Annotated in this window: 383 protein-coding genes, 5 pseudogenes, 3 riboswitches and 1 other annotated feature (2 of these 392 cut by a window edge); of the genes and pseudogenes, 248 read left to right on the top strand and 140 right to left on the bottom strand. The window is 44.1% G+C overall.

Annotated elements, in window-relative coordinates:
• The 5 genes from MHI52_RS18430 to MHI52_RS18410 all read left to right on the top strand — a co-directional run.
• On the top strand, positions 1-281 hold the 3' end of the coding sequence (locus MHI52_RS18430) for a cupin domain-containing protein (RefSeq protein ID WP_036613444.1). The gene continues 316 nt to the left of window position 1, outside the view; only the last 281 of its 597 coding nucleotides appear in the window; its start codon lies beyond the left edge, outside the window; the stop codon is at positions 279-281.
• A 207-nt stretch (positions 282-488) separates the two neighbouring features.
• On the top strand, positions 489-1,169 hold the full coding sequence (locus tag MHI52_RS18425) for a hypothetical protein (protein WP_405157429.1): 681 nt from the start codon (positions 489-491) through the stop codon (positions 1,167-1,169).
• Positions 1,170-1,717: 548 nt separating this feature from the next.
• Entirely contained in the window at positions 1,718-3,307 is a 1,590-nt protein-coding gene (locus MHI52_RS18420; RefSeq protein ID WP_405157428.1) for a methyl-accepting chemotaxis protein, read from the top strand.
• Between the two features lie 24 nt (positions 3,308-3,331).
• Complete coding sequence (locus MHI52_RS18415) at positions 3,332-3,757, top strand: chemotaxis protein CheW (RefSeq protein WP_017687852.1); 426 nt, start codon at positions 3,332-3,334, stop codon at positions 3,755-3,757.
• A 14-nt stretch (positions 3,758-3,771) separates the two neighbouring features.
• On the top strand, positions 3,772-5,787 hold the full coding sequence (locus MHI52_RS18410) for a chemotaxis protein CheW (RefSeq protein WP_405157427.1): 2,016 nt from the start codon (positions 3,772-3,774) through the stop codon (positions 5,785-5,787).
• Positions 5,788-5,885: 98 nt separating this feature from the next.
• Here the strand turns inward: MHI52_RS18410 and MHI52_RS18405 are convergent, their stop codons facing one another.
• Positions 5,886-6,770: a LysR family transcriptional regulator gene (locus MHI52_RS18405; RefSeq protein ID WP_405157426.1), complete on the bottom strand. Its 885-nt coding sequence runs from the start codon at positions 6,768-6,770 to the stop codon at positions 5,886-5,888.
• Between the two features lie 112 nt (positions 6,771-6,882).
• On the opposite strand from MHI52_RS18405, the gene zwf reads away from it, so the two are divergent.
• From zwf to MHI52_RS18385, 4 genes are all read left to right on the top strand, one after another.
• Positions 6,883-8,406: a glucose-6-phosphate dehydrogenase gene (gene zwf / locus MHI52_RS18400; RefSeq protein WP_036613459.1), complete on the top strand. Its 1,524-nt coding sequence runs from the start codon at positions 6,883-6,885 to the stop codon at positions 8,404-8,406.
• A 36-nt stretch (positions 8,407-8,442) separates the two neighbouring features.
• Positions 8,443-9,108 (top strand): fructose-6-phosphate aldolase, encoded by a 666-nt coding sequence (fsa, locus tag MHI52_RS18395; protein ID WP_036613461.1) that lies wholly within the window; start codon positions 8,443-8,445, stop codon positions 9,106-9,108.
• Positions 9,109-9,168: 60 nt separating this feature from the next.
• Positions 9,169-10,587 carry an NADP-dependent phosphogluconate dehydrogenase gene (gndA, locus tag MHI52_RS18390; RefSeq protein ID WP_036613463.1) on the top strand — a complete coding sequence of 473 codons (1,419 nt, stop codon included), beginning with the start codon at positions 9,169-9,171 and terminating at the stop codon, positions 10,585-10,587.
• 246 nt (positions 10,588-10,833) lie between these two features.
• Positions 10,834-11,934 (top strand): metallophosphoesterase, encoded by a 1,101-nt coding sequence (locus tag MHI52_RS18385; protein WP_047843462.1) that lies wholly within the window; start codon positions 10,834-10,836, stop codon positions 11,932-11,934.
• A gap of 227 nt (positions 11,935-12,161) precedes the next feature.
• On the opposite strand, the gene MHI52_RS18380 is transcribed toward MHI52_RS18385, so the two are convergent.
• Positions 12,162-12,866, bottom strand: coding sequence for a hypothetical protein (locus tag MHI52_RS18380; protein WP_405157425.1), 705 nt, complete (start codon positions 12,864-12,866; stop codon positions 12,162-12,164).
• A 110-nt stretch (positions 12,867-12,976) separates the two neighbouring features.
• Positions 12,977-13,183: a hypothetical protein gene (locus MHI52_RS18375; RefSeq protein ID WP_405157424.1), complete on the bottom strand. Its 207-nt coding sequence runs from the start codon at positions 13,181-13,183 to the stop codon at positions 12,977-12,979.
• Positions 13,184-13,454: 271 nt separating this feature from the next.
• Here MHI52_RS18375 and licT (MHI52_RS18370) point away from each other — a divergent pair, with 271 nt between their 5' ends.
• From licT (MHI52_RS18370) to MHI52_RS18355, 4 genes are all read left to right on the top strand, one after another.
• Positions 13,455-14,309, top strand: a complete 855-nt coding sequence (gene licT, locus MHI52_RS18370) for a BglG family transcription antiterminator LicT (RefSeq protein WP_036613466.1) — start codon at positions 13,455-13,457, stop codon at positions 14,307-14,309.
• A 132-nt stretch (positions 14,310-14,441) separates the two neighbouring features.
• On the top strand, positions 14,442-16,361 hold the full coding sequence (locus MHI52_RS18365; protein WP_405157423.1) for a beta-glucoside-specific PTS transporter subunit IIABC: 1,920 nt from the start codon (positions 14,442-14,444) through the stop codon (positions 16,359-16,361).
• A 49-nt stretch (positions 16,362-16,410) separates the two neighbouring features.
• Complete coding sequence (locus MHI52_RS18360) at positions 16,411-17,874, top strand: glycoside hydrolase family 1 protein (protein ID WP_405157422.1); 1,464 nt, start codon at positions 16,411-16,413, stop codon at positions 17,872-17,874.
• A gap of 167 nt (positions 17,875-18,041) precedes the next feature.
• Positions 18,042-18,608: a 5' nucleotidase, NT5C type gene (locus MHI52_RS18355; protein ID WP_036613472.1), complete on the top strand. Its 567-nt coding sequence runs from the start codon at positions 18,042-18,044 to the stop codon at positions 18,606-18,608.
• Between the two features lie 24 nt (positions 18,609-18,632).
• On the opposite strand, the gene MHI52_RS18350 is transcribed toward MHI52_RS18355, so the two are convergent.
• Positions 18,633-19,481, bottom strand: coding sequence for a helix-turn-helix domain-containing protein (locus MHI52_RS18350; protein WP_405157421.1), 849 nt, complete (start codon positions 19,479-19,481; stop codon positions 18,633-18,635).
• Positions 19,482-19,636: 155 nt separating this feature from the next.
• Between MHI52_RS18350 and MHI52_RS18345 the strand changes: the two genes are divergently transcribed.
• From MHI52_RS18345 to MHI52_RS18295, 11 genes are all read left to right on the top strand, one after another.
• Entirely contained in the window at positions 19,637-22,357 is a 2,721-nt protein-coding gene (locus MHI52_RS18345) for a family 78 glycoside hydrolase catalytic domain (protein ID WP_405159400.1), read from the top strand.
• Positions 22,358-22,471: 114 nt separating this feature from the next.
• Positions 22,472-22,945, top strand: a complete 474-nt coding sequence (locus MHI52_RS18340) for a putative immunity protein (RefSeq protein ID WP_127547562.1) — start codon at positions 22,472-22,474, stop codon at positions 22,943-22,945.
• Positions 22,920-23,459: a GNAT family N-acetyltransferase gene (locus MHI52_RS18335; protein ID WP_127547564.1), complete on the top strand. Its 540-nt coding sequence runs from the start codon at positions 22,920-22,922 to the stop codon at positions 23,457-23,459. The genes MHI52_RS18340 and MHI52_RS18335 overlap by 26 nt, the downstream gene beginning before the upstream one ends.
• Before the next feature lie 71 nt (positions 23,460-23,530).
• Complete coding sequence (locus MHI52_RS18330; protein ID WP_405157420.1) at positions 23,531-24,688, top strand: acyltransferase; 1,158 nt, start codon at positions 23,531-23,533, stop codon at positions 24,686-24,688.
• 167 nt (positions 24,689-24,855) lie between these two features.
• Positions 24,856-25,416: a shikimate kinase gene (locus MHI52_RS18325; RefSeq protein ID WP_405157419.1), complete on the top strand. Its 561-nt coding sequence runs from the start codon at positions 24,856-24,858 to the stop codon at positions 25,414-25,416.
• Positions 25,417-25,473: 57 nt separating this feature from the next.
• A complete protein-coding gene (locus tag MHI52_RS18320) occupies positions 25,474-25,779 on the top strand; it encodes a hypothetical protein (protein WP_405157418.1) in 306 nt (101 codons plus the stop codon).
• 224 nt (positions 25,780-26,003) lie between these two features.
• Positions 26,004-26,843, top strand: coding sequence for a BglG family transcription antiterminator LicT (licT, locus tag MHI52_RS18315; protein ID WP_036613486.1), 840 nt, complete (start codon positions 26,004-26,006; stop codon positions 26,841-26,843).
• A gap of 167 nt (positions 26,844-27,010) precedes the next feature.
• Positions 27,011-28,948 carry a beta-glucoside-specific PTS transporter subunit IIABC gene (locus MHI52_RS18310; RefSeq protein WP_405157417.1) on the top strand — a complete coding sequence of 646 codons (1,938 nt, stop codon included), beginning with the start codon at positions 27,011-27,013 and terminating at the stop codon, positions 28,946-28,948.
• A 445-nt stretch (positions 28,949-29,393) separates the two neighbouring features.
• Positions 29,394-31,307: a beta-glucoside-specific PTS transporter subunit IIABC gene (locus tag MHI52_RS18305; RefSeq protein WP_340982257.1), complete on the top strand. Its 1,914-nt coding sequence runs from the start codon at positions 29,394-29,396 to the stop codon at positions 31,305-31,307.
• A gap of 34 nt (positions 31,308-31,341) precedes the next feature.
• Positions 31,342-32,784, top strand: a complete 1,443-nt coding sequence (locus MHI52_RS18300) for a 6-phospho-beta-glucosidase (RefSeq protein WP_339283089.1) — start codon at positions 31,342-31,344, stop codon at positions 32,782-32,784.
• A 314-nt stretch (positions 32,785-33,098) separates the two neighbouring features.
• Complete coding sequence (locus MHI52_RS18295) at positions 33,099-33,497, top strand: RidA family protein (protein WP_127547577.1); 399 nt, start codon at positions 33,099-33,101, stop codon at positions 33,495-33,497.
• A gap of 123 nt (positions 33,498-33,620) precedes the next feature.
• Here the strand turns inward: MHI52_RS18295 and MHI52_RS18290 are convergent, their stop codons facing one another.
• Entirely contained in the window at positions 33,621-34,778 is a 1,158-nt protein-coding gene (locus MHI52_RS18290) for a S8 family peptidase (protein ID WP_340982258.1), read from the bottom strand.
• A gap of 221 nt (positions 34,779-34,999) precedes the next feature.
• Here MHI52_RS18290 and MHI52_RS18285 point away from each other — a divergent pair, with 221 nt between their 5' ends.
• The 8 genes from MHI52_RS18285 to MHI52_RS18250 all read left to right on the top strand — a co-directional run bounded on the left by MHI52_RS18285 (position 35,000) and on the right by MHI52_RS18250 (position 62,648).
• The gene (locus MHI52_RS18285) at positions 35,000-35,521 is read left to right on the top strand and encodes a GNAT family N-acetyltransferase (RefSeq protein WP_339283084.1); all 522 of its coding nucleotides are present in this window, start codon (positions 35,000-35,002) and stop codon (positions 35,519-35,521) included.
• 56 nt (positions 35,522-35,577) lie between these two features.
• Positions 35,578-36,036 carry an SMI1/KNR4 family protein gene (locus tag MHI52_RS18280; protein WP_340982259.1) on the top strand — a complete coding sequence of 153 codons (459 nt, stop codon included), beginning with the start codon at positions 35,578-35,580 and terminating at the stop codon, positions 36,034-36,036.
• Positions 36,037-36,110: 74 nt separating this feature from the next.
• Positions 36,111-36,968 carry a Cof-type HAD-IIB family hydrolase gene (locus tag MHI52_RS18275; RefSeq protein ID WP_047843448.1) on the top strand — a complete coding sequence of 286 codons (858 nt, stop codon included), beginning with the start codon at positions 36,111-36,113 and terminating at the stop codon, positions 36,966-36,968.
• A 175-nt stretch (positions 36,969-37,143) separates the two neighbouring features.
• Entirely contained in the window at positions 37,144-38,409 is a 1,266-nt protein-coding gene (locus MHI52_RS18270) for a YVTN family beta-propeller repeat-containing protein (protein WP_405157416.1), read from the top strand.
• Positions 38,410-38,773: 364 nt separating this feature from the next.
• Positions 38,774-39,979 (top strand): ACP S-malonyltransferase, encoded by a 1,206-nt coding sequence (fabD, locus tag MHI52_RS18265; RefSeq protein WP_127547587.1) that lies wholly within the window; start codon positions 38,774-38,776, stop codon positions 39,977-39,979.
• A 272-nt stretch (positions 39,980-40,251) separates the two neighbouring features.
• The gene (locus MHI52_RS18260) at positions 40,252-52,137 is read left to right on the top strand and encodes an amino acid adenylation domain-containing protein (protein WP_405157415.1); all 11,886 of its coding nucleotides are present in this window, start codon (positions 40,252-40,254) and stop codon (positions 52,135-52,137) included.
• A 35-nt stretch (positions 52,138-52,172) separates the two neighbouring features.
• Complete coding sequence (locus MHI52_RS18255; RefSeq protein WP_405157414.1) at positions 52,173-61,994, top strand: amino acid adenylation domain-containing protein; 9,822 nt, start codon at positions 52,173-52,175, stop codon at positions 61,992-61,994.
• A gap of 471 nt (positions 61,995-62,465) precedes the next feature.
• A complete protein-coding gene (locus MHI52_RS18250) occupies positions 62,466-62,648 on the top strand; it encodes a YjfB family protein (protein ID WP_405157413.1) in 183 nt (60 codons plus the stop codon).
• Between the two features lie 131 nt (positions 62,649-62,779).
• Here MHI52_RS18250 and MHI52_RS18245 read toward each other — a convergent pair whose 3' ends face one another.
• The 5 genes from MHI52_RS18245 to MHI52_RS18225 form a co-directional block, all read right to left on the bottom strand.
• Positions 62,780-63,517: an HAD family hydrolase gene (locus tag MHI52_RS18245; RefSeq protein ID WP_405157412.1), complete on the bottom strand. Its 738-nt coding sequence runs from the start codon at positions 63,515-63,517 to the stop codon at positions 62,780-62,782.
• A gap of 70 nt (positions 63,518-63,587) precedes the next feature.
• Positions 63,588-64,637: a zinc-binding dehydrogenase gene (locus MHI52_RS18240; protein WP_405157411.1), complete on the bottom strand. Its 1,050-nt coding sequence runs from the start codon at positions 64,635-64,637 to the stop codon at positions 63,588-63,590.
• Positions 64,638-64,839: 202 nt separating this feature from the next.
• Complete coding sequence (locus tag MHI52_RS18235) at positions 64,840-66,078, bottom strand: aspartate aminotransferase family protein (RefSeq protein ID WP_405157410.1); 1,239 nt, start codon at positions 66,076-66,078, stop codon at positions 64,840-64,842.
• A gap of 90 nt (positions 66,079-66,168) precedes the next feature.
• Entirely contained in the window at positions 66,169-67,377 is a 1,209-nt protein-coding gene (locus MHI52_RS18230) for an MFS transporter (RefSeq protein ID WP_405157409.1), read from the bottom strand.
• Between the two features lie 342 nt (positions 67,378-67,719).
• Positions 67,720-68,352: a hypothetical protein gene (locus tag MHI52_RS18225; RefSeq protein ID WP_405157408.1), complete on the bottom strand. Its 633-nt coding sequence runs from the start codon at positions 68,350-68,352 to the stop codon at positions 67,720-67,722.
• A gap of 204 nt (positions 68,353-68,556) precedes the next feature.
• Here MHI52_RS18225 and MHI52_RS18220 point away from each other — a divergent pair, with 204 nt between their 5' ends.
• Entirely contained in the window at positions 68,557-69,258 is a 702-nt protein-coding gene (locus MHI52_RS18220; RefSeq protein ID WP_405157407.1) for a pseudouridine synthase, read from the top strand.
• A gap of 70 nt (positions 69,259-69,328) precedes the next feature.
• Here MHI52_RS18220 and MHI52_RS18215 read toward each other — a convergent pair whose 3' ends face one another.
• From MHI52_RS18215 to MHI52_RS18205, 3 genes are all read right to left on the bottom strand, one after another.
• Entirely contained in the window at positions 69,329-70,267 is a 939-nt protein-coding gene (locus tag MHI52_RS18215) for a DMT family transporter (RefSeq protein ID WP_405157406.1), read from the bottom strand.
• Entirely contained in the window at positions 70,264-71,115 is an 852-nt protein-coding gene (locus MHI52_RS18210; RefSeq protein ID WP_405157405.1) for an AraC family ligand binding domain-containing protein, read from the bottom strand. Before MHI52_RS18210 ends, MHI52_RS18215 begins: the two co-directional genes overlap by 4 nt.
• A 225-nt stretch (positions 71,116-71,340) precedes the next feature.
• Positions 71,341-72,456: an NADH:flavin oxidoreductase gene (locus MHI52_RS18205; RefSeq protein ID WP_405157404.1), complete on the bottom strand. Its 1,116-nt coding sequence runs from the start codon at positions 72,454-72,456 to the stop codon at positions 71,341-71,343.
• A gap of 223 nt (positions 72,457-72,679) precedes the next feature.
• On the opposite strand from MHI52_RS18205, the gene MHI52_RS18200 reads away from it, so the two are divergent.
• The 8 genes from MHI52_RS18200 (at position 72,680) to tyrS (ending at position 80,568) form a co-directional block, all read left to right on the top strand.
• A complete protein-coding gene (locus MHI52_RS18200; protein WP_405157403.1) occupies positions 72,680-73,261 on the top strand; it encodes a TetR/AcrR family transcriptional regulator in 582 nt (193 codons plus the stop codon).
• 54 nt (positions 73,262-73,315) lie between these two features.
• On the top strand, positions 73,316-73,615 hold the full coding sequence (locus MHI52_RS18195) for a Dabb family protein (RefSeq protein WP_036613530.1): 300 nt from the start codon (positions 73,316-73,318) through the stop codon (positions 73,613-73,615).
• Positions 73,616-73,661: 46 nt separating this feature from the next.
• A complete protein-coding gene (locus tag MHI52_RS18190; RefSeq protein ID WP_405157402.1) occupies positions 73,662-74,441 on the top strand; it encodes an NRDE family protein in 780 nt (259 codons plus the stop codon).
• Between the two features lie 313 nt (positions 74,442-74,754).
• Positions 74,755-76,071 (top strand): nucleobase:cation symporter-2 family protein, encoded by a 1,317-nt coding sequence (locus MHI52_RS18185; RefSeq protein WP_405157401.1) that lies wholly within the window; start codon positions 74,755-74,757, stop codon positions 76,069-76,071.
• Positions 76,072-76,384: 313 nt separating this feature from the next.
• Positions 76,385-77,854: a protein adenylyltransferase SelO gene (locus MHI52_RS18180; RefSeq protein ID WP_405157400.1), complete on the top strand. Its 1,470-nt coding sequence runs from the start codon at positions 76,385-76,387 to the stop codon at positions 77,852-77,854.
• 95 nt (positions 77,855-77,949) lie between these two features.
• Positions 77,950-78,393, top strand: a complete 444-nt coding sequence (locus MHI52_RS18175; RefSeq protein ID WP_405157399.1) for an Imm63 family immunity protein — start codon at positions 77,950-77,952, stop codon at positions 78,391-78,393.
• Positions 78,394-78,413: 20 nt separating this feature from the next.
• A complete protein-coding gene (locus tag MHI52_RS18170; RefSeq protein WP_036613537.1) occupies positions 78,414-78,863 on the top strand; it encodes a DUF4375 domain-containing protein in 450 nt (149 codons plus the stop codon).
• A 98-nt stretch (positions 78,864-78,961) separates the two neighbouring features.
• Positions 78,962-79,189: a binding site (T-box leader), on the top strand.
• Positions 79,190-79,305: 116 nt separating this feature from the next.
• Positions 79,306-80,568 (top strand): tyrosine--tRNA ligase, encoded by a 1,263-nt coding sequence (tyrS, locus tag MHI52_RS18165; protein WP_036672932.1) that lies wholly within the window; start codon positions 79,306-79,308, stop codon positions 80,566-80,568.
• Positions 80,569-80,724: 156 nt separating this feature from the next.
• Here tyrS and MHI52_RS18160 read toward each other — a convergent pair whose 3' ends face one another.
• The 4 genes from MHI52_RS18160 to MHI52_RS18145 form a co-directional block, all read right to left on the bottom strand.
• Complete coding sequence (locus MHI52_RS18160) at positions 80,725-81,003, bottom strand: YxcD family protein (protein WP_017687903.1); 279 nt, start codon at positions 81,001-81,003, stop codon at positions 80,725-80,727.
• Between the two features lie 5 nt (positions 81,004-81,008).
• Complete coding sequence (locus MHI52_RS18155; protein ID WP_036613538.1) at positions 81,009-81,506, bottom strand: hypothetical protein; 498 nt, start codon at positions 81,504-81,506, stop codon at positions 81,009-81,011.
• Positions 81,507-81,604: 98 nt separating this feature from the next.
• Positions 81,605-82,171, bottom strand: a complete 567-nt coding sequence (locus MHI52_RS18150) for a PadR family transcriptional regulator (protein ID WP_036613540.1) — start codon at positions 82,169-82,171, stop codon at positions 81,605-81,607.
• A 173-nt stretch (positions 82,172-82,344) separates the two neighbouring features.
• The gene (locus MHI52_RS18145) at positions 82,345-82,920 is read right to left on the bottom strand and encodes a carbonic anhydrase (RefSeq protein ID WP_036613541.1); all 576 of its coding nucleotides are present in this window, start codon (positions 82,918-82,920) and stop codon (positions 82,345-82,347) included.
• A 349-nt stretch (positions 82,921-83,269) separates the two neighbouring features.
• On the opposite strand from MHI52_RS18145, the gene MHI52_RS18140 reads away from it, so the two are divergent.
• The 19 genes from MHI52_RS18140 (at position 83,270) to glnA (ending at position 108,099) form a co-directional block, all read left to right on the top strand.
• Positions 83,270-84,784 carry a carboxypeptidase M32 gene (locus tag MHI52_RS18140; protein WP_076317594.1) on the top strand — a complete coding sequence of 505 codons (1,515 nt, stop codon included), beginning with the start codon at positions 83,270-83,272 and terminating at the stop codon, positions 84,782-84,784.
• Positions 84,785-84,944: 160 nt separating this feature from the next.
• Entirely contained in the window at positions 84,945-85,949 is a 1,005-nt protein-coding gene (locus MHI52_RS18135; protein ID WP_036613544.1) for an ABC transporter substrate-binding protein, read from the top strand.
• Positions 85,950-85,978: 29 nt separating this feature from the next.
• The gene (locus MHI52_RS18130) at positions 85,979-86,773 is read left to right on the top strand and encodes an ABC transporter ATP-binding protein (protein WP_405157398.1); all 795 of its coding nucleotides are present in this window, start codon (positions 85,979-85,981) and stop codon (positions 86,771-86,773) included.
• 38 nt (positions 86,774-86,811) lie between these two features.
• Positions 86,812-87,603: an ABC transporter permease gene (locus tag MHI52_RS18125; protein ID WP_370739078.1), complete on the top strand. Its 792-nt coding sequence runs from the start codon at positions 86,812-86,814 to the stop codon at positions 87,601-87,603.
• Between the two features lie 349 nt (positions 87,604-87,952).
• Positions 87,953-88,930, top strand: a complete 978-nt coding sequence (locus MHI52_RS18120; RefSeq protein WP_076317597.1) for an aromatic acid exporter family protein — start codon at positions 87,953-87,955, stop codon at positions 88,928-88,930.
• Between the two features lie 75 nt (positions 88,931-89,005).
• Positions 89,006-89,566, top strand: coding sequence for an outer spore coat protein CotE (locus MHI52_RS18115; RefSeq protein WP_017687912.1), 561 nt, complete (start codon positions 89,006-89,008; stop codon positions 89,564-89,566).
• A 201-nt stretch (positions 89,567-89,767) separates the two neighbouring features.
• The gene (locus MHI52_RS18110) at positions 89,768-91,018 is read left to right on the top strand and encodes a putative amidoligase domain-containing protein (RefSeq protein WP_255319797.1); all 1,251 of its coding nucleotides are present in this window, start codon (positions 89,768-89,770) and stop codon (positions 91,016-91,018) included.
• Positions 91,019-91,225: 207 nt separating this feature from the next.
• Positions 91,226-94,027 (top strand): DNA mismatch repair protein MutS, encoded by a 2,802-nt coding sequence (gene mutS, locus MHI52_RS18105; protein ID WP_405157397.1) that lies wholly within the window; start codon positions 91,226-91,228, stop codon positions 94,025-94,027.
• Positions 94,028-94,048: 21 nt separating this feature from the next.
• Complete coding sequence (mutL, locus tag MHI52_RS18100) at positions 94,049-96,277, top strand: DNA mismatch repair endonuclease MutL (protein ID WP_405157396.1); 2,229 nt, start codon at positions 94,049-94,051, stop codon at positions 96,275-96,277.
• 17 nt (positions 96,278-96,294) lie between these two features.
• Positions 96,295-97,080: a class I SAM-dependent methyltransferase gene (locus MHI52_RS18095; protein WP_036672760.1), complete on the top strand. Its 786-nt coding sequence runs from the start codon at positions 96,295-96,297 to the stop codon at positions 97,078-97,080.
• Entirely contained in the window at positions 97,061-98,017 is a 957-nt protein-coding gene (miaA, locus tag MHI52_RS18090; RefSeq protein WP_244988211.1) for a tRNA (adenosine(37)-N6)-dimethylallyltransferase MiaA, read from the top strand. The genes MHI52_RS18095 and miaA overlap by 20 nt, the downstream gene beginning before the upstream one ends.
• A 373-nt stretch (positions 98,018-98,390) precedes the next feature.
• Complete coding sequence (gene hfq, locus MHI52_RS18085; protein ID WP_017687918.1) at positions 98,391-98,633, top strand: RNA chaperone Hfq; 243 nt, start codon at positions 98,391-98,393, stop codon at positions 98,631-98,633.
• Positions 98,634-98,803: 170 nt separating this feature from the next.
• The gene (locus MHI52_RS18080) at positions 98,804-101,464 is read left to right on the top strand and encodes a PBP1A family penicillin-binding protein (protein ID WP_405157395.1); all 2,661 of its coding nucleotides are present in this window, start codon (positions 98,804-98,806) and stop codon (positions 101,462-101,464) included.
• A gap of 287 nt (positions 101,465-101,751) precedes the next feature.
• Positions 101,752-102,315, top strand: coding sequence for a DUF402 domain-containing protein (locus MHI52_RS18075; protein ID WP_036672757.1), 564 nt, complete (start codon positions 101,752-101,754; stop codon positions 102,313-102,315).
• A 110-nt stretch (positions 102,316-102,425) separates the two neighbouring features.
• Complete coding sequence (locus MHI52_RS18070) at positions 102,426-103,397, top strand: AAA family ATPase (protein WP_062834999.1); 972 nt, start codon at positions 102,426-102,428, stop codon at positions 103,395-103,397.
• Positions 103,398-103,521: 124 nt separating this feature from the next.
• Positions 103,522-104,808 carry a GTPase HflX gene (gene hflX, locus MHI52_RS18065; RefSeq protein ID WP_076317601.1) on the top strand — a complete coding sequence of 429 codons (1,287 nt, stop codon included), beginning with the start codon at positions 103,522-103,524 and terminating at the stop codon, positions 104,806-104,808.
• 83 nt (positions 104,809-104,891) lie between these two features.
• Positions 104,892-106,145 (top strand): methionine gamma-lyase family protein, encoded by a 1,254-nt coding sequence (locus tag MHI52_RS18060; protein ID WP_076250168.1) that lies wholly within the window; start codon positions 104,892-104,894, stop codon positions 106,143-106,145.
• 82 nt (positions 106,146-106,227) lie between these two features.
• Positions 106,228-106,641 carry a MerR family transcriptional regulator gene (locus tag MHI52_RS18055; RefSeq protein WP_017687924.1) on the top strand — a complete coding sequence of 138 codons (414 nt, stop codon included), beginning with the start codon at positions 106,228-106,230 and terminating at the stop codon, positions 106,639-106,641.
• A gap of 129 nt (positions 106,642-106,770) precedes the next feature.
• The gene (gene glnA, locus MHI52_RS18050; RefSeq protein ID WP_036613569.1) at positions 106,771-108,099 is read left to right on the top strand and encodes a type I glutamate--ammonia ligase; all 1,329 of its coding nucleotides are present in this window, start codon (positions 106,771-106,773) and stop codon (positions 108,097-108,099) included.
• Between the two features lie 69 nt (positions 108,100-108,168).
• Here the strand turns inward: glnA and MHI52_RS18045 are convergent.
• A pseudogene (locus MHI52_RS18045) lies at positions 108,169-109,352 on the bottom strand (tyrosine-type recombinase/integrase).
• A 1,343-nt stretch (positions 109,353-110,695) separates the two neighbouring features.
• Between MHI52_RS18045 and MHI52_RS18040 the strand changes: the two are divergent.
• The 3 genes from MHI52_RS18040 to MHI52_RS18030 all read left to right on the top strand — a co-directional run bounded on the left by MHI52_RS18040 (position 110,696) and on the right by MHI52_RS18030 (position 116,379).
• Complete coding sequence (locus MHI52_RS18040; RefSeq protein ID WP_405157394.1) at positions 110,696-111,715, top strand: phosphotransferase enzyme family protein; 1,020 nt, start codon at positions 110,696-110,698, stop codon at positions 111,713-111,715.
• Between the two features lie 1,354 nt (positions 111,716-113,069).
• On the top strand, positions 113,070-113,777 hold the full coding sequence (locus tag MHI52_RS18035) for an adenosine deaminase (protein WP_405157393.1): 708 nt from the start codon (positions 113,070-113,072) through the stop codon (positions 113,775-113,777).
• A 1,300-nt stretch (positions 113,778-115,077) separates the two neighbouring features.
• A complete protein-coding gene (locus tag MHI52_RS18030) occupies positions 115,078-116,379 on the top strand; it encodes an aldehyde dehydrogenase (protein ID WP_405157392.1) in 1,302 nt (433 codons plus the stop codon).
• 104 nt (positions 116,380-116,483) lie between these two features.
• Here the strand turns inward: MHI52_RS18030 and lexA are convergent, their stop codons facing one another.
• Complete coding sequence (gene lexA / locus MHI52_RS18025) at positions 116,484-117,110, bottom strand: transcriptional repressor LexA (RefSeq protein WP_017688034.1); 627 nt, start codon at positions 117,108-117,110, stop codon at positions 116,484-116,486.
• Between the two features lie 297 nt (positions 117,111-117,407).
• Between lexA and MHI52_RS18020 the strand changes: the two genes are divergently transcribed.
• The 5 genes from MHI52_RS18020 (at position 117,408) to MHI52_RS18000 (ending at position 121,530) form a co-directional block, all read left to right on the top strand.
• A complete protein-coding gene (locus MHI52_RS18020) occupies positions 117,408-117,785 on the top strand; it encodes a LysM peptidoglycan-binding domain-containing protein (RefSeq protein WP_405157391.1) in 378 nt (125 codons plus the stop codon).
• A gap of 95 nt (positions 117,786-117,880) precedes the next feature.
• Complete coding sequence (locus MHI52_RS18015; RefSeq protein ID WP_017688036.1) at positions 117,881-118,090, top strand: DUF896 domain-containing protein; 210 nt, start codon at positions 117,881-117,883, stop codon at positions 118,088-118,090.
• Between the two features lie 125 nt (positions 118,091-118,215).
• A complete protein-coding gene (locus tag MHI52_RS18010) occupies positions 118,216-118,725 on the top strand; it encodes a hypothetical protein (protein ID WP_017688037.1) in 510 nt (169 codons plus the stop codon).
• 28 nt (positions 118,726-118,753) lie between these two features.
• Positions 118,754-119,545: an HAD family hydrolase gene (locus MHI52_RS18005; protein WP_339282970.1), complete on the top strand. Its 792-nt coding sequence runs from the start codon at positions 118,754-118,756 to the stop codon at positions 119,543-119,545.
• A 944-nt stretch (positions 119,546-120,489) separates the two neighbouring features.
• A complete protein-coding gene (locus MHI52_RS18000; protein ID WP_405157390.1) occupies positions 120,490-121,530 on the top strand; it encodes a hypothetical protein in 1,041 nt (346 codons plus the stop codon).
• 480 nt (positions 121,531-122,010) lie between these two features.
• Here the strand turns inward: MHI52_RS18000 and MHI52_RS17995 are convergent, their stop codons facing one another.
• Entirely contained in the window at positions 122,011-122,556 is a 546-nt protein-coding gene (locus tag MHI52_RS17995) for an acireductone dioxygenase (RefSeq protein ID WP_405157389.1), read from the bottom strand.
• A gap of 179 nt (positions 122,557-122,735) precedes the next feature.
• Between MHI52_RS17995 and metH the strand changes: the two genes are divergently transcribed.
• The 27 genes from metH to MHI52_RS17860 all read left to right on the top strand — a co-directional run bounded on the left by metH (position 122,736) and on the right by MHI52_RS17860 (position 150,067).
• Positions 122,736-126,176 (top strand): methionine synthase, encoded by a 3,441-nt coding sequence (gene metH / locus MHI52_RS17990; protein ID WP_405157388.1) that lies wholly within the window; start codon positions 122,736-122,738, stop codon positions 126,174-126,176.
• 81 nt (positions 126,177-126,257) lie between these two features.
• A complete protein-coding gene (gene rnz, locus MHI52_RS17985; protein ID WP_017688042.1) occupies positions 126,258-127,196 on the top strand; it encodes a ribonuclease Z in 939 nt (312 codons plus the stop codon).
• A gap of 140 nt (positions 127,197-127,336) precedes the next feature.
• The gene (locus MHI52_RS17980; protein WP_255319801.1) at positions 127,337-127,471 is read left to right on the top strand and encodes a hypothetical protein; all 135 of its coding nucleotides are present in this window, start codon (positions 127,337-127,339) and stop codon (positions 127,469-127,471) included.
• An 81-nt stretch (positions 127,472-127,552) separates the two neighbouring features.
• Positions 127,553-128,362 carry a TIGR01457 family HAD-type hydrolase gene (locus MHI52_RS17975; protein ID WP_051449967.1) on the top strand — a complete coding sequence of 270 codons (810 nt, stop codon included), beginning with the start codon at positions 127,553-127,555 and terminating at the stop codon, positions 128,360-128,362.
• Positions 128,363-128,368: 6 nt separating this feature from the next.
• Positions 128,369-129,190, top strand: coding sequence for an Fpg/Nei family DNA glycosylase (locus MHI52_RS17970; protein ID WP_100527375.1), 822 nt, complete (start codon positions 128,369-128,371; stop codon positions 129,188-129,190).
• Positions 129,180-130,028, top strand: coding sequence for a deoxyribonuclease IV (locus MHI52_RS17965; RefSeq protein ID WP_405157387.1), 849 nt, complete (start codon positions 129,180-129,182; stop codon positions 130,026-130,028). Before MHI52_RS17970 ends, MHI52_RS17965 begins: the two co-directional genes overlap by 11 nt.
• A gap of 19 nt (positions 130,029-130,047) precedes the next feature.
• Positions 130,048-130,386 carry a cyclic-phosphate processing receiver domain-containing protein gene (locus MHI52_RS17960; RefSeq protein ID WP_017688046.1) on the top strand — a complete coding sequence of 113 codons (339 nt, stop codon included), beginning with the start codon at positions 130,048-130,050 and terminating at the stop codon, positions 130,384-130,386.
• The gene (locus MHI52_RS17955) at positions 130,386-130,703 is read left to right on the top strand and encodes a thioredoxin family protein (protein ID WP_405157386.1); all 318 of its coding nucleotides are present in this window, start codon (positions 130,386-130,388) and stop codon (positions 130,701-130,703) included. The genes MHI52_RS17960 and MHI52_RS17955 overlap by 1 nt, the downstream gene beginning before the upstream one ends.
• 2 nt (positions 130,704-130,705) lie before the next feature.
• Positions 130,706-131,479, top strand: coding sequence for an ATP-binding cassette domain-containing protein (locus MHI52_RS17950; protein ID WP_253509533.1), 774 nt, complete (start codon positions 130,706-130,708; stop codon positions 131,477-131,479).
• Between the two features lie 6 nt (positions 131,480-131,485).
• A complete protein-coding gene (locus MHI52_RS17945; RefSeq protein WP_405157385.1) occupies positions 131,486-132,535 on the top strand; it encodes an SAM-dependent methyltransferase in 1,050 nt (349 codons plus the stop codon).
• A gap of 228 nt (positions 132,536-132,763) precedes the next feature.
• Positions 132,764-134,242 (top strand): serine/threonine protein kinase, encoded by a 1,479-nt coding sequence (locus MHI52_RS17940; RefSeq protein ID WP_405157384.1) that lies wholly within the window; start codon positions 132,764-132,766, stop codon positions 134,240-134,242.
• A gap of 24 nt (positions 134,243-134,266) precedes the next feature.
• Positions 134,267-135,286, top strand: a complete 1,020-nt coding sequence (locus MHI52_RS17935; RefSeq protein ID WP_315372301.1) for an SAF domain-containing protein — start codon at positions 134,267-134,269, stop codon at positions 135,284-135,286.
• A 76-nt stretch (positions 135,287-135,362) separates the two neighbouring features.
• Complete coding sequence (locus MHI52_RS17930) at positions 135,363-136,076, top strand: hypothetical protein (protein ID WP_017688052.1); 714 nt, start codon at positions 135,363-135,365, stop codon at positions 136,074-136,076.
• Positions 136,073-136,903, top strand: coding sequence for a hypothetical protein (locus MHI52_RS17925; protein WP_405157383.1), 831 nt, complete (start codon positions 136,073-136,075; stop codon positions 136,901-136,903). The genes MHI52_RS17930 and MHI52_RS17925 overlap by 4 nt, the downstream gene beginning before the upstream one ends.
• A gap of 7 nt (positions 136,904-136,910) precedes the next feature.
• Positions 136,911-138,737, top strand: a complete 1,827-nt coding sequence (locus tag MHI52_RS17920) for an ATPase, T2SS/T4P/T4SS family (protein WP_405157382.1) — start codon at positions 136,911-136,913, stop codon at positions 138,735-138,737.
• Entirely contained in the window at positions 138,727-140,793 is a 2,067-nt protein-coding gene (locus tag MHI52_RS17915) for a hypothetical protein (RefSeq protein WP_405157381.1), read from the top strand. Before MHI52_RS17920 ends, MHI52_RS17915 begins: the two co-directional genes overlap by 11 nt.
• 62 nt (positions 140,794-140,855) lie before the next feature.
• Positions 140,856-141,341, top strand: a complete 486-nt coding sequence (locus MHI52_RS17910; protein ID WP_036673846.1) for a hypothetical protein — start codon at positions 140,856-140,858, stop codon at positions 141,339-141,341.
• 16 nt (positions 141,342-141,357) lie between these two features.
• Complete coding sequence (locus MHI52_RS17905; RefSeq protein ID WP_405157380.1) at positions 141,358-141,756, top strand: hypothetical protein; 399 nt, start codon at positions 141,358-141,360, stop codon at positions 141,754-141,756.
• Positions 141,753-142,304, top strand: a complete 552-nt coding sequence (locus MHI52_RS17900; protein WP_405157379.1) for a hypothetical protein — start codon at positions 141,753-141,755, stop codon at positions 142,302-142,304. Before MHI52_RS17905 ends, MHI52_RS17900 begins: the two co-directional genes overlap by 4 nt.
• Positions 142,291-143,274, top strand: a complete 984-nt coding sequence (locus MHI52_RS17895; protein ID WP_405157378.1) for a hypothetical protein — start codon at positions 142,291-142,293, stop codon at positions 143,272-143,274. The genes MHI52_RS17900 and MHI52_RS17895 overlap by 14 nt, the downstream gene beginning before the upstream one ends.
• A 138-nt stretch (positions 143,275-143,412) precedes the next feature.
• A complete protein-coding gene (locus tag MHI52_RS17890) occupies positions 143,413-144,963 on the top strand; it encodes an ABC-F family ATP-binding cassette domain-containing protein (protein ID WP_100527386.1) in 1,551 nt (516 codons plus the stop codon).
• 75 nt (positions 144,964-145,038) lie between these two features.
• Positions 145,039-145,148, top strand: a riboswitch (TPP riboswitch).
• Positions 145,149-145,374: 226 nt separating this feature from the next.
• Complete coding sequence (locus MHI52_RS17885; protein ID WP_315372460.1) at positions 145,375-146,037, top strand: thiamine phosphate synthase; 663 nt, start codon at positions 145,375-145,377, stop codon at positions 146,035-146,037.
• A 17-nt stretch (positions 146,038-146,054) separates the two neighbouring features.
• Complete coding sequence (gene thiO / locus MHI52_RS17880) at positions 146,055-147,227, top strand: glycine oxidase ThiO (RefSeq protein ID WP_405157377.1); 1,173 nt, start codon at positions 146,055-146,057, stop codon at positions 147,225-147,227.
• The gene (thiS, locus tag MHI52_RS17875) at positions 147,224-147,427 is read left to right on the top strand and encodes a sulfur carrier protein ThiS (protein WP_036613636.1); all 204 of its coding nucleotides are present in this window, start codon (positions 147,224-147,226) and stop codon (positions 147,425-147,427) included. The genes thiO and thiS overlap by 4 nt, the downstream gene beginning before the upstream one ends.
• Positions 147,428-147,429: 2 nt before the next feature.
• Positions 147,430-148,197, top strand: coding sequence for a thiazole synthase (locus tag MHI52_RS17870; protein ID WP_076250623.1), 768 nt, complete (start codon positions 147,430-147,432; stop codon positions 148,195-148,197).
• Positions 148,194-149,243, top strand: coding sequence for a ThiF family adenylyltransferase (locus MHI52_RS17865; protein WP_036673838.1), 1,050 nt, complete (start codon positions 148,194-148,196; stop codon positions 149,241-149,243). Before MHI52_RS17870 ends, MHI52_RS17865 begins: the two co-directional genes overlap by 4 nt.
• Before the next feature lie 119 nt (positions 149,244-149,362).
• Positions 149,363-150,067 (top strand): winged helix-turn-helix domain-containing protein, encoded by a 705-nt coding sequence (locus MHI52_RS17860; protein ID WP_405157376.1) that lies wholly within the window; start codon positions 149,363-149,365, stop codon positions 150,065-150,067.
• Positions 150,068-150,177: 110 nt separating this feature from the next.
• On the opposite strand, the gene MHI52_RS17855 is transcribed toward MHI52_RS17860, so the two are convergent.
• Positions 150,178-150,678 (bottom strand): C40 family peptidase, encoded by a 501-nt coding sequence (locus MHI52_RS17855; protein ID WP_405157375.1) that lies wholly within the window; start codon positions 150,676-150,678, stop codon positions 150,178-150,180.
• Between the two features lie 296 nt (positions 150,679-150,974).
• Positions 150,975-151,616 carry a thiamine diphosphokinase gene (locus MHI52_RS17850; protein ID WP_405157374.1) on the bottom strand — a complete coding sequence of 214 codons (642 nt, stop codon included), beginning with the start codon at positions 151,614-151,616 and terminating at the stop codon, positions 150,975-150,977.
• A 182-nt stretch (positions 151,617-151,798) separates the two neighbouring features.
• Between MHI52_RS17850 and MHI52_RS17845 the strand changes: the two genes are divergently transcribed.
• Both MHI52_RS17845 and MHI52_RS17840 read left to right on the top strand, forming a co-directional pair.
• A complete protein-coding gene (locus MHI52_RS17845; RefSeq protein ID WP_074095468.1) occupies positions 151,799-152,500 on the top strand; it encodes a trimeric intracellular cation channel family protein in 702 nt (233 codons plus the stop codon).
• Between the two features lies 1 nt (position 152,501).
• Positions 152,502-152,972 carry a low molecular weight protein-tyrosine-phosphatase gene (locus MHI52_RS17840; RefSeq protein WP_340982292.1) on the top strand — a complete coding sequence of 157 codons (471 nt, stop codon included), beginning with the start codon at positions 152,502-152,504 and terminating at the stop codon, positions 152,970-152,972.
• 165 nt (positions 152,973-153,137) lie between these two features.
• Here the strand turns inward: MHI52_RS17840 and MHI52_RS17835 are convergent, their stop codons facing one another.
• Positions 153,138-153,872 carry an esterase family protein gene (locus tag MHI52_RS17835; protein WP_074095466.1) on the bottom strand — a complete coding sequence of 245 codons (735 nt, stop codon included), beginning with the start codon at positions 153,870-153,872 and terminating at the stop codon, positions 153,138-153,140.
• Between the two features lie 256 nt (positions 153,873-154,128).
• Between MHI52_RS17835 and pdhA the strand changes: the two genes are divergently transcribed.
• From pdhA to MHI52_RS17790, 9 genes are all read left to right on the top strand, one after another.
• Positions 154,129-155,196 carry a pyruvate dehydrogenase (acetyl-transferring) E1 component subunit alpha gene (pdhA, locus tag MHI52_RS17830; RefSeq protein ID WP_405157373.1) on the top strand — a complete coding sequence of 356 codons (1,068 nt, stop codon included), beginning with the start codon at positions 154,129-154,131 and terminating at the stop codon, positions 155,194-155,196.
• 101 nt (positions 155,197-155,297) lie between these two features.
• Entirely contained in the window at positions 155,298-156,275 is a 978-nt protein-coding gene (locus tag MHI52_RS17825) for an alpha-ketoacid dehydrogenase subunit beta (RefSeq protein ID WP_036613653.1), read from the top strand.
• Positions 156,276-156,451: 176 nt separating this feature from the next.
• Complete coding sequence (locus MHI52_RS17820; RefSeq protein WP_340982293.1) at positions 156,452-157,771, top strand: dihydrolipoamide acetyltransferase family protein; 1,320 nt, start codon at positions 156,452-156,454, stop codon at positions 157,769-157,771.
• A 3-nt stretch (positions 157,772-157,774) separates the two neighbouring features.
• Positions 157,775-159,190 (top strand): dihydrolipoyl dehydrogenase, encoded by a 1,416-nt coding sequence (gene lpdA, locus MHI52_RS17815; protein ID WP_036613658.1) that lies wholly within the window; start codon positions 157,775-157,777, stop codon positions 159,188-159,190.
• Positions 159,191-159,667: 477 nt separating this feature from the next.
• Positions 159,668-160,462: a thymidylate synthase gene (gene thyA / locus MHI52_RS17810; RefSeq protein WP_076328531.1), complete on the top strand. Its 795-nt coding sequence runs from the start codon at positions 159,668-159,670 to the stop codon at positions 160,460-160,462.
• Positions 160,463-160,512: 50 nt separating this feature from the next.
• Complete coding sequence (locus MHI52_RS17805; RefSeq protein WP_282321106.1) at positions 160,513-161,001, top strand: dihydrofolate reductase; 489 nt, start codon at positions 160,513-160,515, stop codon at positions 160,999-161,001.
• Between the two features lie 615 nt (positions 161,002-161,616).
• Positions 161,617-163,104: a glutamate synthase subunit beta gene (locus MHI52_RS17800; protein WP_036673826.1), complete on the top strand. Its 1,488-nt coding sequence runs from the start codon at positions 161,617-161,619 to the stop codon at positions 163,102-163,104.
• Between the two features lie 230 nt (positions 163,105-163,334).
• Positions 163,335-163,826, top strand: coding sequence for a Fur family transcriptional regulator (locus MHI52_RS17795; RefSeq protein ID WP_405157372.1), 492 nt, complete (start codon positions 163,335-163,337; stop codon positions 163,824-163,826).
• Positions 163,827-163,951: 125 nt separating this feature from the next.
• Positions 163,952-166,291, top strand: coding sequence for a type IA DNA topoisomerase (locus MHI52_RS17790; RefSeq protein WP_127547702.1), 2,340 nt, complete (start codon positions 163,952-163,954; stop codon positions 166,289-166,291).
• Between the two features lie 35 nt (positions 166,292-166,326).
• Here MHI52_RS17790 and MHI52_RS17785 read toward each other — a convergent pair whose 3' ends face one another.
• Positions 166,327-167,091 (bottom strand): HAD family hydrolase, encoded by a 765-nt coding sequence (locus tag MHI52_RS17785; RefSeq protein WP_036613669.1) that lies wholly within the window; start codon positions 167,089-167,091, stop codon positions 166,327-166,329.
• 49 nt (positions 167,092-167,140) lie between these two features.
• A complete protein-coding gene (locus MHI52_RS17780) occupies positions 167,141-168,061 on the bottom strand; it encodes an ArsR/SmtB family transcription factor (RefSeq protein ID WP_405157371.1) in 921 nt (306 codons plus the stop codon).
• 380 nt (positions 168,062-168,441) lie between these two features.
• On the opposite strand from MHI52_RS17780, the gene MHI52_RS17775 reads away from it, so the two are divergent.
• The 5 genes from MHI52_RS17775 (at position 168,442) to MHI52_RS17755 (ending at position 173,979) form a co-directional block, all read left to right on the top strand.
• On the top strand, positions 168,442-169,632 hold the full coding sequence (locus MHI52_RS17775; protein WP_340905164.1) for an MFS transporter: 1,191 nt from the start codon (positions 168,442-168,444) through the stop codon (positions 169,630-169,632).
• 83 nt (positions 169,633-169,715) lie between these two features.
• Positions 169,716-170,441 carry a phosphonate ABC transporter ATP-binding protein gene (locus MHI52_RS17770; protein ID WP_036613671.1) on the top strand — a complete coding sequence of 242 codons (726 nt, stop codon included), beginning with the start codon at positions 169,716-169,718 and terminating at the stop codon, positions 170,439-170,441.
• 22 nt (positions 170,442-170,463) lie between these two features.
• Positions 170,464-171,783: a hypothetical protein gene (locus tag MHI52_RS17765; RefSeq protein WP_143781232.1), complete on the top strand. Its 1,320-nt coding sequence runs from the start codon at positions 170,464-170,466 to the stop codon at positions 171,781-171,783.
• Positions 171,776-172,474: a response regulator transcription factor gene (locus tag MHI52_RS17760; protein WP_017688086.1), complete on the top strand. Its 699-nt coding sequence runs from the start codon at positions 171,776-171,778 to the stop codon at positions 172,472-172,474. Before MHI52_RS17765 ends, MHI52_RS17760 begins: the two co-directional genes overlap by 8 nt.
• Positions 172,471-173,979: a HAMP domain-containing sensor histidine kinase gene (locus tag MHI52_RS17755; protein ID WP_282321109.1), complete on the top strand. Its 1,509-nt coding sequence runs from the start codon at positions 172,471-172,473 to the stop codon at positions 173,977-173,979. The genes MHI52_RS17760 and MHI52_RS17755 overlap by 4 nt, the downstream gene beginning before the upstream one ends.
• A gap of 124 nt (positions 173,980-174,103) precedes the next feature.
• On the opposite strand, the gene MHI52_RS17750 is transcribed toward MHI52_RS17755, so the two are convergent.
• Positions 174,104-175,330 carry a glucose-1-phosphate adenylyltransferase gene (locus MHI52_RS17750; protein ID WP_405157370.1) on the bottom strand — a complete coding sequence of 409 codons (1,227 nt, stop codon included), beginning with the start codon at positions 175,328-175,330 and terminating at the stop codon, positions 174,104-174,106.
• Between the two features lie 193 nt (positions 175,331-175,523).
• Between MHI52_RS17750 and glgB the strand changes: the two genes are divergently transcribed.
• Together glgB and glgA are read left to right on the top strand one after the other, a co-directional pair.
• Entirely contained in the window at positions 175,524-177,530 is a 2,007-nt protein-coding gene (glgB, locus tag MHI52_RS17745) for a 1,4-alpha-glucan branching protein GlgB (RefSeq protein WP_127547716.1), read from the top strand.
• Positions 177,527-178,969 (top strand): glycogen synthase GlgA, encoded by a 1,443-nt coding sequence (gene glgA, locus MHI52_RS17740; protein WP_339282932.1) that lies wholly within the window; start codon positions 177,527-177,529, stop codon positions 178,967-178,969. Before glgB ends, glgA begins: the two co-directional genes overlap by 4 nt.
• Positions 178,970-179,111: 142 nt before the next feature.
• On the opposite strand, the gene MHI52_RS17735 is transcribed toward glgA, so the two are convergent.
• Complete coding sequence (locus tag MHI52_RS17735) at positions 179,112-180,878, bottom strand: alpha-glycosidase (protein WP_405157369.1); 1,767 nt, start codon at positions 180,876-180,878, stop codon at positions 179,112-179,114.
• 268 nt (positions 180,879-181,146) lie between these two features.
• A complete protein-coding gene (locus MHI52_RS17730) occupies positions 181,147-182,322 on the bottom strand; it encodes a M20 family metallopeptidase (RefSeq protein ID WP_405157368.1) in 1,176 nt (391 codons plus the stop codon).
• Between the two features lie 183 nt (positions 182,323-182,505).
• Here MHI52_RS17730 and MHI52_RS17725 point away from each other — a divergent pair, with 183 nt between their 5' ends.
• From MHI52_RS17725 to MHI52_RS17715, 3 genes are all read left to right on the top strand, one after another.
• Complete coding sequence (locus tag MHI52_RS17725; RefSeq protein ID WP_083677436.1) at positions 182,506-183,969, top strand: ABC transporter permease subunit; 1,464 nt, start codon at positions 182,506-182,508, stop codon at positions 183,967-183,969.
• Complete coding sequence (locus tag MHI52_RS17720) at positions 183,956-184,678, top strand: amino acid ABC transporter ATP-binding protein (RefSeq protein WP_076328542.1); 723 nt, start codon at positions 183,956-183,958, stop codon at positions 184,676-184,678. Before MHI52_RS17725 ends, MHI52_RS17720 begins: the two co-directional genes overlap by 14 nt.
• A gap of 218 nt (positions 184,679-184,896) precedes the next feature.
• Positions 184,897-185,091: riboswitch (cyclic di-AMP (ydaO/yuaA leader) on the top strand.
• A gap of 2 nt (positions 185,092-185,093) precedes the next feature.
• Positions 185,094-185,768, top strand: coding sequence for a 3D domain-containing protein (locus MHI52_RS17715; RefSeq protein WP_405157367.1), 675 nt, complete (start codon positions 185,094-185,096; stop codon positions 185,766-185,768).
• A 107-nt stretch (positions 185,769-185,875) separates the two neighbouring features.
• Here the strand turns inward: MHI52_RS17715 and MHI52_RS17710 are convergent, their stop codons facing one another.
• Complete coding sequence (locus MHI52_RS17710; RefSeq protein ID WP_405157366.1) at positions 185,876-186,667, bottom strand: polysaccharide deacetylase family protein; 792 nt, start codon at positions 186,665-186,667, stop codon at positions 185,876-185,878.
• Positions 186,668-186,820: 153 nt separating this feature from the next.
• Here MHI52_RS17710 and MHI52_RS17705 point away from each other — a divergent pair, with 153 nt between their 5' ends.
• The 5 genes from MHI52_RS17705 (at position 186,821) to MHI52_RS17685 (ending at position 189,724) form a co-directional block, all read left to right on the top strand.
• Positions 186,821-187,162: a hypothetical protein gene (locus tag MHI52_RS17705; protein WP_405157365.1), complete on the top strand. Its 342-nt coding sequence runs from the start codon at positions 186,821-186,823 to the stop codon at positions 187,160-187,162.
• 111 nt (positions 187,163-187,273) lie between these two features.
• Positions 187,274-187,945, top strand: coding sequence for a PspA/IM30 family protein (locus MHI52_RS17700; RefSeq protein ID WP_076210133.1), 672 nt, complete (start codon positions 187,274-187,276; stop codon positions 187,943-187,945).
• 95 nt (positions 187,946-188,040) lie between these two features.
• Positions 188,041-188,442 (top strand): DUF350 domain-containing protein, encoded by a 402-nt coding sequence (locus MHI52_RS17695; RefSeq protein ID WP_036613690.1) that lies wholly within the window; start codon positions 188,041-188,043, stop codon positions 188,440-188,442.
• Positions 188,443-188,465: 23 nt separating this feature from the next.
• Positions 188,466-188,972 carry a DUF4178 domain-containing protein gene (locus tag MHI52_RS17690; protein ID WP_076317633.1) on the top strand — a complete coding sequence of 169 codons (507 nt, stop codon included), beginning with the start codon at positions 188,466-188,468 and terminating at the stop codon, positions 188,970-188,972.
• Positions 188,973-188,983: 11 nt separating this feature from the next.
• Positions 188,984-189,724, top strand: coding sequence for a DUF4247 domain-containing protein (locus MHI52_RS17685; RefSeq protein ID WP_017688102.1), 741 nt, complete (start codon positions 188,984-188,986; stop codon positions 189,722-189,724).
• A gap of 114 nt (positions 189,725-189,838) precedes the next feature.
• Here MHI52_RS17685 and MHI52_RS17680 read toward each other — a convergent pair whose 3' ends face one another.
• Positions 189,839-190,129 carry an HNH endonuclease gene (locus MHI52_RS17680; RefSeq protein ID WP_155985109.1) on the bottom strand — a complete coding sequence of 97 codons (291 nt, stop codon included), beginning with the start codon at positions 190,127-190,129 and terminating at the stop codon, positions 189,839-189,841.
• A 198-nt stretch (positions 190,130-190,327) separates the two neighbouring features.
• On the opposite strand from MHI52_RS17680, the gene glp reads away from it, so the two are divergent.
• Complete coding sequence (gene glp, locus MHI52_RS17675; RefSeq protein WP_405159399.1) at positions 190,328-191,617, top strand: gephyrin-like molybdotransferase Glp; 1,290 nt, start codon at positions 190,328-190,330, stop codon at positions 191,615-191,617.
• Between the two features lie 6 nt (positions 191,618-191,623).
• On the top strand, positions 191,624-192,157 hold the full coding sequence (gene mobB / locus MHI52_RS17670; protein WP_405157364.1) for a molybdopterin-guanine dinucleotide biosynthesis protein B: 534 nt from the start codon (positions 191,624-191,626) through the stop codon (positions 192,155-192,157).
• A gap of 248 nt (positions 192,158-192,405) precedes the next feature.
• Here mobB and xerS read toward each other — a convergent pair whose 3' ends face one another.
• Complete coding sequence (xerS, locus tag MHI52_RS17665) at positions 192,406-193,512, bottom strand: tyrosine recombinase XerS (RefSeq protein WP_076250271.1); 1,107 nt, start codon at positions 193,510-193,512, stop codon at positions 192,406-192,408.
• Positions 193,513-193,690: 178 nt separating this feature from the next.
• Between xerS and MHI52_RS17660 the strand changes: the two genes are divergently transcribed.
• From MHI52_RS17660 to MHI52_RS17645, 4 genes are all read left to right on the top strand, one after another.
• Complete coding sequence (locus tag MHI52_RS17660; protein WP_036613700.1) at positions 193,691-194,179, top strand: GNAT family N-acetyltransferase; 489 nt, start codon at positions 193,691-193,693, stop codon at positions 194,177-194,179.
• 296 nt (positions 194,180-194,475) lie between these two features.
• Complete coding sequence (locus tag MHI52_RS17655; RefSeq protein ID WP_282321118.1) at positions 194,476-195,249, top strand: SDR family NAD(P)-dependent oxidoreductase; 774 nt, start codon at positions 194,476-194,478, stop codon at positions 195,247-195,249.
• A 134-nt stretch (positions 195,250-195,383) separates the two neighbouring features.
• A complete protein-coding gene (locus tag MHI52_RS17650) occupies positions 195,384-196,277 on the top strand; it encodes an aldo/keto reductase (protein ID WP_340030565.1) in 894 nt (297 codons plus the stop codon).
• Between the two features lie 643 nt (positions 196,278-196,920).
• Entirely contained in the window at positions 196,921-198,267 is a 1,347-nt protein-coding gene (locus MHI52_RS17645; RefSeq protein WP_340982302.1) for an amino acid permease, read from the top strand.
• A 56-nt stretch (positions 198,268-198,323) separates the two neighbouring features.
• On the opposite strand, the gene MHI52_RS17640 is transcribed toward MHI52_RS17645, so the two are convergent.
• The 6 genes from MHI52_RS17640 to MHI52_RS17615 form a co-directional block, all read right to left on the bottom strand.
• A complete protein-coding gene (locus MHI52_RS17640; protein WP_036613709.1) occupies positions 198,324-199,085 on the bottom strand; it encodes a YqcI/YcgG family protein in 762 nt (253 codons plus the stop codon).
• 82 nt (positions 199,086-199,167) lie between these two features.
• Positions 199,168-199,794: a LysE family translocator gene (locus MHI52_RS17635; RefSeq protein WP_017688112.1), complete on the bottom strand. Its 627-nt coding sequence runs from the start codon at positions 199,792-199,794 to the stop codon at positions 199,168-199,170.
• A gap of 117 nt (positions 199,795-199,911) precedes the next feature.
• The gene (locus MHI52_RS17630) at positions 199,912-200,529 is read right to left on the bottom strand and encodes an urea carboxylase-associated family protein (protein ID WP_340982303.1); all 618 of its coding nucleotides are present in this window, start codon (positions 200,527-200,529) and stop codon (positions 199,912-199,914) included.
• Between the two features lie 148 nt (positions 200,530-200,677).
• Entirely contained in the window at positions 200,678-202,174 is a 1,497-nt protein-coding gene (locus MHI52_RS17625; protein ID WP_340984813.1) for an amidase, read from the bottom strand.
• 325 nt (positions 202,175-202,499) lie between these two features.
• The gene (locus MHI52_RS17620) at positions 202,500-203,480 is read right to left on the bottom strand and encodes a DMT family transporter (protein ID WP_047843351.1); all 981 of its coding nucleotides are present in this window, start codon (positions 203,478-203,480) and stop codon (positions 202,500-202,502) included.
• Between the two features lie 144 nt (positions 203,481-203,624).
• Positions 203,625-203,778, bottom strand: a riboswitch (FMN riboswitch).
• Between the two features lie 84 nt (positions 203,779-203,862).
• Positions 203,863-204,363 (bottom strand): DinB family protein, encoded by a 501-nt coding sequence (locus tag MHI52_RS17615; protein WP_076317644.1) that lies wholly within the window; start codon positions 204,361-204,363, stop codon positions 203,863-203,865.
• A 143-nt stretch (positions 204,364-204,506) separates the two neighbouring features.
• Between MHI52_RS17615 and MHI52_RS17610 the strand changes: the two genes are divergently transcribed.
• From MHI52_RS17610 to MHI52_RS17590, 5 genes are all read left to right on the top strand, one after another.
• Entirely contained in the window at positions 204,507-205,058 is a 552-nt protein-coding gene (locus MHI52_RS17610; RefSeq protein ID WP_340982304.1) for a CGNR zinc finger domain-containing protein, read from the top strand.
• 120 nt (positions 205,059-205,178) lie between these two features.
• Positions 205,179-206,549: an amidohydrolase family protein gene (locus MHI52_RS17605; RefSeq protein WP_405157363.1), complete on the top strand. Its 1,371-nt coding sequence runs from the start codon at positions 205,179-205,181 to the stop codon at positions 206,547-206,549.
• A gap of 520 nt (positions 206,550-207,069) precedes the next feature.
• On the top strand, positions 207,070-208,506 hold the full coding sequence (locus tag MHI52_RS17600; RefSeq protein WP_405157362.1) for an amino acid permease: 1,437 nt from the start codon (positions 207,070-207,072) through the stop codon (positions 208,504-208,506).
• A 259-nt stretch (positions 208,507-208,765) separates the two neighbouring features.
• The gene (locus MHI52_RS17595) at positions 208,766-209,845 is read left to right on the top strand and encodes a hypothetical protein (protein WP_405157361.1); all 1,080 of its coding nucleotides are present in this window, start codon (positions 208,766-208,768) and stop codon (positions 209,843-209,845) included.
• A gap of 275 nt (positions 209,846-210,120) precedes the next feature.
• Positions 210,121-211,041, top strand: a complete 921-nt coding sequence (locus MHI52_RS17590) for a tyrosine-type recombinase/integrase (RefSeq protein WP_091029457.1) — start codon at positions 210,121-210,123, stop codon at positions 211,039-211,041.
• A 275-nt stretch (positions 211,042-211,316) separates the two neighbouring features.
• On the opposite strand, the gene MHI52_RS17585 is transcribed toward MHI52_RS17590, so the two are convergent.
• On the bottom strand, positions 211,317-212,246 hold the full coding sequence (locus MHI52_RS17585; protein ID WP_036613729.1) for an L-lactate dehydrogenase: 930 nt from the start codon (positions 212,244-212,246) through the stop codon (positions 211,317-211,319).
• Between the two features lie 337 nt (positions 212,247-212,583).
• Between MHI52_RS17585 and MHI52_RS17580 the strand changes: the two genes are divergently transcribed.
• From MHI52_RS17580 to MHI52_RS17485, 20 genes are all read left to right on the top strand, one after another.
• Positions 212,584-213,861, top strand: a complete 1,278-nt coding sequence (locus tag MHI52_RS17580) for a YCF48-related protein (RefSeq protein ID WP_405157360.1) — start codon at positions 212,584-212,586, stop codon at positions 213,859-213,861.
• Between the two features lie 147 nt (positions 213,862-214,008).
• A complete protein-coding gene (locus MHI52_RS17575) occupies positions 214,009-214,218 on the top strand; it encodes a hypothetical protein (protein ID WP_339186910.1) in 210 nt (69 codons plus the stop codon).
• Positions 214,219-214,409: 191 nt separating this feature from the next.
• Entirely contained in the window at positions 214,410-215,189 is a 780-nt protein-coding gene (locus tag MHI52_RS17570) for a phosphotransferase (RefSeq protein ID WP_405157359.1), read from the top strand.
• 57 nt (positions 215,190-215,246) lie between these two features.
• Positions 215,247-215,672, top strand: a complete 426-nt coding sequence (locus MHI52_RS17565; protein WP_340017656.1) for an NUDIX hydrolase — start codon at positions 215,247-215,249, stop codon at positions 215,670-215,672.
• A 109-nt stretch (positions 215,673-215,781) separates the two neighbouring features.
• On the top strand, positions 215,782-216,528 hold the full coding sequence (locus MHI52_RS17560) for a class I SAM-dependent methyltransferase (protein WP_405157358.1): 747 nt from the start codon (positions 215,782-215,784) through the stop codon (positions 216,526-216,528).
• Positions 216,529-216,671: 143 nt separating this feature from the next.
• Positions 216,672-217,166, top strand: a complete 495-nt coding sequence (locus MHI52_RS17555) for an AAA family ATPase (RefSeq protein WP_405157357.1) — start codon at positions 216,672-216,674, stop codon at positions 217,164-217,166.
• Between the two features lie 44 nt (positions 217,167-217,210).
• The gene (locus MHI52_RS17550) at positions 217,211-217,753 is read left to right on the top strand and encodes a GNAT family N-acetyltransferase (RefSeq protein WP_405157356.1); all 543 of its coding nucleotides are present in this window, start codon (positions 217,211-217,213) and stop codon (positions 217,751-217,753) included.
• A gap of 42 nt (positions 217,754-217,795) precedes the next feature.
• A complete protein-coding gene (locus tag MHI52_RS17545; protein WP_405157355.1) occupies positions 217,796-218,389 on the top strand; it encodes a C39 family peptidase in 594 nt (197 codons plus the stop codon).
• 315 nt (positions 218,390-218,704) lie between these two features.
• On the top strand, positions 218,705-219,808 hold the full coding sequence (locus MHI52_RS17540) for a collagen-like protein (protein WP_036613740.1): 1,104 nt from the start codon (positions 218,705-218,707) through the stop codon (positions 219,806-219,808).
• A gap of 253 nt (positions 219,809-220,061) precedes the next feature.
• On the top strand, positions 220,062-220,631 hold the full coding sequence (locus MHI52_RS17535) for a hypothetical protein (RefSeq protein WP_076328567.1): 570 nt from the start codon (positions 220,062-220,064) through the stop codon (positions 220,629-220,631).
• A 209-nt stretch (positions 220,632-220,840) separates the two neighbouring features.
• Positions 220,841-221,233: a DUF2500 domain-containing protein gene (locus MHI52_RS17530; RefSeq protein WP_017688132.1), complete on the top strand. Its 393-nt coding sequence runs from the start codon at positions 220,841-220,843 to the stop codon at positions 221,231-221,233.
• 147 nt (positions 221,234-221,380) lie between these two features.
• Positions 221,381-222,130: a glucose 1-dehydrogenase gene (locus tag MHI52_RS17525; RefSeq protein ID WP_017688133.1), complete on the top strand. Its 750-nt coding sequence runs from the start codon at positions 221,381-221,383 to the stop codon at positions 222,128-222,130.
• A gap of 204 nt (positions 222,131-222,334) precedes the next feature.
• Positions 222,335-224,020 carry a hypothetical protein gene (locus tag MHI52_RS17520; protein ID WP_340386536.1) on the top strand — a complete coding sequence of 562 codons (1,686 nt, stop codon included), beginning with the start codon at positions 222,335-222,337 and terminating at the stop codon, positions 224,018-224,020.
• A gap of 160 nt (positions 224,021-224,180) precedes the next feature.
• Positions 224,181-224,603 (top strand): cell wall hydrolase, encoded by a 423-nt coding sequence (locus tag MHI52_RS17515; protein ID WP_076217086.1) that lies wholly within the window; start codon positions 224,181-224,183, stop codon positions 224,601-224,603.
• A 75-nt stretch (positions 224,604-224,678) separates the two neighbouring features.
• On the top strand, positions 224,679-225,137 hold the full coding sequence (gene gerQ, locus MHI52_RS17510; RefSeq protein WP_036673979.1) for a spore coat protein GerQ: 459 nt from the start codon (positions 224,679-224,681) through the stop codon (positions 225,135-225,137).
• Positions 225,138-225,370: 233 nt separating this feature from the next.
• A complete protein-coding gene (locus MHI52_RS17505; protein WP_405157354.1) occupies positions 225,371-226,954 on the top strand; it encodes a sigma-70 family RNA polymerase sigma factor in 1,584 nt (527 codons plus the stop codon).
• A 228-nt stretch (positions 226,955-227,182) separates the two neighbouring features.
• On the top strand, positions 227,183-227,605 hold the full coding sequence (locus MHI52_RS17500; protein ID WP_405157353.1) for a MerR family transcriptional regulator: 423 nt from the start codon (positions 227,183-227,185) through the stop codon (positions 227,603-227,605).
• Positions 227,595-228,119, top strand: coding sequence for a hypothetical protein (locus tag MHI52_RS17495; RefSeq protein ID WP_405157352.1), 525 nt, complete (start codon positions 227,595-227,597; stop codon positions 228,117-228,119). Before MHI52_RS17500 ends, MHI52_RS17495 begins: the two co-directional genes overlap by 11 nt.
• 90 nt (positions 228,120-228,209) lie before the next feature.
• A complete protein-coding gene (locus MHI52_RS17490) occupies positions 228,210-228,380 on the top strand; it encodes a hypothetical protein (RefSeq protein WP_164783390.1) in 171 nt (56 codons plus the stop codon).
• A 341-nt stretch (positions 228,381-228,721) separates the two neighbouring features.
• Positions 228,722-230,038 carry a hemolysin family protein gene (locus tag MHI52_RS17485; protein WP_036613746.1) on the top strand — a complete coding sequence of 439 codons (1,317 nt, stop codon included), beginning with the start codon at positions 228,722-228,724 and terminating at the stop codon, positions 230,036-230,038.
• Between the two features lie 70 nt (positions 230,039-230,108).
• Here MHI52_RS17485 and MHI52_RS17480 read toward each other — a convergent pair whose 3' ends face one another.
• Positions 230,109-230,759 carry a hypothetical protein gene (locus MHI52_RS17480; protein WP_338706251.1) on the bottom strand — a complete coding sequence of 217 codons (651 nt, stop codon included), beginning with the start codon at positions 230,757-230,759 and terminating at the stop codon, positions 230,109-230,111.
• A gap of 233 nt (positions 230,760-230,992) precedes the next feature.
• Between MHI52_RS17480 and MHI52_RS17475 the strand changes: the two genes are divergently transcribed.
• On the top strand, positions 230,993-231,505 hold the full coding sequence (locus tag MHI52_RS17475) for a hypothetical protein (protein WP_338706250.1): 513 nt from the start codon (positions 230,993-230,995) through the stop codon (positions 231,503-231,505).
• 2 nt (positions 231,506-231,507) lie between these two features.
• Here MHI52_RS17475 and MHI52_RS17470 read toward each other — a convergent pair whose 3' ends face one another.
• From MHI52_RS17470 to MHI52_RS17455, 4 genes and pseudogenes are all read right to left on the bottom strand, one after another.
• A complete protein-coding gene (locus tag MHI52_RS17470; protein WP_127550687.1) occupies positions 231,508-232,461 on the bottom strand; it encodes a hypothetical protein in 954 nt (317 codons plus the stop codon).
• Complete coding sequence (locus MHI52_RS17465; RefSeq protein WP_017688141.1) at positions 232,439-233,029, bottom strand: RNA polymerase sigma factor; 591 nt, start codon at positions 233,027-233,029, stop codon at positions 232,439-232,441. The genes MHI52_RS17470 and MHI52_RS17465 overlap by 23 nt, the downstream gene beginning before the upstream one ends.
• 246 nt (positions 233,030-233,275) lie before the next feature.
• Positions 233,276-234,509 (bottom strand): annotated as a pseudogene (locus tag MHI52_RS17460) (aminopeptidase).
• A 90-nt stretch (positions 234,510-234,599) separates the two neighbouring features.
• Positions 234,600-235,832 carry an aminopeptidase gene (locus MHI52_RS17455; protein ID WP_036613753.1) on the bottom strand — a complete coding sequence of 411 codons (1,233 nt, stop codon included), beginning with the start codon at positions 235,830-235,832 and terminating at the stop codon, positions 234,600-234,602.
• Positions 235,833-236,042: 210 nt separating this feature from the next.
• On the opposite strand from MHI52_RS17455, the gene MHI52_RS17450 reads away from it, so the two are divergent.
• The 19 genes and pseudogenes from MHI52_RS17450 (at position 236,043) to MHI52_RS17360 (ending at position 262,911) form a co-directional block, all read left to right on the top strand.
• Positions 236,043-236,315 carry a hypothetical protein gene (locus MHI52_RS17450; protein WP_036613754.1) on the top strand — a complete coding sequence of 91 codons (273 nt, stop codon included), beginning with the start codon at positions 236,043-236,045 and terminating at the stop codon, positions 236,313-236,315.
• A gap of 180 nt (positions 236,316-236,495) precedes the next feature.
• A pseudogene (locus tag MHI52_RS17445) lies at positions 236,496-237,304 on the top strand (MBL fold metallo-hydrolase).
• Between the two features lie 181 nt (positions 237,305-237,485).
• Positions 237,486-238,496 (top strand): aldose 1-epimerase, encoded by a 1,011-nt coding sequence (locus MHI52_RS17440; RefSeq protein ID WP_405157351.1) that lies wholly within the window; start codon positions 237,486-237,488, stop codon positions 238,494-238,496.
• A gap of 132 nt (positions 238,497-238,628) precedes the next feature.
• Positions 238,629-240,017, top strand: coding sequence for a class II fumarate hydratase (gene fumC / locus MHI52_RS17435; protein ID WP_405157350.1), 1,389 nt, complete (start codon positions 238,629-238,631; stop codon positions 240,015-240,017).
• Positions 240,018-240,193: 176 nt separating this feature from the next.
• Positions 240,194-242,938 carry a CHASE3 domain-containing protein gene (locus MHI52_RS17430; protein WP_405157349.1) on the top strand — a complete coding sequence of 915 codons (2,745 nt, stop codon included), beginning with the start codon at positions 240,194-240,196 and terminating at the stop codon, positions 242,936-242,938.
• A gap of 220 nt (positions 242,939-243,158) precedes the next feature.
• Positions 243,159-244,781 (top strand): PucR family transcriptional regulator, encoded by a 1,623-nt coding sequence (locus tag MHI52_RS17425; RefSeq protein ID WP_036613758.1) that lies wholly within the window; start codon positions 243,159-243,161, stop codon positions 244,779-244,781.
• Between the two features lie 239 nt (positions 244,782-245,020).
• Positions 245,021-246,526 carry a factor-independent urate hydroxylase gene (gene pucL / locus MHI52_RS17420; RefSeq protein ID WP_405157348.1) on the top strand — a complete coding sequence of 502 codons (1,506 nt, stop codon included), beginning with the start codon at positions 245,021-245,023 and terminating at the stop codon, positions 246,524-246,526.
• Entirely contained in the window at positions 246,526-246,903 is a 378-nt protein-coding gene (gene uraH, locus MHI52_RS17415) for a hydroxyisourate hydrolase (RefSeq protein WP_100527441.1), read from the top strand. Before pucL ends, uraH begins: the two co-directional genes overlap by 1 nt.
• Positions 246,904-246,946: 43 nt before the next feature.
• Positions 246,947-248,350: an allantoinase AllB gene (allB, locus tag MHI52_RS17410; RefSeq protein ID WP_100527442.1), complete on the top strand. Its 1,404-nt coding sequence runs from the start codon at positions 246,947-246,949 to the stop codon at positions 248,348-248,350.
• On the top strand, positions 248,347-249,654 hold the full coding sequence (locus MHI52_RS17405; RefSeq protein WP_405157347.1) for a Zn-dependent hydrolase: 1,308 nt from the start codon (positions 248,347-248,349) through the stop codon (positions 249,652-249,654). Before allB ends, MHI52_RS17405 begins: the two co-directional genes overlap by 4 nt.
• A gap of 6 nt (positions 249,655-249,660) precedes the next feature.
• Positions 249,661-250,902: an alanine--glyoxylate aminotransferase family protein gene (locus MHI52_RS17400; RefSeq protein ID WP_100527444.1), complete on the top strand. Its 1,242-nt coding sequence runs from the start codon at positions 249,661-249,663 to the stop codon at positions 250,900-250,902.
• Positions 250,896-252,491 carry a gamma-glutamyltransferase gene (gene ggt, locus MHI52_RS17395; protein WP_405157346.1) on the top strand — a complete coding sequence of 532 codons (1,596 nt, stop codon included), beginning with the start codon at positions 250,896-250,898 and terminating at the stop codon, positions 252,489-252,491. The genes MHI52_RS17400 and ggt overlap by 7 nt, the downstream gene beginning before the upstream one ends.
• Before the next feature lie 137 nt (positions 252,492-252,628).
• The gene (locus MHI52_RS17390; RefSeq protein ID WP_405157345.1) at positions 252,629-253,951 is read left to right on the top strand and encodes a 5'-deoxyadenosine deaminase; all 1,323 of its coding nucleotides are present in this window, start codon (positions 252,629-252,631) and stop codon (positions 253,949-253,951) included.
• A gap of 30 nt (positions 253,952-253,981) precedes the next feature.
• The gene (locus MHI52_RS17385; protein WP_405157344.1) at positions 253,982-255,274 is read left to right on the top strand and encodes an XdhC family protein; all 1,293 of its coding nucleotides are present in this window, start codon (positions 253,982-253,984) and stop codon (positions 255,272-255,274) included.
• Positions 255,246-255,887 carry an NTP transferase domain-containing protein gene (locus tag MHI52_RS17380; RefSeq protein ID WP_405157343.1) on the top strand — a complete coding sequence of 214 codons (642 nt, stop codon included), beginning with the start codon at positions 255,246-255,248 and terminating at the stop codon, positions 255,885-255,887. The genes MHI52_RS17385 and MHI52_RS17380 overlap by 29 nt, the downstream gene beginning before the upstream one ends.
• Positions 255,888-256,177: 290 nt before the next feature.
• Positions 256,178-257,092, top strand: a complete 915-nt coding sequence (locus tag MHI52_RS17375; RefSeq protein WP_405157342.1) for an FAD binding domain-containing protein — start codon at positions 256,178-256,180, stop codon at positions 257,090-257,092.
• 33 nt (positions 257,093-257,125) lie between these two features.
• On the top strand, positions 257,126-259,453 hold the full coding sequence (gene pucD, locus MHI52_RS17370; protein WP_405157341.1) for a xanthine dehydrogenase subunit D: 2,328 nt from the start codon (positions 257,126-257,128) through the stop codon (positions 259,451-259,453).
• Positions 259,450-259,968, top strand: coding sequence for a (2Fe-2S)-binding protein (locus MHI52_RS17365; protein WP_405157340.1), 519 nt, complete (start codon positions 259,450-259,452; stop codon positions 259,966-259,968). Before pucD ends, MHI52_RS17365 begins: the two co-directional genes overlap by 4 nt.
• 363 nt (positions 259,969-260,331) lie before the next feature.
• On the top strand, positions 260,332-262,911 hold the full coding sequence (locus MHI52_RS17360) for a X2-like carbohydrate binding domain-containing protein (RefSeq protein ID WP_405157339.1): 2,580 nt from the start codon (positions 260,332-260,334) through the stop codon (positions 262,909-262,911).
• An 82-nt stretch (positions 262,912-262,993) separates the two neighbouring features.
• On the opposite strand, the gene MHI52_RS17355 is transcribed toward MHI52_RS17360, so the two are convergent.
• Positions 262,994-263,638 carry a YitT family protein gene (locus MHI52_RS17355; RefSeq protein ID WP_405159398.1) on the bottom strand — a complete coding sequence of 215 codons (645 nt, stop codon included), beginning with the start codon at positions 263,636-263,638 and terminating at the stop codon, positions 262,994-262,996.
• Between the two features lie 124 nt (positions 263,639-263,762).
• Between MHI52_RS17355 and MHI52_RS17350 the strand changes: the two genes are divergently transcribed.
• From MHI52_RS17350 to MHI52_RS17325, 6 genes are all read left to right on the top strand, one after another.
• The gene (locus MHI52_RS17350; RefSeq protein ID WP_405157338.1) at positions 263,763-264,281 is read left to right on the top strand and encodes a GNAT family N-acetyltransferase; all 519 of its coding nucleotides are present in this window, start codon (positions 263,763-263,765) and stop codon (positions 264,279-264,281) included.
• 691 nt (positions 264,282-264,972) lie between these two features.
• Complete coding sequence (glpX, locus tag MHI52_RS17345) at positions 264,973-266,055, top strand: class II fructose-bisphosphatase (protein WP_405159397.1); 1,083 nt, start codon at positions 264,973-264,975, stop codon at positions 266,053-266,055.
• Positions 266,056-266,274: 219 nt separating this feature from the next.
• A complete protein-coding gene (locus tag MHI52_RS17340) occupies positions 266,275-267,324 on the top strand; it encodes a LacI family DNA-binding transcriptional regulator (protein ID WP_253508997.1) in 1,050 nt (349 codons plus the stop codon).
• A gap of 54 nt (positions 267,325-267,378) precedes the next feature.
• Positions 267,379-268,551 (top strand): Gfo/Idh/MocA family protein, encoded by a 1,173-nt coding sequence (locus MHI52_RS17335; protein WP_036613779.1) that lies wholly within the window; start codon positions 267,379-267,381, stop codon positions 268,549-268,551.
• 69 nt (positions 268,552-268,620) lie between these two features.
• Positions 268,621-269,346 carry a ThuA domain-containing protein gene (locus tag MHI52_RS17330; RefSeq protein ID WP_036613781.1) on the top strand — a complete coding sequence of 242 codons (726 nt, stop codon included), beginning with the start codon at positions 268,621-268,623 and terminating at the stop codon, positions 269,344-269,346.
• 96 nt (positions 269,347-269,442) lie between these two features.
• Positions 269,443-270,549, top strand: a complete 1,107-nt coding sequence (locus tag MHI52_RS17325; protein ID WP_036613782.1) for a Gfo/Idh/MocA family protein — start codon at positions 269,443-269,445, stop codon at positions 270,547-270,549.
• Positions 270,550-270,717: 168 nt separating this feature from the next.
• On the opposite strand, the gene MHI52_RS17320 is transcribed toward MHI52_RS17325, so the two are convergent.
• Together MHI52_RS17320 and MHI52_RS17315 are read right to left on the bottom strand one after the other, a co-directional pair.
• A complete protein-coding gene (locus MHI52_RS17320) occupies positions 270,718-271,536 on the bottom strand; it encodes a radical SAM protein (RefSeq protein WP_036613783.1) in 819 nt (272 codons plus the stop codon).
• Positions 271,533-272,117, bottom strand: coding sequence for a bifunctional transcriptional activator/DNA repair enzyme AdaA (locus MHI52_RS17315; protein ID WP_200868514.1), 585 nt, complete (start codon positions 272,115-272,117; stop codon positions 271,533-271,535). Before MHI52_RS17315 ends, MHI52_RS17320 begins: the two co-directional genes overlap by 4 nt.
• A 190-nt stretch (positions 272,118-272,307) precedes the next feature.
• Here MHI52_RS17315 and MHI52_RS17310 point away from each other — a divergent pair, with 190 nt between their 5' ends.
• Genes MHI52_RS17310 through MHI52_RS17300 form a run of 3 tightly spaced genes read left to right on the top strand, consistent with a single transcriptional unit; the run spans position 272,308 to position 274,995 of the window.
• Positions 272,308-273,288 (top strand): Gfo/Idh/MocA family protein, encoded by a 981-nt coding sequence (locus tag MHI52_RS17310; protein WP_036613784.1) that lies wholly within the window; start codon positions 272,308-272,310, stop codon positions 273,286-273,288.
• A gap of 30 nt (positions 273,289-273,318) precedes the next feature.
• Positions 273,319-274,080 carry an SAM-dependent methyltransferase gene (locus tag MHI52_RS17305; protein WP_405157337.1) on the top strand — a complete coding sequence of 254 codons (762 nt, stop codon included), beginning with the start codon at positions 273,319-273,321 and terminating at the stop codon, positions 274,078-274,080.
• Positions 274,081-274,101: 21 nt separating this feature from the next.
• Positions 274,102-274,995 (top strand): NAD-dependent epimerase/dehydratase family protein, encoded by an 894-nt coding sequence (locus MHI52_RS17300; protein WP_036613785.1) that lies wholly within the window; start codon positions 274,102-274,104, stop codon positions 274,993-274,995.
• Between the two features lie 239 nt (positions 274,996-275,234).
• Here MHI52_RS17300 and MHI52_RS17295 read toward each other — a convergent pair whose 3' ends face one another.
• A complete protein-coding gene (locus tag MHI52_RS17295) occupies positions 275,235-276,251 on the bottom strand; it encodes a LacI family DNA-binding transcriptional regulator (RefSeq protein WP_340982340.1) in 1,017 nt (338 codons plus the stop codon).
• A 412-nt stretch (positions 276,252-276,663) separates the two neighbouring features.
• Between MHI52_RS17295 and MHI52_RS17290 the strand changes: the two genes are divergently transcribed.
• The 13 genes from MHI52_RS17290 to MHI52_RS17230 all read left to right on the top strand — a co-directional run bounded on the left by MHI52_RS17290 (position 276,664) and on the right by MHI52_RS17230 (position 292,956).
• Positions 276,664-278,454, top strand: a complete 1,791-nt coding sequence (locus MHI52_RS17290; protein WP_405157336.1) for an L-fucose isomerase — start codon at positions 276,664-276,666, stop codon at positions 278,452-278,454.
• A gap of 123 nt (positions 278,455-278,577) precedes the next feature.
• Positions 278,578-280,068, top strand: a complete 1,491-nt coding sequence (locus MHI52_RS17285; protein WP_405157335.1) for a rhamnulokinase family protein — start codon at positions 278,578-278,580, stop codon at positions 280,066-280,068.
• Positions 280,069-280,138: 70 nt separating this feature from the next.
• A complete protein-coding gene (locus tag MHI52_RS17280; RefSeq protein WP_340030517.1) occupies positions 280,139-280,801 on the top strand; it encodes a class II aldolase/adducin family protein in 663 nt (220 codons plus the stop codon).
• Positions 280,802-281,082: 281 nt separating this feature from the next.
• On the top strand, positions 281,083-281,820 hold the full coding sequence (locus MHI52_RS17275) for an FCD domain-containing protein (RefSeq protein ID WP_405157334.1): 738 nt from the start codon (positions 281,083-281,085) through the stop codon (positions 281,818-281,820).
• A 41-nt stretch (positions 281,821-281,861) separates the two neighbouring features.
• A complete protein-coding gene (locus MHI52_RS17270; protein WP_340386501.1) occupies positions 281,862-283,910 on the top strand; it encodes a hydantoinase/oxoprolinase family protein in 2,049 nt (682 codons plus the stop codon).
• Entirely contained in the window at positions 283,907-285,880 is a 1,974-nt protein-coding gene (locus MHI52_RS17265) for a hydantoinase B/oxoprolinase family protein (protein WP_340982345.1), read from the top strand. Before MHI52_RS17270 ends, MHI52_RS17265 begins: the two co-directional genes overlap by 4 nt.
• A gap of 68 nt (positions 285,881-285,948) precedes the next feature.
• Positions 285,949-287,085 carry an extracellular solute-binding protein gene (locus MHI52_RS17260; protein ID WP_315372046.1) on the top strand — a complete coding sequence of 379 codons (1,137 nt, stop codon included), beginning with the start codon at positions 285,949-285,951 and terminating at the stop codon, positions 287,083-287,085.
• Between the two features lie 72 nt (positions 287,086-287,157).
• Positions 287,158-288,288, top strand: a complete 1,131-nt coding sequence (locus MHI52_RS17255) for an ABC transporter ATP-binding protein (RefSeq protein ID WP_340386497.1) — start codon at positions 287,158-287,160, stop codon at positions 288,286-288,288.
• A complete protein-coding gene (locus MHI52_RS17250; RefSeq protein WP_340386494.1) occupies positions 288,285-289,202 on the top strand; it encodes an ABC transporter permease in 918 nt (305 codons plus the stop codon). The genes MHI52_RS17255 and MHI52_RS17250 overlap by 4 nt, the downstream gene beginning before the upstream one ends.
• Positions 289,195-290,040 (top strand): ABC transporter permease, encoded by an 846-nt coding sequence (locus MHI52_RS17245; RefSeq protein WP_036613795.1) that lies wholly within the window; start codon positions 289,195-289,197, stop codon positions 290,038-290,040. The genes MHI52_RS17250 and MHI52_RS17245 overlap by 8 nt, the downstream gene beginning before the upstream one ends.
• Positions 290,033-291,250, top strand: coding sequence for a Xaa-Pro peptidase family protein (locus MHI52_RS17240; RefSeq protein WP_282321160.1), 1,218 nt, complete (start codon positions 290,033-290,035; stop codon positions 291,248-291,250). Before MHI52_RS17245 ends, MHI52_RS17240 begins: the two co-directional genes overlap by 8 nt.
• 82 nt (positions 291,251-291,332) lie before the next feature.
• Positions 291,333-292,520, top strand: a complete 1,188-nt coding sequence (locus tag MHI52_RS17235) for an MFS transporter (protein WP_405157333.1) — start codon at positions 291,333-291,335, stop codon at positions 292,518-292,520.
• An 85-nt stretch (positions 292,521-292,605) separates the two neighbouring features.
• On the top strand, positions 292,606-292,956 hold the full coding sequence (locus MHI52_RS17230; protein WP_340386490.1) for a hypothetical protein: 351 nt from the start codon (positions 292,606-292,608) through the stop codon (positions 292,954-292,956).
• A gap of 283 nt (positions 292,957-293,239) precedes the next feature.
• Here MHI52_RS17230 and MHI52_RS17225 read toward each other — a convergent pair whose 3' ends face one another.
• Complete coding sequence (locus MHI52_RS17225; RefSeq protein WP_036613802.1) at positions 293,240-293,866, bottom strand: FMN-dependent NADH-azoreductase; 627 nt, start codon at positions 293,864-293,866, stop codon at positions 293,240-293,242.
• Positions 293,867-294,106: 240 nt separating this feature from the next.
• Here MHI52_RS17225 and MHI52_RS17220 point away from each other — a divergent pair, with 240 nt between their 5' ends.
• From MHI52_RS17220 to MHI52_RS17195, 6 genes are all read left to right on the top strand, one after another.
• Positions 294,107-295,045 carry a sugar-binding transcriptional regulator gene (locus MHI52_RS17220; protein ID WP_036613997.1) on the top strand — a complete coding sequence of 313 codons (939 nt, stop codon included), beginning with the start codon at positions 294,107-294,109 and terminating at the stop codon, positions 295,043-295,045.
• Positions 295,046-295,258: 213 nt separating this feature from the next.
• On the top strand, positions 295,259-295,909 hold the full coding sequence (gene deoC, locus MHI52_RS17215; protein WP_127549426.1) for a deoxyribose-phosphate aldolase: 651 nt from the start codon (positions 295,259-295,261) through the stop codon (positions 295,907-295,909).
• Between the two features lie 230 nt (positions 295,910-296,139).
• The gene (locus MHI52_RS17210) at positions 296,140-297,327 is read left to right on the top strand and encodes a NupC/NupG family nucleoside CNT transporter (protein WP_036613804.1); all 1,188 of its coding nucleotides are present in this window, start codon (positions 296,140-296,142) and stop codon (positions 297,325-297,327) included.
• A 29-nt stretch (positions 297,328-297,356) separates the two neighbouring features.
• Positions 297,357-298,535 (top strand): phosphopentomutase, encoded by a 1,179-nt coding sequence (gene deoB / locus MHI52_RS17205; protein ID WP_047843308.1) that lies wholly within the window; start codon positions 297,357-297,359, stop codon positions 298,533-298,535.
• A 95-nt stretch (positions 298,536-298,630) separates the two neighbouring features.
• Positions 298,631-299,338, top strand: coding sequence for a purine-nucleoside phosphorylase (gene deoD, locus MHI52_RS17200; RefSeq protein WP_405157332.1), 708 nt, complete (start codon positions 298,631-298,633; stop codon positions 299,336-299,338).
• A 242-nt stretch (positions 299,339-299,580) separates the two neighbouring features.
• Positions 299,581-300,882, top strand: coding sequence for a pyrimidine-nucleoside phosphorylase (locus MHI52_RS17195; RefSeq protein WP_036613808.1), 1,302 nt, complete (start codon positions 299,581-299,583; stop codon positions 300,880-300,882).
• A gap of 123 nt (positions 300,883-301,005) precedes the next feature.
• Here MHI52_RS17195 and MHI52_RS17190 read toward each other — a convergent pair whose 3' ends face one another.
• Positions 301,006-301,968 (bottom strand): TIGR03943 family putative permease subunit, encoded by a 963-nt coding sequence (locus MHI52_RS17190; RefSeq protein ID WP_340386488.1) that lies wholly within the window; start codon positions 301,966-301,968, stop codon positions 301,006-301,008.
• A gap of 104 nt (positions 301,969-302,072) precedes the next feature.
• Positions 302,073-303,107: a permease gene (locus MHI52_RS17185; protein ID WP_340386485.1), complete on the bottom strand. Its 1,035-nt coding sequence runs from the start codon at positions 303,105-303,107 to the stop codon at positions 302,073-302,075.
• Positions 303,108-303,237: 130 nt separating this feature from the next.
• Here MHI52_RS17185 and MHI52_RS17180 point away from each other — a divergent pair.
• A pseudogene (locus tag MHI52_RS17180) lies at positions 303,238-303,789 on the top strand (CobW family GTP-binding protein); the annotation flags it as partial.
• Between the two features lie 69 nt (positions 303,790-303,858).
• On the opposite strand, the gene MHI52_RS17175 reads toward MHI52_RS17180, so the two are convergent.
• Positions 303,859-304,716, bottom strand: coding sequence for a stalk domain-containing protein (locus MHI52_RS17175; RefSeq protein WP_405157331.1), 858 nt, complete (start codon positions 304,714-304,716; stop codon positions 303,859-303,861).
• A gap of 169 nt (positions 304,717-304,885) precedes the next feature.
• On the opposite strand from MHI52_RS17175, the gene rpmG reads away from it, so the two are divergent.
• The 6 genes from rpmG to MHI52_RS17145 all read left to right on the top strand — a co-directional run bounded on the left by rpmG (position 304,886) and on the right by MHI52_RS17145 (position 309,082).
• Entirely contained in the window at positions 304,886-305,035 is a 150-nt protein-coding gene (gene rpmG, locus MHI52_RS17170; protein ID WP_036613813.1) for a 50S ribosomal protein L33, read from the top strand.
• Positions 305,036-305,085: 50 nt separating this feature from the next.
• On the top strand, positions 305,086-305,793 hold the full coding sequence (locus MHI52_RS17165) for a metal ABC transporter ATP-binding protein (protein ID WP_405157330.1): 708 nt from the start codon (positions 305,086-305,088) through the stop codon (positions 305,791-305,793).
• Entirely contained in the window at positions 305,739-306,632 is an 894-nt protein-coding gene (locus MHI52_RS17160) for a metal ABC transporter permease (protein WP_405157329.1), read from the top strand. Before MHI52_RS17165 ends, MHI52_RS17160 begins: the two co-directional genes overlap by 55 nt.
• Positions 306,619-307,689: a metal ABC transporter substrate-binding protein gene (locus tag MHI52_RS17155; protein ID WP_405157328.1), complete on the top strand. Its 1,071-nt coding sequence runs from the start codon at positions 306,619-306,621 to the stop codon at positions 307,687-307,689. The genes MHI52_RS17160 and MHI52_RS17155 overlap by 14 nt, the downstream gene beginning before the upstream one ends.
• 165 nt (positions 307,690-307,854) lie before the next feature.
• The gene (locus MHI52_RS17150) at positions 307,855-308,337 is read left to right on the top strand and encodes a hypothetical protein (RefSeq protein ID WP_405157327.1); all 483 of its coding nucleotides are present in this window, start codon (positions 307,855-307,857) and stop codon (positions 308,335-308,337) included.
• A 43-nt stretch (positions 308,338-308,380) separates the two neighbouring features.
• Positions 308,381-309,082, top strand: a complete 702-nt coding sequence (locus tag MHI52_RS17145) for a M50 family metallopeptidase (protein WP_036613817.1) — start codon at positions 308,381-308,383, stop codon at positions 309,080-309,082.
• Between the two features lie 117 nt (positions 309,083-309,199).
• On the opposite strand, the gene MHI52_RS17140 is transcribed toward MHI52_RS17145, so the two are convergent.
• From MHI52_RS17140 to MHI52_RS17120, 5 genes are all read right to left on the bottom strand, one after another.
• Positions 309,200-309,571: a DUF4363 family protein gene (locus MHI52_RS17140; protein ID WP_076317696.1), complete on the bottom strand. Its 372-nt coding sequence runs from the start codon at positions 309,569-309,571 to the stop codon at positions 309,200-309,202.
• 26 nt (positions 309,572-309,597) lie between these two features.
• Positions 309,598-310,326: a DUF421 domain-containing protein gene (locus MHI52_RS17135; protein WP_105599036.1), complete on the bottom strand. Its 729-nt coding sequence runs from the start codon at positions 310,324-310,326 to the stop codon at positions 309,598-309,600.
• Positions 310,327-310,532: 206 nt separating this feature from the next.
• Positions 310,533-311,396 (bottom strand): SDR family oxidoreductase, encoded by an 864-nt coding sequence (locus MHI52_RS17130; RefSeq protein WP_036613819.1) that lies wholly within the window; start codon positions 311,394-311,396, stop codon positions 310,533-310,535.
• On the bottom strand, positions 311,393-312,460 hold the full coding sequence (uxuA, locus tag MHI52_RS17125) for a mannonate dehydratase (protein WP_091029633.1): 1,068 nt from the start codon (positions 312,458-312,460) through the stop codon (positions 311,393-311,395). The genes MHI52_RS17130 and uxuA overlap by 4 nt, the downstream gene beginning before the upstream one ends.
• A gap of 40 nt (positions 312,461-312,500) precedes the next feature.
• A complete protein-coding gene (locus MHI52_RS17120; RefSeq protein ID WP_026081054.1) occupies positions 312,501-313,178 on the bottom strand; it encodes a GntR family transcriptional regulator in 678 nt (225 codons plus the stop codon).
• A 271-nt stretch (positions 313,179-313,449) separates the two neighbouring features.
• Here MHI52_RS17120 and MHI52_RS17115 point away from each other — a divergent pair, with 271 nt between their 5' ends.
• Together MHI52_RS17115 and MHI52_RS17110 are read left to right on the top strand one after the other, a co-directional pair.
• The gene (locus MHI52_RS17115; protein WP_405157326.1) at positions 313,450-313,752 is read left to right on the top strand and encodes an ArsR/SmtB family transcription factor; all 303 of its coding nucleotides are present in this window, start codon (positions 313,450-313,452) and stop codon (positions 313,750-313,752) included.
• 90 nt (positions 313,753-313,842) lie between these two features.
• Complete coding sequence (locus tag MHI52_RS17110; RefSeq protein WP_405157325.1) at positions 313,843-315,246, top strand: aldehyde dehydrogenase; 1,404 nt, start codon at positions 313,843-313,845, stop codon at positions 315,244-315,246.
• A 79-nt stretch (positions 315,247-315,325) separates the two neighbouring features.
• Here the strand turns inward: MHI52_RS17110 and MHI52_RS17105 are convergent, their stop codons facing one another.
• Positions 315,326-316,237 (bottom strand): AraC family transcriptional regulator, encoded by a 912-nt coding sequence (locus tag MHI52_RS17105; RefSeq protein WP_405157324.1) that lies wholly within the window; start codon positions 316,235-316,237, stop codon positions 315,326-315,328.
• A gap of 219 nt (positions 316,238-316,456) precedes the next feature.
• On the opposite strand from MHI52_RS17105, the gene MHI52_RS17100 reads away from it, so the two are divergent.
• From MHI52_RS17100 to MHI52_RS17060, 9 genes are all read left to right on the top strand, one after another.
• Positions 316,457-318,646, top strand: coding sequence for a glycoside hydrolase family 52 protein (locus MHI52_RS17100; protein ID WP_405157323.1), 2,190 nt, complete (start codon positions 316,457-316,459; stop codon positions 318,644-318,646).
• Positions 318,643-320,790: an alpha-glucuronidase family glycosyl hydrolase gene (locus MHI52_RS17095; RefSeq protein WP_340030496.1), complete on the top strand. Its 2,148-nt coding sequence runs from the start codon at positions 318,643-318,645 to the stop codon at positions 320,788-320,790. Before MHI52_RS17100 ends, MHI52_RS17095 begins: the two co-directional genes overlap by 4 nt.
• 81 nt (positions 320,791-320,871) lie before the next feature.
• On the top strand, positions 320,872-321,939 hold the full coding sequence (locus MHI52_RS17090; protein ID WP_340030495.1) for an NAD(P)-dependent alcohol dehydrogenase: 1,068 nt from the start codon (positions 320,872-320,874) through the stop codon (positions 321,937-321,939).
• Positions 321,940-322,103: 164 nt separating this feature from the next.
• The gene (locus MHI52_RS17085) at positions 322,104-322,370 is read left to right on the top strand and encodes an HPr family phosphocarrier protein (RefSeq protein WP_026081056.1); all 267 of its coding nucleotides are present in this window, start codon (positions 322,104-322,106) and stop codon (positions 322,368-322,370) included.
• Positions 322,371-322,514: 144 nt separating this feature from the next.
• The gene (locus MHI52_RS17080; RefSeq protein ID WP_036613829.1) at positions 322,515-322,766 is read left to right on the top strand and encodes a type B 50S ribosomal protein L31; all 252 of its coding nucleotides are present in this window, start codon (positions 322,515-322,517) and stop codon (positions 322,764-322,766) included.
• Positions 322,767-323,169: 403 nt separating this feature from the next.
• Complete coding sequence (locus MHI52_RS17075; RefSeq protein ID WP_076250438.1) at positions 323,170-323,475, top strand: Dabb family protein; 306 nt, start codon at positions 323,170-323,172, stop codon at positions 323,473-323,475.
• Between the two features lie 151 nt (positions 323,476-323,626).
• Entirely contained in the window at positions 323,627-324,388 is a 762-nt protein-coding gene (locus tag MHI52_RS17070; RefSeq protein ID WP_076250441.1) for an SDR family NAD(P)-dependent oxidoreductase, read from the top strand.
• A gap of 255 nt (positions 324,389-324,643) precedes the next feature.
• Entirely contained in the window at positions 324,644-326,371 is a 1,728-nt protein-coding gene (gene poxB / locus MHI52_RS17065; protein ID WP_076250443.1) for a ubiquinone-dependent pyruvate dehydrogenase, read from the top strand.
• A 323-nt stretch (positions 326,372-326,694) separates the two neighbouring features.
• Positions 326,695-327,450 carry an SDR family NAD(P)-dependent oxidoreductase gene (locus MHI52_RS17060; RefSeq protein WP_076250445.1) on the top strand — a complete coding sequence of 252 codons (756 nt, stop codon included), beginning with the start codon at positions 326,695-326,697 and terminating at the stop codon, positions 327,448-327,450.
• Positions 327,451-327,558: 108 nt separating this feature from the next.
• Here MHI52_RS17060 and MHI52_RS17055 read toward each other — a convergent pair whose 3' ends face one another.
• From MHI52_RS17055 to MHI52_RS17040, 4 genes are all read right to left on the bottom strand, one after another.
• Positions 327,559-328,743, bottom strand: coding sequence for an MFS transporter (locus MHI52_RS17055; protein WP_340386466.1), 1,185 nt, complete (start codon positions 328,741-328,743; stop codon positions 327,559-327,561).
• A gap of 229 nt (positions 328,744-328,972) precedes the next feature.
• Positions 328,973-329,257, bottom strand: coding sequence for a helix-turn-helix transcriptional regulator (locus tag MHI52_RS17050; RefSeq protein ID WP_036613842.1), 285 nt, complete (start codon positions 329,255-329,257; stop codon positions 328,973-328,975).
• A 171-nt stretch (positions 329,258-329,428) separates the two neighbouring features.
• The gene (locus tag MHI52_RS17045) at positions 329,429-329,770 is read right to left on the bottom strand and encodes a ribosomal protein L7/L12 (RefSeq protein WP_076317707.1); all 342 of its coding nucleotides are present in this window, start codon (positions 329,768-329,770) and stop codon (positions 329,429-329,431) included.
• A gap of 40 nt (positions 329,771-329,810) precedes the next feature.
• Positions 329,811-331,019 carry a cytochrome P450 gene (locus MHI52_RS17040; protein WP_101313861.1) on the bottom strand — a complete coding sequence of 403 codons (1,209 nt, stop codon included), beginning with the start codon at positions 331,017-331,019 and terminating at the stop codon, positions 329,811-329,813.
• Positions 331,020-331,199: 180 nt separating this feature from the next.
• Between MHI52_RS17040 and MHI52_RS17035 the strand changes: the two genes are divergently transcribed.
• The 10 genes from MHI52_RS17035 to MHI52_RS16990 all read left to right on the top strand — a co-directional run bounded on the left by MHI52_RS17035 (position 331,200) and on the right by MHI52_RS16990 (position 347,931).
• Positions 331,200-332,177, top strand: a complete 978-nt coding sequence (locus MHI52_RS17035) for an aldo/keto reductase family oxidoreductase (protein WP_076250649.1) — start codon at positions 331,200-331,202, stop codon at positions 332,175-332,177.
• A gap of 421 nt (positions 332,178-332,598) precedes the next feature.
• Positions 332,599-333,699, top strand: a complete 1,101-nt coding sequence (locus MHI52_RS17030; protein ID WP_076250451.1) for an AAA family ATPase — start codon at positions 332,599-332,601, stop codon at positions 333,697-333,699.
• Positions 333,687-336,155, top strand: a complete 2,469-nt coding sequence (locus tag MHI52_RS17025; protein ID WP_076250453.1) for a DUF5682 family protein — start codon at positions 333,687-333,689, stop codon at positions 336,153-336,155. Before MHI52_RS17030 ends, MHI52_RS17025 begins: the two co-directional genes overlap by 13 nt.
• Complete coding sequence (locus MHI52_RS17020; RefSeq protein ID WP_256719993.1) at positions 336,140-337,363, top strand: VWA domain-containing protein; 1,224 nt, start codon at positions 336,140-336,142, stop codon at positions 337,361-337,363. Before MHI52_RS17025 ends, MHI52_RS17020 begins: the two co-directional genes overlap by 16 nt.
• Before the next feature lie 19 nt (positions 337,364-337,382).
• Positions 337,383-340,940, top strand: a complete 3,558-nt coding sequence (locus MHI52_RS17015) for a DUF4132 domain-containing protein (protein ID WP_076250455.1) — start codon at positions 337,383-337,385, stop codon at positions 340,938-340,940.
• A gap of 85 nt (positions 340,941-341,025) precedes the next feature.
• Complete coding sequence (locus tag MHI52_RS17010) at positions 341,026-342,777, top strand: hypothetical protein (RefSeq protein WP_341344023.1); 1,752 nt, start codon at positions 341,026-341,028, stop codon at positions 342,775-342,777.
• A complete protein-coding gene (locus MHI52_RS17005; RefSeq protein ID WP_076250459.1) occupies positions 342,764-343,042 on the top strand; it encodes a hypothetical protein in 279 nt (92 codons plus the stop codon). The genes MHI52_RS17010 and MHI52_RS17005 overlap by 14 nt, the downstream gene beginning before the upstream one ends.
• Positions 343,043-343,278: 236 nt before the next feature.
• Positions 343,279-343,821, top strand: coding sequence for a sigma-70 family RNA polymerase sigma factor (locus MHI52_RS17000; protein WP_076250461.1), 543 nt, complete (start codon positions 343,279-343,281; stop codon positions 343,819-343,821).
• Positions 343,822-343,834: 13 nt separating this feature from the next.
• Positions 343,835-345,250 (top strand): DUF4179 domain-containing protein, encoded by a 1,416-nt coding sequence (locus tag MHI52_RS16995; protein WP_076250463.1) that lies wholly within the window; start codon positions 343,835-343,837, stop codon positions 345,248-345,250.
• Between the two features lie 173 nt (positions 345,251-345,423).
• A complete protein-coding gene (locus MHI52_RS16990) occupies positions 345,424-347,931 on the top strand; it encodes a WG repeat-containing protein (RefSeq protein ID WP_405157322.1) in 2,508 nt (835 codons plus the stop codon).
• A gap of 154 nt (positions 347,932-348,085) precedes the next feature.
• Here MHI52_RS16990 and MHI52_RS16985 read toward each other — a convergent pair whose 3' ends face one another.
• Both MHI52_RS16985 and MHI52_RS16980 read right to left on the bottom strand, forming a co-directional pair.
• Complete coding sequence (locus tag MHI52_RS16985) at positions 348,086-348,559, bottom strand: YbaK/EbsC family protein (protein ID WP_253508905.1); 474 nt, start codon at positions 348,557-348,559, stop codon at positions 348,086-348,088.
• A gap of 54 nt (positions 348,560-348,613) precedes the next feature.
• Positions 348,614-349,171 (bottom strand): XRE family transcriptional regulator, encoded by a 558-nt coding sequence (locus MHI52_RS16980; RefSeq protein WP_340982377.1) that lies wholly within the window; start codon positions 349,169-349,171, stop codon positions 348,614-348,616.
• 446 nt (positions 349,172-349,617) lie between these two features.
• On the opposite strand from MHI52_RS16980, the gene MHI52_RS16975 reads away from it, so the two are divergent.
• The 5 genes from MHI52_RS16975 (at position 349,618) to MHI52_RS16955 (ending at position 355,528) form a co-directional block, all read left to right on the top strand.
• Positions 349,618-351,417: an ABC transporter ATP-binding protein gene (locus tag MHI52_RS16975; protein WP_340982378.1), complete on the top strand. Its 1,800-nt coding sequence runs from the start codon at positions 349,618-349,620 to the stop codon at positions 351,415-351,417.
• Positions 351,414-353,162, top strand: coding sequence for an ABC transporter ATP-binding protein (locus tag MHI52_RS16970; protein WP_340982379.1), 1,749 nt, complete (start codon positions 351,414-351,416; stop codon positions 353,160-353,162). Before MHI52_RS16975 ends, MHI52_RS16970 begins: the two co-directional genes overlap by 4 nt.
• A gap of 86 nt (positions 353,163-353,248) precedes the next feature.
• Positions 353,249-354,211, top strand: a complete 963-nt coding sequence (locus tag MHI52_RS16965) for an ABC transporter substrate-binding protein (protein WP_340982380.1) — start codon at positions 353,249-353,251, stop codon at positions 354,209-354,211.
• Between the two features lie 394 nt (positions 354,212-354,605).
• Positions 354,606-354,815: a hypothetical protein gene (locus MHI52_RS16960; protein ID WP_165789875.1), complete on the top strand. Its 210-nt coding sequence runs from the start codon at positions 354,606-354,608 to the stop codon at positions 354,813-354,815.
• Between the two features lie 314 nt (positions 354,816-355,129).
• Positions 355,130-355,528: an RDD family protein gene (locus MHI52_RS16955; RefSeq protein ID WP_081746009.1), complete on the top strand. Its 399-nt coding sequence runs from the start codon at positions 355,130-355,132 to the stop codon at positions 355,526-355,528.
• A gap of 654 nt (positions 355,529-356,182) precedes the next feature.
• On the opposite strand, the gene MHI52_RS16950 is transcribed toward MHI52_RS16955, so the two are convergent.
• The 16 genes from MHI52_RS16950 to MHI52_RS16875 form a co-directional block, all read right to left on the bottom strand.
• Positions 356,183-356,482, bottom strand: coding sequence for a hypothetical protein (locus MHI52_RS16950; RefSeq protein ID WP_340982382.1), 300 nt, complete (start codon positions 356,480-356,482; stop codon positions 356,183-356,185).
• Positions 356,452-356,799, bottom strand: coding sequence for a hypothetical protein (locus tag MHI52_RS16945; protein ID WP_340982383.1), 348 nt, complete (start codon positions 356,797-356,799; stop codon positions 356,452-356,454). Before MHI52_RS16945 ends, MHI52_RS16950 begins: the two co-directional genes overlap by 31 nt.
• Positions 356,800-356,850: 51 nt before the next feature.
• Positions 356,851-357,897, bottom strand: coding sequence for a 5-methylcytosine restriction system specificity protein McrC (locus MHI52_RS16940; RefSeq protein WP_340982384.1), 1,047 nt, complete (start codon positions 357,895-357,897; stop codon positions 356,851-356,853).
• A complete protein-coding gene (locus MHI52_RS16935) occupies positions 357,884-359,989 on the bottom strand; it encodes an AAA family ATPase (RefSeq protein ID WP_340982385.1) in 2,106 nt (701 codons plus the stop codon). Before MHI52_RS16935 ends, MHI52_RS16940 begins: the two co-directional genes overlap by 14 nt.
• A 174-nt stretch (positions 359,990-360,163) precedes the next feature.
• Positions 360,164-361,291 (bottom strand): WG repeat-containing protein, encoded by a 1,128-nt coding sequence (locus MHI52_RS16930; protein ID WP_340982386.1) that lies wholly within the window; start codon positions 361,289-361,291, stop codon positions 360,164-360,166.
• Positions 361,292-361,393: 102 nt separating this feature from the next.
• The gene (locus MHI52_RS16925; protein ID WP_340982387.1) at positions 361,394-362,182 is read right to left on the bottom strand and encodes a hypothetical protein; all 789 of its coding nucleotides are present in this window, start codon (positions 362,180-362,182) and stop codon (positions 361,394-361,396) included.
• A gap of 437 nt (positions 362,183-362,619) precedes the next feature.
• Positions 362,620-364,311, bottom strand: coding sequence for a dihydroxy-acid dehydratase (gene ilvD, locus MHI52_RS16920; RefSeq protein WP_405157321.1), 1,692 nt, complete (start codon positions 364,309-364,311; stop codon positions 362,620-362,622).
• Between the two features lie 15 nt (positions 364,312-364,326).
• Positions 364,327-364,992: a GntR family transcriptional regulator gene (locus MHI52_RS16915; protein WP_340982388.1), complete on the bottom strand. Its 666-nt coding sequence runs from the start codon at positions 364,990-364,992 to the stop codon at positions 364,327-364,329.
• Positions 364,993-365,505: 513 nt separating this feature from the next.
• Entirely contained in the window at positions 365,506-367,482 is a 1,977-nt protein-coding gene (locus MHI52_RS16910; RefSeq protein ID WP_340982389.1) for a sigma-70 family RNA polymerase sigma factor, read from the bottom strand.
• Between the two features lie 573 nt (positions 367,483-368,055).
• On the bottom strand, positions 368,056-369,372 hold the full coding sequence (locus MHI52_RS16905) for a sensor histidine kinase (RefSeq protein WP_405157320.1): 1,317 nt from the start codon (positions 369,370-369,372) through the stop codon (positions 368,056-368,058).
• A complete protein-coding gene (locus MHI52_RS16900; protein ID WP_036673666.1) occupies positions 369,359-370,054 on the bottom strand; it encodes a response regulator transcription factor in 696 nt (231 codons plus the stop codon). Before MHI52_RS16900 ends, MHI52_RS16905 begins: the two co-directional genes overlap by 14 nt.
• Positions 370,055-370,080: 26 nt before the next feature.
• Positions 370,081-371,205: an arginine deiminase family protein gene (locus MHI52_RS16895; RefSeq protein WP_340982391.1), complete on the bottom strand. Its 1,125-nt coding sequence runs from the start codon at positions 371,203-371,205 to the stop codon at positions 370,081-370,083.
• Positions 371,206-371,364: 159 nt separating this feature from the next.
• Positions 371,365-371,682: a hypothetical protein gene (locus MHI52_RS16890; protein ID WP_340982392.1), complete on the bottom strand. Its 318-nt coding sequence runs from the start codon at positions 371,680-371,682 to the stop codon at positions 371,365-371,367.
• 86 nt (positions 371,683-371,768) lie between these two features.
• The gene (locus tag MHI52_RS16885) at positions 371,769-372,272 is read right to left on the bottom strand and encodes a hypothetical protein (protein WP_282321216.1); all 504 of its coding nucleotides are present in this window, start codon (positions 372,270-372,272) and stop codon (positions 371,769-371,771) included.
• A gap of 274 nt (positions 372,273-372,546) precedes the next feature.
• On the bottom strand, positions 372,547-373,566 hold the full coding sequence (locus tag MHI52_RS16880) for a DUF4367 domain-containing protein (protein ID WP_340982394.1): 1,020 nt from the start codon (positions 373,564-373,566) through the stop codon (positions 372,547-372,549).
• Positions 373,527-374,111, bottom strand: coding sequence for an RNA polymerase sigma factor (locus tag MHI52_RS16875; protein ID WP_076317726.1), 585 nt, complete (start codon positions 374,109-374,111; stop codon positions 373,527-373,529). The genes MHI52_RS16880 and MHI52_RS16875 overlap by 40 nt, the downstream gene beginning before the upstream one ends.
• Positions 374,112-374,591: 480 nt before the next feature.
• Between MHI52_RS16875 and MHI52_RS16870 the strand changes: the two genes are divergently transcribed.
• The gene (locus MHI52_RS16870; protein ID WP_282321218.1) at positions 374,592-375,143 is read left to right on the top strand and encodes a TetR/AcrR family transcriptional regulator; all 552 of its coding nucleotides are present in this window, start codon (positions 374,592-374,594) and stop codon (positions 375,141-375,143) included.
• Positions 375,144-375,555: 412 nt separating this feature from the next.
• Here the strand turns inward: MHI52_RS16870 and MHI52_RS16865 are convergent, their stop codons facing one another.
• The gene (locus MHI52_RS16865) at positions 375,556-376,167 is read right to left on the bottom strand and encodes a DUF1349 domain-containing protein (protein WP_036673660.1); all 612 of its coding nucleotides are present in this window, start codon (positions 376,165-376,167) and stop codon (positions 375,556-375,558) included.
• A 481-nt stretch (positions 376,168-376,648) separates the two neighbouring features.
• On the opposite strand from MHI52_RS16865, the gene MHI52_RS16860 reads away from it, so the two are divergent.
• Complete coding sequence (locus MHI52_RS16860; protein WP_036673659.1) at positions 376,649-377,089, top strand: GNAT family N-acetyltransferase; 441 nt, start codon at positions 376,649-376,651, stop codon at positions 377,087-377,089.
• 967 nt (positions 377,090-378,056) lie between these two features.
• Here the strand turns inward: MHI52_RS16860 and MHI52_RS16855 are convergent.
• Both MHI52_RS16855 and MHI52_RS16850 read right to left on the bottom strand, forming a co-directional pair.
• On the bottom strand, positions 378,057-379,967 hold the full coding sequence (locus tag MHI52_RS16855; RefSeq protein ID WP_340982395.1) for a beta-glucoside-specific PTS transporter subunit IIABC: 1,911 nt from the start codon (positions 379,965-379,967) through the stop codon (positions 378,057-378,059).
• Between the two features lie 80 nt (positions 379,968-380,047).
• Positions 380,048-382,741 (bottom strand): glycosyl hydrolase, encoded by a 2,694-nt coding sequence (locus MHI52_RS16850; protein WP_340982396.1) that lies wholly within the window; start codon positions 382,739-382,741, stop codon positions 380,048-380,050.
• Between the two features lie 306 nt (positions 382,742-383,047).
• On the opposite strand from MHI52_RS16850, the gene MHI52_RS16845 reads away from it, so the two are divergent.
• Complete coding sequence (locus MHI52_RS16845) at positions 383,048-384,049, top strand: helix-turn-helix domain-containing protein (RefSeq protein ID WP_036673655.1); 1,002 nt, start codon at positions 383,048-383,050, stop codon at positions 384,047-384,049.
• An 860-nt stretch (positions 384,050-384,909) separates the two neighbouring features.
• Here MHI52_RS16845 and MHI52_RS16840 read toward each other — a convergent pair.
• The 4 genes from MHI52_RS16840 to MHI52_RS16825 form a co-directional block, all read right to left on the bottom strand.
• Complete coding sequence (locus tag MHI52_RS16840) at positions 384,910-385,893, bottom strand: family 43 glycosylhydrolase (protein ID WP_340982397.1); 984 nt, start codon at positions 385,891-385,893, stop codon at positions 384,910-384,912.
• Between the two features lie 28 nt (positions 385,894-385,921).
• Positions 385,922-386,740 (bottom strand): carbohydrate ABC transporter permease, encoded by an 819-nt coding sequence (locus MHI52_RS16835; protein WP_405159396.1) that lies wholly within the window; start codon positions 386,738-386,740, stop codon positions 385,922-385,924.
• A gap of 31 nt (positions 386,741-386,771) precedes the next feature.
• A complete protein-coding gene (locus MHI52_RS16830; RefSeq protein ID WP_340982398.1) occupies positions 386,772-387,668 on the bottom strand; it encodes a sugar ABC transporter permease in 897 nt (298 codons plus the stop codon).
• 84 nt (positions 387,669-387,752) lie between these two features.
• The gene (locus MHI52_RS16825; protein ID WP_340982399.1) at positions 387,753-389,090 is read right to left on the bottom strand and encodes an extracellular solute-binding protein; all 1,338 of its coding nucleotides are present in this window, start codon (positions 389,088-389,090) and stop codon (positions 387,753-387,755) included.
• Positions 389,091-389,351: 261 nt separating this feature from the next.
• On the opposite strand from MHI52_RS16825, the gene MHI52_RS16820 reads away from it, so the two are divergent.
• Positions 389,352-390,416, top strand: a complete 1,065-nt coding sequence (locus tag MHI52_RS16820) for a GntR family transcriptional regulator (protein WP_340982400.1) — start codon at positions 389,352-389,354, stop codon at positions 390,414-390,416.
• Positions 390,417-390,603: 187 nt separating this feature from the next.
• On the opposite strand, the gene MHI52_RS16815 is transcribed toward MHI52_RS16820, so the two are convergent.
• From MHI52_RS16815 to MHI52_RS16785, 7 genes and pseudogenes are all read right to left on the bottom strand, one after another.
• Complete coding sequence (locus tag MHI52_RS16815; RefSeq protein WP_076250501.1) at positions 390,604-391,440, bottom strand: class I SAM-dependent methyltransferase; 837 nt, start codon at positions 391,438-391,440, stop codon at positions 390,604-390,606.
• Between the two features lie 1,268 nt (positions 391,441-392,708).
• Complete coding sequence (locus tag MHI52_RS16810) at positions 392,709-393,887, bottom strand: hypothetical protein (RefSeq protein WP_340982402.1); 1,179 nt, start codon at positions 393,885-393,887, stop codon at positions 392,709-392,711.
• 256 nt (positions 393,888-394,143) lie between these two features.
• A pseudogene (locus tag MHI52_RS16805) lies at positions 394,144-394,614 on the bottom strand (LLM class flavin-dependent oxidoreductase); the annotation flags it as partial.
• 447 nt (positions 394,615-395,061) lie between these two features.
• On the bottom strand, positions 395,062-396,057 hold the full coding sequence (locus MHI52_RS16800; RefSeq protein WP_340982403.1) for a glycoside hydrolase family 43 protein: 996 nt from the start codon (positions 396,055-396,057) through the stop codon (positions 395,062-395,064).
• A 363-nt stretch (positions 396,058-396,420) separates the two neighbouring features.
• Positions 396,421-396,774 carry a hypothetical protein gene (locus MHI52_RS16795; RefSeq protein WP_340982404.1) on the bottom strand — a complete coding sequence of 118 codons (354 nt, stop codon included), beginning with the start codon at positions 396,772-396,774 and terminating at the stop codon, positions 396,421-396,423.
• A gap of 637 nt (positions 396,775-397,411) precedes the next feature.
• Positions 397,412-398,788, bottom strand: coding sequence for a UDP-N-acetylmuramoyl-tripeptide--D-alanyl-D-alanine ligase (gene murF / locus MHI52_RS16790; RefSeq protein ID WP_405157319.1), 1,377 nt, complete (start codon positions 398,786-398,788; stop codon positions 397,412-397,414).
• A gap of 512 nt (positions 398,789-399,300) precedes the next feature.
• Positions 399,301-399,990 (bottom strand): SDR family NAD(P)-dependent oxidoreductase, encoded by a 690-nt coding sequence (locus MHI52_RS16785; RefSeq protein ID WP_340982406.1) that lies wholly within the window; start codon positions 399,988-399,990, stop codon positions 399,301-399,303.
• A 157-nt stretch (positions 399,991-400,147) separates the two neighbouring features.
• Here MHI52_RS16785 and MHI52_RS16780 point away from each other — a divergent pair, with 157 nt between their 5' ends.
• Positions 400,148-400,732 carry a TetR/AcrR family transcriptional regulator gene (locus MHI52_RS16780; RefSeq protein WP_051447337.1) on the top strand — a complete coding sequence of 195 codons (585 nt, stop codon included), beginning with the start codon at positions 400,148-400,150 and terminating at the stop codon, positions 400,730-400,732.
• 740 nt (positions 400,733-401,472) lie between these two features.
• Here MHI52_RS16780 and MHI52_RS16775 read toward each other — a convergent pair.
• A complete protein-coding gene (locus MHI52_RS16775; RefSeq protein WP_076250511.1) occupies positions 401,473-402,432 on the bottom strand; it encodes an L-threonine 3-dehydrogenase in 960 nt (319 codons plus the stop codon).
• A 37-nt stretch (positions 402,433-402,469) separates the two neighbouring features.
• A complete protein-coding gene (locus MHI52_RS16770) occupies positions 402,470-403,660 on the bottom strand; it encodes a glycine C-acetyltransferase (RefSeq protein ID WP_315372705.1) in 1,191 nt (396 codons plus the stop codon).
• A gap of 301 nt (positions 403,661-403,961) precedes the next feature.
• Here MHI52_RS16770 and MHI52_RS16765 point away from each other — a divergent pair, with 301 nt between their 5' ends.
• The gene (locus MHI52_RS16765; RefSeq protein ID WP_237175103.1) at positions 403,962-404,162 is read left to right on the top strand and encodes a hypothetical protein; all 201 of its coding nucleotides are present in this window, start codon (positions 403,962-403,964) and stop codon (positions 404,160-404,162) included.
• 673 nt (positions 404,163-404,835) lie between these two features.
• Here the strand turns inward: MHI52_RS16765 and MHI52_RS16760 are convergent.
• The 13 genes from MHI52_RS16760 to MHI52_RS16700 all read right to left on the bottom strand — a co-directional run bounded on the left by MHI52_RS16760 (position 404,836) and on the right by MHI52_RS16700 (position 418,911).
• A complete protein-coding gene (locus MHI52_RS16760) occupies positions 404,836-405,588 on the bottom strand; it encodes an AAA family ATPase (RefSeq protein ID WP_405159395.1) in 753 nt (250 codons plus the stop codon).
• Between the two features lie 321 nt (positions 405,589-405,909).
• Positions 405,910-406,980: a hypothetical protein gene (locus tag MHI52_RS16755; RefSeq protein ID WP_405157318.1), complete on the bottom strand. Its 1,071-nt coding sequence runs from the start codon at positions 406,978-406,980 to the stop codon at positions 405,910-405,912.
• A complete protein-coding gene (locus tag MHI52_RS16750; RefSeq protein ID WP_221821441.1) occupies positions 406,977-407,852 on the bottom strand; it encodes an ABC transporter ATP-binding protein in 876 nt (291 codons plus the stop codon). Before MHI52_RS16750 ends, MHI52_RS16755 begins: the two co-directional genes overlap by 4 nt.
• A complete protein-coding gene (locus MHI52_RS16745; RefSeq protein ID WP_221821440.1) occupies positions 407,833-408,678 on the bottom strand; it encodes a hypothetical protein in 846 nt (281 codons plus the stop codon). The genes MHI52_RS16750 and MHI52_RS16745 overlap by 20 nt, the downstream gene beginning before the upstream one ends.
• Positions 408,653-409,225, bottom strand: a complete 573-nt coding sequence (locus MHI52_RS16740; RefSeq protein ID WP_340982408.1) for a sigma-70 family RNA polymerase sigma factor — start codon at positions 409,223-409,225, stop codon at positions 408,653-408,655. The genes MHI52_RS16745 and MHI52_RS16740 overlap by 26 nt, the downstream gene beginning before the upstream one ends.
• 357 nt (positions 409,226-409,582) lie before the next feature.
• The gene (locus MHI52_RS16735) at positions 409,583-410,023 is read right to left on the bottom strand and encodes a hypothetical protein (protein WP_127549256.1); all 441 of its coding nucleotides are present in this window, start codon (positions 410,021-410,023) and stop codon (positions 409,583-409,585) included.
• Positions 410,024-410,230 carry a helix-turn-helix transcriptional regulator gene (locus MHI52_RS16730; protein WP_036613900.1) on the bottom strand — a complete coding sequence of 69 codons (207 nt, stop codon included), beginning with the start codon at positions 410,228-410,230 and terminating at the stop codon, positions 410,024-410,026. It lies immediately after the preceding gene.
• 324 nt (positions 410,231-410,554) lie between these two features.
• Positions 410,555-410,992: an Imm26 family immunity protein gene (locus MHI52_RS16725; protein WP_340982409.1), complete on the bottom strand. Its 438-nt coding sequence runs from the start codon at positions 410,990-410,992 to the stop codon at positions 410,555-410,557.
• A gap of 32 nt (positions 410,993-411,024) precedes the next feature.
• Positions 411,025-411,399 (bottom strand): DUF2750 domain-containing protein, encoded by a 375-nt coding sequence (locus tag MHI52_RS16720; protein ID WP_076250519.1) that lies wholly within the window; start codon positions 411,397-411,399, stop codon positions 411,025-411,027.
• Between the two features lie 199 nt (positions 411,400-411,598).
• Positions 411,599-413,647: a glycoside hydrolase family 16 protein gene (locus MHI52_RS16715; RefSeq protein WP_256719995.1), complete on the bottom strand. Its 2,049-nt coding sequence runs from the start codon at positions 413,645-413,647 to the stop codon at positions 411,599-411,601.
• A 153-nt stretch (positions 413,648-413,800) separates the two neighbouring features.
• Entirely contained in the window at positions 413,801-415,342 is a 1,542-nt protein-coding gene (locus MHI52_RS16710; protein ID WP_076250521.1) for a response regulator, read from the bottom strand.
• Between the two features lie 3 nt (positions 415,343-415,345).
• Positions 415,346-417,184 (bottom strand): sensor histidine kinase, encoded by a 1,839-nt coding sequence (locus MHI52_RS16705; RefSeq protein ID WP_076250523.1) that lies wholly within the window; start codon positions 417,182-417,184, stop codon positions 415,346-415,348.
• A gap of 74 nt (positions 417,185-417,258) precedes the next feature.
• On the bottom strand, positions 417,259-418,911 hold the full coding sequence (locus tag MHI52_RS16700; RefSeq protein WP_076250657.1) for an extracellular solute-binding protein: 1,653 nt from the start codon (positions 418,909-418,911) through the stop codon (positions 417,259-417,261).
• Positions 418,912-419,109: 198 nt separating this feature from the next.
• Here MHI52_RS16700 and MHI52_RS16695 point away from each other — a divergent pair, with 198 nt between their 5' ends.
• Complete coding sequence (locus tag MHI52_RS16695) at positions 419,110-419,367, top strand: GlsB/YeaQ/YmgE family stress response membrane protein (RefSeq protein WP_036613911.1); 258 nt, start codon at positions 419,110-419,112, stop codon at positions 419,365-419,367.
• Between the two features lie 160 nt (positions 419,368-419,527).
• On the opposite strand, the gene MHI52_RS16690 is transcribed toward MHI52_RS16695, so the two are convergent.
• The 3 genes from MHI52_RS16690 to MHI52_RS16680 form a co-directional block, all read right to left on the bottom strand.
• On the bottom strand, positions 419,528-420,319 hold the full coding sequence (locus MHI52_RS16690) for an SDR family oxidoreductase (RefSeq protein ID WP_076250525.1): 792 nt from the start codon (positions 420,317-420,319) through the stop codon (positions 419,528-419,530).
• A gap of 405 nt (positions 420,320-420,724) precedes the next feature.
• A complete protein-coding gene (locus MHI52_RS16685) occupies positions 420,725-421,171 on the bottom strand; it encodes a GNAT family N-acetyltransferase (protein WP_076250527.1) in 447 nt (148 codons plus the stop codon).
• A gap of 162 nt (positions 421,172-421,333) precedes the next feature.
• On the bottom strand, positions 421,334-421,762 hold the full coding sequence (locus MHI52_RS16680) for a MarR family winged helix-turn-helix transcriptional regulator (protein WP_076250529.1): 429 nt from the start codon (positions 421,760-421,762) through the stop codon (positions 421,334-421,336).
• A gap of 166 nt (positions 421,763-421,928) precedes the next feature.
• Here MHI52_RS16680 and MHI52_RS16675 point away from each other — a divergent pair, with 166 nt between their 5' ends.
• Positions 421,929-423,239 carry an amidohydrolase family protein gene (locus MHI52_RS16675; RefSeq protein ID WP_076250532.1) on the top strand — a complete coding sequence of 437 codons (1,311 nt, stop codon included), beginning with the start codon at positions 421,929-421,931 and terminating at the stop codon, positions 423,237-423,239.
• An 83-nt stretch (positions 423,240-423,322) separates the two neighbouring features.
• Here the strand turns inward: MHI52_RS16675 and MHI52_RS16670 are convergent, their stop codons facing one another.
• On the bottom strand, positions 423,323-423,742 hold the full coding sequence (locus MHI52_RS16670; protein WP_076250534.1) for an ester cyclase: 420 nt from the start codon (positions 423,740-423,742) through the stop codon (positions 423,323-423,325).
• A gap of 356 nt (positions 423,743-424,098) precedes the next feature.
• Between MHI52_RS16670 and MHI52_RS16665 the strand changes: the two genes are divergently transcribed.
• A complete protein-coding gene (locus MHI52_RS16665; protein WP_036613919.1) occupies positions 424,099-424,455 on the top strand; it encodes a helix-turn-helix domain-containing protein in 357 nt (118 codons plus the stop codon).
• 196 nt (positions 424,456-424,651) lie between these two features.
• Here MHI52_RS16665 and MHI52_RS16660 read toward each other — a convergent pair whose 3' ends face one another.
• The 18 genes from MHI52_RS16660 to MHI52_RS16575 all read right to left on the bottom strand — a co-directional run bounded on the left by MHI52_RS16660 (position 424,652) and on the right by MHI52_RS16575 (position 443,202).
• Positions 424,652-425,485 (bottom strand): radical SAM protein, encoded by an 834-nt coding sequence (locus MHI52_RS16660; protein WP_076250537.1) that lies wholly within the window; start codon positions 425,483-425,485, stop codon positions 424,652-424,654.
• A gap of 364 nt (positions 425,486-425,849) precedes the next feature.
• Positions 425,850-426,218 carry a hypothetical protein gene (locus tag MHI52_RS16655; protein ID WP_076250539.1) on the bottom strand — a complete coding sequence of 123 codons (369 nt, stop codon included), beginning with the start codon at positions 426,216-426,218 and terminating at the stop codon, positions 425,850-425,852.
• Between the two features lies 1 nt (position 426,219).
• Positions 426,220-426,567 carry a YolD-like family protein gene (locus tag MHI52_RS16650; protein WP_036673624.1) on the bottom strand — a complete coding sequence of 116 codons (348 nt, stop codon included), beginning with the start codon at positions 426,565-426,567 and terminating at the stop codon, positions 426,220-426,222.
• Positions 426,564-427,781, bottom strand: a complete 1,218-nt coding sequence (locus MHI52_RS16645) for a DNA polymerase IV (protein WP_405159394.1) — start codon at positions 427,779-427,781, stop codon at positions 426,564-426,566. Before MHI52_RS16645 ends, MHI52_RS16650 begins: the two co-directional genes overlap by 4 nt.
• Positions 427,782-428,097: 316 nt before the next feature.
• The gene (locus MHI52_RS16640; protein ID WP_076250542.1) at positions 428,098-429,549 is read right to left on the bottom strand and encodes a glycoside hydrolase family 1 protein; all 1,452 of its coding nucleotides are present in this window, start codon (positions 429,547-429,549) and stop codon (positions 428,098-428,100) included.
• Between the two features lie 13 nt (positions 429,550-429,562).
• Positions 429,563-431,428, bottom strand: a complete 1,866-nt coding sequence (locus tag MHI52_RS16635) for a beta-glucoside-specific PTS transporter subunit IIABC (protein ID WP_076250544.1) — start codon at positions 431,426-431,428, stop codon at positions 429,563-429,565.
• A 146-nt stretch (positions 431,429-431,574) separates the two neighbouring features.
• The gene (licT, locus tag MHI52_RS16630; RefSeq protein ID WP_076250546.1) at positions 431,575-432,414 is read right to left on the bottom strand and encodes a BglG family transcription antiterminator LicT; all 840 of its coding nucleotides are present in this window, start codon (positions 432,412-432,414) and stop codon (positions 431,575-431,577) included.
• Between the two features lie 260 nt (positions 432,415-432,674).
• Positions 432,675-433,004, bottom strand: a complete 330-nt coding sequence (locus MHI52_RS16625) for a metal-sensitive transcriptional regulator (RefSeq protein ID WP_076250548.1) — start codon at positions 433,002-433,004, stop codon at positions 432,675-432,677.
• 239 nt (positions 433,005-433,243) lie between these two features.
• Positions 433,244-433,483, bottom strand: coding sequence for a glutaredoxin family protein (locus tag MHI52_RS16620; protein WP_074095290.1), 240 nt, complete (start codon positions 433,481-433,483; stop codon positions 433,244-433,246).
• 33 nt (positions 433,484-433,516) lie between these two features.
• Positions 433,517-433,720, bottom strand: coding sequence for a heavy-metal-associated domain-containing protein (locus MHI52_RS16615; RefSeq protein WP_074095289.1), 204 nt, complete (start codon positions 433,718-433,720; stop codon positions 433,517-433,519).
• 5 nt (positions 433,721-433,725) lie between these two features.
• Positions 433,726-434,355, bottom strand: coding sequence for a nitrite reductase (locus MHI52_RS16610; protein ID WP_076250550.1), 630 nt, complete (start codon positions 434,353-434,355; stop codon positions 433,726-433,728).
• Between the two features lie 16 nt (positions 434,356-434,371).
• The gene (locus MHI52_RS16605; protein ID WP_256719997.1) at positions 434,372-435,226 is read right to left on the bottom strand and encodes a hypothetical protein; all 855 of its coding nucleotides are present in this window, start codon (positions 435,224-435,226) and stop codon (positions 434,372-434,374) included.
• Positions 435,227-435,278: 52 nt separating this feature from the next.
• On the bottom strand, positions 435,279-437,666 hold the full coding sequence (locus MHI52_RS16600; RefSeq protein ID WP_339191554.1) for a heavy metal translocating P-type ATPase: 2,388 nt from the start codon (positions 437,664-437,666) through the stop codon (positions 435,279-435,281).
• A gap of 80 nt (positions 437,667-437,746) precedes the next feature.
• Positions 437,747-437,947: a cation transporter gene (locus MHI52_RS16595; RefSeq protein WP_047843207.1), complete on the bottom strand. Its 201-nt coding sequence runs from the start codon at positions 437,945-437,947 to the stop codon at positions 437,747-437,749.
• Positions 437,948-438,299: 352 nt separating this feature from the next.
• Complete coding sequence (locus tag MHI52_RS16590; protein WP_076250554.1) at positions 438,300-439,187, bottom strand: chromosome condensation regulator; 888 nt, start codon at positions 439,185-439,187, stop codon at positions 438,300-438,302.
• A 191-nt stretch (positions 439,188-439,378) separates the two neighbouring features.
• A complete protein-coding gene (locus MHI52_RS16585) occupies positions 439,379-441,310 on the bottom strand; it encodes a fructose-1,6-bisphosphatase (protein WP_076250556.1) in 1,932 nt (643 codons plus the stop codon).
• Between the two features lie 197 nt (positions 441,311-441,507).
• On the bottom strand, positions 441,508-442,227 hold the full coding sequence (locus tag MHI52_RS16580; RefSeq protein WP_101313859.1) for a class I SAM-dependent methyltransferase: 720 nt from the start codon (positions 442,225-442,227) through the stop codon (positions 441,508-441,510).
• A gap of 66 nt (positions 442,228-442,293) precedes the next feature.
• The gene (locus MHI52_RS16575; RefSeq protein WP_076327456.1) at positions 442,294-443,202 is read right to left on the bottom strand and encodes a LysR family transcriptional regulator; all 909 of its coding nucleotides are present in this window, start codon (positions 443,200-443,202) and stop codon (positions 442,294-442,296) included.
• Positions 443,203-443,347: 145 nt separating this feature from the next.
• On the opposite strand from MHI52_RS16575, the gene MHI52_RS16570 reads away from it, so the two are divergent.
• Positions 443,348-444,367, top strand: a complete 1,020-nt coding sequence (locus MHI52_RS16570) for an alpha/beta fold hydrolase (protein WP_101313858.1) — start codon at positions 443,348-443,350, stop codon at positions 444,365-444,367.
• Between the two features lie 292 nt (positions 444,368-444,659).
• Here the strand turns inward: MHI52_RS16570 and MHI52_RS16565 are convergent, their stop codons facing one another.
• The 6 genes from MHI52_RS16565 to MHI52_RS16540 all read right to left on the bottom strand — a co-directional run bounded on the left by MHI52_RS16565 (position 444,660) and on the right by MHI52_RS16540 (position 451,859).
• Positions 444,660-445,700, bottom strand: coding sequence for an NADH:flavin oxidoreductase (locus MHI52_RS16565; protein WP_174806470.1), 1,041 nt, complete (start codon positions 445,698-445,700; stop codon positions 444,660-444,662).
• 209 nt (positions 445,701-445,909) lie between these two features.
• Positions 445,910-446,485: a TetR/AcrR family transcriptional regulator gene (locus tag MHI52_RS16560; RefSeq protein WP_036673614.1), complete on the bottom strand. Its 576-nt coding sequence runs from the start codon at positions 446,483-446,485 to the stop codon at positions 445,910-445,912.
• A gap of 96 nt (positions 446,486-446,581) precedes the next feature.
• On the bottom strand, positions 446,582-447,145 hold the full coding sequence (locus MHI52_RS16555) for a GNAT family N-acetyltransferase (protein ID WP_101313857.1): 564 nt from the start codon (positions 447,143-447,145) through the stop codon (positions 446,582-446,584).
• Positions 447,146-447,494: 349 nt separating this feature from the next.
• Positions 447,495-447,740, bottom strand: coding sequence for a hypothetical protein (locus MHI52_RS16550; protein WP_076327461.1), 246 nt, complete (start codon positions 447,738-447,740; stop codon positions 447,495-447,497).
• Positions 447,741-448,376: 636 nt separating this feature from the next.
• Entirely contained in the window at positions 448,377-449,540 is a 1,164-nt protein-coding gene (locus MHI52_RS16545; RefSeq protein WP_257467846.1) for an MFS transporter, read from the bottom strand.
• Positions 449,541-449,996: 456 nt separating this feature from the next.
• Positions 449,997-451,859 (bottom strand): beta-glucoside-specific PTS transporter subunit IIABC, encoded by a 1,863-nt coding sequence (locus MHI52_RS16540; RefSeq protein ID WP_339187014.1) that lies wholly within the window; start codon positions 451,857-451,859, stop codon positions 449,997-449,999.
• Positions 451,860-452,274: 415 nt separating this feature from the next.
• Here MHI52_RS16540 and MHI52_RS16535 point away from each other — a divergent pair, with 415 nt between their 5' ends.
• Positions 452,275-453,027, top strand: a complete 753-nt coding sequence (locus tag MHI52_RS16535; RefSeq protein ID WP_339187015.1) for a MurR/RpiR family transcriptional regulator — start codon at positions 452,275-452,277, stop codon at positions 453,025-453,027.
• Between the two features lie 92 nt (positions 453,028-453,119).
• Here MHI52_RS16535 and MHI52_RS16530 read toward each other — a convergent pair whose 3' ends face one another.
• From MHI52_RS16530 to MHI52_RS16520, 3 genes are all read right to left on the bottom strand, one after another.
• Positions 453,120-454,292, bottom strand: a complete 1,173-nt coding sequence (locus tag MHI52_RS16530) for an MFS transporter (RefSeq protein WP_339187016.1) — start codon at positions 454,290-454,292, stop codon at positions 453,120-453,122.
• A gap of 134 nt (positions 454,293-454,426) precedes the next feature.
• Positions 454,427-455,851, bottom strand: a complete 1,425-nt coding sequence (locus MHI52_RS16525; protein WP_341344020.1) for a 6-phospho-beta-glucosidase — start codon at positions 455,849-455,851, stop codon at positions 454,427-454,429.
• A 424-nt stretch (positions 455,852-456,275) separates the two neighbouring features.
• Positions 456,276-457,781, bottom strand: a complete 1,506-nt coding sequence (locus tag MHI52_RS16520) for an NAD(P)/FAD-dependent oxidoreductase (RefSeq protein WP_180361761.1) — start codon at positions 457,779-457,781, stop codon at positions 456,276-456,278.
• 165 nt (positions 457,782-457,946) lie between these two features.
• Between MHI52_RS16520 and MHI52_RS16515 the strand changes: the two genes are divergently transcribed.
• Positions 457,947-458,516, top strand: coding sequence for a TetR/AcrR family transcriptional regulator (locus MHI52_RS16515; RefSeq protein WP_076317758.1), 570 nt, complete (start codon positions 457,947-457,949; stop codon positions 458,514-458,516).
• Between the two features lie 302 nt (positions 458,517-458,818).
• Here the strand turns inward: MHI52_RS16515 and MHI52_RS16510 are convergent, their stop codons facing one another.
• Entirely contained in the window at positions 458,819-459,184 is a 366-nt protein-coding gene (locus MHI52_RS16510; RefSeq protein WP_256721204.1) for a nuclear transport factor 2 family protein, read from the bottom strand.
• A 338-nt stretch (positions 459,185-459,522) separates the two neighbouring features.
• Here MHI52_RS16510 and MHI52_RS16505 point away from each other — a divergent pair, with 338 nt between their 5' ends.
• The 3 genes in view from MHI52_RS16505 to MHI52_RS16495 are tightly spaced (each overlapping or abutting the next) and all read left to right on the top strand, a layout consistent with a single transcriptional unit that may run on beyond the window.
• Positions 459,523-460,485 carry a phosphatidylinositol-specific phospholipase C/glycerophosphodiester phosphodiesterase family protein gene (locus tag MHI52_RS16505; RefSeq protein ID WP_340386378.1) on the top strand — a complete coding sequence of 321 codons (963 nt, stop codon included), beginning with the start codon at positions 459,523-459,525 and terminating at the stop codon, positions 460,483-460,485.
• Complete coding sequence (locus tag MHI52_RS16500; protein WP_036613934.1) at positions 460,472-461,170, top strand: response regulator transcription factor; 699 nt, start codon at positions 460,472-460,474, stop codon at positions 461,168-461,170. The genes MHI52_RS16505 and MHI52_RS16500 overlap by 14 nt, the downstream gene beginning before the upstream one ends.
• Positions 461,145-461,373: the 5' end (the start) of a HAMP domain-containing sensor histidine kinase gene (locus MHI52_RS16495; protein ID WP_341344019.1), read on the top strand. 1,079 nt of this gene lie beyond the right edge of the window; the window shows 229 of its 1,308 coding nt (coding positions 1-229); the start codon lies at positions 461,145-461,147; its stop codon lies beyond the right edge, outside the window. The genes MHI52_RS16500 and MHI52_RS16495 overlap by 26 nt, the downstream gene beginning before the upstream one ends.

The following is a 461,373-nucleotide window of genomic DNA, read 5'->3' as shown; positions in this document are numbered from 1 at the left end:
TTCACTGGTTTGTGGCTGAGACAGATGATGTATATGTATTAACTATCTTCGATCAACCAACGCCTGATATTGTATTTGGAGCGGATTTCTTGGCAGCTACACCGCCGGAAGTGGCTCACCGCGCGTACTGTTTGGATGAAGAGGCATATGCGAGAGCTGTTGCTTCCATTAAAAATGATGCGATTCTGGGCCCTCCAATAGGGTGTGATACGCAGGTTTCTGATCAATCGACTTCACCTTCCAAGACGTCCGTGTCACCATCCAATAAGCTGAAATCTTAATTCAAGATTCCTTATTTATTATCAAAGTACACAGCCTGTAACTGGAGAATATCAGTTGCAGGCTTTTTGATGTGTCGATGTAATAATCGTATGAAGTCCATGGAGGGGTTGGTATTATATTAGAAAAAAATTCAAAATGCCTGAGTCAGTGGGTTACGTTCTCTGTTAGTATAGTATGAACATCCAACAAAAACGGAGGACTCATGAATGAACATGTCAGAAATGAAAACGCTTGAAACTGCAATGAGTTATGCACCTATTTTGATGTTTGACAGAGCCGAACCCTTCTATCCTGATTTTGTTGGCATTTCTGTGTTGTATCAATCTGGGTCTTCACCATCGTTCAGAAGGGACATTAAGTTTCCGACCGAGGTAGTACAATATGTAATTGAATATGCAATCTGGTGGGATTATGAGATTGGACATCTGTATGAAATGGAGCATGTATGGGTTTATGTGGGTCATGACGGAGAGGTAGTAGACTGTGAAGCCAGCTTTCATGGGAAGGTGCTACGCGGATTATTGAAGGAACGGGTCAATGTGGTTGGACATCATGTATGTCTGTACTCACAGCCTGGCAAACATGCTTTCTCACCACTTCCGGTTGTATTTGAGTTATTGCCAAACCTGTATAGTGCAGCAGGTGCCGAAGCTGGATGTGATGGGCTACTTGTGAATAAGTTGTTTCAAGATTATTTTGAAACAAATGAACAGATCGATGCTCAGGTGGAGCGTTATCTGCAGACGAAAGCGTTTGTACCTACCATGAAGTTCGAAGAATATTTACTAAAACCGGAGATGTTCATGACGTGGGATAGTCTGTTTGGAATTATTCCGCACAGGATTAAGGATCGCTTAATTGAACTGGAGCAGTTATATAACACATAAGTAATTAGTTTTAAACGGGTTTTATGTTAATTTAAAGTGTATTTTTTGCTTCATAACCAAACTTTGTTGATTCGGGTTTGGTTTTTTTTATGGGAAAATGGACTCAGTATAAGTAATCATTTATTAGACTAAGGTCTTGAAATGTTGAGTGTGTACAGCAAAAATACATAATTTTTTGTGTGGACAATGATATTTGTTAGGCGTAAGAACTATATAAATTCTTGTATAAATATAAGAAGATCATCTCACATGAAATTTTTGTATGGAGATGTATGTGAAAGTCAATGCAGAATGCTGAATATACGTGTATGTGTAAGTAGAAATAACCGTTAAATAGGTAAAAAGTATAAATTATATTAAAAAGAAGATTCTTTATATCTGAAATAAAAATTCATAATAGTGCAAATTTATAGAAATAAAAATCTCCTATTCAGTTTTAATATATTTATGTCGAAATAGATCGTAAGTTGTCTGGAGCGCGACCAGGAGAAGGGTTTACCAAGCGTTATATACATAACTGGACACTACGATGCCTAGGAGGAGATTACATGAAGTGGTTTGGAAATTTGAAAACAGCAACAAAGATTATCTCAGCGTTTTTAGTTGTGTCGATAATCCTTGCGGCGCTTGGCGTCTACTCTGTAGTAACATTGAGAAGTACGAATGAACGAATGCAAGAGATGTATAACAACAATCTAATCTCTGTCAAAGAATTATCATCTGCTCAGATTGATTATCAAAGAATGCGTGTGAACGTGCGTGATTTGAGCTTCGAAACCGTTGAAACCGAAAAAACTCGGATCACGGAGAACATCGCTTCGATCCGTCAGAGTGTGAATGATCGCCTGACCATCTATCGTCCGCTTGCAACAACCCCTGAAGAAATAGAGTTACTCCGTAATTTTGATGCGGAATATCCAGGATATTTAACAATGTTTGAACGAGCAACTAATCTGGCTGTCGCAGATGATCAAAGTGCCTTTAATACCTTCCTTAAATCTGAGCTTAAACCACAAGGAGACAGGATTGTAGAACTCCTTACCAATTTGATCGACCTTAATGAAAATATGGCTGAACAGGCGAATATACAATCTCAGGTTGCCTATTCACAAGCATTTAAAGTAACGATAATTCTTGTGGTTCTGTCCGTACTCTTCAGTATTCTCATTGGATATATCATCTCTCGCTCCATTTCGAAGCCGCTCATGGCTATGCTGGGTCTAGCTACGGAAGTTGCCAACGGAAATCTCACCCTTAAGTCAGACATATCCAGCAAAGATGAAGTGGGTCAACTAGCCGCGGCACTGAATCGGATGGTCGATAATCTGAAAGAGTTAATTAACAATATCGTGATGAACTCCCAAAGTGTTGCTGCTTCTTCGGAACAGATCTCAGCCAGCACACAGGAAATTGCGAGCACCAGCACAAGCCAATCCAGTGAGGCGGGAAATATCTCCGAATTGTTCAAGGAGCTTTCACTTGCCATTAACTCCGTCGCTGCAAGTGCGGAAGAAGCGGCTGAACTGTCCAACGATACGGTGAAGACTGCTCGTGAAGGTGGACTTGTTGTACAGACTTCATTGGAAGGTATGCAAGCTGTTAATACAAAAATGACCAAGCTTGAAGATGATTCTCGTAAAATCGGTGACATCATTGAAGTGATTGACGATATTGCTGAGCAGACCAATCTGCTAGCGCTGAATGCTGCAATTGAAGCGGCACGTGCCGGAGAACAAGGACGAGGATTCGCCGTAGTAGCAGATGAAGTCCGGAAGCTTGCCGAACGAAGTGGCGAGGCGACCAAAGAAATTACAGCCATCATCAAAGCAATGCAGGAAAATACGAGACAAAGTGTACAGGCTGTAGCAGCCAGTGTTGAGCAGTCTTCCATGACTGGACAGGCGTTTGATCAGATCATTGACATGGTCAATAACTCCTCACAGAAAGTAAACGAAATTGCTGCTGCATGTGAAGAGGAAGCAGCCCAAGCCGCAGAGGTGATGAGCTCTGTTGAATCCATCTCGGCTTCCAGTGAGGAATCCGCTGCAGCGTCTGAAGAGACAGCGGCAACATGCCAGTCTTTGGCACATCTGGCGGAAGAACTGGCGAATTCGGCAGCGGCCTTCAAAACAAATTAATAAAATTGAATTGAGGGTGAATTGATGTCTTCACTTCAGAAGGAACAATATATTGAACTGTCTGTAGGTGCAGAGACTTGCGCCATTCGAATCGAAGAAATTCACGAAATTATTAAAATGCTGAGCATCACAGATATTCCATTTAGCCGTCCAGAGATCAAAGGGGTAGTCAATCTGCGTGGCAAGGTTGTATGTGTGATGAGTCTGCGGAACCTGCTGGGTATGCCGGATGAACCGGACACCAGAGCAACGCGTATTATCGTAGTTCGACATCAGGAAGAATATATTGGCTTGATCGTGGATCGCGTGAACAAGGTAACCACATATTCCGAAATACATCCGCCAACCGGCGGATATGGTCGTAACCGTGAAGGTTTATTCCATGGTGTGGGTCAACAGGAAGACAAGCTTGTGGGCATTTTGAAACTGGACGAAATATTGGGCGGTTAGGGAGGAATACACGAATGATGGATTTGTCTGCCTACCGTGACATCTTTATCGAAGAACTGAATGATCAACTGGAACGTATGGATCAGTCTTTATTGGCATTGGAGCTTTCGCCTTCTGTAGAACTGGTTCAGACGCTGTTTCGGGCAGCCCATACCATCAAGGGATCGGCATCCACTATGGATTTCCGTGAATTAAGCGACCTTACGCATGAAGTGGAGTATGCTCTTGAATGGGTCCGAGAGAAAAAACCGGAGATGACTTCGGAGCTAATTGATACGTTGTTCCGCTCTTTGGACGCCATGAAGGTGCTTCGTGATCAGTACATCCGTGGGGAAGCCTATGCAGATTTTCGAGCAGTAGTAAGAGAAATAAAGGATTTAATTCATACCCCGACAGTAGTCGAGCAACTTAAAACACCTCAATTGCAACCAGCAGAGTCGATTATGGCACAGGTAGCTATTGTGTCAGGCAAGCAGTTATTGTCCATTCATGTTGTGCTGGAGCAGAAGTGCATGATGAAAGCGGCCAGATATCATATTTTACGACAACGCATTGAGGATATCTGTGGTACGGTTGTCGCTACTTCGCTCATGGAGAGTCAGCCGGGCGCACAGAATGAAGATGATCATTATGGTCAGTTCATCATCATCGTAGCAACGTCGAATGACCAACAGCAGCTTAAGGCAGAGCTGTCTTCAGACTCGGATATTCATATGCTGGAGATTGATCCATATCTGCTGGAATCCAATGAGGTTGCAGCGACGTCTGCACCACTTGAATTAATCTCTGAAACAGAGCAAACGAAACAAAGCTTTCCTACCGTGAATACAACTGGGCCGGATGAGAAAGTGAAAGCTGCTCAACCTACAGTTCGTGTGAGTGTTGAACGTCTGGACCATTTGATGAATTTGGTCGGTGAACTGCTAATTGATCAGACATCCCTTGCAGATCTGAGTGGATCGGGTGCGCGTAAGGAGTCTTCAACACTCATCCGGAGTATTAGTGGTGTATCCGATCATATGGGCAGGGTAATCAAGGAACTCCAAGAAGGTGTAATGAAGACACGGATGTTACCCATTGATCAACTATTCAGTCGCTTCCCGAGATTGGTTCGTGACCTATCACAGAAGCTGGGTAAGGATCTGGAACTGGTTATTCAAGGTGGAGAGACTGAGCTTGACCGGATGATTATTGAAGAACTGAGTGACCCGCTGATCCATCTCATCCGCAACAGTGCAGATCATGGCATTGAAAGTGCAGAGATTCGGGCGGAGAACGGTAAGCCGTCCAAAGGACGTATTACATTAACTTCGTTTCATGAAGAAAATCATGTTGTCATTCGTTATTCGGATGATGGCAAAGGTATCGATGGTGAGAAGATTAAAGCTTCCGCCTTGGGCAAGGGCATCATTAGTGAGGAACAGGCTGCACGCCTAACAACACAGGAAGCTGTCCACCTCATATTTGAACCTGGCTTCTCGACGGCTTCTTCTGTCAGTGAAGTATCAGGACGCGGTGTTGGAATGGACATCGTGCGTAGTCAGATCGGGCGACTCAACGGCATCATTGATATTGATACGGAGGTTGGTGTGGGCACCACGTTTACGATTCGTCTACCGCTCACACTGGCGATTATTAAAGGTCTGTTAGTCAAAGTATCGGGTCGTGTGCTGATCTTGCCGATGTATAATGTTGCTGAGATTGTTCGAATTTCACCTGAAGATATTCAGATGATCCAGGGGCAACAAGCGATCCTGAATCATGGACGAATTGTACCTTTTCACCGACTGTGTGACAGGCTCAACTATCCACGAACAGACCGCAAATCCAAGACCATTCCACTGGTGATCGTGCGTTCCGTTGATAAAATTACAGCTTACGCAGTAGATGAGATTATAGGAAATCAGGAAGTCGTTATTAAGACGCTCGGTACGTATCTGGGAGCGATGAACCATCTATCTGGAGCAACGATCCTCGGTAATGGTAAGGTTGCCCTTATATTGGACGCGTCCTATCTGGTGAGTCTTTAATCGTTAGATAAACACAAATTTTTATACAGGCCAAAAAGCCTCATCATCCATAACTGGACGGTGGGGCTCTTTGTTGTACCTTTTGACATTGTGACCACTCAGGATTTGAAAATGAGATCCATAAACCGGTTGGCTGCCAGAGAGATCGGCATATTGCGTTTGGTCATAATCCCCACATGGGAAGGGGGGAGCGGGACATCAAGCTGAATTTCGAAGAGAGAGCCTTCCTCCAGCTCTTTGGAGATAAATTCACGTGTGACATAGGAAATCCCCAGTCCTCGACGCGCAAACTCAATCAACAGATCAACACTACCAACCTCAATCTCAGGTTTCAACGTGTAATTATAGCTGTTAAACAACTCAGTTATAGCCATCCGAACACGGCTGTTCCGGGAGAAGAGGATCAGTTGATTCTCCAGAAGCATCTCAAGTGTCATGATTTTACCCTTCAACTGAGCATAACGTTCCCCAGCTACAAAACAGTCCTTCAACTGAATACTTTCCCTGACTTCTAGCTGTGGATCAACAATGGGCATCCGAACAACACCAAGATCGATCTTGCCTTCTTTCAGAAAGGTAATCACTTCCGGGGTAGTTCCATGACTCAGATGTAGCTTGATGTTAGGGTACAAGGTGTGGAATTCCTCTAGATACGCCAGCATGTAATGCTTGAACAGGGAGTCACTGCCACCAATCCGGAGTTCACCATTGTCGAGATTCTTCAGTGCGGCCATTTTTTCTTCCGCAAGTGAGATCAGAATCTGGGATTGTTCAATATAGGAGTATAGACTGGCACCTTCCTGTGTCAACGCTACACCCTTGGAATTTCGATAAAACAAGGTAAGACCAAAGCTCTCTTCCAATTGCTTAATGGCATGACTGACGCTGGGTTGAGTGATATACAGTGCTTTCGCAGCCTGTGTCAAACTTCCCGTTTTGGCGGCCCAATAAAAGACTTTATATAGTTCGTAATTTGTAGTCATAGATGTGGTCTATAGCTCCTGTGAAATATATTAATTACTTGTATAGCTATAAAACGTATTATAGTGTAACTACAACAAAGAAACCAGAGTTACTTGGAAGGAGAACGGTGAGATGGAACCAACTACCATTGTTTTATTTGGTGCTACTGGCGATTTAGCCAAAAGAAAAATATATCCTGCCTTATATAACTTATATCTTGAGCAGAAGCTTCCTGAAACCTTCTCATTGATTGGTCTGGGGCGTAGAGATTGGTCTGATGAATTCTTTCAGGCACAAGTGGAAAAATCACTTAATGAATTTTCCAGACGCCAAGCTGATCCTGAAGTTGTGAAGTCATTTGTAAAAGCTTTCCGCTACAGTGTATTGAATATAAGCCATAAGGAAGATTATATAAAGCTGTTGGGATTAGTTGAACAAAGAGAAGCTGAGCTTGGCATTCCGTCCAATCGCTTGTTTTATCTCTCGGTTGGTCCGGAATTCTTCGAACCGATTGCCGAGAACATTCAAGAAAGTGGACTGGGTTCCACAGAGGGTTGGAAACGTCTCGTCATCGAGAAGCCATTTGGTCACGACCTGCAGTCCGCTAGAGACCTTAATCGCAAATTAAGCGAATCGTTCACGGAGGAAGAGATTTATCGGATTGACCACTATTTGGGCAAACCGATGGTACAGCGTCTGGAGACGTTGCATCAGAGTAACCCAATCATGAAGGCGTTATGGAACAACCGTTACATCTCCAATGTGCAAATTACGGCGAATGAGACTGTAGGTGTCGAAGAACGTGCATCCTATTATGATCATGTTGGTGCAGTGCGAGACATGTTCCAGAATCATATGTTGCAATTGCTCATGATGATGGCGATCCAGCTTCCATACAACAGTACTTCCGAAAAAGTTGGATTGAAGAAAAAACACATTATGGAATCGATCCAGCCGTTACAAAAACAAACTGTGGGCGCAAACATCATCCGTGGACAGTATGCAGAAGGCAACATTCAAGGTAAACCGGTAAATGCGTATACTGCTGAACCGGGTGTAGCCGAGAATACGATGAATGACACATTCATTGCTGCCAAATTGCAAATTGATGATTTCTTCTGGCGTGGTGTTCCGTTTTACATTCGCACGGGTAAAAGAATGAAGGAGAAATCAACACGTATCGTGATTGAATTCAAAGAACCTTCAGGACAGACAAATGTGCTGAAAAACAAGGGTTCCAAGCCAAACCTGCTTGTCATTGAGATGAGTCCGGATCAGAGCATGACATTGCAACTGAATGCAAGTGATCCTGAGAATAAAGGTGAATTCAAACCGGTTCATATTGATCTTTCTCCGGACAAAGGTGACCTTGCGGAAGCTTACGAGAATCTGATTCGTGATGCTTTGCTGGGTGATCCAACCTTCTTTGCCCACTGGGATGAAGTAGAATTGTCATGGGCATGGGTGCAGCCAATTCTGGATGCATTCCAGGAAAATCTGTTGCCACTTCACCTGTATCCTGCGGGTAGCTATGGACCGGTTGAATCAGATGTTATGCTTGAAGAAGAAGGTCACCACTGGTGGTTTGATGAGCCGGCGGATCAGGAGTCTGTAGTTACAAATAGCATACCCTTGGCGGTTAATGCGAATCTCTAAACCAAAATAAAAAATATATCTGGAGGTAATTCAATCATGAAATTTTTTATCGATACAGCTAACGTGGAAGATATCCAAAAAGCATACAAAATCGGCGTATTGTCTGGCGTAACAACAAACCCATCTTTGGTAGCCAAAGAGGGCGTGAAATTCGAAGATCGTATTGAAGAAATCTTGCGTTTGGTACCTGAAGTGGAGTCCGTTTCTGCGGAAGTGACACCAGATGCCCTTACTGCTGAAGAAATGATCGCGCAAGCAGACGAATTGATCAAAATTAACAACAGCGACAAAAACATTACGATCAAATTGCCAATGACACTTGCAGGACTTGAAGCTTGCCGTTACTTGACCAAAAAAGGTGTGAAAACCAACGTAACGTTGATCTTCACTGTGAACCAGGCGCTTCTGGCTGCTCGTGCTGGTGCGACATATGTATCCCCATTCCTGGGACGTCTTGATGATATCTCCGAAGATGGCGTACAATTGGTTACCAAAATTGCTGAATTGTTCCGTACACATAACCTGGATGCACAGATTATTGCGGCTTCTGTAAGACATCCGGATCACGTTACACGTGTAGCAATGGCGGGAGCACATATCGCTACTGTTCCATTCTCCGTCATTGAACAAATCTCCAAACACCCGCTGACAGATCAAGGTATGGACAAATTTGCAGCGGACTGGAAAAAAACAGTACAATAATCTATAACCATTCATTCGTTTCAACTTACTATATAAATAATGGAGTATTGGGAGGACATAATGAGTAAACAACAGATTGGTGTTATTGGATTGGCAGTAATGGGTAAAAACTTGGCTTTGAATATTGAAAGCAAAGGTTTCTCGGTAGCGGTATTTAACCGTTCCCCGGAGAAAACGAACGATCTTCTGAAAGAAGCAGAAGGTAAAAACCTGACAGGTGCGTTCACTATTGAAGAATTCGTGGAATCCCTGGAGTCTCCGCGTAAAATTCTGATCATGGTCCAAGCAGGTAAAGCAACAGATGCAACGATCGAGCAACTGCTTCCTCATCTGGATCAAGGCGACATTATTATCGATGGAGGTAATGCTTACTTCCCTGACACACAACGTCGCAGTAAAGAACTGGAAGAAAAAGGTTTCCGCTTCATCGGAGCAGGTGTATCCGGTGGTGAAGAAGGCGCACTGAAAGGCCCGGCAATCATGCCAGGCGGTCAGGAAAGTGCTTATCAGTTGGTAGAACCGATCCTTACAGCGATCTCTGCCAAAGTTGGCGATGACGCTTGCAGCACATATATCGGACCAGACGGTGCTGGACACTATGTGAAAATGGTGCATAACGGTATCGAGTACGGAGATATGCAGTTGATTGGTGAAGCTTATCACTTGCTCAAATCCGTATTGAACGTTTCCGTTGAAGAGTTGCATGAGATCTTCACCGAGTGGAATCAAGGGGAGCTGGACAGCTACCTGATCGAAATCACGGCAGATATCTTCTCCAAATACGATCCAGAAACAGGCAAACCAATGGTTGACGTTATTCTGGACGCGGCTGGACAAAAAGGAACAGGTAAATGGACAAGCCAAAGTGCGCTGGATCTCGGCGTTCCATTGTCCATGATTACGGAATCCGTATTCTCCCGTTTCCTCTCTGCGATGAAGGACGAGCGTGTAGCAGCTAGCAAAATCCTGAATGGACCAGCAACTGAAGCATTCTCTGGCGACAAAAAAGCGTTCATCGAGAACGTGCGTAAAGCATTGTTTGCAAGTAAAATCGTATCCTATGCACAAGGATTTGCACAAATGCGTGCAGCTTCCGATGAATACGGCTGGGATCTGAAATACGGTAACATTGCCATGATCTTCCGTGGTGGTTGCATCATCCGTTCGCAGTTCTTGCAAAACATTAAAGAAGCATATGACAAAGATGCAGAACTCAAAAACCTGCTCTTGGATCCTTACTTCCAAAACATCGTTGAATCTTATCAAGGTGCATGGCGTGAAGTTATAGCGGCTGCTGTAAAACAAGGTATTCCAGTACCTGGATTCTCCAGCGCACTGTCTTACTACGACAGCTACCGTACAGAACGTTTGCCAGCCAACTTGCTGCAAGCACAACGTGACTACTTCGGTGCTCACACATTCAAACGTGTGGACAAAGAAGGTTCATTCCACTTCCAGTGGATGGACACAAACGAGTAATTTTAATTCCGAAAATATAGCATTCCTGCAGTTGCCCTTGAATTTAGCTATTCAGGGCGGCAGCGGGAATGCTTTTTCTCGTTAATGGTTCGAATTTGAATATCATCAAATTGTAATAAAATGTACGAATCTGGGTTTGGCAAACAGATGAACTGACCCTTCAACTACGTTATACTTGTTCAGACGGACCTGTGTCCGTGATGAAAATTCAGAATACAACTTATTGACGTGGAGGTTAGACCGGGCATGTTTGTATTAGCAGGTATATTGTTTTTGGTCGTATACGGTTTATTAGTGTTCTACATAGGTTGGAGCGGTTGGAGTTGGATGAAACCAGTTGTGTCCGCCAGATTTCGATGGTTTTATATTATAGCGATTGTGTTCCTTGCCGTTTCCTTCATTTTGGCACGGGTATTTGGAAGCATTTCGTTCCTCGGTATCATCGGTTCTTACTGGCTGGCAATCTTCTCGTTGTTATTGTTGATCCTGCCCGTCGTCCACCTCACGATGTGGTTGCTGAGATTAACCCGTATTCCAAGACATCACACACAGAAATGGGCGGGAGTTGTTACGCTGGTGCTGTTAGTGTCCACATTGGGTTACGGAATTTTCAACGCTTACAGCCCTGTAGTCAGAACATATAATATCCAGATTGATAAAAAAGTAGAAGGTGTAGACAAGCTCAACATTGTCATGGCTGCCGATATGCACTTTGGACTTCTATCTGGCCCTGCACATGCCAAACGCATGGTGGAGGAAATTAATGCACTGAAGCCGGATCTGGTGCTGTATCCTGGAGATATTATTGATGACAATCTGGATATGTACCTCAATAGCGGAATTGCCGATATTATCAGTGACATTCAGGCTCCATACGGCGTCTATGCTTCACTCGGGAATCACGATAAGTTCGATGGTCCGATTGAAGATCTGATTGCTGCGCTGGAGAAGAGCAACATGCAAGTTTTGTACGATGACAAGATCGTGCTGAATGACAAGATCACCCTCATTGGTCGGAAAGACCGAACAGAGAAGGATCGGGCAGAAGTAGCTACTTTAATGCAAGGCACTGATTTGACCCAACCGGTACTTATGATGGATCATCAGCCGTATGATCTGGATATTGCGGAGCAGAATAATGTAGATCTGGTCGTATCTGGTCACACTCATCGTGGTCAGATTGCACCGGCTCAGTTCATCACACAGGCCATTTATGAGAACGATTGGGGTTATCTGCAAAAGGGCTCTATGCACTCCATCGTAACCTCAGGATTTGGATTCTGGGGACCTCCAATTCGTACTAGTAGTCGTTCGGAGATTGTACAGATTAATGTGACCTTCCAGTAATGATGAAAGGCCTTCGAGAGAAGGGCTCCTTATAAGCACGTCAAGCATAGATTGATGATACTGGCTCCGCTGTATGATGACAAGCTCAAATCGACTGTCGTCATAACGCGGAGTATTTCTTATGCAAATTTAGATGAATGCTGATTTATTAAGGAGTTTATATTAACATAAGACGGCTCGATGCCCGGAAATCGGAGCTTCAAGCCGCCTGTTTTTTATTATGTAAGTTAGTTTCTTACCCCTTTTGAAGGAATGGCTTCAAACGAATAAAATGCGCCTTTTGTATTGATTTTACCGATAAGCGTTGTGGCTCCTTTTTTCGTGAAGGTGTACTCGTTCTCTTGGATACGAACGGAATAACCTTTTAGCTCAATACCAAATATAGATCTGACTGTAGGTACAGCGATGGATAGTGCTTTGTTTTTGCTGAGCTTGGGCTTGGCAAAAGACTTTTTGAAATCAGCATCATTTTTCCAGTTGATACCTAATTCGTTGGTGACTTTCCATACCTTTCCGGTCTTGCTACCGATATGTACGTAATTTAGATTGTCGTTATCCCTATACTTCCATAACATATCTTTTCCTTCTACGGTAAATAAGGTGTAATCAAAAGCTTTTACTGAGGGTATTCCAAGTGTTTTGAGTGAATTTCGTGCTATGTTTGTCATCCAGGCATAGGAATCATCGATTTTATATTGCAGGATTGCCGACATTTGATTACCTTTGTCCACATCGATGTAAAGTTGTTGACTTGGTCCAAAGATGACCCAGTAGTTTTGGAGTAAATGTCCATGTTCCTGATCATTAGCTTTGAAACGCCAAAAACCACTTTTAATGAAGATATCTTCATCCTCAAATGTTTTTAAGAAGGCATCAAGCTTCAGGCGCAGCGCATTATCCATGACTTTATTGAGATCAGCGGTATCATACATGATAAGGGTGGACGCGACATGATTTGTATCAGGGTCGTATCTTTGTGTGAAATCTGCGAATCCAGTTCCATCTATAGTTCCGTTAATGACCCACGGATCAAATGATGTGTCTATTTTGATGAATTGAATGTTCTATTCCCCACGAGTTTAACTAGTTCATCACTCAAAAGTTGTTGTGTCTTCCGATCCAGCTGGTCAGCGGACATGTAATTCTCTATTAACGAGAGTTCATTGGATTTTGCGGCCAAGGTGGGCGGCGCTGATAACAATAGCGAGAGGGCAGCAATGACGGCGGTAAATGAAGTGATTTTTTTCAAAGTGAATCCTCCTGATTAGTTTGGGTCATATTATTAGATATCAAAGGGTATATCGCATTTCAACATAACATAAAAGGTAAATGTTTCATATGATCTAAAAAGTGGAATAGAGCGGTATTATTTTTGGGTTGACACCGTTTTCAGGTTATGATAAATTATATCCGAGGCTTGTTACCGGTAATGCGGGCAAAACCACTATGGAAATGATTTTATTATTTCTGTTTTGGTTTTGCCCTTTTTTATTCCTCAAAAAAAACCAGGTGGGTCCATAATGATTATTAAACAGATATTTAATAACAATATTGTCAGTACCGTGGATGACAAAAATCAGGAACTACTGATCCTCGGCCGGGGAATCGGATTTAAGTTCAAAGCAGGCGATGAGATTGATGAAGAGCGGATTGAGAAGGTATTTCGTCTTCAGGATGCATCGATTTATGAGAAATTCAAATCCATCGTAGCTGAAGTGCCGATTGAGATTCTGCAGGCAACAGATGATATTGTGACACTGGCACGAACGCAATTGAACAAAACCATCAGTGACGGGATCTATGTCTCGCTGTCTGATCACATTCACTTTGCTGTTCAACGCTTGGAAAAAGGAATGATTACTCGTAATCCACTTTCTTGGGAAGTTCAGCACTTCTATAAGGCGGAGTATGATGTGGCCAGAGAAGCACTGACCTTGCTGAAGGAAAGACTGGATATTGAGTTTCCCAAAGATGAAATCTGTAATATTGCCTTACATTTCATCAATGCGGAAGTCAATGATTCCATGAACGATGTCACCCATCTGATGCAGCTGTTGCAGGAGATCATGAATATCATCAAATATCACTTCAACGTCGAATTGGATGAAGATAGCGTCAATTATTTCCGCTTCATCACCCATTTGAAATATTTCTGTCAGCGTGTCATTACACATTCTTCACATGATGATGCTGAGGAGTATTTATATGAAGTGGTTCGGAAGAACTATCCGGAGACATTCAAATGTATTGGCAAGATCGAGACTTTTATCCATAAGAACTATCAGTATGACATGACTCACTCTGAGCAGTTATATCTAACGCTCCATCTGGAACGTTTGATGAAAACCAAGCGGGACGAAAAGTCCACGCAATAGAATCAAATTACAACTGGATATCCTATGGGCTTGTTACTGTTCAATCAGGCAATACCCGAATGAGATGGCGCCATCCATATGCGCTAGATTCGTTCGGGTATTTTTTATTGGAAAAATGAGGAGGAAAACATCATGAAACATCAGGAAACGGCGCAGGAAATCATTAAAGCCGTTGGGGGAACAAACAATATTAACTCAGTTTATCACTGCGTCACACGTTTGCGCTTTGATCTGAAAGACAACGAGAAAGTTGATAACGGCTCACTCAAGAAACTGGATAAGGTCATGGGAACGAATATTTCCGGCGATCAATTCCAAGTCATTATCGGTAATGATGTGGCAAAAGTATTCGATGCCATGGTGAAGGAAAATCCGGCAATCCAGCAAAGTACAGAAAAGAAAGAGCCAAAGTCGGATAAAAAACAAAATGTCGTGCTGAAAATTTTTGAAACAATCGCAGGTGTCTTTGCCCCGATGCTTCCAGCGATTACTGCGGCAGGTATGCTCAAGGGATTACTTGCACTATTTGTGTCCGTAGGTTGGATGTCTGCTGGAACGGATACGTATCGTATTCTTTCAGCCATTGGTGACGGCGTATTCCACTACCTGCCTTTACTGATTGCAGTCAGCGCTGCTCGTAAATTCGGCAGTAACCCGTTTGTCGCGATTGCACTAGGTACAGCACTGATGTACCCGGATATGACAAAGTTACTCGATGGAAGTCAAACGGTTGGATTTTTGGGAATCCCGGTTACGGCAGTAAGTTATGCCTCATCAGTCATCCCAATTCTTCTTGCAGTATGGTTGATGTCCTATGTTGAGAAATGGGTTGACCGCGTTATCCCTGCTGCACTCAAGCTGCTACTTGTGCCGCTGATTACCTTACTTGTTATGGTTCCAGTAACGCTGATTGCGATCGGTCCATTGGGTACATTTGTAGGTAGCGGATTGTCTGGCGGCATCAACTGGCTGCTGAATGAAGGCGGATTGATTGCAGGTATTGTTCTTGGCGGCGCGATGGCGCTCATTATTATGACAGGAATGCACTATGCACTTGTGCCGATCATCCTGAGTAATATCGCTACACTGGGCTTTGATAAATTCTTGCCATTAACCTTTATCTCCAATATGGGTCAGGCTGGTGCAACACTCGGCGTATTCTTCCGGGCAAAAGATAAAAAACTCAAAACCGTGGCATTGTCAACGAGCTTTACCGCACTCATGGGTGTAACGGAGCCAGCTATGTACGGGGTTAACATGAAGTATAAAAAACCATTTGCCGCAGCTATGATTGGTAGTGCAGTGGGTGGCGGATTCGCCCTTGCTTTTGGCGCGAAAGCGTATGTACTTGCGGGTAACGGTGGTCTGCCAGGACTTCCTTCCCTGATCGGACAAACCTTCTGGTATTCCTTTGGGGGTATGATTTTGGCCTTTATCGTGGGTGCAATCATGTCTACGATATTTGGTATCAAGGAAGAAGAGGGAGATGCAGAGGCGTTAGCTCAATTCTCACCGGGTGCTTCTACAGCTCCAACGAAAGTAACTTCCAATGACGCTGCAACCGTAAATGTGGACGACATGGGCGATCCAACACCAACGAGTGATGCAGTAGCTGTTGCACCGATGACAGGTAAATCCATCCCGCTCAAAGAAGTCAACGATCCAACATTTGGTGATGAATTGATGGGTAAAGGTGTGGCATTTGTTCCAACGGTGGGTGAATTGGTCTCTCCAGTGACAGGTACCATCATGAATGTGTTCAAAACAAAACATGCGATCGTTATCCGCAGTGATAACGGAATGGAATTGTTGATTCATGTTGGAATTAACACGGTGAAGCTGCGTGGACAGTATTTTGATGCACATGTTGCTACAGGAGCACGTGTACAGGCTGGAGACAAATTACTCACGTTTGAACTGGCCGAGATTGCAAAAGAATACGACATCACAACCGCTATGGTTGTTACCAATACGGCTGATTACAAGCAGGTTCTACCCGTGAAATTGGGCGAAATCACGATGGGTGAAGACGTCTTGAAAGCTGAGATCTAAACTGTCCGTCTTAAGACTAACAATATCAACAAAAGAAGGAGAGATTCGAATGATTAATCGACAAGGGTTCCCGGAAGGTTTTCTATGGGGCGGCGCTATTGCCGCTAACCAGGCTGAAGGTGGATTCGATGCTGGTGGCAAAGGATGGTCGACAGCCGACATGGTTCCTTATTTTGAAAAAAAGGACTACACCAACCTTAGAGAACTGATGCATGTTACCAGTGCAACGGTTGAGAAAGCAATGGCACATCACAGTGCAGTAGGTTATCCGAAGCGTTACGGGATTGATTTTTACCATCGTTTCAAAGAAGATATTGCGCTCTTCGCAGAGCTGGGCTTCAAGACATTCCGACTGTCCATCAACTGGCCACGTATTTTCCCAAATGGTTATGATGCCGAGCCAAATGAAGAGGGATTGCGTTTCTATGACGAAGTTTTCGATGAACTCCGGAAATACGATATCGAACCACTGGTAACACTCTCGCATTATGAGATGCCTATGGCACTTGTCCTGAAATATAACGGCTGGGCTGGCCGCGAAGTGATTGGACACTTTGTGAGATATGCGGAAACCGTGATGAATCGATACAAGGACAAGGTAAAATACTGGTTGACGTTTAATGAGATTAATACAACCATTATTGAACCGTTCACAGGTGGCGGTATTATTGAAGACCGGGTTGAGAACACGATGCAGGCTTCTTATCAGGCACTTCATCATCAATTTGTAGCCAGCAGCCTGGTGACAGAAAAAGCACGTCAGATTAACCCGAACTTCCAGATCGGATGTATGCTTGCGCGTATGATTCACTACCCGGCGACATCGAAGCCAGAGGATGTGCTGCAAGCACAGATCGATAATCAGCTGAACCTGTTGCATACGGATGTACAAGTTCGTGGTAGTTATCCAACGTTCATGGCTCGGTATTGGGCAGAGAACGGGATTACCATTGCCATGGAACCTGGGGACGAGCAGATCCTGCGTGAGCACACGGTTGATTTCATCTCGTTCAGTTATTACACATCCTTGGTGTCCGCAGTGAACCCAGAGGAATATGGAGTAACTGGAGGTAACCTGTACAGTACAATTAAGAACCCGAATCTGGAGCGTACAGAGTGGGGCTGGCAGCTTGATCCGATCGGCCTGCGCGTTGCACTGAAAGAGCTGTATGACCGTTATCAACTGCCATTGTTTGTGGTAGAGAACGGCCTTGGTGCCAAAGATACCGTTGAAGCAGACGGTTCCATCAACGATGATTACCGGATTGATTATCTGAGAAAACATATTACACAAATGAAAGAAGCCGTTATGGATGGTGTGGACCTGATGGGATATACCAACTGGGGAGCGATTGATATCATCAGTGCATCCACTTCGGAAATGTCCAAGCGTTATGGCGTGATCTACGTGGATCAGGATGACAACGGACAAGGCACATTGAATCGGTATAAGAAAAAGAGCTTTGGCTGGTACCAAAAAGTCATTGCCTCGAATGGCGAGAACTTGGAATAGATTAATCTATATAGGCACCCCGGGCGTAGCTGGTATTAGGCGCCGGGGCGCCTTTTTAATATAATCAGGTAGAATTCTCATCAACGTTATTGGCATTTCAAGGTAAAAAAGATGACTACATAACATTCTGGATGGTATACTGTGTTCGTATTGGGGGAGGGATAACCATGAAGAAGCCTATTATTGCTGTAGATATGGATGACACGATATGTCATCTGGTCAAGAGGGCTATATATCACAACAACCTCAACTTCCCGACCCATCCGTTGCGCTACGAGGATATGATTCATTGGGATACATCCCATTTGCGTCATCCAGAGAGCACGCATGATGTATTTTATGGTCGGCCGGGTCTGTTCGAGGAATTGGAGTTATACGACGAATATGTTGTAGATGAGATGCGAAAGCTGAACGATGCTTATGATGTGATTGTTGTGACGGCAGCAGAACCAAGAACAGTCGTTGAGAAGTGGAACTGGCTTCAGCAGCATATGCCTTTTATAACCGCAGAACAGTTTATTACATGCAAAAGAAAAAACTTGCTCGGTTTCGATCTGCTCATTGATGATGGAGCACATAACCTGATCCCCGCGCATGAGGACGGCAAAAAGGTCATCTGTATCCCACATCCGTGGAATATACAGGAGCGTGAGCGATACAACTTTCCGTTGATGTCTTCATGGAAAGAGGCCAAGGCATACATAGATGAAGTGTTACAAGTTGTTGGTGTCTGAAAGTAAATCTTATTGTCCAGAGTGCTATGCTCTGGATTTTTTGCGATAGGCGAGAGGTGTTTCGCCTGTTATTTTTCTGAATGCAGCATAGAATGAATCCATATCCCGATATCCGACCAGCTCGGCAATCAGACTGACTTTGTGCTGTGAACCCTTTAGAAGTTCGCAACTTTTTTGTATACGGAGGTGTTGCAGGTGGCTACTAAAGGTCTGTCCAGTATGCCGAAGAAACATTCGTCCAATTTGCTTCTCGCTCCAGCCCGATACACGGACCAGATCAGACATTCGAATACGATTGCTTACGTGTTCCTTGATATAGTGAAGGATGTAATCAAAACCGGTGGAATGATGCTCTTCATCATGTCCCTTTTGATAAAGTTGTCTGTAGGTCATCAATACCAACTGGCTTACCAAGGTGTATAACATGGTAGACGAACCGATTCCCGGAACAGAGGATTCACGGTACAGCTTCACCATTAGTTCTTCAATCCGGTCGTTGTGATCCACAACGGATATATAAGGAACCTGATTTTGTTCCAGATCCATCAGATGGTGAATGATTTCTTTTTCCTGAATGATTGCTGTCAGCGTGTGGATCAATTCAGCATTAAATAAGCAATTATATATAATTAACGGATGCTCGGTTACGTTGGTGCTGACAGGACGAAAGACATGAGGAACGCCGACAGGAATGACAAACAGCATCCCCTTTGTCACCGGAATGACATCTTCACCGATATGATGAAAGCCCTTTCCTTCGGCAACGTAGCTATATTCAATAAAATCATGTGCGTGAAAAGGAAGCACAAAATCTTCAGAGCAGCGATTGACAAAAAGTTGCAAATGATTATGCAGAAAGTATTCACTTTTCATGAGTTGTACAGATGAATTCACAAGCAACCTCCTCGCACAGATGGCTGAATCACCGGATGAAATAGTCCTGATTACCGGGTATTTAGGGCAACAGGATCGATATAATTATATCGTAACCCCGAATGGGAAGCCAAGATGGAAAGGACGATCTGCTAATGTTCAACGTTAGTCACCTTCGCTGTGAGTATAGAATTAATCCGATAGGCCTTGATGTCAAATCACCGAGATTAAGCTGGCAGCTGCAATCCGATCGTCGGAACTGCATGCAATCCGCATACCAGATTCAGCTGTCATTGACGGAAGATTTTGATGGAATTGCATGGGATTCTGGCAAGATAAGTACGGATCAATCCATACATGTGGAATTAAACCATTTTCAGCCTTCTCCGCGAACGCGATACTATTACCGGATTCAGGCATGGGATGATGCAGGAAGTGATTCGGGCTGGTCTGAAACGGCTTATTTCGAGATGGGACTTATGGATAGTCCTACCAAGTGGCAAGCAGAATGGATCACAGCTCAACCATCAGATGATGGAGATACGTCATGCCCGCGTATGCGCAAGCAGTTTAATGTGAAACAACCTGTTACATCTGCAAGAATATATGTGACAGCACTTGGATTATACGAGTTGCATATGAACAACACAAGAGTAGGAGAAGATTATTTTACACCTGGTTGGACCTCTTATCGTAAGCGATTACAGTATCAAACCTATGATGTAACTCATCTACTTCAGGATGGGCAGAACATATTAGGCGCTTATCTGGGTGATGGCTGGTACCGAGGGTATCTCGGCTGGAACAAAGAACGGGAGATATTCGGTTCGACTTCCGCATTGCTGCTGGAATTGCATATGAAATACGCAGATGGATCAGAGGAATGTATTTTATCCAACGGGGATTGGACGGCTGCTCCAAGTGCCATTCGTATGTCGGACATCTATATGGGGGAGACGTATGATGCACGAATGGAGTCCGATTGGTCGGATTCATCTCAGACGAATTGGTCACCCGTGAACGTACTGGAGCATCCGAAAGATATCATCGTTGCGCAGGAGAATGTACCCGTCATCCAAGTAGAACAGCTACAGCCAATCGCTTTGTTAACAACCCCACAGGGAGATCGTGTAATAGATATGGGGCAGAATATGGTGGGATGGGTGAGATTCAGCATTCAAGGTGAGGCGGGTCAGACGGTTGAGCTGCACCATGCTGAGATATTGGATCATGAAGGCAACTTTTACACCGATAATCTTCGCGCCGCCAAGCAGTGTATTAGCTACACGTGCAAGGGGGATGGCGTGGAATCATTTGAACCACATTTTACGTTCCAAGGGTTCCGCTATGTGAAGCTGGTTGGCTTTCCGGAACACGTTCGTCTGGATGAATTCACCGGAATAGTGCTGCACTCGAATATGGAGCAAACAGGTCAGTTCTCATGCTCCAGTCCGCTGGTAAACCAACTGCAACACAATATATTATGGGGGCAAAAGGGGAATTTCCTTGATGTGCCGACAGACTGTCCACAGAGGGATGAACGGCTCGGATGGACCGGGGATGCACAGATGTTTGTCCGAACGTCCTCCTACCTGATGAATACGGCTCCCTTCTTCACCAAATGGCTGCGGGATCTGGAAGCGGATCAGGGAGAAGATGGCGGTATTCCATTCTTCATTCCGGATCTGAGAAGTTCCACGTCAGAAGGATGGGGAGACACCAGTCATTCCTCAGCCGCTTGGGGGGATGCAGCAGTTATCTGTCCTTGGACCATCTATGAGATGTATGGGGATGCCAGATTATTGGCCGAACAATATGAGAGTATGAAGCAGTGGATCGAGTATATTCATGTGCAGGGTGACAATCCGTATCTGTGGAACACGGGATTCCACTTTGGCGATTGGCTGGGACTGGACTCCAAGCCTGATAGTTATGTTGGCGCAACGGACACGGATTATGTGGCAACAGCATTCTATGCCTATTCGGTGTCGTTAACTCAAAAAGCAGCTGAGGTCCTTGGAAAGACAGACGATACTGAATATTTCAAGGAGTTGCATACAAACATTGTTCATGCGTTTAGAAATGAATTCGTGACTCCAGCCGGCAAAATTGCTATTCCTACGCAAACAGCACATGTTCTTGCGCTTCAATTTGACCTGCTGGACGCCACTGCCCGAACTCGTGCTGTCGATCAATTGGCAAAACTTGTGAAAGAGGCGGGCAATCATCTTACTACAGGCTTTGTGGGTACACCTTATCTGAATCCGGTATTGAGTGATGCGGGTCTTCATGACCTGGCATATACATTACTTTTTCAAGAGGATTATCCGTCCTGGTTATATCAGGTGACTCAAGGCGCAACGACTGTCTGGGAACATTGGGATGGGATCAAAGAGGATGGCAGTCTCTGGAGTGCTGATATGAACTCATTTAACCACTATGCGTACGGTGCGATTGGAGAATGGTTGTATCGTTATGTTGCTGGCATTCGGTCCGATGAACATCAGCCAGGATTCCGAATGGTGCATATCGAGCCGCAACCCGGACCTGGACTGGATTGGGTGAAAGCGAGTCTGGAGACGATGTATGGTCAAGTTGCTTCAAGCTGGCGCCGGATGGTGGAGGGTGAAATGGAGATTCGGGTGCATATTCCCGCCAACACGAGAGGTACGGTACGTCTTCCTGGAGCAGGTGCACAGATCGTTCTGGAACAAGGGAAACCGTTGGATCAGATAAGTGGAGTTCAGGATATTCAAAACATTGGAGACGATGTTGAAGTCACACTTGGATCTGGAAGTTACCAATTTACGTACAAAGACACGGATGGGAGAAAGGATCGGGATGTTCAGGAGGCTACATTGACAGAGTCCGTATAATGATAGAATAAGTGGTAAGATGTACACTTGAAGAGGATCTGCACACACGCAGGTCCTTTTTCGAACTTGTTGAGAGTAAATTTGTAGTATTTGAACAATGAAAGGAGCATGACCATGGCAAAACCTGCATTCAAAGATGCCCCTTTACGTAGTGAAATAGAGGATTTGGCTAAGCAACAGGATCACCATACATTGGCCTGTTGGGCTGCGGAGTGTGCGGCACGTGTCTTGTATATATTTGAGAAGAAGACGGATGATCTCCGCGCCTGTGATGCCATTGACGCAGGAAGAGGTTGGATCCGTGGAGAGATTACCATGGTTGATGCTCGAAAGGCGGCTTTTGCAGCTCATGCTGCTGCACGGGAAGCCGATCATGTCGCTGCCTCTGCTGCCTCTCGTGCGGCGGGACACGCAGCTGCAACGGCCCATGTCAAAGGCCATGCGGTACATGCCGCAACCTATGCAGTGAAAGCTATCTTTTATGACTCTCTGATGGAAGAACAAGAACGTCGTGTCTTGGAAGAGAGAACGTGGCAATATCAATATCTGTTGGGAGGATGTAATGATCATGGGGAAAGAACACGTTAGATTAATTAAACCATCAAAAGCCTATAAGGATGCGTATTTGGCATTTTATGAAGAATGGGTCAGAAGTGGAGAATTGATGGTTCCTTGGGTCATTTCCAAAGATCCTTATGCATTCGATGAGATGTTGGCATTTTTGCAGCGTAATGAACAAGGGATCGACATCCCGGAGGGCTGGGTCAAAGACAGTACATATTGGCTGGTCACGGAGAGTCAACAAATCGTGGGTGCTGTGAATATAAGGCATGAGCTTAACGATAAATTGTTCAACAGTGGAGGACATATTGGATATGGTATTCGTCCAGGAGAGCGGCACAATGGCTATGGTTCCGAAATTCTCAGGCTTTCTTTGGAGAAAACGAGAGAGCTTGGAATCTCCAAAGTATTGGTCGTATGTGATGCGGTTAATGAGCCTTCCAGAAGGGTTATCCTTCGAAATGGTGGCATTCGGGATGAAGACTATGTGGAGTCCAATGGCAACGTTGTTGAACGATTCTGGATAGAGAATGTCGAATAATGAAGAATAATGATGAAATAAAACGAAAATAATATGGATTATGATTGTATTACCCTCGTGTGCTGATTAAAATGAAGCATAGAATCTGGATTGCGGCCGGAAACTATCATCCCATATCAGGCACAAGTGAGGTTATCTTTATGAATCAACCGGTTAATCGGCCCCGGCGAATTGAGTATCTGGATCTCTATCGTGCTTTTGCCATCATGGCAGTGGTAGCTATTCATGCAACTTCAACAGCAGTTGCGCATTACCCCAAGCATACATTAGATCATGATGTGTATTATTTCTGGAACACGTTTTTGCAATTTGCCGTTCCAGCGTTTCTGTTCCTGTCCTCCCTGGTCTTGTTCTACAACTACAGCTCCAAGGTGAATGAGAAGGGTTGGATGCTCGCTTTTTATAAGAAGCGTTTATTTAATGTATTTGTACCCTATGTGGTGTGGTCCCTTATCTATTTTGCCATTAAACAGTTGCTTGCGGGCAAAGAACCTTTGACCCATAGTGTTCAATTTGCTAAACAATTAGTGATGGGAACCGCTCATACGCACTTGTACTTTTTTCTGATTATTCTTCAATTCTATATCGTTTTTCCATGGCTTCTGTCCATTACACGCCATCGTTTGTTTAATCGGTACTTGCCATTATTCTTTATTGCGGGCCAAGCGATCTTCTATGCACTACATTTGCAGTTTCACTTCGAACGGACAGGAAGTTTGTTACCCAGTTATCTGATCGTGATTGGATTTGGTGCATGGGTTGGGTTGAACTTTGAGTGGGCATTGAAGAAACTGTATACTCACCGTTATGTGCTTATAGCTGCGTTGTTAGGTGGAGGTGCCATTTTTATATATGGTAATGCTTATATCAAAACCGCTTTTGCTGCATACCCGGTTATAACCTATACCGTGCTGTTCCTGTTCCGTAATCTGTTTACCTTGTCAGCCTGCCTGCTTCTACTGATCTTTAGTGAACGAATCGGCACAGGAAAACATACCGAGGTTCGTAAAGCTACGCGTATTCTGGACTCCTTGGGTACAGTTGCGTTCGGTGTATTTTTAATGCATCCACTTGTACTGCTCTTCTGGAGACGTGAATTCACAGATGACCTGGCTCGGCACTTCAGCGTGGGCATCATTCTATCTTATATTGTGGCGCTCCTGATCTCATGGATCTGCGCGACGGGATTGCGCCGGATGAAGTGGGGATGGGTACTGATCGGACGGTAAGTATAAATAAACATATGTAATCTAAGATAAGAGATTTCAAGCCCTCACGCGTTGAGGGAATCACTTGAAACCTCTTTTTTATTTGCCCTTAAGAAGGTATTATAGAGTTTAATGTCCATAAAATTGAATTAATGGAATGAACACTACCTTGTCAGGAGTGATCGAAAATGAAATTAGTGATTATTTTTGGCCCACAGGCTGTGGGCAAGATGACGGTTGGGCAAGAACTGGAGAAGATAACAAAGCTAAAATTGTTTCATAACCACATGACCATTGAATTGGTGTCTCCTTTCTTCAGCTATGGAACACCACAAGGCAAACGACTGGTTAATCTGTTCCGTCAGGAGATTTTTGAAGAAGTGGCGAAGAGTGACCTACCGGGTCTGATTTTTACATTTGTATGGGCTTTTGACCTGAAGCAAGACGGAGAGTACATTCGTCAAATCAGCGAGTTATTCGAATCTAATGGAGGACAGGTCTGTTATGTGGAACTGGAGGCTGATGCATCAGAAAGACTGGAGCGTAACAAGAGTCCGCATCGGCTGCTGCATAAGCCAACAAAGCGAGACATCGCGTGGTCTGAGCGAGATTTGCTTGATACGATGAAGCTATATCGATTGAATTCGGAACCGGGAGAAATCATGTATGAGCACTACATACGGATTGATAACACACACAAGAGTCCGGATGAAGTGGCACAGTTAATCCAGGAACGCTTTAATTTGTAATCTGAGAAACGTCTAACTTAGCAAAGTAGATACTTTATATGAGAGGGGCACTACATCATGTACTTTGTTATATTTTTGCTCATAGGACTTGTTTTATGTTATCTGATCCCATTCGGTCCTATTTTGGCTGGGGGCATTGTTTTCGCACTTGTTGTAGATCAATACCGTCAGACGATACATATGCGTGAAGATATCCGGGATATTAAGAATCACCTGGGCCTAATGAACAAAGGCGAGGCGCAGGAGTACGAAATGGATAAAGAATACACTCAAGTCGATCGTTTGGATTCAGAAGAAATGGACATGATTAATCGAAAAATTGAAGCAGACCTGGAGAAAGACAACAAAAACAATAAACCGTGAATTCCTGTAAAATAATTCTTGATTTGCTCACTCCTGTGAGTATATTTACCTAGATCAGGAGTCATGCTAATTCGATATTAACTTTTTGTTGCACTGTGTAGAAATTTGTAATATTATGAGGGAAGCGCGTACAACATATCGGGTTGTAACTGTTGAATCAGGCAAAGCCGTATACCTTGAGAAAAGGGATTGGTTTGTCTTTTTCTGTATATTGGAGTGATAAAGTGAAAATCGAGAAGGTGCTGAACAATAATGCTGTAGTTGCAATGAATGACGAACAGGAAGTTATCATCATTGGCCGGGGGATTGCTTATCAGAAGCGGGCGGGTGATATGGTTTCCGAGCAGCATATCGACAAGATATTTACTTTACAGAATGAAGATATTCAGGAAAACTTCAAGGCATTAATCTCAAGCATTCCTCTGGAATACATGAAAGTATCCGAGGAAATCATCGCTTACGCCAAATTAAAACTTGGCAAGAAATTAAATGAGAGCATTTACTTACATCTCACAGACCATATTCACTTTGCCATTGAGCGGTATCGCAAGAATCTGCCCATACGCAACGGTTTAATCTGGGAGACAAAGCAGTTATACAAAGAGGAATATGAAGTCGGAATGGAAGCGCTCAATATGATCTGTGATCAATTTGGTGTGATCTTGCCCGAGGACGAAGCCGGTTTTATGGCACTTCACTTTGTCAATGCAGCTTTGAACGAGGAAATGCCCAACATCAAGAGTATGACCCAGGTCATGCAGGAAATCTTGACAATCATCAAGTATCATTTCAAGATTGATTTTGATGAGAACTCACTGACATTTTATCGCTTTGTGACGCATTTGAAGTTTTTCGCCCAACGTTTGGTGAAGGGAAAACATTACAAGAGCAACAACGATGATGAACTGTTCCTGATGATTCAGAAAAAGTATCCAGCAGCGCACAAGTGCTCGGAGAAAATCAAGAAATTCATTGAAAGCAACTACACGTATCAACTAACTGACGAAGAATTGATGTACTTAACGATTCATATTGAGAGAGTTGTGAATGCAACTTCTGAATAATCCCATAGATCAGCTTGCAGGGTTGCAACCACTAGGGCAAAACCTGAACGCTTGAATGACTGAACATACCGTTAACCGGATGTTCCATACATTCAGATGTTCAGGTTTTTTTATTCTCTCCAATATGCTTTGAATCCGTGTCTAGCCAGAAAGGAAGAAAAGACTTCATGAAACACGAGCAATTAGCCAAAGACATTCTGTCTGGCGTTGGTGGAAAACAGAACATTAACAGCGTGGTGCACTGCGCGACCAGACTTCGTTTCAAATTAAAAAATGACAATAATGCCAAAACAGACGAACTCAAAAATTTACCTGGAGTTATAACGGTAATGCAAAGTGGGGGGCAATACCAGGTCGTTGTGGGTAACGAAGTGTCTGATGTCTATAAAGCCTTGTTACAGGTGGGTAATATGAATGCGGATGAACCGGTCTCAAGTGATGATTCAGAATCTTCCGGTAAAAAAGAGAGTCTTCTGGGTCAGTTTATCGACTTGATCTCAGGTGTATTTACACCAATTCTCGGATTGCTAGCTGCAACAGGGATGATCAAAGGTTTCCTGTCCATGTTTACTTCTCTCGAATGGTTGGACCCGTCTTCAGGAACATATCAATTGTTGAATGCTGCAGGTGACTGTCTGTTCTACTTCTTCCCAATCTTCCTGGGTTACACAGCTATGAAAAAATTCGGTGGATCTCCATTCCTCGGGATGGCCATCGGAGCCTCACTTGTATATCCGACCTTATCCGGTCTTAGTGGTGGGGAACCGCTCTATACGCTGTTTGCAGGCACATTGTTTGAATCACCGATTCATATCACGTTCCTGGGTATTCCCGTTATCTTGATGAGTTATTCCTCATCCGTCATTCCGATTATTATTGCTGCTTATTTTGGAGCAAAGGTAGAAGCGTTCTTCAAAAAGATCATTCCTTCTGTTGTGAGAACGTTCCTCACGCCATTCTTTACGATTCTGATTGTTGTCCCTGTAACATTCCTCTTGATTGGTCCAATTGCGACATGGGCAAGTCAGCTGATTGGTGCCGGGGTATCGGGCATCTATGACTTGAGTCCGTTGGTAACCGGTATTGTTGTTGGTGGATTGTGGCAAGTATTGGTGATCTTCGGGTTACACTGGGGTATCGTACCAATTATGTTGCTCAATCTGTCCACACTGAAAGCAGATCCGATTCTGGCAATGATGTTTGCTGCTTCCTTTGCTCAGATTGGTGCCGTTCTTGGCGTTATGCTTAAAACGAAAAATACCAAACTCAAATCACTGGGTGTTCCTGCCTTTGTGTCCGGGATTTTTGGTGTAACTGAGCCTGCTATTTATGGTCTTACTTTGCCATTGAAAAAACCATTTATTATGAGTTGTATTGCTTCTGCAACCGCTGGTGGTATTATTGGCTTCGCTGGCTCCAAAATGTTTGTATTTGCTTCAGGAATCTTTGGTGTTCCAGCGCTGATTAGTCCCACAGAGGGAATCAACTATGAATTCTGGATGGCCATGATTGCCACTATCATTGCTTTTGTACTAGGCTTTGTTCTCGTTTATTTTGTAGGATTCAAAGATCCTGCTAATCCAGAGACTGCCAAACAGGCTCCAGAGCCAGTAAAAGAAGAGAAGGCTGCACTTGAGCCTAATCCAAACAATCGCTACGAAATTGCCAGCCCGATGACGGGTGAGGTGGTTCCTTTGCAAGAAATTAATGATGCTACATTTGCTGGTGAACATATGGGTAAAGGGATTGCTATTCGCCCAACCAGTGGGAGAGTTGTATCCCCGATTAATGGTGTGGTACAGACGATTTATCGTACCAAACATGCAATTGGACTTGTAGATGATCAAGGTGTAGAGATTCTGATCCATATCGGTCAGGATACAGTACAGCTCAAAGGTCAACATTTCACTGCACATGTGAAAGATGGGGATCGTGTGAGTGTTGGCGATCTGATCGTTGAATTTGATCTGCAGGCCATTATTGAGGCGGGTTATGAGACCGTAACACCGATTATTGTAACGAATACGGCTGATTATTTGGACGTGGTTGCAACAACAAGTCGTGAAGTGCAAGAAAAGGATAAATTGGTTACGGTTATAGGTTAATTCTGCTTTAGTGCGAATTTTATTAATCTGAACATTAGCTCTATAGAGACCACTTTGATGTTTTCGAAGTGGTCTCTTTTTTTTATTTTCGGTCACTCCAATGTATTTGTGAAATTAATAAAAATAAGTGTTGCAAACGTAGTTCAGATGTACTATGATGAGTTCAAGAAGTAAGCGCATACATTAATCGGGTTGTAACTGTTCAATCAGGCAATGCCGACCACCCTCAGTTCAGAGGGTATGGAATGTAACTTACTTTCGTTATCTAAATAACTAAATACCAATGTGTACAGCCTTACAGGGTTGCAACCGTTAAGGGCAAAACCTGAATTGCTGAATAACACGACTGATTTCCGGACGATCCGGTATGTTGTGTATGTTCAGTGGTTCAGGTTTTATTTGTTTCAAAAGTCATGGGGAGTCTACTTAGAGAGGGAGAATTACAATGAGCAACTACGATCAATTAGCTAAGGACATTCTGTCACGTGTAGGTGGTCGCGAGAACGTAAACAGTGTATTCCATTGCGTAACAAGACTGCGGTTTAAACTAAAAGATGAAAGCGTAGCCAAAACGGAAGAACTTAAAAATCTGCCAGGTGTTATTACCGTCATGCAAAGTGGTGGACAATATCAAGTTGTTATCGGCAACGAAGTGCCAGATGTATATAAAGCAGTCGTTAAAGTAGGGAATTTCCCAAGTGAAGGACAAGTGGAAGAGGAAACGGACAACTCAGGCAAAAAAGTAGGGTTGTTCAGCCGATTTATCGACATGATCTCGGGTGTGTTCACACCACTACTCGGTTTGCTGGCTGCCACAGGTATGATCAAAGGTTTTAACGAGATGTTTGTAGCCTTTGGCTGGATAACTCAGGATTCCGGAACGTATCAATTATTGAAAGCAACGGGGGACTGTCTGTTCTACTTCTTCCCGATCTTCCTGGGTTACACTGCGATCAAGAAGTTTGGCGGTTCACCGTTCCTGGGTATGGCGATAGGTGCATCTCTTGTTTATCCGACATTGGGCGGTCTTAAGGCAGGAGATCCACTGTACACCTTGTTTACAGGTACATTGTTTGAATCACCTATCCACATTACGTTCCTGGGTATGCCGGTTATCTTGATGGACTACGCTTCATCGGTTATCCCAATCATTATAGCGACATTTGTTGCTGTAAAACTAGAAAGATTCTTCAAGAACGTTATTCCGAAAGTGGTAAGCACATTCCTTGTTCCCTTTTTCACCTTGCTTGTAATTGTTCCAGCGACTTTTTTGGTCATTGGTCCAATCTCCACATGGGCAGGACAATTGATTGGCGCGGGAGCTACTAATATTTATGAATTAAGTCCTATTGTTACAGGATTGATTATCGGTGGACTATGGCAAGTGTTTGTATTATTCGGACTTCACTGGGGACTGGTTCCAGTTGCATTATTGAATCTTAGTACGTCAGGCGCTGATCCGGTTATCGCAATGTCATTTGCTGCTTCTTTTGCTCAAATTGGTGCTGTACTTGCCGTATTACTCAAAACAAAAAATACGAAAATAAAAACACTCAGTGTACCAGCATTTATCTCCGGTATATTTGGAGTAACAGAGCCTGCGATTTATGGTGTTACGCTTCCATTGAAAAAACCATTTATTATGAGTTGTATTGCTGGGGGGATCGGAGGCGGTATTCTCGGTTATGCAGGTTCGAAGATATACATGATTGGCGGACTTGGCGTATTCGGTTATCCAACTTTTATTAATAAAGAAACAGGATTAGACTTCGCGTTCTACATGGCTATAGTTGCTTCATTGATTGCATTCGTTCTTGGTTTCGTATTGACGTATGTGGTTGGATTCAAAGATCCGGTGGAAAAAGTAGCTAAACCTGCACCAGTACTTGATCCAAATCCGAACAGCAGATACGAAATCGTCAGCCCAATGGCTGGTGAAGTTGTTGCACTGAACGAAATTAATGACGTAACGTTTGCAGGAGAGCACATGGGTAAAGGGATTGCAATTCGTCCAACCAGTGGTAGAGTGGTATCTCCAATCACAGGTGTCGTTCAAACCGTATATCGTACCAAACACGCCATTGGTCTTGTAAGCGATGATGGTGTAGAGATGCTGATCCATATTGGACAGGATACGGTCAAGCTGAAAGGTCAACATTTTACAACCCATGTGAAAGATGGAGACCGTGTTAACGCAGGTGACCTGATTGTTGAGTTTGATCTGCAAGCGATTAAGGATGCAGGATATGAGACGGTTACACCGATCATTGTCACTAATACTTCAAATTATCTGGACGTTGTAGGAACAAAAGATGCATCCGTTCATGAGAAAGATAAATTGATCACGGTATTAAGCTAATTCAAACTAAGGATAGTTAAGGAGGAACTCCTCAATGAATGAAAAGTTTACAGCCTTCCCGGAGAATTTTCTCTGGGGAGGAGCAACCGCAGCGAATCAATTGGAAGGTGCTTATCTGGAAGGTGGCAAAGGTTTAACAACGGTAGATCTGATTCCGATTGGTGCTAATCGATGGAATATTGCTCTGGGTAACCTGGATTCATATGAACCAAAAACAGGGGAATTCTATCCTTCACATGAAGCCATTGACTTCTATCATCGATATAAGGAAGATATTGCGTTATTTGCAGAAATGGGATTTAAGTGCCTCAGGCTTTCCATAGCCTGGGCACGGATTTTCCCTAATGGCGATGAAGCGGAGCCAAACGAAGCAGGCTTGCAATTTTATGATGATGTCTTTGATGAGTTATTAAAATACAACATTGAACCTGTCGTGACGATCTGCCATTTCGATGTACCTGTACATCTGGTCGAAACTTACGGCGGGTGGAAGAACCGCAAGATGATCGGTTTCTTTGAGAAATATGCGACGACGCTATTCAATCGATATAAGAATAAAGTGAAATACTGGATGACGTTTAACGAGATCAACATGTTGCTGCATCTTCCGTATATTGGAGCGGGAATTGTCCTTCAGGATGGTGAAAACAAAGATCAGGTTCTGTATCAGGCAGCACATCATGAATTGGTAGCGAGTGCACTTGCTGTTAAGGCTTGTCATGAGATCATTCCGGATGCACAGATTGGATGTATGTTAGCTGCTGGAATGGTGTATCCATACAGCTCTAATCCGGATGATGTATGGAAAGCCATGGAGAAAGATCGTGAATCGTTCTTCTTCATCGACGTACAATCGAAGGGAGCATATCCGGGTTATACGAAAAGATTTTTCAGAGAAAATGACATTTGGATTGACATGCAACCGGAAGATGCAGATATCTTGATGCAGAACACAGTCGACTATATCGGTTTTAGCTATTATGCAAGCCGGTGCACCAGTACAGACCCTGAGATTTTGAAAGATTCGACAGAAGGCAATGTATTTGGTTCGGTGAAGAACCCTTATCTGCAAGCTTCCGAGTGGGGGTGGACCATTGATCCTAAGGGGCTTCGAATTACGCTTAATCAACTGCATGACCGCTATGGCAAACCTTTGTTTATCGTAGAAAATGGACTTGGAGCAACCGATGTGTTGTTAGACAATGACTCCGTAGAAGATGACTATCGCATCGAATATTTGAATAGTCATTTTGCCGAGATGGCTGAAGCGATTCAAGACGGTGTAGAGCTCATAGGTTACACAAGCTGGGGACCGATTGACCTGGTCAGTGCGGGTACCGGAGAGATGAAGAAACGTTATGGCTATATCTATGTAGACCGAAATAATGATGGTACGGGCACACTTCGCAGAGTGAAAAAGAAGAGTTTTCACTGGTACAAAGATGTCATTGCGAGTAATGGCGCACAATATTTCTGATACAAGATGTCCGACGCTATAGAATAAACAAAGAGCAGTCTCGTTATTATGGGATTGCTCTTTGTTTATGAGGGGATGAATTTGACCCATGATGTGGCTTTCAGATATAATAAAGAAATGAAGAGAATCTTGTCACTTAAGAAGGGAGGAGCATCCACTCATGAAGAAAAAATCACTTGCGTTTATATCTTCGGGATATGGATACTCCACTGCTGTCTTTTTCTAGAATCTATTCCAAGGGTGAAGTCTGCCCAAAATCGGAAGAAAACTAGGAATTAACGCAGAAAAATCTTAAGAATGATGAGGTAATCCAGATGAATATTGACAAAATTACTAGAACAAATCCAGAAAATATGCCAGCTCCTGTAGGTCAGTACACGCATATTACAAGAATCCCGAGAAATGCAGAGTTATTTGTGACTTCGGGTCAAATTGGAGCAGATCATAATGGACTCTTTCCAGAGAGTCTGAATGAGCAAGTCACTAATACATTTAATAATATTAAAACAGTGCTCGAATCTGAGCGCTTAGATGCTGAACATATTATCAAAGTGAACGTATGGGCAACCGAGGAAATCGATTGGGATTTCTTATATGCCGAGTGGGGACAATTATTTAGTACGGATTACCCTGCAATGACGATTGGATATATTACGGCGTTAGGTCTCCCAGAGATTAAAATTGAAATAGAGCTTTGGGCAGCAAAAGTGTAACATCGAATACTTTTTAACCAAACGAAGGAGCATCTTACTTACAGATGCCCCTTCGTTTTTTTATTTGTGAAAAATACAAAGGATAATCCTTTGTGCAATCATGAGCGATAGTAGGTGGGTGTATTATGGCACCTGCAAGCTCTGATAAGCATTCAGTCGACCATATGTCCAGTAGATCCCGGAGCCTGATAGCGGATCAGAAGCGAAACACAGCCCATCACGAATCTGAGCATTTGTTTTCCCTTGTGCAGCGAGAAGTGCAGCTACTCCTGCCACATGAGGGGCAGCCATGGACGTACCGCTAAGGTAGGCATAGGAACCTCCCAGGTATGTGGATAGTATGGTATCACCCGGTGCGGCCATATCCACCCAGGAACCATAGTTGGAGAAATTGGATTTGAGATCGGAGGGATTGGTTGAAGCGACAGCAATCACGTTGGGATACGAGGCGGGTACGATTGGGAATGAAGTGTTGTCGTTACCGGCTGCAGCAATAATCACAGCTCCTCGATCCCAAGCATACTGTACGGCAGCTTGTAGGAAAGCATTTCCCATCGGCCCACCAAGGCTCAGGTTAACAACCTGTACACCGTTGTTGGCAGCAAAGACAAGCCCGTTACCTACATTACCTATCGTTCCTTGCCCGTTGTTATCCAGTACCCGGAGCGGAACGATGGATGCGAGTGGAGCAGCGCCTGCGATGCCCACACCATTGTTGGTAACGGAGGCAGCGATCCCGGCTACATGGGTGCCGTGGCCGTTCCCGTCCTCAGCAATGTTATCATAATCAACATAATCATAACCGGGGAGGAGCTTGGAGGCCAATTCTGGATGATTCAGCTGTACACCGGTATCGATAATGGCGATTTTGACAGAGCTGTTACTCTGAGTAATATCCCATGCAGCGGGTGCATTGATTTTGGACAAGTTATACTGATAAGGAAAGAAAGGGTCATTGGGAGTGAAGGATGCCTCAACGAGGTAATTCGGCTCTGCATGTTCAATAAGCTCATGATCTTTGTAATGTTTCAGCATCCGGTGCATTTTTTTGCGGGATTCCACACGGTACCATCCTAAATCTTCATAGGTCTCAGCGACCTTACATCTCCCTTTTTTGTGAAGGGTGTGCATCTCATCCTCGGTTGTACCTTCCTTGAATTTGACGAAGAGTTGCTTGGGAGCGTGAGGGTGAAACTTCCTCTGGGCAAGTTGGTTCAGATAACGATACACGAACCCGATTACTAGCACAATGAAAGCAAAAACACCTAACCATAACCACATGAGCGTTTATCCCTCCAATATGATTTGCGACACGCCTTATCGTATGCGAACTCTATCAGACTGCGCGGGCACTCTTGCAATTTGGATAGTAGTGTAGATAGATTGATAGGAAGGGATAAATTCGGTAAGATGATATGAAGAGAGCCGCTTTGGCATGAACAAGATTTAAGGCAGGGCCGAGAGGTAACTCCTAAATACAGAGGATAAGGAATGTGGTTTTATTGACACAACTTCAGAGTATACCGACAGTCACACCAGTTCAGTCACACCAGATTCATGATGCCATTGATTTTGCCATGCGTGTACGCAGAGAAGTGTTTCCGATGATGGATCATACGAAATTGCCTGTAGACTTCGAGCAGTTCAGAGAACATTATCTGGACTCCGATGATTCGATCTTTCTTGTTGCAATGATGGAGGATGCGGGCATCGTCGGTTCTATTGGGATATTACCATATGATGGACGTATCGAAGCTGTGGAAGGTCGATATGCAGCTCGATCGGCTGCCGAAATAGTAAAGTGTTATGTAGATCCCGCGTATCGTAGGTTTGGCATTGGTTCGATGTTGATGAACGAACTGGAGAGCGTGGTAAAGGATATGCACTATACGACGCTGTATTTGCATACACATCGCTTCTTGCCAGGAGCCGTAGATTTTTGGAAACGCCAAGGGTTTACGGTTATTGCTGAGCAGGATGATGACTGGCAAACCGTACATATGGACAAGTTGGCATGTAAGTAACCATTGGAATTTATTGAAGGAAAATGACATTATGATGGTAATGGGGGGATCTATCCATGTATTCAAGTCTGATTGAGAAACTGGAGCATACCGAGGTTATACGCTGGTCCCCGAATCATCAAGTTCAAGAGAGCTGGATTACCGAAATTGAACAGGAGTTGGGCTTTCCGTTACCTCCGTCCTATCGCTGGTGGCTTCTGAATTATGGTATAGCGATGTTAAGTGGAACCGGAATTCTGACCATATCGCCTCCAGAACACCGAGAGTATGCGGACACTGATATTTTGTATAGATACCGACTTGCCGACGAAGACGCGAAGAAGGAAGGGAAGCTGGAACTGTTTGTACCGGACGAAGATGAATATTACTATTTTGATACGCGGACGGCAGATCACCTTGGAGAGTATAAAGTGATGCGTTTGGATTACTTTAATGGGGAACCTGAAGTATACGCGGATTCTTTTGCCGAATTTTTGGAGAAGTTGATCGATCAGCGAACACCACGGAATAGGTAATTTTGTAAAAGGAAAATGCCTGTCGGCACTCGCTCGGTTAGACATAGACAATATACATGATGGGGGCTAGACAGATGAACGAAACGAAGCGAAAAATTGTTTTTATTGATATTGATGGCACACTGGTAGATGATGACGGAAGTATTCCGTTGTCAGCACAGAAGGCTTGTAAACAGGCCAGAGAGAACGGACATCTGCTCTATTTATGTACAGGCCGATCCAAAGCAGAAATTTATGATTCCATCTGGGATGTCGGATTCGATGGTCTGATTGGTGCAGGTGGGGGTTATGTGGAGTTTGGCAAGGACGTGTTATATCACAAAAGGGTAACAGCGGAAGATGTTCGACATATGGTCGATTTTTTCAATGAAAACGGCATTGACTTTTACCTTGAATCCAATTCGGCATTGTATGCGAGTAGCAATCTTCAACCTCACCTGGAACGCCGTATCTATGGCGATGTGGAGAATGACCCTGTAGCCAGAGAGAAGAAGGAGCTGAAACCGCACCCGTTTATTGCCGGATTGACGTATGGAGAGGCCGACCTGTACAAGGATGACGTGAACAAAGTATGTTTCTTGGAGAGCTCAGCCATCCCGTTTGAGCGGATCAAGCAAGAGTTTGAAGGGAAATTCGAAGTCATTCAGTGCACTGTGCCGATCTTTGGTGAAGGAAGTGGTGAACTGATGATCCCTGGCATTCACAAAGCCATTGCAATCGCCGATTTGCTGAAGCATCTGGGCATGTCCCAAGAAGATACATTTGCCATCGGTGATGGCATGAATGATGCCGAGATGTTGGAATTTTGTAACATCGGAATTGCCATGGGTAATGCGAAGCCTGGACTGAAAGCCATTGCAGATGATATTACTGGAACAGTCGAGGAAGATGGATTGTATCATAGTTTTGTGAAGTACGGATTGATCACTTGATAAAGAAATGAGGCAATCTGGAAAACAGTTAATACGTACACCCTTTGTCCCAAACCTTATTATAGACCCTGCATATATTATTGCAGGGTCTTTTTTTGGTTTAAACAGATCAATTTATATTTTTACAAAAGGGTTCTAATCAAACCATAACATCTAAGTGAAGGAGAGAATCGAAATGGCCATTCTATCAACCGGACCTATCGAGAATAATGCCGTCAGTGATGTACGGCCAACACAACAAGTTACCGTTAAAATTGATAACAGGAATTCTCTGGATGGATCCGTTGTTTTGATACAAGGGTATAATCTGACCTCTACGAGGACTTTATATGTCAGCGAGCAGATTTCAATTGATCCGGATCAGGTAGTGACAAGAACTTATTTTGCCAATCTTGATGCATTTGAATTTGTCTTTACAGTTGAAGGTGTAGCTATAGAGCAGACAGAGATTTCCGTGTGGGGCAAAACCGAAAACGGCCAGCTTGTTGCTGCACATCGATTAGTTTCTTCCGAACTTGAAATAGAGGGGGATAATACGTCAGTCAACCGCATATATGTAGCCAATTTTAATAGTAACGATGTTTCCGTCATTAATGGTGATACGAATACGGTCATTGCTACCATTCCTGTGGGGACGAATCCTGCAGGGATTGATGTCAATCCATTAACGAGTCGTATATATGTCGCAAACAGAAGCAGTAATACCATTTCTGTCATTAATGGTGTAACCAACGCGGTAATTGCTTCTATTCCGGTTGGGAATGAGTCAGGGGACGTAGGGGTCAATATAGCAACCAATGCCGTTTATACGGCAAATTTTAATTCATTGGATACAACTGAAGATGTAACCGTTATTGATGGATTAACCAACACGGTGATTGATGCGATCACTATTCCTGGACTCAATTTTTTAACGGGTATAGGCGTCAATTTCTTAACCAATCGGATCTATGCAGTTAATTTTAATTCTGATACTGTCTCTGTAATCGATGGAGTAACCAATACAGTGATTGCTACAATCCCCGTTCAGGTCAATCCATTCCGTATAGGTGTCAATCCAGCCACCAACCGTATTTATGTATCGAATTTTACCAGTAATACGGTTTCCGTTATTGATGGATTGACGAATTCCGTCATTGATACCATTCCAGTCGGCGTTACGCCAGCTGAAGTAGCGGTTAATACCTCCACAAATGCCATTTACGTACCCAATCGAGACACGGATAATGTTTCAGTAATTAGTGGATTAACAAATACCGTGATTACTACTGTTCCGGTCGGGAATAATCCAAACGGAGCGGGCGCCAATCCGTTAACTAATCGAGTTTATATAAGCAATCAAGATGACAATACCATTTCTGTGATCGATGGCGAAACAAATACGGTGATTGCTACTATTCCGGTGGGGGCACGTCCGTTCGCAGTAGGTGTAAATCCGTAGAAAGGTGAGGGGGTTCGGATGAAAGAAGTTATAACGGCATCAGACTTAATGGAGCAGCTGATCACCATGAATAAAGAAAATTCTGTATGCCAAGTTAGGATTCCAGGTAAGGAGAATCGTGAGTCTTGAATGATCAGATCAGAATGGAACAGGCATCTCCTCAATGGGGGTGTCTATTTGCATTAAGGAGCCCAAAAAGAATGACGAATTTTTTTCCGTTAATAGAAATAGATGCCCCTCCTTTTGACTTTGTTATTGCATAACTCCTAATGAAATTTTAATATAAATTTTGCAAACAAGGAATTTATTGGTTTTCGTTTGTCGAAGTGCATGAAATATAAAGTTGATACATGGAGGATGCTGGATGAGTAATGTAGCTCTGTTGTTTCCTGGGCAAGGTTCTCAGATGGTTGGGATGGGTAGAGACTTTTGGAATAACTTCGATGTGGCTAAGAAGTTATTTGAAGAAGCAAGTGATGCCATTTCTTTCGATTTGAGAAAGTTATGTTTTGAAGGTAGCATGGCTGATTTGACAATGACGATGAACGCTCAGCCTGCACTTTTGACTGTTAGTGTCATAGCATATCAGGTGTATATGCAAGAAATAGGGATGGAACCCGCTTATTTGGCTGGGCATAGTTTGGGAGAATATTCGGCTCTGGTCTGCGCAGGTGTTCTATCATTTCATGACGCCATTAAACTGGTAAGACAACGGGGTATCATTATGCACAATGCAGACCCGGATCAGAAAGGTACCATGGCCGCCATTTCAGGTATTCATTTAGATACAATTCAAAACATATGTGAACAAGTTTCCACGATCGAGCGCCCTGCTTGTGTGGCTTGTGTGAACGCTAACCAGCAGTTTGTCATTTCGGGACATCGGCACTCTATACAAGAAATTATTAAAAGGACAGAAGCCCTGAGAACGAAACATTCGTATATCAATGTAAGTGGTCCCTATCATTCTCCCATGATGCAAACCGCAGCAGAACAATTCAAAGTTGAATTGGATCAATATCAATATGCCCATGCAAAATACCCGGTTATTTCCAACGTTACAGCAGCACCCTATGAGTCTGATCGATCTGTCGTGGATTATTTAACCATGCAGATGACGATGCCTGTAAGATGGTCAGAGTCGATGAACTATTTGATTAAACAGGGAGTCACTGAAGTTATAGAGTTGGGTTCTAAACATGTGTTAGTTAGTCTTATGAGTAAAATAACGAAGCGTATTGTACCGTACTCGCTAAGTCAGCCTTCTGATTTACTAATGCTTACAAATACACAAGAAAGGAAAAATAAGCGGTTAACGATTCGTAAAAAGTTGTTATCAGAACTAATAGTAACGGCACTCATTTCAAGGAATTATAATACAGATTCAATATCCTATACCCAAACGGTTGAGCCATTGTTTCACCAATTACAACGGGCAAAGGAACAAGTAAACAACAATGAATATGAACTTAGTGAAGAAGAGATAAATGATGCTCTACAGGTATGTCATTCCATTATTATAGCAAAAAATATTCCATTGGATGGAACCGCGTTGATTGATGCAATCTAGTACTCGATCTGTGCTTTTGCAAGATCTATATTACAGCAACAGACTGCCTTTTTATAAGGTAGTCTTTTTGTCCTTTAATGCATCTGAACTTGTTGAAGCTTCAGATATTTGGTAATAAATATGTCAATAACCCACAAATCAATCTCTATTTTTTACCATATAGTAACAATAAACTGATTGATTTTACATATATTTCTATGGTAAAATTTTGCTTGAAATATGTGTAAATAATTAGATAAGCATGTTAGAGATGATTCATTTGGAGGAGAGATATGTATACTAATCAGTTTCAAACACTAGTGGATATTATCCGCGACAGAGGTAAAATAACCGACCGCGGTATTCGTTTTATCGATGCGGACAAACGTGAAACTTTTATATCTTATCATCAATTATTTACTGAGGCACAAGGGTATTTAGGTTATCTACAAGCCATCGGAATTAAACCTAAACAAGAGATTATTTTTCAGATTCAAGAAAACAAACGGTTTTTAGTCGCATTCTGGGCTTGTATACTCGGTGGAATGATCCCTATCCCTGTAAGTATTGGTGAAGATGAAGAACAAAACTTGAAAGTATGCCGTATTTGGAATTTGCTAAATAACCCTTTCATGATTGCATCTGAGAAGGTGCTGGATAAAATGAAGAGATTTGTTTTGGAACATGACATGCTTGATTTCCATCATCAATTAGAAGTCAGAACGGATCTGATCCAAGATACCATATATCATTATGAATCTATTAATAATATAGTTGAACCTCAGTCTGATGACTTGGCATTTATTCAATTTTCTTCTGGATCAACTGGTGATCCCAAAGGCGTCATGCTCACCCATCGAAACCTGATTTATAATACTTGTGCTGCTATTAATGGCACACAAATTAGTTCAAACGATAGTTTTCTCTCCTGGATGCCCCTTACCCATGATATGGGTTTGATTGGATTTCATCTCGTACCCCTCGTGGCAGGAATTCAACAGTACTTGCTCCCAACGGAATTATTCATTCGCAAACCGATTCTATGGATGAAAAAAGTAAATGAACACAAAGCAACCATACTGTCTTCCCCTAACTTTGGTTATAAATACTTCCTGAATTTCTTTCGCGAAGACAAAGCGGAGGGATGGGATCTGTCATCTGTCAGAGTCATTTATAATGGGGCGGAACCTATATTACCCGAAGTGTGTGATGAATTCCTAAATGTATTGTCAGCATATCACTTAAAGAAAACAGCCATGTTTACCGTATATGGATTAGCAGAGGCCTCTGTTGCCGTCTCCTTTCCCAAGGTAGAAGAAGAATTTACTGCGGTGTACGTTCACCGGGATCATCTGAACTTAGGGGAGCGTGTCATCGAAGTCGAGAAACATGCTGAACATGTGGCATCATTTGTTGCCGTTGGCGAAGCAATTGATTATTGCCATGTTAGAATTTGCGATGAGGAAATGAACAGTGTTTCCGATTTGGTTATTGGAAAAATTCAAATCAAGGGGGATAACGTCACCCAAGGTTATTATAATAATTCACTAGCAACGGAGAAGTTATTAACGCACGACGGATGGGTGAATACAGGAGATCTGGGTTTTATCATGAACGGAAAACTGGTTGTAACAGGGCGGGAAAAAGACATTATCTTTATCAATGGTAAAAATGTATATCCCCATGACATTGAACGTGTCGCCATACAATTAGATGATATTGAACTCGGAAGAGTTGCTGCTTGTGGTGTGTATGATTCGAATAGTCAAAGTGAAGAAATTATTGTGTTTGTCGTGTACAAAAAAAAGATCGAACACTTCTTACCGCTTGTTAAAGAAATCAAAAGATATCTATATAAACATGGGGGATGGAGTGTCAAAGAGGTACTGCCCATCAAAAAATTACCCAAAACAACAAGTGGGAAAATCCAGCGGTATCAGTTAGCCAAGCAGTATGAAGCAGGCAAATTCTCAACAGAATCTGCTTTCATCCATGACTGGATCAAGAATGACAATGACAAGGCAAAGGGAAAGGCTGCTGTTTCGGTTCGAGTCATAGAACGTGAATTAACTTCACTATTTTCTGAAGTGCTGGTTGGGAAAAAGGTTGAACTTGAGGATAGCTATTTTGATATGGGTGCAACTTCATTACAGCTGGCCCAAATCGCTGAACGTATAGAACAAAAATACGGAGAAGAGCTTGCTGTTACGGACCTCTTTACCTATCCCTCGATAACTGAATTGGCAGCATATCTGGCTAGAGGTTACAGCGAGACCATGCAAGTCAACAAAACTCAAGAGGATCATACGCCATCCAAAGATATTGCTATTATCGGTATGTCTTTGAATCTCCCTGGTGCATCAAATGCAAGCGATTTTTGGCGTGTTTTGGAAAATGGAACGCATAACATTCGGGACTACCCGGAAAGTCGGATAAAAGACGCAGCGGATTATATACAATCCATGCGAAGTGGAATGAGCGAAGTTCAATGGATCAAGGGTGGTTACTTGGATCAAATTGATCAATTCGACTATTCTTTCTTTGGCATAACTCCAAAAACTGCACAATTTATGGACCCGAATCAAAGGATGTTCTTGCAAACGGCATGGCATACGATTGAAGATGCTGGGTATGCAGGGGAAGGAATCAATGGAAGAAATGTGGGCGTGTACGTGGGGTATTCCAAAGTTGGGTATGATTATGAACGGCTCGTGACGGCGAGTTACCCCGCAGAACTCAAAAATTATATCATTGGAAATTTACCATCTGTACTGGCGAGCAGAATTGCATATTTCTTGAATTTAAAAGGCCCGGCCTTAACGATTGATACCGCTTGTTCCTCCTCACTTGTTGCTGTTCACATGGCATGTAAAGGATTGCTCGCTGGAGACTGTGAAATGGCAATCGCAGGCGGCATTCGAACGGCATTATTACCGATAAGTATCGGACTGGATATGGAATCTCCAGATGCATTGACGAGAACGTTTAGCGAAGATGCCAACGGCACGGGATTTGGCGAAGGTGTTGGGTCGGTCATGTTGAAGCCAATGCAGCAAGCGATTAAGGACGGGGATCATATCTATGGTGTGATTAAGGGAAGTGCGATTAATCAGGATGGAAAGACGGTAGGAATCACAGCACCTAACCCGGAGTCACAGACCAATGTGATCGAACAGGCATGGAAAGAAGCCGGCATTTCTCCTGATACGCTTAACTTTATTGAAGCACATGGAACAGGAACAAAATTAGGTGATCCGGTTGAGTTCAATGCTTTGCGTAAAGCTTTTGAGAAATATACGGATCGGAAACAATTTTGTGCAATCGGATCTGCCAAAGCTAACATTGGACATGGTTTTGAAGCGGCGGGGATCGCTGGATTAATTAAATCTATTCTTATGTTTCAACATAGAAAGATTCCACCATTGGTTCACTTTGACAAGCCTAATCCCCTGCTTAAGTTTGAAGCTTCACCTTTTTATGTGAATCAGGAATTAATGGCTTTTGGTGAAAAAGAGGGTCCATTACGATGCGGGGTTAGTTCTTTTGGTTTCAGTGGTACCAATGCACATGTGGTTCTCGAAGAATATGTTCCTTCCCCAACCGTAGATAAAAGAATGTCCCAAGAGCCTCATTTATTTGTTCTGTCTGCTGCCACGGAACGGGCGCTGGATGAATTGGTCAGAACGTATCATGAATATCTAACCGATCACACGGATGTTTCCATTCAACAAATCTGTTATACAGCCAGTACGGGAAGGGCTAATCTGGATTATCGGCTTGCCATCATAGTCACGAGTACACAAGAATTACATGAAAAATTGAAACGAATTGCAAGCGGAGAGGGTAAACTGCCAAATGTTTATTTTGGTTATGCCAAAAAAGACAAAATGCTTGTTAGCGATCATCTCTATGTTCGGGGAAAGGCAGAATCTTTAAATGAACTCGGTCAGTTATTTACACTGGGGGCAGTGATTGATTGGGAAAGGTTTTATAATCATGAAGTCATTCGGAAAATTCCATTACCTCTATATCCATTTGAGCAGAAGCGCTGTTGGATTGAAGTCAAACACACGATACCAGCGGGACATAGGTCAGAGAGGAATGAGGTTCAAATGGAGATGAATACAAACGATATTGAATTAAAGATTAAAACAAGTATCAGTCGTGCATCTGGTTTGAAGTTGGAAGAGTTGGATCATCAAGCTCATTTTCTCCAGATGGGATTGGATTCCATCATTCTTGTGCAAATTCAGAAGGAGATCTCAGAGCTGTTCCGTTTGGATATCCCGATGGAAATGTTTTTTGAAACCCTTACAAATATTAATTCCTTAGTTAAGTATGTGTCAGAGAATATAAAACAACATGATGTATCTGAGAACATAAAGAATGAAACCGATCAGGAGCGTACTGAACAACGAAATCTGGCATCTGTGAACAATATAAACACGGCAAAATCATCAGGGAATGTGTCGGAACAAATTGTGATGTCTGCCATTCAGCTCATGGAGTCCCAATTAAAAAGTTTGAATGTGCTGTTAGGCGAGCAAGTGAATACAATTCAATCCCCGCTTCCGGAAATGAAACATCATGAAACCAAACCAACCAAAGAGATCCAACCCAATTCGGAATCGAAGGAAGCTAAACCTTTTATACCGTATCAATCGTTGAAAATTCATGAAGAGAGTGGATTCTCAGCGCTTCAGAACCAGTATATTGAACAATTTGTAACAAAGTATACCGCAAGAACCAAAGGCTCCAAATTAAAAACAGGCCAAACACGTTTGGTTCATGCGAATAATCGCAATGTGTCCGGATTCCGCTCGTATTGGAAGGAAATGGTGTATCCCATCATTTCAACTCGTGCAGAGGGATCTAAGTTATGGGATATGGATGGGAATGAGTATTTGGATCTGACGATGGGATTTGGTGTAAATCTATTTGGCCATAATCCAGCGTTTATTCAAAATGTAATAGCAGACAGCCTCCAGGAACAATTGCCTCCATTGGGCCCTATGTCAGACTTGGCAGGAGATGTCGCAGCTAAAATTTCCGAGCTAACGGGTGTAGAGCGTGTCGCATTTTATAATTCAGGAACAGAAGCTGTCATGGTTGCAATTCGTTTAGCGCGGGCGGCAACGGGGCGTTCCAAAGTTGTATTATTTTCAGGATCTTACCACGGTACACATGACGGCGTGTTGGGTGTAGCGAATCCTGGGGATGCTTTATCGTCTGCGCTGCCTATGGCTCCTGGTATTGTAAATAGCGCTATAGATGATTTGATTATTCTTAATTATAACCATCCGCAATCACTGGATATGATTCAGAACCTGGGTGATGAATTGGCTGCTGTGCTTGTAGAGCCGGTGCAAAGTCGAAGACCTGATATGCAGCCAACACAATTCTTGCGGGAACTTAGAGAGATCACGAAACAGTTTGGCATTGCACTTATTTTCGATGAAGTCATCACTGGATTCAGAATTGGTCTGGGTGGAGCACAGGATTGGTTTGGAGTTCAAGCAGATTTGGTTACGTATGGGAAAGTGGTCGGTGGCGGGCTGCCAATTGGCATAGTCGCGGGTAAAGCTGAATTTATGAATCCGGTAGATGGTGGAACCTGGAACTTTGGTGATGATTCTTACCCTTCCGATGCAGATAAGAAAACGTTTGTCGGTGGAACCTTCTGTACACACCCTCTTACGATGAGAGTGATGTTAACGGTACTACAGTATCTTCAATCTGAAGCAGGAACTTTATATAAAGAATTAAATGAAAAAACAGATTATCTTGTTAAAGAATTAAATGCGTTTTTCAAAACAGCGAATGTACCGATGCAAATGGTGAACTATGGATCTTTATTTCGATTTATATCATTTGGAGATATGGAATTATTCTTCTACCATTTAATTTATAAAGGTTTATATATTTGGGAAGGTCGTAACTGTTTTATATCGACTGTGCATTCCATGGGTGACATGGATACGATAATCAGAATCGTGAAAGAGACGATCCATGAACTACGCGAGTGGGGGTTTATCCCTGGTGAATCGCCTGTTTCGGAATATCCGCTCTCTTTAGAGCAAAAACAATTATTGTTAACTTCATTACATGGGGAAGATGCGAATGTTGCATTAAATCAGAGTGTTATTTTAAAAATGACAGGTGGAATAAAACCTTCCACACTGGATCAGGCCGTGAATCAAATCGCACAGCGTCATGAAGCCCTGAGAACAGTCATTCATGCCGATCGTGAAACACAACAAATCAGATCCGTAATGGAATTTCAATGTACATGGTTGGATTTCTCAGCATATGCGGGTGAGGATCAAGAACGGGAAATTTCCAATTGGTTATCTGCCGATGCAAATGAAGCCTTCGATTTACAGTCTGGGGAACCTCTATTTAGAATCACCTTGCTTAAAAAGGCAACTGATCAATACCTTATGGTGCTGACATTTCATCATATTGTTGTAGATGGCTGGTCGATTGCTGTATTCATTCAAGAGTTGGAACATACCTATTCTGCTCTGGTCCGAGGAGTTCCGGTTCAATTACCTGAAGCCACTCCATTCCGTGCGTATTTAAGATGGCAACGACTTGAACATGAAAAAGGCTCATTTACCGAAGGAGTCCAGTTCTGGAAAGAACAATTTTCCTTATCCTATCCCAACATTACACTTCCAACGGCACCTTCCGATGATGTGCCCAAGGGATATGACGGTGAAAGATATTCCATCAAGTTGGATCATCAATTAACAGAGTCTTTGCGAACGTTAAGTATAAATAATAAGAGCAGTTTGTTTGTAACAATGTTTGCAGCGTTTCATTTATATTTGCATCAACTAACAGGGCAGTCTCACCTTGTCATCGGCGTGCCTACAGCGGGTCAGTCTCATATGCGAAAGAATACGCTGATTGGCAACTGTGTCAACATTATACCTGTTCATCATGCCCTATTAACGAAGCAATCCGTTGTAGACCATGTTCTTCAGCTCAAGGAAACGCTGGCTCTTGTCATGAAGCATCAGCATGTTCCATTGGCCCTCGTATCCGAACAGCTTGCTCATATGACTGCACCGGATACCCGGATTTTATTCAATATGGACAGAACGATTCATCATCTTCAATTTGAAAATATCAAGACTGGATTCATGTCGTATCCGATCAAACATATTTCTTACGATTTATTTCTTAATATTACGGATGTTAGCCATGAATTGTACCTGGATTTTGATTACAATACCGAGCTTATTGGACCTGAGATGATGAAATTGTGGTCTGAAGGATTTAAGGGTTTGCTGCAAAAAATGGTGAGTCATCCAGAGGCTGAAATTTCGTCTTTGACGTTGTTCTCATCCGAGCTACAGGACCAATTACAGGAAATATATAATCGGTTTGTTACGGAGCGTCTTCCTCACGTTAATCATGCAGCCATATTCGAGTCTCCAGTCAATGACGTGGAGAAAAAGCTGGCTTTGATCTGGGAGGACGTATTATCCCTCGATCAAGTGGGGAGACATGATCACTTTTTTGATCTCGGAGGTAACTCGCTCAAGGCGACAGTAATGCTATCCAAGGTACATGAGCAGTTTCAACACAAAATTTCAATCGTTCAATTCTTCCAAAAGCAACGTCTGAAGCAGCTTGCCAGTCTGATTACAGGCGAGAACGAGGAAACATTCATTCCGATTAAGGCATTGGACGTCAAGGAATTCTATGAGACATCATCTGCACAACAGCGGATCTACTTTTTGGATCAATTTGAGCCGAATAGTGTGTTTCAGAACATGTGCGGCCATATTACGGTTACAGGAAATATCGATGAAGCTAAATTGATTTCGTCATTGGAACAAATCGTGCACCGTCACGAAGCTTTTCGCACCAGTTTCCATCTGATGGATGGAGAGCTTTACCAGCGTATTGCTCCAACGATTGATTTTGAAGTGAAACGATCTCAGGAAAGTTCTGCTTCATTCGAACAACATGTTAAGGCGTTTGCCAAACCATTTGATTGCTCCAAAGCGCCATTAATACGTGCCGAATTCATTCGTATAAACGATGATCATGCAGAGATTCTCATCGAGATGCATCATATTATATCGGACGGATATTCCGTTGGTATTCTTGCGAATGAACTGATCGATGTGTATGACGGAAGAAGCATGTCGGACATTGAGGTTGAATACAAAGACTTTACAGCTTGGCAGAAAGAATTTCTGGCGGGGGAGTCTTATAAGCAGCAAGAAAAATATTGGCTGGATCAATTCAAAGGAGAACTCCCGAACCTTAATCTGCCTACTGATTTTGTTCGGACACCTCATTTGACTTCGGCAGGTTCAAGATTGTCATTTGTGTTGGATCAGCATTTGAAGCAGTCGCTGGAAAAGCTTGCGAAACAAACGGGAACTACGATGTTTATGGTGTTATTGGCAGCGTATAATGTGCTACTTCATCAATACACAGCACAAGAAGATATGATTGTAGGCACGCCAACATCAGGAAGAAACCATCCGGATGTCGAGAATATGATAGGTGTTTTTATCCAGACGGTAGCGATTCGCTCACAGCCGGTGGGGAATAAGTCGTTTCGATCCTATCTCGAAGAAATTAAAAAACAATCCCTGGATGCATTGGATAACCAGGACTATCTTTTTGACAATCTTGTAGAGAAATTAAACACACATCGGGATACCACTGGGACAGCACTTTTTAATACGATGTATATCTTCTTAAATACCGCGTTGAATCAACGGCAAGAACAGGATTGCAGCTTTAAAGTTAGAGAATTAAATGTCGGTGTATCGTTGTATGATCTGATGTTCATCGTTGAGGATGATAACGAGTGTCTGGAAATGCACTTTAATTACAAGACGGAGCTGTTTGAACGGGATACCATCGACAGAATGAAAACACATCTGTTCAACATCCTCAGAGACATTGTGATCGAACCTGATATTGCCTTGTCCGATATTCAAATGCTGTCTGAACATGAGCAGGACGTTCTTTTATATGACTTTAATGATACCAACATAGAATATTCCCGGGATCAGACCATACAGGAGTTATTCGAAGCACAGGTGGAACGGACACCTGATCAATTGGCTGTTAGTTTTGGAAATGAGCGATGGACGTATCGTCAATTGAATGAACGGGCGAATCAGTTGGCATATACGCTTAGAGCTGAGGGAGTGCAGCAGGATCAATTTGTAGGTATTCTGACAGATCGTTCGATTGATATGATCGTTGGCATCTTTGGCATTCTAAAAGCAGGCGGGGCGTATGTACCGATTGATCCGGATTCTCCTGAAGAGCGTATCCGGTACATCCTACATGATTCGGGGGCAACGTTGTTAGTCACGCAAAAGCATTTGAAGCAGTTGGTATCGTTTAATGGAAAAATGATTGATTTGGACGATGAAGAAATCTATGCAGCTAATCTGTCGAATCTGGAAGCCGCAGGGAATTCCGAGCAGTTGGCTTATATGATCTATACTTCAGGCACAACAGGCATGCCAAAAGGTGTGATGATCGAACATCGTCAGGTTCATCACTTGGTTAAAGCGTTGTACAGTCAAGTTATAGATGATCAGCATAGCAGCATGCATGTCGCTTTACTTGCGCCTTACTATTTCGATGCATCTGTGAAGCAGATTTTTGGCGCACTGCTGTCAGGACATGCCTTGTTTATTGTAGACAAGGACACGGTACTGGATGGACAAGATTTAATGAATTATTATCAGCACCACCAAATTGATTTGACAGACGGAACACCTGCGCACCTGAAATTGCTTTCGAAGGCAAAAAACGTTCAAGGCATATCGCTAAAATATATGCTCATTGGCGGTGAAGCTCTTTCTCAGCAAAGTGTAAATGAAATCACATCATTATTTGCTCTCAATCATATAACGCCGCCAGCCATAATTAATGTGTACGGTCCAACAGAATGTTGTGTGGATGTTGCGACATACCGTGTACTTCCAGAACACCTGGATACAGCGAATCAACGAGCTCACCTACCGATTGGTCGAACATTAGGAAATAATCGCCTGTATGTATTGAACAAACATGGCAAAGTTCAGCCTGTAGGCGTCGTAGGGGAATTATGTATCTCTGGTGATGGGGTTGGTAGAGGATACTTGAATTTACCTGAGCTGACAGCAGAAAAATTTGTACGTGATCCGTTTGTCCAGGGAGCGACAATGTACAAAACGGGAGATTTGGTGAGATGGCTTCCCGATGGCCATATCGAGTATCTGGGAAGAATGGATCACCAAATTAAAATTCGCGGATATCGGATCGAAGTAGGAGAAGTCGAAGCAGCGCTGTTAGATCTAGAGTGTGTGAAAGAAGTTATCGTCATTGCACATGAGGATGATCATGGGGACAAATCGTTATGTGCATACTTTACAGCGGATTCCACGCTGACGGTGGGAGAGTTAAAACAAAGCCTCTCTAAGGTGTTGCCGAATTACATGGTTCCAGCCTACTTTATACAATTGGATCACATGCCTCTGACATCGAACGGGAAAATCGATCGCAAATCGCTTCCGAGTCCAGAAGAAAACATACAAACGGGAAGTGAATATATAGAACCCCGAACTGGGGTGGAAAAACAGTTGTTGCCTATTTGGCAGGATGTGCTTGCCGTGAAAAAAATCAGTGTAAAAGACAGTTTTTTTGATGTAGGAGGCAACTCTTTACGTGCGACCAAGCTGGCCGCCAAAATCAATCAAAAGCTGAATATCCACATATCGGTAAGAAACGTCTTTGAATGGCAGACCATTGAACAGATGGCTCAATCTATTGAACAAATGGAACAGGAAGTATCAGTTTCCATTCCTCAAGTGGAGGAAAAAGAATATTATCCTATTTCTTCGGCGCAAATGAGAATGTACATTATGAGCATCAAAGCTGGCAAGGAACTCATGTACAACATGTCAGGTATGTTTATGTTGGAAGGATCGCTTGATCGGACCAGATTGGAAGAAGCATTCCAACAATTGATTCATCGTCATGAATCGCTTCGGACTGGATTCAAAGTCATACACGGAGAACCGAAACAGATCGTATACCCTAAAGTTAACTTTGGAATTGAATTGATCGAGTCAACGGAAGTAGAGATCGAAGATCGAATTGAACAGTTTGTTCGCACATTTGATCTCGGGCAAGCACCTCTTATGAGGGTGGGACTTATTGAACTTCAGCAGGAGCGTCATGTATTGCTGGTAGATCTCCACCACATCATTGCAGACGGACTATCCGTGCATCTTCTGATGACTGAACTTAGCCAGTTCTACAAGGGAGAGGAGCTATCTCCTCTTCGAATTCAGTATAAGGACTATGCTGAATGGCAGCAAATGCAACTTCATAGTGAGCGGATGAAAAAGCAGGAGAAGTATTGGCTTACTGTGTTTGCTGAAAGTATCCCGCTATTGGATCTGCCAACAGACTATGAAAGACCTGAAACCCTAAGTTATGCGGGAGATGTATTGGACATTGTTTTGGAGGAAGACATCCTTCCAGGCTTAAGGAACATGGAAGCTCTGACAGGAACAACGTTATATATGATTCTATTAGCAGCCTATACCATTCTGTTGTCTAAATACAGCGGACAAGAAGATATCATCGTGGGCACGCCGATTGCAGGAAGGACACATGCTGAGCTTGAGCCGGTTATGGGGATGTTTGTGAATACACTGGCTATTCGAAATTATCCTGCGGGGGATAAAACTTTTACGCAGTATCTGCTGGAAGTGAAAGAAAATATGTTGAACGCATATGAGAATCAGGATTATCCGTTTGAGGAATTGATCGAGAAAGTGAATATAACCAAAGATGCTCGGCGGAATCCGTTGTTTGACACCATGTTTGTATTGCAGAATACAGATGCTTCAGAGATTCAGATGGATGGAGTAACCTGTAAGCCTTATGCTCCAAATACGAGAGTATCCAAATTCGATCTAACGCTGTATGCTACCGAATTGCCAGACAAGTTAGAAGTGGCCTTTGAATACAGTACGATTTTATTTGAGAAAACAACGATTGAAGCGATGTCACAAAATCTGTTGGTCATATTAACAACCATTGCCAAAGACCCTTATATTGAAATCAACAAGATTCAATTGGTTGAAGAATTAATAGATGGGGATACGCTGGCTGATCTAATTGAAGTAGATTTCTAAAATAACTAAAAATATAAATGTGATCGGGGTGCCGTATGTCTATTTTCAAGAAACAGGAATCGTATTGGGCAAGCCGATTTGAAGATGATGATCATCTTGTTCATTTGCCTTATTGCAAGACAACCTCCAAACACCCAGACGATACGCAACACCAGAATGATATATATAAGTCTTTGTCAGCCGATGTTTCACATAAAATCAAGTCCATGTCGCGAAATGCTCCTATGGCGATCTATACGATCTTATTAACGGGAGTTCAGTGTCTGTTATATAAATACACGAATGAAACCAAGATGATTATTGGCATACCAACGATGGAAGAAAAGAACAATGATCTATCGCTCTCGAATAAGGTTCTTGTCTTAAAAAATAATATCAATCATGTGATGTCATTCAAATCCTTATTTAATCAAGTGAAGGCAAGTTTAACTGAAGCCATTCAGCATCAACGAATCCCTTTCAGAAAAATGGTTGAACGTTTAAATGTTCAGTATGATTCGAACCATGTACCTCTAATTCATACCTTGGTTTCGTTAAATGAAATTCATCCTGCCCTTGATGAAAATAACGTAAAAGCGGCGACAATGTTCCACTTTGATCTCAAGAACGACTTCATTCAGTTAAGATTAGTTTATGATGATGATCGTTATGATCGCGATTATATGGTACAAATTGTAGAGCATCTTGACCAATTGTTTTCCGTAGTTCTAAACCAACCTGATCTGGAGTTAAGTCAAGTTGATATGTTATCAGAGTTTTATCGAAACAAGCTGTTATATGACTTTAACGATACAAGGGTTGAGTATCCACAGAACAAGACGATGCATCAATTATTTGAAGAACAGGTGGAACGAACACCGGACCATCCGGCAGTCGTATTTGAGAATAGACAGTTAACGTACAGAGAGTTAAATCAAAAATCCAACCAATTGGCCCGATTGCTTCAAGCTAAGGGGGTGCAGGCGGGTCAGTTCGTTGGCATTATGGCAGAGCGCTCACTTGAGATGATCATAGGTTTATTCGGTATTCTAAAAGCTGGCGGGGCATATGTCCCAATCGATCCGGAATATCCGGCAGATCGTATTCACTATATCCTTGAGGATTCAAAAGTGGCTTGGTTGCTGCATCAAAGTCATATACAGAAGCCTGAACATTTTGCAGGGACATGTGTCATTCTGGATTCTGAAATAAATCACTATGAGGATCATTTAAATTTAGACGATGGAGCGATCTCCAGTGATTTGGCATATATGATCTACACGTCTGGAACAACAGGTCATCCCAAAGGCGTAATGATTGAACATGTCAGCATTGTGAATTCCCTGCAATGGAAATCGGATTTTTATCATTTTACCGGAGATGATCGGGTATTAATGCTGAATCCTTTCGTTTTTGATTCATTTATTACTCATTTCTTTGGTCCGATGATATCTGGCTCGACAGTGTATTTGTTAAACCAGCAACAGTGTAAAGATGCTATAGCCATCAATACGATGGTCAAAAAACAGCAAATCACACACATCCAAAGTCCACCCAGTTTCTTGATGACCCTATTGGAACAAGTAAGCGTGGAAGATTGGGCATCCATGAAAAATGTGGTGGCTGCGGGAGAGAAGATTGTTCCTGCCTTAATACACAAATTGCAGCGAATCAATCCACGCATCGAAGTGTGTAATGAATACGGTCCAACCGAAAATAGTGTTGTATCCACAGTTCTGTCGATCAAGTCGGCAGATCAAAATATCTCAATCGGGAAGCCTATTGCGAACAATAGAGTCTACATTTTAGGAGAACGGAATGAATTGCAGCCTATTGGAGTTCAGGGAGAATTATGTATAGCCGGAGCAGGGCTATCCAGAGGTTACTTGAACCGTCCAGATCTGACTGCGGAGAAATTCGTGGATGATCCATTTGTTTCGGAAGCAAAAATGTACAAGACAGGTGACTTCGCAAGATGGCTGCCCGATGGGAACATAGAGTATATAGGAAGGGTGGATCATCAAGAGAAAATTCGTGGACACCGGATTGAACTTGGTGAAGTGGAGAAGGCTCTTCTAAATAGTACCCAGATAAAAGAGGCCATCGTCATAGCCAGAGAAGATGAAACAGGAACCAAACAATTATGTGCGTACCTGGTAGGAGAGGATGCAATCACGATCGGGGAAATGCGGGAGACGCTGTCCCAGCAACTGCCAAACTACATGATTCCGTCCTATTTTGTACAGCTGGATCAGATGCCTCTCACGTCCAACGGGAAAATCGATCGCAAAGCTTTGCCTGCTCCCAAAGAACATATGTTGAAGAGCATGGAGTACGAAGCACCCCGAACGATGGTGGAACAACAACTTGTATCGATCTGGGAAGAGGTACTTGGGGTAGAGAACATCGGGATTTTGGATAATTTCTTCGAGCTTGGAGGAGATTCGATTAAATCCATTCAAGTTTCTTCGAGGTTATATCAAGCAGGTTACCAGGTGCAGATGGATCATTTGTTTAAAAATCCAACCATAGCAAGCTTGATTCCCTATGTTCAACCCATAAGTACCCTGTCAGAACAGGGAATCATCACTGGAAAAGTGATGCTGACTCCAATCCAGCATTGGTTTTTTGAGCAATACAAGGTAGATGCCCATCATTATAATCAGTCCGTGATGTTGTATCGGAAAGAAGGTTTTCATGAAGTCACACTTCGCCGTGTATTTGATAAATTGAGTGAGCATCATGATGCACTTCGTACAGTATATCGTCTTACAGAACAGGGTTATGAAGCGTGGAATGAAGGGTTGGCAAGGGAATCCTTATATACACTTGAAGTGATGGACTTCAAGTCATTAGCAGATCCGTCTCAAGAAATCGAGAAGAAGGCAAATGAAATGCAAAGCACGTTTACGTTGGAACGTGGACCCTTGATGAAGCTGGGCGTATTTCAATGTGCAGATGGAGATCATCTATTAATCGTTATTCATCACCTCGTCATCGACGGGGTTTCATGGCGAATTTTGATTGAAGACCTATCCAGAGGATATGAACAATTAAGTAATGGAGAATCGATTCAACTACCGCAAAAAACGGCCTCCTTCCAATTATGGGCAGAACAGCTTCAATTGTATGCGAACAGTGATGCGATAACGAAAGAAATTGCATATTGGAATGAAATTGAACAAGCAACCTATAAGCCGTTACCTACAGATTTCGAAGCGGATCATGCACTGGAAAAAGACAGTGAAGAAATCACGATGGAATGGTCAGCGGCAGAAACGGAGCAATTATTAAAACAAGCGAATCGTGCGTATAAAACGGAGATTAGCGATTTGCTGCTCCATGCATTAGGCATGTCTATTCACCAATGGACGGGCATGGATAAAGTGCTGGTCAATCTGGAGGGACATGGAAGAGAACAAATTTTACCGGATCTCGATATTACACGAACGATCGGATGGTTTACGAGCCAGTATCCGGTTGTACTTGATATGGAAGCAAGTTCAAATATGTCTCTTTTCATCAAAACAAATAAAGAAATGATTCGTCAAATCCCTAAAAAAGGGATTGGTTATGGAATTTTACGATATTTAAGTGCACATCAGCAAGAAACGCTCTTTACCTTGAATCCTGAAATTAGCTTTAACTATTTGGGTCAATTTGATCAGGATCTTCAGAATAGCGGGATGCAGATCTCTCCCTATCCAGGCGGGGCAACAGCAAGCGACAATCACAGAAGAAATGTTCTTATCGATATGAATGCCTTAATTGTGGAAGGCAAATTGACGTTGTCCCTTCGGTATAGTCGCACCCAATATCAAAAAGAAACGATGGAGCGAGTGGTAACATATTTTAGAGATCATCTGCAAGAAATCGTGATGCATTGTGTGACAAAAGAGAAGCCGGAATGTACACCAAGTGATCTAACGTTAAAAGGAATTACCATTGAAGAATTAGAAGGATTTGTTCAAGAATCGGGACACATTGGTGAAATCGAAGATATATATGCTTTGTCACCGATGCAAAATGGAATGTTCTTTCATCATTTGCTTCATTCAAAATCGGAAGCGTATTTCCTTCAAACTACGCTGGATCTTCATGGTCCGTTAGACGTGGAAGCATTTACGAAGAGTCTGGATCAGTTGATGCAGCGTAATTCGATTCTCAGAACAAATTTTCATAGCAAATGGAATAATGGACCTCTACAAGTGGTATACCGTCATAAACGGAATGGGCTAACATACGAAGATTTGCGTGAGATGAATGAAAAAGATCGTGAAGCATACGTGGCAGAATATACAAGAGCAGATAAAATAAAAGGTTTCGACCTGTCTCAGGATGTGTTAATGCGTATTTCGATCTTGCAAACGCATGACCAAACCTATCGTTTCATTTGGAATTATCATCATATTTTGATGGATGGCTGGTGCCTGTCTCTTGTAATCCAGGAGTTGTTTGATGGATACTTTGCTATTCAGGAACAACGAAAACTGGAGGCAAAGAGTACGATTCCATACAAACACTATATTGAATGGCTGGACAACCAAGATCATGAAGAATCCCTGAAATACTGGCGTGACTATCTGCAAGGTTATGATGAGCAGACCATTTTGCCAAAAGAACATTCGATTACGAAGAGTGATGAATATCATTCAGAGCATATGATTTGTACACTTAGTCAGGAATTAACCGGACAGCTCGCACAAGTGGCCAGTCAGAATCAGGTGACACTGAATACGTTTATGCAAACAGCCTGGGGAATGTTGCTACAGATATATAACGGCAGTGAGGATGTTGTATTCGGAAGCGTGGTGTCGGGCAGACCTGCGGCGATTGTTGGAGTTGAGCGAATCATTGGTTTATTCATCAATACCATTCCTGTACGCGTTCAGACTCAAGGTAACGAGACATTTGCAGCGGTTATGAAGCGGAATCAGGAACAAGCTGTCGCTTCGCATTCACATGACACGTATCCGTTATACGAGATTCAAGCGGAAACATCGCAAAAGCAAAATTTGATTGATCATATCCTGATATTCGAAAATTATCCTGTACAGGGCATTATGGAACAGTTTGGGGATGAGGAAGAGACAGCTCTTCGGATTACGAATGTAGAAGCAGATGAACAAACAAATTATGACTTTAACCTGATTATCAAACCAGGCCAATCCATGAAATGTATGTTCTATTACAATGCTAATGTCTATGACCGGGCAAGCGTAGAACGCATTCAAGGTCACTTGATTCAGATGTTGGAGCAAGTGGTCAACAATCCGAATATTCCGATCCATGACATTGACTTGACCACAACACAGGAGAAAACACAAATTTTGGAACAGTTTAATGATTCTATGGCTGAATATCCAATGGACAAGACAATTCATGGACTGTTTGAGGAACAAGCAGTAAGAACTCCCGAAAACGTTGCGGTTGTATATGATGATCGACATTTAACCTATCAAACGCTGAACGAGAAAGCCAACCAATTGGCAAGAACGTTGAAGGCTAAAGGCATTCAAAATGATCAGTTAATCGGGATCATCGCTGATCGTTCGCTAGACATGGTTGTAGGAATCCTTGCGATTTTGAAAGCGGGTGGCGCATACGTGCCGATTGATCCTGAATATCCGGAGGATCGTATAAACTACATGCTTGAGGATTCGGGTGTACATGTATTATTAATGCTAAGTCATTTGCAAGAACGCATCTCTTTTGCAGGAGAGGTCGTTCGCCTGGATCTACTTGAGTCCTATCATGAAGATCATTCCAATTTGGGAATGACTGCTGCACCGACAGGCCTGGCATATGTAATTTATACCTCAGGAACGACAGGTAAACCAAAAGGGACATGTATTGAACATAAAAATGTGGTGCGATTGTTATTCAATAGTAAAAATTTGTTTGATTTTAATGCATCAGATACATGGACATTATTCCATTCCTTTTGTTTTGATTTTTCGGTATGGGAAATGTACGGGGCATTGCTCTATGGCGGAAAACTGGTTATCGTACCTCAAATGACGGCAAAAAGTCCGGAACAATTTCTACAATTGTTAAAAAACGAGCAAGTGACGATATTGAATCAAACGCCAACGTATTTCTATCATCTTCTTCAGGAAGAACTGTCAGGTCATGCAACAGATCTGAAATTAAGAAAAGTGATTTTTGGAGGAGAAGCCCTCAATCCCGTGTTATTGAAGGATTGGAAGCTGAAATATCCATTTATCCAGTTAATTAATATGTATGGGATAACCGAAACAACGGTTCATGTAACGTATAAGGAAATAACCGACATTGAAATACATGCTGGAAAGAGCAATATTGGAAAACCAATCCCAACGTTGCAGACCTATATTTTGGATAAACACCAGCGCATTCAACCGATCGGTGTTCAGGGAGAATTAGTTGTAGCAGGTGAGGGCCTTGCCAGGGGTTATCTGAACCGGCCTGATTTAACCGCAGAGAAATTTGTTGATCATCCCTGGATTACAAAAGGGAAAATGTATCGCACAGGAGATGCCGCAAGATGGCTGTCGGATGGAAATATTGAATATCTGGGACGAATCGATCATCAAGTGAAAATTCGCGGTTACCGAATTGAGCTTGGCGAAGTGGAAACTGCGCTCTTGCAAATAGACTCCATTCAGGAAGCAGTCGTTATTGCCCGTGAGCATAAGGATGGTTCGAAGCAGTTGTGTGCGTATTGGAAAGGCGACAGCTCACTGACAGCGAAGATAATCAGAATGGCATTATCTCATGAAATTCCGGATTATATGATCCCGTCTTATTTTGTTCAATTAGAGTATATACCGTTAACTTCCAATGGGAAGGTTGACCGTAAGGCATTGCCATCTCCACAAGAACATATGCAAAAAGGGACCGAGTATATGGCGCCGCAGAACGCTGTAGAACAAGCGATCGTCGCTGCCTGGGAAGCTGTGCTTGGTGTTCAAAAGGTTAGCACATCAGATCATTTCTTTGAACTCGGGGGCGATTCGATTAAATGTATTCAAGTTTCCTCACGACTGCTTCAAGCAGGGTATAAAGTGGAAATGAAGCATTTCTTCACCTATCCGACAGTAGCGGAGTTGAGTGAACACGTTACATCCGTGAGCACTATTTCTGACCAAGGGGAAGTTACGGGACAAGTGATGCTGACACCTGTTCAGCGCTGGTTCTTTGATCAAAATATGGTGGACGCACATCATTACAATCAGGAAATGATGTTCTTTCGTGAAAAAGGGTTTGATGTCCGCTTCATTCACAGCATCATGGATAAGATCGTGAAACAGCATGATGCTCTCCGCATCCTTTATCGACAAGCGCCTGAGGGCGGATATGAAGCGTGGAATCGAGGGGCAGACGAAGAAGGATTATACAGCCTTGAAATCGTTGACCTCAAAACAGAAGCAGATCCTGCATCGTTCATTGAAAATAAAGCAAAAGAAATTCAGAGTGGTATGGATCTGTCTCACGGACCTTTGATCAAACTTGGGTTGTTCCAATGTGCTGAAGGGGATCACCTGCTTATTGCCATTCATCATTTGTTGGTAGACGGGGTATCATGGCGTATTTTATATGAAGATATTCAGACAGGGCAAGACCAGTTCTTGAGAGGTGAAGAAATCCGGCTTCCTCAAAAAACGACCTCGTTTAAACAATGGGCAGAACAATTGTCGACGTTTGCAGACAGCCCGGCGATGAAGCAAGACAATCAATACTGGAGTCGAGTGGAGCAGGCCCAGCTAAGCCCGCTGCCTAAAGATATGGATTGTGATGAGACGATTGGCAAAGATAGTGAAACGATCACCATTCATTGGACCGCAGCGGAAACCGAGCAATTATTAAAGCAAACACATCATGCGTACCATACGGAAATTAATGATATATTGCTAACCGCATTAGGAATGGCTGTTCATGATTGGACAGGCATGGGAAAAATCCTCGTAAATCTGGAAGGGCATGGTAGAGAAGACATCCTGCCAGAGCTGGACATTACGCGTACAGTGGGATGGTTTACGAGCATGTACCCCGTTATGATTACGATGGAGTCCGGGGCTGACTTATCAAGGAAGATTAAGACCGTCAAGGAAGGACTGCGCCAGATCCCAACCAAGGGAATTGGTTACGGGATTTCGAGGTATTTGTCACATGGAAATGAAGGATTCAAGTTAGAGAAAAATCCCGAAATTAGTTTCAACTATATGGGACAGGTGAATCAGGATTCGGGCCAAGATGGCATTAAATTTTCGCCTTATTCCAGCGGGCCATCTGTAAGTGAAAACAACAAGAGACCATTTGTGCTTAATATCAATGGCATTGTTACAGAGGGGCGGTTGTCGCTGTCCATTAACTATAGTTCAAAACAATATCGCCGGGAAACGATGGAGCAATTGGCTTTTCTCTATAAGGAAGGTCTTAATAGAGTCGTTGAACATTGTGTAACGAAGGAACAAACCGAGCTGACGCCAAGTGATATTTCATGCAAGTCATTAACCATTGATCAATTGGATCAAATCGTGGAACAAACTGGGCACATCGGTCGAATCGAAAATGTGTACCCACTTACACCATTACAGAAGGAAATGCTGTACGAAAGTGAACGGAATCCAATTTCTGGCGCTTACTTTGTACAAATCATGTTTGATATGCGTGGAGATTTGGATGTTACCTCTTTTGCGCAAAGTTTGGATCAATTAATGCAAAGGCATGCGATATTAAGAACTAATTTTCACAGTGATTTCGTGGACATCCCTCTTCAAATTGTGTATCAAGAGAAGAAATTTGAATTTAACTATGAAGTTGTAGCTGGCACAAGTGAGCTGCAACGTAAAACGTATGTTGACGAGTTTATCGAGCAGGACAAGGCAAGAGGATTTGACTTACAACGAGATTCGCTAATACGTATGTCTGTTTTACGAACAAACCATGAGGAATACCGCGTCATATGGAGTTTTCACCATATTTTGATGGACGGCTGGTGTATGTCTCTGGTAAGCAAAGAGATATTTGAGAATTATTTTGCGATTCGGGAGAATAGAAAGCCTCAAGTGACTCTATTAACACCTTATAGTCAATTCATTGAATGGCTGGAACAGCAAGATCATCAAGGTGCAATAACGTATTGGACTCATTACTTGGATGGTTATAAGGGGCAAACGAAACTGCCTGGAGAAAAAATCAAACCGAAACATGAAAGACAGGATTCCAGAACGTTAAACTGTTATTTGAATGATGTACTGGTCGAGCAAATGAAACAGATTGCAGAACAGCAGCATGTAACTCTCCATACGTTAGTGCAGACTGCCTGGGGTGTATTGTTGCAGCAATACAATGAAAGCAACGATGTTGTATTCGGAAGTGTGGTATCGGGCAGACCACCTGTCATTCCTGGGATCGAAAGCATGATTGGATTATTTATTAATGCGATTCCTGTTCGTATCCAGGCTAAGGCAGATGAGTCATTTATATCTCTAATGAAAAGGAATCAGGCACAAGCTGTGGAGTCACATGCATATGATACGTATTCGTTATATGATATTCAAAATCTGACCAAGCAAAAACAATCTCTGATTAACCATGTTGTTGTGTATCAGAACTTCCCGGTAGAGAACCGAATGGAGAGTCTGGGTCAGAAAGGTGAAACACCGCTTGAGATTATGAATGTTGGGGGTACAGAACACAATAGTTTTGATTTTACTTTGATCATCAAGCCTCATGAAAATATGAAGATCATATTGATGTACAATGCCAATGTGTATGACCCATCTACCGTTGAACAGATTCAAAAACACTTTATTTCCATGATTCAACAGGTGGTAAGTAACCCGGAAGTTAAAATAAACAAACTTGCGTTGAGTACGTCGAACAGTTATTAATGCACAAGTAATGGGCCGCTCCAAAGTGAGTTTCCACCTCACTCAAAGCGCTAACGAATCTGACGCGTATTAATAGGTAGATTCGATGTGAATGGCAAACTTAAACGAACCTCAGTAACGTTATTTCATCATATCAGGGTGTCAGAACCTAAAAAACAACCCAATCGACGAAATAATGTCTCTGTGATTCGTTACACCACAGACCTGTGCAAATCTGAGCGAATAGCGTGTGCCAGGTTCATTAGAATAAAATAACTTTAATAAGGGATGTCCTCAGTCATGCTCATGACTTATGGCATCCCCTTTTTATGCTCCGTTAATGATGATAGCTGGAAAATTACTGTAGATGGAGAAATAAAGCTTCTGACGTGGTCGGATCAACATTTTGATCGACCTTTTAACAATTCCTCCCTTCTGACCGATATATAATAAGTACATCTATGTAATCAGAAAGTGAAAGGAGTGCAGAACATGGATATTGCAGCATTATCAATGGCGATGAGCCAAGCTTCAGTAGTGCAGTCGGCAAGCTTGCAAGTGATGTCGATTACAAAAGACATGGCACAGCAGCAAGGCCAGCAAATGGCAGAAATGTTGAAGTCAGTGCCTGCTCCTCATCCCAATCTGGGTAGAAGTCTCGATCTTTCGGTTTAGTTGAAATTACAGCATGTGTTCTTATGTAACACCCATTGCAGCAAGCAAAACCCAAACAGCTCCAATTCAAATGAATTGAAGCCGTTTGGGTTGTTTTTTTTCTAAATCCTCATTCCGAAATTACGATCTTCTCAGCGAAACTTTGACAAACTTGGCAATCTGCTTTCAAAGGCCAGTGTGTCCTTCAATGTCCATAACTCATCGTAACTGGAAATCTGAAGATCGGCTTTGGACAAGTCCTGATTGCCTGATCCCGGATTACGATATCCGATGCAGCGCATGCCTGCACTTTTGGCGGCCTGAACACCATTGCGCGAGTCCTCGATCACCAGACAATTCGAAGGGGATGCACCAATCATCTCAGCTGTGGTCAGGAAAATATCTGGTGCCGGCTTGCCGTTTGTAACTTCCTCACCTGTCATTCGCACCTCAAAGTATTGTCCAAGACCGGTCTTGTCCATGATCAGATCAATCAGTGCACGTGGAGAGGAAGAAGCAACGGCTATGGGTACGTGTTGCTCATGCAGCCAGCTTGACCAGCGTTCTACGGAAGGCATTGCCGTTAAGTTGGGATGGGCGAGCATCGTTTGCATCACATTATGCTGATGATAAGCAAATATTTCTTCCAGCGTAGCTGTCAGCTGATGTTTGTCCAATACTTGCTGCCACATGGATTCCAGCGTAACCCCAACATAGGAATGATGTTCTTCATCAGTCACCCTGGCTCCAAAATGGGTAAATGAGCTGCGCTCAATCTCGAAATAAATCGGTTCGCTGTCAATCAGTACACCATCCATGTCAAAAATGACTGCTTGAATGATATCATCGTTGGGCGCTCCCAGTCCGTTAGATTCTTTGTTTACTGCCATGTTGTATTCCTCCTCCAGGATTTGTATACATATATCTCTAATGTAATCCATTCATGGTTAACCTTCCACTTTAGAAACTGGAACCGCTGGATTGCAGCACAACTTTAATGGCATGTGAAGAGGATTGAAGTGTGCGTCCCTGAATATCGCAGCCAAGTGTGCGGAATGCCTCTTCGTAATCCTCCAACGGGAAGGAGTGGGTGATGATTTTTTTTGCCGGAATAATCCCTTGTTCAATCATATAATGTGCGGTAGCGAATGTCCCCAGAGAATCGATGGAACCAATAATTTTCAGACTGCGGTCCACAACTTCCTTGGGATTGAAGGATGTGTTTCCATCTCTCAGACCAACCAGCATCAGGTAACCGCCGCTGGCGAGTTGGGAAAGTACTTGTGTGCCCACAACGCCCGTTGTATCAACGATCATATCGACCTGCTGGGTTGCGGGTGACAGTGATTCTATTGCATTTTCGAAGGATGAATGAACTTCCCAACGATCAGGTGCAATGGAACCGGCAATGGCTAAGCGTTCTTCGGAGATGTCGACCAGACAGCCGGTAACTCCTTTGGAAGCGAGCGCGTAGCTGTACAGAATGCCAATCGGGCCTGCGCCGAGGATGATTGTTCTGAAATTCGGCAGTAAATGAATCTGATTAATCCCGGTCAGCATACAGCTGAGTGGTTCCGTCAAAGTTGCTTCTTCATAGCTCACATGGTCCTTCAATTTGTACAAAAAACGATCCTCGGTCACATAATAATCTGTAAATGTTCCGTCAGCACTCACACCTGTCTCGGTAACAGACTTATGTGTGCAATGATTTTGTCTGCCTGTTCTGCACATGTCACACTGTCCGCAATAGTAGGTAGGATCGATCACAACACGGTCGCCCGGTTGTAATGTCGTTACCGCAGAGCCAACATCAATGACTTCCCCGGCAGACTCATGACCGAGAATGACAGAAGGAACTGCATGATATTTGCCGCTGACAATACCGAGATCGGTACCACATACACCTGTCGCCCGAATACGAACCAACACCTGATTATCTCTTGTAATTTCCGGGACAGGCCGATCCTCAAGCGCCACATCCCAAGCCGATTTGTATACCAATGCAAGCATGTTATAACCTCCTTATAGTAATAAAAATTGTATTTCAGATTACACGATAACGAAGAGAACAGAACAAACATGTAGAAGCGGAGCGTTCGCCTTTATCAACGGGTTTTTCCCTTGAGAAAGGGGAATCAAAAAAATCCGGGGATAACAGCGATCGAAAGGTTGTTCTGTTTGCGTAGTGTTCGAGTGTAATATGAATTACTCACTAATTAACGCTGGCGAGCACTGAATCCAGCCGCTCTACAATCTCAACCAGTTCGTCTTCGGTTGTGGTAAGGGAAGGCCGAACCTTAACAACGTTGCCGAAGCCATATCTTGAACTTCTCAAGATTAGATGCTCATCTGTAAAAGCGCGGTCAACAATGGCATTGGTTTTGAGCGTATCCGGTTCATTATCGTCACCTACGATCTCCAACCCCCACATTAATCCGACACCACGAGCTTCACCGATACTTGGGTATTTCATAGCCAATTCATGCAGCAACTCACCCGAAATTTCACCTTTGCGTTTCACCGCATCCAGAAACCCGGGTTCGGATACCACTTCCAAGGTGGATTTGGCAGCAGTTACGGAGATCAGATTGCTTCCTGAGGTGAAGGAGTGTTCGTGCTTTTCGAGCACATTCAACCGGGATTGCATTAATACCGCAGCAACAGGTACGCCGATCCCGCCAAGACCTTTTGCAAGGGTAATCATATCAGGCTGGATATCAAACAGTTCGCTGGCAAACATGGTTCCGGTACGACCGATTCCGGTCTGCACTTCGTCGGCAATGAGAATAATATTGTACTCATCACACAGTTTACGCAGTCGTTTGAAATATCCGGCAGGAGGAATGATATTGCCGCCATTCCCGAGAATAGGTTCGATAATCATGCAGGCAACTGAGCCAGAACTTGCATATTCTATTGCATCAGATATAGCTTCAACGCATTGATAGTCGCAGTCTCCATTTGAGGATTTGAATGGGCAGCGATAACAGTATGGGGCAGGTACATGGACAGCGTTAGCCACAGCCGAATTGGGGAAGCGTTTCCGCCGGAAGGCATTCCCCGAAATACCGGTGGCAAATTGGGTCTGCCCATGATGGGACAGATACAAGCTGATGATGTCTGTTGATTCGGTATACTTCTGTGCAATTTTGGTTGCACATTCGTTGGCAGTTGAACCAGTGATATCCCGCATCCATCCGGCATTAATGTCGTTTGGAGCATATTCGATTAAGTGATCAAGTACTTCATTTACGTACGGTTCAGTGAAGGAGGAAGACATATGCGTCAGATTGCCGACTTGTTCCTGAATTTTGCTGACAACATGTGGGTGATTATAGCCCAGTGACAGATTGAATGTTCCCGACACGCCATCCAGGTATTCAACACCTGAATCGTCAATCAACTTAATCCCTTTTCCGGCTATGAAGCGGTTGTTGGTTAAAGTTTGCATACGATTTCCTCCAATATAATGGTGTACTAGCTCGAACGAAGCTCAACAATTCCGGATGATGCGGGCATCACCTCCCTTAAGAAACGATGTTTACATTTCCTTGCTATGTTGTGCGAGAGCAGCACGTACTGCATTATTTTTTACAGTCCATAGATGAGAGACCATCAAAGTAACAAGCAGGATCAGACAGAATCCGGCCAAAATCCAGATTGTATTCACGACAGGCCCTGTACTCATACTCCATCCAGTCACATACTGCAAGATGGCACCTCCAATACCACCCGATGCGATCAGGATACTGGTTGTCCGCTCGGTCATACCGGGAATCAGAACATTTGCATAGACCAGTGCGATACAGAACAGCCCTGACATGAACAGACCGGTTCCGAAGATGAGTACATACGTTGCCCACTGTCCAGTTACAAATACCATAGCGACCGTAAACAAAAGCGTGCCAACCGTGCTCCAGATCAGGAATGGCATATAGTTGACGGCTTCCGCTATTTTCCCGGAGAAAAGACGACCGATGATCATCGCAATCCACAGGATGGAGACACTCAGTGATGCGACAGATTCCTGAAGGTGCAGTCGTTCTACGAGTATGGAGGGCAGGAAGTTCATCAATCCCAATTCCAATCCCATGTAGATGAAAAAGAAGATGACGAAGATTGTCAGCAGACCCAGATGTTTTCTCGAATATTGAGCTTTACCTGCTTCATGTGCCACTGTATTCTCGCCAGCCTGTTCCAGATACAGTGCGGCTGGCCGGGGCATAGTGATCCACAGCAGCATAAGAACCAGTGACAACACGGCCACCGTATAAAAAGTAAGATGCCACAGATCCATCCAGATAAATAAAGCAGCGACAGCCGGGATGAGAAGTGCTCCAAGAGCAAAGAAAACATCCAGCTTGGACATGGCGACCGCCTTTTGATTCTCAGTGAATTCGATCGTGAATGCACCTACAGAGGGTTCGATGATACCTGAACCGAAACCTACGATAATTGTGAGAAGAAGAACTACAGACCAGGATGGCAGAAAACCGAGTAATGTATAGGCGGCTACAATACAGATCAGAGCAAGGGTCAGCATCGCTTTTCTTCCGATACGGGCTGTCAGGGCAGGAGCTGCGATTACACCGACAAGAAATCCAAGAAACTGCAGAAATAACAAAAATCCGCCATCACTGTAACCGCGCTCATAATGTGACAATAAAACAGGGAGAAGTGCACCGAGCACAACGCTGGTTATGCCGATTAACAGATAAAAACCGCAGCTTAGAGCGAATATCCTTTTCAAAAGCCCGCCTCCTAGTTGGATAAAAATTTTATATTATGTAATTAATGTTTATTTCATATATAACTTATACCATAAATGCACAAATGTACATGCTTTTTTTGTAAAATAATGTTAATTTTTAAAGGTTGGAAATATTTATTGTGTTATATTTTTTTCTAAAACGATTTCTTGTCGAAAGGGTAGATATGATTCAATTCATATGACCTTTTAACAGGGTTTGGCATCTGTATTGATCGAGAATAGTAAAACGTACATATACAAAAAAACGTTCCCTGTCTGAGTAGACGGGAAACGTTCTGATAGCCTTTTTTTATGATGATACCTGACCTCAACCTATCGCCATTAAGCAGTCTGTACAAAGAAAATTCCATCGAATGGTGCGTGAGCAGACGCGGGACCCTTTCGCAAAAATAAATAACCATTTGCATCGGGAAGACCCAATATATCCCGATAAGGCTCAGGAAAATCTCCGGAATATATTTGACACACCAGTTGATGTTCCTCTAGCAAATGGTCAATTCCTTTCACACCGTTTGGTACAGTGGGAGAGAAAAATGAAAATGCAGGGAACTCCTGATCGTCTAACTCCATCTCAATTAAACGTACGCCGCTTAACGGAATGGGTGGAACGGGACATACGGAAGTGAGTGGACGCGAAGATACCGAGACATAAGTACATCCGGCAACAATATTCTCGTTCCATTCCAGTTCATCTCCCGTATAGGTTACCTGATCCAGAAAATATTCGGAGGCGGAGTAGGTCGAGAAGACCGAGATATATTTATCTTGTGGTAAAGAAGGGATATGGACCTGCTGTGAAAGTGTATTGCAATTGATGGAGAACAGATGTAATAAAGGCTGCCCCTCAGGGTTGAGCGGCCAGTCGGAAACGTACGCAGTTTCTCCACCAATCCACATGCCAGAGTCTTGGTTTGGATCATCGGGGTCAACTGTAAATCGAGTAACTTTGTACATGAGAAACTCCTTCCAGAGTGTAATTTGGCTTTCCTATGTAACGTTGTATGTGTTTTTATATAACAATTTATTGCTTCGTTTCAGTATAAATGAGATGATGTGGAATGAAAATCAGTACAAGGTACTAACTCATTGCATGAAGCGAATGAACGTACCAGCACTCTAAGCACCAGTGGCAATACTATAGATGAGAAGCGGTGACACATGTTAATTAACAAATACATAAGTGAAACGGGATTCTGCTCCCGCAGGGAAACGAACCGTTTAATTGCGGCCGGACGAATAACGATTAATGGCAGGGTATGTGAAAAAGGGGCCGAAGTTGAACCTCACGATGTGGTGCTCATTGATGGCAAGGAGATTCCTCGTAATGACAGCGAACCTGTCTACATTGCTCTGAACAAACCCATCGGTATTGTCTGCACAGCAGCAGCACATGTGGAGGGGAACATCATTCAATATATGAATTATCCTTCTCGCATATTTGCGATAGGCAGGCTGGATAAGGCATCTGAGGGGTTGATTTTGCTTACGAATGACGGAGGCATTGTGAACAAGATGATGCGTTCGGAGCATAATCATGATAAAGAATATGTAGTGACTGTAGACAAACCCATAACTGACGAATTCGTAAAGTCCATGTCTGATGGCGTTGAAATTATGGACGTGGTGACCAAGCCCTGCGAAGTGTATAGGCAAAGTGACAATGTATTTCGTATTATTCTGACACAAGGTCTCAATCTGCAGATCCGCAGAATGTGCAAAGCCTTAGGGTACCGAGTCCTCAAGCTGGAGCGTGTACGAATTATGAATATTACGCTGGATCAACTCGAGCGGGGGCAATGGCGTCATCTGGAACAAGAGGAACTGGAGATTCTGCTGTCTCAATTAATTGAGATAAAATGAATGATTTCTGCGCATGTCAATGGTGGTCAACCACGATGTCCAGTTATATCAGTGAAAAATGAAGCAAACACTAACCCCTATGCGGATTAGTGTTTTTGTTGTTATGCTTGTGTCCTTTTTGTTCTGAAATGTAAGAGCCAAATAGAGTTAAGAACGCACCGAGTACAATCACCCAGGTTATCTGCTCTTGAAGAATCAGTGCAGATGACACAACAGTAATGACAGGCACCAGATAGATATATACACTCGTTTTGATAGCTCCGAGGAGATTTACGGCCCGGTTCCAGGTCACGAAACACAACGCGGAGGCACCCAGACCGAGGTAGAGAATATTGGAGAGATTGGTCATGTTCGTGAAGCGTCCGAGTTCCCAATGGAATTCAAACAAGAATAGAACTGGTAGCATGAAGATCAGGCCATAGAAGAACACCTTGCGGGTCGCACCAATGGTGTGATAACGAAGCACGCCAATTTTTCGCATTAGCACAGAGTAGATCGCCCATACCGCAGGTGCTATGAAAGCAAGCAGATCACCTATCGGATTCAGTTGCAGAATGAAACTGCCGTTCAGTGCGATGAGTAGGATGCCGCTCAAAGCAATCCCGAATCCGATAATGAAGCGGCGAGTGAACTTCTCACCATCTAAGAAGAAGTGTGCGAGCACGGCAGTGAAGAATGGGGCAATGGAAACAATAACCCCCACGTTGGAAGCTGTTGTGTACACCAGAGCAATATTTTCAATAAGAAAATATAACGTCACCCCACATAGTCCTGCTCCAATAAATAACCATTCTTCTCTGAATGAGGCGATCCGCAGTGAACGTGGATAGATCAATAATAGTACCAAATATCCGATCAGGAAACGGAAAAATAGAATCTCCACTGGAGTAAAGTCAATCAGCAGAACTTTGGTCGAGACAAACGTAGTTCCCCAGATCAGTATAGTAAACAAAGCGAGTAGATGTCCGGTAGAGGCTTTAGTGTTCTGATGACCAAGATGACTTGTCATATGATGTTAGTGGTGGCTCGTTTCAACTCGGAATCATGATTGAAGATACGTCTATATTGCTTGGGTGTCAGGCCAATCAGTTTTTTGAAAAAATTCGTGAAATGGCTCTGGTCACTGAATCCTGTCTGTGCAGCTACTTCAATCGGCAGCAGACCTTGTTCCAGCAGACGTTTGGCTTGATTAATGCGAATCGTCTCCAGATAACGGTAAGGTGATATCCCTTTCTGGCGCGTGAATAAACGCAGCAGGTGGTATTTACTCATCTCCGTCAAGTCGGCTAACTCGTTCAGCGAGATGCTTTCCATGTAATGAGCTTCTATGTAATCACATATGCGTCTGATCTCTGTGGTCACATCCTGTGTGGAAACAGGTGGTTCAGCGTCCGAATAATCTCGCAGCAATTGATCCAGTAGTAAGAGTAACAATTCTTCTTTGCAGAAATCCGATTGCTCTTCCAGAATCATCTGATGCAGCTCGTGCAGGGAACCCACAAGTTCACTCTGGTAGAGAACGGGGGATGTAAACCGTGGCAAGTAAGCTTGTCCAGTAATCTCTCTCGCATACTCTCGCATAACCTCAGGCTGGACGTTGATACAGCGATAATCGAGGGTTCTGCCATCGACCTGTTCGCAGGCATGAGGATCATGTGGATTAAAGACAATCATATCTCCGCTATTCAGAATGTATTCTTCGTTGTTGCAGACGAGGTGACGCTTGCCTTGTTCAATGAATCCAATGACATAATAGTCATGAAAATGATTGGGAAACTTCTGCATAATGCCTTCAAATTGATAAGCTTCTAGCTGTAGATCGGTATCAAATACGACAGTCCGGACTTCCTGAGTCATGATGCACCTTCTTTCTGGTATGTTAAAGTCATTATAGGTTGCAAAGAAGGAATTTTCTTGAACGATATTGCTATTGATCGAAGTGTTTGAACGGACAGATATCTATAAAAACAAAATACCCGCAATCCCGGAGGGAAAGCGAGCCCTTTGCTTAGTATAGTGGATTCATGAATTCAAGCCTATATATAGGGGAGAAAAAATCTCTGGAACAATAAGGTATTGTTCTTAGTTTAACGTAGCGAGTGCTTCAGGTGTAAAAGCCTGTATCTCGGATACGCGTCCTTCGCGTACTTTGGCAGCCCATGCTGGATCACCAAGGAGTGCACGTCCCACAGCTACCAGATCAAATTCCTGTTGTTCATATCGCTTCATAAGTTCGCCCATACCTGGATGTGTTGTTTTATCTGCTCCAGCTTCAGGCTCATCTGGCATACCCACAGAACCGACTGTAATAGTGGTTTGACCACTCAGTTTTCTTACCCAACCTGCAAATCCAAGATCAGATCCCTCGAACTCGGGCTCCCAGAAGCGTCGTGTCGAGCAGTGGAAGATATCTACACCTGCGTCAACTAACAAACGAAGGAATTGTTCCAATTGTTCGGGGGTGTCGAACAGTCTGGCTTGATAATCATTCATCTTCCATTGGGAAACCCGCATCGCAATAGGAAAATCAGGACCTACCGCAGCACGAACTGCCATTACAAGTTCAACTGCGAATTGAGTTCGTTTTTGAAGGTCACCACCATAGCGGTCTGTTCTCCTATTCGTTGTTTTCCAGAAAAACTGATCGATCAGAAAACCGTGTGCACCGTGAAGCTCAACTCCGTCAAAACCAATGTTTTGTGCATTGGCTGCTGCATCTGCATAAGCTTGAATCACAGTTACGATCTCCACCTCAGTCATTGGCTCACCTACTTGAGTACCTTCCATATCAACTCCCGATGGACTAAGAGATTCAGCTTCCGGGTGTGGGTTAGATCCTGAAGGACGAACGATTCCCATGTGTAAAATCTGCGGAAAAATCTTGCCGCCGGCTTCATGGACTTGTTCGACCACTTCAGCCCAGCCTTGAAGAGCTGCTTCTCCATACATATGAGGGATTCTAGGCTCACTTGATGCAGATGGATGCTCAATGGTCGCACCTTCGGTAATAATGAGTCCAACACCATGCTCTGCACGCCGACGATAATATGCGGCTACGTCTGGGCCAGGGACACCGTCCGGGGAAAAAGCACGAGCCATGGGGGACATGACGATGCGTGAGGACAGGGTAAGCTTTGAAACAGTGTATGGTTGAAACAAACGCTCTGTAGAAATAATGTTATATTGTGGATTACTCAAAATATACACCTCCATTATGTTGTACCTCTCAGTGGGTACGAGTGCAATGTTAACAAGGTCTATAGGCATGCTCAACCAACAATCGGAGCATTTTGTTGCTTAAGCGAAAGACACGGATTATTGTATGGTGTCTTTGCACTTACTTTCACTTGTTGAACAAATAACACTTATCTATAATGAAGGAGTCTAACCAAATATTTTGTGTACAAAGGAGGATTGGGGCATGTCTGGTGTATTGTCTCCAAACTCGAATGATCCGCGTGTAATCCGCACGCGTCAATTAATCCTTGATGCGTTTTTAAACCAATTAAATCTTAAAAATTTCAACAGCATTACGATTCAAAACATTACGGAACAAGCCACAATTAACAGGGCTACATTTTACGCCCATTTTCAGGATAAATATGCACTGCTTGAAGCCTTGTTATCGGATGCTTTTATGGAATATGTAACAAAAAGGGTGGACCCGGATGCCCGGTTATCAGCCGAAACCATACAGCAACTTATATTTTCATTATGTGATTATCACGTCTCAAGTAATGGTTGCATCAAAAAATATGAGACAGTTGCACCCATTATTGAAGAAAATATCAAGACACAGCTGGAGCAATTCCTTCTTGAATTAATGAGCAAAGTAGCGGGGGATATAGATCCAAAAACGCTGAAAATTACTGCAACCATGCTGAGCTGGTCAATCTATGGCATGACATATCGATGGAATATTGAAGGCGGGCAGGAATCCCCGGCTGAATTAGCCAACAGAGTCGTACCCTATATGATGGGTGGATTGGAATTGTTGAATTAACTTCATTTAACGAAATTGCATGACTATTCGAATGGACATGGGAGGAATAACAAGATGTTTGAACATTTGGTTGTTTTTAAATTTAACGATAAAACCACACTAGCCAAACAGCAGGAATGGGTGGATCAATTACTCGCGTTACAGGAACAAATCCCGGGGATTGTTGCGCTGACCGCAGGGATCAATGCAACAGAAGAAACGGACCGTATCCAAGGTTACACGATTGGCTTGCGAGTGACGTTTGAAGATCAGGAGGCATTGCGCGCCTATGGTCCACATCCTGCTCATCAGGCATTTGTAGCTTCCCTGGATGGTTGGGTGGAAGATGTAATTGTAGTTGATTATGCCATTTAAAGGCGCGAAATCAGAGGTTTAACGAATATAGGAGTTGAAGATTCCCATGTGTTTAATTTTATTTGCTTACAACATGCATCCAAAGTATCTGCTTATATTGGGATCAAATAGGGATGAATTCTATCATAGACCTACGGCTCAAGCACACTATTGGGAAGATCATCCTCATATATTGGCTGGCCGGGATTTGTCGAAAATGGGAACCTGGATGGGCGTAACCGCAGGTGGACGTCTGGCTGCTGTTACGAATTATCGGGATCCAAATGAAGAGATACATGCCAAGGGCTCAAGAGGAGATCTGGTTGCTGATTTTTTAAAGGGAACGTCCACACCTGAGCAATATATGCAACACGCGGAGAGAAGTCGCAATGATTATCCTGGCTACAATTTGTTAGTAGGTGATCCTGAAGACCTCTATTATTATTCTAATGTGGGTAATGTTGTGATGAAGTTGAAACCTGGAATATACGGGATTAGTAATCATTTGATTAATACAGATTGGCCCAAGGTGAAACGTGGGAAAGAAGGGCTGGAGAAAATCATCCAAGGGGAGGACGAAGCAACCCTGACAGAACAAATATTAGGTTTGCTGCAAATGGCAGACCCTTCAGTGGATGAGCTTTTACCCCATACAGGTGTTCCATTGGAATGGGAACGTTTGCTTTCTCCCATCTTTGTTAGAAGTGAGAAATTCGACTATGGGACCAGAGCTTCATCCGTTGTTCTGATGAACAGAGAAGAAGTGTCTTTTACGGAGAGGGTTCACCAGAACGGAGAGGTAATGGAGCAACATTTTAACATCAAGCCTCTTAACTCGACAAGCTGAAAATATGAAATAAATGATGTTCAAACATTATGCATTAACATGAATCAATGAAGTTAAATTCAAAGTTCATGTTTCATTGCTTCTGAGTGTAAAGAATTGTTTGAATTTTCCGCGTCAACTAATATAACACAATATAAACGGTTTGAGAGTACCTTTTGTATAACACGCCCAATTTTAGTTGGACTCTTTATCTCTTATCACAATTCTATGTTATGAATCATGGAACTTCCCTGAATAGTTTATATAATGTGAATCAACATAACATGATTTTGCAACGGTTCTGTTGATTCTAATTTCAGGGGGGCAACGTGGGATGAAAGAAACCAAAAAGATGAGAGTTTTTTCACTGGGGATTCAGCACGTACTCGCGATGTATGCGGGAGCAATTCTGGTGCCTTTGCTTGTGGGCAGAGCACTAAATCTGACTGCAGAGCAGTTGGCGTATCTGGTATCCATTGACCTGTTAACGTGTGGGATTGCAACATGGCTTCAGGCTCGGAAAGGGAAGTACTTGGGTATAGGTTTGCCAGCGGTGCTCGGGAGCTCTTTTGTAGCGGTGACACCCATGATTGCGATTGGATCGCAATACGGAATTCCTGCCATATATGGGTCGATCATCGCAGCCGGGTTATTTATCGTCATCTTTGCCGTATTTTTCAGCAAAATCGTCAAATTGTTTCCGCCAGTTGTGATCGGTACAGTGGTAACCATCATCGGTCTTGCGCTAATCCCAACCGGCATTAAAAACATGGCGGGTGGAGCAAACAGCGAGAATTTCGGAAGTTTGGATAATTTAGCGCTTTCATTTGGTGTATTACTGTTCATTCTAATCCTGAATCGATATGCTCGCGGTTTTGTAAAATCCCTGGCTGTTCTCCTTGGTATTATCGTGGGGACCCTCATCGCAGCCATCATGGGAAAAGTGAATTTTGCCTCTGTACAGGAAGCCTCCTGGTTCCATTTACCTCAACCCTTTTACTTTGGATGGCCTACCTTTGAAATCGGCCCAATCATTACAATGATTATTGTAGGTACGGTGGTTATCATCGAATCTACAGGTGTATTTATGGCTTTGAGCAAAATCTGTGATCAACCGATCAACGAACAAGATCTGGCACGGGGATATCGCGCAGAAGGTCTTGCGTTTGTCCTCGGCGGCATCTTTAATGCTTTTCCATATAATACATTTGCTCAGAATGTTGGTTTGGTTCAGCTCTCCAAAGTGAAAACGACCAATGTTGTTGTTGCAGCCGGAGGTATCCTGGTCTTTCTGGGACTCATTCCGAAGGTGGCTGCTTTTGCAACCATTATTCCAAGTGCTGTCCTCGGAGGAGCGACTGTTGTCCTGTTTGGAATGGTCGTCTCATCCGGGATCAAAATGTTGCAAAACGTCGACTTTGGCAAACAATCCAATCTATTGATCGTGGCTTGCTCCGTTTCACTCGGGCTCGGTGTTACTGCTGTACCCGATCTGTTTGCCCAGCTTCCTCAAAGTATTCGGATTATTGTGAGCGATGGTATTATCACAGGAAGCCTGTCAGCCATCCTGCTTAATGTCTTCTTTAACCTCGCTTTGAAAAAAGGGAGCTTACCAGTACAGCCTGTACAGGCTCAGGAATCACATACGTAATCCTTGTAATAACAGACGTGTCATCTATAGTAGTAAGTGGAATGGATCCAAGATGGTTTTCTGGGAAGTGGAATGCAAGAGAATGATTCCGCTTGGCAAAGAAACCTCTTGGATTTTTTGGTGCTTACGATTCATGAGGAATGCAAAAGACATGCAAATATGCTAAAGTTTCATCAAGAACATTTAATATGTTCGTTTAAGTCAACAACCTCTTGAATTGAATTTCCATGCGACTACATAAATGAGCATTGGTTCACAAGGCTACAATATAACCAAGGGATATCCCTGGTGCAGAAAAGGAGTTGTGATCACCATGCAACAAGAAACGTTGAACAAAGGGTGGAACTTGGAGAATAGTTATGCGCAGTTACCGCAACCCTTTTTTACAAGTCAGGGCGCAGTGCCTGTTGAATCACCAAAGCTGATTATTTTCAATAGACTGCTTGCATCCAGCTTGGGTCTGGATGTGGAGTCTCTTGACAGTGATGAAGGAGCGCAAATTTTTGCAGGTAATTCGATCCCGGAAGGAGCCGAGCCTTTGGCTCAGGCCTATGCAGGACATCAATTCGGCAATTTTAACATGCTTGGAGATGGACGAGCTTTGCTGTTGGGTGAACAGATTACGCCACAGGGCGAGCGAGTGGATATCCAGCTGAAAGGTTCAGGGAGAACACCGTACTCTCGTGGAGGAGATGGACGTGCTGCTGTTGGGCCCATGTTGCGAGAGTATATTATTAGTGAAGCGATGTATGCACTGGGGATTCCAACGACACGCAGTCTGGCTGTGGTATCAACAGGAGAAAACATTATCCGCGAAACAGAGCGGCCGGGTGCTATTTTAACCCGGGTGGCTTCCAGTCATATCCGTGTAGCAACCTTCCAGTATGCAGCCAGATGGGGGTCTATCGACGATCTCCGGGCATTGGCTGAGTATACGTTGCATCGACATTTTCCTGATGTTGCTCAAGCTGAGAATCGCTATCTTCTGCTCCTTCAGGAAGTGATTAAACGGCAGGCGGCACTCGTTGCCCAGTGGCAACGTGTTGGTTTCATTCATGGCGTGATGAACACGGATAACATGGCGATCAGTGGTGAGACCATCGATTATGGTCCGTGTGCCTTTATGGATGCTTACAATCCTTCGACCGTATTCAGCTCCATTGACAGGCAAGGTCGCTATGCTTATGGTAATCAACCGTATATTGCCGGGTGGAATTTGGCTCGTTTTGCCGAGACGCTTCTGCCGTTGTTGCATGAAGATGAAGAACAGGCCGTGCAACTCGCTCAGGATGCTATCGCACAATTTTCTGAATTGTACCATCATCATTGGCTCCAGGGAATGCGTGCCAAACTGGGTTTGTTGGATGAAGAGTCCGAAGATGAAGCATTGATCAAGGAGCTTCTTGAACTCATGGAGAAGCATAGTGCAGATTACACCAATACGTTCCTGGCATTGACCTTTGATAGGTTGGAAGGGACAGCTTTGTTTGGCACGCCAGAATTTGCTGAATGGCATGAGCGGTGGCAAGCAAGATTGGACAGACAGCAAGGGGCGAAAAAAGTCTCTCAGGAGTTGATGAGAACAAGGAATCCAGCGGTCATTCCCCGAAATCATCGGGTCGAGGAAGCCCTTGAGCAAGCGGAGAATCACGGAGACCTTAGCGTGATGGAGAAGCTTTTGGCAGTTCTTTCAGATCCGTTTGCACACTCACCTGAACAGGCTGAATATGCCGAACTACCTGCACAATGTAATACTTCGTATCAGACTTTTTGTGGGACCTGATTGAACAGTAGTAATAAATATGAAGAGGCTGCCTTGGGCAGCTTTTTCATTTTTCATTCTTTCATCGACGTTACTTTATAGAGGCAGGTGCATTCATGTACAACATGTTAAGCAAACAACAATTGGCAGACATCCTTTTACAGCTTTTAGAGCGTACATCTTTCCCTAGGGAACAGATGCAGAACTATGTTAACCGCTTGTTTGAGACCTTTAAATGGGATGGGGTGCCTTATGTAGAGAGTAGAAAAGATACGTATATCGTTCGAATATACGAACGTGGTCTCGTCTCATTGGAGAAACGGGTGAAACAGCCGGATGAAGTCATCTATTGGTTGCTGGAAGATATTATTTTCACCGCGACGCATGTAGGGTTGTTGGAAAGACATGGCGTGGATAATAAAGAGACGCATTTGAACTATACAAATGAAGTGATGAAGGACCTGAACAGGGGTGTCCTGGAAGCCTTCCAGCAGATCGGTGATCCGTATTTACATTGGCATCAGACGGGTAAACGTCAGGAGTTAGAGGGCATGGCATAAAGAAAAGTGAGGTGTGTTACATGAGCGAGCAAGATATTAATGACGTATGGTATGACTATGCTGTGTTATTTGTCGAAAAAAAGAATGAATCTGAACAGGGCTGGGCATCGTTGACTTCGAACGAGCAGGACATTGCAGCTTTATGGCTGTTAGAGGCGGATGTCTTTAACGGCGGTTTTATACAGTTTTTCTGTAACTGGGGGGAAGAGGTATACCGTTATGCGTTGCGGGCATTACATATCATTGATGCGACTCAAGTCGTGGAGATTATAACGTCAGCATACGGCTGCATTGAGCACTTGAAAGAGGATGAAAGGCTTACCGAACTGTGGGATATTCCTAAATTCCTGACAAAGGCACAAGAGCAGCAGTTAGATGCGCTGGATCAGCAGTTTTGGAACAATGAGGATCAGATCGCGGAGAAAGCCTATGGTTATTATCACGGAAAATTGAACATGATGATCATATAATCTGGTTTCAACTATGCATCCGTTGTTCTGTTCGAAGATTAATACTTGGTCTTGCAATGACTGAAACGTTCGGCTATACTTGCTATAAATTGAATACATGAATCACGTTGATAGAGCGCAGTAGCGGCTTTGTCCCTGTTACAGAAAGTCAGGGGTTGATGGAACCTGATACATACAAGGGCTGCGAATTACACTCTGGAGTACTTGGGTAATGCCAAGCGGATGGGCAAACGATATATTGCCAAAAGTGGTATGGATAATGTGTTAAGGTCACGTGTTGTCCATGCAATTTGGGTGGTACCACGGTTATGATAATCGTCCCTGTGTCTAATGAAGACAAGGAGGCGATTTTTTTGTGTCCAAAAAAGCCGTTCCAGCGTGTAGTTTCGTAATTTAACGTTGATCATGACTGAATCTTGAGGATAGAAAAGGGGTTATACACATGAATATTATTGATGAACTACAGTGGCGTGACGCCATTAACCAGCAGACAGATGCAGAGGGACTGCGTGAGTTGACTGAAACCAAATCAATCTCATTGTACTGCGGCGTTGACCCTACGGGGGATAGCATGCATATCGGACATCTCATTCCATTCATGATGCTGAAACGTTTTCAACTGGCAGGACACCGTCCGGTTATTTTGATTGGTGGAGCTACAGGTACGATTGGTGATCCAAGTGGTCGGCAGGCAGAACGTTCTTTGCAAACGATGGAGCAAGTGCAGGAGAATGTGGATGCACTGACAGCGCAGATGAAGAAGTTGTTCGTAACAGACGGTGATAATCAGGTTCGCATGGTCAACAACTATGATTGGACGCACAAAATCAATGTGATTGAATTCTTGCGTGACTACGGCAAAAACTTTAACCTTAACACAATGTTGGCTAAGGATGTGGTTGCGAGCAGACTGGAAGGCGGAATCTCGTTCACCGAGTTTTCCTACCAGATCCTTCAATCACTCGACTACCTGCACCTGTTCCAGAACGAAGATGTACAGCTTCAAATCGGTGGTTCGGATCAATGGGGTAACATCACAAGTGGTCTCGATCTGATTCGTAAAAAAGAAGGATCTGAAGCGAAGGCGTACGGTCTGACCATTCCACTCATGCTCAAATCTGACGGTACGAAATTTGGTAAAACAGCTGGCGGCGCAATCTGGCTTGACCCGAACAAAACAACACCATTTGAGTTCTACCAGTTCTGGGCGAATACAGATGACCGTGATGTCATTAAATACTTGAAATACTTTACTTTCCTCAGCAAAGAACAAATCGAAGCTTTGGCTGAAAAGGTAGAGACAGAGCCGCACAGACGTGAAGCACAGAAAGCACTCGCGGAAGAAATGACAAAATTCGTTCACGGCGAAGAAATGCTCGAACAGGCTAAACGTATTACAGCGGCGCTGTTCAGTGGTGATATCCGTTCCCTGACAGCAGATGAAATCGAGCAGGGTTTCAAGGAAATGCCAACATTCGAAACGGACGGGGAAGCGAAAAATATCGTCGACTGGCTCGTAGATCTGGGGTTGGAGCCATCCAAACGCCAGGCGCGTGAGGATGTCACTAAAGGCGCTATCTCCATGAACGGTGAGAAAATCACGGAGCTTGAATTCACAGTGTCGGCAGAGCATGCCATTGGCGGTAAATTCATTATTATCCGTAAAGGTAAGAAGAACTACAGCCTGGTTAAACTTCAATCGTAGTTTCCAAGAATTAGAACGTAACACAGAGACGTATAGAGACTACAATAGACGCACAAATAGAGCTACAAATACAGAAACAAAAAGACCGCCTTCCATCTCTGTCAGGCGACAGAGGGGAGGCGGTCTTTCGTATATCAGGCCAGTGAGTGACCTATCTTATTGATTAACGATCGCTGTGATTTCTTCATCCAGATCAAGTCGCACATTTTCACGGTACGCCCGGATGTTGTATTCACTGTGCAGGTAACGAAGAATCGCTTCAATCATATTGGACTCGACCAGATATTGACTGCGTCCTTGGATCCAAACTTCAGCGGAATAACCTGTATCTTCTTCCCAGCTCAGTTCTACATTCACATCGGTTGGACGTACACCCTTACGTTCTGCCATATGAATACAGATTGCATTCACAATTTCATCCATGCTCAGAACCATAGAGATTAGTACCGTCCGTTTCTGTTACGGTCATCATCACGATCATTGCGACGGTCATAACGACCATCCGCTGCAGGTTTGCGACGATTGGAGATGGCTCTGAAGAGTGCCATAGCCAGCATAACAATCAACATAATTGCTGCAACGTTCACGAGCAATCCAAGGATGTTACCCAGAGCGCCCATGCCACCGAACAATCCGCCAAACATCATACCAGCAAGACCACCAAGCATCATGCCTTTCATGAATCCGCCGCCACCGCCGAAGAATCCGCCACGGTTCGTTGTAGCTGCTCCATTGCTGGAATTGTTATTCGTATTCGATTTGCTTACATTGCTGTCGGATTTCTTAGGTGTATTGCTATAACTTTTCGTACCGGATTTGAATCCGCCACCACGTCTTGCATCTGCAGAATCCGGATTCGTTACTCCCACTGTTGCGAACAATAATGTAAAGGCCATAAATACCATCATTAGATGTTTAACTCCGAATTTTTTCTTCATTGTAAAGATCGTAACCCCCCGCTTAATTTGTTTGAATCGCCCAAAAATGGGCCTTACTCATGTAATACGGTCAACTTGCAGGAACGTTTCAAATTTTATTAAATTTCTGAAACGCTTGGACTTGGGTCTTGAATTGCAGCTTGGCCATCAAGCAATTGGGTAACCCAATGACACCATTCCAGGCCTGTTTGTGCGTGCATTAACCCTTTTTGTACCAGGATGTAGCTTCCAAAATCTCGGTTGCCTACACGAAGATTATCCTGAGGTATACGTGACTTCAGATCCTCGAAATAACGTATGCGTTCCATAAACCAGCTTTTACGCTCGTTAAGAATGCGTCTCATGCTTCCGTCTTCCGCTATGCCAACACACAAAATACGCAAATTAAATTCATCGCGTGTAACCGGTGCGGTAACAGGAGTAATCATCCATTCCAAGAGCTTTTCAATGCCTTTTTCCGTAACTGCGTACATTTTCTTGTCCGGTTTGTCAGACTGTTGTACCCAGCGGGAGGCCAATAACTCATCGTTTTCCATCTTGGACAGGAGTGGATAGATCTGGCTGTGTTTCGCCTGCCAATGTGGCTGGATTTTCAGCATCAGATCATAGCCCGATGACTCCTCGCGGGTAAGCAGCCCGAGTAATCCGTAGGAAAGTATGTTCATGCACATGTCTCCTTAATATTAGGGCTAGGTCAGAGAGAACAATCGTTTTTACTTTCTTTGACCGCTTTCATAAAAAGTGTACACTGAAACTGTATGGTTTGACAACCTGACAGAGCAACTGCCTTAATTTAGACAAAAAAAGTGCGAACCATAAGGTCCGCACTCCAAACCATTTAGAGAGATGCCTGTTGTCCATACCCCTCAGCGACAAGATCAAGCTCACCTGTGGCAGAATCGATAACCATGCCGTGGACGGGTACATTGGGAGGAAGTAAAGGATGCTTCTTGATCACTTCCACAGTATGTTTTACCCCTTCTTCGACGCTGTCAAACCCGCGCAACCATTTTTGCAAACGGATGCCAGAGTTCTCCAGGGTTGTCATGACTTCTTCCGATACGCCACGCTCAACCATATGTCCAATCATGGTCTCAGCGTGAAGGGAAGCCATACCACATTCCGTATGCCCCACTACCAGGACTTCATCTGCACCCAGTTCATAGATGGCGACAAGTACACTACGCATTACACTCCCGAAAGGCTGAGAGATAATTGCGCCTGCGTTTTTGATGATTTTCACATCACCGTTTTTCAAGTTCATAGCCTTGGGCAGCAATTCCACCAAACGTGTATCCATACAAGTGATGATAACCATCTTTTTGGTTGGAAACTTGCCAGCCGTATACTTTTCGTATTCTTTGGTCTCGACAAATGATTTGTTGTAAGTCAAAATCTCTTGAATGTTGTTCATGTCCATTGCCTCCTGTTATCCAATACGACGAGCACGGCCACTTGCATATGATGCAGCTTGTCCTACACGCCTTTGCTTTAATAGTATTTCACGGTCAGCAGATGGAATTACTCCAACCCTTTAGAGGTTGTTCAAAAAGTCCACTTTTGATTACAAATCATGCCTGAGGGCATCATCAGCATCGAAGTTGAACGCCATTTCTATCTTCGCGGTAATGAAAACCAGACTTTTTGAACACGTATCTTTAGGAGAACAATGCAATTTTCATCTGTTAAAAGTTGATTATACGCAATGCAAAAAGTATCATCAATAGGGTATAACATTTTTTTTGAAGAGGTGAACGATAACAATGGATAAACAAACACAGGAACATTTGGAATCCTTCCGTAATCTGGCTCGTAAAATTAAGAGCTATCATGAAGCCATTGGTTTGCTTCACTGGGATCTGCGCACAGGTGCGCCGAAAAAAGGCGTTCCGACTCGTTCGGAGACGCTGGGTATGTTGTCCACCGAAGCATTCAAGCTGCAAACCTCGGCTGACATGAAGACTTACCTGGATGCATTAACGACTCCAGCAGTATTGGAACAGCTCGAAGATATAGATCGTCGTCTGGTTGAAGATTGCAAGAAAGAATATGATCGCAGTCAATCCGTACCACCTGAGAAAGTACAAGCTTATACCGTGCTAACAGCCAAGTCGGAAACAGCATGGGAAGATGCCAAGCATAATAGTGATTTTGCAGGATTCTCACCTTATCTCACAGATATCGTTAAGCTCAAACAGGAGTTTATTGATTATTGGGGTGTGAAGGATACACGTTATGATACGCTGCTTGATATGTATGAACCAGATCTGACGGTTGAGAAAGTGGACGCTGTGTTCGCCCGCCTCAAAGCACGTTTGGTGCCTCTACAAGAGAAGATTAATGCTTCAGAAAACAAGCCAAATACAGAGTTCCTGAATCAGTTGTTTGACACCAAACAGCAGGAAAAATTCAGTCTGTTCATCCTGGAACAAATGGGCTATGACTTTGAAGCTGGACGATTGGACGAGAGTGTTCATCCTTTTGCAACGGGTCTTAACCCGGGTGATGTGCGGATCACAACACATTATCTGCAAGATGATGTAGCAAGCGCAGTATTCAGTTCACTGCATGAGGGTGGACATGCCCTGTACGAGCAAAATATTGATGACAGTCTGGCGGGTACCCTTCTTGCCGAAGGAACGTCCATGGGGATTCATGAGTCCCAGTCCCGTCTTTGGGAAAACATGATTGGTCGCAGCCTGCCATTCTGGACACGTTATTACAAAGATTTGCAGCAGCATTTCCCGCAACTGAGCGAGGTTGAACTGGAAGATTTCTATCGTGCAATCAACCGGGTGGAGAGTTCACTCATTCGGATCGAAGCGGATGAACTGACCTATAACTTGCATATTATTATCCGATATGAGATCGAGAAAATGTTATTCAACGATGGTCTGGAAGTGAAAGACCTGCCAGAGACCTGGAATGCAAAATACAAGGAATACCTAGGTATTATGCCAACGAATGATGGAGACGGTGTTCTTCAGGATGTTCACTGGTCTGGTGGTGACTTTGGTTACTTTGCTTCGTATTCTCTGGGTAATATGTATGCAGCTCAAATTCTACATACATTGCGCAAGGAAATGCCGGAGTTTGATACCCTCATTGCCGAAGGTAATCTGATTCCAATTAAGGAATGGCTTGCAGACAAGATCTACCGGTATGGTAGAAGTCGCACACCTTCCGAATTAATTGTTGCCATAACGGGTGAAGAATTGAACCCGGATTATCTGGCTGATTACCTGGAAGCCAAATATGCCGAGATTTACAAGCTGTAGGTATCCCCGTAAATAACATACTGAATAACATTTCGAAGAGCTGAAGAGTCGGGCAACATTGCCCGGCTCTTTTTTGCATTTAAGTTCTTAACCTTTTGTTGGGCATCGGCATATCCATAATAGAGAGAAACTGCTGAAACCAGTGAAGGAGGGAAACAACATGAAATACACGCCATGGTTCGTCCGGGGCATTGTTATTCTGCTGATTATCATTGTGGCGCTCACCAGCTGTAATAAGGAAGAGAATGAAGCCAAGATTACGATTGGCGAAGTGACTCGTTCGGTATTTTACGCACCGGAGTATGTGGCTGTGGCTCAAGGTTTTTTTGAAGAGCAGGGACTTGAGGTGGATATTCAAACGACTGCTGGTGGTGACAAAACGATGGCGGCATTACTCGCAGGTTCGGTGGATATCGCACTGGTAGGGGCGGAGACGTCCATATATGTCTATCAGCAGGGAGCGGAAGATCCGGTCATTAACTTTGCCCAGCTCACCCAGACGGATGGTACATTTCTGTTCGCTCGTAACACAGAAGGTAGCTTCGATTGGGAGCAACTGAGGGATTCCACATTTCTCGGTCAACGCAAAGGCGGCATGCCGCAAATGGCAGGGGAGTTCGCACTGAACAAACATGGCATTGATCCGCAAAGTGATCTGGAGCTGATTCAAAATGTGGACTTTGCCAACATTGCGTCTGCTTTCGCCTCAGGCACGGGAGATTATGTTCAACTGTTTGAACCCCAGGCATCCATCTTTGAACAAGAAGGTCGGGGTAAGGTTGTTGCATCGTTTGGCACAGAAGGTGGTCTTCTGCCTTACACCGTCTTCATGACGAAACAGAGTTATCTTAACGACAATAAGGATATCGTACAGAAGTTTACGAATGGTCTACACAAAGCGCAGGCATGGGTGGATTCTCATACGGCTGAAGAGATTGCTGAAGTCATTTCTCCTTTTTTCAAAGACATCGATCCAGCCATTTTGGTAAGCAGTGTGAACCGTTATAAGGAACAGGGCAGCTATGCAACGGATCCGATCATTGATGAGGAAGAGTGGAACAATCTACTTGATGTCATGAGTGCCGCTGGAGAGTTGAAAGAACGTGTAGATTTGAATGCCATTGTGGATAATGCCTATGCGGAAGAAGCTACAAAATCAAAGTAATGGGGTATTCAGGAAAGGAAGTGAGCAGAATGCCTGAATCCGAAAGTGTGATCCGACTGGAGGGGATCTCTCAAGTATATGTCAGCGAGCGGGAAGCTTCCTTGGTGATTGAGGACTTGAGTCTGGAGATCCAAAAAGGAGAGTTCGTCAGTCTGGTTGGACCGAGTGGATGCGGTAAAACGACATTGTTGTCGATCATCGCCGGGCTGCTCACACCCACCCGAGGAGAGGTTAAGGTTAAAGGTAAACCCGCTCTCGGCCCCTCAGCACAGATTGGTTATATGCTTCAACAGGACTATCTGTTTCCGTGGCGGACCATTCTGGATAATGCATTAATCGGTCTTGAACTGACAGGCAGACTTGATGAACGGAGCCGTGAGCGTGTACGGGAACTGCTGGTAAGTATGGGGTTGGCCGGAACGGAGAATCAGTACCCGTCAGAACTTTCAGGGGGGATGAGACAGCGAGTGGCTCTGGTGCGCACGTTGGCAACCGACCCGGGGATTTTATTGTTGGATGAACCATTCTCAGCACTTGATTATCAAACCAAGCTGCAATTGGAGGATCTGGTCTCGGACACGTTAAAACAGTTTGGCAAAACATCTGTTCTCGTCACCCATGATTTGTCTGAAGCCATTGCGGTCAGTGACCGCGTCATTGTACTGGATCGCAAACCGGGCCGCATCCGTCGTGAATTTATCATTCCCGATGGAATTCGTAAATCTCAGCCGTTTCATGCCAGGGAGCAAGAAGGATTTAATGCGTTGTTTCAGGCATTGTGGAGTGAACTGGATCAGTCCGGGGGAGGTGAGGAAGACGCGTGAATCCAATGAATCCGAAGCAGGAAAAGCGTGACGAATGGATGGGGCAGCTGCATCGGAATCATATTCAGCAGGTGGCCAGATGGCGACATCAAGTGCTTGCCGTACAGTTATCTATGTTAGTATGTATGTTTTTGCTATGGGAAGTGGCAGGCAGACTCCGTTGGATTGATGTACTGTTATTCAGTTATCCGAGTAAGGTTTTTGCTCAGATTGGCAAGGACATCGCTAGTGGCGAGTTGTGGGCACATGTTGGGGTAACCGTAGGGGAAACGGCAGTTGGTTTTTTACTGGGAACACTGGTGGGAACCTTGCTTGCGGTTTTAATTTGGTGGTCTCCTTTTTTGTCCAAAGTGCTGGACCCCTATATGGTTGTATTCAACAGTATGCCAAAGGTAGCACTTGGCCCAATCTTTATTGTGATGTTCGGCGCGGGTTTTACAGCGATTGTTATGACCACATTGTCCATCACGGTCATTATCACGACACTAGTGGTGTATAACAGCTTCAATGAAGTCGATCCCAATTATATTAAAGTCATTCGTACGTTTGGTGGAGAACGTTCCGAGATTTTTACAAAAGTTGTATTACCTGCTTCTTTTCCGGCGATTGTATCCACCTTGAAAGTGAACGTTGGCATGGCTTGGGTGGGTGTAATTGTGGGTGAGTTTCTTGTCGCCAAACAAGGGCTCGGTTATCTCATTATCTACGGATTCCAGGTATTCAACTTCACACTTGTACTATCAAGTCTGTTAATTATTGCTGCAGTTGCAACAGCCATGTACCAACTTGTTGTCTATGCAGAACGCAAAATGCTGGCTGGCCGCAGGTGATTCGGAAGTGTTTTACTCGTAATGTGACCGGGTATGATATGTATACAATTTCACAAGGGGTGTCACGTTGCCCGATACCGTAAAATCAAGTACCATATTTAGTATGATTATTCCGCGCAGATCCGGAATGAATGCGATGATTGGAGAAGAGGGCCTTGAGGTTCTGTCGCAACGATCTAACTTGCCAGCGTCCCTCATTCGGGGCGTGTTGCTGTGACCGGCATGCATGCGCATGTCGGTTGATGTCGTCTAGTTTACATTTGGATGAGACATACTAGTCATGATAAATGAATGAGGCGACGAGCTGGCTAAGAATTTTTTTTGCAGCTTAGAGGAGATGGAATGTTAAATGGGTTTTAGGGTAATTAAAACTGCAATCGCCGCATTAATGGCTGTATTGATTGCAGACTGGTGTCGCTTGCCGGGACCAACATCAGCGGGATTGCTTGCCATTCTTGGCGTGGATGTAACGAGAAAACGAAGTATTCGCACCATATCGGCGCGGTTCTTTGCTTCCGTAGTTGGACTTTTATTTGCAAGTGTACTTTTTCACTTTCTAGGCTTCCATTATTGGGTGCTGGCGGTATACATATTGATCGCATTCCCGGCTATTGTCCGGGTAGGCTTCAAAGAAGGTATTGTTACAGGTTCTGTTGTGGTGTTTCGGGTGTTTGGCGGCGGGGAGATGGACGTGCATGTCATCCTCGTACAGATTGCTTTGCTGTTAATTGGTCTTGGTTCCGCAATGGCGGTTAACCTGGCCTATATGCCGGCAGCAGATCCACAGATGTTGCGCATTCGCAAACGAATCGATGAACTCTTCTCGAAGATTTTCAAGGAATTTGCGGCCACGCTACGTAATCCCAATGAAGCATGGGCGGGGAGAGAGCTGATTGAAGCAGATAAAGCGATTCTGGGCGGTATTGATGCTGCCAAACGTTCTCTGGAGAATCAGGTGATTCATCCGAATGAGGAATGGAGCGTCTACTTCTATATGCGCAAAACGCAGTTGGACTCCATCCAGCACATGATGCATCTCGTGTCCCAGATCTATCAGAAGATGCCACATGCGGAAATGGTCTCGGAGCTGTTCGATCAGCTTAGTCAGGATGTACTTACTGAATCTTACACCGGACGAACTGAAAAACTTCTTGCGGATGTGCAAGAAGAATTCAAACGTATGGAGCTGCCGGATACAAGGGAAGAATTCGAGATTCGTTCTGCAATTCTCCAGCTGTGCCGTGAACTCGCGCTGTATCTGAAAGTCGCGAAGAAGGACAAAGCACCGTCCCCAATCTCGGACCGGTCCCAATCTACAAACGAATAATAGAAAATAGTTGTCACCCTAGACGAATGCCCTGCATACACTTGTAGTGAATGATTGTATGGAGGAGGTTTAAAGATGTCATTGAGTCATAAACATCAATGTAGAGAGATTATCACGAAGGCGATCTGCGGCAAAGGTCGTAAGTTCTCTACCGTAACACATACCGTGACTCCGCCAAATGGTCCGACAAGTATTTTGGGGGCTTGGATTATCAACCACCAATATGAAGCCGTATCAGCGGGTGACGGAATTGAAGTTATTGGTACTTACGATATCAACATTTGGTATTCCTATGACAAGAATTCGCAGACGGATGTAGCCAAAGAAACGGTGTCGTATGTAGAACATGTGCCTTTGTCCTATCTGGATCCGAAACACCGGACTTCCACAGTGGAGGTATCTGCGGATGCAACGCAGGAACCTAGCTGTGTGGAAGCCACAGTATCAGCAGGTGGAAGCAGTGTAATTATCCGGGTAGAACGGGAATTTGCTGTGGAACTCGTTGCCGAGACTAAAGTTTGTGTGAAGGTCTGCACAGATGGTTGCGGTGATTACGAAGACAAGGACTATGACTTTGGCAGTGCGGATGGAGATTATGACGATCTCGATCCCGATCTGCTCGACGATGAGCTGTGAGATTGACGCCTGTATTTGATAACCTAAGGTATCATATGCGCCAGAAGGCGCGGTGAAGAGGGCGTAAGCCCTCTTTCTTCCTAAATATTGAAAAATGGGTGGTAACGAGCCTCGCAATGTGCCTGGAATACCTTTCACGGGAAGGCTCCGCATTGCGGGGTTATTTTTATTTTAGTTGCATGATCCGGGAGGGGGGACGTAATGAATGTGATGGAACAAGCGGAGGAAGCGCTGCGCCGATATGAAAGGATGACTTCTGGAGAACGTGCAGAACGGTTGAAACAGGCAGGCATTGAAGTATTGTCACTGCACGATCGGCGCAAACGTGAACCAGGCTTGCGTGTACGCTATGACGTAGAGATAAGCTGTCTGCAGGCGATTCGGATCAAACGTAAGGATACTAGTGGCATGGGAAGGGCACAGGAAACTCTGTTGGAGCGTGAAGCGAGTTCAACCTTATTCAAGCGCATAGAACGACTTGCGATCAAAACGCTGTATACGCTAGGACTGGATCATGGAGCTGTTCGAATGGAATCCTCAGGGAACGGCGGTTGTGCAGTGATTTCGATTGATCCATGTCCCTGGAAAGGGGTGACCAACCTTGCTACTACCTATAGGGAAAGCTGGAAGCAGCATCAGGAACTGCTGGATGAGGAAGTAAGTCACAGACCTATTCCAATACTCGGCATGGACCCGGAGTTTCTTCTGGTGCAGATGCCGGAATCCAAAATCGTACCCGCCTCCAGATTTCTTGAACGTACAGGAATGGCAGGCTGTGATTCCGTCACGATTGGTGGACGGCGCATATATCCGGTTGCCGAACTGCGACCGGCTCCCAGCTCCGAACCACGAGAACTGCTGGCTCATCTGATGAGGGCATTCGCAGCCGCTTCCCGCAGCATTAGTGATCACTCACTCATCTGGCAGGCAGGCGGGATGCCACAGCGTGGGTTACCTCTAGGCGGTCATATTCATTTTAGCGGGATGAATCTTACCGGGGAACTGCTTCGTGCACTGGACAATTATCTGGCATTGCCACTGGCATTTCTGCAAGACCCACGAGGATCGGGAAGACGACCCCGTTATGGAGCACTTGGTGATTTTCGCCTGAAATCCTATGGTGGGTTTGAGTATCGTACGTTACCCAGCTTTCTTGTATCGCCCCTTGTTGCGAAAGGTGTTGTGGCCTTGGCAGGTCTGATCGCGAGCGGGTATACTCAATTACGGCAGCGTCCGTTAGCGAAAGCTGAGGTCCATGCCGCTTTTTATGAAGGAAAGCGCGAAGTGATTAAGGAACACATTCCAACTCTGGTAGATGATCTGAAGAGGTTGGATGGATATGCACGTTATGAACGGTATGCATCTCCGTTAATCCTTCAATTAAAACTGGGAAGAACTTGGGATGAGAGCCGCGATATTCGCAAACTCTGGAATATTCGGGCAGGTTCATGAAGTACGGACGTTTTTTTGATATAATAAGAAACAAGTCTTTTATGAGTAATAAGCTACTACGGAAGATATGGAGCAGCAACCCTTGAAGGAAGTGGCGATTAGCCAACACATAAGGCGGAGGCGCAAACACAGTGCCTGACCGTCTTATTGTCCTTCCAGGACGCGTTTCTTCCTGACATTATAGGAACGGGATGGAGGATATTCATCATGGCTCAGTATACGCCAATGATTCAACAATATTTGCAAGTGAAGGCCGAAGCACAAGATGCTTTTCTATTTTTTAGACTGGGTGACTTCTATGAACTGTTCTTCGAGGATGCGATTAATGCTTCCCGTGAACTTGAGATCACGCTGACCGCACGCAACGGAGGCACGGATGATAAAATTCCGATGTGTGGTGTACCTTATCATTCGGCTGACAATTACATACAGCGTCTGATTGAAAAAGGATATAAAGTTGCGATATGTGAACAGATGGAAGATGCAAGTGTAACCAAAGGCATGGTACGACGTGAAATTGTACGTGTGGTTACACCGGGAACGGTAATGGAAGGCAAGACACTCGGTGACAAGTCCAACAACTACATGGTGTGTCTTACAGGTAATCAAAATACGCTGGCGCTCGCGGCCTGTGATCTGTCAACGGGTGAGTTGTATGTGACATCCGTACCCTATTCCAAGGAATGGCTCAAGGATGAAATCGGCATCTACGAACCATCGGAGCTGGTGGGGGATGCAGCGCTGCTTGAAACGGTAGAAGCCGAGGCGTCTCCAATCGGTCGTCCTGTGGTCTACACGTCGTGGACAAAAAATAAGGAGGATCTGGTCCGTCAGCAGTTTGGCGAGGCTGTCTGGGCAAGATTAGAGCCTGAACGTCAAGCGTGTATTGCACGTCTTTTCTCCTACCTGAGCGAGACACAGAAACGTTCTTTGGGACAATTAACACAAATCTCAACGTATGAGCCAGATCATTATATGATCTTGGACCCGTTTACCCGCCGGAACCTGGAATTGGTGGAAACCGTGCGTGAACGCTCCAAAAAAGGTTCATTACTCTGGTTGCTTGATCGGACTGAGACGTCCATGGGTGCAAGAATGCTGCGTCGTTGGGTCGATAAGCCATTGTTGCAAAAAGGGAAGATCAATGAGCGTCTGGAAGCGGTAGATACGCTGTACAACCAGTTTATATTGCGTGAGGACTTGCGGGCAGAACTCAAAGACATCTATGATCTGGAGCGCTTGGTAGGTCGCATTGCGTTTGGTAATGCCAATGGTCGAGATCTGAATGCACTTAAGTCATCGCTGGAGAAAATTCCAGGACTTCGTCAGCATTGCGCAGGATCTTCTTCCGCAACATTGCAGCATATTGCCGAAACGATGGATGATTGCAATGATCTGCGTGAAGCTATCGGGCAAGCCATTGTGGACGAGCCGCCGGTATCGGTAAGGGACGGAGGTCTGATTCGTGAAGGGTATCATGAACGTCTGGATGAATTGCGTGAGGCTTCGGTTAACGGGAAGCAGTGGATTGCGGAGCTGGAAACGCGAGAGCGTGAGGCGACAGGCATTCGATCGCTTAAAATTGGATATAACAAAGTGTTTGGTTATTATATCGAGATCACCAAGTCCAATCTGTCCGCGTTGCCAGAGGGACGTTATGAACGTAAACAGACACTTGCCAATGCAGAACGTTACATTACGCCGGAGTTGAAGGAAAAAGAGACGCTGATTCTCGAAGCTCAGGACAAAATGATTGATATTGAGTATGGGCTGTTCGCAGAGCTGCGCGAGCGGCTGAACAAAGAGATTGCAAGATTGCAGAAGCTGGCCGAACAGGTTGCAGAGATTGATGTATATCAATCTTTTGCGGTGATTAGCGCTGAGCGTAACTTTGTACGGCCTACGCTGACCGACGGTTATGACCTGGTTGTGGAAGAAGGACGCCATCCGGTCGTCGAGGCGGTCATGCGAGATGGCGCATTTATTGCCAATCACACGGCAATGACCAAGGAAGAGGCCCGTATTCTGCTGATTACCGGTCCAAATATGGCTGGTAAGAGTACGTATATGCGACAGGTCGCTTTAATCTCCATTTTGGCGCAAGTGGGTTGTTTTGTACCTGCGGGTCAGGCCGAAGTGCCGATCATGGATCGCATTTTCACACGGATCGGTGCCGCGGATGATCTCATTGGCGGACAAAGCACATTCATGGTGGAGATGGCCGACATTCAGGTCATGACGGACAAAGCCACACCACGTAGTCTGATTATTATCGATGAATTGGGACGCGGAACGTCGACCAGTGAAGGTATGGCGATTGCTCAGTCTGTTATTGAATATGTACATGATATTATTGGCTGTAAAGCTCTTGTATCAACTCATTTCCATGAACTTGCTCATCTGGAGGAGAGTCTGGACAAGCTGGCCAACTACTCGATGGCGGTACAAGAGAGCGGTGACAAAGTTAATTTCCTGCGCAAATTGATTGCCGGGGCAGCCAGCAGCAGTTATGGTATCTATTGTGCACGCCTTGCAGGTCTCCCTGATAGCATTATTGAGCGGGCGAATGGACTATTGCATGGGTTCGAACATGCGGCCGCGCAAGTAGCTGTGGGCAGTGAATATATCGGAAACGAGAAGCAGGAAGAAGGCTTGAAATTAAAAGGTGGAGAATTCCAGCACACGGATTCAGCACCATTAATCCGGGAACACGAGATTGAGGAGAGTGCAGAGTACACACCTTCTATTGAAGATTCGCTTGGGAAGCAACATGCCAAGAAATCAAACAGCAAAGGACAGTCCAGCGCAAACCATTCGGATGTGGTTCAACTGTCCATCTTTGGAGATGATGAGCCGAATGTGGCAACGAAACCGGATGTAGTTGCGGTGGATAAACCAGCGCGAGAATTCATCCGTACGATGAAAGATATCGATGTCATGAATATGACGCCTCTTCAGGCGATGCAGATATTGAATGATCTCAAATTGAAGGCACAGCAATTATCCTGAGTATAAGGGAGGGGAAAACCTGTGGCGAAAATACATGTGCTTGATGAACATATTGCCAACCAGATCGCGGCGGGTGAAGTGGTCGAACGGCCTGCTTCAGTTGTCAAAGAGTTGCTCGAAAACTCGGTGGATGCAGGCGCCACCAAAATTGAAGTGACGGTGGAAGAGGGCGGACTCCTCAGTATTCGTGTCAAAGACAATGGTACAGGTATTGAGCCAGAGGACATGGAAACCGCCTTTTATCGTCATGCGACCAGCAAAATAGCCCATGGCCGAGATCTGTTTCAGATCACAAGTCTTGGATTCCGTGGCGAAGCCTTGGCGAGTATTGCCGCCGTGTCCAAGGTAGAGGTATTGTCGTCAAGTGACAATGATGGGCGGGGGCGCCGCATCGTAATTGAAGGCGGGAACCTTCGCACTCATGAAGACGCAACCTCACCTCAAGGTACAGATTTTGCAGTGAGAGAACTATTTTACAATACACCTGCTAGACTCAAATATATGAAAACGATCCAGACGGAACTGGGACATATATCAGATGTCCTATACCGGATGGCGATGTCTCATCCAAACATTTCGTTCCGACTGCGCCATAATGAGAATGTGCTGCTTCAGACGTTGGGCAACGGCGATCTGCTACAAGTGGTTGCAGCGATCTATGGGACAAGTGCTGCCAAAGCGATGCTTCCCATCCAGGGAGAAAGTCTGGATTACCGGGTGAGCGGGCTGATCAGCCTGCCAGAATGGACACGAGCGAATCGTAATGGTATGTCAACGATTGTTAATGGGAGATTTGTTCGCAATTACGGTCTCAATCAGGCGATTCTCAAAGCCTACCATACCTTGCTGCCGATCAATCGCTTCCCACTTGTCGTGGTGCAGTTGGAGATGCACCCCTCTCTTGTGGATGTGAACGTGCATCCGGCGAAGTTGGAGGTTCGCTTTAGCAAGGAACCAGAACTGTATGAATTCATAGAGACGACGTTGCGGGGGATACTCCGGCAGGAGGTACTGATTCCACAGGTCAAAAAACAGCAGATTCGACGTGGAGACGATAGTTCCTTTATTCAGGAACAATTCCTCTTTCCACGTGGTCCGCTGAAAGATGCATCTGATGCAGAAGGATATGGGCAACAAGGGCCACTTGGGAAACCTATTGCTGCACCTCTGAAGTTAACTACAGAAGATGATGATCTGGATTTGGATGCTCCGGCGGATGTGTCTACAGCACAGTTGGTATCTGAACAGGGTCACTCAGTGCCGTTGCCCGAAGCTCCACCTGAGGTTACACAGCCCCCGGAGCAGTTAGAAAGTTGGAACGGGGATATTTTGCAGAAGATTGCTAGTCATGGCGAGGGGCAGACATCCGCTAACGTGCAAGAAGGCACTAAGGATGTAAGTACAAGTTCAAATACAAGTTCTACCGAAACTGTTCCCAAATCTGACCTCTCTTCTCAAGATGGTGGGGATCGTGGAGCAACAGAGAAACCGCTGGCTGAAGGCAAACCAGCTACGTATCGCTCCGATTCCGTATATTCACCGGTAAGGGAAGCACGTTCATCGTATAATCCGTCTTCAGTTCCGAGAAGTGAACGGACGTGGAAAACTTCAGGTCTACCTGATGCCACTAAACTTGCTGCTGCCATTAAATCGGATGCATCCATGCCTGAATTTCCGGAGCTGAGTCTGATCGGACAGCATCATGGTACGTATTTGATCGCGCAAAATGACCAAGGTTTATATTTGATTGATCAGCATGCCGCTCATGAACGCGTAAATTATGAGTACTATTACGAGAAGTTTGGTAACCCTGCCCAGGCCTCACAAGAGTTACTGCTGCCTATTACGCTGGAGTTTACACCTTCGGAGACGGAAAAACTGAAAACAAGGCTGGCCTGGTTCGAACAGGCGGGTGTATATTTGGAGCATTTCGGTGGACAGACGTTCCGTGTGCGCTCCCATCCGTTCTGGTTCCCCAAAGGGGACGAGAAAGACATTATCGAAGAAATGTCCGAGTGGGTGTTGAGTGAACGTAGCATAGATGTAGCCAAGATGCGAGAAGCTGCATCGATCATGTGCTCCTGCAAGGCGTCCATCAAAGCGAACCAAAAGCTGACCGATCAGGAAGCAGAGGTGCTAATTCAGCGTCTGGGTTCATGTCGTCAGCCCTACACTTGTCCACATGGGCGGCCGATTGTGATTTCATTTTCAACATATGATCTGGAAAAATTGTTCAAACGTGTTATGTAGCTATTTAGGAGGAATCTATGTATATTACAACCGGTGAAAAGGAAGCGGCTTTACTTGTGGAGCGGGCCCGAAACCTTGCTGAAACAACAGGGGGTACTTACGTGCGCCGTAATAAAATGTCTCTGCCCATGATGATTGAACACTATGAGGCGGAGGAGGTTCTGGTTGTACTCCAGGGTAAAGTGCGTCTATTTCGGAAGGATTCACCGTTGCTGGAGTTCCACCCCAGCATGGGATTTGTTCGTGCCAAACGTATATTGCGAGGAGAACCTGATCCACTGCTGGAGGCGGGGGCGGTGAATGAAGGGGATACCATCATCGATTGTACAGCCGGACTGGGCACGGATGCACTGGTGTTCTCGGTTGCAGTGGGCAAAAGTGGACGGGTGATTGCATGTGAGAGCTCTCTTCCGCTATATACACTATTAGTGGAGGGGATGTCTCAATATGAGACGATCAAGCCAGCGGTAAATGAAGCTTTCCGGCGTATTGAGCTGCATCATGCAAATCATCTTGAGTTGCTGCGTTCCATGCCGGATCGAAGCTGTGATACCGTATATTTTGACCCCATGTTCCGTGAACCGATGATGGATTCAAGTGCTATACAGCCCTTGCGAGATTATGCAAATGCTCACGCGCTGGATGAACAGAGTATTATGGAAGCGAAACGGGTTGCCCGTAAACGGGTAGTCATGAAAGAAAAGCGCGGCAGCGCGGAGTTTGACAGGCTCGGATTTGAAATACTTGATCGGGCGAATGCAAAAACCCTGTACGGAGTGATTAATGTTGAAAGTGGAAGTTAAACCAAAACCTAAACTGCTTGTGTTGGTTGGACCAACAGCAGTAGGCAAAACAAGAATGAGCATCGAGCTTGCCCAAGCTTTCAATTGTGAGATTATCTCAGGAGATTCGATGCAGGTATATCGTGAAATGGATATCGGAACTGCCAAGATTACCTCTGAAGAAATGAAGGGTGTACCCCATCATCTCATTGATATCCATGAACCGGAGTATCCGTATTCTGTGGCCGAGTTTCAGGAGAGTTGCACACGATTGATTAGTGAAATCCACGAACGCGGTAAAATGCCTTTTATTGTAGGGGGCACCGGTCTGTATGTGGAATCGGTATGTTACGGCTTTCAATTTTCCGATAGTGGTTCGGACGAAGCGTTCAGGGAGCAACAATTCAGCTATGCGGAGTTAAATGGAGCTCAAGCCCTTCATGATCGATTGAGGGAAGTTGATCCCGTTAGTGCGGATCGTCTGCATCCGAATGATCAACGGCGAATTGTACGTGCGCTTGAGATCCATCATCTCACTGGAGAGAAGTGGTCTGATCAGCTGGCAGTACAGAAGAAAGAGTCGCCTTATGACCTTCTTATTGTTGGTTTGACAATGGATCGACAGAAGTTGTACGCCCGGGTAGAAGAACGGATTGATCTGATGATCGAACAAGGTCTGGTGGATGAAGTGAAGTCCCTGTTGGAACGTGGAGTGGCCAGAGGTCATATTTCCATGCAAGGGCTGGGGTATAAGGAGATTGCAGCGTTCCTGCAAGGGGAAGTGAGTTGGGAAGCAGCAGTTGAGTGGTTGAAGAGGGATACACGTCGGTTTGCCAAACGGCAGCTTTCCTGGTTCCGTCATATGAAGGATATAGAATGGGTGGACATGACGGATACCCAGGATTTTGAAGGGAAATACAAGCAGATAAGTGAATTGATTACACGGAAATTTGATTGATTTGAGCGATTATTAGTATTCTTCTGACAGGCATCGATTAGATCAAGATATGTAAACCTCTACCTTCTGGTCATCAAAAGGATAGAGGTTTTTATTTATCACTAGAACAGATGGTAGAGATTAAGTATTCGCTAAACAACGAATAAATGTACTTTAAAATGAAGATTTTGTCCCTCTTTTGCAAAACAGACAAGCGGTGTATAATGGATAAGTCTTCTATTTGTTCACCTCGCTAAGAATGGGGGTAAAATAGCAGACAAGGGGTTTTTGTGGATTATATGAAACTGTTCATGATATAATAGCACGAAAGCTACTCAGCGATATTGAATATTACTTGAACACGAATTCAAATGAACCAATGGGGGTACGGCTAATGAACAAGTCCATCAACATCCAAGATACGTTCTTGAACCAACTGCGGAAAGAAAATATTCCTGCTACGGTCTATCTGACCAACGGCTTCCAAATCCGCGGGACGATCAAGGCATTTGACAATTTTACGATCGTCATTGACAGCGACGGACGCCAGCAAATGGTCTACAAGCATGCCATCTCCACGTTCACGCCGCAACGCAGCGTATCGCTGATGCAGCAAGATAACAGCGGCGAAGCTTAAAAAAATTACGAAACCTTTTCACCAACCATTTCGTCTACAAGTATAGGTATTGAAACAGAGCAACCTGAATAAAGGGTTGTTCTTTTCATTCCGGGCAAAATATGTTTAATATATGCCTGAGCCTACAGACGATTAGAAATTATGCAACCGAAAGGGAGTCAGGAGGTAACATGCCAAACGATCCGTTGTCGAGGTCTAACAATCGCAACAACAATAACAAGTCACCCAAAAAAGCGAAGCCAAAGACCTCTAAAAAGAAAAAAATTACGGGTAAACGCGTTGGATGGACACTGTTTTTCACAATGGCAATCGCCATATTCTGTGCACTTGGCGGATATTTATTTATTATGGTGAGTGGTGAAAATCTGCTCAAAGCCAATAAGGACAAAACCACAATTAATGAAACTTCAAAAGTATATGATCGCAATGGCCAATTAATGGGGGAACTATCCATTCAGAAGCTGGAACCTGTCAAAGAAGATGATATTCCTGAGCTTGTGAAGCAAGCCTTTGTTGCAACGGAGGATAAGCGATTCTACGATCATCAGGGCGTGGATATCTGGTCCATTGGGCGTGCAGCGGTTAAGGATGTCATGGCTCGTTCCATGGTGGAAGGTGGTAGTACACTAACCCAACAGCTTGCCAAGAACATGTTCTTGTCCCGTGACAAGACGTTCTTCCGTAAAGCAACGGAAGTATCGATTGCCATGGCATTAGAGCGCAAGTACACAAAAGACGAAATCCTGACGATGTATCTGAACCGTATTTTCTTCGGTCATCAGCGTTACGGGATTAAAGCGGCATCTGAATTTTACTTTGGAGTTACTGATCTCAAGAGGTTGAAGTTGTGGCAAATTGCTACATTAGCAGCTATGCCGAAAGGGCCTTCTGCCTATAATCCGGTGAGCAATCCAAACGACTCAAAAGCACGCCGAGGTGTGGTATTGCAGCTGATGTATGAACAAGGCTACATTACCAAGGCGGAGATGGACGAAGCAAAAGAGATTAACTATAACTACAAGCGACCAGAGAAAGACAGGAAGTATCAAGGTTTTATAGATTATGTGCTCCGTGAAGCTGAACGAGTAACAGGTAAAACGGAAGATGATCTGAATATCGGCGGGTACAAAATCTATACAACTATGGATGCTCAGGCTCAAACAGCCATGGAAACTGCCTTCACAGATGATAATCTGTTCGAGGCAAGTAAAGACGATCAACAGGTTCAAGGCTCCATGGTTATCATGAACCATGAGAATGGTAGCCTCGTTGCCCTCCTGGGAGGACGGGATTATCAGACTAAAGGTTATAGCCGTGTAACGCAGAGTCGAAGACAGCCAGGTTCAGCTTTTAAACCGATTGTGTCTTATGCACCTGCGCTTGAATCAGGAAATTACAGTGCCAACTCATCGCTGAGTAATGCGAAGCAATGTTTTGGTAACTACTGTCCTGGTAACTTGCATGGATATTCTTCAACGATCAGTATGACGGATGCAATTACGAAGTCGGAAAATATCCCTGCGGTTTGGCTGCTTGATAAAATAGGTGTTAACACAGGCATTAATTTTGCCAAGAGTGTAGGCATACAGCTGACAGATGAAGACAAAAACTTGGCGATTGCCCTCGGTGGTCTAAGTAAAGGTACAAATACACTGGAAATGGCGCAAGCCTATAGTGCATTTGCCAACCTCGGAGAATACCGACAAGCCTATGCGATTAAAGAAATCAAGGATAGCGCAGGCAAAACCACTTATAAACATGATAACTCGGACACAACGCGTGTCATGAGTGAGCAAAATGCGTATCAGCTTACACAGATGCTGCAGAACGTCGTTAATGACGGTACGGGACGTTCAGCACGTCTGGATCGTCCGGTAGCGGGTAAAACAGGAACAGTTCAAAGTGGTATCTCTGGCAACAGTGCCAACCGTGATGTATGGTTTGTTGGATACACCCCGGAATGGACTGCGGCAGTCTGGATGGGCTATGACAATCCGGATGCCAATCATATGCTTAAGAACAGCAGTAAGCTGTCGGCAGCTTTCTTTGCCAAAGTCATGGGAGATGCTTTAAAAGGCGTTCCAGTGAAGCAATTCAAAGCACCAGCTGGAGGGCAGGCACCTCCGCCAGTAGAAGAACCAGAAAAGCCGGCTCTGTCCGTTAGTGGGCTTAGTGGATCATACGATCCAAATGCACAAACCGTCTCCCTGAGTTGGACTGGAACGGGTGACGCGAGTACGCAATATCGAATTTATCGGAAAGAAACATCTGAAGCCCAGTTCACTCATCTCATTGATGCAATAGGAGCGACCAATGCACAAGATTTAAGTGCGTTGCCTGGTCTAACCTATGAGTACTATGTGACAGCTTACGACTTGGCATCAGGACTTGAGACGGATCCTTCCAACACCATCTCCTTGATGATTGAAGCGCAGGAAGTGCCGCCGGAGGAACCTGATCCTGGTATAGACCCTGGAACAGAGATAGATCCTGAGCAGCCAGGTACGGAGAATCCGGACAATGGTACACCGGATAATGGCAATTCGAACGGTAATAACGGTAATGGAAATGAAAATGAAAATGGCAACAACGGAAATGGTAATAACGGAAACAATGGCAACGGTGGTAATAACGGCGGAAACGGTCAACCTGGGGAAGGCAATACGCCCCCACCTGGTCAGGGCACAACAGATCCTGGCGGAAATGGTGAAGGTCCCGATGATGGGGGCGTAACAACGCCGGGCGAAGTTGTAACTCCGGACAGCGGAACAAGTGGGGATACTGGAGGGACAGATGCACCTGCAGATTCCCAAGCTGGCACCGGCGGCTAAGCCAATGAATCACTAAATAGCTACATTGAAAAACTGCTTCTCGGGAAACCGGTGAAGCAGTTTTTTGTGTTATACAGAACAATTGTAATGGAAGCTGATTTGATGAATAGGTGGGACAAAGCTTGATTTTGAGTGTAAACCTTAAATATGGTAAGCTGTAACTATTCGTAATACGTTGTGCAAGGGCGGACCCAGAGCGCTGGAATCCATCAGGCGGACGTTTTTACATTGTTCACCAATAACATCAGAGCAGGTCACGGACCTGTAGTCGGCAAAGAGGGGTTCGTATGAAACGGAAATTCGGGGATCGCGCGAACTGGCGCCGGATTACGAACCGACAATTCACATGCCGGTTCGTTCAATCCAAAATTTTCACAGGTTATATTACGTTGTACACCATACAGGATTTGAAAGAACCTCTGTGGAAAACTTATGGAGGCAGTACCTTCTGTATCGCAGATAAAGGTTATTCCTGGTTGCAATACTATCCGAAGGGAGAGCACTTTGTTGTTACGGCGATGTTTGACGATCAGGAACGGATTGTAGAGTGGTACATTGATACATGCCGTAGTCAGGGGATAACCGATCAGGGTGTTCCTTGGTTTGATGACCTGTATCTGGATGTCGTTGTATTGAAAGATGGGGAAGTATTTTTGCTGGATGAAGATGAGCTTGAAGATGCACTGTCACGAAAACATATTACAACGGGTGATTATGACTTGGCTAACAAGACGGCAAAGGAACTGCTGCATGCCATTGATGCACATGTATTCCCATACTTTCAGTTATCACTGAAGCATAGGCCGAGTTTGTTTGAGAACGGAGAGTTTCGAAAAAACATTCAGATTTAAGTCATCTACTTATCCGTAGAATTCTTCATGATCCTTCTAATATTGGAGCACCTGATAGAATACATTAATAATCAGGAGAGTTCAGCCCGATAAAATAGAGGTGATGGCGAATGAACGGACGGGTCATGGCTGCAGGAGAGCAACCAGGAGGCAGACCATCCAGACAAATTAATATTGTGTTGCGTAACCAGGAACCTCAGATGTTGGTCAAAGATGAAGCAGCGGCAGTACAGGCAGCCAAGAGTATAACCAAACATGCGCACTTCCAGGAGATACAGGGTGAATTGGAGCAACTGGTTGGACTTGAAAATATCAAAGACTTGGTGTTTGAGATCTATGCTTTTCTACAGATTGCTCAGATGCGTACCGAAGCAGGCTTACTTAGTGGTGCGCACGTGTATCATATGATCTTCAAAGGTAATCCGGGAACCGGTAAGACCACCGTGGCGAGGATCGTTGCCAAACTCTTTCAGAAGATGGGTGTGTTAAGTAAAGGTCATCTTATTGAAGTAGAGCGTGCGGATCTGGTTGGAGAATATATAGGTCACACGGCGCAGAAAACAAGAGATCTGGTTAAGAAGGCACTCGGTGGGATATTGTTCATTGATGAAGCCTACAGTTTGGCCCGCGGGGGAGAGAAGGATTTTGGCAAGGAAGCTATTGATACGCTTGTTAAGTCCATGGAAGATAACAAAAATCAGTTTATACTGATTCTTGCCGGGTATTCGGAAGAAATTGATTTTTTTCTCCAGACCAATCCCGGATTACCTTCCCGCTTTCCCATTCAAGTGGAGTTTCCAGACTATAGCATTGATCAGTTGATTCAAATCTCTGAGATTATGGCCAAAGAGCGTGATTATATTCTAATGCCACAGACCATACTCAAGCTAAAGCAACATTTGCTTCAGGAGAAAAATGATTCGCTGCACGCGTTCAGTAACGCCAGATACGTTCGTAATGCCATTGAGCGTTCGATCAGGCATCAGGCGGTTCGTTTGTTGGAACAATACTCGGAAGGCAGTCCAGGAAAACTGGAGCTGATGACAATCCGTACAGAGGATTTGAACTTTGAGCGAAAGTAAGCGATAATATAGTTTTTACACCAGCCGGCCGGGCCAACCGGTTCGGCTTAAGGCATGCCATGGCATATTCGTGGCAATGTATATCAACGGATTAATTTAGTAATTAGAGGGAGTGAACATATACATGACAAATGGCACACATGATACAGATATGGTCAAAAAAGATCGCGCCGTCTTGGTGAGTCTTGTTACGGATGATGTAAAACGTACAGGTATCAACCCTGAGTACTCTTTAGAGGAACTGGTGAAACTTGCTGAGACAGCTGGAGTGGAAGTGCTAAGTGTACTTTCTCAGAACAGGGAAAAACGTGATACCAAATGGTTCATTGGTAAAGGTAAGGTGGAAGAACTCCGTGCAATCGCCGAGGAGCTCGGAGCAACTACGGCTATTTTTGATCAGGAATTGTCAGGTGCACAGGTTCGTAATCTGGAAGAAACCCTCGATCTCAAAATTATTGACCGTACCCAATTGATTTTGGACATCTTTGCACAACGGGCCAATACTAGAGAAGGTATCATCCAAGTGGAATTGGCTCAACATAGCTATTTGCTGCCACGGTTGTCGGGTCATGGCAAGAACCTGTCCAGACTCGGGGGCGGAATCGGAACAAGAGGCCCAGGTGAAAGCAAACTGGAGACAGACCGCCGTCACATTCGTGGTCGTATCGATGATCTGAAGCGTCATCTGGAAGAATTGACACGTCATCGTAAGTTGCATCGTGAACGCCGTAAAAAGACAGGTATTGTTCAGGTGGCCCTTGTTGGTTATACCAATGCTGGCAAATCAACTTTGCTCAAGCAGTTGACGGCTGCAGATGTGTATATTCAAGATCAGCTATTCGCAACATTGGATCCTACATCACGTACGATGGAACTTCCAAGTGGAAAAGAAATCGTACTTACCGACACGGTTGGATTTATTCAAAATCTACCGCATGATCTGATTGCAGCATTCCGGGCAACGTTGGAGGAAGTGAATGAGGCAGACCTGATCCTGCATGTTGTGGACGCCTCATCAGCTATGCGTGAAGATCAGATGCGGACGGTTAATACGATTCTGCAAGAACTTGGTTCAGGGGACAAGCCGCAGTTAGTCCTGTATAACAAAAAAGATGCGTGCACACCAGAGCAACTTGAGATGCTTCCATTGGATAAAGACCATATTAAAGTAAGCGCATTAGACTCGGAGGATCTGCTTAAAATCCGTGAATTCATTCAGACAGAGCTGACAGGTGATACGAAGCGCTTCCGTATTCCGGCAGAACGTGGTGATCTTACGTCAGTACTCTATAAAATTGGTGATGTAGTGGATACCAGCTTTGAAGAGAATGATGTCATTTATGAAGTTGAATTGCAAAAAGGTGAATATGAGAAATTTGGTTATATGCTTGAAGAATTCATTGAATTGTAATATTCATGACATATTGATGTGATAAGTTACACGATAATGGATATTCGACGTCAGATTCGTGCTATGAAGGGGAATGAAGTAAGATGGTAAGCTTTGATTCAGAAATATCTGAACTTCAACGTCAAGTGGAGCGTCAGATTGAAGGACAACTGCAACAGATTGATCGGATCACAGATCACAATCAATGGAAGGTGATTAATGCTTTCCAACAGCGAAAAGTAAGTGATTTTCACTTTGCAGGTTCAACAGGTTATGCCTATAACGATCGTGGCCGTGAAGTGCTTGATGAAGTATATGCTGATGTTTTCGGCGCGGAAGCCGCGTTGGTGCGTCCTCATTTTGCTTCAGGTACTCATACGATTAGTACAGCTCTCTTTGGAGTTTTGCGTCCAGGTGACGAATTATTGTACATCACGGGTAAGCCTTACGACACATTGCATAAAGTTATTGGCAAACCCGGTGATGGTACAGGTTCATTACGCGATTTTGGCATCGGTTACCGTGAGACGGCCTTAACTGATGAAGGTGGAGTGGACTGGGCAGCAGTTGAAAAAAGCATTACACCGGCTACAAAAGTCATTGGGATTCAACGTTCACGTGGTTATGACTGGCGCTCATCCTTCTGTGTTGCTGAGATTGCTGACATGGTTACGCGTGTTAAAGAGCTTAAGGAAGATGTCATCGTATTCGTAGACAATTGTTACGGTGAATTCACGGAGGAACGTGAACCGACAGAAGTCGGAGTTGATCTGATGGCCGGATCACTGATCAAGAATCCCGGTGGAGGCATTGCGGAAACCGGTGGATACATATGTGGGAAGGAACAATACGTACAGCTGGCAGCTTATCGTCTAACAGCCCCTGGAATTGGAGGAGAGGTTGGAGCAATGCTGGGGACAACACGTGGCATCTACCAAGGACTTTACATGGCACCGACAATTGTAGGACAAGCTATCAAAGGAAGTACGTTTGCTGCTGCGATGTTTGCTGAATCCGGATTTGTAACCAAACCCGCCTGGAATGAAGCTCGCACAGATCTGATCCAGGCTGTTAAGTTTAGCTCTGCCGAGCATCTGATCGCCTTCGTGCAGGGGATTCAGCGTGCAGCAGCTGTGGATAGCCATGTGGTTCCTGAACCGTGGGACATGCCTGGTTATGAGCACCCTGTCATTATGGCGGCAGGTACGTTCATTCAGGGTGGAAGTCTGGAATTATCAGCCGACGCGCCTATTCGGGAGCCGTATATCGGGTATATGCAAGGCGGATTAACGTACTCTCATGTCAAATATGGCGTTTTGATGGCGTTACAGACTATGAAAGATCGTAAATTATTGTGAGTTTATCTAACACGTCATTGACACTTGGTAATAACTAAATGTACAATAGGGTGAAGAATAGATGACTGGAAGGTTGATGAACATGGGTGATGAAATCCGCAGAAATATGGCCTTATTCCCAATTGGTATTGTAATGAAACTTACGGATCTGTCTGCACGTCAGATTCGTTACTATGAGCAGCACAGCTTGATCGTTCCTGCGAGAACGTCAGGTAATCAACGGTTATTCTCTTTTAATGACGTAGAGAGATTGCTAGAGATCAAGGCTTTGATTGAAAAAGGAGTTAACATCGCGGGCATCAAACAAGTGATGAATCCTGTTTCAAAAGAATCCGAGGAAGCTACAGTTATCACGCCAGATACTGAAGTTAAACGCAGAGAGCTGTCCGATACGCAGTTGCACCGCTTGCTGAAGCAGCAGCTTGTATCAGGTAAGAGACCAGGACAAGTATCTCTCATTCAGGGAGAGCTTTCCCGATTCTTTAATAAAAACTAAATTCGCATAACTTGGCGAGTGAGGGGAAAACATGCACTTTTGGTGTGAGACTCCTTGACCCGTGGAACTTTCTAATGTACAAATATAACAGGCAAGCCAAATACGCAGATAAGAAAGGGAGAGGTTATAGTGAGTTATACAAAAGAAGACATTCTCCGCATTTCGAAAGAAGAAAACGTACGATTCATTCGATTGCAATTTACTGATTTGCTTGGAGCTATCAAAAACGTTGAGATTCCTGTGAGTCAGCTGACTAAGGCTCTGGATAACAAGATGATGTTCGATGGATCTTCCATTGAAGGTTATGTACGTATTGAAGAGTCCGACATGTACCTCTATCCAGATCTAGATTCTTGGCTTATTTTCCCATGGGTTGCAGAGAACCGTGTTGCACGTCTGATTTGCGACGTATATCTTCCGGATGGTAATCCGTTCCCAGGAGATCCACGTGGTATCTTGAAACGTAACCTGAAGGAAGCCCAAGATATGGGATTCACTTCCTTCAACGTTGGTCCTGAACCCGAGTTCTTCTTGTTCAAAACAGACGAAAAAGGAAACCCGACTAACGAACTGAATGACCAAGGTGGTTATTTCGACCTTGCGCCTACGGATCTTGGTGAAAACTGTCGTCGTGACATCGTTATCACACTTGAAGAAATGGGCTTTGAGATCGAAGCTTCCCACCATGAGGTAGCTCCAGGTCAGCATGAGATCGACTTCAAATATGCTGATGCTCTGAAAGCTGCTGACCAGATCCAAACGTTCAAACTCGTTGTTAAAACGATTGCACGTCAGCATGGTTTACATGCTACATTCATGCCAAAACCGCTGTTTGGTATGAACGGATCCGGTATGCACTGTAACCAATCCTTGTTCAAAGGCAATGAGAACGCATTTGTTGATGAGTCGGACGAGTTGGGTCTGAGCAAAACTGCTCGTCACTTCATGGCTGGAACTCTGAAGCATGCACGTGCGTTTGCAGCAATTACTAACCCAACTGTGAACTCATACAAACGTCTTGTACCAGGTTATGAAGCACCTTGTTATGTAGCATGGTCTGCTAGTAACCGTAGCCCAATGATTCGTATTCCAGCTTCCCGTGGTCTGAGTACACGTGTTGAGGTTCGTAACCCGGATCCGGCTGCTAACCCTTACCTGGCTTTGTCTGTTCTGTTAAAAGCAGGTCTGGACGGAATCAAACGTGAGCTTTCCTTACCAACTCCAATTGACCGTAACATCTACATCATGTCAGAAGAAGAGCGTGTGGAAGAAGGCATTCCAAGCTTGCCAGCTGACCTGAAAGAAGCATTGAATGAATTGATCCGCAGCGAAGTCATCTGTGATGCTCTCGGCGACCACGCCTTGGCTCACTTCTATGAGCTGAAAGAAATTGAGTGGGATATGTACCGTACACAAGTCCACCAATGGGAACGCGATCAATATATTACGTTGTACTAATCGAAAAAACCTTGTAACTACGGGGTTTTGAAGGAATGAACCGGGGGACGTTTTGAGGGAATTGCACTTCTATTGAGGTTGCGTCCCCCAAACGTCCCCCGGTTTTTGATTTTCTGATCCAAAAATACGGGAAGTGTACTCTTCATACTTATCAATGTTACGCTTTTCTAACTTCTTGGAAATATGAGCATACACATCTGATGTAATTTGCACACTGCCATGTCCAAGTTGCTCTTGTACAAATTTTATATCAGCCCCAGCTTCAAGCATGATCACAGCATAGGTATGTCTCAAAGAATGAATTGTTAAATCCTCACTTAAACCAGCTTTCTTAAAATTCTCTTCGAAGCATTAAATAATCTAGATTTAGGCATCGGGCTACCATCATTCCTGCACAAGACCAGATTTAAATCGTGTCTGTACATGGACTCCTCTAAATTGATCTTATTTTGATTCTGCCATGAAGCATGATACCTTAAATCATTAACAATTCCTTTACTTACACTAATTGTGCGGGTAGAATTTTCGGTTTTTGTATCTCCGAAAAGTTCGTCCTCGTCTTCAGCTTGGAAATCGAGTGTTTCATCCACGCGGATCGTCTTTTCTTTGAAATTGATATCCGACCACTTTAGAGCGGCAGCCTCCCCTTTTCGTAACCCCGTTTCAATCAGCACTTTAAAGAAAATCCAATAAATGTACCCATCTACTCGAGCAGTATGAAGAAATTTGGGAATGTCCTCTGAATCAATGAATTGGATCGTCTTCTTTTTGTGCTCTCCTTTAATAATTGAACCTTTACATGGATTGCGTAATATTTTCCCTTGAATCAATGCATGCTCTATGGCTGAATATACTGTTGAGTTAATGATCTCGACCGTTCGTTTACTGAGTCCCTTTTTAAATAGAGAGTCCAAAAAGACTTGATACATATCTGGTTTTAAATCCTGGAGCATCAGACGCTTAAAATAAGGTTTGATATGGGTGTTAAGATTGTTATCATGTAGATTGATTGTGTTCTTTCTTACAACACCTTTTTTGTAATTATCAATCCAATTACGAATGTAATCTACCAAAGGAATGTCGGACTGTTCAAACCCTTCTTTTGTCTGCTTTAAAAATTGCGCAGCAGCCAGTTTAGCCTCTGGTTTAGTTCCAAAACCAGCCTCAGATTTCTCTTTTTGTTGTTGAGTGAACGGATCGGTGTACTTTAACCGATACCTCCAGCCACTTTTTAATTTCTTGAAACTTGCCAATTTGATTCCTCCTAATAGAACGTTAGTTCCTTTTTTGTGTATGTAAAACCGCCTCACGGCGATGTAAGCGTAATTTTGAGCAGAGTAGTGAAATGTTCTGGGTTAAAGATGAAAAAGGAGAAAGAGCTTCAAATTAAAGCCGGAAAAGATATTTTAAAGAAATCATCAAAAAACGAGCCTTCGGTAACTAAGGCTCGTTTGTGCAGGAGTCATATTTGGCTCCAATAACTATGTTTGGATTAGTGCAGAGGTTTGTTGCGGAAAAGTAACTAAAACAATTCCACCCTATTTCACAGGATTTGACCATACTTTAGCTTTAAAGTTCTTGTCCTTGGTTCGAGACCAGAACTTGTACCGATTGCCGAAAAGGAAATGATCTGATTACCGATTAGATAAGTATTTAACTACTTGTCACTGCTCTAATTCATTAAGCTAGCGGGCAGTTTAGTTTAAGATTAACTGCGGTGAACCATATCATCGCTAGTGATAAAGCAGAGAATTGAACTGGATATCGCATCGGCAACGCTGAGTTTGCAGGAAGGAGCTTAAACTATTCACGTACTCGATACATGTGGAGTGTCTAATATTGATGGTCCGTAAGGAATAGATGAGATGTGACAGTTTAGCTCAAACGACTTAATTGTATAGTGTTGACACTTCGCCCACTTGGAGTAATATGTTACTATTGAGATAGCATTCTATTTCCAATGAAGACATATTTTAGTTTGAATGTTATCTATGAAGGGGAGACACTATGACAATGTTCGAGATATGTTCTATGCAAAGTCTATTTTATGAACAACGGCGGTTGTTTGTATAGAGCTAATAATATAAGTAACCGCTTAAATCCGGATAGTGATAATTGTTATAGTGTAGACTTTGCTACCTTAAAATTCAACTATTTTAAGGAGCGGCTATCATGAGATATGTAAATGCCGACATCATCTTTCCAGAAGAATTACTAAATGAAATACAAAAGTATATTAACGGTGGATTGGTATACGTCCCTAAATCAAAAGGTTTGCGTAAAAAATTGGAGTGAAAATTCAGGCAGTAGAAAAATTTTAATCTTAGAAATGATGAAATCCGGCGAAAGTTTCTCGATGGTGGCACTATCGAGAAACTTTCAGATCGATTTTTCTTTTCAAGCGATACTATTAAAAAGATCGTTTATACAAAATAATAGTTTAACAAAAGTCGCATTGGAAGAAATTCTAATGTGACTTTTTTGTGTATATTATGGTTTAAATTGTTTACTACATATTTTCAAGCTTTTACTATCGTTATAATAACATATAAGAGAAGTAGTTGGTTTACTTCATAAAACTGTAGGGGGATAACAAATGAATGATTTTTTTAGATTTGATACTGATGAAGAACGGCGGGCGTTATTAATCAGAGCAAGGAAAGTCGCTTTATCTGCAATTCGAAAGTATGACTTAGAATGGGATAACATCCAGTTTATTCAACTATCCGATACGATCACGTATAAAATTGAAACCAGTACAGATAACAATTATTTACTTCGCATTCATTCGGACCGATTAAGCAGAGAGGAAATTCGTTCGGAGCTCCTACTGTTACAAGCCCTGAACAAATCGAAAGATCTAACTGTACCAGAAGGGATGGCAAATTGTGATAGTATTTATGTATTGGACATCGAAACAGAGATAGGATATAGGCGCCCTTATGTAACGATGATGCGGTGGATAGAAGGTGAAAAAGCAGTAGGTGAATTTACAGATAATCAAGCATATAATATGGGTGTATTGATGAGCAGGCTCCATGCCGCGGCAAAGGATTTCAATCCACCTTCTGATTTTGTAAGACCTACTTGGGGAGTAGAAAGTTTTAAACGTGAAATGGCTAAGTTGGAACGTTATTATGAACGTTTTTTATCCGAAGAGGGGTGGAAGCTGTATCAAGATGCAGCTGAGAAGGTTGTATCCCAACTTACCACGATGCATCCAAGTGAACATAACTATGGGCTCATTCATGCTGATTTACATACCGGTAATATGGTTTTTAGAGATAATCAACCCTATCCGATTGATTTTGGAAGATGTGGGTACGGATATTATCTCTATGATATGGCAGGTACCATATTGGAGCTTTGGCCAAAACATCGATGGATGCTTGTCCAAGGTTATGAGAGCATGAGGAAGTTGGAAAAGGACTATATTCGCGATCTGGAATGTTTTTTTGTCATGTTCATGATCGAGAACACCTGCCATCACTCCTCTGATCCAAGAGAAACAACCAGTTTAATCGATGAACAAAAGTATGCCCAAGCATACATAAGAGAATATTTAAATGGTAATCCATTTTTATTCGAAGTGATCGAGCCTGTAAATGTGGATTAATACTAACCGATACCGGGCTAAAATAATGATATCTTATGGTGATGATTTACAATAGGTCGCTGTTTAGAGTGTTTGTTCATATCATCAAGTTTTAAAAACGTGAGCTATGACTTCGAGTTTATATAAGATCTACTTGTGTACTTAGCGCTGAAACTTTTCTGTTTATTATGAAGATTTATGCTTATTCATGAAGTTTGTCCGATCCAATTGTTCTTCAGCTTCTCTAGTTCCCCTTCATTTTCGGGGTGTATTTTGACGGAGCTGTTTGGGTCGTTTCGTGATTTTTTAAACTGGCATTGAGTTGGAATGAAGGCGACTCGAATTGGTGGGTCGTCTTTTTTCTTTTCTAGGGGCTTGATGGTTTGCGCCGAATGTTCAGTTCAGCGAGATGCCAAAAACGGTTGAGGCATTATGGAAGATCGAGCTTTTATATGGAAAGCATCCGTCCTATACGGAGCGTCCAGAATGGGTAGCTGTAGGAATGATGGGAAAACTTCTGATAAGAGATGATGGCACATCTCGAGAGAACGGGTACTGTATAGAACGTTATTTCTTTTTTTTGTGTATGTAAAACCGCCTTACAGCGGTGTAAGCGCAAGTTAATCAAAGTATCGAACAGAGCAGTAAAATGTTGTTGTTGAAAGATGTAAAAAGGAAAATCTTCGAATTAGTAACGGAAAAGATATTTTACAAGATACATCAAAAAACGAGCCTTTGTATATAAGGCTCGTTTGTGCAGGAGTCATATTTGGCTCCGAAAGTTATGTTAAGTCTACTACATTTGTTTTATCGCTGAGAAAGTAACTATAAGTCGGAATAGAGATGTGTCTAATCATTGTGCGTTTAACTGAAAATATCATTTAGTATCCTAGCGCATGAGAAGTTACATATTATTATACAGCAACTGAAACGCTGAGATAAGGAGTCAGATATTAAAAAACGAAATATAGTACTGAAAATAGCTGTTGAGCAAAGGGAATTATACTGGTTAAAGCTATCATCATAAATATTATTTAAAAACTTTAAGGTATATAAGAGAAATTATACCAAATTTATGTTATAATATTTTTGAGTTGGAAAAACAATACTTGATTCTGTGAACAAGAGGTGAGAGCAACTATGAAAAATAGAAACATAACAGGTATTGTATTGGCTATAATCTATTGCATTGTTCTTTACTTTATTTTAACAGATTCTCCGCCTGGTGAAGCTCCAAATAATCCGTTCTGGGTTTATTTGTTTATTCCAATTGGGGCTATTGTGATTACATCTTTGTTTGATTACGTAATCAAATTCGATTTTTTTAGAAAAAAGAAAGATTAGAATTGAATGGAGGACTAAAATGATACAAACAATGAAAATTGCTAAAACATTTTTAGCCGGAGTCATGCTTTCTACATCTATCTCAATTCCAGCATTCGCTCAAGATCAGGCAAATTCTTTACCAGCACTTCAAGTGGAAAATAGCCTTTTAGAACTAGTCGAAAGTACAACCGATAATTCCATCACTTTTAAAGACGGTTCTACATTAATTCAATATGACAGCTATTATATTGCAACAGATTTAAATGGTAAAGATGAGTTAAAAATTACAAAAGTTGATGAGACTAAAGTAAAGTATGAAAATCTTCAAACTGGCGAAGTGAATTATGCTACAAACGAAATAAAACCTATTCACGAAGATCTCAGTTTCTCGCCACAAGCATTAGCAGACGGTTATGTATATAAAGGCAAAGTAGAAAATTCCACAGAGATAATATATGCAACTGCTTCTGCAATAGCAGGTATACTTGCTTCCTTTATAGGAGGACCTGTAGGTGGTAGAATAGCGGGCATACTTGTAAGCATCGGTGGTTATTATCTTTCTAAGGATGCTCCTAGAGCCTACTGGGTAACAAAAACATACACTAGAGATGTTAGGCATAGTGATTTTAGTGCGACATTATTCATCAGGAAGGACCATCACTATTATAAATATCATGATTATACCGGTTTTATTGATACCGCTTCTACAATCCAGACTTGCCAACCTTTTGGTTGTGGTCCAGTGAACGAATATTAAATCTATTTATGTCGGATAGAAAATATCCCATTAAAGTCGCTATTATAGCGGCTTTTTTGTTTTATTCGTACAAGTTCATTTTTCGATTACCGATTAGATAAATATTTAACTACTTAGCAGAAACTAAATAAATTGATAGAGTGGTCTTACGAAAAAGAAAAGCTCAACCGATAAAGCAATTGATGCTTTAATCCGTTGACAAAATATTAAAGGAGTAACAAGTAGGTTTCTAACTGGCGTAGGTGTTGTTGTCACTCTTCCAGTAGCTAAACCAGCTGATTAATGTACGTGCAAATACGAGTGATAGCTGCCATTGCTCACATGCGTGGTTATAATCCAAAAGATGATGAAGTTAAAACGTTGGTTTTTTCGTGTCTTACCAGACAAGCTGCTACAGATATTTTGAAGGCTGGTATAAAACCGGGCAGTATACCTGTAAAGAATGCGATTAGTAAGATTTCAAACGTAGCAATTAAGACTATAAATCATGTTTGGTGAAAATGGTATTATGTTTTCTTTCCAAATAAGTGTAGCCCAGCTGAATTAGACTTAAAAATAGTTTTAAGATAACGGACAGGATAGTGTAATTATTACGCGAATTATCCTAGGGAGTTGCATAAAGAAGGAAAAGCGTATCTAGAAAAATAAAAAAACTTCTTAGTGAGACTGGTGGAAAGTGTGCAAACCCGGGATGTTTAAGAATAGAGCCTGTTGATTACCATCAAATCAAGGTATGGGCAATTCATAAAAAACACGAAACTAGGCACATGATTGCGTGGAAAACTTAAAATAACTGATGATGAGTTATATAGATGGAAGCAGATAAAAGGGTCACCAAAGAAGCCTATGTTTGTCTGTAAGCATGGCTTACTTTTAACATGATGCATTCGTTCACAGATAGATAATCGTAAAGCTCTCTTTTCATTAATGAAAGGGGAGTTTTTTATATGTGGTAACTAAACATTTCTATTTTGAAGAAATGTATCAATTCATGTTAGTAACAGCGCAAAAACCATTGTCATTTATCTAGTAACCCATTAAAGAGAAACTGAAATTAGAATTCTTTCTTACAGTGCATCCAACTGTCGGAAGCAAAAAATCTAAATTAAGCTTCCTTAGAAATTCTAATAGCCATTACATAGTAGCAAGTACTAGCTTTCACTCTATAAAAAATCCAACCAACGTTCAAATACATACAAATGGATGTTTCATTTGTATGTTGAAAGTTTCATATAGAAGAGGTATACTTTAATTAAATTTTGAACAATTTAATTTTAAATAATTAATTGGAGATGTTAATATGGATCAGGCAAAACAACTTGTGATAGAACAACGTACATTTTTTTATACAGGACAAACTAAAAATATCGAGTATCGGATTAATGCACTTCAACAGCTTAGAAAGGGAATTGAAAAGTATCAGCAACGGATTCAAGATGCACTTCGGGCAGATCTGAACAAATCTGAGGCGGAAGCTTACGGTTCCGAGATTCGCATTGTTCTGGGTGAACTGGATTTTGCATTAGAACATCTGCAGGAATGGGCTGCACCAAAACAAGTCCCAACTAATCCGGCTATGCCGGATGGGGTGAGCACCATTTACCCTGAACCATACGGAGTGGCTCTTATTATTGCACCTTGGAACTATCCTTTCCAACTGGCCTTTGGTCCACTGATTGGAGCAATTGCAGCCGGTAACTGTGCAGTTATCAAGCCTTCTGAATTAACACCAGCGGTATCTCGTTTGACATATGATCTGATTCAGGAGATCTTCCCTCAGGAGTATATCGCCGTTATGGAAGGGGAAGTTGAAGCCAGTACAGCATTGTTGAAAGAGAAGTTTGATTATATTTTCTTCACAGGAAGCACAGGTGTTGGTCGCATTGTTATGAAGGCAGCTGCGGAGCATTTGACTCCTGTAACCCTGGAGCTAGGGGGCAAAAGTCCTGCTATTGTCCATAACGATGCAGAACTGAAGCTGGTGGTCCAGCGTATTGTTCGTGGTAAGTTCCTGAATGCAGGCCAAACTTGCGTTGCTCCGGATTATTTGCTTGTACATGAACAAGTTCATGACGAATTGATCAATCTGATTGGCGCAGAGATCAAAGATAAATTTGGGGACGATGTGTTACAGAACGCTGATTTCCCGCATATTGTTAACTCGCGTAACTTTGATCGGTTGTCGAAATTCCTAACAAATGGAAAAACGCTGATTGGTGGACGTTCTGTACGAGAGCAGTTGCTCATTGAGCCGACTGTACTTGGAGATGTGAACTGGGAATCAGCTGTCATGCAAGAAGAGATCTTCGGTCCGATTCTTCCTGTATTTACGTACAGTGACCTGAATCCTATGCTAGATGAGATTGTTCGCCGGCCAAAACCATTGGCGCTATATCTCTTCACACAGGATGAGCAGCTGCAGGATCAGGTTCTGAATCAAGTATCCTTCGGTGGGGGATGTATTAATGACACACTTTCTCATATGACTTCACACTATCTCCCGTTTGGTGGTGTAGGAGAGAGCGGTATGGGCTCATATCACGGACAACAGAGCTTTGATGTGTTCTCGCATCACAAGAGTGTTCTGAAACGCAGTGAATAATTAGCCGCTAAAATAACATAAACAAGAAAAAAGAGGTTGTCCTGTTGATCAGGACAACCTCTTTCGTATTTCATTACATCTAGTTTTGTTACTCAAGTTAAATATTAATGAATATCTCGGAAAAGGCCAATGACTTTACCCAGAATACTAACATGTTTCAAACGTAAAGGTTCGAAGGTCGCATTCTCCGGTTGAAGGCGAATATGATCTTTCTCTTTATAGAACGTTTTCACTGTAGCTTCATCGTCTTCAGTCATTGCAACGACGATATCACCGTTATCAGCAGTTTGCTGTTGACGGACAATAACGTAATCTCCATTAACGATTCCAGCTTCCACCATACTATCTCCCACTACTGAAAGCATAAACACTTTCTGTTCGCCTACATAATGTGTAGGAAGAGGGAAGTAGTCTTCAATGTTCTCGGTTGCAGTGATTGGAACCCCGGCTGTAACCTTACCAACAACAGGAATACGTGCAACGCTATGAGCAAATTGATGAGAATGCTCAGATTCTTCCTGGCTCAAAAGCTCAATGGCTCTTGGCTTGGTAGGGTCGCGTCGGATCAAACCTTTTTTCTCCAAACGATCCAAATGTCCATGTACTGTTGAGCTGGAAGCCAGTCCAACCGCTTCACCAATTTCCCGTACGGAAGGAGGATACCCCTTCAACCGGACTTCATTTCGTATAAACTCCAGAATAGCCTGCTGCCTGCTGGATATCTTCGACATACCGTATCAACCCCATTTTAGTAACGTTTGGGAAAATTATAACATAGAACCTCCGTTCGTACAAACATAAGTTCTAAATAAAATAGCATTAAATCAGTGTTTTTTAACTTATAGAACAGAAATTGTTCAAAAGTCAGAGCATAATATTGCAAATGCTTTGCAAATGTACTTGAAATAAGATATTGCTCCTTCTAAAAAAGAAGCGAACAATTGTTCTAAAAATCTATTGAACAAAACAAGTGTTCGTGTTATATTGATTTCAACAGATAGGAACAAACGTTTGGAGGCGGGTATTTAATGAGATATTCTACTTATCAAAGCATTTATGAACCAATGAATTCGGAACTGGTGAAGTCTAACATAGGGAAATACAAGAAGGTTTTAGCGCGTTTCAAGATTTCTTCATGGATGTTAAAGGTAGCCATTACCTCTTTGATTATATTTATTGGATGTAGCACTGTTTTAACTGTATTTGCCGGCAATGAGAATGATGTTCTGCCTGGAGGAAAGATAGCTGTTTCACAAGGGGAAACATTATGGAGTATTTCTTTGGAACATAAACCGACGAATATGGATACACGTGTTTATATAGAAGCAATTAAGAAAGTGAATCAACTTCATACAACTTCCATCCAAGTGGGACAAGTACTAGCTCTACCGCAATTTGCAGAATAAAATGCACATCAATAAGTGTTAGCGCGTGTCAGCTTGACAAGCAGCCTTTATAATGGCAAAGTTAATATGACTTTGTATTTTTGGAGGGGACAAGCTTGGATATAGATAGTCTGGTAGCACGCATTAACGAATTGGCTCGTAAGCAAAAGTCCACTGGATTGTCGGAGGAAGAACTTGCTGAACGTGCCGAGCTAAGAGAGATTTATTTGAGTAATATTCGCAGCAATTTCAGACAACAACTGGATACCATTGAGATTGTTGATGATGAGAATGACAAAGGCCACCAAGGCAAACTCAAACACTAACGAAACCTAATGATATCATTATGATATTTAGGTTTCTTCCTGTTATTTTGAGTGTGCAATTTATAGGGGGAAATGTTGGTTTGCAATTATGTAAGCCGATACAAAGACACATAAGGGGGATTCTCATGTCGCGTTCGTTCGAGAGAACGGTTAAGAAAAATTCCAAGCAGTTAAATCAGCAACGCAAAAAAAGTGGTCAACCAATCACGGGTACACCAGGTGAAGAAGTCTTTAAGGGACGCAGCTTGTTGTTCCCAATATTTTTGATCGGTCTCGCCTTTTTGTATCTGTTTATGAGCACATTCCTTGTGCAAGCTCCAATGACAACTTGGGACTGGGTGACCATGTTGCTTTACGTATTTTTGGCAGTCATCTTCATGCTTCGCCGTCCATACATCAAGATTAGCAGTAATCGGATTATAACGACGAAGGGTAATCGTGAACGTTCAATTGGGGTTGACGATATCGTCAAATTCAGAATTGAACCAGGTACAGTTGTTATCGAACATAACAGTCGCGGGAAAAGATGGGTGTTTACCAAGTTATTGAACCGTTACGATACAGATGCGATTGCAGAACGTTTGCTGAAATTTGCGAAAGCACACCAGATCACCGTGGAAACCGTCGAAAAGTAATTATTGCATAAAGGGGTAGATGATCGGAATGGCGTTAAAAGCGATTTTGTTCGACCTAGATGATACTTTATTATGGGATGAGCGTAGTGTTCGAGAAGCTTTTCATGAGACTTGTCTAATCGCAGCGCAAGAGACTGGGGTCAAACCAGAAGAACTTGAAGAAGCTGTTCGTAATGAGGCACGTGGGCTGTATGAATCATATGAAACCTTTCCTTTTACCAAAATGATTGGAATCAATCCGTTTGAAGGCCTTTGGGCTAACTTTACTGGTGGGGATCAACCTGAGTTCCGTCAGTTGGAACAGCTTGCTCCAGTTTACCGTAAAGAATCCTGGCGTCGTGGCTTGTTGAAGTTGGGTATAGATCGGGAAGATCTTGCTGAACAACTGGCTGCGCAGTTTGGAGTAGAACGGAGATCCCGACCACATGTATACGAAGAAACGATGGATACCTTGCGTCAGTTACAAGGCAAGTACAAACTGTTGTTGTTAACGAACGGTTGTCCTGCTTTGCAACAAGAGAAGTTGGATGGTGTACCTGAATTGACTCCTTTCTTTGATGAGATTATTATCTCGGGTAACTTCGGAAAAGGAAAACCAGATCCGTCGATATTTGAACATGCTTTGAGTAAACTGGGTGTTAAACCCGAAGAGAGCATGATGGTTGGAGACAAGTTAACGACTGATATTCGTGGTGCTTTATCATCTGGCATCCAATCCGTATGGATTAACCGTGAGCATAAGAACAACAATGAAGCGTATGCGCCAGACCATGAAATCAAGCATTTGTCTGAATTAACAGGTCTAATTGCTAATTTCTGAACCCACTTGTGATTTCACTAAATCAAATATAACATGAAGCATTGCGGCTATTTGGACGGTATTATCGTTCACATAGCTGACAATGCTTTTTTGTTTTTAGGGTGGTTTAGCGGGTACGATGACCGAAATGAATATTACATCTATTTATTATTTATTATGGTAAAATTTATTGAAATTGTATAGGGGGTCAATTAAAATATAGTTGATATACTAGTGCCGCGGCCATATCAAATTTAAGGTAGAGATGTTTTAAAAAATTTCTAACCGCAATTATAGTAAATTGCCAGTCATTCAAATGTCTACTGTGCTTTATTATGTACGTATTCCTAATGGGATACCATAATACTGCAATTCTTGAATGGAGGGAATTCGAAGGTTAAGGCATTGATTGGTTAGTACACGGAGTCAAATTCTTGATGTTTAGCCAACTATTATGGCTTTGGTGTCTATTGGATTTCTAGCAGTTTTTGAATCTTCAGCGCTCGGTCGGACTTAATACATCTTTTCGATGCCTTCACGTGACGCCAACTAGCAAGTGGCTCCGTGAACATAAAGGCTGTTGCTTCCTTAAAAGGGAGGAAGTCAATGATCATTCTATAATGAGTATGACAAAAAATGAATAAAATATCTTGGAATCAAACGATATATTCCTCTATTTATCCAATTAAGATAATTGTAAGCATGGTGTAAATGATGTGAATTTTATGTTCTGAATGTAACGCATGGAATACCTACCTTTTCACTGATCTGTGCCTCCCGAGCTCGCTCGAATTAATAGATCACAGACGACGCAAATGCTTGGGGTGTAAAACGGCTCACGAATTCCTTTTCGCTCATCTGTCACCCCGGGCTTGACAATCGGTCATAAAGAAAAATGAAATTTAATCCTTTTAATGGATTATAGGAATCCAAATAGTTACTAAGCCCACCCAAAGGAGACTCTTATGGATAAAATCATCTCTCTTACTGATTTTCAATATTTCAACGGTATGAAAAAAATGTTCCCACATAGCAATCATCCCTTCCTAAATTGCAGCCATAATTCTCTAATGACAATTGCCGACTATTTCAAAAAGGATAAGTTTTCTATAGTTAATAATTTCACCACGATATACAGATTTGATAAAGATAAACTAGGAAGTACCGATTATTTCAAACTGGATATTTTGAACTTTAAGAGGCTAGATCAAGTAATGGATGAAATGTGTATTTCAATGAATTTTACTTCACCACATATAGATTCGTTACAATCAGAAATCATTAGTTCGCTTTCAAAAGGAAACCCAGTTTCCCTTGTTATTGATTTATATTATCAAAGAGGCCGTGAGTTTTATTTTAACAAAAAGCATGGTCTACATCCCATTTTAGTTTACGGCTTTAATTTAACAACCAATGAGGTCTATATTGTTGATGATATAACGGAGTATAAGAAGTACGTTGTACCGTTTACGGAAATCAAAAAAGCTTGCATGAGTGAAGAAATCAAGCCAGATGAGCCTTATTTTATTGAATTTATAAACAATGTTAATTATCATCATGAGAGAGACCCTAAGGAAATGTTGCACGAAAGTATCAAACGTCTTAAAGATAATATGCTGAACCATCAGGACGAAATAATTGAAGGGATACAAAGTATATCATTATTGGCTGATTTTTACGGAGATAGTATAACTAACGAAGATATTATAGAAACTTTAAGTAGCACCATCTATAGAAAGTGTTCGGAAAAGTTTAGATTAGTCGCTCTTTATGAACAACTTAATCCAGATCTTATCCATACAACAAAAGAAGAAATTGATTTAATAATTAATGAAATTATTATGGATTGGACAAATATTAGGGCAATTACGACCAAGGCTATCTTCTCACAAAACATTAATAGCGACACAGTTCGTAAATGCGTCCAGTTAATTAGACATTTACATGACAAAGAAATAAAGTTCATAAAGCAATTTTATAATCTACTTAATATTTTAGCCATCTAGAGGAGCTTTCTCTGGCATAACTTCTGGAGCTATGAGGCATCGCAGTCGTAATTTTTCATCCGTATCACGTCAACCAAAGCAAGGGAGTTGAAGAATCTATAAACGAGCTTAGGTTCTAAACGAGCATGCAACTACTTGAAGCGGGCAAAACTTATATTGGAGTCTCAGCGGTCTTACATCGTCTAATATCGAGTTGATGATTCTTTTGGAGCAATATGAGATGTTTGCTGTTTGCCAAGTAACTTGAAGATAGTATGCTGGAAGTAGGCGAATGTTCAAATTCCAGGCACGAAAGAAATGCTAACCTAGTGAGAAGTAAAGATCACGGAAAAAATGAAAACGGGACGAAGTAAGATAGATCTCTACTTCGTCCCGTTTTCAACTTATGAGAGTTGTTTCACTAAACCGATCGATTTAAAGGTCAGTTCGTTTGGGTCTTTGGGTCAGGGGCCATGAAAGACCTGAACACATCTTGAAGGGTCAGGCGTTCTTGATAAAAGTAGGATCAGGGTATGGATCTGCAATCCAGCCATCTTTTTCGATGAACAGACGTACAGCAATAATTTGTTTGTTCTCCATTAAAGTGAAGAAGTGCGGTGTATTCTCAGGTACAGAGATAACGTCTCCAGGAGACAGTTCTACATTAAAGTAGCCCACATCATCTGTAGCTTTGATAACAAAGATTCCTTTACCAGCAACAATTGCACGGATCTCATCTTCAGCGTGGGTGTGAATTTCTTCGAACTTGGCGAGCTTTTCTTCGATATCTGGTGTTTGTTCGGACAGCGTGATGACATCCCAGATCTGGTACCCGCGACGTGCAGCCAAATCTCTGATTTCATAATTGTAAGTTTCCAAAACCTCGGTTTTCTGTTCATCAGTTAATCCAAAGTTATTTTGCAGATCAGTGTTCAGTTTGGAAGCGTCCCACTTCTCATATAATACTTCGTATTTGTTTAAGAAATTTCGAACATTATCGTCACCAGTGATGCGTTCGTTCGTATTTCGGATAACAATTTCAGCCATGTTCTTTCCCTCTTTTCCACTTGGTTTAATTGAATTATATCGGATTGCTTTGTTTTTGTCGATTCTCAAATTCCGTTCATATTCGTGCAAACCCGCCATCTTTCGGGACCAAACCCGATCTTTCACATTAAGTTAGTTTCTGTTAAACTAAGATCTAACGTTTTGCGGGGGTGAAGATATTGGATAAGATTAGTCTACACGATGCATTAAAACAACGAATATTAATCCTCGACGGTGCAATGGGGACCATGATTCAACAAGTTGATCTGACTGGCGAAGATTTTGGCGGCGAAGATCTGGATGGATGTAATGAAATGTTAGTGCTTACTCGTCCAGAACTGATCCAGCGCATTCATGAAGAATATCTGGAGGCTGGCTCCGATTTAATTGAAACCAATACATTTGGTGCCACATCCGTTGTGCTTGCTGAATACGATATTCAGGATCGGGCACGCGAGATCAACCTGGAAGCAGCCAGAATTGCGAAAGCTGCGGTTGATCGTTTCTCTACACCTGAATCTCCACGTTATGTGGTAGGTGCGATGGGACCAACAACCAAAACACTGTCTGTAACTGGGGGAGTAACGTTCCAGGAACTTATCGACAGTTATTTGGAGCAAGCGCTTGCTTTAATAGAGGGAGGCGTTGATGCGCTACTACTCGAAACCTCACAGGATACCCTCAATGTAAAAGCAGGTAGCATTGGAATTCAGCAGGCCTTCGAACAGAGTGGTGTTACACTGCCCCTGATGATATCAGGAACGATTGAACCGATGGGAACGACCCTTGCAGGTCAGAACATCGAATCCTTTTATATATCCTTAGAACACCTTAACCCAATTTCGGTAGGACTAAACTGTGCTACGGGTCCGGAGTTCATGCGTGATCACATTCGCTCGCTTTCCGGAATGGCATCGGTTGCCGTTAGTTGTTACCCGAACGCGGGTCTTCCGGATGAGAATGGTAATTACCATGAGTCACCAGACTCACTTGCTCAGAAGATTGGTGCTTTTGCCGAACAGGGCTGGTTGAATATTGCTGGTGGATGTTGCGGGACAACCCCTGCACATATTCGAGCGATGCGCGACACACTTGCCCAGTACCCCCCAAGAGAAATGAACGGAACACATCCACCGGCTTTATCTGGTATAGAACCGATCTACATCGAACAGGACAATCGTCCATACATGGTTGGTGAGCGTACGAATGTGTTGGGATCACGGAAATTCAAACGACTCATTGTAGAAGGTAAATATGAAGAAGCCTCGGAAATTGCTCGTGCTCAAGTGAAAAATGGAGCGCACATTGTTGACGTGTGTGTACAAGATCCGGACCGCGAAGAGTCTGAAGACATGGTGAAGTTCCTTGAATTGGTTGTAAAAAAAGTGAAGGTTCCTCTCATGATTGATACAACAGATGCTTCAGTAATTGATCTGGCCCTCCAGTACTCGCAAGGTAAAGCGATAATTAACTCCATTAACCTTGAGGATGGCGAAGAGAAATTTGAGCTGATCACACCGTTGCTTCATAAATATGGTGGTGCGGTTGTTGTCGGAACGATTGACGAACGGGGTCAGGCGATTAGTCGGGAAGACAAGCTTGACGTAGCCAAGCGCTCTTACGATCTGCTGGTGAACAAATATGGTCTCAAACCAGAAGACCTCATTTTCGATACGTTGGTGTTCCCGGTAGGTACGGGAGATGAACAGTACATCGGTTCAGCCAAAGAAACCATTGAAGGTATAAGAGTGATTAAGGAAGCGATGCCAGAATGTCATACGATCCTCGGGATCAGTAACATTTCATTCGGACTGCCTGAAGCGGGCCGTGAGGTGCTGAACTCAGTATTCTTATATGAATGTACCAAAGCAGGTCTTGACTATGCGATCGTGAACACAGAGAAACTGGAGCGTTATGCCTCCATTCCTGAAGAAGAACGCAGACTCTCCGAAGAGCTTTTATATAACACGAATGATGACACTCTGGCGGCGTTCGTAGCGGCGTTCCGTAACAAGAAGGTTGAGAAGAAGGAAAAAATCTCGAACCTTTCATTAGAAGAGCGTCTCGCTTCATATGTAGTCGAAGGAAGTAAAGAAGGATTGCTGCCAGATCTCGAACAGGCACTTGCCAAATATACAGCACTTCAAGTAATTAACGGTCCACTGATGCGGGGGATGGAGGAAGTAGGTCGTCTCTTTAACAACAATGAGTTGATTGTAGCTGAGGTGTTGCAGAGTGCGGAGGTTATGAAGGCTTCTGTAGCATATCTGGAGCAATTCATGGAGAAGAACGAGACTTCGGTTAAAGGCAAGATCATTCTGGCCACGGTCAAGGGCGATGTGCATGACATCGGTAAGAACCTGGTTGAGATCATCCTTTCCAATAACGGTTACCGAATCATTAATTTGGGTATAAAAGTACCACCTGAACGTATCATTGAGGCATACCGAGAAGAAAAAGTCGATGCGATCGGTCTCTCGGGTCTATTGGTAAAATCAGCGCAACAGATGATTCTTACCGCTCAGGATTTGCGAACAGCAGGTATTGATGTGCCTATTATGGTTGGCGGAGCGGCGCTAACACGCAAATTCACCAAAAATCGTATCCGTCCTGAATATAACGGAATGGTTGTATATGCCAAAGATGCGATGGATGGTCTGGATCTGGCGAACAAATTGATGAATCCTGTTTCACGTGAAGTGATGCAACTGGAGATGGAAGCTGAGAAAGAAGCTGATGCTTCAGGTGCTGTAGCTGTTCAGGCTCTTCCAGAGCTTACGCGAGTGGAGCGTTCGGATATTGCTGTAGATCATCCGGTTCTTGTCCCGCCTGATCTGGATCGGCATACGATGCGTAACTATCCTTTATCACATATCCTGCCATACGTGAACATGCAGATGTTGCTTGGACATCATCTGGGGTTGCGCGGTTCAGTAGAACAACTGCTTGCTTCAGGTGATAAGAAGGCTACCGACCTGAAAGCAGTCGTGGATGATATCATGCAAGAGGCTGTTCGTGACGGGATTATTCAGGCGCATGCCATGTATCGTTTCTTCCCGGCTCAGTCCAGTGGTAACAGCGTCATTATCTATGATCCAAAGGACACCAGTAATATTTTGCATACATTTACGTTCCCACGTCAAAAAGTCGAGCCGTTCCTATGCCTGTCCGACTTCCTGAAACCTGTTGAATCCGGTCAGATGGATTACGTTGGTTTCATGGTAGTTACTGCCGGACACGGTGTGCGTGAACTATCCACGGCGTGGAAAGATCAAGGGGATTATCTTCGCTCGCATGCTCTGCAATCCGTAGCGCTCGAAGTAGCAGAGGGATTAGCTGAGCGTGTGCATCATATGATGAGAGATATCTGGGGATTCCCGGACTCTGCCCAGATGACCATGAAGCAACGTCATGGTGCACGCTATCAAGGCATCAGGGTATCTTTTGGATATCCGGCTTGTCCGGATCTGGAAGACCAAGGGCCGCTGTTCAAGTTACTACAGCCTGAGGATATCGGTGTGGAATTGACGGAAGGTTTCATGATGGAACCTGAAGCTTCCGTATCAGCGATGGTATTCAGCCACCCGCAAGCTAAGTATTTTAATGTAGAGAAGGCATAAATTCAGTAGAGTGTCAGGCAAAGCCCTCCGCATTGTCGGAGGTTTTTTGCTGGCAACAGACAGAAAGAGGTGCGATCCAGAATGGAACTATATTTCCTGGGAACTAATGCTGGTGTACCTACGCTTCAACGGAATGTAACTTCCATTGGGCTACGCATGTTGGATGAGCGCAGAGCTTTGTGGTTGTTTGACTGCGGGGAAGGGACGCAGCACCAGATTTTAAGTTCTCCGCTTAAACTAAGCAAATTGGAGAAAATATTCATTACACATCTGCATGGTGATCATGTATTTGGACTTCCAGGACTGCTTTCGAGCAGAGCCTATCAAGGTGGCACCACACCATTAACCGTATATGGTCCGCCAGGTACGGAACGAATGATCAGTACAACAATGGAGCTGAGCCAATCCCGGGTTAACTATGATTTGAATATCGTGGAACATACGGGCGGCGTCCTGTTCGAGGATGACAGTTTTATCGTGGAAGCTGCTTTGCTTGAGCATCGGATTGACAGTTATGGATACCGGATTACCGAAAAAGATCGTCCAGGGAGCCTGGACCCAGCCAAACTGGCGGAATACGGTCTGAAACCAGGCCCATTGTTCGGCCGACTGAAACGTGGAGAAACCATTACGTTGGATAATGGTGATTCGCTTCGTCCAGAAGATGTATTGGGAGCGCCCAAGCGTGGTATGGTGATCACCATATTGGGTGATACACGTCCATGTGACAACGTACAGCCACTTTCCATAAATGCAGATGTACTTGTACATGAAGCTACATTCATGCATGATCTGGCCGATACAGCGCATGAGTACTATCATAGTACTTCTAAACAAGCGGCAGAAGCGGCTAGAGCAGCCAATGTAGGGCAACTAATCATGACTCACTTCAGTTCACGCTATAAGGATGAGGATCAACTTCAGCCACTTTTGGAAGAGGCGCAGTCCGTATTCCCGAATACCAGACTTGCAAACGAACACCAGCTTATTCCTGTCGTGCATCGCAAGCAAGAATCTTAACCCTGATTGCGAACCAGTGCACGGCTAAACACGTCATATAAAGATCCGGGTAATTGCACGGGACTGAGGGAGAGGAACTCCCGCGGTCCCTTTTGCAATCTGGTCAGAAAGCGTGTAGGATGGGCAATATGAAGAGGGAAATGATTCAAATTATTTTCCGGGAAAGCGCAGGAAATGACAAGCTTGTACAGAAGACGCGCGAGTTAAACCGTCGGTGTTCGATCCGGTTCGACTTGTTGCGTGCATATGCCAGCAAGCCATTATTTTTTGCCTGAATACATAGGTTCGCGGTCAAGTTCGAGGTAAATGATTAAGGACATGAAACGTTAATGGAATGAAGAAAGGAAGTGCTGTGTGTGATTAAGGCCTATCTGATTGACTTGGATGGTACGCTCTATCATGGCAGACATCGTATCGAAGGAGCCGATCAGCTTATTCGAACACTGCAAGAGCTAGGAAAGCCGTATTTATTCGTAACAAATAATTCTTCCCGTACACCACAAGGTGTGGCAGATCATCTGAACGGGATGGGCATACCTGCCGACGCGTCTCAAGTATGTACTTCTGCTGTGGCGGCTGCTGAATATGTTGCTGAAGAGTCCCCGGGTGCAAAAGTGGCATGTATTGGAGAAGCAGGACTGCTGGAAGCCATAGAAGAAGCAGGACTACAGCTGACGGAAGATGTACCAGATTACGTGATACAGGGGATTGATCGTGAATTTTCCTATCATAAACTGACCAAGGCGCTAAGGTGGATTAATGCGGGATCAAAATTCATCATGACCAACCCGGATCTGCAGCTTCCTTCCGATGATGGACTGACACCTGGGGCGGGAACTATTGGAGCAGCAATTGAAGCAGCAACCGGAGTTCATCCTACCGTTATTGGCAAGCCATCGAGTGTTATAATGAAGTCAGCCATTAGCCGGCTAAACCTGGCGTCTCATGAAGTGGCAGTAATCGGAGATAATATGCGAACCGATATTGCTGCTGGAGTGGCAGCAGGGTGTGAGACGCTGTTGGTACTTACCGGTGTGACAACACGGGATAATATGGATGGACACATTCAAGCAGCGAAGGCTCGACCTGATCATGTGTTTGAAGATTTGCATAAATTGATGGAGTGGCTGTCGCAAGAGGCAGACCAAGCTTCCAAAAAGGGGTAATGTACGATGCCGGAACTACCGGAAATGGAAAATTACCGGACCTTGCTGTCCGAGAAAATACTTGATCTACTGATTACAGGTGTTGTAATTAATCGTGATAAAACGATAAATACGGAGCCTGATCTGTTTATCAATGAACTTACAGGTAATCGCATCATATTTGTTGAGCGCCGAGCGAAGCATCTGATTTTCCACTTGGCTAATGGTAAACGCCTGGTGCTGCACCTCATGTTGGGCGGTATGATTTTCTGGGGCACGGAACAAGAACGTCCTGATCGTTCCACGCAAGTGGAAATTCAGTTTGGCGATCACATTTTATTCTTCATTGGACTGCGCTTGGGTTATCTACATCTGCTTACTTCGAAAGAAACCGAAGAGGCGATGTCTGATCTTGGACCTGAACCTTTAGATCGACGGATGAATGTGGAACGTTTTGCTTCTCTGTTGAAAGGTCGCCGGGGTACGCTCAAGACAACATTGGTAAACCAGCATATCATTGCAGGGATTGGCAACTGTTATTCGGATGAGATTGCTTTTGCTGCCGGTCTGAGACCAAGCTCCAAAACGCAGAACATCGCGACTTCACCAGAGTTGACAGAGCGTTTGTTCCATTCAATGCAGTCCGTGTTGCGTGAAGCAGCTTCTGAGGGCGGTTATATGGAAATGCCGCTGATGCAAGGGGATACGAAGACAGGAAGTTTTGACGAGCAATGTCGCGTATACGATCGGGAAGGCGAGACTTGTCCGCGCTGCGGGGGAACGATTGAACGAGTGGAAATTACGGGCAAGAAGGCATTCTTCTGTCCGAAATGCCAGCATGAAGCCTAAAACCGGAATCGGGGCACATGTCAGCACCAGAGGCGGATTTCTTCAGGCAGCCAAGAGAGCACATGTGATGGGGGCAACGGCGTTTCAGTATTTTCCGAAGAACCCGCGTAGTCTTGGCCTGAAAAGTCTGGATCTCAAGGATGCTGAGCAGTGCAGGGATTGGTGTGAACAGCAGGGACTTGCTTCGATTGCACATTCACCCTATCCCACGAATCCGGCGTTGGGCATGACCCGTGGAGAGGCGGGGTTTCATGCTACAATAGCTTCTATTCGCAATGATCTTGAAATTTCGAATGCTTGCGGTTCTGTTGGGACGGTGGTCCATTTTGGACATATCAAAACAAACGATCCGCTGGAGGGTTATCAGAACCTCATTCATTGTCTGGATACCGCCTTGGAGAATTGGAATGGACACTCAAAGGTGCTGATTGAAAATCAGGCAGGTGATCATGGCCCGATGGGCACGACAATGGAAGAAATGATACAGATTCGCAAATTAAGCCGTTATCCGGAGCATATTGCTTTTTGTTTTGACACATGCCATGCTTTTGCTTCAGGTTTGTGGTCCTCAGGCAACGAAGCGGCGATGCTCGATAAGGGCAGGATGCTCGGATATTGGGATAATGTTGCTGCTGTACATTTTAATGATTCCAAATATGCGTCTGGTTTGTGTAAGGATAGACATGAGAGGATCGGACAAGGATATATCGGCAATGAATCAATGAAAGCATTGTTAAAGGCGACTGAGTTCCAAAATGCGGTTGTTGTGCTCGAGACAGAAACGGGCGAAGATGGAACGCACCGTGATGATATAGCGCTCATGCGTTCCTGGTTATAATGGGGAGAGGAGCGATTGTATGCATGTTTTTTTGGATGACTATCGGGCATGTCCGAAAGGATTTGTTCTTGCAACGAATGCTGAAGAGTGCCTGATGCTGCTAAGAGAAGGTGACGTGGACATTTTGTCTCTGGATTATGAGCTTGGTCCAGATTCGCCCAATGGCGGTGAGGTCGCGGCATCTATTGTACGAGAAGGTTTATTTCCGCGCGAGATCTATTTGCATACGTCCAGTATGTTTGGGAAACGCCAGATGTACGAGATGTTATATAGCAATAAACCGGATTCGGTGACCATTCATAATGGACCAATGACGGGTGAGGTCATGCTGCGTGTTGCCGCGGGAGAAGAAAGTTAATGAAGCCAATTACATCCAAAATGTTAATGCGCAGTGTATGGGAAGGCATGCCACAGGCTGTATTTATATATACCCCTTTATGTGGGACATGTGCGGCAGCCCGTCGTATGTTGGAGGTAGTAGAGCATATGCTGCCAGAAGGTATCTTATCCGAAATGAACATCCATGACATTCCTGAACTTGTACAACAATTTCGAATTTCAAGTGTACCAGCAGTGATGCTGTTTGACGGCCAGCAAGATGTTCCAAAAATGGTTTATCGGATGAGCTCTGTGGAGCATCTGCTCTCGGAGATCCGGAAGGCGGTGCTGAAATGAGTATAATCTCGATGGAACATGTCTCACTTAGACGAGAAGAGAATCAAATCTTGGATGACGTACATTTGCGCATTGAACAAGGCGAACATTGGGTTATTTTGGGTCGGAATGGTTCTGGCAAAACAACGTTGTTGGAAATGATGAACGGATATATGTTTCCAAGCCAGGGGCGCATTGAAGTACTTGGTAATCTGTATGGACAATGTGACGTCAGGGAAGTTCGTAAGGAAATCGGTTATATCAGCCAAACGTTGATTGAGAAACTCACACCAAGAGATCCGGTATGGGAGGTCGTCGCTACAGGAGCTTATGCTTTTTTGCGTTTTTATCAGACAATTCCGGATGAAGTAAAAGCAAAGGCAATGAGTTTGCTGGATGATATGGGCTTTGCCAACCTGGCCAACAACTCGCTGGGAATGTTATCCCAAGGAGAGCGCAAAAAAGTCATGCTTGCTCGTTCATTGATGGCTGAGCCAAAATTGCTGATTATGGACGAGCCTTGTGCCGGGCTAGACTTATATGAACGTGAGAAAATGCTGGCTGAGATTGATCGTCTGCGCCAGCGTAACATTACAGTTGTGTATGTAACACATCATGTTGAAGAGATCGTACCTTTATTTACACATGTGGCCTTGATCCGCGATGGACGTATTGCGGATCAAGGCCCCAAACATGAAGTTTTGACACAAGATACAATTAAGCATACGTACGATGTTCCGGTCGATATCCAGTGGGATAATGGTCGTCCGTGGATACGCGTACGTTCTGGAGGGTAACACAATTTGAGTACACAATCGTCTTGGGAAGAAGGCAACTTCTCCCGTTTTATCTGCACAGCCAATCATGGCTTTGCCCCTTATGCTCAGGAAGAGTTGCGCCGTACGTTTGGTGCGGTGAAGAGCACGGTACTCGTACCAGGAGAAATATTGCTTGCGGGTTTGCCTGTAGCCGACGAAGAAGTTGCAGATAAGCTGTGGGCAGAGTATCCAACGTTTTTACGTCATATTCAACCTGTTCAGTTTCAGGAGAATACTGAAGATTCGGAGCAGTCTATTGAGAAATTGATTGCATTTGTGTTGAATCATAAGGAACTGACCGGTACTCCTGTCGTGCTGCAGGTACGGAAGACAGAAGGGGCCTTTTGGCAAGAAAATGCAGCCTCATTGAAGCAACTGCTAACTGAAAAGCTGGATGAGCTAGGCTGTGAATGGGTTGTACGTGATGCTGAATATGTCATTTCTGTATTTGCAACGAATGATATGTTGTATGCTGGCATATCCAGACCTGAACAGAACCTGTCAGACTGGAGCGGGGGAGCCGTACGTTTTCAAAAAGAAGATGGGCAGATCTCGCGGGCCAAATTCAAATTGCTTGAAGCCGAGCAAACGTTTGGCATTGACTTTACTTCATTTCATAAAGCACTTGATATCGGCGCTGCACCAGGTGGATGGACTTCGTTCCTGCTTGAACGCGGGCTTGAAGTAACGGCGGTAGATCCGGCGAAGATGGACGCTACGCTGCTGGCATCACCAAAACTGACTTTTTTGAAGAAAAATGCAGGGGATGTGCGCTTCCGCGAAGGAGAGTTCGATCTGCTCGTATGTGATATGAGTTGGAGTCCGAAGCTGATGAGCCGACTTGTATCGGATCTTCTATATAGCCTTCAGCCGGGGGGGACAGCGATCGTTACCGTGAAGTTATTGCATAAAAAGCCGCTCGCACTCATTAAAGATGTGATTGATACGTTTGAGCGTTCGCGGATGCAGATTCAACGTTCAAAGCAGTTGTTCCATAACCGGGAAGAGATTACACTTTATATGGTCAAATATTAAGAGCTCTAGCCTTGATTAAAGCTGTTAAAGGTATTATGAAATTGATTCGATTAAGCTCATTAAATTTTGTGCTTTACAATCTATTCCTGCCTGTACTATAATGATACCAATATTAACCATAACAAACCTGAGGGAAAGCATCCCGAAGCGAACAAAATCGGATTATCCGGTCTGTTCTACTTCGGTGAAGCTTTCCCTTTTTTGTTGTGTAATGAAGGAGGAATTGATATGAGACATCCGGCCAGGCTGGAACGCGGAAGCCTGCTGGGAGGTAGATATCGTATCGTATCCATTCTGGGAACAGGCGGAATGAGCCATGTATATGAGGCGGAGGATCTGAAGTTGCCGGGCAAGATATGGGCAATTAAAGAAAGCGTAACGATTATGCCATATGAAGGCAGTATGGAGACGGAGGCCGCTCTTCTGACATCACTTCGCCATCCAAGATTGCCGCAAATTGTTGATTTTTTTGTCCCGGATGAAGATGGGTACACGTACTTGGTGATGGAATACATCGAAGGGCTAACGCTCAGTGAGTATTTCAAGCAGTGCCGCGGGAAGATCCCGATGGAGCAGTTAACGGAGCTGATGCTTCAATTGCTCGATGTGTTGAGTTATCTGCATAATCTGAATCCACCTGTCATCTATAGGGATCTGAAACCATCAAACATTATGATCACGCCGGAACATGAAGTAAGATTAATTGATTTTGGCATCGCCAGAAGTTACAAACCGCAAAGTGCTGAAGATACCGTTAAGTTGGGAACCGCTGGTTTTGCCGCTCCAGAACAGTATGGCGCGGGTCAGACCGATGCGCGTTCAGATCTATATGGACTCGGAGCATTGCTACTGTATCTTATGACAAGTGGTGCGTATACGGAATGGATTCAGGGTGTGGAAAGCTCTATCCGGAGTGATGTTCCGCGGACATACATCCCTGTGGCGAGAAGACTGTTAAGGTATAATGCCGAAGAGCGATTCCAATCTGCCGATGAGGTGCGGAAGGAACTGCTCCGAATACCCGGCGGAACAACGCCTGGTGGAGATACAACGATGACCTTGAATGGGGGAACAAGAGTTATTGCCTTGACTGGTGCTTCATCTGGTGTAGGGGTTACCCATACGGCTATAGCTATCAGTCATTATCTCGAAAGGCAAAACTTCAAAGTAGCTGTGATTGAAATGTCACCTCGCTCTCAATCCTTTGCAAGGATTCAACAAATCGCTCAAGCGGGTAAACCGGTGCCAGCAGGCAGACAGTTTGCAGTCGATGGTGTGCATTATTGGAAACAATCCGGGCGAGCGGATATTTTGTCTTTGCTTGGGGGGAGTTATCAGTTCATCGTGATGGATCTCGGTAGTGGTCAGGATCAGAACCGGCTGGAAGAATTCCTGCGTGCAGATCTACCTATTGTTATAGGCTCAGGTGCCGAATGGAGACAGGCGGAGATTGGTGCTTTTGTTCGATCACATCATCGGTATCCACGAGAGAAATGGATATATTGTCTGCCCCTGGCAGCAAGTGAGGCTGTTCAGCGCATTCGTAAAGCTCTGGATACATCGAGTGTATATGGTCTGCCGTTACATATTGATCCTTTTGACAAGGACGCACAGATGGATAAAGTGTTTTCACATATTTTAATGCATATGATGGCACAGCAGCCCAAGAAACGTTCATTCTTTTCAAGAAGGAAAGTACATGATTAGAAGATTACGAAAGGAGAGCCTCTTTTGTCTAAATTAAGAAAACAAAGCCGTCAACTGATCTATGCCGGACTTATCGGAGCAGGAGCTGTAGGGTTGGTGTTTGGAGGATATGTTATTTACAATGTCAAAACGATGGGGGATGTCAGGTCAGCTGTAGAAGCCCGTTATTTATCGGCATATGAGGAAAAGGAAGCTGAATTAAAGCAACAATGGGATTCGGGAGCACAAGGATGGGTTACGATTCGGGATATTGAAGCAGGTGAACCGATATTACCGGAGGATCTGAAGCTCATTGCTGTTCCGGATGCACAAGCACCGCGAAACCTCTGGTCCAGTACCAAGCAGATGGAAGGCCAAGTGGCCAAAATAGAGTTGAAAAAAGGAACAGCCATTACCACCGAGATGGTGTATGAGGATGTACCGGCTCCTCCCGATTTAAGAAATCGAGAGCTGCAAGTTGTATTACTGCCGTCCTCACTTGTTAAGGGAGATATTATTGATGTTCGTATTCAATTCCCTACCGGACAAGACTATGTTCTCTTATCGAAGAAAAAAGTGGAACGACTCAATGCAGCTACCTTATGGATTACGATGACGGAGGAAGAAATTCTGTCACTCTCAAGTGCAATTGTAGATGCCTATTTACATAAAGCTTCAATCTATGCCTTAACCTATGTAGAACCACAGTTTCAGACACCTGCAATCGCGACGTATCCTGCCAATTCAGAAGTGTTAAAACTGCTGGAGAGTGATCCGAATATTGTTCGACGAGCCGAGCAGGAGTTATCCAGACAGGTGCGAAGTTCGCTTGAAAGTTCACTGGCCGCTTCCATGACAGCACCGTCAAAAGGGGTTGAACAGGATGTGGCACAATCCTCAGTTACATATAACAGTCGTCCATCAGCCAATAATCCGGCAACGTCGGATGGAGTGATGTGGAATGATGGTTCAGGAAACGGAGCAGGAGCTAATCCTGGAAGCGTAAATGATCCTGCTGAAGCTTTACAAACAGAACAGCAGAGCTTGCTAACGGGTGGAGAATAGAGCGAAATCTGAGGTTTACTTTAGAATAATTCAGATAACAAGGAGTTTTAGAAAAAAGAAAGGAGCTGTAACATCTATGCATACATGGATCTTTGCGGGTTTATGTGAGAAGAATGATCTGATGCTGTATCTTTGCAAGATACTGGCTTCGACAGGCAACAAGGTTTTGCTCGTAGATGGAACCTTACAGCAGAAGTATGGGTACGGTGTAGGTGACAGTCAGCAGTCTTTGCGAATTACGGAATTTGAAGGATTTGATATCGCTTGTCATTTTGTTACTTCAGCAGCAGTAGAGAATCATCTTGAAGTAAATGGCGAGCGATTGGATAGTTATGACTATGTGTTATATGACATGGAGACCTCACATTTTGCTTCACGTAATCTCTGGCTAACCGCTGATGTAAGAGTCTGGGTGAGTGATTATGAGCGTTACAATCTGGAACGTGGCAAGGGCTGGTTGAAGCGGTTGCTTGAAGAACAGTCATTACCTGGTGAGCTGTCATTTCAGCGGCTCTTAATTAACGGGGTTGACTGCAAGCTTGAAGCTCGTTATCTATGGGCGTATCTGGAAGGCAGTCCATTTGTGTGGACAGGAGAATCCTTAGTGCTTCCGTGGGATGAGTTAACAGCTGCGGTTAAGCTTGAGAATGAGCATCATCGCCGAGTTCATCTTGGACCTCTGTCACGAAATTACAAAAAATCGTTGTGTCGCGTGGTCGAGCAGTTAACAGGTTGGGAAAGTGTTCGCAGTCGCCGTGCGATGAAAGAAGCAGAGAGGATGAGAGCATGAGCACCATTACCTTTTGGAGCCCTTTTGCAGGAACAGGTTGCACTTCAAGCACATTAATTAGTGCTTATGCGATGGCACTTCACTATAGGACAAGAGTGTTACTTGTTAATGCAGGCCTTGCCGGAACTGGCACAGAAGCTGCTCTACCATCCAAAGATACGGATTCAGCGGATTTTATGTTCTCCTTTGAAGAGGGTGGCTGGGATGCGATTGAACGGCTGCATTCGAGCGGCAGTCTGAATAAGCACAATCTCAGGGATTATACCAAGCCACTTCTGAAGGAAAGACTTGATTTCCTAACCGGAAGAATTGATGAGATGGAACGTTCCCCGCAGGAACATGGTGAGACTGTGAAAAAGCTGCTAAATGTAGCTAACGAGTATTATGATCTGGTTCTTCTGGATGCGGATCATGCTGGTGTTGATTCACAGCTCAAGCTGCAACAGGCGGACTATGTTGTAATTAATCTAGATCAAAATATGCGAAATCTGGAGTTGTTCTTTGAAAAGATCCTGCCAGAACGAATGAACAATAAGAATATACATGTTGTCATTAACAAATACGATTCGCATTCCCGTGCAACGCTTTCCAATATTCGGCGCCAGTTCAGATACAAAGGCACGATATCTGCGATACCGTACACAACCGGATACCTGGATGCAATGAATCGGCGAGATGTCGCTAGATACTTGCAGTTGGAAAGTTTGACTGAGGATAAGGATATTCGTAAAGGGAGTTTTGCTGCAAGCATGAGCGAACTCGCTCGCCTGATTATGGACGGTGCAGGTATGCGCACAGTTCTGAAGAGGCTGGAAAGGGGAGCCTGAACCTCCGATGCTCTGGAATACCATATGGATAAGTTTGATTTTGATTCTGTGCCTGACTTATATCTGGTTCAAGTATAGAACGTTTCTTCGTGAAAAGAATGCTCGTGTTCCTGAACAGGAATCATTCACGATTGACATGTTGATTGAGAAGGTGAAGAACTCACTTCATGAGCTTAGTCATAGTCAGCTCGCGGATGCGGGTCTGCATGAAGAAGAATATCGTCGAAGAATTAATCAACGTGCCGAGATGAGAAAAGCACTGAAGGGCTGTGTCTCAGGCAGTATCAGCGACAAAACGTATGTCAAAAATCTGATAGGGGATCTCCTGACCCGAAGCATAGGGCTGAACAAATCAAATGTAGATGAAGTTATTTTGTTTGCAGAACCAGATTTGCTGACGATCCAGGACCGATTCGAAATTGTATTTTATCTGTACCGACAGCAATTCGGTGTGGATGCACTCTCCCGAATGATTGATACCTACGATCTTGGCAGACTGAGAATGGAGGAAGGTACGGACGATGGAGGAAGTTATTATATTTCTGAGGAGGATATTCAGTATGTGTTCGAGTGCGAATATCGAGAGCTTGGATTCAGAGAAAAGACGGATATCATCGTGCAACGTATCTACCAACATTATAAAGGATTCTCGGTTGTTGATGAGATAAGGGACCAACGTATTGACGGCGTTAGTGGTGGTGTTAGCGGTATGCTTGATGCTGTTCATAATATGGGACTTCGAAAACCGGCATCATGGAATGATTTGCTGGATCAAGGACTGGAGGATGATGCACATGAAGAACCGCTCAGCGGCATGGAAAGTGTCTGGATTTTCTATAAAGGTAAGTCCATTCATCTATCCTTTCTGTCATTCGGAAGCATCCGTGAACTGAAAAGGGTATGCCAGAATATATACAAATACAATTATCCCGGACAGTTGTCGGAAGCAAGTGGATACAAAGTGAATGAGATGAAAGACGGCTCTCGTGTCGTTGTGGTTCGTCCTCCTTTTGCAGAATCGTGGGCGTTCTTCGTCCGGAAGTTCGATATTCCGAATGCTTCACTTGAACAGTTAATTACGGGTAACAACGCAGATCTGCCAATTACATTGCTTCAATACCTGATGAAAGGAAGCCGGATTACAGCTGTAACCGGTGCACAGGGTTCTGGTAAAACGACGTTGCTTATGGCTATGGTCAAACACATCTATGCATCGTACACCCTTCGGGTGCAGGAGATGGCGTTTGAACTTCAATTAAGACGGATCTATAGCAGACGTAATATTTTGAGTTTCCGAGAGACTGAACACATTTCAGGTCAACAAGGGCTTGATTTGCAGAAAAAAACGGATGGTACCGTCAATATACTCGGTGAGGTTGCGAGTGATGAGGTGGCCGCATGGATGATTCAAATGTCTCAGGTTGCCAGTCTGTTCACCCTGTTTACCCACCATGCCAAAACGTTTCGTGATCTGGTCTTCTCCCTCCGAAATTCCTTGCTCAAGACAGGTATGTTCCAGCATGAGCATATTGCTGAGGAGCAGGTTGTGAGTGTAATCAACTTCGATGTTCATATGAAGAAAGATGCTGAGGGACGAAGATATATCGAACGAATTACGGAGTGTCTTCCTCGTGCGAATCAAGGTGATAGCGTGGAAGAGAGGGCAGGGTTTTCATTTCATAATGTTGTGGAGTACAGAGATGGAGCGTATGTTGCAACAGCTCCAATCTCCTCTGGAAGCATGGTGGATATGCGAGACCAGATGACATTACAGGATGCCGAGAAATTTGAACTGTTTATGAAGCAACACTGGGGTGATCAGCATGACAATTAAATGGATTCTGCTCCTCGTATTAAGTATTTGTGCAGGGGGTTTGCTGATTACACTTCTCGTTTTAAGTATGTTACGTCACAGAGGAGGTGGTTCAACAAGTCAATCCGGCGTGATTTATGCTCCTAGCGGGAAGGGATTCAAAGGACTGGGATCAATCTTATTGCAGTCCTACCGTCTTGGAATGAAAGTGCCATTGCTATCAGCTTATATTCTACAGGTGCAGAAACGTATTTCATTCCGCCATGTTGGGGATGAGCCCTCACTTCGTAGGCTGACGATGACAGTGGTTCTAATTATTCTTGGAGGTTATGGAGGCATAAGTGTCATTCTGTTTCTTCTGCAGCCGGGTATCGCTTTTGTAATACTGTCCGTGCTCTGTGCTGTGGTACTAAACAGCCTGGTATTGGATATGTGCCTTAGTCGTATGGAGAAAAGGTTGCTGGTGCAGATGTTGGATCTCTTTGCAGATGTAAGGCATCGGTATCATCAGCATGGCATGGTTGAGGAAGCGCTCTATGAAGCCGCTGAAGCAGGTACAGGAGAAGCAGCAGAACAAGTAAGACTGATCTACGAAGCTCTAACTTCTCCAGATCCGAATGAAGCACTTGAGCGTTATTATGAAGTGGCTCCTAACCGTTTTCTCAAAGGATTTGCCGGCGTTTCCTATATGGTTATGGAGTTTGGGGATAAGGACAGAGCACAAGGCTCTATTTATCTTAAAGGACTTGGTAACCTGACTCAGGAGATTCATCTGGAGATTTTGCGGCGTGATAAATTGGATTACCTGCTCAAAGGACTTAATATCATCGCGCTAGCTCCGGTATTGTTCACCGCTCCGATCGAACGTTGGGCTAGAGTCAGTTTCCCAACGATGGATGAATTTTATCGCAGCAAAATCGGTTTTGTTACCAAAATATCCATCTATGTGATCATCATCCTTGCTTATTTGCTTCTGCAAAGGCTCCAGCAATACGATGAGACACGTTACCGCTCAGGGCATAAACATTCATGGTTGGATCATTTACTGTACAAGCAAATCTTCATACGGAAATTGGCGATGTTGTTTGCGGCGAAACCTGGCAGTACACAGTACAGCCAAACGATACGGCTCATGAGGGAGAGCAGCTCAGAGTTGAAATACGAATGGCTTGCCATTCGTCGAGTGTTGTTATTCGCAGGTTGTTTGGTCCTTACAATGGGTTGCATCTTGCTGTTGCACCAGGTTGAACGTAACCACATCTTGTATGATCCAATCCGCGATGATCGAATGTTTGGTGCAATGGCTGAAACGGATCTCAGGAAAGCTGAGGAAAAAACAACGTTGGATCAATCCGTTCTGGAAAGTGTAGAAATGAACCGAGGAGCTACATACGAAGAAGTCTCCAAAGCGTTACAGCAGTTATCTCCAGTTCAGTTAGACCATGATACCCAGAATGAGACGATCACGCGCATTATGCAGAAACTTGAGGTGTATAACAAGCAATATGTACGCTGGTGGGAAATGATTATAGCCATTCTCATGGGTGCAGCGGGGTACTACATGCCCGTATGGCTTATGTTATTTCAGCGGAAAATGCGAAGGTTGGATATGCGACATGAAATATATCAATTCCAGACAGTGATTTCCATTTTGCGTGAGATGGACCGTATGTCAGTTGAAGAGATATTGGAATGGCTTAATCGATTTGCCGTCATTTTCAAGCGCCCGCTACAAAAATGTTTGTTGCATTTTGAACATGGACCAGAGCTTGCACTTGAACAATTAAAGGAAGAGGCGGGCTTGCCCGAGTTCCAGCGACTGGTTGATAAATTACAGCTTGCCCTTGGCAAAATCTCAATACGTGAAGCCTTCGATGATCTCGAAAGCATGATGGCATTTTATTTTGAACAACGCAAGCAGGAGTACAGCAAAATGATAGATGTCAAAGCATCATGGGGCAGAACCATTGGATTTACACCTATGTACGCCCTTATCTTTTTGTATCTGGTTATTCCATTGGTCGGTATGAGCTTCTTACAGATGAACATTTATTATGAGCAAATTCAGAAACTGTAGCACAATTCATCTGTGTGACAGTCTGAAATAGTTTAATAACTTATAACTTGGGAGGATTTATCATGAACAATGCATCAAGTGCTTTAAAGGTGGCAGCAGGGATATTCTTAACAATCGCTTTGATCACAATTGTAGTTCTGTTGTTTATTTCGGCTCAGGAGGCAACCAAGACGGCCCAGAACAATTTTGCTGATATCCAAACCGAGTTGTCCCAGGCTGCATTTACGGTATATGACGGAACAACCATCAGTGGATCACAGGTAACGAATGCGCTGCGTAAATATGCGGACAAGGACCAGTTCGGTATTCAAGTTATTACAGGTAAAAATAAAGCGGGTCAATGGTACGGCAATCAATTAAACATTTCACAGGATCTCAATAATGCTGACTACGGCTCGGTTATTGCACCCGACGATAAAGTGGGGATTATTAACCAGACCATGAGTGAAAAAGAAAATCAATATGTCAATCCAAGTGGTAAATTCAAAGCCATTATCGTAAAAGACCGATCGAACGTGGTAAGAGGGCTGATCTTCCAGCAATCCTGACAGGAGTTGGTTTAACATGTCCCGGAATACACAGCATCTCATGTTGTTTTGTACGGCGGTTGTCCTGTTTGTGACAGCCTGCCTGTACGGGCAACAGAATGTTAAGATTTTATCAACTTCATTGAATAACAGAGTACAGACAACAGCAGGTATGGAAGGTCGGCTGACAACAACATTGCATACCACCAAACCGGATCAGTATAAGGGCGCAGAAGTATTGCATACCGTGAGGCAGATGACAGGCACAGGCATTCCTGTGGAGGTAGATGGAACTTCGTATGTGATTGATCCACTTGTCAGCAAAACAGCGACGATTCCTGTCCAGCTCGATGCCACCTACAGACCAGAGTTTATACGAAATGAATCTGGAGAACTGCTCAAGATTGTTTTTTGGAAGGAGGCGAGTGTGAATTGATTAATGCCGCATCCAAGCTGCTTGCCGTATTGCTCGCAGTCCTTCTGCTCTATGTGTACCCAGCTGCTGAAACAGCCGATCGGCAGGATGATATAGCACGTATGACGGCTGTTCAAAATGTAACACGTTTTGTCGATGCTGTCCGAACGAAAGGATATATTTCACCTCGAATGTTGGCTGAGTTGGAGGAGCAACTGGCCCAGACGGGCAATGTGTATGAGGTGTCGATGGAACATTTACATAAGAAATATGTACCTCACTATACAGACCCGATGGACAATAACAGTTTTAACGGGACCTATGAGGTAGTACAGGATGGATATTATGCAGCTCAGATTCGAGAAAGACTATTCCCATCCTCAGGTGTGATACCGGTTGATGATCCTGGCCGAAGATATACGTTGACGACAGGGGATTTTTTCACCGTGACGCTCCAAAATACAAATCGTACACCTTCCATGCTCATTCGTGAATGGTTGAGTGGTACGGCTCAGGCTTCAGCAGTATTTGTAACATACGGAGGTATGGTCCTCAATGAAGATTACTGAGCTATCCATTGTATTCGTGCTGATCTTCTTCCCGCTCTTCTGGATCATCTCACTCCATACCCAAGATGCCGAAGAGGCTCAATATCTTGGTCATCGATACAGATCTGCACTTCAAACTGCAGTCATGGATGCAGGTGCAGTGATGCATCAGAATGAGAAACAAAATGATGAAGCAGGTTATGATTCAACCAAATTTGTTAAAGCCGATAAGGAGCTTGCCTTGTTGACATTTACGCAGACGATGGCTTTGAATATGGGGATTCAGGATGATCCCGCAGCTATTCGAAACATGTTTAATTACATTCCTGCCGTACTTATTCTGGATTATGACGGCTATTATATGTTGTCCACAGAAACAGAGTTGACAGGTAACCTTGAAGATTCTTTCAGGCGAGTATGGAGCCCCAAGAAACCTTATACATATTCAGATTCTAATGGTAACAGTATTAACTTTACACTGGACGACTACGTATATGCCTACGACGCAAGTGCAGGGAAATGGATTGAGGGATTTCAAAAAGAACTGGCTTCAACCACACAGATCCCTTTACTTCAGAATACCAGCGTATTTGAGCAAGTTAGACAAAGCCGGATTGTGACTACTGTGCAGGATAATCTGGCTGATGTGATTAACCGCCATAATGAGTTTGCCAGAAAGAACGGTATTTCCTATACGTTTACGATGCCCCTGATTGCGCAGGAAGATTGGTACAACTCCATAAATGATACAGGGATTATGGCCTTTATCCAAGGTATAGGTGTGGGTGACCAGAAGATCAACAATTATGCGATCGGTGGAGGCAGACTTGTGAAGAAAACGGCCATCGTAGGTGGGGTAGATCCTTTAACGGGTATCAAGTACTACTATCCCTCCACATGTGGTAATGGTTACCGTGCTGAAGAGGTGTTTACAGACGCAAAACAAGCAGCTGCACAAGGCTATTTCGAATATAAATGCTCTAATCGTTAGGGTAGCCTGTATGACAAAATCATGTAAGAGGTTCCTGAACTGTTTACATTACTTTCAGAAAAGACGGGACCTGTGCTAGAATAGGGTTTCGGAACAATAACAAAAGTAATGTCTAATAGATAGGAGCAACCTCATCTTATGAGTTTATTGTCAGTAGAGAACGTAAGTCACAATTTTGGAGATCGCACGTTATTTAAAAATGTATCGTTTCGTTTACTTGCCGGAGAGCGCGTAGGACTTGTTGGTGCCAATGGTGTGGGTAAATCCACATTAATGAACATCCTTACCGGTAAATTGCTTAAAGATAGTGGAAAAGTGGAATGGACACCCAAGGTCCGTTATGGATATCTGGATCAGCACACAAAGCTTACCCCAGGCAAAACTATTCGTGACGTTCTTAAGGATGCATTCCTTCCGTTGCTTGAATTAGAAAAAGAAATGATGAATATTACGGACCAGATGGCAGATGCAGATCCAGATAAGCTGGAACAGTTGCTGGAAGAGATGGGCGATATTCAGGAACAACTGGAACAGGGCGACTTCTATCTGATTGACGTAAAAGTGGAAGAGATGGCCAATGGTCTTGGTTTGTCTGCAATTGGTCTTGATCGAGATGTCGCAGCTCTAAGTGGTGGACAACGTACCAAGGTGCTTCTTGCTAAGCTTCTGCTCGAGAAACCTACAGCTCTTTTGCTGGATGAGCCGACCAACTATCTGGATGTAGAACACATTGAATGGTTGTCACGTTACCTGAAGGACTACCCGCACGCGTTTCTGTTAATCTCCCATGACACGGAATTCATGAATGAAGTCGTAAATGTCATTTATCATTTGGAATTTGCCAAATTAACGCGATATGCAGCGAACTATAACAAGTTCCTTGAGATGGCTGATATGAATAAAGCCCAGCATATTGATGCGTACGAGAAACAGCAAGAGTACATCAAGAAACAGGAAGATTTCATTCAGCGTAACAAGGCACGTGCTTCAACTTCTGGTCGAGCGAAGAGCCGCGAGAAGCAGCTGGATAAGATTGATCGAATTGATCGTCCAGATGAAGCGGCCAAACCAACGTTCAAATTCAAGGATGCCCGTGCGAGCAGCAAAACGGTCTTTGAGGGTATTGATTTTGAAATTGGATATACGTATCCTTTGCTACCTAAAATGACAATGACTATTGAACGTGGTGAGAAAATTGCCATCGTAGGCTGTAATGGTGTGGGTAAATCGACACTGCTGAAGACGATCTTGGGAAGAATATCTCCACTCAGTGGAAAGACTTTCTTGGGAGATTATCTCGAAACGGCCTATTTTGAGCAGGAAGTTCGAGCTGGGAATATCACGCCGATTGAGGATGTCTGGAATGAGTTTTCACATTTGACCCAGAATGAAGTCAGGGGTCATCTCGCTCGCTGCGGGTTGAAAAATGAGCACATTACCCGTCCGCTTAACATGCTGAGTGGTGGAGAGCAAGCCAAGGTTCGTTTATGCAAACTCTTGATGCGTGAAAGCAACTGGATTCTATTCGATGAGCCGACGAACCATTTGGATGTCACAGCTAAAGCTGAGTTACAGCGTGCCTTGCAAGAATTCAAGGGAACGGTGTTGCTGGTATCTCATGAACCTGATTTCTACGAGGGTTGGGTTACCAAAACATGGAATGTTGAAGAATGGTCTGAGAAAAACTAGACAATTCAAGCAACGCTTAATAGAAATGAACGGTGACAAAAAAATCCTTCTATGGTAACATAGGCTACAACTTCATATGAACACTAGGGGGGCCGCACGATGTGGCTGAGATGGAAGAATGCGATTCCGGACCCTTTGCACCTGATCTGGATCATACCAGCGTAGGGAAGTGGCGAGCGCGTTTCAGTGAATGACGTGAGCAAACGGCAATTCGAAAGAATTCAACCGTCTTGCTTAGTAAATTGAAACATGCAGTTGCGTGTATAACGTTATGGCTATAAGGTCTATAGCTTTATTGCACGAAATGAACTGTATGTATCAGTCAGTCATCTGGTCCTATAATTAATACGCAGCCACTCCCCTACGGGAGTGGCTTTTTTGTGTTTTCATAGCATTCACGCATGGAAGGAGATGAAAAGTACGGTAATTTCTCATGAACGTGTACACGGATCATTTGAACTGCATGTTGTATCTACGGGTGTAGGGAATCAAGCATCTTTTGTAAAAGCTGCAAAGGACGTTTGGCCATGGGTGGACTACATCCATATACGAGAGAAACAACTCTCGTGGCAACAAAAGATCGGTTGGGCTGAAAGTCTGCGTGGTGTTGGCGTTCCGTCTTGTCGCATCGTTATCAATGGTTCAGAACTGCCACCACAGAATGACATCTATGGCGGTGTACATTGGGGGCAAGAGGCTATACGTAACTACAACCCTGCTGTTATAAGCAATGTCCAGCGAATTCGTCTGGGTGTATCTGTTCATTCAATCGATGAGGCAAAAATCGCTGAAGAACGGGGAGCCGATTACCTTTTCTTCGGGCATGTCTACTCAACCAACAGTAAGCCTGATCTTGAACCAAGAGGATTATATGCTCTGGCTGAAGTGTGCTCTGGTGTCTCCATTCCTGTCATGGCGATTGGGGGCATCGAACCGGGAAACATTCACGCTATTCGCTCTGCAGGCGCACAGGGAGTCGCTGTGATTTCGAATGTATGGGCGAGCGATTCCCCGGATCGGGCCGCTGAATCATTAAGGCAGGCTATCGTTGCTACAGAAAGTTTGAGCCGCTGAATCAAGGAGATGAGAGGATGAAAAAGATCATTACTGATAGACCGGATAAGATTTATGCAGAAACGATTATTGTAGGCGGAGGCGTTGTTGGATGTGCCATTGCGTATGAGCTTGCTTCCCGTGGACAGGATGTGCTGTTACTGGAGCGTTCGGCGATTGCAGGAGGGACTTCTTGCGCAGCGGCTGGGATGCTGGCAGCAGACAGTGAGGATTTTGCTCATCCTTTGATGGCTAAGCTTGCCAGGCAGAGCAGGCAGTTACTTATCGAGCAACAGGTGCTAATGGCTACACTCAGTGAGGTAGAGACTGGTCTGCAACGCCAGGGATTCCTAACTCCTTTTCGTTCATACAGTGAATTAAGTAGTTATAAGGACAATCGGAAGTCTGCGTTGTCTGCTTCTGCTGATGAGGTGTGGTGGGACCGTTCCGTTGTGCAACAGGAGGCATCATGGCTTAACAGAGATACGTATGGAGCCTACTACAGACCTTACGAGAGTGAGATTCTTCCAGTCCATCTAACGAAGGCATATGCTGAATCCGCTCAAGCATTGGGAGCACGGGTTATGGAGGACATACAGGATATACGTGTGCAAGCAAACGAACACGGCGTGCAGGGGATCACCACATCGATCGGTGAGATGAAATGCAAACATGTCATTATAGCGGCTGGATTACAGAGTGAAGAGTTGATGAGACATGTGAATCTGAGCTTGCCTGTGTGGTCGGTAAAAGGTGAAATAGCCGCCGTTCAGTTCTCAGATGAACATGCAGGGTACAGACCTGATAGAACGGTGTATGCAGAGGATATCTATATTGTTCCCAAAGCCAATGGAGAGGTTTGGCTTGGGGCAACCAGTCTGCCAGGCAGAACGGATTTGAACGTTTCTGTACAGGGTGTTCAGAAGCTGCTAACAGCGGCTACCCACTGGGTGCCTGGGATGAAGGAAGCACAATTTATACGAGCGTGGGCAGGCGTAAGACCGGCAACTCCTGATGGACTGCCTTATATAGGTGCTTGCAAGAGTATACCCGGGTTGTTTGCCGCCTTTGGACATTACCGCAACGGTATCTTGCTTAGTGCGATAACAGGTAGGCTTATCGCTGAGTTGCTCGCTGGCAAAAGCTCAGAAGAACTCGGAATTGAGGCGCTGAGCCCTGAGCGATTGAACAGAAAGGGAGTGGTGCAGTGAATATCATCGTTAATGGTCAACGGATGGAGATTGAAGACAGATTGAATCGTGTGGATAAATTACTCCAATCTTTTGATTTGCAAGTCAAGACTGTAGTTGTAGAGCTGAACAAGCATATTTTAACCCGTGAGTATCATGAAACGACGGCATTAAGAGAAGGCGATCGAATCGAGATTGTACATTTTGTAGGAGGCGGTTGATGATGTTGAACATTGGTAAATATACGTTTGAGTCCAGATTGTTGCTTGGAACAGGCAAGTTTTCGGATCTGGAAGTGCAAAGTCAGGCTGTGGAAGCATCTGAAACGGAAGTTTTGACCTTTGCTGTTCGTCGTCTGAATCTGGAAGAGCGTAACCAGAAGCATTTCCTGGATACGTTGGATCTGGATAAATACACACTTCTTCCGAATACGGCAGGGGCTTCCACTGCGGAAGAGGCGGTGCGGATTGCCGAGCTTGCGCGGGCTTCAGGACTTTGTGATATGATAAAAGTCGAAGTCATCGGAGATGGAATGACGTTACTCCCAGATCCGATTGAAACGTACAAGGCTTGCGAAATTTTGCTGGAAAAGGGCTTCACGGTATTGCCTTATATTTCGGATGATGTCATTCTGGCCAAAAGGCTACAATTACTTGGCGTACATGCTGTAATGCCTGGCGCTTCTCCCATCGGAGCTGGTAGAGGTATCATCAATCCATATAACCTTGAGATCATCATTGAGCAGGCCGTTGTACCTGTAATTGTTGATGCAGGATTACGCTCCCCAAAAGATGCTGCTTATGCGATGGAACTTGGGGCCGATGGCGTATTGTTAAATACAGCCGTATCCGGATCAGGGGATCCAGTGAGCATGGCTAAAGCGATGCGATTGGGGGTAGAAGCGGGTAGATTGGCATATGAGGCAGGCATGATTCCCGTAAAGCGTTATGCAGCAGCCAGTAGTCCGGTGGAAGGAATGGTTCATACATGACAGATCAATTAACATCTTCCGAGCAGGCCGATCGTTATTCCAGACAGGAACGGTACGCGCCACTTGGTAAGGAAGGCCAGGCCAGATTAAAGGGCAGCAGAGTTTTAATTGTAGGCGCTGGCGCACTTGGAACAGGAATTGCAGAAACGTTAGTTCGTTCAGGAGTCGGACACTTAACGATTGTGGATCGTGATTATGTGGAGTGGAGTAACCTGCAGCGGCAGCAATTATATGTAGAACAGGACGCGCTTGAGCGGATACCGAAGGCAATGGCGGCGGAAAAACGTTTATCTGCCATTAATTCCACGGTTCATGTGGAAGGGAAAGTGTTGGACGTCAGAGTAGATGAGTTGGAAGAACTCGTTCAGCATACAGACTTGATCATGGATGCAACGGATAATTTTGATACCCGACTACTCATTAACGATATGGCACAGAAGCACGGTATTCCCTGGATTTATGGTGGATGCGTAGGTAGTTATGGTATTACCTATACGTTTATGCCCGGAGATACGCCATGTTTAAATTGTTTGCTGGGTGAAGTCCCTCTGGGTGGAGATACCTGTGATACGTCTGGCATCATACCTCAAGCGGTACAGATGGTAACAGCGAATCAGACCGCAGAGGCGATGAAGTTACTTAGTGGCAATGCAAATGCATTGAGACGTAAGTTATTGTCATTTGACGTGTGGAGGAACGAATACATATCCATCAATGTGGATGGTGCGAAAAAGAAAGACTGTCCTTCCTGCGGTACTTCGGCAACGTATCCATATCTTTCTGCGTCCAATCTGGAGAAAACCGATGTGTTGTGTGGCAGGGACACCGTTCAGATCCGACCTGCACGGCGCATGAATCTGGATCTTCAACAAACAGCGGAACGTCTGGATAGACTTCAAGAAGGAAAAGTGGAATCCAATCCGTTTCTGGTTTCTTTTACAACAGGAGTCCATAGAATGGTTATTTTCCAAGATGGACGTGTCCTCGTACACGGAACAAAAGACACAGCTGAAGCACGTACGCTCGTCCATCGCTACTTTGGTTAAAGCAAGAAAGAAGCAAAGTCTGTTCCCTTGAGGGAATGGACTTTTTCATTTTACGGCATGCTATCTGTACCAACCATTGCTGCGAGCGGTGGGGATAGAGACAGGCCGGGTGAAAAAGAGTGAAAACAGCCATTTTGCTGATTGGAGCAGGAGAGCAGGTCAGCCTTATTCAGGATGTTTTATGTAGCGAAGGGTATGAAGTGCAACGAATGGAGTGGTCCGAACTTAACCAATCCGTCGAGCCTTCGTTGTTGCATATTAACCTGATCATCCTGGTAGACCGAAGTGAAGGGGAAGCACATCATGACCACGATCAGAAATTAGAGTTGAAACGATGGATAGATAAAGGTCAGGTTGTACCTCTACTGGTTATCACGTCTAACGCATCTCCTCAATTCATCGTGGAATGGCTGGATTACGGAGCTAATGATGTAATGGAGGAACCCGTTCACTTGAACGTGATGCTCGCCAGAATACGAAACTTATTGCGTGTTTTTGCGAATGTAACACAAGAGGGTGAAGAAGTAATTGTAGTTCATGATCTTAAAGTGAATTTGCGTTCAAGACGGGTAAATCGTGCGGGTGAATACCTGACATTAACACCAAAAGAGTACGAATTGCTGGAATTTCTGGCCCTGCATGTGAATGAAGCATGTACCCGGAGTGATATTTTGCGGGAAGTATGGGGATATGAGTATGCGATGGATACCAACGTTGTGGATGTATATATCAAACATCTGAGGGTTAAGGTGGATAAGGGAAGAAGTGTGAAACTGATTCATACTGTGCGTGGGATCGGTTATATGTTGCATGATAAAAATTAGATTACTAGGTTAGTTCCATGAATCACCAGTTTAAAGTGTGGCAAAAAGAGGGTAAAAATAAAAGACCGGATAATAAACCCCGGTCCTTACTCATTAGCTATAATGTGAATCTAAAGTACACGACGAGCTTTAACATACGTTCTCTTCCAAGTACCAGAGTCCAGATCAGAGAGGGTTACGCCTGGAGATCCGTACGTATGCAGAATCTTACCATTTCCCGCATAAACGCCTACGTGAGTGACATTGGAACCGGTAGAACGGCTACCACTGGAGAAGAAGACCAGGTCGCCGACACGCAGATTAGCTTTGGACACAGCTGTGCCTTCTTTGGATTGTTTCACGGAAGTGCGCGGCAAGTCTACACCATACTTTTTGAAAATATATTTCATAAAAGAAGAGCAGTCAAAAACTTTGGTTGTTGTAGTTGAAGCACCAAATTTATATGGAGTTCCAGTAAATTGTTTACCATAGTTAACAATCTGTTGACCTGTGGATACAGAAGCAGTTGCTGCCTGTGCAACAGGTGCGTTAGTCATTAATACAGCTCCAAAACCTAGTGTAGCGCACAACCCGACGGTTACGGCCTTTTGGACAAAGATGTTTGTTTTCATGTTAGTTAGTACCTCCAAAATTCGTTTTCGTTAAGTTGCTAGAGCGAGTATAACAGCTTTGTAACAGCCTAGAAATTGGATAGGGGAGTGTAATCCCTTGCGCCACAATGGTTTGGGTATGTTTATTAAAATATGATTAAAAATGTCAAAAAATTAATCATTGACGAATGAAGAATAATGATGAAACAACAAAGACCCTTGAATATCAAGGGTCTTTGTTATGTGTAAACCTATTTTCTTCATTGAATCACTGGTTACAAAAACGTAATAAATAACTATAAAGCATACGAGTAGATTCAATCTTTGCTCTGAATAATCAGTAATAAGCCGCTATCGATATTGACTGTACCGGAGGAGCCTAAGAGCTGGTTGCTTACACCCAAGGATTGTCCCATGCGTATGGTGGCTTGATCTAGCGGATACATAAAACCATCTAGAGTTATTCCTGTAACTTCATGAGTCAAGGGGAGCAGAGAAACATATTTATAGTCACGGTGCTCAACCACAGCTTTGGATGTGGTCAGTGTCATGTAGTTGTGCTTGTCCTGAATGGCACAGGAGATATGATGCTGCATCGCGCGAACCATGATATGTACATTGGCGAGTGTGTGATCCATACGCGTACCTGTAGCACCTAACATTAAGATGTGAGAAGGTTCGTAATCTAGCGCTGTCTCAAAAGCCATTTCTGTATCAGTAAGATCTTTATGAACAGGGTCACATGTAATGAATCGAATGCTATTGTTACTTACAATGATACGTTCCTCTTCATTAATGGAGTCGAAGTCACCAACTGAAATGTGTGGCTGAATGCCGTGTTCAATTAAAAATAATGCACCGCGATCGGCCGCGATGATCATATCATCTTCTCGTATTTCCTGAAGTAATTCTACAGATAAGTTTCCGCCTGTAAAAATAACAATCCGTTTCGCCGTCATTTTCTTTCATCCTTCCTAATTCAGAGAAAAATAGTTCCTAGTCCAAACATAATGTTGGAACCTGCACAAATATATTCACCAAACCAGTATAATCCACAAAATGTGGTTGCACAATTTAAGTGCTCGCGGATACAATGGGTAGAGCGACATGGAGATGACTTGAAAAGTGAGGTTTGAACAGGTTGGACTTACACATTTTTGAAGTATTCAGCATTATAGGCACTATCGCATTTGCAATGTCCGGTGCCTTCGTGGCAATGGAAGAGGAGTATGACATTCTGGGTGTACTAGTGCTTGGACTTGTCACCGCATTCGGAGGCGGGATTATCCGGAATGTACTTATAGGTATACCTGTAACGACATTATGGAGTCAGGGATCACTTATTATGTTAGCCTTAGTATCTGTAGCAGTTGCGTTTATATTGCCTCTCAAGTGGATTAGTCACTGGAAGCGAACAGAGGCGTTATTTGATGCAATCGGACTTGCAGCATTTGCAATTCAAGGGGCACTGTACGCGGCGAACATGGGACATCCTATTAGCGCAGTTATCGTTGCAGCAGTAATGACCGGTATTGGTGGGGGCGTTATTCGTGATGTGCTCGCTGGACGTAAACCGCTTGTATTGCGTGATGAAATCTATGCTGTATGGGCAATGACAGCCGGTTTTGTCATAGGTATGGGTTGGTTAACAACGAATACCGGATTATTGCTAGGTTTCGCGGCCGTTGTGTTTTTCCGGATGTGTTCTGTACATTATAAATGGAAACTGCCACGTCGTTCGTTGGTGCCATCTGAGACGGGCAACGTCAGTCCTCAGCCGGAGAGCATTGTGACACAGCCAACATCGTCGGTACTTCAAGGTACGTTAAGCAAGGGGGATTAATATGATTAATGTTTTGTTTGTATGTCTGGGCAATATATGTAGATCACCAATGGCTGAAGCCGTTTTGCGTCACAAAGTCCTGGAGAAGGGGCTTGAACACCAGATTCGTGTGGACTCAGCGGGAACAGGGGACTGGCACGTTGGTAAACCTCCGCATGAAGGAACTCGAAAATTGCTGGATTCGTACCAGATTTCTTATGCCAACATGGCAGCAAGACAGTTCGACAGCGAAGACTTTACTCAATTTGATTACATTGTGTGTATGGATAATTCCAATGCAGATAATGTGCGCAACGTTCCAGGCGGAGCTGAGGCGGACATCATCAAGTTCATGGACATGCTTCCCGAGGAAAAACTCAGAGAAGTACCTGACCCATATTACACAGGCAATTTTGAAGAGGTGTACGAGCTGGTTAACGCAGGCTGCGATGTTCTGTTGAGTAAGATTGAAGCGGAACATTCCTTAGCCTAAAAAGCAAACAAAATTCATGCTTAATTTGTAATTCGATAAAGAAGCAGGATTAGAGCACTTAAAGCAAGCAGGATATCCTGCTTCTTTTTCAGGTTACAATTGTAAGCGGTATCATTAAAATGAAAAAAAATAGCGGCATTTCAGCCGCCTGTTAAAGTGGTCCATTTATCTTTCCTGGAGGAAATAAAGTAATGCTTCGGGCAATTCCTTCTGCCAAAAACCCCATTGGTGTTTTCCGTCTTTCTCCTGGTAGGAGACGAGGGCACCACGTTTTTCCAGCAATTCTCGAGTATCCCGGTTTAATTGAACAAAATCATACGTACCCGTGTCTGCCTCGAAATCAGTCTCCTGCAAACCAACAATCATCCAGATCGAGAGCCAAGACAGATCTTCAGCTGCGGCATAGATTTCCTGTGAAGCAGAGTAGAAGGCGCCAGACATGCTGATCACACGTGTGAACAGATCCGGATATAACAGAGCAAGATGAAGCGAAACACTGCCACCGAGCGAGTCTCCGGCAAGAATGCGTTCCTGCGGAGATGGACGCACAGGATATTTCTCTTCTATATAGGGAATAATCTCTTCAGCGAAGCAAGCGGTATATGCCTTGAACCGATCTCCAAATGGGGCATATTCCTGCGTTCTCACAGACACATCGACCTGAACCCCTACAATAATGAAAGGTTCGGCTCCTTCGTCCAGAATAATTTGGTTAGCTGTTGTAGCAATTCGTCCGAAATTAAAAAATTCTTCGCCATCCTGACAATAAACGACAGGGTAGCTAAGCAATTCGTTATAGCCCGGAGGAAGGTAAATACGGAGCGTTCGCTTCTCTCCGAGATAGCGACTTTCAATCTCTTCCTTCACAATCGTGCGTTTCAAATAGCGGGAATCCGTCATAAAACGTCACCTTTCTCGGTTAATTTTTTGCATTCGACCGCGCAATACGGTAAGATTACCCTTGTGCGGGGTTAGGTCAAACACGCAATCATGTATTATGCTGTTATACCAATATTAAGCCCCTGTTATACATACAATCCGGCGGGAAACATAAAAAAATTACGGATTTCTTTGACGTATGGAGTGAAACAGGTGTATAATAATATTATAACAGCGGAACTTGATATTCAAATTTTTTGTTGAGGTGAAGAAAAAAATGAGCAAGGTTCCTTATGAAGTGTATACAGAGGATGTAGAAGCTCTGTCCGTGCTGTCTCCTGACGGCGAAATTGTTAACAAAGACATGATGCCTACACTTTCCGATGATCAATTAAAAGAAATTATGTACCGCATGGTATTTACCCGTACTTGGGATGACCGTGCAGTAAACCTGGGCCGTCAAGGTCGTCTTGGTTTCTATGCTCCAGTATCTGGTCAAGAAGCGACAATGGTTGGTAGTGAATTTGCAATTGAAAAAGAAGACTTTGTATGTCCTGGCTATCGTGACATTCCGCAACTCGTATGGCACGGACTTCCTCTTTATCAAGCATTCTTGTACTCCCGTGGACACCAACATGGTGGACAAATTCCAGATGGCGTTAATGTATTGATGCCACAAATCATCATTGGTGCACAAATTCTGCATGCAATGGGTATCGCTATGGGTTACAAATTGAAGAAACAAAAACAAGTTGTTATCACGTATACAGGTGATGGCGGTTCTTCTGAAGGTGACTTCTATGAAGGTCTGAACTACGCTGGTGTATACAAACTGCCTGTTATCTTCTTTGTACAAAACAATGGTTATGCCATCACTACTCCTTTTGCTAAACAAACTGCAGCTCTTTCCATCGCTCACAAAGCGGTAGCAGCAGGTATCAAAGGTGTTAAAGTTGACGGTATGGACATCTTCGCTGTTATCAAAGCTGTTCAGGAAGCTGCTGAGCGTGGACGTAACGGAGAAGGCGCAACATTGATCGAAGCAGTAACTTACCGTTTCCGTCCTCACTCCCTTTCGGATGATGCTTCCAAGTATCGTACAAAAGAAGAAGAGGCAGAATGGTCTGCTAAAGATCCTATCGCACGTTTCACTAAATATCTGGAGAAAAAAGGTCTTTGGACTGAAGAAGATACAGCACGTGTGAAAGAAGAAGCAAAAGCTAAAGTAAATGAAGAGATCAAAAAAGCGGAAAAAACCGAGAAAATGACGATTTCAGGCTTGATCGACAGCATGTTCGAACAAACGCCTAAGCACTTGGAAGAGCAAAAAGCTGATTTCCAATAAGTTTTTTCCGATAAAGCATAAACATCCGCGACTTTAATGTCCCGGTATACATGTACGAATTCAAATGTGAACTGTCAATGTTTAAGGAGGAAATGAAGCAAATGGCACAAATGAACATGAAAGAAGCAATCCGTGATGCGCTTCGCGTGGAGTTGAAACGTGATCCTAACGTTCTGCTTTTCGGTGAAGACGTAGGTAATGTAGGCGGCGTTTTCCGTGTAACGGAAGGTCTGCAAAAAGAGTTTGGCGAAGAGCGTGTATTTGATACACCACTGGCTGAGTCCGCTATTGGTGGTCTGGCTGTAGGTCTGGGTGTACAAGGCTTCCGTCCGGTTGCTGAGATCCAATTCGTTGGTTTTATCTTCGAAGCCCTTGACCAAATGGTAGTGCAAGCTGCTCGTATGCGTTTCCGCTCCGGTGGAAAATACAATTCTCCAATCGTATTCCGTACACCATTCGGTGGCGGCGTAAAAGCGGCAGAATTGCATACAGATTCCCTGGAAGGTCTGCTCACGCAAACACCAGGTATCAAAGTCGTAATTCCTTCTAACCCTTACGATGCAAAAGGTCTGATGATCGCTTCTATTCGCGATAACGATCCTGTATTCTTCATGGAGCACTTGAACTTGTACCATGCTTTCCGTGCAGAAGTGCCTGAAGAAGATTACGTTGTTGAATTGGGCAAAGCGAACGTTGTTCGTGAAGGTTCTGATGTAACGATCATTACTTACGGTATGATGGTTCACACTTCTGTGAAAGCAGCAGATGAACTCGAAAAACAAGGAATCAAAGTTGAAGTTATCGACCTTCGTACGGTTAGCCCGATCGACATCGATACTATCGTTGCTTCCGTTAAGAAAACAAACCGTGCAATTGTTGTACAGGAAGCTCAAAAGAGCGCAGGTGTTGCAGCTGAAGTCATTGCCCAAATCAATGAAAAAGCAATCCTGCACTTGGAAGCTCCGGTTCTGCGTGTAGCTGGTCCGGACACTGTATATCCATTTGCACAAATCGAAGATACATGGCTGCCTAACCCGGCGCGTATCATTGCTGCGGTTAACAAAGTCGTAAATTTCTAATTTAATCATCTGACATGCCGCAAGGCGCAGTATGGTGATTCACACCGCAGCGCAAGCTGCACTGTAAACAGCCATTAGCCCCTTGAGTAACAGTTATTTGCATTAGCAGTAACAGTTGTTTCTTGGAGTTAAGGGTTGTTTTCAGGATTGAGCACATAATCAAGGAGGTTTTTCAGTTGGCTAAATTTGAATATAAATTCCCTGAATTGGGCGAAGGCCTGCACGAAGGCGAAATCATCAAGATGCACATCAAAGTCGGTGACAAAGTAACTGACGACGACATCATCATGGAAGTACAGAACGACAAAGCGGTTGTAGAAGTACCTTGTCCGGTTAACGGAACAGTTACAGAAGTATTCGCTAAAGACGGTCAAGTCTGCCACGTTGGTGAAGTTGTAGCGATCATCGATGCAGAAGGCGAACTTCCTGAGCAAGACGACGCTCCTGCTGGCGATCAAGGTGAGCAAGAGAAAGACGCAGCTCAAGGCGGAGCTGACACAAGCGGTTCTTCTGCAGCAGCTTCCAGCTCGGATGCAGCTAAAGAAGGCGGCAACAACAGCGTTCCGGCAGTACCTGCCAAAGACGTTCTGGCAACACCAAGCGTGCGTAAATTTGCTCGCGAACAAGGTGTAGACATCGCTCAGGTTAACGGCACTGGCAACAACGGTAAAGTAACCAAAGAAGATGTTGAATCCTTCAAAAACGGTGGCGGTTCTTCCGCAGCGGTATCTTCCGAAGCTCCGGCTCAAGAAGAGAAAAAATCCGCAGCACCAGCAGCTGTAGCTGATCAACACGTTGAAGAAGAGCGCGTACCATTCAAAGGTATCCGTAAAGCGATCTCTAATGCAATGGTTAAATCGGCTTACACAGCACCTCACGTTACAATCATGGACGAAGTGGACGTAACTGAATTGGTTGCTTTCCGTACTCGCATGAAACCAATTGCAGAGAAAAAAGGAACAAAAGTTACTTATCTGCCATTCATCGTTAAAGCACTGGTTGCGGCTTCCCGCCAATTCCCGGCTCTGAACGCTATGATTGATGAAGAAGCTAACGAAATTGTTTACAAAAAATACTACAACATCGGTATCGCTACAGATACAGACAACGGCTTGATCGTTCCTGTTATCAAAGATGCTGATCGTAAATCCATCTGGATGATTGCTGATTCTATCCGTGATCTGGCTGCTCGTGGTCGTGAGGGCAAATTGAGCGCGAATGAAATGAGAGGAAGCACAATCTCCATCAGTAACATCGGTTCTGCTGGCGGTATGTTCTTCACTCCAATCATCAACTTCCCTGAAGTTGCTATTCTTGGAACAGGACGCATCAGCGAAAAAGCAGTGATCAAAAACGGCGAAGTAGTTGCAGCACCTGTAATGGCTCTTTCCCTGAGCTTTGACCACCGTATCATCGATGGCGCAACAGCACAAAACTTTATGAATTACATTAAACAGCTGCTCGCTAACCCTGAGCTGCTTGTTATGGAGGTGTAAGATATGGTAGTAGGCGACGCTTCTCTCAATATCGACACATTAGTAATTGGTGCGGGTCCTGGCGGCTATGTAGCTGCCATCCGCGCTGCTCAACTGGGCCAAAGCGTATTGATCGTAGACAAATCCGAACTGGGCGGTGTTTGTTTGAACCGTGGATGTATTCCATCCAAAGCCCTGATCTCTGCTGCACACCAATATGAGTCTGCACTTCACGGTGAAGCTTTTGGTATCTCTGCTGAGAACGTAAAAGTGGACTTCAGCAAAACTCAAGAGTTCAAAAACGGCGTTGTTAAGAAAATGACTGGCGGCGTAGCTGGTTTGCTCAAAGGCAACAAAGTTGAAGTTTTCAACGGTGAGTGCATGTTCATCAACGAAAACGAAGCTCGTGTATTCAATGACCACGAGTCTCCACGTTACAAATTTAAAAATGCAATTATTGCAACAGGTTCCCGTCCAATCGAACTGAAACCTTTCCCGTTTGGCGGACGCATTCTGTCTTCGACAGAAGCTCTGAATTTGCCTGAAGTACCAAAAAGCATGATCGTTATCGGTGGCGGATATATTGGTGCTGAGCTTGGTCAAATGTACTCCAAATTCGGTGCGAAAGTAACAATCATCGAAGGTTTGGATACAGTACTGCCAGGTTTCGATAAAGACATGACTAGCCTCGTGGCTAAAAACATGAAGAAAACAGGCATCGAAATCGTAACGGGTGCAAAAGCTGAAAGTGCTGAGCAAACGGATAAAGATGTAACTGTTAAGTACTCTGTAAATGGTGAGTCCAAAGAAGTAACTGCAGATTACCTGCTGGTAACTGTTGGACGTCGTCCAAACACAGATGGAGAACTGGGTCTTGACATGATTGGTGTTGACGTTGACGAGCGTGGATTTGTCAAAGTTGACCACCAAGGTCGTACCAGCATTCCTCACATCTTCGCAATCGGTGATATCGTATCTGGCTTGGCTCTGGCACACAAAGCTTCTTATGAAGGTAAAGTGGCTGCTGAAGCAATCGCAGGACAACCATCTGTAGTTGACTACAAATGTATGCCAGCTGTTGTGTTCACAGATCCAGAGTGTTCCAGCGTAGGTTACACTGAGAAAGAAGCTAAAGAAAAAGGTTACAAAGTAAAAGCAGGCAAGTTCCCTTATGCGGGTAACGGCCGTGCTGTATCTTTGAACCACGCTGAAGGCTTCGTGAAAATCGTAGCTGACGAAGAAAGCGGCCTTGTATTGGGTTGCCAAATCGTAGGTCTGGAAGCTTCCAACCTGATTGCTGAGCTTGGTTTGGCAATTGAGATGGGCGCTACTTTGGAAGATCTGGCTCTCACAATTCACGCTCACCCAACTTTGGGCGAAATCGTGATGGAAGCTGCGGAATTGGTTATGGGTCACCCGATCCACATCATCTCCCGTTAAGATCAACTAAGCTTCGGATCCGTCCGGCATTATACGTATATCAGAAGAGACGAATGACGTTAACGCGTTATTCGTCTCTTTTTTCTGAGCAAGAGTCGAGAAATATAAGATACTCGTGTATGTGATATGATGAAAATTTACACGCTCATAAGTTTCAGTGAATTGATTTTATCCAACAACTCAATTGTGGTACACTGTAGTAATGATCAGTCATGATGTGGCTCCAAGCCAATCGCGGTCTATATATTTAGTTAAACTAACCTTTTACACGAGAACGTAGAGGAAAGAAAAAACCTGAAGAAGCGGAGCTAAAAGCTTTCTGAAGGAAAGCTGCATCAGAAGCATACGCTTCGCCTTTATCCCCGGATTTTACCTTTGGAAAAGGAGATTAAAAAAATCTGGGGATAACAGCGATCGGAAGGTTGTTCTGTCATCGGAGTGGTAAGTGTAAATATTCTTTAGTGAGGGGATTTCAACATGAAAAACTATCTCGATTTATTGCAGGATATTCTGAACAACGGCGTGCATAAAGGAGACCGTACAGGAACAGGAACACAATCTGTATTTGGCAGACAACTCCGTTATGATCTCTCCGAAGGATTTCCGCTGGTAACAACCAAACGAATTCATCTCAAATCGGTTATTCATGAACTGTTATGGTTTTTGAGTGGCGATACCAATATATCTTATTTGAAAGAAAACGGTGTGAAGATCTGGGACGATTGGGCGGACGAAAATGGGGATCTCGGTCCGGTATACGGCTCGCAGTGGCGCACATGGGAAGCACCAAACGGAGAAAAAATTGATCAGATCTCTGCAGTCATTGATTCGATCAAAAATAATCCGGATTCACGTCGTCACCTTGTCAGCGCATGGAATGTGGCTGAGATCAATAATATGAAGCTTCCACCTTGTCATTTTGCGTTTCAGTTTTACGTTGCAGAGGGTAAATTATCATGTATGCTTACGATGCGTTCCGTGGATACGTTCCTCGGATTGCCGTTTAACATCGCGAGTTATGCGCTCTTGACTCATATGATCGCTCAGCAATGTGATCTTGAGGTGGGTGATTTCATCTGGTCTGGAGGGGATGTCCACATCTACTCTAACCATGTTGATCAGGTTAAAACGCAGCTGGAGCGTGAACCTTATGCTTTACCTAAGCTGGTAATCAAGCGTAAGCCGGATTCTATTTTTGATTATAAGTTTGAAGATTTTGAGTTTGAGAACTATCAGCATCATCCGGGCATTAAAGCTCCAATTGCAGTCTAATTATGTGTTCAATCTCGACAAGAGACTTGGATTGAAGGAGTGTATTACCCTTGAGTATTGAATTGGTGTGGGCAATGGGGGAGAACGGTGTGATCGGATTAAACAATTCGATTCCATGGCGTTTACCCAAGGATATGGCCTTTTTCAAACAACGTACGCTGAACAAAACCATTATCATGGGACGTAATACGTGGGAATCTTTTGGCGGTAAGCCGCTTCCTCAGCGTCGTAATATCGTAGTGACAAGAGATCTGAACTACAAGGTGGAACAGGCTGAAATCGTACATACGATCGAAGAGGGGCTGAGTGTAACCAAAGGTGAGGAACTGTGCGTAATTGGGGGTTCCCAAGTGTATCGTGAGTTCCTGCCACTTGCAGATCGTCTTGTGGTGACCAAAATTCATGAGAATTTTGAGGGAGATACGTTTTTCCCTGAAGTGGATTGGTCCGAATGGGAACAGATTGAACAGATTGAAGGCGAACAGGATGAAAAAAATGTTCATGCGTATACATTTGAATTTTACGAACGTAAACGGTAAATGTGGCATAAGAAATTCCTGACTTCGGTCGTATTTGTATGATGAGAGGCGCTGATTGCGAAATATTCGTGAACAGCGTCTTTTCTTTATAAAAAAAATGAGTCACTTGTTTAAACTGGAATACATATAACATTAATATAACATAAGTAATTGGTATTTATTTATATTATACATACGGTCAAGCATTAAACAGTAAAAAAGTGTAAAAGTTTTGAGGTTTTAACGTTGTGAAGCCCTAAAACAGGCCTAATATTCGGAATTTAGAACGATTTATAGCAAAATATGTTGAATTTGATGACAAATTATCTGACATTCACTTAACGTTTCGACCTTTTGTTTCTTTAACACACACCAGATTTCGCAGTTCAAAACCACATTCAACACCAAAATAAGGGTATTGACCATGGGTAGACTTGAAAGATATGATGTATAAAATACAAATAATTATGCGGATAATCCATTTAATATTCAGCACAGTAAATGCTACTATAATTGAAATATCTTCGAGAAGATTTTGTGATACAATAGACAAAAACTCAAGTAATGAGTAATCCATTTCATATAGAACCATGCAATGAAGGGATTAAGACAAGAACGGATGGGGGAAAACGTAAGATGTCTACACCTACTGGATTTATGGAATACAAACGTCAACTGCCAACAGATCGTGAGCCAGCGGAGCGGATTAAGGATTGGGAAGAGTTTCATAAACACATGGCTGAAGAAGAGCTCAGAACACAAGGTGCACGATGCATGGATTGTGGTACCCCGTATTGCCATACAGGTATAGATATGATTGGTGGCACGTCAGGTTGCCCCGTGCATAACCTGATTCCAGAATGGAATAATCTTGTATATCGCGGACTGTGGAGAGAAGCACTTGAGCGCCTTCACAAAACGAATAATTTCCCAGAGTTTACAGGTCGCGTCTGTCCAGCTCCTTGCGAAGGATCATGTACAGTTGGCTTAATTGGTCAGCCTGTAACCATCAAAACGATTGAAGAAGCAATTATTGAAAAAGGTTTCGAAGAAGGATGGGTCGTTCCCCAACCTCCTGAAAAACGTACGGGTAAACGTGTAGCTGTGGTAGGTTCAGGTCCAGCGGGATTAGCTACTGCGGCTCAGTTGAATAAAGCAGGACACTCGGTAACCGTATATGAGCGTTCGGACCGTGTCGGCGGATTGCTGATGTACGGTATCCCAACGATGAAATTGGATAAAAACGTAGTTCAACGTCGTGTTGATCTGCTCGAAGCAGAAGGCATTCAATTCATTACGAACACCGAGATTGGTAAAGATATTGCAGCACAACAACTGGTGGATGAATATGACGCTGTTGTATTGTGCGGTGGTGCAACGAAGCCGCGTGAATTCAATATTGAAGGCAGCGACTTAAAAGGCGTTCATTACGCAATGGATTTCCTGAATGGCAGTATTAAGAGTTATCTGGACTCCAATCTGGAAGATGGTCAATATCTGTCCGCTAAAGATAAAGATATTATCGTCATTGGTGGCGGTGATACAGGATCTGACTGTGTGGCTACATCGCTGCGCCATGGTTGTCGTACGATCACTCAATTCGGTACGCATACACAAGCGCCTATGGAGCGTGATCGCATTAATAATCCTTGGCCACAATTCCCGAACGTATACACACTTGATTATGCGCAAGAGGAAGCCAAAGCGTTGTTTGGTCAAGATCCGCGTGAGTTCTCCATCATGACAACGAAATTTGTCGGAGATGATGAGGGGAACCTCAAAGAATTGCATACAGTACAGATCGAGCGTATTGTGGATGAGACTGGTCGCAAGATTTATCAGCCGATTCCAGGTACAGAGCGTGTATTCCCGGCTCAGATGGCCATGATTGCCATTGGTTTTGATGGACCGGAACAAACGTTGGTAGAGCAACTGGGACTTGCAACAGATCGTCGCACAAACGTTAAGGCACGTTACGGCAAATACAACACCAATGTGGATAAAGTATTTGCAGCAGGTGACATGCGTCGTGGTCAAAGCTTGGTTGTATGGGCGATTAATGAAGGCCGTGAGGCTGCTCGTGAAGTGGACAAATACTTGATGGGTGCTTCGGTTCTGGTGTAAAGTATAGAATAAGATATCAATGACAACCTTCGCGATCAGCGAGGGTTGTTTGCTGTTATTTTAACCAATTTGACTACATATTTCATGTAAGTGTGAGCAATATCATTGCTTTTTAAGTGATAAAGATTTATTATTATATTATAATGATTATAAATAAGGATTAACTGAAACCATGAATCTGTACGATAAAAGTAAATTTCAATGAATATAAATCGGAGGTGCGACCTGCTATGGCAAGTAACCGGGACAAGTGCATTTCAGAACAGATCTTTCACATTAAAAATCAATTGGTTGAAAAAGGATATAAGTTAACACAACAACGGGAAGTTACTGTACGTGTATTGCTTGAACATGAAAAGGATCATTTTAGCGCAGAGGAAGTATTTCTGCTGGTTAAGGAGCAGTTCCCTGAGATTGGATTGGCTACCGTATACCGCACTCTCGAACTGCTGAGTGACCTTCAGGTCGTTGAAAAGATTAACTTTGGTGACGGCGCTGCGCGCTTTGATCTGCGAAGTACAGACGGTTCCCATCACCACCATCATTTGATCTGTACAGAATGTGGTAAAGTGGAAGAGATTATGGAAGATGGTCTGCTTCGTTTGGAACAACAAATCGAGCGTCAGTATGGCTTTGCTGTTACGGATCATCGTCTGGATTTCCAAGGAGTATGCAAAGAGTGCAGACAAAAGCATGTATTAAAGGAACAGGCAGCAGGATAATTCATTTCGGGAAGGTGCTCCCGAATCCAAAATCTGATATAATGAGTTTCAGAAGCAAGGGGCTTCCGTCGGCGGAATGCCCCTTTTTGCCGTCATGCGGACGGTGAAGGAGGAGAGATGGACGGATGAAGACACTGGTTATAGCGGAAAAACCCGACATGGGTCGAACCATTGCCGCCGTCATAGAACCAAAGGCCAAGAACAATCGCACGTATCTGGAGGGTGAACATTACATCATCACTTGGGCGATAGGGCATTTGCTTGGACTGGCTGAACCGGATGCCTATGATACAAAGTACAAACGCTGGAATATAGCGGACCTCCCGATCATACCCGATCAGTTCAAGATTGTACCCAATCCGAGGACTAAAGATCAGCTTAAAATGATTGGAGAACTGGCAAAACGGGCTTCAGCGATCGTTAATGCTTGCGATGCAGGGAGAGAAGGTCAGTACATTTTCGCCCTCATACAACAGCAATTGAAGCTGCGTCAGCCTGTAAAGCGTTTATGGATATCGGATTTGACGGCAGAGAGCATTAGACGTGGTTTTGATGGTCTGAAGGATGCCTCTGAATTTGAAAATCTGACCCATGCTGCTCGCGCCAGAAGTGAAGCCGATTGGCTGATCGGGATGAATGCCTCACGGGCGTTTACAACCCGCCATAATGCATTGTTGTCTGTAGGCCGTGTGCAGACGCCGGTACTCGCGCTAATCTACGATCGTGAAATCGAGATTGAAGCGTTCCAGTCACAGACCTTTTATGAAGTAGCCGCCTGGTTTCGGCAGGAAGGTGTTGAGTACCGGGGACTGCGTCAGGGAGATAAGTTGACCGATGCGGAGGCAGCAGAGGCCATTGCAGCCAGTGTGAAGGGCAAGACAGGGCAGATTACCAAATACGAAGCGAAGCAGACGAAGGAGTATCCGTATCGTTTGTATGACCTGACCCTTTTACAGCGTGAAGCCAATGCCAAGTTTGGATATGGTGCCAAAAAAACGCTGGATATCGCACAGGCCTTGTATGAAAAACACAAGGTGATTTCGTATCCGCGGACAAACTCCAACTATGTTACAGAACAGAATATTGAAGGTATGCACAAAACACTAAACCTGCTTAAAAATGGTACCTATAGTGAGCTTGCGCAGGGGGCCAAGCCGGAGCTTGTTCATAAGAATAATAAAGGGGTATGTAATCCGAGCAGGGTTGAGGATCACCATGCGATCCTACCTACTTTGAAGCGACCAGGTACCTTATCCAAGGATGAGCAGAACATCTATGATTTGATTGTCAGACGATTCTTGTCTCACTTTTATCCTCCGGCAGAGTATAAGCAACATACCGTGCTCACCGAAGTGGAGAAACATCAGTTTAAGACATCTGTCAAAGAGCTGTTGTCCCTCGGATGGAAAGTGGTTCTCGGTTCTGGAGATCAGGAACAGGGCGGTGCAGGCAAGAAGAAGACCAAGAAAAACGGCAATGAGGAAGAGGAAGCTGAAGAGTGGACGGACAAGGCTTTTAGTGTGCAACCTGAATTGCCTGTTCAATGCACGAAGAGTGAGTTCAAGGAGAAGGCGACCCAGCCTCCCAAGAGTTATACCGAGGGAACATTGCTGAAAGCGATGGAGAGTGCAGGCAAGCAGATCGAGAATGAAGAGCTGCGAGACGCGATGAAAGATAGTGGCCTGGGTACTCCGGCTACACGTGCGGCTACAATTGAACGCCTCAAAAACGTAGGTTACATTACGCTGCAAGGGAAGAAAATGCAGTTAACGCTCAAAGGCAGAACAGCTATTGAGTTGATTCGTCGCGCGGGTGTAGATCTGTTAACTTCACCTGAGATGACCGGGCAATGGGAAAGAAGATTATATCAGATTTCCAAAGGTGAGGCGGGTCAGGACAAGTTCATGGAGAACGTCAAGAAATTCACCTTGTCCATCATTGAGAAAGTGCGTGTACAAGCTCCTGCTCCAGCAGATGCTTTTGGAGAAGATTCACGGGCAGGCAGGGGGAAAGGCAAGGGAGCCAGAACCCAGGCAGGCAATACAAGGACATCAGCCAAGACGGCTAGTGGCGGTTCAACTGTAAAAACGTCCCGTCAGACTTCGGCATCTTCATCGAGAGCCGGCAGTGGGAAAAATGCGACCACCAAGGCGCCGTCCTCAAGTGCGAGCCCATCGGGAGTGAGAGAGTTACTGGCACCTTGCCCCTCTCCTGGCTGCACGGGTCAGATTATAGAGGGCAAGAAGGGTTATGGATGCTCACGTTTCAAGGAAGGCTGTTCATTTGTGGTCTGGAAAGAGTATGCAGGCAAAAAAATTACCAGTACGATGTTAAAATCGCTGATTGAGAAGGGGAGTACACAAGTACTGTCGTTTAAACGAAAAGACGGGAGTACGGTGAAAGCACGTATTATTTTGCAGGACGTAGTAACAGGCAAATTATCTGGTGAGAAGCAGGATGCTTGATCTTAGTTAACAGTTAACATACAGCAAAAGGACCCTTATCCAAGGGTCCTTTTCTGTTGCTGCTGTTGTATATTTTCGTGTATGACTTTTGGTACCTCTTCCAGTGCAGTGATGGTATACATCGACGTTTCCGGATTAGGCTGAAGTTCTACGATGTTGTATTGCCATTCATTCGGTTGTTTGATATAAATGCTGTGAATTCCGGCTTTTACCGCAGGCATAATATCTGTGCGTAGTGAGTTGCCAATCATCCATGTTGCACGACGATCAAACGGACCATTAGACAGAATGCCTTCCAGTGCCTCGACGTTTTTGTGTTGTCGGATATAGATCCGATCATCAAAATAAGCCGAGAGTTTCATCTGATCAATCTTGCGCTGCTGAATCACGGTTTCGCCGCCGGTATATAAGTAGAGGGAGTGTCCAGCACCCTTGAGGTTCTCAAGCGTTTCAACCATATGAGGGTAGGGTTCAACCTCCTGATCGTACACACTCATACCCAACTTGCTCAGATAAGATTCTTCTCTGGGAGAGGTTAATCTGGCGAACTTACCGGAGAAATAACGATAGGTATCAATCAGGGATTGCGGGAAATGATGACTCGCAAAACCAAGCTTGTTCACTCCGGTTACATCGATCTCCAGCTGTTTTTCCCGAATCTCTTGTGTTGTCAGAGAATGTCCATCAAACCACTCTTGCATATTCTCAAAGAATTCTCCCAAAATCAGGTTGAAGTACTTGTTGCAATATACGAGTGTATCATCAAGGTCAAACAAAATATGTTGTTTCATTATTTTCATGATCTAACTCACTCCTTGTAGCCAGTAAATCCACAATGGTTCAACTAAATTAAATGCGAATATAGGATTCCAGGAACATATTCAATTCAGATACGCCATCCGGCCGAATACTGTATTTCTCTTTACGGTTACTTCCGAGCAGATGGGTCCGTAGCAGACCTGCGATGCGTAGCGCCATCACCTGGTCTTTGACCGTGTCTTCGTCTTTACCTAATTCTTCACACATCTCAGCGAGGGATTTGGGTTCATCCGATACGTAACGAAGCAGGCGAAGTCTTTCGGGATCAGCCAGCGCATGGGTAAAACGTAAAAGACATGTTGGTGGCTGGTCTTCGTTCTCTTCAGGTGCATCTACGGGATACTGCATGATCATCATACCCTCATAGAAGCAGTACATATTAATAGGACGATTGTGCACCGTTGGGAAGAGGATGACTTCGTTCAGTCCAGGCATCGGTTCAACAAGAACACCGGCTGTAGCATATTCAATAAGAAGTTCAGGTCCCATTTTATCAAGCAAAATGCGTTTTTCTTCGGCATCTTCTTCCAGCCACACACGCTGATCTTCGCTCATATTCTGACAGTAGTGTTCATCCCATAGTCGCAATAATGGGACATAACTGTTCCGAATGCGCGTAGATTCTTCTATTGTAAGAGCAGGCAGAAGAGGAGACACACGTGCAAACAGGTCTTCCGCTGTCATTCCGGCAAGCATGTCCAGGAAATCACGATTCTCCGATGTATCATTTTGATAGGCTGCCCATGCAAACAAAACATCAAAATCATCAAAAGGCCAAGTGGCAGCAGGTGCGAGCGCAGCTCGTACATTGGAACTTAGTTTGCCTTCCACTTCCAGAATCCATTCAGGACCAATATCCAGATGCTGAATCCATTTTTTCGTGACATAAACCAGAAAGCTGTTGAGCATTTCATATATCGGTGAAACATCAATTTTCACATGATAAGCCATATTGTTGCAGAATCCTCCCGTCACATCTAAATGTACGCAGCGACTTAAGTACGATTAGTGCGTGTTCAAAAAATCTGGTTTTCAGTACCAAGAAGATGGAAATGGAGTAGCGGAGCGTAGGAAAACTACGTGAGCAACGGACATTTCGGCTGAAATTCATCTTCGAAGCTGATGATGCCACTAGGCATGATTCGTAATCAAAAGTGAACTTTTTGAACAACCTCTATTATGGCTTGTTTTGCAGGGCGTTGTCCACTATAATGTTCAAGTCCGGGGCAAAGCCCTGATCTTTGAATAGCAGTTTAAAACCATATGTATACCATACAAAAGTCGTCAGCGATGGCGATTTTTCTTTGTGTGCTCGCAGGAGGAATGAATTCGTGTCATCGATTACTCGTCCCAAACTATCACACTCGACAGCCAACTATCTCATTTTGATTACGGTTATTGTGGTGGCGGGAATAAGTCAGGGGCTTTTGCTACCTGTGCTTTCGATTTTTTTGGAGCAAAAAGGGGTTTCACCAGGTTTAAACGGATTAAACGCAGCCGCGTTGTACATTGGCTCTTTTGCCATGACTCTCGTTGCGGAGAGACTACTGGGTGCATTCGGTTTCAAAAAGTTGATTGTAGGTGGCCTGATATTAGTCATGGTCCCTTTAATACTATTTCCGTATTTACCAGATATTAAAATATGGTTCATATTGCGTCTGATCGTTGGAATAGGAGACAGCGCACTTCATTATGCGGCTCAGCTCTGGGTGCTACTTGTTACCGCTCCTGAAAAGCGTGGACGCTACATATCACTATATGGCATGTCCTACGGGCTGGGATTCAGTATTGGTCCGCTGGGAATTAAGCTGCTTGGCTTCGGTGATGCTGTCCCTTTCTGGGTCTTGTTCATCTGTATAGCAGCAGTGCTTATACTGGTATTAATGAAGCTTCCGGATACAAAACCGGAAAAAGCAGAGCATGGCCAACTACCTGAACGTCGCTTCCGTCGTAGTCTGGCATGGGCCTGGTATGCACTTTTACCAGCACTCTTATACGGATATATGGAAGCGGGTATGAATAGTAACTTCCCCGTGTATGGGCTGCGTATTGGATTCGATACCAATCAGATTTCGTCGTTGCTTCCTTTTATCGGGATTGGAGGTTTGTTCCTTCAGTTACCTCTCGGAATGTTGAGTGACCGATATGGGCGGAAGAAGATATTGATGTTTGCGGGCATCAGCGGGGGAATCATCTTCATGCTGGTTCCAGTCGCAGGTACGCATTTCTGGTGGACGCTTGTATTGTTAACAATCGCAGGCGGCCTGGTCGGTTCCTTTTTCTCACTGGGCCTGGCCTATGCCGCAGACATTTTGCCTAAGGTGTTGCTGCCTGCAGCCAACGTCGTTGCTTCCTTTCATTTCACGATTGGAAGTATTATTGGGCCGAATCTGGGTGGTCAGATGATCAACTGGATTTCACCCGGAAGCATGTTCACCTTGCTCGGAATCCTGTACCTTCTTTTCGGCTTGGCAGGTATATTATTTCGTCGTAAACCTGAGTTCGAATCTGTGTTAAAATAGAAGCTGGTGTTCGCATGGAAATTGATGTCCATTTCCGAGTACACTAGTGGTAGGGAAAAACATGGACAAGAGGAGACATCGCGATGATCAGAGTAGAGAACTTGAGTAAATCCGTTGGCGTGGACCGCGTTCCCGTTCTACGGGATATTCGATTTGATATGCAACAGGGTGAAATGATAGCTGTAGTTGGCTCAAGCGGTAGCGGTAAAAGCATGTTGCTTAAATGTTTGGCCATGATGGAAAAATGGGATTCCGGCCGGTTTACGGTGGATGGCGCCGAGATTTTGAAAGAAGGCTGGTCTGGAAAACGGAAAATCAAACGGGAATGGGCATACTTGGAACAAAATCCAGAATTATTTCCTAGACGTACGGCCCTTAAAAATGTATTAATCGGACGATCGGGTCAGACTCCTGTATGGAGAATGGTAACCGGTATGGTACGTTCGGATGATTATATGGGTGCTATGGATTATCTCGAAGGATTGGGATTACTTGATAAAGCACATCAAATAGCAGAGAAGCTCAGTGGTGGCGAGAAGCAACGTGTTGCTATTGCAAGAGCACTTGCTCACGGTGCCAAAGTCGTTTTGGCGGATGAACCAGTCATTGGTCTTGACCCTCACACAGCAGATTCGGTGCTGGAAACGCTGCGCAAATTATGTGAAGAAGAACGTGCAACAGTCATTGCAGTACTGCCTATTGAGCTTGCTGAGAAACATGCCACACGGATCTGGGGATTGGCAGAAGGCAAGATTGCTTTTGATATTCGTGGACGAAGACTGACACAGCAAGAAAAAAACCAGATTTAAACTATTGAAAAGAGTGATGAGATTGTTTAATTCACGGTGGGGACGCTTTGTAGCAGCAGGAACTATGGCGATTATGCTTGGTTCTGTTCTAAGCGGATGCACAGTCATAAGTGACCCCAAGGGTTTGATGAGAAAACCAATGATGTCCACCGATAAGGAGAAACTGTACAACGTGGTTCAGGTTAAACTGCCGCCAGAGAGTACATTGATTCGTCCCAAGGATATGAATAATACCAGCATGATTCGGGTGGAAGACCTGAATGGGGATGGAACTCGGGAAGCGATTGTTTTTTATGAGACACCTAATGAGAATGTGCGAATCCATGGCATGATTTTGGAAGAGCAGGGAGGCACATGGGTTAAAAAACTTACATTTGATGTGCCGGGAAATGAGTTGCAATCCTTTAAAGTATTGGATATTACGAATGACGGAAATCCGGATATTATTCTTGGTGTAAGCCTGCAGGAGCAGAAAGCCCTGACTGCATATTCCTACAAGGGCGGGGCACTGGAGCAGGTCTTGGGTGGAGTTCCGTATAATCAATATATCATTGATGATGCGCAGGGGAACACGCTGGATTTGAGCGGAGATGGTAAAAGTGATTTTGTTATCATTTCGCTGAACAACAGCGGTTTTGCAACGATTGCGTTATACCAGTACGAAGATGGCAGCTTCAAGGAAGTTGATCGGGTGCAGACCGATTATACCGTTAAAGAAGTTTATAATGCTCTGGGCGGAGAGATTGCCAAAGGACAGATGGGCATTGTACTGGATGCCGAGCTGGATGATCGGAGTTCCTTCTCGCAAATTATGTATGTTAAAGATAACAAGTTAGTCAATGCTTTCAAATCACCGGATCAAACGTATAGAGATGACAAAATTTTAAGCGGTGATGTTGATAATGATGGTATTATTGAGTTTGGGCTCAAAGAGACTCCAAAAGGTTGGGAGCATTACGTATTTGACTCTCGGTTGTGGTTTTACACCTATTATCAGTGGGATGGCAAAGATAGCAAGAAATTTGTCTCATTCCAATTCCGAGATGATGCTGATTTATTCCATCTAAATCTCAAGCCAGAGTGGTACGGTAAGATCACTATTGACACCAAATCGGAGAAGGAAAAATATATTCGATTTAAAATGATTGATACGGACGAAACCGTAGCAGAGATCAAATATTTCACCCTTTCCAAGTGGGAACAGGAGAAGGGTAAAAGCTGGAAGGAAATTACGCGTACCAAAGATCGAGTTATTGCTTCACGGGTAGCACAATCAGAGGCGGGTAAAGATGCACTGAGTAATACTTCTCAGCTGAATAGAAAGGGAGAACTTAATGAGTAAAGTACTTATTCTTGAGGATGAAGAATCCATCCGCAGTTTTATAGTGATTAATTTAAAGAGAAACGGATTCGAAGTGCTTGAAGCGGGTGACGGTCATGAAGCGCTTCGCATACTGCAGACAGTACCAGATATTGATCTGGCTCTGCTGGATGTCATGGTACCAGGTATTGATGGATTCGAGGTGTGTCGACGGATCCGTGAAACCAATGAACGTCTGGGCATCATCTTTCTGACCGCCAAAGTTCAGGAACAGGATAAAGTGTACGCACTCTCCGTTGGTGCAGATGATCACGTCAGCAAGCCTTTCAGCCCAACAGAGTTGATTGCACGTATTCAGTCATTGTTACGCCGCGTGAATGTGCATCGGGAAACTGCGGCAAAGGTTACGTTCCAGTCCGGGCCATTTTCACTGGACCTGATCTCGAAGCAATTCAAAAAACAGAATGAAGCCATTGAGTTGACTCCAACGGAGTTTTCCTTGATTCAGTTTTTCCTGGAAAAAGAAAATACACCGCTCAGCCGCGATGTATTGTTAGATCACGTATGGGGAAAAGAGTACATGGGTGATCCCAAAATTGTGGATGTCAACATTCGTCGTTTGCGTCAAAAAATTGAGAACAATCCTTCCGAGCCCGAATACCTGCAGACTGTATGGGGTCACGGGTACAAATGGAAGGGCCGGGAGCAATGATTAAAAAAGGCATTACTCGGCAGATCGTACTACATTATTTCTTTGTAGTTTTTCTCGCTCTGCTGTTGGTCGAATTCGTATTTATGTTGGCAGTTCAAAGGTATTATTATGAGAGTATCTACAATACGATTAGTACCCACATTTCTAATTCAAAGGACTTTTTCGAGCCGATCGCTCGTGAGAATACTACGGAGGATGGCAATAATCTGTCTAGACTCCTTGTGAACTTGGCATTGTCCAATACTGAATTGGAAATTTTGGATCTGAACGGGCGCGTATTGGCGAGTTCTACTGCTTTTGAATCTGACCGTGCTGTGCTGCAAACCAGTGATATTATGCAGGCTCTGAATGGGGATATGGGACGCTGGATTGGAAGACAACCGGGTACTGGAGAATCTGTCATGGCCGTTTCACACAAGTTTGATCTGGGCGGCGAAAATACTTATGTTATTCGATATCTGACATCACTTGAAGATGTGAATTCAAAGCTGTTGAATATGGGACTACTCGCCGCTGCCGTCGGTGTTGGAGTGCTTGCTATAGTGTTGATCATCAGTATTGGTATGGCAAATTCCATTGTACGTCCAATTAACAACATCACCGCAGTATCTGCCCAAATGGCTAGAGGACGGCTGGATGTCAGGGTTAAGGGGAATTATAAGCACGAACTGGGCGAATTGGCATCAACACTTAACTTCATGGCACATGAAATCGTGCGCAGTAATCAGATCAAAGATGATTTTATCTCTTCGATCTCACATGAATTAAGAACACCTCTGACCAGTATCAAAGGCTGGAGCGAGACACTGGATTCAGGCGGTTATGATCCGGAAGAAACCCGTATCGGTATGGGTATTATCTCCAAGGAAACCGAACGACTGATTGGACTTGTTGAAGAGATGCTGGATTTCTCCAAATTGCAGCAGAATCAGATGAAGCTGGTCAAAGGAACGGTCAACATTCGTGAAATTGTACAGGAAACGATGTTGAATGTCTGGGCCAAAGCGGAACAAAAACAGGTCCATCTCAAGTTGGAAACGGACGAGACTCGTGCTTATAATGTCCATGGAGACGGTAACAGACTGAAACAAGTCTTCCTGAATGTTGTGGACAATGCGATCAAATTTTCACATGAGAATTCCTGGATCTTCTTGTCGGTCAAAGAGGAGAATGGTCAGATCATTGCAGCTGTTCAGGACACCGGTATCGGAATTAGTGAAGAACATTTAATTAAAGTACGGGACCGTTTCTTCCAGGTGAATCATCAAAATGGGGGAACGGGACTAGGTCTTGCGATTACGCAGGAACTGGTAGAACTGCATGAGGGAACGATCACGATGCAAAGTGAACTCGGATCGGGGACAACCGTTACGGTTACGTTACCGGCTGTGGCTGAGGAGATGGGTCCAGAAGAGTCTGTAACCGCGTCTGGTGATGCTGAAGTCACAGATGAGCGAACAGCTAGAGATGCAAGTGATACAAAATCAGATCTAGAAAAGTCTTAAGGTTTTAAAAGATAAGAGATTTTTCTACCTGATGATCGAGCATGTACGTTTTATAATATCCATATCAACACCAAAAAAAGGCGAGCCATCTGAGGCTCGCCTTTTTCATCTAATGTTTATTTCATTATGAAGAAAGTTCGCCAGTGCGCAGGCGTCCACTTTTCTCATATACTTCTTTCAACATACGAACAGGTTGCGTACGGACAGCAGGTTTGGCAGAGACGATCTCTTTAGGTCCAACGACCACAATTTCATCTGCTGTACCTTTAACGATTGCACCGTCCTTGATTATTGCACCTTCACCGATGATGGCGCGTTCGATGTGAACCCCACGGCCTATGCGTGCGTTAGGCATAACAACACTGTCTTTAACCTCAGAGCCTTTACCCACTTCTGCACCGCAGAAGATAACGGAACGTTCTGAACGACCTTCGATTGCACAAGAGTCGTGAATCATGGAAGTAACATGTTCGATCTTTGTATGTCTTGCTTTGTAAGCACTTGGTTTGGAGCGCCAGTCGCGAGTAAACATCGGCCAGTTTTCTTTTTGCAGACTCCAGTCTTCCTCGTTGTGTAACAGATCCATATGTGCATCCCAAAGGCTCTTAACCGTACCTACGTCTTTCCAATAACCATTAAAGTTATAGACAAAGAGGGGATTATTTTCGTTCAACATTTGAGGAATCACATCTTTACCGAAGTCATGGCTGGATTCAGGATTAGCGGCATCTTCCAACAGATGGCGTTTCAGATAATCCCATTTGAACATGTAAATGCCCATTGAAGCCAGATTACTTTTTGGTTCAGCCGGTTTCTCGGCAAACTCGGTTACACGCAAATCAGCATCGGCAGCCATAATCCCAAAGCGATGTGCTTCATCCCATGGCACTTCCATAACTGAAATCGTTGCAGCGGCATTATTGGCTTGATGAGCCTCCAACATATCGCGATAATTCATATGATAAATATGGTCACCCGACAAAATTAGAACATTTTCGGGGTTTTGTTGATCAATATAGTCAATATTTTTATAAATAGCATCCGCCGTTCCCAAGTATTCGTCATTTCCTGTATGATAAGATGGAAGCAAGGATATTCCTGCCTCACTTGAGTTACCATGTCCCCATGGTTCTCCTCCACCGATGTGATCGTGTAAAGATTCCGCTTGGTACTGCGTCAATACTCCTACAGTATCGATCCCTGAGTTTACGCAGTTACTGAGAGGAAAATCGATGATCCGGTAGTGCCCGCCAAACGGTACAGCGGGTTTTGCGAGACTTGAGGTTAAAGGGGCTAATCGCTTCCCTTCTCCTCCCGCCAACAGCATAGCGATGCAATCTTTATTAAACATAATCGTTTCCCTCCCAAAATATTGTGCATTGTAGTACATCATTAACGCAAAGTAGAGCAGATGAAACGATTGTTACTGTAAAAATTCTGAAAATGAACAACATTTTCTAATTCACCGCATTTTTCTTTTCAACTTGGCTAGACTGGGGTAATGGTTACTGTTATATCTATTTTCTTGAGAAGAAGGTGATCTCTTGGCCATTCAACCGTTAGCACACCCGGACATATTGCCGGAGCATATTTATTTATTTCATGAAGGTAACCTTCATCACAGTTATCGAATGTTGGGCGCGCAACCTGAGACTTGCGATGGCCTTCAGGGGTATCGCTTTACCGTGTGGGCACCAAACGCCGTAGAAGTAGGACTGGCTATGGACCGCAATGAATGGAAAGGCGAAAAGGAACCTTTATATAAGATACCCGAATCAGGATTTTGGAGTCGTTTTTTTCCGGAAATTAGCGAAGGAACTTTATACAAGTTCCGTATATTAACGGAAGATGGAACAGAATTGCTCAAAGCGGACCCATATGCGTTTCAAGCAGAGGTTCGACCTCAGACAGCCTCTGTCACCAGTTCAATCGAAGGGTACAAATGGAATGATGGAGCCTGGAGACGCAAACAACGTGCCATGTATAACAAACCTCTACATATTTACGAAATGCACATGGGAACCTGGAAGCGCAAAGAAGACGGAAGCCTCTATAGTTATCGCGAGATGGCTGATTTGCTTGTTCCTTACTTATTAGAAATGAAATATACACATGTTGAAATGATGCCCCTCAGCGAGCATCCATATGACCTTTCGTGGGGTTATCAAAACACAGGGTTTTATGCGCCAACCAGTCGTTATGGGCATCCAAAAGATCTGATGTATCTAGTGGATACACTACATCAGGCAGGGATTGGCGTATTGCTGGATTGGGTACCTGCACATTTTGCCAAAGACGCTCATGGGTTGCGTATGTTTGATGGTACGCCTTTGTATGAGTATGCAGATCCGATGTTAGCAGAGAAGCCGGGCTGGGGCACACTTAGCTTTGACTACTCGAAACCTGAGATTCGTTCATTTCTGATCTCCAATGCATTATATTGGATGGAGATGTATCATTTTGACGGACTCCGTGTTGATGCGGTTACGAGTATGCTACGGCTTGATTTTGAGAAGCAGCCAGGACAATATCGTACCAATGATGAAGGTGGTCTTGAGAACAAGGAAGCTGTAGCCTTTTTGCAGCAACTGAATGAGACGGTGTTCAAGTATTTCCCTTATGCATTGATGATGGCTGAAGAATCCAGTGCATGGCCAATGGTGACTTTACCTGTAGATGAAGGTGGTCTGGGTTTCAACTACAAATGGAACATGGGCTGGATGAACGATACGCTTGATTACATGGAATCTGATTTTCATGAGCGTCCTTCCAAACATCATTTGCTGACTTTCCCGGTCGTATACTCCTTTGCTGAAAATTATGTGCTACCTCTGTCACATGACGAGGTTGTTCATGGCAAAAAGTCGCTCCTCGACAAGATGCCAGGAACTTATGAGCAGAAATTTGCCGGCATGCGTGCTTTTCTGGGCTATTTTATGACTTTCCCAGGGAAAAAGCTGTTGTTTATGGGTGGAGACTTTGGCCAGTTCATCGAATGGAAAGATGAGGATCAACTGGATTGGTTCTTACTGGATTATGACAGTCACCGCAATTTGCATAAGTTTGAGCGTGAGCTGTCTAACCTGTACTTGAGTGAAAAAGCTTTGTGGGAGCTTGATCATTCCCTAGACGGTTATGAATGGATCACTCCGGATGATCAGGACCAGAGTGTCATTTCATACGTACGCAAAGGAAAAAAACCTGCGGATACACTCCTTGTGCTCATTAACTTTCAGCCGGTCAAGCGGGAGCGTTACCGGATTGGTGTCATGCGTCCCGGTATGTATACCGAAGTTCTGAACAGTGACCATTCCGTTTACGGCGGTTCAGGCATTACTAATGATATGCAACTGCCTACCGAAAAGATTCCTTTTCATGGGCATCCGCATAGTCTCGAATTGGTATTACCTCCGCTTAGCATCGTGATTCTAAAAAAGAACACACGTCGGAAAACGGATGAATCACCTGCGAGTATAACTTCCGTCAGTTCAAAAACGAAGAATAAAAATGAAAGCAACACGCTCAAACCGAAGAGGAGGACAAAGGCATGAATATTCTATTTGCTGCTGCTGAAGTACATCCATTTATCAAAACAGGAGGCCTTGCTGACGTAATCGGTGCTCTCCCGTTTGCATTGAAGAAGAGCGGGGCAGATGTGCGGGTGATTATGCCTAAGTACAAGGGGATTCCCGATGAGTATAAAGACGCGTTACAGCCCGTAATTACAACGGATGTGCCTCTTGGCTGGCGCAGGCCCTATTGTGGAATAGAAATGCTGGTTCATGATGGAATTCCAGTCTATTTTGTGGATAATGAGTATTATTTTGGGCGTGATGGAGTGTACGGTTATATGGATGATGGTGAGCGTTTCGCCTTCTTCAACCGTGCAGTTCTCGAAGTGTTGCCACAGATTGAGTTCAAGCCTGACGTGTTGCACAGTCATGACTGGCATGCAGGAATGATTCCTTTGGTGCTTGAAGCACACTACAGACACGATCCATTCTACAGTGATATTCGTACGGTATTCACCATACATAACTTGTTGTATCAAGGGGTATTCCCGCATCAGTTATTCAGTGATATCCTTGAGCTGGACGATCGATATTTCACCGTGGATGGAGCCGAGTATTACGGTAATGTCAACTTCCTGAAGGCTGGAATTGTCTACGCTGACCATGTAACAACCGTTAGTCCAACTTACGCACAGGAAGTGAAAACATCTTATTACGGATACGGTCTGGACGGACTGCTTAGTTCACTTGGAGATCGATTCAGCGGGATTGTAAATGGCATTGATACCAAGAGCTACAACCCGGCTACAGACACCAAGATCCCGGTGAAATACAGAACAAGTCTGTCCAAGAAAACGGAAAACAAAATTGAGCTGCAAAAGGAACTTGGACTTCCTGTTCGTCCTGATGTACCTCTTATGGTCATGGTCACAAGGCTTGTGGATTCCAAAGGACTTGATCTGGTCTGCCGTATCCTGGATGAATTGTTGTATTATGATGATATTCAATTCGCTGTACTTGGAACAGGGGAGCAGTCCTATGAACACTGGTTCCGTGAAGCCGCAAATCGTTATCCACTTAAAATGTCTGCACAGATCAAGTTCAACGACGGGTTATCCCGTCGGTTTTATGCAGGCAGTGATATCTTCCTGATGCCATCCAGATTCGAACCGTGTGGTATTAGTCAGTTACTGGCTCTGCGGTACGGTAGTGTGCCTCTCGTAAGGGAAACAGGCGGTCTGAACGACACTGTGCAGGCATACAATGAGTTTACTGGAGAAGGGAATGGTTTCTCATTCTCGAGCTTTAATGCACATGACATGATGAATACCATTCGGCGTGCTGAGGAGATCTACAAACAGCCAGAACACTGGAAGAAAATTGTGAAAAATGCAATGGGCGGAGAATACAGCTGGAATGTCTCAGCTGAAGAATATATGGATATTTATCGTCGGATCACACTTGACCTTGTAAATTGATGTAGTCTTGAATGAGTCACAGCACATGATGCTGTGGCTTTTTCTCATCCAAAAAAACACTTCCAAAGTTCAGAATGAAGTATCATCTGAGACGGTGGAAGTGTTTTTCTTTTCTTTTATATGACTGTTTAGAATTTAAACCTCAGTTGTGTTGGATAGTTGCCGGATCAAGCTGTCTGTACAAAATGCGATACCCATAGGGGTCAAGCTTAATGTTCATCATTCCATCGGCTGGAAACACAGGCTCTTCAGTTAATGCATCTTTCCAGTCTTTTGTTTCCATGGGATGAGAAAGCGTTCGATCTTGAGGTGTATTGTTCATCCATACGGTAAAGTGAAGGTTGTCATCCACACGCTCGTACACGATACAGGGATCATTGTGATCAGCCTTGAGGAATCGGAAGCGTCCTTTGCGAAGGGCTTCATTGCTTTTGCGTAGATCGATCATCAGACGATAGAAATCATACAATTCTCTGTCTTGCTTGGCTGGGTCCCATTCCATACATTTTCGACAATCCGGGTCAGCATCACCACTAATACCAACTTCGTCGCCGTAGAAGATACAAGGTGTACCAATATAGGTGAAAAGAAAAACAACCGACAACTTTAATCGGCGTTTGTCTTCTCCTAACCGGGTGAGCAGTCGTGGGGTATCGTGGCTGCACAGCATATTAAAGATCACTTCATTGGTTTGTTGCGGATAGCGCATAATCAGTGAACCCATCTCGTTGGCAAAATGATAACCGTCCATTGAACCACAGAAGAACTGAAGCACTTTGTCGGCAAATGGATAATTCATGACGGAATCGAATTGATCTCCCATAAGCCAGGTCAAGGAGTCGCTCCATACTTCACCAACAATATAGGCTTCAGGGTTCGCTGCCTTAACGACCTTGCGAAAATCACGCCAGAAATGGTTGTCCACCTCATTTGCTACATCCAGACGCCACCCATCCAGCTTAATTTCCTTGATCCAGTACTCAGCTACATCAAGTAGATATGCCTTAACCTCAGGGTTGGCTGTATTGAACTTGGGCATGTTGCCATAGAACCCAAATGTATCGTAGGTTGGTATACCATCCTTGATCTGAACCGGATATTCATTGATGTGGAACCAATCGGCATACTTAGAGTTTTTTCCATTCTGGAGAACGTCTTGAAAAGGAGGGAAGTCTTCGCTGCAATGGTTAAACACCGCGTCAAGCATGACACGTATACCCAGGCGATGACATTCTTCTGTCAATTGTTTAAGCAGGGCATTATCACCGAAATGGGGGTCGACTTTTTTATAATCAATCGTGTCGTATTTGTGGTAGGAATTGGCCTGGAATAACGGGGTAAAGTAAATGGCGTTCACGCCAAGTTCAGTTAGGTCATACAGATGATCCAGCACACCTTGCAGATCTCCACCAAAATAATTGTCCAACTCAGGTTTGCCACCCCAGTCATGCGTTTCTTTTGGATTCAGCTTAGGATCTCCATTAGCAAACCGTTCCGTCATGATCTGATAAAAGACGGCTTCTTTGGCCCACTCGGGCACCTTAAACACATCAATTTCATGTATATACGAGAACTCATAATATCCTCCAGTTGGATAGGGGGTCTCATAATGAATTCCGTTATCCGCAAGAAAAACATCTTCTGAACCGGCAGTTATCCGAAATATATAGGTGAGACGTTTGAATTGTGGCTTGACGGCAGCCTCCCAATAATCAAACATGTTATCAGAAGCAGCCTTCTCCAATTGAATTTCCTTGTATGTTCCATTCCAATCGTACTTATCTCCGGTCAGTGCAGTCACGTATTGCACATCATTACGTTTGGTTCGTACGCGCAGATGTATGGTAGACGAATTATAAGCATAAGCCCATTTGTCACGAGGAACATGATACATGGCTTCGAGCAACATGACAGCACCTCCTGAATATAGGATAAGTTATGAAAACCAGTCTTTTTGAACACGCACTTATAGTTATAATTAACCAAGTTAGCCAGCAAACGAATCACATTTACTGTAATAAAATGAATTATTTTCATCGTTTTCAAAGGTTTCTTTCACAGCATTTCCAGCTTTGTGCTGAATATACTTACAGCTAATTTAGAAAAAAGGGTGCCCTGAACAGCTTGGAATTCAAGATTGTTCAGGGCACCCCTATATAACATGTTGAAAGTAAATTTTAGCGAATAGCTTGCTCGAACTCCGTGCGGATGGTTTGAAGCAGCTCTGGCTGGCTCAGTACGTCATAGGCTGTTGTTGCAAGTGCCTTGGCTCCCAGAATCATGCCATCCAGCGCACGCTCCTGAAGTGCAAGGTCACGGAAGGCTATGGAGTGCAGTGTATGCACCTCGTCTACAACACGAATGTAGGGATGAATTGCAGGACATTTCAGGGAAACGTTACCGATGTCCATAGAGCCGTGATCATTACCACTCACAATCTCTTCTTGCGGGATCCCAAGTTCCATCAGATTTTGACTAAACGCAGCTGAGAATGCTTCATTGGTAACCATCTCGTCATAGGACGTTTCATAGTTGGATGTCACCAGCTTGCATCCTGTCTGGAGAGCAGAACCTTCAGCGATCTGAATCACACGTTCTGTGAGGATATTCAGTTCTTTACGAGTTGCTGCCCGTACATAAAATTGCGCAGAAGCATAGTCAGGAATGATATTTGCTGCCTGACCTCCGTTGTTGATCACACCATGAATCCGAACGGTGCTTTTCACTTGTTGACGGAATGCATTAATCCCGTTGAACGTTTGAATGACGGCATCAAGAGCATTAATACCTTCGTGCGGACTTGCAGCGGCATGTGAAGATCGGCCATGGAATTCAAATTGCACAGCATCAATAGCCAGCGAGCTGCCTGACTTTTCGTAGGCATAATATGGATGCGCCATGAGAGCGACATCACAGTCATCGAACAAACCTGCTTCAGCCATCGGAACTTTGGCACCACGTGTCTCTTCAGCGGGGGTACCAAACACTTTAATGGTTCCACCTACTTCATCCAGAATAGATTTTAGCCCAACAGCGGCCCCAAGACTCATCATACAGATTAGATGGTGACCACAAGCGTGACCGATCTCCGGCAAGGCGTCATATTCGCACAATAAAGCAATGGTAGGGCCGGGTGTGGCGGCTGAATAGGTTCCGATAAAGGCTGTCTCCAGACCGAGGATTGGAGCATCTACAGTGAAACCGTGGAAGAGCAGTTCTTCTTTCAAACGGGCAGAAGCAAGGAACTCTTCATTTCCCAGTTCGGGGTTGGCACCGATATATGATGAAATGGCTTTAAAACGGGAAGCATATTGATCAATAACCGTCAGAATTTGTGATTTGTTAGCAGTCATTAGTAAACTCCTTATGCAAAAATGAAAATAATTCATTGATTATATCATGTTTGCTTTATTTTTTCAGAAACAAGTCAAGATTTGTATTGTCAAAATGCATTGCATAATCATGCATTGTACTTTATAATGACTCAGTCATCAACATGAGAAGCATACAAAGTATTGTAAGGGGAGAGAAAAAGGTTGAAATTAATAAGTCGTTACACCATGATGCTGTTGACCTTTGTTATTCTGCTGACGACTGCCGTTCCTGTGGCACTTGCAAGTGGAACTACAGATAATTCAAGCAGTAAAAAACTGGTGCTCGGTACAAGTGCCGATTTTGCACCATATGAATTCCATAAAGTGATTAATGGCAAAGATGAAATCGTCGGCTTCGATATTGAGATCGCCAAAGAGATTGCCAAAGATCTTGGCGCTGAGCTTGTGATTGAGGATATGGGCTTCGACGGTCTTCTGCCTTCATTGCAGAGCGGGCGTGTTGATCTGGTGATTTCAGGTATGACGCCGACGGATGAGCGGAAGAAAAGTATCGATTTTTCCGACACCTATTATAAATCAAAACAAGTGATTATGGTTCGCAATGTGGATAAAGACAAATATCCAACCATGGCAGAACTTGAAAATGCGAAGATTGGCGTTCAGAAAGGCTCCATTCAGGAAACGATCGGACAGAGTATTCCAGGAGCGAAGCTTACTGCGCTGGATAAAATCTCGGATATCGTGCTTCAACTGCAAACAAAACGCATTGACGCGGCAATCGTTGAAGATACCGTTGCTGTAGGTTATCTGGACGATATCATTGGACTTGCTGCTGCTGTTCCGGACGAAGAGCAAGCAGAAGCGGCAATCGGGATTCGTAAAGGTAATACCGAGCTGCTAGCTGCAGTAAATGGAACACTAGAGCGACTGAAAAGCGAAGATAAAATCAATCAGATGGTGACGGACGCCAGCCTCTTGATGGCGGATAAAGCGAACAAATCACAAAATATTTTCCAAGTATTCTGGGAGTACAAAAGTTTCTATGCTACAGGTGTAGGATACACACTTCTGTTGTCTGCACTTGGGGTTATCTTCGGGGTAATTATTGGATTGATCATCTGTTTGTTCCGTTTGCATGACGCTGCAATCTTGCGCTGGATCGGTACGGCATACGTTGAAGTGATCCGTGGCACACCGATGCTGGTACAATTGATGATTATTTACTATGGTTTTTCTCTGAGCTTTGGCATTAACTTCACTGCACTTCAGGCAGGTATCATTACACTTTCAATCAATAGTGGTGCCTATCTGGCGGAGATTTTCCGTGCAGGTATCCAAGGTGTGGATCGTGGTCAGTTGGAGGCAGCGCGTTCATTAGGTATGGGAAGAGGCGCCGCGATGCGTTATATCATATTGCCACAAGCCTTCAAAGCTGTATTACCAGCGATCGGTAATGAATTCATAACTATCATCAAAGAATCCTCCATTATCTCCGTTATCGGTATGGTGGATATTATGTATCAGGCAAGTGTAGTCAAGAACATTACGTACCAAGGGTTGAGTCCATTTTTGATTGCAGCAGCCATCTACTTTGTAATGACGTTCATTTTGTCCAAGCTGCTGGGACGACTGGAAAGGAAGTTGAGTGCAAGTGATAGACGTTAGACAATTACACAAATCTTATGGAAATAACGATGTGCTTAAGGGCATTAACGTGACGATTGGCAAAGGTGAGGTTGTCGTGGTCATCGGTCCTTCCGGTTCAGGTAAAAGTACTTTCTTACGTTGTCTGAATCTGCTGGAACAGCCTACCTCAGGAGAGATTGATTTTGAAGGCGTGTCAATCACGGACCCCAAGCATAACATTAACGCAACTCGTGAGAAAATGGGCATGGTGTTCCAGCACTTCAACCTGTTCCCACACAAAACGGTACAGCAAAACATCACGATTGCTCCGATTAAAGTGAAGAAACAATCCACTCAGGAAGCGGAGAAAATTGCCTCTGATCTGCTTAACACCGTGGGCTTGTACGATAAAAAAGATACATTCCCGAATCAGCTGTCTGGTGGACAGAAACAGCGGATCGCCATTGCTAGAGCATTGGCCATGCAGCCGCATGTGATGCTGTTTGACGAGCCTACGTCGGCACTGGACCCTGAGATGGTCGGCGAAGTGCTGGATGTCATGAAACGTCTTGCAGAAGGCGGAATGACGATGGTCATCGTAACCCATGAGATGGGTTTCGCACGTGAAGTGGGAGACCGCATCTTGTTCATGGATGGCGGGGTTATTGTGGAAGAGGGAACACCTGATGAGGTGTTTGGAGCACCCAAAAATTCACGTACACGTGATTTTCTTGCGAAAGTACTCTAAACGATGTGATCAAATAGCGTTACTGACTTCGAGTCGGTAACGCTATTTTTTATGGATAATAATGACGTATGGATTCGGAAAAGTAACTATTCTGTTACCAAATATAAAGGAATCGGGTCAACCAAACTTTCTGAATTAACCAGTATTCTTACAAATGCTTACATGCTAAAAACCATTTGGTAAGAATTACTACAAGTTCAGGTTACAAAATTGTGATATATTGAACTCTGCCGAAACTTCCGGATAGGGAGTGCGGGGGATGTAACGATGCAGATTGTGCAGGGGGAAGATCTACAGCACACTGCTTGGGGTGAATTGGGTACATAACGTTTCAAATGTAACGAAGAACCTATAGGGTGGGCTCCTCATCCGAATCCGACAACTAACTTCGCAGGCACAATGAGGGAGGAAGACCATGATTAACAAGAAACGTATAGCCAAAACAGCAGTAGCATTAATGACAACAGCAATGCTCATTCAAGCCGTTCCGGCTCACGCCGATTCAGTTCATGTGGCCAAAGAAGGGGATACCTTCTACACCTTATCAAAACAATATGGAGTAGCACTCAACACGTTAATTAAAGCAAACAACGACATTTCGGCTTACAACATTTATGGTGGTTTGAAAATTACGATTCCCGGTAAGGCAAACAATGTAGCAGCCGCTGCGGCAACGGAGAGAAAGACCCAAGCGAAGACTGTTACTACAGCAAGCTTGGACGTCAACGCAGATAACAAAGTTGTTCAAGCCTGGGGTAAGACATTCGATTACAGCAAAGCTGTGAACGTAAAAGCAACGGCATACTCTGCAGATCCGTCTGAAAATGGAGGCTGGGGTGCAGTCGATTATTTCGGAAATGACCTTGAACTGGGTACGATTGCAGTGGATCCAAGTGTAATTCCACTTGGAACCAAAGTACTGGTAACTGGTCACAGCCATCCAGGATTGCCAAAACAGGCTTTTGTAGCCACAGCGCGGGATGTGGGCGGTGCAATCAAGGGTCACCGGATTGATATCTTTATCCCGGGTAGCAAACAGACTGTAAGTTCATTTGGTTTTCAGGATATCGAGCTGTACATTCTGAAGTAGAGAGAAAATAACATTTAAAATGAATTCAAACAGGGTGTCTGCCAGTCGCTAATTCGCGATTGAACAGCACCCTTTTAATATTCTCATTATTTGTTATCACGGTCGTCCTAATCTTTGGCCTTTGGCAATCCCAACATTTCGTCCAAGGTGACCAGTTCATATCCCCGATTACGTAGTTCCTCAATAATTTCAGGCAAAGCCTCAATCGTGCCGTTCAGGTTTGACCCTACACCGCCTCCAGCATGTTGCAGAACGATGGAGCCAGGTTTCACGGCAGACAGGATGTTATCTTTCACCTGTTCCTTTGAAAGGCCTTTCCAGTCCAGGGAGTCTACGTTCCAGTTCACAATGCTATAGTGTTGTTTGGCAGCCCATCTCAGCTGTTCTTCATTAATGTCTCCATAAGGTGGCCGAATCATCTTGGGCGTATAACCCGCCAAACGTTGAATAATATCCCCGGTATGTAAAATTTGTTTGCGAAAGGCATTCATCGACAGCTTACTGAATTCAGGATGATTGTAGCTGTGATTACCAACCATATGCCCTTCTTTAACAATGCGTTTCACTAGATCCGGATGTTTCTCAGCACGACTACCCACGATGAAGAATGTAGCTCTGACATTGTATTTCTTCAATACATCCAGTACTTGTGGAGTAAATCGTGGATCAGGTACATCATCAAAAGTCAGTGCAACCTTCTTGGTTGAAGGACCATTGGTTTTGAACGTATCGGCATATTTTTGACGTAATTGTCCCAATGTCAGTTGTTCTTCTTCCGCAGAATCCGAACCTGATACGGATTCACTTGGCGGGCTTGAAACATCCTGCGATGAAACTGGAGCATGAGATCCCCCGAGAAAAATAACGATAACCATCAGCATAATGAGGCGTACGCGCATAATAACGGCCTCCTTTTCCAAAATGACGTTCTCCTTGGTATGCCCGGGGGTTCCATAAAATATGCGCAGTGTGAGAAGTTTCATTGCCGATTTAGCTCATGACAGCCATAATTCCTCCATATATAACATATAGAAAAGGATAGGTGGATGGGGATGAGTACATTTGATTTGAAATCCATACGTTTACAGGTGATTGAAGCAGGAGAAGATAAGGTTTTTCTCGTTACCGGAGGAAAGGCGCATATTGGCGCCGTAGCCACGTTCTATGTGGATCATGAGCGCGTAAGCGGGACGACAGTACATATTCCTGGGCATAAAGAACAAGAGCTGTGTGAGCGGCTTGCCCGAAAGGCTGCCATGCAGCTGAAAGTAACCGTTACGGTGATCATGGGTATCCATTTTGATTCCATCATGCGGATGCAGATCGACGAAATCGTGCAGACTGCAGAGAGGTTGATGGAGGATCATCTGAACAAAGATAAACGATCTTCCTGACATAAGAGCCATCGAATGTTTTGATTTTATTTGCTAAAATTGAAACGAGTTGTAGATTGTTACGTATGTATGTTTATATACGATGTAATATCGACTAGGAGGAATAACATAATGTCCATTTTCAAACGTTTGCGTGATCTAACTATGTCTAACATCAACGCCATTATTGACAAGGCGGAAGATCCAATCAAGATGACGGACCAATATATCCGTGACATGCAAGAGGATCTGGAAGATGCGGAGAAAGCAGTAGCTCAACAGATCGCCATTGAGAAGAAATTCAAGCAGTTATTCGAAGAGCAGGAAGCTCTTGTGAAGAAACGTGAAGAGCAGGCGCATACGGCGGCACGTGCTCAGAATCTGGATTTGGCTCGACGTGCCCTGGAAGAGAAAAAGGCTGCTGAAGAGAAGATGGCTGAGTACAAAACCAGCTATGACCAAAACAAGGCTTCTGCAGATAACCTGCGTGGCAAGCTCGACGAGATGCGTAAGCAGTTGACTCAAATGAAGAACAAACGTGAAACACTGGTAGCCCGTTACAATGCAGCAAAAGCCCAAACGGAAATCAACAAAGCGTTGAATGGGTTTGGCTCTGATACTGCAAGTGCTGGTATGAAGCGTATGGAAGAGAAAATGATGCAGATGGAAGCACAGGCCGAAGCAAGTAACGAAATGTCTTCCAAAGGAAAATCTTTGGATGAAGAGTTCGAGAAGTTGGGTAAAGATCAGGCTGTTGAAGATGAACTCGCAGCATTGATGAAACAGTACGATAATAAGAACTAATACCTTGGTTGTCAGCAAGGTTAACCAGCGGAGGAGAAGAGTATTTCTCCTTCGCTTTTAAATGCGGTTCATGTTGATATGTGGGGGCTGTGTAAATGGATTTGAACATTTTGGCGATGCTGGTCTGGACCGGATCTGGTTCGGTTTTGCTGTTTGTCCTGATGTATGTTGATTCACTGTTCACGAAATATAAGGATTTTGCTGAAGTTAAGGCCGGCAATATGGCCGTTACTACACGTATGGTTATGAAATTATTTGCACAAGGATACGTACTCGCTACGTCCATTTCTACGGCCGGTCACCTGGGAGAAGCACTGCTGGTCTCCGTTGTATCCTTTATCATTTTGTTGATTCTGGAGAGTGTTGTACACTTTATGATTCGCAAATGGGCCAATCTGGATCTGGATACGGGAATTCAGCAAGGGAAGACAGGGTACGGGTTGTTCTCTGGCGCTTTACATATCGTGGGCGCACTGATTATTGCAGCTTGTTTATAAGATAAGGAACAGGAGTAATTCTCATGAGTGTATGGAAACGAATTAAAGGAATACTAACGAAACCTGAACCACCGCAGGCAGAGAAAACGATGCTTCAGCTTGCACCTGGTGATATCTGTGAGGTTTCTCTGGTCACCTATGAAGTCGTTGGTCGGGTGCAAAATCGTGCTCGAAATGCAGTTGTGCTCACACTGCAGGATGGTACCGCATTTCGATATTTGCATATCGAAGAACGGGAACTCACACGTTACGCCCTATATACACCAATTGATGGCAGGCTTGATGCACCTGATGAGGTGCCTACATTGCTGGATCTGGATGGACGCGCATATCATCTGGAGGAAGAGTATGGAGGCATGGTATCAACGGCAGGTAGAACTCCATATGGCCAGGCTGGAGAACAATTGGTATGGCAGTATCAGTCGGATGATAATATGCTTCTTCGTGTGGAGTGGCAAGACAGAAGATTTACACTGTATGAGGGTGAGTCCATTCTTCCTGCGGATATCAAAGTGATTCGTTCGAGCTAGGAGAGGTTCCAATGAAAAAACGCTTGGCACATGGATTAAAATTAATGCTGGTCCTCAGCCTTGTCATGTCTCTGTTGTCCGCGTGCGGAGCAGCGCCTTCTGTTCAGGACACATATCCGCTTGAATCGGTTAACGGCAGTGGTAACTCAACGTCCTATGTGTACCGGGCTTCGGACCGTACCGTTCCGGAAGTGGCACAGGAATTGTCTGACCAGCGGCAACCGGATCAAATCTCGGCAGAGAATACAGAGCGTATGTTCCTCGTGTATCAGGACGAGTATTATCACCTGCAACAAGACCCGAACAAGCCGGAGGATACATTGGTTGAGGTGGACTCCAAGGAATATGTTCGGCAGAACTACGATTCATCTTTTTTACAAGGTTACCTCACCGCTACATTAATTGGTAATCTGTTCGATTCTTTTGGTGGGCGAGGTTATGGCAACTATCGAGGATATACCAATAAAGATACGTATAAACCGAGTGCAGGATCTTATCGTGCACCAACAAGTAATGACAAGAAGCTTGCTCCACCTATTACTGTTGATCGGAAAGGTACGATTACAAGGCGCGGAAGCGATAAAGATTCAAGCGTGGGATCTGGCGGAGGATTATTCAACCGCAACAAGGATCAGAGCAAGGGAACCATTGATCGCAACAAGAGCAGTGGTGGGTTGTTTGATTCACCTAAGAAATCCTACAAAAAACCAAAAACCAGAGTGGGCGGCGGCCGAATTAAGAGGCGTAGATAATGATTCAATTATAAGTTTGGCTGCCCAACATATAGTACAATCCAAAAAGAACAGGAAAAGGTATGACGGATTTATCACTATCCGCGCAATTACCTTGGAACTGTTCTTTTTGGTTTACGATTTGCGAACATGATTGGACTTGCGTACGCGGGGAATCGTTGTAGCAGGCTGTTTGCGAATCCAGCGGATAAATGGAATCATTCGTTCATCCTGTCTCAAGGATTGCAGATCCGTGAGACCAAGGGTTACAATATCGCGATTGGTGTATAGCGAATGAATCTGTTTGTGACAGGGGATGCACAGGTTGGCCGTTGGCAGAAATGTTCCGCCCATTTCTTTGGGTGTCAGATGATGAACGGTCGTGTTCACAGGTTCTCTTTCGCATAATTCACATCGATTACTCATGATCATCGCCTCCCTTTGTCACTTATATTATGGGCAGACAAGATGCCTTTCATGTTGAACATAGGTCAAGGAATGTTACACCTGTAAGAAATAAGATTTGTCACAGGATCAATAAGTGATGTACTTGTTATCTTACAGTATTCGGGCTACACTTTCTTAAAGGATGATAGTCTTTAGGAGGTAAGAATACTTTTGAAAATGAACTCACATTCACATGATATGACAACTGCCAAATTCAATCGTACAGCTGTACAGGTACCGGATGCCCAAGCCAAAATAGCTGCAAGAGTTACTGTAGGCTCCATAGAGAAAGTTCATCTTGAATCTGCTCATGGCCGCACACTTGCAGAGACGATTCAGGCACCCCATCCGTATCCATTTTTCCGGAGATCGGGTATGGATGGATTCGCGATTATAAGTACAGATACCATAAATGCATCGAGTGATCATCAGGTTTGGTTTCGAGTCATTGATGAAATTCCTTGCGGCTACACCTCGGATCACACCATTGTTTCAGGTACAACTGCTCGCATCATGACGGGTGCACAGGTACCGGAAGGTGCGGATGCGGTAGTCATGATGGAGATGACCGAGAGCAAGGTAGAGGACGGAGAACAATGGATTGCATTGAAACGGCACATATTGTCGGGTGCTAATATCACCCCAATCGGACTGGAAGTCCAAGAGGGACAGCAACTGCTCGAAGCAGGAACGATCATCAGGGCAGGAGAGCAGTCTGTGTTAGCTACTTTTGGCATAGCAGAAGTTCCTGTATTTAAACGTCCAAAGGTAGCGATATTCGCAACCGGCACGGAATTGCTTGATGTAGATGAGCCATTACAACCAGGTCGGATTCGGAATAGCAACAGTTACATGCTGCGCTCTCTGGTTGTAGAGGCAGGTGGAGAACCTGTGATGTACGGTTCTATTGCAGACGATGTGAATACGGCAAGGGCCAAACTGGAAGAAGCCATTCAAGATAATGATATCGTAGTGACCACAGGCGGTGTATCCGTTGGGGATTATGATATTATGGGCGAACTTGTGCTGGAAGAACATGTGGAGATGTTGTTTAACAAAGTGACGATGCGACCAGGCAGTGTGACCACAGCTGCTATATATAAAGATAAATTGCTTTTTGCACTTTCGGGTAACCCGGGGGCTTGTTTTGTAGGTTTTGGTCTGTTTGTTCGTCCAACCATTCGTTCCATGCAGGCGGATGCTCATCCTTATATGGAAGAATGGACTGCGATCTTGGAAGAAGAGTACACCAAAGTTAATAATTTCACACGGTTCGTCCGTGGACGCACAGAGATCCGCAACGGCATGGTGTACGCGATACCGGCTGCCGCCCGTGTAGATGAATCCAGCGTGATGATCACCATTAAGGACAGTGATTGCCTGATTGTTGTTCCACCTGAGAAAAAAGGCATTCCTGCGGGTGAGCAGGTACGTATTCTCAAACTGCCCTCAGGTCATGTGAGGTAGTGGTAAATGACTACAATGAGTGATACAAAGCCACATATCATACAGATTGTTGGATACAAAAACACGGGTAAGACAACCCTGACAGCCGCGCTGATCGGGCACTTTTCTTCTATGGGACTTAAAGTAGCAGCAATTAAGCATGATGGACATGACCATTTTGAGATGGATCAAGAAGGAACGGATTCTTATCGATTTGGAGAGTCTGGGGCTTCGGCGGTGGTTATCATGTCAGAGAAACGTACTGCGATTATGGAGCGACAGGCAACCAAGCTGGAGGATATGCTGAGCTATCTATCGGATTATGATTGGATTGTTGTTGAAGGATTCAAGAATGTTTCTTATCCCAAATTTGTGATGGTTCGAGAAGAGAAAGATCTGACCTTGGTTGATCAGCTTGAAGGGGTAGTGGGTATAATCTCATGGCTACCTTCAGAGCAGTTTATAGAGCGGAGCGCCGTAAGCAGAGAGATAACATGGTACTCGGTTCATGAAACGGAGGATATAGCCAAAGCGTTGTTTGCGATGGTTGAAAGCAAGTGAAGGCAGAATGGTGAAGTCTAATCGTAGAAACGTTAAAAAAGTAGGATATTATGATCGCTGGATATGATTGAATGTACAGAGAGCGTGATTGATTCTTTTTTAAATATAACGTAATATTTATTATGTAAACTAGAATTGTTTCTACTTATGCTTTTCTTCTTGAATGATGCAAAAAAACAAAAAAGCAGCAGACCTTTCTCGGATCGAAATCCTTGATGCGGTTTGCTGCTTTTATTATGTTTGGGATGTTACATCCCGTCGTCAGTACGGCGTTCGATGGCTTCGGACATCGTTTTGTCGGTAAGGTGAGCATAGATCTCGGTCGTTTCCGTAGAAGCGTGTCCAAGCTGCTCCTTCGTTTTGTAAATATCATTTTGCAAATAATAGTCGGTTGCGAATGAATGGCGTAATTTGTGCACGGTCAAGTAGGGTTTGCCAAAGCGCTTGGCGTATTTCATGATCATGGCCTGAATCGCTCTTTTGGTCATTCGACTTCCTTCTGAATCTCCGTTACGCAAAGCAATGAACAGACCTTTCTCCCGCTTGGGCGTGCGGTAACGTGATTGCCGCAGGTTCATATAAGTTGCGAGTTCGTCCTTGGCCTGTTCCCTAAAATAAACGGGAGTTTTGTACGTCTCATCATTGTTACCTTTGCGATAGACATACAGGAGTTTGTTGTTCAGATCAAGGTCATCGACGTTCAGGTTCACAACTTCCGACACCCGTAAGCCGGAATTCAGAATCAGGCTGGCAATACAGGCGTCCCGTTCTTTGTTGATTTCATGGGAGTATAGGGCCTGCTTGTTCTTCTCCATATCGACAGCGTAACCTTCAAGAATATAGCCGATAAATTCCAGCAATTCCTCTTCCTCCAGGATTTTACCTTTGAGTTTGGCAGCGGTGTCCTTGGGTTTATGGGTACGCTTGATCTCGATTTTGGCCATAATGTTCCGCTTCAGCAAAGGATAAAAGTCTTCATCTTCCGCAATCTGGCTCAGGTAATGAAAAAGGGAGCGAAGGGAAGAGAGCTTGCGAGATACGGTAATTCTGGAATTGGTTCCTTCCCGTTTGGTTGTAAGAAATAACCGATAGGCGGTAACCGAATCCATGCGAAGGACTTCCAGTTCAGTCAAGGTAACTTCTTTATTAGAGCTTGCCTCGGACAGCCCTTCTGCTCGCAACCATCCGAAGAAAGCTTCGTAATCTCTCAGATATTCGAGTAGGGTAGAGGGGGACAGGTCAGGCAGCTTGTAGTCCATGAATTGCTGAACGAACCAAGGCATGGAAGGTAGTTTGTCATCCAGCTTGCGTCGATCAATCTCTTTTTGCACGTTGGTCAAGTTCGACACCTCCATGTGAAAAACATATAAAATGAATATTCAATTTAATAGTATTCTATGCTCTAGTGTACCATAATTTACATGCTCATAGCTTGTTCACCAAAGCAGGCAGTAAGTAGGGTATGCTTCCTTGCCCTTCGGCGCGTAAACCTTTAAAGTAATTAGTATACGTAAAGCAGAGGAGGTGAACCGGATGAATATGAAAATAGAACTGGTTCCCCGGGAACGCAGTCAGGTGATTCGGCATTTAATGCAATTTTATTTATATGATTTTACCAAATACCTGAATATTGATGTGGACAGTAACGGCATTTTTCCGGAATATCCCGGTCTGGAGGCATTCTGGGCAGAAAAGGACCGCAAGTTTCCTTTTTTGATTACAAGTGATGGGGCACCTGCAGGGTTTGCTCTGGTGGAGAAATTGGAGCCTGGTAGTAAGGATAATGACTACTATTTGACTGAGTTTTTTGTGATGCAAAAATATCGGCGTAGTGGGGTGGGCACTCGGGCAGCCTACGAGCTGTTCAAACGTTTTCCAGGAAGATGGAAAGTGACCCAGGTTCGTAACAATGTTATTGCGCAGGCGTTCTGGCGAAAAATTATAGGGGATTATACCGGAGGCCGCTTTCGAGAAAAGTTCCATCCGGAACTGGGCAATCCAAGCCAGTATTTTGTAACCTGATTCCCATCAGGGTTTACCTACATATAGAAGCATTTGCATGATTGCGATATAAGTTGAACTAATCATTTACACGATAACGGAGAGGACAGAAAAAACCTGAAAAAGCGAAGCGTTCGCCTAAAAGCTTTCTGAAAGAAAGCTGCATCGGAAGCATACGCTATCCCCGGATTTTCCCCTTCAGAAAAGGGAATCAAAAAATCTGGGGATAACAGCGATTGGAAGGTTATTCTGTCATCGTAGTGTCAGTGTAAATAATCTTTAGTTCAACTTATAAATCTGATGAAGGAGTGAGTGACATGAACGTACCCACATTCCATCTCGATGGACAGACAGCACTGGTGACAGGTGCAGGGAGAGGGATCGGAAAAGCAATTGCGATTGGACTTGCCCAGTCAGGCAGTGACGTTGTACTTGTATCCCGAACGATGAAAGAAATTGAGGAGACAGCAGCCTACATCTATGAACAGACAGGGCGTAAAGCGCTCGCTCTGACTGCGGATGTGACATCAAAAGAACAAATGGAAGAGACGTTTCAAGAGGCGATCTCGGAGATGGGTAGCCTGGACATTCTGGTGAATAACGCAGGTATGAACATACGGACACCAGCACTTGAAGTAACAGACGAGCAGTGGGAGACCATCATGCAGACAAACTTAAAATCGGCTTTCTTCGCTTCGCAATTAGCGGGACAGCATATGAAAGAACGTGGGACTGGGAAGATCATTAACATCTCTTCGGTAGGTGGGCATACGGCTTTGCGGACAGGGGTTGTATATGGTGCGACCAAAGCTGCATTAATTCATATGACCAAAGTTCTCGCACTGGAATGGGGCAAGTATGGAATCCGTGTCAATTCAGTAGGGCCATGGTATTTCCGAACACCTTTGACTGAAAAGTTGCTGGATGATCCCCATTATTTGCAGGAAATTGTAAGCCGTACACCGTTACAGCGAGTGGGAGAACTGGAAGAAGTGGTAGGGCCGGTTGTATTCCTGGCATCAGATGCAGCGGGATACATAACGGGTCAGACGTTATTGGTTGACGGTGGAATGTCCATTTATGGCTTTTAAATAAATGAAGTTGGTTGCAGTTTGGAAAAGTGGGTGGCATAACCAAATCATGGGTAATAACATAAGGGAAGTTGAAGTTAATCTGTATTTCTATTTATCTGTACCCAATTCACTGAACTTGGAGGAAGATAACCATGGAAACGCGCAAGTACGGTAATACTGGCATGAACGTAAGTACACTTGGATTTGGCGGAGCGGAAATAGGAAAAAATGTATCCAAAACGGATGTAGCAACATTGCTGAATAGTGCCCTGGATGCTGGATTAAACGTGATAGACACGGCTGAATGTTACGGTGACAGCGAGGAATTAATCGGCGAGGTGTTGTCACATCGGCGTGATGACTACTATTTGTTCACCAAATGTGGACATGCTGCCGGGATCGAAGGTCCGGATTGGGATGCCAAAGTACTGGAGCAAACGATTGACCGTAGTCTGAAAAGGCTGAAAACGGACTATGTGGATGTTATCCATTTGCATAGCTGCTCCGAAGAAGTACTCCGACAAGGAGCAGTGATCGAAGTGCTACAGCGTGCCAAGGAATCAGGTAGGACCAGGTTTATCGGATACAGTGGGGATACAACAGATGCGCTATATGCGATTCAGACCGGAGTATTTGACAGCCTGGAGACTTCATTAAATATCGCAGATCAGGAAGCAATTGATCTTACGTTGCCTGAGGCAAGAAAAAGAAACATGGGTGTCATCGCCAAAAGACCAATTGCCAATGCGGCCTGGACGTATGATACACTTTCAGAAGAGGCTTATCCATTTATATACTGGAAGCGCTTAAGTGAACTGAACTATGGTTTTCTGGGTGAAGATGCCCAGGTAGCGGTGGAAACAGCACTGCGTTTTACGCTAAGTACCGAAGGTGTAGACACAGCTATTGTAGGAACAGCCAAGCCCAATCGCTGGCAGCAAAATGCTGATCTTGTGGCTAAAGGGCAACTCCCACAGGAATTGTATGATGAAATTAGAGCACGATGGAAAGAAATCGCCGGAGCAGATTGGACTGGCCGGACTTAAATCAGAAATATTAGCGAAGCCGCCATATGGCGGCTTTTTTATGACCAGCATAAAATATTTTCAACATATGAAAAATTCACAACAACTTTCGGATCAGGGGCTGCGAAAAATTTTAGGGAATAATGTCTATACGTCAGCTTAGTTCAAAACGGGTGACAAAGGATGAAAGAGGAAAAATCCCAGGAAATATCCCTTCTTATAAGCGACTAAATTTATAAAAAACGACGAAGATATTGAGAAAATACGAAAAATAGGCAATCTACATTCAATTTAAAAGAAATAACGACTGAGTTATAATATTTCAACATATGAAAAATTCACAATAGAAAGATCATTTTCTCACCTTAGTTACCATCTCTCATATAGCCACATTGACGCACCACCAAGTTTAAAGGAAAACCATTATAAGCGATTGAAGTCAACCACTTTTTTGCGGGTTTAAATCAAATTGAAAATATATCTTTATGAATAATCTCTAAAAGCATACAGCTTAAATTCATTATCAGAATAATTTTAACATATTAATTATTATGTAAACTAATAATAATTATTATGTAAACTAATAATAATTCTTTTGGTAATACAGACATAAAACCTCCATGACCTGTAAATCGTAAGGGGATAAGGCAGAAGGAGGAGCTTCATGAAAAGTAAGCAACACCGTAAAAACGACGACGAAAAACTAAGTTGGGTCAGCCTATCCTTGTTTGGCGCGGGTTGCACACTGGGAACGGGATTTTTTCTAGGGACCAGTCTGGCGATTCATTGGGCCGGCATATCCGTACTTATATTGTTGGTGCTGGCTGCGGCAGGTACTTACTTTGTATTTGGTGCGCTGGCTCAGATGACCGCAGAAGATCCAAAGGAAGGCGCTTTTCGAACGTATGCGGGCGAAGCATTCGGACCTTGGGCTGGTTTTGGTAGTGGATGGATGTACTGGGTCTCTGAAATGCTCATCATGGGCAGCTCATTAACGGCACTTGGGCTGTTCTCTCAATTCTGGTTTCCCAAGTTTCCGCTATGGGCATTTGTTGCGATCTATGCCGCTATAGGTCTGTTCATTGCTGCACTGGGAGCGAAGGGATTAACCAAAACGGAGAATATTCTTGCTGTAATCAAACTTGCTGCAACGGTTGCATTTATAGCTATAGCAGGAGCGGCTTGTCTGGGTTGGTTACCTGTAAAAGTCACACCCGAGCAATTGAAGAATGAATGGTTCCCGCATGGAGGTAAAGGCGTATGGACCGGTTTCATCTATGCATTCTTTGCTTTTGCCGGGATCGAGGTTATGGGTTTGATGGCAGCTAACCTGAAAGAACCAAAAGATGCAGTGAAATCAGGTCGAGTAATGCTATTGACTGTGAGTACACTCTATGTGATTGCAATTGCGTTGATCCTGTTGCTTGTGCCTTCAGTTCAGTTAACTCCAGATGAAAGTCCGCTTGTCAAAGCCATGTCAACCATTGGATTCACTGTTGTGGTCCACATTCTCAACGGAATTCTGATTATAGCCGGATTCTCGACAATGGTGGCTTCGTTATATGCCATTACGTCCATGTTGGTGAAACTCGCGGAAGATGGAGATGCACCAAAGTTGTTCACGAAGACCTGGGGAAAAAAGGACATGCCACTTCAGGCATTGTGTTGCACAGCGGCTGGATTAGTCCTGTCTACGTTGATGGCATTATGGATGCCCAAGAGTTTGTTTGAATATGTGACGACAGCAGGTAGTCTGGTATTAATGTATACATGGCTGCTTATCTGCATCACGTACATTAAAAAAATGAAGCCCGTGAAGTGGAATCACATCAAAGTGTGGATTGCCATAGTATTAATTGTGGCTGCTGTGGCTGGGACAGCGATGGAAAAAGCCAGCAGAACGGGTCTGCTGGCAAGTGTGGGACTTTTGGTGTTCCTTGGGATCATCACGTATGTTGTTCATAAGGTACGTGGCTCGAAAGCATCGCAGTCAGCACCATCCAAACCATAAGCAACTCTCAGCAACTTTCGTGGAGGTCGTACAACGGATTAATGAGTGCTTTAAGATTATTTCGTCAACTTGCCTAAGGCTTGCTTCATCCGCATGAATGGACATTTGGAAGGTGTCTGCTCATCATCAGGCAGGAAATACTGTTTCCATTCCAAATTATCCTGCTGACCATACCACATCAGCGAAGGGTGAGCAGGTACAGCATCATATGCAGCGAGACGTTTGCGAATTAAGGTTTTCATTTTACGGCCAAGAGGGGTGTTGTCATTAATGGATTCGAATACCCACCGTGGTTGAAAAGCAAACATGAGATAAGGAAAATGCCGGCTGGCTCGGAGTTCATGTGCAGGAGTTGCACAGAAACAAAAGTAAGGCTCTCCGCCAAAGCAAAACTCCCATGATGAATCATGAGGATCGGTTGAAATATGTTCCGGCCACGGCTCGGTATCGTGTGAACTTACCCGATTAAGCATTTGCCAGAATAACGTCTGATATTGCTCTACCGTTGTATGATCTTTCAGATCACTTGGTGTCTCACAGATCACGACCATCGAAGCGTAATGACCGGTGTCTCTGGAGACAGGACCATATTGTCTAAGCAGATCGGCCATATCTTCGGCAGCATGTTCAGATCGGGGGTCACACGTAAATCCGTACCTCAAATGTCCTGACAGAAATCCCATTCGTCCAGGTACACATGGATACGTATTATCTTCGTCGGCGATCATTTTACCAAATTGCGAATAAGCGTCCTGCTGCCAAGATGGAAGACGCTCAAACAAGGTGTTTATTTCGTCGGCACTATACAGCTCCGCCATTGATTCCCAACTCCATTCCACATGATACCGTTACAGTATTAATGTGGGGGAAGTTGGGTGACTGTCCAGCCTGATTTTGTTGTCAGAAAAATATGGAACGTACAGCTTCGTACCCAAAATACAAACCAAATCCGATCAGGCAGATTCCCGAAATGATAGAGATCCAGCGCAATACATTCTCACTGCTATGTTTGTGGAATCGACTGGCCATGCCAGCCATAATGACATCCCACACCAGAATACCAATGAATATGCCTGAACTGTAGAGCAGCAAATGAGCGGTATCCGTATGTTTCACAGTTGTCGCGAGAATAGAGCCATAGATCCCAAGCCAAAATAAAATATTCAGTGGATTGGACAGGGCCATCAAAAATCCGGATATAAATGATTTTCGAACAGTTGCTTCCGCAGTAGATGTACCCTGAATGCCTTGCTTTAGCTTCGAGAGCGTTTCCACTCCCGTGTAAATCAGAATAAAACTGCCAAATGACCAGAGAAAAGAGCGCATGAACGGCGTGTCCAGAAAATGGGCAACTCCAAAATAAATCAGCAGCATATACACCAAATCTGCAAACATAGCTCCGAGTCCTAGAATCCAGGCATGCATGAATCCGTGGCGGGCTCCACGGTCGAGTTGGGCGGCGTTAATCGGACCGATTGGAGCGGACAATGATATTCCCAGAATGATATAACTGAACAGTACAGACATAAACACGTTCACTCCTTAACGGGTTCGATGAATTATACCAGTTGTCACAGAAAATGGGTACAAGTCATCGTATTCCCGCAAGGAGTGAATTAGAACACACTGTGAGGATATAGCACTTTAAACGGCAGGCGACTCCACATCGAGTTGAACAGGTGTACAATGATAGCCATTGCAAGAACTTTCCTCGCACGGACAAGCCGATAAACCGATGATCAGATCCATCAAAGCTTCCATTTCAACATAATCACCTGCACATGATTCGGGAGCAATAACATCAATTTTGCCTTCACCATCTACTACGGAATTCATAAATAGATTGAAAGGATAATGCTGATCCGGCGGAGATATACCGAAAGGTTCAAGGGCCGTGTTCAGATTATCATAACAACTGGGATGGTCCTTTTTATCATATAAGACCTCATACATTTCCGGACGACAGGCCGAATTGAAAAAATCATGAATACCTACAGTTTCACTGACAATGGAAATGAGAGGTTTATAACGGTTGGAATACAGACATTGTCCCGGTTTAATCCTGTAATTGCGCAGAACATCGAGGGTTACCCCGGGATCAAGCCGATTATTAATATTCTGGGCATCATAAGCGACAAAATCAACCACTTGCTGCCCCTCCAGATCAGTTATACGGATCAGTGAGCCTTTTTTCACTTTAAGAGCGTAGCCTGTCTTGGCAGGAATGTGAATAGATTGCTTATGAGATTCCGTTGAATTCATCCCTATCTCCTCCGAGGTCTTTTTACTTCAGTATGCGGAGATGACATTGCTTTCATGCACTATAGCAAGTAATGTAGGCATGTGAATATAAAGAATAAGAATAGGGTGCACGAAAGATTACTCATCAGAAACGTGTGAAATTTTGCGTTTATGCTGGAAACAGTGGATTACCTCTCATCCCGATCCAGAGGTCTGATTGTTCAAGCTGTCCAGCCAGATGTAATAACCAATCTTCGCGTCCCTTGGTTGCCATCACTTGAACGCCCATTGGCAACCCTTCAGGTGTCATATGCAGAGGTACACTTATCGCAGGCTGACCTGTCAGATTCGCAAGCTGGGTGAACGGTGTATACGTAAGACTTGGCTCAAACATTTCATAGATGAGTTGCTGCTGCTGGGTCTTGTCCAATTCACTAATCCGCATTAGGTTACGAATCTGTTCGTCATGAGGCGTTAATTCACCAATCTTAGGCGCAGGAAAAGCATTAACAGGTGTGACGTAGAAGTCATAACGCTCGAACAAAGTGGACATCTGAGCTGCAGCTACATCCCATTCAGCTAAGCTATGTACAAATTCCGCAGCGGACACCTTTTTGCCTGCTTCAGCCAGAACCCAGGATTCAATCTCCATATCATCGGAGGTCAGAGCCCGGCCCATGGAGCGTTCCATGGAAGAGATCATCGCGGCCATCTCACCACTGTTCATCATGTAATAGTTCTCCATCAGCCTGACTCCATTGACTGGACTCAGTTTTTCTTCAACATGATGACCTTGATCTTCCAACCAGCGAACGAGCTTGTATACAGACTCTTTGGCTTCTGCGCTGACAGGTGTTCCCACGGGTGAATCCGTTGTGTATGCAATTTTCAGTTTGCGTTGATGTGGATAGCTCATATCAGCCAAGTAACTGCCTGGAAAGAGTGGAGCATGGAACGCAGCTTCGGGCTGAATGACTTGTAACGTATCAAGCAATGCAGCACTGTCCCGAACCGAGCGAGAGAGGGCAAAATCAATCGATGCGCCTTGCCATTGACGACCAACTCCCGGTCCTACAGGTGTGCGCCCGCGGGTTGGCTTCAATCCAAACAATCCGCTAAAGGAAGCCGGGATACGAATCGAACCTCCTCCGTCACTGGCTCCGGCAAGGGGAACAATACCCGAAGCTACAGCGGCAGCGGCACCACCACTTGAACCACCTGGGGAGTGGTTGATATTCCATGGATTGCGAGTGGGACCATGAAGACGGGGCTCGGTAATATTTTTCAAACCAAATTCAGGCGTATTGGTATGTCCTATGAAGATAAAGCCTGCATCACGGAGTCGAGTGACAAAATTGGAATTGCGTAATGCCCGATGCTCGCTGAACAAACGGGAGCCTGAAGTCAGAAATTCACCTTCCAAGGATTGCGAGATATCTTTCAGGAGCAGGGGCACACCGGCAAAAGGTTGTTCTCCAGGGCGAACCAAACCGGCTTCCTCACGTGCGCGATTTTCATATGTACGAATAACCGCATTAAGTTGCGGATTCACTTCTTCAAGGCGTGCAAACGCCGCTTCAAGCATTTCAACCGGGGATACTTCCCGGGATCGGATCAGTTCAGCCAAACCTACGGCGTCGTAGGAGGTATATGAGAATGAAGACATCATGATCGTTCCTCTCTGAATATAATTCATCTGTTTATTCCATATGTCATCGTACCACCGGATTAGACAAAAGACAAAACATAGAAGAATCGTAGTGCGATGATATACATACTCGTTATGAGGTTGGAGGGAAAAGAGGGGGAGTATTTGCATATGCGATATAGAAATAAAGCACAGGGTTAATAGCTCATATTGCTAATTGAAAAAATGAACGAGTAATATCGAGTAATGGCAATAAAAAAACCAATGCTCATCTAATTTGATGTGCAATGGTTTTATTTTATATTTGACTATTTGTTTATATGTGAACCTCAGATATATCTACTTATTCTGTACGCAGCTTTGGTGCAGCATCGGCCGCAGTTGATGATCTTTCCTGCTGTCTGGAAATGGCGAAGAGGGCCACCCAGATCAGAATAAAACCAAGCAGCTGCTCCCATGTAATCAGTGTACGGAAAGCAATCCAGTTCACCAACACACCCGCCATCGGGAAGCTAAGTTCTGCGAGTGTTGCAACAGAGGCTTTGGTTGACGACAGACCTTTGTAATACAACAGAAGACTTAGCAAACCTGGCAACAATGCCTGACCGAGAATGTTGAGGATGACAGCGGTCTGTTCACCCGTTCCGGACGGGAATGTCCATGCTGCACCTTCATTCCACGTCATAAAGATCAGGAGGGGAAGAGCAACGACAAAGCGCAGGGAGGTGACCGTTTCATAACGCGCCTGTCCCAGCATCAATCGTCCCATAACGGTTGAACCTCCCCATAAGGCAGCGGCCCCAAGGGATAACAAGCTTCCAGCATGAATCCAGTTGTCCCAGTTACCTAATGGCAATGTGAAGCCAAATGTAAGTAGGTACGTTCCTGCTAATGCAATGAAGAACAATCCACCGAAGCGACGTGGTAACGTTTCTTTTAGTAACAGTTTAGCCAGCACGATAGCGAAGAGTGGTTGCATTTTTTGCAATAAAAGCACCGTATTCGGATCGTTATGTGTAAGCGCCATGGTGAACAATACCGTTGCGAGTGCTGATCCTCCCCATGAGATAAAAATCACGGCAATCCAGTGGCGAGCACGCAGGTTTTTCAGATCAGCCCGAAATTTCCACAGTACGGGAATGGCAATAAGGCTGACGATGATATGTTCCACCAGTACAATCTGCGTGGATGTCATCGTGTTTAGCAAAATAATTCGGAAGAGTGGGTCGACACCCCATAAGGCGGCGCCGAGAACTACAAGCCAGAATCCGGTATTACTTCGTTCCTTGCGGTAAACAGGTGATGCTGCTGATGTCTTTTCCATATTCAGGACTCCTTCGTCAGAACACGGAATCTTCAGTTGGCAAAATCGACAAAAGCCCCCGTTTTGGTATATACCAAATAAACGGGGGCTCATCCAAGGACATGCGTCAGGAAAGAGGCCTTCCCGTGAACGGCATGTCAATGTGTTGATCTTCTCTCATCCGGACTGTACCGTCGGCCTTGGATTCACACCAAGTCAGTCGCTAGATGTCCTTCGTTAAGAACAATTAGCGAGTCGCGGGCTGGTTCCGAAGAACATCACCGCCGGTTGGGAATTGCACCCTACCCCGAAGATCCTATTCAATTATATAGTGTGTTGAACAAGCTGTAACATTAATAAGTTCATCTTATTCCTGTAAGCGCTAGCAGTTCAAGCATTTTTTTTAGAAAACGATTTTCCAGCTTCCTTGCTGTCTGCGAAGGAGCACGATCTGACCTGCGTGATACGCATCATGGAGTACCCAGCGAGCTAGTTCGTGTGCCCATTTCTCTTCGGAGTCCATATATGCGGCTTCAAGATCAGACTCTTGTAGTGCAGCCAATTGATCTCGCAACTGCTGGGCTAATCGAGTTGTACCCTGCAGCAGTGTATTCCATCCGGCTGCGTCCGTTGCATCTCCAGGATTCCCAAATGTGTATTCATTGGAGTCTACAGCAGGAAGGGTAGGCTCCTTACCTTGCATGCGACATAATAAGCGATGGTTGTAATAATACATATGGTTAACCAACTGCCAGATGCTTAATCCCCCTGAAGGTGGAATCCAGGCTGCTTGTTCTGCTGTAAGACCCTCCAAGGATTTCGACAAAGGTACAATCCAATTACATTGATCCCAAGTATCATCCTTTTGAATAAGTAACACATCTAGTGCTGTTGTGTTCGTCATTGCCTTTTCCTCCTTGCGTATAATTGTGATAGGTGATGTAACTAGCTAAAACTGATTAATAAGGTTACACTTAATATAACACATCAAAGATGAGTTGTAACCTTCTTTATTTAATTAGATAGTTACGATGAACGGAGGTATATATGGACAGGTTATGGACCGATTTTGTAAACAGCGATTATCATGACTGGCGTGGGGGAGATCGATCGGAGGACAGGCTCGGGAAGGCGAGCTGGCAGCAAGATTTTCTGGAACGATGGCAACTTAACGCTTCTGTCCCTGCATCTCCAGAAGAGGAGTTGTCGATGAGAAATTTCAGGAATGAATTGATAGCTCTTGGAGCCCGCTTATCTTCTGGAGCATCATTAACGGATATAGAAAAACAATGGTTGAACGGCGTTATGGAAGCAGGGCATGTGAGAAGAACATTGACTACAATTGATCAGGAACTGAAACTCCAACTGGTAGCTGTAGAAGCACATTGGAGTCAGGTTATGGCTGAGGTAGCTGCTGACTTTGCTTTGACTTTGGTAGAGGGAGAAGGCGGCAGGATTCGGATCTGTGATAATTCGGATTGTCGCTGGATGTTCTATGATGATACCCGAAGCAGAACACAGAAGTACTGTGATGATAAGATGTGTGGCAATCTGATGAAGGTCAGAAGATTTCGGGCGAAACGTAAATCCCAAAATTGATAAATACTAACAATAACTATATAATGTATATATACTAGCGAAAAAATAGTCAGAAGCAGTACAGATTCGTAAGCAGGATGTGATCGTCTTTCAAACCAAAATAGATGGGAGATGTTTCTTGTGCGGACAAGTTATCTGTTGAAAAATGGCTGTGTGTTGTCGATGGATGCTAAAATTGGACAGTATAAGAGGGCGGACGTTCTGATTCAGGATTCACTGATCATGGCTATTCAGCCCGACCTGGATATTCCGGATGCGGAGATCATTGATGCTTCATCGATGATTATTATGCCTGGGCTGGTGGACACACATCGGCATATGTGGGAATCACTTGTCAAAACAGCGGGAACCAACTGGTCGTTACCAGTTTATTTGCAAAATCTCTATTATGGTGCAATGGGAAGCAAGCTCCGCCCACAAGATAGTTATATTGCCAACCTGCTCGGTTCCTTGGAAGCGCTTAACGCAGGAGTGACGACAGTAATGGATTGGAGCATGCCATATTCCCCTGACCATACGGATGAACTGATTCGTGGACTTCAGGATGCTGGCATTCGGGCGGTATTTGCTCACGGAGTACCTGGTGAGACGGACTACTGGAATCGGGATAGTCAACTCACGTATTCGAATAATGATGTGAGAAGAGTCAAAGAACGTTATTTTTCATCACGGGATCAATTACTTACTTATGGGCTTGCCATTCGTGGTCCGGAGTTCAGTCATTGGGATACAACCGTGAAAGAGATCGAGCTAGCACAAGAACTGGATGCGATCTGTTCAATGCATGCCGGATTTGGCAGTTGGGGATCTGTGGATCGCTCGATCAGTCACTTGTACGAAGCGGGACTGTTAAGTCCACGGGTGAACATCGTTCATGGTAACACCATGGGCATGGATGAATACAAAATGCTGGCAGATAGCGGCGCTTCCTTGTCGGTCACACCTGAGGTTGAAATGATGATGGGTCATGGATATCCGGCCACCGGCTATTTTCTTGAACATGGGGGAACCCCTACACTTGGTGTAGATGTGGTCACGTCCACAGGCGGAGATATGTTCTCGCAGATGAAGTTTGCACTTCAAGCTGAACGCTCCAGAGCCAATGAACAACTTTTGCAGCAGGGTGAGATGCCTGGTGAGTTGAACTTGCAGTCCAGCCAAGTGCTGAGATTTGCAACTTCGGCTGGTGCCCAAGCATTGGGATTAGAACAGAAGGTCGGTACGTTGGCCCCAGGGAAAGAAGCGGATCTGATCATGATTCGTACCACCGATCTGAATATGTTCCCCGTTCATGATCCAATCGGCGCTGTTGTGCAATTTGCCAATCCATCCAATGTGGATACGGTCTTTGTGGCAGGTAGACTCGTGAAGCGAGAGGGTAAGCTGTTGAATGTTGATTTGGATGCGATTCGTCATGCGGCGATGCAGAGCAAGGATTATTTGTTAACCCAATACCGGATGTCGGACGCGGAGAGAATTACGTTCTCATAATTTACTTTTTCATAGAAACCTGAAATGAAGTCAGTTTGTATTTTTATATACAATTCTATCTATAGTAAGAAATGAAGGGCCGCATAATGATATGTGGCTCTTTTACATGCCTTCATATCGTCGAATTAGACAGGATAAGGGAGGAAGATACAGCGGAAAAAGACGAAAAGAGCTCTCTTTTTCTTAACTTCAGATAACAAGGAACTAAAGATGTTTTTCGCGTAAAATTAAGCACATAAAAACTGCGCATAATATAAATTATACGCAGTTTTGTTTTAAATCCATTTTCATATTCATCCACGTGCAACAGATCATGATAATTTTCGCGAAAAAAGAACAAAATAAGTGATCTTTAAAAATAAATTTAACCAAGCAACGCGATAACGTGTAGAATTCGATAGGTTTTTATAGGTGATCGATAAGATAGAACAAATGACTTTTTCATAGAACAGATGGGAAGCCATCCAATCGCTGCTACATCCATAGCACATTCAAGATTCATGACGAGAGGAACATGACTATGCGTGAGAACAAACAACGATCTTCATTATTTCGCAAAAAACCAATTGCCTCGAAGGGCGATAACAACAGTGCATTGAAACGGGCGCTTGGTCCGTTGGACTTAACCACACTTGGCGTAGGAGCTATTATTGGTACCGGAATTTTTGTGCTGACCGGTGTAGCTGCCGCAACGTATGCTGGCCCAGGCCTTGTACTGTCATTTTTACTGGCAGGTATCATATGTGCATTCGCGGCATTGTGTTACTCGGAATTTGCCTCAAGCATCCCGGCATCGGGTAGTGCGTACACGTATAGTTATACGGCTTTTGGCGAAGTGATTGCCTGGATTCTGGGATGGGATCTGATATTGGAGTATGGATTCGCGAGTGCGGCGGTAGCCAGTGGATGGTCAGGATATTTCCAGACGTTATTGTCCGGATTCGGATTGGAGTTACCACATGCGCTTACGAGTGCGTTCAGCCCGGAAAAGGGAACCTATTTTGATATCACGGCTGCTGTCATTACGTTAATTATTACTTTCCTACTTACCCGAGGAGTGAAGGAAGCCGCTCGTGCGAACGGCATCATGGTAGCGATTAAGATTATCGTGGTGTTGATCTTCATTGGTGTAGGTGTTTTCTATGTAGAGCCAACGAACTGGCAGCCATTCTTGCCCTTTGGTATCTCCGGTGTAACTGCAGGAGCAGCTACCGTATTTTTTGCCTACATCGGATTTGATGCGGTCTCCACTGCGGCAGAAGAAGTTAAGCGGCCACAACGGGATTTGCCGATCGGAATTATTGCGTCACTGGCGATCTGTACCGTTCTCTACATTGTTGTATCGTTGATCCTCACAGGGATTGTGCCTTATAACATGTTGAATGTAAGTGATCCGGTTGCGTTTGCATTTGAATTTGTCCAGTTGAAGGGATTGTCCTGGATTGTATCTCTTGGAGCGATTGCCGGCATTACGACCGTATTGCTGGTCATGATGTATGGTCAGACACGTTTGCTCTATTCCATGTCTCGTGACGGACTGCTGTCACCTGTCTTCTCCAAGGTTAGTGGCAAGAGTCAGACACCAGCGGTAGGGACATGGGTTGCGGGTATTATCGTGGCTCTGTTCTCCGGGTTCATCTCGCTGGGACATCTGGCGGAGCTAACGAACATCGGAACGTTGTTTGCTTTTGCAGTTGTAAGTCTGGGCATTATCGTGTTGCGTAAAAATAACCCGGATCTCAAACGCGGATTCCGCGTTCCACTTGTGCCACTGATTCCGATTCTGAGTGCATTGGGTTGTGTATACTTGATGACACGCCTTGCGGCGCTGACATGGATTACGTTTTTTGCTTGGTTGATCATCGGATTGATTATCTACTTTGCGTATGGACGTCATTACAGTCATCTGAATCCGGCACGCCGGATCTCCAGTGCTTTCAGAGCGAAGGATAAATAGATTAGTTGAGAACGTCTTTAACCGAGAATATCTTTATTTTTCCTCATTTCGTATCGCTTAGGCGAAGCGGGATGGGGATTTTTTTATATAGAAAGATAAAGGAAGATAACAGCAGGGGAAGGTTGGAATTTTCTTCATATATGGGTAAGTAATTAGGGACGTGACGAACTTAATCACGGGGGCGGGGTTGCGGCTAAGCCAAATATGAAATATATTTGGGGATGTGACATGCCATCAGACATAAGAGAGGGGATGTATCATGAACACACCATTACATACGAATTCAGATCATCAAAATGCAGCTTTTGGATTTGCCTTGGCTGACTCATCCGTACTTGCAGAGGCACAATTAGTTGTTTCACAATCAGGAGGTGCAGGTGACCTACAGTTAGATATTGATCCGCAGCGCCTTCTGAAGGATGGACGTAAAGTATCTGTCATTGCACAACAGTTGGATTCACCGGTCAATCGTCAGGATGCCAATATCATCTATGGTCAGGAGTTAGCATACGTGCAGTATGCTGTTAACCTGAAAACGGATAGCTCAATCTCCATTGTATCTATTGAAGGCGTTGAACAGTCTGTTAATCTTGGTTGGGCAGCATTTACAGAGGGGGAATACGAACTTCGAATCTCCCTGCATATGAAAACACCTCGTATTGCTGAAGGTACACTCGAACCTGAACAACTTGCAATGGTTAAGTATGCGCAAGTTATCACCGTATATATATCGCTTTTCCCGGCAGAAGCAGCGTTGTTGAGTTCACCATCTCAAGCTGTGTGGAGCAGAAACCATCATGTGTTTGACTCCTACGGCAGAGGAGGATTTATTCTCGCTGACCTGCCTCGACTCGCTGAACGTGTAGAGGCACTTATGGGACCGGGTAACCATAATCTGATCGAACAATTTGCTGAAGGAAACTTGTCGGATACTTTGCTGGAAGAGGGGCTGATGGCGATTGCCTGGGGCGTGACTCCGTGGTGTTATTCACTCTATTCTGCACCAGATGAGCAGTCTGCTCGAATACTCGCCGTGGACAAGCAGGGCGATGAACCTGAACGGCAAGGGATCTACCAGCTTGATCCGTCCATTCAACAATTAAGTATCGTGCCGGCGAACGAACTGGCTTACTGGCCTGCCTGTGTGCAGAATGATTGGCCTGTTATTGATGTGGCGGGTGAAGGCGAGACGTTGCACATGGATTTGTATACTCAGATCTGCGAATCCGTGAATGGTCTGCACGAGAATCCATTGCCATCGTTTGTACTTACTCGCAGTCAAGGCAAACCCGAAACGATCATTCCACTGATTGATGTTGTCATTGTGGATGAAGCGTAGAGCACTGCTTTATAATAAATATATAAATTGAACTAATCATTTACACGAAAACGGAGAGGACAGAAAGAACCTGAAAAAGTGAAGCTAAAAGTTTTCTGCAAGAAAGCTACTTCGGAAGCATACGCTTCGCCTTTATCCACGGATTTTCCCCTTGAGAAAAGGGAATCAGAAAAATCTGGGGATAACAGCGATTGGAAGGTTGTTCTGTCATCGCAGTGCCCGTGTAAATAATCTTAGTCAATTTATAAAGAACCGAATTGAGGTGACGTAGACAGATGATGACCGAGGAGATTCAGGAGCAATATGCGGACGAGCTAGAAGCTTTTCACATATGGATGAAGGACGCCGGATATACAGGCCATACGGTAAAATCATACACCGGTGACGTGGTGGAATTCCTGGTCTCCATTCAAGGAAAGTCACTGGAGCAGGTCAAAAAGCTGCATGTGTTGTCTTTTCTGTCCCGCGCGCGGGAGCGTGGGGTTAGTGATGCCACGAGAAATCGCAAACATGCGGCGGTGAACTGTTTTTACAAGTCCCTCATTGAACTCGAATTGTTAACGAATAATCCGGCGTTTGGGATCAAAAAATCCAAAACCGAGAAAAACCGTGCGCCTGTTTTCCTTGATGAAAGTGGGCTGACACGTTTTCTGGAGTCGGTAGAAGGCAAGTATCGTACACGTAATCTGGCTGTTTTTCTACTGATGGGATATATGGGATTACGGGTTGGAGAAGTGCATGCTCTGGATTGCAAAGACTATAATGCGGAGCGGCGTACATTAGATGTATTTGGTAAAGGTCGTAAATGGCGCTCACTCCCTGTACCGGAGACTGTGGCAAAAGTATTATCTCAAGCGATGGCTGAGCGTCTCGATCCTTGGCGGCCAAAAGAGGAAGCACTATTTGTCTCGCAAAAAGGGAAGAGACTGTCGATTCGCAGCATCCAGCTCATATCTACGGAAACCTTTGAACGTTTCCAGCAGGAATCACCAGCCAATCAACGTCAAAACTACTCCAGTCATAAGCTGCGTCACTCCTTCGCGACCATGATGTTACGGCGTGGAGCCGATCTGCGTACCGTGCAGGAGCTACTTGGTCACGCGTCGATTCAAACGACAACCGTGTACACACACGTCACCAGTAGGGAGAAAGAAGAGGCTATGGCTCTGCTGGACGTTAAACTTCCGTCATATTAGAAGAAAAAAGCCAATAATTAATCCAAAAAGGAGTCTGTCCAAGTGACAGGCTTTTTTGTTATTGATTTGAATGGTAGAGATTTAAACATAATTAATATTATGTAAACTAACATCTGGTATCTAAATACTCATATAAATAGAAGTCAAACTAAAGAACCATTCGCTTCTTCTCTCTGGAAGAAACAAATGGTTCTTTTAGCTAGCACAGATATTCTAATTCACAACGGTTAATATGTTTAATCGTTCAGGGTATGAATGATATTTATGTGGTCGGATTATTCCAATCCAGCGATCTGTTCTTTTAATTTGTTAGCAGAAGCCTGGAACGCTACTTTTTCGGTTTCATTCAACGGAAGAGGCAGAATTTCGCGCACACCGTTGCGATCTACGACACAAGGAACGCCAAGATAAACATCCGATACACCATTGTAGTCTTCAAGGTACGTGGACACGTTCAGAACAGAGCCTTCGTTGCCGAGAATTGCAGCTACAATGCGGTCCAGAGCAAGGGCGATTGCATAGGAAGTCGCTCCTTTGGCATTAATAATCTCATACGCCGCATTTTTGGTACGGTCAAAGATATCCTGTTGTGTTTCTTCATCCAATTCCAGATCAGTTCCTGCAACGTTAGCAAGGCTCCATACCGGTACTTCGGAATCGCCATGCTCACCAATAATGTGGGCGTGAATACTACGCGGGTCGATCCCTTTATTTTTACCAATCAGGTAACGGAAACGTGCGCTATCGAGCAATGTACCTGAACCGATAACACGGGAAGCAGGCCATCCGCTTTGTTTCCATGAAGTATAGGACAAAATATCTACAGGATTGGTTGCAATCAGCAAAATACCATGAGAATTCACTTCTGTAATACGCTCAATAATATCTTTGAAAATGCTTGCATTTTTCTTCAGCAGATCAATCCGGGTTTCGCCCGGTTTCTGGGAAGCACCCGCTGTAATAATAATGATATCTGCATCTTTGCAGTCGGAATAATCGCCAGCCCATACTTTCACGCCTCCCGTAAATGGAAGACCGTGGTTCATATCCAGCATTTCGCCGGTTGCTTTATCATGATTCACATCCACAAATACCAACTCGGACGAACGCTGTCTCAACATTAGCGTGTATCCCGTTGTTGTTCCCACCGCACCCATGCCTACAATCACGACACGACTTGGTTTCAGAGCTGCACTATTTGTCATGTTTAATATCCTCTCCTTTTTGGGTTATACTCCCATCCATATTAAGGGATTAGAGAATATAAAGCGAGTGTTGTCTATAAAATAGTTCACATTTCATGTCTTTTTACCAATTATTCCGTCGAAAAACAGTTTAGGATAAAATTAATGGTAATAAATGTGCGACCTATAGCCCAGAGTATGAGCTGGAAAAAGGGAGCGGGCCAACCATAAGTGGCCAATGAGCCTTTTACATAAGGTTTGTGGTAGAATAGGAGCAGTGGATTCTGATGAATCGTAAATAAAACGCCATAGGACAGGCATGCGCGCCTGTATATTGGATGAGAGAGGTGGAACCCACTTGCGTTCGCAATGGATTAAAATCGCGCAGACAGCATTACTGTCTATAGGTATAGCAGCTGTATTGGCTGCATGCACCGACTCAGATCAACCTCCGGTAGCAGAACCTCCGCAGCAGCAGGAGGACGCCGGGAATACAGGGCAGACATTAACTGTCGTTCCCCCTGTGAACAGTACAGAATCTGCAGATATGGCCAAGTACCAAATACAGACCCGTTTGACCGATTTTCAGTTGCTCAATGACAACGGAGGATTGGCGTGGGGGGTGACGCGGAATGCGCTGCGCCTGTACTACACTCAGGATCAGGGAAAGACCTGGACCAATATTTCACCTTCGGAAAATGTACAGTTTCCGGCTAACCCTAAGTATGGACAAAGCATTTATTTTGTAGATCGTGCACATGGTTGGATTGTTCGTGAAGGCATGGGTGGAACAGATACCATGGTGCTTCGCACCAATAATGGAGGCGTAACTTGGAGCCTGTCTTCTCTGTCCAAGACGGATAAAGTGACTGCGATCTCATTTGTATCTCCTGAAAAAGGTTGGATTCTCACCACGGTCGATACCGCTATTGGTAAACAGGATAAGAAACTTTACTTCACCGAGGACGGTGGAATTACCTGGAATCGGATGTCATCCAGTGATGAAGATGGCAAACAGGAAGCAGAAGAGATTTCCAAACGTGGATACACCACGGGCATGACTTTCTCGGATCCAAAACATGGTTTCTTAACAGCGCTGGAGTTCGGCACACCGAAGTTGTATATAACATCAGACGGCGGAGAGAACTGGAATACTGGACCATCCTTCTTTGATCGAAACAAATTCAACGGGTGTGGTAATTTCAGTGTTAGTTCACCACAATTTTTTGGACGTGAAGCGCAGTCAGCCTGGATGTCAATGTCCTGTTCTCAAGGGGAGAGCACGACATTTAATGGATTCTTTACCACCGATGGAGGAAAGAGCTGGAAGCTGTCCAATTTCACTTTAAACAAACAAACGGGTCCGAATCGTAACCTTTCACCAGTATTTCTAAACGCATCGGAAGGTTGGGCGATGCAAAAGGGCATAACCTACCACACCAAGGATGCGGGCAAAACGTGGAGTGCTCTTCCTGCAAGCAGTGTACTGGAGAAAATTCTCGAAGATTATCCGGAGATTGTGAAGATGCAGATGGTTACCCCCAAGCTTGGCTGGATATTGGTTGAAAATACAGATGCCAAAAGATCGTTGTTATTGCAAACGGTAGATGGCGGTGTACATTGGAAAGTACTCTAAAGTAGAGTGTTATCGATGTGAAAAGATAGGAGAAAGGAGAGGAGCCTAAGGGTTTCTTTTCTTTTTTTGCTTAGTTTGTGAAATAAATCACAAATAAATTCGCTAGAAGGTGATATATTTAACTCAACAAGAGAAGGAGTGATGAAGATGAGAACCAACGGTCAAACTCAATTCACGCAGGCGGATGAATTAACCAGATATATGCTTCAATTATGCTACACATGTGACGATGCGAATCGTTGTACCACAGAGGATGCAGTGAAGGCTTGCATGGCAGAACACGCACAGGCAGACCAGGCCGAACCAGCTGAAGGTGGAGAAGTAACTCGCGGGTTTATGGATCTAATGTACGCTTAGGCTAATGATACACGGATCAATCACGGAGAACGCTCCTGCGGGAGGGTTCTTTTTGATTTGGAGAGAAATGTATACGCTTTAAATTCACTTCGCAAATATTGCAGCATGGGTTATTATAGAAATAATTAAGGTAAATTACTCAAAATGTGGAATTCGTGATAAAGGTCCGAGATAGTAGAAAGGATAAAACTATGAACATTCAAGATCTCCCAATTGAAATAAAAGAACATATAGGGGAAGTCCAGAAAATCACTTTTCCTAAGCAAGGTCATACTTCTACTGTGGCTATACTGGATACGTTTGATCAAAAGTACATCATCAAGAAGACAGAAAACGATCTTTATAATGAATGGTTATCCGATGAATATAAGGTGCTCCAATACCTTTACCATACGGGACTCCCTGTTCCAAAGGTATATTCATTTCATACTGAGGACACATCAAGATGGCTTCTGATGGATTATATTGATGGAATAAGTTTAAGAGAATTTCTCTCTAAGATGCCTGACCTTAAAAGTAAAGAAAAAGCGATTTTTAACTTTGGACTTTGTTTAAAGAAAATACATGAATGCTATTGTCCTGTTGAATTATTGAACAATGACAGTCCTTGGTTAGATACAATGCTTAATAAAGCAGAATATAATCTAACTCACTTTGCTATAGACGGATCAGCAGAACTACTTCAACAGTTGAAAGAAGGAAGACCAAAACCAATAGAGAACACTTTCATCCATGGAGATTTTACTATAGATAATGTGCTAGTTAATGATTGCAATATTGTTGGAGTTATTGACTGGGCAGGAGCAGCTTATGGCGATCCAAGATATGATGTAGCATTAGCCATTAGACCGAAACATAATGCGTTTGATAATGAAAGAGATAGAGAAATCTTTTATAACGGGTATGGAAAGTTAAGAATAACGGATGAAGAATATAATTATTTTGAAGACGGGATATATAACTTCTTTTAGTCTGGCTATAAATTGTTCTTCAAACGTATATTAATCTCTCTAGAAGGAGTCGAATCAATGAGCCCTCCAAAACATATCTTATCTGCCGCTGCAATCGTGATCAACGAACAAAATGAATTATTACTTATTAGAGGACCACGAAGAGGTTGGGAAATGCCAGGTGGTCAAGTAGAAGAAGGAGAATCTCTAAGTCAAGCTGCGATCAGAGAAACGAAAGAGGAGTCCGGTATCGACATTGAAATCATCAAATTCTGTGGAATATTTCAAAATATCGAGAATTCAATATGTAACACATTATTTCTAGCCAAACCAATAGGAGGAGAATTAATCACATCAACGGAGAGTTTAGAGTCTGGTTTCTTTCCGATTGAAGAAGCCATTTTAAAAGTCGAATGGAAAAACTTCAGAGAAAGAATAGAGTATTGCTTAAACCCTGAGATGCAACCTTTTTGCATTGAGTTCAGCGATAAGAATAATATTTAAAAGTTTCCGAGAAGGAAGTTCAATCATTGAAACGAGTCGATGTAGATTACATATTTCAACGAAGGTAACAAGTAATGTTCTGAATGTAGTGTATAAAGGAGGCTATCAGATGAACAAGCACAGTGTTTATGAAACAAACAGCTTTTATTGGGATACAAAAGGGAATGACTTTTTGAGAGCAATCGTGCTTCCATATTATGGAGCATTTATCTCGGAAGAAAAACACCAACTTTTTGGTGATGTCTCAGGTTTAAAGATGTTAGAGGTGGGCTGTGGAAATGGTCAATCCTTGCAGTATCATGGAGACCGCAAAGCAGGTGAACTGTGGGGTATGGATATATCCCAGAAACAGATAGAAAAGACACAACAACACTTGAGGACATACGGAATTCCTGCAACATTGATATGTTCACCCATGGAAGAGGAATGTGGGATTCCTACTAATTATTTTGACGCTGTGTATTCGATTTATGCCATAGGTTGGACAACCGATCTTGAAGGTACTTTCAGCCGAATCGCTTCTTATTTAAAGAAAGATGGTATTTTTATTTTCAGTTGGTCTCATCCAATTCATAGATGTGTCGTTGAAGAAAATGATAGATTTGTCTTCAATAAGCCGTATTCTGATGAATCGTGGTATGCGGTATCTCCTGACTTTTGTCAGGGTGAATTAACCTTGGCTGATCGTCAACTATCAACCTATGTCAATGCGTTAGCAAAAGCGGGATTTGTCATTGAACAAATGATAGAAGAATCCGATGAGGATATCATGCAATTACATAATAATAGCGATAGTCTCCTTAAAAGAGCAAAGATGTTACCTGTATCCTTTGTGATTAAAGCGAGAAAACGATGATTAAATGAAATGAATCGGAGAGTGGACTATGTTTAAATATCAAATGGATACTGCTACCTATATATCGCTATTATTTATGGGTTGAAAGCAGATCAATGGAGAACGTAATAGATCAAATTTTATTTTAACTAAAGGAGCTAGTTATGAGAAGATTACCGCTTTTTATAGTGACAGGCGCAAGTGGAACAGGAAAAACAACGATCTCTTCGCATGTTCGGAATCAACTTCCCGAATTTGACGTCTTTGATATGGATATCATCGATAACGTGGATTGGCAGATTGCCAAAGAGAATTGGTTGAGGATTGCGTATAACATATCGCTAAGTGGACGAGGGACTGTTTTATGCGGAACGATGGTTCCGGAAAACATTGCATCGTCGGATTACATAGATCGATTTGATCGAATTCTATATATGAATTTGCATTGTGACGATGTTACTCGCGAGACGCGTTTAAGAGCCCGTGGGTGGGACGAGAACCTAGTTGAAGATCACAAAAGTTTTGCCAACTGGTTACTCCAGAATTCGGAAACTGCGTTTGACCCGCCAATGCAAACAATTGATACGACAGAACTTACAGCAATGGAAGTAGCTGAACAAGTTAAAGAATGGGTTTTAAAGAACTGGTGTGTTGAATGAAGATTTAAAATAACCTAATAGTTAGATTGAGTGGGAGGAACAGGATGCTGCCTTTTCAAGTGAATGAATCTATTGTATTAAAGCTGATCCAATCTCGAGATAGAGATGAGTTGTATGCGTTAATTGATGAGAATAGAAAGTACTTGAGAGCGTGGTTACTCTGGGTCGATAAAAGACAATCGCCCAGCGATTTAGATTCTGTAATTGAAGTATGGACACATAATTATGAAGAGAAGAACGGTTTTGATTCCGGAATATGGTTCAATGAACAATTGGTTGGGATGTTAGGATTGCATTATATTGATTGGACGAATCGAGCAACGAGCATTGGATATTTTTTAGCTGAGTCAGCACAGGGCAAAGGAATCATTACCAAATCAATAGAACAATTGCTTAAATATCTCTTTAACGAGTTGAAGTTAAATCGTGTAATCATTCAATGTGCAGAAAACAACTTTAAAAGCAGGGCTATACCTGAGAAAATCGGATTTTCATATGAGGGAACATCCAGAGAAGCTCAATGGGTTTACGATCATTATGAGAATATTGTGACGTATAGTCTGCTGTCTAGTGAATGGCATACTTAAACGGTAGAGTACATCGTCTGATGAAACGAAGGAGGTCACGTATTGTTTCTCAATGTATTACTTTGGTTGATTATTCTCTGGGTGATCTCCCTTTATTTCAGTTTTCCTAAGAAAGATCGCATGTACACAGTCAATGTGCCAAGCACATATTACATTCAATCTTCAAATCGGTTGGATATTCAGAAAAACTACGAATGCGCTGCATTTTCCAGTGCGTTTGTCTTGAGACATTTCGGTTTGGAGTCCAACGGAACAAAGCTTTATGAAACCTATCCTCGCAAATTGCTTGATGGTACGGTATATCCCAAAGCGGTCGTTGTTTTTTTTAAAAAACTAGGATATCAGGCAATGTACTTACGTGGTAATGTGAATACGTTAAAGAAACAGATCAGCCAAGGGGTACCTGTTATTTTATTTATTAGAGTACATCCCAAACAACGTTATTTGCATTTTGTTCCCGTCGTTGGTTATGATGAAACGCATTTTTACTTGGCAGAATCGTTAGACTACAAGATTAATTGTGATGAAGAATATTACAATCGAAAAATCAGCATAAATGAACTCAACATGTTATGGAGGTCGTGGTTACCTTTTTCTCAAAACTCCTATATCGTCGTACACCCGATGCAGATTTAAGACGGCTCTCTTTCAAGGGACAAGATATATTTCTTTAAACGAACTAATCTGCTTTATTCGGAACGTCTGCTTAGTTAAACCAAGCAACTCATGCCCAAATGGCATGAGTTTTTTTGAACAAATCTCCTCACGTAAACCAGCTCGACTCAATTAATGGTTTTGAACAAAATAGATCAAACGTATAGGCAGTTGCTACTGATTTTATTGTTTTACCTGATAATTAGCGGAGTTTTTTAGTTAAAATGGTTGTTCGTCCACGCATCTTTTCATCTACATACGTACGTTAAACCATGTCTATAGGGAGGTGTCCACACTGTGAGTCATTCAGAAGTGAAGAAACGTATGAAGAGAAAAAAGGCAACATTCCATCCGTGTAAAGTTAAAAGAAAAGAACGCCGATTGAAAGTGGTCAAAAAGTTCGTTCAAGTAAAATGTCCGCCTCCAGAAGTGAATATATCTACCCCTACTGTCGTTGGCCCAACAGGACCACAAGGTATACAAGGCGTACAGGGCGTACAAGGTATTCCAGGTAAACAAGGGGTTGAAGGGCCAACTGGAGCTCAAGGACCAGCAGGGGGGCCACCTGGACCACAAGGGCCTCAGGGACAGCCTGGTCCTGCTGGAGCGGTAGGTTCTCAAGGTCCGGTCGGGCCTGCTGGACCTATGGGAGCACAGGGGATTCCGGGAGAAGCAGGGGCCGTAGGGCCACAAGGTCCGCAGGGTAATCCTGGACCTGCCGGGGCAATTGGGCCTCAAGGTGTTGCTGGAGCTGTTGGGCCGACGGGTGCGACAGGAGCTGCAGGAGCAGTAGGCCCGGCAGGCCCAGCCGGTGCAGCAGGAGCGGTAGGCCCTGCTGGGCCAGCCGGTGCAGCAGGAGCAGTAGGTCCGGCAGGGCCAGCCGGTGCAGCAGGAGCAGTAGGCCCGACTGGTGCTACAGGAGTAGCGGGTCCAGCTGGAGCCACGGGAGGTACAGGTGCAACAGGAGCAGCCGGAAGCGTACTGGGATTTGCTGACTTTTTCGCACTGATGCCACCTGATAATGCAGCAACGGTTGCTCCCGGTACTGATGTAAGCTTTCCTCAGGATGGGCCGACAAGTGGAACAACTATCGCACGTACGGGGCCTAGTTCATTCAATCTGGCAGCCATTGGTACGTATCAGATTTTGTTCCAGGTGAGCATCAATGAAGCCGGTCAATTAATCTTAACTCTCAATGGGGCAGATTTGGCTCCTACTGTAGTTGGGCGAGCAACGGGAACGTCTCAGATTGTTGGTATGGCTTTGGTGCAGACAACCGTGATTAATTCTATTCTGACCGTGCGGAACCCGGCTGGTAATGCTACAGCATTAACAATCACGCCACTTGCGGGCGGAACTAGACCTGTATCCGCACATCTTGTGATCACACAATTAGCATGAGTCCGTTAACAGGCTAGCAAACTCTCCTCAACTTTATTAAATATGCATCCACAACGGTAACATGGGTTTGCTTGAACTGAGATAGCAGTGCTTTACCTGAGGCTGTTATCTCAGTTGGAGCGGATAATGGTACAGGAGTAACTACATATCGGATACTCTTTTTGTTTTGTGAGGAATGGTGAAAACGTCACTACTAATTATTTTTTCAGTTGATAATATGATAAAATATTGGAAAAACATCAGAGGTGAGTGCATGAAGAATGGACACTGGAGAAAAATTACATGGGTTGTTGCAGCATTATTATTAATCATGGTCACGGCTTGCAGCAATAGCAAATTCAATCCAAACGAATTTTCAGAACAGGATCTGGCTGTGACGAAGACCGACAGTGAGGATAAGATTACGTATGGAATGAGTCAGGAAGAGACGGAGAAAATCCTCGGTGAGGGAACATCAACCGGTGTGGGTCAATCCTATCAATACAATAACGGAATCACGATTGGTTATAGGGATGCCCAAGTCGTTAGTATCATCTTGAATAAGGACTCGAAAGGGTACTTTAAGACCGCTCGCGGGGCAGAGGCGGGGATGACACATCAAGAGATTCTCGATCTGTATGGCAAGGAACATGTTTTGGTCGAATCTGAACGTAATATCGATTATGCCTATCATATTCAGAAGGAAACATTCCTGGATGAGAAGTCGCTACAAGCGGAAAAAGATGATCTGGCTATCTATCGTGCATCGTTTATGCTGACAAAAGAGGGACAGGTTAATCAGGTTATATTGTCGGATCAACGATTTGCAACAACCTTTAAGTAAAACAAGGCTGCTAGTTAAGCAATGTATTAGATAATGAAATAGTACTTATTTTCTTATGAAGCAACCCTTTGGTATTCTGCCGGAGGGTTTTTCCCTTCACACCGTTCGATTTCAATCCGGATAACAAGTTCTTTGTTTACGTGCATATACATTACAGGAGACGGGTCAAGACTCCGGCTGTCCTAAGTTGTATGAACGGAGGGAGAGACATGGGCATTGAATCATCCTGGATGTTTGATTTGTTTGGAACCGTCTTTCCGGTTGTATTTGTTCTGATTATAGGTATAGTCCTTCTGTCGATGGGAAAGGAGGTATGGAGGTGGGGACGCAACAACTCGGAGCCGCTATTGACCGTGCCTTCACGTATCACCAGCAGACGGATGAAGATGAGTCAGTCGCAATCTGAACCGGGGAGTACAGCACGAACGTTATACTACGTCACCTTTGAAGTAGAAAGTGGGGATCGGCTCGAATTCAAAGTCAATGGCGAAGAGTATGGTTTGTGTGCTGAGGGGGATGAAGGACGGCTCTCGTTCAAAGGAACGCGTTATGTAGGCTTCGAGCGATATAATCGCGTATATTCTGAACGCCTACGGGGTTAAACTGAGCAGCTTGCGCCAGAATGGCGTGAGCTTTTTTTGATTATTTACTGGACAAGCGTTTCTTAATGGACCTAACGTGTTTTTATATAAGAAGAGGCTTAATGAGATTATGATCAAAAGATCATTACCATAGAGGAGGCAATCAATATGTCATTTACAGATCAGGTCGTTGTTGTAACCGGGGCCGCTCAGGGAATAGGACGAAGTGTGGCTGAGGCTTATGCAGTCGCTGGAGCCAAAGTTGTACTTGCCGACTACAAGGAAGCAGAAGGGGCGGCAGCGGCAGCTTCCATTCGTAACGAAGGCGGAGAAGCCATCTTTGTCCAATGTGATGTTCGGAGCGAGCAGGATATTACGAATCTGTTTCGGACAACCGTGGAAGAATTCAAACAAATTGATGTTTTGGTGAATAATGCAGGACTCGCCAAGTGGAAGTCACCCTATGAGCTGACGCTGGAAGAATGGGACGATGTACTCAATACCAATGTGAGAAGTTGCTTTTTGGCGAGTCGGGAAGCAGCCAAACATATGAAAAGCAATGAACACGGGGGTGCCATTATCAACATGGCTTCTACCCGTGCACTGATGTCTGAGCCGGATACCGAAGCTTATGCCGCATCCAAAGGAGCGATTGTAGCTCTGACACATGCGCTGGCGGTCTCACTGGGCAAGGACCAAATTCGGGTCAATTGTATCAGTCCGGGATGGATTGAGACAGGAGACGTGGAGAAATTGAAAAAGGAGGATCATGAACAGCATCCCTCCGGTCGTGTGGGTGTTCCTTCGGATATCTCCCGTGCTTGTTTATATTTGTCTGACCCAAGCAATACCTTTGTCACAGGGACCAACCTCGTTATTGATGGAGGCATGACCCGAAAAATGATATATGAGGACTAGAACCGGGATTGAACCGGGCGAGCCCTAAGCTGTCCCAACTTCAGAGTGATAAGCCCAAGTTAAGCACTTGGGCTTATTTGTTTTTAATAACTCGGTTGCTATAATAAATGTGATTTTACAACAGTAGAGGAATGGAGGGAGTATATGTTCGGGAAACAATCCCGGAAGGTATTTTGGCTGTTACTGCTGATCGGAGGGATGATAATGATAGGTAATGAGTCACCTGCTGAAGCTGACGGCGCAGATATACGGGCGGCCTGGGTATGGCAGGCACAGTCTGTTAGCAACGGAGATGAGCTGTTGGCCAATGCAGCTAAACATAAGATAAACAGGCTGTACGTGAATGTAGACATGACGCTGTCCAAAGAGGTATACCAGACGTTTATAGCCAAAGCAAGCCGTGCAGGTATTGCGGTTGAAGCGCTGGGAGGCGATCCATCCTGGGCACTAAGTGGCCGTGAAGGTCCCATGCTCAGATTAGCGTCTTGGATAAGTGATTACAATCAAGCTGCTGAACCCAACGAGCAATTTAATGCCATACATCTGGATATCAAGCCCTATGTGTTACCAGCCTGGAAAGAAGATGCTAAACCACTGGTACAATCCTGGGTAGCCAATATGAATCTGTTATTTGAGCAAGTGAGACAGGATGGCGCAGTTGCAGTGAATATTGACCTGCCATTTTGGCTGGATTCCTATACCGTCACAGGAAATAGAGTTTCTGAGGATGCAGATAACGAACCATTGTCACGTTGGTTCATTGAACAAGTGGAGCATGTCACTTTACTCGCTTACCGTGATAACGCGCAAGGGAACAATGGTATCATACGTTTGATTGAACAGGAAATGAACTGGGCCGATGCCAGCAATGTGAGCGTCACGGTTGGGTTGAACACCAAGCCCATGCCTGGCGAGGAGTTCACGTCATTTGCCGGGAAAGGTGCAGCACAACTGGAAAGTGTTATTGAAGAAGTTGCCTCCGCATTCGGCGAGCATAGTTCCTACGCAGGTTCTGCTGTACATGACATCGTATACTGGGGACAACTGGAGCCGTCGGAACTGCCATCACCGGAGACTCCATCCAATCAGCCAGAGATTCGGGGAACGTATATCTGGGAGGCCTCTCAGGTGACGAATGACGGGGGAGAGCACATACTAGCATTTGCTAGAGAGCAGAATATTAACTGGTTGTATGTCCGGTTGGACCTGGATCAACCCTATTCCAGCTATCGTAGTTTTGTGAAACGGGCAAAAGCGCAGGGCATAGAGATCCATGCGATGGGTGGACATCCGATCTGGGGCAAGAAGGAGAATCGTCCACGCATTAAGCGCTTGATTGATTATGTGAAAAACTATAATGCTGAATCCGAACCGGATGAACGATTTGAAGGCATCCATCTGGATATTGAGCCTTACACTTTGCCAGAGTGGGAGAATAGTCGGGACACCTTATTGACCGAATGGGCTGCCAATATTACATTTTTCCAGGAAGAAACGAAGAAGGACAGTGATCTCGAAACAAGCGCAGACCTTGCTGTATGGTTGGATAGCTTCGCGTTGCCAGGAAAGGATACATCTGTGGCTGAATTTATGATCCGTACACTCGATCATGTGTCGCTGATGGCTTTCCGTAACAACGCCGAAGGTTCCAATGGGATTGCTGCTGTTGTGAGTCAGGAGATGGAGATCGCCGATCGTTTCGGTAAAAGGTTGATGATTTCGGTCGAAATGAAGCAGAACCACGAAGGTCCTCATATTTCTTTTTATGAAAAAGGGGCAGCGGAGATGGAACTTCAGCTTGCCAAGCTTCCTGATCTGCTGGCCGAATATCAGGCTTACCAAGGCAACATTGTTCATGCCTATGATTATTGGATTGAAGCCAAGCCTTAAACAGGCGAGTATTATAAGAAACGAGTTGCTTCGGGACTTCACCTTGGGTGAGGTTCCGGGCTTTTTTTTATGGAAAAAAGATGGAATCGTGTCACCGAATGGGCTCCTGCACAATACGATGTACGGTGATGAACAGCTGAAACAAGGGAGGAAACAGACTATGGCTGTTATTAAAGCCAACTCAGAGGACGTCAAGCTGCTGGCTAGGCTCATGAGGGCAGAGGCTGAAGGTGACGGCGAACAGGGTATGTTGCTTGTGGGCAATGTAAGTGTGAACCGGGTGCTGGTGGATTGTCTGGACTTTAAGGATATTCGCGATATCAATCGTATGGTATTCCAGAATCCAGGAGGCTACGAGTCAACACAGAAGGGGTACTTTTACCAACGGGCAAGACAGTCCGAGATACGTCTCGCACAACGGGTGATTAATGGAGAGCGCTTCTGGCCTGCCAGCAATTCATTGTGGTTCTTCCGACCTGTGGCCGAGTGTCCGGCAACGTGGTATGACCAGCAAAATACAGGACGTTTCAAAGCGCATTGTTTCTTCAGTCCTTCAGGCGAAGACTGTCCGGAAGTATATTAAATTTTGGGAGGAATCATCATGATTAATCAGCCTTATCAACCAACAACTCAAACACTGGGTCAGCAAGCAAATTCTGTGATGGGTCAACAAGCTAATTCTCAGGTTCAAGGTACGTCTTACAAAATTGGTAACGGAATGCCTGCCATGTCACCAACGCCAGGGATGGTATCACCAAGCTCCACAAGTGTACCGCCACTCGTATCCAGTGGAAGCCCAATGACACCAACAGGTGCAGTGATTACAACAACGGCTCCACAGTTTGAGCAATCATACATTGAGAATATTTTACGTCTGAACCTTGGTAAATTCGGTACATTCTACATGACATATGAAGGCAACAAAGAATGGAACGCTCGCATATTCCAAGGTATTATTGAAGCAGCGGGCCGTGATCATATTATCATCAGTGACCCGAAGACAGGTAGAAGAATCATGCTGTTGATGGTCAACTTCGACTATGCTACATTTGATGAGCCGTTGTTGTATCAATATCCGGGCGTGGTAGGCAATTACCCGCAAGCTCCAAGCAGATAACCATTTTCACCTCATCATGTTGATTGATAACTGACATGTCACATGTCTAACACATACTGATTTACTTCGCTGTCCTGAATGTGGAGGTAATCCGCAGACAGGACAGTTTTTTACATAAACATATATACGAAGGTTACTCTAGGTTTAGAGTTATACGTAACCTTTTGGCGATAACATGGCACTTATACATGAATAGAACAAGCAGCATGCTTATATGAAGGGAGTCCATAGCATTGAATTCATGGATTGAAGGAGCGATGAAGGGCGAAACTGATGCTTACGCACAACTGATGTCTCAATATCGCGGGATGGCTCTTGCTGTTGCCTACAATCGTTTAGGAGATACATTTTGGGCTGAAGATGTCGTACAGGAGGCATTTACTGAAGCCTTTGGCAATCTGTCCAAGCTGGAAGCTCCTGAGGCTTTTCCCGGGTGGTTCAAGGTGATCGTGGAGAGGCAGTGTTATCGCTGGCTAAGACGCAAGCAACATACCATGATTCCAGTTCAGGAGCTGGAGCATGTATTCCATGAAGAGGATCAGGCGCATAATCCGGAAAAACAAGCGGTGCAAAACGAAATGCATCGTACCCTGCGTGATTCTATTGCAATACTGCCATCATCGATGCGGATTGCTGTTGAACTGTTTTATTTGGAAGGATACTCGCTCAAGGAAATATCGGATTTCCTCGGGGTCAAGGTACCTGCATTAAAGAAAAGACTGTTCGATGCCCGATCCAAACTTAAGCGCTCTATGCCAGTAAGGGATCTGGTCTCTGTATTCAGTGACTTGTATGAAGGGGGAAAAGGATTGTTACACATTATGAATGGGGATCACGCTGCCAATCGTTTAAGAGAGAGTGGAATTCAGGGAGACATCCTGGTATGGAGAGAGTTGTACACGTTCGGTCCGGTAGCCAAAGAGATGGGAGATACGAAGGAGCGGCAGACTCGGGCATCCGTGTTAGAGCAGCAGTTGGGCATTCCACAGGCGGAATACTTGAAGATCGAGGAACTTGAACGCAAGTTGAATTCGTTTCAACAATACAAGGAAATTGTCTTATGGTTCGAATACGATCTCTATGATCAGACGATGTTATCTTATCTATTGCATTATTTCAAAGGACAAGCACTCCAGAATACGAAACTGAATTTACTCTGTATTGACTCGTATCCAGAGATTGAGCACTTTAGAGGACTGGGACAGCTTACCTCCACACAGATTGAACGTCTGTCCGGCAGTTGGCATGTGATTGAGAAAAACGAGTTACAAGCCGGTGCACAGTTCTGGCAAGCCTATACGTCGACTGATTTCCGGCATCATCTGGATTACTTGCAGGCAGATACTTCTGCGCTACCCTTTGCGAAAGCTGCCTTTAAGGCACATTTGTCCCGTCTGCCATCTGTATCGAACGGTCTGGGACTCATTGAGCAGACAACACTGGAAACCATTAGAGCAGGTGTGGAGCATCCGTATCCATTATTTCGCGAGGTAGGAGACAAGCTGCATATTCTCGGGATGGGTGATCTTGAATACTGGGCACATCTGAAGCGGATGACAGAAGGACCTCATGCTCTTCTTCAGATGAGCGGTGCAACCACTTTCCCTAATTTCAAGCAGCATGATGAAAAATTCCGTGACGGAATCCTGTCGCTAACGGAACTCGGAATTCAGGTGTTGAATGGAGAAGTCGATTGGGCATTGCTGAAGCAGGATGAATTCTGGATCGGTGGATTGCATAACGCAAGCGGGGGACGAGCGAAGTGGCGCTGGAATCCCGCTTCGGAAACCGTAGTGGAGACTGAGTCGACATCGTAATTAACGGATAGAATCTGAGGAAATAACGTATTACAAAAAGAGAGTATCCAGCCATGCGGAAGCATGAGCGAGGATGCTCTCTTTGGTTTGGTTAAGAATTAGTTATGTTTCTCAAAATGATATTCTCCTTTTTTAATAGTTGTTTGACTAGATGTATACCTGTACAGTAAACTGTACATATTACAGTTTACTGTACAGGTATAAACTAAAGTGTAAAGGAGTGAGGTTATGAATCAGTACACTGCAAAGCGTATCTCAGAAATTCTTCAAGAAGATGATACTAAGATGAATCTGAGGACGGTTCGGTACTATACACAAATAGGCATGGTTCCTCCGTTAGAGTTGGTAGGAAATAAAAGAGTATACACCGATAAACACATTCATTATTTTCGAGCAATTATAACTTTATCAAGAACTGGTGAGAACTTAGCATCCATTCAAGAAAAATTGAAGCTTCTTTCTGTAGAGGAAGTGGAAAAAATCGGCCAATTGATGCATTTATATAGCCCAGATCGTGTCTTGGAAAACGAAACTCTGACAATAACAGATGATGTTTCAATTACATTAAGTCCTCGAGTTTCTGCCGAATTAAAACAGAAAGTAATTGATTCTGTCTCACAGGTTTTAAGGGGGGAGTTTAATGATGCTTAATTTACGGTTGGCTAAAAAAAAGATGGAAAAAGAAGAAGGAATGAATCATTTATGGATTGAGCTCACCCATACCAATAATTTAAATGAAAATGCAATATTACGTATTCACCTCCCAAATGGTCTTTATCGAGGATTAAATTTGAATGGGAATTTTGAAACAGAAACAGGTGAAATAAAATTATTGTCACGAGACAAAGACGTATTTATTGAGTTTTATACACAGTCGAGAATAGATTGTGATGAGGCATTGATTAATGTGGAATTATGTTATCAAAGTAGTCATCTAAATTGGAAAGGAATAAAACAGGACATAACAGTTCGCTTTGTAGATGAGGAAGATGTAGATGATGAGCATATCGATCATCAAGTCATTGAACGAGTGATGAAACTCGAAATTAATTCGTCTAGCAAGGCTGGCTCAGATAGTGAATTATTAGTTATCAGACCAAGGACGTATCAAACAAGGGACAGTGAATATGCTTATCTTGAAAAGGACTACCGAATAAACTACTAGTGGAAGGGAGCGCTCAACGTATTTTACGAATGCGTAAACTTATTGATAATGTGATATGTAAAGCACAATAACAATGGGCAGGTGATAAAAATGGACCAAGAGGCAATCGAATATTCCGTAGAATTCCAAGATTCTTATGGGATCATATACACTCGAGAATTGAGAGCTGAAAGTATAGCTGAAGCAAAAATCATCATTCAAAATAACTATCCTGATGTTGTAATTCGAGCAGTCACACGTATTACAGAAAATGATAAGTGATTAACTATCTAATGATCTGAAAGTTAATCACTCAATACAACTGAGAAAATAGGAAGCATAACGGCGTATTGAGTAAAAATTTTTCCGGGAAACAGCGTAATCGAGACTTTTGTTAAAGAAAAAAGGCGTTTGTGCCATTTCGTTGTCATAGGACACGGATTGACTGTGTAGTTTAGAATTATATAATAAAAGAAGCATATCTTTTTTATTCGACAGAACAAGGTGGAGGTGGAAGCATTGGGAAGTTGAAATTGCATATGAGCGGCAGAATGGCAAATATCCTACATTTTCGAAGGAGGTGGACCTATTTGCCGAAGAATGACGGCGAATAGGATGAAAATTTGAGTGACCCCTTACCGAGTATTTTAAATTTAGTAATCATTGGTTTACTTGTATTAATGAATGGTTTCTTTGTGTCGGCAGAATTTGCGATGGTGAAAGTTCGTGGAAGCCGGATTGAGGCTTTGGTGGAAACAGGCAACAAAAATGCCATCTATGCTTCCAATATCGTACGTAATCTGGATGCATATCTGTCAGCTTGCCAACTAGGTATAACTTTGGCTTCACTGGGACTCGGGTGGCTGGGAGAACCGGCAATTGCACATCTGTTAGAGCCCATGTTTACCGCATTTGGACTGGGACCAGTCTACGTTCATGGAATCTCTATTGCCATTGCATTTGTGATTATTACGATCTTGCACATTGTACTGGGAGAACTTGCTCCCAAAACGATGGCAATTCGAAAGTCTGAGACGATCACGTTGTGGTCTGCGGCTTTGCTAACGTTCTTCTACAAGTTAATGTATCCATTCATATGGGCACTGAACGGTATGGCTAACGGCTTGTTGAGACTGTTCCGAATGGCACCAGCTTCGGAGATGGACTCCGCACATAGCGAAGATGAAATACGCATTCTGATGAAAGAAAGCAATAAGAGCGGTTTAATTGATAACACTGAATTAGCACTTGTTGATAATATATTTGATTTTACGGATACAACCGCCCGTGAAATTATGATTCCTCGAACGGAAATGATCTGTCTGAATGCCAATGAGTCCATGCTGGAGAATCTGGAGATTGCCAGTGAGAGTATGCGAACAAGGTATCCGGTATATAACGGAGACAAGGATCATATTATCGGCTTTATTCACATTAAGGATCTGATGCGATCCCAACTTACGGATACCATCTCTGTGATCCGGCCCATCCTGGCTGTGCCAGATACCACGCTAATCAGTGATCTGCTCAAACGTATGCAGCGTAGCAAGACACAGATTGCGATTCTGATTGATGAATACGGCGGAACCTCCGGCCTTGTCACACTTGAAGATATCATGGAAGAGATCGTAGGCGAGATTCAGGATGAATTCGACCATGAGCGTCCTGTCATTGAACAAGTGGATGAGATGGAATACTCTATTGATGGATTGATGCTGATTGAAGAAGTCAGCGAACGATTCGGACTGGAGATGGATCGTGCCGATTACGATACCATCGGGGGCTGGTTATACTCCAGAGTAGATGCCATTCCACCTGAGGTCGGTCAATCGGTTGAGTATGGGGGTTATGTATTTGTCATTCAAGAGACAGAGCATAAGCGGATTTCCCGAGTAAATGTGATTAAGCTGGAACTGTTGGTTGAAGAAGAAGGCGCGTAGCCGGATCGAAATTGTAACAAATGAAGCTGTATGGTGACGTAATGGTCATCGTACAGCTTTTTTTGCATGCTCATGATTCTTTGGGTGCATGAATGACAATATCGGCGTAACGATTCTCCGTGACCAAGCTGTTCTCGATAGAAATTCGCTTATAAGTGACGTAAACATTCTCTCCCGGAGCAAGATCATACTGGATATTCAGCTTTTTTCGAGTGGATTGGGTTGTTATCGGTGTCTTAATGGTGATGATGGCGTACATAGGCGTATCGACAAAAGTAACCTCGTGAGAATTGTAGTCCCCCACCTTAGTGGTGGATAACACGGGATTTTGCTTAAACTGGGTCAGGTGATCATTCACCATGCCAAGTGTTACGGGTAACACATAAAACAGAAGTACCAGAGGCAGAAGGCAGAAAGCAATCCCGAAAACACGTAAAAATTTGACATGGGAAAGGGTTCGTCCGCTCTGCTTGAGTAAAAGAAAAGCAAGGACGGGGGACAGTACAAGTCCCCAGATCATAAAGGGCAATACATAGCGTTCAATCCCCATGCTTATCCAGCTTTCCCGAGCTGTAGCCAAGAAATATATTAAGGTCCCTGCGGTAAGCGCACTCACCAAGATAACAAGCCAACGTTTGAACGAGCCGGAAACTTCGATATGTAGTTGATTCGGATTGGAGCTGTGACGATGCCTTCTGGATTTGAATTGAAATTTACTCAAGTTATACACCTCATTTGCAAATCTTGTTGGTTCATATGGTTTCGTGTATCCATTACCCAATACATACGGGCTGGAATAATTTAGGTTTCAACTATGCTGGAGATGCATGCAAAGATAAAAGACGCTGCCGACAGAAACATCGGAGCGTCTAATTTTTTTTTGAAACCTGTCACCCGATCCGTCCGTTTATACCCTTACACAAAATCAAGTATGGAAGCGGAGGATGGATCAATATGCGGAAAATGAAAACAAAGAGTGCAGCATCTATGCTAAAAATAACCCTTGTTGTCTTGTTAATGGTGCCAACAATCCTGGCTATACCTACGTCCGAACCAGCCGTTGCAAGCCCGATAATCAACGTGTCCTCTGGTGCCCTTACAGCTCCGCCACCGCCAGAACCATCCATCCATTCGCTTGCTACCAATTCCGAACGTGGACATATCTATCAAGCGGTCGGTGCAGTCATTCCGGGGGGTGGACTATCGGCTATCGTCAATACCAAGACCATGACATATACAGCAATGAAGACACTTTCCGTAGATTATCGACTTGAGCGCTGGACAGGAACAGCATGGGTAACTTTCAAAACGGGTTCCAACAATGCAACGAATACAAACTTATTGAATGCCGCATCGGATTGGACCGTAATGCCAGGATATTATTATCGCGTTACCAGTATTCATACAGCGTATGATGGAAGTGCCACGGAAACAAGCAAACATGTCTCTGGCACCGTGTTATTTTGATCTTATCGACGGGTGCTACCCGGAAACTTCTGCTCTTGAAAATCGTTGGCAATAGCAGTCATTTCTTCTTCCGAAAGGGTGCCAAACAGACTCATATTGTTGGAACCCATCATCCACTGAAAGGAGTTATAAGGTGGGCCGATATACATCAGTGCTTCCGAGCCATCCGCCAGCTTTACGGTGCTCATATCACGAAGCATGGCTCCTTCAATTTTCTCCCCAGGCATGACATAGATATAATCAAACTGGATAATCTCATCTTCTATGCTTTTGCCTTCACTGGTATATTGAACTCTCATTTGGTTGGACTCATAATAATCGTCTGGATTCACAGGGTTTTCAGTATCAAGCACGAGTTCGAATTTGACCTTGTTGAATCGCTCGGGAATGGCCTTGGATAACAGAAAGTCACCCATGAACCCTTCGCGTGCAATCTCTTCCGTAACAAGTACTGGACGAAACTGATGGCTCGATAACTCATACGAAGGTGTATTAAGAGCTTCTTCTTCTTGTACCTTAAGAATGTCGTCCAAGCTGGTTTCTGGTGGTGGAGGCGTTTTGGCTGTTGACGGATCAGCCCCCAGTTGGGTCGTACGATCCTCAATGATAATGGATTTCATGCCATTGCCCCAATCCTTGATGGATTGCACAAAAGGGGATACCGCTTGCGTACCGGACGGCAGGCTGAAAATAACGGCCCCGATAGTTACGGATGCAGCGACTACAACTGAAAGTCGCAAGGTACGTATTCTTTTTTTACGTAAACCGATTCTGTTAATTTCCCTGTTTACCTTCTGCCAGGATTGCCGCATGGATTCGGTATGGGAGGCGGAAGGGGCAGAGACGGCCTGATGGAAAGCTTCATCAAAAGCCAGGTCAAACGCAGCGTCGAAATATTCGTCTTCCAGCTCTGAATCGAATCGCTCCACGTTTTTATCGGACTTGCCTTTGCTCAATGCTTCCACCCCATTCCTTATGTAATTTCTTCTTAATACTGCCACGGGCTCTGAACAAGCGTTGCTTCACAATGTCTTCGGAGGTATCCAGCAGTTCGGCCATCTCTCGGTAGGAGAGACCTTTTTTCCACCGTAACTCCACCAGTACACGATATTCCGGTTTGAGCTGTCTGAGATAATATTCAATGGACTCTTCCATCATCTGCGTTTCTACCATGCTTTCCACGGAAGCTGCGGTCTGATTCATCGTCTCCATATCTATAAAAACACTATCCGTATCCAATTGGTTACGGTTATTTTTATTTTTTCTCAGATAATTAATAGCTGTGTTCCGTGTGACAACCTTGAGCCAGGCTTTCAGTTTGACCTCGTCTTCAAAGATGGGTTTGTTTTTAATGATTTTGATAAAAGCTTCCTGAATAATATCTTCTGCTGCAGCACGCTCCTTGATGATATAAACGATAAGACCATGTACCATATTATAATATTCATAATACACTTCTTCTTGAAGTGCAGAGCCTAAATTATGGAAATCTGAGGCTAGTAATAACTGGAGCCGATTGGCCATGATGTTCTCCTTTCTGGTGAACAGTCCACAAACATTGGTATCATTACATTTTACAACATAATATGGAAACGGTACAATGGGAGGTTGGTCAGGGAAAAACCAGATGAGAGAAGTGTGTATAACATGCGGGAAAGTTTGCTGAAAATTAATAAAAGGCCGTCTCGCCAACCATGAATACATGGTTGCAAGACAGCCTTTCGACTATTCAGAGAACATACATTACGGGAGATAACTCTCCGCGATCATTTAGAACGCCCAGTCTCCCTTAAGGAAGATGGCTTCACGTTCGCCGTTTGCCGTGATACCGTAGATGTCCGTCTCGGGAGAGCCCATCATGAAGTCCACATGGGTGATGCTGGTGTTCATGCCACGAGCCGCAAGTTCTTCAGGAGACATCGTTTTGCCACCTTCGATATTGAATGCATAGGAACTGCCAATCGCAAGATGGCACGACGCATTCTCATCATACAATGTAGTGTAATACAGGATGCCACTCTCAGAGATCGGTGAATGGAAGGGAACCAAAGCGACTTCGCCGAGGTAATGAGATCCTTCATCCATGGAAATGAGTCTTTCCAGCGTATCCTGACCTTCTTCAGCATGAAAATCAATGATACGTCCGTTCTCAAATGTGAGTGAAAAACGATCAATGATACTACCGCCATAGCTGAGTGGTTTGGTGCTGGACACTTTGCCATTAACGCCATGTTTGGCTGGAGCGGTGAATACTTCCTCTGTCGGGATATTCGCGACAAAAGGGGTGCCTTGCTCATTCACGCTACCTGCCTGCGCCCAGATATGACCTTCTGGAAGCTCGACAGTAAGATCCGTCCCTGGGGAGAGGAAATGTAATGCTTGATACTTCTTGTTGTTCAGGGCAACGGCTTTGGTCTCCAGTCGTTCAATATGCTGTTCCCAAGCCGCTACAGGGTCCTCCAGATCGGCTCTCACCGCAGCAAAAATGGCTTCCCACAACTGGCTAACCTGCTCAGCTGCCGGGAGATCCGGGAATACTTTGGCTGCCCAATCGGGCGAAGGACATGCCACACCCGTCCAGCTCATTTTATCCGCCTGTTGATACTGACGGTACTTGGCCATCGCCTGACCATATGTACGCTGATGGGTGGAAATCCGCTCCGGGTCAATACCTTTCATTAGGTCTGGGCTGGATGACAATACGGTCAGGAAGGCTGCATTATTGGCCGCCAGTTCTTCAAGCTCCGCTGCATGCCATTTTCGGCGGCTCTTGGAAGGATTCCTCAGGGGCCATCTCAAACCGCAATCGATTGACGGTTTCATCTCCGTATTTTACAATCACCTGCTTGGCTCCAGCTTCATATCCCTTACGTACCAGCAAACGTACAAATTCAGCGGTATCAATCATCGCAGAGATGACAAATACTTGCCCTGGTTGCACATTAGCACCTACTCTTACAGCAAGTTCAGCGTAACGATCCAGTTTTTGTTCAAAACTTAACATATGAGTTCCCTCCAATTGTTGAATTTTTGACCTGTTGACGCAGGAAAAGAGAGGAGTAATCTCCTCTCTCCTAAATCACATCAAACGGGATTAGAATGCCCAGTTTCCTTGCAGGAAGATCGGCTCTTCCGCGCCTTCGGAGGTCACACCGTGGATGTTCATTTCTCCGGATCCAATCATGAAGTCTACATGAGTGAGGCTGGAGTTCATACCACGTTCAATCAGCTCTTCTTTGGACATCGTTTTACCACCTTCCAGACAGAAGGCATAAGCATTACCAATCGCCAAATGGTTGGAGGCATTTTCATCAAACAAAGTATTGTAGAACAAAATATTGGTATCGGAAATTGGGGACTGATGTGGAACGAGGGCTACTTCACCCAGATAGTGTGCGCCATCATCTATCTCGATCAGGTTTTTGAGTGCATCGAGACCTTGATCGGCGGTATAGTCAACAATTCGGCCGTTCTCGAATGTTAGTGAGAAACCGTCAATCAGGTTGCCGCCGTAGCTCAGTGGTTTCGTGCTTCGCACTGTACCGTTAACACCCGTTTTCAGCGGAGCCGTGAATACTTCTTCCGTAGGCATATTGGCAATAAAGACATGTCCTTGCTCATTCACACTTCCACCGGATACCCAGATATGGCCTTCTGGAAGTTCAATGGTCAAGTCTGTGCCTGGAGCTGTATAGTGAAGCTTCTTGTATTTTTTGTTGTTCAACAGATCAGCGCGGGAATCCAGGTTTTGCAAATGGGTTTTCCATTCGGCAACAGCATCCTGCTCACCGATCCGTACCGTTTTGAAAATGACATCCCACAGGCGGTCCACTTGTTGCGCTTCCGGCAGATCCGGGAACACTTTAGCTGCCCATTCCGGAGAAGGAACGGCCACGATAGACCAGCTGAATTTGTCAGCCATCTGATAAGAACGATATTTTTCGAGCGCTTTGCCGCGCACTTTTTGGCTAGTAATAATGCGTTCCTGCGCTACACCGTTCAGCAAATCCGGATTTTCAGCGATGACGTGCAGAATAGCGGCACCTTCTTCAACCAGTTCAGTCATTTCAGCTGCAAACCATTTCGGTTCAATGGAGAAGGCTTCATCAGGTGCAAGATCGTAATGAAGACGTGTAACGGTTTCATCGCTCCAGTTTACTTTGACCAATTTCGCACCTTTACCGTAAGCTGCTTTGACAATCAGTCGTACAAAATGTGCTGCCGAGATTGGAGCGTTAACCACGAGTGTCTGTCCAGGATGGACATTGACACCGACTTGTACAGCTAGTTCAGCATATTGCTGCAGATTCGTTTCAAAAGTATTCATGCTATTTTTTCCTCCAATGTGATAATAATATCGTAGCTTGTTGGCTATTATAGTCCTCATTACAACTATGTAAGGACTCAGAATGGTTCCTTCATTGAATAAGGTATACGTTGCTACGTTATATATTGTACAATTAACCAATAATAATTACCAAACTAGGTTTACCAGAAATGTTGGAGACCGACTGTAGATGAAAGATTAAAGGAGAGAATGATTGTGAATATTGAAATTATAAGTACTGAAATGCGCCGTGAAGGTGAAAAAGGATACGTGGGAAATACCGTTTACCGCACAGAAGGCGAAAAGTCAGTATATGAGATTACCTTCATGAGCAAGAACGGAAAAGATTGGGACTATAGCTTGCATTTCACGGAGCAATCCGGTGATGAAGAAGAGTTACTGCGGATGGACGAGTTGCTTGAGAATGATGACGATCTGTACAATCAATTGCTCGATGCTGCTTTGGAGGCATTTCCAGCTTAACTAGCTGAGATGTTCTTGTTCTATTGTGTTGTGTCGATGACTATACTAGACGGTGTATGCCCAAAACAGGGTGTATAGCGTCTATTTTATTGGAAATGTTGAATAGATGATCCAGAAAAGGGAAGTCTACGAGATGAATGGAACCAGAGAGACAATCCGCCTAATGGGAGGTAACCGTGAATGGCATCTGACAATCTGATTACAGAAGGGTTGACGGGGCTTGAAGAAGTCGCGCCCGATATTCTCAGTCTACGTACACTATTCGTTAATGTCGTGTTCATCGGAGAGCCAGGAAGCAGGAACTGGGTCCTCGTGGACACCGGAATGGCGAGGTTCACAGATCATATTGTTCAGGTTGCAACAGAACGATTTCAAGGTCCGCCGTCTGCGATCATATTGACGCATGGTCACTTCGACCATGTAGGAACCGTTATTGAGCTGGAACAATTCTGGGGTGTGCCAGTGTATGCTCATCCGCTTGAAATTCCGTATTTAACGGGATTAAAAGATTACCCGCCAGCGGACCCTTCTGTAGGTGGAGGTTTAATGTCCAGGTTGTCATTCGCTTATCCCAATGAGGCAATCAATCTGGATGATCGGATATTCAGTCTACCCAAAGATCATTCCGTTCCAGGCGTATCAGGATGGGAGTGGGTTCACACGCCAGGTCATACGCCTGGACATGTGTCGCTGTTTCGGGAAGCGGACCGTTTGTTAATTGCGGGAGATGCAATCATCACAGTGAAGCAGGAATCGCTGTGGAGTGTGTTGCTTCAGGACAAACAGTTGCATGGCCCGCCTTCCTATTTTACAACCGATTGGCAGGTTGCTCATCAATCTGTCCAGCATATAAGGCATCTGGAGCCGAAACTTGCGATTACCGGGCACGGGCATGCCTTGAGCGGAGATATGCTGAGTGAATCCTTGAAGCGGCTTGATCTGGACTTGAAGAGAGCACTGTGCCGGATCATGGCAAATATGTGGATTAATTGAACCATCATATGAAAGACAGGAAAAAGACAGCCGTAACGTATTACAGCTGTCTTTTTCCTGTCTTTTTTGTCTTTCTATTATGAATTTGTTCTCTATCATAGATTGGTATTTTACGCTCGGGCATGATATAGTCGAGCCGTATAATATAACCTTAGTATGCAGGAGGTACATATAACGATGACACAGCAAAATGCAGCATTTGAAGAACAATTTGGAGGGATACCAGCCATTTGGCTTCGTTTTAATCAGTTTGAAGCGGCAGTTATTCCAAGCGTAGGTGCGAACCTCGTTGCTTTCCGTGATACAGAAAAGGGTTTTCGTTACTTGAGAGAACCAAATCAGGATCAGATGGATGAGTTTATGGCTGCACCTGCGGTCTATGGAATTCCGATTCTTTCTCCACCGAACCGTTATGAGGATGGACGCTTCCCCTGGAATGGTAAAGTCTATCAGTTGCCTGTGAACGAACCGGCTACAGGTAACCATTTGCATGGATTTTTGCATGATGCCGAGTGGAAGGTTGAGGGATACGGTTCTGATCAGCTGGAGAGTTATGTGTTGCTTAGCCAGGACGTGAAAGAAGGACATACATTCCATCAGTACCTGCCGTTTACGTTTACGGTGACGCTTCGTTACTCTTTGAGCAGCCAAGGACTTCAGCAACAATTGATCGTCCGCAACAACGGGACTGAATATATGCCGAATTTGTTTGCATTCCACACGGCGATTGCTGTACCTTTTGCACCGGACAGTCAGGCCACGGATTACACGGCCAAAGTTACGATTGGACAACGTCGTGAATTGAATGAGCGTTCCCTGCCAACAGGACAATTTCAACCGCTTACACCTGAGGAAGAACAATTGAAGAAAGACGGGGTTAGTCCGTTCTTTGCTGCCATGGATAATCATTACACGGCGGAGCCGCAGAATGGACGTAACTATATGGAACTTACGGATCACCGTACTGGAGACAAACTGGTATACGATGTGGGTACCTCCTACAAGCACTGGATGATCTGGAACAATAACATGGGTGGCGAATTCTTCTGTCCTGAACCACAGATGAACCTGGTTAACGCTCCTAATGTTGAAGGCATAGCTGCAGAAGAAATCGGATTGATCGGTTTGGAACCAGGTGAACTATTCGAACAGAGCAGCCGATTGTATCCAATTGCGTCACAAAAATAATTCACGCTCATTTTGCGCTACGCTTACAATTTTGTCGAAAAGGTGAAAACCTGCTCGTAAATCATGTATAATATGACGAGATACACAAGCTTTGTAGAGACCCAAACCATCTTTTTGGAGGAGGACAAGCAAGTGGAATACCGCATTGAGAGAGATACGTTAGGTGAAATGAAAGTACCAGCCGACAGGCTGTGGGGAGCTCAGACGCAGCGCAGCAAGGAGAACTTCCCGATTGGCAATGAACATATGCCGATGGAAGTTATCCGTGCTCTTGCCATTTTGAAAAAAAGTGCTGCGGCCAGTAACCATAAATTAGGTAAATTATCTGCGGCTAAGTCCGATGCTATTGCTTATGCAGCAGACGAGATTATTGCAGGCCGAATTGATGACCATTTCCCACTGGTAGTATGGCAGACGGGAAGCGGAACACAATCCAATATGAACGTGAACGAAGTGATTGCCAATCTGGGGAACCAACTGCTGGAGCAAAAGGGCAAGGAAGAGCGTCTGCATCCAAATGATGACGTGAACATGTCCCAGAGCTCCAACGATACATTCCCAACGGCTCTGCATGTCGCAGGTGTTCTGGCTGTTGAGGATCAACTTTTGCCAGCAATCGCGGTATTAAAAGCCACTTTTGCAGACAAGTCGGATGCATTCAAGGATATTATCAAGATTGGACGTACCCACCTCCAGGATGCAACACCAATTACGCTTGGTCAGGAGATCAGTGGTTGGGAAGCCATGCTGGGCAAGAGTGAGCGTATGATCCGTGAAAGCGTACAGTATCTGAAGGAGCTTGCGATCGGCGGTACAGCTGTCGGAACGGGCATTAATGCACATCCGGACTTTGGGGACTTCACTGCCAAGGAGATTGGCAAACATACGGGGAAAGATTTTGTATCTGCACCAAACAAATTCCACGCACTTACAAGTCATGATGAAGTTGTGTATGCGCACGGTGCGGTTAAAGCGCTTGCAGCTGATTTGATGAAAATTGCCAATGATGTCCGCTGGTTGGCCAGTGGCCCTCGTAGTGGATTGGGCGAAATCCGTATTCCTGAGAATGAGCCAGGCAGCTCCATTATGCCGGGTAAAGTCAATCCAACTCAGAGCGAGGCCATTACTATGGTGGTTACGCAGGTCATGGGTAATGATGCAGCGATTGGTTTCGCGGCAAGTCAGGGTAATTTTGAACTGAATGTATTCAAACCGGTTATCATCTATAACTTCTTGCAATCCGTGCAACTCCTGGCGGACTCCATCATTGCGTTTAATGATAAGTGTGCCGTGGGTATCGAGCCTAATCTGGATCAGATTAAACATAATCTGAACAATTCGCTTATGCTGGTTACAGCGCTCAATCCGCATATTGGTTATGAGAATGCAGCCAAAATTGCGAAGCTTGCACATAAAGAAGGCTTGTCTTTGAAACAGGCGACGTTACAAACGGGCCTGCTTACCGAAGAGCAATTTGATCAATATGTCGATCCAGCCAAAATGATCGCTCCAAAGGCCTAAAATCAGCCGAAATGAGCAATATAGATCACTGAAGAGGACGACCTGCACAAGCAGGTCGTTTTTCTTATGATTACCGATGAACTTAATGCTTGTCAGACTATACGTATACATATAAACTACATATGCACCAGTTTTAATTTAATTATGGGATTCGTATATATTTGGAGGTTTCCGCGTTGTCAAAAACGAGAAGATTTACGATACGCTCCAAAATTTTATTGGGCTATCTTGTGGTTGTGCTTTTGTTTGGAGCTGTTCTGTTAGTGCTTACGGCCCAAATTAATGTGTTACAGAAGGAAAATGATTTTATCTCCCATCATGATCTGGAAGTACATAATCTGACCAACGCGATTGAAAAAAATGTCTTGAACATGGAGACAGGACAGCGTGGATTCATGATTACAGGTAATGAAAGTTACTTGGAGCCTTATTCCCAAGGCCTATCCCAGTGGAGTTCCAACTATGATCAGTTGAATGCTCTCATTAGCGATAATCCTTCACAGCAGCAGAGTCTGCAAAACATCAAAGCTCATATTACACGCTGGATTGAGATCGCTGGGGAGCCGTCGGTGGACTTGAAAAAGCAAGGGAATCAAGCGAAAGTTGTTGCATTCTTTCAATCTGATCCGGGTAAAACTGAAATTGATCTACTGCGCTCTCAACTTACAACCTTCCGTAATACAGAGATCGCTCTGACCGAGGCGAGGGTTACTGAACTTGCCAGACGTAGCTCCACACTGCTGACGATTATGTACACGCTGTGGGGTATTATTGCAGCATTATCCATTGCAGCCGCGATTGTGATATCCGGAAATATCGTCAAAACGTTGCGAGATGTTATGCAGACCATTAGTGATATCTCCAAAGGTGGAAACCTGAAGCAGCGAATTCAGGTGCGGACACATGATGAAGTGGGGGATCTGGGCCACGAAACCAACAAATTACTGGATGAAGTACAGGAACAGAACCGGGTCAAGGACCAGATTACAGGCATTGCCACACTCTTACAGAACCCGACCAATCTGGAAGGATTGTCCCGCTTGTTCCTGAACGAGCTAGCCATGTTGTTTGAAGTTCCCTATAGCGTCTTATATTACTGGAAAGACAATCGACTGCTGCGCTTGGCTGCATATGCTGGGGATGGAGAGAAAGAACGTTCGCTCGGTAAAGTGTCGCTTGCTCCGGGTGAGGGGCTTGTAGGTCAAAGTGCTGTGGAGAAGCGAGTTTTACGCATGAATGATCTGCCCCAGAACTATATCCGAATCTCTTCGGGTCTTGGGTATACATCTGCCACATCACTTACTGTAGTACCGGTCCTCTTCGAAGGCAGAACGATTGCGGTAATCGAGCTTGCTTCAATGAAGCCGTTGCAAGAGAATGATATGAAGCTGATGCAAGAACTGACGGATATTTTTAGTGTTTCACTACACTCGACCGTCACTCGCATGGAATTACAGCAATTATATGATGAGTCGCAAGTTCTGAATGAAGAATTACAGGCACAATCGGAGAAACTTCAGGCTCAGACCGAAGAGATGCTGTCTCAGACGGAGGAACTGCAGATGCAGACCGAAGAGCTTCATATGCTGAACGATCGTCTGGAAGTACAGAAGAGTGCAGCAGAGACATCAGCCAATGAACTTTCGGTTGTGGCAGATCAGTTACGAACGAGCTCGGGGTACAAATCCGAATTCTTGGCGAACATGTCCCATGAACTGCGGACACCGCTCAACAGCATGTTGATTTTATCTGAGATATTGTCTGAAAATAAAAATCAACACTTGAATAGTGAAGAGCAGAACTATGCTTCAGTCATTCACAAATCAGGAAAAGACCTGCTGAATCTGATCAATGATATTCTGGATCTATCCAAGGTGGAAGCCGGACAGATGGAAGTGGATTTCGATGATGTCTATCTGGGCAGTGTTCCTGAAGTTATGAACCAGTATTTCCTGAAAACAGCGGAACAGAAAAAAATAGATTTCCGGATTCAGCTCCAAAGTCCTTTACCGGAAACGATCGTGACGGATGAGATGAGATTGCATCAGATTCTCCGAAACCTGCTCTCGAACGCATTCAAGTTCACCAGTGAGGGTGAAGTTGCCTTAACCATCTCCAAAATGAGTCTGGCTCATCCTGAATTGAAAGACCAAGAGACCGACGTGATTGCTTTCTCCGTCAGTGATACAGGGATCGGAATTGCGGATAACAAACTCGTGCAGATCTTCGATGCTTTCAAACAGGCGGATGGAGCTACAGCACGTAAATACGGGGGGACCGGACTTGGCCTGTCTATCTCTCAATCGCTTGCGAATTTGCTGGGTGGTTCAATCTCGGCAACAAGTCGTGAGGGGCAAGGCAGCGTGTTCACGCTATTCCTGCCACTGCGAAGAGATGAACCTGAGACTATGAATGCATCGCGGTTGTTCCTGAATGAGGTGGCTACCACTACACCTGAGTTCAATAAGCTTCCTTCAATGACTTCCGGACAATCGGATGTTTTATTGACACCTTTGGAAGAAGCGTTGCTCAGCGGACGCCAAGTACTTGTCGTTGATGATGATATACGTAATGTATATGCCCTGGCTAACGCTCTTGAGCAATACGGCATGAATGTCATCTCAGCTCAGAATGGGTACGAATGTCTGGAATTGCTGGAGCGTGGGGGAGTCAAACCTGATATCATCATGATGGATATTATGATGCCGGAACTGGATGGTTATGAGACGACTCGCCAGATCCGTGAACGGCTTGGTATGACCCAGCTTCCGATTATTGCGCTGACAGCCAAGGCCATGAAAGAGGATCGGGAGAAATGTATTGCAGCAGGTGCTTCGGACTATCTCAGCAAACCACTGAATATCAAAGATGTATTATCCCGTATGAAATTATGGATGAATCACGAAACCATGGAAATCTGATCTAAAAACCTATGCCGATTACAGGAAAGTGCGCTGTAATTAGGTCATAGGTTTATTTTTTTGCCGTGTAAGCTTTATTTAGAAAATTGATGTTATAATACTTAACAACAAATAAAAGTTGAACGCATAAATATGGATTTAATTAGAAAAACAATGCGGAATTTAGTTTCGTTAACCAGAATGACATAATATTGTGTTATATATATGGGAGGTAGTGTCCATGCAACTTACGGTTAAAGAGGCTTTACAGGTATACCCGTTGTCAGAGGCCAAACTGGTTGCGGGTGGAGAAGGGACTTCACGGATGATGAAATCCGTTAATGTCATGGACGCTCCTGATATCGCGGATTGGATCAAATCCGGAGAAATGTTGTTCACCACCGCTTTTATTATGAAAGACAGTGAGACGGATGCACTACGTTTGATGCGACGTTTGAATGAACGCGGCTGCGCAGGACTCGGCATCAAGCTGGGACGTTTCTGGCAGTCCATTCCCCAAGGTATTGTCGAGGAAGCTGATCGACTTCGTTTGCCACTGCTTGAGCTCCCCTTTCAATTCACCTTCTCCGACCAGATGAATGCCTTGTTCAAGGCTGAACATGAACGTAGCAACCGTTTGTTGCATGAGGTTGTGCAAAAGCAGAAAAAATTAATGCAGTTTGCGCTGCAACAGCAGCCACATCGGAATGTGTTTGCCGAACTTGCCACGGTGCTGAACTATCCGCTTGCCGTCATTGGTTCACGTGGGCATGTGCTGTATGGTAGTGAAGGCATTGCAGGGGATGCTGTAACCCAAGGCTGGCCTTGGAAATCTGTCATGCACCGGGTGAAATGGAATCAGGGAAGTTGTCATCGCGTACCCATCAAGCAAAATGATGAAGAGTACGGGTCGTTGCTTGTGTTTACGGATTCAGCCCTATCGCTTCGAGCAGAGGAAGAGCTGTTTCAACAGGCTGCCGATGTGCTGGCATTTTATATGGATATGACTTATCGCGAGCATATTAATCCGACCGTGCAAGATGAGATGCGTACACTGCTTTCACAGTATCTGGATAACAAAATGACTGTTCAGGAATTGACCACTTTGAGTGAAAACAAAGGTGTACATCTGTTCCAGGGAACCTATCAGTGCGTATTGATTACACTTGAGCCGACTCTGTTTGCCGAGGGAAAGCTACTTAAACAGATTCATCGTGAGTTGCAATACAATCCGCTGATGCAATTCACGGCCTCACAGCATTTTCAGATTGAGGATGGCATTCTGTCCATCTACACCTGTCCAACAGGGCGAGATTATGGAGAGGAGCTGTCGAGTTTTCTGTTGAGCCGTTTCGGTGATGTTCTGGCAGCCCAAGAAGCGAAAGGGGCACCGGCTCCACGCTTCTGGATCAGCAAAATGAAACATGAACCCAAATCGCTCCGTGAAGCATACCAGGAGTGTCTGGATACACGACAACTGGCTCGTCGATTTGGTATGAAAGACCGTGCGTTGCAATTTGAAATGCTTGAATTTGCCTATGTGTTTCAACACGTACCGGATAACATCATGGAGAACTACTGCAACAAAGTACTTGAACCGTTACTTGCCAGGGACGGTGACCCCAATCAGGTATTGATGAATACATTGGAGTCCTTTATCGAAAATGATGGACTGATCAATGAAGCTGCCAAACAACTGTTTGTGCATCGCAACACGGTCACTTATCGGATGGAGAAAGTCGGCAGCTTGCTGCAAATGGACTTTAAGAAAACGAATGATCTGCTTAAGTTAAAGCTGGTATTCACCTTCCGCAAGTTCGTGCGGGACAAAGCAGCTGCAAGACCGCACAATGTCCAACTCTAGACCGCAAATTGTGCAACATGACAATGCTAGCGGGTTAGACCCCCAAGAACCGCATTCCGTTGATGGAGTGCGGTTTATTCATGTTTGAGGACAACAAAAGCTGATCTTCCCGTGCACAGCAAACAAATCACAACTCTGATGTTATGTTATATTACAAAATTGCGTAAATATTGTTGTCGCGACATTGAACGGCACTTAGAATGAAGAACAATAATCCACAACAGACCGGAGGTTCTAACATGAGCGACTTAATTAAACTTGTTAACAACTGGTCTATCACACAGTTTGTGCATGCGTTTGGCGGCTTATTTGAGGAATCACCATGGGTGGCTGAGCGTTCCGGGCTTTCACGACCTTTTGATTCATTTGAACAGATGATGAAAGTGATGAAAACCGTGGTTCAGGCATCGGATGAACAGGTGAAGTTGCAGTTGCTTCGAAATCACCCGGATCTTGGAGCACGAATCAGCATGAGCAGCAACTCCGTTCAGGAGCAGGCTGGTGCAGGGCTGGATTCACTTTCACAAGAACAATTCAACGAAATTCAACAATTAAACAAAGTATATACAAGCCAATTTGGCTTTCCTTTCATATTGGCCGTAAAAGGCCATACCGCAAGCTCCATCCTCGAATCCATGAGACAACGTCATCGCCGAGGCAGGGAAGAAGAATTCGAGACTGCAATGAAAGAAGTATTCAAGATAGCGGGCATTCGTTTGGAGCAGTGGCTTGCACAGATCGGTCATGAACATGAGTTCGTGAGCAAGCCAGCCGCAGTGCAGCAGCGGACGATGTATTACGGCAAAGGGGATGTGTGGATGTACCGTTCCTACGCCAAACCGTTGACGGGTATCCAGTCCATTCCGGAATCTCCTTTTATGGGACGCAGTAATATTCTGTTTGGATTGAACATCAAGGTGGCTGTGCAGGGGGATGAATTCTTGCCTTCTTTTGCAGAAGGGGATAATTCGCTGGTGGTCGCAACCGATTCGATGAAAAATTTCATTCTCAAACATGCAGCGGACTACACAGGTGCGACGGTGGAAGGATTTCTTGCGCTGGTAAGTCGGCGTTTCCTGGAGACGTATCCGCAGATGAGCAAGGTTCAGATGACAGCAGATCAGATTCCTTTTGAAGATATACCCATTGGATTAGAAGGAAGTTATCGACCGAGTGCGCTCGTATTTCGTTATTCGCAGAATGATCGTGCGACAGCTGCCGTGGAAGCAGAACGAACAGGAGACTCGATTGAACTCAGCAACCATTTCAGTGGTGTAGCCGATCTGAGACTGATCAAGGTCAAAGGCAGTGAATTTGCCGGATTTATGCAGGATGAATATACCACTCTTCCAGAGACATGGGATCGACCGTTATTTATTTTCCTGAACATCAATTGGCGTTATGAAGATCCGAGAGATGGCATGGACGATCAGCGTGGACGGTATGTAGCGGCGGAACAGGTCAGAGATTTGGCTGCTGCGGTATTTCATGAGTGTCGATCCGCTTCTATTCAACATCTGATCTACCAGATTGGACGAAGGTTGTTAAGTCGATTTGAGCAACTGAGTGAGGTTTCATTTGAGTCCAACAATCGGACTTGGGAGACGGTGCTGGAGGAAGTGAAAGAGGGAGAAGGCAAAGTATTTACCGAGCCGAGACCACCATATGGATTCCAGGGTTTCTCGATGACAAGGGATGATCTGGGAGCAGACGGCCGTAACTCCGGGAAAGAAGGTGACGTCTGATGTCGATATCTGGTGGACGAATTACAACACATGTGCTGGATACATCCAAAGGTGTGCCTGCTGCGGGTGTTCGGATCGAGCTGTATACCCTGAAGAGGGATGGAGAACAGGAAAGCAAGATAAAAGTGGCTGAGTCCGTGACCAATGCGGATGGACGTTTGGATGCACCTCTGCTGGATGGAGGCAAGTTGGAGTCAGCGATATATGAGCTTCAATTCCATGTCGAGAGTTATTACGCACAGCGTTCGTTGGAGGAGCTAGGCCAGGCATTATGGACGATTGTTCCGATTCGTTTTGCCGTATCTGATGCCTCAAGCCATTATCATATTCCGTTATTGATTGCTCCAGGAGGTTACAGTACATACCGGGGAAGCTGAATATGCACACATCCGGTTCTGATTCAGGGGGAGGGTCATCCACATGACAACATTTGATACCATCATCCGGGGGGCCCGGGTGGTGCTGAGAGATCGGGTAGAACAACTGGATATCGGCATTACTGGTGAGAAAATAACGGAACTATCCACGCGGCTGACCGCTGGTGAAGCGACTTGCATCATAGAAGCTGAGGGGCTTACAGTGATGCCGGGTGTCGTGGACATTCATGTACACTTCAATGAACCTGGACTCGCCAGTTGGGAGGGATTTCGATCGGGCTCGGCAGCCCTTGCCGCAGGGGGAATCACGACCTATGTCGATATGCCACTTAACGGCGTACCACCAACCACAAGGCCGGAAGCATGGGAGATGAAAAAGAAAGCAGCTGCAGACCAATCCTATGTTGATTATGCGTTCTGGGGCGGTTTGGTTCCCGGCAATCGTGATGAACTTGCTCCACTGGCAGGGTTGGGTGCTGCCGGATTCAAGGCATTTATGTCTGAGCCGGGTGGAGATGGGGAAGATATTTTTGCCAGAGCCGATGACCATACATTGCTGGACGGAATGCATGAGCTTGCCAAATTAAACCGTGTGCTGGCACTTCATGCAGAGGACGAAGGCATCGTTGCCGAACTCGCTGTGAGAAGCATTGCGGAGGGAAAGACTGAACCGATGGATTATATCCGATCCCGTCCTGTGGAAGCTGAAGTCGTCGCGGTTGCCCGGGCGTTGAAGTATGGTGAACTGACCGGTTGTGCGCTGCATTTTGTGCATATTAGCACCCGGGAAGCGCTGGACTTGATTGCAGCGGCTAAACGGCGTGGGCAAGACGTCACTTCGGAGACATGCCCTCATTATCTGACGCTGGTCGATCAGGATGTGGTCCGTTTGGGTGCTGTGGCAAAATGTGCTCCACCGCTTCGCAGCTCTTCCGAACAGGAGCAGTTATGGGATGCACTGACTTCGGGATTGATTGATATTATTGCCTCAGACCATTCTCCATGTCCTCCATCCATGAAACAATCTGATAACTTCTTCGAAATTTGGGGCGGTATATCCGGTGCGCAAAGCACATTGTTAATCATGCTGGAGGACGGACATCTTCAGCGGGATATCGACCTCCCGTTGCTCGGAAGAGTGCTCTCCCTTCAGCCTGCCAGAAGGCTTGGTCTGGAGCACAAAGGAGAGATTGCGATTGGCAAGGATGCAGATCTGGTCCTGATTGACTGGGAGAAAAGCACAAGCCTGAACACAGAGGATCTGCTCTATACGCATAAACAGAGCCCTTATGTGGGACGTACATTTAACTGTCAGATTGCAGACGTACTTTGTCGTGGGCAGCGTGTTTATAACTCGGAATCCGGATTATCTCCTGTGCCTCTCGGGCAACACATTGCGGCTTACTTTTCTAGTCCCATCGAAGCGGGAACGGAGGAGACGCCATGACGGAGTCTGGAGTATACCGGTCATCCGGTACAAATAATGCACCTCTTCCTTTGCCGGATGTGGAACAGGTGGAGCTGCAAGGCATGCTTGACTGGCTGTCGACATATGGTGCGGATGCACATGGCGGCGTCACACGACTGTTGTATGACTCGGCTTGGTGTGAAGCACAAGATGCCCTTGCAGCCAAAATGCAGGAGAAAGGGCTGTCTCCCGAATTTGACCAGTCCGGTAATCTGTATGGCACACTCAAGAGCGAGGGTAAGGAATCAGCGACTGGTGCTGAAGAATTACCGATTGTGACCGGATCACATATTGATACTGTGGTGTATGGTGGCAAATATGATGGTGCTTACGGTGTGGTGGCGGGAGTCCTGGCATTGGAGTATTTGCAGAAGCATTTCGGAGCACCGATGCGCACACTTCAAGTGGTGTCGTTATGCGAAGAAGAAGGAAGTCGTTTCCCTTTCGCGTATTGGGGTTCACGCAGTATAACAGGAATAACGACACTGGAAGATATAGAGCATCTAAAAGATCAAGACGGCATTACCTTTGCACAAGCGATCCGCGATGCGGGCTTTGGACCCGATAGTGCATATAGACCTGCCGCGAAAAATTACGGTGCCTTTATTGAGCTTCACATTGAGCAAGGTCAGGTTCTGGAACGTCTTGGACATTCGATTGGAGTTGTATCCGACATTGTAGGTCAGAAGCGATTCAGTATCACCGTAAGCGGTGAAGCGAATCACGCGGGGACGACGCCGATGTCCTGGCGCAAGGATGCACTTGCCGGAGCAGCCGAGATGATTGCTGCGGTAAGGAGTATCGCATTGGATGTTGGCGAACCGCTCGTAGCCACGGTTGGGCGAATCACGGCCGATCCGGGTGTTGGGAACGTGGTTGCAGCACGGGCGGTGTTTTCACTGGATATCCGCCATATCCGGCAGGAGAGTATTGATCGCTGCTGGCAGGATATGCTCCAGGCATTTAGTCGTATCGCAGCCGAGCAGCAGCTTGGACTGGACTGGCAAGAACATCTATCTGTCACACCCATCCCCATGAATGCGCAGATGATCTCAGACATTCAGGATACCTGTGAGCAGGTGCAGTTGTCCTACTGGTTAATGCCAAGCGGCGCGGGACATGATTCGCAGATTTTTCAGCCGGCTTGTCCAACGGCCATGATTTTTGTGCCGAGTCAGGACGGTATCAGTCATAATCCACTTGAATATACAGCTGAAGCAGACCTGATGCACGGTTTTCGGGTTCTGGTCCGGCTACTCTATAAATACGGTTACGGGAGTTGAATGAAGATGTCCAACTATAAAGAGTTATCTCCGTCCTTGCGGACCATTATGACCCCGGGACCCGTTGAGGTTGATCCACGCGTACTTAGAGCATTATCTTTTCCGATCCTGGGGCAGTTTGACCCGGAGTTCACATCTTTGATGAACGAGACGATGGCGATGCTACGAGAGTTATATATGACAGATAACGAGTGGTGTTATCCAGTCGATGGTACATCCCGTTCAGGGATAGAAGCTGTGTTGGTCAGTCTGATCCAGCCCGGTGATAAAGTTCTCGTCCCGATCTACGGACGATTCGGACATCTGCTGGTTGAAATCTCGGAACGCTGCGGTGCAGAGGTTGTTTTTTTTGAAACGGAATGGGGAACGGTATTTGATCCAGAAGAAGTGATCAAGGCGATTCATACCCATAAACCGAGTCTGGTTGCGATGGTTCACGGTGAAACTTCCACCGGTCAGATGCAGCCCCTTGCCGAGATTGGCAAAGCCTGTCGCGACCTTGATATCTTACTCGTCGTGGATGCTGTAGCAACCATTGGTGGGACTCCGGTGGAGACGGATGCCTGGCATCTGGATGCGGTAATGGGTGGTACGCAGAAGTGCCTGTCCGTTCCTTCAGGGATGGCGCCTCTTACGTACAACAGTCGTGTGGAACAGAAACTAATGAGCCGCAAAACAGTTGAACGCGGACTGCGAGATGCAACCAGTGCGCGGGCAGAAGGCCGCACGATTGCCAGTAATTATTTTGACCTGAGCCAATTGCAGGATTACTGGAGTTCAGCAAGGTTGAACCACCATACGGAGGCCACTTCCATGCTATATGGTCTTCACGAAGGATTGCGTATTCTGCTGCAAGAAGGATTGGAGGCCAGATTCCAGAGACATCTGGTAAATGAACGTGCGTTGGTTGCTGGAATTCAGGGAATGGGACTGCAACTGTACGGGGATATGTCAAGCAAACTTCCGGTGGTTACTTGTATCACGATTCCGGAGGGGATTGATGGTGAGTCGGTGCGCAACATGTTGCTGAACGATTTCAGCATTGAGATTGCCAGTTCATTTGGACCGTTAAAAGGACAAATCTGGCGGATCGGTACAATGGGATTCAGCTGCCAGCGCAAGAACGTACTTCATGTGCTCGGAGCGCTGGAAGCTGTTCTATTACGTCATCGACATTTACTACCTGCCGGTGAAGCAGTGCAGGCGGCATTGGATGTGTATGCAGGGAAGGAGGGCGCGTTATGTTAAACCAGATGCCAATCTCCAGAGAGGTCATGGTCACCTCTCCTCATTATCTGGCGAGTGCAGTTGGAAGCTCTATCCTCCAGCAGGGCGGGAATGCTTATGATGCTGCTGTTGCGGTCAGTGCAGCTCTGGGTGTGGTATATCCGCATATGACCGGACTTGGAGGGGATGCCTTCTTCCTGATTTATGACGGAGCCAGCGGTGAGATTACCGCCTATAACGGAAGTGGCCGCTCAGCCGCAGGCATTCATGCCGATACGTTCAAAGCGATGGGCATGAATGCCATCCCTCAACGCGGTGTACTTAGTGCCATCACGGTTCCGGGAATGGTGGATGCCTGGTGGGAAGTCTGGTCCCGGTACGGTAAGTTACCGTGGGAGCAGTTGCTTGAACCTGCCGCGCAGTATGCGGAAAAAGGATGCCCTGTATCCCGGAATCTCCGCCTGTGGATGGAAAGGGATGAAGATTTCATTATGGACCATTCACCGCTGCGAGCGGTATTTGCGCCTTTGGGTACACTTTTGCAGGAAGGTGAACTGCTGATCCAGCCTGATCTTGCTGCCTCCATTCGTCTGATTCAGACGGAAGGGCGAGATACTTTTTATACAGGAGAACTCGCGAATCGTCTGACTTCGGCTATTCGTGAGGATGGAGGCATGATTGCCCCAGCAGACTTTGCAGGGCATCGTGGCGAGTGGGTGAACCCCGTTAGCACGGAGTATCGTGGCTATGAAGTTCATCAGATGCCGCCCAACTCGCAGGGATTCTCGATGCTGATGATGTTAAATATGCTGGAGCATACGGATCTGTCCTCTGTAGCACGTACCTCACCTGAATTCTATCATCTGATGGCGGAAGTGGTGAAAAAGGCTTTTCGGGATCGTGACCGTTATCTGACGGACCCGGATTTCAGGGACATTCCGCTGGATCATCTGTTATCCAAGGGTTATGGAGACCAATTGTGGAATGAGATTCAGTCTGCTCCACCTGTGGCACAACCGTTTTTGTCTAAAACGATAGGTCAGGACACGGCATATGCAGCCGTTGTGGATAGCGAAGGCAATGCCGTTTCATTCATCCAAAGCCTGTATTTTGACTTCGGTGCAGCCTATGTTCCAGGGGATACGGGGGTTATCATGCAGAACCGGGGGTCGTTTTTCTCCTTAGATCCGAGGGATGCCAACGTACTGGAACCGAACAAACGCTCATTCCATACCCTCATGCCGGGCCTTGTTACACGAGATGGCAAACCATATATGCTCGTGGGTACACAGGGAGGAGAAGGCCAGCCGCAGACACAATTATCGGTGCTTACCGGAGTGCTTGATTACGGGCTGAACATCCAGGAAGCAATCAGCCTGCCGCGTTGGGTGTATGGGCGTACCTGGGGCGAAGAAGGCGATACGATGCGTGTGGAGAACCGATATCACGATGACGTATGTGCAACGCTTGCCCAATGGGGACATAACGTTGAAGCGAGAGCACCGTGGGACGGCATTATGGGACAGTCGCAAGGCATTGTCATTCGTGAGGACGGCATGATTAGCGGCGCAGCAGACCCTAGAGGCGATGGTATGGCAATAGGATGGTAACAGCTAAATGAACACTTATAAGTTCAACTAGATATATACACGATAACAGCGATCGGAAGGTTAGTCTGTCATCGGAGTGCAAGTGTAAATATGTATGAGTTGTAATATATAGACAGACACAGATAGGGGAGATTGGCATGGGAACGATCCTGCTGAAAGGCGCACAGCTTGTGACGATGAATGCAGAAGAGGAAGTGTTCATTGGAGATCTGTTGATCGAGGATAATAAAATCAAGGAGATCGCAGATCATATCGACGTTCAGGCTGATCAAGTCATTGATGCTCGTGGCAAAGTGCTGCTGCCTGGTTTCATTCAGACGCATATTCATCTGTGTCAGACCTTGTTCCGTGGACGTGCGGATGATCTGGAACTGATGGATTGGCTTCGTCAACGTATTTGGCCGCTAGAGGCAGCACATGATGAGGAGTCCGTGTATTATTCGGCAATGCTCGGATTGGGCGAATTGATTTCCAGCGGAACCACGACCATTCTGGATATGGAGACGGTACATCACACGGACTCGGCGTTTCAGGCGATGGCACAGAGCGGCATCCGGGTCATCTCTGGCAAAGTGATGATGGATCATGGAGACGAGGTTCCGGAACCCCTGCGTGAGGATACAGCAACTTCGCTGCAACAGAGTGTGGATCTGCTGGAGAAATGGAACGGGTTTGGCGGAGGTCGCATTCAGTATGCTTTCTGTCCACGCTTCGTTGTATCGTGTACCGAAGAATTGCTGGTAGAGGTGCGCGACCTGTCGAATAAATATCATGTCAAAGTCCACACCCATGCCTCCGAGAATCGCGGAGAGATTGAACTGGTAGAACACGAACGCGGAATGCGTAACATCGTATACCTCGATCATATCGGTCTGGCGACCCCCAGATTGGTACTGGCACACTGTGTATGGCTGAGTGAGGAAGAGAAGGAGATCATCCGCAAACGTGGTGTCAAAGTCACTCACTGTCCTGGATCAAATATGAAACTTTCCTCCGGGGTAGCGGATATTCCGGATCTGCTGAATCGTCAGATCGCGGTTGGGATCGGGGCTGATGGTGCCGCGTGCAACAACAATCTGGATATGTTTCAGGAAATGCGCCTCACGGCCCTGATGCAGAAGATCCCTCATGGCCCAACTGTGATGGATGCTCGGACCGTATTACGCATGGCTACCATGGGCGGTGCAGAGGTGCTTGGCTTGTCGAAGGAAATTGGCAGTCTCGAAGTGGGCAAAAAGGCAGATATGCTGCTGCTGGATCTGGATGATTTCCACACGTACCCTTCCTATGAGACGGATGTCTATTCCCGCGTAGTGTATTCCGCAACACGTAGCTGTGTGGATACCGTTATTATTGACGGAAGTATCGTGCTCAAGAATCGTAAGATTCAGACGATTGATCGTGGCATTGTGCTGCGTGAGTCGGATAAGAGTATTGCAAGATTGATGAAACGTATCTGATCGAAGGAAGTTTATGCAATTCCAGAAAGGATGGAGACCGCTATGGAAATGCATGATCTGTGTGCAATTGCAGCCCGTGAAACGCGCTGCGTGCTCGCAACAGCGATTAAGGTAGAGGGTCATGCTTACCGTAAGCAGGGAGTCTCTATGCTGTTGACTGAGGATGGCAAAATGGTTGGCAGTATCAGTCCGGGATGTCTGGAGAGTGATCTTCAGGCCCGGGTGAGCCATGTGCTGGATACGAAGCAGATGGAATTCGCGGAGTACGACATGCGTCCCGAGGATGATCTGTCCTGGGGGGAGACGATTGGCTGCGGCGGACTCGTTGTTGTGTTGCTTGAACCTGTGTGTGGTGAACTCCGAGATACGTTGCAGAAGATGTATGATTGTTTTCAATCCGGCGCTGCAACAGCGTTAACCCGAACGTTCCAAGATGATTATACGAAGGTTCAATATGGCTGGAAACGGATTGAACCAACGGGTACTCGGCGCCAGCCAATCTTGCGTCCTTCGCTCGTCCCACCTCATGATCGCGTGACGAACAATAATCCAGCTTCATTGCAGGTTGATGTACAACACAGCAGTGGTAATATCAAGCATGAACATACGGCATCAAAACAATATTCTCCCGACATACCTCGCCTTACGCTTGTGCCTGAAATGGTAACTGCTACGTCAAACGAATCTCACTCTTCCCATCTATCCGGTGATTCACAACATTTCTCTGATACTGATGCTGAAATACCTACAAATGACGGGATTTCAACGAATCCCTGGGAGCTTCCGCAGCAACTTACTTCGCTGTACACGCCTAAACCTCGACTGATTATCATCGGAGCCGGGAATGATGTTATTCCTGTTGCCAGACTCGCTCAATCCGCAGGATTCCGAGTAGTCGTAGCCGATTGGCGAGAGTCCTTATGCACCTCGGAAAGGTTCCCAGAAACTGAACTTATACTTGGTTTCCCATGTGAGATCATGCCTCAGTTAAACGTAAACAACGGAGATTATTTGATTCTAATGAGTCACAATTTTCCCCGCGAACGTGAACTGTTAGAGATGTTAGTGGACTGTGAGTACGCGTATCTTGGCATCATGGGTTCCAAAACACGAACAACCCGTCTGCTGGATGGCTTACCACCGTTGAAATATGTTCATTCTCCCGTTGGTTTGAGCATCGGAGCAGACGGTCCCGAACAGATTGCCATCAGCATTGCAGCGGAATTGATCGCATGTAAACAGAAGGTCTCTTCTTTGAGTTCCGATGTGCAGAAGGGGAGCGTTGCACATGCGAATGACGGGCATAGTTCTGGCAGCAGGTAAGAGTCGTCGCCTTGGTCGAGATAAACTCTCGGTTGTCATGCCTGACGGAAGGTCACTGGCTGCATGGTCATTGGAAGCTGCGTTGAATTCGGAGCTAGATCAAGTGGTCTGTGTGGTCAAACCGGAAGATTCGTTGACATGGCTGCCTGTAAAATGGTTTGATTCTGCCACGTATGCCTATCATCCCACAGCAAGACTTCGTATCGTAGTCTGTGCTGACTATGCTTTCGGTATGGCTAATTCTCTTCATTCTGGCGTATTGTCCGCCATGGAGTATAAACCGGAGGGCATCCTCATGCTTCTGGGGGATCAGCCTTTATTACAAGCACAGGATATCAATCTAGTGACCACAGCACTGGCTACCCACAAGCTGAGTGACTATGTCGCAGCTACCGACGGTGAGGGAGGCAAACCTCCTGTTGCTTTTCGCTCCCATATGTTCGGACCTCTGTTATCCTTGCATGGAGATGAGGGGGCACGTAAGATTATGCGCAGCGCTAACTATTCAGGTGTACATGTGCCACTGTCTGAGACTAGTTTCTGGGATGCGGATACAGAACCGGAATTGGAACGCATTCTGAGTCATGTATATGAATCACAGCAGACAGACTAAATAACAGGAGAAGATTATTAACTATGTATAATTTAATAACATGATCAGGTCAGCCAGGCAGTCTGGTTGGCCTATTTGTCTTCTTTTCACGTATGGTGAAAGAGAGCCAATGTTAGCTTTCGATAGATCGTGATGCATCAAGCACAAATAGAACGCAGGTTTTATACATTTATCCAAAACGATGTAAAGGTAATTGACGTTGCTGCTGAACTCTCATATGATTTGAAGAATTATTTGGATCAGACAGTTGAATTTCCTGCCCAAGGAAGAGAGAGAAAGGGGATGCAGCGATGGTAACACCGGCATACGGTTCTGGAGCCATGCCATCGGTATGGCAGCCTGAGAATCTGCAAGAACTGCAAACGTTGAGAAGGAGACTCAAGGGGATATGTTGTTTCACGGCAGGTGGAACATTGCTACGAACCCAGTGGGAGGGCGGCTTGGTTCCATCGCCTGAACACATGATTAGTCTGGCTCGTATTCCTGAAATGAGCGGTATATCTATTCGTGGAGATGAGATGGTCATTGGCGCAATGACCCGATTAAAGGAATGTGCTGCACAAGCGTTGCTGCATCAACTGCCGATTCTGCAAGAAGCGGTGAATGCAATTGCGGCTCCTTCCATTCGTAATGTGGCAACCATTGGCGGGAATATTGTGTCCGGAGTAGGGGATACGCTGCCTGCTTTGCTTGTATATGATGCGAAGCTGCACTGGTTGACGGACAACGGCATTGATATCCGCAGTGTGTCATCCTGGCTTCGAGGTGGACGGGATGGAAGTCGGAATCCAGGTGATGTGTTGATTTCCATTCATATCCCGATGAGACCGTCATCTCTGCTTGATGTGGACAGTGAGCAGAGACATGCAGCACGAGAAGTTTCCTTTTACCGCAAGCTGGGTCGACGGGAGACGTTCAGTGCTTCGCTGGTGACGGTTGCGTTATACGGTGAGATTGATTTGGATAACCGCTGGACCAAGATTGCGATTGCAGCTGGTGGAGGCTCAGGCATGGCGATGCGACTTATGGATTCGGAACGACAGCTTCTTGGTAGCGAAGCTACTGTTATGCAAGCGGCGACTCTTGCAGCTTCTGTGACTGACGAATTTACGACGTATGGCGATGCATTTGCAACAGAACATTATCGCAAACAGACCGCGGGCAACATGCTTGGCGCCGGGCTATGGGAAGAACTTCACGAATAGAAGACTTCGATCACACAAAGGGGGAGAGGCATCATGCTGCTGAATCGGAAACAGAGCGGGAAACGCTGGCACCTGCGGCCAGATGGGGCACCCAAAGTTACAGGCCAGCTTCAATATCTGACGGATATGACGCTACCTGACATGATTCATGGCAGAGTATTGCGAAGCGAATATCCTTATGCTCGTCTATTGTCTATAGATACTTCGGAAGCTGAGGCGTTGAAAGGTGTCTATGCGGTTCTAACCTCCAAAGATGTGCCTGGTCTGAATCGTTTTGGCATAGCGACCCCGGATCAGCCTGTGTTCTGCGAGGATATTGTTCGTTATGTTGGGGACGCCATTGCAGCGGTTGCTGCGGATTCCCCGGAACGTGCGGCGCTTGCACTGGATGCGATCCGTGTAGAGTATGAGGAACTCACTCCGCTGAATAGTACAGACGCTGCATTGGCTCCCGGCGCACCAGAGCTGCATGAGCATGGTCCAGGTAATGTGCTGCATCGGACGGAGATTAAACGCGGAGATGTTGAGCAAGCTTTTGCCACGTGTGATCATATCGTGACAGAGACGTATTATACGCCTCGTCAGATGCATGCGTACATGGAGACAGAAGGTGGCCTGTTTGTCCCGGATGAAGAGGGAAGGCTGAATGTATACGCGGCAACGCAACACGGTTATAAAGACCGGATGCAACTTGCGCGCATTATTGGTTGCTCTGAAGAAGATATCCGGGTGGTGTCTTCACCGATTGGTGGTTCGTTTGGCGGAAAAGATGAACTAAACGTACAGCCCTATGGTGCACTACTGGCCTTGAGATGCGGACGTCCTGTGAAAATGCATAATTCTCGTAAAGAATCCGTGCGTGCAGGACTGAAACGTCACCCAATGAAGATTGAAATGCAGACCGGCATGAGTCGAGAAGGCATCATCCAAGCGCATCGTGTCCGTATAACAGCAGATACGGGAGCGTACGCCACACTTGGTGCACCCGTACTGAACTTCTGTACCGAGCATTGCCTTGGACCGTACGCTATTCCAAATGTGGATGTGGAAGGCGTATCTGTATATACGAATAACGGGCTGTCAGGTGAGTTTCGCGGATTTGGCGGGAATCAGGCGATTTTTGCCATGGAAGGCCAGATGGATCGGCTTGCAGCAATCATGAACATGGACCCATGGGAGTTCCGCAGACGTAATATGAGGGAAAAGAATGATCCTGGACCACTGAATCAACGCATTCTGGTTACGGATGGACTGTCCCAAGTGTGGGAGGCATTGGATCGCTCCGAACTGTGGCAAAAACATCAGAGTCCCCCGGCAGATCCTGCTCTGCCGCCGTGGATCAAACGCGGAGTCGGAGCAGCCATCGCCATGCATGGTGCAGGGCTCGGTTATGGCATTCCAGATCCTGCGGGAGGCCGTCTGTCTCTGAACAACGAAGGCAAGATTGAGGTGGCGTTCAGCTACGAGGAATTTGGTCAGGGGCTCATTGCAACGCTGGAAATTATGTTATGTGATCTGTTCCAATGCAGTACATCGGATCTCAGTATTATCATCGGAGATACGGATCGTGTGCCCCACAGCGGATCAAGTACAGCTTCACGTTCAACAACGATGGCCTGGATGGCTCTTCAACGCTTGCAGACTCCATTTCGTTCCCGTGTTCTCACTGTTGCCTCTGCCTTGTCAGGCGTTCCGGCAGATGAACTGGTAACAGGACCTGGTGGTGTATGGCGCAAAGGCCAGCTTCCTGCCGAAACTTCAGAAGTAGAATCAGAATCAGGCTTATTGATCTCGTATGCCGAACTCGCGACGCAGGGCGAAGCCGATGAATGGATTTTTGATACAAAGTTTGATTACCCAACTACGCCAGACAACGTGGTAGGCGGGCATTATTTGTATACGTATGCGGCGGTTGCGGCAGAGGTGGAAGTAAATACTTTGACCGGAGAAACCAAGCTTCTTGATACGCGCCATGTTGTTGCGGCAGGTCCAGTTATCAACCCTATGGGTTATATCGGACAGATTGAAGGCGGCAGTGTCATGGCGCTTGGATTCACGTTAACGGAGGATGCGGTCATGCAGGACAGCCGTTATGTAACCACGAACCTCGACACGTATCTGATCCCAACCATTCAGGATATTCATACCAATCTGGAGGTTGAGGCTATTGAAGACTTACCCGAAGGTGATGCGTTTGGTCCTAGGGGGATCGGTGAGATAGGCTCCGTTGCGCTTGCGCCGGCCATAACAGCTGCAATTCACCAGGCGACAGGCGTATGGGTTAACCGTCTTCCTGTACCGAGGGAACAACTGGTCAGACCTTTAAATGTACCTTTGCAGGAAGGAGTGAGTCCATCATGAGTAAACCACTTGAGAATCATTGGACAGCCGTTGTGAATGGCGAACAGAAACATCTGGAGATCGCGCAAACGACCCGACTTGTCGATGTGCTTCGGTCTCATTTGCAACTAACGGGTACCAAAGTATCCTGCGAAGTTGGTCGTTGCGGCGCATGTATGGTTCTGATGGATGGAGAACCCGTGAACTCCTGTCTTGTCATGGCTTATCAATGTGAAGGCAGTGACATTATGACGATTGAAGGTCTGCACGGCGAGGAGAAAGGCACTCTGCATCCGATTCAACAGGCTTTTGTGGAGGAAGGTGGTTTTCAGTGCGGCTACTGTACTCCAGGCATGGTGATCTCAACCAAGGCATTACTGGATGCACATCCTGAGCCTTCTCAAGAACAGATTGAAACAGGATTATGTGGAAATCTGTGTCGTTGTACCGGCTACGGTGGCATTATTCGGGCGGTACGCAAGGCAGGGGAACGCTGTGTGGTAAAAGAAACGTCTGCCGAGGAAACCGTAAGTTGAGGCGGGATCTAGGCCGAAGATATAAGCAAGGACAATTGAAGAAACATACGTGAAAAAGCATCCGAATAGGAATGCTTTTTTTTGTTGTTTATCAGTTTTTCTTTTAAGTGCACATCTAATGTGAGATGAAGTTTCATACGCTAAATTGATTGGATTATGAACCGTTTTCGTCAATTATCAACTCGGATGAGAGAAAGGAAATATAATGTTCAAAGTGCTGGTACAAAAGAATTTCAAACATTCTCATTCACCATATATTTACAAATATTGGTGTGCATGCTATGTTTAAAATGAAAGCGCCATCATGAATGGGTTCATTGACATTTCATTATCATATTTCACTTGGGAAGGAAGATGGAATTGATGAAAAATTTGCTCAAAAAGGCAACCGCAATGATGCTGGCATTGGCCCTACTGCTTGGATTAATGACAGCGCCCGTTCATGCAGACACACCATTGTTCACCATCGAAAGCGAAAATGCGCAGCTGACCCCGGATCTTCAAGTGGTTACTTCAATCTATGGGCAACCCAAGCCCGGATTCTCAGGGGCTGGATTTGTCTGGATGCAGAACTCTGGCACATTAACCTTCACAGTGACTGTCCCGGAAACCGGCATGTACGCGATCTCCACACGATATATGCAGGAGCTCAGTGCAGATGGCAGGTCACAAAATTTAATCGTGAATGGTGTTACGAAAGGGGCGTTCATGCTACCTTACACGACAACATGGTCAGACTTCGATTTTGGCTTTCACAAGCTGAATCAGGGTGCCAACACGATTGAGCTGAAGGCTGGCTGGGGCTTCGCGTATTTTGATACTTTTACAGTGGATCATGCTGATCTGGATCCCCTGAATGTGCAGCCAGTTCTCACTGATCCTGAAGCTACACCTGAAACTCAAATTTTGATGAATTATTTAACGGAGGTATACGGAAACAACATTATTTCTGGTCAGCAAGAGATCTACGGAGGAGGGAATGACGGAGATTCGGAGCTTGAATTCGAGTGGATTCATGATCTGACTGGAAAGTATCCGGCTATCCGTGGCTTTGATCTGATGAACTATAATCCGTTGTATGGTTGGGAGGACGGTACAACTGATCGCATGATTGATTGGGTGAATAACCGTGAAGGTATTGCAACCGCTTCCTGGCATATCAATGTACCTCGTAATTTCAATACGTATGAGCTTGGGGACTTTGTGGATTGGAAAGAGGCGACCTACAAGCCAACAGAAACGAATTTTAATACAGCCAATGCGGTAATTCCCGGTACCAAAGAGTATCAATACGTGATGATGACCATCGAGGATCTGGCAGAACAATTGCTGATTTTGCAAGATAACGATGTGCCAGTGCTTTTCCGTCCGTATCATGAAGCAGAAGGCAACGGCGGGCTGAACGGGGAAGGTGCATGGTTCTGGTGGGCTTCGGCAGGCGCAGAAGTGTACAAAGAGCTATGGGATCTGCTGTATACCGAACTGACCGAGACGTATGGCTTGCATAATCTGATCTGGACCTACAACAGCTACGTCTACAGCACTTCTCCTGCCTGGTATCCGGGCGATGATCAGGTAGATCTCGTCGGATATGATAAATACAATACGATCTACAACCGTTATGACGGTTTGTCCGGCGTACCGAATGAAGATGCGATTACCTCGATTTTCTATAAGCTTGTTGAATTGACGAATGGTACCAAAATGGTAGCCATGACGGAGAACGATACGATCCCAAGCGTGAAAAATCTGACAGAGGAGAAATCAGGATGGCTGTACTTCTGTCCTTGGTATGGCGAGCATCTGATGAGTTCTGCTTTTAATTACCCGGCAACATTGAAAACGCTTTATCAAAGTGATTATGTCATTACGTTGGATGAGCTGCCAAATCTAAAGGTTAACAATCCCAACCCCAATGCATCCATCACACCTGGAAACGTTGAATTTGACAAATACACACCCAATCAAAGCGATAAAACCGTAACCGTGAATGCAAACGGCAATACGCTAACTGCTCTCCGGGCAGGCAACAATGCGTTGACCGCAACGACAGACTATACCTTGAACGGAAACACATTGCTGCTGAAAAAATCTTATCTGGCAACCCTGCCAGTTGGTGAGCATTCGATTGTTCTGGATTTTAATCAAGGCCAGGACCCTGTGTTAAAAGTCAAAATTGTGGATTCAACACCGGGTACAAATGCTGTGATTTCTCCTGTGAATGCAACATTTGATAAAGCGACGAATTCAGCACAGGATATTACCGTATCTCTCACCTTAAACGGCCGTCAGCTTACAAGCATCACAAAGGGGGATGATACACTTGTAGCGGGTCAGAATTATACAGCGTCCAGCTCTGCTGTTGTTCTGAACAAATCCTATCTTGCCACGCTTCCGCTGGGCCAGAACGTATTGACCTTTCACTTCAATGGAGGAAATAACGCTGTGTTAACAGTGAATGTGGTAGACAGCACGGTTAATGTGCCAGCAGGGGATTTGACGATTCAAGCTTTTAACGGCAATACAAGTGCATCCACCAACGGCGTCTCACCCAAGTTCAAATTGGTCAACTCAGGCAATTCGGATATTCCGTTGAGTGATGTAAAACTCCGGTATTACTATACAATTGACGGGGAGGAAGCTCAGAGTTTCTGGTCCGACTGGGCCAGTATGGGCAGTGCGAATGTAACGAGCCAATTTGTTAAACTGGCGACTCCAGTTGCCGGAGCCGATCATTATCTTGAAGTGGGCTTTACAAGTGCGGCGGGATCACTGAATGCGGGCCAGAGCGCAGAGATTCAAACACGCTTTTCCAAAAACAATTGGACGAATTACACACAGACTAACGATTACTCGTTCAAGGCATCTGGCAGCCAGTTCGCAAACCATGATAAGGTTACCGGGTATGTGAACGGTCAGCTGGTATGGGGAATTGAGCCGTAAAGGTAGATAGCACGTTTAATGGGCTGGATCAGGGATTGAACCTCTGATCCAGCCTTTTTATGGTGTAGAAGGTGTACACCGATTAGACCGAATGTTCTTTTTCACTTTTAGTATGTGACGATGTATCCATGTCTGTTAATATGCGATCTATTATCCTTTTCGTATGGCCCATAATGAACTGAAGAAGTACACCTGCACAACATACGGTTATCAACGTTCCAAGCCCGATTGGCCCACTTAGCAGAAACGCCAGAATTAAAAATACAAGGTAAATGAATGTTCTCGATACAAATAAGGGCGTTTGAGTGATTTCATGCAAGATTAATGTTAAGCGGTCAATCGGAATGGGTGCAAAATTGGTCTGTAAATAAATCGCCGTGCCGATACTTATGATCACTAAACCAATGAAAAAAGTCATTAATTTGCTGTACCAAACTTCGGGTGTGATCAAGGAATCAGATACATAAAGCCAGATATCAATCCCCACACCAGTAATGAATGCGGTGACGAGTCCCAAAAACTCGGGTTTTTGCTGCTTCAAAAGCGAATTACATCCAATTAATAGGAAAGCAATGATGACCTCCCAGCTACCTACACTTAGCCCTACAAGATGGGACAGCCCTACCAGAAGTGCATCAAACGGTGAGGTACCCAGTTCAGATTGAATGGTAAGGGAAATGCCAAGTGTTAAGATTAGAATACCTGCGACAAAAAGTACATATTTCAAATTCATTCAACCTCTTTTTTTGATATTATGTTGCAAATACAACAAAATTGAGCTAAATTCAATGTAACCCTTTTTTATTGCATTTGCAACAAACGATTAACTTGTTAAAGGAATGTGAATATAGATGACGATTCGTATAGAGATATGTACCATTGAACATGTATGTGAACTGCAGGAGATTAGTTATGAGACGTTTAATGAAACGTTTAAAGCGCAAAATTCACCCGAAAATATGAAAGCTTATCTGGAAAAGGCGTTTAATCGGGAGCAATTAGAAACGGAACTGTCCCTTGCGGATTCACAATTTCTTTTTATTTATGTCAACCACAAAGTGGCAGGGTACATGAAGGTAAATATCAATGATGCTCAGTCTGAGAAGATGGGTGTGGAATCCCTTGAGATCGAGCGAGTGTATATCAAAAAAGAGTTCCAAAAACATGGCCTAGGTAAGGTACTGCTCCATAAAGCCATAGATATGGCAACAGAACAACACAAAACGAATATTTGGTTAGGTGTGTGGGAGAAAAATGAAAATGCCATCGCATTTTATGAAAAGATGGGGTTTGTACAGACAGGAGCTCATGCTTTTTACATGGGAGATGAGAAACAGATTGATTTTATAATGACCAAAACGATACTGTAACGGGATCATCTAGGGAAAAGCTTGGAAGAAAAATGCTATTGAGCAGAATTCTTTTGAGCTTTTTTATGTTTTGCCAGAACCGTTGAATAATAAAATGAAGAAATCGATGAAATTTAATACATAATAAATATTATGTAAACTTATTATTTTCGATGACCTTCATAAGCTGCATCTATGGCTTTAGTAAAAGTTAAAGGCCTGATTAATACATAATTAGCAGTATAATTTTGCTCGATAATCGTGAAGGTAATAGGCTGATCTCAAGGATTATAATTACAGTTTATTAGTTTATTTCTACGTTTGGACAGCCAGTCGAAAATCGTTTTCGTTTGTAGCCTATTAGATAGCGTTATGTTCTTAAAAATCACGATATAAGTTGTATATACCTCATGTTAAAAGAACTTTTTGCGCATGAAACGGACATGTTAAATCACCATGTTGAATTATTTAGTTTTAGAGCGGAAAATGGAAATTAAAATTAATATTTCAGGTGAGAAATCAGGAGGATTGGACTCTTAAAACCAGCCGAAAAAAGGAGCAAAATCGATCAATATATTAATTGGATAAATAAGGTATAAATCGTTAAAAAGGCGCTACTACGCCGATTATAGATCAATTTCATATGGATTTGCGATGGATTTAGTACCGCTTTCACGTTATGCTTTTGGAAATTGGAAAGGAAGTGGGAAAAATGGAACGCGAACTGGCGTTAGAAATTGTCAGAGTAACAGAATTGGCTGCGTTAGCTTCAGCACCCTGGATGGGACGAGGCGACAAGAACAGTGCAGATGAAGCGGCTACTTTGGCCATGCGCGCCATGTTCGATTCCGTGTCTATTCACGGCACGGTGGTAATCGGTGAAGGAGAAATGGATGAAGCACCCATGTTGTACATCGGCGAGGAAGTGGGCAACGCTGAGGGGCCTGAGGTTGACGTGGCTGTAGACCCGCTCGAAGGTACAGAAATCGTGGCCAAAGGACTAAACAACGCTCTATCGGTTATTGCAGTGGCGGGAAAAGGTAACCTGCTCCACGCACCGGACATGTATATGGAGAAACTGGCGGTAGGGCCTGCGCTTGTAGGCAAGGTCAGCATTGAAGACCCGGTTGAAGTCACACTGGAGAAAGCCGCTGCCGCATTGAACAAAAACATCTCAGACCTTACTGTGATGATTCTGGATCGTGTGCGACATGAGAGCACAATTAAGACGCTACGCAAGGTCGGAGTGCGGATCAAGTTCCTCAGTGACGGTGATGTTGCTGGTGCGATGGCACCGGCCTTCCCGGAGGCAGGCATTGATCTGTATGTCGGTTCTGGAGGAGCGCCAGAAGGTGTGCTGGCTGCCGCAGCGCTATCTTGCCTTGGGGGTGAGATTCAAGGTCGTCTGATGCCTGCCAACGCAGACGAATTCCAGCGCTGCTTGCAGATGGGAATTGATAATCCTTACAAAGTGTTAACGATGGAGGATATGATCGGAACAGAGGATGTCATTTTTGCCGCAACAGGTGTGACGCCAGGTGAGATCTTGGGAGGGGTACGATATCTTGCGGATGATCGCGCCGAGACGGATTCGATTGTTATGCGTGCCAAAACCAAAACAATTCGATTCATTCGTTCCCAACACTTCCTGCCTAACAAAGAAGTGCTGCACAAAGTAAGACAGCTCCAATCCACGCCAGAACCCTCGGATCGCATTCCGAGTCATGCGAAAACGATGGAGCAGGCTGAGTTTAGTCAATCCTCCGTTGATCTTGGCGTCACAACGACGTTGTGAGCTGTACTCCCCATAATTGAACAAAAGAGCATGAAGTTAATGAAAGTACCATCTCTGGCAAGATAATAATGAGGGCTGGATTAACCCAAACCCTCATTATTTTTTTGTGTTAAAAGCATTGACAACGGTTACATGACATGAGAAAATGTACGCGCGTACATAAATATTGATTTTTAAACATTATATGATTAATAGGTGAGCTAAAAGGGGGTGAAATTCATGGCATCTCGTAAAGAAGTGGCTGATCTTGCGGGTGTTTCCGAGGCGACGGTCTCCCGGGTGCTTAATGGGGTAGGTCCTATTAAAGAAGAGACACGCCGCAAGGTTCTTGAAGCTTCCGAACAGTTAGGCTATGTGCCCAGCGCTCTTGCTCGCAGTTTTGCCAGAAGTAAAAGCGGGAACCTTGGTGTGGTATTACCTTATGTTCCGAAGGCGCATCTGTTCTCGGCGTATTTTTTCTCGGAAATGCTGAGTGGGATTGGAAGCAAAGCCAGAGACAATAGCATGGACCTGTTGGTTATGTTCCGAACACCCGGTGAAGTAATGAATTATACGGATCTGTTCCGGCGTCAGAAAGTGGACGCTTGCATTATCCTTGGTGCCAGAGATGATCATGAAGAACTGGCGGCCATGCAGCAACTTCATCAGGAAGGACACCCATTCTGTGTCATGAATCAGCATTTTGAGGGCCAATCATTCACGGAAGTGGATGCGGATCATGTGGAAGGAAGCAGGCTTGCCATACGTCATCTGACGGATCAGGGGTATCGCAAAATCGCTTTTCTCAATGGTCCAGACAGCTATTCCAACAGCCAGGAGCGAATGGAAGGCGTTCGTCTTGGCCTGCAAGAAGCAGGTATGGAGCTGGAGCCGAGTCTATTGCTTAAAGGGAATTATAGTAGAAGAAGTGGCATTGAGGCGGCAGCGATTGTAGCAGATCGCCTACATGAGATTGATGCTGTATTTGCGGCCAATGACCGGATGGCCATTGGTGTCATGCATGGTTTACGTGAGCGGGGAATAGGGCCTGCGGATTTTCCTGCATTTGTGGGTTATGACGACTCCGATGCCGCCGAGATGGCGGTTCCGCCGCTGAGCAGCGTCAGGGTTCCATTTTTTGAGATGGGTGAACTTGCAGTATCGAAGCTTATGCATGGGTCTGTGGGTGATACACATGAAGCGAATAACTCTGTTGTAGCGGTACCCAAATCTGCGAGAGCGTTGTTGCCTACCGAACTGATTATCCGTGCTTCTTCTATCCGTCAATAGTTTATTGGTACACATATTGAAAGACTTTTTATTATTCCAAAGGAGGAAATGATCATGTCAAATCGTCTTCGTGTCGGAATGGTTGGATACAAGTTTATGGGGAAGGCCCACAGTAATGCCTATCGCAGTCTGCCGATGTTTTTCCCGTCTGCTCCGTTGCAGCCTGAGATGTCTGTGATCTGTGGACGTAACGAGCAAGGAGTTCAAGAGGCGGCGAATCAGTTCGGCTGGTCCGAAAGTGTGACTGATTGGCGTGAACTAGTGAAGCGGGATGATATCGATCTGATTGATATTAACGCGCCAAGTGATGCCCATAAGGAAATTGCGTTGGAAGCAGCTCGTCAGGGCAAACATCTGTTTTGTGAGAAACCACTGGCCCTGTCGCTTGCAGATTCGCGCGAGATGCTTCAGGCAGCAGAGGATGCTGGAGTCGCACATATGGTCGGGTTCAACTACCGTTTCTCACCAGCGGTGCAATTAGCGAAGGATCTGGTGGAGAGCGGACGACTGGGTAAGATCTATCATTTCCGTGCTTTTTTCTTGCAGGACTGGATCATGGATCCTTCGTTCCCGCTGGTATGGCGTTTACAAAAAGAAGTGGCTGGCTCCGGTTCCCATGGGGATCTGGGCGCGCACTTAATCGATCTGGCTCGTTTCCTTGTTGGTGAATTTCAGGAAGTCATCGGCATGAGCGAAACCTTCATCAAAGAAAGACCACTTGCAGCAGAGATGACCGGGCTGAGTGCAAAGGGCAGTTCGAATGCGGATGCACCGAAAGGAGAAGTGACCGTCGACGACGCTACGTTGTTCCTGGCAAGATTCGCAGGAGGTGCGCTGGGCAGCTTCGAGGCTACACGTTTTGCAGCGGGGCATCGCAGTACGAACTCGTTTGAGATTAACGGCAGTCTCGGCAGTGTACGATTTGATTTTGAGCGGATGAACGAACTGGAAGTGTATTTCACAAAGGATGAAGAGGACGTACAGGGATTCCGCCGTGTACTGGCAACCGATCCGGCACATAAATATGCTGAAGCTTGGTGGCCTGCTGGACATACGATTGGATTTGAGCACACGTTCACCCATGAAATGCTGGAGCTGGTGACAGCGATCTCTGAAGGACGCCAACCATCACCGAGTTTCCACGATGGGGTCGCTTGTCAGGCTGTACTGGAAGCGGTAGAACGTTCGGTAACAGAACGGCGATGGGTGACGCTTGAAGAGATGTGAGCAAGCAAGACAGTGACGTCAGAAATAAGGTTGAACACATAAAACTAGGCGAAAGCGAGTGAATAAACGATGAGTAAAGCACTGATTGTATGGGGCGGCTGGGATGGACATGAACCGGAGCAGGTAGCAGCGATTTTTGAGCGTATTTTGAAGGAAGAACAGTTTGAGGTTGAGGTCTCAAATACGTTGGAGTCTTATGCGGATGCAGAGAAGCTGCTGGGTCTGGATCTGATTGTGCCTTTGTGGACAATGGGACAGATTGAGCAAGAACTCGTCAATAACGTATCAGCGGCTGTTCAGAGCGGTGTGGGCTTGGCTGGTCTTCATGGCGGGATGTGTGATGCCTTCCGAAATAACGTAGACTGGCAGTTTATGACGGGTGGACAATGGGTTGCCCATCCAGGTAACGATGGTGTGGAGTATATGGTGAACATGAAGCGTGGCTCTAGCCCGTTATTGGATCATATTGAAGATTTTCAGGTGAAAAGTGAACAGTACTACCTGCACGTAGACCCGGCAGTGGAAGTGCTGGCAACAACTCGTTTCCCAGTGGTAACTGGTCCGCATGCAGCGAATGGGCCCGTAGATATGCCTGTTGTCTGGACGAAACGCTGGGGCGCAGGACGGGTATTCTACAACTCCCTGGGACATCATGCAGACATTGTAGACATGAAACCCGTGACTGAAATGATGCGCAGTGGGTTCAAATGGACAGCAGCAGGCAAAGAACTTGCCAAGAGTCGAGTAAGTTCAGCAACCGAAGTGTACACAGGTATGGCGGACAACCAGAACTAATGAGATTGTAGTTGGATTGCAAACGTAACTTCAGTGTTAACCATTCATCCTCAATGGATAAACCATTTCTGATCCACGGCGAAGGGAGCCCCAGGTATGAAAACAATGAAAGTAGGCATTATTGGCTGCGGTAAAATCAGCGGTATTTATATGGAAAACTGTAACCGGTTCGAGGTGCTGGAACTTGTTGCTGTTGCGGATCTCGACCGGAAACGTGCCGAGGAGCAGGCAGCAGCCTATAACGTGCCTAACGTATACAGCGTCGACGAAATCTTGGCTGATCCCGAGATTGAGCTGATCATCAACCTGACGATTCCTTCCGTTCATGCGAATGTATGCTTGCGGGCGCTTGAATCTGGCAAACATGTTTATGTAGAAAAACCGCTCGCGGTTACCCGTGAAGAAGGGCAGGCCGTGCTCGAAACAGCGAAGCGTAAAGGATTGCTCGTGGGTTGTGCACCAGAAACGTTCTTTGGTTCAGGCATCCAGACTTCACTTCAATTGGTGGAGGAAGGGGTAATCGGCAAGCCGGTGGCGGCGACCGCATTTATGATGAGTCGTGGTCATGAGCACTGGCACCCAGATCCGGAGTTTTATTACGCGTCAGGCGGTGGGCCAATGTTTGACATGGGTCCGTACTACCTCACCGCATTGGTCCAACTAATGGGCCCGATCAAGTCAATTGCAGGCATGACGGGTAAAGCCATGGAAGAACGGACGATTACGAGTGAGAAAAAGAGAGGTCAGACGGTTCCCGTCGAAATTCCAACTCACGTTACCGGTCTGTTACAGTTTGAACAGGGAGCCATTGGCACACTGATTACAAGTTTTGACGTATTTGGCGGAAGTGCATTGCCACCGATTGAGATATATGGCACGCACGGTACATTGCAGGTACCTGACCCCAACACCTTTGGTGGTCCGGTTCGTTATCGCTTGCTGGGTGAACATGAATGGACGGAAGTTCCGCTCCTCCCAGGATATCAGGAAAATACACGCGGCATCGGTGTGGCAGATATGGCCTATGCAGCACATAGTGGACGTGCACACCGTGCGAGTGGGGAACTGGCATACCACGTACTTGAGGCCATGTGGGCATTCCACGATTCATCAGATGAACAGACGTTCTACCAGATGAAAAGCTCGTGTCAGCGCCCGGCTGCATTGCCGGTGGATCTGCCATTGTATACATTGGATAAATAAGATAGCCATTATGACTTATATCATGATAAACAGCCCCTTTTCTTTCGAACAAGGAAAGGGGCTGTTTTTTATTAAATCAAAAAAATCTGGGAATAACAGCGATCGGAATGTTGTTCTGTCATTGGAGTGTCCAGTGTAAATATTCTTTAGTCCAACTTATATATCCATTTAGGGCTCAAATCCCGCCTGACTGATCCAGATCTCATCCTCGGCAAAATAGTCTTTCATCCGCTGAACTACAGTCTGATACGCATCTGGATGATACCAATGCTCCATCCCCACTTGCTGATAGAGCGACTCCATGCCGAGTCGCCGGGTTCGCTTGCCCTCGCTGCCATCACCCATGAAATAATCGTCAATGCATACACGCTGAACCAGAGGTCTCAAGATGGCAGCAAACTGTTCACTGCTGGGTAATACGGGAGCAATCGCAACCTGCGTTGGTATTCCGGCATCCCGCAACTGTTCCAGTGCACGTAATCGGCCTGCAATTGGGGGAGCGGAAGGACTGAAATGCTTCCGCATATCGTCCAGATCTGTCTCCACCGTCATACTGACCCGAACCCGGTCACCTAACTGTTGTAACAGATCTATATCCCGGGTAACGAGTGGACTGCGGGTCTGGACTAATACAAAATCGGGTGGATGCTGTAACATGGTTTCAAGCAATGAACGCGTGATACACTCCTTGTATTCGGCGGGTTGATACGGGTCGGTACTGGATGACATGAACAGAGTGACTTTCCCTTTGGTCTGGGCACGCTGCAACTCTTTGGCGAACACCCGGGAGGCCTCTTGTTTTACATCCACCCAGCTCCCCCAATCCTCTTTACGAAATAGGGAGACAGGCATCTGTCTGACATAACAATAAGAACAACCGAAGGCGCAGCCTGTGTAAGGATTCAGTGTATGTGTATAGCCATTAAGGAACCCTGTCCCCTTGTTGAGTAACGTTTTGGGTACTTTGTAAGTAAGATTTGTCTTCATAAGTTCTCATGCCTTTCGCGGTAGTGTGCAGGTGTGAGACCTGTGTGTTTGCGAAATACAGTAATGAAATAAGCTGAGTTAGGTATACCGACATGGCGGCCAATATCGGTGACGGTAAGTCCGGTATGTTCAAGCAACTTCCGGGCTTCGGTAATTCGTTTATCCTGAATATATTGAACCGGTGTGCGGCCTGTAATCCGCTTGAACACACGATGCAGATGATAAGGACTGCCATGACTTACAGTGGCAAGGACATCCAAGGTTAGAGGTTCGGCGTAATGATGTTCGATGTAATCCGTGATCCCGTATATCCACTCCTGATCAGGTACCCGCTCGCCTGTAGGTTTACAACGTTTGCAGGGTCTGAACTTTCGTGCCAATGCTTCTTCAACATGTTGAAATATCAGCACATTTTCAGCTTTGGGTGCTCTGGACTTACAGGAAGGTCGGCAAAAGATACCCGTTGTCTGCACACCGTAAAAGAACGTTCCATCATAAGAATTATCGTTGTGGATGATGGCGTGCCAGTATTTTTCATCTATAGATTCGGGCAGTATGCGATCTTGATCTCGACTTTCCACGGTGATCACCTCATCTCTAATTATACCCTTGATTCGAAGGGATTGACGAAGTTCTAACTTAAAAAGCAAGATATCAATATTTGGGGATATGGCCCCTTCCTTCAATCTGAACGAAATATGAGCTACAATATACAGGATGGAAGTGGTTTATATCTCAAATGAAATTTATAGATGAAAGAGGTAGGTAAGCATGGTTCGTTTTGGCGTAGTGGGTACCAACTGGATTACAGAAAGGCTTCTTGAAGCCGCAGCACAGGTTGAAGGATTCAAATTAACCGCTGTGTATTCCAGAACTGAAGATAAGGCTAATGCATTCGCAGATAAATATGATGTTGAACACCGATTCACCGATCTGGAAGAGTTGGCGGCAAGTGATGTGATTGATGCAGTCTACATTGCAACACCAAATACGGTTCATGCAGAGCAGGCTGAGCTTTTTCTGAGAAACGGTAAACATGTATTGTGCGAGAAACCTCTGGCTGCAAATAGCGCCGAAGTTCGGAGCATGATCGATACAGCACGAGAACACGAGGTTCTGCTCATGGAAGCGATGAAATCGACCCTTGTTCCCCAGTTCAAAATGGTGCAGAAGAGCCTGCATAAAATCGGTCCTGTCCGCAAATACGTAGCAGGATACTCTCAGTATTCTTCGCGTTACGACAAGTACAAAGAGGGGATTGTCCTGAACGCGTTCAAGCCTGAACTCGCTAATGGGGCGTTAATGGATCTCGGTGTGTATTGTCTCTATCCATTGATTACGTTGTTCGGTGCACCTAACCGGGTTCAATCCCAAGCGATGATGCTGGAATCTGGCGTGGATGGACAAGGTAGTGTGCTGCTGGACTATGATGGGATGGATGCGGTCGTTACATACTCCAAAATCTCCAACTCTCATCTACCAAGCGAAATCATGGGTGAGCTGGGCAGCATCATCATTGACAAGATTGGCTCACCGGAACATGCAGAGATACGTTACAATGACGGTACGGTGGAGCAGCTCACAGTCGAACAAAACCATCCGGCGATGTATTATGAAGTGGAGGAGTTCGTGAATCTGGTTGAGCAGGGCCAAAAAGAGTCTGACATGAACACGTATGAACGCTCTTATGTGACGATGCAAGTCATGGATCAGATTCGGAAGCAGATTGGGCTTGTGTTCCCCAACGATTGATTCAAGCGCAGGAAAGGAAGCTGAGACGAGATGAGCAGAGATGAGCAGAGCAACAGTAAAGAAGTGCAGAAGAACAGTAGAGAAGATCAGCAGTCCAATGATTCTGGAGGTTTGGAACTGAAACAGATCGTTTTCATAGGAAGAACCTTCGAAGAATATATGAAGATGTTCAACCTGACGGTGGACGAGATTAATGGCAAGTCTATTCTGGATTGTCCAGGTGGAGCATGTTCGTTCAGTAGCCAGGCGCGCAAGTTGGGTGCTGATCCCGTGGCCGTGGATATTGCCTACGAATACGAGATCGACGAGCTTGAAGTAAAGGGATTTCAGGACATTGAGCATACGATGAAACAGATGGAACCCGTGCAAGGGATATATGTGTGGGATCAATTTGGATCAATCCAGGGGTTAAAGGAAGAACGAACTCGTGCCATCACAGATTGCATCGCAGATATGAGAATGTTTCCTGACCGTTATGTGGCGTCTGTGCTCCCGGATCTACCCTTTGCAGATGAACAATTCGATCTGACGTTATCCGCCCATTTCCTGTTTACTTATGCGGATCGATTGGATGTTGATTTTCATGTTGCAACCATAATGGAGTTGCTGCGTGTGACCAAACAAGAGGTTCGCATTTTTCCAACAGTGGATCTGTCTGGTGAACGTTACAAACACATGGATGCTTTAAAATTAATACTCGAAGAGCGTGGGTGCACGGTATCCGAAGAACCAACTTCATATGAGTTTCAACGGAATGCTCACACCATGCTTCAAATTGTTAAACATAATTGAACATGATAGGAGGTTTTTTGGATGAATAAAGTACTTATACTTGGGGGTACACGTTTTTTTGGCAAACGTCTTGTGGATCACTTGCTGTGGGAAGGGAAGTCTCAGATCACAGTCGCAACTCGTGGTAAAACGGATGTTGACTTCGGACCCGAAGTAAACCGAATCAAGATGGATCGTGAAGACCCGGAATCTCTGGCAGAGGTTGCGCAGACAGACATGTGGGATGTTGTGTACGATAATATCTGTTATTCCCCAGATGCGGCGAAAGCGGCATGTGAATCTTTTGCAGGGCGCACCAAAAGATACGTTCTGACATCCACACTCTCGGTGTACGGTGATCCCAGACCTGGATTTAAGGAAACGGATTTTGACCCGTATACATATCCATTGCAGTATGGAAGTGCAGAGGATTTTTCGTATGGAGAAGGCAAACGGCTTGCGGAGGCTGTATTTTTCCAGGAAGCTGATTTCCCGGTTGTGGCGATGCGCATTCCCATTGTACTCGGGATTGATGATTATACGAGAAGACTTCATTTTCATATTGAACATGTGCAAAAAGGAAAACCGATCGGTATGCCAAATCCGGATGCGGAGATTGGATTTATCAATTCCACCGAAGCGGCAAGATTTCTCGCTTGGCTTGGACATTCGTCCATTACCGGTCCGGTGAATGCAGCTTCCAAGGGTGCGATTACGCTGTCAGCCATGATACATCTGATCGAGACGGTCACGGGCATGCAGTCCCAGATCCTCACGGAAACGGTGAAAGAGGACATGTCACCCTTCGGAATTGAGCAATCATGGACGATGGAGACGACCAAAGCTGAACAAGCGGGATATACGTTCGAACCTCTGATGGACTGGTTCCCGGGACTCGTTCGTGAGGTCGCTCTTGCATTACAGTCGGAGCGGTAGAAATATCGGTCCGGATGGAACCAAAATGAATTCGACGAGCCTTAGTGAAACAGACGAACCAAACGGCTCGAATGACGGATTATTTCAGCGAATGAACATCCAACAGGGTGCAACCAGAGCGTAATCTCCGGTGCACCCTGTTTATGTTGTACATTTTTACGAATTTGAACGGGACCTAATTTAGATAAGTGGGACTAATCTTTTACACGATATTATTTAGTCAACTCACGCGCTTAACTCTATTTTTGCTCACGTGGAGCAGTAGCTGAAGCCCGTATGCGCAGTTCTGACGGTAGAATGACGGTTTGGGCTTCGGAAGGGGACTTACCCTCAATTCGGTCAATCAGCATCTGTACGCCCTGAAACCCAAATTCATATGCTGGCTGTGCAGCTACAGTCAGGAAAGGATCGAAGGCAGAAGCCAGATCCAGATCGTCGAAACACACAACAGAAATGTCTTCTGGTACACGTAGTCCCCGTTTGCGCAAAAGCCGAATGACCCCAATCGCCAGCATGTTGTTGGCTGCAAAAATGGCTGTTGGTTGATTTGGTTGAGAGAGTAGTCGATCGAGTCCCTCTACATCACTGAAATCCCGGTACCCGGTTCGAAGCACAAGCTCGGGATCAATATCAGCTCCGGCCTCTCGTAAACCCGCTATATAACCTTCCTCCCGCAGTCTGGCGGTAGAAACCTCCGAAGAACCATTGACCAGTGCAATGCGCCGGTGCCCCAATTGCACCAGATATCGGATCAGAGCAATCGCGCCTTCCCGGCTATCTCCAGCAATGATATCTGACGTAATGCCAGGTACGGTGCGGTCCAGAAAAACAAACGGAATGTGACGTTCCTGCAGCTGTTTCAGATGTTGGAGAGAACGATCTCCCGCTGGGGCAAAGAGTACACCATCCACACGAGTAGACAGAATCGCATCTACATAATCCTTTTCCTTTTTGTAATCCTCGTCACTATTGCCGAATAAAAGACGGTACCCACGAAGATGGGCTGCATCTTCAGCACCACGCGCCAGTGTTGTATAAAAAGGGTTGGTAATATCCGTAATAAGCAGGGAGAGCATCTGGGTTCGTTGAAGCACAAGGCTACGTGCATTGGAGTTCGGGATGTAACCCAGTTCGTCGATCACCTGTTGCACACGTTCACGTGTCGCGGAACTTATACGGCCTGTATGATTAATGACCTTGGAGACCGTCATGGCGGAGACGTTGGCTTTTTTGGCAATATCGTAAATGGTAATCATTAGAATCTAACCTTTCCGCAACATAGTCTTACCATTCTATAGGATAATGTCAATTGACAGCAAGATAGGCTCGTGCTATGTTAGGGTTACCGATAACCCTAAAGGGTTCTGAACGTCTTTACTACATAAACCATTTCGTTGAATTCGCTCATGCACGTTCCATTTTCTTGAATAGAGGAACTACATACATAGCTAATTAATGAAATGGTTTATTGTTATTTTTTAAATATGTAAACGTATTCAAACTAAAATAAGGCTCTTGGTAATCTGTGTATGCAGCTCTTGCGTGCCACCCGGGTATCGGTTGTATTTCCGTCATTATTTCATTCCAATCAATGCATATGGATCAGACAGAAAGGCTACTCAATTCAACCCAAATTCTATGAAACGAATTGAAGGAGGACATTCCAGTATGACACATCAGGATTATCGTTATAAGCAGGCTTTTCCCAAGATTGGTATTCGTCCCACGATTGATGGAAGACGCAAAGGTGTTCGGGAGTCACTGGAAGAACAAACGATGCGGATGGCGACATCTGTTGCGGAACTGCTTGCAGCTGAACTGCGTTATCCTGACGGCTCCGCTGTGGAGTGTGTTGTGGCCGAGACCTGTATTGGCGGAGTGGCTGAAGCGGCCGCAGCATCAGAACTATTCAGCCGTTCCAACGTTGGCGTAACAATCACCGTGACACCATGCTGGTGTTATGGTACGGAAACGATGGATATGTCACCATCCACTCCAACAGCCATCTGGGGTTTTAACGGAACTGAACGTCCGGGTGCAGTCTATCTGGCAGCGGTACTTTCTGCTCATGCACAGAAGGGGATTCCTGCCTTTGGAATCTATGGAGAAGATGTTCAAGACGGCGGGGATACAACAATTCCCGAGGACGTGCGTGAGAAATTGCTCCGGTTCAGCCGCGCGGGTCTTGCAGCCGCGACCTTGAAAGGGCAAGCGTATCTGTCCATTGGATCGGTATCCATGGGGATTGCAGGTTCGATTGTGAACGATTCATTTTTCCAAGAGTATCTGGGCATGAGGAACGAATATGTGGATATGAGCGAATTGACTCGTCGTATCGAAGAAGAAATCTATGACCCCGAGGAGTATAAGCTCGCACTGGCCTGGGTGAAGGAGAATTGTAACGAAGGTCCGGACAACAACGCTGCCCATCTGCAAACGGATCGCAAACGCAAAGAGTACGAATGGGAAACCGTTGTGAAAATGACCCAAATCGTGCGTGACTTGATGGCTGGCAATCCAAGATTGGCAGAGCTTGGTTTTACAGAGGAATCGATGGGTCATCACGCGATTGTATCCGGCTTCCAGGGACAACGGCAGTGGACGGATCATTCTCCGAACGGAGATTTTCTCGAGTCGATATTGAATTCTTCCTTTGACTGGAATGGCAAACGTGCGCCTTATCTGGTTGCAACGGAAAATGACAGCCTGAACGGTGTATCGATGTTATTCGGTTCGTTGCTCACACATACGGCTCAGATCTTCGCTGATGTGCGTACGTATTGGAGTCCGGATTCGGTACAACGTGTGACGGGACATCAGTTGGAAGGAAATGCGAAGGACGGCATTCTGCATCTGATCAACTCTGGTTCGGCAGCCTTGGATGGCACTGGACAACAGTCCAGAGATGGTAAGCCTGTACTCAAGCCATTCTGGGAAATTACAGATGAGGAAGTTCAGGACTGCCTGAAAGCAACATCCTGGAGACCGGCATCGGTAGAATACTTCCGCGGAGGCGGCTATTCAGCGGATTTCCTGACCAAGGGTGGCATGCCTGTAACGATGACACGTCTGAATCTGGTCAAAGGACTGGGTCCAGTGCTGCAAATCGCTCAGGGTTACACGGTTGATCTGCCTGAAGATGTGCATGATACGCTGGATCAGCGGACAGATCCAACCTGGCCATCCACCTGGTTTGCACCTGTTCTAACCGGATCAGGAGCGTTTACTTCCGTATACGAAGTCATGAATCAATGGGGCGCCAACCATGGCTCCATCTCGTATGGACACATCGGTGCTGATCTGATTACGCTGGCTTCCATGCTTCGCATTCCGGTAAACATGCACAATGTCCCAGAATCGGAGATTTTCCGTCCGCGTGCATGGGGATTGTTCGGCACAAGTGAGCCGGAGAGTGCAGACTACCGTGCTTGCAGTGTGTTTGGCCCGTTGTATCGTTAAAATAAAGTTCCATTCCTGTCAACGCCATGTTCCTTGTGAGATGAGGTAACATGGCTTTCTCTTGAAAGCTGTGCTCAGAACTCGAATACGGCTTATCGCGAAGAGTTAAGGAGGCTTGAAAGAATGGGCAATCAAGCAACACATGTGCTTGCTGCCGATTACGGTGCCGGTAGTGGACGCGTAGTCCGGGGTTCTTTTGATGGAAACAGACTCTCGTTACAAGAAGTGCATCGATTCAACAACGAACCCGTGCAACTGGGGGATGGACTGTATTGGGATTTCTTGCGACTTTTTCATGAATTAAAACAAGGCATTGTGAAAGGGACGCAAGGCGTCTCTCCATCGGTCCGTTCTATAGCAGTGGATACGTGGGGAGTGGACTATGGACTGGTGGATGGTGCGGGAAGGTTGTGCTCGAACCCACGTCACTATCGGGAAGCACGCAACGCACAGTGGATGGAAGAAGTTCTGCACATGGTGAAAGATGAAGAACTGTATGCCATGTCCGGCGTTTTGCCGCAGCAGATCAATACAGTATTTCAACTACTAGGCAGTGTACGAGAGCAGGCCGAAGGTTTGCGTCCGGATGTGCGCATGTTATTTATGCCGGATTTATTTCACTATTATCTATCCGGTCAGCAGGCTTGTGAGTATACGATTGCAAGTACCAGCGGGCTGTTGCATGCAGGCGAGGCGCGTTGGAATGAACATCTGATCGGGCGTCTCGGTATACCGGAAACATTATTTCCAAAGCTCGTTCAACCGGGTACCTTGCTGGGCGATCTAACAAATGAGTTGTGCGCCGAGTTACGGACTGGACCGATGCAGGTAGTCTCTGTGGGCTCACATGATACGGCATCTGCCTTGGCAGCGATTCCTGCGATGAATTCGGATTTTGCTTTTATCAGCTGTGGTACTTGGTCTCTTATGGGTGTGGAGCGTGATACACCTGTATTGGATAACCGAAGTCGTGCATTGGGATTTACCAATGAAGGGACGGTAAGTGGAAAAGTACGCACCCTGAAAAATCGTTCAGGCTTGTGGCTGCTACAGGAATGCAAACGGCAATGGGAGCGGGAGAATCAACTTTTTACACATGAAGAACTGATTCAACTGGCTACCTTGGCAACACCACATCAAAGTTATGTATCGCCGGGAGATGGCGTATATTTGGCCCCAGGGAATATGGCTGAACGAATACGGCAACAATGCAGTCTCACCGGACAGACTGTGCCTGAAACGACTGGAGCGATTGTGCGCTGCATTCTGGAAAGTCTTGCACTGGAATTCAGACAGACGCTGGATGAACTGCAGTTGGTTACAGGTACAAGACTTCATGTCATTCATATGGTTGGTGGTGGTGTACACAATCGACTATTATGCCAGTTTACAGCCAATGCAGCCGGTGTCCCGGTGGTGGCAGGCCCGGCAGAGGCGACTTCAGCCGGGAATTGCATGCTGCAATTCCTTGCGCATGGAGAAGTGAGTAGCTTGGCCGAGGTACGGGAGGTCATGGCTGCTTCCTTTTCCCCCGAGACCTATAAGCCTGAGGATACAGAGCTGTGGCAGGAAGCTTATGAAAACTACCAAAGTCTGAATCAAATCAAAAGGTAATGAACAGATTCAATGCAATGAGCATGGACGCAAAATGCTAAAAAGAAAAGTATGAGGAGTGGTAAGCAACATGTCTGAACAGCAAGTAAGGGAAGAGTTAACGAAGTATGCCCGGAGAGCAGTTGCTCAAGGACTGGTAGTCGGACCTGGTGGGAATCTGAGCGCTCGCTCTGGGGGAACGATGTTGTTGTCTCCGAGTGGTTATGCACTTGAAGACCTGGAACCGGACGAGTGGATTGCTATTGATATCGAAACAGGGGCAACTAGCGCGGGAGCAACACGCCCTTCTTCCGAAGTATTGATGCATCTGTACAGCTATCGTGTGAATCCTGATATCCAAGCCATTGTGCATACGCATCCGGCATATACGATTGCACTTAGTCTCGTTTTCGATGAATTGCCACACTTGTTCCCTGATCAGTCGGCATTGGTGGGCGATATCGGATTCGTTCCATATGTTCTGCCAACGACGAAACTACTTGCCGATGCAGTCTCAGCAAAGGTAGAAGAACATACGGCACTCATTCTCGTCAATCACGGATTGGTCACAACGGGTAAAAACCTCCGCGAAGCCTATTATCGCACCCAGGTGGTGGAAGAAAGCGCGAAGGTATATATGATCGCCAAGGCAGCGGGGGAACCCAAAGTGTTAACTGCTGAAGAATATAAGGAAATTCAATCCCTTGAAAGTGAAGCCTACCGTGTGCAGTTATTGCAACAACTCAAGTCCTGATACCTGATTTGAATATTAATGATTACATTTGTGATGTTAAAAGATTGCTACGTTAAGGGCAGATTGCATTCTCCAGATAAACGCTGGAATAAAGGATGTAAACTGCTCTTTTTTAATTTTGAATTTGAATTGAAAAGGCGCACAGTATAGCTGAGGGAATAATTCGCACTATTTTGATGAGAATTGTTGAAATTGTGATGTCTGCAAGGTATACTAACGTTAATCATCAGTGAGTAACAACTACGAAGAAGATTAAAAAAACAATTAAGTATCTAAGAGGGGTGAGATCAGTGGGTCCTGAGCTAAACGAAATGGAGTTGGAATACGAACTGTTAAAGCAGCTTCGAGACGCTAATGCTCCCATCGGGGCCAGTACGTTGGTTCATACTTTGGGCAAAACGTATGGTCTGAGTCAGGCAACCATCGGAAGAAGACTTATGGAGATGGATGTTGAAGGTTTTACAGTTCTGGAAGGTCGCAAGGGAAGAACTTTGACCGAACAGGGTCTGGATCGAATGAAGACGTTGGAAAAAGATTTGCAGCAACAAAGCGTGAACTCACAGTTAATTCAGATGCTGAACCATTCCGGGGAAAAGGCTCTGCTGGATGTTCTCGTTGCCAGAAGGGCACTTGAGCGGGAGATCGCTTCCCTGGCAGCACAACGTGCCTCGAAAGAATACATAGTACTGTTGCAAGCATCGATTGCCAACCAGCATGAATTGCTTTCCAAGAATATTATACCATACGAGGAGGACCGGGAGTTTCACAGATTGCTGGCTTATGCTGCGCAAAACCAAATTCTTCTGCATGCGGTTGAACTGGTATGGGAGACAAGCCGCGATTTTCTGGAAACAGCGTATATTCGCCGGAGAGTAGGAAGTGAATTAGTTGTGGATCATCAGCAGATTCTGGATGCTATTGTAGCGGGCTCTCCGGAGCAGGCTGAAGCGGCAATGGTGAATCATATCAACCAAATGATCGATGATGTCAAACGTTATTTCGCCATGCAAAACCAATAACATTCCTTAGAAACAGACCCGGTGATAAAGGAGTTGAGCTTGTGGACACAATCTACCGTTTAGGCATAGATATCGGAGGTACTTTCACGGATGCGCTGGTGATGGACCATCAGGGCAGGGTGATTGCGGCGCTGAAGACGCCATCGATTGCAGTAGCTCCGGAACAGGCGATTTTTAACGCACTTGATCAGTTGAAGGCGAGTGGCGTGAATATTCATGAGATTGATCTGTTTGTGCATGGAACAACGCTTGGCGTCAACACGTTGATTGAGCGAAATGGCGCAGTTACAGGTCTGCTGGTCACTAAAGGATTCCGTGACATTCTTGAAATCCGCCGGTTGCGACTTGAGGATACAACCAATCTGTATGGTGACAAGACCGATGCTCTGGTACCGAGACATCGCGTTAAGGAAGTCGATGAACGGGTCATTGCGAGTGGAGGCATACTCCAGCCACTGAATGAGGAACAACTGTTGCAATCGGTGGATGAGCTGGTGGAGGATGGCGTTACCGCTTTGGCGATTAGTTTTTTACATGCTTATGTGAATCCTGCTCATGAGCAGCTTGCAGAAGATCTGATCAGGGAACGTTATCCGCAACTGTTCATCTGCCGAAGCAGCGCCATCTGGCCACAACAGCGTGAGTTCGAACGAACACTCGCAACGGCCATGAACGCTTATGTAGGTGAACGGATGGGGTCTTACTTCCTGCGTCTGCAAGAAGGGATTCAGGCATACGGCCTCAAAGCCAACTTGCTGTCGACCATGTCCAACGGTGGAATTATGACGGCTGCCAGAGCGGCTAATGAGCCGGTACGTACGCTTCTGTCCGGGCCTGCTTCCGGTGTAATGGCCGCGACCCATATTGCTGAACGAGCGGGCATTCATCAGGTCATCACATTTGACATGGGTGGGACAAGCGTTGATGTCGCCCTTATTGACAAAGAACCGAGTTATTCTTCTGAGAACAAGGTTGGAGATTTTCCTGTCATCATTCCCGCTGTTGATGTAACGGCTATAGGAGCAGGTGGTGGTTCAATTGCTTGGCTTGATTCCGTAGGCGTACTCAAGGTTGGACCGCGCAGCGCGGGAGCCAATCCCGGTCCGGCATGTTATCAGCGCGGGGGAGAAGAGCCGACAACCACAGATGCCTATCTACAGCTCGGTATCCTGCATGCTGACCATTTCCTTGGCGGACAAATGCGTCTGTATCCAGAACTTGCAGAGCGTACTCTGGGCAATCTGGGAGAGAAGCTTGGACTGAATGCCGAACAGACTGCGCAAGCCATTCTTGATGTGGCAACTGCCAATATGTACGCCCAGTTTTCTCCCCTCATGGCTCGCAAGGGTGTTGATCCCCGCGATTTTACGCTGCTCGCATATGGTGGAGCCGGCCCGATGCATGCTTTTCTGATGGCACGTGAGGTAGGTATCGGCAGAGTGCTGATCCCGCCATCTCCGGGAACACTGTGTGCCATGGGCTGCACGGTTGCCAATCTCCGCAATGATTTCGTTCATACGTTACACAAAAGCACTCAGACTCTGGAGTGTGGTGAATTAAGCTCTCTTTTTGCTGAATTGGAAAACCTGGGACGTAGCTGGGTCGATGAGGAAGCCCGTGGTGGTGTCAAGCTGGACAATATTTATTGCCTGTACAGTGCGGATATGCGATATGAGGGACAGGCCTTTGATATAGAGGTCACGCTGACATTGGAAGAAATTCAAGATCCCAAGAAGGCAGGGATTAAATTCCATACATCTTACCAAAACGTGTTTGGCATTAGTCAGCCAGAGGCAGAGGTCATGTTTGTAAGTCTCAGAGCAACCATTGTTGGTGTTTTACCTACCCATAACACGGTAGATCCGGCAAATTTGCCATTTGATGAGAGTGTAGCGGAAGAAAGGCTCATCACCTTTGACCATGTACAGCAGATTGCCAAGGTACTGAAAAGGGGACAAATTCCATCGGTGGATGCCCCCATCCCCGGGCCCATTATTGTGGAGGAATATGATACAACGATCTTTATTCCGCCAGGATATAAGGTATACCGGGATGTGCATGGGAACGTGATTGGGGAGGTGGAAGCATGATCGGCGACAAGGTCTTTCTTGAGATTTTTAACAACCGAATTCAAGCTGCCGTGGAAGAAATGGCAAATGTTGTTCTGCGCACAGGATTCACCGCTTTTGTCAAAGAAACTGGCGATTTTGGAACCTACCTCTTATCTCCATCCGGGGAAACGTTCGGATCGCCGCTGGAGACGGGTTACAATCTGTCCCTGGGCATCCCTGCTGCTGCGACCATTAACAGTATAGAAGACTGGAAAGAAGGGGATCTCGTCATATGTAATGATCCTTATTCCACCAAAGGCATGGTCACACACCTTCCAGACATTCATCTCATCAAGCCTTATTTTCACGAAGGGCGAATCATTGCTTACGGCATGTGCTTTGTCCATTCATCCGATGTGGGCGGCAAGGTACCGGGGAGCGTATCTCCCAGCGCCTACGATATTCATATGGAAGGCATTCGAATTGCACCAGTCAAGCTGTATGAAGCTGGTGTTCTCAACGAGCAGATCCTGCGAATGTTTATGGACAACAGCCGAATTCCGGAGCAAAATCTCGGTGATCTCAAAGCGCTTATGGCTGCATTGAATCGGGGAGAGCAACGGCTTGAGGAACTCATTGCACGATATGGCGTGGGAAAAATCCAGCAGGGCATCGAACATTTGCTGGAATATGCCGAGCTGAAGGCACGTGTTATCGTGCAAGATATCCCGGACGGTTCCTATGACTTCTGGGACTATCTGGAGAAAGGACCAGGGGGATATCCTATTCGGTTGCGTTGCAAGATGACGATTGCAGGTAGTGACATTCATCTGGACTTTAGCGGCACCGATCCTCAGGTTAGGGCTTCATTCAACATTCCTACCCACAACCAACAGGGCCATTACATGCTGGTGCCCGCACTCATTCGTTATTTCCGTACGCTCGATCCGACCATTCCTTGGAATTCGGGCATGATTCGTATGGTGCGAAATTACGCGCCGCCTGCTTCCGTACTAAACCCGGAGCCGATGGCAGCAGTTGGGGCACGTGCTGCGACCTTTATCCGGCTGATGGACGTTATCACGGGAGCACTGGGGAAAGCTCAGGGCAGTATGGTTCCCGCGGCAGGAGCTGGACAAGCCTGCATCGTCATGATGGCGATGACAGATGCATCCGATGGCAAGAAAAAGGTGGGCGTAATTCAGCCGATCTGCGGAGGTTCGGGAGCTAGGCCGATGAAAGACGGCATTGATGGCATGGATTTTGCGGTCGGTCATCTTCGGAATATTCCTGCGGAAACGGTGGAATCCGAGATGCCTGTGTTGATTGAGCATTATGGTCTTCGTGCTGACTCGGCGGGTGCAGGAACCTTCCGTGGCGGAAGCGGAATTGATTTATGTGTCAGAATTCTAACACCGGATACCGTGATGACGGCCAGAAACATGGAGCGTATGGAGTTCCAGCCCTGGGGCAGGCTCGGTGGTGGCGTAGGTTCACATGGAGAAGCGATTCTTAATGCTGGACGTGCAAGTGAGCATCATCTGGGAAGAATTGATGAGCTGCTGCTTCAACCTGGAGAAACGGTTACGTTCCTGTCGCAAGGCGGAGGCGGATATGGTGATCCACTTGAACGTGAACCACGCCTAGTTCTGGAGGATGTAAGAAGTGGGCTGGTATCCCCGGAGAAAGCTCTTGAGTTATATGGTGTTGTGATTGACGGCCTGGAGCTGAACGAGAGCGATACCGAACAAATGCGAGCCAAGCGACCACGGCAGCAGGAGGAATTCGCCTTTGGCAAGGCGCGGGAGCAATTTGAAGACATATGGAGCGATGAGATGCAGGTAACACTGAATCAGGCCTTGCTGAATGCTCCGCTTGCACTAAGAGACTACCTGAAGCGTCAGACCATGGGCGTTGTAGAGGAGAAGTATAAGGATTCCCTATCTGTAGATCCACGGGAGATATCCGACATTATGGAAGGTTTACGCCAGCAAATAGGGTTGCATTGATCAAGTGTATGGAGACTATCTAGTTCTGTCTTATCGGTAAAACCAACTACATGGATGGGGGAATTTGCATGTTCAAATCCAACAAAAAACGCTTTCTCAGCCTCGCCTCTCTGACACTGGCCGGTACATTGGTGCTTTCCGCCTGCGGTGGAGCAGGCAGCTCAAGTAATACTGCCGGAGAGAGCGACTCTTCAGGAGCAAGCGGAGACAAAGTTAAGCTGACGATGTTTATCTGGGCTGGCTCCAATCAGGATGTCGTTCCGAAAGAAGTGGTTGCCGAGTATGTGAAAGAACATCCCAACGTTGAAGTCACCTTTGAGGAATCCTCCAATTCGGTAATGTACCCCAAGATGGTCGCAGGCAAGCAGGCTGATGCCAACAATCCGATTGTTAACTTCGGTTACTTCAATGCAGATGCGACGGCAAAAGGCTTGAATGATGACATGTGGGAGCCACTGGATACCAGCATCGTGACCAATATTAAGGATATTCCCGAGTCCTTCCACAAGCCAGACAATAAAGGTGTGGTCTGGGGCGTTTCGAGCTTCGCCCTGGTATATAACAAAGATCTGGTGAAAACGCCACCTACCAGCTGGAACGATCTATGGGATAACGAGGAGTTCAAAGGAAAAACTGCGCTCTGGGACTACATGTTCTATTCATATATCTCCCCACTTATTGCTACCAAAGGTCAAGAGATTGGCGCATCCTATGAAAATCCCGAGCCAGCCTTCCAGTTCTGGGCAGATCGCAGTGACCAGATTGGCACATTGGTTTCATCCAATGATCAGCTGAAGGCACTGCTGGAGTCAGGTGATGCGCTCATTGCCCCATTCAGTGCACAGGTTGCACAGACATGGATTGATGGTGGTTCTCCACTTGCTGTAACGTATCCGAGTGAAGGTGCCATCTCCTTCCCGTACACACTTCAGGTAGTGAAGGGCTCAACACCTGAGCAAGCACGTGTTGCAAATGAAATTATTAACGAGTTGTTGAGCGCCGAGGCGCTGTCACAATATGCAGAAGCAACGGGTACGCCGGTAACCAGTACGACAGCTGCAGTTCCGGACAAGTACAAGGATGATCCTTCATTCTCCGTCGAAACGCAAAGTAACGGCATTAATCCAGACTGGGATGTGCTTGCACAGAACAGTTCTTCTTGGAAAGAACTATGGGATCGACTCGTGAAAACAAAGCTTCAATAAAAGGATTGTTGCCAGGTACACTACGATTCCGGGTCTTGTTATGAACCTGGAATGGATGGGAGGGAATCAGAGATGAGCAGCGGACAAGAGACCATATCCATTGAAACAAGGGAAGTCACGAAGACTTATGGTGAGCGAGCCGCCGTTGATCAAGTAACACTCCAAGTGAAAAAGGGCGAATTCGTTTCCTTGCTTGGTCCGAGTGGCTGTGGCAAAACAACACTGCTGCGCATGCTTGGCGGACTTGAGCAACCGGATCAGGGCACCATTATGCTGGGAGGTCGGGATGTTACTGGCATCCCGGCTTATGGACGCAATAGCAATATGATTTTTCAGCAGCTTGCGCTGTTCCCTCATATGGATGTATTCAACAACATTGCCTATGGGCTAAAGGTGAAGAAGTTACCAAAAGCCGATATCCAACGGCAGGTAGGTGAAATGCTTGATCTAGTCCAGCTCGGAGACTATGGCAGGCGTGCTGTATCCGAGCTGTCCGGGGGGCAGGCCCAACGCGTCGCCATTGCTCGCGCACTGATCAACAGACCCGAAGTGCTACTGCTTGATGAACCTCTCTCTGCATTGGACATGCAGCTGCGTCTCGATATGCAGCGTGAACTGAAACGCATCCAGCGTGAATTTGGCGGAACGTTTATCTTTGTAACGCATGATCAGAGCGAAGCCATGAATATGTCTGACCGAATTGGCATTATGCGCGATGGAAGGCTGCTGCAATACGCAACCCCTGATGAAATCTATGAAAGACCGACCGATAGTTTCGTGGCCAAGTTTATTGGAGATACCAATCTCTTTGAGACGGAAGTACTGGGACATGATGTGAATGGAATTCGGGTGGAATGCTTCGGCAAGCCATTGCTGGTGAAAGTCAGTGATGGCAATGCTGTACCGAAAGCGGGAGCACGACATTCCTTATCAATCCGCAATGAGTATATTCGACTTGGAGAAGATGCAACTCATTGCCTGAACAAGCTGGATGGACACGTGATTGAAGCGGTGTATGGCGGAGCAAATATTCGATACAGTGTGCAGATTGCTGAGGGTTTTCTAATTCAGGCCAGTGTGCTGCATCAGCGGGGAACCTCACGTTATAGTCCAGGTGAGCCAATACAGATTGGCTTTGACCCAGAGGACGCGCTCTTGTTATCCGAACCCATTGATGACCGTTTACAGGGGGCAGGAATATGAACCGGATCGCGGATCGGATCGTGAATCTGTATTCCTTTGGAGACCGCACATGGGTAACCCGGTTGTTGCTTCTGTTGCCTGCGCTTGCTCTGATGGGCATTGTTTATCTGGGTGGGTTGCTGATCTTTAGCAGATATAGCTTTGATATGTATGAGAATGGAAAGCTTATTCGGGGCTGGGATTTAGGAGCTTATCGTGCGTTTCTGTCCGACCCTTATTATTGGAAGCTGATTGGCACAACGTTTCGCATTGCCTTCAAGGTTACGCTATGGAGTCTTCTGCTTGCCTATCCGCTGGCCTATTGCATTGCGGGTCTAAAGAAGCCTGGCATGAAGCAATTGTTGTTGCTGCTCACGTTTCTTCCGCTACTGGTCAGTGCGGTTGTGCGTTCTTACGGATGGCAGCTTTTGTTGTCCAAACAGGGCTTCATGAACTGGCTGTTCATCCGTCTGGGGCTAACCGAGGAAGGATTCAGCATGATATACAACGAGACAGGTGTTGTTGTGGCCCTTGTCCATATTTTTCTGCCATTTATGGTCTTTCCGATTCTAAATGTACTGTCCCAAAGTGACGCTTCCTTAAAGGCAGCTGCTCAGGATCTGGGGGCGGGCAGCTGGAGAACGTTCCTGACCATTACCCTGCCTTTATCGGCAAGAGGCATTGCAAGCGGGGTGCAGATTGTGTTCACGCTATGTCTCACCGCATTCACCACACCTCAGCTGATCGGCGGGGGAAGAGTCATGACACTTCCGGTATTTATATATCAGCGAACCTTGGACACCAACTGGCCGATGGCTGCGGTTGCCAGCCTGTTTTTACTTGTGTCTTCCATTGTTGTTTCGTTGCTTGTGAATAAAGGAGCAGAAACGTTGATGTTCCGTCGTTCCCGCAAGGGAGGTCAGGCGTATGGTTAAGTCGAACAGGGGCACCAAGCTGTTACTCTACATCTTTGTGGGTGCCGTAGCGATTTATTTGCTGCTGCCACTGCTGATGATTATGTTGACATCTGTAGGCTCAGGTTCAGCCAGCAAATTTCCCCCGGAAGGTCTCACCTTGAAGTGGTATGCCAATCTGAGTGAGCAAACCCAGTTTCTCGATGCATTCAAGAACAGCCTTATTGCTTCTACAGGGGCGGTTCTGCTGGCTTTGATTACAGGTACGCTTGCTGCGTTAGCAATCGTGCAATACCCTTTCCCGGGCTCTGGTATCTTAAGGGCATTTTTTGTATCTCCAATGGTTATGCCAAAAATTACGCTGGGTATTGCATACCTGATTTTATTCTCAAAAATGCATATTGCAGGCGGACTGTTTGCACTTATTTTGGGTGAAGCGGTCATTGTGCTGCCATTTGTGCTCACTATTGTTGGCAGTGCGTTAGCCAATCTGCACCCGGCTCATCGGGAAGCTGCCGCGGACCTTGGTGCTGGGCCGATACGCATTTTTTTCACAATTACGCTGCCACAGCTCCGACTATCCCTGCTTTTGTCAGGGTCAATCGCTTTTGTCTTCACTTTTGATCAGGTAGAGGCTGCTCTGTTGCTGCTCCGTCAGGACAGCTACACGTTGCCAATACAACTATTCCTGTATATGGAGAAATGGCAGGACCCAACGATAGCCGTGGTGTCTGTTGTATTGATCGCGTTTGCGCTGGCTCTGTTTATGACGATTAAACTAGTGTTGCGCTCTGTACCAGGACTTGAAAGTTTGTTTGGTCGCAGGAAAACAAAAGGAGGACTGGATCAAAATGAATAATTCACAGCATCTATCCCATAGCTCAGGTCTTAACTGGGACCGAGCGGAAGAAGTGATGAAAACTCAAGGGCTAAGCGCCCTGATCGCAACAACTCCGGAGAATATTCACTATGTCATCGGGTCCCAGCTACGCGCAAGCAACTGGACCATGCAGATTTATGCTGTTTTACCTGCCGACAGATCTGCAAAGCCTTGTATCGTCATTCCAACGAATCGGTTAGGCGTTGTAGCTCAGTTCGGTATTACGGGGGTAGATATATTTGCCTACAGTGATTTCTTTGTGGAAGGTTCAATTGAAGGCAAACCTTCCACTGACGACATTGATCTCTTTTATTCTCTTCTGCAAACGACGGTTATTCATCCGGGTCCTGTTGAAGCACTCAAGGCTGCATTAAAACAGCTTGAGATCGAAGATCAGCCGATTGGCATCGATGAGATGCGGATCGCTCCCGATATTCTGGCTAGAATCAAGGAGGAGGTTCCTGACAGACCGGTAATTCCCGCATATAAGTTGTTCCGAGAAATCCGTCTGGTCAAGACACCTTTCGAAATCGAGCAACTTCGTCAGGCTGCCCAATTAAATGAACGGATTGAGCAGGAACTAATTGACCTGATTGCAGCAGGTGTTCATGAGAAGCAACTTGCCGATCATTATCGTCTGGCTGTGATGAGAGCGGGTGGAACTCCGGCAATGACAGCGGTAGGGGCAGGGCCACGTAGTGCGCTACCACTCATCGAAAATTATTTTCATATGATTGAGGTTGGAGATCAGGTCCGTTTCGATCTTTGCCTGCAGCTGGAAGGATACTGGGGAGATACGGGCCGCACGGTTGTTGCAGGGGAGCCTACCGCTTGGATGAAAAAACATTTTGCTGCGGTCAAAAGTGGATGGGAGACGGCACTTGAAACGGTGCGCCCTGGCGTCAAGGCGTCGGAAGTATTCCATACGGCAGTATCTCGCGTACAGCGTGAAGGGATTCCACATTACCGACGTCAGCATGTCGGACATGCCATCGGGTTGGAACTGTACGACGATATAACCCTCTCCCCTGGGGAACAGCGTATACTGGAGCCCGGTATGGTGTTATGTGTTGAGGTACCCTATTACGAGCTAGGTGCTGGTGGATTCCAAATCGAAGATACAATTGTTGTAACGCCAGATGGTTATGAGTTTTTAACCCATATGGAGCGGAAATTGTTCACTAAATAACGATAGATGGAAGGCTTCGCTGACCGGCGATCAGACCACAGTCGATCCAAGAAGCTTTCTTACTGGGAAAGTTGGAACATCCATGATTCAGCAGGGAACTAAGACGTTTCGTAACATTAGCCTTGCACTGTTCGCCGGAGGTTTTGTCACTTTTGCTTTGCTCTACAGCCTCCAGCCCCTGATGCCTGAGATTAGCAACGCATTCTCCATTACGCCGGCACACGCCAGTCTTACGTTATCCGTTACAACGATCGCCATGGCACTGACGATGTTGTTCATCGGGTCCTTGTCTGATTCTGTGGGCCGACGCTTTATAATGACAGCTGCACTGGTGATATCTTCTGTTATTGCTTTGCTCAGCGCATTCAGCCCGGGATATACGGAGCTTCTTCTGCTTCGTATTCTCCAGGGTGTGGCACTCGCGGGGTTGCCAGCGATAGCCATGACATATCTGTCAGAAGAAATTGAACCTAGAAGTCTTGGTTATGCTATGGGCCTATATATAAGTGGCAATTCGATAGGAGGCATGGCCGGCCGCTTCATCAGCGGTGTGGTGACAGATTGGTTCAGTTGGCGCGCTGCTGTGGGTTTCATTGGTATTCTTGGACTGTGTGCAGCCGTTATTTTTTTGCTTGTCATCCCGCCATCCCGTCATTTTGTCAAAGCTGCACCAGGATTCAAAAATCCAATACCTCTTTTGTGGTCACAATGTCGCAATCCAAGGCTGTTATGCCTGTATGGACTCGGTTTTCTCCTGATGGGGGGATTCGTGACCCTGTTCAACTATATCGGTTTTGAATTAACGGGTGAACCCTATCATCTGAGCCAGTCTATCGTTGGAAGTCTTTTTGTGGTATATCTGATGGGCACGGTAAGCAGCACCTGGATGGGCAGGATGGCAGATCGGTACGGCAGGTCACATGTGCTTGGAATCGCGCTGGGAATTATTCTGGCTGGTGCAGTCTGTACCGTTCATCCAGCGCTTTGGGTCAAAATTATCGGACTCGCCCTGTTTGCCTTTGGTTTCTTTGGCGGTCATTCCATCGCAAGCAGCTGGGTTGGACTCGTGGCCAATCAGCACAAATCCCAGGCCAATGCGTTGTATTTATTTTTCTACTATCTTGGTTCAAGCGTAAGTGGAACAGGAGGTGGACTGCTTTACAGTCATCTTGGATGGATAGGCATTGTGGGGATGATCGGTGTGTACGTTTTGATCGGTTTTGTCTTGTGTAATTTGCTTGTTCACAGGTTGAAGGGACAGGCTACATAAATCAACTTTTTCCGACAGCTATTGCATATCCTGAAATACCGAGTATAATACTTGGTAAATAGACGAAAAGGGGATGCAATAAACGATGAAAACACATGCTGAATTGAACTCACTTCTTGTTGACGATTATCTGGATCTCCTGAACATTGCGAAACAGCTAGGTGATGACGAATGGAAAGATGCTATTCTGCAAGCATTGAAGGAAGAAGTCGATGCGAATCATCATTTGGATTCCAAAGAGATAAGACAGGATTTATGGATTCAATTTGAAGGCATTAATGAACAAATGCATGATCTGTTAATGCAATTGAAGTATGCCGACAGTCCTGAGGAGAAAGAACAGATTATTGAAATGATCTGGGGATTGAAAGTAGACCGTCATGCGATCACACGTAAACTTGAAACCATGAGCCGTGCCAGCGCTGGACATCAGTAAGCTCTAGGTTGATTATACATTGAAAACCCGCGTGTTTCCTGGGATTATCCCCTAGGTCGCACGCGGGTTTTATTTTTGCTTTGATTGTTTACTACACTTTAAGTGAGTGTTCAAAAAGGTCGGTTTTCAGTACCGAGAAGATGGGATGAAGCTAGAAATGGAGTAGCGGAGCGTAGGGAAAACTACGTGAGCAACGGACAGTTCGGGTGAATCCCATATTCGATGCTGATGATGCCACTAGGCATCCTTCGTAATCAAAAGCGGACTTTTTGAACTACCTCTCTTAAAACTGTTTTGCGAAAGTGCGTGCTTGCTCTATAGCTTGTTGCTTGATCTCATCTGCACGATCTTTATATTGATTATGCCCCTCAACAAAAATGCCATCAAGCTTCGGCACACCGAGGAATGACATGATAATGCTTAAGTAACGATGACCGGATTCCATCTGAGCCGCTGGGCCTTCGGAATAAATGCCGCCGCGGGCCTGAATATGCAGTGCTTTTTTATCAGACAGCAGTCCGACAGGACCTTGTTCGGTATAACGAAATGTTTTGCCAGCTACGCAGATCGAGTCGACATAAGCCTTCAGAATAGGAGGGAACGAGAAGTTCCACATCGGGGTTACAAAAACATATTTATCTGCTGAGGCAAATTGATCCGATAGTTCATTCAAACGGCTTACTTTGGTCTGTTCTTCGGCAGTCAGATCACTGCCCGATTGCAGTTTGCCCCAACCACTGAAGACATCCGCATCGATATGCGGAATATCCGAACGATACAGATCGAGGTGAACTACCTCATCAGAAGGGTGACTTTCACGATACGCATCAATAAATGCTTTGCCCGTAGCCATGCTGAAGGAGGTTTCATGATCATGAGGATGGGCAGTAATATACAATAAGGTAGACATGTAGTTCTTCCTCTCTGTGCGATTAATGGGGTGAATTGATCTTGGCAATGATGAAGCGACCGCAGTAGTATGCATCGTTTCCCCATTTTTATACGTCAGAAAGGGATATGAATGAATGGATCGATCATGATACTGAATTGGATGTTATATGGTGACCGGATACTCAATCCATGTATAATATACAGGACGAGTATTTATTTTCCAAAGACAATAGGATGAGTGAGATGAGCGCACATGGGAATGGACCTGGAGAAGCAACGATTAAGCATTGAAGCAGCGAAATTGTATTATCAGTCCGATTATAGCCAGCAGGATATTGCCGCAAGGTTGGGCGTGTCGCGTCCAACCGTATCAAGGTTACTTCAGTACGCCAAAGATCGTGGATATGTCCGGATTGAAATTATGGACCCGCTGGAGGATATCGACATCATTGCCGGAGAACTTAAGTCAAAATATGATCTGGATACGGCACTTGTGTGTTTTACCCCGTTGAAGAGTGATGAGGAAATACAGAAGCATATCAGCAAAAGAGCAGCAGACTACCTTCAAGAGACGGTTCAGGATGCAGATATTATCGGGGTGACTTGGGGAACAACCATGCATGCTGTAGCACGCCAGCTTCGTCCCAAGCAGGTTAAAGGTGTTGAAGTCGTACAATTGAAGGGGGGCGTAAGCCACTCCCATGTCAATACGTATGCCGCTGAGATTGTTCATTTGTTCGCTGAGGCATTCCATACGGTACCAAGGTATCTGCCGCTGCCTGTTATTTTCGACAACATTGAAGTAAAAAACATGGTAGAAGCGGATCGACATATCGGCAGAATCGTGGAACTTGGCAGACAGGCCAACATTGCTTTGTTTACCGTGGGTACTGTGAAAGAAGATGCATTATTGTTCAGGCTCGGTTACTTCAATGAAGAAGAGCAACAATTGCTGATGAACTCCGGTGCAGGTGACATTTGTTCACGCTTTTTCGACGCGGAAGGTCAGTTGATCAGTGAAGAGATTAACAGCAGAACCGTTGGAATTGATCTAGCCGAGTTGAGAAATAAGGAAAAATCAATCCTTGTCGCCGGAGGACAACGCAAAATTGAAGCCATTCACGCCGCGCTCAAAGGTCATTACGCTAATATTCTGGTCACGGATCAGTACACAGCGCAGGCATTACTTCGATTTTAATTTCAAATGGATATGGATGACAACATCTGCCATGCAAAAAGGGCGGATGTTTTGCTTTTTTAGGAAGAAAATATAACGAAGAAGAAATGTAAGTGTAACTGTGAACAAAAGTTCAAGTTGATTTTTACATATGTTCATGTTAGTGTAAGTGTATAGAAAATAACTAGTTCAGATAAGGGAGAGATTCAATTGACTACACCACAATTAGCGAAAATGATCGACCATACGTTGCTTCGTGCGGACGCAACGCAAAGTGAAATGGCCAAGTTAACCGAAGAAGCGAAGCAATACCAGTTTGCTTCCGTATGTGTTAATCCAGGCTGGGTTGCTTATGCTGCTGAGCAGTTGCAGGGTACTGGCGTAGATATCTGCACCGTTATTGGTTTCCCTCTGGGAGCATCTACATCGGAGACAAAAGCTTTCGAAACGAAAGATGCGATAGCTAAAGGTGCAACTGAAGTCGATACGGTCATCAACATCAGTGCTTTGAAAGATGGCAATGATGATTACGTTGAACAAGATATTCGTGTTGTCGTTGAAGCGGCTGCGGGTAAAGCTTTGGTGAAAGTTATTATTGAAGCTTGTCTGTTGACGGATGAAGAGAAAGTACGTGCTTGTCAGGCAGCTGTGCGAGCTGGAGCTGATTTTGTTAAAACTTCTACAGGTTTCTCCACAGGTGGAGCAACGCCAGAGGATATCGCTTTGATGCGTCGTACTGTAGGTCCTGATGTTGGCGTTAAAGCTTCCGGTGGCGTACGTAGCCTGGAAGATATGCAAAAAATGATCGAAGCGGGTGCAACTCGTATCGGTGCAAGTTCTGGCGTGAAGATTATGCAGGGTGGTCAGTCTACATCTTCTTATTAAGCAAAAGCATCTTATCAAGAAAAAGCTTAATAAATAAAAGTAATGTTATATTCTCTGTACTTGGGCGTTCGACTCAGGTACAGGGAATACAACTTACACTTATATTTTAATTAACTGAACTTATTGTAAGCGCTTCATAAGTTTTCTGAAAGATTACTGATAAGAATGCTTAAGAGCCCTTTGAGCTGAATTTTCACATCCGGCTTAACTACCTTCAAAGGAGAAATCAAATGAAATTTCTAATTGCCATTATCGGCTTACTCGTTGTTTTTGGACTGGCTTATATCGCAAGCAACGGCAAAAAGCAGATTCGTTACCGGCCGCTGGCTATCATGATTGTTTTGCAAGTTATATTAGCTTATGCTCTGTTGAATACAGGAGTGGGTACTTTTTTAATTGGCGGTTTCGCGACCGTATTTAAAAGTTTACTCGACTATGCGAATGAAGGTATCGCATTTGTATTTGGGGGTTTGACTACTGTAGGTGCCGAAAGCGGGGGGGCACCGTTCTTCCTCAGCGTATTGATGCCGATTGTTGTCATCTCCGCCCTTATCGGTATATTGCAGTATATCCGAATCTTGCCTTTTGTTATAAAATATATTGGTCTGGTATTAAGCAAAATCAACGGAATGGGCAGACTGGAATCATATAACGCGGTTGCTTCGGCTGTATTGGGGCAATCTGAAGTGTTCATTTCTGTGAAAAAACAAATTGGGTTGTTGCCAAAACATCGGCTGTACACCTTGTGTGCTTCGGCGATGTCCACGGTATCGATGTCGATTGTTGGTGCTTATATGACCATGATCGAGCCGAAATATGTGGTTACAGCTCTTGTACTGAACCTGTTTGGCGGTTTTATCATTGCTTCGATTGTGAATCCTTATGAGGTTACAGAGGAAGAAGATATATTGGAAGTACAGGAAGAGGAGAAACAGTCCTTCTTCGAAATGCTTGGCGAATACATCCTGGATGGATTCAAAGTTGCTATCATCGTAGCTGCGATGTTAATCGGGTTTGTTGCCTTGATTGCACTTGTTAACGGAATTTTCAGCGCGGTGCTTGGCATTTCGTTCCAAGAGCTACTTGGTTATGTGTTTGCACCATTTGCCTTCATCATGGGTGTTCCATGGAAAGAAGCGATTCAGGCAGGAAGTATTATGGCAACCAAAATGGTATCCAACGAATTCGTAGCTATGCTTAATTTGAAGGAGACTGCAATGTCTGCCAGAACAACGGGTATCGTATCTGTCTTCCTCGTGTCGTTCGCCAACTTCTCCTCCATCGGTATCATTGCTGGTGCGGTGAAGGGACTCCATGAGAAGCAAGGTAATGTGGTCGCCCGCTTCGGTCTGAAACTGCTTTACGGTGCTTCGCTTGTCAGCGTGCTGTCAGCGATCATTACTGGACTGTTCTTGTAAACCGGATTATTGGAAGGAGTGCTTAGTTTATGTCAACATTCAAAAGAGTACATCTAATCGTTATGGATTCTGTAGGGATCGGCGAAGCGCCGGATGCAGCAGAATTTGATGATTTTGATGTAGATACCTTCGGTCACATTGCACGTGAACGCGGAGGTCTGAAAATGCCTCACATGGCCAGTCTCGGACTGTCCAACATCAAAGAAATTGAGGGTGTCCCTGTAGCGGATGCACCTAAAGCGTATTACACCAAGATGCAGGAAGCATCCAGAGGCAAAGACACAATGACAGGTCACTGGGAGCTAATGGGTCTTTACATTGATACACCTTTCCGTGTGTTCGAGAATGGTTTTCCCGATGAGTTGATTCAACGCATTGAAGAGAAAACGGGCCGCAAAGTAATCGGTAACAAACCGGCCAGCGGCACGGAAATTCTGGATGAGCTGGGTGCAGAACATGTTGAAACTGGCGCGCTCATCGTATATACATCCGCTGATTCGGTTCTGCAAATTGCAGCACATGAGGACGTTGTTCCACTGAAAGAACTGTATGAGATCTGTGAGTTCTGCCGTGAGATTACACTTGAAGATCCGTACATGCTCGGCCGCATTATTGCACGTCCATTTGTAGGTGAAGCGGGTAACTGGAAACGTACTGCGAATCGTCATGACTATGCGCTTAAACCTTTTGGTCGTACTGTTATGAATGAACTGCAAGATAGCGGATTTGATGTGATTGCTTTGGGTAAAATCGCAGATATCTATGATGGCGAAGGTGTAACCAAGGCTGTTCGTACCGTCTCTAACATGGATGGCATGGACAAGTTGTCTGAAACAATGGATGAAGAGTTCACTGGACTCAGCTTCCTGAACCTGGTTGATTTTGATGCCCTGTACGGTCACCGTCGTGATCCGCAAGGTTATGCTCAGGCACTTGAAGACTATGATGCACGGCTACCAGAGATTTTTGCCAAAATGACCAATGATGATCTGCTGCTGATCACAGCTGACCATGGTAACGATCCAACATACCGCGGTACAGACCATACACGTGAATATGTACCACTGCTTGCCTACTCTCCGCGCTTCAGCGAGGGCAAAAAGCTTGATCTGCGCAGCACATTTGCTGACCTTGGCGCAACCGTAGCCGAGAACTTTGGAGTGAAAATGCCGGAATACGGCACCAGCTTCCTGAAGGATTTGAAATAAGTTTTTCAAAACTGGATAGGGGAGGTCGGAGTAGCTTGGCTGCTCCGGTCCTGCCATCATAATAGACTAATTGTATAACTGGAGGAGATTCATTCATGAGTACACATATTGGAGCAAAACCCGGGGATATCGCAGAAACGATCCTTTTGCCAGGTGACCCTTTGCGTGCGAAATATATTGCAGATACGTACCTTGAAGATGTTGTATGTTACAACGAGGTTCGTGGAATGCTCGGTTACACAGGTACATATCAAGGACACCGGATTTCGGTGCAAGGTTCAGGGATGGGAATTCCGTCCTTCGCAATCTATGCTAACGAATTGATCAGCGAATATGGCGTAAAAAACCTGATCCGTGTGGGCACTTGTGGCGGTATGCAGGAGCATGTACGTGTACGTGACGTCATCCTTGCACAAGCAGCATGTACAGATTCAAGCATGAACAAACACGTATTCGGTGGTTATGACTTCTCACCAATTGCTACGTTCTCCCTGCTGAAAGAAGCCTATGTCCGTGCAACAGCTAAAGGTATGAAGATTCACGTCGGTAACGTATTCAGCTCCGATTCTTTCTACCGCGATGACCGTTCCGTAACCGAGAAGTTGATGAAACACGGCGTACTCGGCGTAGAGATGGAAACAACAGCATTGTACACTATCGCTGCCAAGTTTGGTGTTAACGCACTGACCATCCTGACGGTAAGTGACCACTTGCTGACAGGCGAAGAAACATCTGCCGAAGAACGTCAAAAAACGTTCAACGACATGATGGTAGTTGCCCTGGACACAGCAATCACACTGTAATTGTTGCATTTTATATTCATAATTAATTGCTGTGGATCGAAACTTTTGTTTTAAGCACGGAGTAAAGGACCCGGAATCGATTCTGAAGAAGCGTTAGCGTTCGCCTTTGTCTCCGAGTTTTCTCCATTGCAAATGGAATCAAAAAAACTTGGAGACAACAGCGATCGGAGGAACGATCCGGAGCCGTAACGGACTAACAACAAAGTGTTCAATACAATCAACACACACAAGGAGAGATCATCATGAGAATGGTAGACATTATTGCTAAGAAACGCGACGGAAAAGAACTGACAACTGCTGAGATTGATTTTGTTGTTCAAGGATACACACAAGGAGAAATCCCGGACTATCAAGTCAGCGCTTGGGCGATGGCAGTATTCTTCAAAGATATGACAGACAAGGAACGCGCTGATCTGACGATGTCGATGGTGAATTCCGGTGAAACGATCGACCTGTCCGCTATCGAAGGCATCAAAGTAGACAAGCACTCCACAGGAGGAGTGGGCGATACAACAACACTGGTACTTGCTCCGCTTGTTGCTGCGCTTGATGTACCTGTTGCCAAAATGTCCGGACGTGGACTTGGTCACACGGGTGGTACAACAGACAAGCTGGAATCCGTTGCTGGTTTCCACGTAGAGCTTGAAAAAGAAGAGTTCATTCGTCTCGTAAACGAACATAAGGTTGCAGTTATCGGACAGAGTGGTAACTTAACGCCTGCAGACAAAAAGCTCTATGCACTGCGTGACGTAACAGCTACCGTTAACTCCATTCCACTGATCGCCAGTTCCATCATGAGCAAGAAAATTGCAGCAGGTGCAGATGCAATCGTTTTGGATGTTAAAACGGGTGCTGGTGCATTCATGAAAACAACAGAAGATGCCAAAGAATTGGCACATGCCATGGTAAGCATCGGTAACAATGTTGGCCGTAAAACGATGGCTGTTATCTCCGATATGTCCCAACCACTGGGTCTGGCGATTGGTAACGCACTTGAAGTGAAAGAAGCCATCCTCACCCTGCAAGGTAAAGGTCCAAAAGATCTGGAAGAACTGTGCCTGGCACTTGGACGTCAGATGGTATTCCTTGCTGGCAAAGCAGATTCATTGGAGCACGCTGAGGAGAAATTGAAAGAAGTGATCCAGAACGGTAAAGCACTGGAGAAATTCAAAGATTTCTTGGCAAACCAAGGCGGAGACGCTTCGGTTGTGGATCATCCAGATCGTTTGCCACAAGCACAATATCTGGTTGAAGTCCCAGCAGACAAAGACGGCTATGTTGCCGGAATCGTCGCTGACGAAATCGGAACTGCAGCAATGCTACTCGGCGCAGGCCGTGCAACAAAAGAGTCCGAGATTGATCTCGCTGTTGGTCTGATGCTGAACAAAAAAGTGGGTGACCCAGTCAAAGCTGGTGAGTCCCTCGTAACGATCCATGCCAATCGTGAAGACGTAGCAGACGTCATCGCGAAGATCAAAGAAAACATTACAATTGCGGATCATGCCGATGCTCCTGTATTGGTTCATGATATCGTAACGGAATAATACAATCAGAGAAGACGAGATGTAATCTCGTATCTGACTGAACATGAAAGCCCCAAAGCGATGTAATCCATAGCTTTGGGGCTTTTTGTCGTAAAAGTACGCTGTTGTTACTACTACTAGCAACTACGGGCTCTTTATTTTCTCATAAGCCATCACCGAGTCCGCATTGGTGTAAATATAAGGCGTGGATGGCTCGGCTACAGGTGTCACCTTTGTGGCGCGAATTTCAATCGTATCCTTACCGTTCACCTGTGCAGAACCGATGCTGCCATCGATTTGCACCCAGCTGTCTGTAGGGAAGCTATCCGCTTCGGGGATGTGAATCATCACGCCAAAGGGAGCAGCATCTGCGGGGCAACACATGACGAGAAATCGACCCAGCGCAAAATGTGATTCATGATCCATGCTTTTGTCACGGTAGACAAACCCGGTTAACGAAATATCTTTGCCTGCAAATTGTCGCTGGAACATATCAATCGTGCCGAGGGTTTCAGAGAAAATTTCAGGATAGACTCGAATGACCTGTTCTGCATACAACTTCTCCGCCAGTTCAGCGAATTCGCGGCTATACTCGTCTGGGGGAATGAATTGTACTTTGGTAGCCGAAGCAGCCTGAACAGCCGTTGGTTGTTGTGTGAAATCTTGTACTTTCAATTGCGTTGCTGGATCAGGTAAAGGCTCTTTTCGACGAATCTCGGGAGGGGCATAGGTGAGAGACATGCCTTTCTGACTGGCCATGGAGCTGCCGAGAGCCCGATCAGGTAACAGAAACCCCAGCAACAAGGGGATAGCAATCAGACCATATACCATTAAGCTACGAAAGAACCCCGAGGGTGGTGGATGTTCACAGTCGCAATGAACCTCGTTTCTGCCGAACAGTCCGTGCCACGCCATGATAACGGCAATAAACAATAAGGGAACAGGACAGCATAATAGCAGTTTTTGCATGGTAGGAGCCAAATAATAATGAAGCGAATCACTTGAATTCAACTGAATAATGTACACTGCCACCCCGCCGATCCAGCCTGCACGGATCAGGTTATGCCATTGGATGACGTGTGACCTTGGAACAGGAGGTTTGGTCATCGTATAGACAGTGTGGTTCATAATCATCACCTCATCTCTATTCATAGTTAGTATGAAAGTTCATGTGATTAACCATTCAGGCCATGAAGTATGTTGCTCAACCTTTATACCAGTAGGTTAATCAACCACGAGCCGGCAAAAACGAGCGTAATAATCGCTAGACTTAGACCAATAACAAATCGGGTACGGAAGGTGGAGAGTAGCATGAGCGTGCTTTTGAAATCCAGCATCGGACCAAGTACAAGGAAGGATACCAGCGGCCCCAGTGCAAACGTATGTGAGAACGCAGAAGCCACAAAAGCATCAGAAGTGGAGCAGAGAGACAGTACATAAGCAAATCCCATCATGAACACATAGGAGGCAACAGGACCATTACCAAGAGAGATCAGATCGCTGCGGCTAATGAATGTCTGGATGCAGGCTGTAATCAGGGCACCGATCACCAGATATTTGCTCATATCGACAAATTCGTCTCCGGCGTGAATGAAGAAGCTGCGCCAGTTTTTTACATGCTTATGATCATGTGCATTTGCGTGCGCGTGAGGTTGCGCCATTTTAAAACCAGGATGTGTCTTAACCTCTGTCGCTGCGACTTTTGGCATCCGAAGAGGATTTCGACGAACAAACACATACACAAGCATCCCTATGGAAGCTGCTACAGCAAATGCCAGTCCCATACGGGCAATGGTAATCTCAGGATGGGAGGGAAAGGCAAGTAAGGTTGCCGTAAATACGATGGGATTGACTACGGGACCACTCAAGATGAACGTCACTGCGATATAGGCAGGCATGCCTTTGTGCATCAACCTTCTTACGACCGGGATCATGCCACATTCACAGATGGGGAAAATAATACCGAGTAGTCCTGCGACCAGCACACCGCCGATCGGATTCTTGGGTGTGAGTTTACGGACCATTTCTTCAGATACGAACCACTGCATGAGCGAGGACAATAACACACCCATGAGCAGAAAAGGTGCGGCTTCAAGGAAAATACCTATGAATACGGTTTTCATATTTTGCAAAGCTTCACTGTTCCATGCTTCCTTCAAGTCTGGAGCCATTGTGATCAACACGGGAACAAGAAATGCACAAGGGACCAGGAAGGACAGGAGCTTCAGATTGGCTGCCATTTTCATGAAACAGACCTCCACAACTAGGACTTTGCTAAAATATATGCTTGTACGTGCGGCAACATACATCATTCCTATGTTCTAATCAACATTTTTACGATTAATCAAGATTTTTCATCATATTAGATGTTGACATCGCACGACACATGGTCAGATTGATCCGAGAGAGATATTGAATACGGGACGTTTTGATTTTGAAAAAGCAAGCCAGTCCGCGGGTTGGATCCGCGAATTAATGAAAGAGGAACATACGCCGGAGACTGAAGAATATGGAATTCATTCATTTGTCTATCATCGTAGACGTCCATTCCACCCGGAACGCTTACTGCGTTGGATTGCGAATCGGCCAGATAACATCGTGCGATCCAAAGGTCTGATGTGGTTGGCAACAAGGAACCATATGGCAATCTCTTTCAGTCATGCAGGCACATCGAAGCAGCTTGCGCCAGCAGGAATATGGGTAGGTGCGATGAGTGAGGAGGGAAGGCAACTTCATTTTGGCGACACGCTGCCAAGCATACCGGACTGGGATGATGAGTGGGGTGACCGGGTAACCAAATTAGTATTCATCGGCAGTGACATGGACTGGGCGGAGATTGAACGTACATTGGATGAGACCCTTCTTACGGAGGAGGAGATGTTGATGAACTGGCGTGAACTGAAAGATCCTTTTCCAGCGTGGAGTTGAAGTGAAAAGAAAAGATCTTCAAGTGCAATAGTGCCCCTGAAGATCAATGATTATATTGCATTAATGACTTTAGCTAAAGTACAAATCGCCAAGATAAAAATCACCGTTGCCACTTTTTTGCGGACTAAACACAAAGGTAAGGTACACTCCATAGGAACCCGTCCATCCTTGTGGATAATAAATGGCTTTGTAGCTGTGTCTTGTTTTGGTTTTATCATCCATTGCAATCACTTTAAAATCAGCTGATTTCACATTAATCAACTGATCTGCATATTTAGTCAGCGTTTTTTTATCATTTGCTGCAATGATACCTTTGACTGTAGTCTTAAATTTATCTTTCTGGGAGTGCTTACCCAGATCAAAAATGTCGATCTCAGGATTTTCAATAACTTTAGCATCTATGTATTTATCAAATTCACTAGTGCTACCTGTTTTAAGTGCTTTACCATACATTTTGATCAATGTTAAAGATTCTTTCTGCAATTTGACTATCATCTGAGCGTCAGTTCCAGTCATCTTGATTGAGCCAGAAGTGCTTGAGTTACTTGAACTACTTGGTTTACTTGAATCTTCAGAACCTTTGGTACCTGTACTGCTGTTATTACTACTCGAACTGCTTGACTTACCGCTACCTGAATTAGTGATACTTACAACTTTGTTGCTAACATTCAGAGATACGTTGGCTCCGAGTGCTTCTGCTGTGGTACTTACAGGCAAGTATACATCACCGTCATATACCAGTGCATTCAGTTTGTCTCCAGCTTCATTCTTGGGTGTCCAAGACAAACCGTTTACTTTAAAGCTAATGTTGCTGTCGAGTGCTGCTTCAATATCTTGAATTCCGTTTGAAGCTGCTACACCCAGGGCACCGAAAGCCAAACTGCATGCTACCAATGACCCAATAAAAGTTGATTTTTTGATCTTCATCTAGTTCCTCCGTAGGTAAAGTATAATGCTACCAAAGAAGTATATCATATGAAATTATATTGTGCATACAAAATTTTACTGTAACAGATATAGAGTTGACAAAAGAAAAGCCATAGACTAATATCATTAAATAGTAATAATTACGATTAAGTAAGAGGAGGCAACAACCATGAGAGTCATTGTAACTTTAGCCTGCACCGAGTGCGGGGACCGCAACTATACAACAACGAAGAACAAACGTAACCATCCAGAGAGACTTGAGATGAAGAAGTACTCCCCACGTTTGAAGAAAATGACGATCCACCGGGAAACCAGATAAAATTTTTTTGTTATTTTTAAATCGTAATACTTACGAAAAGAGGGAGAGGCATGATACTATCCTCCATGCGTGATGTTGTATTTGGATATGGCAAAGAACCGGTCATTGATCAACTGTCGCTGGATATCCATGTGGGAGAGTTCATAGGCATCACAGGTCCCAACGGTTCTGCCAAAACGACCCTGTTAAAGCTGCTGCTAGGGCTATTGAAGCCCTGGAGCGGCACGATACATATGAATCCGCAGTTGAAACGTGGGAACAAGTCCAATATCGGTTATGTGCCCCAGCAGGTGGCATCGTTTAATAGTGGATTTCCCAGTACGGTGAATGAACTGGTCCGGTCCGGGTGTTACACCAGGCTGGGATTATTCCGCAGATTCACAGCAGAGCAGGATGCCATCGTTGAACGCAGTCTGCGGGAAGTTGGTATGTGGGATTATCGGAATACACGCGTCGGTGAGCTGTCTGGCGGACAGAAGCAGCGGATCTGTATTGCCAGAGCTATGGCTGGGCAACCGCAGGTTCTGGTACTGGATGAGCCAACAACTGGAATGGACCGCCACAGCCGTGAAGGATTTTACAATCTGATGCGCCACTATGTTGATGCTCATGGGATAACGATTATTATGGTTACTCATGGACTGGAAGAGATGGGAGATCGATTGGACCGAACGATTACTCTGGAGCGGCAAGAAAGTGAGGAATGGCAGTGTTTGAGTACGAATTCATGCAACGTGCCTTCTGGGCAGGTGGACTGATTGGAGTCATCGCTCCAATTCTCGGGGTCTATCTGATGCTCAGGCGGCAGGTCCTAATGGCAGACACGTTATCCCATGTCTCACTCGCAGGGGTTGCGCTCGGTTCGGTCATGAATCTTAACCCGGTAATCTGCGGATTCGCGATTGCAATTATCGGTGCATTACTGGTTGAACAACTGCGGCGAAGTTACCGAACCTACAGCGAGGTACCTGTGGCGATCATCATGACTTCGGGACTGGCTCTTGCTGTGGTTTTGATGAGTCTCAAAACCAATCTGTCCAAGTCCTTCAGCTCATACTTATTTGGATCTATTGTCGCGGTTAGCGATATGCAGTTGTGGATGATGGCAGGGGTATGTGTCATGGGTTTACTTTTTTTCATCCTGCTCCGAAGACCGTTGTATAACTTTACGTTTGATGAAGAGACAGCTTCCATTGGGGGCGTTCAGGTAAAAGGTTTATCGTTTGCATTTGCCATTCTGACAGGCATGACTGTAGCTTCAGCCATGCCGATCGTCGGTGTGTTGCTGGTGTCTGCTCTCATTGTGTTGCCTGCTGCCTTGGCACTAAGAGTGTCTCGCAGTTTTACAGCAGCGATTATTGTCGCGGTAATCACGGGGTTAATCGGTATTTTTAGCGGGCTCACAACATCTTACCATCTAAATACACCACCGGGAGGAACAATTGCACTCATCCTGTTGGTTATCCTATTGACTGGAATATCAGCGCAAAAGCTGATTGCACGATATAACCGCAAGCGTCAACGCAAAGAAACGAAATCACAGCACGTCATTCTGGTCAACCATTCTAGGAGGAATAGATCACATGAAATTCAGTAAAAAAGCTACGCTCGGATTGTTGTTCAGTCTCACACTTATCGTCGCAGGCTGCGGACAAAAATCCGCTTCTGATGCAAATACAGCTTCTACAGGCACTTCCGTTCCAGTCGAGACGGAAACCGCAAAATTAAACGTGCAGGTCAGCTTCTACCCGATGTATGAGTTCACCAAAAATGTGGCAGGTGATCTGGCCGATGTGCATACACTCGTTCCAGTAGGAATGGAGCCCCATGATTGGGAGCCTACACCACAAGATATTGCCAGCATTGAAAAAGCGGATGTGCTTGTATACAACGGTGCGGGCATGGAATCTTGGATTGATCAGGTCACCGGAAGTCTGAGCAATGCTTCACTCATTCAGGTGGAAGCGAGCAAAGGCATCAACCTTCTTGAAGGTGGAGAGCATGAACACCATCAAGAAGATTCAGAGGCAACAGAACATGACCACGATCATGAGCATGCGAATGAAGCGACTACAGAACAACACGACCATGATCATGACGCAGAGGCAGAAGCAGGACATGATCACGGTGGACTCGACCCCCACGTATGGCTGTCACCTGCATTGGCTGTAAAGGAAGTGCGCAATATTGAAGCAGGTTTGGCGCAGGCTGCCCCGGAACATGCCGAACAGTTCAAGCAGAATGCAGATGCCTACATTGCTCAACTGGAGTCACTGGATCAGGACTTCAAGGCGGCTGTGACGGATAGCAAACGTAAGGATTTCATCACACAACACGCTGCATTTGGTTATCTTGCCAAGGAATATGGATTGCAACAGGTGCCCATCGCAGGATTGTCTCCTGAGCAAGAACCTTCAGCAGCGCAGATGGCATCTGTCATTGATTTTGCAAAAGAGCATCAGGTGAAAACGATTTTCTTCGAAACACTGGTTTCATCCAAAGTGTCTGAGACAATCGCAAGTGAAGTGGGGGCCAAGACGGCTGTATTGAATCCGATTGAGGGACTCACCGAGGAAGAAATTGCGGCGGGAATGGACTACATTAGCGTGATGAGACAGAATCTGGAGGCTCTGAAACTGGCACTAAACGAATAATTAAAAATCAGTTTGATGCCTGTCACCGAAAAAGGTACAATAATACAACATGCTGAGGAATGGATCGCCATTCCTTTGCCTTTTTGCAAAGCAGAGAGCACAGTGATGTGCTCTCTCTTTGTTTAATAAGGTGACCGGATCAAGGAGAACAGGAGGACGCATTGCATGAATTTAAATGAGGAACATGAAGTGCTGTTAAGTGAACAGCCTGCCCATCTGTGGAGACGGCGTAAGCTGGAGCTGATGCACTGGACGGAACGTGATAAACATACAGTATCCGCGAAGAAAACAGAGATTTGGAACGGTGTTGAAGTTGATGCCGAACTCGTGAAGGCATTGTCCATACTTCAGAGTGCGGGCGTGAGGACGGAATTTTCATGTGCAGGGGTGAGTCCGCTTGATGAACCTGTCGATCATTCCCTTTATGCTTATGTTACCCTGATACAAAGTGAGGTTGCAGATCAATTCGTGCACTATGCTATCGGTCGGATGCGGAATCGACTGCTCGTTACGCTAGAGGCCGAAAAGGGCCGCTATGATCTATCTTCTTTTTTCATTGGACACAATCGGAGCTTCTGCTGGTGGATCGAGCACTGTGCCTTACAGTTCGGAAGCCGAAACGAATCGAGTGAAAAAAGCGTAGTATAAAGGATAGGCTTGTTTACTTGAAGGTAAAGGAGGTATGGCACGATTGAATAAGTGGGTCAAAACGATACTGTTCCTACTAGGCTCCGTCTTTCTTACACGATTCATCCCATTTTCGTCCTTGTTCCGTAACCTGGATACGATGATTCACGAATTCGGTCATGCACTAATGACACTGGTATTGTCCGGTAAAGTGCTGCGCATTGAATTATACGCTGATCATAGTGGTGTAACTTACTCTTCCATGCTGACGCCAGGCAGATCGATCCTGGTTTCTCTGGCGGGATATATCAGTGCATCACTGTTCGCCTTGCTGTTGTTTTACCTATACCGCAAAGGCTTGCACATGTGGGGACTCGGTATTATGACGGCTGTCGCTCTGGTGTCGCTCCTGTTATATGTAAGAGGGGAGTTCGGCATGTTATGGCTGACCGGGTTCATCGTACTGAACGTTGTCATTATGATTTTTGGTGCCAAGATCGTGAAGTACTATTATCTGTTACTGGCGTTTCTTACGCTGGAAGAGTCGGTTGTTAGTGCGGTATACGTTGGATTTATGTCCTGGACTCAGCCTTCACGGGCAGGGGATGCAGCGAATCTCGCTCAACAGACATTCCTTCCCGCGCTGTTCTGGGGCACGTTGTTCGCTTTGTTTGCACTGTGGTGTGCCAAGGGAGCACTCGGTCTCTTTTTCCGCAAAGAAGGCACTTCGCGATCGTCACGGTCTCGGGGATTACGAAGAGCGTAATGGATATAAAGTTATATCAAAGCAAAGAAGGCACTTCCTTTCTTCATAAAAGGATAGTGCCTTTTGTTTTTGGACTTACAATCTGATATTAAAGTCTGATATTAAAGATTATTGAACCTAATCTCCAAGATTATCCCATAACACATAAAAGTAATAAATCTCTTCCATAATCGCCTTATCATCCTCTGCCGCAACGCCGCCCTTGATCCGAGCAAGCGTGCCCAGAATATCATATATTGATTCACGTTCCACACTGAACTGAATGCGGTTGACGACTTTATCCCAGGCCTTCATTGCGTAATTAACTTGAGACTTGGCTTCAGTCCATTTTTTACCCTCAACCTGTTTCTCTAACGTTTGTATAGATTCAAGCAAGCGATCATCGGTGCCAAAGGGCTTTTTGAGAAAGGCTCCGCTAGCCATAATCGCAACGAACACAAGAATGAGGAAGATCGGAAGCACATATAACAGCCAGAAACGCGTTTTCATTCAACCGCCTCCTTGATGTAAAGAGTTTAGAAAGGTCCCTCATAATCGCCCATATCGATTTTTTCGGTGATTTTATCTTCGAACAGATCAACATACAATTTGTCATTAGGCAATATGGCGGCAAAAGCAATATCCTGTATCGTGATCTTTTGTTTCTTAAGCTGTTCACTGAGCCAGTTGATATCTTTATTTCTTTCCTCCAGATTTTGCTTAATCAGCAGGCCATCAATGATAATCTCGGTCATCAGTTTGCTCTTGGGCGGGTGCATATGCATGTCTTTGGCGGTTACAGGCTGATTCTCAGGTTTCAAAACAACCGAGAGGCTACCATCCGGTTCCAGAATCGCATAATCCAAAGTCGTAATATCAAATACATCCTTTTGCCGCAGCATCATGGTCAATTCATCAAATTTGACTCGCATTTTACTCAGGTTTTGTTCAAGAATTTTACCGTTCTGGATGATCAATGTAGGATCAGAGTCCATTAGTTTGGAAATGGTGCGATTTTTCAGCGTAATATACTGAAAGATGATCGTAATGATTGTGAAAATGGTCAAGGCCACAAAATGAATCCACGCCTTGGAGGAAAGATCGGTTGCAAAAGTCCCGGCAATGGAACCGATTGTGATACCGTTAATGTAATCAAAATACGTCAAGTTACCCATCTGCTGTTTGCCCAGCACCCTTGTATAGATGATCAGGGTCAGAAAGGCAATAATAGACCGTACGGCAACAACCCATGTTTCTTCCATCATATATGTATCACCTTCCTTTATTTCACCGTAGCTGTAATAAGAGATTGTTTAAAAAGTTTGCTTTTGAACATGTATTATAACAAGCTTTTCCTATGCTGGAGGATCTTATGCTTGAACGCAAAAAACCGAAACCTGGGTATGTATCCCAAGCTTCGGTTTCATTAAATACCTATATTAGTTGAACTGATTCATTTACACGTTAATCATTATACACCTGAATAGGCCATAAATCCGCCATCTACCGGAATGACTGTGCCAGTGACAAAGCCGGATTGTCTTTCATCCGCAAGCCACATTAATGTGCCAAGCAGGTCTTCCGGTTTGCCAAAGCGGCGCATGGGTGTATGCGCAATAATTTTACTGGAACGCTCCGTAGGTGAGCCGTCTGGTTGCAGTAATAGATTACGGTTCTGCTCGGTCAAGAAAAACCCGGGTGCAATAGCGTTGACACGAATACCGGATTCGGCCAGATGAACGGCGAGCCACTGCGTGAAGTTGTTAATGGCTGCCTTCGCAGCGCTGTACGCTGGAACTTTCGTCATGGGCGATGGGGCGCTCATGGAAGAAATGTTTATGACAGTAGCGGGAACATCACGCTCTATCATATGTTTTGCAAAGATCTGAGTAGGGATGAGAGAACCGACAAAATTCAGATCCATCACCTGACGAAATCCCTCTACACTTACATCGAAAAATGTAGTGACATCGCTCTTTTCCAGATCTTCCAATCTGAAAATTTCATTGGTGGTGTTGGCACTGGCGTTATTGCCACCGGCGCCATTGATCAGAATATCACATGGTCCGAGCTGTTCCAGCACCGCATCTGCCGCTGCTTGCACACTATCGGCCTGGGTTACGTCACAGGCAATAGCAATCGCTTTGCCACCGGCAGCTTCTATCGCAGATACAACTTCCTGTCCCTTGGACACCGTGCGGTTCAGGATGGCTACACTTGCACCGTGCCGAGCGAGTTCTTCCGCCATGGAGCGGCATAATACTCCGGCACCTCCGGTGATTACAGCTGTTCTACCTTCAAGACGAGATGAGCGTTCATATTGGTGTTCACTCATGCTTTTGCCCTCCTTTGCAGGGAATCCCAGACACCCCAGAGATACATGATCCCCAAAGCCCGGTCATAGAGTCCATAACCAGGTCGGCACTGTTCTCCCCAGAGATGACGACCGTGGTCGGGTCTTGCATAACCTTCATAACCGATATCGTGATAAGCCTCAACAACCCCTGCAATATCAACACTTCCATCCTGACTGCGATGTGAGGTTTCGATAAAGTCGCCGTTATCGTAGATTTTTACATTACGAATGTGGGCAAATGGAATCCGATCCTTGAACTCGTGTATCATCCCGATAATGTCATTATCAGCATTCGCTCCCAAAGAGCCACTGCATAGTGTCACGCTGTTGTAAGGGCTATCATAAAGATTCAAATATTTCCGAACATTCTCCTGACTTGTAATAATCTTTGGTAATCCAAAGATTGGCCATGGCGGGTCATCCGGATGGATGGCCATTCGAATCCCCAGCCGTTCGGCTGTAGGAATAATCTCTTGCAGGAAATAACGTGCGTGCTCCCACATATGATCCTCGGTTACATCCTTGTAGGCTTCGAACAGACCTGTTAAATACTGCAATCGTTCTGGTTCCCAACCTGGCATGGTGAGTGCGGAGTTTTCGGTAATGCGTCGAACCAGTTCCAGGGGTTCTATATCCGCGAGTTTACTGTGCTCATAGAAGAGGGCAGTTGAGCCATCCTCCATTTCCTTGTGCATATCCGTGCGAAGCCAGTCGAAGATCGGCATAAAGTTGTAACAGATGACCTTCACACCCACCTGAGCCAGTTTCTCCATTGTTTTAATATAATTTGCAATGTATTTATCCCTTGATGGCAGGCCCAACTTGATATCCTCATGGATGTTCACACTCTCAACGACATCCAGATGTAACCCGGCCTTGTCCGCTGCTGTTTTGACAGCGAGTATTTTGTCCATCGGCCATTCCTCGCCAGCAGGAACATCGTGCAGTGCCCACACAATACCTTCAACACCCGGAATCTGCCTGATATGATCCAGCGTTACCGTATCATTGCCTTCGCCGAACCAGCGAAAAACCATTCTCATCACGTTCACCTCATCATGAATAGTAGGAAGAAAAATTCAGTCATTGAAAATAGGACGGATATGTATCCTGCAGGACAGCCAAATCGGTGACAGTTAAATGCAAATGTTCCTGCATCAGTCGCTCTGCTGTGTCGGCATCATGCTGCTGAATGGCCTTAACCATAGACCGGTGCTGTTCAATCAGGTGATCCCACTGGTGGTCCGAGGACAGGCGTAACATGCGACTTCGATTCAAATGTACATTCATCTGCTGGATAACAGTCCAGGTGTTGCTTTTGTTGCAGCCTGCAAAAAGAGTGCTATGGAATTCCTCATCCAATTGGAACATTCGTTCATCATCCGGTTTGACTCTGCATTCCTGTTGCCACGCAAGGTTCTGTTCAAGAGCTACCATCTGTTCGTTCGGAAAATTCTCGCAGGCTAGCCTGATTACGGCTCGTTCGAGCTGTTCACGCATGAACCGTGCTTCCTCAACGAGATCGACCTGAATCAGAGAGACGTATGTGCCACGCTGTGGATACACTTCGAGCAGACCTTCCTGTGCAAGCCTTACAAAACTTTCTCGAACAGGTGTCCGGCTTACCTGAAACTCCAGCGAAATTTCCTTCTCAGAAATAGCTGTTCCCGGAGGCATTTTCAGACTCAAAATGAGTTGTTTCAGCGTGAAGTAAACGACATCTCGCGTTGAGTAAGATTGCTTATTATTCATGGAAGACATATTGCTCGCAACAGGCAACAAACCGGCTTTGGATGATAACTTTGGGGTATATTCCACAACTTCAACTCCTTCAATGACATACTACCATACTTGTATGGTAGTATGGAAGCGCTTTATAAGCATTATATTAAATTTAGTTGATGGTTCACTTGCAGTTCAAGTGATTAAAGAGTACAATTCAGTCATTAGGTTCGAATGTTTAAACCAACAGACATCAAACAGAGAAATATACGTAGAAATAATGAAGAAGAAATAGTATAGAGGTGAAACCATGGGACAAAAAGCAATTAACGTTTTTCAAACCTGTATTCCGTTATTTCAGGTGTTAAGTGACAACCATCGTCAATCCATTTTGCTGACACTTACCGAGAAGGGCAGAATGACGGTGAATGAAATTACCGAACAATCCAGCCTATCCCGTCCAGCCATATCTCATCATCTCAAGCTGTTGTTAGAGAAAGGGCTTATATCTGTGGAACAGAAGGGCACACAGCGTTATTATTCGGCTTCATTGAATGCATCGGTGGAACTGCTGAAGGAACTGGTAGCTGCTTTGGAAGAAGAGTGTCTGTAGATTAATAGTGATCAAACATGCTTTTGCATGTGTCTTATAGGTTCGTAAGTTTAAACGCTTGATCAATAATGAATAGAGGAGTATGTATATATGACAACGACTATACAGGAAGTAACCAGTCAGGAAGTTGAACAGATTTTGGAGCAACAACGACAGTTCTTTCGTTCCGGGGCAACAAGATCGGCAGAAGCTCGAATTGCACGTCTGACCCAACTGAAGCAGGCCATTCAAAAGTACGAATCCAGACTGACAGAAGCTCTCTATCAGGATTTGGGCAAAAGTGAGTTCGAATCTTACACAACCGAGATCGGATTTATGATGGACAGCATCACACACACCATTCGTAAAGTGAATAAATGGGTGAAACCCGTTAAAGTGAAAACGCAAATGGCGCTCCTGGGTTCCAAAAGTTATATCATACCCGAACCCTACGGGGCGGTTCTGATTATCGGACCGTTTAATTATCCCTTTCAACTCTTAATCGAACCATTGGTAGGTGCTATTGCAGCAGGTAACACAGCCGTGCTCAAAGCGTCAGAGAATACACCTGCGGTGTCCGCTGTTGTCCGTGAAATGATTGCGAGCGTATTCGAACCAGCATACGTACAAGTGCTTGATGGTGCAAAAGATACAACGACAGCGCTGATTAACGCGCCATTCGACTATATCTTTTTTACAGGCAGTGTACCGGTAGGCAAGATTGTGATGGAGGCAGCTGCCAAAAATCTCGTCCCCGTTACGTTAGAACTGGGAGGCAAAAGTCCGGTCATCGTTGATGAACAGGCGGATATCAAAGTAGCTGCGGAGCGCATCATATGGGGCAAACTGCTCAATACAGGACAGACCTGTATCGCACCCGATTATTTACTTGTGCATGAGCGCGTGAAGGGACAGTTAGTTACAGAGATGAAGGCAGCGATTGTGTCCTTCTTTGGTTCGGATATCCAGCACAACAAGGACTATGGGCGAATCGTGAACAAGGGACATTTTAAACGTCTGACGACTCTGATCGAAAGAGATCAGGCCAAAGTGATATATGGAGGAGCTTCGGATGAGGAAGATCGCTTCATTGAACCTACACTGATTGATGCGGAGTCCTGGGATGCAGCAACGATGGAAGATGAGATTTTTGGACCGATTCTGCCGATCATTAGTTATCGTAACCTGGATGAAGCTATTGTAGAGATCGTAAAGCGGCCGAAACCACTCGCCTTGTATCTGTTTACTTCCGACACCCGGGTTCAGGACAAGGTGCTGCGCGAAGTTTCTTTTGGAGGCGGCTGCATTAACGATACCATCACGCATGTAGCGAATCCACGTCTGCCGTTTGGCGGTGTTGGTCATTCCGGTGTTGGCTCGTATCATGGGCAGTACAGCTTCGAAACCTTCTCTCATCTCAAAAGTGTACTGAAAAAAAGCACCAAATTGAATCTGCCGATTCTGTATCCACCGTATGATAACAAGCTGAAGCTGATTAAGCGTTTGTTGAAATAACACTTCATATTAAATACAGAGAACATCTTGAATCGAATTATGAAAAAGTTGAATCAAGCCCGACAGCCTGCTACTGGACCTATTCCAGAGCAGGCTGTTCCTGTCGGTAACGGGAGGGTGACATGCCGGACCAGCGCTTGAATTGACGACTGAAATGGGCAATATCCTTATAACCAAGCATGACGGCAATATTTTGAACGGACAGCTTCGGATTGCCCAGAAGAAGCTTCGCTTCATGCAAGACCAACTGGGATAATACAGCACGAGGAGACTGTCCGAACACCTGCTTAAACACGCGATTACAGTGAGAAGAACTGATGCCCAGCTCTGCTGCAATATCATCAATGCCATAGTGACCGTTGGACTCGTGTCCCTGTTTGAATTGCTGACTCATCAGGCCTTGCAACCGATTACGAATCTGGTGGGCGAGTTCGATCTTCTCGTGTCCGTCGGTAAACCAGTGAGCTGCCTCTTTCGAGACCGCCTCCCACAGATGGCCAAATAGTTCAAATACCGCAGATTGAAGCTGCATACGCTGTACCATCGTATTTGCTGTTTCATCATCCGCAGATGACATCAATTTGCGCAGAACCGGCTCAATCTGCTGTGTAACCGGACTATCCGCACTGAATCGCACTTGTTTGATGCGCGCCAGCAACGATAGGAACAACTGATCATCAATGTCAAAATGCATGCAAAAATACGTGAATCCCTTACCGTTATGGCTCTGACTTGAATGAATGCTTCCCGGAGGAATCAGGAGCAGTTCGCCAGTCTTTTGAATGTATAGGGTACCATTCACCATCATGCGTTGCTCGCCTTCCGTGACATAATTCAATTCATATTGAGGGTGCTCATGTGCCGGATAATCCCAGTCCATACCCACACTTCGTAAATGAATGGCAAACAGATTGACTGTTGTTTGTACATCTGGATAAAAAACTTCATGGACACTTTCTCCCAAAGTAGGAGGCAAATACGTTGAAGACATGGAAGATCCTCCTTCATAAGAGGTTGTTCAAAAAATGTGATTTTGATTACGCACGTATATCTAATGGAATGTTTTTGTGTAACCGCTTTAATCTATTATAGTCTATCAGCTTGATTTGGGTAAATATCCGATTGATTTGATCATGGTCGGAGGTGGAACCACGTGTTAGGATGGGGCTAATGAAAACGTATGCAACCATTCTGAGAGGGGTTATGATTCATGAAAACATCCAAATCCATCTTTTATAATGCACATCACGCACCGATTGGTGCTTTTGCGAGTTTTACACTGGGTTACAAAGGAGCCAAAGGCGGGCTCGGTCTTGAACTCGGCAAGCCGGCTGACCAGAATGTATATATTGGATTACAATCTCGCGATGGCGACAATTATCAGGCGCTTCCTTTTTATGAAGCTTCCGAGGATGAGAGCAGCCGCTATGATGTAGAGAAGTTGGAGAATGGGGACACTGCGTCGACAACAGCGACCAAAGTTCCACAACCTCTTATTACGGCTTTTCGCGATGAAGATATTACCCGTGAATTTACCTCAGGTACGGATACGTGGACTGCTGGAGATCTGACGTTCCGTATCTACTCGCCTGTACGTCCAGTACCTGATCCAACGAATGGGGATCGTGAAGAATTAATGGATGCACTCGTACCTGCCGTATTGGTTGAGATGAGGATTGACAATACGGCAGGTCAACAACCCCGCAAAGCCTACTTTGGTTATCAGGGCAATGATCCGTACTCTGCGATGCGTCTGATTGGGGGACCGGAAGGTGGCTCCATCACAGGTGTGGGACAAGGTCGACTTACAGCGATTATGTCAGCAGATGATGGACTGTGGCCCGCACGCGGATTTACGCTGGAGAAACTGTTGCAGGAGAAACATCGGGAGAATCTGGCATTTGGACTTGGCTCAACCGCTGCACTACTGATGGAGGTGCCGGCTGGAGAGAAACGTACGTATCAATTCGCAGTATGTTTCTATCGCGGGGGCATTGTGACGACAGGAATGGACACAACGTATTGGTATACGCGGTACTTCTCCGATATTCAGGCAGCAGGAGAGTATGCACTTCAACGCTTCAGTGAGTTGACTGCATCCTGTGGAGAGGTTGAACAACGCCTTGGATCGGCTGCTTTGACCGAAGATCAATCATTCATGCTTGCTCATTCCATTCACAGCTATTATGCCAGTACTCAACTGCTGGATGCCGATGGCGAGCCGCTATGGGTGGTGAACGAAGGGGAGTATCGGATGATGAACACACTTGATCTGACGGCTGATCAGTTGTACTTCGAGCTTGCCTTGAATCCATGGACGGTGCGTAATGAGCTGGAGTGGTTTGTGAAACGATACAGTTATACGGATCAGGTTCGTTTCCCGGGGGAAGAGAAGTTATATCCGGGCGGAATTACCTTTACCCATGATATTGGTGTTGCCAATGTGTTCTCACGCCCTGGACACTCGGCATATGAGCTGGTTGGCATTGACGACTGTTTCTCACAGATGAGCCACGAGGAGCTGGTGAACTGGCTCTGCTGCGCGACAGTATACATTGAACAGACACAGGATCAAGCTTTTGTGAAAAACATGTTGCCTGTTATCCAGGATTGCTTCGAAAGTATGCTTAATCGTGACCATCCCGACGCAGAGCAGCGTAACGGTCTGATGGGTCTGGATAGCAGCCGTACCCAAGGTGGAGCGGAGATTACAACCTACGACAGCCTGGATGTGTCACTTGGACAGTCTCGCAATAATATCTATCTGGCGGGTAAATGTTGGGCGGTCTATGTTGCATTGGAGAAGCTGTTCGCAACTGAGAAGTTGGCCGATCTGTCCCATCAAGCTGGACTTCAAGCGGATCGCTGCGCTGCCAGTATTGCTGCACAGTTGACTGATGGCGGCTACATACCGGCTGTGATTGCAGAAAATAATGATTCTCGAATCATTCCGGCGATTGAAGGTTTGGTGTTCCCGTACTTTACAGGCTGTGAAGCAGCACTGGATGTCAATGGTCGTTTTGGACCTTATCTGAAAGCACTCCAAACTCATCTGAAGACGGTTCTTGTACCGGGAACATGTCTGTTCGAAGATGGAGGCTGGAAACTGTCCTCAACAAGCAATAACTCGTGGCTGAGCAAAATCTATTTGTCCCAGTTTATCGCTAGAGAGCTGCTGGGTGTGGAATGGAATGAGACAGGCAAGGCTGCAGACGCGGCTCATGTCAACTGGCTGCTGCATCCGGAGGAATCCTACTGGTGCTGGAGTGATCAGATCCTGTCTGGTGTGGCGGTTGGCAGCAAGTACTATCCGCGTGGTGTAACGTCGATCCTATGGCTACTCGAAGGAAAAGGGAATCACCTTGGGCAGATCTATGCCAGCAAGGAGGCGGTACAATGAGCCAATCCGTCGTTCAATCTGCTTTGTCGGGTCCACAGTACGATGCGTGGCTGGGGTATCACTCTGAATTGCCAAGAGCGAATGAGTTTACCAAAAAGACGGCTCCTGCATGGAGCAAACTTATACTGGCGGAAGAGAACCATGGAGTGATCACAACAGCTCTGACCGAACTTTCACGGGGACTGGAGAGGTTATATGGCGTGAAACCGTCGGTCAGTCATCTGTCTGATGCTCAGGAAAATGAACGGGACAATCTCGCTTCCGCTCCCGCAATACGAATCGGCACTTGGACAGGGAGCGATTCCGTGGCTGGGTTGTTCAGCGAGACAGAGCGTTCAACTGTTCAAGGGGAAGGGTACATCATTCGTGAGAACGAGACCGAGGGTGTACTCGTCATTGGGTCAGAGACTCCCCAAGGTGTGCTGTATGGTGCATTTCATCTGCTTCGAGAGCTGACAATGGATCAAGGAAGTGCACATGAGGCGGATGACGCTGTGAATAAGTGGAGCTTCATTACAGAACAGCCAACCAATGCGCTACGGATGATTAATCAGTGGGATAACGTGGACGGCAGCATTGAGCGTGGTTACGCAGGAGACTCCATTTTCTATGATAACGGGGAATTTACGCTGGACTTGGTACGCATCCGGGATTACGCACGTTTGCTCGCTTCCACGGGAATCAATGCCATATCGATCAACAACGTCAATGTACACCGCCGTGAGAGCCTGTTTCTGACGGAACGTTATCTTAGTGATGTGGCGAAGGTTGCCGCTGAATTCAGAGCGTATGGTATTCGATTGTTCCTGTGCGCCAACTACGCAAGTCCAATTGAGATTGGTGGATTGCGTACAGCTGATCCGCTGGATGCGCAAGTACGGGAATGGTGGAACATTCAAACGGCCAAGGTGTACGCAGCGATTCCCGATTTTGGCGGTTACCTGATCAAGGCAGACTCCGAGAATCGTCCGGGACCGTTCACGTATAACCGTGATCATGCCGATGGTGCGAACATGTTGGCTGAAGCCCTTCGGCCATTCGGTGGATTGGTCATCTGGCGTTGCTTCGTCTATAACTGCAAGCAGGACTGGCGGGATCGTTCCACAGACCGTGCGCGGGCAGCCTATGACCACTTTACGCCGCTGGACGGGCGTTTTGCCGAAAATGTCATTTTGCAGATCAAAAACGGGCCGATGGACTTTCAGGTGAGAGAGGCGGTATCCCCGCTGTTCGGCGCCATGGAAAATACAAATCAGGTGATTGAATTTCAGATTACACAGGAGTATACCGGGCAACAACGTCATCTCTGTTATCTGGTTCCCCAGTGGAAAGAAGTATTGGACTTTGACACATACGCCAAAGGCGAAGGTTCAGAGATCAAGCGAATCGCGGACGGTTCTCTGTATAAACGACCATACAGTGGCTTCGCCGCAGTATCCAATATTGGTGCAGATGCCTGTTGGACAGGACATCCACTCGCGCAGGCGAATCTATATGGATATGGAAGACTTGCGTGGAACCCGGAGCTGTCCGCGGAAGAGATTGCTGATGAGTGGGTGAGACTCACATTTGGACATGAAGACGAAGTTGTGCGGCAGGTTACGGGCATGCTTTTGAATTCACTAGATATCTATGAGAATTATACTGCGCCTCTCGGTGTGGGTTGGATGGTTAATCCGGAACATCATTACGGGCCGAATGTAGATGGATACGAGTATTCCAAATGGGGAACGTATCACTTTGCCGATTGTCATGGCATTGGTGTAGATCGAACCGTGAACAGCGGTACAGGATACACTTCACAGTATCACCCTGAGAATGCTGATCGCTATGAGTCTGTAGACACCTGTCCGGATGAGCTGATCTTATTTTTCCATCACGTGCCGTACACCCATGTTCTGCATTCGGGTAAAACGGTCATTCAGCATATTTATGATACACACTTTGAAGGTGTTGCGCAGGCGCAGGCGTTAGCCGAGACATGGAGAGGGCTGGAGGGCAAAATCGACCCGGTTATTTTCAGTAAAGTTGCTTCATTACAGGACAACCAGGCCGAACATGCCAAGGAATGGCGGGACATGATCAATACGTACTTCTATCGCAAGAGCGGCATTGCGGATGAACAGGGTCGAACTATCTATTGATTGGTGATGTGAAGAAAGAAGATACCTTGTTTTCTTTGATGTACAATAGACAGCATGGACATACATGAGGAGGAGAACCGTATGGGACAATATCAACTGCCCGAGACCATGAAAGCTGCTATCATGACAGAGCCAGGACACATTATTATTGAGGAACAACCCGTCCCGCAACCGGCAGCGGATGAGGTGTTAATCCAGGTAATGGCCGTCGGGGTGTGTGGCTCGGATGTGCATTATTTTGAACATGGACGCATTGGCAGATTTGTGGTGGAGAAACCGATCATTCTGGGTCATGAGTGTGCGGGGATCATTGCTGCTGTTGGCTCGAACGTATCCCGTCTGAAAACAGGGGATCGAGTTGCTATTGAGCCTGGGGTGACTTGCGGACGTTGCTCGGCATGCAAGGAAGGTCGTTATAACCTGTGTCCGGATGTACAATTTCTAGCGACCCCTCCGGTGGATGGGGCATTTGTACAGTACATGGTGATACGTGAAGATATGGTATTCCCGATCCCGGATCATCTGTCTTATGAGGAAGCAGCTATGAACGAGCCATTCTCTGTTGGTATTCACGCTGCACGCCGCAGCAAGTTGGCTCCGGGTACAACCCTGGCGATTATGGGTATGGGTCCCGTTGGACTCATGGCTGTGGCTGCTGCCAAATCTTTCGGTGTAGAGAAGATCATTGTAACGGATCTGGAGGAAGTTAGGCTGGAAGCAGCTCGCCGCATGGGTGCCACTCATACCATTAATGTGCGGAATGAAGATGCGCTGGCTGTGATTCGCGAGTTAACAAATGGTGTGGGTGTGGATACCGCATGGGAAACAGCGGGGAATCCGAAGGCGCTACAATCTGCTCTGTATTCACTTCGACGTGGAGGAAAACTTGCGATTGTGGGCCTGCCTGCACAGGATGAGATCGCACTTAATGTTCCATTTATTGCGGACAATGAAGTTGATATCTATGGCATATTCCGTTATGCCAATACGTATCCGGCAGGAATTGAGTTCCTGAGCTCCGGCCAGCATGACGTGATGTCTCTGATTACAGATCGTTATTCACTCGAAGAGACACAGCAAGCGATGGAGCGTGCATTACACAATAAAAGCGGCAGTCTGAAGGTCATGGTATATCCGAATGGTATGTAAGAACAACCTGGAAGAGTCCTGCGGTTAAGGACTCTTTTTTTGTTTTTTGCAAAAAAAGTATGGGTCAAGCTCCCATAACATGGTATAATTCATGAAGATTTTAATATATAAATGGATACACACCATATTGGTGAATAAGTACTTAGCGAAAGGAACTGAAGGTTGTGAGAGTACATGAATTTATGATACACGCTGATTTTCATCGGGATGATCTGATGTCGGTATCTTCTCAAGCGTCACGTTTTTCCTCGGATATTATTTTGTCGTATATGGAGTCTGAGCATGAGCATCGTGTAGATGTCAAAAGCCTGCTTGGAATGGCGTTACTACCCATTCGATATGGTAGTGTTGTCAGATTACAGACAAGAGGCAGGGATGAACTGGAGGCTTTGGAGTACATGTTGAATGTACTGGAGAAAGGGACGGCGTGACACTCGATTAGGTGCAAAGTCACAGATATCATATTTTTTTTAGTTATTCCTCAAAACCTGCTGGTACTTTGTCCAAAAAAAGAGTATAATAAAATGTAGTTTGATTCTAAAGAAGTACCCATATTAAAGGAGTGTAAATAGATTATGCCAAAAGTTGACATCCATCCAAAGACACAACTCGTAATTTTTTACGATGCAAGTGCTGATTTCAAATTCCTGAGTTCTTCCACGAAGTTCTCTAACGAAACTATGGAATGGGAAGACGGTAACTCTTACCCAGTAATCCGTGTGGACACTAGTTCCGCATCCCACCCGTTCTTCACTGGTAAACAAAGAAACGTGGATATCGGTGGCCGTGTTGATAAATTTAACCGTAAATACAACATCACCAAATAAGTTTGTCCATACATTACAAAAAAACCTCGGGATTTGTCCTGAGGTTTTTTTGTGTACATATTCAGGGTAAAGGCTAGTGAATTTTACTTGAAATTAATATTTGTAACTATATAAATTGAGATAAACATTTACACAAAACGGAGAGGACAGAAAGAACCTGAAGAAGTGGAGCGTTCGCCTTTATCCCCGGATTTAACCTTTATAAAAGGAATCAAAAAAATCTGGGGATAACAGCGATCGGAAGGTTGTTGTGTCATCGAAGTGACCAGTGTAAATATTCCTTAGTTCAATTTATATAGAAATATCCATTTCATAAAAATTAATTCAACCAATTATTGCGCTTACAACACATTCGGATGTACACTAGGAAACGAGTACGAACATATTGGAGGAGGAAATAGAGATGAGCAGCATCACACATATGGTAACGTTTACACTTTACGCGGGTAAAGATACACCGGAGGCCGAAGCCTTTTTGAAGGAAAGTTCAGATGCACTGGCTGTCATTCCTGGGGTAGAGCAATTTCAGGTTCTGAAACAGGTAAGTGAGAAGAATGAGTTTGACTACAGTTTCTCGATGGTCTTTGTGGATCAGGCTGCGTATGATGCATATAACAATCACCCGGTTCACCGTCAATATGTAGAAGAGCGTTGGGAAAAGGAAGTCAGTCGCTTCCAGGAAATTGATCTCATTCAACATCATAATTAATAGTCTCCACATATAGGGAAAAAGTTGAACTACCATATACAGCATTGAACAATGCTGTATATCTCTCTGAATAATGCGTAATTAATGAACAAAAGTAACATATTTCCGAAATCGTTTTCGACCAAATGGATTCAAGGAGGTTTTCGCTGTTATGCAATTGGATCTCTCAGGAAAAACGGCTCTGGTTACAGGCGCAACCGGACAGCTGGGGAGAGTCATCGCCCGCACGTTGGCAGCCTGTGGCGCCAATCTGGCTCTACATTACATAAATAATGATACCAAGGCTCGGGAGCTTCAAGGTGAGATTGAAGCACTCGGTCGTCAGGCTGTTATTGTACAGGGAGATATTACAAAGCGGGATACAGCATTTCGGATGCGTGATGAGATTCAGTCTGTCCTCGGCGGAGTGGATATCGTTGTTGCCAATGCGGTCATTCAATATGAATGGACAACGGTGTTGGAACAGTCTCCTGAAGATTACTTGAGCCAGTTTGAATCCTGTGTCATGCAAAGTGTGTATCTTGCCAAAGCTTTCATACCGCATATGCAAAACGTCAGAGCCGGTCGCTTCATTGGTATCAATACAGAATGTGCGATGCAAAATTTCGCTCATCAATCGGCCTACACCGCTGGTAAGCGTGGAATGGACGGTGTATATCGCGTACTTGCCAAGGAGGTTGGTGAGTATCAGATTACCGTAAACCAGGTTGCACCTGGATGGACAATTAGTGAACGTGATCGGTCCAGTGAGCCTGGACATGATGAGGCATATACGCGTACCGTGCCGCTGAAGCGCAGGGGTGAAGATCAGGAAATCGCCAATGCGGTAGCTTTTCTCGCTTCGGACCTGTCCTCATTTATCACAGGTGCCTATATCCCGGTTAGTGGTGGCAATGTGATGCCTGCTATCTAGTGTCTGATTGAATTCGGGGATTTCACATAAAAATGAATTAACTGAGTTTAACCGTAATCCGTTTGTCATTCGACAAGCGGATTTTTTGGCATTTTGCTATAGCTGGAATAAAGGTTTAAGGGGCTGGTTTTGTTTCATATATCCAGACATACATATTGAGTTGGTTCGGTTTTCGAAAGATTGGGGTATAAGAATAGGTATATTAACCGAGTGGAAACATAATCAAAATGAGCAATTAAAGGAGACCCATCACTTATGAAAAAAACAGTCGCGGACGTTCTGGTTGAATCCTTATTGAACGCTGGCATCAAACGTATATATGGCATTGTTGGAGACTCCTTGAATGCGGTACTCGACTCCATTCGTCGTTCTGGGAAGATTGAATGGATTCATGTACGACATGAAGAAGTAGCTGCATTTGCTGCTGGGGCGGACGCTGAGGTCAGTGGAAGTATCGCTGTCTGCGCAGGTAGCAGTGGTCCTGGTAATATGCATCTGATTAATGGTCTGTATGACTGTCACCGCAATCGTGTTCCTGTACTCGCTATCGCTGCACATATCCCAAGTGACGAGATTGGCAGTGAATATTTTCAGGCGACCCATCCGGAGTATCTGTTTCAGGAATGTAGTCATTATTGTGAAGTCATTACAACAGCCAAACAGATGCCGCGTTCTCTGACGATGGCCATTCAGACAGCAGTTGCACGTTCGGGTGTGTCCGTCGTTGTATTGCCGGGGGATGTAGCAGGACTTGAAGCAGCGGATCTTCCTGTACCTGAGCATGTGTATCACGCAACCAACCCCGTGGTACATCCTTCTGAGCCGGAACTCGTGAAACTGGCGGAGTATCTGAATCAAGGCAAAAAAATTACGTTGTTGTGCGGTGCAGGCTGCGCGGGCGCTCGGGAACCCCTTATGCAGCTCTGTGATCGCTTGAAATCCCCGATGGTTATTGCACTACGAGGCAAGGAATATTTGGAGTATGACAACCCCTATTCCGTGGGTCTTACGGGTCTAATTGGGTATTCATCCGGTTATCATGCCATGATGGACTGTGATGTATTATTAATGCTGGGAACGGATTTCCCATATCGTCAATTCTATCCCGAAGATGCAAAAGTCCTTCAGGTCGACATTCAATCTTCCCATCTGGGTCGGCGCACGAAGCTGGATTACGGCGTATGTGGGGATGTGAAAGCGACCATTGAAACTTTACTTCCTTATCTAACAGAAGAACACAGTGACAAACATCTGCGTAAAAGTGTGGATCGTTATGTGAAAGTACGCAAAGATCTGGACGAGCTGGCCGTTGGAAAACCGGGTAAAAAGCCCATTCATCCGCAGTACCTGACCAAGGTCATTAGTGATGCCGCAGCTGAAAATGCTATCTTCACCTGTGATGTCGGTACTCCGACAGTATGGGCGGCCCGTTATATCGAGATGTCTCGTAATCGCAGACTGCTCGGTTCATTCAGTCATGGTACGATGGCAAACGCTTTGCCACAGGCCATTGGTGCTCAGGTCGCTGATCCGGGCAGACAAGTCATCTCTTTGTCGGGTGATGGCGGTATTACGATGCTGATGGGTGATCTGTTGACATTGAAACAGCATAATCTGCCGATTAAAGTTGTGGTGTTTAATAATGGAGCACTCGGTTTTGTTGAGCTGGAGATGAAAGCTGCCGGATTCCTGGAATCGGGAACAGAGCTTGTCAATCCCAACTTTGCGATGGTTGCTCAAGCCATGGGCATGGAAGGTATTCGGGTTGAGGATCCGGATGAACTCGAAGGAGCTGTACAGCGTGCGCTTCAGCATGAAGGTCCTGTGTTGATTGACGTGGTGGTGAATCGTCAGGAATTGTCCTTACCTCCGAAGATTGAGTTCAAACAGGCGGAAGGATTCACCTTATGGATGATGAAAGCCGTGCTCAACGGACGAGGGGACGAAATTATTGAATTGGCAAAAACGAATTTGCTGCGTTAAAGTGTTTCAAAAAGCGGATATGCACCGTTTGAAGTTGTAGAGATACTGACTTAAAAAGTATTGTATATGTAAAAGAGGAGCATGCAACAAGACGTTATAGTTGTATGCTCCTTCAATAAAAATGCTGAATATGTGACAAGTGATATAGTATGAATACATATTATATGATTTGTTTTTATATCGAAAGTCTATTAGAATAGGTAAAGTCAGGAAGGTTTTATGCCATTTTTGACCTACATATTGCATCATTGCATGTAAGTACGTTTCATATCGTATTCATCGATCCAATCACAAGATGACACACACACATGGAGGAGATCAACATGAGTCACGCAGGAAAAGTAGCCATTATTACTGGAGCAGGAAGTGGATTGGGCCAAGCAGCAGCATTGAAGCTGGCTGAGAAGGGTGCATCCATTGTCGTTGTGGATCTTGTCGAAGAGACAGGTCTTGAAACGGTTAAGCAGATTGAGAAGCTGGGAAGTAAAGCTATTTTTGTACAAGCAGATGTAAGTAAAGCACCTGAAGTTGAGAATTATGTGAAAAAAACAGTCGAAGAGTTCGGACGAATCGACATGTTCTTTAATAATGCAGGTATTGCAGGTCCTGGTATTAAGCTGATTGAACATACGATTGAGCAGTTTGACCAGATTATTGATATTAACCTGAGAAGTGTATTCTACGGGTTGAAGTATGTAATTACTGAAATGCTCAAAACAGGTGGGGGTTCCATTCTGAACACGGCCTCCACAGCCGGTATTGTTGGTGTACCCGCAGTTGCACCATACGCAGCAACCAAACATGGCGTAGTGGGCTTGACCCGCACAGCTGCGATTGAATATGGCAAGGACAACATTCGTGTAAATGCGATTGCACCAGGTACAATTGAGACACCGATGGTCATTCAGTTCGGTAAAGACAATCCTGAAGTGTTCAAGGCAACTGTTGACAGCATTCCATCCGGACGTCTGGGCAGACCGGAAGAGATCGCGAACTTGGTTTCCTTCCTGCTTGGAGATGAAGCGCCTTATATCAATGGTGCAGTATATCCGATCGATGGTGCAGTTACGGCCCAATAAGAGTTCTGCTTATCGGTAATAGAATAGCCGTTAAAATGGTTAAAGAGAGGCCACTGTTTGCATACAGTGCCTCTCTTTTTGGTTTGTCTTTTATACTACGAACTCATATCAGGCAGCGTTGTGAGATGTATCGGTGTGTGTACTTTTCGCAGATCCTGAACGATACGAGCCTATAACGATGATGACGGCAACAGCAACCCCGACAGCGCCAATCCAGGTAATGGATGATAATGAAACGCTGCTGACCGCGATTCCGCCAATACCTGCGCCGGCAGCCATGGCTAATTGCATAACCGAACTATTCAGACTTAGCATAATGCCAGAGGATTCCGGAGCCATGGTGACCAGGTTATATTGCTGAGTTGGACCCGAAGACCAGGCGGCAAAAGACCACAAAATCAGAACAAGGAAGACAGCGAGATGAGAGCTTGCTGTTATATTCAACAGGACCAGACTTACGATATGCAATGTCATGCCTGTGATCAGCGTTCGTTTGACACCCAATCGGTCAGCACTGAACCCTCCAACTTTTGAACCGATCAGACTTGCTATGCCAAATGCGAGTAAAGCTGAACTGAGTAGTGCTTCGCTCATTCCTGAAACGGATACAAGGTAAGGTGAAATGTACGTGTAGGCAATGGAATAACCACCTAACCAGAAAAATGTCACCAGCAGTGCCAAAACAATTCGTGGCTGTTTGAGCAAAGACAGTTGTTTCTTCAGCGGAACAGGCGCTTCTGCTTTGGAAGGCGGAATGGCGGCCGCAATTACCAGCATGGCGAGAACGCCAAGAACAGCGATACCGGCAAAAACAAGCTTCCAATCCCAAGATGCAGCCACAAGCCTTCCGAGCGGAACGCCAACAATCAAAGAAGCCGTAAATCCAGTGATTACTGTGGCGATTGCACTAGCTTGTTTGCCCTCCGCCGCTATTTGGGAAGCAACCGTTAATGCCGTGATAACAACAACACCCGCGCCTAAAGCCATCAACACTCGTGCTGCGACGAACAGTCCATAACCCGGCAACAGGTAAGCAAGAACATTAGCCACAACGAATAGACCGAGGAAGTATAACAACAGCTTGCGACGGTCCCAGCGTGAAGTCGATGCAATAATGACAGGTGTACCTAGCGCATATACAAGTGAAAAAATCGTAATGAGCTGTCCGGCAGCGATTAAAGAGATATTCATGGTATCTGCAATGCGATCCAAAATGCCGGCAATGACATATTCGGACGTTCCCACAAGGAAACTGACCAAGGCAAGAACATAGATTTTGAGCGTAGAAGACATGGAAACATAACCTCTTTCTGATTATTATTATATTTTTAGAAATATAGAAATAAAGACGATAGAACAAGACATGAATGCTCTGAATACAACCCATCTGCGCGAATGGTAATGCTACAACTTAGATAATGAATAATGGCATAAGCGTTAACTTAGGTGACCTAGTTCTACTAATAAATATTGTACATTGTTTCAATATTTCTAATTATATAGAAATATGACTCAAATTTTTTTATTTATTTAGCAGATAGGGAACAAACTTTTGTGCGGTCTCCGTGTTCAGGCTGTAGTAGATATACGTACCTTTCTTTTGCGATGTAAGCAGACCACAATCGGACAGCTGTTTCAGGTGATGAGACAGAGTCGATAGGGCAACCGTAACAAGGCGGCTCTCCAGATCGGCAGGACACAGGTTGCTTTCGCCCGATAAAATCTGAATGATTTTGTAGCGTGTTTGTTCGCCCAGCGCTTTATGAATTTTGACAACTTGTTCAATCTCATTTGAGTTTGATTGCATAATGATCGGTCCTTTCGTCTTTATTTCTTATTTCTAGTAATATAGAAATAACAGTAGCATATGTTGTTTGAAAAGTAAACTCTCGGACGAAGATTCCATACTTTCTACTGCGTCTGTGTTAACAGCCGAAAGTCTGGAGTAACTTCCCCCGAGAGTTATGTGAGTTGTATATTACCGATCCAGAGAATCAACATAGTCTTTGGCTTCCTTCAACGAAAGACCTCTGGCTTCACGCAGTCGTTTGATCGCCATAATTTTTTTCCCTTGTTGTATAAGTGTAAGCAGTTCCTGATCCAGATCCGTTTGGGCTGGTTGGCTTGTATGGGAAGGAGGTGCTTCCTTCGGCGACAAGGTGTAATTGAAGTCGGATCGGACGCTGCCGGTTGAACCGTTCTCCAGACGCTCGACATCTCTTTTCAATTCATTTAATTGGCGTTGCAGGCTGGTGACTCTGACCAGTAACACAAAGATCAGAAGCAGCAAAACGATCCATACCAAGGTGTTCATTTCCATGATGTAATGTGCCTCACTTTCATTTATTCATATTTAGCCATTATTTTAGTTGAACCGGGATTTCCTTGACACCACGAACATTCATACCTGGTCTCCATTCCAGTTCATTCACATCTGCCTGAAGCTGTATATTTGGAAAACGATTCAGAAGTGTGCTGACTGCAATCTCACCTTCCAGACGAGCAAGCGGTGCTCCAAGGCAGAGATGAATGCCTTTGCCAAAAGCCAGATGCGAACTCTTCTCGCGTGTGATATCGAAAATATCAGCATCCTTAAACTGCTGTTCGTCCCGGTTGGCGGAATCAAGCGCAACAATGACAAGATCACCTTGAGCGATACGTTGTCCACGGAATTCAATATCTTCCAGAGCCCAGCGGGATGTGCTGAACTCCACCGGTCCATTATAGCGAAGCATCTCTTCAATGGCATTGTGAATAAGCTCGGGCTGGTTGATGAGCAGTTCGCGTTGCTCCGGATGCTCCAGCAGGGCGAGAATCCCATTTCCAATCAGATTCACGGTTGTTTCATGACCGGCAATAATTAATAAGGAGACAACGCCAAGCAGTTCTCGTTCAGTTAACTGCTGCCCGGATTCTTCCGCAATGACGAGCTGGCTGATCAGATCAGTGCCGGGATCTTGGCGAACTTTCGCAAACCAGGCCGTCAGGTAATCCGTAAACTCTCTGGCATGCTGCTCAAACAGCTCGGCGCTCTCGGCTATGGAAGCATCAATTATCGTATTGGACCAGATGCGGAATTTGTCACGATCCTCAAGAGGGACTCCCAGAATTTCACTAATGACAATGATGGGCAGCGGGAAGGCAAAGTCATCGATCAGATTCATTTTTTCCTGTGACGGGAGGTTGTCCAGCAGTTCATCAGCAATGTCCTGAATATGGCTCCGCATGTCTGCGACCAGTTTGGGTGTGAATGCTTTCTGCACAAGTCCCCGAAGACGTTTATGATCCGGCGGATCGGAGAACAACATATTATTGGAGAAGATGCTTTGATTGTCAGCGCCGTAACGTCGGACCATATCTTTGCTGAAGCGAGGATCTTTCAGGATCCGGACTGCATCCTCGTATCGCGTAATAATCCAGCCGAATTCCCCGTGAGGAAACATGAGTCTGAAAACAGGCTCCTCTTTTCTTAACATTTCATATACCGGGTAAGGGTTATGCGTGAATTCTTTCGTGAAAAACGCTGGCTTTGAGGACTCGTTGGATTCATTCGGATTCAAATGCAGCATCTCCTCTCATATTCCTGCATAATACCTGCACCCTCTATATATTCAATACACAAGCTTTTGAAACCTTGTTTTTTCTTCATATGGATGATAGAGCAGGAAAATAGAGGAAGATGGAAGAAGACATGGTAGAGAGAATCGGTTATTATGCTTGGTAAAAATGAAAATGAGGTGAACGCTGACATGTCTTACGCACAACTTCCTTTGCATCACCACCAGATTCCGGCAAGTCGAATGGTTCTTGGCTGTATGCGGTTTGGGGGTGAATGGGATGGGCTCCCCATTACTTCAGATCTTGTCGTAGAAGGTCATCGAGCTGTAGAAGCAGCTATCGAAATAGGCATTAATCACTTTGACCTAGCGGATATTTACACACGTGGTAAGGCAGAGCATGTCTTGGGACGAGTTTTATCGGAAACTCCCGGTTTGCGTGAACAGATCATTATACAGTCGAAGTGTGGTATACGTCTTGTGGGTGATGATGAAGGGCCACAGCGTTATGACACCTCAGGTGCACATATCCTGGCGAGTGTGGACGGTATCCTGGAACGGCTCGGAATCGATTATCTGGATATTTTGCTGTTACATCGTCCTGATCCACTTGCCCATCCGCAAGAGATTGGAGAAGCACTGGCTGAGCTGCATCATTCCGGTAAAGTGCGCCATTTTGGTGTGTCCAACATGGGTTCTGAACAGATTCGTCTTCTTCAGCTTCATAGTAAAGTACCTCTGATTGTGAACCAGCTGGAGATGAGTCTGGACAAAATCGGATTCGTAGAGGCTGGTGTGACGGTAAATCGTCCTCAAGCCAGAGACAACGTGTTTCCCTATGGCACGATGGAATATTGTCAGGCAGAGCATATTCAACTGCAAGCTTGGGGTCCCCTTGCTCAAGGGCGATTTACTGGCAGGGTAGTTGAGGGACAGCGGGCTGAGATTGAGCATACGGCTCAATTGGTTGATCGAATGGCTAAGGAGCGTGGAGTTACACCGGAGTCTATTGTACTGGCTTGGTTAATGAAGCATCCAGCAGGGATTCAACCTGTCATTGGTTCGATTCGACCAGAACGTATTCTGGCCTGTCGTGATGCAACAAATATTGAGCTTACCCGTTATGAGTGGTACGAGCTGTATTCCGCTTCATGCGGGCGTAGAATGTAAGTAGGGAATTCTGAGAGATTGGTTCGTTTCGATCAAAATTCATAGATGTTGGGTGAAATTTGGACATATAAGAAGACACAGGCTGCTGATGGCCTGTGTCTTCTTTGTAATAATCGGCTTCATTTGGTTGAAACACATGATCGAAAGTTTAATGAATCCTAAGGTCATATGACCTACAATGCGTATACATGGGTAATAAGCATGCTGATTCGGATCCGAAACCAGTGTGTTGGCACGGTTGTAAGGATGTTTCACCTTCATATTTGCGCTAGAGGCTATGTCCATGGACTTAGGAAGAGTGCTGATAAGAAGGACGTTTCAACCATTTTTATCGTTTTACAGGGTAGTTGCTGGAGTGCTGTGATAAAATGATAGGAATAAGAACATACGATCTGTTTATGTGAGAGGAGACACCTTGACGATGGAGATGCTTAAACCACCCGCCGAGACATTATACGAGGTTGAATTACGCGCGCTGCGAGAGGAAGATCAGGGGAAACGTCCCCCGAACTGGCTGTTATCTCCCGCCTATGTGCGCGATTTTATTATTGGCAGGGATAAGCCCGCGTTATTAAATGGAGAAGAGATCCCGATTACCCGCAAATTCTATGGCAATGACGTGTTAATTGAACGGGCAGTGGTTACTCTGGCAGGCAATCGAGGATTAATGCTCGTGGGAGAACCCGGGACAGCCAAGACCATGCTTAGCGAACTGCTGACCGCAGCGATCTCCGGTACCAGTCTAAACACGATTCAAGGTACAGCAGGCACAACAGAGGATATGATCAAGTATTCCTGGAATTACGCCATGTTGCTTGATAAAGGCCCTTCGGAAGCGGCACTTGTGCCATCACCGTTATATAACGGCATGAAGAAAGGTATTCTTACCCGTTTTGAAGAGATTACACGTTGTCCGGCTGAAGCGCAGGATAGTCTGATCAGTATTCTCAGTGACAAGGTCATGAGCATTCCTGAACTGGATGGTGGTGTACTGTTTGCCCAACCGGGATTTAACGTCATTGCTACAGCCAATATTCGGGATAAAGGTGTTAACGAAATGAGCGGTGCATTGAAACGTCGCTTCAATTTTGAAACAATCAAGCCCATTCATAACGTAAAGATGGAAGCTAAAATCATTGAATCCCAGGCACGAAGCCTGTTGTTACATAGTGGAATTGATATTGAAATTAACCCGGATGTGGTTGAATTGCTGGCTACAACATTCATGGAACTGCGCACCGGCATGACACGGGAAGGATACAAGCTCGATACCCCTCAAGCATCCATGAGTACGGCGGAAGCGGTGTCTGTCTATGTTCAGAGTGCGATGACTTCCTATTATTACGAAGATAAAGCTATTGGGCTGGATCGGTTGGTGCAGAATATGCTAGGGACCATTGCAAAGGAAAACGACAAGGATCTGTCCATTCTCAAAACCTACTTCTCCAAGGTCGTAAAAGAGCGTTCCAGAGAAGAGGGAATGTGGAAGGACTATTATGAGGAGAGAAAATGGATCGGTTAACAGCAGTTCTGGACCCTGATGTTGATCAGTTACAATCCTTGTTCGAATCCCAGGTGTATAACCTAAGTAATCCTACGGTCTATTATCCAATACGACACCATAGCCCTGCATGTTCGTATCACTTGTTACGATTAATTGGGGAGTACAAGCCGGATATCATTCTGATCGAAGGACCGGAGAGCGGTAATCCATTAATTTCAGTGCTGAGTGATGAGGCAACGATACCTCCTGTCAGTCTGTACTATACCTATGAGAGTGAACTAGAGAGAGAAGCCTGCTATTATCCGATGCTTCGGTATTCGCCTGAATATGTAGCTTTGAAAGAAGCAAAACGGCTGGACATTCCAGCGAAGTTTATTGATTTGGACTATCAACACTTCTCCAATCGTGCATCCAAATCCGGCCAGACAGAACAAAAGGAGATCTCTATTCAGGACGAAACCTTGCTTGCGGGGTCTGATTTCATTAACCGATTATGCCAAAAAACAAACTGTCGCAGTTTTGATGAATTGTGGGAAAAGGTGTTTGAAATTGGTGGTCTGGAAAAATCCACTCAGGCATTCGTGCAGGATGTATTCACGTATTGTACTTTATCCCGAATGTGCTATTCCACGGAACGATTACAGTCTTCAGGTGATCTGGCAAGAGAAGCACATATGAAACAACATATTCAACAAGCGGTGCAGGAGCATGACCGTGTGCTTGTCATTACCGGTGGGTTTCATACGTATGGACTGTTGATGTCAGAGAAACATGAATCGGAATTGGAACAGCCAGAAATGAATAAACGACATACAGACCAACGTTTGGATGGACAAGGTAAACCAGGAACGTCTCAACAAAGTGCGGTTAATCCAGATACGGTTCACCAACAAATGTACCCGATGGTCTATACCTTTGCTGAGGCGGATCGGCTCAATGGATATGCGAGCGGCATGCCTTATGTGAATTATTATGATCAGATCTGGAACCAGCTGCTTCGCAAAAAGAGTACACCGTATAATCTAACGGCTCTGGACTTGTTATCCCGGCTGATGCGCCAATTACGGGATGGTCACGAACATGTATCAACGAGTGATGCGATTGAGGCGTACAGCATGATTCAAGGTCTTGCCGGGCTTCGGGGTAAAAGGGAAGGCGGCGTCTATGAGTTGATGGATGCAGCACTCTCTTCCTTTGTGAAGGGGGAGCTTACCTTGGCGACCGATAAACCGCTGCAAGAGCTGCAGCAGTTATTGACTGGAGACGTCATTGGAAGCGTGGCTCCCAATTCATTCAGTATTCCCATCGTGGAGGACTTCAAGGCGCGTTGTACAGAGTACAAACTGCAGATTCGTACAACAGGTCAACACAAGAAAGTGCTGGATCTGTATGCGAAACCGGAGCATCGTCAGATAAGCCAATTGATTCAATGCATCACCTATCTGGTTCCGGAATTTGCGAAACGGCAATCGGGGCCGGACTGGATCGCAGAGCGTGATATGAATCTTGTTCGCGAAACCTGGGTTTATATGTACTCATCCCGTATTGAAGCCAGATTGATAGAAAACTCTCTCTATGGCGGAACACTTGCTGGAGCAGCCACACGCAAAATGGAAGAACAGATGCAAGAAATACCGGATCATCATAGCGGTGAACTTGCCCGACTCATGCTTCAAGCGTTGCTCATGGGGCTTCAAGACACAGCGATGAAACTCTATGAACAGGTGCGCTCGGCGCTGAGAACCGACGGGAATTTTCTATCCTTATGTAACAGTCTGCATATCTTGAACCGAATTCATCAACACCGCAGGTTGCTGGGATTATCTGACGAGCAACATCTCCCTGATCTGGTATCCGAAGCTTATAGAAACGCCGTGGACAAGTTGTTACAGCTCTCCAGAGCCAATTCGGATGAACATGAAGCCATTATTCAGGGATTGAAGCTGTTAGCTATGCTCGCGGAGTCATCAGAGGGGTATTTTCAGGATGAGACATTCCGAATACATCTGAATGAGCTTCTGTCGGATCAGCAGCTTCCGGCTCAGCTGGAGGGTGTGTGTGTGGCTATTTCCTCAGGGCTCGGTGACAGGCCCAGGGATGAGATTGTTGATCGTGCTCGCGGGTATATCCATGGTACACCGGATCAGACCCGTCAAACGGCACTTTTTTTACAGGGAGTATTCACTGTAGCACGTGACGCTTTTTTATATGAAGATCAGCTGTTGTCTGAGTTGAATTATTTGATTGAACAGTTATCCTACGACGACTTCATCAGTATGGTACCGGAATTAAGGCTGGCATTCACCTACTTTACACCCATGGAGACGGGCTTGATTGCGGAGCGGGTGGCGAGTCTGCATCAGGTTGAACCAGAGGAGATGTTGAGGCCTGCGGTCGATGAACAGATGCTGATTCAGTCCAAGACGTGGGATGAAGCGCTTCGAAAGGAGTTTGCTGCATGGAAGCTAATATGAATGAAGCGAATCGGACAACGGACGAAACCGGAGAAATCAATGAAAGTTCCAATCCGGATGGAAGCAAACGAGGGGATCAACATTCTGCTGAAACTTTAAATCGATGGCGTCTGGTTCTCGGTGAATCGGCGGAAGAAGGGTTGTGTAATACAGACCAATACACTTCTGCTGAATTTCAATATACGGAAATCGATGAGATTCTGGGGTATCTCTATAACCGTGAATACGGTGAAGAACAAGGTTATCGAAAAGAGGGAGGACGCGGTGCGTCTAACCTGACTGTACCGAAATGGCTGCACAAGGTCAGGGATCTATTCCCCAAACCAACGGTCGAAATATTGGAAAAACAGGCGCTTGATCGTTATGGGCTGACAGAATTGTTAACGGACAAAAAGTTGCTTGAATCCCTTGAACCCAACATGAATCTGCTCAAGAACATTATGCAGTTCAAAGGACGGATGAAAGGTGAGGTGTTAAAGAGCGCCAAGGATATCGTGCGAACCGTGGTTGAAGAGCTGCGTAGTAAGCTGGAATCTCAGACCCGAGCGAGTATCATGGGCAAGCGCAGTCGCTATACCTCGAGTTCAGTACGATCTTTGCGCAATCTGAATTTCAAGCGAACTATCACCAAGAATTTGAAGAATTACGATAAAAACAAGCGCAGGTTTGTAATTGATCGTCTATATTTCGACGGGAATATCCAGCCCCATAACAAGTGGAACATCATCATTGGTGTGGACGAGAGTGGCAGTATGCTGGATTCAGTCATCTACAGTTCGGTGATGGCCAGCATCTTCTACCGCTTGAATGCGCTTCGCACGAAATTATTCATATTTGATACGCAGGTTGTTGATCTGAGCGATAGACTGGAAGACCCCGTAGACGTGCTCATGAATGTACAGCTCGGTGGGGGGACACATATTACGAAAGCGTTGCGATATGGCGAGACGTTAATCGATAATCCAGGCAAAACCATCTTTATTCTGGTCAGTGATCTGGAGGAAGGGTACCCGATAGCGCAAATGTATAAAGCCTGTAAAGATATTATCGATGCAGGATGCAAGCTACTGGTTCTCACCGCGCTCGATTTTAACGGGGATTCAGTCTATAACAAACATGCCGCACAGACATTAACCAATATGGGGGCACATGTAGCAGCAATTACGCCTAACGAACTCGCGGATTGGATTGGCGAGATCATCACTTAAATTCAAGGAGGAATGTGTAATGCTTACCGCAGACCGCGCAGTTGAAACTTTGGTGGAGAAATTCGCAGTAACTTGTTCAAACGAGTATTCATTAAAAACAGATCGAAGCTCCGAAATTATTGATTACGTCTTGGGAACGACAGACAAGTTCCCGGATATGTTGGGAAATTCGAGTCATTATGTGTATCAAACGATTGATCTGCTCATGAAGCTTGCCAAAAAAGACGACGGAGATATCTTTTACCGTGCCGGGGCTATTGTGATATATCTGGAATCCAATTATTCCAAAAGAAATTCATGGAGAACGGATGCCTTTACTGTCTGTATGGGAAATGACTCCGAAGCTTATGGATTAAGCGGGAAGAGCAAAAGCGCTGATCGCATGGATGGATTGTTGTCTCGGTTGGAGAAAATCAAACAGTTTGCAGGCGAGAACGAAATTTTGACTGAATTAAAGAGTAAATTAAAGCGTGCCCAGTGGCTTTTTGATTCCAAAAAAGCGGACAGTCAAGGGGATTACCGGGATGTAATTAATGCATTAATGCTGCTGCAATTATATTCAAGACTCAGTGACACGGCTTCTCATCTTGCAGAGGTTCAATCTTCTGTTCAATCGTTACCAGTGTTGTTTCAACATGTAATGGCTAATGATGCAGATAAGTTGCGGGACGAGTTACATACGTTGATTGAACCTGTAGTGGTCAGTAATATTCAAGGAAAGCATAACGGATCTTCCCAAGAATTGAAGGATGAATTCCTCAAGGAGAAGCGTAGTCAGCTCATAGCTGAACTGTATCCCAATACGTCTTTCTCTTCAAAAGAGCAATGTTCAAACACAGTATTCCATCAAACAATGGTACTTGTGAGTGGTGCCTTGTTGTACCTGATTAACATTAGTGGAGGTAAACAACGGTTCCTTGATACAAATAGTGAGATTGGGCATGTTTTGCTTCACACAGTACATCAATTACATGAGATTTATCCACTTGAAGTTCGCCGTTACTTGCTGAGTATGGACCCTAGAGCCAAGAGTCCAAATGATCTACTTGCTGGACTTGTGCCTCTGGATGAACCTTATCAGTTGGTTGAAATGTTGCGGGACGAGCTTAATTCGTACACGGTATCTTGGAACATGTTACAATCAGCGATCGCGAATCGTCCTGAACAAGCGATTCGAGCATACGAGATTATCAAACCGCCATTCCTCAAACTCTGCATTCAGAAATTCATGGAGGATCAAGGATTGACATTGCCTAATGCGGAGGGGTCACTGGAGCAAGCGGTATTTAACGCTCTTCGGCATCCTTTGGACGGGGGACGTCAAGGACTTGCGATTGCAAGATACTTAAGTGGGGAAAACACCCTGGAGGAATATTGGGAGGACCCAAATAGTCGCGGGTTGTTTAATCAACTGAATCGGGATAAGAAGCGTGTTCACAACCTCATTAGTATTAGTTTTCTGCCCTTGGATTCGGAGGCGATGCGCAGGTTCGCAATCCTGACCACTCATCCCGATTGGACACTGGATATTATCTCGGACATGTACAATTCATACGCTTTTAGTGGAGAGCAACTGCTTCAACGTTACGGGCAAGACCCTGAGGTGCAACGTGAGAAATTGCTAACCAGCCTGATCTCACTTAATGGCATGACCGACTACAGATACAAATCGATGCCGCATGACGAATACCGCCGAATCATTCAGCAGAATCTGGACTATGCACTGACACAGTACAAGAAACTGCCAACAGATACACGCATTTTAATTCTGGAGATTACCTTTGAACAGCGTGATGAGTTATCGAAGAAAATATTGGCCGAAGCGATTCGTGCCGGATTGCAGGATTCTTCCAAAAAGGCCAACGGCGTGGCGTTAGCGGAATTCAACCGAATTCCTGATCAGGACTTGTATACGCTCATATACCTCTCGGAGAAAAAAGTGGCGATCAAAGAAATGGCTCTGACTGCAATCCGCAGTCTGGAAAACAGCAAGGAACTGTACGGTGAACTTTTGAAGAAAGAGAAGTCCGACGATTGGAAGAGCTTGATCCAAATTCTGCTAGATACCGCAGATCTAAGTCCAGAGTATGCCCATGCTGCACTCGCTGATCAGGCGGATGCCAAAAAGTTGTCGAGACTGAGCTGGTTGTCCTTGAAAGATCTCCCTTCACTGATACGTATTGAAGACAATCAGCCTTTAGATGACCGGATTAAACAGTATGCTTTGGTCCAATCATTGGATCATACATCCGGTCCTAATGAACGGTTGAATGAATTACGAGATTACGTAAGTGAGGCATCGCTCGCTCGTTTTGCAAGTGAACTGCTCCAGGTCTGGATTCAGGAAGGTGCTCCTGCAAAAGAGAAATGGGTGATGTATGTATCAGCACTCTTTGGCGATATTCACATTGTGAATATTCTGGCTCCGCAAATTAAGGAATGGACAGAAAACAGTCGTGGCGCGATTGCAGCAGATGCTGTAAAAGTGCTCGCTTATCTGAAAGATCCATCCGCTCTTATGGCGATTGACAAGATCAAACGTGGCGTGAAGAACCGTCAGGTGAAAGGTGCAGCAGAAGAAGCATTGCAACTTGCAGCCGATAATATGGGACTTACCTCGGAACAACTGGAGGATCGGCTGGTCACCACACTTGGTTTTGATGAAAAAGGAACCATGCAGCTGAGTTACGGAGAGCGTTCCTTCCTGGTTAAGGTCAATGGAGACTTACAAGTCGTTGTCTTAAATGAAGAAACGGGCAAATCCGTGAAGAGTCTGCCTGCTCCTGCACAGAAAGATGATCCTGAATTGGCAGCGCAGTCCAAGGCACGTTTCACACAGCTGAAAAAAGATCTCAAATCCATGGTTAACATTCAGGCGCAGCGTCTGGAAGAGTCATTGTCCAAGCAACGTCTGTGGTCTGCCGATGAGTGGAAAGCATTGTTTGTACAAAATGTAATCATGCAAAAATTTGCTGTTGGTCTGATCTGGGGAACGTATGAGGATGGCGCTCTGATCAGCACCTTCCGTTATATGGAGGACGGCACCTTCAATTCTGTGGATGAAGATGAGGTCGATCTGCCTTCGGATGCGCAAGTGGGACTTATACACCCGTTGGAACTGGATCAGGCAACGCTTGAAGGTTGGACAACGCAGTTGGAGGATTACGAGATCAAGCAGCCATTCGAGCAATTGAATCGTGAGATTCACCAGCCAGAAGATGAGGATAAAACGAAGAATGAATACGATCAACTGCCCGAGTCTGATTTCTCACCAACGGCTTTCCCCAAAGCACTGGAGAAATACGGCTGGATCAAAGGACCGGCTCAGGACGGCGGCTGGTATCATGAATTTTATAAAGAGTACGGAGATCTTGTTGCGGAATTGCAGTTCAGTGGTACGAGCATCACGTATTACGAGGGATTGGATGACATTACCCTGGAATCCCTTCATTTCTTCAAACCGAATAACAAGCAATATTATTACTATGGTGACAACAAATCCATTGCTCTAGGCAACGTTCCAGGTCGCGTGTTCAGTGAAACGATCTACGACATTCTGAGAGCAACGGGGCGTTGATGACGTGAATGGATTCAAGGAAAAATTCCGGATTTTTTCGAAGCTGTGTACGGAGGATTATTTGATTCGGTATGCCAACAAGGGGTTGTACAAAAGGTCTTTGAAAGAGTTGGACAATGGTGTAAGTGTAACGTACACATGGAATGCATCATCTGTGAGTTGTCAGCTCAGTGACGGGACACAATGTACGCTTGAAAATACGCTGGATCATTGGGAATGCTCCTGCCCGGCCGATCATATCTGCAAGCATGTGCTTATTGCAATTCTGTATGATCAACGGGAATATACGGCAGAGGATTCAATGAATGCAGACGAGAAGCATGCGCTGGATAAGGACTCAGGGATATCGGATAATGATCCGTTGGACGTACCAAAAAACGTATCAGTAACAGAATCAGCATCAAACTTAGTATCAAATGTGGACGATCCAAGCGAAATTCCGCATACAGTATCACGTGAGATCGAGTCTCGCTTCCGCTGGATGACGGAGTCTGACCTTACCGTGTTAATTAAATCGTATAGTTCTTCCATGATTGAGGAAGTTGTTTTCCGACTGAGATACCCAGAGGAAATTAAGATCATTGAAGATTCACTTCTTACGGTTCATCTGACCACCCAGAATATCGAGGTGTCTTTTACGGAGGAACCGAACCTTGCAAAAGCACTATGTAAGGTGAAGCAGACAGCCGGAAAAATGGCCAAGCTTGAAGCTTTGTTACGGTACCGGAACTTTAAAGGTCTGGATGATAGGGATGCATTAAGTGGACGGGTGTACGAGGCCAAGTTCTCTCTTCAGACAGTGCAGGAATGTCGGGTTATGCTGGCAGGATTGTTGAAGACGGGACTGGCCCGCCTTCCTCAGTCCTATATGGCACAACTGGAGACATTGGCAATTGCAGCTCATAGTGGCAACCTGCCTGACATAGAACGCAGTTTACGAGGGATTCAAGGAGAACTACAGTTGTTTTTCAACAGACATATACGTTTCTCCATGCAATCCATGTTGGATCGGGTAAGCAAGCTGTATCTTGCACTCCAGGTTCTTGAAGAAGAAAAGGTGTCTGCCATTCAGCAGAGTCAGCTCATTGGCAGTTTTCGAAGTAAATACTATACGGTGCCTTCACTTCATCTGTATGGACTGGGAGCTGACGCGTGGGAGACACGATCCGGTTTCCGTGGAATCACCTATTATTTCTATTGTTTCGATGATGAGGAAATCTACACCTATAGCGATGTACGTGCTGTATATTATGATGATCAGCAGTTCTCGTATACAGAGCATTATGGTGCATTCACACCATGGCTACCTAATCTGACCTTTCGCCAGTTCGTCGGTGAAGAAGTTCAATTCCATTCAGTTAAAGTGAATGAAGAACGCCGGATCTCTTCCGGGGAAGGTGCCAAGCTTGCGATTTTGCCACGAACGGGTGTGGAAACGTTGAATCTGGGCAAAACCATGCAAGATGTAACGACTGTACTTCAAGAGGAATCGCGGTCGTTCGACTTGTTTGCTGCTCCCAAAGAACGATTGGCTGTAATCAAAGTTGCTCGAATCGTGGACCATAACTTTGTCAAACAAACGCAGGAGCTTGTCCTGACGGTTGAGAATACCGAAGGGGAAAGACTGGCACTCACTCTCCCGTATTCATCTGACTGGCAGGCGATGATCCAAAGACTGGAGTCAGGATATGGTTCCCAATCGCTTGAACACTTCTATGCCTTTGTGCGTGTGGAACCAAAACGGATTAGCCCAATCAGTTTCCTGAAGGGCAAAACGGTGCTCAGTCTGAAACTGGATATCGGTAATGGGAGGATGGGCAGACTTGGAAGAATATAATCAGTTCATGCAGAGAATTAACGGCTGGTCAGAAGAGTTGCTGCTGCGCGGGTTATCTCAGTTTACGATCCGAGATATTGAGGTACTTGAGCAGCTCGCAGCGGAATCCTTGCGGTTGCAGATGAGTTTCCTGCATGAGTTGTTGAATCACCTCATCAAGGAAGGGCGTAGCGTGGCTCTTGGACAAGGTAATGAAGAGTTGCTGTTATTTCAGTATTGTCGTCTCACCCAATATGTACAATTGAGTGTGCAAGAAGAGGCGTAATATTGGTTAGTATTCCAAGCGAAGACCCATGAGAGCGATATGATGTAATAAACAAGATGTATTACAAGATGTATTATAGGATAAAAAAAGATTTGTAGAAGACCACAAGGTCACTGCAAATCTTTTTTTATCGTGGAGTAAGTAAAAGTCATTTGCCAAACGAATATAGGTAGGAAGCACGGATCAACACGAGCACTCGTGATCATATGAGCATGGAAGGGAGGGGACATCTAATCGTGGAAGAAGAACAGATACGGAAGGCAGTAGCGAATCGTGATCCTGAAGCCATGGAATGGGTGATGAACCACTACGCAGGTTTGTTATGGAAGATTGCTCATTCCATCCTACATCATGCATCGACAGAAGAGATTGAAGAATGCGTAGCAGATACATTTTTTGCTTTTTGGCAGAATCCGGATGCATTCCAGTCTGGGCGAAGTAGCCTGAAAAATTACCTTGCAACAATCACAAAACATAAAGCGATTGATCGCTACCGGAAATTTAATCGAAGAACTGAGCTTACATATGAAGAGGAGATTCATTCGGTGCAAACGGATGATTTGTTGGTTCAGATGATCAGTAAAGAGACGTATACGGAACTTAATCAAATGATTGAATCTTTTCCAGAACCGGAACGGGAGATTATGAAACGTCGGTTTTATGAAGGACAGAGACCCCATGAGATATCGGAAGCATTGTCCCTACACGTTAGGCAAGTCCATAACAAGCTTTATCGCTCCAGGCAACGATTGAGGACATGGTGGATGAACAGGAAATAAAGGAGGCGATCAAATGCGAAAATCCGAAAAAGAATTCACTGAGCAGAACCTCTTTAATATTAAAAAGTTGTTCTATGATAAAATGGCGATGAATGAACCACCAACCGTTACGAGATCAGATTCATCATTTTATCCACCTGTATTATATCCATCCGATCCATCCGCACAGACCAAGAAGTCCATGAATAAAAGAAAAAAGTATCGCAAAGCCATCTATATTCCTGTAACCGCTGCGTTATCGTTATGTCTTGTTACAGGTGCAGCTGCATCGGTGGGCATCATTGACCTGCCTTCTATTCTTCATTTTCTAGGTGCAGATCGGATTGGCATTCTTCAGCCTGTTCATCAGGTGAGTGAAGATCAAGGGATTCGAATGGAGGTTATAGGTGCTGTCAGGGACGGAGATACAACGGAAATCTATGTTTCATTATCGGATCTGACGGGTCATCGCATTGACGATACACTGGATGTATATGATTACAGAGTAACCGGAGGTAATGCAAACAACGCTCAGATTATTCATTATGATGATGCGAACAAAACGGCTATTGTCCGATTCCTCATTCAAGGAAAAGTCAGCAAAAATCGGATTACCGTTCAGATTAATACGCTGATGTCAGGTGCATCTCGACAAGATGGTTACAACGTACAAGTGGACTGGGAGCAGTTGTTACAAGAAAAGCAAAACAATAACTATGATATCGTGGATCAAGATCGTATAAGTGGCTTGGGAGGTAAAACCGATTTTCAATTGGAAAATGATCCAATTCCGGTACTGCATCAGGATGTAACGAATGTCCCCGTTTCCGGTATTGATTGGATGCATATTTCCAATATAGGTTTTGTGGAGGGCAAGTTACACATTCAGATTAATCCGAATAATGAGATAGGCGAGTATAATCATGGATATTTCTACTTCACGGATGAGCAAGGTCAAAAGCTCGATATTCCCCAATATTCCATTAGCTATGGACATTATATGAAAGATGGGGTCGGGTATGGAGGAGATTATGAGGAGTTTGTGTATGATCTGTCTGCTGTTGACAATTTAGATAAGCTGAGAATTCAAGGCAGCTTTACGAGCATAAGTGAAGTTGTGCAGGGAAATTGGAAAACGACCTTTAACTTGAGTCAAAATGCTTTGAGTAAAACAGGAAACATTCAGCTTGATACAAATGGAGGCTTACAGGCAAATGTTACTCTTTCCCCGGTTGGTGTCACACTTACAGGTGAGGCACTGAGTATGATTCGGATGGAGGATCTGAGTATTGAAGTGCACCTGAAGGATGGTACAAAGTTGACTGGCGCATCCGGTTTCCTCCAGCTGGATCAGGATCTCATTAAGTGGATATCCCCTAAGACCATTCCGGTGAATGATGTGAGCTACCTGCTAATCAATGGAGAGAAAGTAACTTTGCAAGATAGATAATATGAAAAGTGAATTAAAAATCTGGGGATAAGTGCAATCAGAAGGTTGTTCTGTTATCGGAGTGGTAAGTGAGAATATTCTTTAGTTCTACTTATATAAAATGAATTACATGTCATATCCCGATTTATGACGCATACCATTAGGCGAATGCGGTCATAAGGGAGGAAACTGAGATGTCCATGAGCGAACCGCTGTTAACGCAAATTGTGAATCAACACATTCCGGCTGGCGCAACGGTCGTCACTATTGATAAACCTGTTCAACATCCAGCGATCTATGCGGCCGATCTTACCGGTGACGGTATGCCGGAGATTGCTGCAGTCTATCAGATGAATGGTGAGCTGTATTTGCTCATTCTGAAATTTGTTCAAGGACATTGGATCAAGATGGCACTAATTAAGGGATTGGGGTATGGGGTGACTTTAATGACTGCAGCCCCTGTAACTTCAACGGCAAGGAACAATCTCATTATCGGTTGGCGGATTGGTTCTATTTGGTCTAAGCTTGCCGTATATGAGTGGACCGAATCAGGGCTCAAAGATCTGGCGCCTGACGATCTATACTATAGCTATGCAGAGATTATAGATATGCCTGGTCCGCATGGTCGAGATGGGAAAGTGGAGATTGCACTCTGGATACATGACACAGGTGAAGCCTATCGTGTGGAGATTATCCGATGGCAGAATGGGAAATGGGTTCCTGCACCGGACGTATATGCAACCTATTATCCAAAAGTGGTGCAATATTACGAGAAACTAACCCAGCAATATCCTGATTATATCTTTTACTGGTATTACCTTGCGGATGCTCAGTACCACGCGGGCCAGTATCCGGCAGCTCTCGCTTCAGTTCAGAAGGCACTCAGCTTCCCGGAAGCGTATCCTTCCAGAGAGGTACTACAAGAGCTGGAAAAGAAAATTAAGCAGGCGATGGTCCCTATAAGCCATGCCCGGGTAACGACATGGTTATATCCAGTCTCCGTTCGAACCACAAGTGGGACGCGTTCGGGGTATATGGATTCCCAAGGCCACATTCGGCTTGAGCCGGTTCTGGATGACGCGCAAGAGTTTCAGCCGAATGGATTGGCTGTGGTTGTGAAGGACGGTCGTGCCGGCGTTATTAATCTTCAGGGGCAGTATGTCGTTCAACCTGTATACGATTCCATCAATTCCTTTTCCGAAGAACGGGCGATAACAATTGATTCTCAAGGATTTAAGATGATTAATGAACAAGGTACAGTCCTGACCAAACGGGCGTACCCGTATATCTCAAATATGAACGACGGTCGAGCGTTATTTTACGATTCTAATCCTGGTCAGGCAGATGGATCGGTGAGTCGGTATGGTTATTTGGATGCGTCGGGCAATGAGGTGATACCTGCACAGTTCGCTTCTGCGAATGATTTTCAAGATGGCAAAGCGGTTGTGCAGATCAAGGACAATGAATATGCGCTCATTAATCGCAATGGACATCGGCTCGCAACGTATCCATATGCCTATGTGGGACCACTAGGGGATGGACTGCTCGCTTTTCAAAAAGAGGCCTCGGGCAAATATGGGTACATCGACGAACGGGGTAATATTCGTATTCAGCCCAAATTTTCATCGGCATTTCCTTTTAACAACGGGCAAGCGATCGTTAATACAGCAGAGGACTACAAATCGATCTACGGTGTTATTAATACGGAGGGATCGTTTATCATTCAACCCGCCTATAATGACATCCGCGAACTAGGCGAGCATCGTTATGCGCTAGGGCAAGCAATTAATCCGGAGCAGCCGTATATTGGCTCTGTATACGCGATTGCAGATACCAATGGCAGAAGACTTACGGAGTTCCTATATCGCGAAGTAGGCAATTACAAAAATGGCCTTGCTTCCGCATCGGATGGCAGACAAACCTATCTGCTGGATCTGAGTGGAAGACCTGCCGCTGGGTATCCACATGTAGAAGGTTCGGGTACGCTGGAGGTCGTGGCACCAGATCTGATTAAGGCCTATGTAGACCAGCGCTTATCGTATGTGAACCGGGCCGGACAGATCATCTGGCGGCAAAATACAATCGTTCCACTTCATCCGCCGTACCGTGTACGCGAAGAGAAATATAAGCCGAACAGGGACTATCTCGTATATTATCCGCAGGTGGAGGGATTAACGAACCAAGCGGAGCAAATTGCGCTGAATGCCAAGTTGAAGCAACTCTCCCAAGTTAAACCGATCCCTGCCGATCAGCAGCTGGATTATACGTATACAGGTGATTTTGATATAACGTTTTATCAGCAGCAATTGCTACAACTGCAACTCACAGGTTATAACTACCCGGCGGGTGCAGCGCATGGTATGCCTACGATGATCTATGCGATCATTAATCTGACGAATGGTCAGTTGTATGAGTTGAAGGATTTATTTAAACCGAATAGTGACTATGTAAAAGTGTTGAGCCAGATTGTGGGGGATCAGATCAAAAATGATCCTCAATACTCGTATGTGTTTCCGGACACCTATACGGGGATTAGTGGGGATCAGCCGTTTTTTGTCACAGCGGATGCTCTTCATCTCTACTTCAACCCGTATGATATCGCACCCTATGCGGCAGGGTTTCCAACGTTTACGATTCCTTTTGTCCAGATCAAGGATATCATTAATACAGAAGGTTCGTTCTGGAGAGCTTTTCATAATTGATTGAGGGGACAGCCAACATTTTAACGAAAATATACGCTAAGGACGTTGAGGCACAAAGACAGCGGATTTTTCCTGCTTTAAGCAAATGTCCGCTGATGCTTAGCTTATATAACAGTCAAAATGTTGGCGCTACCCCATATAGAACTACTATAAATCAATCATTCCATCCTTTACATACATCAATCCACTCTGAATAACTAGAGTATTTTTCTAATTGTTCTATTGTAAGTTCAATAGCACTATTGCTACTCCCGCAAGCTGGATAGATTGTGTCAAAACGTTTTAGAGATATGTCTAGATAAACAGAAACATCATTTTTAATAGCAAATGGACAAACACCTCCAATGGCATGACCAACCATATCCATGGCTTCATCAGGAGAAAGCATTTTTGCTTTTGTTTTGAAATACTCTTTGAATTTTTTGTTATCCACTTTTGCATCCCCGGCAGCAACTACTAAAACCGCTTGTCCATTCACCATAAAAGAAAGTGTTTTTGCGATTCTCTCTGGCTCACAACCTAATGCAGTTGCAGCCAAATCCACGGTTGCACTAGATACTTCAAATTCGATAATTTCAGAATCCATACCATATTGTTTAAAAAAATCTTTTACTTTTTCAATTGCCATAATCATCACACCTCATTTTAAAATATTTTCTAGAAGATTATAGATGAAACTTGCCTATGTTCTTGGGTAAAAAATCATGTTGTAAATGACACATGGTTCTTGATAGGGATTATTATAGGAATGAAAAACATTAGCACGAAAGCGGAGTGCTTGATTTTCTTTTAGAACAATTTTTTTTGTGTTGACTACCAGCTCTAACATACCTTGTACCACAAAAATATATTCTTCCACACCATCAAGGTGCCTTTCAGATGGATGGTGACATCCAGGATCAAATTCGATATAAAATATTTCAACGTTACGTGTAGGGTCAAAAGGAAAAACAGGAAATGCTCTCATTTTTCCATTATTTTCAATGATAGCGTCTTTGGACCGTGTATCAACCACATTGCACTCATCTTCTAGCTCTTCCAATAATAAAGATAAAGGAACTTTTAAGCCCACTGCGATTTTCCAAAGAGTTGTAATCGTTGGTGAAGACTGTCCTCTTTCAATCTGTCCAAGCATAGGCTTACTTACATCAGTAAGTTTAGAAACATCTTCAAGTGTAAGATTTCTAGTTGCTCGTATTTCTTTTAACCGTTCTCCAATAGTTAATACTGGCGATTGCATTACATCACTCCTTTTGTATGTTATAACATGTTAAAATATAATATAACATACTAACAGTTGAATTCAATAGGCGACAGTTAAATGATGTAAGTAACTCCTTCAGAACTCCTTCACATATTTATCCATACTAAATGGAAAATATTACGGGAGTTACAGATCAAAGAAGTCATATTTATCTATACAAGTAAAAAACGAAAACTTTCTCCAACAACACTTCTTTTGCTTGGCGAGAGTGTAAATACTTCACCAGTCATTCTCAAGTTACGCGACGAGGTCATATGTATGTCCAATAGGGCTTATAAGATGCTGTGAGACAACAATAATCCGTGATGAGGTATTATTGCTCCGTGAAGAGGTAGTGATCATTCAGGGCTCTATGAGATATTAATGTGCGTATATAACACTGAGCTATATTGAGAATGATTATTAATATCAGGAGGGGTGAGATGAACAACTCATCTGAAGTGTCCGGACTAATGCAAGTAACGAAGGAGCGTAAAGGTCTGCTGATCACAGCAAGTATCTTCTCGACCCTGTCGAGTCTGTTGCAGATTGTTCCTTTTGTCGGAGTGTATAAGATCGTCGAGGAACTGCTAACGCATGCGGGGCAACCCTCTGCCATGGACAAAGATTTGTTGATCTATTGGGGGATCGTCGCATCCGTAGCCCTGATTGCAGGGCTTGTTGCCCTCTATATCGGAGGGATGTGCTCACACATTGCTGCGTTCAACATTTTGTACCAGCTCAGAGTGAGACTTGCGGAACATGTTGCCAAAGTACCCATGGGGTATCACACCCGGACGGCAACCGGTGAGCTGAAGAAGATCATCGAAGTCAGTGTGGAGAAAATCGAGAAATTTATCGCCCATCAGTTGCCGGACCTGGTAAGTGCGATCGTTATTCCACTGATGCTCTTGGGATATATGTTCTGGCACGATTATCGCATGGCGCTGACGCTTTTGGTTCCGATTGGAATAGGGTTCTGGCTCCAAAGTCGCCTTTTCCGCAGCGAAAAAGGCCGTCAGGCTTATCGTGATTTTCAACTTGCCATCGAAGAGATGAATGCGACGGGTGTTGAATACGTGAGAGGTATGCCGGCGGTGAAAGTATTTGGCATTACAGCTGATTCGTTTCTAACGTTTAAACAGGCGGTGACGCGGTACCGGGATATTTCGTTGAAAATAACTGATTTGTGTAAAACATCCTACGGGCTGTTTTTTGTAATCATGATCTCGTTATTTACCTTCATCGTTCCGGTGGGTATTCTGCTGTCGAGTGGAAATGCGGGGAATCAGTCGTTTGCGATCACGTTTATTCTGTTTCTGATCATTACCCCGAGTCTATCTGCTCCGTTATTGAAGTTAATGTATCTGGGTAGTGGGATGCGAGAGATTGTGGAAGGACAGAAACGGATTGAATCGGTGTTTGCTGAGCCGGTTGTACAAGAACCTGAGTTGCCCAAAGTTCCGGATACATATGAGGTTGCCTTTCGGCAGGTATCTTTTGCTTATGAGCGCAAGGAGAGCGAAGCATATAAACCCGTACTTGAACAGATTGATTTTGTAGCCAAAGCAGGAGAGATGACTGCACTTGTCGGACCTTCGGGTGGAGGAAAGTCGACTATTGCTAATCTATTACTTCGTTTCTGGGATGTGCAGGAAGGTGAGATTACGATTGGTGGAATTCCGATTCAGGAGATGGGTACGGAGAAACTGATGGATACCGTGTCCTTTGTATTTCAGGATGTACATCTGTTCTACGATACGATTGAAGAAAATATTCGGATGGGCAACACATCAGCTTCACAACAGGACGTTATAGCTGCGGCTCAAACTGCTTGCTGTCATGAATTCATTGAGAAACTGGATGCCGGATATGACACCAAAATCGGAGAAGGCGGCACGTATCTGTCCGGCGGCGAAGCACAGCGAATTGCTATTGCACGGGCACTGCTTAAAAATGCTCCCATTCTGGTCCTGGATGAAGCGACGGCCTACGCGGATGCAGAGAATGAACACAAGATCCAGCTAGGTCTTGCCCAATTGGTTCAAGGCAAAACGGTACTGATTATTGCTCATCGTCTAACAACGATTCGTGCAGCAGAGCAAATACTCGTGATCCGCAAGGGAACGATTGCCGAGCGTGGGGCACATGATCAATTGCGTGCATTAGGCGGAGTATATGAGCACATGTGGCAGGCCCATATCAGTGCGGCTTCCTGGAAGCTTGGAGGTGCAGGACGATGAAGAATTATTTATACAATATATCTGGGGGTAACCCGCGTAGTCTGCTACCTTCGGTAATTGCAGCGATTCTGGACGGGATTGCAAAGATTGTTCCTGCGGCGCTGCTTGTGGATATATTCAATACGATCTATAAGTCTTTCGCTGAACCAGACAAAGGACTGGATATCAACCGAATGTGGGTTGTATGCTGCATCCTGTTTGCCTGGCTTCTGGTGGAGTATGCAGCTTATGCTTCGCTCTATGACAAGACCTATCGGGCAGCATACAGCCTCGCGGCCTCAGGAAGGTTAAAGCTGGCCGAACATATTCGCCATCTGTCGCTAGGATTCTTCGGAAAACGTGATCCTGGGGATCTGACGAACCTGATCCTGAGTGATTATGGTCAGGTCGAGCATACGATCTCTCACAATCTGTCGCAACTGATCAGCGCGATTGTGCTTCCGGTACTTGCTTTTGGCGGACTTCTGTTGGTGGATTGGAGAATGGCCGTAGCCATGTTTGTTGCGGTTCCCTTAGGTGTGGCTCTGTTATGGCTTACGGATTCGATTCAGGCACGACTGAGTGAGAACCATGTTCGAGCCAAAAACGAAGCCGCCAGTCGGCTACAGGAGTATCTGAGCGGTATTCGTGAGATTAAGGCCCACAATATGGGGGGCAAACGTTTTGAACGGCTACGTCGTTCTTTTGACGAATTGAAATTAGCTTCCATTCGGTTAGAAGGTATTATGGGACCGATGATCATGGGCGCGATGTTGCTTGCACGATCAGGGATGACATGGATGATTCTAGTGGGCAGTTATTTGCTTGCTGGTGGTGAGTTGTCCCTACCGGTATTTCTGTTATTTTTGCTGGTAGGTACAAAGGTATTCGAACCGTTAACGGTTGTACTGATGAGTTATGGGGAGATGCGGTACTCTGCATATAGTGCAAGACGCATTATGGATGTGCAGCAGGAGGCCCCGATGGCAGGAACGGGAGATGTACAGCCCAATCAGGCGATTTCATTCGACCAAGTGACCTTTGGATATGATGACCAGCAGCCGGTGTTGAAAGACTTGTCGTTTACGATTGAGCCGCATACCATTACTGCCTTGGTTGGCCCATCCGGTAGTGGTAAGAGTACAGTCACACGTCTCATTGCCCGCTTCTGGGATGTACAGCAAGGCACCATTCGCATTGGTGGCAGACCCGTTGATCAGATGGACCCCGAGAAGCTGTTGCAGGATATCTCTGTGGTCTTCCAGGACGTGTATCTGTTTCAGGATACGATTGGCAACAACATTCGTGTAGGAAAGAAAGACGCTTCGCAATTCGAGATTGAGGAAGCAGCACGCAGAGCTTGTTGTCATGAGTTTATCTCCAGTCTGCCTCAAGGGTACGATACGCTCGTTGGCGAGGGTGGATCGACTTTATCTGGTGGGGAGAAGCAACGGATTTCCATTGCACGTGCTTTGTTGAAAAATGCATCGATCGTTTTGCTTGACGAAGCTACCGCTTCACTTGATCCGGAGAACGAAGCCGCCGTGCAGCAAGCGATTAATGAATTGGTCGCGGACAAGACGGTTATTTTGATTGCGCACCGATTAAAGACCATTCAGAATGCCGATCAGATCTTTGTATTGGACCAAGGTCAGCTCGTAGAGCAAGGAACGCATGCGCATTTGTTAGATCACTCAGGCATCTATTCTCGGTTGTGGCAATTACAACAGGATGCAGAAGGCTGGCAGGTAAAAGTAAACGTATAATAATGAGTTCGATGAGATAGATAAAGTAACTGAAGCAAATAAGCCTCATGTGGCTAATGAACTGACATAAAAGGAGAATGACAACGATGTTTAAACGAATTCCTGTATGGATTGCACTATTCTGTATGCTCACCTTGGCGGCCTGTGGAACGACCCAGACCACTAGTGAAGTGGCCAGCTCCTCAGAGGGAACTGCACAAGCAACGACCAAATTGATTACCAACCCAAATGGAGAAGAGATTACGATCCCTTTGAATCCAGAGCGCATTGTTGATCTATCCGGCTCTACAGAAGAGTTACTGATCATTGGGAAAACACCTGTGGCCACGATGAGTGCGGATTACGGTAACCCGGAAGAAATCACTCCAACCATTAAGGATCAACTGAGTGCAGATACTGTTAATCTGGGCTGGTATGGTTCACCGTTCAGCATTGAAGCTATAGCGGGTGCTAATCCGGACCTGATTATTCTGGGAAAGGATTTTAACACGGATCAATATGAAACTTTATCCAAAATTGCGCCTACGATTGCATTGCCTTATTCTTACTATGATTGGAGAGAACGCCTGACATTCTTGGCAGATACGTTTGGAGAAGAAAGCAAGAAAGATGAATATCTGGCCAAGTATGATGCGAAATCTGCAGAGTGGAAACAAAAGCTGGAGGCGACTGTACATGGTGAATCCTTTGCCGTAATTGAGACATATCCAAACAACCTGGTCATCTATTCCAATAAAGGGGCAGCTGAGATGTTATACGGTGAATGGGGCCTGAAGCGCACAGAGGGTATCCCTGATCCAGAGGGCTGGGGCGGTAAACAGATCGCACTGGAGGCTCTGGCTACCGTTAATCCGGATCGTCTGTTATTGATGGAGAATAGTGAGAACAAGATGGTCGATAGTAAGGTGTGGAATAACATGAACGCAGTGAAGAATGGAAAGATCTACAAAATCTCTAATGTCGATAATTACAATTATTCGTACACAGCGATGGGGAGAATGGAGCTTATGGACCGTTTGGGTACGATGATTCTGGAAGGTCAGAAGTAGTCGTTGGATTAGAGCAATTCATGATGGATTAACTTTAACTTTTAACAGAACCTAATAACGCCTATGTGTAATTGTGTAATTTGTTCGAAATCATGTAACTTGAGCTGTTCTGGCTGCGTTTAGACATTGGGGTGATCTGATGTTGGTGAACGCGGTTCAACGGTACATGGTATTAGGACTTATATTTATAGGTATAAGCTTGACTGCATATCTCGTTCTTGAAAGGGTTGAAGGGTACCATATTACAACGACAGAGTATTACGGCTTACGCAATGCAGGGGGAGTAATATATATTCTTTCGCTTATCCTGGGATTCGGTCACTATTTAGTCGCTTTTTATGTTGTTATTATTAGCCCGATCTCATGGCTGCTGCGGAAATATGTATGCTTTCCTATGGTGAGAACTTTCATCTATATGATTGGGTTTGGATGGGGCGGGCTGTGGGTTTTTGATCTCATGTACAGTCCATATTTCGTGAAAGGATACTATCTGAACCGAATGACATCGATATGGATATTTGCCATCGCGGGGTTAGTTTATGCCATTGTGGAGAATAAGATTTGGCGAAGAGGGCAGATGCAGAACGAACAGAAAGCTACTTAACAAATGTTGAGTAGCTTTCTTGGTTTACATAATTATTATGGTGTTTTCATTGGGGGCTCAGTAGCTAAATACAATTTTTGAAAAGGATTATGTAAGAGTAAGTAGTGAACATGTACAGCAGTAAGTTAATTCGATAGTTTGTTATAAAATTCACAAAGGATGCAATTAAAATGAAATAGGAGTTTTATCGTAAAAAGGTAAAATTTTCTGTTATACTATTTGGGTTGTGTACATAAAGTTAGATATTTTAATGAAGGGAGTTCATGAAGTAAATTAGCCGTTTAGTTTAAAATTGTAGTTTGGAGGAAAGCATTTTGTATAAAGCAGGTTTTTGGATTAGATTAGGAGCAGGTGTATTGGATAGTCTTATTATTTCAATTCCGTTAGTGATTATTGCAGGTGTGCTGACGGGCAACTTTGATACGGATGAGCCGATTGCCAAACTGCTTAGTGCGTTATACTCAATTTTATTACCAGTTTACTGGTATGGTCGAACCATAGGCAAACGTATATGTGGAATTCGAATCCGCCAATACGATACACACGAACCGCCAAAAATTGGTACGATGCTGATGCGAGTTGTTGTAGCTGGACTTGTGTACGTATTAACTTTGGGTATCGGAGTTATTGTGAGTGCTTTTATGGTCGGTTTGCGTGAGGATCGACGTGCGATTCATGACTTTGTAGCAGGAACAGAAGTAGTTTGGGATTAATTCGAAAAATATAAAGAATTCGCTGTACAGGGGTAAAAATCACTGTACAGCTTTTAAATCATTAGTACTGTTTCACAAAACTCGTATTTTGTACATATGTATATAGATCGATGTAATCAAACTTTTCAGGGTAGCTTAATGAAATAGTTCACCATCTAATCCGCAATGACACAATGTTCTTGTCCTTTTCGGCAATGGTACTATGTTCTTGTCCTCAGCCTGGGACAAGAACTTGGTTCCTTAAAACAAAAAAGCCGCTAAATTAGCGACTTTGAATGGAACAATGTTCTTGTCCCTAACAATGACCAAATCAGCACTAAGTGCGATATCTGCATATGTTTCCCCCTCCCGTGATCCAAAATCACATTCAACTTCCTCCTCCTTTTTCTTTGCTCAAGTGCTTGTTATTATCTATTTCAAATGTGATTTCAGTTCCAGTGGAAATACCTCCTAGCGTTGAAGTTGGTCTCTTGATCATAATCCATCCTGTAGTCTGTTAATCGTTAAAAGAGACTCACTTCTACACTTATGGACTATCCTTTTAGTTGTACAAAGTACTGGAAATGGTTCCGTTTTAGTCTTAACTTTCCTACAGTTGTGCTTAATGTTTATTTTTATTGTTAGTCAAAAACTCTAACGAAGTGTTAGAGCTAGTTACTTAGTAGCCCGATGAATAGTTAGTTTGACTAAAGAGCGGAACTCTTCACTATTTAACCAATCTATTTTTTGATTCAACTGAGGGACGGCATTATTATCAAGGTATCTCCAATCATAATTGATTTCTTCAAAGTCATTTGAATTGGCAATTTCCATACGGTTCTCTCGAAGTAGTATGCGAAATTTATATGGCCAGACACCTGTTTTATGTTCTTGCATTATAAAATACTCACTTTGTCTTATATTTCTCCAAAATGTTAGTCCACCTAAAGTTGAAATTGGTTTTCTGAAACCCAAAAAAATCTCCTCCTACCTGGTGATTTAAGATAAAAATTTATATAACTTTTAAGCTCTATCCAAACTTCTTCAATAATGTCTGCTAAATGAAATGGGGCCATACCCTCTAGGTACTTTTCTGTATAATGGCGATTATATTTATCATTCTCTTCACTGTAACTGTAAACTCCAGAAGGTGTAGTAATAAAGAATTCAATATAAATATTTTGTCTTATATATCCTGCTGTTTCCTCTATTTTTCGTCGATAGAAAGCAACTTCTTCTGCGATCTTGTGTACATATTCTTTTGGCAGTGAGGCTAGGCAGTTGTCTTCCAAATAGATAGCATCAATATCATCCTGCTCAATTTCTAAATGTATTATACAAAACTAAGCAAAAAATTGATTGACACACGCTATTAAGTTTTTCTGTATGCCGCTAAAATCTTGTTGTAAATCAAGAGTAACAACAAAAAATTGATTACCCTTAATGTTATACATATGATTAGGTTGTTTTAATGCAGTTGTTTTCGCATAAAGTAACATACCTGCAACCGTTTCATTCGGTTTTTTTCTCCAATTATTTACATATGTGAATATTTGGTAGAGATTACTTGATATTTGTTTTACAGCTCCACCTTCGAACCTTGCTACCATATTCTCAGAATAAAATTTCGCTTCCACAATCAATATTTTTTTATCTTTTTGAAGTACAAGGTCTGTTTGCATAATCGGCAATTCATCTTTGAATTCATCTTCAACCCTCCACTGGATTTGGGGATGGGATACTTTATATTTCGTTTCACGCTTGAAAAATGCATAGATGAACTTTTCATATAAGGATGATAACCTTTGTTCTTCATGAACTTCTTTCATCATTTGAGATGTAGAGCTTTCATCTAGTAATAGCTGCTCATAAAGGTATCTACATACGTCTACTATAAATTGATAGCGAATGTTTTGACGGTTATATCTAACGTTCTTCCATAGTTTCAAATCTAATTCTACATCTGATACCTCTGTAAAGTAAGGCATCAAAGCATAAAAAATTCTTCGTTTTTTTTGACTTATTTTATTGGAACTCGATAGGTAAACGAGTGTTGCTTTAATAATACGATTCAACAATATATCTTCAGAGAAGTCATCATAAACCACTGCAACTTTCTTATTTACCAATGTATTTTTCTTTATCGTAGAATTAATATCAATTTTCCCCTTGATAACATTGGAAATTTCCTCAACACTTGTGTAATCTTTAATTAATCCTTCGCGAATCAAGACAGGTATCCCAATTGATAAAATTTCTGCGTAAAGATTTTCGATGTTCTCAAACTTTTCTATTCCGATTTTTTTATACTCGAACAGATTTAACGTTTGATATGCATAAGAAAGCATATAGTATATATTACGAATTGGAATATTATTATTTCTTTCCATCGTAACATCCTCTTAATCGTTGAGCCCAATTGCTTGCCTTCTGCTCGTCATCAAACCAATACTCAAATAGCTGTGGAATAATTTCATATTCGATTACTTCCTCTACTCGATTTGCAGTATCTACTTTGTAAACATCACCTACAAAATAGCTATGCCCAATTTGAAATCCAGCCCCCAGCTCATCAACAATTTGTTTATTTAAGTTGATAATTTCATCAATAATACGAATTAATGCTTCAGGATTGTTTAATTCGTTTACATACGACTTAAATGTTTCATTTTGGAACGCTGGTATAATTTCAAAAAATGAAAATCTTCTTCTTAGCGCGTAGTCTAATAAAGCTAGACTTCTATCTGCTGTATTCATCATTCCAATAATATATAAATTTGATGGTACAGAAAACTTATCATTAGTATAAAGGAGATTGATTTGCTCGCCTCGCTTATCTGTTTCAATAAGCATCATTAATTCTCCAAGTATTTTACTCATATTTCCACGATTAATTTCATCAATAATAAAGAAGTAGTCTCGTTCTGGATCTCGTTCTGCTTTTCTAGCAAACCTCACAAACGGACCTTGTTTCACCTCAAACCCATCTCCTTCAGCTTTTGGACGGAATCCTTCAATGAAATCCTCATAACTATAGCTTTGGTGGAACTGCACCATATGGATACGCGTTTCATCTTTTTCTCCCATCATCACATACGCTAAACGTTTGGCAATAAACGTTTTACCTACTCCTGGTGCACCTTTTAAAATAAGATTCTTTTTATTTTCAAGTAGAGATATTAGGCGCATAAGCTCATTCTTCTCGATAAAAACATCCAAAAGAAGATCATCTATTGTAAAGGATTCATTTTCTTGAATAGTAGGCTTAGATTCAATAAAACGAATGTAGTAGTCAATTGAACTTCCTGATACGCCTTTATATTTTTTATAAGATTCATCGAATATAACGAAATCTTTCAACTGTTTTAGTTGTTCAACATCTGTTTCACCAAATATTGAAACATCAAAGTAGTGCTCTATATCCTTCAATGCACTTACTTTCTGCATAACTGTTTTATCATTTAAGCTAACTCCTGTATCAGTAACTTGATTGGATAACCAGTTTCGAAATTCATGTATTTCAGCAATTTTGGGATCAATAAAATCTTCATTCATTACTTGATCAATTTCTTGAATAAAATTTGGATAAGGACTTAGAGATGTTAACGCTTTTTGAGGGAAAGTCTGATGTAGTTCCCACTTTCCAACTTGAAGCCAATCTACTTTTCTTCTATGTTTATACTCTGATACCTTGTTATCGAAGTAGTAATCACCCGTAACAACTCCACGTGCGAGGATTTTCTTAATTCCTTCTTTTACATACACAACGTCGCCTGTTTGAATTTCACGATAGAAGTCCCACATAGCCTTTGTATCATTAATAGGGCGAACCCCATTCGCTCTATGCTCAACTATTTTCCGTTCAACAGCTTCTTTTGAATCATATTTTCTTAAATCCCCTATAAAATCCCATCCAAGGGCGATCATGTTTTCTGTGTGGAACTGATTCCATAATCTCGTATTTTCAGCTGGTGAAATTACCCAATAATTAATGCTGTTATCAACTTCATTTTCTTGATTCGCTATTTTCTTCTCTTTTTTAGGATAAGTTAAAGTAGGATTTTCATCATAATATAAAAATATTAAATATGATCGCATTAAAACGCCCCAGTCAGGTATCCCACCTATATTATCAGGCTTACTTCTAATGCCTTGATTATATTCGTCCACCGCGTATTTTTTTCTGAATTCAATTCTTGCGGTACCAAATTTCTCCGGATATCGAGGTGTACCTTTGCCTGTTACTAATCTCTCAATATCCTCATCACTTTGTTCAGTCATTTGTTGATAGATATTTTTATATTCCGAATATGATTGGTATTCAAAGAAATTCTCCTTATATCCACTCGCTAATCCGAACTTTTCCAACAGGTGTCCTAGTTTTTCGAAATATGGCGTGTACCACCCACCTGTTTTTCCACCTAAATTTTCAGTGACCCATGCTTTATATTTTTCTTTTTTGGTATTTACAATATCAATCATGGTGTGCCTCCCAAGCATTTATTATCTCAAATCTATAACACTATACTAAGTTAGGAATGCATTTACTCTCATTGTGTTATCTAGCACATACTAAATGATAATAGCTTTGAACAAATCGTTTCAAAGGGAAATGCATATACTCATTAACTAATGGGCGTGAAATCATTTTTGTTTTTATGTATGCCAATTACCTCTCTGTTTTGTTAGTGGGTGATACAAGCTAGCTCTAGATTCCTCAGGCAATACACAGTCTACTTTTGTGAGATTTTGATTGAGGGTACCATCGATTACCCACATTGGCCAACCTGTTATTACGTTACCAGATTTATTAATGATGTCTCCTGTGTTAACCAGGGCATACTTTGAGTCGAAATAGGATATCAGGTTGAACTGGAATGGTATAACTATGTTTCCCGACTCATCAAGATATCCCCATTTCCCTCCGAATTGTACAGGAGCCAAGCCGTTGTGCAACAATCCTGCAAAGTCATATATGTTATTCACAGTTAGTTTACCTTGTTTATTTATATAGCCCCAATAACCGTCACGTTTCACTGCACAGCAATGGTTTGAGAAATAGTGTGTTTCTTCGAACTGGGGTTCAATCACAATGTTTAAATTTGCGTCTACAAACCCCCATACTCCCTTCATACTGACTGCTGCCAATCCTTCGTAGAATGTAGGGATGTTTTCGAAGTCACGAGGGGTATACACTTTTTTGGACGCTTCGTATTTGATTGACCGTGGTATATCCTCGTAAGAATCCGAGAATTCAGCTATAGTATTCACTGCATTCACAATCTTCACCAGATTAGAAACCGATATAACATTCTTGTTTGCTTCTTTCTTTAGAGATGGTACTAATTCGTTAAGAATGAGGGCTGTGTATTTTGGGCTTCGATTTTTCAAAGAAACGCCTTCATGCGTAAAACAAAGGATAGTTTGTATTGGGGAAAGTGGTAATCCAATGCGATTGAGGAACTGTGTCATTACATATCGCTGATGATCTAACTGACTGTTCGGATCATTATCCTCGTCATAGCGCTTAACTTCGAGTTGTTTTCGTTGTTCGACACCAGGGTTTAAAAATGTGATATCCCCAGACCAATGCTTACTCTCTATAATATATACTCCGCCTGTACCAATTAGCACGTGATCATATTCAGCAGACTGATTACTTCGAGATAGGGTAATACGAATACCATTATAAATCACAAACTGTTCTTTCAATTGCTCAAGTTGCTGTCGAGTTAATTGCTCTCCATGTTGTCCTGCTTTTACCCACGGCTTAGAGGATTTCATTTTGTTCCCCTCCTACAATCGTTTAAAACGAATTCTCTGAAAGACTGATTGTTTCCTGCACAGATATACTTGTATTAAGAAATAAATTACTTTGGCTAGCATCTATACATCATTTCTAAGTATTTTAAAGCTAAAGAATAGCCTGGTAGCTATCTCATATTGATTTATCCGTTGCCGATAATCTCCAAGTGTTAACTCAAGGATTTCATTTATTCTAGCACCAGTTTCAAAAAGCATTCTTATTACGACTTCATCTCTTAAAGACCAACCAATCTCTGAACCAGCTCTGTAAATGATATAAGGAAGATCATGATCTGCAATAATATTTGGCTTCCAATCATTTGCTACAAGTTTAAAATAGGAATCTGATTGACTGCGATATGAAGAATCAGATGGAATCTCTGTTCCTGCTATTTTAGGTAATCGTGGTTTATTCTCACGCATGCTTGTAGGACTAAAACTCCCAATAGAAATACTATAATCAGCATCAAGTAAAGGATTTTGAAATTCGTACAATTTTAGATGTAATGCTGTTTTATAGAACGATTTAATGGCAGCTAGAAAGTGATTAATAGTCTGAGAACTTTTTTTAGTCATTATTACGTACTGGAAATTTTCTTTAGACCTTAGCTTACAGCCCATCTGATAAATTAGGTAATCCTCGACCGCTGTTCTTATAGCCATGTGACTATCAGACCACTTGACTCGGGTACCTTGGTAATTACTACTTTTTGCAAGCCATGAAAAGAATCTCTCCAAAGTCATTAAATAAGATAACGCTGAACTCTCACTAATTCTTTTCTGTTGATAATAATAGAACTCTGTCAAAGGTAAAAACAGCTCATTTTCTCTATTAAATACGAGAATTGAATACTTACTCTGAACGTTCATAGGACACTGGATGTGATAATAATCGCCCGCTATGAATAGCCCCCTAATGTGACACAATATATAAGATGGTTATAATTTTATATGTAATTAAGAATAATATCTACTAAATATTACATTGTATTTTGTACATATGTATAACATTCCTGCACTAGCCGGAACCTGCCTGCTATTCGTAGCGAACCCCCAATTAATGAAAGTCGAGAAACGGTACAAGCAAAAATACACCCCCCAGAATTTTATCGGCTAAACTCAGGGGTTTTTCCAATGTCTATTCTAGGGGGTACACTTCATTTTCAAATGATGAAACTAAATTCTTCATCTTTTTCTTGCGACATTCTTGATCTCTAAAGCTGGCGTTTTTTTGTTTAGCGCGCTTCATGCATTAGTTGTAGTAGCTTCTCCCCTCCCATTTTATATGTAGCATCAATGTTAATTGTCTATTCCATCAAATCTGTTACTGCACCTCTTGAAGCAGAGGAAACTAATTTAGCATATTTGGCAAGTACACCGGATTTCACTTTCAGTGGCGGTTGTGCCCAAGCTTGCGCTCGAGCGGCCAACTCTTCTTCTGGCACTTCAACCTTAATTTCCTGAATGTCGCTATCGATGGTGATAATATCTCCATTTTGGAGCAAAGAGATCGGTCCACCTACTTGTGCCTCAGGGGATACATGGCCGACTACAAATCCATGCGAGCCACCCGAGAACCTACCATCTGTTATGAGAGCAACTTTCCCACCGAGACCTTTCCCTACAATGAGTGCTGTAACGGAAAGCATCTCAGGCATACCTGGTCCACCCTTGGGTCCACAATAGCGTATGACCAATACGTCCCCTTCTTGAATTTCATCATTCATGATCGCTTCTGTCGCTTCATCTTCGCTATCGTACACCTTTGTCGGTCCGGAAAACTGTTGTATCTTCATGCCTGACATTTTGGCGACAGCGCCTTCAGGAGCTAGGTTTCCTCGAAGCACAACCAGTGGTCCATTTGGTTTAAGCGGATTATTGAGTGGACGTATAATCTCTTGATCATTCTGAAGTGGAGCAGCTTCCGCTAAATTCTCCGCCAACGTTTTACCAGTTACGGTGAGGCAATCCCCATGAAGTAATCCCTCAGCGAGCAATAGCTTCATTACCCCGGAAACACCACCAATATCATTCAAATCCTGCATGACATACTGACCACTTGGCTTCAGATCTGCCAAATGAGGAACACGCAAGCGAATTCGTTCAAAATCATCCAAGGTTAAATCCACTTCTACGGAGTGCGCAATAGCTAGCAGATGGAGAAAAGCGTTGGTTGATCCCCCTAGAGCCATAACAACGGTGATCGCATTCTCAAATGCTTTCTTCGTCATAATGTCTCTTGGGTAGATTTCCTGTTCAAGAAGTGAGATGACCTGCTTACCGGCTGCTTCGCATTCCAATGCTTTATCCGCTGAGATAGCTGATGTCGAAGAAGAACCAGGCAAACACATACCCATTGCTTCTGCAGCTGCGGCCATCGTATTAGCGGTATACATCCCCCCACAAGCCCCTGGACCTGGACAAACACTGCATTCGACCTTATGCAATTGTTCGTCTGTTATTTTTCCATCTTGATATTGCCCAACGGCTTCAAAAGCTGAAACGATATCCACTTTTTTACCGTCGAGATTACCAGGTTGAATGGTTCCTCCATATACATAAACAGAAGGAATATTCATCCGTCCAATAGCCATCAAACATGCAGGCGTATTCTTGTCACACCCACCGATTGCAACAACGCCGTCAAAACGCTCGGCTCCGGTCACAATTTCAATCGAATCAGCTATAGCTTCCCGACTTGGTAGCGAGAACAACATCCCGCCATGCCCCATCGAGATCCCATCAGAAACGGTAATCGTATTAAAAATTAGTGGAGCACCGCCGTTATTACGTGCGCCCCGCTTAGCTTGCACCGCTAAATCATTGATGTGCATATTACACGGTGTTACTTCACTCCACGTACTTGCTATTCCGATCATTGGCTTTTTAAAATCCTCATCTTGAAATCCAACTGCACGCAGCATCGCTCTGTTCGGTACCCGGTTAGCACCTTCACTGATTACCTTGCTACGAATGCGAAGATCTTTTTTATTTTCCATGTTTCTTCCCTCATTTCAAAGTATTTCGTTCAGTTCCTGCATCGGTCGAATAAAATTTTGTTTCATTAAATTATGGGCATCGTTGCTATTTTTGCCTTCAAAAGCTTTAATAATCTGATCATGTTCTTCAACTGAAGCTAGTGTAGCCGTAATAGGTTGTTTTAAAAATACGTATTTAAATCGCCTAATGTGAATCTGAAGAGATGTATTAAATGTAGCTACATAAGGATTATCTGAGAGCTCCACAATATAATTATGAAATTGCTCATCCACCTCCATAGCCTGATAAACTTGTCCATTTTTAATAGAACTTGCGAATTCCAAATTTATGGATCTTAGTTTCTCGATCTGTTCTGGAACAATAGTTTGGGCGGTGATTTCAGCAGCTAAGGCCTGAAGAGCAGCCATCGTTGAATACATCTTAAAAATATCGTTTTTCTCAATATTCGTTACTTTTGTTTCTTTTCCTGGATGCATGGACACGAGGCCTTGAACTTCGAGTAACTGAAATGCCTCCCGAATCGGTGTCCGGCTGACTCCAAGCGATTCAGCCATTTCCGCATCAATAAGCTTTTCACCTGGTTGCAGTGTTCCATCAATGATCCATCGCTGAATCTGAGAAAACGCTCTTTCTTTTGCGGACATACGGACTGGTAAGGAAAAATTTTTAGGAATTGGCATTGTTTTCATCCTCATTGCAATTATTCTTATATGCAATATATCGCATACACGATCGAGAAGCAATTATTATTTCATTTATTCGCTCAATTAAGTTTATCCAGATAACTACCTGTTTTTATTGAGAGTCTGAGACAAAAAAGAGAACTATAATTTAAGAGTCTTTCTTTGAGAAATGTTACATAAGTAATATATTTTAATGTGAATGTTATTATATAAAATTATTTGGTACTAATGAGGGCTTATGTACTTTTTACTTAAGTATACATCTAATCGTAAATCGGACGATGTTCTTGTCCCTCGACATGAGTTTGTAGTTTTAACTCCCACCCCTCCGTCGTATAATCTACCTAAAACGCCGAACTCATATTCCGAGTTCGGCGTTTTTAAAATTCAATGGACACAATTAATATGATAGAACGTTGTGTTAAACGTCTATTTTTAAAATGCTGTTCTACGTCCGCAGGCTTTTGAATGCCTTCCAGCCCTTAGTTTCGGGCTAGATGTTTTTGTTTGTCAGTAAAAAGTATTTTCGTATAACTTCCCCGTATGCGCATCAAGCACTTCGGGCGTCCGCTCGTGCTCGCTACCAATCATTCGATACACTAGTTCGTACGGGGCCTCTTCCGCCCTAGCATTGTGCATCCGTTCCCATTGCAGACGCAGCTTGGCCTGTGCCGTCCATCGGAGGATGGCTGTCTGGTAATCAAATGAAGGCACGGTCTCCAGCTTCTTTAACTGTTCTGGCCTTATGGAGGGGGACATCAAACTTTTGACCCTCCCATTAGAGCGGTCAACAGCTAGTTGATAGCATTCATCCCTGACAGATACGTCTTGAACATATACACCAAAGCGAATGATTTCCAAACGATCTTCGTCGTCGGTCTCTTCAGTTAGAAGCTTGAGATACGGCAACATTTCGGCTGCTAGTCCTCGGACATAGTCCATAGCTACTTCTATACATGCGTCTCGATCCCAGGTTAATGGAGCTAGTTGATCTGGCTTACCATGCGAAACAAAGTCAATCAGTTGTCCGGATTGGCTGTCTACTCGCGCCTTGACTGCTCCCTCCATCTGATCAGCCCAATAGGCCTTCCAAGACCGGTCATTCTTGGCTGGACGCTCTTCATTCTGTTGCTTCCACACCATCAACTTGGTGTTCGAGCCAATATTGTCGTCTTGTACTAACTGAAATTGGTCGTTGTCTACGCCAATCCACTCTTCTAGGCTTCGTGCGGGCGGGAACTCACCTGGCCACTCGTCCAGAGTTCTTGGGTCAGAGGGGACAGCTTCTGCCCTATAGGCTGTCGGAACTTCCTCCTGTGATGATGCAGTATAGATTAGCCCTCTACTTCGGGGGGCGTAAACAAGATGGACCTGATCGTCACCATCCGTGTACACGGCTTTGTCCAATACACAATATTCCACATGTAGCAAAAAATTCGCCTTCATACACGCCATCTGTTCCTCTTCTGGTGTGATCATGGTTGGGAGTGCTGGCCCTGGAACGGTTCCAAAGTACCTAAATCCGACCACGCGACCGCTGGGATGAACCATAATCAGGCATCCCGTCTCAGGAAGTGGCAGCCCCATCGCCTTCTGCTGTCGTGTGTACACAAACATCCCTTCCATCCACTCCATCTCACAATACGGAAAATCACGCAGTGCGCCGGGATAATGATCTTCCAGGAATTGCTCTGCCTGCTGTTTGAGCTCCTCCTCAGATATCCGTGTCTCGTTGTCCAATGAGGCCCAGGAAATGGCATAGTCTAGCAAGTTGCCGTCCCTGGAGAGCGTGGCAGAAACGGCGTCATCACTCCCCGTTTTAACCCATAAGAATCCCGCTTCTCCCTTCCCTGTTCCCCTCCCGGTGTTCTCTTGATAGTCATTGACGATCAGATCATAATCCGGTGAAACGGCAAACTGGTGCTCTGCCTGTTGTCTTAACTGCAGGCGTAATGTATCCAGGTCTCGTTCGAGAAAATCTTGAGCCATTTCGTTGCGCAAATGTTCCAGCCCCTTCCGTAATTGTGTTTTTACAGTACCTAATGGCATATCCAGGAGATGGGCGATTTGCTGCTGGGTCAGGTCCTTCTTATATTTTAAGAACAGGAGCTGACGCAGCTTCGGATTCAGACTGGCCAATGCACGCTCCAGATCCAGGGTTTGATCGATATCATTAACGACCAATGGCTCTTGCGCCTGCGGGTCTTCGCTCAGGTGAACACGCTTGGATTTCTTCAAATGATTGAGCGCCCGGTTCACCACAATTCTGGTAAGCCAGCTCTCAAACGCTTCGGCTTGCTGCAGCGTTTGCAGTGACTCATAAGCCTTAACCAGGGCATCCTGAACGATATCCTCCGCATCTTTGGACTCCCGTACATAATGGCGAGCCACTCGGTGCAGCTTATCCGTTCGATCCTTTATAAGAGAAACGAAGGCATCGTGATCTCCGTTTTGTGCGGCGTTGATTTGTTGCTGTGCATCGATCATTGTCGTTCACCTCCTGTTATATAGACAGTTAACTCGGGGGTTTGGATTTAATTAATGTAACATTATTCTTATAGTTGTTCCCAAATAAGTGCATATGCTGATTATTTAGATATACACCTAATCGGCAATCGGTACAAGTTCTTATCCTTAGCTTGGGACAAGAACTTGTACCGAAAAATAAAAAAGCCGCTAAAATAGCGACTTCAATGGGAATATGTTCTTGTCCCTCGACAATTCATTTTGGAATGGGCTGGAAAAATGTCGATTCTCGTGATGTCAGGGCATCCTGTCGTCGATCGCTCAGCATGGGCCAGTACCTTCAGTTCTTTCACTTCATCAGTTCCAATTATAAAGGTGAACATGAGTTGTGGCTGGATCTTTATGGCAGATTTCCAGTGCTCGCTTCGTTGAGCCCCTTTACTGCCCATTAGCCCTTTCATCTCTGCTGTACCTTCTTCCAACAGAATTACCCGTTTTGTCGTAACAACTCCGTGCATAACTTCATCGTCGAACGAATTGAATACAGTAAACGTGATAGATTTACGAAAACACGTTACATGCAATTTTAGGTAGCTATTTAAAAGCTCGACTTATTTTAAATTTCAGGATAATCTTGTAATTCTCTTGATCTTCAGATGAAGAGAATTGTCCTATCATCCGATGCATAACTTTTTCTATGATTTTTTCACCCAATTTATAACTTTCTACAGATTCATTATTTATTTTTAATTTGTTTTCTACACAAATCACAAAATGATTATCTTCTATATAAGTAAATAAATTAATTTTTTGCTCTCGATCTGCATATTTTAGTATGTTCGACAGAAAATTATCAAATACACGTCCAATATTTTCCATATCCACAATAATTATGACATCCGTAGGGGAGGCATTTACAAGTACCTGAAATCCTTCCGCTCGAAGTACAGCTGTAATATCTGACAATACATCATGAATTGATTCCCGAACTGAAAGGGTTACTAAGTCTGCCTCCCTCTCTTTATCTAATAAAAAATATGAAAACAGATCGTCTGTACGATTCTTAAGTTGGAGAGCCTTTTGATACGCACTCTCGATTTGATACCTTGTTTCTACACATAAATCTTCTGGTGTATTACGGGCAAACTCTAAATACATGATGAGAGATGTCAGTGGCGTACGCATATCGTGAGACATTTCGGTTGCAAGATTTTTACTCTCATTTTGCAAATTTTCTATCCTTTCTAACCTGCCTAAAAATGCTTTACGTAGTTCCTCTATACTTTCCGCAATCATCGCCAATTCATCATACCCTCGTACCGTTATAGAATAGTCTAATGAGCCGCCTTCAAGGATATGAATTTCATTATTAATTGTGCGTAAATATTTGATCCCTCTACGTATTCCTAATAAAACAATGGTTATAAATAACATTGCGGACAGCAATATTTCAAGCATGTAGGCCACATTATAGTAGTGAGAAAAATAAAATCCATAGATTGAAACGTTACCTGTCCCATCCTTAAATTGTACTGGGTAAGAGTTCCGTCGATCATAATCAGTTTCAGGCTGACTTCCATATGCTCCTTCGTCATCAGCATGGTACAAGGAATCATATTGAAGCACCTGGTTCTGAAATACGTATAAAAATAAATTACTCTTCTGACTTTTAATCCAGTCTGAAAACGCAATACGATCTGTCGTTGACAGATCGTTTGCTGAAACATATTCTGAAAATTTTTGGACGTAAACTTGAGATTCGGACTTTAAACGCTCATCAGAAGTAAAATAATGATCCATAACCCGATTGCTTATGGACTGCAAAAGTAAAAAACAAAGAACACTTATGGTGAGAGCAATAATTATTAAAACAGTCAACTTTTTAGTTATAGTAAGTTTATGAGTGGCCAAAACGGTAACCTCTTCCCCATTCCGTTAAGATATACGCTGGTTTTGCTGGATCTTCTTCGATTTTCAATCGTAATTTTCGGATGTGTACTACTACCGTATTATTTGAACTGTAGAAATAAGGTTCTTTCCAAATACTCTCATAAATATTTTGGGCAGAGAAAATTTTATTTCTTCTGGTCATCAACAGTTTAAGTAGACCGTACTCCAGATCGGAAAGCTCAATCTTCTGACTGCCTTTCCATACATCGTTAAATTGTTCACTTACTTTTAAGCGTCCTCCGATAAGAAATGTTTCGCCATAATCCTTTTTATCTTGATAAATCGTATACCTACGCAACAAAGCAATAACTCTTGCCAGAAGCTCCTGTACAGAAAAAGGTTTAGTTAAGTAATCATCTCCACCAGCAAGCAAACCTTCCGTTTTGTCCAAAGTTCCGGATTTAGCAGTTAGAAAAAGAATAGGAACATTGTATCGTTCTCTGATTCGTATACAAGCCTCCAGTCCGTTTATTCCAGGCATCATAATATCCAGAATCACCAAATCCAATGACTCATTTACTAATTCAATTCCCTGTTCTCCATCTTTAGCTGTTGTTACTTCATAACCTTCACGGACAAGAGACATACGTAGCAGATCACGAATTTCCTGATCATCTTCAACCACTAAAATCCGGCTTGTCATAGTTCACCTCATACTTGATTTAACTTTTAGCTATCCGTGCGAAGCAATGGCTGTGTACTGCAACGGAAAGCTCCACCGAAAGAACGAGAAATTTCGTAATCAACATATTCTACTTTGATTCCTCTTTTCTCAAGCTCTTTTCCAATTGTATTTTTGAATGCAATGTCCGTAACATATACTTTGCTACTGATTGGCAATCCATTTACTGCCAAATCTTGAGCATCCTTGTAACTCACTTCGATTTTGTCCCAATTTTTAAGTTCTTCTGGGAGCCCATTGGCTAACGAATCCATGCTAACAATCATTAATCCATCTCTTACAAAACTGATAGCACAATCCAGGTGCAATGTGCCAGGCTCTAGCTTCACCTCAACCACCTTATAACCTGATGGTGTCAAATAGTTTCTGAGCCAATCAATACCGGCTTTGTTTGAAGCTAGACCAGAATTACCGACGAATACAGTCTTTCCATACACGAGGATATCTCCACCTTCAAGGTAAGGACCGGCAGCAGAGTTGATTCCTTTAGAAACGTCTGGTTGTGGGACAGCTACATGCGGAACGTTATTTTGGGCTGCTTCCTTATCCAGAATACTTCTAACAGGTAAAACCTCAAGTCTCCGGTAAGCCGATTTAAATGAACCTTCAATTAGATGATTTCCGATTGTGAAGAATGGATCTCTGACAAAGAAATTAGTTACTCCTTCGCCACCTGTAATGCCATCTTTCACAGCCCCTAGTTGTTTTTCCTTTTCAGTTAAAAGGCGTGGACGTTGAACCTCAACTCCGTATTTTTCAAGAACCTTTTTAAGATCTTCACGCTCTTTTTCCCACTTTTCCTGTGCCTCTGCCGGATCCGTATTCATTATAGACATGCCTCCTTCAGGCATAGGCATGTCTCCTTCTGGAAAATCATCAAAATTGAAGTGCATAAAAGCTTCAGATTGTGTCAATACAACTCTTTTTAGCGTGGCGAACTCACTCTCTACATATACATTGTTTTTCTCACTTTTTGTAGTCACAGTTCCATTCACTTCCGTAACTCTATTAACTTTAGACACACCAGTCGCCCCTGCCACTGGTAATATGCTAGTTACCAGTACAAGTGATAATGCTGTTGATCCAACCCACTTCAAACTCTTTCTTTTCATATTAATGCCCTCCTAATAATTTGTTTTAATGCTTACAGTTTGAATTATAGAGAGCAATTCTTAACAGTTTATGAAGGCATACTATTTTAATTTAAACTCCTTCCCGTAAGGTCTGACAAGAGATCTTTTAAATGAATCACATCTTCTTCCATCAAAAACTTAGATACCCGCTTCTCCATGTTTTGGCTCACGCAGTTTAATAGAAGGATTGCTAGATAGATAGGTTTCTTCATATGTAAAGCAAAATAAGGAACGTTCAAAACGGATACGGTGCCCTAGGCTGCTTGGTTTTAGACGATCAGGTTGCTTTGCTAAGTATTCCTTCAGGAGATTTAGAGTTACTCCCGAAATATCTACAATCCCTTGATCAGAAACCAACATCTTGAGTTGTAAAGCATACGCACACAATGTATTCAGGCTCAACCCTTGAATTCGTTTATCTGCCTCATAATGATTCCAAAGTTCACTTAAATTCATAATAAAACCTCCTATTAAGAGCAATTAATTTTAGTTTGCTTCAAATAGAAGGTTTTAATTTGGGGCTATTTAACTAAAGTTTCCCGTTAGTTGATTAATGATCTAACCCTTGCCCCAAATAAGTCTTTTGAAGTAAATCCATATTGGTGTATTATTTGGAGATTTATTGTGTTAGCAATCATCTCAATTTCAGATGAATTGTATGAAGTCATATCCATTTTCGAAATGATCACTTGCTTATCCATCTCACTTGATAAAGAAAAGATAATTTGTTTCTTTATATCATCATTTAAACCTTCAAACAGGAGCACAAGGTTTTCAAGGTCATCTTTGCTACCTCTCATCAAACTGGGGGATTGTATAGTAATATGTCCTGGAGATGAAGATTTGATAGCATAAATTTCAATGATGTCATCCATTTCAATTTTTATGTTTATGCCTTCTTCTGTTTCAACAAATAGACACCCCTCATTTAATTCTTTAGAAACACCAGGGAAAAATTCATCTTGAATATTAACTTTAAATACTACTGAACGTTGTTCTTTAACTGTCATCTCAATAAATTGTCTCTTATTCATCATATTATGCAATGTTTCCCCTCCCTTTTAGAGATAAAGTATTCTATATAAAGGAACCAAGTTCTTGTCCCGCGACAAATAATAACTAACAGTTCAACGGCAAGTTTAAAGGCCATCCTCCTTTGTGGGATGGCCTTTCCTGTACATATTCCTCCATTAATAATACTGCCTTATAGGTTTTGTTAGCATTATTCAAATTATAACTGGCTGGAAGATTACTTGGGTCCTTCAGTAAAGCAGAACTAATGTCTAAAGTGCCTTGTTTATCCCTTTGTTGTTTAGAACACTAAGGAGATGTAAGCATCTCTTCAGCAATTTTGACCAGATCCTTTTTACCTAAATTGCTGTCTCCATTATTGGATATTTCATACAACAAATGATTGTGATCGTCCCTCCATCCAATCCGATGGTAAGGAACGGAATTAGTTGCCCTATCCTTAATATCGGATTGAATATAATAGACCTCATTACCTTGGATGTTCAGCTTCTCGGATTTAGCGTGATCGTCCTGGAATATGGTCACTTTGGAGTCGGGGAATATTCTTGTTGCCATTACAGTTACAACGTTCTTCCCCTTGACATAGCGTGCCAAAGAGAAATCAGCCTTATTCCAATTCAGTTTTTGAATATAGACCCGTTGCCCATCCGAAGAAGATTCAGCTTGTCTTCTAAGGTCGTCTGTTAACTTCAGGTAAGCAGCATCTGAGAGATGGTTTGTATACAGATCGGCAGGATAAACGTATCCGTAATCAAACTGGTACCCTTGAGGAAGTTGCGTTATTGATTTTAAAACTGGAGCTTGCGTCCGTGTAATTTCAGCTTGCAAACTGCTGAAATTTGAATACTCGATCCACTTATATTCAAATTTTACGGGGGTTAATTTATCCGCGTTGTTAATTAACTCATCTTTGACATAATAGGCTACATAATCCCCAGGTTGCAATTGTTCTTTAATCTGATTTGTGTAAAAGCCCAGTCTTTTTGTGTAATTGGTAACAAAGTCAGTAGGCTCTTTGGCGGCGGCAGTGTTTAGTACCACCTCTCCTTTATTGTTAAGGAATTCAATATATTGTGAGGCCGCATACCCTGTCACTGATACTCCAAGAACGATCATTGCGGTTAGCCCGGGAACCACGAATCTTTGACGAACTTGTGCTCTGGCATGCAAACCTCTCTTGTGAACTGCCAGCTTATGGACCCGAGTCATGACTTTGTCAGTGACATCAAAATTCTGAAACTCCTCTTGGATCAAGAGATCCATTTCTTTCAGATTTTCGTTTTGAGAAGTACGTTGTAATTTTGGCATAGTTCTTCCTCCTTTGGTTTCATCCATTTTTTGAGTTTGATTTTGGTTCTAGCAAACTTTTTCTTGACGGCATCGGGACTTTTATTCAAAATTTCAGCTATTTCTACAAACGATTTTTCTTCAAAAACGCGCAGAATCAGTAGGTTCCGTTCAACCACATTTAGTTTTTCAAGCGCCCGGCTTAGTGGTTCGTTAAAGAGTTGGTTATCCAGCATCTCTGCAGGACTAATGGCAGTTTGATCTTGAGCCATTAGTCTGAACTTCCATTTCTGTTGCATTTTTTTTCGACGGATTATGTTTATGCAGTGATGATAGGCTATTTTGTAGAGCCAGGCGGAGAAATTCACCTCAGGTTTATAGGCATCTATTTTCTCATAGGCCTTAACCAGAACGTCCTGAACAGCATCCTCAGCTTCCTGTTTGTTTGAAATAAGTCTCCAGCAATACATAAATATCTGTTTTTGGTATTTTTGAACGATATAAACGTATTCCTGAGTTTCGCCCGCTTGTACTCTTTTAATTCTGTATTCAGTTTCCTCATACATGTTTCTTTAAGACACCTCCCAGGTATTAACGATGAAGTTTATATATGTATAACAAACGAGGTAGTTCTAAAGGGACATTTTTTAGAAAAGTCTCTAAATTGTTGTTCAACCATATCCTCCTTATTTGTTTGTGATACAGAATCGGTCTGGTTAATAGGTCTCAGATTATTGACAACAGTACCAATCAAAACCCAAACACTGTAAGAGCAAATTCAACATCTAATGTTTCAATAATAGAGCGTTAGAATCTCTGCTTCTATAGAGCGCGGCTAAAACTCTAGCTTGCCTAAAATTAATAAATAATGGGATTTTGTTTAACCAAGCTTGACTCACAGTATTTTCCTTACAATAGCCGTTTAAGAAGTTGCAATAGTAACGCTTTGCAATCTCCTTCCTTACATATCCAGACACAACCCAAGGAATAGGGATTTCATAGAATATTTGTCGGATGATATTCTTAGATGTTAATAGGAGGAAAACATGAAAAAGCAACCTCAAATAACAGAGAAAACAAGACAAACCTTTGTTGGAGTTTTTTGTGAGTTATATAGCCAAAAACCAATCGAGAAAATTTCAGTTCAGGAAATCGCGAATAAGTCAGGATATAACCGTAGCACCTTTTATCAATACTTTACTGATATTTACGAATTGTTAGATGCTCTTGAAAATGACTTATTGAACGACATAAAAGAAGAATTGGCGAAAAAAGAGCTATCGATGCATACGGTTCAAGATGCGCTCCATTGTCTGGACAAAAAAGAACATCTTTTGGTTCTCCATGCCCTTTTAGGTGATTATGGAAGTCCCCGTTTTTTAAAACGCTTAAAAAAAGAAATTACTCTAAATCAGTTGGAATTAAATGTTCCGCAAAACCCTGCCTTAACGCCATACTTGATTGAGTTTTACCTGTCAACCTCCCTTTCCTTATTTCGTCTTTGGCTCCAGCGACAAAAGGATTTATCGTCAGAAGAGTTTTTCAAGTTAGTGGACAACCTCTACTCAAAGGGGGTTACGTCCTATTCTAAAGAATGAGTCTGGCATTCAAACCTAATCGGTGTATAGTACAATAAAAAAACTGCCCTTTCTTGTGGTACGGTTCACGCTTAAACTATCTTGCCCGTTAGTTTAAGGAATTGAAGGACAAGATGACGATTAGATACACGCCTAATCGGCAATAGGAACATGTTCTTGTCCAATACGGTAATCGGTACAAGTTCTTGTCCTTGGCCCGGGACAAGAACTTGTACCGATAAAACAAAAAAGCCGCTAAAATAGCGACTTCAATGGGACCATGTTCTTGTCCCTCGACATTGTAGGTATTGTTGGCTCGGGACAAGAACTTGTACCGATAAATAAAAAAGCGGCTAAAATAGCGACTTTAATGGGAATATGTTCTTGTCCCTCGACAGCACCAATTAAAACTGCATTGCAGGTTGTATTTAGGTTATTCGCCGAAACGAATATTTTTAACAGTTTTATTGACTAACGAGAAGTTCTGGAAAGTCCGTGGTCCACCCTCTCCTAATGGCGCCTGTGCTTCAAGGCCAACCTTAATGGTCTCTTCCACTGGTAGTGTAAAGAAACGCATCATCACATATTTGAGACCATCCAGTGAATAGTGGAATGCAAAGGAATTGCCGACTCGTGCTATTTGTAGCCAAATGGTGTCACTGTCGATATTGGACCCGTTTGCATCATCCGATGTTTGATTTGTTACTACGCTAACTACTGCATGTGTATCAAAATCTGTTTTTTCAAAACAAGCTTTAGCCCACACCTGGAAATCCTGCATAATCATAAGTGTTGCTGAATCATAAGTGTCCTTAAATCCATGGGAGACTTGAGCACGCATTACAAAATCCCCCGTAACTTCTTGATAATAAAAAGGTGCATTGGCAAGACTCTCTGGTGTGATCCCTTCTTCTGAAACGGGTCCAGGTCCACAATTATTAAAGAAATCGGATTTAGCAGTTGCCTCAATAATCAATTTGTCATTCTCAAAGGTTGCTTTGCTTTCATTAATCCATTTGAAATGTTCAAAAGCTGATTTTTCCATCTAATTGCCTCCTTAAATTATGTCACAAAGTATCACTAAAACTTTAAGGCTTAATAACCATGTAACTTAGGTCACTTTATAAACGTATATTGAAATCATGTTACAAAATGGCAATGTTTCTTTTACCGAATTACTGTGGTTGACCTCTGAGAATTCTATCTTATATTAGTTTCCCCCTACTGTCGTGTACAGTGGCATTCTTTTTAATAAAACGATCGTTCTTGAAAAAGAATACATTGATTCTTAGGTGTTTGAAAACTAGGAGTCAGATTAATGACTTTTCCAAATCAAATATAGCTACTTGGGAACGATCAGTCAACATATCGGTTACATGGATTGAGATCGTTTTTTGTAATCGTAGTCCTTTAGCTCCTCTTTTTTTGTTGTATTTACAACAAAAAAATTATCGTTTATAATCATTCTAAAAGTATGTTTAATTTGTTTTTAATTACAAAATGAATTTCTGAAAGGATTATAAGAAATGAAATCAAAAAAAATAGACTCAATTGAGGGGCTCAACATCGCTTTTCAAATAAGAGAAGAAGTGTTTGTGAAAGAACAAAATGTACCAATTGAAGATGAGTTTGATGATTATGATAATTTAGATGGACAGTGTGAGCACATCCTGGTCTATTTTAATGAACTACCCGCCGGAACAGGCAGAATTATTATTCGAGATGGCGTAGGTAAATTAGATCGAATATGTATCTTAAAACCTTATCGCGAATATGGTCTCGGTAAATTAATCGTTACATCACTGGAAGAAATTGCAGAAAATAAAGGAATATCCAAAGTTAAATTACACGGACAGACACATGCAGAGGGATTTTATCACAAGCTAGGATACCATACTACCTCCGATGTATTTATGGAAGATGGAATTCCGCATTATCTAATGGTAAAAGATTTATTATCGAAATGATGCCATTATCACGTGTAAATCAATGTTTAATTTATGCAATAGGTATCTTAATTCTAACTCTTGGCATTACCTTGACCATACAATCAGATTGTTTTTCAAATTTTTGTGTTTCGGCTGCGTTTTGGTTGTTGCAGGAATAGGAACGGCCATGTATCTACAGACCAATTTTGCACCGATTCCGATCGATCGGTTAACACTCTCACTAAAAAAATAACTCGAACGAATATATTTTTTTCGAGATTCGAGAACTCTGATTAACGTTGTACTTCTGTTCACGGCATTCATTTTTGGTGGACCCATAGGTATAGGAACTGCACTGGCTGTCTGCTACAGTGGGGCCATTTTAAATGTTTTTATGCCATGTATCAGAAAGATGATAGAAAAATTGAGTTCAACAGAACCAGGAAGTAATGAGGTGGATGGAAACAATTCCGCTAAAATCATCGTGTATATAAGACTTTAGTCTTTATGAGTTGTATCTACTCATTATTTAGGTCTTTGTCTAATCGGATATGGGAACAAGTTCTTGTCCCTCAACGGCTAGTTTTATTATGAAATCTCACTAATGTAATCCTTAGCAACCCGTGTTTACCCTCAGAAACTCAGTTGCTTCATCTTGACGCGACAATTGTATAATGTGTATTTGTCCTAATAAAGCCTTACCTGAATGTACTTTTTACTTAGATATTCATCTAATCGGTAATCGGACCATCTTCTTGTCCATTTCGGTAATCGGTACAAGTTCTTGTCCTTGGCTCGGGACACGAACTTGTACCGATAAAACAAAAAATCCGCTAAAATAACGGCTTCAATGGGAATATGTTCTTGTCCCTGGACAGCATAACACATAGTGCTGTTATTGAGCTAATGTCAATTTATATGATCTCTTGACTTTAAAAAAATAGCCCGCTATGCGAGCGAGCTTGATAATCATCTTCATTGAGTTAAAGAACATAAGGAGTTGCCTCTACACTTTTATTGTAATTACTGGACTACCCGCAGAAATATTTTGTGCCCCCATCCGACTTACTGACACATAATTGTCAGAGTTCGTTATTATCAGCGGAGTAATCAATTCAAAACCTCTTTCTTTAATTTTCGCCAAATCTACTTCCATCAGGACATCACCGACATTCACCAAATCACCTTCTTGGACTTTGAGAGAGAAGCCCTCGCCTTTCAGTTTGACCGTATCAAGGCCAACATGGATAAGAACCTCCACACCATCGTTGGCAATGACTGCAATCGCATGTCTTGATTTGGTTATCGTGGTAACTACACCTTCAACAGGAGATACAATCGTTCCGTTTGAAGGGATAATTGCAATTCCTTTGCCCATCGCTTCACTAGAGAACGCCTCATCTGCAACATTTGCAAGGTCAACAACCTCTCCAGTCACAGGGCTATACACCGTCATCTCTGCTTTCGTAACAGATGAACTTGAACCTTCATCCGTTTCCTCAATACCGGAAACAGATACGGAATCCGTTGTGCTTTGCGTTGCTAACTCGCCGGATTTGGTGCGGGTTTGGTATCCCCACAGATAGGTCAAAATGAAACCAACCACCAGACCCACCGCCATTTGCAACACATAACCATAGAAGCCGGGATCAATGCCTTGAGGATTGACTGCACCAGGAATACCGAATACGCCGGATGGAGCAAATGCATAAACTTTGGACAAAAAGGCTCCACCGATCACTCCACCAATACTACCACCAATAATCGCCATTATGAGCGGTTTTTTTTGAGGAAGCAGTACACCGTAAAGTGCAGGTTCACTCACACCGAGCAATGCTGTGCCACCCGTTGAAATACCCAGTGTTTTCAGCTGTTTATCCCGTGCTCTCAGTCCAAAGGCCAAGGCTGCGCCTGCCATCGCAAACTGATTCGCTGCCAGTAACCCCATCACAGAATCGTAACCAACAGTTGCCATGTTGTTAATAAAGATTGGGATAAAGGCCCAGTGCAAACCAAACATGACGATCAGAATCCATGGTCCACCCAATACAAGTCCAGCAAGAATCGGATTAAAATTGTAGATAGCCGTTGTAATATCAGCAAGACCGTTACTGAGGTATGTGATTACAGGACCGATGATGAACAGTGTCAGTGGCACCGTAACCAAGAGTACGATAAATGGAGCCAGAAAATATCTAAAACCTTGCGCGATACGCTTCTCAATAACACGATTTAACAGGGATGCAAACCATACTGCAACAATTGCGGGGAATACGGATGATGTGTAATTCATGATATTCATCGGCAGACTGAGGAAGGTCAACTGCTGCTCAGAGCCTACAAAACTCACTAGCGCGGGGTAGACCATGGAACTTCCAATAATCATTCCCACATATTGATTCAAGCCAAAGTATTTGGCGGCGGAGCTACCCAGGAAAATCGGGAAGAAATAAAACAGTGCATCACCGATAGCATTCAGTACGATATACGTTCCATCCGTTGCCGTCAGAGCACCGAATGCAGATAGACAAGCCAGCAATCCTTTAATAATACCACTTGCTGCAAGCGCTCCCATAACAGGCATAAAAACACCGGAAATCATGGATGTGAAGCGGTCAAAGAGACTTTTTTTCTCACCTTGTATCTCATTGGAGGATTCAGTATTGCTCATGTCTCCCAGGAGGGAAGACAGCTCATTAAATACGGGAACAACCTGATTCCCGATGACCACCTGATATTGTCCTCCTTGCTGAATAACGGTCAGCACGCCATCCATTGCTTTGATCTCTTCGGCATTGGGGATTTTGCTGTTTTTGAGTTCGAATCTCAACCGGGTTACACAGTGGGTAACCTTATTGATATTTTCTTTGCCTCCGACACTGCGTAACACATCCGTTGCCAGTTGACGATGATCCATGCCTGCTCACTCCTTCATGGGTGAGATATGGAATGAACAAATAAGCTCGTGTGCATTCAATGTGCATTCCATATCTATTCTCAGTACTCTAAATAGACATTACCTACAATACCTGTCGGTTCCTGAATCAGGAACTGGGACAGGAAATCTTGCTGTTCTTTTACAAGCGTATTCGTCACTTCAATCACAAGTCTGTTGCCCTTTGGTTCTAAATATCCGCTTGCTTCGTACGCATAAGGCGGACAGATTCGCGTTCCGATATCATGCCCATTCAGCCACACTTGAGCTACTTCGTACGGTTCATGAATGACCAGCCGCGCTGCTGCCGGTACTTCGTGCATATCGAACTCTATTTCATATCGCACGGTCCCCGAGAACTCGGGTAACATCGTCGGTACGGCAAGTGAAGTAAGTTCAGCACATGTCCCATATGCAGAGAATTCCGGGTATTGCTTAGCCGTTGCCAAGGAGAGCTTCCACTCTCCTGTAATCTCGTGTAGGTTGGTGTATGAACAATGTGCAGTTGAGACTTCCGCGATCTCCTCACTCAGTGCAGTCCCCTGCACAATCAACACAGATTCATATTTTTCGAGCCTCAAGGAGAATGATTGCTTGTTTCCATACATCCTGGTGTGAAGTGGTGAGAGTGTATTCGCAAAAGCATTATAGATGTACATCTCATCCACGCCTTTCAAAGCCGGAACGGTAATCGTGGTCTCAATCGCTTTTGCCGGATCTTCATTGAAGAACATATATACCTCACCGTCGTTATGACGGTAGTGGTAATAACGCAGGTAGGGCTGGTATTCCGAAACGGTGATCTCATACACATGGTCACTCCGCAGGCGCGTCGCCAGTTCATCTAGTGCAACAATACTCACAGATTTATGCTTCTTCAGATCTGACAACTCGCTCGTGCAATCCTCTCCTTCACTGCTTCGAGCAGGAAGTCCATCCACGAAATAGACCTGTAAACCCGCTTCGGCATAGGCAACCAGTTGAGCAATTAATTGACTCGGTAGCGCTTCGGCATAAGGAATAATCAGGGCAGGGAACTGTTCACGGTTCATCTGGAGTTTTCCGTCTTTCACCTGCGCCGAGATCACCAGTTCCGATGGAACGATGTCAAAATCTATCTGGTTCTGCGTAAGCTCTCTCGCGGGCTTCTGGAACAACATATACACTCCAGCCCACTCCGCTTCTGCATGATACAGAATGGCTGCCGGTGCAACATGCACACCATCCGATAACAGATGACTTACTCTGTTCATGTAGTAAGCTAGTATTGGCAGATACCGATACTGCGGATCATATCCGTTCGCGTATAGATGAGGTGGACAATCTGGATCAGGATACTTTTTCGGCGAAAATGCATGTGGCACAAAATGGTTCACACCCCGTACCAGCATGTGGTCCGTTAGCCATTTCATCAGTTTCAGCCCTTCTCCGAACCCATATGCACCGTACACTTCACACATGGTACGACCGTGCTTCTTAGGGTCCAGGTGTCCGAGTGAGGTTCCCATCTTCGCCATTCCATAATGGAAGAACTCACCGTCCCATCCAGTGGATGTGAATGATTTGTAATAGCCATCATCCATGCCTGGCAGAATCTGATGAAGCACCACGTCAATGCCGGACATATCCTGCCCCCACAGACTGCGATAGAAATGCCCTGTACCATAACCGAGTCTTGCATGAGCGTTATTGTCTTCAATGACATGCCCAATGTACTCTACACCATGGGCGCGACACCACTCTCCCAATCTGTCCGTGAAATGTTCTGCGTATAATCGAGTGATCAGATCCATGTAGCGATAGCGCATCTCTTGTCCTTTCACACCTGCATTCGCCCACAACAAGGGGAGTGAACGAATAACATCATCGTCGGATCCTTCCTGCTTTAACATGTCCTGCAAATCTTCACACCACGGAAGAATCATATCTAGGCGTCCGATGGAAGCCAGTGGTCCTTTTACATTGCCAAACCTTGGCTCATCCGAGAAAAATCCAGCCAGTGTCGATCCAAAATCATCTTTGTATCGATCATAATGTGCCTCGTACACCGTATCAATCAGCACCTGTGTGGCTTCGGGCACAATTGGATTCAGATATCCTTCGGTTGCTTTTTCCCCTCCATCATAGGTAAGAACCAGCGTAAAGATTCTCCAACGCCCCTCAGGCAGATCCCATTGCACCGTTCCTTCATGTAATTGTGAGGTCAGATCAACCAGGGAATCGGGATCAATCTCATCAGGTCCCGTTTTGCGAGCGGCAACTACACCAACAATCCGATCTTTAGCCGAGAAGACTTGCTTTTGTTCTCCCTCATGATCCGACTTTACTTGCTCCACTCCAACACTAATACCTCTCTGGCCGGGTCGTTGCAGCGCCCATTTCACCAGAATTCCCGCCTGAAGCTGGGGTCCGACGAAATCCTGTTGATGTATTTTCAGAAACTGCTTCTGGTACTGGGGATAATCCGTCTTGATTCTGCCAGCGGCATATCCTGTAGGAAAATGAGAATCATCCAGAATCCACACTTTCATCTTCCGGTTACGCGCCTCATCCATGATGATATCCAGATCTGTCCACCATTGGGGCCCTACAAAATCCGGATGCGGGCGGGATTCCACGCAAACCGCCTTGATGCCACTCTCATCAATAATCTGCATATGTTCACGCAGTACAAGTTCTTCTTCACCATGCTGCCAGAAGAAAGGCAAAATATAATTGTTCTCCCGGTTTTCCAACACCTCGGTCATCTTTCTCATCAAAAACCCTTCCCTTCTGCTAGACAGACAACTTCGTTGTTTATGCTCTCTCCTATCAATTAAGTGTCAAAATTACATATTATATAAAGAAAATCCCATATGAACCAAAACATAAATCAATACATTAAAATCCATTAATCAATCGTAAACAGACCAATATAAATATAAACAAAGATGTTTAATCACTTCACACTTTTAATATAGCGCTTTCAAATGAAGACCGAAATATCAAAACAGTACATATTGACTGTCATAAATTCAGATGTTAAGGTTACTACAAACTTCAGCCGACTGGAGGCAGTGAGCATGAATCACGACCAATTGGATGCAAAGCTTCGTAAGCTTACGGATAGGGATCTGCATTATCAGGCTCATCCTTCTGCACACTCTGCTACCTACGATTCATTGAAGAGAGTAGATCATGAAGGACAGAAAGTTTATGTTTTTGCGGACATGATTGGAGAGAAAGACAACATCACCATTTCCAAGCACACACGGTTTGCCGAGGTTCCGCTACATATTCACACTTTTATTGAGCTCAGCTTCGTATATTCCGGTCAGTGCACCCAGATCATCAATGGAAAAAAGGTCACGCTAAAGGGCGGACAGATCTGTATTGTAGATACAGGCATTCCCCACGCCATTCTGTCCACAACGGAAGAAGATGTGATTATTAATATTCTGATTCGTAAGCGTTACTTTTCCTCTTCTTTCCTGAGCAAACTGGCCAACAATGGCATTCTGTCTCACTTTCTGGCGAATGCCATCTCAGATCGTAAGAATCATAACCGGTACATTATTTTTCATTCCGAGAATAACACCAACATTCCTATCCTGATGAGACAACTGCTCTGTGAATTTTATGACCCGTCACTCGGCTCATCCGAGATGATGGATTCCTATATGCTGCTGATCTTCTACGAACTGCTGCGTGTGTTCCAGTACGACACGAATCGTCCTCGCACACTGACGCAGAACAAGGTGACGATCATTGAAATTTTGAAATATATTGAGAATCATTATATGGACTGCACCCTCACATCCACCGCGGAGCATTTCAACTTCAATGCCAACTATTTGTCCACCTTGATCAAAAAAACAACCGGTCAGACCTTCAAGGATCTGGTTCAGAGTGAAAAATTCAACTACTGCGCGTTCTTGCTCGCCAATACTAATCGCCCGATTTATGATATTGCCAGCAGTACGGGGCACAGCAACTTGAGCTTCTTTTACAAAAAATTTCAGGATCACTTCGGCATTACGCCTCAGCAATATCGGGAACAACATGCTGCCAGAATAATGGAATGATAGTGAATAAAGAACCCTTTGCATCTGTTATGGCTTCCCTCTCGGGCTCAGTGAAATGTTTATAGTTCAACCAATATTGTCAGCAAAAAAACAAAAATACTTACTCCCAGGCTTTTATGTCGCTACATGAGTTCCCTCGCAGTAATATTTAGATGAATACCTAATCCGAAATGCCACAATGTTCTTGTCTTTTTCGGCAAAGGAACCAAGTTCTTGTCCTTAGCTTGGGACAAGAACTTGGTTCCTTAAAACAAAAAAAGCCGCTATAATAGCGACTCCAATGGAACAATGTTCTTGTCCCTCGACAATAAAAAAAGTCGCTAAGCAGTTTGATTATAACCTGCCCTATCCTCGGTTTTATTGAGCTATCGTTTCCCGAATCTTTAGATTGCAGCTTCTTCCATAACTCGCCTCAATTTCTTTAGACAATACATTTGTTTGTTCCCCTAGATATTTCAAGTCGTTAGTCAGAACTGTTGTATCGTCGCCTAACCGAGCCATAACTGATACACTTACAACATTTCGAACATCAACATCATTACTTAAAGCCATTGTTCGATAAAACCCAAAATTATCACAAGTATTTTTTCCTCACTTTTGGTTAATTCATGGTTAATTTAATTGTGAACAACATTTTTATAATTTAACGTTATCTCTTTCCTCTTTAAGCAAGGTTAGTCCCACTCAACTCTTCGACTTGTTTGTTAAACTATCCTGCCCTTATGATACGGTTCGGCGTATTATCTGTAGAGCGAAATCGAAGGCACCCAGTAGGGTGCCTTCGATGTTCTAACTGTCTCTCTTTGGCAAGTTGGATAAACGAACTCAAATCCATCAACCAACCTTGTTGGGACACTCGATCATTGTAAAGAACGTGCAAGTGCTGCAACAGAACCGCGGAAATCGGGTCTGCCGTCAGCCGTCCACAAAAGCGCTGTCACAAATGTATGGCGATTCGGATCGTACAGCGGATCTCCTATAATGTTCTTGTACGTTCTTGCGTGAAACACAAATAGTGTCTCTTCGTCGTCCTCTGACACCGTGAAGGAATTATGACCGGGACCATACATTGAGATGCTCTCATCTGTCGAGAGAACCGCTATTTGCGACTTACGCCATGAGGTGGCATCGAGCAAATCAGCATCCGCATCGGCTTCAAGTAAGCCCATGCAATAATTGAAATCGGTGGCGCTAGCCGAGTAAGAGAGGAATACCCGATTACCCTTGCGAAGAAATGCCGCGCCTTCGTTCACTTTATAACCAATGATCTCCCAGTCATATTCCGGCATCGAAATCATCGTTTGCGACCCAGTCAGCGTCCACGGATTGCTCATTTTAGATATATACAGATTAGAGTTACCTCCGATGTTCGGATCCTTTTGTGCCCATACGTAATAACGGCTGCCATTATGCTCAAAGGTAGTGGCATCGAGGGCGAAGCTTTCCCATTCGGTACGAACCTGCCCCCTTTCCATCCAACTGCCTTCGAGCGGATTGGCATTTTCATTCTCTAGCACGTACATCCGATGGTCGAACAAGCCTTCATTCGTTTCCGTCGTGTGTGCGGCAGCGAAATACACGTACCATTTGTCATCAATAAAATGCAGTTCGGGTGCCCAAATATTGGCACTAAGGATACCATTCTCGCGCTTTCTCCAGATCACTACAGGAGTTGATGTAACAAGCTTCTCAAGGTTCTGGGCTCTACGGATTTCAATCCGATCATACTCCGGAACGGATGCTACGAAGTAATAATAACCATCCGAATGTCTGTAAATAAAAGGATCAGCTCTCTGTTCAATTAATGGTTGAATGTCGTGTGACGCTCGTTGTTGGATTTCCATCTTATCACCTGTTTCATCATAATATAGATTACCCTTTAACAGCGCCTGCAGTCATACCGTCTATGAAATATTTCTGAAAAGCAATGAATAGTATGAAAATTGGAATGATGGAGAAGAAGGAGCCCACGATCAATAAGTCATAGTTATTGCCATAAGGAGTTAACAACGTTTTCAAACCGATTGGAAGTGTATATTTACTCTGATCTCCGAGCACCATGAATGGCCACAATAGATTATTCCAGCTATTCATACCATTCAATATGGCCATTGCTGCAAACGATGGCTTCATAATCGGCATAATTAGTCTGAAATAAATCGCATACTCGTTTGCACCATCAACCCGCCCAGATTGAATAATCTCTTTGGGTATGCTTCGTAGATATTGCCTGAAGAAAAATATTGTCGCGGCATTGGCTATACCGGGCAGAATGATTGCCGAATAGCTATTCACCATTCCCAAATCATTAATTAGGCTGTACAAAGGAACCAGCAGTATTTCGAAAGGCACCATCATAATGAGCAAAACACATATAAAGAGGAAGTTCTTACCTTTAAAATGATATGTTGCAAAACCATATGCAACAAATGCGCTTACAAAAAGTGTTAAAACCACTTGAACGATTGTTAAAATCATACTGTTCCAAAACCACACAAAATAATCATGTTCTCCAGTAAACAGAAAGATGAAATTATCAAAACTCATGATTTCAAAATCCAAACTTAGGTTAAGACCATATCTAACTAATGATTCACCTGGTTTAAAGGAAGATAGGGCCACTGCGTAGAATGGGATCATAATTATAACGAATAGTATAATGAATAAACAAATAATTACTATTCTAGAGATGAAATCACTCCTCGTCTGACTTCTGCCCACTTTAATCCTCCTCCTTTTTGAACATTCCACTAAATTTCAATTGCGTTAAATTGATAACCATAGCAATGATTAACAGAACGATACCAACTGCAGCTGCGTAACCCAGCTTATTCTGCTCAATCCCTTGTCTATACAGATATCCAACAATGGTTAAGCCAATATTTTGGGGTGATTTGTTACCGTTGAACATCATCAGGCTCTCGGTAAACATTGCTAAACCTGCATAAACACTAATTGTTGTAACATATACCGTGGTCGGCTTCAATAATGGCATTGTGATCGTTCTAAACTTCTGCCAAGCAGATGCACCGTCAATTGAAGCAGCCTCATAATATTCATTGTCAATGCTTTTCAAACCCGATAGATAGTAAAGCATATTAACGCCTGTCCATCTCCAACATGCGAGGATTAACAGTGCTGCCATACTCCAATTTCCGTCTTTCAAAAATTTGATAGGCTCTACACCAAATAGACCTAGGAAACTGTTCATTAATGAACCTTCCATCTCACCGAATGTAAGGCGGAAAATGGTACCCGCAACTGCGACAGATGTCAATGCAGGGAGAAAGAAAGAAGATTTAAAAAAATCTCTTCCCATCATTAACTTACTGTTGATCATAACGGCGAATAACATGGGAAAAGGAATCAACAGCACTAAGGTTCCTAACATGTACACAACGCTATTTTTAATAGATGTCAAAAACACTTTATCAGTAAGTAATTTCGAATAATTTGCTTCACCAATCCATTTAGGATCCTGTCCCAGCATCCTATCTTGAAAGCTCATTACGAATGAATTTACAAGCGGAAAAAACCAGAATATCAAAAATATGAGTATAAATGGCAATACAAAAACATAAGGTGCAACTTTTTGAGAGTATACAAATTTCTTTATCATATTCTCAATCTCCCTTGACTATGGTTAAACCTGCCGACCACTGTACCTGCCGACAGGTTTAATCAAATCATTTACTTATTATATTTATTTCAATTCTTGTTCAATTGCTGCTTGTGCTTCATCCAACGCTTCCTTCACATCTTGGCCATCTTCAAAGATAGCATTCAAAGTAACCGTATTGAATATATTGCCGATGGTTGGTGAAGCTTTAACGGACTTAATCGCTCTAATTTCGTCCTTGATTTCATTCAAAGTATCAAATGCATTTGTTTTAAAGTATTGGACGTATTCATTTTCAGGGTTTTTCGTAACTGCATCATCTTTCCATACTTCCATGTTGATTGGGTCAAATCCAAGTGTATTCCAGATTTCAGTAGTAGCTTCTTTCGAAAGCTTAGCAAAGGCTACAAATTCTTTTGCCAACTGAACGTCTTTACCATTCTTAGTAACAACTGTGCCAGTACCGCCTAAGCCAACGGAACGAGGATTACCTTCTTCGAATACAGGCAATGGAGCTATTGCATACTTACCTTTAAGGTCTTTCATTTCGTTTACAAAGCGGGACATGTACCACTCAGGCATTAATGCACTTGCGTAGTTGCCTTTGTTATATTCGCCTTTTGCTTCTTCTGTGTCGGGTTGTCCGCCAGGGATCGTATGAATAACATTGTTCTTCTGCAGATCGACTAACATTTCAAACGCTTTAATCATTTCAGGCGAGTTCACTTTTGGATTACCATTTTCATCTGTAAAATCAGAATTTTGCTGAGCTAGTAGCAGCGATGCTTGGAACGAAGCTGATGTATCAGCAGTACCTAAGTACTTGCCAGTCTTTTCGTAAACCTTGATACCTGCTTGTTTGTAATCTTCCCAGGTTTTGATTGTCTTGTAGTCAACACCTGCTTCTTCGAGAATTTCAGTGTTGTAGAAAGCAAGCGTAGCACCTACGTGATAATCAAAGCCATAAACCTGATCGGCTTTGGAGTAAATCTCGACACGTGAAGGAACAACAGCGTCTTTGTATGGTGCAAATACATCATTCAAAGATTCCAGGGGAACGTTGTCACCTTCCAAGAATTTAGGGAATTGACCAAGCTCAATATCCGCGATATCAGGAGCACCTTTTCCGCTTGTAACTGCCAATAAGAGCTTGTTGTGCATATCATCGTAAGGCATAACCGTTACATTCAACTTAATCTGTTTGTCTGGGTTCTGTTGGTTCCATAACCCCAGCATTTTATCCAAATGCTTGCCGTGCAAATCTGCGAATGTCCAAAATGATAATACTGTTGCATTCTCACCGGCATTAGCGCCTAATTGTTGTGTTTCCGTTTTTGAACCAGAAGGACTACCACATGCAGTAAAAACAAGTGACATAATCAGGAGAGTAACGATGGAGATTAAAGCACTGCGTTTTTTCATTTGTTCGTCATCCTCTCTTTTTTGTTATGCATTTGAAAAGTCGGCTGACTAGTTAGTTCTGTTAATTTAAGCGGTTACAATCCATCTTGGCACCACCATCCTTAACATAATTCTAACCTTTCAAAGAAAAGACCCCTTCGCAACAATTTCTCAGATTCCATATTGTAAGCGCTTTACATGCCGTATTATAATATATATGAAATAAGCTTTATATAACCAATTGATTATAAAATCATAAAGTTTATGGGGAGATGCTACTCTTTGAAAAAGCTGGCGCTCTACAAACAAATTCGAGAAAACATTATACAGAAAATTAAATCAGGGCAGCTTCGGCCAACGGACCGCATTCCTTCTGAACAAGAACTAATGGACGAATTCAGAGTAAGTAAAATAACCGTCAGGAACGCCCTAACCCTACTAGCTGACGAAGGATTAATTATACGCGTACAAGGCAAAGGCTCATTCGTCTCTTCTAGTCTTGTTGTTTCTAGCATCAATTTCTCGCCATCCCCACGCAGCGCGTGCTCCATGCCGCTCATCGGCTTCATCATTCCGACGATGAGAACCCGTGTCATTCAGAAGCTCGTTGACTACACGGAACACTTCCTACAAGAAGCCTGCCTCAGCATGGTACTAAGCATCACGCGCGAGTCCTCCTCTATCGAATCAAACGTCATTCGTACACTAACGGAGCTCGGTGTGAAGGGGTTGATCGTTTTTCCAACAGAAGATGAGAAGTATAACGAATCATTACTGCGTCTGTCGCTCGATAAATTCCCGTGTGTGTTCATCGACCGCTATCTGCGCAACATTGAGACGTACACCATTACATCCGACAATTACGGCGGTGCGTATAAAGCTGTATCCCATTTGTTATCCAAGAGTCATCAGCAGATTGCGCTCATCTCACCTGAAAATGCCAATACAGCCGTCGAGGATCGCACGCTCGGCTTCGAGCAGGCATACACAGATCAAGGCATCTCGATTGACAAGAGCTTGTGGTGTCACATCCCTCTCGACATTCTACGCAGCGAGCAAGCATTGGACTATGTAAGCAACTTCTTGCAGAACCACAGTGGAATTTCGGCAGCCTTTTCCTTGACTGAAGAAACAGCACGCCTTACATCCGCCGCTATCAGTCTTCTGAACGTTCACTCAAATATCGACTTGCTATCTTTTGATAATCCACATCTTTCAGGCGTAGCTTATGTGCAGCAGGATGAACAGGAAATGGCACGAACAGCCGTAAAGCTGTTATGTGAACAAATGGATGATATCTATTCTCCCAAGAACGCCGTTATTCCCGTGCAACTCATCTTCCCTTGACACGACAAACGTTGCAGCCTACACAATGATCTTGTCTTCAGCTTGGGACAAGACTTGGTTCCTAAAAACAAAAAAAGGCACCTCTGTGGAGAGATACCTTTACCTATATTATCCGCAAGACATGTTTCTGGCTGAGCAACGGATAAACATTGAATAATGCTGCAGATTTCAAACACCATAAATAAATTTAGTTGTCATTGTATACAGCCTCCCTTTTTCGCAGTACCACTACGATATCTGTCTGAGGTACAAATAAATTATAATTCGTTACATGGACTTGTCTCGTTTCGGTTACTGATTCTATCTTTAATTCAGGAGGAAGACAGCGCTCTATGTGAGTAATTAATGTTTCTTTGGTAAATCTCCAAATTACACCATCAATCGAAGAGTTCGCCATATAACCACCGTCCGTTACAGAACCTGAAAGAGACTTGAGAACAACCGGGTCCGCAATAATGATAGATCCACCGTCACGTAACAGTCTGCAGCTCTCTATGAAGGCTTTTTTGTGATAGCGAATGTGATGAAAGCTTCTTGCAAACAAAATCATATCGCAACTATGATCAGGTAAAGAAGTCGGTTTATCAATGAAAGCATGGATATAAGAATTAAACCTTCCCCACTTCTTTCCAAGTTTTAGAGCATTTATATTCGGATCCATGTTGAGAAAACGAACATCCTTCTGCTTGCGAAGATACTTGTTCAATAAACCTGTACCACAGCCCACCTGAAGAACATCGCCCTTTAAAGGGGGTAAAACTTTATAAACATTACGAGGAATAGGAAAATTTTGAACGTACATGGCCAATTCGTAGAAAATCGGATAACGCTCTTGCAATCGAACCAATTTACTGGTGTAGAAAGGATTCCGCTTTTTGTGACGTTTAAAGTCCCATTTGTTCAAATAGTAGATAGGGGTTAACAGCAAGAACAGAATAATAAAGACACTTTGGACGCTATAAATTCCAAGTTTACTAAAACGATCATTGGAATTATGAGACATCATTTGTTTAGAAGTATTCAAAATGATCACTCCCCTCTCACAACGCTATAAATGGTGTAGAACCTCTTTAACATAATAAACGAATCCAATATATGGTTGAATGCGCCGAAAAATACAGACATACTGTCCGTAAGCAATGCTTCCTTCCAAATGACTTACGAAGCGAAGGGAATCTGATCATGCACAATTCAATCGTATTTAGAGAAGAGTATTTTTTGACTCCTTCACCCCCGTCCATTTGAAGCTGACAAAAGAAGAGCCGTTTACGTTGATGCATCACATGTGTTTCAACCACTGGATTTGAAAGAACAGGTTCCGTTATAATTATGAACTGTCTGTATAAGCCGTTTTGGAGATATCATTTTTTCGTGGAGGCCCCAATTGGACAATGTTTGTCGAGCGGCGTAACGAATTTCGCAACGTATTCGAACAAATGTTACATCAACAGGAGGCTGATGCTACGCCTTATTTAGCTGCTGCTCAATATAAATCATAGTCGTCTTGGTTTGGAATGGTACAATGTTCTTGTCCCGCGTCAGTCCTCCAATACTATGTCATTGAAGTTAACTTTATTGCATAAGAAAACATCTTCGTTAGACTCACTTTTCCACATAGATAGTTATCTAAGTGGAAATTTGGACATGTTCTTATCCCTCATTTGAGCATCGAAAAAGCCGCCCACAGGCGACCTTTTGAGCAAGAATACGATTTTCAATTTGAAGTATGATCATTAAGACGATGGATCATATAGGTCTGCATCATGTTCTTCGATCCAATCAATTTGCCTGAATCCATAGCCAGCCATCGTTTGCTACACATCCAGCACCTCTAATTCCGGTGCCTGCCAAGGCGTTTTTTTCGTTTCCATCGGTCGTCCCCGCTATCTACAAAAACTGGAACCAAGATGCGAGCACCCTTAAATTACTTGTGCGATACAAACTTTTTAAGATACGATATGTATCTTTGTTGAAATTATAAGACACAATACGTATCTAAGTAAACAACTATTTCATCCCTTTCTATGGGTTAAGTATTCCCCTGTAGCGCTACTGACCCGAGTTAAAGCCCACTCTCCTCTATATAGCTTTTTTATTTTGATACTCATCTAATCGTTAATCGGACTATTTTTGATCTGATCACTGAAGTGAAGAGCAGTAAAGAAATCATTCATGAATTGATGGCTGACTTTATTAAGGAGTAGCACAGGTCACCTGGATCATATGATATCAAACAAACCGATAACTGACTTGTTTCAGTTGTCGGTTTGTTTTTCAGAATTTGTTAAAACCTTATTTCAATAAATGCTTTGAGATCCTATTCTCATTCCAGTCGTATACTAAGACACTATTCTCACGGTAGTCCAATACAGACCCTTTTACTCCATTAAATTCGTGAATAGAGGCCAAAGTTTTTACATCTAAAATATACTGGGTGGTAAGCAAATCTACATATAGGTTTCCTTCTACCGTTTTCTTTGCTGTCGGCAGACCGTCTCCCTCAGACATATTAAAATTCGATAGTACCCTATCCTTTACTAAACCCTTCTGGTTGAACAATCTTAATTTTTTGGTTTGAGGATTAAATACCATATAATCATCCCCAGCTTGGAAAGCAAACCCAAATTGATCGATTGTTCTTCCCCAGATAGCGGAACCTTTTGGAGATAAAGCTATTAGTTTACGCGTATTTGCTTGATATACTGAAAACACAAAAGTACCATCATCGAGTGCAAAAGCAGTATAAAAGTTGACTCCTGCTCCCTTTGGGAATGTGTATTGAAATGAGCGCTGTAAGGAAGAGTTGTATACTTCAACTTTTTGAGCATTGCCTTGCTTTGTTAACAGCTCTATGGCGATTTGGTTCTTCGACACAGTAGTTAGCTTTCCGGATACCACCTTACTTGCTTTCTGCTTGCCATTTTTATCGAAAGATAGTAGTTGTACCGTTTCTGCACCGATTGTATTCGATTTCTGACCTGCAATAATTAAGTTTCCGTCACTCATGCGATATAACTTGCCATCAAATGCCCCTAGATCTTGTCCTACGCGCTTACTCCAATTTTCCTTCCCTGCAGGGCTCACAGAATAAAGAATTCCTGGAAATGAGAAATAGGCGTATACCGTACCGTCTGGTGCATAAGCAAAAGGATATTCTGTACTTGGCCATCCGTATCCCGCCTTTGCAAACGAGAATACCCATTTAATCTTTCCTGTTTTGGGATCTACGGCTCGAAGTGTATCGGGTGACCAAGCTTTTGTCTCAGAGAATCTTTCTTCTCCAACATGTAAGTACAGCGTATCTTTTCCTGGCACATAAAAACTCTCTGGTTGAATCGATATGTAATCTTCATTCGGTGATTGAGTCCAAACCGCTTGTGGCAAGAATTCATAATTCTTAGCAGCCACCACCCCACCAACATTTGCAAAAACCAGGGTAGCTACCATGAGACTAATTAACTTCTTTTTCATACGAAAACCTCAACTTTCCTTTTTGAATTGATACTTCATAACCGGAGTTAGATTCAATAGGGTTGCCCCTTATAAACTTGCATTGTTTTCCCCTCTCCTATTGGACTATATAATTTTATCGACATTATTTCACTATTATTAAGGAATATAACATGACATTTTTTGAAAACACCTAACAGCGACATATTTCATTCTTCGTAGCATACTGTTTAGAGGCGCTAATCCGCTTTGATGCAGCAGCGCTCTAGTCATCCGAGAGTGCATCTCGATAATCGGTAGCAGCCAAGAATTGTTGCTCATGGTAACCACTGCCTCTCAATTGAACAGTAACGTTATTAATATATGGGTAGTATTCACTTAAGGCTGTTTGGCTATCTTTAGCTACGTACATGACACTCGTTGTGGAGATGGGTAATCCTGCTAAACCTGCTTTAATCGCACTTGCTGGTGGTCCTCCTACTGTACGCCATATCGGCATTTTCCCATGTAATGGTTGGGGGATGATTTAGGTATGATGTAGTGGTGCCCGGAATTCACCTTGCCATGTAACACGTTCTTCTTCGTTAATCTTCAGCAGTAAAGCCAATTTCTCTTCAAACAATTCTTCATAGTTACTCACATCAAAACCTAATAACTCATATGCACCTAGACGTGAACCACGTCCTGCTACAATTTCCGCACGTCCATTTGAAATCAGATCCAACGTTGCAAAGTCTTCATAGATCCGTTGCTGTACAGAGATGCGCTGGCCTGTTAAATGGAATAGAGACCGATCTCCATACCTTTTTCTTGTTGAATACGATATTGTTCCATCTTGGTCTGTCCTTCCATATGAGCTCCATGGAGGCCTAGAAACCAAAAGTTGATTTCATCTCAATTTATTCGTTGAACTTACTGGCACCTAGTCCGAGCTTCTTGAGAAGATCGGTTAACTGTATTTTTTCTTCAGTGGTAATCGAAGACAGATTTTTGGATTTAATCCTAATGTTTAATTAAGTTAAATTTATTAATTCAATCAGTATACTGCTGAAGTATTCTTTGTTCAGCAGAGATTTTCTCCAAGTTTGAGTGAAACAACTGATCCTCCTCCTATCAAAAAAGCAGCCCCGTCAGGAGCTGCCTCATGTATTATGCCTTATATTGTAATCTTATCTGTTTCCGCTAACCTGTCAGCTTACTCCGCACCCGGATAAGGGTTGATCTTCTGGATCGTTCCGTCTTCGTTGTATTTCAGCTCGGAATATTTAACGCAGCGCTTGTGGTTGACGCCTTCCGACAGGGAGCTGTCGTGATAGAACAGATACCACTTGTCTTCAACTTGCACAATGGAGTGATGGGTTGTCCAGCCGATAACCGGAGAGAGAATCTCGCCCTTGAACGTGAATGGTCCCATCGGGTTCTTGCCGATCGCATATACGAGCTTATGCGTGGTTCCTGTAGAGTAGGACAGGTAGTAATAGCCGTTATATTTATGCACCCATGGGCCTTCAAAATATCTCCGTTCCTCATCCCCAGCCAGAATCGGATTCCCGTCTTCATCGACAATCAATATCTCGGCAGGCTTGTCTTGGAAGGACAGCATGTCGTCGCTAAGCAGTGCAACTTGCGGTCCAAGCGCCGGCTGGTCAGGAGCAGGTCCTTCAGCATCTGGCACGAAGCTGCCGGTCTGCCATTTCTCCAACTGGCCACCCCAGAGTCCGCCGAAATAGATGTATGACTGATTGTCGTCATCCACCAGTACGGCCGGATCGATACTGAAGCTGCCTTCCATATAATTCGGTTGCGGTGTGAACGGGCCTGCCGGAGACTCTGATGTTGCCACACCCAGACGGAAAATGCCGTCATGGTCCCGTGCCGGGAAGAACAGGTAATAGGTATTGTTCTTATAAGCGGCATCCGGTGCCCAGAGCTGCTTGGAGGCCCACGGAATATCTCTCAGATGCAACGCTTCGCCGTGATCGACCACCGGGGAATCGAAGTTGTTCATCGAGAGGACATGATAGTCTTCCATTTTATACTGGTCGCCGTTATCGTTGCTCGGCTCGTCATGATCGAGGTCATGGGAAGGATAGATGTAGATTTTGCCCTCGTAGACATGGACGGACGGGTCAGCAGTGAAGATGTGGGTTACGAGCGGCTGGTGGGGCTTAGGTAGTTGTTGTTGATTCATAAGGCATCTCCTTTGGTATTGGAATAATAAAATACTTCATATACGGGATTACGGTAATTCATTGATTGCATCCTCAGAATTAAAAGCAAGCGTTTACAATCTCTAATGTTATTGTATAAGCTCCGCTTATTCTTTCCTAGTACACATAATAAAGAACTTCCCCCGAAAAAATGTACAATTCCCGCCCATCTCATAATTCTTATATTCTACAATGAAGTGATCTTTTTTGCGTTGTCTTGTCGCACATATTATTTCTTCTCCTATGGATCACAACCATTATATGTCTTCACAAGTTTTTGAGCTCGTAAGCTTTTTTCTCGAAGTTCCACCGTCTCACGTTCGTAATACACTTTTCCTTTATTATCACTTCACTCTTTCGGAAATATTTTCACTTATTTCTTCAGGATTTTCAACACCAATGATCAACTTTGATATTTTGAACATACCAACTTTCAAGCTATTCAAATCTAAATGAAGAGTTTCAAGCTCATTTTCAAAAAAGTGGAGTTGAAAACCACCATTTGATCTAAATAACCCATTTCTCTTTTCTCCTAATAAAGCACCATATAGTTTAAAAGCATTGGGTATTGGTCTACCTGTTGTTATTCCCTCGATTGAAGAGTATGGAATTTGCAACCCTTTATCTAATTTTATAAAGGGTGAGTTTCCAAAGTCGATATTTACGTAGGTTTCCATTAATTGAATTTTACGTTCCATATTTTGATTCCCCCATTTTCTTTTCAAATAATCCATTTATTTCATAACCCATAATTACATATAATACCACAGACACCTCTTTTATTCATGAAAGTCTAAGCACTGCCCTCCGCGCCTTCGCGGGTTACGTCCTCCTTTTTATATTCCATTTCCAATCATTTATTAAAGAACCTACGCGTGTAGCATGTAGTGCTTAAACAGGGACTTATCTTTAACCTAACACTAAGAAAATACTATATTTTCACTGGACAATTAGTTTATTTTTCCTACACATTTGTTAAATGAAATTGTATGAAACTTAGTTAGGTGTTTATCTAATCGGCAATCGGTACAAGTTCTTGTCCTCGACTCGGTACAAGAACTTGTACCGATAAAACAAAAAAGCCGCTAAATTAGCGACTTCAATAGGAATATGTTCTTGTCCCTCGACAGCAGGTGTCTGAGGACAAAAACTGGTACCGTTAATGTCGAGACGGTTCATCTAGTTTTGCGCGGGTCTCCTAGTAAGTCAATAACTTAGGTTCCCTCAGTTCTTACTTATTTATCAAGCTATGCACCATGTCATTCCTCTTGTTTGGTTCTTTTAACCATGTTTCTTTAGTAAACTGACTGCTACATGAACCCCTTATTTGAATGATTACTTCATTAAGGAAGGAATAATTGAATCAATCTGCATCCCTCTAGATGCTTTTAACAAAATCACATCATTTTTATTAATTTTTCGCTTTAATGCATTCGCCAACACTATTTTATCTTTAAAAGTCATTACAGTCCCTATTGGATATCTCCTTTTTGCTTCTGAGGCAATATGGCTACTGAGATCACCAAATGTATAAATATAATTTATTTTATCTGGATCAAGATTTCTGCCAATTACTCGGTGAAACTCTATTTCATCATCACCCAGTTCAAGCATATCACCAATTACTAAATGCTTTTCACAATAAGCCGTCAGTTCCTGAAAAGTCATAATTGCTGCATTTACGGAATCCGGGCTAGCATTCCAAGCATCATTAATAATTGTAAATCCCAATGGTGAACTAATCTTCTCTAATCGCATATTAGGCAATTTCAACTGATTAAATCCTTCATTTATTTCAGCAGAGTTTAAACCCAACCTCAGAGCTATGGCAATTGTAGCAAGTGCATTATTAATATTATGTGCACCAAGAAGTGGAAGGTAGTAAGTATCGTTTGCAACAGAGAATTGGGAACCATCGGAGTTTGATAATGTATTCTCGGCGATCACATCATTAAAATCCCCCTGCCCAAAACTAATTGTTTCTATTGAGATATTTTTTTTGATATTACTTAGTTCTTTGGTTAAATACGGCTCGTCACCGTTGAAAACAAAGCACCCACCATTCTTTAGACCACTAATAATTTCTAATTTTGCTGCTGCTATTTGTTCTCTAGAGCCGAGACTAGATAGATGGGAAACTCCTATCATTGTAATCACAGCTATGTCTGGATGTGTAATTCGGGAAAGTTGCTCAATTTGACCTCTTTCACTCATCCCCATCTCGATTACTGCAACTTCAGCATCCTTATCTATCCCTAAAACCGTTAATGGGACACCTAATTGACTGTTTAAATTACCTTCTGTTTTATAAACTCGAAATTTTGTCTGTAAAACAGAATTTAGCATCTCTTTTGTAGTTGTCTTACCGTTGCTACCCGTAACACCAATAACTTTGACTTGTAATTCTCGTCGGTATTCTGCCGCTAATTTTTGTAAGGCTTCTAAGGAATCATTTACATAAATTAACGGAAGATGAACTGGTGGGTTAGGGTGATCCTTTTCCCAGAAAGAAGCAATCGCTCCTTTAGATATTGCTTCACTTACATAATTATGCCCATCTAACTCTCTTATAATTGGGACAAATAAATTTCCCGGTTTTATGGACCTAGAGTCAATAGACACTCCTTGAATCATGAGTTCCTCAAACTCCACAGATAACCCATCACCTGAAGACATTCTTTCAATAACTTTGAGTTCATGAGTAATCATCATCGCACCACCTATTGAATTGAATTTTTATGTGGAGCTTATAACCTAACCTATTTTTGATAATGACATGTAAGTCGAGAAATCAAAAGATCCATGACTAAGGCTTTTTCTTTAAATAGTGGTTTTCACACTATTTAACTTGGATAAGTTTCCTGTTTTTTGATATCTCTTAACCTGATACTCTCCAGTATTCATTAAACTAACTGCCCGTTAGTTTAATGAATTGAAGGGCAAGATGATGATTAGATACATGCCTAATCGGCAATAGGAACATGTTCTTGTCCCTTGACAAAATCCCCCCGATACTTTTCTTACTACATCATAGACACCTCTTGCTTCTATTGCTTCTACAGTGCAGTAGATCGGTTCCTGTGCCAACCAAAAAAGAAGTCGCTCCTATAGCGACTTCTTCATCTCTTTCAAGCGTTTCTTAGCACAAAATATATGCCTAGTTCTAAAGCTCATCTACTTGGTTACAACTGTATGTTATGACCTGCTGACATCATCACCAATGCTTAAAACAGGATGGTTTCGGGGGTAACACCCTTAGGATACTCTTCTTCCCATACGGTTTTCTCTACATAGGCCTGGTACCACATCTCTGCAATTACATCCGGATCATTAATTGCGCCGGTACCTGACTCCTTGATCAATAAACCTAATGAGCGGTGGCCCACAAAAATCCCTTGAGCAGACAATGAAGTATGAAGATTAGTAACATAATTGCGTAACCCTGAAAGAGCAATACCGATATTCCCCATCATGGACACAGGGTACATGGCGGATAATCCTGAGGTAAAGAGCAAGGCTCCCTCTTTCCTGGCGAGCATATCAGGGAGAACCGTATTGACGACATGGATGGCACTAACCACATTCGCCTCAAATGCGTCCCTGGCGTTCTCCGCCGTTAACTCCAATACAGAAGTGGGAGGATAATTGCCTGCTGTTGGACTGAATTCCAACACATCAATCTGACCATACTTTTCTTTCATGTTGGTCATAGCCTGTTCAATCTGTTCCTTGTTAAAAATATCTGCTACGAAATAAGATGCCTCGATACCATCCGCTTTCAGTTCCTCCACCATATCTTGCAGTTTTGCAGCATTTCTTGCAACTAATGCCACTTGGAAGCCGCGCTTGCCAAAGCTCTTCGCAATAGATAATCCTAATCCCTTACCTGCACCAACAATCGCCAGTGTTTTCATTTATGATTCTCCTTTTATGAATGAGTTAGTGAGTTCAATTGACAGTTTTAATTGTAAAACGTACACTTAAAGGGCTCAATGGTTGATATAATTCAATGTGTTAATTAAACATCACTTTTGATAAATCCGACTATTATTTATGGAGGGGAAGCACGAATTGGGTAAAGATAAAGTGGATCTGCGCATTCTCAAAACGCGGAAAGCCATTAAAGAAGCGTTTCTGAGATTAGTACAAACCAAAGGCTATGAACGAATTACTGTGCAGGACATTGCCAAAGAAGCGATGATAAATCGCAACACATTTTATTTGCACTATGTAGATAAACCTCAATTCATGGAGAAGTTATTTCAGGAAAACGTGGAGAGTTTAAATGCTTGCTTAAGCCTGGAAGTGAGTTCAATTCATGAGATGGATAAAGATATGTTTGCGACCATGTTAAAAACGATTTTCGACGATATTGAAGCCAATATGATATTCTTTAAGACAATGATCACTCAAAATATTTATCCAAACTTCTCCGTTTACTTGAAAGAGGCTTTTAAAACGATCATTTTTTCGGGAATCGGCGATCATCGCCACGATGAGAAGATAAAAATTGGCATCGAATACATGATATCTGGATTGGTAGGAGTAATTTGTCTCTGGATAGTTGAACCGGAGAACTACAGGGTAGATAACTTTATCGAGCAACTGAGTGAAATTCACTATTCTAACATGGTTGACTTGCTGAAGGATACTTGATAATAAACTAGTATGATCTGAACAGAAAGGCTATTCTTGCCGAATCTGATCTGGCTCGACTCCCTGCTTAGATCTGTCAGAACTAGGCAGGCATAGAATAATGTTTGCAGCCGAGAGAGTTCAGGTTGGTAGGATGGCCTGCCTGTTTCACCATACTTTGAATCAACTTGCTTAATGGGTAATTACCACCACTACAAAGCAGAATATCCCCGTTAAGTATAAATTCTCACTTACATACAATTGATTTCATTAAACCGAAGATTATTTATAATCCATATTTTGTAAAATTAATCTTAATCCAAAATAGCAAATAATCGGTTGCTTCCTTTATGATGTTGAGCTTGAATGCGGCAAGTGTCTTTTTGTACTTATGAAATTTGCATTCACGATCTTAGGTGGAACCCCTAAGCACATATTCGCGTCCCGATGGTTGGCGCAGATTGATTGGTCTTTACCGGAAAAAAGTTATTTCTAATAAAAAAATCGTTATTCACGCGAATTCTTAAATTCATGTGCTTTTTTCTTGCCACATGATCTTCATCATGATGCTATTTAGATAGATACCTAATCCGAAATGACACAACGTTCTTGTCCTTAAAACAAAAAAAAGCCGCTGTAATAGCGACTTTAATGGAACAATGTTCTTGTCCCTCGACAATTTCGTTCTATTTTTGTTTTTATAAGTTCCCCTTTCTTGCTTTTTTTAGCGATGTCACTCTTCGATCGAATTCATAATAACTTTAAGCCTTGCGAAGCATTTGTCTCTCGCTTAGATGTGAAAGCATATCCTTCGTCATGGCCTTCAGGTCGTAGCGAGCATGAAATCCCCATTCTGTTTTCGCTGCCGTCGCATCAATGGAATGCGGCCAGCTATCGGCAATCGCCTGTCTCTTCGGATCAACGTCATAATCGAGGATAAAGCCTGGAAGCTCATCCCGAATCGCTGCAGCGATCGCCTCCGGATCCACGCTCATTGCGGTGACATTAAATGAATTTCGGTGCATCAACCGGGAAGAATCCGCTTCCATCAAATCGATGATAGCGTTCAGGGCATCCGGCATATACATCATGTCCATGTTTGAGTCCTTGGCGATATAAGATGTATATCGGCCAGCCGTCACGGCTGCGTAATAAATTTCCACGGCGTAATCCGTCGTTCCTCCGCCGGGAGGCGTCATATAAGATATCAAACCCGGGAATCGCAGTCCCCTAGTATCCAGGCCGTATTTGTGAAAATAATAATCACAAAGCAGTTCGCCGGACACTTTGTTCACGCCGTACATCGTATTGGGCCTCTGGATCGTATCCTGAGGGGTATTGTCTTTCGGAGTCAAAGGACCAAAAGATCCAATGGAGCTTGGAGTGAAAAATTGGCAGCCGAGCTCCCTGGATATTTCAAGTGCATTCATCAATCCACCCATATTCAAATTCCAGGCAAGTAGCGGTTTCTCCTCTGCGGTAGCCGACAGCAGCGCAGCCAAATGGATGACGGTATCAACTTCGTACCGCTTGGCGATTTCGAACATCGCCTTATCATTCGTCACGTCCAGCAGCTCGAATGGCCCGGATCGGGTAATTTCGTGGGCTGATGATCTGAGATCCGTAGCAATGACGTGATCCGCACCATAAATTTCACGTAATTTAACAACTAACTCAGAACCGATTTGGCCCAGTGCTCCGGTCACCAAAATCTTGTTCATAAGACATTCCTCCCGAAATGTACTCCCGCGAATGCAGCTAAATCAGCTTCATTTCCTTGCCAACTTTCTCATAAACGGAGATCACCTGGTCGAGCATATCCTTGGTATGGGCAGCTGTCGGCATGTTGCGTATTCTTCCGGTTCCTTTCGGAACCGTCGGAAACAGGATTGCCTTGGCGTAAACGCCTTCTTCATAAAGCCGTTTGCTGAACTGTTGGGTGGTTACTTCATCGCCAATGATACAAGGTGTGATCGGCGTTTCGCTTTGGCCTACATCATATCCAAGCCGGCTCAAGCCATTTTTCAAATCATTGCCGTTCTCCCACAGCTTCTCGATCAGCTCTTTGTCATTCATCAAAATGTCGACAGAAGCGCTACAAGAAGCGATTGCAGCCGGAGGTAGCGATGTCGAGAACAGAAACGGACGGCTTCTCAGCTTCAACCATTCAATCAGTTGTTTTTTACCCGCCACATAACCGCCGACAACGCCAATCGCCTTGGAAAGAGTACCAATTTGAAAGTCAATGCGGTCGGACAATCCAAAATGCTTCACGGTTCCCGCACCTGCTCCGAGAACGCCCGAACCATGGGCATCATCCACATAAGTAATCAGATCGAATTCTTCTGCTATTTTCACGATTTCAGGCAGCTTTGCTATATCACCATCCATGGAGAAAACCCCGTCGGTGATGACCATAATTTTATGGTACTGACCGGATTCCTTCGCATCTTTCGCCTGCTGTCTTAAATCATTCATATCCGAATGCTTAAAGCGAATCACCTTGGCTCTCGACAGGCGGCAGCCATCAATAATCGAAGCGTGGTTCAGCTCATCTGATAAAATCGCATCATGCTGGTCCATTACCGCGGATATAGCAGCCATATTGCAGTTAAATCCCGATTGATACACGATAACGGCTTCCGTTTTTTTGAAACGGGCCAGTTTTTCTTCAAGCTCAATATGAAGATCCATCGTACCATTAATTGTTCTCACAGCCCCTGCGCCTGCCCCGTATGTCTGCGACGCCTTAACTGAAGCATCAATCAGGCGGTGATCTGTTGCCAGTCCCAAATAGTTATTGGAAGACAAATTGATTAAGGACTTTCCGTCGATACGAATAACAGGACCATTTGCACCCTGCAGCGTATCGATGACGTTATATAGACCTTTAGTCTTTAGATCTTCGATGTTCGAACTTAAAAATTGGTCCAATGCTTGACTTGACATTCCATTCCCTCCTCGATATACGTATGTCCTCGTACAGGAGACACATAATTCTCCGGGAAAAACCTGTTATAAAAAGGGTTAGATTGATTTTAATGTATCATCTTTTTATTTTTTTGTACACATGTGGCGGACAAAAAAATAAAAATATCCGCAAAAAAACATAGCGATTGCTTCCCCCATTCCCGGAAGCAATCGCTACTAAATCTTTGCTATACTTTTTGTTACATTCTATACTAATTCATCATGTATTAAACTATTATTATGCAATGAGAAACTCTATTTCAACCTGTGAGGTGATTTGATGAACAAGATTTTAGCGATCTCGATTTTGGGAATGGGTTTAACAGGTGCTGTTTTAATCATCTCAATTGCTCTGTTGTTTAACCCTCCAATAGGAAGTGTGTTGAAGATGGTTACTGCTGCTTCAACATTATCTTTTATTATATTTGCTGTCTCGGCTTTGATATTTCGTCGGCGATTAGATGATGAAAATAGTGAGTAGTATATTTATACTTCCTCGATTTAGGACGAATGCTTCGCAGTAGCAATCCTAACAATGTTTCTGCTTATCTTCAGAAAATAATGAAACATGCATTCCCCCCTACAAGCACCCATGCTAGAAAATAGAATCTTCTGTTTTAAAATATATAGAAGCAGTGGCTTTCTATACCTTATTTTTCCATAACAGTCCAATATAGTTGTACCGTTCTTCCTGTTCGATCCGTTGTTTCTCTGTGTAGAGCGTTTGAATGGTTCTACAAAGTCACTTCTACTAAGCTTACAGCATGTAAGCTACTCAGCATCACCAAAATTATCGATCGGACTGTGAAAAATAAAAACATCACTTTGCCGGGCAACACCCACTGTTTTCCCTTTATATCCAGGTACGTGATCGCTGACCTGCACTTGGGGCGTCCTAGTCTACGGAGGAGCCCTTTTTCGTGATTTAAATACTCATACGTAAACTATACAAAAAAGGATCGTTAGCATTTCTGCAACGATCCCTGTTGTTAGTCCGCTAGTTGAAATCAGCAGATGATCAATTTGATACCTTATTAAGTTTGATTAAGCTAACGTTTCTCGTTAGCTTAATCTCGACAATAGATCGCTTTCTTTGTAACGATCTCTCTTAAGCTTTTAGATTCTATAGGATAACAGTGGAATTAATATTTAGCTTACTCGAATAACTCTCTGAGCATCCTATCCTTGTTATTCACAAACTCTTTCATAATCATATAATGGTCGGTTTCTTCCAATACTTGGACTTCGATACCATCCGGCTTTAGATTGTAAATAATCGAATCTGGGTATGCCATAAGGATCGGGGAATGGGTCGCAATTATAAATTGAGAGTTTTGCAAAACAAGTTCATGGATTCGTGTCAGCATCGCCATTTGGCGAAGGGGAGACAGTGCAGCCTCAGGCTCATCCAGTATATATAATCCATTCTCCCCGAACCGATGAATGAAAGTGGAAAAGAACGACTCTCCGTGCGATTGCTCATGCAAGGACTTGCCACCGTACGAATCTTTAATAGGGCGAATAGGGCGACCGAATGAAGGCTGGCTGTCCAACTCATCGATCGTTGTGGCTAAATTATAATAACTTTCTGCCCGGAAGAAGAAGCCATCCCTTGGGCGTCGCGGACCTCTGATCAATTGTATATATTCATATAAGCTCGAGTGAGTAGCCTGGGTTGAAAAGGAAAAGTTGACCGTCCCACCCTCCGGGTTAAATCCCCATGCGACAGCAATGGACTCCATCAGTGTTGATTTACCCATCCCATTTTCACCTACGATATAGGTTACCTTGGGGTGGAAATCAAGAGTATTTAGATTTCGAATGACCGCCAAATCAAAGGGGTAACGATTATAGGTGGGTACTTGTTGCCTCTTAATCTGAATTTGTCGTAAATAGGGATGCTGTATATTAATATAGTTCACTCCCTTTTAAAACTTTGATCGTTATGCTTACCTTTTTTTTGGAAAACACTGACTGATGTTTGTCTCAAGCTTTAGTTTACTCCATCAAACAAATAATACCACATACCGAAACTATTCTGCCCGTTAGCTTAATGAAACAGATAAATATTCTAATCGACATCGGTACCATGTTCTTGTCCTTTTGGCAATGGAACCAAGTTCTTGTCCTCAGCTGGGGACACTGCCATGCTTATTCATATGAAAAGAAGTCCGCAGAATCTGCGGACCTAATTGTGTAATACATCATGTTCCTCATAGTGCTTCAAATCAAGAAAATACCTCACGATTACGGAACGCTCGATATGTACCAAGTACAACTACAGCTGTAACTACAGTCATAATAAGCAAATACAACTGTAGATATGACACCTCCACCCTGAATATGGAGTAGTTTACTGGAGTTTGAAACAGTCTCGTTACCCGCATCATCGTACTGAAGGAAAATTCCTCAATCCACTTCGCCCATCCCGGGTTAAAGTTCATCACATCAAATGCCAGATAGGGCACGCCTACAATAGCCACATTAATGATTATGGCAACAAACGCCGTTGAACTGAGCGAAGAAACCCATAGCACAACGCATCCAAAAATCAGGCTGCCTGCCAAGTGTGTGACCAACTGAACTACATAATACTGAAGCGCAGACAACCTATAAGGCGAGAACTCATAATCGAAGCCTTGAAAGTACATGCCTACACTCTGTATTGGGGTATCTGCTCCAGCCAAATTTCCAAACCTCAACCAGTAGATTAGCAAGTTGATACTTGTAAACAAGAGGACGCATAGGACAATATATACTATTGAAGCCATCAATTTAGCCGATACGATTTGGCTCTTCCCTCGCTTGCTGCTGCGTACCAATGCTGCCGTCCCCAATGCATATTCCTCTGCGAATACGGGAGCCAGTCCCAGTAAAATCATGATCATCATAAAAAGCACGCCAAATTGATCAATGTATTCCAACAGATAACCCCAAGGTTTATTGTAGTGAATTTCAGTGACGTTTACGGTCCGTTCCATGACATTCCCGCTATCATCAGTTTTGGTGTAGTTTTTTATGAATTCCGGCGAAAACATGGAAATCTCATAAAATACGCCATATCGATTCTGATTCGCTTCATCACTATAACCCTTGTTTTGTAACTGTTCCTGTGCAGCCTGAACCTTCTCAGCCGTAATGGCTCCTTCATAGGGTTTGTAGAACGATGTACCCTTCATCGGCCCCGGATGTCCGAGATAGGCATACAGAACAAGCAGCATTAGTAGCCCGGTGAGTGCAAGATAGATACTTTTACGCGTCATTATTTTAACAAATTCATATCCGGTCAAACGAATCACGATGTCGCCTCCTCATCAAAATAGTGCATATATACGTCTTCAAGCCGAGGGGCCTCTGGCATAGCTTGTGGGACAGGCCGTTCTTTTGCCAAGATTCTCGCCACAATACCATCGGACTGATAGGACAATCCGCTTACCTTGAAACGAGAGGTGAGTTCGGCAAGCTGCTGTTCTGTTAACGTTGCAGTCCAAACGCTGCCTTGCATACTGTTCATGATCGCTTCCGGTGTGTTCTGAGTAATCAGTTGACCTTCATTCATCAGGATCATTTCCTTACACGAGAACTCCAGATCAGAGATAATATGCGTCGATAACAGTACAATCCGGTCTCTTCCCAACTCACCGATAATGTTACGAAATCGAATACGTTCCTTCGGATCAAGGCCAGCCGTAGGTTCGTCGAGAACTAGAATTTGCGGATCATTTAGCAAGGCTTGTGCAATTCCGAGCCGCTGTTTCATACCGCCAGAGAACGTACGAATTTTATGTTGTGCCTGCTTTTCCAGATCAACCATACGTAATGTCTCCTGCACTCGAATAGCGGCTTGATTCGTACTCAGTCCTTTTAACGAACACATGTACATGAGAAATTTATGAGCACTGAAACGATTATAAAATCCAAAGCGCTGCGGCATATAGCCCAATATATCGCGATAACGATCCCCCATCTGTTCAATGGGTTGCCCATCCAGCATAATTTGTCCGGACGTTGGCTTGGCGATGTCTACAAGCATGCGAAGCAGCGTTGTTTTGCCCGCTCCATTTGGTCCAAGCAGGCCGTAGACGCCACCGCTGGACAGCTCTAGCGTGAACGATTTCACGGCCCACTTGTTTCTATACTTCTTGGATACGTTATCCATGGTCAATTTCAAAGGAATAACCTCTTTCCGTTTGTGATGTATATTTTCGCGTCATCTGCCGGATCTGACTGATCAACAGAACCACTCCACATAATGCGATTGCAATAAGTACTGGGGTCTGGATAGATTGTACTAAAGTAACAAATCGGGGATTGCTTAACATAAGCCAGAAAAGCCCAAACCATGCGACCAAGAAAATACTAACAGCTGTTCCACCCCGAACACGCATAGCCAGCCACAAACTAGCCCCTGCCGCAATCATCAGTTGGGTATACCACAGACCGACGCCACTCCATGAGATGAAACTTCCTCTTCCGCCAGATACCAATAGCATAAGAAGCAGAACAAATACCATATTTCCTGCAAGCACGACGATCAGACGAGTCAGCATTAGCTGTTGTGCCGTAATTTTACAGGTCAGTTCGATCTCCATCAGCCCCTGATCCCGACCTTTGAATACTTCCAGTAATCCGAGAATAAAAGGTACAGGTACCAGAATAAGTCCACTCATGTATGGGGATATTGTGCTGCGGGTTCCCAACCAGAATCCGCACAACAGAAGCAATGCGCAAACTAGCCAGTACGATTTGTGGAAAACCATAACCTCACCCCGAACGAGTTGGAACAGTTCTGTAAATGATTTCCCCGGTGATTGCTCCAGATGAACATTCATCTGTCCCGGCATATGTGCATCCAAGGCCCTTATCGTCCTATCGATCTCCATCTCGGATGGATATTCAACCACATAGTCATCCAAAAAAGGGGCAATTTCGGCGTACTCCTCCATCTCCAATTCAGCTCGACGCTTCCTTCTATCTTCGTTTTCTGTACGTTTCATCCCGCTCACCTCCCACAATGATCTCTTTTAATTTCGTTATGCCCAAGCGTATACGTGATTTCACTGTCGACTCATTCGATCCCGTCAGCTCGGCAACCTCTTTGATCTTTAGTCCGTTGTAATAGTTCAGAATGACCGCGTCCCTCTGGTGCTCAGGCAAACTTTGTATCGCCAGCCTGACCTTATCATTCTGAAGCCGTTTATAGAATATGTTCCACACATTCTGGTGCTCACTTGCTGGGAGCGCCTCTTCTGTTAACTCACTCTCTCTGAGTTGTTGCTTGAACTCACGCCCACGAAAATAATCCATACAATGATTCACTGCTATTTTCAATAACCAGTGGCGGAATTTTCCGTTATCTCGATAATTTCCCAATGAATTCATCATTTTTACAAATACCTCTTGAGTTAGATCAAAAGAGATATGATAATCTCCCGTTTTTCGGTACACATATGAAAATATCGACTTGTAATGCCGCTTCACCAAAACTTCCATTGCAGCCCGACTACCTTCACGAATCTCATGAATTAATTCTTCATCATCCAACGCTCCCTCACCCCCTCAAACTAATTAACGATAACTTGATCATAAAAGATCAAAACTATTTATGTCTTGCTTTACGCATAATGCAAAATTAGCCATTTCGAATATTCCTGGGTAGCCCATGTGAAGGTCAAGGCCCTATATTATCAGAACAGCGGGGAAATTCCTGCTTCCATGCTGTTGAGAAAGTCTCACCGGCCTATGGATATTCATCTAATCGATAAGCAGAAGATGTTCTTGTACCGATAAAACAAAAAAAGCCGCTAAATAGCGACTTTAATGGGATCATGTTTTTGTCCCTCGACAACTTTGTTATTAAGTATATTCGTTTTGGTTGTATGAGCAACATTGATCTAAACCTTAAATTTCTCTCGCATAATACATCCACAGTGCAAAAAATACGATTAAAACAAATAATAAACAAGTTAGTAAGGTGTAGAATATCAAGGGATTAAAGAAACCGGCGATCACGGAGGCAATGCCCATACCAATGAGAATGATTGCTGTGCTGAGTGTGCCGGCTCTCTGGAGTATCATTACACTCCGCTCGTCATTCTCCTCAATATACTGCTTCTTCAGCTCGGCTTCATTATTACTGGCTTTTATATACCTGACGAGGAAAAAAGCGACGGCCACTTCAACCCCGATAAAAGCGCCTGTGTGAAATCCCTTTATAAAACTAGGTAAATCGGGTAGTCCACCTCGGTAAAATATAAGTCCTACATAGATCAATAGGGTAGCAGCGGCTACCAGTGACAGTACGTTTTTGCGAGTTTTTATTTTAATCTTGTACTTGTCCATTTACATTTCCTCCACTTCGCTGAAATCAAAAACATCTTCAATGGCGAGTCCAAAAAAATTGGCAATTTTGTAAGCAAGAATAAGGGAAGCCGTATATTTTCCCCTTTCAAGAGAGGTAATGGTTTGCCGGGTAACACCAACAATTCGTCCCAGCTCTTCTTGTGACAGCTTATGCTGCTTACGCAGTTCTGCAATTCTTGTCTTCAAGTGATCACGTCCTTGCAATGTTTACTTTGCATTTTTAGCATAGTTCACTTTGCATTATGTGTCAAGTTAACTTTGCATTTTTACTTACCTCTGAATGCAAAACAAGCTAAGCCCCTCTTTGTAAAAGGAGGGCTTGGCTCGGTTGATTTTTGATTATATAAGATGCCAGAAGAGTTTACTTAAACAGAGCAAATGGTTGAAGCGCTTGGTGTTACCCCTATAGAAACGTATGTAGGCCGTGACTTAATGTTAGTATTGGAAAGTGAAAAAGCGGTTTAAACCGCTACACCTGATTTCTGGAACCATAGATGGTATACTCGTACACTATTTATTCAGGTCTCGGTGCCACTTATCATCTCCCATTATTCTATCAACAATATGATGGGCTTCCCAAACAGCCGCAATCTCCAATCCTTCGCATTCTTCGCTTTTAGAAGGTCTAATCTCTCCCATATGATAAGTCAAATATTCTCCTGATATCTTATCAATGATACAGGCAGGTGGGGGCCAAGCCTCTTCTTCATCCGGGAATGGACGATTTTCAACGACCGGCCAATCACCTGATTTCAGTACATCATCATATACACCCACGATAAATTGGTATTCCTCTTCTTGAGGTATCTCTTCTATCGTGTCACTTATCACATTATAGATTGCAATGCTGGCATCTTTAAGCCTTCTCCCAAAGGCAAACTTAGCGTTAGGCAGAGGTATAGCGTAGATATCACCCAATTTTATTCGTTTACGTCTCGTATTTTTCACGGTTTTCCAAACTCCTTCGTTGAGGTTTTAAGTTAGTATTTTTCAAGTTCTGTCTTTAAATCCTCAATTAGTATATCGACTTCTAATACAGCAGAATCAGCATTATTTAAGAATATTGAAGGTTTAAAACCCTCTTTTTTTAAATTGGGTAGAAAATCGTCTATGAACTCGTACAAATCCATACTTTTACTTGAGTAAATTTCCCAACCATCAGTTGCACAGTATTCCGCGAATTCTTTTTTAGGCCAAAATGGAAGTAATTTATTACCTTTATCATCTTCAGTAACTGACCAACCATTCTCATAAAGCCCCCACACTTCTTCTGAATCCACTACTTTTTTGATGAAGTATTCATAACGAATATTTGCAGGGAGATTGATGACTGATTCAAATTCTTTCTGATTCATATTTCCTCCTAATGCTGTTGTTCTTCGACAAGAGTTGCAGCAGAAGAACTGAATTATCGAGTCTAAATTTAAACGACCGATTCCCAGGTAGAAATATTGGGAATCGGTCGTAAGCCTATTTTAGAGTATGAGATTTCAGGTCCGGTTTGCCCAGCATCTATTCCATCTGATCTTCATTCGCTGTATCCGAAATCGCAAATTACTGTTCTTTATACACGCGTACATAATCCACTTGCATCGTCGCCGGGATATCGGAGGCGTTCGGGGTACGGCCGCCGTCAAAGTTTCCACCGATTGCCAAGTTCATAATGAGGTAGAACGGCTCATCAAAAGGTGCATTGGGATTATTCGGTGCAGTTGCGGAATACCACTGCTCGTTAGTGACTTTATAGTAAAACTTGCCGTCTACATACCATTTAATGTTGTCCTCTTCCCAGACTACCGAGTATACATGATAATCATTGGCAAAAGTTTGCCCCGCCGGGAAGTGATAATCGCCGCCCGAATACTGGTTCCCGGGCCATTGTCCACCAAAGTGTATAGTACCGCTTACTGATCCAGGCAGACGGCCTCTCGCTTCCATAACATCAATTTCTCCTGATGCAGCCCAAGTGCCGTATACCGAATCTTTTGGAAGCATCCACAGTGCTGGCCATACACCATCACCTGTAGGAAGCTTGGCACGAAAATCGACTCTGCCGTATTTCAAGGACAGTTTATCCTTGGTGTTAATCTTTCCCGAAGAATACTGTGCATACCGATTCGGGTCTTGGGGGAAAGATTTGCTGTCGTTCATGGCTTTGATATTCAGCTTTCCATCCTGTACATATACATTTTGGGTGCTGTTTGTGTAGTGCTGCAGTTCTGCATTTCCCCATCCCCAAGTACCGGGATCGTTGTTAAGATAATATCCTGTTTCATAGTTCCATTTACTTGTATCCAGCGTAGTTCCGTTGAATTCATCCTGCCAAATGAGGTTCATGCCCGCGATTGCCGGGTCGGTTGGCGTTCCGATCGAGATATCCTCTTGATCAGATACATCCGGACGCGGGGCATTTGGATTGCCGATGAAGGTATAGTTGACGAAGTTGTTGCCAATATTTCCACCCGCCTGTCCGTTCAGCGGATATCCGATACGGATCTGCATATTTTCTTGGATTGGCTGGAACCAAAGACCATAGATATAATCGGACCAGTAACCCCACTGATTGGCATCGGACATATTGTTATACCCATTACCGGAGTATGCAAATTTGCTCTGGCTGGAGTTACTCAAATCCACCCATTGCCCATTGATGTTAATCTGGTATACGAAGTTGCCTAGTTCCTTGGCGATTGGCGCGCCCCCATCAATTTTGGGAAGCGGAACCCCAATGGAACCATTCGCATCTGCTGTGAAGGTTGTTCCTTCGTATGGCGTAATGACATATGAATTTCTTGTAGGTTCATTAAACGTAATGGTATAAACAAGATTAGTCGAAGAAGTCTTTGATTCTAATTTGACATTGATCGACTCCGTTACGTTAAACCAGTACCCACCTCCGCCATCAGTGAAATGGCCAAAATTGTGATCGTAGATCCAGCCGCTGGCTGCGTTATTGTCAATATCAATCCAAGTGTTGCTGTTTACAGGTTTGACATACACCTTCAAATCATCCGCAACAGCTTCATAAGTGACCGCAGGATTATTGTTGAACGTTGGATATGTAAAGCCTGCACCGCCTGTGAAACTTGCTGTGATTTGTGGACCTTGTGTCGGGTTCATCGCTGTGATGGTTGTTTTGTTGATGTTTTGGAATACAAGTTGATACTCCAGCTTAACACCATTCGCTTTGGAGTACAGTTGAATCTCGGTTGTTGCGGAGAGGGTGAACCAATAACCATTGAAGCCGCCATCGCTCCAGTGCCCCCAGTTTTGGTTATAGATATAACCGCCTGCCTGGTCGATATCAACCCAGTTGTTTCCCACTTTTACATTAACGCCCACATCACTGTGAACATCATTCCATGTCGCGGAGCCTCCATTGAACTTAGGCATAACAAATCCGTAGCTGGCTTTGCCAACCCCAGATTTAGAAATAACAGGCCCGTCTGCTGGTGAGAAGTACTCCATTGAGGTTACGGTAGTTCCCGCTGCCTGAACCTTTGAAGTTGGCAGTATGCCAATACTAGCCAGCATCACAACCACAAGGAACATACCGAGTACCTTTTTCATAAACCGTTTCGCCGTAAAGTGAGATGGTTTCATAATTATCCTCCTTTAATAGAATAATAGCTTTTCCCAATCCATGTGCATTAAGGAAATCGCTTACATGAAGGGATATCTTTATTCTATCGAATAGGTTAATTCGCTGAAAAGGTACAATTGTTTTTGTGGTATCCCATTTTTTTGGCTTTTGATTCAATCTGCCTTCTGCCGCATCATCTGTCGGTACTCTGTGGGTTGGATCTGCATCACAAGTCGGAACGCGCGTGTAAAGCTTTTGTAGCTTTCATATCCAACCATAGCAGCCACCTCCACAATTTTATGATCGGTTTCGGCGAGAAGCCGCCGCGCTTTATCCAGACGCACATCTCGTAGGTATTCAGCAAAACCTTTACCAATATTCTTCTTAAACAGATTTGAAAAATAAGCATAATTAAGCGATACATGATTGGATACCATCGCGAGGTCCAGCGGTTTGTGGTAACTCTCGTGTATAAAACGAATAGCTTCATTTAGATCCTGCGAATGGCGATAGCTGCACTTATAGTCATAATATAACTGATTCAACCGAAGCAGCTGCTGTTGCAGTGCTTGTATATACTCACGCATCCCTTGATAATCAAAGAGATTACGCAAGGATTCAAGATCCAGCACTTCTTCCCCCATATAAGGGTGGATAACTCGTTCGTATTCCTCCATCATCTGAACGGTGGCGGCGCAGAGCTGTTGGGTATAGCGAATAGGATAACGTTGCAGCACCTTTTTGTGAAATATTGCAGAAATACCCTGAGTAATTGTTCCGCTGTTATCTGTTCCAACCGACTGGAACAGTTCATATAAGTCTTCATAGGGCAGTTGCCACTGCTGTTCCATATGCTCAATATGTGCTGGGGAGATACTGTACTGATCAGGAAACAGGTAACTGTGGCGATAGAGCTCAAGCACTTGGGTATAGCTGTCGGGTAGTTCTTTTAACCCCTGAATCGGGTTAGTCATGGCTGTTATGGCATCGATCTTTCCTTCCTTGAGTGCTGCAGGCAAAACACTTGGATCTATGGACGCATCCACCGCAAGGATCAGGTATGGGCGATGTTGTAGGCAAATACAACCTTGTCTGCCAAACACACGATAAGCAATGGCTTCCATGCTATGGGCGCTGCTGGCTCCGGCCTGGTTAATGCAAACTTCTTCCCGAAGCAGGGCTAGACGATAATTACGCCATAACGCATCATGTTGTTCCTCAATCTGAAGAATCCATGCGTCATCACATAACGCACCTTGCATAAACATTCTTAATTCTTTACGATCGGTCTCTTGGGCAAGACGGGATACACGCTGCATATTATGCGTAAGTGCCTGCCGTGTCTGGATCTCTTGCCATACATGCTCCAGGGAATGTTGCAGATCCTCGCGCTTCAAAGGTTTGAGCAAGTAACCCTTTGCCCCGAGCCCGATCGCTTTTTGGGCATATGTAAAATCACTATAACCGCTGATAATGAGGTATTCCACATCCATGTATTCCTCTTTGGTTTGAGCCATGAGTGCCAACCCATCCATATCCGGCATCCTAATATCGGTAATAACGATGTGAATGCAATGCTGCCGCAATAGGCACAGCGCCTCAATCCCACTCGCGGCACAGTATATGTTGTTCAGCTCCAGAGGAAATTGATGCAGCATGGCCTGCAGGCCGTCACGAATGTGTTTTTGATCGTCCACAATCAGGAGATTAATCATGCTCTACCACCCTCCAAGATTTACATTTTCCCAAGGCAAGCGTATCGTTACACAGGTATATGCACCTTGAACACTATCAATCCAAAGACCGCAATTCTTGCCATAATGAAGCTGTAATCGCTTATTCACGTTTTCCAAACCAAGTCCGCTCCTGCTAGTAACCATCGGTGTATCCGATTCGCTCCTCAGTACTGCCTGAAGACGGTGTAACATCTCAGGCTCTAACCCCTTTCCGTCATCTCTTATGTTAATGAAAAGCAGACTGTCATTCTCCACAGAAAAGGTAATCTCTATAGTTACCCTGCCGCCTGAAGGTGCCCCGTGATGAACTACATTTTCAACGATGGGCTGCATACACATCTTGGGAATGGCATAGCGAAGTATCTCCTGAGGAAGATCCGCCGTCATAACGATACTGCCACCTTCCATAAAGTTGATAAATTCAATATAACTTTGGATATTGGCAAGCTCCTCACGAAGAGCAACGGTATCGCTACGCCACTGCATGCTGTAACGTAGTTGGGAGCCCAACGACACCAATGAATTGGCTATAGCAGGCTGCCTCTGTACCTCTGCCACCATACGGATCGATTCCAGGGCGTTATATAAAAAATGAGAATTAATCTGTGAATGCAGGGAGTGCAACTGTGCGTTTTTGGCAATTAACTGCTTATCCACGACCTGTGTCATTAGACGTTTGACCTCATGTAACATTTTATTGTAATTCACCGCCACCTCATCGATTTCATCCCCTCTTTCGTTCTCATCAAGGCCTGTATCAATCATTGCATCCAGCTCGCCTTTCCGTACCTGACGCATGGATACCAGTACGCTGTCCAACCGCCGGAAAATACGCCGTGTCGTTTGGGATACGAGTAGCATAATCAGCAGCAATACACATAATGTAATCGTTACCACAAATACATACCAACTGCGCGGCCCCTTCATCAATGCCTGATGGGAAGCAATCTCGACCACATAAGTGTTCAACGGAGCGATGTATCGATACAATGCATAGAAGCTCTGATTTCCCACCTTAACCTGAAGCGGGCTTTCCTGCGGCAATATATCCAGCTGGTGATGAATACTGCCAAGGATCTCCTCCATCCCCTGCCCGTACTTCTCAGAAAACTCATGCTGGGGATTGTAAACATACTGGGGAGGATCGCTTGCGTTCATCAACACCGAAAAGAAGTCCCCCTTGCTCTCTTGGAGCAGGTCGCTGAAAAACATGCTGTGCGGGACTCGCACTTCCATAATACTAGGGCGTTTTTGTTCCTGTCCTTGAAGGCGAACCAGACGATAGTAGGATAATGTGTGTTCACCATCCCTAAAAGAAAATAAACGGTAAGCCGCACCACCTTCGTCCCGTAGCTTTATCCAATAATCCTGCGGCCAAAATTTCTTATAATGATAGATTTCAGGCCAGATTTCATACAAGTTTGGGTTATCAACGTAAAAGCTAAGCTCACTGATCATCGCATTGCTTTGAATGATATTAAGCATTTGCTCAAACTGGTTTTGCTTAAACTTCACCAGACGCAGTCCATCCACAAGCATATTGGAATGAATAAAATCCACAAATGACTTTTGAGTAAGGGCTGTATTGGAAGCGTTCTCAATCATGTCCATTCTTCTGCGCAATTGTTCATTCAGCCATGAAACGTGGCTGTTGCCCGTTGCCATAGCATCCTTATATAGCTGGGTTTCTTGCATGCGGATATACACAAAGGATATCAAAATAACAGGTATGGTAATCATCAGGCTAAATGCCAGAAACAGCTTTTGGGATATACGGGCATTGCGATAAAGTTTCCTCAATCTCGTTAGAAGGTATTTCATTCTGATGTATTCACCACCTTGGTTATACCATATATTACTAGTTAGCTGATAGTTAACGATGTAGTAGGGAATGGTTATCTGGCTATCTTGGTTTTCCGCAGTTCCAGTCCAGCCTGGCAGTATTCCATTACTTGGTTAAAGCCATAGTTCACACGGCGTATCAGAAAATTTTCAAAAATTTTGTCAAAGGCAGCTTCATCCTTCGCTGTAATCAGTTCTGGCAGTACTTCTTCCCAATTCTGAGAAATACGTGACCAGGCTAACGCGATATCGGAATCCCCTATAGGATCTAGTCCCTTATAGATGCCGCTGTCCAGATCGGCCTGTTGGTTGGCGAACTCCTCCATTTGCTTAATGGATGGGGCATTCTCTGGTCTCCACTTGTTAACGAAAGCAGGGTTTCGCAGCATCCAGTAGGTATCCATAATGCCATATTCCTTTTCCAGCCGCTCCCTATCCGTGTCATACAACTGAACCATCGCCGCAGTCAACTGCGGTTTGCCGTTTTTCATCGCCCAGGTTTCACCTTCTTTGCCCAAAAATATATCCCTTTGGCCTTCTTCGCTGGCCAGATAGGTCAAAAATCGGATGGCCCGTTCAGGGTTTTCCGTGGATTTGCTAATCATCGTAACCATCCAGCCATCCATGCTGCCAGGAAACAGTTTCGCGGATTCTCCCCTGCTGCTCCGGGGTCCATCTACAGCAATATAGTATGAACTCTGATTCGTAAGGACTTCCAATTTCGAATTGAGGTCCGATATGTCTGTCCATTCCCGAATCATCATAAAATATTGGGCATGGTTGGTTTTTTCCTGCACCTGTGCACTGGAGTCGACCAGAAAATCAACATTAATCAGGCCCTGCTCGTAAGCGATACGAAATGTTTTCAGCCACTCAATATAATCCGGATCTGTCATTCGGTCGTATACTTTACCGTTCTGTTCATGGGGGATCGCAAGCAGATTTTGCAAATATTCGGTCATCCCATAGGATGCATTCCCCTGTGCCCAGAACGGACTGATTAGCTGGCCTTTATAAACAGAATATTGATTCTTCAGCAATTGCAATGCATTTAGAAAACCTTTCGGTGTGGTAAGGTCCGGTTTGTCCATCGACTCATACAGATCTTTACGTACGAGAAAGGTTTGGTTCGCTCCCGTCAAGCCGGTTGAACGCATCTGTTCGGGACTGTACGCATCATTGGGAATGACATAGGTATGGCCGTCTTCCTGCCGATACCATTGTAGAGCACCATCACCTGCTACCTTGTAAAAGTAAGGATCATACTGGTCGGCTAGCTCATCCAGGGCATAGACGAGATTACTCTCCCGAAGTTTGTTAACCGCACTCTCCCAGGAGCCGATGGTTATCAGATCCGGCAGACTACCGGTCGTCAACATTCGTGATAACATCTCGCTTGGTTCACCAGTTGATACTTCAAATTCGATATTGACCCCTGTTTTTTGGGTGACATATTTGGAAGTCAGGCTCTCACCCCAAGTGTGCCCGTACCATTCGGCTCCAACGAACCACGTTAGATTCACGGGGGTGGTATCCAGCTTCCATGACGGTTCTTCCAGATTCAGATTAAGGCTCTGTATCTGCTCCGTGAAGTCAGCCTTTGTCGAAGCACCCTTATCTTCCGCTTGCTCTGACTCAGAACAAGCAGTCAAGCCTGACATCAGACACATCATCAACAAGGCTGTAATAAAAGGACTTCGAAACATAAACACCTGAGCGCCTCCTTTCTATACTGGCCATCTCCTTCCCCATCTGCAACAGCATTCATACTAGTGGTGGTACAACCGATTTTACTACCCTTGGATTAAAATGGAAATGGTTTAGTGGTCGATTCGCAGATGATCCGCAACATTCCCCCTAACGAAACATAACTTGTAATAAATCAATGGAAGGGAGACCAATTCGTGTATTTAATCTGGATACTTATTGTCGGTGGGCTAATTGGCTGGTTAAGCGGAAATCTGATTGGACGGGACGTGCCAGGAGGCGTACTTGGAAATATCATTGCTGGCTTTGTTGGATCGTGGTTAGGGTATGAACTGTTGGGACCGAGGGGGCCGGTGGTGGGTGGATTTCATATCATACCCGCGATCGTCGGGTCGATCATTGCTCTCTTGATTTTCTATGCTCTGGCGCGCGCTGGAGCGTTTCGAAGACGTTAACAGGCGGAGACGACAAGTTTTTACCCAATTGATTGGGTATTGACGTAAAGCTTCTTTCGCCACCGTTGCATCATCTTCTTCACAAAGCATAGTATCCACCCGGTAGTCGAATAAAGCCGCCGATCCTGTTGATCGGCGGCCTCCTTTGGTTTTATGGAAATTAGAAACCACCTCTAGAATGAATGATTTGTCCGGTGATCCATTGGGAATCGTCGCTTGCCAGAAAAGCAATCAGACGGGATACATCTTCAGGAAGACCGATCCTGCCCATCGGAAATTCCGGTAGCAAAGCTTTTTTCACTTCTTCTGACATCCAACCCGTGTCAGTAGGCCCGGGATCAACCGCATTCACAGTAATGTGAAACGGAGCCAGTTCAGCAGATAGACATTCGGTAAAGGTGGAGACAGCGCCTTTTGTTGCGGCATAAGCGAGATTGCCAGGCATCGGCTCCTTACCTTGACCGGACGTGAGGTTGATGATCCGGCCGCCGCAAAGGTCCTGATGGACGGCCAATTCAACCTCCAGCATACGCGCAAATTCGGCCGATAGCATGAATGTACCTCGAATGTTCATGGCACAGTGCGCATCGATCAATGATGCATTTAATTGACGGAAATCAGCTGCTACACTGTAGGTAGCGTTGTTGACGAGAATGGTCGGCAGCCCGAGAGCCGATCGGCATGCATCAAGCAGTTGCGCTGGAGAATTGGGATCGGTAAGATCGACCTCCATATGCGCTGCCTTAACGCCATAGGAGCGAAGTTCTTCGGCAAAGAGATCCGGCCAGTTTTTGTCAGCATCCCCCGGATTCTCTGTTTTATCGTAATCGTACAGATGGGTATAGAACACATTAGCGCCTTCTTGTGCCAACGTGCGGCAGACAGCGGTTCCAATACCTCCGGGGCGGCTTGTGCCTGTCACAATAGCGGTTTTTCCGTATAGTTTGGTCATTTTATTACCTCCGTTTAATAAGGGAGGGAGAAAACCATTTTTCATTGGAGATGGAATTATCCTAGGTATAACAAAAAGCGGATACATCAAGTATCCGCGCCCGGGTTTGATTCAAACGGTTCCTCGCGTCCCTTGAATGATTGCGGATCGGCATCACAAACCAGGTGTGTGGTTATAACCAAAACACCAAGTCGTGCGATCCAGTTTAGATAACCATTACAAGGAAGTCCACATTGTCCGACGAGTCCCCTTTCCTACATCTCCACTTCAAATATTACGAGTCAGACTCAATTACTGTCAAGATAAATACATGGGATTACATTTCCAGTGAATTGGTTGGGTGGTCAAGCATCCAGCTAACCTGCAGACTGTTCACTTTTTTGAATGTAACTTTATATTCGATTTTTACAACTTCAATTCATATCGTATATCAGGTAAATTCTCTTCATTTTCTTGTCCTCTATCAGTAATTTCAAACCCATTATTCTCATAAAATCTTTGGGCATTTTTATTCACTTCAAATGTATATAAAGTTAATTTTCCATTTGCTTGTGCTTTTGCTTTATTAAGCAAGGTTCGCCCTATTCCATTCCCTTGATAATCAATATGAATATAAAGTTGGCTTATCTCAGTTTCACTATAGGCAATCATTCCAACTACTTTTTCATCAATTAACGCTAAATCTATTTGATACTGTTTAGATAGTATATGATTTAAAAAATATAGATGGTTTTCGAAGCTATGGGTTTCAGCCTGACCAATTGCCCGTTCCTTACTATCTCTCCACATTTTCACTGTATGTTCAGCATACTTGGGATTATAGTTAGATATTTTAATTTCAAGTTTGTTCATTAATATACCGCCTTAAATAGAAAGATTTTCAAACGATGCAGTATTGACTTGAAAAATATCTTCTTGATCCAAGATTTCCGTTCCATTGTAAGTAATAATTCCTGATGAGAAATCAATGTCATCAGTGTTCTATGGCCACCAGTTACCTCTCCTGCCCGTCTATTATATGCGTTCATTAATTCTGATCAGTAATTTTTTTAAGATTTGCTTCTCCTCGTCATTAAGGACTTGAACGATTTCATCCTCCACTTTTTGAAATGAGTTATTGAAGTCTTCAATCAAGTCAACCGCTTTTGGTAATACATAAATATTTTTTTGCCGTTCATTATTGGCTGGGATTTTACGTTCGATGAAACCTTTTTGCTCTAGACCTTGAAGCATGCTTGTAACGCTTGCCCCACGCAGATGAAACCGATCTGCAAGATCCTTTTGAATAATATGATTATCTTGATTCTCATAAATATAATCGATTACTTTTCCTTGTTGAGAACTTAATCCTAGCTCTTTTATACTCTCATCCGCTCTTTTCTTTAACTTAAGACCGATAATTTGAAACAACTCCATATAAGGCGTATCTTCTCGGGAATGCATGACCGTCCATCGTCCCCTCTGTAATTGTTAGGAATCTAATTGTAAGTAGCTAAAATATACAGTGATCCCAGTAGGCTTGTCAAACAAAAGTTAGACTATTGACTGTTAGATATCTAACAGTTATACTCCGAAGTGTTGAAACACAAACACATTAGGAGGAGTTATGATGGAGAAATTAAATCAAAATGCTGGGTTAGAAGAAATTACGGCGATTACAAATGTACGAATCTTTGATGGATATCAGATTATTGCTCCCAGACATATTGTCATTAAAGGGGGTTCCATTATTTCAGTGGGCGGAGACATCCCAAGCGATGCAACAATTATCGATGGAGAAAATGCGACATTAATACCTGGTCTGATTGATGCACATGTCCATACCTCAATTGGCGGATTACGAGATGCCTTAAAATTCGGTGTTACAACAGAACTCGAAATGAACGGCGATTTTACGAAAAGAGGGCGCGAAATTCAGCTAAAAAATGTCGATGACATCGCAGACGTCCGATCTGCTGGTACAGCGATTACCGCTCCTGGTGGGCACCCAGATGAATTACTACCTGATGGAGATGAAATACCTGAATTCGTATTAAAGGAACTACAGAAGTTATCGGAGGAAGACCGGGAAGCAATGTTGGCCGCCTACGCTCACGATCACGACGAAATACCTCAAGTGACAACGGTTGAAGAAGCGATCAAACATGTGCATACCCAAGTGGAGAATGGATCTGACTATATTAAGATCATGATTGAAGAGGGAACGGTTATGGGTGCACCCGGCCTGCCTGTTCTAAGTGATGAGATTCTAAAAACAGCCGTTACTGAAGCCCACAAGTTCGATAAGTTGGTCATTGCCCACGTTTTGACGGCTCTTTCATCGAAAGCAGCCATCGATTTTGGAGTCGACGGTTTGGGGCACTTGTTTATCGACAGACCCGAGTACACGTCCGAATTGGTTAAATCCATAGCAGATTCTGGAGCTTTTGTTACACCGTGCTTGGTGTTAAATTCATCGATTATTGGTAATCCGGCATCGGAATTGGCTAATGATCCACGAGTTCATTCCAAATTAAGTCCGGATTGGATCGATATCTTGAACTCAAGCTTCAATACATTCCCACAAGGTAACATGGAGAACAGCTTTAAAAATGTGATGGATCTTCACCGTGCCGGAGTTGATATTCTTGTAGGGACGGATGTCGCACCGGTTCCCGTTCCGAACCTTGGTGGCCTTGCTCATGGGGCCAGTGTTCACCACGAAATGCAGCTGCTGGTGAAGGCTGGGTTCACTCCGATCGAAGCTCTTCAGTCGGCTACTTCCAAACCGGCCCGTTGCTTTGGTCTACAAGATCGTGGCCGGATTACCGAAGGTGCACGTGCTGATCTTATTCTCATAAACGGTGATCCGATCACTAATATTTCAGATACTTTGTCAATCAAATCCGTGTGGTTCAATGGTTCGCAAAAACTAGGCTAAAACTAGTAGTTTATATTTCCTAATTGTAAAATCACTAAGAAGAGGGATTGCAAAAATGCAGTCCCTCTTCGACTTTAATCTAATTATGCTTTTGGAATTGCCCCTATTTGTTGAAGCAAGCCAAGCATATCGGGTTGACCATACTCTTCAATAATTTGGCCATTAGAGATCCGATAAAAATTCATTGCATTTACTTCGATTTTTTTGCTCGTTGGTGGAAACCCGAGAAACTCTCCGTCTTGTGTGCCCTTCATGACAAAATGAGCTGCTATTAGTTCCTCTTCTGCTACCAGCTCCTTAACAGTCCATTGTATATCGGAAAAACCAGATCTCATCATATGAATTATGGAGAGATAACCACTTGGACCATTCATTGGTTCTTTTTGCATAGGTACATAAAAAACAGCATCTGGAGAAATCAATTCTTCAGCAAGTTCCTTGCTTGCCGTATTAATGAAGTTCGTGAAACGATACATCAATTGTTTGTTTTCTGTAATCGTCATATTTAAACCCCTTTCTATTTTCGTGAGCATATGCCTTCATTAAAATTTTATCTCTACTTTAGATAATTGGTAAGTAGGCACCTTAATGTTGCATAGGAACCTTTTTGTAACTAGTATTTTATCTTTAGGTTGCAGAGCCAATAAACTGATCTCTAAATGCTGTCTCCAAGAATTCAAGAACGTTAACATATGATTCAAAAAATAGTCACTCAGTTGCATAAACTCTCTTGCAAACTCCCCTCCTTTCATTTGATTTTTCATCGACAGAATTATAATATAAGCAATGTATTGTTTTGAAAGTAGGCACCTTTTTGTTATATAGGAACCTAATAGTAACTATTGGAGGTGATAATGTAGTGATTTCAAAAAAAGAGTTGCCGTTGTGTCCCGTCGCAACGACAGTTGGATTGATAGGTAACAAGTGGAAGTTATTGGTTATGAGGGATCTTTTGAAGGGAACTCATCGATTCGGAGAACTTCGTAAAAGTATCCCGGAGATCAGTCAAAAGGTTCTCACTGAAAATTTACGTTCAATGGAAGAGGACGGAATTGTCATTCGTACTGTTTTTGCAGAAGTCCCTCCGAGAGTCGAATACAGCTTAAGTGATTTAGGAAATTCACTGAAGCCAATTATATTCTCTATGGAAACATGGGGGCTCGGGTACCAGAAACTCAATGATGAACTTCCAAACGATATTCATCAGAGTGAATGATGTCAAATTGTTACTCCACGGTCATTTCAAAATAGAATGAATCCCTCTACATCTTCAAGTTAAATCAATGGAGGACTCATACGTCCTCCATTGACTCGTATGAGAGAGTTGATCTTCGAACACCAGTTTCTGCAATATTTCTATTGCATGAAGAAAAAACGGGCAAGATCCTCATTAAATGAATGGCTATTTAAAATCAAAATGGATATGCACTGTTTTTGGATACATGAATAATTTCAGATGGAAACCTTGCCTTAAAATATTTTTCGACTTTCAGATGAATTCTTTTCTCGTACCATTTCTCCCAGCCGTTCGCCTCAAATAATTGTGGCATCCCTAACCGCTTAGATCTCATCCCCATTTGACCATCACCAATCAATAGCGTATCAATCCAAATTCGATCAGTTATGCCTTGTAACATGTTAGCGAAATTAGGTGAAAAAGGTAGCACAGGGGAAATAGATACTTGTGTATGTATCCCTGCATCATTTATCTTTTTCAAGGCTTTAACTCGTAAATCTATTCCAGGAGCATAGGGCGAAAAAATTCGTTTCACGTCTTCGCGATCTGTCTCGATTGTCATTGAAACCATAATTCTACATTTTTCCTTTAATTTCAGCAGTATATCAAGGTCTCTGGCAACCAGCGGGCTTCTAGTTTGAATTTGAAGTGAATCTGGTGGGTTTTTATCCATTTCTTCCAACAGGCTTCTTGTAATGTTTGCCTTCTGCTCTACAGGTTGATAAGGATCTGTGGCTGATGACATGAATATACTTATGGGTTTATTTTTACGTCTTAGAAGAGAGACTTCCTTTAGATAGTTTTCTGCTGCATTTTTCTTGACATCCACCCACGATCCCCAAGGAATATCCTTAAACTTTTGAATAGGCATTTCTCTGACGTAACAGTATTCGCAAGCAAATGCACAACCCGTATAGGGATTTAGTGAATGAGTAAAACCAATATCTAGATAACCTTTTACTTCACTTAATATTTTCTTAGACACAATGTCTTTGATTTCAATTGGCATGACGCTACCATCCCCTCAATTACTTTTACGCCCACTTCTCCTCTTGAGTTTTATCTTAAAATTTCTCATGCTACTTGAAATGACGACTTGAAAATTACGTCCCACAAGCGAACCGGGAAATTGGGCATCCTACTGATTTCTCGACTGTCTTAAACCTGCTGCTATTCCTCCTCCTTCGTGGCTTTTCTTTTGAATGTCCTTACTGAATACAGGGGCAGATTTATAATAATGAAGTTTTTTATCTTTGACATCCAAACATAGTTTACTCTGCCTCTTTATTTATCTTTTTTGTGATTCCCGGTTTACCGAAAGATCTGCTCGTATTTGTTGCCGCACCCATAAGTTAGACTCTTATTTTCTATGTTCATGTGGGCAATTCAGTAATATCAACGTTCATATGTTCGGTAAGCATTAAGGTTACATCCACTTTCACTTTGCTCCACAATAGTGTCATTTTATGAAGGTAACCTCTTACGGAATAATCTACCGTTAAACTCAGCTCAGATCTCACTTCATCTATGATTTTTATATGATGTTCCTTTAGCCTTTGCTTTGATTTGTACATTTCTAAAGCTATTTTCTTTTGGGTACCGTCCAGGTAGTCAACATACACAGATTTCATTTTGAAGTTTGAAGCGTATATTTTATGCTTATCTACCTCCAGAGCACCTAACAGATAAGGGAGCTCCACTACCCTCTTTACGAGTGAAAGTTCCTCCAAAGTCTGTCGCACTTTACACGCCTCCTTCTTCAAGTTTTACAGCGACCAATTGATCAAAATCGACCCATTCAAATCCATTCTCCATTTCAATTTTGATTTTCTTTCCAAAGGTACTGACTGAAGTGACGATCCCGTGTATATACCGATTGCCTGACTCAGTAAATATTGCAAAGGTGGCTTGCAATGTATAATTGAGCGACATATCTATATTTTGTGTAATAATCTCCCACTCATCTTCATGGATCAGCGGTTTCGTTAGATAATGAACTTGAGTACGATGCTGTATAATCCGTTCTTTATGTTGTGGAAGCATCATGCGGCTCGATTCCCATAATCCATTGGCCTCCAGTTTTTTGCTCATTTATAATGCCCCCCAATTTTAGATGCTCGATCGATCGCTTGACCCGCAGCCGTAATGGAGCTTGCTCGTAGAATGGCAATGTCGCCAAATCGATCCTTAATGTCGTCCATCACCTGATCAATGGCCCGTTTCTGTTCTTGATCATCAAAAAAAGATAGTTGATATGTATCCGCGTTGGATAATTGAGACAGGGACACGCCTACACGGCGCACAGGTTGCCTATCCCAGTGTTGATGAAATATGCGTTTGGCTATCTTGCATACATCAATGGTTATGTTTGTAGGATCAGACAGTTTAACCTGCCTGTGAAAACCAGTGGGGTGGTCAAAATCCGCTCCAGACACACTTACGGACACGACACTACCCATCAGTCCCTTTTGGCGGGCTCTTCTGCATACTTCTGTGCAGATATCGAGAATAACCACTTCGATCTCCCAAGCCTCTGTGAAATCTCTAGGCAAGGTCATTCCGTTTCCGATATCTTTTTGTGTACTGTGCGTGTTGACGGTTACCGGCGAATTGTCGAGTCCATTTGCGACTCGCCAGATGACTTCTCCATTAACGCCCCACTTACTTCTTAATTTGGAAAGAGGCGTATTCGCCAAGTCTCTAATGGTTCGGATCCCCATCTTCCACAGATGTTTTTCCATTCTTGAGCCTATCCTCCACATATCGCGGATGGGCTTATCTCCAATATGGAGGTGTAACTCCTCTTTTTTTAAGCGGAAAATGCCCCCCTCTGCTTTTTTAGCGATTATATCGCAGCATAATTTACTGATGATTTTGTTTTCACCAATGCCAGCTCTCGCGTAAACGCCTGTTTCATTATAGATTTTGTCTTGAATTTGCTTGGCCAAATCGACTGGATCATTACCGAATAGATGCATAGACCCTGTAAAATCAGCGAATAATTCGTCTATACTGTACGGTTCGACCAGATCGGTGAACTCTTCAATAATGGACATGATTTGAGTGGATACTTCGATATATTCTTGCATGTGTGGTCTCACAATGATCAGTTCAGGGCACTTCTGAAGAGACTGCCAGAGTGGTTCCGCGGTAGACACACCCTTCGCTTTGGCTAGTGGACAAGCGGCAAGGATAATTCCAGAGCGTCTTGCGGGGTCTCCCGCAACAGCTAATGGTCTATTTTTGTATTGAGGCATTTTTGCCTTTTCGACTGAAGCATAAAAGCTCTGCATATCAATGAGCATAATGGTTCGTTGCTTAGTCAACACTGTAATCACTCCTGTACTTTTAAGAACGTATGTTTGTATATATTATAGACCGAACACATGTTCTTTATGCAAGAGGTAAATATTTATATTTAGATTTTGAAAACCCTAGGACACCATAATGAACTGTAGACTGGATATTGTCAGCCACTTTAGTCATCCAAATAATTAATTTTTAGTTTTATTATTGATGCACAAAAAACCAAGTACTTGTCTCACAAAGTGATAAGTACTTGGTCTATTTGATGGAATTTAAAGATTGGATCATCTTTCGTTCGATTGCAAATTATATTTCCTAATTCAATCTTTCCCCGTTGGATTCAATCACCTTTTTATACCAGTGGAAACTGTCCTTTTTACTTCTTTTCAGGGTACCTCCGCCCTCGTTATCCTTATCTACATAAATGAATCCGTAGCGTTTCTCCATTTCGCCAGTTGAGGCACTAACGATGTCGATGCAACCCCAAGCCGTGTAGCCGATAAGATTAACGCCATCGAGGATAGCTTCTCTCATTTGTTCGATATGATCTCGCAGGAAATTGATCCTGTACGTATCATGGATAGAGCCATCCTCTTCGATGACATCAACCGCTCCCAGACCATTTTCAACGATCATTATAGGGATTCTATACCGATCGTACACATGATTGAGTACGTAACGAAGTCCAACTGGATCGATTTGCCATCCCCAATCATTTGCCTTCAAATAAGGATTTTTGAATCCACCAAAGACATTCCCCTGGGTCTCATCACCTTCTGGGCGGGTACCCACTACATGAGACTTGTAGTAGCTGAAGCTATAGAAATCAACACAGCCTTGTTTTAGCACTTCTACGTCTTCTTCTGCCATCTCAATCTGAATATTGTTCTCATTAAAATATCTTTTGGCAAAGTCAGGGTATTCCCCTCTAACTTGCACGTCGCTGCTCAGCATATTGTTAATCTGATCCATTCTCAGAGCCTTCAACATATCTTCCGGTTTACATGTACTTCCGTAACCATGACTATAATTAATCATACAACCGATTTGGAGCGCCGGATTAATCTCATGAGCAAGTTTGACAGCTTTTGCACTTGCTATAAATTGATGATGTAAAGCCTGGAATCTTAATTGCGTACTATCCACAACCGTATTGTTAAATACACCACTATCATCAACTAATAATGCCCCTGCTATATATGCACCTGCTGGAACAATTAAACTATTGATCTCATTAAATGTAATCCAGTACTTCACGACATCCTTGTAACGGGTGAAAATGGTCTCACAATACCGTACGTAGCAGTCGATCATCTCTCTGGAAGCCCAGGCATTGAATTTCTCTGTTAGCGCAAACGGAGCTTCGTAATGTGAGATCGTAACGATAGGTTCAATATTATACTTTTTCAGTTCACTGAACACCTTGTCGTAAAATTGAAGTCCTGCTTCATTTGGCGTTACATCGTCCCCGTTGGGGAATATTCTGGACCAAGCAATGGACATTCTGAAGCATCGAAATCCCATCTCTGCAAACAGACGGATATCTTCTTTGTAATGATGGTAAAAGTCTACTGCCTCATGGGAAGGATAGTTTACACCCTCCTCAATGTGTTTAGTGATCCGTCTTGGAATAGTATGCGTTCCACCCGTCATCATATCTGCTGTACTTGCTTTTTTACCATCAATGTTCCAGGCACCCTCGTATTGATTCGCCGCTGTTGCGCCGCCCCACATAAAAGAGTCTGGGAATACGGTTGTGTTCTTCATTGGAAATTCCTCCTTATATGATCTTAATTAGTTTTTCCCCGATCGTAATCGATGGTTTATCTATACCAATTACATCTGTAAAGTCATCTGAATTCGTAACAATAATAGGTGTAGTCAGATCATAACCTTTGGCGGCTATTGCATCTGTATCGAATTCGATAAGTAAATCCCCAGCTTTTACTTCATCACCTTCTTGTACATGCACCTTGAAATGTTCACCTTTCAGCTTCACCGTGTTCATGCCGATATGAACGAGGAGTTCAGCGCCATTATTCGAGCTAATACCCATTGCGTGGAAGGTAGGGAATACCGCGGATATGACACCATCGGCTGGTGAAACAAGCTTTCCAATTGTAGGTTCAATGGCGATCCCTTTTCCCATAGCTCCAGTTGCAAAGGCTTCGTCCTTTATTGTTGATAACTCTAGAACTCGACCAGTCATTGGTGCTGTGAGTACATGTTCAGAAACACTAACAACAGGCACACGGTTTGTTGAAGATGAATTGGCTGGTGTTCGTTGATCCTCTCCATCCTCAGGCACATCTTCAAATCCTAAAATAAGCGTCATCAAGAAGGTAACAACAAAGCCAATGACCAGACCAATTGCCGCATGGATTAGGTTCCATGGATTATCAGTGATAAATGCTGGTAACGTAGCCAAGCCGGCAATGCCTAGAGCAGATCGAGCTACACCGAACAAGCCAACGTATATTCCGCCTACAATACCACCAATGACAACAGCGATCAGTGGTTTTTTTAACCGTAGATTTACACCAAACAATGCAGGTTCGCTAATTCCTAACAGCGCAGTTACGCTAGTAGAGTAAGCAACTTGTTTAAATGCTTTATTTTTGGTTCTTAATGCGACCGCGAGCGCAGCTGCACCTTGAGCTATATTGTGTACGAGCATACCTGGGCCAACAATGCCATCGGTTTTTGTCTGTGCATAAGCAGTGAGGACAACGGGTCCCAAACTATAGTGCATCCCCGTCAGAATCAGGAATGGGAATGCCCCGCCGATAATACCAGACACTAACCATCCTGCGTGTGTATTGACATAGGATACAGCAGAAGCAAGGTAGTTACCGGCAATCGCACCCAATGGTCCTAGAATAATTAGTGTTAGAGGCGCCATAACAAGGATTACAACTAAAGGTTTCAAAATGGATTTGATCACGGAAGGAGAATACTTTTCAGCAAATCGTTCCACATATGACAGGATCCATACAGCTAGAATAATTGGAATAACGGAAGAAGAATACGTCGCTTGTGTGACAGGCAGACCCAAGAACGTAACAGGCTCACCTGCAGACATCAATGCCGAAAAGCTAGGATGTAACAAGATACCCGCAATGGTTAACGCAAAACCCACATTAGCTTTAAGTTTAACAGCAGCACTCCAAGCGAGCAGCATTGGCAAGAAGTAATAAGCCGCATCCCCGACGAAAGTCATAATCGTATTAAATTGACCGTCAAGGTCAACGAGATCAAAGGTTTTCAAAATAAGAAGAACTGCCTTAATCATGGCACAACCGATCATCGCCGGTAGGATGGGTGTAAAGATTCCGGAAATCGTGTCCAGAACAGTAGAAACTTTTCCTTTTTTCACAGTTGGAGCATCATTCTTGCTTGTAAAGTTCCCTAGCTGCGCAAGGGCTTTATAGACGTTGTTGACCTCATTACCAATAATGACCTGATACTGACCTCCACTACTGGCAACGCCCACAACTCCTTGTACGTTTTTCAGTGCTTCGTTGTTTGCAATCGACTCGTCTTTTAAGTTAAAGCGCAGCCTGGTAGCACAGTGTGTAACACTTTCAATGTTTTTTTCACCACCAACAAGTTTTAGAATGTCGGTAGCCGTTTGTTCATGTTTCATTTTTGTTCCCCCTTCAATGCATTATTCTACAAAAAAAGACCTAGAGTTCTATCGAATATAGATATGCTCTATACACGATGGAACTCTAGGTCTTGCCTGCATCACCAGTAACAATCCTAGTATAGTCATTATGGAGCGATGATGGGTCAATCCCTTTCTTCATCAGTCACCCTTTTGATATGAACAGTTAAATACACCAATTCGTCTTCGGTTAATTCTTTCCCATAGTCTACCCGAATCAACTGCGCAATTCTTAGACTACATTGGTACTCTAGCTTATATTTTTCTTTAATAATATTGAGGAAATCGTTATCATTACTTTTCATCACCGTATTGTTAAACAGACGATAGGCAAAAAACTTTAGATGCGTGATCAGTCTGGAGTAGTGAAGGGAGCTTTCGTTAAAGTGAATTTTGAACTGATAACGAATAATATTTAAGACCTTTTGAATCAATTGTGTCATCTTCATGGTATCTTCCATTTCAGATCCGAGCTCTGCATTGACGATATGAAGCGCAATAAAGCCGGCCTCATCTTCAGGCAACGTAATGTTGAATTCTTGATTAATCATATCCAAAGCCTTCAAAGCCACTCGATACTCATTGGCGTAGAATGCTTTAATTTCAGACAATAACGCATTGTTGAAGTTCATTCCCTGTTTATAGCGTGATACGGCGAAGTTAATATGGTCTGTTAGCGTCAAATATATATTTTCATTCAGCTCTTTATCCAAGGACTGCTTGGCATATTGAATAATACTATCGGACACACGGATGTACTCCATCGGAATCTGCGCGAGCAGGGCATATAATTTGCCAGTTACATTTTTGGACTTCAGGAAAAATTCTTTCTCAATCTTCTCTGTGTCCACATCGTCTCCTTTTTTCTTCTGAAAACCAATGCCACTTCCTAGAAGCATCATTTCCTGGCGTCTCTCATTTACAGCGCAGACGACATTATTATTAATAATTCGCGTGATTTTCATACGAATCTCCTTTTAAAATGAAACGTTAACAGAATTTAGCAAATAAAAAAGACCATTAATAGTGCACACATGGTAATTATACTCTACATGTTTGCATATTAATCGGTCTTGCCTGCTGATCAGTAACAATCCTGATTATATTCATTATTTACTTGTACGATTATCTTAGTGGAAGGTGTTAGATTTGTCAATATGGTCATTTGAAGTACTGATGGGGCATTTGCCTGAATAAAACAAGAGGATATCTCCCCTATCCTAGCTTACTTAATTAACTTATTTACAGTGATCATCAGTTCATCCAAAACGTTGTGATCGCCTTCTGAAATGCGTTCAATGACACAGCTCTTCATATGATGTTCCAAAAGCTGCTTTCCTACCCCATTCAACGCGGATTGAATGGAGGCAATTTGGTGCAACACGTCATCACAATACGTATCCTTCTCAATCATTCCTTTTACTCCACGCACTTGCCCTTCAATCCGATTCAACCGGCTAATTAATTTTCGCTTTGTACTCTCCGAATGATGGCTTTTCCGCTCGTTTGAAGATGTATGGTCACATGAGGCGTCCTCAAGTATCGTATCATCCATGTAGATCAACTCCTTTATTACACATTACCATCCCCCCCTACCCTATGTAAAGGGAGCAAGAAGTATCATGGTACGTGCTAAGAGAACGGCTTGTCATCAACCAAGATTGAATCGGTTGGGCAACCATCTACTGCATTTTGTAAGCATATTATACCCTCCACTCCTACAAAGATATATCAGTCAAAGGTATATTTTTATTAAGAATAACCCCGGACGGAAGTTGACCGGGGTCCTAACAGTTATTTAACTAACTCGCTGATTTCAGTTAGATTTTCGGCAAAGCCTACAAACACCTTATCTCCAATGACAATGGTTGGAACAACCTGTTTTCCAGTCAACTTCCAGACTTCCTCAGCGTACTTGGCATCTTCTTCACAATTGTAATCCGTATAGGGAAGCTCATGCTCTTTAAAGTAACGTTTAGCATAATTGCAATCGCTGCAGGTTGGGATTGAATAAATCTGAATGGATTCCGTCATGCCCAATTACTCTCCCTTGTATTTCAATATATATTACGCTCCGATGTTATATCCTTTTTTACGGATCGCTTCTTCAATTTCAGCGATTTGAACTTTAGATTCGTCAAATCGAAGTTCTACTGTTCCTTGTTCAAAATTAACGTGGCCTTCAGCGCCAAGAGCGCTAATTGCACCTTCAATTTTAGATACACAAGAACGGCAAGACATACCTTGAATTTTTACAGTTGCTTCTTTCACTGTTTTCACCCCCTTTCAAGCGTCTTAGACTTCAAGTTTTCCAGTGTCATTCGATTAACGAATTTGCTGAACTTTTCTTTGCCTTTTGCATGCATCTTATAATAATCAACAATTGCGGTAACGAAAGGAATAAGCTGATCCTCCGTTAATCCGGAATGTAGCAGCTTGGCGAAGGAGGGCTTAAGCCCCTTCGACTCGCCACCAACATAAACATTGAACTTATCGCGCATCTTTACGATCCCAATATCCTTAATCAACGGTTCACTTGTGCCTAAGGCGCATCCAGCATATCCAATCTTGAGTGGTGTAGGCGTATCGATACCGGAAATGGCCTGATTTAAATTTTTGGCTGTTTCCAAGCCTGTTTCTTCTGCACCTCTACAAAAGTTGCAAGCGATCAGACTTTTGGTTACAAATCCTGCAGGGTTTATTTCAAGACCGTGATCCTCAAGTTCATTTGTGATATGATCTCGTTGTTCAATCGATACTTCTGCGTAGAGTTGCTTAAAAGGTGTCATTTCCACTTTTGAATCGGGACCAATAATTTCGCCAATTTTAACTAGTTGCTCTGGAGTGAATAAGCTTCCACCAAGTTGGATTGCTGGACTAATCGCTATTTTAATTTGATCTCCCATGCTCATACCTCTCTACTCACTTTACATCTACGACAAAAGGTACTGTAAAGACTTCCCCATCATGCTGGAATTGGCCCCAGATTTTATAGATTCCGCTATGCGGGAAGGAGGTCATAAACTCCGCTTTTGGACCTGTTGCCTTTTCCTCTGTTGGATGAACATGCAGATATTGCTCTGCATCCTCAGAAAGGATAACAACATGACCTACAGCACCGAGGTATTGTTCCAGATTATTGATCCCTTCGTTCGTTGACGCATCCATGATATTAAAGGTCAGATTTACGTCGTTGTTGGCCTTTTTGGTACTCAATGAAAGTTCGATTTTTTTACCATCCACTTCTTTTACAAGGTTGGAATCCGCTTGAACAGGCTTTTGGGCTTTTTCTTGTCCCCCAACGTTCACCCATTCACTGAGTGCAGTACTCGCTCCACCTTTTGGAACAAAGTCGGCAAGGATTTTGTATTCGCCACCGACTGGAAATGAAGTTTCAATCGCAAACTTTCCATTGCCTTTATAATCAGGATGAATGTGATTAAAGTAAGAAAGATCTTTACTCACCACGATAAGGTGCATTCGTTTTTCGTGAACCATTTTAAATTCATTAACCGGATTACCATCGGCGTCCGTGATTTGGATTGTCAGATGCGAATTTTCATTGGCCTTCACATCTGATGCAAAGGAGAACGAGGCTTTAAGGGCACTTGCTGTTGAATCAGCATGAGGCCTTGCATGATCATGACTCGCACCTTCAGTTTCAGAATTCATCTCAGTATGATTCATACCACCATGTCCATCTGTATGTGCACTTTCTTTAGGGGTTCCGCAAGCAGACAACACACCGAAAGCTAAAACACCGGTTAACATTAGCATGATTTTTTTACTCCTCCTCATCATTTTGTTCGCTCCTATTCTAGTACTTTGACTAGTGACGTACTTTTACGCGTTGCAATCGCAGGGCGTTCAGAACGACGGATACCGAACTCAAGGCCATCGCTGCGCCTGCAACCCATGGTGCTAACAGACCGATAGCTGCAATAGGGATGCCTAAAGTGTTGTAACCAAGTGCCCAGAACAAGTTTTGCTTAATGTTGCGCATGGTCTTACGACTCATGTAGATAGCATCAGGAATACTGGATAGATCGCCGCGCATGAGTGTTACATCAGCTGCTTCCATCGCTACATCTGTCCCCGTACCAATCGCCATACCAATATCTGCAGTTGCCAAAGCCGGTGCATCATTGATACCATCGCCAACCATGGCCACTTTTTTACCTTGAGACTGAAGTTTTTTAACTTCTTCCGCTTTTCCTTCAGGCAAGACCTCTGCACGAACGTGGTCAATACCTACTTGAGCAGCGATGGCTTTTGCCGTCCGTTCATTGTCACCTGTAATCATAATGACCTGAATGCCCATTTCTTTCAGACGGCTCACTGCAGCTTTCGACGTTTCTTTAATTGTGTCTGCCACAGCGACCATACCTGCATATTGACCATCAATGGCAACCAGCATCGCAGTTTTCCCTGCTTCTTCCAAACGTGACATCGAATGATAAGCTGCTTTTGCATCGATATTATACTTTTCCATCAGTCGACGTGTACCCACGAGCAGTTGTTTACCTTCAACCATTGCTTGGATTCCGAAACCCGGAAATGCTTCAAAGGATTGAGTTCCTGGTAGTTCGATATTTCGTTCCTGGATGCCCACAACGATGGCTTCTGCAAGTGGATGCTCAGAATTTTTCTCTGCAGCTCCAACAAGTTTCAGGAATTCATTTTCATTGCCAAGAGCGACGACGTCAGTCAATTCAGGTTTACCTTTTGTAACAGTACCGGTTTTATCCAGAAGGATCGCATCAATTTTATGTGTCTGTTCCAGATGTTCCCCGCCTTTGAACAACACCCCTAGTTCAGCCGAACGACCAGACCCCGCCATAATGGATGTTGGGGTTGCAAGTCCAAGTGCACAAGGACATGCGATAACAAGAATCGCAATTGCTTTTTCTAACGAACCTGCAAAATCGCCTGGTGTAACCCAGAAGTACCAAACCACGAAAGCAACTATTGCAATCCCTACAACGATCGGGACGAATATGCCCGAGATCACATCGGCTACCCGCTGAATTGGTGCTTTTGATCCCTGAGCTTCTTCAACAACCTTAATAATTTGTGCAAGAGCGGTTTCTTTACCTACTTTGGTTGCTTTGATCCGAAGAATACCGTTTTTATTAATCGTAGCTCCAATCACAGCATCTCCGACTTTTTTCTCTACTGGAAGGCTTTCACCCGTAAGCATGGATTCATCTACAGATGAAATTCCTTCCAGCACCTCTCCGTCTACAGGTACTTTATCTCCTGGACGAATAAGCACAACATCTCCTACAATGACTTCATCCACTGGAATGGTAAGTTCTTTGCCATCCCGAACCACTAATGCCGTCTTCGCCTGCAGACTCATCAGTGATTTAATAGCCTCTGATGTTCGGCCTTTCGCAAGTGATTCAAACAATTTACCCATAAGAACCAGTGTAATAAGGACCGCACTCGTTTCATAATAGAGGGATGGACCATGATGCATCCCGTCAGCCATACTTGACCATTGAATGGTTAAATACAAACTATAGAAGTAGGCTGCAGAGGTACCAAGTGATACCAAAACATCCATGTTGGCACTCCCGTTTCGGAGAGCCTTATACGCACCCACATAGAACTGTCTACCAATATAAAATTGTACTGGTGTAGCCAGAATTAGTTGGAACCACGGATTCATAAACAAATCCGGTACATAGATCCATGAAGTGAACGAGAAGTGACCTACCATAGTCCACAACAGCGGCAAGGAAAGAATCGCCGAAATCAGTAATTTCCGTTTTTGATTACTCAGTTCTTTCGCACGATGGTCACTTGCACCGTTACTGGTACCGTCTTGTTTGACGATCGCTGTATAACCGAGTTTTCTTACCTTGTCTTTCATGTCTTCGATGGAAACTTCACCAGGAGAAAATTCAACTCGAGCCGTTTCCATGGCGAAGTTTACTGAAGCGTTAGTCACGCCGGGCAATTTGTTCAGGCCCTTTTCAATTTTGTTCGCACATGCTGCACAGGTCATGCCTTCAAGATTGAATTGCGCAACCTCTGATACGGAACCATATCCAAGTTTTTTGATTTTTTCCTCAAGTTCTTTCATTTCCACTTTCGTGGGATCATACGTTACACTCGCCTTTTCCAAAGCAAAGTTAACATTTGCTGATGTGACCCCGTCCATCTTACCGAGGCCTTTTTCGATTTTGTTTGCACAAGCTGCACAGGTCATACCTGTAATTTGTATACTCGACTGTTTTGTCTGAGCCGCTGCTGTTGCCACAATAACTCACTCCCCTCATCGTCCATTACTTACGCTACTTCGTAGCCTTGCTCTTCAATAACTTCTTTAATTTGCTCCAAGGAGACTTGATTTTCATCATACGTCGCTTCAACCGAATCATCACTGAGGTTCACCTTGCCACTCACTCCAATTTCTTTCAGAGCACCTTCGATGGAGTTTACACAATGTTGGCAGCTCATACCTTGTACATTCAAAACAATGTTTTTCATCTTATTTCGTCCCTTCTTGTGGGTGATTTTTTGGTTTAGTTTGACCTAAACGATGGGCTAAACTCTCGAGGCCAGTTTTTCAGGTCTCATCAAGCTCTTGTACAATACAATACCCCCCTACCCTATATTAGTCAACATATTTTTATACCCCCATACCCTATATGGACTATCTTTCTCGTTAGATCAATGAATTATGGAGAGAAGAACCGATTATTTATACGCTGATTGGTAATCGGATCATGTTCTTGTCCTTGATTTGGGAATAAAACTTGGACCGATAAAACAAAAAAGCCGCTAAAATAGCGACTTCAATGGGACCATGATCTTGTCCCACGATATAAAATTCCTTTATTTATGGTTGAATGTTACTCCATCCGCTTACATCACATTGTCCATAATCATTATCACCCACAGCAACCATCGTATCATCCGATTTCAGTCCAATCGTATGGGCACACCCCGCCGAAACAGCTCTAATTCCGTGCCAGCCACGTACATCACATTGGTTATGTTTATTCGAACCCACAGCAACCATTGTACCGTCGGACTTAAGACCAACAGTATGATAACTCCCCGCTGCAACTGCTACAATATCGCGCCATTCGCTTACATCGCATTCGCCATTATTATTTCTACCCACAGCCAATACCGTGCCATCCGATTTGAGCCCAACCGTATGAAGATACCCCGCCGAAACAGCCAATATGTCGCCCCAGTCGTTTACGCTACATTGGTTATACTTATTGTTACCAACTGCTGTTACCGTTCCGTCTATTTTTAAACCGACTGTATGCCAGTCACCCGTCGTGACCGATACAATATCGCGCCAGTTGCTCACGTTGCATTCCCCTTCATTATTTCGCCCCACCGCAACCACGGTGCCATCTGATTTAACCCCAACCGTACGGCACCAACCTGCCGAAACGGTTACAATATCGCGCCAATCGCTTACATCGCATTGGTCATGCTTATTCCAACCTATAGCTGTTACCGTACCATCAGATTTAAGACCAACTGTATGTGCATTACCGGTGTTCGTAGCCATATGAACATTACCAGCCGCAACTGCGACGATATCGCACCAATCGCTTACCTTACATTGACCATATTTATTATCACCCACAGCTGTTACTGTTCCGTCAGATTTAAGAGCAACGGTATGACGACGACCCGCCGCTATGGTACAGTTACGGAACCGTTTCGTCTCAAAAACCGCTTCATTCCGTGAATTGTAGTCCATATCTTTCTCCCTCCACCAATTGAAAATCCGTCGTTAGTTCAACTGTTAAGTCATAAAGTTTGTTGTTAAATCGCATGTTACAAAAGAAAGGCTCGCACAGGCAGGGTATTATTACTTCCCTGCCCAATACGAGCGTCTATGTCATATTGCACTCAAACGGTTGATCCGAATGTGTACTTTTAGCAATCGTTTCATTTCATGTAGCGATATTCTAGTAGATCCTTCAAATTTGAGATTTTCCGCAGCAGTTTCTCCCCGACATTGGTTTCCCTCACCAGCTTCCGCTCCAGTTCTTTGTCCACCAATCTTTTTAGAGATAACACGTCCGTTCCGTTACATAACACATCTTCTTTTGAATTAAATTTCTTATGGGCGACGAGCTGCATGCCAAAGGAATTGTACAACAAGGTATATCCGGCAATGCCCGTTGTGGATTGATAGGCTTTGGAAAAACCGCCGTCAATCACGATCATTTTTCCGTTTGCTTTAACAGGGCTCTCTCCACTAATTTCTTTGACTGGCGTGTGCCCGTTAATGACATGTCCATGATCTGGATTCAAATCAAACTCCTGCAAGATTATTCGACAGATATCTTCATTTTCACGTAAATGGTAGTACGGATTCTTTCTCTCTTTATGTGCTTCTTTATCTTGGATAAAATACCGTTCAAAAGTGGTCATTTCTCTCTTTCCAAAGAGCGAGGAACATTCTCCTGTCCAGATGTACCATACCATATCCGTCGCCAGATCTTCTGTCTCTTCCGGATGCGCAAAGGCGTAACGTAAATAATCTTCAAAAACATCAAGCAATTGACGGCCCGCATATGTCTTGTCTTCAATCTGCATTTCTTCCATATTTCCTTCTTCATCCAAAGGAATACAGCCGTGGATTAACAAATTCCCGTTGTATTTTAAATAAAGGCTGCCCTTTTTCATGAGAAAATTCATATGTCTGGCCATCTTTTCGGAATGCTGAACGGAAAACAACAACTTTTCCATCACCTGGCGTTCTTCCTCAAGCAATTGTTCGGGCTTCTGCGGATTTACGGTTGCAAAACAGGTGTTTTCTAGGTGGTACGTTTTACCGCAGATGTTGATTTCATTGTTGTCGTAATCAATCTGCTCCAGCAAAAGTCTTTCAGACATATTAAAGTATGGGCGTCTCTTGATAATCGGGCTTTCAAGTTTAAACTGAATCATGGCAATGGCTTGGTGAATTTTGGTGATCTGCAGAATTTCCTGCTCCGATACATTATGTCCAGCCTGTAACTTAGGTCTGAAGGACGGATTGTCTTCGTAATATTTCTCCGCCAGGTTTAGCAGTGGGCGCAGATTGATTCCGTATACATCTTCAATGATGTCCAGATTATCGTATCTGGCGCAGATCCGAATAATATTCGCAAGGCAGACCAGAGAACCTGCGTAGGCTCCGATCCAGAGGACATCATGGTTCCCCCACTGTATGTCTACAGAATGGTAGTTGATCAGCGTATCCATAATTTTATCGGGGTACGGCCCCCGGTCATAGATATCTCCAACTACATGAAGATGGTCAACCACCAGGCGCTGTGTCGTATAAGCAAGGCCGATAATGAGATTGTCCGCCTGGCCCAAGGATATAATTTGCCGATATATTTCCTCGTAATAAGGATCCTTATTGTTGGTCGAATCCGTCTTGTATAGAAGCTCTTCTACAATATATACATATTGCTCCGGCAGAGCTTTACGCAATTTTGAGCGTGTATACTTGGAAGAGGCATAAGAAATAAGCTTAAGCATGTGTTCAATTGTTAGTCTATACCACTGGTTCAAAGCCTGTTTATTGCTCAGTTCCCCTATAACCAGCTGTATTTTTTCTTCCGGGTAATAAACCAACGCCGCAAAATCATTGATTTCTTGATCCGTCCAAACCTCCCGGAATAATTCTTTGATTTTCTCTTTGACGGTACCCGAACCGTTTCGTAGTACATGCTGAAAAGCCTGAAACTCCCCATGCAAATCACTGACAAAATGCTCGGTTCCCTTCGGGAGATTGGAGATCGCTTCAAGGTTGATGATCTCTGTTATGATTTTTTCTTCCGTATCATACTTCTCGGCCAATAAATCTAGAAACTGCTCATCCAAAACAGATGTCCCCCTTCAAGGAAGTATGGTGTTGTATAGCCGGGTCCAAAAGCTTTAGACCGATATCAAATTACACTCTATACTTGGCATTGATTATATGATAATTATCAGCAATGCCTTCCCCCATCATACTCCAGTTCATCATATATGAACAAATTTCATTGAATGGATTTGAATGAAGCATGTTTGTAGTTATTTTAGTATTTTACACAATGAAAAATAAACGATCTATTCTCAGAATTTGCTTGTTTGAATTCCCAATCACCATATGTTTTAATTTTTGAAAAACCGATTTGTTTCAGCGACTCATCGAATTCTTCTTGATTTCGAAACCTCAGCTGCATTTTTTCATGCACTAACACTTTGTCTGTTTTAGTATTTTTTACAATTTCATAGAAAGTGTAAGTATCTCCCTCAAACCCTTCATATTCTGTATAAATTTCTAAAGGATCTCCGCTTAGTCTATCTTTAGCTAAGTCAGGAGTTTTGTCCTTCTCCCATTCTTCCCATCCTTTTACCAAAGGGTTTCTTGTATCAAAAATAAAGTGACCCCCGATTTTTAGGGATCGGAATACGTCTGAGATTACTCGCTTCCAACTATCATCTGTAAGAAATACCTGTGCAACATTCGCTGTCATAATTACCGCATCATAGGTATTGGTTTGTAAATCCGCACTATCACCTATAATCCATTCCACACTTTCAGAATTATCTTTACTTCTCGCTATTTCAATCGCTTCTTCATTGGGATCTATAGCGGTAATTTTATAACCGCACGGAACAAGATGAGTAGTCCATCTTCCTGTTCCACAGCCCAGGTCAGCTATAGATTCTACTTGTAATCTCTTTAACAATGCAAGGAAAAATTCATCGTCTTTTCCCCAATGGTTAATCTGGTCATATACTAATGGAATCATAAATAATGTCTCCTCACTTTCAACAGCGTTTTACTGTGCTTAACAGTTTGATGTCTCATACATAAGCTATACGGTCTTATTTTCATTCTGTGAACCAAACACTACCCTGGTTGCTTCTATAAAAGATAACATCATTGGTGAAAGCCACTTGTCTTTATGCCACAACATCTGTGTATATACCTGCAAGTCCGGAATTTGCCAGGGGAGGACAACAAGTTCTCCACGTTCAACTTCAGATTCCGCGACGATCTCAGGAAGAAAGGCAATACCGATTCCTGAAATTGCACATTGTTTAATGGCTTCAGCACTTTGAAACTCTAAATATGTAATGCTATCAATGCCCTCTTTCTCAAATGACCGATCAAACATCGTTCGATAGGGGCAACCCTTCTCATTTGTCAGGAACACTTCATCATGAAAATCTTCCAATTGCAGCACAGTTCGTTTGGCGAGTGGGTGATCTGGAGCAGCTAACAATCGGAAATGTTCTTCCAGCAAAGGTTCCACGGAAAGTCCACTCGAGCGAATGGGTTCATCCAACATATAAACAATATCCGTGGTCCCCTCAAAGAGCGTTTGCTTGAGCTCTTGATTCGGAACTGAGCGGAAAATTAAGCGAACTCCCGGATGCTGCGAACGAAACCGTTGGAAGACAGGTGGAAGCCGATAAGAGCAAATAACCTCATTCGCACTTATCGTTAAGGTTCCACTTAGTTTTTCATTATCATGGACAGCACTACGAGCCTCGTCCATTTTTTCGAGAACGCCTTGGGCGTGTGTTAAAAAGCGTTTACCCGCAGTTGTGAGCGCGAGTTGCTTGCCCAACCGATCAAAGAGGCGAACACCTAGCTCATCTTCCAATGCTTTAATTTGCATCGTGACGTTGGAAGGAACGTAGCTCAGCACTTCTGCTGCCCGCGTGAAATTCAATGTTTTTGCAACCGTACAAAACGTATTCAGTTGACGCAATTCCATCCAATGATCCCTCCTTCATCTTTCAATTTTATTGAATACTATCTTGAATTCTATTCACTTTTATTGAGAGTATCACAGCTCTATACTGAGTACAAGAGATCACAGTGAACCTGTGGTGTTTCATTTTGAAGGGAGCAATTATACGATGGATTATGAAATTTTTAATTTGGGTGATGTACTCTTACAATCAGGAGTGACGTTACCAAACGCTTATCTCGCTTATCAAACTTACGGAAAATTAAATGAACAGAAAGACAATGTTATTGTCTATCCAACGGCTTTTGGAGATCAGCATATTCAGAATGAATGGCTCATTGGCAGCGGGATGGCACTGGATCCAGAGAAATATTTTATTATCGTTCCCAATTTGCTGGGCAATGGGCTCTCTTCCTCTCCCAGTAACACGCCTCCTCCATTCGATCGGGCTAACTTTCCACAGGTAACCATCTATGACAACGTTCGATTCCAGCACCAACTGCTGACCGAAAAATTCGGTATTGAAAAGATTGCTCTCGTCGTCGGGTGGTCGATGGGCGGCATTCAGGCATTTCAATGGGGGGCAAGTTACCCGGAGATGGTTGAACGAATTGCACCTTTCGGAGGCATCGCCAAACCTTGGCCTCACACATTTGTGGTCCTGAAAGGCGTGAAAGCTTCACTGCTATCCGCAGTCGGCTTCGACTCAAGTAAATTAAACCAACTAAGTTCTACAGACATGCGTGCCGTTGGTCGGGTGTATGCGGGATGGGGACTATCACATGCATTTTATAGAGAAGAGCTATACCGTGAGATGGGATTTGACACATTGGAGGATTTTGTAGCTGGTGTTTGGGAATATAGCTTTATGAATATGGATCCGCATAATGTTCTGGCCATGTTATGGACAGGACAACATGCAGATATCAGTGCAACCCCCTCCTATAACGGAGACTTTGATAAAGCACTTCAGAGCATAAAAGCTTATGCCTGTATCATGCCGGGAAGCACGGATCTCTTCTGCACAGCGGCCGATAATGAATACGAAGCTAAGCGTATACCTAATGCTGTCTTGAAACCAATCCAATCGATCTGGGGCCATTTTGCCGGTCGTGGAATCAACAGTGCCGATAATCAATTTATTGATGACAATCTAAAACACTTGTTGTCACTTAGCGCTAATGAATAGATCGTCACTTGCATTGGGAATTCAGTGAAGAGAAGCGTTGATCTTTCGGAGGGAGAGCTCCCCCCAAGCAGTGGTGTTGTTGAGTGATGATGTAGAAATTAAGGAACCAGCAATAATGAAGTTGAGGACCTTATTCCGATGTTTCTTTTGCATCCTCTGCCAGTCTCATCTCTATGGCGTTCATCTTTAGTTCCACCGGATAACTCACTCTGGTTGCCATTACAAACACACCTCCAAGATGATCTTGAAGGTGTGTTTGATTAATACATATTCCTAAGGATTATAACTACAATTAAGTAAGTACAGTCATCGCCTCTCTTGTGAATGGAACCAGATCATCAGTACGTCCTTCTTGAATTTTCTTAACCCATTCAGGGTCGACTAGAAGAGCACGGCCTACAGCAACCAGATCAAACTCATTATTCTGAAGTCGTTGTACCAATCCTTCGATACTGGCGTTACTTGCGCCTTTACCTTCTGTGAACAGACTTGTAAAGTCACCATCAAGACCAATCGATCCAACAGTGATTGTCGGTTTACCAGTCAGTTTTTTGGTCCATCCAGCAAAATTCAGATCAGACCCTTCGAATTCCGGTTCCCAGAAACGGCGTGTGGAACAGTGGAAGATATCGACTCCAGCTTGAACTAACGGTGCGAGAAGCTGCTCCAGTAATTCCGGTGTTTCAGCCAATTTAGCCTGATAATCATCTGTCTTCCACTGAGATAAACGCAGTACAATAGGGAATTCCGATCCCACTACTTTACGGCAAGCCTCAATCACTTCAACTGCAAAACGTGTGCGAGCCATCATATCTCCACCGTAACGATCCGTACGAGAGTTGGTTTTCTCATACAGGAATTGGTCGATCAGATAGCCGTGTGCTCCATGGATTTCAACACCATCGAACCCAACGCGTTTCGCTTCTGAGGCTGCTTTTGCGAATTCCTGAACGATTGTAGCAATCTCAGCTTCCGAATAATCATTAACATGACCTTTGGCTCCCATATGCCAGATCTGTGGAATAATTCGACCACCAGCTTCATGTACTTCAGATACAACATGTGCCCAACCATTCATTGCAGCTTCACCATAAAAGTGCGGCACATTGGCTTGATTGGATGCATCCGGATGATTAATTATTGTCCCTTCTGTCACAATAAGCCCCACTGCGTTCTCTGCTCTGCGGCGGTAATAGCCCGCAACATTCGAACCCGGGATACCTTCCGGAGAAAATTGACGCGTCATCGGCGCCATCACGATCCGATTGGATAACTTCAAGTGACCTAACTCTATAGGTTGGAACAATGCTTCTACGGATTGAGAATAATTCATAATAACCTCCACATATTTCGTTTTTTTTATATAAATTGACCTAGGAGATGTTAAACAGCAATCAGCCTGGTTAACAGCTAGACGTTATTTCCAAATGAATCAATACACGATTTTTCTCGAAAAGCCCCACCTCCTTCAAGCTTTCGTGGTGTATTAATCCGCCTTCAATTATTTTTGACTTCGTAGTCAAGAATTTCACAAAAAAAAGATCAAGACATGATCATGCCAAATGAAGTACGCAGAACCGTCTCGATCTGTTCACGGGATGAACCTGATTTCTCCATAACTCTCACACCAAGAATGGTGTTATTTAGATAAGATGCAAGCTCTATACTCGTATACCGGTTGGAAATTAACTGTTGTTTCTGGCCACTACTTATGATCTTCTCTAATACCAGTTGAATCTCTTCTGCCATGAGCTCAGCTTCGCGTGTGACCTGCTCGTCATCTGTTCCGAATTCGAGTGATGCATTCACAATTAGACACCCTTGGCAGCTAGTTTCATCGTCTAAAAGGGAATATCGTAAGGTATCCAGTTTATCAACGGGAGACGAATCCAGGGCTTCAATCTCTTTCAGTTTCGCTATAACCTGTTCACGGTAAATTGCCAGCGCCTTCAGAAACAACGATCGCTTGTCTTTAAAAACACAGTACAAACTTTGCTTTTTGACTCCTGTAGTACGCGTAAGGTCCTCATAAGAAGTTGCTTTGAAGCCTTGATTCCAGAACACTTCCATAGACTGGTGTAATACACGATCGACATCAAATTCTCTTGGTCTGCTCATGGGATTAATGTATCAGTTATTGACCATGCAGTCAAGAACTGATCATTTTACATCCTAATCTCTACGGTATTTTCCTGCAGGTCCATTGAATGCGGTCTAACTCTTCCGGTAAGCAACCTTGTGAAAAGCATTGATATAACGAAACAGTGCTTCACCATCATCAGGCACATGCGTACTTGTATCCAGTGGTAGCATCATTGCCTGATACGGCTCTGGCACCATTCTATATTGATGGACATAGGAGGTTAGGATGAACCCGTTGCGTTGCCAGAACTGTATGCGTTCCTGATGAGCCTCTGTTGTCCCGAACTCCGCCTCGATAATCATACCTTTGATCCGGTGCTCCCTTAACGCCCAGGCTCTGAGCTGCTCTAGCATCCAGGTCCCTATGCCCCACCCACGCAACTTCTGTTCAACCGCGAGGTAATCGATGATCAGGATGCGGTCCGCAACCTTCCCCTCCAGTCCAGTAACAGCCATCGCAACCACTTCTCCATGATGCACGCCTGTGTGTAAATAACCAATCTTCCGGTCCAGCATACTGCGCAGAATCGCTTTTGTCTTAGCGCCGCTTTGAAAAGCCTCATGATAGATTCGCTCCATCCGCGCCCACAATGCTTCATCCCACTCCTCTATAGTCGTAAACTCTAATTCCAACATCTCATTCGCCTCCAGCTTTAATTCAGATTTATCGTGATTCAAGATATGTAAGAGATATTCCTTCCGGTTTAATGGATAATAATCGTATCTTGTACATGAAGGTACTTCACCATCGAAGGGCTGATAGCCATAAAATTCGGGCGGGTTAGACCTCTTTTTTCTGCGATTCTGAAGACTGTAGCATGCTTTTAATCTTAAAAGTTTATGTTTTTATCGTTCGCATACCTGGCGTATATTCACAAAATTCATCTATCCTGCTCGTTAACGTAATGAAGCAGCCGGTCTAACACAGGCAGCTTCATTTTCGTCGCTTATTCAATTATAGTTTCTACGTTAGCGTAATAAAGCATTAACTCTTAATATCTTCTTTAGCCTTTTGTCTATATCGAATTATGGAAAGAGGTAAATTAACTACTCCAAGAATAAAAGAAGAGCTAATAGATATCCATTGAGATATTGAAGGATAATTTGGTTTTCCGTCTCCTACAGGTCCTATTTTAGGTTGGTGGCTATCCCACAAAACATATAAGAGACCAACAGCAGGTAACAATATGCAAACTACACTTGCAACTATATGTAACACATACTTGTTCAATCCTACCCCTCCATTTATTGTATTCATGTCTTGAACTCTGTTTATATTATAACGTTATCTAAAACGGGAAATTACACTAACCTACTCCTTAGTTTAACAAAAAAATTTCTCCTTTAAGATATTTCCTAAAATAGTTTTCAATAACTGTTGGAAAATTTGCCGCTAAGGATTGTTGTTCATTTGTATTTAGAGAATGGAATGCGAAAGTCCTAATGATTGACCAAATAAAAAATGCTTCTAAATAACTCGACATAATTTTCTTCCAGTTGATTTACTTTGCTATACGATGAAATAAATACTTTCCTATTATCAGATGAAAGATGCAAATTTGAGAATTGTTAGTTGTGGTGTAACAAGGCTTGGAGGTTAGTACTCGCCTCAATCGGTACATAAAATGTATGCGGAAACCGTCGATAAGCTTGACGAGATCGTGTCTACGGCTTCATTCGCTGCGAACTTAATCCCATCACATCAAACTTTGGTGCAGTTGGACCTACTATCATTGGGTTAATGAGTTATGAATTATAAAACAAAGAAAGCAGCTGATCACTTGGGTCAGCTGCTTTCTTATTGTTATAGAAGGTTTTATACATCGTTAAGAGGCATGTAACAAACGAAGATGATACAAGTGTTTATTTATTGCAAAGATTTTTTCGTTTGTTTTCTTTTAGATAGAGAGTTATCAAGCAACGTTGTTACGATGCCAATCACAAGGGCAAGCGCACCGATCCATGGGATGTAGTTCAACAAACTGTGGTTGACAGCAATACCCCCGATACCAGCTCCGGCAGCCATTCCAACTTGTCCAATCGCGCTATGCAAACTAAGTACAATGCCTGAAGCAGCGGGAGCGAGACTTATAAGCTGGAATTGGATCGGCGTACCTGAGGACCAGGCTGCTATTGCCCAGAAAATAAGTAATATATATAGAAGAAATATGGATTGGCCTATAAACGGGAACAACAGTAATGCAGTGGCGTGGAGTACCATGCCACCAGCTAGTGTACGGAATGTGCCCCATTTATCTGTACTGAGTCCTCCTATTTTGGAACCAATAGCACTAGCGATACCAAATATAAACAGGGCTACCGTTACACCTTGATCACTCATACTAAATATATCAAGGAGATACGGTGAAATGTACGTAAATAAAATGGAATATGAGCCTAACCACACGAACGTAATCAGTAACGCTGCTGCGATACGCGGTTGCATGATGAATTTAAACTGATCACGCAAAGGAACAACTTCTTCAGCAACTACTTTGGGTATGATCAGCAGCGCTAGGAATAAGAGAATAAGTCCTATTACTCCAAGACCAATAAATATGATGTTCCAATCATAATGGGAAGCTACAACCCTACCTATGGGTACACCGATAACTAATGCCGTACTATTTCCCATAATAACTGTAGCAATTGAACTGCCTTGCTTTCCTGGATCAGCCAAAACCGCAGCAAGAGTAAGGAGCGTAACCTGAATAACACCGGCACTAAGTGCTGAAATAATTCTAGCTACGATAAGCATCTCATATCCTGTTATCGTTGCAATTAAAATGTTAATAACAGAGAATACAGTTAATGCATAAACTAAGAGTTTTTTTCGGTCTAATTTAGATGTGAAAGCAATTAAAAAAGGAGTACCTACGCCAAATGCTATAGAGAACACTGTAATTAGCTGTCCAGCAGAAGAAACTGAAATGTTGCTAGATTCAGCAATTTTGTCTAGGATCCCGGCAATAACATACTCTGATGCGCCATTAAGAAAACTAATTACAGCTAATAAATATATTTTCCACATATTTTTCAACAATTGCACCTTCTTATTTCTGTATTTCTAGAAAAATAGATTAATTAACTATTCACTAAAATAAATATTCTACATTCACTCATCTGGGACAAAACCATTTTCTATATAAGACCCTTCTATTGAATTAGTAGCTAAAGACCTTCCCACATTAAAACATCCGCTAATCGAATGGTTAGACTCATTTGTGTGTTCCACCTTTCAGTGTTAACTCCGTAAGAGATTTCTCCATATTCAGAGTATTCCTACTTATCGGTCTGTAATAAATTTTGTTTTGCAAAACTTATGTTACTTTTATTATTCAAATAAATATATACATTTTGGCATTTTAGTTTGAATTAACATGAGATCACATTTGTTACTCAAAAGTAACGCAGTGTTTTATTTTATTTAAAAACGGCAGCGTTCCAGAAATAACTTGGAATCACTGCCGCTATTAATAACACCAAATTAGGCTTTGACTGTGTACATCAATTCTTTTTCATTAATTGTGGTACGCCCAGCCGATTGGACATCGGTATATTGAACCATGTTCGTAATAATGACCGGGGTAATCATATTGTAACCCGCTTTTTCGATCTCTTCACGGTCAAATTCCATCAATAGATCACCTACGGATACTTTTGCTCCTGCCTGAATCTTGGGCGAGAAAAATTGGCCTTTCAGCTTTACCGTATCAATCCCGATGTGAATCAGCATCTCTGCGCCAAGATCACTTACGAGACCAATAGCGTGACCACTCTTAGAAACAGAGAATACTGTGCCGTTAACTGGGGAAACTGCACGTCCTTCTGAAGGTTGAATGGCAAATCCTTTACCCATCATTTCTTCTGAAAAAGCAGGATCTGGAACCAGGCTAAGTGGCTTAACTTCCCCACTCATAGGGCTGAATATTTGTTCATCCTGTAATTTAGTGTCTTCAGCTACTACAGGTATAGTTGCAGACGTTGCTGATGGTGCAGGTAACTCTTCCTGGAAGCCCAGAAAATAAGTAATTACGCTAGCTACAACGAATGCAATTAAAGCAGCAATCAGTGCAAAGAGCAGGTTGCTAATGTCTGGACCGACATATGAGGCAGCTCCCGGAAGACCTACAGTGCTAATGAAATAGGCTTTAACAGAAAAGGTTCCCAGAAACGCCCCAGCGACTGCGCCCCCAATGAGCGCTGCAATAAATGGTTTTTTGAATTTCATGTTAATTCCGTACATGGCAGGCTCCGTAATTCCCATAAGAGCGGTCAGTCCTGTAGAATATGAAAGTGATTTGGTTTGGGTGTTTTTAGACTTGAAGCCCACACCAAATGCAGCACCACCCTGGGCCATATTAGCTGCGAACATTAACGGAACGATAAAATCGTAACCAAGTGTTGCAATCGAACCAACTGCAAGCGGCAACAGTGCATAATGCATGCCTGTAATAATCAGCACAGACATTGTGCCACCAATCAAGATACTTGCCAAAATGGATGCGTTATCAAATAACCATCGGATACCCCCAGATAAACCGTTTCCAATAATGCCACCCAGTGGACCGATCGCGATCAAGGTTAGTGGTACCATGATGAGTAACGTAACAGTTGGTACAACAATCAGTTTCAGTGAAGAATGAGTGATGCGGTCAATCGCTCTCTCCACGTAAGCAGCGATCCAGATTGCAATGACGATGGGAATAACCGATGATGCATAGGATGTGGCAATAACCGTAATGCCTGCAAACGAAGTATTACCCTCTTGAAGCAACGCTGTAATGGTTGGATGCATGAGACCAGCCGCTAGTGCAGCACCTACATAAACATTGCTCCCCATTTTCTTCGCAGCACTAATGGCCAGAATAATGGGCAGGAAGTAGAATGCGCCATCGCCAACCGCAGACAAAATGATATAGGTTGAACTTGTATTTGTCATCCAACCAAGAGCCACCAGAATGGACACGATCCCTTTGATCATACCTGCGCCAGCAATTGCTGGCAGGATTGGCGTGAACATGCCCGATATGAAATCAAATAATGCGCTGATCGGATTCCTTTGTTTCTTTCCGCCTTTTGGAGCACTCTCTGCGTTAGGCTTCATGCTCATATTGTTCACTAGTGCTTTGTACACTTCGGAAACTTCACTGCCAATAATCACCTGAAACTGTCCACCGTTTTCCGTTACACCCATAACGCCAGGTGTGTTTTTTAACGTTGTTCTGTCTGCTTGATTGTTATCGTTTAGATTGAATCTGAGTCGAGTCATACAGTGCGTAACTTGATCGATATTCTCTTCCCCACCAACCAGTTTGAGAATATCTTTGGACAATTGTTGTTTATCCATGATGTAAGGCTCCTTCGACGTATATTAAGGTAGTAAAGCTAAATTTTTGAGGATGGCAAAACAAACTCATTATGTTTTCATATGACAGCTATTGTGACATTCTCAAGCAGACTAAGGAAGCTCAACAAGCTTGAAACTAGAACTAGTTAAGGGTAGGTTGGTTTATTCGTTGCCACCTTCGTTCTCTGACCATGGACGCGTTAGCCAGTTATAATGGAAGTGCGAAACATATGTTATAACGTCATGTTACTCAGAACAGAGAAGAAAATATATATTGTTTAAGTGTTTAGTTTCCTTTGACACGAAATGATTTTTGTAACAAAAATGTAACGTGTTGTTTTTTGAATACAGGTAATGTATACTGCCTAAGCAGGTTACCTATTATTTTTATTATGGTCTAAGGGAGTGCATATCCATGTTCACCAGTGAACAAATCTCATCCTATAATGAATTGGAACTATCTTTATATAACTATATTTCTCAGAACATGGAAAAAGTGGCGTACATGCGGATTAGAGAGCTGGCTGATGAAACTCATGTATCTACAGCCACCATTATGCGATTTTGCAGAAAGAATCAATGTGAGGGATTTTCGGAATTTAAAGTAAAACTTAAGATGCTCATTTCCCAAAAGGGTAAACTAACGAAGCAGGAGTTGAAAAGTCCACATCATGCAGTGTATGAGTTTTTTGAACGTTCTCAAGCTCCTGAATTGGAGGAAAAAATTCAAACGGCAGCAAAGTTAATTGCTAATGCCAGTAGCGTTATTTTTATTGGTATCGGGAGCTCCGGAATAATGGGTGAGTATGGAGCCCGATTTTTCTCAAATCTAGGGATATGCTCCGTGTACATAAAAGATCCTCATTATCCTGTTCATATCAAAATGCAAAAAGACAGCGTTACGATTGCATTATCTACGCGAGGTGAAAACCCGTATGTTCTACCTTATCTCCAACGGATCAAGCAGGAGCAAAATAAAATTGTGGCGATAACAAACAATCGCCAATCCACCATGGCTAAAATATCAGATGTGAATATCCCTTATTATGTAAAAGAAGAGTATTATGAATCCACTAACATCACCACTCAGGTTCCTGTTGCGTTCCTTTTAGAATGGCTGGGACGAGAGGTTTTCAAAGAAATGGTAAATACAGAATTAGAGCTATGAGAGAGAACTCGATCTTTTTATAAACACGCACCAGAAAGAGAGCCCTCTAGGCTCTCTTTTCAGTCTTAATGACTCTCTATGGGATGACTACGTTAGACGCTTTCCATTACTTTTTTTCCTCGTGTTGCTGCAATTTGCGTCATAATCATTAGGATGATGATCACAATCATTCCAATCATAGCAGGTGTGAAACTATTGGAAGCATCATGAATCCAACCCAGCAATATTGGACCCATCGCTCCAATAACATACCCGGCAGATTGCTGCATCGCTGACCAGGAAGTTGCATCGTTCACATTGGTTGTAGAATCAATCGGTAACATCAGGTTTAAAGTGAACAAGCCCCCTGCTCCAACTCCAAAGAGTACAACGGAAACCATCGGTATGAAATTCATCATCAATAAAATCAAACCAACAATCATGAACAGAGATTCACCAACCATCCATACTCTTCTTGAAGGAAAGTTCTTCAATAATACAGGAAGTACAAAACTAATTGGGATTTGGATGACAACAAATATGGTCAGACAAAGCGTTGCATAGGATTTGCTATACCCCATTTCCTGAATCATTAACGGGAGCCACGCTGTAAAAGAATAAAACAACATAGCCATTAATCCAAATGAAAGCGTAAGCGTCCATGCGCTTCTATTTCCCCAGGGAAGTTTAATTTGCGGACGTTCTTTTCGTTCACTCACATGAGCAGATTCAGATCGCGGCTTCACCATGATCCACCAAATGATCGCTGCTACAAAGGCAATTACTGCCCACCCTCCTACTGCTATCTGCCAAGAATTGAAGTATGCTTCTAAAGGAATGGATACCATTGAACTGACCGCAGCCCCTACAGTGATTGCAATACTATAGAGTGCAATCATAGATGGAACATGATCGGGAAAATATTTTTTAATAAAACCTGAAGTTAACGGGCCAATCGAAGCGATCCCGATACCTACGATTAATGCAGATAAAAGTAAAACGAACGTAGACTGTGTAAATAGCCGAGTGGCTATTCCGATTCCCACCACAATCAGGGAATATCCAATGATTCGTTCTATTCCCCATCTCCCACTTGCTTTGACGGCAAAAGGTGAAAATACGCCCATACATAGTACAGGTATAGAAGTTAGCAAACTGGCTAGTGCAGCGCTCATCCCCAGATCTTCCCGAATCGTATCTAGCAGCGGAGATATAGAATTAATAGCTGGGCGCAAATTCAATGTAGCAACAAATAATGCAATTATTAAAAACATTTTTTTTCTCATATTCTGCTCCCTAATCGTTCAAATATCAATATTAAATTAAGAAAGAGCCGCTGACTGGCGGCCCTTTCTTAATTTATTCTGTAGGCCTGTACGCTAATCTGTAATAAACGTATTTCCAACATCAGCAGCTGTCGCTATTCACGAAACAAGCTGATCCCGTTGCTCTGAATGACATCCTTATACCAGTGGAAGGATTTCTTACGATAGCGTTCCAATGTTCCTGAACCATCATCATGACGATCCACATAGATGAATCCGTACCGTTTTTTCATCTCTGCAGTTGTTGCACTAACCAAGTCAATACAACCCCATGATGCATATCCCATCAATTCAACACCATCTTGAATGGCTTCAGCAACTTGAAGCAAGTGCTCCTTCAAATATTTAATGCGATAATCATCAATAACGGTTTTATTACCATTTCCGTCCGTAATCAGTTCATCTACGGCTCCTAATCCATTTTCAACGATGAATAATGGCTTCTGATAACGATCATACATCGCATTCATGATGTACCTTAAGCCTTGAGGGTCGATCTGCCAGCCCCAATCACTCGCGGTCAAGAGCGGATTAGGAACACCACCAATCAGGTTTCCTTCTCCTTTAATTTGCTTGGCTGGATCAGCCGTTTCGCAACTACTTTGGTAGTAGCTAAAGGAAATAAAGTCAACGGTATTTTTCAGAATTTCTTCATCGCCAGGTTCAAAATGAATGGTAATTCCGTTATCTTTCAAATAACGTTTCATGTAGCCTGGGTAGTAACCACGCACATGGACATCCGTGAAACCTGTATTCTTATGATCAGCTTCCATCACTTTGATCATATCATTAGGGTCAGGAGTCAATGGGTAAATCGGCATAGCAATGACCATACAACCAATTTTGAAATCAGGGTTAATTTCATGCCCTATTTTAACCGCCAGAGCACTTGCAACAAACTCGTGGTGAACCGCTTGGTACAGATCCTGTTTGCTAAGTTGATCCGCATGCGTGTTAATCCCGCCGCCCACAAACGGGTGTTCCAGAATAGAATTAATCTCGTTAAATGTAAGCCAATACTTCACTTTGTCTTTATATCTGTCGAAAATGGCTCGCACATACCGTTCATAGAAACCGATCATTTTTCGATTCGCCCAGCCATCATATTCCCTAACGAGATGTAGAGGAGTCTCATAATGAGAGATCGTAACTAGAGGTTCAATTCCGTATTTCCGGCACTCGTCAAAAAGGTTGTCGTAAAATTGGAGGCCTTTTTCGTTTGGCTCAAGTTCATCCCCTTTGGGGAAGATTCTGGACCAGGCGATAGACGTGCGGAAAACTTTGAAACCCATTTCGGCAAGGAGTTTAATGTCCTCCTTGTATCGATGATAGAAGTCAATTGCGATTAACTTCATATTCTCCTCTGTTGGTTCTGTTGTTGGAGGTGTCTGAATGCCGTGCGGCATGATATCCGAAATGGATAGTCCTTTCCCGTCCTCTAGATATGCACCCTCAATTTGGTTCGCAGAGACGGAACCGCCCCACAAAAAACCATTAGGAAATTGAAATGTTTGACTCATTTGGTAAGCCCACCTTTCTTTTAAACCTTCAGCTGATCTGGATAAAAAACGAATCCCGCTTTATCGGTTTTTTTATCATGTATTTGTTTGCACAACTTATGCTACATAGATTAATTCATAAAATATATGTTATTTCGTATTTAGTTCAAGGTATCACAGATTCACATTTGTAACATAAAAGTAACGCAGTGTTTCAAAGGATTGCTGCATGCTAGCTCGAGGGTAACTTTACTTTTAATAAGCGGAATGGCTCCGGTCAAACAGGGTGCAGCCTCCTCACTTGCGAGCAGCGTCACCTCGTTATTCAATTGTACGTCCTCATTCAAACACGAAAGAAACCCAAGGTCTATGAATCACCTGGGTTTCTCGACTATTAGTTGTGGTGGTTGTAATCACCCCTACATACAGCTTTTAAGTTGTTTTATTAGCTCATCGCAGGCTGAAGAGTTTCCAGCAGTTTCTTAATCTCTTCATCATAGTCCAGTTGGAATAATGGAATTACCTCATCTAATTTTTGCTGGTACAATTCCGGATCCTGGACACGAAGCGCTGCTCTTAATTCCATTTCTTCTTCTGAACCATTGTCGTTCAAAATCATGTCCAGGACATCCGCTTTGAAATATTCACTTGGAGGAAGGATCAAAGCATTCATCAGGAATTGCATAAAAAAGAGATGGTTATCTTTTTCCTGATCCGCTTTTTTCATCGCTTTCTTCGTAAATAAGTTGATATATTTCTGAGCAAAATCTACTCCTTTCAGTTCATAAGGCCCACCATGTTCTACCCCTCTCCAACGCAGGTCAGCCACGGAACTAAGCCACCAAGCCGGATCGATGGCCTGCTGCATACGCAGCAATACGTTCCGTTCAAACTGCGGATCGGGATGCAAGCGCTGTGCTTCCAAACATTTCCCTATAGTCTCAGCTTCGATCGCAGCAACGGTGATGCCTTGTCCATGAATTGGATCAAAGCTGCAAAATGCATCACCAAGGACGAGTAAACCAGATGGCCAATCTTCCATGAGTTCAAAATGCTGACGAATAGACTCGGATATACGATATCCGCGCGGCCCTTGCACAGGCTCCAACCGTTCCATCAACTCCACAATTTTATCTGAAGCAAATAGATGCTTGAGTTGTTCTTGAAACTCCTCTGGCTGAGTTGAAGGATACTCCTCCCCTCCAGCATTGAAAAGAATGAGTCCAGCGATATCATCCTCAATGCGCGTAAATATGCCTGCACGAATACCTTGCTCAGGATCTGAATCAGACATCACGAATTCATTTGGAATAGAGGATTTTATTTTGTAATAACGAGTGCTGTAACCAAGAGATACCTTCAGCACCTCCGGCTCCGGCACATTCAACCCTAATTTATCAAGCCATCTGATCAATTTGGAGGAACGACCAGAGGCATCAATAACCATATTCGCTGGAAGTTGGTCTTCTCGCTTCTCTCCTTTTCTTTCTTTTGTGTAAATTCCTGTAATGGAGTGCTGATCTTCAGAGACCATTAGCCCGGTAACTTCCAAGCTGGTTAAGATGCTTACATGAGAAATGTCCTGGAGTCGTTTGCGCAGCACCCATTCCAGCAAAGCTCTGCTGCACGATGCAATTTTGAATGAAGAAGGATCCTCCTTGTTAACTAATGTACCGTATCGATTAGTAACTATAAGCTTCTCATCGTGTGAAGAGATCGCTCCCAATGCTATCAATTCGTCATTGTAACCTGGGAAATAATGTTCCATAATCAGCGCGCCGCGTGGTTGTACACGGTGTGGATGAAAAGATTGAGGTACACCCTGCCGGTTATTTGGCTCCGAAGGGAATTCATCCCTCTCAATCACACATACTTCCTCATAATAATCGGCTAACATTCTTGCAGTAATTAATCCAGCAATCCCTGCTCCGATCACCACAGCTTTTTTCATGTCAGACACCGAAGATTCATCCTTTCTAGAAATTAGATTTTAATCTACACTTGTAGATCAATCAAAATATTACTTATAATACCAATATATAATCAAAATTTCTTTTATAGTAAGAATCAATATAGCGATGGCATATAGTTAAACTACGATATGGAAGTGGTGTAGATGAAAATCAATGAAAAAAAGCTTGATTTAAGAGTTGCCAGGACTCATAAATTGTTAATTACGGCCTTTAGAGATCTGTTATCTGAGCAAGGCAAACTATTCAGCAATATCACGATTAATGAGATATGTGATAAAGCGATGGTTCACCGTACAACGTTTTACAAACATTTTGAGGATAAATTTGCGCTGTTATCCGCTACCCTCACGTGGGTTCTTCAGGATTATTTACAAATGAGTATAGAAGATCGGCTTCGGCAGCCCTTGCAAAGCCTATCTAGATTCATGTTGGAGAATTTACTGGAGCCGATTGTTCAAAACCAGAAGAATGACAAGGGATTTACTGACTTTTTCAAAAACTATATCGGAGATATATCCAGAAGAGATTTTCTGGAACTAAAAAGAAGAGGTAAACCATTTTCACCCCCCATAGAACTCTTAGCCGAATATCATTCAGGGGTCATTAGTTTACTTGTCACGTGGTGGATATATCATCTTGAAGAAGATGTTACGGCAGGACAGATGGATGAGTATTACTATCAAATGGTTAACGAGAAAATCATGTTAGACTAGCATGAAGCTCACTCTACGCGACGTACCTAGCCAAGTTATCCAGCCTGACCTATTTTCACCACCAGAATAAGAAGGTATCTTATTGTTGAGATAAAATAAAAACCGATGGGCATTTTACTTATGTAAAGTCCCATCGGTTTCTTTAGTTTTAGGATAGTTCGGTTGAAGGCCACAGATGCTGTGAATCTAAAATATAAGTCGATAAAATTATGTCTACTGATCAAAAAAATGGGTTACTATGTAGCAAACTAGCAATGGTTGCTTACCAGAGGCCTATGAAGTAACAACCACCTATATTCATCTTACGAGTTATATTCATTGTAAGCATCTTCAGTCGTCTGCACGTTCTTCAGATACACGATCTGCCCTGACTCGTTCACACGCATAATATCTATACCCGCCTTCGCATACACCGTGCCATCTACTGCTTGCCCGCATACTGCCCAGTTAGTTCGATAACTGCCGTCGGGCTGAAGAACCCATGCATCCCACATATGTTTAATGTCTTTATTGTATTCATAAAAAGTCTTAATAACCACCTCGAATCCTGTACGACTGCTACCGTTTGAAACAATTTCAGCATTCTGCGTGAACAGGGATAACAAGTCCTTCATAGCCCGATCGTCAGTGCGAGATGCATCAAACAAGCGATAATAATTATTTAACATCGTGATGTTTGCATCGGTGTTCAGAGAGTTGGTAGTATTGCCAGCGGTAAGGCCATAAATTTATCCTTTTCAAATTGAAAATTCAGATCTGTTAATACTTGTTGATTACCAAAAAAACTCTTCTTAAACTCTGAAGTACCAATTTCATTTCATTCGGGGTCATACGGTGGGCGTGACTAGGCGGAAAGTTGTGACTGTGAATGTCTTCTCTTCAGTGAAGAAATCTCGTTTGGTAGTGAAATGTAAAAACTTCATAAATTCCTTCGTTTTTATACGACTCCTTCTTCATTTGCGTCCTGTAGTATGTCTTACATCGGGATAACGAAGGAGCACAACGAATGAAGAAAACGATGATGTTAACCTTACTCATAGTCATTACGGCAGGAATGATCTGGTTCAACTGGGGGCTTGTTAGGACAGGTCAGAATCAGCCGGACTCTACATTTGGCACCAGCGGCTGGCAGGAGAATAGGCTTATTGCACATGCATTTGGTGGAGTTAACGGGGCTAGCTACACCAATTCTTATGAGGCGTTTATAACCAATTACAATAGAGGGTACCGTTTGTTCGAGGTTGATCTGGTGCAGACGACGGACGGGAAACTTGTAGCCAGACATGATTGGTCGCAGAAGCTACAGCCGGATTTGGCCGCTCATCGCGGACGAAACGTAACAACGCTTCAGTTTGAAAACTCGCTTATTATGGGAAGATTCCACCCTCTTACACTGCCGGACATACTGCAGCTGATGCAGCAATATCCTGATTTTGACTTAATTGTGGATACGAAAGCAGGCAGCAAAGAGCAAATTCAGCAGCAGTTTGCGCATCTAGTCAATGAGGTTCAACGTACGGATCCTGCACTGCTCAACCGGATTATACCTGAAATTTTCAGCCCGGAAATGTATGACACGGTTATGGGAATCCACCCCTTTCCAAACAAAATATATTCACTTTACAAAACTGGCGCCTCCGCCGAAAGTATTGTAGAATTCGTAAGGGACAAACAACTGACAGCGGTTGCCATGCCTGTATACCGTGTGTATCTAAACCCCAATTTAGTTCCAACACTACATAAGTTTGGGGTAAAAAGCTATGTTCACACCGTCAACAGCAGACCGGTTATGCAGATTCTGTCCAGGTTCGGGGTGCATGGATTTTACACGGATCAGGAAGAATCACCAGCGGAGCTGATGCTTGCAGACGCTCCCCCCGGCCATGTTGAATTTTCGGGATACATGAGTTCCGGATTAGTAAATATAAGAAATATCGTGATGAAGGTGAGAATTAATGGCTATAAATAACATTCTTGTTGTAGACGATGAACCGGAAATTCGAGAAGCGCTTGTTATTTATTTGAAAAGCGAAGATGTGGATGTATTAACTGCCTCTAACGGATTGGAGGCGCTGGAAATTCTTGAACAAGAAACCATTCATCTTATTATCATGGACAACATGATGCCACAGCTCGATGGAATTAAAACGACATTTAAAATTCGTGAAAACAAAAATATACCGATCATTATGCTTTCCGCCAAGTCAGAAGATAGCGACAAGATTTTGGGACTCAACGTTGGGGCTGATGACTATATTACGAAGCCGTTCAATCCTCTAGAGCTGATCGCTAGAGTCAGATCTCAGCTGCGCCGGTTTACGAATTTAGGTTCCTTCCAGTCAAACGGGGATGAGCTCATTCAAGTAAGAGGACTCGTGCTGAACAAAAGCTCGAAGACTGTTGAGATAGATGGAGAGGACGTCAGATTGACCCCGAAAGAATACAAAATTTTGGAGCTGCTGATGGAGAACAAGGGTAGGGTTTTCTCAATCGAAGAGATTTATGAGCGCGTGTGGAATGAACTGATCTTCACTTCAGAGAATACGGTTGCCGTACATGTGAGAAACATTCGTGAAAAAATTGAAATCAATCCCAAAGACCCAAAATATTTAAAGGTGGTATGGGGAATTGGATACAAAATCGAGAAAAAATAAAGCCGATCGGAAGGTTCCAATCGACCTTATTGTCATCATTGTCGCCGCGATTCTATGGAGCCTCGTACTCATAAACAGGTATTCATACACGGGGTTGAGTCTGAGCTATTCAACTTCAAGTTATATCCAGACACTGCTTGCCTTAATTATTCTTTGCCTGCTGGCAAGCAGACTGTTTCTTTATTTTAAGGCACCCCATAGTA

Source organism: Paenibacillus sp. FSL H8-0283 (genome assembly GCF_045040675.1).
Lineage (GTDB): Bacteria > Bacillota > Bacilli > Paenibacillales > Paenibacillaceae > Paenibacillus > Paenibacillus amylolyticus.
The sequence above is the reverse complement of the archived record's forward strand: the minus strand, read 5'-3'. Positions and strand labels throughout refer to the sequence as shown.

What these genes read in the sequence shown, in the direction of transcription:
- gndA (WP_036613463.1), top strand. Translation starts at nt 9,169, where the DNA reads ATGAGTAAACAACAGATTGGTGTTATTGGATTGGCAGTAATGGGTAAA.
- uraH (WP_100527441.1), top strand. Translation starts at nt 246,526, where the DNA reads ATGTCGATATCTGGTGGACGAATTACAACACATGTGCTGGATACATCC.
- MHI52_RS17320 (WP_036613783.1), bottom strand. Translation starts at nt 271,536, where the DNA reads ATGAAGACAAATCTTACTTACAAAGTACCCAAAACGTTACTCAACAAG.
- MHI52_RS18150 (WP_036613540.1), bottom strand. Translation starts at nt 82,171, where the DNA reads ATGAACATACTTTCCTACGGATTACTCGGGCTGCTTACCCGCGAGGAG.
- MHI52_RS18250 (WP_405157413.1), top strand. Translation starts at nt 62,466, where the DNA reads ATGGATATTGCAGCATTATCAATGGCGATGAGCCAAGCTTCAGTAGTG.
- MHI52_RS16870 (WP_282321218.1), top strand. Translation starts at nt 374,592, where the DNA reads ATGAAAAAGCAACCTCAAATAACAGAGAAAACAAGACAAACCTTTGTT.
- MHI52_RS17710 (WP_405157366.1), bottom strand. Translation starts at nt 186,667, where the DNA reads ATGCGCGTACGCCTCATTATGCTGATGGTTATCGTTATTTTTCTCGGG.
- MHI52_RS17965 (WP_405157387.1), top strand. Translation starts at nt 129,180, where the DNA reads ATGAAGCCTAAAACCGGAATCGGGGCACATGTCAGCACCAGAGGCGGA.
- MHI52_RS18155 (WP_036613538.1), bottom strand. Translation starts at nt 81,506, where the DNA reads ATGAAGAAAAAATTCGGAGTTAAACATCTAATGATGGTATTTATGGCC.
- MHI52_RS18220 (WP_405157407.1), top strand. Translation starts at nt 68,557, where the DNA reads ATGTTAATTAACAAATACATAAGTGAAACGGGATTCTGCTCCCGCAGG.
- MHI52_RS16535 (WP_339187015.1), top strand. Translation starts at nt 452,275, where the DNA reads ATGTTCACCAGTGAACAAATCTCATCCTATAATGAATTGGAACTATCT.
- MHI52_RS17340 (WP_253508997.1), top strand. Translation starts at nt 266,275, where the DNA reads ATGGCATCTCGTAAAGAAGTGGCTGATCTTGCGGGTGTTTCCGAGGCG.
- MHI52_RS17060 (WP_076250445.1), top strand. Translation starts at nt 326,695, where the DNA reads ATGAGTCACGCAGGAAAAGTAGCCATTATTACTGGAGCAGGAAGTGGA.
- MHI52_RS17325 (WP_036613782.1), top strand. Translation starts at nt 269,443, where the DNA reads ATGAAAACAATGAAAGTAGGCATTATTGGCTGCGGTAAAATCAGCGGT.
- MHI52_RS17030 (WP_076250451.1), top strand. Translation starts at nt 332,599, where the DNA reads ATGGAGATGCTTAAACCACCCGCCGAGACATTATACGAGGTTGAATTA.
- thiO (WP_405157377.1), top strand. Translation starts at nt 146,055, where the DNA reads ATGAAAAAGATCATTACTGATAGACCGGATAAGATTTATGCAGAAACG.
- MHI52_RS16540 (WP_339187014.1), bottom strand. Translation starts at nt 451,859, where the DNA reads ATGGATAAACAACAATTGTCCAAAGATATTCTCAAACTGGTTGGTGGG.
- MHI52_RS17895 (WP_405157378.1), top strand. Translation starts at nt 142,291, where the DNA reads ATGAAGATTACTGAGCTATCCATTGTATTCGTGCTGATCTTCTTCCCG.
- MHI52_RS18185 (WP_405157401.1), top strand. Translation starts at nt 74,755, where the DNA reads ATGAAAGAAACCAAAAAGATGAGAGTTTTTTCACTGGGGATTCAGCAC.
- MHI52_RS17035 (WP_076250649.1), top strand. Translation starts at nt 331,200, where the DNA reads ATGTCTTACGCACAACTTCCTTTGCATCACCACCAGATTCCGGCAAGT.
- MHI52_RS17760 (WP_017688086.1), top strand. Translation starts at nt 171,776, where the DNA reads ATGAGTAAAGTACTTATTCTTGAGGATGAAGAATCCATCCGCAGTTTT.
- MHI52_RS17110 (WP_405157325.1), top strand. Translation starts at nt 313,843, where the DNA reads ATGACAACGACTATACAGGAAGTAACCAGTCAGGAAGTTGAACAGATT.
- MHI52_RS16925 (WP_340982387.1), bottom strand. Translation starts at nt 362,182, where the DNA reads ATGAACGTTCAGAGTAAGTATTCAATTCTCGTATTTAATAGAGAAAAT.
- MHI52_RS18330 (WP_405157420.1), top strand. Translation starts at nt 23,531, where the DNA reads ATGAAGCATAGAATCTGGATTGCGGCCGGAAACTATCATCCCATATCA.
- poxB (WP_076250443.1), top strand. Translation starts at nt 324,644, where the DNA reads ATGAAAAAAACAGTCGCGGACGTTCTGGTTGAATCCTTATTGAACGCT.
- licT (WP_036613466.1), top strand. Translation starts at nt 13,455, where the DNA reads ATGATTATTAAACAGATATTTAATAACAATATTGTCAGTACCGTGGAT.
- rpmG (WP_036613813.1), top strand. Translation starts at nt 304,886, where the DNA reads ATGAGAGTCATTGTAACTTTAGCCTGCACCGAGTGCGGGGACCGCAAC.
- MHI52_RS16685 (WP_076250527.1), bottom strand. Translation starts at nt 421,171, where the DNA reads ATGAACAAACTTGAAATTAAAATATCTAACTATAATCCCAAGTATGCT.
- MHI52_RS17960 (WP_017688046.1), top strand. Translation starts at nt 130,048, where the DNA reads ATGCATGTTTTTTTGGATGACTATCGGGCATGTCCGAAAGGATTTGTT.
- MHI52_RS16840 (WP_340982397.1), bottom strand. Translation starts at nt 385,893, where the DNA reads ATGGAAATCCAACAACGAGCGTCACACGACATTCAACCATTAATTGAA.
- MHI52_RS17190 (WP_340386488.1), bottom strand. Translation starts at nt 301,968, where the DNA reads ATGACCAAACCTCCTGTTCCAAGGTCACACGTCATCCAATGGCATAAC.
- MHI52_RS17385 (WP_405157344.1), top strand. Translation starts at nt 253,982, where the DNA reads ATGGAGACCGCTATGGAAATGCATGATCTGTGTGCAATTGCAGCCCGT.
- MHI52_RS17475 (WP_338706250.1), top strand. Translation starts at nt 230,993, where the DNA reads ATGCGGAAAATGAAAACAAAGAGTGCAGCATCTATGCTAAAAATAACC.
- MHI52_RS16830 (WP_340982398.1), bottom strand. Translation starts at nt 387,668, where the DNA reads ATGATAAAGAAATTTGTATACTCTCAAAAAGTTGCACCTTATGTTTTT.
- MHI52_RS17750 (WP_405157370.1), bottom strand. Translation starts at nt 175,330, where the DNA reads ATGTTTAATAAAGATTGCATCGCTATGCTGTTGGCGGGAGGAGAAGGG.
- MHI52_RS18415 (WP_017687852.1), top strand. Translation starts at nt 3,332, where the DNA reads ATGTCTTCACTTCAGAAGGAACAATATATTGAACTGTCTGTAGGTGCA.
- MHI52_RS17335 (WP_036613779.1), top strand. Translation starts at nt 267,379, where the DNA reads ATGTCAAATCGTCTTCGTGTCGGAATGGTTGGATACAAGTTTATGGGG.
- MHI52_RS16865 (WP_036673660.1), bottom strand. Translation starts at nt 376,167, where the DNA reads ATGGAAAAATCAGCTTTTGAACATTTCAAATGGATTAATGAAAGCAAA.
- MHI52_RS18275 (WP_047843448.1), top strand. Translation starts at nt 36,111, where the DNA reads ATGAACGAAACGAAGCGAAAAATTGTTTTTATTGATATTGATGGCACA.
- MHI52_RS18095 (WP_036672760.1), top strand. Translation starts at nt 96,295, where the DNA reads ATGTATATTACAACCGGTGAAAAGGAAGCGGCTTTACTTGTGGAGCGG.
- MHI52_RS16715 (WP_256719995.1), bottom strand. Translation starts at nt 413,647, where the DNA reads ATGAAACCATCTCACTTTACGGCGAAACGGTTTATGAAAAAGGTACTC.
- MHI52_RS16745 (WP_221821440.1), bottom strand. Translation starts at nt 408,678, where the DNA reads ATGAAACGTACAGAAAACGAAGATAGAAGGAAGCGTCGAGCTGAATTG.
- MHI52_RS17070 (WP_076250441.1), top strand. Translation starts at nt 323,627, where the DNA reads ATGCAATTGGATCTCTCAGGAAAAACGGCTCTGGTTACAGGCGCAACC.
- MHI52_RS17195 (WP_036613808.1), top strand. Translation starts at nt 299,581, where the DNA reads ATGAGAATGGTAGACATTATTGCTAAGAAACGCGACGGAAAAGAACTG.
- MHI52_RS17100 (WP_405157323.1), top strand. Translation starts at nt 316,457, where the DNA reads ATGAAAACATCCAAATCCATCTTTTATAATGCACATCACGCACCGATT.
- MHI52_RS18255 (WP_405157414.1), top strand. Translation starts at nt 52,173, where the DNA reads ATGTCTATTTTCAAGAAACAGGAATCGTATTGGGCAAGCCGATTTGAA.
- MHI52_RS17280 (WP_340030517.1), top strand. Translation starts at nt 280,139, where the DNA reads ATGTCTGAACAGCAAGTAAGGGAAGAGTTAACGAAGTATGCCCGGAGA.
- MHI52_RS17655 (WP_282321118.1), top strand. Translation starts at nt 194,476, where the DNA reads ATGAACGTACCCACATTCCATCTCGATGGACAGACAGCACTGGTGACA.
- MHI52_RS17455 (WP_036613753.1), bottom strand. Translation starts at nt 235,832, where the DNA reads ATGAATACTTTTGAAACGAATCTGCAGCAATATGCTGAACTAGCTGTA.
- MHI52_RS18345 (WP_405159400.1), top strand. Translation starts at nt 19,637, where the DNA reads ATGTTCAACGTTAGTCACCTTCGCTGTGAGTATAGAATTAATCCGATA.
- murF (WP_405157319.1), bottom strand. Translation starts at nt 398,788, where the DNA reads ATGATGATTACTCATGAACTCAAAGTTATTGAAAGAATGTCTTCAGGT.
- MHI52_RS18145 (WP_036613541.1), bottom strand. Translation starts at nt 82,920, where the DNA reads ATGAACAACATTCAAGAGATTTTGACTTACAACAAATCATTTGTCGAG.
- MHI52_RS17520 (WP_340386536.1), top strand. Translation starts at nt 222,335, where the DNA reads ATGATAGGTAATGAGTCACCTGCTGAAGCTGACGGCGCAGATATACGG.
- MHI52_RS17175 (WP_405157331.1), bottom strand. Translation starts at nt 304,716, where the DNA reads ATGAAGATCAAAAAATCAACTTTTATTGGGTCATTGGTAGCATGCAGT.
- MHI52_RS18420 (WP_405157428.1), top strand. Translation starts at nt 1,718, where the DNA reads ATGAAGTGGTTTGGAAATTTGAAAACAGCAACAAAGATTATCTCAGCG.
- MHI52_RS17535 (WP_076328567.1), top strand. Translation starts at nt 220,062, where the DNA reads ATGAAGAATGGACACTGGAGAAAAATTACATGGGTTGTTGCAGCATTA.
- MHI52_RS17585 (WP_036613729.1), bottom strand. Translation starts at nt 212,246, where the DNA reads ATGACAAATAGTGCAGCTCTGAAACCAAGTCGTGTCGTGATTGTAGGC.
- fsa (WP_036613461.1), top strand. Translation starts at nt 8,443, where the DNA reads ATGAAATTTTTTATCGATACAGCTAACGTGGAAGATATCCAAAAAGCA.
- MHI52_RS17105 (WP_405157324.1), bottom strand. Translation starts at nt 316,237, where the DNA reads ATGTCTTCAACGTATTTGCCTCCTACTTTGGGAGAAAGTGTCCATGAA.
- MHI52_RS17600 (WP_405157362.1), top strand. Translation starts at nt 207,070, where the DNA reads ATGCGTGAGAACAAACAACGATCTTCATTATTTCGCAAAAAACCAATT.
- MHI52_RS17095 (WP_340030496.1), top strand. Translation starts at nt 318,643, where the DNA reads ATGAGCCAATCCGTCGTTCAATCTGCTTTGTCGGGTCCACAGTACGAT.
- MHI52_RS16700 (WP_076250657.1), bottom strand. Translation starts at nt 418,911, where the DNA reads ATGTTTCGAAGTCCTTTTATTACAGCCTTGTTGATGATGTGTCTGATG.
- MHI52_RS17140 (WP_076317696.1), bottom strand. Translation starts at nt 309,571, where the DNA reads ATGAAAACGCGTTTCTGGCTGTTATATGTGCTTCCGATCTTCCTCATT.
- MHI52_RS18140 (WP_076317594.1), top strand. Translation starts at nt 83,270, where the DNA reads ATGGATAAACAAACACAGGAACATTTGGAATCCTTCCGTAATCTGGCT.
- MHI52_RS16795 (WP_340982404.1), bottom strand. Translation starts at nt 396,774, where the DNA reads ATGGAACGTAAAATTCAATTAATGGAAACCTACGTAAATATCGACTTT.
- MHI52_RS18080 (WP_405157395.1), top strand. Translation starts at nt 98,804, where the DNA reads ATGCCAAACGATCCGTTGTCGAGGTCTAACAATCGCAACAACAATAAC.
- MHI52_RS18200 (WP_405157403.1), top strand. Translation starts at nt 72,680, where the DNA reads ATGTCTGGTGTATTGTCTCCAAACTCGAATGATCCGCGTGTAATCCGC.
- MHI52_RS18020 (WP_405157391.1), top strand. Translation starts at nt 117,408, where the DNA reads ATGAGATATTCTACTTATCAAAGCATTTATGAACCAATGAATTCGGAA.
- MHI52_RS17595 (WP_405157361.1), top strand. Translation starts at nt 208,766, where the DNA reads ATGAACACACCATTACATACGAATTCAGATCATCAAAATGCAGCTTTT.
- MHI52_RS16520 (WP_180361761.1), bottom strand. Translation starts at nt 457,781, where the DNA reads ATGAAAAAAGCTGTGGTGATCGGAGCAGGGATTGCTGGATTAATTACT.
- MHI52_RS17050 (WP_036613842.1), bottom strand. Translation starts at nt 329,257, where the DNA reads ATGCAATCAAACTCAAATGAGATTGAACAAGTTGTCAAAATTCATAAA.
- MHI52_RS16560 (WP_036673614.1), bottom strand. Translation starts at nt 446,485, where the DNA reads ATGAGCAGACCAAGAGAATTTGATGTCGATCGTGTATTACACCAGTCT.
- MHI52_RS17405 (WP_405157347.1), top strand. Translation starts at nt 248,347, where the DNA reads ATGACGGAGTCTGGAGTATACCGGTCATCCGGTACAAATAATGCACCT.
- rnz (WP_017688042.1), top strand. Translation starts at nt 126,258, where the DNA reads ATGGAACTATATTTCCTGGGAACTAATGCTGGTGTACCTACGCTTCAA.
- MHI52_RS17650 (WP_340030565.1), top strand. Translation starts at nt 195,384, where the DNA reads ATGGAAACGCGCAAGTACGGTAATACTGGCATGAACGTAAGTACACTT.
- MHI52_RS16675 (WP_076250532.1), top strand. Translation starts at nt 421,929, where the DNA reads ATGGAGAAATTAAATCAAAATGCTGGGTTAGAAGAAATTACGGCGATT.
- glgA (WP_339282932.1), top strand. Translation starts at nt 177,527, where the DNA reads ATGAATATTCTATTTGCTGCTGCTGAAGTACATCCATTTATCAAAACA.
- deoB (WP_047843308.1), top strand. Translation starts at nt 297,357, where the DNA reads ATGTCAACATTCAAAAGAGTACATCTAATCGTTATGGATTCTGTAGGG.
- MHI52_RS17705 (WP_405157365.1), top strand. Translation starts at nt 186,821, where the DNA reads ATGAGTACATTTGATTTGAAATCCATACGTTTACAGGTGATTGAAGCA.
- MHI52_RS16930 (WP_340982386.1), bottom strand. Translation starts at nt 361,291, where the DNA reads ATGAAATCCTCTAAGCCGTGGGTAAAAGCAGGACAACATGGAGAGCAA.
- MHI52_RS16895 (WP_340982391.1), bottom strand. Translation starts at nt 371,205, where the DNA reads ATGAAAAGAAAGAGTTTGAAGTGGGTTGGATCAACAGCATTATCACTT.
- MHI52_RS18290 (WP_340982258.1), bottom strand. Translation starts at nt 34,778, where the DNA reads ATGTGGTTATGGTTAGGTGTTTTTGCTTTCATTGTGCTAGTAATCGGG.
- MHI52_RS16970 (WP_340982379.1), top strand. Translation starts at nt 351,414, where the DNA reads ATGAAGAATTATTTATACAATATATCTGGGGGTAACCCGCGTAGTCTG.
- MHI52_RS16610 (WP_076250550.1), bottom strand. Translation starts at nt 434,355, where the DNA reads ATGGGAGATCAAATTAAAATAGCGATTAGTCCAGCAATCCAACTTGGT.
- MHI52_RS17015 (WP_076250455.1), top strand. Translation starts at nt 337,383, where the DNA reads ATGCTTACCGCAGACCGCGCAGTTGAAACTTTGGTGGAGAAATTCGCA.
- MHI52_RS18030 (WP_405157392.1), top strand. Translation starts at nt 115,078, where the DNA reads ATGGATCAGGCAAAACAACTTGTGATAGAACAACGTACATTTTTTTAT.
- MHI52_RS18125 (WP_370739078.1), top strand. Translation starts at nt 86,812, where the DNA reads ATGGGGCAGCTGCATCGGAATCATATTCAGCAGGTGGCCAGATGGCGA.
- MHI52_RS16880 (WP_340982394.1), bottom strand. Translation starts at nt 373,566, where the DNA reads ATGCCAAAATTACAACGTACTTCTCAAAACGAAAATCTGAAAGAAATG.
- MHI52_RS18325 (WP_405157419.1), top strand. Translation starts at nt 24,856, where the DNA reads ATGAAATTAGTGATTATTTTTGGCCCACAGGCTGTGGGCAAGATGACG.
- MHI52_RS17130 (WP_036613819.1), bottom strand. Translation starts at nt 311,396, where the DNA reads ATGAGTGAACACCAATATGAACGCTCATCTCGTCTTGAAGGTAGAACA.
- MHI52_RS16770 (WP_315372705.1), bottom strand. Translation starts at nt 403,660, where the DNA reads ATGTCAAGTCAAGCATTGGACCAATTTTTAAGTTCGAACATCGAAGAT.
- MHI52_RS17440 (WP_405157351.1), top strand. Translation starts at nt 237,486, where the DNA reads ATGACACAGCAAAATGCAGCATTTGAAGAACAATTTGGAGGGATACCA.
- MHI52_RS17525 (WP_017688133.1), top strand. Translation starts at nt 221,381, where the DNA reads ATGTCATTTACAGATCAGGTCGTTGTTGTAACCGGGGCCGCTCAGGGA.
- MHI52_RS18060 (WP_076250168.1), top strand. Translation starts at nt 104,892, where the DNA reads ATGGTAAGCTTTGATTCAGAAATATCTGAACTTCAACGTCAAGTGGAG.
- MHI52_RS17550 (WP_405157356.1), top strand. Translation starts at nt 217,211, where the DNA reads ATGCTGCCTTTTCAAGTGAATGAATCTATTGTATTAAAGCTGATCCAA.
- MHI52_RS17620 (WP_047843351.1), bottom strand. Translation starts at nt 203,480, where the DNA reads ATGGAAAAGACATCAGCAGCATCACCTGTTTACCGCAAGGAACGAAGT.
- MHI52_RS17825 (WP_036613653.1), top strand. Translation starts at nt 155,298, where the DNA reads ATGGCACAAATGAACATGAAAGAAGCAATCCGTGATGCGCTTCGCGTG.
- MHI52_RS18215 (WP_405157406.1), bottom strand. Translation starts at nt 70,267, where the DNA reads ATGACAAGTCATCTTGGTCATCAGAACACTAAAGCCTCTACCGGACAT.
- MHI52_RS17425 (WP_036613758.1), top strand. Translation starts at nt 243,159, where the DNA reads ATGCAACTTACGGTTAAAGAGGCTTTACAGGTATACCCGTTGTCAGAG.
- MHI52_RS17120 (WP_026081054.1), bottom strand. Translation starts at nt 313,178, where the DNA reads ATGTCTTCCATGAATAATAAGCAATCTTACTCAACGCGAGATGTCGTT.
- MHI52_RS18110 (WP_255319797.1), top strand. Translation starts at nt 89,768, where the DNA reads ATGAATGTGATGGAACAAGCGGAGGAAGCGCTGCGCCGATATGAAAGG.
- MHI52_RS18235 (WP_405157410.1), bottom strand. Translation starts at nt 66,078, where the DNA reads ATGCAAACTTTAACCAACAACCGCTTCATAGCCGGAAAAGGGATTAAG.
- miaA (WP_244988211.1), top strand. Translation starts at nt 97,061, where the DNA reads ATGTTGAAAGTGGAAGTTAAACCAAAACCTAAACTGCTTGTGTTGGTT.
- MHI52_RS16580 (WP_101313859.1), bottom strand. Translation starts at nt 442,227, where the DNA reads ATGATTCCATTAGTATATGACCAGATTAACCATTGGGGAAAAGACGAT.
- MHI52_RS16645 (WP_405159394.1), bottom strand. Translation starts at nt 427,781, where the DNA reads ATGCTCATTGATATGCAGAGCTTTTATGCTTCAGTCGAAAAGGCAAAA.
- MHI52_RS18130 (WP_405157398.1), top strand. Translation starts at nt 85,979, where the DNA reads ATGCCTGAATCCGAAAGTGTGATCCGACTGGAGGGGATCTCTCAAGTA.
- MHI52_RS16605 (WP_256719997.1), bottom strand. Translation starts at nt 435,226, where the DNA reads ATGCTAATGTTAACCGGTGTTTTAGCTTTCGGTGTGTTGTCTGCTTGC.
- MHI52_RS17160 (WP_405157329.1), top strand. Translation starts at nt 305,739, where the DNA reads ATGGCAGTGTTTGAGTACGAATTCATGCAACGTGCCTTCTGGGCAGGT.
- MHI52_RS17930 (WP_017688052.1), top strand. Translation starts at nt 135,363, where the DNA reads ATGCATACATGGATCTTTGCGGGTTTATGTGAGAAGAATGATCTGATG.
- MHI52_RS17155 (WP_405157328.1), top strand. Translation starts at nt 306,619, where the DNA reads ATGAAATTCAGTAAAAAAGCTACGCTCGGATTGTTGTTCAGTCTCACA.
- MHI52_RS16590 (WP_076250554.1), bottom strand. Translation starts at nt 439,187, where the DNA reads ATGGACTACAATTCACGGAATGAAGCGGTTTTTGAGACGAAACGGTTC.
- MHI52_RS17260 (WP_315372046.1), top strand. Translation starts at nt 285,949, where the DNA reads ATGTTCAAATCCAACAAAAAACGCTTTCTCAGCCTCGCCTCTCTGACA.
- MHI52_RS17940 (WP_405157384.1), top strand. Translation starts at nt 132,764, where the DNA reads ATGAGACATCCGGCCAGGCTGGAACGCGGAAGCCTGCTGGGAGGTAGA.
- tyrS (WP_036672932.1), top strand. Translation starts at nt 79,306, where the DNA reads ATGAATATTATTGATGAACTACAGTGGCGTGACGCCATTAACCAGCAG.
- MHI52_RS18040 (WP_405157394.1), top strand. Translation starts at nt 110,696, where the DNA reads ATGAATGATTTTTTTAGATTTGATACTGATGAAGAACGGCGGGCGTTA.
- mutS (WP_405157397.1), top strand. Translation starts at nt 91,226, where the DNA reads ATGGCTCAGTATACGCCAATGATTCAACAATATTTGCAAGTGAAGGCC.
- MHI52_RS17640 (WP_036613709.1), bottom strand. Translation starts at nt 199,085, where the DNA reads ATGGCGGAGCTGTATAGTGCCGACGAAATAAACACCTTGTTTGAGCGT.
- MHI52_RS17075 (WP_076250438.1), top strand. Translation starts at nt 323,170, where the DNA reads ATGAGCAGCATCACACATATGGTAACGTTTACACTTTACGCGGGTAAA.
- MHI52_RS16765 (WP_237175103.1), top strand. Translation starts at nt 403,962, where the DNA reads ATGAACAAGATTTTAGCGATCTCGATTTTGGGAATGGGTTTAACAGGT.
- MHI52_RS17660 (WP_036613700.1), top strand. Translation starts at nt 193,691, where the DNA reads ATGAATATGAAAATAGAACTGGTTCCCCGGGAACGCAGTCAGGTGATT.
- MHI52_RS17910 (WP_036673846.1), top strand. Translation starts at nt 140,856, where the DNA reads ATGAACAATGCATCAAGTGCTTTAAAGGTGGCAGCAGGGATATTCTTA.
- MHI52_RS17970 (WP_100527375.1), top strand. Translation starts at nt 128,369, where the DNA reads ATGCCGGAACTACCGGAAATGGAAAATTACCGGACCTTGCTGTCCGAG.
- MHI52_RS18300 (WP_339283089.1), top strand. Translation starts at nt 31,342, where the DNA reads ATGAATGAAAAGTTTACAGCCTTCCCGGAGAATTTTCTCTGGGGAGGA.
- MHI52_RS16890 (WP_340982392.1), bottom strand. Translation starts at nt 371,682, where the DNA reads ATGAATTTAAGTGAACTTTGGAATCATTATGAGGCAGATAAACGAATT.
- MHI52_RS16800 (WP_340982403.1), bottom strand. Translation starts at nt 396,057, where the DNA reads ATGAATCAACAACAACTACCTAAGCCCCACCAGCCGCTCGTAACCCAC.
- MHI52_RS16600 (WP_339191554.1), bottom strand. Translation starts at nt 437,666, where the DNA reads ATGACCTGTGCAGCTTGTGCAAACAAAATCGAAAAAGGCCTCGGTAAG.
- MHI52_RS17680 (WP_155985109.1), bottom strand. Translation starts at nt 190,129, where the DNA reads ATGAGTAATCGATGTGAATTATGCGAAAGAGAACCTGTGAACACGACC.
- MHI52_RS18385 (WP_047843462.1), top strand. Translation starts at nt 10,834, where the DNA reads ATGTTTGTATTAGCAGGTATATTGTTTTTGGTCGTATACGGTTTATTA.
- MHI52_RS17840 (WP_340982292.1), top strand. Translation starts at nt 152,502, where the DNA reads ATGATTAATGTTTTGTTTGTATGTCTGGGCAATATATGTAGATCACCA.
- MHI52_RS17055 (WP_340386466.1), bottom strand. Translation starts at nt 328,743, where the DNA reads ATGTCTTCTACGCTCAAAATCTATGTTCTTGCCTTGGTCAGTTTCCTT.
- MHI52_RS18225 (WP_405157408.1), bottom strand. Translation starts at nt 68,352, where the DNA reads ATGTACAAAGTTACTCGATTTACAGTTGACCCCGATGATCCAAACCAA.
- MHI52_RS17715 (WP_405157367.1), top strand. Translation starts at nt 185,094, where the DNA reads ATGATTAACAAGAAACGTATAGCCAAAACAGCAGTAGCATTAATGACA.
- pucD (WP_405157341.1), top strand. Translation starts at nt 257,126, where the DNA reads ATGCTGCTGAATCGGAAACAGAGCGGGAAACGCTGGCACCTGCGGCCA.
- MHI52_RS16625 (WP_076250548.1), bottom strand. Translation starts at nt 433,004, where the DNA reads ATGGATGATACGATACTTGAGGACGCCTCATGTGACCATACATCTTCA.
- MHI52_RS18070 (WP_062834999.1), top strand. Translation starts at nt 102,426, where the DNA reads ATGAACGGACGGGTCATGGCTGCAGGAGAGCAACCAGGAGGCAGACCA.
- MHI52_RS16515 (WP_076317758.1), top strand. Translation starts at nt 457,947, where the DNA reads ATGAAAATCAATGAAAAAAAGCTTGATTTAAGAGTTGCCAGGACTCAT.
- MHI52_RS17905 (WP_405157380.1), top strand. Translation starts at nt 141,358, where the DNA reads ATGTCCCGGAATACACAGCATCTCATGTTGTTTTGTACGGCGGTTGTC.
- hfq (WP_017687918.1), top strand. Translation starts at nt 98,391, where the DNA reads ATGAACAAGTCCATCAACATCCAAGATACGTTCTTGAACCAACTGCGG.
- MHI52_RS17210 (WP_036613804.1), top strand. Translation starts at nt 296,140, where the DNA reads ATGAAATTTCTAATTGCCATTATCGGCTTACTCGTTGTTTTTGGACTG.
- MHI52_RS18005 (WP_339282970.1), top strand. Translation starts at nt 118,754, where the DNA reads ATGGCGTTAAAAGCGATTTTGTTCGACCTAGATGATACTTTATTATGG.
- allB (WP_100527442.1), top strand. Translation starts at nt 246,947, where the DNA reads ATGACAACATTTGATACCATCATCCGGGGGGCCCGGGTGGTGCTGAGA.
- MHI52_RS18000 (WP_405157390.1), top strand. Translation starts at nt 120,490, where the DNA reads ATGGATAAAATCATCTCTCTTACTGATTTTCAATATTTCAACGGTATG.
- MHI52_RS18160 (WP_017687903.1), bottom strand. Translation starts at nt 81,003, where the DNA reads ATGGTTCTGAGCATGGATGAAATTGTGAATGCAATCTGTATTCATATG.
- zwf (WP_036613459.1), top strand. Translation starts at nt 6,883, where the DNA reads ATGGAACCAACTACCATTGTTTTATTTGGTGCTACTGGCGATTTAGCC.
- MHI52_RS18360 (WP_405157422.1), top strand. Translation starts at nt 16,411, where the DNA reads ATGATTAATCGACAAGGGTTCCCGGAAGGTTTTCTATGGGGCGGCGCT.
- MHI52_RS18120 (WP_076317597.1), top strand. Translation starts at nt 87,953, where the DNA reads ATGGGTTTTAGGGTAATTAAAACTGCAATCGCCGCATTAATGGCTGTA.
- MHI52_RS17305 (WP_405157337.1), top strand. Translation starts at nt 273,319, where the DNA reads ATGAGCAGAGATGAGCAGAGCAACAGTAAAGAAGTGCAGAAGAACAGT.
- MHI52_RS17955 (WP_405157386.1), top strand. Translation starts at nt 130,386, where the DNA reads ATGAAGCCAATTACATCCAAAATGTTAATGCGCAGTGTATGGGAAGGC.
- MHI52_RS16510 (WP_256721204.1), bottom strand. Translation starts at nt 459,184, where the DNA reads ATGTTAAATAATTATTATCGCTTGTTTGATGCATCTCGCACTGACGAT.
- MHI52_RS17115 (WP_405157326.1), top strand. Translation starts at nt 313,450, where the DNA reads ATGGGACAAAAAGCAATTAACGTTTTTCAAACCTGTATTCCGTTATTT.
- MHI52_RS17685 (WP_017688102.1), top strand. Translation starts at nt 188,984, where the DNA reads ATGAAAAAACGCTTGGCACATGGATTAAAATTAATGCTGGTCCTCAGC.
- MHI52_RS18350 (WP_405157421.1), bottom strand. Translation starts at nt 19,481, where the DNA reads ATGAAAAGTGAATACTTTCTGCATAATCATTTGCAACTTTTTGTCAAT.
- MHI52_RS17090 (WP_340030495.1), top strand. Translation starts at nt 320,872, where the DNA reads ATGGGACAATATCAACTGCCCGAGACCATGAAAGCTGCTATCATGACA.
- MHI52_RS17850 (WP_405157374.1), bottom strand. Translation starts at nt 151,616, where the DNA reads ATGACGGCGAAACGGATTGTTATTTTTACAGGCGGAAACTTATCTGTA.
- MHI52_RS17165 (WP_405157330.1), top strand. Translation starts at nt 305,086, where the DNA reads ATGATACTATCCTCCATGCGTGATGTTGTATTTGGATATGGCAAAGAA.
- MHI52_RS17245 (WP_036613795.1), top strand. Translation starts at nt 289,195, where the DNA reads ATGGTTAAGTCGAACAGGGGCACCAAGCTGTTACTCTACATCTTTGTG.
- MHI52_RS16850 (WP_340982396.1), bottom strand. Translation starts at nt 382,741, where the DNA reads ATGAGAAAGATGACCGAGGTGTTGGAAAACCGGGAGAACAATTATATT.
- MHI52_RS16525 (WP_341344020.1), bottom strand. Translation starts at nt 455,851, where the DNA reads ATGAGTCAAACATTTCAATTTCCTAATGGTTTTTTGTGGGGCGGTTCC.
- MHI52_RS17350 (WP_405157338.1), top strand. Translation starts at nt 263,763, where the DNA reads ATGACGATTCGTATAGAGATATGTACCATTGAACATGTATGTGAACTG.
- MHI52_RS17915 (WP_405157381.1), top strand. Translation starts at nt 138,727, where the DNA reads ATGACAATTAAATGGATTCTGCTCCTCGTATTAAGTATTTGTGCAGGG.
- MHI52_RS17025 (WP_076250453.1), top strand. Translation starts at nt 333,687, where the DNA reads ATGGATCGGTTAACAGCAGTTCTGGACCCTGATGTTGATCAGTTACAA.
- MHI52_RS17500 (WP_405157353.1), top strand. Translation starts at nt 227,183, where the DNA reads ATGAATCAGTACACTGCAAAGCGTATCTCAGAAATTCTTCAAGAAGAT.
- MHI52_RS18425 (WP_405157429.1), top strand. Translation starts at nt 489, where the DNA reads ATGAACATGTCAGAAATGAAAACGCTTGAAACTGCAATGAGTTATGCA.
- MHI52_RS16775 (WP_076250511.1), bottom strand. Translation starts at nt 402,432, where the DNA reads ATGAACAAGATTTTGGTGACCGGAGCACTGGGCCAAATCGGTTCTGAG.
- MHI52_RS18180 (WP_405157400.1), top strand. Translation starts at nt 76,385, where the DNA reads ATGCAACAAGAAACGTTGAACAAAGGGTGGAACTTGGAGAATAGTTAT.
- MHI52_RS18210 (WP_405157405.1), bottom strand. Translation starts at nt 71,115, where the DNA reads ATGACTCAGGAAGTCCGGACTGTCGTATTTGATACCGATCTACAGCTA.
- MHI52_RS17225 (WP_036613802.1), bottom strand. Translation starts at nt 293,866, where the DNA reads ATGTCTACCTTATTGTATATTACTGCCCATCCTCATGATCATGAAACC.
- MHI52_RS17495 (WP_405157352.1), top strand. Translation starts at nt 227,595, where the DNA reads ATGATGCTTAATTTACGGTTGGCTAAAAAAAAGATGGAAAAAGAAGAA.
- MHI52_RS17265 (WP_340982345.1), top strand. Translation starts at nt 283,907, where the DNA reads ATGATCGGCGACAAGGTCTTTCTTGAGATTTTTAACAACCGAATTCAA.
- MHI52_RS17615 (WP_076317644.1), bottom strand. Translation starts at nt 204,363, where the DNA reads ATGACGAACACAACAGCACTAGATGTGTTACTTATTCAAAAGGATGAT.
- MHI52_RS17235 (WP_405157333.1), top strand. Translation starts at nt 291,333, where the DNA reads ATGATTCAGCAGGGAACTAAGACGTTTCGTAACATTAGCCTTGCACTG.
- MHI52_RS17555 (WP_405157357.1), top strand. Translation starts at nt 216,672, where the DNA reads ATGAGAAGATTACCGCTTTTTATAGTGACAGGCGCAAGTGGAACAGGA.
- MHI52_RS18240 (WP_405157411.1), bottom strand. Translation starts at nt 64,637, where the DNA reads ATGCTTGCATTGGTATACAAATCGGCTTGGGATGTGGCGCTTGAGGAT.
- MHI52_RS17045 (WP_076317707.1), bottom strand. Translation starts at nt 329,770, where the DNA reads ATGGAAATGAACACCTTGGTATGGATCGTTTTGCTGCTTCTGATCTTT.
- MHI52_RS18175 (WP_405157399.1), top strand. Translation starts at nt 77,950, where the DNA reads ATGTACAACATGTTAAGCAAACAACAATTGGCAGACATCCTTTTACAG.
- xerS (WP_076250271.1), bottom strand. Translation starts at nt 193,512, where the DNA reads ATGGAGGTGTCGAACTTGACCAACGTGCAAAAAGAGATTGATCGACGC.
- MHI52_RS18055 (WP_017687924.1), top strand. Translation starts at nt 106,228, where the DNA reads ATGGGTGATGAAATCCGCAGAAATATGGCCTTATTCCCAATTGGTATT.
- MHI52_RS18010 (WP_017688037.1), top strand. Translation starts at nt 118,216, where the DNA reads ATGTCGCGTTCGTTCGAGAGAACGGTTAAGAAAAATTCCAAGCAGTTA.
- MHI52_RS18035 (WP_405157393.1), top strand. Translation starts at nt 113,070, where the DNA reads ATGAAAATTGCTAAAACATTTTTAGCCGGAGTCATGCTTTCTACATCT.
- MHI52_RS18305 (WP_340982257.1), top strand. Translation starts at nt 29,394, where the DNA reads ATGAGCAACTACGATCAATTAGCTAAGGACATTCTGTCACGTGTAGGT.
- MHI52_RS17635 (WP_017688112.1), bottom strand. Translation starts at nt 199,794, where the DNA reads ATGTCTGTACTGTTCAGTTATATCATTCTGGGAATATCATTGTCCGCT.
- lpdA (WP_036613658.1), top strand. Translation starts at nt 157,775, where the DNA reads ATGGTAGTAGGCGACGCTTCTCTCAATATCGACACATTAGTAATTGGT.
- MHI52_RS18405 (WP_405157426.1), bottom strand. Translation starts at nt 6,770, where the DNA reads ATGACTACAAATTACGAACTATATAAAGTCTTTTATTGGGCCGCCAAA.
- MHI52_RS16500 (WP_036613934.1), top strand. Translation starts at nt 460,472, where the DNA reads ATGGCTATAAATAACATTCTTGTTGTAGACGATGAACCGGAAATTCGA.
- MHI52_RS18190 (WP_405157402.1), top strand. Translation starts at nt 73,662, where the DNA reads ATGTGTTTAATTTTATTTGCTTACAACATGCATCCAAAGTATCTGCTT.
- MHI52_RS16570 (WP_101313858.1), top strand. Translation starts at nt 443,348, where the DNA reads ATGGATTATGAAATTTTTAATTTGGGTGATGTACTCTTACAATCAGGA.
- MHI52_RS17835 (WP_074095466.1), bottom strand. Translation starts at nt 153,872, where the DNA reads ATGACGGATTCCCGCTATTTGAAACGCACGATTGTGAAGGAAGAGATT.
- pucL (WP_405157348.1), top strand. Translation starts at nt 245,021, where the DNA reads ATGAGCGACTTAATTAAACTTGTTAACAACTGGTCTATCACACAGTTT.
- MHI52_RS17645 (WP_340982302.1), top strand. Translation starts at nt 196,921, where the DNA reads ATGAAAAGTAAGCAACACCGTAAAAACGACGACGAAAAACTAAGTTGG.
- MHI52_RS18135 (WP_036613544.1), top strand. Translation starts at nt 84,945, where the DNA reads ATGAAATACACGCCATGGTTCGTCCGGGGCATTGTTATTCTGCTGATT.
- MHI52_RS16935 (WP_340982385.1), bottom strand. Translation starts at nt 359,989, where the DNA reads ATGATTGATATTGTAAATACCAAAAAAGAAAAATATAAAGCATGGGTC.
- MHI52_RS16530 (WP_339187016.1), bottom strand. Translation starts at nt 454,292, where the DNA reads ATGAGAAAAAAAATGTTTTTAATAATTGCATTATTTGTTGCTACATTG.
- MHI52_RS17770 (WP_036613671.1), top strand. Translation starts at nt 169,716, where the DNA reads ATGATCAGAGTAGAGAACTTGAGTAAATCCGTTGGCGTGGACCGCGTT.
- deoD (WP_405157332.1), top strand. Translation starts at nt 298,631, where the DNA reads ATGAGTACACATATTGGAGCAAAACCCGGGGATATCGCAGAAACGATC.
- MHI52_RS16990 (WP_405157322.1), top strand. Translation starts at nt 345,424, where the DNA reads ATGTCCATGAGCGAACCGCTGTTAACGCAAATTGTGAATCAACACATT.
- MHI52_RS17795 (WP_405157372.1), top strand. Translation starts at nt 163,335, where the DNA reads ATGGCAAGTAACCGGGACAAGTGCATTTCAGAACAGATCTTTCACATT.
- MHI52_RS17730 (WP_405157368.1), bottom strand. Translation starts at nt 182,322, where the DNA reads ATGACTGCTAACAAATCACAAATTCTGACGGTTATTGATCAATATGCT.
- MHI52_RS16635 (WP_076250544.1), bottom strand. Translation starts at nt 431,428, where the DNA reads ATGAAACATGAACAAACGGCTACCGACATTCTAAAACTTGTTGGTGGT.
- MHI52_RS17230 (WP_340386490.1), top strand. Translation starts at nt 292,606, where the DNA reads ATGAAAACACATGCTGAATTGAACTCACTTCTTGTTGACGATTATCTG.
- MHI52_RS17040 (WP_101313861.1), bottom strand. Translation starts at nt 331,019, where the DNA reads ATGCTGCATTTGAATCCGAATGAATCCAACGAGTCCTCAAAGCCAGCG.
- MHI52_RS18380 (WP_405157425.1), bottom strand. Translation starts at nt 12,866, where the DNA reads ATGTATGATACCGCTGATCTCAATAAAGTCATGGATAATGCGCTGCGC.
- MHI52_RS17255 (WP_340386497.1), top strand. Translation starts at nt 287,158, where the DNA reads ATGAGCAGCGGACAAGAGACCATATCCATTGAAACAAGGGAAGTCACG.
- MHI52_RS17790 (WP_127547702.1), top strand. Translation starts at nt 163,952, where the DNA reads ATGAAGACACTGGTTATAGCGGAAAAACCCGACATGGGTCGAACCATT.
- MHI52_RS17690 (WP_076317633.1), top strand. Translation starts at nt 188,466, where the DNA reads ATGAGTGTATGGAAACGAATTAAAGGAATACTAACGAAACCTGAACCA.
- MHI52_RS16910 (WP_340982389.1), bottom strand. Translation starts at nt 367,482, where the DNA reads ATGATCGATGCACAGCAACAAATCAACGCCGCACAAAACGGAGATCAC.
- MHI52_RS16975 (WP_340982378.1), top strand. Translation starts at nt 349,618, where the DNA reads ATGAACAACTCATCTGAAGTGTCCGGACTAATGCAAGTAACGAAGGAG.
- MHI52_RS17380 (WP_405157343.1), top strand. Translation starts at nt 255,246, where the DNA reads ATGACGGGCATAGTTCTGGCAGCAGGTAAGAGTCGTCGCCTTGGTCGA.
- MHI52_RS17080 (WP_036613829.1), top strand. Translation starts at nt 322,515, where the DNA reads ATGCCAAAAGTTGACATCCATCCAAAGACACAACTCGTAATTTTTTAC.
- MHI52_RS17780 (WP_405157371.1), bottom strand. Translation starts at nt 168,061, where the DNA reads ATGGCTTATCATGTGAAAATTGATGTTTCACCGATATATGAAATGCTC.
- MHI52_RS17310 (WP_036613784.1), top strand. Translation starts at nt 272,308, where the DNA reads ATGGTTCGTTTTGGCGTAGTGGGTACCAACTGGATTACAGAAAGGCTT.
- MHI52_RS16845 (WP_036673655.1), top strand. Translation starts at nt 383,048, where the DNA reads ATGAATCACGACCAATTGGATGCAAAGCTTCGTAAGCTTACGGATAGG.
- MHI52_RS16980 (WP_340982377.1), bottom strand. Translation starts at nt 349,171, where the DNA reads ATGCAATCGCCAGTATTAACTATTGGAGAACGGTTAAAAGAAATACGA.
- MHI52_RS17365 (WP_405157340.1), top strand. Translation starts at nt 259,450, where the DNA reads ATGAGTAAACCACTTGAGAATCATTGGACAGCCGTTGTGAATGGCGAA.
- MHI52_RS16995 (WP_076250463.1), top strand. Translation starts at nt 343,835, where the DNA reads ATGCGAAAATCCGAAAAAGAATTCACTGAGCAGAACCTCTTTAATATT.
- MHI52_RS17625 (WP_340984813.1), bottom strand. Translation starts at nt 202,174, where the DNA reads ATGTCTTCATTCTCATATACCTCCTACGACGCCGTAGGTTTGGCTGAA.
- MHI52_RS17135 (WP_105599036.1), bottom strand. Translation starts at nt 310,326, where the DNA reads ATGATGGAAGAAACATGGGTTGTTGCCGTACGGTCTATTATTGCCTTT.
- MHI52_RS17570 (WP_405157359.1), top strand. Translation starts at nt 214,410, where the DNA reads ATGAACATTCAAGATCTCCCAATTGAAATAAAAGAACATATAGGGGAA.
- MHI52_RS16705 (WP_076250523.1), bottom strand. Translation starts at nt 417,184, where the DNA reads ATGAAATACCTTCTAACGAGATTGAGGAAACTTTATCGCAATGCCCGT.
- MHI52_RS16670 (WP_076250534.1), bottom strand. Translation starts at nt 423,742, where the DNA reads ATGACGATTACAGAAAACAAACAATTGATGTATCGTTTCACGAACTTC.
- MHI52_RS16875 (WP_076317726.1), bottom strand. Translation starts at nt 374,111, where the DNA reads ATGTATGAGGAAACTGAATACAGAATTAAAAGAGTACAAGCGGGCGAA.
- MHI52_RS17390 (WP_405157345.1), top strand. Translation starts at nt 252,629, where the DNA reads ATGGGAACGATCCTGCTGAAAGGCGCACAGCTTGTGACGATGAATGCA.
- MHI52_RS16545 (WP_257467846.1), bottom strand. Translation starts at nt 449,540, where the DNA reads ATGTGGAAAATATATTTATTAGCTGTAATTAGTTTTCTTAATGGCGCA.
- licT (WP_076250546.1), bottom strand. Translation starts at nt 432,414, where the DNA reads ATGAAAATCACGCGAATTATTAATAATAATGTCGTCTGCGCTGTAAAT.
- MHI52_RS18115 (WP_017687912.1), top strand. Translation starts at nt 89,006, where the DNA reads ATGTCATTGAGTCATAAACATCAATGTAGAGAGATTATCACGAAGGCG.
- MHI52_RS17360 (WP_405157339.1), top strand. Translation starts at nt 260,332, where the DNA reads ATGAAAAATTTGCTCAAAAAGGCAACCGCAATGATGCTGGCATTGGCC.
- MHI52_RS16710 (WP_076250521.1), bottom strand. Translation starts at nt 415,342, where the DNA reads ATGATTAATCTCCTGATTGTGGACGATCAAAAACACATTCGTGACGGC.
- MHI52_RS17610 (WP_340982304.1), top strand. Translation starts at nt 204,507, where the DNA reads ATGGACAGGTTATGGACCGATTTTGTAAACAGCGATTATCATGACTGG.
- MHI52_RS16900 (WP_036673666.1), bottom strand. Translation starts at nt 370,054, where the DNA reads ATGACAAGCCGGATTTTAGTGGTTGAAGATGATCAGGAAATTCGTGAT.
- MHI52_RS16595 (WP_047843207.1), bottom strand. Translation starts at nt 437,947, where the DNA reads ATGAAAAACATTGTTTTGAATGTACAAGGTATGAGCTGCCAACATTGT.
- pdhA (WP_405157373.1), top strand. Translation starts at nt 154,129, where the DNA reads ATGAGCAAGGTTCCTTATGAAGTGTATACAGAGGATGTAGAAGCTCTG.
- MHI52_RS17980 (WP_255319801.1), top strand. Translation starts at nt 127,337, where the DNA reads ATGATTCAAATTATTTTCCGGGAAAGCGCAGGAAATGACAAGCTTGTA.
- MHI52_RS18270 (WP_405157416.1), top strand. Translation starts at nt 37,144, where the DNA reads ATGGCCATTCTATCAACCGGACCTATCGAGAATAATGCCGTCAGTGAT.
- MHI52_RS17575 (WP_339186910.1), top strand. Translation starts at nt 214,009, where the DNA reads ATGAGAACCAACGGTCAAACTCAATTCACGCAGGCGGATGAATTAACC.
- MHI52_RS17400 (WP_100527444.1), top strand. Translation starts at nt 249,661, where the DNA reads ATGTCCAACTATAAAGAGTTATCTCCGTCCTTGCGGACCATTATGACC.
- MHI52_RS17295 (WP_340982340.1), bottom strand. Translation starts at nt 276,251, where the DNA reads ATGATTACCATTTACGATATTGCCAAAAAAGCCAACGTCTCCGCCATG.
- MHI52_RS16940 (WP_340982384.1), bottom strand. Translation starts at nt 357,897, where the DNA reads ATGGAAAGAAATAATAATATTCCAATTCGTAATATATACTATATGCTT.
- MHI52_RS17290 (WP_405157336.1), top strand. Translation starts at nt 276,664, where the DNA reads ATGACACATCAGGATTATCGTTATAAGCAGGCTTTTCCCAAGATTGGT.
- MHI52_RS16505 (WP_340386378.1), top strand. Translation starts at nt 459,523, where the DNA reads ATGAAGAAAACGATGATGTTAACCTTACTCATAGTCATTACGGCAGGA.
- MHI52_RS16575 (WP_076327456.1), bottom strand. Translation starts at nt 443,202, where the DNA reads ATGGAATTGCGTCAACTGAATACGTTTTGTACGGTTGCAAAAACATTG.
- MHI52_RS17250 (WP_340386494.1), top strand. Translation starts at nt 288,285, where the DNA reads ATGAACCGGATCGCGGATCGGATCGTGAATCTGTATTCCTTTGGAGAC.
- MHI52_RS16855 (WP_340982395.1), bottom strand. Translation starts at nt 379,967, where the DNA reads ATGGATCATCGTCAACTGGCAACGGATGTGTTACGCAGTGTCGGAGGC.
- lexA (WP_017688034.1), bottom strand. Translation starts at nt 117,110, where the DNA reads ATGTCGAAGATATCCAGCAGGCAGCAGGCTATTCTGGAGTTTATACGA.
- uxuA (WP_091029633.1), bottom strand. Translation starts at nt 312,460, where the DNA reads ATGAGAATGGTTTTTCGCTGGTTCGGCGAAGGCAATGATACGGTAACG.
- ggt (WP_405157346.1), top strand. Translation starts at nt 250,896, where the DNA reads ATGTTAAACCAGATGCCAATCTCCAGAGAGGTCATGGTCACCTCTCCT.
- MHI52_RS17565 (WP_340017656.1), top strand. Translation starts at nt 215,247, where the DNA reads ATGAGCCCTCCAAAACATATCTTATCTGCCGCTGCAATCGTGATCAAC.
- MHI52_RS16965 (WP_340982380.1), top strand. Translation starts at nt 353,249, where the DNA reads ATGTTTAAACGAATTCCTGTATGGATTGCACTATTCTGTATGCTCACC.
- MHI52_RS16915 (WP_340982388.1), bottom strand. Translation starts at nt 364,992, where the DNA reads ATGCCAATTCCTAAAAATTTTTCCTTACCAGTCCGTATGTCCGCAAAA.
- MHI52_RS18410 (WP_405157427.1), top strand. Translation starts at nt 3,772, where the DNA reads ATGATGGATTTGTCTGCCTACCGTGACATCTTTATCGAAGAACTGAAT.
- MHI52_RS17855 (WP_405157375.1), bottom strand. Translation starts at nt 150,678, where the DNA reads ATGAAAACAAACATCTTTGTCCAAAAGGCCGTAACCGTCGGGTTGTGC.
- MHI52_RS17150 (WP_405157327.1), top strand. Translation starts at nt 307,855, where the DNA reads ATGAATTTAAATGAGGAACATGAAGTGCTGTTAAGTGAACAGCCTGCC.
- MHI52_RS16735 (WP_127549256.1), bottom strand. Translation starts at nt 410,023, where the DNA reads ATGGACAAGTACAAGATTAAAATAAAAACTCGCAAAAACGTACTGTCA.
- MHI52_RS18245 (WP_405157412.1), bottom strand. Translation starts at nt 63,517, where the DNA reads ATGGCAGTAAACAAAGAATCTAACGGACTGGGAGCGCCCAACGATGAT.
- MHI52_RS17515 (WP_076217086.1), top strand. Translation starts at nt 224,181, where the DNA reads ATGGCTGTTATTAAAGCCAACTCAGAGGACGTCAAGCTGCTGGCTAGG.
- MHI52_RS17285 (WP_405157335.1), top strand. Translation starts at nt 278,578, where the DNA reads ATGGGCAATCAAGCAACACATGTGCTTGCTGCCGATTACGGTGCCGGT.
- glp (WP_405159399.1), top strand. Translation starts at nt 190,328, where the DNA reads ATGAACTCACATTCACATGATATGACAACTGCCAAATTCAATCGTACA.
- MHI52_RS16660 (WP_076250537.1), bottom strand. Translation starts at nt 425,485, where the DNA reads ATGCCAATTGAAATCAAAGACATTGTGTCTAAGAAAATATTAAGTGAA.
- glpX (WP_405159397.1), top strand. Translation starts at nt 264,973, where the DNA reads ATGGAACGCGAACTGGCGTTAGAAATTGTCAGAGTAACAGAATTGGCT.
- MHI52_RS16985 (WP_253508905.1), bottom strand. Translation starts at nt 348,559, where the DNA reads ATGGCAATTGAAAAAGTAAAAGATTTTTTTAAACAATATGGTATGGAT.
- MHI52_RS18365 (WP_405157423.1), top strand. Translation starts at nt 14,442, where the DNA reads ATGAAACATCAGGAAACGGCGCAGGAAATCATTAAAGCCGTTGGGGGA.
- MHI52_RS16720 (WP_076250519.1), bottom strand. Translation starts at nt 411,399, where the DNA reads ATGAATCAGAAAGAATTTGAATCAGTCATCAATCTCCCTGCAAATATT.
- MHI52_RS17695 (WP_036613690.1), top strand. Translation starts at nt 188,041, where the DNA reads ATGGATTTGAACATTTTGGCGATGCTGGTCTGGACCGGATCTGGTTCG.
- MHI52_RS16825 (WP_340982399.1), bottom strand. Translation starts at nt 389,090, where the DNA reads ATGAAAAAACGCAGTGCTTTAATCTCCATCGTTACTCTCCTGATTATG.
- MHI52_RS16555 (WP_101313857.1), bottom strand. Translation starts at nt 447,145, where the DNA reads ATGTTGGAATTAGAGTTTACGACTATAGAGGAGTGGGATGAAGCATTG.
- MHI52_RS18170 (WP_036613537.1), top strand. Translation starts at nt 78,414, where the DNA reads ATGAGCGAGCAAGATATTAATGACGTATGGTATGACTATGCTGTGTTA.
- MHI52_RS16680 (WP_076250529.1), bottom strand. Translation starts at nt 421,762, where the DNA reads ATGCATTCCCGAGAAGATACGCCTTATATGGAGTTGTTTCAAATTATC.
- MHI52_RS16810 (WP_340982402.1), bottom strand. Translation starts at nt 393,887, where the DNA reads ATGAAAAAGAAGTTAATTAGTCTCATGGTAGCTACCCTGGTTTTTGCA.
- MHI52_RS16640 (WP_076250542.1), bottom strand. Translation starts at nt 429,549, where the DNA reads ATGAAGAACACAACCGTATTCCCAGACTCTTTTATGTGGGGCGGCGCA.
- mobB (WP_405157364.1), top strand. Translation starts at nt 191,624, where the DNA reads ATGACTACAATGAGTGATACAAAGCCACATATCATACAGATTGTTGGA.
- MHI52_RS17925 (WP_405157383.1), top strand. Translation starts at nt 136,073, where the DNA reads ATGAGCACCATTACCTTTTGGAGCCCTTTTGCAGGAACAGGTTGCACT.
- MHI52_RS18195 (WP_036613530.1), top strand. Translation starts at nt 73,316, where the DNA reads ATGTTTGAACATTTGGTTGTTTTTAAATTTAACGATAAAACCACACTA.
- MHI52_RS17865 (WP_036673838.1), top strand. Translation starts at nt 148,194, where the DNA reads ATGACAGATCAATTAACATCTTCCGAGCAGGCCGATCGTTATTCCAGA.
- hflX (WP_076317601.1), top strand. Translation starts at nt 103,522, where the DNA reads ATGACAAATGGCACACATGATACAGATATGGTCAAAAAAGATCGCGCC.
- deoC (WP_127549426.1), top strand. Translation starts at nt 295,259, where the DNA reads ATGATCGACCATACGTTGCTTCGTGCGGACGCAACGCAAAGTGAAATG.
- MHI52_RS17450 (WP_036613754.1), top strand. Translation starts at nt 236,043, where the DNA reads ATGATTGTGAATATTGAAATTATAAGTACTGAAATGCGCCGTGAAGGT.
- MHI52_RS17995 (WP_405157389.1), bottom strand. Translation starts at nt 122,556, where the DNA reads ATGGCTGAAATTGTTATCCGAAATACGAACGAACGCATCACTGGTGAC.
- MHI52_RS17530 (WP_017688132.1), top strand. Translation starts at nt 220,841, where the DNA reads ATGGGCATTGAATCATCCTGGATGTTTGATTTGTTTGGAACCGTCTTT.
- MHI52_RS18335 (WP_127547564.1), top strand. Translation starts at nt 22,920, where the DNA reads ATGATCATGGGGAAAGAACACGTTAGATTAATTAAACCATCAAAAGCC.
- MHI52_RS17220 (WP_036613997.1), top strand. Translation starts at nt 294,107, where the DNA reads ATGGACCTGGAGAAGCAACGATTAAGCATTGAAGCAGCGAAATTGTAT.
- MHI52_RS18295 (WP_127547577.1), top strand. Translation starts at nt 33,099, where the DNA reads ATGAATATTGACAAAATTACTAGAACAAATCCAGAAAATATGCCAGCT.
- MHI52_RS16565 (WP_174806470.1), bottom strand. Translation starts at nt 445,700, where the DNA reads ATGAATTATTCTCAATCCGTAGAAGCATTGTTCCAACCTATAGAGTTA.
- MHI52_RS17800 (WP_036673826.1), top strand. Translation starts at nt 161,617, where the DNA reads ATGTCTACACCTACTGGATTTATGGAATACAAACGTCAACTGCCAACA.
- thyA (WP_076328531.1), top strand. Translation starts at nt 159,668, where the DNA reads ATGAAAAACTATCTCGATTTATTGCAGGATATTCTGAACAACGGCGTG.
- ilvD (WP_405157321.1), bottom strand. Translation starts at nt 364,311, where the DNA reads ATGGAAAATAAAAAAGATCTTCGCATTCGTAGCAAGGTAATCAGTGAA.
- MHI52_RS17785 (WP_036613669.1), bottom strand. Translation starts at nt 167,091, where the DNA reads ATGAAAATAATGAAACAACATATTTTGTTTGACCTTGATGATACACTC.
- MHI52_RS16690 (WP_076250525.1), bottom strand. Translation starts at nt 420,319, where the DNA reads ATGACCAAACTATACGGAAAAACCGCTATTGTGACAGGCACAAGCCGC.
- MHI52_RS17375 (WP_405157342.1), top strand. Translation starts at nt 256,178, where the DNA reads ATGGTAACACCGGCATACGGTTCTGGAGCCATGCCATCGGTATGGCAG.
- MHI52_RS17885 (WP_315372460.1), top strand. Translation starts at nt 145,375, where the DNA reads ATGAAAAGTACGGTAATTTCTCATGAACGTGTACACGGATCATTTGAA.
- MHI52_RS17890 (WP_100527386.1), top strand. Translation starts at nt 143,413, where the DNA reads ATGAGTTTATTGTCAGTAGAGAACGTAAGTCACAATTTTGGAGATCGC.
- MHI52_RS17300 (WP_036613785.1), top strand. Translation starts at nt 274,102, where the DNA reads ATGAATAAAGTACTTATACTTGGGGGTACACGTTTTTTTGGCAAACGT.
- MHI52_RS17755 (WP_282321109.1), top strand. Translation starts at nt 172,471, where the DNA reads ATGATTAAAAAAGGCATTACTCGGCAGATCGTACTACATTATTTCTTT.
- MHI52_RS17590 (WP_091029457.1), top strand. Translation starts at nt 210,121, where the DNA reads ATGATGACCGAGGAGATTCAGGAGCAATATGCGGACGAGCTAGAAGCT.
- MHI52_RS18280 (WP_340982259.1), top strand. Translation starts at nt 35,578, where the DNA reads ATGTATTCAAGTCTGATTGAGAAACTGGAGCATACCGAGGTTATACGC.
- MHI52_RS18355 (WP_036613472.1), top strand. Translation starts at nt 18,042, where the DNA reads ATGAAGAAGCCTATTATTGCTGTAGATATGGATGACACGATATGTCAT.
- MHI52_RS18260 (WP_405157415.1), top strand. Translation starts at nt 40,252, where the DNA reads ATGTATACTAATCAGTTTCAAACACTAGTGGATATTATCCGCGACAGA.
- MHI52_RS17630 (WP_340982303.1), bottom strand. Translation starts at nt 200,529, where the DNA reads ATGAATTCAACGGAATCTCATAAGCAATCTATTCACATTCCTGCCAAG.
- MHI52_RS17920 (WP_405157382.1), top strand. Translation starts at nt 136,911, where the DNA reads ATGCTCTGGAATACCATATGGATAAGTTTGATTTTGATTCTGTGCCTG.
- MHI52_RS16620 (WP_074095290.1), bottom strand. Translation starts at nt 433,483, where the DNA reads ATGACGGAATCCATTCAGATTTATTCAATCCCAACCTGCAGCGATTGC.
- MHI52_RS17870 (WP_076250623.1), top strand. Translation starts at nt 147,430, where the DNA reads ATGTTGAACATTGGTAAATATACGTTTGAGTCCAGATTGTTGCTTGGA.
- MHI52_RS17735 (WP_405157369.1), bottom strand. Translation starts at nt 180,878, where the DNA reads ATGTTGCTCGAAGCCATGTATCATGTTCCTCGTGACAAATGGGCTTAT.
- MHI52_RS18310 (WP_405157417.1), top strand. Translation starts at nt 27,011, where the DNA reads ATGAAACACGAGCAATTAGCCAAAGACATTCTGTCTGGCGTTGGTGGA.
- MHI52_RS18075 (WP_036672757.1), top strand. Translation starts at nt 101,752, where the DNA reads ATGAAACGGAAATTCGGGGATCGCGCGAACTGGCGCCGGATTACGAAC.
- fabD (WP_127547587.1), top strand. Translation starts at nt 38,774, where the DNA reads ATGAGTAATGTAGCTCTGTTGTTTCCTGGGCAAGGTTCTCAGATGGTT.
- MHI52_RS17185 (WP_340386485.1), bottom strand. Translation starts at nt 303,107, where the DNA reads ATGAAAATGGCAGCCAATCTGAAGCTCCTGTCCTTCCTGGTCCCTTGT.
- MHI52_RS16650 (WP_036673624.1), bottom strand. Translation starts at nt 426,567, where the DNA reads ATGAGCAAAAAACTGGAGGCCAATGGATTATGGGAATCGAGCCGCATG.
- MHI52_RS17020 (WP_256719993.1), top strand. Translation starts at nt 336,140, where the DNA reads ATGGAAGCTAATATGAATGAAGCGAATCGGACAACGGACGAAACCGGA.
- MHI52_RS16960 (WP_165789875.1), top strand. Translation starts at nt 354,606, where the DNA reads ATGGTGAGAACTTTCATCTATATGATTGGGTTTGGATGGGGCGGGCTG.
- MHI52_RS18320 (WP_405157418.1), top strand. Translation starts at nt 25,474, where the DNA reads ATGTACTTTGTTATATTTTTGCTCATAGGACTTGTTTTATGTTATCTG.
- MHI52_RS17490 (WP_164783390.1), top strand. Translation starts at nt 228,210, where the DNA reads ATGGACCAAGAGGCAATCGAATATTCCGTAGAATTCCAAGATTCTTAT.
- MHI52_RS16785 (WP_340982406.1), bottom strand. Translation starts at nt 399,990, where the DNA reads ATGAAAACACTGGCGATTGTTGGTGCAGGTAAGGGATTAGGATTATCT.
- MHI52_RS17465 (WP_017688141.1), bottom strand. Translation starts at nt 233,029, where the DNA reads ATGGCCAATCGGCTCCAGTTATTACTAGCCTCAGATTTCCATAATTTA.
- MHI52_RS17560 (WP_405157358.1), top strand. Translation starts at nt 215,782, where the DNA reads ATGAACAAGCACAGTGTTTATGAAACAAACAGCTTTTATTGGGATACA.
- MHI52_RS17240 (WP_282321160.1), top strand. Translation starts at nt 290,033, where the DNA reads ATGAATAATTCACAGCATCTATCCCATAGCTCAGGTCTTAACTGGGAC.
- MHI52_RS17700 (WP_076210133.1), top strand. Translation starts at nt 187,274, where the DNA reads ATGTCCATTTTCAAACGTTTGCGTGATCTAACTATGTCTAACATCAAC.
- MHI52_RS18340 (WP_127547562.1), top strand. Translation starts at nt 22,472, where the DNA reads ATGGCAAAACCTGCATTCAAAGATGCCCCTTTACGTAGTGAAATAGAG.
- MHI52_RS17330 (WP_036613781.1), top strand. Translation starts at nt 268,621, where the DNA reads ATGAGTAAAGCACTGATTGTATGGGGCGGCTGGGATGGACATGAACCG.
- MHI52_RS16860 (WP_036673659.1), top strand. Translation starts at nt 376,649, where the DNA reads ATGAAATCAAAAAAAATAGACTCAATTGAGGGGCTCAACATCGCTTTT.